The organism is Salinilacihabitans rarus (genome assembly GCF_024296665.1).
In the GTDB taxonomy this organism is placed as follows: Archaea; Halobacteriota; Halobacteria; order Halobacteriales; family Natrialbaceae; genus Salinilacihabitans; species Salinilacihabitans rarus.
In genome coordinates, this window is record NZ_CP100762.1 from 2,046,349 (window position 1) to 2,490,560 (window position 444,212).

446 protein-coding genes, 8 tRNA genes, 1 other RNA gene and 5 pseudogenes (2 of these 460 only partly in view) are annotated in these 444,212 nt (G+C 69.7%); 233 read left to right on the forward strand and 227 right to left on the reverse strand.

The annotated features are described in order from the left end of the window. The 3 genes from argS to NKG98_RS10715 all read right to left on the reverse strand — a co-directional run. Positions 1-1,621: the 5' portion of an arginine--tRNA ligase gene (gene argS, locus NKG98_RS10705; RefSeq protein WP_254765915.1), read on the reverse strand. Its footprint begins 158 nt before the window's first position; only the first 1,621 of its 1,779 coding nucleotides appear in the window; its start codon is at positions 1,619-1,621; the stop codon falls past the left edge of the window. A gap of 94 nt (positions 1,622-1,715) precedes the next feature. Further along, positions 1,716-2,816: a pyridoxal-phosphate dependent enzyme gene (locus NKG98_RS10710; RefSeq protein WP_254765916.1), complete on the reverse strand. Its 1,101-nt coding sequence runs from the start codon at positions 2,814-2,816 to the stop codon at positions 1,716-1,718. Positions 2,817-2,818: 2 nt separating this feature from the next. Next, a complete protein-coding gene (locus NKG98_RS10715) occupies positions 2,819-3,778 on the reverse strand; it encodes a succinylglutamate desuccinylase/aspartoacylase family protein (protein ID WP_254765917.1) in 960 nt (319 codons plus the stop codon). 160 nt (positions 3,779-3,938) lie between these two features. On the opposite strand from NKG98_RS10715, the gene NKG98_RS10720 reads away from it, so the two are divergent. After that, positions 3,939-5,297 (forward strand): MFS transporter, encoded by a 1,359-nt coding sequence (locus tag NKG98_RS10720; RefSeq protein WP_254765918.1) that lies wholly within the window; start codon positions 3,939-3,941, stop codon positions 5,295-5,297. Between the two features lie 6 nt (positions 5,298-5,303). Here the strand turns inward: NKG98_RS10720 and NKG98_RS10725 are convergent, their stop codons facing one another. After that, entirely contained in the window at positions 5,304-5,777 is a 474-nt protein-coding gene (locus NKG98_RS10725; protein ID WP_254765919.1) for an MOSC domain-containing protein, read from the reverse strand. Positions 5,778-5,867: 90 nt separating this feature from the next. On the opposite strand from NKG98_RS10725, the gene NKG98_RS10730 reads away from it, so the two are divergent. Then, positions 5,868-6,218, forward strand: a complete 351-nt coding sequence (locus NKG98_RS10730; RefSeq protein ID WP_254765920.1) for a thioredoxin family protein — start codon at positions 5,868-5,870, stop codon at positions 6,216-6,218. A 206-nt stretch (positions 6,219-6,424) separates the two neighbouring features. On the opposite strand, the gene NKG98_RS10735 is transcribed toward NKG98_RS10730, so the two are convergent. Next, complete coding sequence (locus tag NKG98_RS10735) at positions 6,425-6,964, reverse strand: hypothetical protein (protein WP_254765921.1); 540 nt, start codon at positions 6,962-6,964, stop codon at positions 6,425-6,427. Positions 6,965-7,249: 285 nt separating this feature from the next. Then, on the reverse strand, positions 7,250-8,770 hold the full coding sequence (locus NKG98_RS10740; protein WP_254765922.1) for a stage II sporulation protein M: 1,521 nt from the start codon (positions 8,768-8,770) through the stop codon (positions 7,250-7,252). Positions 8,771-8,912: 142 nt separating this feature from the next. On the opposite strand from NKG98_RS10740, the gene NKG98_RS10745 reads away from it, so the two are divergent. Further along, the gene (locus tag NKG98_RS10745; RefSeq protein WP_254765923.1) at positions 8,913-9,179 is read left to right on the forward strand and encodes a DUF7536 family protein; all 267 of its coding nucleotides are present in this window, start codon (positions 8,913-8,915) and stop codon (positions 9,177-9,179) included. Here NKG98_RS10745 and NKG98_RS10750 read toward each other — a convergent pair. After that, the gene (locus NKG98_RS10750) at positions 9,176-10,384 is read right to left on the reverse strand and encodes a potassium channel family protein (RefSeq protein ID WP_254765924.1); all 1,209 of its coding nucleotides are present in this window, start codon (positions 10,382-10,384) and stop codon (positions 9,176-9,178) included. The genes NKG98_RS10745 and NKG98_RS10750 overlap by 4 nt on opposite strands. Positions 10,385-10,526: 142 nt before the next feature. On the opposite strand from NKG98_RS10750, the gene NKG98_RS10755 reads away from it, so the two are divergent. Both NKG98_RS10755 and citZ read left to right on the forward strand, forming a co-directional pair. Further along, entirely contained in the window at positions 10,527-11,180 is a 654-nt protein-coding gene (locus NKG98_RS10755) for a helix-turn-helix domain-containing protein (protein ID WP_254765925.1), read from the forward strand. A gap of 121 nt (positions 11,181-11,301) precedes the next feature. Continuing rightward, complete coding sequence (citZ, locus tag NKG98_RS10760; protein ID WP_254765926.1) at positions 11,302-12,450, forward strand: citrate synthase; 1,149 nt, start codon at positions 11,302-11,304, stop codon at positions 12,448-12,450. A gap of 108 nt (positions 12,451-12,558) precedes the next feature. On the opposite strand, the gene NKG98_RS10765 is transcribed toward citZ, so the two are convergent. Then, positions 12,559-13,941: an MATE family efflux transporter gene (locus tag NKG98_RS10765; RefSeq protein ID WP_254765927.1), complete on the reverse strand. Its 1,383-nt coding sequence runs from the start codon at positions 13,939-13,941 to the stop codon at positions 12,559-12,561. 71 nt (positions 13,942-14,012) lie between these two features. Between NKG98_RS10765 and NKG98_RS10770 the strand changes: the two genes are divergently transcribed. The 7 genes from NKG98_RS10770 to NKG98_RS10800 all read left to right on the forward strand — a co-directional run bounded on the left by NKG98_RS10770 (position 14,013) and on the right by NKG98_RS10800 (position 17,776). Beyond that, positions 14,013-14,444: a hypothetical protein gene (locus tag NKG98_RS10770; protein ID WP_254765928.1), complete on the forward strand. Its 432-nt coding sequence runs from the start codon at positions 14,013-14,015 to the stop codon at positions 14,442-14,444. Between the two features lie 19 nt (positions 14,445-14,463). Beyond that, complete coding sequence (gene ilvA / locus NKG98_RS10775) at positions 14,464-15,675, forward strand: threonine ammonia-lyase (RefSeq protein ID WP_254765929.1); 1,212 nt, start codon at positions 14,464-14,466, stop codon at positions 15,673-15,675. A 41-nt stretch (positions 15,676-15,716) separates the two neighbouring features. Further along, on the forward strand, positions 15,717-16,097 hold the full coding sequence (locus tag NKG98_RS10780; RefSeq protein WP_254765930.1) for a Rid family detoxifying hydrolase: 381 nt from the start codon (positions 15,717-15,719) through the stop codon (positions 16,095-16,097). After that, the gene (locus tag NKG98_RS10785; protein WP_254765931.1) at positions 16,094-16,342 is read left to right on the forward strand and encodes a DUF7981 family protein; all 249 of its coding nucleotides are present in this window, start codon (positions 16,094-16,096) and stop codon (positions 16,340-16,342) included. The genes NKG98_RS10780 and NKG98_RS10785 overlap by 4 nt, the downstream gene beginning before the upstream one ends. Positions 16,343-16,395: 53 nt before the next feature. Beyond that, a tRNA-Ser gene (locus tag NKG98_RS10790) sits at positions 16,396-16,477 on the forward strand. A 410-nt stretch (positions 16,478-16,887) separates the two neighbouring features. Beyond that, a complete protein-coding gene (locus NKG98_RS10795) occupies positions 16,888-17,025 on the forward strand; it encodes a hypothetical protein (protein ID WP_254765932.1) in 138 nt (45 codons plus the stop codon). Between the two features lie 52 nt (positions 17,026-17,077). Further along, entirely contained in the window at positions 17,078-17,776 is a 699-nt protein-coding gene (locus tag NKG98_RS10800; protein WP_254765933.1) for an SOS response-associated peptidase, read from the forward strand. Here NKG98_RS10800 and NKG98_RS10805 read toward each other — a convergent pair whose 3' ends face one another. Further along, positions 17,777-19,411, reverse strand: coding sequence for an ABC transporter permease (locus tag NKG98_RS10805; protein ID WP_254765934.1), 1,635 nt, complete (start codon positions 19,409-19,411; stop codon positions 17,777-17,779). Between the two features lie 106 nt (positions 19,412-19,517). Here NKG98_RS10805 and NKG98_RS10810 point away from each other — a divergent pair, with 106 nt between their 5' ends. The 3 genes from NKG98_RS10810 to NKG98_RS10820 all read left to right on the forward strand — a co-directional run bounded on the left by NKG98_RS10810 (position 19,518) and on the right by NKG98_RS10820 (position 22,473). After that, positions 19,518-20,063 carry a gluconate 2-dehydrogenase subunit 3 family protein gene (locus tag NKG98_RS10810; protein ID WP_254765935.1) on the forward strand — a complete coding sequence of 182 codons (546 nt, stop codon included), beginning with the start codon at positions 19,518-19,520 and terminating at the stop codon, positions 20,061-20,063. Then, on the forward strand, positions 20,060-21,691 hold the full coding sequence (locus NKG98_RS10815; RefSeq protein WP_254765936.1) for a GMC family oxidoreductase: 1,632 nt from the start codon (positions 20,060-20,062) through the stop codon (positions 21,689-21,691). The genes NKG98_RS10810 and NKG98_RS10815 overlap by 4 nt, the downstream gene beginning before the upstream one ends. 65 nt (positions 21,692-21,756) lie before the next feature. Then, the gene (locus NKG98_RS10820) at positions 21,757-22,473 is read left to right on the forward strand and encodes a dolichyl-phosphate hexose transferase (RefSeq protein ID WP_254765937.1); all 717 of its coding nucleotides are present in this window, start codon (positions 21,757-21,759) and stop codon (positions 22,471-22,473) included. Positions 22,474-22,617: 144 nt separating this feature from the next. On the opposite strand, the gene NKG98_RS10825 is transcribed toward NKG98_RS10820, so the two are convergent. The 5 genes from NKG98_RS10825 to NKG98_RS10845 all read right to left on the reverse strand — a co-directional run bounded on the left by NKG98_RS10825 (position 22,618) and on the right by NKG98_RS10845 (position 29,284). Continuing rightward, positions 22,618-24,759, reverse strand: a complete 2,142-nt coding sequence (locus NKG98_RS10825; RefSeq protein ID WP_254765938.1) for a DUF7846 domain-containing protein — start codon at positions 24,757-24,759, stop codon at positions 22,618-22,620. Positions 24,760-24,769: 10 nt separating this feature from the next. After that, positions 24,770-25,891, reverse strand: a complete 1,122-nt coding sequence (locus NKG98_RS10830; RefSeq protein ID WP_254765939.1) for an extracellular solute-binding protein — start codon at positions 25,889-25,891, stop codon at positions 24,770-24,772. Positions 25,892-25,939: 48 nt separating this feature from the next. Continuing rightward, positions 25,940-27,136 (reverse strand): alpha-1 4-glucan-protein synthase, encoded by a 1,197-nt coding sequence (locus tag NKG98_RS10835; RefSeq protein ID WP_254765940.1) that lies wholly within the window; start codon positions 27,134-27,136, stop codon positions 25,940-25,942. A 12-nt stretch (positions 27,137-27,148) separates the two neighbouring features. Then, the gene (locus NKG98_RS10840) at positions 27,149-28,264 is read right to left on the reverse strand and encodes a lysylphosphatidylglycerol synthase transmembrane domain-containing protein (RefSeq protein WP_254765941.1); all 1,116 of its coding nucleotides are present in this window, start codon (positions 28,262-28,264) and stop codon (positions 27,149-27,151) included. 90 nt (positions 28,265-28,354) lie between these two features. After that, a complete protein-coding gene (locus NKG98_RS10845) occupies positions 28,355-29,284 on the reverse strand; it encodes an NAD-dependent epimerase/dehydratase family protein (protein WP_254765942.1) in 930 nt (309 codons plus the stop codon). A 278-nt stretch (positions 29,285-29,562) separates the two neighbouring features. Between NKG98_RS10845 and thsB the strand changes: the two genes are divergently transcribed. Further along, the gene (gene thsB, locus NKG98_RS10850; RefSeq protein ID WP_254765943.1) at positions 29,563-31,236 is read left to right on the forward strand and encodes a thermosome subunit beta; all 1,674 of its coding nucleotides are present in this window, start codon (positions 29,563-29,565) and stop codon (positions 31,234-31,236) included. 179 nt (positions 31,237-31,415) lie between these two features. Here the strand turns inward: thsB and NKG98_RS10855 are convergent, their stop codons facing one another. Next, positions 31,416-32,090: an Ig-like domain-containing protein gene (locus NKG98_RS10855; protein WP_254765944.1), complete on the reverse strand. Its 675-nt coding sequence runs from the start codon at positions 32,088-32,090 to the stop codon at positions 31,416-31,418. A gap of 107 nt (positions 32,091-32,197) precedes the next feature. Here NKG98_RS10855 and NKG98_RS10860 point away from each other — a divergent pair, with 107 nt between their 5' ends. Together NKG98_RS10860 and NKG98_RS10865 are read left to right on the forward strand one after the other, a co-directional pair. Then, positions 32,198-32,464, forward strand: a complete 267-nt coding sequence (locus tag NKG98_RS10860) for a hypothetical protein (RefSeq protein ID WP_254769513.1) — start codon at positions 32,198-32,200, stop codon at positions 32,462-32,464. A 3-nt stretch (positions 32,465-32,467) separates the two neighbouring features. Then, positions 32,468-33,400 (forward strand): pyridoxal-phosphate dependent enzyme, encoded by a 933-nt coding sequence (locus NKG98_RS10865; RefSeq protein WP_425504333.1) that lies wholly within the window; start codon positions 32,468-32,470, stop codon positions 33,398-33,400. A gap of 18 nt (positions 33,401-33,418) precedes the next feature. On the opposite strand, the gene lrp is transcribed toward NKG98_RS10865, so the two are convergent. After that, positions 33,419-33,880 (reverse strand): HTH-type transcriptional regulator Lrp, encoded by a 462-nt coding sequence (gene lrp, locus NKG98_RS10870; RefSeq protein WP_254765946.1) that lies wholly within the window; start codon positions 33,878-33,880, stop codon positions 33,419-33,421. Between the two features lie 125 nt (positions 33,881-34,005). On the opposite strand from lrp, the gene glnA reads away from it, so the two are divergent. Beyond that, on the forward strand, positions 34,006-35,361 hold the full coding sequence (gene glnA / locus NKG98_RS10875; RefSeq protein ID WP_254765947.1) for a type I glutamate--ammonia ligase: 1,356 nt from the start codon (positions 34,006-34,008) through the stop codon (positions 35,359-35,361). Positions 35,362-35,526: 165 nt separating this feature from the next. Here glnA and NKG98_RS10880 read toward each other — a convergent pair whose 3' ends face one another. After that, on the reverse strand, positions 35,527-36,846 hold the full coding sequence (locus tag NKG98_RS10880; protein ID WP_254765948.1) for a YihY/virulence factor BrkB family protein: 1,320 nt from the start codon (positions 36,844-36,846) through the stop codon (positions 35,527-35,529). A 51-nt stretch (positions 36,847-36,897) separates the two neighbouring features. Next, complete coding sequence (locus tag NKG98_RS10885) at positions 36,898-38,013, reverse strand: tRNA (guanine(26)-N(2))-dimethyltransferase (protein WP_254765949.1); 1,116 nt, start codon at positions 38,011-38,013, stop codon at positions 36,898-36,900. A gap of 96 nt (positions 38,014-38,109) precedes the next feature. Between NKG98_RS10885 and NKG98_RS10890 the strand changes: the two genes are divergently transcribed. Beyond that, positions 38,110-38,466, forward strand: coding sequence for a hypothetical protein (locus NKG98_RS10890; protein ID WP_254765950.1), 357 nt, complete (start codon positions 38,110-38,112; stop codon positions 38,464-38,466). Here NKG98_RS10890 and hisH read toward each other — a convergent pair whose 3' ends face one another. Then, complete coding sequence (gene hisH, locus NKG98_RS10895) at positions 38,467-39,132, reverse strand: imidazole glycerol phosphate synthase subunit HisH (protein WP_254765951.1); 666 nt, start codon at positions 39,130-39,132, stop codon at positions 38,467-38,469. A 190-nt stretch (positions 39,133-39,322) separates the two neighbouring features. On the opposite strand from hisH, the gene NKG98_RS10900 reads away from it, so the two are divergent. The 3 genes from NKG98_RS10900 to NKG98_RS10910 are packed head-to-tail and all read left to right on the forward strand — an operon-like array spanning position 39,323 to position 42,161. Beyond that, complete coding sequence (locus tag NKG98_RS10900; protein WP_254765952.1) at positions 39,323-40,324, forward strand: phosphate/phosphite/phosphonate ABC transporter substrate-binding protein; 1,002 nt, start codon at positions 39,323-39,325, stop codon at positions 40,322-40,324. Positions 40,325-40,371: 47 nt separating this feature from the next. Then, positions 40,372-41,163 carry a phosphonate ABC transporter ATP-binding protein gene (phnC, locus tag NKG98_RS10905; RefSeq protein ID WP_254765953.1) on the forward strand — a complete coding sequence of 264 codons (792 nt, stop codon included), beginning with the start codon at positions 40,372-40,374 and terminating at the stop codon, positions 41,161-41,163. After that, complete coding sequence (locus tag NKG98_RS10910) at positions 41,160-42,161, forward strand: PhnE/PtxC family ABC transporter permease (RefSeq protein WP_254765954.1); 1,002 nt, start codon at positions 41,160-41,162, stop codon at positions 42,159-42,161. Before phnC ends, NKG98_RS10910 begins: the two co-directional genes overlap by 4 nt. On the opposite strand, the gene NKG98_RS10915 is transcribed toward NKG98_RS10910, so the two are convergent. The 3 genes from NKG98_RS10915 to NKG98_RS10925 are packed head-to-tail and all read right to left on the reverse strand — an operon-like array spanning position 42,158 to position 43,560. Beyond that, entirely contained in the window at positions 42,158-42,757 is a 600-nt protein-coding gene (locus tag NKG98_RS10915) for a uracil-DNA glycosylase (protein WP_254765955.1), read from the reverse strand. The genes NKG98_RS10910 and NKG98_RS10915 overlap by 4 nt on opposite strands. 52 nt (positions 42,758-42,809) lie before the next feature. After that, positions 42,810-43,370 (reverse strand): endonuclease dU, encoded by a 561-nt coding sequence (locus tag NKG98_RS10920; RefSeq protein ID WP_254765956.1) that lies wholly within the window; start codon positions 43,368-43,370, stop codon positions 42,810-42,812. Positions 43,371-43,386: 16 nt separating this feature from the next. After that, positions 43,387-43,560, reverse strand: coding sequence for a DUF5786 family protein (locus tag NKG98_RS10925; RefSeq protein ID WP_254765957.1), 174 nt, complete (start codon positions 43,558-43,560; stop codon positions 43,387-43,389). A gap of 102 nt (positions 43,561-43,662) precedes the next feature. On the opposite strand from NKG98_RS10925, the gene NKG98_RS10930 reads away from it, so the two are divergent. After that, positions 43,663-44,277, forward strand: a complete 615-nt coding sequence (locus NKG98_RS10930) for an MBL fold metallo-hydrolase (protein WP_254765958.1) — start codon at positions 43,663-43,665, stop codon at positions 44,275-44,277. A 49-nt stretch (positions 44,278-44,326) separates the two neighbouring features. Here NKG98_RS10930 and NKG98_RS10935 read toward each other — a convergent pair whose 3' ends face one another. The 3 genes from NKG98_RS10935 to NKG98_RS10945 are packed head-to-tail and all read right to left on the reverse strand — an operon-like array spanning position 44,327 to position 46,901. Further along, the gene (locus tag NKG98_RS10935) at positions 44,327-44,476 is read right to left on the reverse strand and encodes a 50S ribosomal protein L40e (RefSeq protein ID WP_254765959.1); all 150 of its coding nucleotides are present in this window, start codon (positions 44,474-44,476) and stop codon (positions 44,327-44,329) included. A 46-nt stretch (positions 44,477-44,522) separates the two neighbouring features. Beyond that, positions 44,523-45,023, reverse strand: a complete 501-nt coding sequence (locus NKG98_RS10940) for a DUF367 family protein (protein ID WP_254765960.1) — start codon at positions 45,021-45,023, stop codon at positions 44,523-44,525. A 45-nt stretch (positions 45,024-45,068) separates the two neighbouring features. Beyond that, the gene (locus NKG98_RS10945; RefSeq protein ID WP_254765961.1) at positions 45,069-46,901 is read right to left on the reverse strand and encodes a Rieske (2Fe-2S) protein; all 1,833 of its coding nucleotides are present in this window, start codon (positions 46,899-46,901) and stop codon (positions 45,069-45,071) included. A gap of 114 nt (positions 46,902-47,015) precedes the next feature. Between NKG98_RS10945 and NKG98_RS10950 the strand changes: the two genes are divergently transcribed. Beyond that, complete coding sequence (locus NKG98_RS10950) at positions 47,016-47,375, forward strand: nuclear transport factor 2 family protein (RefSeq protein ID WP_254765962.1); 360 nt, start codon at positions 47,016-47,018, stop codon at positions 47,373-47,375. A gap of 1 nt (position 47,376) precedes the next feature. Here the strand turns inward: NKG98_RS10950 and NKG98_RS10955 are convergent, their stop codons facing one another. Continuing rightward, positions 47,377-48,555, reverse strand: a complete 1,179-nt coding sequence (locus tag NKG98_RS10955; protein ID WP_254765963.1) for an MBL fold metallo-hydrolase — start codon at positions 48,553-48,555, stop codon at positions 47,377-47,379. 100 nt (positions 48,556-48,655) lie between these two features. Between NKG98_RS10955 and NKG98_RS10960 the strand changes: the two genes are divergently transcribed. Further along, a complete protein-coding gene (locus NKG98_RS10960; protein ID WP_254765964.1) occupies positions 48,656-49,786 on the forward strand; it encodes a DUF2157 domain-containing protein in 1,131 nt (376 codons plus the stop codon). Positions 49,787-49,792: 6 nt separating this feature from the next. On the opposite strand, the gene serS is transcribed toward NKG98_RS10960, so the two are convergent. From serS to NKG98_RS10975, 3 genes are all read right to left on the reverse strand, one after another. Continuing rightward, entirely contained in the window at positions 49,793-51,172 is a 1,380-nt protein-coding gene (gene serS / locus NKG98_RS10965; protein ID WP_254765965.1) for a serine--tRNA ligase, read from the reverse strand. Between the two features lie 74 nt (positions 51,173-51,246). Then, positions 51,247-51,678 carry a fluoride efflux transporter FluC gene (locus NKG98_RS10970; RefSeq protein ID WP_425504335.1) on the reverse strand — a complete coding sequence of 144 codons (432 nt, stop codon included), beginning with the start codon at positions 51,676-51,678 and terminating at the stop codon, positions 51,247-51,249. Then, positions 51,675-52,088: a CrcB family protein gene (locus tag NKG98_RS10975; protein ID WP_254765966.1), complete on the reverse strand. Its 414-nt coding sequence runs from the start codon at positions 52,086-52,088 to the stop codon at positions 51,675-51,677. Before NKG98_RS10975 ends, NKG98_RS10970 begins: the two co-directional genes overlap by 4 nt. Before the next feature lie 181 nt (positions 52,089-52,269). Between NKG98_RS10975 and NKG98_RS10980 the strand changes: the two genes are divergently transcribed. Next, complete coding sequence (locus NKG98_RS10980) at positions 52,270-53,166, forward strand: cation diffusion facilitator family transporter (RefSeq protein WP_254765967.1); 897 nt, start codon at positions 52,270-52,272, stop codon at positions 53,164-53,166. Between the two features lie 4 nt (positions 53,167-53,170). On the opposite strand, the gene gdhB is transcribed toward NKG98_RS10980, so the two are convergent. The 3 genes from gdhB to NKG98_RS10995 form a co-directional block, all read right to left on the reverse strand. After that, positions 53,171-54,460 (reverse strand): glutamate dehydrogenase GdhB, encoded by a 1,290-nt coding sequence (gdhB, locus tag NKG98_RS10985; RefSeq protein ID WP_254765968.1) that lies wholly within the window; start codon positions 54,458-54,460, stop codon positions 53,171-53,173. Further along, positions 54,460-54,603, reverse strand: coding sequence for a rubrerythrin-like domain-containing protein (locus NKG98_RS10990; protein WP_254765969.1), 144 nt, complete (start codon positions 54,601-54,603; stop codon positions 54,460-54,462). The genes gdhB and NKG98_RS10990 overlap by 1 nt, the downstream gene beginning before the upstream one ends. A 110-nt stretch (positions 54,604-54,713) precedes the next feature. Then, the gene (locus NKG98_RS10995) at positions 54,714-57,509 is read right to left on the reverse strand and encodes a bacterio-opsin activator domain-containing protein (protein WP_254765970.1); all 2,796 of its coding nucleotides are present in this window, start codon (positions 57,507-57,509) and stop codon (positions 54,714-54,716) included. Positions 57,510-57,600: 91 nt separating this feature from the next. Here NKG98_RS10995 and NKG98_RS11000 point away from each other — a divergent pair, with 91 nt between their 5' ends. From NKG98_RS11000 to NKG98_RS11020, 5 genes are all read left to right on the forward strand, one after another. Next, complete coding sequence (locus NKG98_RS11000) at positions 57,601-58,524, forward strand: MBL fold metallo-hydrolase (RefSeq protein WP_254765971.1); 924 nt, start codon at positions 57,601-57,603, stop codon at positions 58,522-58,524. Positions 58,525-58,672: 148 nt separating this feature from the next. Continuing rightward, a complete protein-coding gene (locus NKG98_RS11005; protein ID WP_254765972.1) occupies positions 58,673-60,628 on the forward strand; it encodes an AMP-dependent synthetase/ligase in 1,956 nt (651 codons plus the stop codon). An 85-nt stretch (positions 60,629-60,713) separates the two neighbouring features. After that, a complete protein-coding gene (locus tag NKG98_RS11010; protein ID WP_254765973.1) occupies positions 60,714-62,741 on the forward strand; it encodes an AMP-dependent synthetase/ligase in 2,028 nt (675 codons plus the stop codon). Positions 62,742-62,846: 105 nt separating this feature from the next. After that, complete coding sequence (locus NKG98_RS11015; protein WP_254765974.1) at positions 62,847-63,992, forward strand: ABC transporter ATP-binding protein; 1,146 nt, start codon at positions 62,847-62,849, stop codon at positions 63,990-63,992. 52 nt (positions 63,993-64,044) lie between these two features. Beyond that, on the forward strand, positions 64,045-64,845 hold the full coding sequence (locus NKG98_RS11020; protein ID WP_254765975.1) for an N-acyl homoserine lactonase family protein: 801 nt from the start codon (positions 64,045-64,047) through the stop codon (positions 64,843-64,845). 2 nt (positions 64,846-64,847) lie between these two features. Here NKG98_RS11020 and NKG98_RS11025 read toward each other — a convergent pair whose 3' ends face one another. The 5 genes from NKG98_RS11025 to NKG98_RS11045 all read right to left on the reverse strand — a co-directional run bounded on the left by NKG98_RS11025 (position 64,848) and on the right by NKG98_RS11045 (position 67,315). Then, positions 64,848-65,375 (reverse strand): magnesium transporter, encoded by a 528-nt coding sequence (locus NKG98_RS11025; RefSeq protein ID WP_254769463.1) that lies wholly within the window; start codon positions 65,373-65,375, stop codon positions 64,848-64,850. 56 nt (positions 65,376-65,431) lie between these two features. Further along, positions 65,432-66,004 (reverse strand): magnesium transporter, encoded by a 573-nt coding sequence (locus NKG98_RS11030; RefSeq protein ID WP_254765976.1) that lies wholly within the window; start codon positions 66,002-66,004, stop codon positions 65,432-65,434. Between the two features lie 65 nt (positions 66,005-66,069). Further along, positions 66,070-66,639 carry a DUF2391 family protein gene (locus NKG98_RS11035; RefSeq protein WP_254765977.1) on the reverse strand — a complete coding sequence of 190 codons (570 nt, stop codon included), beginning with the start codon at positions 66,637-66,639 and terminating at the stop codon, positions 66,070-66,072. A 51-nt stretch (positions 66,640-66,690) separates the two neighbouring features. Continuing rightward, positions 66,691-66,993 (reverse strand): PLD nuclease N-terminal domain-containing protein, encoded by a 303-nt coding sequence (locus NKG98_RS11040; RefSeq protein ID WP_254765978.1) that lies wholly within the window; start codon positions 66,991-66,993, stop codon positions 66,691-66,693. A gap of 67 nt (positions 66,994-67,060) precedes the next feature. After that, a complete protein-coding gene (locus NKG98_RS11045) occupies positions 67,061-67,315 on the reverse strand; it encodes a hypothetical protein (RefSeq protein WP_254765979.1) in 255 nt (84 codons plus the stop codon). A 262-nt stretch (positions 67,316-67,577) separates the two neighbouring features. Here NKG98_RS11045 and NKG98_RS11050 point away from each other — a divergent pair, with 262 nt between their 5' ends. Beyond that, positions 67,578-69,341, forward strand: coding sequence for a hypothetical protein (locus NKG98_RS11050; RefSeq protein ID WP_254765980.1), 1,764 nt, complete (start codon positions 67,578-67,580; stop codon positions 69,339-69,341). Between the two features lie 124 nt (positions 69,342-69,465). On the opposite strand, the gene NKG98_RS11055 is transcribed toward NKG98_RS11050, so the two are convergent. Further along, on the reverse strand, positions 69,466-70,602 hold the full coding sequence (locus NKG98_RS11055) for a thiolase family protein (RefSeq protein ID WP_254765981.1): 1,137 nt from the start codon (positions 70,600-70,602) through the stop codon (positions 69,466-69,468). A 162-nt stretch (positions 70,603-70,764) separates the two neighbouring features. On the opposite strand from NKG98_RS11055, the gene NKG98_RS11060 reads away from it, so the two are divergent. After that, the gene (locus NKG98_RS11060; RefSeq protein ID WP_254765982.1) at positions 70,765-72,714 is read left to right on the forward strand and encodes a beta-propeller domain-containing protein; all 1,950 of its coding nucleotides are present in this window, start codon (positions 70,765-70,767) and stop codon (positions 72,712-72,714) included. Positions 72,715-72,779: 65 nt separating this feature from the next. Then, the gene (locus tag NKG98_RS11065) at positions 72,780-73,502 is read left to right on the forward strand and encodes a DUF5806 family protein (protein ID WP_254765983.1); all 723 of its coding nucleotides are present in this window, start codon (positions 72,780-72,782) and stop codon (positions 73,500-73,502) included. A gap of 6 nt (positions 73,503-73,508) precedes the next feature. Here NKG98_RS11065 and NKG98_RS11070 read toward each other — a convergent pair whose 3' ends face one another. Beyond that, entirely contained in the window at positions 73,509-74,096 is a 588-nt protein-coding gene (locus NKG98_RS11070) for a DUF7529 family protein (protein ID WP_254765984.1), read from the reverse strand. 88 nt (positions 74,097-74,184) lie between these two features. Between NKG98_RS11070 and NKG98_RS19055 the strand changes: the two genes are divergently transcribed. The 5 genes from NKG98_RS19055 to NKG98_RS11100 all read left to right on the forward strand — a co-directional run bounded on the left by NKG98_RS19055 (position 74,185) and on the right by NKG98_RS11100 (position 80,818). Further along, positions 74,185-76,644, forward strand: coding sequence for an ABC transporter ATP-binding protein (locus NKG98_RS19055; RefSeq protein ID WP_304612836.1), 2,460 nt, complete (start codon positions 74,185-74,187; stop codon positions 76,642-76,644). 70 nt (positions 76,645-76,714) lie between these two features. Then, positions 76,715-78,424 (forward strand): ABC transporter substrate-binding protein, encoded by a 1,710-nt coding sequence (locus NKG98_RS11085; RefSeq protein ID WP_254765985.1) that lies wholly within the window; start codon positions 76,715-76,717, stop codon positions 78,422-78,424. A gap of 48 nt (positions 78,425-78,472) precedes the next feature. Continuing rightward, entirely contained in the window at positions 78,473-79,486 is a 1,014-nt protein-coding gene (locus NKG98_RS11090) for an ABC transporter permease (protein ID WP_254765986.1), read from the forward strand. Further along, positions 79,483-80,451 (forward strand): ABC transporter permease, encoded by a 969-nt coding sequence (locus NKG98_RS11095; protein WP_254765987.1) that lies wholly within the window; start codon positions 79,483-79,485, stop codon positions 80,449-80,451. Before NKG98_RS11090 ends, NKG98_RS11095 begins: the two co-directional genes overlap by 4 nt. A gap of 4 nt (positions 80,452-80,455) precedes the next feature. Further along, the gene (locus tag NKG98_RS11100; RefSeq protein WP_254765988.1) at positions 80,456-80,818 is read left to right on the forward strand and encodes a DUF7268 family protein; all 363 of its coding nucleotides are present in this window, start codon (positions 80,456-80,458) and stop codon (positions 80,816-80,818) included. Positions 80,819-80,842: 24 nt separating this feature from the next. Here NKG98_RS11100 and NKG98_RS11105 read toward each other — a convergent pair whose 3' ends face one another. After that, positions 80,843-81,556 carry a lipoyl protein ligase domain-containing protein gene (locus NKG98_RS11105; RefSeq protein WP_254765989.1) on the reverse strand — a complete coding sequence of 238 codons (714 nt, stop codon included), beginning with the start codon at positions 81,554-81,556 and terminating at the stop codon, positions 80,843-80,845. Positions 81,557-81,609: 53 nt separating this feature from the next. On the opposite strand from NKG98_RS11105, the gene NKG98_RS11110 reads away from it, so the two are divergent. The 8 genes from NKG98_RS11110 (at position 81,610) to NKG98_RS11145 (ending at position 89,678) form a co-directional block, all read left to right on the forward strand. Beyond that, positions 81,610-82,467, forward strand: coding sequence for a DUF8155 domain-containing protein (locus tag NKG98_RS11110; RefSeq protein WP_254765990.1), 858 nt, complete (start codon positions 81,610-81,612; stop codon positions 82,465-82,467). A 95-nt stretch (positions 82,468-82,562) separates the two neighbouring features. After that, positions 82,563-83,036 (forward strand): PaaI family thioesterase, encoded by a 474-nt coding sequence (locus NKG98_RS11115; RefSeq protein WP_254765991.1) that lies wholly within the window; start codon positions 82,563-82,565, stop codon positions 83,034-83,036. Between the two features lie 159 nt (positions 83,037-83,195). Beyond that, on the forward strand, positions 83,196-85,073 hold the full coding sequence (nosZ, locus tag NKG98_RS11120; RefSeq protein ID WP_254765992.1) for a TAT-dependent nitrous-oxide reductase: 1,878 nt from the start codon (positions 83,196-83,198) through the stop codon (positions 85,071-85,073). 5 nt (positions 85,074-85,078) lie between these two features. Continuing rightward, positions 85,079-85,876 (forward strand): hypothetical protein, encoded by a 798-nt coding sequence (locus NKG98_RS11125; RefSeq protein WP_254765993.1) that lies wholly within the window; start codon positions 85,079-85,081, stop codon positions 85,874-85,876. After that, positions 85,873-87,249 (forward strand): nitrous oxide reductase family maturation protein NosD, encoded by a 1,377-nt coding sequence (nosD, locus tag NKG98_RS11130; protein ID WP_254765994.1) that lies wholly within the window; start codon positions 85,873-85,875, stop codon positions 87,247-87,249. The genes NKG98_RS11125 and nosD overlap by 4 nt, the downstream gene beginning before the upstream one ends. Further along, the gene (locus tag NKG98_RS11135; RefSeq protein WP_254765995.1) at positions 87,230-88,165 is read left to right on the forward strand and encodes an ABC transporter ATP-binding protein; all 936 of its coding nucleotides are present in this window, start codon (positions 87,230-87,232) and stop codon (positions 88,163-88,165) included. The genes nosD and NKG98_RS11135 overlap by 20 nt, the downstream gene beginning before the upstream one ends. Further along, positions 88,162-89,067 carry an ABC transporter permease gene (locus tag NKG98_RS11140; protein ID WP_254765996.1) on the forward strand — a complete coding sequence of 302 codons (906 nt, stop codon included), beginning with the start codon at positions 88,162-88,164 and terminating at the stop codon, positions 89,065-89,067. The genes NKG98_RS11135 and NKG98_RS11140 overlap by 4 nt, the downstream gene beginning before the upstream one ends. A 74-nt stretch (positions 89,068-89,141) precedes the next feature. Then, positions 89,142-89,678 carry a nitrous oxide reductase accessory protein NosL gene (locus tag NKG98_RS11145; RefSeq protein WP_254765997.1) on the forward strand — a complete coding sequence of 179 codons (537 nt, stop codon included), beginning with the start codon at positions 89,142-89,144 and terminating at the stop codon, positions 89,676-89,678. A gap of 14 nt (positions 89,679-89,692) precedes the next feature. Here NKG98_RS11145 and NKG98_RS11150 read toward each other — a convergent pair whose 3' ends face one another. Then, entirely contained in the window at positions 89,693-90,265 is a 573-nt protein-coding gene (locus NKG98_RS11150; protein WP_254765998.1) for a cysteine hydrolase family protein, read from the reverse strand. Between the two features lie 102 nt (positions 90,266-90,367). On the opposite strand from NKG98_RS11150, the gene NKG98_RS11155 reads away from it, so the two are divergent. From NKG98_RS11155 to NKG98_RS11165, 3 genes are read left to right on the forward strand one after another with little or no spacing between them, the layout of a single operon-like run. After that, positions 90,368-91,963 (forward strand): Hvo_1808 family surface protein, encoded by a 1,596-nt coding sequence (locus tag NKG98_RS11155; RefSeq protein ID WP_254765999.1) that lies wholly within the window; start codon positions 90,368-90,370, stop codon positions 91,961-91,963. Continuing rightward, a complete protein-coding gene (locus tag NKG98_RS11160; protein ID WP_254766000.1) occupies positions 91,963-93,408 on the forward strand; it encodes an Hvo_1808 family surface protein in 1,446 nt (481 codons plus the stop codon). The genes NKG98_RS11155 and NKG98_RS11160 overlap by 1 nt, the downstream gene beginning before the upstream one ends. A 38-nt stretch (positions 93,409-93,446) precedes the next feature. Further along, complete coding sequence (locus tag NKG98_RS11165; protein ID WP_254766001.1) at positions 93,447-94,601, forward strand: nicotinate phosphoribosyltransferase; 1,155 nt, start codon at positions 93,447-93,449, stop codon at positions 94,599-94,601. Positions 94,602-94,721: 120 nt separating this feature from the next. Here NKG98_RS11165 and NKG98_RS11170 read toward each other — a convergent pair whose 3' ends face one another. Then, positions 94,722-95,324, reverse strand: coding sequence for a TIGR00296 family protein (locus tag NKG98_RS11170; protein ID WP_254766002.1), 603 nt, complete (start codon positions 95,322-95,324; stop codon positions 94,722-94,724). A 115-nt stretch (positions 95,325-95,439) separates the two neighbouring features. Between NKG98_RS11170 and rnpB the strand changes: the two genes are divergently transcribed. From rnpB to NKG98_RS11185, 3 genes are all read left to right on the forward strand, one after another. Continuing rightward, positions 95,440-95,887, forward strand: an RNA gene (gene rnpB, locus NKG98_RS11175) — RNase P RNA component. A 306-nt stretch (positions 95,888-96,193) separates the two neighbouring features. Then, positions 96,194-96,493 (forward strand): FaeA/PapI family transcriptional regulator, encoded by a 300-nt coding sequence (locus tag NKG98_RS11180; RefSeq protein WP_254766003.1) that lies wholly within the window; start codon positions 96,194-96,196, stop codon positions 96,491-96,493. Further along, positions 96,483-96,956, forward strand: a complete 474-nt coding sequence (locus NKG98_RS11185) for a metal-dependent transcriptional regulator (protein WP_254766004.1) — start codon at positions 96,483-96,485, stop codon at positions 96,954-96,956. The genes NKG98_RS11180 and NKG98_RS11185 overlap by 11 nt, the downstream gene beginning before the upstream one ends. A 125-nt stretch (positions 96,957-97,081) precedes the next feature. On the opposite strand, the gene NKG98_RS11190 is transcribed toward NKG98_RS11185, so the two are convergent. After that, positions 97,082-97,154, reverse strand: a tRNA-Arg gene (locus tag NKG98_RS11190). 189 nt (positions 97,155-97,343) lie between these two features. On the opposite strand from NKG98_RS11190, the gene NKG98_RS11195 reads away from it, so the two are divergent. The 5 genes from NKG98_RS11195 to NKG98_RS11215 all read left to right on the forward strand — a co-directional run bounded on the left by NKG98_RS11195 (position 97,344) and on the right by NKG98_RS11215 (position 102,908). After that, complete coding sequence (locus NKG98_RS11195; RefSeq protein WP_254766005.1) at positions 97,344-98,102, forward strand: ABC transporter ATP-binding protein; 759 nt, start codon at positions 97,344-97,346, stop codon at positions 98,100-98,102. Then, a complete protein-coding gene (locus NKG98_RS11200) occupies positions 98,095-99,849 on the forward strand; it encodes a hypothetical protein (protein ID WP_254766006.1) in 1,755 nt (584 codons plus the stop codon). The genes NKG98_RS11195 and NKG98_RS11200 overlap by 8 nt, the downstream gene beginning before the upstream one ends. Positions 99,850-99,985: 136 nt before the next feature. Beyond that, positions 99,986-101,398 (forward strand): single-stranded DNA binding protein, encoded by a 1,413-nt coding sequence (locus tag NKG98_RS11205; protein WP_254766007.1) that lies wholly within the window; start codon positions 99,986-99,988, stop codon positions 101,396-101,398. Between the two features lie 63 nt (positions 101,399-101,461). Beyond that, the gene (locus tag NKG98_RS11210; RefSeq protein ID WP_254766008.1) at positions 101,462-101,893 is read left to right on the forward strand and encodes a histone; all 432 of its coding nucleotides are present in this window, start codon (positions 101,462-101,464) and stop codon (positions 101,891-101,893) included. Positions 101,894-101,897: 4 nt separating this feature from the next. Next, positions 101,898-102,908, forward strand: a complete 1,011-nt coding sequence (locus NKG98_RS11215) for a histone deacetylase family protein (protein ID WP_254766009.1) — start codon at positions 101,898-101,900, stop codon at positions 102,906-102,908. Between the two features lie 49 nt (positions 102,909-102,957). Here the strand turns inward: NKG98_RS11215 and cca are convergent, their stop codons facing one another. Beyond that, on the reverse strand, positions 102,958-104,340 hold the full coding sequence (gene cca / locus NKG98_RS11220; protein WP_254766010.1) for a CCA tRNA nucleotidyltransferase: 1,383 nt from the start codon (positions 104,338-104,340) through the stop codon (positions 102,958-102,960). Positions 104,341-104,479: 139 nt separating this feature from the next. On the opposite strand from cca, the gene NKG98_RS11225 reads away from it, so the two are divergent. The 4 genes from NKG98_RS11225 to NKG98_RS11235 all read left to right on the forward strand — a co-directional run bounded on the left by NKG98_RS11225 (position 104,480) and on the right by NKG98_RS11235 (position 105,663). Next, positions 104,480-104,552 (forward strand) — tRNA-Asn (locus NKG98_RS11225). A 107-nt stretch (positions 104,553-104,659) separates the two neighbouring features. Continuing rightward, complete coding sequence (locus NKG98_RS11230) at positions 104,660-105,250, forward strand: MogA/MoaB family molybdenum cofactor biosynthesis protein (protein ID WP_254766011.1); 591 nt, start codon at positions 104,660-104,662, stop codon at positions 105,248-105,250. Positions 105,251-105,354: 104 nt separating this feature from the next. Continuing rightward, positions 105,355-105,483 (forward strand): hypothetical protein, encoded by a 129-nt coding sequence (locus NKG98_RS19005; RefSeq protein WP_256558415.1) that lies wholly within the window; start codon positions 105,355-105,357, stop codon positions 105,481-105,483. A 72-nt stretch (positions 105,484-105,555) separates the two neighbouring features. Further along, a tRNA-Ile gene (locus NKG98_RS11235) sits at positions 105,556-105,663 on the forward strand. 134 nt (positions 105,664-105,797) lie between these two features. On the opposite strand, the gene NKG98_RS11240 is transcribed toward NKG98_RS11235, so the two are convergent. Continuing rightward, positions 105,798-106,211 (reverse strand): helix-turn-helix transcriptional regulator, encoded by a 414-nt coding sequence (locus tag NKG98_RS11240; protein WP_254766012.1) that lies wholly within the window; start codon positions 106,209-106,211, stop codon positions 105,798-105,800. A 129-nt stretch (positions 106,212-106,340) separates the two neighbouring features. Between NKG98_RS11240 and NKG98_RS11245 the strand changes: the two genes are divergently transcribed. The 3 genes and pseudogenes from NKG98_RS11245 to NKG98_RS11255 all read left to right on the forward strand — a co-directional run bounded on the left by NKG98_RS11245 (position 106,341) and on the right by NKG98_RS11255 (position 108,310). Next, positions 106,341-106,889: a DUF8170 family protein gene (locus NKG98_RS11245; RefSeq protein ID WP_254766013.1), complete on the forward strand. Its 549-nt coding sequence runs from the start codon at positions 106,341-106,343 to the stop codon at positions 106,887-106,889. Positions 106,890-106,937: 48 nt separating this feature from the next. After that, positions 106,938-107,186 (forward strand): annotated as a pseudogene (locus NKG98_RS19110) (redoxin domain-containing protein); the annotation flags it as partial. A gap of 257 nt (positions 107,187-107,443) precedes the next feature. Beyond that, positions 107,444-108,310, forward strand: coding sequence for a class I SAM-dependent methyltransferase (locus tag NKG98_RS11255; RefSeq protein ID WP_254766014.1), 867 nt, complete (start codon positions 107,444-107,446; stop codon positions 108,308-108,310). A gap of 116 nt (positions 108,311-108,426) precedes the next feature. Here the strand turns inward: NKG98_RS11255 and NKG98_RS11260 are convergent, their stop codons facing one another. Beyond that, a complete protein-coding gene (locus tag NKG98_RS11260) occupies positions 108,427-108,660 on the reverse strand; it encodes a hypothetical protein (RefSeq protein ID WP_254766015.1) in 234 nt (77 codons plus the stop codon). Positions 108,661-108,791: 131 nt separating this feature from the next. Continuing rightward, a complete protein-coding gene (locus NKG98_RS11265) occupies positions 108,792-112,169 on the reverse strand; it encodes an MMPL family transporter (RefSeq protein ID WP_254766016.1) in 3,378 nt (1,125 codons plus the stop codon). 279 nt (positions 112,170-112,448) lie between these two features. Between NKG98_RS11265 and NKG98_RS11270 the strand changes: the two genes are divergently transcribed. The 5 genes from NKG98_RS11270 to NKG98_RS11290 all read left to right on the forward strand — a co-directional run bounded on the left by NKG98_RS11270 (position 112,449) and on the right by NKG98_RS11290 (position 116,706). Continuing rightward, positions 112,449-113,090, forward strand: coding sequence for a helix-turn-helix domain-containing protein (locus NKG98_RS11270; protein WP_254766017.1), 642 nt, complete (start codon positions 112,449-112,451; stop codon positions 113,088-113,090). Positions 113,091-114,051: 961 nt separating this feature from the next. Further along, positions 114,052-114,198, forward strand: a complete 147-nt coding sequence (locus NKG98_RS11275) for a hypothetical protein (RefSeq protein ID WP_254766018.1) — start codon at positions 114,052-114,054, stop codon at positions 114,196-114,198. A gap of 97 nt (positions 114,199-114,295) precedes the next feature. Continuing rightward, positions 114,296-114,931, forward strand: coding sequence for a GAP family protein (locus NKG98_RS11280; RefSeq protein ID WP_254766019.1), 636 nt, complete (start codon positions 114,296-114,298; stop codon positions 114,929-114,931). A 147-nt stretch (positions 114,932-115,078) separates the two neighbouring features. After that, positions 115,079-115,483, forward strand: coding sequence for a DUF5518 domain-containing protein (locus NKG98_RS11285; protein ID WP_254766020.1), 405 nt, complete (start codon positions 115,079-115,081; stop codon positions 115,481-115,483). A gap of 191 nt (positions 115,484-115,674) precedes the next feature. Next, a complete protein-coding gene (locus NKG98_RS11290; protein ID WP_254766021.1) occupies positions 115,675-116,706 on the forward strand; it encodes an AI-2E family transporter in 1,032 nt (343 codons plus the stop codon). A 294-nt stretch (positions 116,707-117,000) separates the two neighbouring features. On the opposite strand, the gene NKG98_RS11295 is transcribed toward NKG98_RS11290, so the two are convergent. The 7 genes from NKG98_RS11295 to NKG98_RS11325 all read right to left on the reverse strand — a co-directional run bounded on the left by NKG98_RS11295 (position 117,001) and on the right by NKG98_RS11325 (position 126,005). After that, complete coding sequence (locus NKG98_RS11295; protein ID WP_254766022.1) at positions 117,001-118,011, reverse strand: ABC transporter permease; 1,011 nt, start codon at positions 118,009-118,011, stop codon at positions 117,001-117,003. After that, on the reverse strand, positions 118,008-119,138 hold the full coding sequence (locus NKG98_RS11300; RefSeq protein ID WP_254766023.1) for an ABC transporter permease: 1,131 nt from the start codon (positions 119,136-119,138) through the stop codon (positions 118,008-118,010). Before NKG98_RS11300 ends, NKG98_RS11295 begins: the two co-directional genes overlap by 4 nt. Next, entirely contained in the window at positions 119,135-120,721 is a 1,587-nt protein-coding gene (locus NKG98_RS11305; protein ID WP_254766024.1) for an ABC transporter ATP-binding protein, read from the reverse strand. The genes NKG98_RS11300 and NKG98_RS11305 overlap by 4 nt, the downstream gene beginning before the upstream one ends. A gap of 52 nt (positions 120,722-120,773) precedes the next feature. Further along, positions 120,774-121,871, reverse strand: coding sequence for a BMP family lipoprotein (locus tag NKG98_RS11310; RefSeq protein WP_254766025.1), 1,098 nt, complete (start codon positions 121,869-121,871; stop codon positions 120,774-120,776). A gap of 376 nt (positions 121,872-122,247) precedes the next feature. Then, positions 122,248-122,526 (reverse strand): hypothetical protein, encoded by a 279-nt coding sequence (locus tag NKG98_RS11315; RefSeq protein WP_254766026.1) that lies wholly within the window; start codon positions 122,524-122,526, stop codon positions 122,248-122,250. Between the two features lie 153 nt (positions 122,527-122,679). Beyond that, positions 122,680-123,681, reverse strand: a complete 1,002-nt coding sequence (locus tag NKG98_RS11320; protein ID WP_254766027.1) for a potassium channel family protein — start codon at positions 123,679-123,681, stop codon at positions 122,680-122,682. A gap of 35 nt (positions 123,682-123,716) precedes the next feature. Then, positions 123,717-126,005 carry a heavy metal translocating P-type ATPase gene (locus tag NKG98_RS11325; RefSeq protein WP_254766028.1) on the reverse strand — a complete coding sequence of 763 codons (2,289 nt, stop codon included), beginning with the start codon at positions 126,003-126,005 and terminating at the stop codon, positions 123,717-123,719. Between the two features lie 463 nt (positions 126,006-126,468). Between NKG98_RS11325 and NKG98_RS11330 the strand changes: the two genes are divergently transcribed. Together NKG98_RS11330 and NKG98_RS11335 are read left to right on the forward strand one after the other, a co-directional pair. Next, positions 126,469-126,894, forward strand: coding sequence for a hypothetical protein (locus tag NKG98_RS11330; RefSeq protein WP_254766029.1), 426 nt, complete (start codon positions 126,469-126,471; stop codon positions 126,892-126,894). A 359-nt stretch (positions 126,895-127,253) separates the two neighbouring features. Continuing rightward, a complete protein-coding gene (locus NKG98_RS11335; protein ID WP_254766030.1) occupies positions 127,254-127,514 on the forward strand; it encodes a hypothetical protein in 261 nt (86 codons plus the stop codon). A 12-nt stretch (positions 127,515-127,526) separates the two neighbouring features. Here the strand turns inward: NKG98_RS11335 and NKG98_RS11340 are convergent, their stop codons facing one another. Beyond that, positions 127,527-127,964, reverse strand: a complete 438-nt coding sequence (locus NKG98_RS11340) for a DUF2267 domain-containing protein (RefSeq protein WP_254766031.1) — start codon at positions 127,962-127,964, stop codon at positions 127,527-127,529. A 325-nt stretch (positions 127,965-128,289) separates the two neighbouring features. On the opposite strand from NKG98_RS11340, the gene NKG98_RS11345 reads away from it, so the two are divergent. Further along, positions 128,290-128,868: a DoxX family protein gene (locus NKG98_RS11345; protein WP_254766032.1), complete on the forward strand. Its 579-nt coding sequence runs from the start codon at positions 128,290-128,292 to the stop codon at positions 128,866-128,868. Positions 128,869-128,939: 71 nt separating this feature from the next. Here the strand turns inward: NKG98_RS11345 and NKG98_RS11350 are convergent, their stop codons facing one another. Continuing rightward, a complete protein-coding gene (locus tag NKG98_RS11350; RefSeq protein WP_254766033.1) occupies positions 128,940-129,887 on the reverse strand; it encodes a PGF-CTERM sorting domain-containing protein in 948 nt (315 codons plus the stop codon). Between the two features lie 152 nt (positions 129,888-130,039). Between NKG98_RS11350 and NKG98_RS11355 the strand changes: the two genes are divergently transcribed. Then, entirely contained in the window at positions 130,040-130,303 is a 264-nt protein-coding gene (locus NKG98_RS11355; RefSeq protein ID WP_254766034.1) for a hypothetical protein, read from the forward strand. A gap of 75 nt (positions 130,304-130,378) precedes the next feature. On the opposite strand, the gene NKG98_RS11360 is transcribed toward NKG98_RS11355, so the two are convergent. After that, positions 130,379-130,573 carry a cold-shock protein gene (locus tag NKG98_RS11360; protein ID WP_254766035.1) on the reverse strand — a complete coding sequence of 65 codons (195 nt, stop codon included), beginning with the start codon at positions 130,571-130,573 and terminating at the stop codon, positions 130,379-130,381. A gap of 167 nt (positions 130,574-130,740) precedes the next feature. Here NKG98_RS11360 and NKG98_RS11365 point away from each other — a divergent pair, with 167 nt between their 5' ends. The 3 genes from NKG98_RS11365 (at position 130,741) to NKG98_RS11375 (ending at position 133,319) form a co-directional block, all read left to right on the forward strand. Further along, on the forward strand, positions 130,741-131,457 hold the full coding sequence (locus NKG98_RS11365) for a queuosine precursor transporter (protein ID WP_254766036.1): 717 nt from the start codon (positions 130,741-130,743) through the stop codon (positions 131,455-131,457). Positions 131,458-131,514: 57 nt separating this feature from the next. Beyond that, complete coding sequence (locus NKG98_RS11370; RefSeq protein WP_254766037.1) at positions 131,515-132,612, forward strand: aminopeptidase; 1,098 nt, start codon at positions 131,515-131,517, stop codon at positions 132,610-132,612. Positions 132,613-132,704: 92 nt separating this feature from the next. Further along, positions 132,705-133,319: a DUF309 domain-containing protein gene (locus NKG98_RS11375; RefSeq protein WP_254766038.1), complete on the forward strand. Its 615-nt coding sequence runs from the start codon at positions 132,705-132,707 to the stop codon at positions 133,317-133,319. Between the two features lie 88 nt (positions 133,320-133,407). Here the strand turns inward: NKG98_RS11375 and NKG98_RS11380 are convergent, their stop codons facing one another. Both NKG98_RS11380 and azf read right to left on the reverse strand, forming a co-directional pair. Further along, a complete protein-coding gene (locus NKG98_RS11380; RefSeq protein WP_254766039.1) occupies positions 133,408-134,655 on the reverse strand; it encodes a plastocyanin/azurin family copper-binding protein in 1,248 nt (415 codons plus the stop codon). 406 nt (positions 134,656-135,061) lie between these two features. Beyond that, complete coding sequence (azf, locus tag NKG98_RS11385) at positions 135,062-135,805, reverse strand: NAD-dependent glucose-6-phosphate dehydrogenase Azf (RefSeq protein WP_254766040.1); 744 nt, start codon at positions 135,803-135,805, stop codon at positions 135,062-135,064. 94 nt (positions 135,806-135,899) lie between these two features. On the opposite strand from azf, the gene NKG98_RS11390 reads away from it, so the two are divergent. Then, the gene (locus NKG98_RS11390) at positions 135,900-136,256 is read left to right on the forward strand and encodes a dihydroneopterin aldolase family protein (RefSeq protein WP_254766041.1); all 357 of its coding nucleotides are present in this window, start codon (positions 135,900-135,902) and stop codon (positions 136,254-136,256) included. A gap of 111 nt (positions 136,257-136,367) precedes the next feature. After that, positions 136,368-136,793 carry a DUF5790 family protein gene (locus NKG98_RS11395; RefSeq protein ID WP_254766042.1) on the forward strand — a complete coding sequence of 142 codons (426 nt, stop codon included), beginning with the start codon at positions 136,368-136,370 and terminating at the stop codon, positions 136,791-136,793. Positions 136,794-136,808: 15 nt separating this feature from the next. Here the strand turns inward: NKG98_RS11395 and NKG98_RS11400 are convergent, their stop codons facing one another. Continuing rightward, positions 136,809-137,546 (reverse strand): creatininase family protein, encoded by a 738-nt coding sequence (locus NKG98_RS11400; protein ID WP_254766043.1) that lies wholly within the window; start codon positions 137,544-137,546, stop codon positions 136,809-136,811. A gap of 132 nt (positions 137,547-137,678) precedes the next feature. On the opposite strand from NKG98_RS11400, the gene NKG98_RS11405 reads away from it, so the two are divergent. Continuing rightward, positions 137,679-138,023, forward strand: coding sequence for a DUF5789 family protein (locus NKG98_RS11405; RefSeq protein WP_254766044.1), 345 nt, complete (start codon positions 137,679-137,681; stop codon positions 138,021-138,023). On the opposite strand, the gene NKG98_RS11410 is transcribed toward NKG98_RS11405, so the two are convergent. Next, positions 138,020-139,945, reverse strand: a complete 1,926-nt coding sequence (locus NKG98_RS11410) for an ABC transporter ATP-binding protein (RefSeq protein ID WP_254766045.1) — start codon at positions 139,943-139,945, stop codon at positions 138,020-138,022. The genes NKG98_RS11405 and NKG98_RS11410 overlap by 4 nt on opposite strands. Positions 139,946-140,029: 84 nt before the next feature. Further along, positions 140,030-140,527 carry a DUF192 domain-containing protein gene (locus NKG98_RS11415; protein ID WP_254766046.1) on the reverse strand — a complete coding sequence of 166 codons (498 nt, stop codon included), beginning with the start codon at positions 140,525-140,527 and terminating at the stop codon, positions 140,030-140,032. Between the two features lie 61 nt (positions 140,528-140,588). On the opposite strand from NKG98_RS11415, the gene NKG98_RS11420 reads away from it, so the two are divergent. After that, positions 140,589-140,662 (forward strand) — tRNA-Val (locus tag NKG98_RS11420). A 173-nt stretch (positions 140,663-140,835) separates the two neighbouring features. Here NKG98_RS11420 and NKG98_RS11425 read toward each other — a convergent pair. From NKG98_RS11425 to NKG98_RS11450, 6 genes are all read right to left on the reverse strand, one after another. Further along, positions 140,836-141,930 carry a hypothetical protein gene (locus tag NKG98_RS11425; RefSeq protein ID WP_254766047.1) on the reverse strand — a complete coding sequence of 365 codons (1,095 nt, stop codon included), beginning with the start codon at positions 141,928-141,930 and terminating at the stop codon, positions 140,836-140,838. Between the two features lie 3 nt (positions 141,931-141,933). Beyond that, entirely contained in the window at positions 141,934-142,164 is a 231-nt protein-coding gene (locus tag NKG98_RS11430) for a hypothetical protein (RefSeq protein ID WP_254766048.1), read from the reverse strand. A gap of 292 nt (positions 142,165-142,456) precedes the next feature. After that, the gene (locus NKG98_RS11435) at positions 142,457-142,624 is read right to left on the reverse strand and encodes a hypothetical protein (RefSeq protein WP_254766049.1); all 168 of its coding nucleotides are present in this window, start codon (positions 142,622-142,624) and stop codon (positions 142,457-142,459) included. Then, positions 142,621-142,845 carry a DUF7563 family protein gene (locus tag NKG98_RS11440; RefSeq protein WP_254766050.1) on the reverse strand — a complete coding sequence of 75 codons (225 nt, stop codon included), beginning with the start codon at positions 142,843-142,845 and terminating at the stop codon, positions 142,621-142,623. The genes NKG98_RS11435 and NKG98_RS11440 overlap by 4 nt, the downstream gene beginning before the upstream one ends. Then, a complete protein-coding gene (locus NKG98_RS11445) occupies positions 142,842-143,225 on the reverse strand; it encodes a hypothetical protein (protein ID WP_254766051.1) in 384 nt (127 codons plus the stop codon). Before NKG98_RS11445 ends, NKG98_RS11440 begins: the two co-directional genes overlap by 4 nt. Beyond that, the gene (locus NKG98_RS11450; protein ID WP_254766052.1) at positions 143,222-143,497 is read right to left on the reverse strand and encodes a hypothetical protein; all 276 of its coding nucleotides are present in this window, start codon (positions 143,495-143,497) and stop codon (positions 143,222-143,224) included. The genes NKG98_RS11445 and NKG98_RS11450 overlap by 4 nt, the downstream gene beginning before the upstream one ends. 525 nt (positions 143,498-144,022) lie before the next feature. On the opposite strand from NKG98_RS11450, the gene NKG98_RS11455 reads away from it, so the two are divergent. Beyond that, positions 144,023-144,742: a hypothetical protein gene (locus NKG98_RS11455; RefSeq protein ID WP_254766053.1), complete on the forward strand. Its 720-nt coding sequence runs from the start codon at positions 144,023-144,025 to the stop codon at positions 144,740-144,742. After that, positions 144,739-145,410 carry a hypothetical protein gene (locus NKG98_RS11460; protein WP_254766054.1) on the forward strand — a complete coding sequence of 224 codons (672 nt, stop codon included), beginning with the start codon at positions 144,739-144,741 and terminating at the stop codon, positions 145,408-145,410. The genes NKG98_RS11455 and NKG98_RS11460 overlap by 4 nt, the downstream gene beginning before the upstream one ends. 224 nt (positions 145,411-145,634) lie before the next feature. Here NKG98_RS11460 and NKG98_RS11465 read toward each other — a convergent pair whose 3' ends face one another. From NKG98_RS11465 to NKG98_RS11530, 14 genes are all read right to left on the reverse strand, one after another. Beyond that, complete coding sequence (locus tag NKG98_RS11465) at positions 145,635-146,441, reverse strand: DUF483 domain-containing protein (RefSeq protein WP_254766055.1); 807 nt, start codon at positions 146,439-146,441, stop codon at positions 145,635-145,637. Then, positions 146,438-147,859, reverse strand: a complete 1,422-nt coding sequence (locus NKG98_RS11470) for a radical SAM protein (protein WP_254766056.1) — start codon at positions 147,857-147,859, stop codon at positions 146,438-146,440. The genes NKG98_RS11465 and NKG98_RS11470 overlap by 4 nt, the downstream gene beginning before the upstream one ends. Further along, positions 147,856-148,113: a hypothetical protein gene (locus NKG98_RS11475; protein ID WP_254766057.1), complete on the reverse strand. Its 258-nt coding sequence runs from the start codon at positions 148,111-148,113 to the stop codon at positions 147,856-147,858. The genes NKG98_RS11470 and NKG98_RS11475 overlap by 4 nt, the downstream gene beginning before the upstream one ends. A gap of 2 nt (positions 148,114-148,115) precedes the next feature. After that, positions 148,116-148,778, reverse strand: coding sequence for an MSCRAMM family adhesin SdrC (locus tag NKG98_RS11480; RefSeq protein WP_254766058.1), 663 nt, complete (start codon positions 148,776-148,778; stop codon positions 148,116-148,118). Positions 148,779-148,784: 6 nt separating this feature from the next. After that, positions 148,785-149,327, reverse strand: a complete 543-nt coding sequence (locus NKG98_RS11485; RefSeq protein ID WP_254766059.1) for a hypothetical protein — start codon at positions 149,325-149,327, stop codon at positions 148,785-148,787. Beyond that, a complete protein-coding gene (locus tag NKG98_RS11490; RefSeq protein WP_254766060.1) occupies positions 149,324-151,273 on the reverse strand; it encodes a hypothetical protein in 1,950 nt (649 codons plus the stop codon). The genes NKG98_RS11485 and NKG98_RS11490 overlap by 4 nt, the downstream gene beginning before the upstream one ends. Next, the gene (locus NKG98_RS11495) at positions 151,270-151,803 is read right to left on the reverse strand and encodes a hypothetical protein (protein ID WP_254766061.1); all 534 of its coding nucleotides are present in this window, start codon (positions 151,801-151,803) and stop codon (positions 151,270-151,272) included. Before NKG98_RS11495 ends, NKG98_RS11490 begins: the two co-directional genes overlap by 4 nt. A 1-nt stretch (position 151,804) precedes the next feature. After that, on the reverse strand, positions 151,805-153,232 hold the full coding sequence (locus NKG98_RS11500) for a phage tail family protein (protein WP_254766062.1): 1,428 nt from the start codon (positions 153,230-153,232) through the stop codon (positions 151,805-151,807). A 6-nt stretch (positions 153,233-153,238) separates the two neighbouring features. Further along, positions 153,239-153,469: a hypothetical protein gene (locus NKG98_RS11505; RefSeq protein WP_254766063.1), complete on the reverse strand. Its 231-nt coding sequence runs from the start codon at positions 153,467-153,469 to the stop codon at positions 153,239-153,241. A gap of 22 nt (positions 153,470-153,491) precedes the next feature. Continuing rightward, complete coding sequence (locus tag NKG98_RS11510) at positions 153,492-153,911, reverse strand: hypothetical protein (RefSeq protein WP_254766064.1); 420 nt, start codon at positions 153,909-153,911, stop codon at positions 153,492-153,494. Continuing rightward, positions 153,911-154,885, reverse strand: coding sequence for a phage tail tube protein (locus tag NKG98_RS11515; protein ID WP_254766065.1), 975 nt, complete (start codon positions 154,883-154,885; stop codon positions 153,911-153,913). Before NKG98_RS11515 ends, NKG98_RS11510 begins: the two co-directional genes overlap by 1 nt. Continuing rightward, positions 154,882-155,097 (reverse strand): hypothetical protein, encoded by a 216-nt coding sequence (locus tag NKG98_RS11520; RefSeq protein WP_254766066.1) that lies wholly within the window; start codon positions 155,095-155,097, stop codon positions 154,882-154,884. The genes NKG98_RS11515 and NKG98_RS11520 overlap by 4 nt, the downstream gene beginning before the upstream one ends. Next, complete coding sequence (locus tag NKG98_RS11525) at positions 155,094-155,594, reverse strand: hypothetical protein (protein WP_254766067.1); 501 nt, start codon at positions 155,592-155,594, stop codon at positions 155,094-155,096. The genes NKG98_RS11520 and NKG98_RS11525 overlap by 4 nt, the downstream gene beginning before the upstream one ends. 291 nt (positions 155,595-155,885) lie before the next feature. Continuing rightward, positions 155,886-156,323 carry a DUF7344 domain-containing protein gene (locus NKG98_RS11530; protein ID WP_254766068.1) on the reverse strand — a complete coding sequence of 146 codons (438 nt, stop codon included), beginning with the start codon at positions 156,321-156,323 and terminating at the stop codon, positions 155,886-155,888. A 200-nt stretch (positions 156,324-156,523) separates the two neighbouring features. On the opposite strand from NKG98_RS11530, the gene NKG98_RS11535 reads away from it, so the two are divergent. Further along, positions 156,524-156,597 (forward strand) — tRNA-Phe (locus NKG98_RS11535). A 116-nt stretch (positions 156,598-156,713) separates the two neighbouring features. Here NKG98_RS11535 and NKG98_RS11540 read toward each other — a convergent pair. Further along, positions 156,714-157,448, reverse strand: coding sequence for a potassium channel family protein (locus tag NKG98_RS11540; protein WP_254766069.1), 735 nt, complete (start codon positions 157,446-157,448; stop codon positions 156,714-156,716). Positions 157,449-157,717: 269 nt separating this feature from the next. On the opposite strand from NKG98_RS11540, the gene NKG98_RS11545 reads away from it, so the two are divergent. The 4 genes from NKG98_RS11545 (at position 157,718) to NKG98_RS11560 (ending at position 161,931) form a co-directional block, all read left to right on the forward strand. After that, positions 157,718-158,767, forward strand: a complete 1,050-nt coding sequence (locus NKG98_RS11545; RefSeq protein WP_254766070.1) for an ABC transporter ATP-binding protein — start codon at positions 157,718-157,720, stop codon at positions 158,765-158,767. A gap of 149 nt (positions 158,768-158,916) precedes the next feature. Further along, positions 158,917-160,095, forward strand: coding sequence for an ABC transporter substrate-binding protein (locus NKG98_RS11550; RefSeq protein ID WP_254766071.1), 1,179 nt, complete (start codon positions 158,917-158,919; stop codon positions 160,093-160,095). Then, entirely contained in the window at positions 160,096-161,025 is a 930-nt protein-coding gene (locus NKG98_RS11555) for an ABC transporter permease (RefSeq protein ID WP_254766072.1), read from the forward strand. It begins immediately after the preceding gene. Further along, positions 161,026-161,931, forward strand: a complete 906-nt coding sequence (locus tag NKG98_RS11560) for an ABC transporter permease (protein WP_254766073.1) — start codon at positions 161,026-161,028, stop codon at positions 161,929-161,931. Between the two features lie 60 nt (positions 161,932-161,991). Here the strand turns inward: NKG98_RS11560 and NKG98_RS11565 are convergent, their stop codons facing one another. After that, complete coding sequence (locus NKG98_RS11565) at positions 161,992-163,218, reverse strand: cation:proton antiporter (RefSeq protein ID WP_254766074.1); 1,227 nt, start codon at positions 163,216-163,218, stop codon at positions 161,992-161,994. 186 nt (positions 163,219-163,404) lie between these two features. Further along, positions 163,405-165,615, reverse strand: coding sequence for a hypothetical protein (locus NKG98_RS11570; protein ID WP_254766075.1), 2,211 nt, complete (start codon positions 165,613-165,615; stop codon positions 163,405-163,407). A 211-nt stretch (positions 165,616-165,826) separates the two neighbouring features. Here NKG98_RS11570 and NKG98_RS11575 point away from each other — a divergent pair, with 211 nt between their 5' ends. Next, the gene (locus tag NKG98_RS11575; protein ID WP_254766076.1) at positions 165,827-167,143 is read left to right on the forward strand and encodes an MFS transporter; all 1,317 of its coding nucleotides are present in this window, start codon (positions 165,827-165,829) and stop codon (positions 167,141-167,143) included. 4 nt (positions 167,144-167,147) lie between these two features. On the opposite strand, the gene NKG98_RS11580 is transcribed toward NKG98_RS11575, so the two are convergent. Further along, on the reverse strand, positions 167,148-167,468 hold the full coding sequence (locus tag NKG98_RS11580) for a 2Fe-2S iron-sulfur cluster-binding protein (protein WP_254766077.1): 321 nt from the start codon (positions 167,466-167,468) through the stop codon (positions 167,148-167,150). Between the two features lie 47 nt (positions 167,469-167,515). Continuing rightward, complete coding sequence (locus NKG98_RS11585; RefSeq protein WP_254766078.1) at positions 167,516-167,716, reverse strand: YgaP family membrane protein; 201 nt, start codon at positions 167,714-167,716, stop codon at positions 167,516-167,518. A gap of 246 nt (positions 167,717-167,962) precedes the next feature. Between NKG98_RS11585 and NKG98_RS11590 the strand changes: the two genes are divergently transcribed. Next, on the forward strand, positions 167,963-168,418 hold the full coding sequence (locus NKG98_RS11590) for a YbhB/YbcL family Raf kinase inhibitor-like protein (RefSeq protein ID WP_254769466.1): 456 nt from the start codon (positions 167,963-167,965) through the stop codon (positions 168,416-168,418). A gap of 20 nt (positions 168,419-168,438) precedes the next feature. Here NKG98_RS11590 and NKG98_RS11595 read toward each other — a convergent pair whose 3' ends face one another. Continuing rightward, entirely contained in the window at positions 168,439-170,148 is a 1,710-nt protein-coding gene (locus NKG98_RS11595; protein WP_254766079.1) for an asparagine synthase-related protein, read from the reverse strand. A 177-nt stretch (positions 170,149-170,325) separates the two neighbouring features. On the opposite strand from NKG98_RS11595, the gene NKG98_RS11600 reads away from it, so the two are divergent. The 11 genes from NKG98_RS11600 (at position 170,326) to NKG98_RS11650 (ending at position 180,426) form a co-directional block, all read left to right on the forward strand. Continuing rightward, on the forward strand, positions 170,326-171,141 hold the full coding sequence (locus tag NKG98_RS11600; protein WP_254766080.1) for a BtpA/SgcQ family protein: 816 nt from the start codon (positions 170,326-170,328) through the stop codon (positions 171,139-171,141). A gap of 48 nt (positions 171,142-171,189) precedes the next feature. Then, positions 171,190-172,194 (forward strand): ABC transporter ATP-binding protein, encoded by a 1,005-nt coding sequence (locus NKG98_RS11605; RefSeq protein WP_254766081.1) that lies wholly within the window; start codon positions 171,190-171,192, stop codon positions 172,192-172,194. Further along, positions 172,194-172,988 carry an ABC transporter permease gene (locus NKG98_RS11610; protein ID WP_254766082.1) on the forward strand — a complete coding sequence of 265 codons (795 nt, stop codon included), beginning with the start codon at positions 172,194-172,196 and terminating at the stop codon, positions 172,986-172,988. Before NKG98_RS11605 ends, NKG98_RS11610 begins: the two co-directional genes overlap by 1 nt. Before the next feature lie 73 nt (positions 172,989-173,061). Continuing rightward, positions 173,062-173,757, forward strand: a complete 696-nt coding sequence (locus NKG98_RS11615; protein WP_254766083.1) for a carbonic anhydrase — start codon at positions 173,062-173,064, stop codon at positions 173,755-173,757. Between the two features lie 66 nt (positions 173,758-173,823). Then, on the forward strand, positions 173,824-174,042 hold the full coding sequence (locus NKG98_RS11620) for a hypothetical protein (RefSeq protein ID WP_254769467.1): 219 nt from the start codon (positions 173,824-173,826) through the stop codon (positions 174,040-174,042). Between the two features lie 101 nt (positions 174,043-174,143). Further along, positions 174,144-174,338 carry a cold-shock protein gene (locus NKG98_RS11625; RefSeq protein WP_254766084.1) on the forward strand — a complete coding sequence of 65 codons (195 nt, stop codon included), beginning with the start codon at positions 174,144-174,146 and terminating at the stop codon, positions 174,336-174,338. A 299-nt stretch (positions 174,339-174,637) separates the two neighbouring features. Then, positions 174,638-175,003 carry a cupin domain-containing protein gene (locus tag NKG98_RS11630; RefSeq protein WP_254766085.1) on the forward strand — a complete coding sequence of 122 codons (366 nt, stop codon included), beginning with the start codon at positions 174,638-174,640 and terminating at the stop codon, positions 175,001-175,003. Between the two features lie 71 nt (positions 175,004-175,074). Beyond that, the gene (locus NKG98_RS11635) at positions 175,075-176,253 is read left to right on the forward strand and encodes an ABC transporter substrate-binding protein (protein WP_254766086.1); all 1,179 of its coding nucleotides are present in this window, start codon (positions 175,075-175,077) and stop codon (positions 176,251-176,253) included. Between the two features lie 2 nt (positions 176,254-176,255). After that, on the forward strand, positions 176,256-177,425 hold the full coding sequence (locus NKG98_RS11640; RefSeq protein ID WP_254766087.1) for a FecCD family ABC transporter permease: 1,170 nt from the start codon (positions 176,256-176,258) through the stop codon (positions 177,423-177,425). A 1-nt stretch (position 177,426) separates the two neighbouring features. Then, on the forward strand, positions 177,427-178,332 hold the full coding sequence (locus tag NKG98_RS11645; protein ID WP_254766088.1) for an ABC transporter ATP-binding protein: 906 nt from the start codon (positions 177,427-177,429) through the stop codon (positions 178,330-178,332). Positions 178,333-178,371: 39 nt separating this feature from the next. Further along, positions 178,372-180,426: a DEAD/DEAH box helicase gene (locus tag NKG98_RS11650; protein WP_254766089.1), complete on the forward strand. Its 2,055-nt coding sequence runs from the start codon at positions 178,372-178,374 to the stop codon at positions 180,424-180,426. A gap of 7 nt (positions 180,427-180,433) precedes the next feature. Here NKG98_RS11650 and NKG98_RS11655 read toward each other — a convergent pair whose 3' ends face one another. Further along, entirely contained in the window at positions 180,434-180,691 is a 258-nt protein-coding gene (locus tag NKG98_RS11655; RefSeq protein ID WP_254766090.1) for a pro-sigmaK processing inhibitor BofA family protein, read from the reverse strand. A gap of 81 nt (positions 180,692-180,772) precedes the next feature. Between NKG98_RS11655 and NKG98_RS11660 the strand changes: the two genes are divergently transcribed. Then, positions 180,773-180,845, forward strand: a tRNA-Pro gene (locus NKG98_RS11660). A 160-nt stretch (positions 180,846-181,005) separates the two neighbouring features. On the opposite strand, the gene NKG98_RS11665 is transcribed toward NKG98_RS11660, so the two are convergent. Beyond that, entirely contained in the window at positions 181,006-181,749 is a 744-nt protein-coding gene (locus NKG98_RS11665) for a DNA polymerase sliding clamp (protein ID WP_254766091.1), read from the reverse strand. Positions 181,750-181,940: 191 nt separating this feature from the next. On the opposite strand from NKG98_RS11665, the gene NKG98_RS11670 reads away from it, so the two are divergent. Further along, a complete protein-coding gene (locus tag NKG98_RS11670; RefSeq protein ID WP_254766092.1) occupies positions 181,941-185,459 on the forward strand; it encodes an LAGLIDADG family homing endonuclease in 3,519 nt (1,172 codons plus the stop codon). A 72-nt stretch (positions 185,460-185,531) separates the two neighbouring features. Beyond that, entirely contained in the window at positions 185,532-185,933 is a 402-nt protein-coding gene (locus NKG98_RS11675; RefSeq protein ID WP_254766093.1) for a DUF7855 family protein, read from the forward strand. Between the two features lie 96 nt (positions 185,934-186,029). Here NKG98_RS11675 and NKG98_RS11680 read toward each other — a convergent pair whose 3' ends face one another. Beyond that, positions 186,030-186,908, reverse strand: a complete 879-nt coding sequence (locus tag NKG98_RS11680) for a transcription initiation factor IIB (protein ID WP_254766094.1) — start codon at positions 186,906-186,908, stop codon at positions 186,030-186,032. 429 nt (positions 186,909-187,337) lie between these two features. Next, positions 187,338-188,207, reverse strand: coding sequence for a serine/threonine-protein kinase Rio1 (rio1, locus tag NKG98_RS11685; protein WP_254766095.1), 870 nt, complete (start codon positions 188,205-188,207; stop codon positions 187,338-187,340). A gap of 151 nt (positions 188,208-188,358) precedes the next feature. Between rio1 and NKG98_RS11690 the strand changes: the two genes are divergently transcribed. The 5 genes from NKG98_RS11690 (at position 188,359) to ligA (ending at position 194,172) form a co-directional block, all read left to right on the forward strand. Continuing rightward, positions 188,359-189,753, forward strand: a complete 1,395-nt coding sequence (locus NKG98_RS11690) for a selenium-binding family protein (protein WP_254766096.1) — start codon at positions 188,359-188,361, stop codon at positions 189,751-189,753. Then, complete coding sequence (locus NKG98_RS11695; RefSeq protein WP_254766097.1) at positions 189,750-190,139, forward strand: 2Fe-2S iron-sulfur cluster-binding protein; 390 nt, start codon at positions 189,750-189,752, stop codon at positions 190,137-190,139. Before NKG98_RS11690 ends, NKG98_RS11695 begins: the two co-directional genes overlap by 4 nt. 387 nt (positions 190,140-190,526) lie before the next feature. Next, positions 190,527-191,453, forward strand: a complete 927-nt coding sequence (locus NKG98_RS11700) for an alkaline phosphatase family protein (RefSeq protein WP_254766098.1) — start codon at positions 190,527-190,529, stop codon at positions 191,451-191,453. A gap of 167 nt (positions 191,454-191,620) precedes the next feature. Beyond that, a complete protein-coding gene (locus tag NKG98_RS11705) occupies positions 191,621-192,031 on the forward strand; it encodes a 2Fe-2S iron-sulfur cluster-binding protein (RefSeq protein ID WP_254766099.1) in 411 nt (136 codons plus the stop codon). 50 nt (positions 192,032-192,081) lie between these two features. Further along, positions 192,082-194,172: an NAD-dependent DNA ligase LigA gene (gene ligA, locus NKG98_RS11710; protein ID WP_254766100.1), complete on the forward strand. Its 2,091-nt coding sequence runs from the start codon at positions 192,082-192,084 to the stop codon at positions 194,170-194,172. A 34-nt stretch (positions 194,173-194,206) separates the two neighbouring features. Here the strand turns inward: ligA and NKG98_RS11715 are convergent, their stop codons facing one another. The 5 genes from NKG98_RS11715 to NKG98_RS11735 form a co-directional block, all read right to left on the reverse strand. Further along, positions 194,207-195,151 carry an ArsA family ATPase gene (locus tag NKG98_RS11715; protein WP_254766101.1) on the reverse strand — a complete coding sequence of 315 codons (945 nt, stop codon included), beginning with the start codon at positions 195,149-195,151 and terminating at the stop codon, positions 194,207-194,209. A gap of 81 nt (positions 195,152-195,232) precedes the next feature. Continuing rightward, positions 195,233-196,174 (reverse strand): ABC transporter permease, encoded by a 942-nt coding sequence (locus NKG98_RS11720; RefSeq protein WP_254766102.1) that lies wholly within the window; start codon positions 196,172-196,174, stop codon positions 195,233-195,235. Further along, positions 196,171-197,091: an ABC transporter ATP-binding protein gene (locus NKG98_RS11725; protein ID WP_254766103.1), complete on the reverse strand. Its 921-nt coding sequence runs from the start codon at positions 197,089-197,091 to the stop codon at positions 196,171-196,173. Before NKG98_RS11725 ends, NKG98_RS11720 begins: the two co-directional genes overlap by 4 nt. A gap of 39 nt (positions 197,092-197,130) precedes the next feature. Next, a complete protein-coding gene (locus tag NKG98_RS11730; protein ID WP_254766104.1) occupies positions 197,131-197,889 on the reverse strand; it encodes a hypothetical protein in 759 nt (252 codons plus the stop codon). A 181-nt stretch (positions 197,890-198,070) separates the two neighbouring features. Beyond that, positions 198,071-198,340, reverse strand: coding sequence for a DUF7967 family protein (locus NKG98_RS11735; RefSeq protein ID WP_254766105.1), 270 nt, complete (start codon positions 198,338-198,340; stop codon positions 198,071-198,073). Between the two features lie 93 nt (positions 198,341-198,433). On the opposite strand from NKG98_RS11735, the gene NKG98_RS11740 reads away from it, so the two are divergent. The 4 genes from NKG98_RS11740 (at position 198,434) to NKG98_RS11755 (ending at position 202,864) form a co-directional block, all read left to right on the forward strand. Further along, a complete protein-coding gene (locus NKG98_RS11740; protein ID WP_254766106.1) occupies positions 198,434-200,203 on the forward strand; it encodes an excinuclease ABC subunit C in 1,770 nt (589 codons plus the stop codon). 67 nt (positions 200,204-200,270) lie between these two features. Further along, a complete protein-coding gene (locus tag NKG98_RS11745) occupies positions 200,271-201,935 on the forward strand; it encodes a Na+/H+ antiporter NhaC family protein (RefSeq protein ID WP_254766107.1) in 1,665 nt (554 codons plus the stop codon). Between the two features lie 74 nt (positions 201,936-202,009). Then, positions 202,010-202,333, forward strand: a complete 324-nt coding sequence (locus tag NKG98_RS11750; RefSeq protein WP_425504339.1) for an SUI1 family translation initiation factor — start codon at positions 202,010-202,012, stop codon at positions 202,331-202,333. A gap of 48 nt (positions 202,334-202,381) precedes the next feature. Beyond that, entirely contained in the window at positions 202,382-202,864 is a 483-nt protein-coding gene (locus NKG98_RS11755) for a GNAT family N-acetyltransferase (protein ID WP_254766108.1), read from the forward strand. Between the two features lie 105 nt (positions 202,865-202,969). Here the strand turns inward: NKG98_RS11755 and NKG98_RS11760 are convergent, their stop codons facing one another. Next, positions 202,970-203,173 (reverse strand): hypothetical protein, encoded by a 204-nt coding sequence (locus NKG98_RS11760; protein ID WP_254766109.1) that lies wholly within the window; start codon positions 203,171-203,173, stop codon positions 202,970-202,972. A 240-nt stretch (positions 203,174-203,413) separates the two neighbouring features. Between NKG98_RS11760 and NKG98_RS11765 the strand changes: the two genes are divergently transcribed. Beyond that, a complete protein-coding gene (locus NKG98_RS11765) occupies positions 203,414-204,643 on the forward strand; it encodes a putative manganese transporter (protein WP_254766110.1) in 1,230 nt (409 codons plus the stop codon). Between the two features lie 216 nt (positions 204,644-204,859). Next, positions 204,860-205,510 (forward strand): TMEM165/GDT1 family protein, encoded by a 651-nt coding sequence (locus NKG98_RS11770; protein WP_254766111.1) that lies wholly within the window; start codon positions 204,860-204,862, stop codon positions 205,508-205,510. A gap of 12 nt (positions 205,511-205,522) precedes the next feature. Here the strand turns inward: NKG98_RS11770 and uvrB are convergent, their stop codons facing one another. Next, entirely contained in the window at positions 205,523-207,583 is a 2,061-nt protein-coding gene (gene uvrB / locus NKG98_RS11775; RefSeq protein ID WP_254766112.1) for an excinuclease ABC subunit UvrB, read from the reverse strand. Between the two features lie 496 nt (positions 207,584-208,079). Here uvrB and NKG98_RS11780 point away from each other — a divergent pair. Then, a pseudogene (locus NKG98_RS11780) lies at positions 208,080-208,488 on the forward strand (SLC13 family permease); the annotation flags it as partial. Positions 208,489-208,505: 17 nt separating this feature from the next. On the opposite strand, the gene NKG98_RS11785 reads toward NKG98_RS11780, so the two are convergent. After that, a complete protein-coding gene (locus NKG98_RS11785; protein WP_254766113.1) occupies positions 208,506-209,636 on the reverse strand; it encodes an ORC1-type DNA replication protein in 1,131 nt (376 codons plus the stop codon). Positions 209,637-209,714: 78 nt separating this feature from the next. Further along, a complete protein-coding gene (locus NKG98_RS11790) occupies positions 209,715-211,727 on the reverse strand; it encodes a helix-hairpin-helix domain-containing protein (protein WP_254766114.1) in 2,013 nt (670 codons plus the stop codon). A 79-nt stretch (positions 211,728-211,806) separates the two neighbouring features. Here NKG98_RS11790 and NKG98_RS11795 point away from each other — a divergent pair, with 79 nt between their 5' ends. The 4 genes from NKG98_RS11795 (at position 211,807) to NKG98_RS11810 (ending at position 215,370) form a co-directional block, all read left to right on the forward strand. Then, positions 211,807-212,376 carry a DUF192 domain-containing protein gene (locus NKG98_RS11795; protein ID WP_254766115.1) on the forward strand — a complete coding sequence of 190 codons (570 nt, stop codon included), beginning with the start codon at positions 211,807-211,809 and terminating at the stop codon, positions 212,374-212,376. Between the two features lie 22 nt (positions 212,377-212,398). Further along, the gene (locus NKG98_RS11800; RefSeq protein WP_254766116.1) at positions 212,399-213,946 is read left to right on the forward strand and encodes a SagB/ThcOx family dehydrogenase; all 1,548 of its coding nucleotides are present in this window, start codon (positions 212,399-212,401) and stop codon (positions 213,944-213,946) included. Positions 213,947-213,998: 52 nt separating this feature from the next. After that, positions 213,999-214,202, forward strand: coding sequence for a hypothetical protein (locus NKG98_RS11805; protein ID WP_254766117.1), 204 nt, complete (start codon positions 213,999-214,001; stop codon positions 214,200-214,202). A gap of 151 nt (positions 214,203-214,353) precedes the next feature. Then, positions 214,354-215,370, forward strand: coding sequence for a M48 family metallopeptidase (locus NKG98_RS11810; protein WP_254766118.1), 1,017 nt, complete (start codon positions 214,354-214,356; stop codon positions 215,368-215,370). A gap of 11 nt (positions 215,371-215,381) precedes the next feature. On the opposite strand, the gene NKG98_RS11815 is transcribed toward NKG98_RS11810, so the two are convergent. From NKG98_RS11815 to NKG98_RS11840, 6 genes are all read right to left on the reverse strand, one after another. After that, positions 215,382-215,723, reverse strand: a complete 342-nt coding sequence (locus tag NKG98_RS11815) for a hypothetical protein (protein WP_254766119.1) — start codon at positions 215,721-215,723, stop codon at positions 215,382-215,384. A 63-nt stretch (positions 215,724-215,786) separates the two neighbouring features. Then, the gene (locus NKG98_RS11820; RefSeq protein WP_254766120.1) at positions 215,787-216,725 is read right to left on the reverse strand and encodes a metallophosphoesterase family protein; all 939 of its coding nucleotides are present in this window, start codon (positions 216,723-216,725) and stop codon (positions 215,787-215,789) included. 26 nt (positions 216,726-216,751) lie between these two features. Then, entirely contained in the window at positions 216,752-218,842 is a 2,091-nt protein-coding gene (locus NKG98_RS11825; protein WP_254766121.1) for an IucA/IucC family protein, read from the reverse strand. After that, on the reverse strand, positions 218,829-219,599 hold the full coding sequence (locus NKG98_RS11830; RefSeq protein ID WP_254766122.1) for an NAD(P)/FAD-dependent oxidoreductase: 771 nt from the start codon (positions 219,597-219,599) through the stop codon (positions 218,829-218,831). Before NKG98_RS11830 ends, NKG98_RS11825 begins: the two co-directional genes overlap by 14 nt. A 26-nt stretch (positions 219,600-219,625) precedes the next feature. Further along, on the reverse strand, positions 219,626-221,182 hold the full coding sequence (locus tag NKG98_RS11835) for an FAD-dependent oxidoreductase (RefSeq protein WP_254766123.1): 1,557 nt from the start codon (positions 221,180-221,182) through the stop codon (positions 219,626-219,628). A 79-nt stretch (positions 221,183-221,261) separates the two neighbouring features. Next, the gene (locus NKG98_RS11840) at positions 221,262-221,819 is read right to left on the reverse strand and encodes a DUF6789 family protein (protein ID WP_254766124.1); all 558 of its coding nucleotides are present in this window, start codon (positions 221,817-221,819) and stop codon (positions 221,262-221,264) included. Between the two features lie 126 nt (positions 221,820-221,945). Here NKG98_RS11840 and larE point away from each other — a divergent pair, with 126 nt between their 5' ends. Together larE and NKG98_RS11850 are read left to right on the forward strand one after the other, a co-directional pair. Continuing rightward, positions 221,946-222,845, forward strand: a complete 900-nt coding sequence (gene larE / locus NKG98_RS11845) for an ATP-dependent sacrificial sulfur transferase LarE (protein ID WP_254766125.1) — start codon at positions 221,946-221,948, stop codon at positions 222,843-222,845. Positions 222,846-222,980: 135 nt separating this feature from the next. Continuing rightward, the gene (locus tag NKG98_RS11850; RefSeq protein WP_254766126.1) at positions 222,981-223,400 is read left to right on the forward strand and encodes a hypothetical protein; all 420 of its coding nucleotides are present in this window, start codon (positions 222,981-222,983) and stop codon (positions 223,398-223,400) included. A gap of 6 nt (positions 223,401-223,406) precedes the next feature. Here the strand turns inward: NKG98_RS11850 and NKG98_RS11855 are convergent, their stop codons facing one another. The 3 genes from NKG98_RS11855 to tatC all read right to left on the reverse strand — a co-directional run bounded on the left by NKG98_RS11855 (position 223,407) and on the right by tatC (position 227,828). Further along, on the reverse strand, positions 223,407-224,690 hold the full coding sequence (locus tag NKG98_RS11855) for an MFS transporter (RefSeq protein ID WP_254766127.1): 1,284 nt from the start codon (positions 224,688-224,690) through the stop codon (positions 223,407-223,409). Next, entirely contained in the window at positions 224,687-226,786 is a 2,100-nt protein-coding gene (gene nasA, locus NKG98_RS11860; RefSeq protein WP_304612838.1) for an assimilatory nitrate reductase NasA, read from the reverse strand. Before nasA ends, NKG98_RS11855 begins: the two co-directional genes overlap by 4 nt. A gap of 88 nt (positions 226,787-226,874) precedes the next feature. Next, complete coding sequence (tatC, locus tag NKG98_RS11865) at positions 226,875-227,828, reverse strand: twin-arginine translocase subunit TatC (RefSeq protein ID WP_254766129.1); 954 nt, start codon at positions 227,826-227,828, stop codon at positions 226,875-226,877. A 160-nt stretch (positions 227,829-227,988) separates the two neighbouring features. On the opposite strand from tatC, the gene NKG98_RS11870 reads away from it, so the two are divergent. Both NKG98_RS11870 and NKG98_RS11875 read left to right on the forward strand, forming a co-directional pair. Continuing rightward, complete coding sequence (locus NKG98_RS11870; protein WP_254766130.1) at positions 227,989-230,313, forward strand: twin-arginine translocase subunit TatC; 2,325 nt, start codon at positions 227,989-227,991, stop codon at positions 230,311-230,313. 48 nt (positions 230,314-230,361) lie between these two features. After that, complete coding sequence (locus tag NKG98_RS11875) at positions 230,362-230,538, forward strand: ribbon-helix-helix domain-containing protein (protein WP_254766131.1); 177 nt, start codon at positions 230,362-230,364, stop codon at positions 230,536-230,538. A 28-nt stretch (positions 230,539-230,566) separates the two neighbouring features. On the opposite strand, the gene NKG98_RS11880 is transcribed toward NKG98_RS11875, so the two are convergent. The 3 genes from NKG98_RS11880 to NKG98_RS11890 form a co-directional block, all read right to left on the reverse strand. Further along, positions 230,567-231,346 carry a 23S rRNA (uridine(2552)-2'-O)-methyltransferase gene (locus NKG98_RS11880; protein ID WP_254766132.1) on the reverse strand — a complete coding sequence of 260 codons (780 nt, stop codon included), beginning with the start codon at positions 231,344-231,346 and terminating at the stop codon, positions 230,567-230,569. Positions 231,347-231,565: 219 nt separating this feature from the next. Beyond that, positions 231,566-231,913, reverse strand: coding sequence for a type II toxin-antitoxin system PemK/MazF family toxin (locus NKG98_RS11885; protein ID WP_254766133.1), 348 nt, complete (start codon positions 231,911-231,913; stop codon positions 231,566-231,568). A gap of 3 nt (positions 231,914-231,916) precedes the next feature. After that, positions 231,917-232,312, reverse strand: a complete 396-nt coding sequence (locus NKG98_RS11890; protein ID WP_254766134.1) for a winged helix-turn-helix domain-containing protein — start codon at positions 232,310-232,312, stop codon at positions 231,917-231,919. Positions 232,313-232,819: 507 nt separating this feature from the next. On the opposite strand from NKG98_RS11890, the gene NKG98_RS11895 reads away from it, so the two are divergent. After that, a complete protein-coding gene (locus NKG98_RS11895) occupies positions 232,820-233,563 on the forward strand; it encodes a DNA polymerase sliding clamp (protein WP_254766135.1) in 744 nt (247 codons plus the stop codon). Positions 233,564-233,642: 79 nt separating this feature from the next. Continuing rightward, positions 233,643-233,927 (forward strand): HalOD1 output domain-containing protein, encoded by a 285-nt coding sequence (locus NKG98_RS11900; RefSeq protein ID WP_254766136.1) that lies wholly within the window; start codon positions 233,643-233,645, stop codon positions 233,925-233,927. Here the strand turns inward: NKG98_RS11900 and NKG98_RS11905 are convergent, their stop codons facing one another. Further along, positions 233,928-234,818, reverse strand: coding sequence for an alpha/beta fold hydrolase (locus NKG98_RS11905; protein ID WP_254766137.1), 891 nt, complete (start codon positions 234,816-234,818; stop codon positions 233,928-233,930). A gap of 102 nt (positions 234,819-234,920) precedes the next feature. Here NKG98_RS11905 and priL point away from each other — a divergent pair, with 102 nt between their 5' ends. Further along, complete coding sequence (priL, locus tag NKG98_RS11910; RefSeq protein ID WP_254766138.1) at positions 234,921-235,991, forward strand: DNA primase regulatory subunit PriL; 1,071 nt, start codon at positions 234,921-234,923, stop codon at positions 235,989-235,991. A gap of 12 nt (positions 235,992-236,003) precedes the next feature. Here the strand turns inward: priL and NKG98_RS11915 are convergent, their stop codons facing one another. Next, entirely contained in the window at positions 236,004-236,243 is a 240-nt protein-coding gene (locus NKG98_RS11915; protein WP_254766139.1) for a DUF7472 family protein, read from the reverse strand. Between the two features lie 156 nt (positions 236,244-236,399). Here NKG98_RS11915 and NKG98_RS11920 point away from each other — a divergent pair, with 156 nt between their 5' ends. The 3 genes from NKG98_RS11920 to NKG98_RS11930 all read left to right on the forward strand — a co-directional run bounded on the left by NKG98_RS11920 (position 236,400) and on the right by NKG98_RS11930 (position 239,426). Next, complete coding sequence (locus tag NKG98_RS11920; protein ID WP_254766140.1) at positions 236,400-237,038, forward strand: SWIM zinc finger family protein; 639 nt, start codon at positions 236,400-236,402, stop codon at positions 237,036-237,038. A gap of 50 nt (positions 237,039-237,088) precedes the next feature. Next, complete coding sequence (locus tag NKG98_RS11925; protein WP_254766141.1) at positions 237,089-238,918, forward strand: acyl-CoA dehydrogenase family protein; 1,830 nt, start codon at positions 237,089-237,091, stop codon at positions 238,916-238,918. A gap of 61 nt (positions 238,919-238,979) precedes the next feature. After that, entirely contained in the window at positions 238,980-239,426 is a 447-nt protein-coding gene (locus tag NKG98_RS11930; RefSeq protein ID WP_254766142.1) for a universal stress protein, read from the forward strand. A gap of 3 nt (positions 239,427-239,429) precedes the next feature. On the opposite strand, the gene hjc is transcribed toward NKG98_RS11930, so the two are convergent. Both hjc and NKG98_RS11940 read right to left on the reverse strand, forming a co-directional pair. Next, the gene (hjc, locus tag NKG98_RS11935) at positions 239,430-239,948 is read right to left on the reverse strand and encodes a Holliday junction resolvase Hjc (RefSeq protein WP_254766143.1); all 519 of its coding nucleotides are present in this window, start codon (positions 239,946-239,948) and stop codon (positions 239,430-239,432) included. 72 nt (positions 239,949-240,020) lie between these two features. Further along, on the reverse strand, positions 240,021-240,839 hold the full coding sequence (locus NKG98_RS11940) for a CPBP family intramembrane glutamic endopeptidase (protein ID WP_254766144.1): 819 nt from the start codon (positions 240,837-240,839) through the stop codon (positions 240,021-240,023). Positions 240,840-240,971: 132 nt separating this feature from the next. On the opposite strand from NKG98_RS11940, the gene NKG98_RS19010 reads away from it, so the two are divergent. The 3 genes from NKG98_RS19010 (at position 240,972) to NKG98_RS11950 (ending at position 243,423) form a co-directional block, all read left to right on the forward strand. Continuing rightward, a complete protein-coding gene (locus NKG98_RS19010) occupies positions 240,972-241,100 on the forward strand; it encodes a hypothetical protein (protein WP_256558416.1) in 129 nt (42 codons plus the stop codon). A 10-nt stretch (positions 241,101-241,110) separates the two neighbouring features. After that, entirely contained in the window at positions 241,111-241,995 is an 885-nt protein-coding gene (locus NKG98_RS11945) for an ArsR/SmtB family transcription factor (protein WP_254766145.1), read from the forward strand. Positions 241,996-242,097: 102 nt separating this feature from the next. Then, positions 242,098-243,423, forward strand: coding sequence for an MFS transporter (locus tag NKG98_RS11950; protein ID WP_254766146.1), 1,326 nt, complete (start codon positions 242,098-242,100; stop codon positions 243,421-243,423). A 3-nt stretch (positions 243,424-243,426) separates the two neighbouring features. Here NKG98_RS11950 and NKG98_RS11955 read toward each other — a convergent pair whose 3' ends face one another. The 4 genes from NKG98_RS11955 to NKG98_RS11970 form a co-directional block, all read right to left on the reverse strand. After that, on the reverse strand, positions 243,427-244,710 hold the full coding sequence (locus tag NKG98_RS11955) for an adenosylhomocysteinase (RefSeq protein WP_254766147.1): 1,284 nt from the start codon (positions 244,708-244,710) through the stop codon (positions 243,427-243,429). Positions 244,711-244,920: 210 nt separating this feature from the next. Beyond that, entirely contained in the window at positions 244,921-245,697 is a 777-nt protein-coding gene (locus NKG98_RS11960; protein WP_254766148.1) for a hypothetical protein, read from the reverse strand. Between the two features lie 149 nt (positions 245,698-245,846). Beyond that, positions 245,847-247,148 carry an amidohydrolase gene (locus NKG98_RS11965; protein WP_254766149.1) on the reverse strand — a complete coding sequence of 434 codons (1,302 nt, stop codon included), beginning with the start codon at positions 247,146-247,148 and terminating at the stop codon, positions 245,847-245,849. A gap of 52 nt (positions 247,149-247,200) precedes the next feature. Continuing rightward, positions 247,201-248,007, reverse strand: a complete 807-nt coding sequence (locus NKG98_RS11970; protein WP_425504340.1) for an FkbM family methyltransferase — start codon at positions 248,005-248,007, stop codon at positions 247,201-247,203. A 21-nt stretch (positions 248,008-248,028) separates the two neighbouring features. Here NKG98_RS11970 and NKG98_RS11975 point away from each other — a divergent pair, with 21 nt between their 5' ends. Then, positions 248,029-248,835 carry a stage II sporulation protein M gene (locus tag NKG98_RS11975; protein ID WP_254766151.1) on the forward strand — a complete coding sequence of 269 codons (807 nt, stop codon included), beginning with the start codon at positions 248,029-248,031 and terminating at the stop codon, positions 248,833-248,835. A 7-nt stretch (positions 248,836-248,842) separates the two neighbouring features. On the opposite strand, the gene NKG98_RS11980 is transcribed toward NKG98_RS11975, so the two are convergent. Both NKG98_RS11980 and NKG98_RS11985 read right to left on the reverse strand, forming a co-directional pair. Next, positions 248,843-251,455 carry a heavy metal translocating P-type ATPase gene (locus NKG98_RS11980; protein ID WP_254766152.1) on the reverse strand — a complete coding sequence of 871 codons (2,613 nt, stop codon included), beginning with the start codon at positions 251,453-251,455 and terminating at the stop codon, positions 248,843-248,845. A gap of 97 nt (positions 251,456-251,552) precedes the next feature. Beyond that, a complete protein-coding gene (locus NKG98_RS11985) occupies positions 251,553-252,137 on the reverse strand; it encodes an AsnC family transcriptional regulator (protein WP_254766153.1) in 585 nt (194 codons plus the stop codon). A gap of 194 nt (positions 252,138-252,331) precedes the next feature. Here NKG98_RS11985 and hisG point away from each other — a divergent pair, with 194 nt between their 5' ends. Then, positions 252,332-253,234, forward strand: coding sequence for an ATP phosphoribosyltransferase (gene hisG / locus NKG98_RS11990; RefSeq protein WP_254766154.1), 903 nt, complete (start codon positions 252,332-252,334; stop codon positions 253,232-253,234). Positions 253,235-253,238: 4 nt separating this feature from the next. Here the strand turns inward: hisG and NKG98_RS11995 are convergent, their stop codons facing one another. The 3 genes from NKG98_RS11995 to NKG98_RS12005 all read right to left on the reverse strand — a co-directional run bounded on the left by NKG98_RS11995 (position 253,239) and on the right by NKG98_RS12005 (position 254,869). Beyond that, a complete protein-coding gene (locus NKG98_RS11995; protein WP_254766155.1) occupies positions 253,239-253,640 on the reverse strand; it encodes a DUF7344 domain-containing protein in 402 nt (133 codons plus the stop codon). Between the two features lie 217 nt (positions 253,641-253,857). Beyond that, the gene (locus NKG98_RS12000; RefSeq protein ID WP_254766156.1) at positions 253,858-254,280 is read right to left on the reverse strand and encodes a DUF7473 family protein; all 423 of its coding nucleotides are present in this window, start codon (positions 254,278-254,280) and stop codon (positions 253,858-253,860) included. 28 nt (positions 254,281-254,308) lie between these two features. Next, complete coding sequence (locus NKG98_RS12005; RefSeq protein ID WP_006671604.1) at positions 254,309-254,869, reverse strand: TATA-box-binding protein; 561 nt, start codon at positions 254,867-254,869, stop codon at positions 254,309-254,311. A 147-nt stretch (positions 254,870-255,016) separates the two neighbouring features. On the opposite strand from NKG98_RS12005, the gene NKG98_RS12010 reads away from it, so the two are divergent. Next, positions 255,017-256,090 (forward strand): methyltransferase domain-containing protein, encoded by a 1,074-nt coding sequence (locus NKG98_RS12010; RefSeq protein WP_254766157.1) that lies wholly within the window; start codon positions 255,017-255,019, stop codon positions 256,088-256,090. A 19-nt stretch (positions 256,091-256,109) separates the two neighbouring features. Here NKG98_RS12010 and NKG98_RS12015 read toward each other — a convergent pair whose 3' ends face one another. Then, positions 256,110-256,547 carry an acyl-CoA thioesterase gene (locus NKG98_RS12015; protein ID WP_254766158.1) on the reverse strand — a complete coding sequence of 146 codons (438 nt, stop codon included), beginning with the start codon at positions 256,545-256,547 and terminating at the stop codon, positions 256,110-256,112. 100 nt (positions 256,548-256,647) lie between these two features. On the opposite strand from NKG98_RS12015, the gene NKG98_RS12020 reads away from it, so the two are divergent. After that, positions 256,648-256,896, forward strand: a complete 249-nt coding sequence (locus tag NKG98_RS12020) for an AbrB/MazE/SpoVT family DNA-binding domain-containing protein (RefSeq protein ID WP_254766159.1) — start codon at positions 256,648-256,650, stop codon at positions 256,894-256,896. 1 nt (position 256,897) lies between these two features. After that, a complete protein-coding gene (locus tag NKG98_RS12025; protein WP_254766160.1) occupies positions 256,898-257,356 on the forward strand; it encodes a type II toxin-antitoxin system VapC family toxin in 459 nt (152 codons plus the stop codon). Positions 257,357-257,364: 8 nt separating this feature from the next. Here the strand turns inward: NKG98_RS12025 and NKG98_RS12030 are convergent, their stop codons facing one another. Both NKG98_RS12030 and NKG98_RS12035 read right to left on the reverse strand, forming a co-directional pair. Further along, complete coding sequence (locus NKG98_RS12030) at positions 257,365-258,366, reverse strand: AAA family ATPase (RefSeq protein WP_254766161.1); 1,002 nt, start codon at positions 258,364-258,366, stop codon at positions 257,365-257,367. 51 nt (positions 258,367-258,417) lie between these two features. Next, positions 258,418-259,569: a DUF7282 domain-containing protein gene (locus NKG98_RS12035; protein WP_254766162.1), complete on the reverse strand. Its 1,152-nt coding sequence runs from the start codon at positions 259,567-259,569 to the stop codon at positions 258,418-258,420. Between the two features lie 123 nt (positions 259,570-259,692). Here NKG98_RS12035 and rnz point away from each other — a divergent pair, with 123 nt between their 5' ends. The 3 genes and pseudogenes from rnz to NKG98_RS19115 form a co-directional block, all read left to right on the forward strand. Then, entirely contained in the window at positions 259,693-260,625 is a 933-nt protein-coding gene (gene rnz / locus NKG98_RS12040) for a ribonuclease Z (protein WP_254766163.1), read from the forward strand. A gap of 74 nt (positions 260,626-260,699) precedes the next feature. After that, positions 260,700-260,948: an antitoxin VapB family protein gene (locus tag NKG98_RS12045; RefSeq protein WP_254766164.1), complete on the forward strand. Its 249-nt coding sequence runs from the start codon at positions 260,700-260,702 to the stop codon at positions 260,946-260,948. After that, positions 260,945-261,340 (forward strand): annotated as a pseudogene (locus NKG98_RS19115) (PIN domain-containing protein); the annotation flags it as partial. The gene NKG98_RS12045 and the pseudogene NKG98_RS19115, both read left to right, overlap by 4 nt. Before the next feature lie 411 nt (positions 261,341-261,751). Here NKG98_RS19115 and NKG98_RS12055 read toward each other — a convergent pair. Beyond that, positions 261,752-262,726 carry an aldo/keto reductase gene (locus NKG98_RS12055; RefSeq protein ID WP_254766166.1) on the reverse strand — a complete coding sequence of 325 codons (975 nt, stop codon included), beginning with the start codon at positions 262,724-262,726 and terminating at the stop codon, positions 261,752-261,754. A gap of 163 nt (positions 262,727-262,889) precedes the next feature. Here NKG98_RS12055 and NKG98_RS12060 point away from each other — a divergent pair, with 163 nt between their 5' ends. Together NKG98_RS12060 and NKG98_RS12065 are read left to right on the forward strand one after the other, a co-directional pair. Further along, positions 262,890-264,869: a DUF460 domain-containing protein gene (locus NKG98_RS12060; protein WP_254766167.1), complete on the forward strand. Its 1,980-nt coding sequence runs from the start codon at positions 262,890-262,892 to the stop codon at positions 264,867-264,869. Between the two features lie 46 nt (positions 264,870-264,915). After that, positions 264,916-265,698 carry an alpha/beta fold hydrolase gene (locus tag NKG98_RS12065; protein WP_254766168.1) on the forward strand — a complete coding sequence of 261 codons (783 nt, stop codon included), beginning with the start codon at positions 264,916-264,918 and terminating at the stop codon, positions 265,696-265,698. A 25-nt stretch (positions 265,699-265,723) separates the two neighbouring features. On the opposite strand, the gene NKG98_RS12070 is transcribed toward NKG98_RS12065, so the two are convergent. After that, positions 265,724-265,969, reverse strand: coding sequence for a DUF8015 family protein (locus tag NKG98_RS12070; protein ID WP_254766169.1), 246 nt, complete (start codon positions 265,967-265,969; stop codon positions 265,724-265,726). A gap of 55 nt (positions 265,970-266,024) precedes the next feature. After that, positions 266,025-266,204: a DUF7470 family protein gene (locus tag NKG98_RS12075; RefSeq protein WP_254766170.1), complete on the reverse strand. Its 180-nt coding sequence runs from the start codon at positions 266,202-266,204 to the stop codon at positions 266,025-266,027. A gap of 113 nt (positions 266,205-266,317) precedes the next feature. Between NKG98_RS12075 and eif1A the strand changes: the two genes are divergently transcribed. The 3 genes from eif1A (at position 266,318) to NKG98_RS12090 (ending at position 268,674) form a co-directional block, all read left to right on the forward strand. After that, complete coding sequence (gene eif1A / locus NKG98_RS12080) at positions 266,318-266,605, forward strand: translation initiation factor eIF-1A (RefSeq protein WP_254766171.1); 288 nt, start codon at positions 266,318-266,320, stop codon at positions 266,603-266,605. A 225-nt stretch (positions 266,606-266,830) separates the two neighbouring features. Then, positions 266,831-268,402, forward strand: coding sequence for a Na+/H+ antiporter NhaC family protein (locus NKG98_RS12085; RefSeq protein ID WP_254766172.1), 1,572 nt, complete (start codon positions 266,831-266,833; stop codon positions 268,400-268,402). Beyond that, positions 268,399-268,674 carry a DUF7513 family protein gene (locus NKG98_RS12090; RefSeq protein WP_254766173.1) on the forward strand — a complete coding sequence of 92 codons (276 nt, stop codon included), beginning with the start codon at positions 268,399-268,401 and terminating at the stop codon, positions 268,672-268,674. The genes NKG98_RS12085 and NKG98_RS12090 overlap by 4 nt, the downstream gene beginning before the upstream one ends. A gap of 209 nt (positions 268,675-268,883) precedes the next feature. Here the strand turns inward: NKG98_RS12090 and NKG98_RS12095 are convergent, their stop codons facing one another. After that, complete coding sequence (locus NKG98_RS12095) at positions 268,884-269,165, reverse strand: hypothetical protein (protein WP_254766174.1); 282 nt, start codon at positions 269,163-269,165, stop codon at positions 268,884-268,886. Positions 269,166-269,389: 224 nt separating this feature from the next. Between NKG98_RS12095 and NKG98_RS12100 the strand changes: the two genes are divergently transcribed. Further along, the gene (locus NKG98_RS12100; RefSeq protein WP_254766175.1) at positions 269,390-269,674 is read left to right on the forward strand and encodes a GYD domain-containing protein; all 285 of its coding nucleotides are present in this window, start codon (positions 269,390-269,392) and stop codon (positions 269,672-269,674) included. A 158-nt stretch (positions 269,675-269,832) separates the two neighbouring features. On the opposite strand, the gene NKG98_RS12105 is transcribed toward NKG98_RS12100, so the two are convergent. From NKG98_RS12105 to NKG98_RS12130, 6 genes are all read right to left on the reverse strand, one after another. Continuing rightward, positions 269,833-270,945, reverse strand: coding sequence for a pyridoxal-phosphate-dependent aminotransferase family protein (locus tag NKG98_RS12105; RefSeq protein ID WP_254766176.1), 1,113 nt, complete (start codon positions 270,943-270,945; stop codon positions 269,833-269,835). 390 nt (positions 270,946-271,335) lie between these two features. Beyond that, positions 271,336-272,370, reverse strand: coding sequence for a DMT family transporter (locus NKG98_RS12110; RefSeq protein ID WP_254766177.1), 1,035 nt, complete (start codon positions 272,368-272,370; stop codon positions 271,336-271,338). A gap of 215 nt (positions 272,371-272,585) precedes the next feature. Then, positions 272,586-273,206 carry a cupredoxin domain-containing protein gene (locus tag NKG98_RS12115; RefSeq protein WP_254766178.1) on the reverse strand — a complete coding sequence of 207 codons (621 nt, stop codon included), beginning with the start codon at positions 273,204-273,206 and terminating at the stop codon, positions 272,586-272,588. A 151-nt stretch (positions 273,207-273,357) separates the two neighbouring features. Then, positions 273,358-273,582, reverse strand: a complete 225-nt coding sequence (locus NKG98_RS12120) for a hypothetical protein (RefSeq protein ID WP_254766179.1) — start codon at positions 273,580-273,582, stop codon at positions 273,358-273,360. 57 nt (positions 273,583-273,639) lie between these two features. Further along, the gene (locus NKG98_RS12125) at positions 273,640-274,869 is read right to left on the reverse strand and encodes an MFS transporter (protein WP_254766180.1); all 1,230 of its coding nucleotides are present in this window, start codon (positions 274,867-274,869) and stop codon (positions 273,640-273,642) included. A 23-nt stretch (positions 274,870-274,892) separates the two neighbouring features. Then, positions 274,893-276,206 (reverse strand): glycosyltransferase 87 family protein, encoded by a 1,314-nt coding sequence (locus NKG98_RS12130; protein ID WP_254766181.1) that lies wholly within the window; start codon positions 276,204-276,206, stop codon positions 274,893-274,895. 128 nt (positions 276,207-276,334) lie between these two features. Here NKG98_RS12130 and NKG98_RS12135 point away from each other — a divergent pair, with 128 nt between their 5' ends. Next, the gene (locus tag NKG98_RS12135) at positions 276,335-277,675 is read left to right on the forward strand and encodes an O-acetylhomoserine aminocarboxypropyltransferase/cysteine synthase family protein (protein ID WP_254766182.1); all 1,341 of its coding nucleotides are present in this window, start codon (positions 276,335-276,337) and stop codon (positions 277,673-277,675) included. Positions 277,676-277,923: 248 nt separating this feature from the next. Here the strand turns inward: NKG98_RS12135 and NKG98_RS12140 are convergent, their stop codons facing one another. The 3 genes from NKG98_RS12140 to NKG98_RS12150 are packed head-to-tail and all read right to left on the reverse strand — an operon-like array spanning position 277,924 to position 279,035. Then, positions 277,924-278,373, reverse strand: a complete 450-nt coding sequence (locus tag NKG98_RS12140; protein WP_254766183.1) for a hypothetical protein — start codon at positions 278,371-278,373, stop codon at positions 277,924-277,926. Positions 278,374-278,408: 35 nt separating this feature from the next. Further along, a complete protein-coding gene (locus NKG98_RS12145) occupies positions 278,409-278,759 on the reverse strand; it encodes a hypothetical protein (protein ID WP_254766184.1) in 351 nt (116 codons plus the stop codon). 33 nt (positions 278,760-278,792) lie between these two features. Next, positions 278,793-279,035, reverse strand: a complete 243-nt coding sequence (locus NKG98_RS12150; protein WP_254766185.1) for a hypothetical protein — start codon at positions 279,033-279,035, stop codon at positions 278,793-278,795. A 405-nt stretch (positions 279,036-279,440) separates the two neighbouring features. Between NKG98_RS12150 and metX the strand changes: the two genes are divergently transcribed. Together metX and NKG98_RS12160 are read left to right on the forward strand one after the other, a co-directional pair. Beyond that, positions 279,441-280,694 carry a homoserine O-acetyltransferase MetX gene (gene metX / locus NKG98_RS12155; protein WP_425504342.1) on the forward strand — a complete coding sequence of 418 codons (1,254 nt, stop codon included), beginning with the start codon at positions 279,441-279,443 and terminating at the stop codon, positions 280,692-280,694. 92 nt (positions 280,695-280,786) lie between these two features. Beyond that, positions 280,787-281,848 (forward strand): DUF7978 family protein, encoded by a 1,062-nt coding sequence (locus tag NKG98_RS12160; protein WP_254766187.1) that lies wholly within the window; start codon positions 280,787-280,789, stop codon positions 281,846-281,848. Between the two features lie 31 nt (positions 281,849-281,879). On the opposite strand, the gene NKG98_RS12165 is transcribed toward NKG98_RS12160, so the two are convergent. Next, positions 281,880-282,302, reverse strand: a complete 423-nt coding sequence (locus tag NKG98_RS12165; protein WP_254766188.1) for a hypothetical protein — start codon at positions 282,300-282,302, stop codon at positions 281,880-281,882. A 134-nt stretch (positions 282,303-282,436) separates the two neighbouring features. After that, positions 282,437-283,081, reverse strand: a complete 645-nt coding sequence (gene serB, locus NKG98_RS12170) for a phosphoserine phosphatase SerB (protein WP_254766189.1) — start codon at positions 283,079-283,081, stop codon at positions 282,437-282,439. Positions 283,082-283,215: 134 nt separating this feature from the next. Here serB and NKG98_RS12175 point away from each other — a divergent pair, with 134 nt between their 5' ends. From NKG98_RS12175 to NKG98_RS12195, 5 genes are all read left to right on the forward strand, one after another. Continuing rightward, a complete protein-coding gene (locus NKG98_RS12175; RefSeq protein WP_254766190.1) occupies positions 283,216-284,112 on the forward strand; it encodes an EamA family transporter in 897 nt (298 codons plus the stop codon). 58 nt (positions 284,113-284,170) lie between these two features. After that, positions 284,171-285,754 carry a phosphoglycerate dehydrogenase gene (serA, locus tag NKG98_RS12180; protein ID WP_254766191.1) on the forward strand — a complete coding sequence of 528 codons (1,584 nt, stop codon included), beginning with the start codon at positions 284,171-284,173 and terminating at the stop codon, positions 285,752-285,754. Between the two features lie 51 nt (positions 285,755-285,805). After that, on the forward strand, positions 285,806-286,885 hold the full coding sequence (locus tag NKG98_RS12185) for an NAD(P)/FAD-dependent oxidoreductase (protein ID WP_254766192.1): 1,080 nt from the start codon (positions 285,806-285,808) through the stop codon (positions 286,883-286,885). 75 nt (positions 286,886-286,960) lie between these two features. Next, positions 286,961-287,329 carry a phosphoribosyl-AMP cyclohydrolase gene (hisI, locus tag NKG98_RS12190; RefSeq protein ID WP_254766193.1) on the forward strand — a complete coding sequence of 123 codons (369 nt, stop codon included), beginning with the start codon at positions 286,961-286,963 and terminating at the stop codon, positions 287,327-287,329. 5 nt (positions 287,330-287,334) lie between these two features. After that, positions 287,335-288,471 carry a DUF7118 family protein gene (locus NKG98_RS12195; RefSeq protein ID WP_254766194.1) on the forward strand — a complete coding sequence of 379 codons (1,137 nt, stop codon included), beginning with the start codon at positions 287,335-287,337 and terminating at the stop codon, positions 288,469-288,471. Between the two features lie 51 nt (positions 288,472-288,522). On the opposite strand, the gene glmM is transcribed toward NKG98_RS12195, so the two are convergent. After that, positions 288,523-289,887: a phosphoglucosamine mutase gene (gene glmM, locus NKG98_RS12200; protein ID WP_254766195.1), complete on the reverse strand. Its 1,365-nt coding sequence runs from the start codon at positions 289,885-289,887 to the stop codon at positions 288,523-288,525. A 108-nt stretch (positions 289,888-289,995) separates the two neighbouring features. Between glmM and NKG98_RS12205 the strand changes: the two genes are divergently transcribed. The 4 genes from NKG98_RS12205 to NKG98_RS12220 all read left to right on the forward strand — a co-directional run bounded on the left by NKG98_RS12205 (position 289,996) and on the right by NKG98_RS12220 (position 292,931). Further along, positions 289,996-290,850: an HVO_0234 family beta-propeller protein gene (locus tag NKG98_RS12205; RefSeq protein WP_254766196.1), complete on the forward strand. Its 855-nt coding sequence runs from the start codon at positions 289,996-289,998 to the stop codon at positions 290,848-290,850. 66 nt (positions 290,851-290,916) lie between these two features. Beyond that, positions 290,917-291,417 carry a hypothetical protein gene (locus tag NKG98_RS12210; RefSeq protein WP_254766197.1) on the forward strand — a complete coding sequence of 167 codons (501 nt, stop codon included), beginning with the start codon at positions 290,917-290,919 and terminating at the stop codon, positions 291,415-291,417. Positions 291,418-291,465: 48 nt separating this feature from the next. Further along, positions 291,466-292,326, forward strand: a complete 861-nt coding sequence (locus NKG98_RS12215) for a ribose-phosphate diphosphokinase (protein ID WP_254766198.1) — start codon at positions 291,466-291,468, stop codon at positions 292,324-292,326. Positions 292,327-292,400: 74 nt separating this feature from the next. Continuing rightward, positions 292,401-292,931 carry a heme NO-binding domain-containing protein gene (locus tag NKG98_RS12220; RefSeq protein ID WP_254766199.1) on the forward strand — a complete coding sequence of 177 codons (531 nt, stop codon included), beginning with the start codon at positions 292,401-292,403 and terminating at the stop codon, positions 292,929-292,931. A 31-nt stretch (positions 292,932-292,962) separates the two neighbouring features. Here NKG98_RS12220 and ileS read toward each other — a convergent pair whose 3' ends face one another. Beyond that, complete coding sequence (ileS, locus tag NKG98_RS12225) at positions 292,963-296,163, reverse strand: isoleucine--tRNA ligase (RefSeq protein ID WP_254766200.1); 3,201 nt, start codon at positions 296,161-296,163, stop codon at positions 292,963-292,965. A 62-nt stretch (positions 296,164-296,225) separates the two neighbouring features. Continuing rightward, positions 296,226-296,456: a DUF8151 family protein gene (locus tag NKG98_RS12230; RefSeq protein ID WP_254766201.1), complete on the reverse strand. Its 231-nt coding sequence runs from the start codon at positions 296,454-296,456 to the stop codon at positions 296,226-296,228. 102 nt (positions 296,457-296,558) lie between these two features. On the opposite strand from NKG98_RS12230, the gene NKG98_RS12235 reads away from it, so the two are divergent. From NKG98_RS12235 to NKG98_RS12255, 5 genes are all read left to right on the forward strand, one after another. Next, positions 296,559-297,185: a uracil-DNA glycosylase gene (locus NKG98_RS12235; protein WP_254766202.1), complete on the forward strand. Its 627-nt coding sequence runs from the start codon at positions 296,559-296,561 to the stop codon at positions 297,183-297,185. Between the two features lie 33 nt (positions 297,186-297,218). Further along, positions 297,219-297,638 carry an HIT family protein gene (locus tag NKG98_RS12240; protein ID WP_254766203.1) on the forward strand — a complete coding sequence of 140 codons (420 nt, stop codon included), beginning with the start codon at positions 297,219-297,221 and terminating at the stop codon, positions 297,636-297,638. A gap of 136 nt (positions 297,639-297,774) precedes the next feature. Then, entirely contained in the window at positions 297,775-298,686 is a 912-nt protein-coding gene (locus NKG98_RS12245; RefSeq protein WP_254766204.1) for an ABC transporter ATP-binding protein, read from the forward strand. Continuing rightward, positions 298,686-299,477 (forward strand): ABC transporter permease, encoded by a 792-nt coding sequence (locus NKG98_RS12250; protein WP_254766205.1) that lies wholly within the window; start codon positions 298,686-298,688, stop codon positions 299,475-299,477. The genes NKG98_RS12245 and NKG98_RS12250 overlap by 1 nt, the downstream gene beginning before the upstream one ends. 58 nt (positions 299,478-299,535) lie before the next feature. Beyond that, on the forward strand, positions 299,536-299,772 hold the full coding sequence (locus NKG98_RS12255; RefSeq protein ID WP_254766206.1) for a hypothetical protein: 237 nt from the start codon (positions 299,536-299,538) through the stop codon (positions 299,770-299,772). Here the strand turns inward: NKG98_RS12255 and NKG98_RS12260 are convergent. The 4 genes from NKG98_RS12260 to NKG98_RS12275 form a co-directional block, all read right to left on the reverse strand. Then, the gene (locus NKG98_RS12260; protein WP_254766207.1) at positions 299,764-300,750 is read right to left on the reverse strand and encodes an A24 family peptidase C-terminal domain-containing protein; all 987 of its coding nucleotides are present in this window, start codon (positions 300,748-300,750) and stop codon (positions 299,764-299,766) included. The genes NKG98_RS12255 and NKG98_RS12260 overlap by 9 nt on opposite strands. A 145-nt stretch (positions 300,751-300,895) precedes the next feature. Continuing rightward, complete coding sequence (gene fer / locus NKG98_RS12265) at positions 300,896-301,285, reverse strand: ferredoxin Fer (protein ID WP_254766208.1); 390 nt, start codon at positions 301,283-301,285, stop codon at positions 300,896-300,898. 204 nt (positions 301,286-301,489) lie between these two features. Continuing rightward, positions 301,490-302,671 (reverse strand): inorganic phosphate transporter, encoded by a 1,182-nt coding sequence (locus NKG98_RS12270; RefSeq protein WP_254766209.1) that lies wholly within the window; start codon positions 302,669-302,671, stop codon positions 301,490-301,492. Between the two features lie 67 nt (positions 302,672-302,738). Then, a complete protein-coding gene (locus NKG98_RS12275; RefSeq protein ID WP_254766210.1) occupies positions 302,739-304,598 on the reverse strand; it encodes an SLC13 family permease in 1,860 nt (619 codons plus the stop codon). Between the two features lie 118 nt (positions 304,599-304,716). Here NKG98_RS12275 and hisA point away from each other — a divergent pair, with 118 nt between their 5' ends. After that, positions 304,717-305,451, forward strand: a complete 735-nt coding sequence (gene hisA, locus NKG98_RS12280; protein WP_254766211.1) for a 1-(5-phosphoribosyl)-5-[(5-phosphoribosylamino)methylideneamino]imidazole-4-carboxamide isomerase — start codon at positions 304,717-304,719, stop codon at positions 305,449-305,451. Positions 305,452-305,522: 71 nt separating this feature from the next. Here the strand turns inward: hisA and NKG98_RS12285 are convergent, their stop codons facing one another. After that, on the reverse strand, positions 305,523-305,792 hold the full coding sequence (locus tag NKG98_RS12285) for a DUF8028 family protein (protein WP_254766212.1): 270 nt from the start codon (positions 305,790-305,792) through the stop codon (positions 305,523-305,525). Between the two features lie 268 nt (positions 305,793-306,060). Between NKG98_RS12285 and hisB the strand changes: the two genes are divergently transcribed. Further along, on the forward strand, positions 306,061-306,648 hold the full coding sequence (gene hisB, locus NKG98_RS12290) for an imidazoleglycerol-phosphate dehydratase HisB (RefSeq protein ID WP_254766213.1): 588 nt from the start codon (positions 306,061-306,063) through the stop codon (positions 306,646-306,648). Here hisB and NKG98_RS12295 read toward each other — a convergent pair. Next, a complete protein-coding gene (locus tag NKG98_RS12295) occupies positions 306,645-307,373 on the reverse strand; it encodes a hypothetical protein (RefSeq protein ID WP_254766214.1) in 729 nt (242 codons plus the stop codon). The two genes, hisB and NKG98_RS12295, sit on opposite strands and share 4 nt — an antisense overlap. 119 nt (positions 307,374-307,492) lie before the next feature. On the opposite strand from NKG98_RS12295, the gene trpY reads away from it, so the two are divergent. Beyond that, on the forward strand, positions 307,493-307,996 hold the full coding sequence (trpY, locus tag NKG98_RS12300) for a TrpY family transcription regulator (protein ID WP_254766215.1): 504 nt from the start codon (positions 307,493-307,495) through the stop codon (positions 307,994-307,996). Beyond that, a complete protein-coding gene (locus tag NKG98_RS12305) occupies positions 307,993-308,601 on the forward strand; it encodes an IMPACT family protein (protein WP_254766216.1) in 609 nt (202 codons plus the stop codon). Before trpY ends, NKG98_RS12305 begins: the two co-directional genes overlap by 4 nt. A 1-nt stretch (position 308,602) precedes the next feature. Here the strand turns inward: NKG98_RS12305 and NKG98_RS12310 are convergent, their stop codons facing one another. The 3 genes from NKG98_RS12310 to NKG98_RS12320 all read right to left on the reverse strand — a co-directional run bounded on the left by NKG98_RS12310 (position 308,603) and on the right by NKG98_RS12320 (position 313,019). Next, positions 308,603-311,311, reverse strand: coding sequence for a TRAP transporter permease (locus tag NKG98_RS12310; RefSeq protein ID WP_254766217.1), 2,709 nt, complete (start codon positions 311,309-311,311; stop codon positions 308,603-308,605). A 64-nt stretch (positions 311,312-311,375) separates the two neighbouring features. Beyond that, a complete protein-coding gene (locus tag NKG98_RS12315; protein WP_254766218.1) occupies positions 311,376-311,951 on the reverse strand; it encodes a DUF1850 domain-containing protein in 576 nt (191 codons plus the stop codon). Between the two features lie 51 nt (positions 311,952-312,002). Then, positions 312,003-313,019: a TAXI family TRAP transporter solute-binding subunit gene (locus NKG98_RS12320; RefSeq protein ID WP_254766219.1), complete on the reverse strand. Its 1,017-nt coding sequence runs from the start codon at positions 313,017-313,019 to the stop codon at positions 312,003-312,005. A gap of 382 nt (positions 313,020-313,401) precedes the next feature. Between NKG98_RS12320 and NKG98_RS12325 the strand changes: the two genes are divergently transcribed. After that, positions 313,402-315,501: a S9 family peptidase gene (locus NKG98_RS12325; RefSeq protein WP_254766220.1), complete on the forward strand. Its 2,100-nt coding sequence runs from the start codon at positions 313,402-313,404 to the stop codon at positions 315,499-315,501. A 130-nt stretch (positions 315,502-315,631) separates the two neighbouring features. Here NKG98_RS12325 and NKG98_RS12330 read toward each other — a convergent pair whose 3' ends face one another. Continuing rightward, positions 315,632-315,850: a DUF8107 family protein gene (locus tag NKG98_RS12330; RefSeq protein WP_254766221.1), complete on the reverse strand. Its 219-nt coding sequence runs from the start codon at positions 315,848-315,850 to the stop codon at positions 315,632-315,634. A gap of 80 nt (positions 315,851-315,930) precedes the next feature. Here NKG98_RS12330 and NKG98_RS12335 point away from each other — a divergent pair, with 80 nt between their 5' ends. Continuing rightward, positions 315,931-316,338 carry an SRPBCC family protein gene (locus NKG98_RS12335; RefSeq protein ID WP_254766222.1) on the forward strand — a complete coding sequence of 136 codons (408 nt, stop codon included), beginning with the start codon at positions 315,931-315,933 and terminating at the stop codon, positions 316,336-316,338. A gap of 27 nt (positions 316,339-316,365) precedes the next feature. Here NKG98_RS12335 and NKG98_RS12340 read toward each other — a convergent pair whose 3' ends face one another. Then, positions 316,366-317,568 carry a CobW family GTP-binding protein gene (locus NKG98_RS12340; RefSeq protein ID WP_254766223.1) on the reverse strand — a complete coding sequence of 401 codons (1,203 nt, stop codon included), beginning with the start codon at positions 317,566-317,568 and terminating at the stop codon, positions 316,366-316,368. 87 nt (positions 317,569-317,655) lie between these two features. Between NKG98_RS12340 and NKG98_RS12345 the strand changes: the two genes are divergently transcribed. The 3 genes from NKG98_RS12345 to NKG98_RS12355 all read left to right on the forward strand — a co-directional run bounded on the left by NKG98_RS12345 (position 317,656) and on the right by NKG98_RS12355 (position 320,886). Beyond that, positions 317,656-317,952, forward strand: a complete 297-nt coding sequence (locus NKG98_RS12345; RefSeq protein ID WP_254766224.1) for a DUF7990 family protein — start codon at positions 317,656-317,658, stop codon at positions 317,950-317,952. After that, positions 317,952-318,914, forward strand: coding sequence for an ArsA family ATPase (locus NKG98_RS12350; protein ID WP_254766225.1), 963 nt, complete (start codon positions 317,952-317,954; stop codon positions 318,912-318,914). Before NKG98_RS12345 ends, NKG98_RS12350 begins: the two co-directional genes overlap by 1 nt. Positions 318,915-319,023: 109 nt before the next feature. After that, positions 319,024-320,886, forward strand: a complete 1,863-nt coding sequence (locus tag NKG98_RS12355) for a carbon starvation CstA family protein (protein ID WP_254766226.1) — start codon at positions 319,024-319,026, stop codon at positions 320,884-320,886. Here NKG98_RS12355 and NKG98_RS12360 read toward each other — a convergent pair. Further along, positions 320,883-321,506, reverse strand: a complete 624-nt coding sequence (locus NKG98_RS12360) for a DUF8052 family protein (RefSeq protein ID WP_254766227.1) — start codon at positions 321,504-321,506, stop codon at positions 320,883-320,885. The two genes, NKG98_RS12355 and NKG98_RS12360, sit on opposite strands and share 4 nt — an antisense overlap. Before the next feature lie 189 nt (positions 321,507-321,695). Here NKG98_RS12360 and NKG98_RS12365 point away from each other — a divergent pair, with 189 nt between their 5' ends. Continuing rightward, positions 321,696-321,923: a DUF8007 family protein gene (locus NKG98_RS12365; protein WP_254766228.1), complete on the forward strand. Its 228-nt coding sequence runs from the start codon at positions 321,696-321,698 to the stop codon at positions 321,921-321,923. Here the strand turns inward: NKG98_RS12365 and upp are convergent, their stop codons facing one another. Then, positions 321,924-322,601, reverse strand: a complete 678-nt coding sequence (upp, locus tag NKG98_RS12370; RefSeq protein ID WP_254766229.1) for a uracil phosphoribosyltransferase — start codon at positions 322,599-322,601, stop codon at positions 321,924-321,926. It abuts the gene before it with no gap. A 301-nt stretch (positions 322,602-322,902) separates the two neighbouring features. On the opposite strand from upp, the gene NKG98_RS12375 reads away from it, so the two are divergent. Both NKG98_RS12375 and NKG98_RS12380 read left to right on the forward strand, forming a co-directional pair. Then, on the forward strand, positions 322,903-323,439 hold the full coding sequence (locus tag NKG98_RS12375; protein ID WP_425504344.1) for a four-helix bundle copper-binding protein: 537 nt from the start codon (positions 322,903-322,905) through the stop codon (positions 323,437-323,439). 77 nt (positions 323,440-323,516) lie between these two features. Then, positions 323,517-324,239 carry a DUF5828 family protein gene (locus NKG98_RS12380; RefSeq protein WP_254766230.1) on the forward strand — a complete coding sequence of 241 codons (723 nt, stop codon included), beginning with the start codon at positions 323,517-323,519 and terminating at the stop codon, positions 324,237-324,239. Positions 324,240-324,244: 5 nt separating this feature from the next. Here NKG98_RS12380 and NKG98_RS12385 read toward each other — a convergent pair whose 3' ends face one another. From NKG98_RS12385 to NKG98_RS12400, 4 genes are read right to left on the reverse strand one after another with little or no spacing between them, the layout of a single operon-like run. Further along, the gene (locus NKG98_RS12385) at positions 324,245-325,240 is read right to left on the reverse strand and encodes an amino acid ABC transporter permease (protein ID WP_254766231.1); all 996 of its coding nucleotides are present in this window, start codon (positions 325,238-325,240) and stop codon (positions 324,245-324,247) included. A gap of 18 nt (positions 325,241-325,258) precedes the next feature. Next, positions 325,259-326,065 carry an amino acid ABC transporter ATP-binding protein gene (locus NKG98_RS12390; protein WP_304612839.1) on the reverse strand — a complete coding sequence of 269 codons (807 nt, stop codon included), beginning with the start codon at positions 326,063-326,065 and terminating at the stop codon, positions 325,259-325,261. Beyond that, entirely contained in the window at positions 326,062-326,922 is an 861-nt protein-coding gene (locus NKG98_RS12395) for an amino acid ABC transporter permease (RefSeq protein WP_254766232.1), read from the reverse strand. The genes NKG98_RS12390 and NKG98_RS12395 overlap by 4 nt, the downstream gene beginning before the upstream one ends. A gap of 11 nt (positions 326,923-326,933) precedes the next feature. Next, positions 326,934-327,893 carry a basic amino acid ABC transporter substrate-binding protein gene (locus NKG98_RS12400; RefSeq protein ID WP_254766233.1) on the reverse strand — a complete coding sequence of 320 codons (960 nt, stop codon included), beginning with the start codon at positions 327,891-327,893 and terminating at the stop codon, positions 326,934-326,936. A gap of 136 nt (positions 327,894-328,029) precedes the next feature. Here NKG98_RS12400 and NKG98_RS12405 point away from each other — a divergent pair, with 136 nt between their 5' ends. Together NKG98_RS12405 and NKG98_RS12410 are read left to right on the forward strand one after the other, a co-directional pair. Beyond that, on the forward strand, positions 328,030-329,217 hold the full coding sequence (locus NKG98_RS12405; protein WP_254766234.1) for an inorganic phosphate transporter: 1,188 nt from the start codon (positions 328,030-328,032) through the stop codon (positions 329,215-329,217). Further along, positions 329,214-329,948, forward strand: a complete 735-nt coding sequence (locus NKG98_RS12410; protein ID WP_254766235.1) for a hypothetical protein — start codon at positions 329,214-329,216, stop codon at positions 329,946-329,948. Before NKG98_RS12405 ends, NKG98_RS12410 begins: the two co-directional genes overlap by 4 nt. Here NKG98_RS12410 and NKG98_RS12415 read toward each other — a convergent pair whose 3' ends face one another. After that, positions 329,949-331,319, reverse strand: coding sequence for a hemolysin family protein (locus NKG98_RS12415; protein ID WP_254766236.1), 1,371 nt, complete (start codon positions 331,317-331,319; stop codon positions 329,949-329,951). A gap of 116 nt (positions 331,320-331,435) precedes the next feature. On the opposite strand from NKG98_RS12415, the gene NKG98_RS12420 reads away from it, so the two are divergent. The 3 genes from NKG98_RS12420 to NKG98_RS12430 are packed head-to-tail and all read left to right on the forward strand — an operon-like array spanning position 331,436 to position 332,850. After that, on the forward strand, positions 331,436-331,705 hold the full coding sequence (locus tag NKG98_RS12420) for a glutathione S-transferase N-terminal domain-containing protein (protein ID WP_254766237.1): 270 nt from the start codon (positions 331,436-331,438) through the stop codon (positions 331,703-331,705). Continuing rightward, complete coding sequence (locus NKG98_RS12425) at positions 331,705-332,214, forward strand: redoxin domain-containing protein (protein ID WP_254766238.1); 510 nt, start codon at positions 331,705-331,707, stop codon at positions 332,212-332,214. The genes NKG98_RS12420 and NKG98_RS12425 overlap by 1 nt, the downstream gene beginning before the upstream one ends. Positions 332,215-332,262: 48 nt before the next feature. Next, positions 332,263-332,850, forward strand: a complete 588-nt coding sequence (locus tag NKG98_RS12430; protein ID WP_254766239.1) for an L-threonylcarbamoyladenylate synthase — start codon at positions 332,263-332,265, stop codon at positions 332,848-332,850. 2 nt (positions 332,851-332,852) lie between these two features. On the opposite strand, the gene NKG98_RS12435 is transcribed toward NKG98_RS12430, so the two are convergent. Together NKG98_RS12435 and NKG98_RS12440 are read right to left on the reverse strand one after the other, a co-directional pair. Continuing rightward, positions 332,853-333,527, reverse strand: coding sequence for a CRISPR-associated protein Cas4 (locus NKG98_RS12435; RefSeq protein ID WP_254766240.1), 675 nt, complete (start codon positions 333,525-333,527; stop codon positions 332,853-332,855). Between the two features lie 32 nt (positions 333,528-333,559). After that, positions 333,560-334,150, reverse strand: coding sequence for a conditioned medium-induced protein 4 (locus NKG98_RS12440; protein ID WP_254766241.1), 591 nt, complete (start codon positions 334,148-334,150; stop codon positions 333,560-333,562). 177 nt (positions 334,151-334,327) lie between these two features. On the opposite strand from NKG98_RS12440, the gene NKG98_RS12445 reads away from it, so the two are divergent. Beyond that, positions 334,328-336,496, forward strand: coding sequence for a heterodisulfide reductase-related iron-sulfur binding cluster (locus NKG98_RS12445; protein WP_254766242.1), 2,169 nt, complete (start codon positions 334,328-334,330; stop codon positions 336,494-336,496). Here NKG98_RS12445 and NKG98_RS12450 read toward each other — a convergent pair. The 5 genes and pseudogenes from NKG98_RS12450 to NKG98_RS12470 form a co-directional block, all read right to left on the reverse strand. Then, positions 336,493-336,627: pseudogene (locus tag NKG98_RS12450) on the reverse strand (type II toxin-antitoxin system VapC family toxin); the annotation flags it as partial. The gene NKG98_RS12445 and the pseudogene NKG98_RS12450 sit on opposite strands and share 4 nt — an antisense overlap. Positions 336,628-336,671: 44 nt before the next feature. Beyond that, positions 336,672-337,394 carry a type 1 glutamine amidotransferase gene (locus NKG98_RS12455; protein WP_254766243.1) on the reverse strand — a complete coding sequence of 241 codons (723 nt, stop codon included), beginning with the start codon at positions 337,392-337,394 and terminating at the stop codon, positions 336,672-336,674. Positions 337,395-337,498: 104 nt separating this feature from the next. Then, positions 337,499-338,749, reverse strand: coding sequence for an AMP-binding protein (locus tag NKG98_RS12460; RefSeq protein WP_254766244.1), 1,251 nt, complete (start codon positions 338,747-338,749; stop codon positions 337,499-337,501). 36 nt (positions 338,750-338,785) lie between these two features. Then, complete coding sequence (locus NKG98_RS12465) at positions 338,786-339,568, reverse strand: alpha/beta fold hydrolase (RefSeq protein WP_254766245.1); 783 nt, start codon at positions 339,566-339,568, stop codon at positions 338,786-338,788. Between the two features lie 40 nt (positions 339,569-339,608). After that, complete coding sequence (locus NKG98_RS12470; RefSeq protein ID WP_254766246.1) at positions 339,609-341,138, reverse strand: glycosyltransferase family 87 protein; 1,530 nt, start codon at positions 341,136-341,138, stop codon at positions 339,609-339,611. An 88-nt stretch (positions 341,139-341,226) separates the two neighbouring features. Here NKG98_RS12470 and NKG98_RS12475 point away from each other — a divergent pair, with 88 nt between their 5' ends. Next, on the forward strand, positions 341,227-342,384 hold the full coding sequence (locus NKG98_RS12475; protein WP_254766247.1) for an HD domain-containing protein: 1,158 nt from the start codon (positions 341,227-341,229) through the stop codon (positions 342,382-342,384). A gap of 171 nt (positions 342,385-342,555) precedes the next feature. Here the strand turns inward: NKG98_RS12475 and NKG98_RS12480 are convergent, their stop codons facing one another. After that, positions 342,556-343,029 (reverse strand): hypothetical protein, encoded by a 474-nt coding sequence (locus NKG98_RS12480; RefSeq protein WP_254766248.1) that lies wholly within the window; start codon positions 343,027-343,029, stop codon positions 342,556-342,558. Between the two features lie 47 nt (positions 343,030-343,076). After that, positions 343,077-345,851 carry an alanine--tRNA ligase gene (alaS, locus tag NKG98_RS12485; protein WP_254766249.1) on the reverse strand — a complete coding sequence of 925 codons (2,775 nt, stop codon included), beginning with the start codon at positions 345,849-345,851 and terminating at the stop codon, positions 343,077-343,079. Positions 345,852-346,023: 172 nt separating this feature from the next. Between alaS and NKG98_RS12490 the strand changes: the two genes are divergently transcribed. Beyond that, positions 346,024-346,533 carry a TspO/MBR family protein gene (locus NKG98_RS12490; RefSeq protein WP_254766250.1) on the forward strand — a complete coding sequence of 170 codons (510 nt, stop codon included), beginning with the start codon at positions 346,024-346,026 and terminating at the stop codon, positions 346,531-346,533. Between the two features lie 103 nt (positions 346,534-346,636). Beyond that, complete coding sequence (locus NKG98_RS12495; protein ID WP_254766251.1) at positions 346,637-349,057, forward strand: GAF domain-containing protein; 2,421 nt, start codon at positions 346,637-346,639, stop codon at positions 349,055-349,057. A gap of 1 nt (position 349,058) precedes the next feature. On the opposite strand, the gene NKG98_RS12500 is transcribed toward NKG98_RS12495, so the two are convergent. Further along, positions 349,059-350,048, reverse strand: coding sequence for a replication factor C small subunit (locus NKG98_RS12500; protein ID WP_254766252.1), 990 nt, complete (start codon positions 350,046-350,048; stop codon positions 349,059-349,061). A gap of 211 nt (positions 350,049-350,259) precedes the next feature. Here NKG98_RS12500 and tenA point away from each other — a divergent pair, with 211 nt between their 5' ends. The 7 genes from tenA to NKG98_RS12535 all read left to right on the forward strand — a co-directional run bounded on the left by tenA (position 350,260) and on the right by NKG98_RS12535 (position 353,951). Further along, complete coding sequence (tenA, locus tag NKG98_RS12505) at positions 350,260-350,919, forward strand: thiaminase II (protein ID WP_254766253.1); 660 nt, start codon at positions 350,260-350,262, stop codon at positions 350,917-350,919. Continuing rightward, positions 350,916-351,371 (forward strand): TenA family protein, encoded by a 456-nt coding sequence (locus NKG98_RS12510; RefSeq protein WP_254766254.1) that lies wholly within the window; start codon positions 350,916-350,918, stop codon positions 351,369-351,371. The genes tenA and NKG98_RS12510 overlap by 4 nt, the downstream gene beginning before the upstream one ends. Before the next feature lie 100 nt (positions 351,372-351,471). Continuing rightward, a complete protein-coding gene (locus NKG98_RS12515) occupies positions 351,472-352,575 on the forward strand; it encodes a bactofilin family protein (RefSeq protein WP_254766255.1) in 1,104 nt (367 codons plus the stop codon). Between the two features lie 55 nt (positions 352,576-352,630). Then, positions 352,631-352,861 (forward strand): ubiquitin-like small modifier protein SAMP2, encoded by a 231-nt coding sequence (gene samp2, locus NKG98_RS12520; protein ID WP_254766256.1) that lies wholly within the window; start codon positions 352,631-352,633, stop codon positions 352,859-352,861. Positions 352,862-352,930: 69 nt separating this feature from the next. Further along, a complete protein-coding gene (locus tag NKG98_RS12525; protein ID WP_254766257.1) occupies positions 352,931-353,110 on the forward strand; it encodes a hypothetical protein in 180 nt (59 codons plus the stop codon). Between the two features lies 1 nt (position 353,111). Continuing rightward, on the forward strand, positions 353,112-353,495 hold the full coding sequence (locus NKG98_RS12530; RefSeq protein ID WP_254766258.1) for a GNAT family N-acetyltransferase: 384 nt from the start codon (positions 353,112-353,114) through the stop codon (positions 353,493-353,495). A 99-nt stretch (positions 353,496-353,594) separates the two neighbouring features. Beyond that, a complete protein-coding gene (locus NKG98_RS12535; protein WP_254766259.1) occupies positions 353,595-353,951 on the forward strand; it encodes a hypothetical protein in 357 nt (118 codons plus the stop codon). Between the two features lie 7 nt (positions 353,952-353,958). On the opposite strand, the gene NKG98_RS12540 is transcribed toward NKG98_RS12535, so the two are convergent. Next, entirely contained in the window at positions 353,959-355,302 is a 1,344-nt protein-coding gene (locus tag NKG98_RS12540) for a tryptophanase (protein WP_254766260.1), read from the reverse strand. Positions 355,303-355,453: 151 nt separating this feature from the next. Then, positions 355,454-355,933, reverse strand: coding sequence for a hypothetical protein (locus NKG98_RS12545; RefSeq protein WP_254766261.1), 480 nt, complete (start codon positions 355,931-355,933; stop codon positions 355,454-355,456). Positions 355,934-356,042: 109 nt separating this feature from the next. Between NKG98_RS12545 and NKG98_RS12550 the strand changes: the two genes are divergently transcribed. Next, entirely contained in the window at positions 356,043-357,665 is a 1,623-nt protein-coding gene (locus tag NKG98_RS12550; protein ID WP_254766262.1) for a long-chain fatty acid--CoA ligase, read from the forward strand. Between the two features lie 103 nt (positions 357,666-357,768). Here the strand turns inward: NKG98_RS12550 and NKG98_RS12555 are convergent, their stop codons facing one another. Continuing rightward, positions 357,769-358,947, reverse strand: coding sequence for an aspartate kinase (locus tag NKG98_RS12555; RefSeq protein ID WP_254766263.1), 1,179 nt, complete (start codon positions 358,945-358,947; stop codon positions 357,769-357,771). Positions 358,948-359,160: 213 nt separating this feature from the next. Here NKG98_RS12555 and NKG98_RS12560 point away from each other — a divergent pair, with 213 nt between their 5' ends. Beyond that, positions 359,161-359,610 carry a hypothetical protein gene (locus NKG98_RS12560; protein WP_254766264.1) on the forward strand — a complete coding sequence of 150 codons (450 nt, stop codon included), beginning with the start codon at positions 359,161-359,163 and terminating at the stop codon, positions 359,608-359,610. Here the strand turns inward: NKG98_RS12560 and NKG98_RS12565 are convergent, their stop codons facing one another. Further along, positions 359,611-361,224 carry a DNA-directed DNA polymerase II small subunit gene (locus tag NKG98_RS12565; protein WP_254766265.1) on the reverse strand — a complete coding sequence of 538 codons (1,614 nt, stop codon included), beginning with the start codon at positions 361,222-361,224 and terminating at the stop codon, positions 359,611-359,613. It lies immediately after the preceding gene. Positions 361,225-361,316: 92 nt separating this feature from the next. Between NKG98_RS12565 and NKG98_RS12570 the strand changes: the two genes are divergently transcribed. Beyond that, positions 361,317-362,273 (forward strand): S26 family signal peptidase, encoded by a 957-nt coding sequence (locus NKG98_RS12570; protein WP_254766266.1) that lies wholly within the window; start codon positions 361,317-361,319, stop codon positions 362,271-362,273. Between the two features lie 48 nt (positions 362,274-362,321). Here NKG98_RS12570 and NKG98_RS12575 read toward each other — a convergent pair whose 3' ends face one another. Continuing rightward, the gene (locus NKG98_RS12575) at positions 362,322-363,971 is read right to left on the reverse strand and encodes a Cdc6/Cdc18 family protein (protein WP_254766267.1); all 1,650 of its coding nucleotides are present in this window, start codon (positions 363,969-363,971) and stop codon (positions 362,322-362,324) included. 1,222 nt (positions 363,972-365,193) lie between these two features. Between NKG98_RS12575 and NKG98_RS12580 the strand changes: the two genes are divergently transcribed. The 6 genes from NKG98_RS12580 to NKG98_RS12600 all read left to right on the forward strand — a co-directional run bounded on the left by NKG98_RS12580 (position 365,194) and on the right by NKG98_RS12600 (position 369,043). Further along, a complete protein-coding gene (locus tag NKG98_RS12580; protein ID WP_254766268.1) occupies positions 365,194-365,832 on the forward strand; it encodes an Era-like GTP-binding protein in 639 nt (212 codons plus the stop codon). A 6-nt stretch (positions 365,833-365,838) separates the two neighbouring features. Beyond that, a complete protein-coding gene (locus NKG98_RS12585) occupies positions 365,839-366,240 on the forward strand; it encodes a DUF2073 domain-containing protein (RefSeq protein WP_254766269.1) in 402 nt (133 codons plus the stop codon). Next, positions 366,240-367,109 (forward strand): OapC/ArvC family zinc-ribbon domain-containing protein, encoded by an 870-nt coding sequence (locus NKG98_RS12590; protein WP_254766270.1) that lies wholly within the window; start codon positions 366,240-366,242, stop codon positions 367,107-367,109. The genes NKG98_RS12585 and NKG98_RS12590 overlap by 1 nt, the downstream gene beginning before the upstream one ends. Before the next feature lie 296 nt (positions 367,110-367,405). Beyond that, complete coding sequence (locus tag NKG98_RS19120; RefSeq protein ID WP_425504345.1) at positions 367,406-367,495, forward strand: hypothetical protein; 90 nt, start codon at positions 367,406-367,408, stop codon at positions 367,493-367,495. Further along, a complete protein-coding gene (locus NKG98_RS12595; RefSeq protein WP_254766271.1) occupies positions 367,495-368,286 on the forward strand; it encodes a DUF7089 family protein in 792 nt (263 codons plus the stop codon). The genes NKG98_RS19120 and NKG98_RS12595 overlap by 1 nt, the downstream gene beginning before the upstream one ends. Positions 368,287-368,413: 127 nt before the next feature. After that, complete coding sequence (locus NKG98_RS12600) at positions 368,414-369,043, forward strand: class I SAM-dependent methyltransferase (protein ID WP_254766272.1); 630 nt, start codon at positions 368,414-368,416, stop codon at positions 369,041-369,043. 64 nt (positions 369,044-369,107) lie between these two features. On the opposite strand, the gene NKG98_RS12605 is transcribed toward NKG98_RS12600, so the two are convergent. Both NKG98_RS12605 and NKG98_RS12610 read right to left on the reverse strand, forming a co-directional pair. After that, on the reverse strand, positions 369,108-369,431 hold the full coding sequence (locus NKG98_RS12605) for a nucleoside triphosphate pyrophosphohydrolase (RefSeq protein WP_254766273.1): 324 nt from the start codon (positions 369,429-369,431) through the stop codon (positions 369,108-369,110). After that, entirely contained in the window at positions 369,428-370,009 is a 582-nt protein-coding gene (locus tag NKG98_RS12610; protein WP_254766274.1) for a DUF7090 family protein, read from the reverse strand. The genes NKG98_RS12605 and NKG98_RS12610 overlap by 4 nt, the downstream gene beginning before the upstream one ends. A gap of 357 nt (positions 370,010-370,366) precedes the next feature. Here NKG98_RS12610 and NKG98_RS12615 point away from each other — a divergent pair, with 357 nt between their 5' ends. Beyond that, positions 370,367-371,047 carry a class I SAM-dependent methyltransferase gene (locus NKG98_RS12615; RefSeq protein WP_254766275.1) on the forward strand — a complete coding sequence of 227 codons (681 nt, stop codon included), beginning with the start codon at positions 370,367-370,369 and terminating at the stop codon, positions 371,045-371,047. A gap of 182 nt (positions 371,048-371,229) precedes the next feature. Continuing rightward, positions 371,230-371,676, forward strand: a complete 447-nt coding sequence (locus tag NKG98_RS12620) for a hypothetical protein (RefSeq protein ID WP_254766276.1) — start codon at positions 371,230-371,232, stop codon at positions 371,674-371,676. 172 nt (positions 371,677-371,848) lie between these two features. Here NKG98_RS12620 and NKG98_RS12625 read toward each other — a convergent pair whose 3' ends face one another. Next, positions 371,849-372,448, reverse strand: coding sequence for a DUF1684 domain-containing protein (locus NKG98_RS12625; protein WP_425504410.1), 600 nt, complete (start codon positions 372,446-372,448; stop codon positions 371,849-371,851). 289 nt (positions 372,449-372,737) lie between these two features. On the opposite strand from NKG98_RS12625, the gene NKG98_RS12630 reads away from it, so the two are divergent. After that, the gene (locus NKG98_RS12630; RefSeq protein ID WP_254766278.1) at positions 372,738-375,164 is read left to right on the forward strand and encodes an ATP-dependent DNA helicase; all 2,427 of its coding nucleotides are present in this window, start codon (positions 372,738-372,740) and stop codon (positions 375,162-375,164) included. Positions 375,165-375,167: 3 nt separating this feature from the next. On the opposite strand, the gene NKG98_RS12635 is transcribed toward NKG98_RS12630, so the two are convergent. The 4 genes from NKG98_RS12635 to NKG98_RS12650 form a co-directional block, all read right to left on the reverse strand. After that, positions 375,168-375,629, reverse strand: coding sequence for an FAD synthase family protein (locus tag NKG98_RS12635; protein WP_254766279.1), 462 nt, complete (start codon positions 375,627-375,629; stop codon positions 375,168-375,170). After that, positions 375,617-375,925 carry a DUF7521 family protein gene (locus tag NKG98_RS12640; protein ID WP_254766280.1) on the reverse strand — a complete coding sequence of 103 codons (309 nt, stop codon included), beginning with the start codon at positions 375,923-375,925 and terminating at the stop codon, positions 375,617-375,619. The genes NKG98_RS12635 and NKG98_RS12640 overlap by 13 nt, the downstream gene beginning before the upstream one ends. 145 nt (positions 375,926-376,070) lie before the next feature. Beyond that, the gene (locus NKG98_RS12645) at positions 376,071-377,924 is read right to left on the reverse strand and encodes an ABC transporter permease (RefSeq protein ID WP_254769471.1); all 1,854 of its coding nucleotides are present in this window, start codon (positions 377,922-377,924) and stop codon (positions 376,071-376,073) included. An 82-nt stretch (positions 377,925-378,006) separates the two neighbouring features. After that, the gene (locus NKG98_RS12650) at positions 378,007-379,155 is read right to left on the reverse strand and encodes a thiamine ABC transporter substrate-binding protein (protein WP_254766281.1); all 1,149 of its coding nucleotides are present in this window, start codon (positions 379,153-379,155) and stop codon (positions 378,007-378,009) included. Positions 379,156-379,259: 104 nt separating this feature from the next. Here NKG98_RS12650 and NKG98_RS12655 point away from each other — a divergent pair, with 104 nt between their 5' ends. Together NKG98_RS12655 and NKG98_RS12660 are read left to right on the forward strand one after the other, a co-directional pair. Continuing rightward, a complete protein-coding gene (locus tag NKG98_RS12655; RefSeq protein ID WP_254766282.1) occupies positions 379,260-380,354 on the forward strand; it encodes an AI-2E family transporter in 1,095 nt (364 codons plus the stop codon). A gap of 38 nt (positions 380,355-380,392) precedes the next feature. Beyond that, positions 380,393-380,950, forward strand: a complete 558-nt coding sequence (locus tag NKG98_RS12660) for a DUF5518 domain-containing protein (protein WP_254766283.1) — start codon at positions 380,393-380,395, stop codon at positions 380,948-380,950. Here the strand turns inward: NKG98_RS12660 and NKG98_RS12665 are convergent, their stop codons facing one another. From NKG98_RS12665 to NKG98_RS12680, 4 genes are read right to left on the reverse strand one after another with little or no spacing between them, the layout of a single operon-like run. Then, positions 380,951-382,222: an ABC transporter permease gene (locus tag NKG98_RS12665; protein WP_254766284.1), complete on the reverse strand. Its 1,272-nt coding sequence runs from the start codon at positions 382,220-382,222 to the stop codon at positions 380,951-380,953. Then, positions 382,222-382,959 (reverse strand): ABC transporter ATP-binding protein, encoded by a 738-nt coding sequence (locus tag NKG98_RS12670; RefSeq protein WP_254766285.1) that lies wholly within the window; start codon positions 382,957-382,959, stop codon positions 382,222-382,224. The genes NKG98_RS12665 and NKG98_RS12670 overlap by 1 nt, the downstream gene beginning before the upstream one ends. A gap of 48 nt (positions 382,960-383,007) precedes the next feature. Beyond that, positions 383,008-383,178 carry a hypothetical protein gene (locus NKG98_RS12675; protein ID WP_254766286.1) on the reverse strand — a complete coding sequence of 57 codons (171 nt, stop codon included), beginning with the start codon at positions 383,176-383,178 and terminating at the stop codon, positions 383,008-383,010. A gap of 46 nt (positions 383,179-383,224) precedes the next feature. Continuing rightward, the gene (locus NKG98_RS12680; RefSeq protein WP_254766287.1) at positions 383,225-383,632 is read right to left on the reverse strand and encodes a DUF5788 family protein; all 408 of its coding nucleotides are present in this window, start codon (positions 383,630-383,632) and stop codon (positions 383,225-383,227) included. Between the two features lie 119 nt (positions 383,633-383,751). Between NKG98_RS12680 and rpiA the strand changes: the two genes are divergently transcribed. Continuing rightward, entirely contained in the window at positions 383,752-384,459 is a 708-nt protein-coding gene (gene rpiA, locus NKG98_RS12685; protein ID WP_254766288.1) for a ribose-5-phosphate isomerase RpiA, read from the forward strand. Positions 384,460-384,461: 2 nt separating this feature from the next. Here rpiA and NKG98_RS12690 read toward each other — a convergent pair whose 3' ends face one another. Continuing rightward, on the reverse strand, positions 384,462-384,878 hold the full coding sequence (locus NKG98_RS12690; RefSeq protein ID WP_254766289.1) for a hypothetical protein: 417 nt from the start codon (positions 384,876-384,878) through the stop codon (positions 384,462-384,464). Between the two features lie 216 nt (positions 384,879-385,094). On the opposite strand from NKG98_RS12690, the gene NKG98_RS12695 reads away from it, so the two are divergent. Then, positions 385,095-386,426 (forward strand): hemolysin family protein, encoded by a 1,332-nt coding sequence (locus NKG98_RS12695; protein ID WP_254766290.1) that lies wholly within the window; start codon positions 385,095-385,097, stop codon positions 386,424-386,426. Between the two features lie 150 nt (positions 386,427-386,576). Then, positions 386,577-387,644 carry a type 2 isopentenyl-diphosphate Delta-isomerase gene (gene fni, locus NKG98_RS12700; RefSeq protein ID WP_254766291.1) on the forward strand — a complete coding sequence of 356 codons (1,068 nt, stop codon included), beginning with the start codon at positions 386,577-386,579 and terminating at the stop codon, positions 387,642-387,644. Between the two features lie 9 nt (positions 387,645-387,653). Here the strand turns inward: fni and NKG98_RS12705 are convergent, their stop codons facing one another. Together NKG98_RS12705 and coxB are read right to left on the reverse strand one after the other, a co-directional pair. Then, on the reverse strand, positions 387,654-390,083 hold the full coding sequence (locus tag NKG98_RS12705; protein WP_254766292.1) for a cbb3-type cytochrome c oxidase subunit I: 2,430 nt from the start codon (positions 390,081-390,083) through the stop codon (positions 387,654-387,656). Then, the gene (gene coxB / locus NKG98_RS12710) at positions 390,083-390,910 is read right to left on the reverse strand and encodes a cytochrome c oxidase subunit II (protein WP_254766293.1); all 828 of its coding nucleotides are present in this window, start codon (positions 390,908-390,910) and stop codon (positions 390,083-390,085) included. Before coxB ends, NKG98_RS12705 begins: the two co-directional genes overlap by 1 nt. A gap of 219 nt (positions 390,911-391,129) precedes the next feature. Here coxB and NKG98_RS12715 point away from each other — a divergent pair, with 219 nt between their 5' ends. Then, entirely contained in the window at positions 391,130-391,579 is a 450-nt protein-coding gene (locus NKG98_RS12715) for a response regulator (protein WP_254766294.1), read from the forward strand. Between the two features lie 52 nt (positions 391,580-391,631). Beyond that, positions 391,632-392,612 (forward strand): MBL fold metallo-hydrolase, encoded by a 981-nt coding sequence (locus NKG98_RS12720; protein WP_254766295.1) that lies wholly within the window; start codon positions 391,632-391,634, stop codon positions 392,610-392,612. A 69-nt stretch (positions 392,613-392,681) separates the two neighbouring features. Here the strand turns inward: NKG98_RS12720 and NKG98_RS12725 are convergent, their stop codons facing one another. Beyond that, the gene (locus NKG98_RS12725; protein ID WP_254766296.1) at positions 392,682-392,849 is read right to left on the reverse strand and encodes a DUF1931 family protein; all 168 of its coding nucleotides are present in this window, start codon (positions 392,847-392,849) and stop codon (positions 392,682-392,684) included. A gap of 265 nt (positions 392,850-393,114) precedes the next feature. Here NKG98_RS12725 and larB point away from each other — a divergent pair, with 265 nt between their 5' ends. The 3 genes from larB (at position 393,115) to NKG98_RS12740 (ending at position 394,494) form a co-directional block, all read left to right on the forward strand. Continuing rightward, positions 393,115-393,873 (forward strand): nickel pincer cofactor biosynthesis protein LarB, encoded by a 759-nt coding sequence (gene larB, locus NKG98_RS12730; RefSeq protein WP_254766297.1) that lies wholly within the window; start codon positions 393,115-393,117, stop codon positions 393,871-393,873. Positions 393,874-394,010: 137 nt separating this feature from the next. Continuing rightward, complete coding sequence (locus tag NKG98_RS12735; RefSeq protein WP_425504411.1) at positions 394,011-394,160, forward strand: DUF7563 family protein; 150 nt, start codon at positions 394,011-394,013, stop codon at positions 394,158-394,160. An 85-nt stretch (positions 394,161-394,245) separates the two neighbouring features. Then, the gene (locus NKG98_RS12740) at positions 394,246-394,494 is read left to right on the forward strand and encodes a GIY-YIG nuclease family protein (RefSeq protein ID WP_254766298.1); all 249 of its coding nucleotides are present in this window, start codon (positions 394,246-394,248) and stop codon (positions 394,492-394,494) included. Here NKG98_RS12740 and NKG98_RS12745 read toward each other — a convergent pair. Beyond that, positions 394,491-395,084, reverse strand: a complete 594-nt coding sequence (locus NKG98_RS12745; protein ID WP_254766299.1) for an NADPH-dependent FMN reductase — start codon at positions 395,082-395,084, stop codon at positions 394,491-394,493. The genes NKG98_RS12740 and NKG98_RS12745 overlap by 4 nt on opposite strands. A 90-nt stretch (positions 395,085-395,174) precedes the next feature. On the opposite strand from NKG98_RS12745, the gene NKG98_RS12750 reads away from it, so the two are divergent. Next, positions 395,175-396,563, forward strand: coding sequence for a phosphoglucomutase/phosphomannomutase family protein (locus NKG98_RS12750; RefSeq protein WP_254766300.1), 1,389 nt, complete (start codon positions 395,175-395,177; stop codon positions 396,561-396,563). 19 nt (positions 396,564-396,582) lie between these two features. Here the strand turns inward: NKG98_RS12750 and NKG98_RS12755 are convergent, their stop codons facing one another. Continuing rightward, positions 396,583-397,104, reverse strand: coding sequence for a hypothetical protein (locus tag NKG98_RS12755; protein ID WP_254766301.1), 522 nt, complete (start codon positions 397,102-397,104; stop codon positions 396,583-396,585). A gap of 110 nt (positions 397,105-397,214) precedes the next feature. Between NKG98_RS12755 and NKG98_RS12760 the strand changes: the two are divergent. Beyond that, a pseudogene (locus NKG98_RS12760) lies at positions 397,215-397,466 on the forward strand (hypothetical protein); the annotation flags it as partial. 235 nt (positions 397,467-397,701) lie between these two features. Here the strand turns inward: NKG98_RS12760 and NKG98_RS12765 are convergent. Then, complete coding sequence (locus NKG98_RS12765; RefSeq protein ID WP_254766302.1) at positions 397,702-398,361, reverse strand: metallophosphoesterase family protein; 660 nt, start codon at positions 398,359-398,361, stop codon at positions 397,702-397,704. Between the two features lie 54 nt (positions 398,362-398,415). Continuing rightward, positions 398,416-399,006, reverse strand: a complete 591-nt coding sequence (locus tag NKG98_RS12770) for an IMP cyclohydrolase (RefSeq protein WP_254766303.1) — start codon at positions 399,004-399,006, stop codon at positions 398,416-398,418. 90 nt (positions 399,007-399,096) lie between these two features. Here NKG98_RS12770 and NKG98_RS12775 point away from each other — a divergent pair, with 90 nt between their 5' ends. Further along, positions 399,097-399,885 carry a homing endonuclease associated repeat-containing protein gene (locus NKG98_RS12775; RefSeq protein ID WP_254766304.1) on the forward strand — a complete coding sequence of 263 codons (789 nt, stop codon included), beginning with the start codon at positions 399,097-399,099 and terminating at the stop codon, positions 399,883-399,885. 102 nt (positions 399,886-399,987) lie between these two features. Next, positions 399,988-400,060, forward strand: a tRNA-Gln gene (locus NKG98_RS12780). Positions 400,061-400,292: 232 nt separating this feature from the next. Here the strand turns inward: NKG98_RS12780 and NKG98_RS12785 are convergent. Next, positions 400,293-400,451 carry a hypothetical protein gene (locus tag NKG98_RS12785; RefSeq protein ID WP_254766305.1) on the reverse strand — a complete coding sequence of 53 codons (159 nt, stop codon included), beginning with the start codon at positions 400,449-400,451 and terminating at the stop codon, positions 400,293-400,295. 119 nt (positions 400,452-400,570) lie between these two features. Next, positions 400,571-401,929, reverse strand: coding sequence for an oxidoreductase (locus tag NKG98_RS12790; protein ID WP_254766306.1), 1,359 nt, complete (start codon positions 401,927-401,929; stop codon positions 400,571-400,573). A gap of 97 nt (positions 401,930-402,026) precedes the next feature. Here NKG98_RS12790 and NKG98_RS12795 point away from each other — a divergent pair, with 97 nt between their 5' ends. Next, positions 402,027-402,557 (forward strand): GNAT family N-acetyltransferase, encoded by a 531-nt coding sequence (locus NKG98_RS12795; protein WP_254766307.1) that lies wholly within the window; start codon positions 402,027-402,029, stop codon positions 402,555-402,557. A gap of 7 nt (positions 402,558-402,564) precedes the next feature. On the opposite strand, the gene cgi121 is transcribed toward NKG98_RS12795, so the two are convergent. Next, entirely contained in the window at positions 402,565-403,062 is a 498-nt protein-coding gene (gene cgi121, locus NKG98_RS12800) for a KEOPS complex subunit Cgi121 (protein WP_254766308.1), read from the reverse strand. Continuing rightward, on the reverse strand, positions 403,062-405,398 hold the full coding sequence (locus tag NKG98_RS12805) for an ATP-dependent DNA helicase (RefSeq protein ID WP_254766309.1): 2,337 nt from the start codon (positions 405,396-405,398) through the stop codon (positions 403,062-403,064). The genes cgi121 and NKG98_RS12805 overlap by 1 nt, the downstream gene beginning before the upstream one ends. Positions 405,399-405,508: 110 nt before the next feature. On the opposite strand from NKG98_RS12805, the gene NKG98_RS12810 reads away from it, so the two are divergent. Next, positions 405,509-405,943, forward strand: coding sequence for a universal stress protein (locus NKG98_RS12810; protein ID WP_254766310.1), 435 nt, complete (start codon positions 405,509-405,511; stop codon positions 405,941-405,943). A gap of 6 nt (positions 405,944-405,949) precedes the next feature. On the opposite strand, the gene NKG98_RS12815 is transcribed toward NKG98_RS12810, so the two are convergent. Together NKG98_RS12815 and NKG98_RS12820 are read right to left on the reverse strand one after the other, a co-directional pair. Continuing rightward, positions 405,950-407,158 carry an inorganic phosphate transporter gene (locus NKG98_RS12815; RefSeq protein ID WP_254766311.1) on the reverse strand — a complete coding sequence of 403 codons (1,209 nt, stop codon included), beginning with the start codon at positions 407,156-407,158 and terminating at the stop codon, positions 405,950-405,952. A 46-nt stretch (positions 407,159-407,204) separates the two neighbouring features. Next, on the reverse strand, positions 407,205-407,957 hold the full coding sequence (locus NKG98_RS12820) for a class I SAM-dependent methyltransferase (protein WP_254766312.1): 753 nt from the start codon (positions 407,955-407,957) through the stop codon (positions 407,205-407,207). A gap of 149 nt (positions 407,958-408,106) precedes the next feature. Here NKG98_RS12820 and NKG98_RS12825 point away from each other — a divergent pair, with 149 nt between their 5' ends. Continuing rightward, positions 408,107-408,352 carry a ferredoxin gene (locus NKG98_RS12825; protein WP_254766313.1) on the forward strand — a complete coding sequence of 82 codons (246 nt, stop codon included), beginning with the start codon at positions 408,107-408,109 and terminating at the stop codon, positions 408,350-408,352. A gap of 78 nt (positions 408,353-408,430) precedes the next feature. Here the strand turns inward: NKG98_RS12825 and mdh are convergent, their stop codons facing one another. After that, positions 408,431-409,345, reverse strand: coding sequence for a malate dehydrogenase (gene mdh / locus NKG98_RS12830; protein ID WP_254766314.1), 915 nt, complete (start codon positions 409,343-409,345; stop codon positions 408,431-408,433). 163 nt (positions 409,346-409,508) lie between these two features. Here mdh and NKG98_RS12835 point away from each other — a divergent pair, with 163 nt between their 5' ends. Genes NKG98_RS12835 through NKG98_RS12845 form a run of 3 tightly spaced genes read left to right on the forward strand, consistent with a single transcriptional unit; the run spans position 409,509 to position 411,167 of the window. After that, positions 409,509-409,955, forward strand: a complete 447-nt coding sequence (locus NKG98_RS12835) for a TIGR00725 family protein (protein ID WP_254766315.1) — start codon at positions 409,509-409,511, stop codon at positions 409,953-409,955. Positions 409,956-410,005: 50 nt separating this feature from the next. Continuing rightward, positions 410,006-410,437 carry a GNAT family N-acetyltransferase gene (locus tag NKG98_RS12840; protein WP_254766316.1) on the forward strand — a complete coding sequence of 144 codons (432 nt, stop codon included), beginning with the start codon at positions 410,006-410,008 and terminating at the stop codon, positions 410,435-410,437. Between the two features lie 49 nt (positions 410,438-410,486). Continuing rightward, on the forward strand, positions 410,487-411,167 hold the full coding sequence (locus tag NKG98_RS12845; protein WP_254766317.1) for an Sjogren's syndrome/scleroderma autoantigen 1 family protein: 681 nt from the start codon (positions 410,487-410,489) through the stop codon (positions 411,165-411,167). Between the two features lie 162 nt (positions 411,168-411,329). On the opposite strand, the gene NKG98_RS12850 is transcribed toward NKG98_RS12845, so the two are convergent. The 5 genes from NKG98_RS12850 to NKG98_RS12870 all read right to left on the reverse strand — a co-directional run bounded on the left by NKG98_RS12850 (position 411,330) and on the right by NKG98_RS12870 (position 417,953). Beyond that, entirely contained in the window at positions 411,330-411,758 is a 429-nt protein-coding gene (locus NKG98_RS12850; RefSeq protein WP_254766318.1) for a calcium-binding protein, read from the reverse strand. A gap of 468 nt (positions 411,759-412,226) precedes the next feature. Further along, positions 412,227-414,647, reverse strand: coding sequence for a DEAD/DEAH box helicase (locus NKG98_RS12855; protein WP_254766319.1), 2,421 nt, complete (start codon positions 414,645-414,647; stop codon positions 412,227-412,229). A gap of 72 nt (positions 414,648-414,719) precedes the next feature. Beyond that, the gene (locus NKG98_RS12860) at positions 414,720-415,310 is read right to left on the reverse strand and encodes a diacylglycerol/polyprenol kinase family protein (protein WP_254766320.1); all 591 of its coding nucleotides are present in this window, start codon (positions 415,308-415,310) and stop codon (positions 414,720-414,722) included. 44 nt (positions 415,311-415,354) lie between these two features. Continuing rightward, positions 415,355-417,109 carry a glycine--tRNA ligase gene (gene glyS, locus NKG98_RS12865; RefSeq protein WP_254766321.1) on the reverse strand — a complete coding sequence of 585 codons (1,755 nt, stop codon included), beginning with the start codon at positions 417,107-417,109 and terminating at the stop codon, positions 415,355-415,357. Further along, positions 417,102-417,953: a CBS domain-containing protein gene (locus NKG98_RS12870; protein ID WP_254766322.1), complete on the reverse strand. Its 852-nt coding sequence runs from the start codon at positions 417,951-417,953 to the stop codon at positions 417,102-417,104. Before NKG98_RS12870 ends, glyS begins: the two co-directional genes overlap by 8 nt. A 143-nt stretch (positions 417,954-418,096) precedes the next feature. Between NKG98_RS12870 and NKG98_RS12875 the strand changes: the two genes are divergently transcribed. After that, a complete protein-coding gene (locus tag NKG98_RS12875) occupies positions 418,097-418,264 on the forward strand; it encodes a DUF7556 family protein (protein WP_254766323.1) in 168 nt (55 codons plus the stop codon). Between the two features lie 11 nt (positions 418,265-418,275). Here the strand turns inward: NKG98_RS12875 and NKG98_RS12880 are convergent, their stop codons facing one another. The 7 genes from NKG98_RS12880 to NKG98_RS12910 all read right to left on the reverse strand — a co-directional run bounded on the left by NKG98_RS12880 (position 418,276) and on the right by NKG98_RS12910 (position 426,848). Then, positions 418,276-418,821 (reverse strand): DUF7529 family protein, encoded by a 546-nt coding sequence (locus tag NKG98_RS12880; protein ID WP_254766324.1) that lies wholly within the window; start codon positions 418,819-418,821, stop codon positions 418,276-418,278. A 52-nt stretch (positions 418,822-418,873) separates the two neighbouring features. Next, the gene (locus NKG98_RS12885) at positions 418,874-419,311 is read right to left on the reverse strand and encodes a DUF7555 family protein (RefSeq protein WP_254766325.1); all 438 of its coding nucleotides are present in this window, start codon (positions 419,309-419,311) and stop codon (positions 418,874-418,876) included. Positions 419,312-419,315: 4 nt separating this feature from the next. Beyond that, positions 419,316-420,659, reverse strand: a complete 1,344-nt coding sequence (locus NKG98_RS12890) for an ABC transporter ATP-binding protein (protein WP_254766326.1) — start codon at positions 420,657-420,659, stop codon at positions 419,316-419,318. Beyond that, positions 420,656-422,029 (reverse strand): ABC transporter ATP-binding protein, encoded by a 1,374-nt coding sequence (locus NKG98_RS12895; RefSeq protein WP_254766327.1) that lies wholly within the window; start codon positions 422,027-422,029, stop codon positions 420,656-420,658. The genes NKG98_RS12890 and NKG98_RS12895 overlap by 4 nt, the downstream gene beginning before the upstream one ends. Further along, positions 422,029-423,750 carry an ABC transporter permease gene (locus NKG98_RS12900; RefSeq protein ID WP_254766328.1) on the reverse strand — a complete coding sequence of 574 codons (1,722 nt, stop codon included), beginning with the start codon at positions 423,748-423,750 and terminating at the stop codon, positions 422,029-422,031. Before NKG98_RS12900 ends, NKG98_RS12895 begins: the two co-directional genes overlap by 1 nt. Continuing rightward, positions 423,747-424,814 carry an ABC transporter permease gene (locus NKG98_RS12905; RefSeq protein WP_254766329.1) on the reverse strand — a complete coding sequence of 356 codons (1,068 nt, stop codon included), beginning with the start codon at positions 424,812-424,814 and terminating at the stop codon, positions 423,747-423,749. The genes NKG98_RS12900 and NKG98_RS12905 overlap by 4 nt, the downstream gene beginning before the upstream one ends. Positions 424,815-425,012: 198 nt before the next feature. After that, positions 425,013-426,848 carry an ABC transporter substrate-binding protein gene (locus tag NKG98_RS12910; RefSeq protein WP_425504347.1) on the reverse strand — a complete coding sequence of 612 codons (1,836 nt, stop codon included), beginning with the start codon at positions 426,846-426,848 and terminating at the stop codon, positions 425,013-425,015. A 368-nt stretch (positions 426,849-427,216) separates the two neighbouring features. Here NKG98_RS12910 and NKG98_RS12915 point away from each other — a divergent pair, with 368 nt between their 5' ends. Next, complete coding sequence (locus NKG98_RS12915; protein WP_254766330.1) at positions 427,217-427,699, forward strand: DUF7974 family protein; 483 nt, start codon at positions 427,217-427,219, stop codon at positions 427,697-427,699. Between the two features lie 16 nt (positions 427,700-427,715). Here NKG98_RS12915 and NKG98_RS12920 read toward each other — a convergent pair whose 3' ends face one another. From NKG98_RS12920 to NKG98_RS12940, 5 genes are all read right to left on the reverse strand, one after another. Continuing rightward, entirely contained in the window at positions 427,716-429,095 is a 1,380-nt protein-coding gene (locus NKG98_RS12920; protein WP_254766331.1) for an ABC transporter ATP-binding protein, read from the reverse strand. Continuing rightward, positions 429,088-430,251, reverse strand: a complete 1,164-nt coding sequence (locus tag NKG98_RS12925; RefSeq protein WP_254766332.1) for an ABC transporter ATP-binding protein — start codon at positions 430,249-430,251, stop codon at positions 429,088-429,090. Before NKG98_RS12925 ends, NKG98_RS12920 begins: the two co-directional genes overlap by 8 nt. A gap of 2 nt (positions 430,252-430,253) precedes the next feature. Further along, entirely contained in the window at positions 430,254-431,258 is a 1,005-nt protein-coding gene (locus tag NKG98_RS12930) for an ABC transporter permease (protein WP_254766333.1), read from the reverse strand. Position 431,259: 1 nt separating this feature from the next. Continuing rightward, positions 431,260-432,258 carry an ABC transporter permease gene (locus tag NKG98_RS12935; RefSeq protein WP_254766334.1) on the reverse strand — a complete coding sequence of 333 codons (999 nt, stop codon included), beginning with the start codon at positions 432,256-432,258 and terminating at the stop codon, positions 431,260-431,262. A gap of 74 nt (positions 432,259-432,332) precedes the next feature. After that, complete coding sequence (locus NKG98_RS12940; protein WP_254766335.1) at positions 432,333-433,991, reverse strand: ABC transporter substrate-binding protein; 1,659 nt, start codon at positions 433,989-433,991, stop codon at positions 432,333-432,335. Positions 433,992-434,135: 144 nt separating this feature from the next. On the opposite strand from NKG98_RS12940, the gene NKG98_RS12945 reads away from it, so the two are divergent. From NKG98_RS12945 to NKG98_RS12960, 4 genes are all read left to right on the forward strand, one after another. Continuing rightward, entirely contained in the window at positions 434,136-434,555 is a 420-nt protein-coding gene (locus NKG98_RS12945) for a PPC domain-containing DNA-binding protein (protein WP_254766336.1), read from the forward strand. A gap of 1 nt (position 434,556) precedes the next feature. Further along, on the forward strand, positions 434,557-438,105 hold the full coding sequence (locus tag NKG98_RS12950) for a DNA polymerase II large subunit (RefSeq protein WP_254766337.1): 3,549 nt from the start codon (positions 434,557-434,559) through the stop codon (positions 438,103-438,105). Positions 438,106-438,213: 108 nt separating this feature from the next. Then, the gene (locus NKG98_RS12955) at positions 438,214-438,552 is read left to right on the forward strand and encodes a TFIIB-type zinc ribbon-containing protein (RefSeq protein WP_254766338.1); all 339 of its coding nucleotides are present in this window, start codon (positions 438,214-438,216) and stop codon (positions 438,550-438,552) included. 251 nt (positions 438,553-438,803) lie between these two features. After that, complete coding sequence (locus NKG98_RS12960) at positions 438,804-439,703, forward strand: ketopantoate reductase family protein (RefSeq protein ID WP_254766339.1); 900 nt, start codon at positions 438,804-438,806, stop codon at positions 439,701-439,703. On the opposite strand, the gene NKG98_RS12965 is transcribed toward NKG98_RS12960, so the two are convergent. Beyond that, entirely contained in the window at positions 439,704-440,075 is a 372-nt protein-coding gene (locus NKG98_RS12965) for a NifU family protein (RefSeq protein ID WP_254766340.1), read from the reverse strand. A 74-nt stretch (positions 440,076-440,149) separates the two neighbouring features. Beyond that, positions 440,150-440,467, reverse strand: coding sequence for a DUF5783 family protein (locus NKG98_RS12970; RefSeq protein WP_254766341.1), 318 nt, complete (start codon positions 440,465-440,467; stop codon positions 440,150-440,152). 153 nt (positions 440,468-440,620) lie between these two features. Here NKG98_RS12970 and NKG98_RS12975 point away from each other — a divergent pair, with 153 nt between their 5' ends. Further along, on the forward strand, positions 440,621-441,010 hold the full coding sequence (locus NKG98_RS12975; RefSeq protein ID WP_254766342.1) for a hypothetical protein: 390 nt from the start codon (positions 440,621-440,623) through the stop codon (positions 441,008-441,010). Here NKG98_RS12975 and NKG98_RS12980 read toward each other — a convergent pair whose 3' ends face one another. Beyond that, complete coding sequence (locus NKG98_RS12980) at positions 441,011-442,255, reverse strand: MgtC/SapB family protein (protein WP_254766343.1); 1,245 nt, start codon at positions 442,253-442,255, stop codon at positions 441,011-441,013. It abuts the gene before it with no gap. Positions 442,256-442,710: 455 nt separating this feature from the next. Here NKG98_RS12980 and NKG98_RS12985 point away from each other — a divergent pair, with 455 nt between their 5' ends. Beyond that, positions 442,711-443,460: a CehA/McbA family metallohydrolase gene (locus NKG98_RS12985; RefSeq protein WP_254766344.1), complete on the forward strand. Its 750-nt coding sequence runs from the start codon at positions 442,711-442,713 to the stop codon at positions 443,458-443,460. Here the strand turns inward: NKG98_RS12985 and recJ are convergent, their stop codons facing one another. Beyond that, positions 443,461-444,212 carry the 3' portion of a RecJ family nuclease gene (gene recJ / locus NKG98_RS12990; RefSeq protein WP_254766345.1) on the reverse strand. Its footprint extends 718 nt past the window's final position, so only the last 752 of its 1,470 coding nucleotides appear in the window; its start codon lies off the right edge, out of view; its stop codon occupies positions 443,461-443,463.

Consider the following 444,212-nt stretch of genomic DNA (forward strand, 5'->3'; position numbering starts at 1 on the left):
CGAACGTGCGCGTGTAGGTCGCGACCTGGTGGGGTTCGAGGTCCTCGGCGGCGGCCTCGATCACCGCGGGGAAGCGGGCGATCGTCTCCAGCAGGGCGCGCTCCTCGGGGGTTTCGAGCAGGCTCGCGTCGACGTCGTCGAGCCCCGCGGGGCCCTCGTCGAGGTCGACGCCGGCCCCCTCAAGGATGCCACAGCAGCGCGCGTGGACGTACTGGACGTACGGGGCGGACTGGGCCTCGAAGTCGAGCGCGCGGTCCCACTCGAAGGTGATCGCCTTCGTCGGCTGCTTGGCGACGATGTCGTAGCGGACGGCGCCGACGCCGACCTGGTAGGCGATGCGGGCGACGTCCGCCTCGTCTAAGTCGTCGTCGCGGATGCGGTCGTCCATGCGCGACTCGACCTCCTCGCGGGCGCGGTCGATCGCCTCGTCGAGCAGGTCGTCGAGCATGATGCCGGTGCCGCGGCGAGTGGACATTCCTTCGCCGCCCGGGAGGTTGACCCACGAGTAGTGGATCGAGTCGAGGACGTCGGTGTCGTTGCCGAGGATCTGCAGCGCCGCGTCGAGCTGTCTGGCCTGTAGCTTGTGGTCCTCGCCGAGGACCGTCACCGCGCGGTCGAAGTTGTCGAACTTCCACTCGTGGTGGGCCAGATCGCGGGTAGTGTACAGCGACGTGCCGTCGGAGCGCAGGAAGACGAGGTCCTTGTCGATGCCGAACTCGTCGAGTTCGACCTTCCACGCCTCGTCCTCGTAGGTGGCGGACTCGGTCTCCTTGAGGCGCTCGGCGAGGTCCTCCGTCGAGCCGTCGCGCATGAACCGCGTCTCCTTGACGAACTCGTCGAACTCGGCGGGGAGGCGTTCGAGACACTCCCGCATGCCGCCGAGGACCTGATCGACGACCTCGCTGACCCGCTCGTAGACCTCGTCGTCGCCCGCCTCGAGGCCGCGCATGATCGCCTCGATCTCGGCTTCCGCCGCCTCGACCTCCTCCTCGGAGGCGTCTTCGAGGAAGGCGTTGCCCTTGCGGTAGTAGCGCACGAGGTCGTACTCGATGCGGTCGCGCGAGGGCTCCTCGTCGAGGTCGTCCTCGTCGAACGTCTCGTAGGCCCACGTGAAGACGGCCATCTGGCGGCCGGCGTCGTTGACGTAGTAGTGACGCTCGACGTCGTAGCCGGCGAACGCGAGGACGTTCGCGAGCGCGTCGCCGATGATCGGGTTGCGCGCGCGGCCGACGTGGACCGGCCCCGTCGGGTTCGCGCTGGTGTGTTCGACGACGACCGACTCGCCGCGGTCGGCGAGGTGGCCGTACTCCTCGTCGACGCCGGCGTCGAGCGTCTCGGCGAAGTAGGTCTCGTTCGGCAGGAAGTTCAGGTACGCCCCCTCGGTGTCGACCCGGGAGACGTACGTCAACTCGTCGACGTCGATCGCGTCGGCGACGTCGGCGGCGACTTCCGGCGGCGGGGAGCCGACCTCGCCGGCCAGCCGGAAGGCCGCGCTGGAGGCGACGACGGCGGGGACGTCCTCCGGCGGCTCTTCGATACCGAGGTCGTCCGTCGGCAGATCGAGCGACGAGAGTGCAGCCTCGAGAGCTTCGGCGACTTCCGAACGCAGGGAGAGGATCATACGAGTGGGTTTCGGGGCCAGAACTAAAGGAATATCGGGTTTCGTCCGTTCGGCGGTGGCGTCGGTCGCCGTCGCGCCGGGACGGGGGCGGCGACTAGAGCGTCTTCAGCCCGCTACCCGTCAGCGGCACGACGACGTCCTCGTCGTCGTCGACGACGCCCTCCTCGCGGTAGCGCCGGAGCGCGGCGGGCGCGACGGCGGCCGTCGGTTCGACGTAGAAGCCGCCGCGGTGGAGGCGGTCGAGCGCGCTCTCGACGGGGTCCGGCCCGAGCGCGATCACCTCGCCGTCGGTCGCCTCGAGGGCGTCGAGGATCTGGGTGCCGCGGGCGGGTTCGGTGATCTGGATGCCGTCGGCGATCTCGTTCGGTCCGTCCTCGACGGTCGCCTCGCCGCCGAGCGCGCCCACGATCGGGGCGTAGCCCGCGGCCTGAGCGCCCAGCAGGCGGGGCATCCCGTCGACGATGCCGGCCTCGTTGAGCAGCGAGAAGCCGCGGTAGGCGCCGAGAAAGAGCGTCCCGTGGCCAAGCGGGAGGACGACCGCGTCGGGGACCGACCACTCGCGCTGGGCGGCCACCTCGAAGGCGAACGTCATCGTGCCGGCGAAAAAGGCGGGGTTCCAGGCGTGGGAGGCGTACCAGCCCTCGCCGGACTCGACGGCGTCGGCGCAGGCGGCCGTGACGTCCTCGCGGGCGCCCTCGACGCGGACGGGGCGGGCGCCCGCCCGCTGGATCGCCATCAGTTTCGACTGCTTGACGTCCGCGGGGACGTAGATGTCGGCTTCGAGGCCCGCCCGGGCGGCGTAGGTCGCGATGGCGGCGCCCGCGTTGCCCGAGGAGTCCTCGATGACCTTCTCGACGCCGAGTTCGAGCGCCCGCGAGAGCGTCGTCGTCGCGCCGCGGTCCTTGAACGACCCCGTCGGGAAGACGTACTCCAGTTTGAACCGGGCGTCCCACTCCGGCGCGTCGACCAGCGGGGTAAACCCCTCGTGGAAGGAGACGCGCTTCTCGATCGGGAGGAACTCGAAGAACGTCCAGAGCCCCTCGTGGGTGTCGAGTTGCGATAGCGACAGCGGGTCCCCGTTGGGGTGGGGGCGCTCGGTGAACTCGAGGGCGTGCCCGCAGTTACAGCGCCACGGCTCGTCCGGGCCGGATTCGTAGACGATTCCACACTCGGGACAGGTGAGATCGGATGGCATTGTCAGTAGGAGTCGATGTCGGTGCCGACCGAGCAGACGTACTCGCCGGTGGCGACCTGCGGGAGTCGGCGCGTCCGCCAGAGGATGCCGTCGCCGTCGGCGGTCACCTCGGCTTTCGGCTCGCCGAAGGTGGTCGTCACCTCGAACAGCGTCTCGCCGGCGCGGACGGCGTCGCCGAGGTCCTTGTGAAAGCGGACGAGGCCGCCGTTGGGCGCGCCGTACTGCTCGAAGCCTTTCGCGCGGGTCTGGGGGTCACGGGAGACGTCGCCGTCGAGGAAGCCGTAGTAGCGGAGGACGTTGAAGACGCCCGCGACGCCCTTCTCGATGCTCGTCTCGTCCCAGCCGACGCAGCCGCCGAGTTCGGGGTCGACAGTCGGGATGCCCTCGTCGGGGGCCGTGCGGGCGAGTTGGCCGTCGGGGCCTTTCTGGTCCAGGACGTAGCCACAGCCGAAGACCTTCGCGAGTTCGAGACACTCGTCGTGGAGGCGGTGGCGCCGGCCACAGCGGACGCGCACCTCGTCGATCATCCGGCTGGTCGAACCCTGGTGGAGGTCGAGGATGAGGTCCGCGCGGGTGGCCGCCTCGAACGTCGCGTGGGCGATGCGCTCGCTCGAGGTCCCCGTCTCGTTGCCGGGGTAAGCGCGGTTCATCTTCGTGTCGTCGATGGGGTTGCGGTGTTCGGCCACCTGGAAGGCGTGGTAGTTGACGATGCCCACGACGAGGATCGTCCCCGAGAGTTCGGCGGGGTCGAGCCGCGGGAGTACGCGCTGGAGGACGCCGACGCCGTTGAGTTCGTCGCCGTCGCTGACCGCCTGCACGTAGAGCGTCTTCCCCGGGGTCGCGCCGTTCACCACGGCGACGGGGAGCCCCGCCGGGCTCCCGTCTCTGGTCTCGCCGACCTCGAGACGGCCCGTGGCGAGTTCGCCGGGAGCCGCGCTCGCCGTGCCGAGCGTGGTCGTCATGTCCCCGTGGACGGGCCGGCCCGCCTTTATTGGTTCGGTCTCCGACGCCACACACCGCGACGCCGGCCGGGGATTCCGGGCCCGTTCGCACCCCCCGCTCCCGCCGCCGGAGGGGGTCGTAACACGAACACATTTGGACCTCGGGCGGGCACGCGAACGTATGAGCGTCGAGGAAGGTCCGACGGCGGAGGAAGCCGACCCGCTGGACGCGTTCCGCCAGTTCTTCGCGCTCGAACGGGACGTCCTCGTCCTCTCGCTGGCGATGTTCGCGTTCAGCCTCGGCTTCCAGATGACCAGCCGGTACATGGCCGAGTACCTCTACGCGCTGGGGACGGGCGCGGTGATCGTCGGCGTCTTCGGCTCGGTCGGCAACGTCATCAGCGCGCTCTACCCCTACCCCGGCGGGGCGATCTCGGACCGGATCGGCTCGCGGTACGCCCTGACCGTCTTCGGCCTGCTCTCGACGGTCGGCTTCGCCGTCTGGCTCGTCGCCCCGTGGCTGGGCCCGCTTGCGGTCCCGGCGGTCTTCCTCGGGTTGTTCCTCTCGCAGGCGTGGAAGTCCTTCGGCCTCGGGGCCTCCTTCGCAATCGTCAAACAGGCCGTCCCGCCCTCGCAACTGGCCGCGGGGTTCGCCAGCACCGAGACGTTCCGCCGGACGGCGTTCCTCGTCGGCCCGCTGATCGCCGCGGCCCTCTTCTACCCGTTCGGTTCGGGCGACGCCGACGTCGTCCTCGCGTTCCAGTTGATCCTCCTCGTCGCGGTCGTCTTCGGCGTCCTCGGCACCGCCGCCCAACATCTCCTCTACGACCCCGGCGGCGACAGCTTCGGCACGGAGTTCGAGGGCGTCTCGCAACTGGTCGCGGACCTGCGGAACCTGCCCGCCGAGTTGCGCCCGCTGCTCGTGGCCGACACGCTCGTCCGGTTCGCCAACGGCATGGTCTACGTCTTCTTCGTCGTCGTCGTCACCCGCTTCCTCGGGACCGGCCTCGACCTCGCGGCCCCCGCCGTCGGCGACCTCTCGCTCTCCCCGCAGTCGTACTTCGGAGTGTTGCTCGGCCTCGAGATGCTCGTCGCGTTGCTCACGATGGTCCCCGTCGCGAAGGCCGCCGAGCGCGTCGGCCTGAAACCCGTCGTCGCGCTGGGCTTTTTCGTCTACGCGATCTTTCCGATCCTGCTGATCAACGCGCCGCCGGGCGACGCCGCCGTCCTCGCCGCGCTGTTCGCGTTCTCCGGGCTCCGCTTTGCGGGCCTGCCCGCGCACAAGGCGCTGATCGTCGGCCCCGCCGAGACCGGCGCCGGCGGCCGCGTGACGGGCGCGTACTACCTCGTGCGCAACCTGATCGTCATCCCGAGCGCCGCGCTCGGCGGCCTCCTCTGGGCGGGCTTCTCGAACCCGCTCACCGGCGAGGAGGTCTTCGCGGGCGACCCCACCGTCGCGTTCGGGATCGCGACCGCCGTCGGCCTCGTCGGGACGGGCTACTTCGCGCTGTTCGGCGAGGAGTTCGAGGCCTACACCTGACGGGACTCAGAACTCGACGGCGTCGCCGGCCGCGACCGTCCCCGACTCGACGATCGTCGCCTCCAGCCCGCCGCGGTGGACGAGCGCGGAGACGGCGCCGTCGACGCCGGCGAGCGACTGCATGTAACTGCAGGGTTCACAGAGTCGGTCGCCGACGAGCGTCGCGTCGCCGGCCCGGAACTCGCGGTCGACGAGGTGGTTCAGCGGGACGTCGCGCGTGAGGAGGTTCCGCCGGGTGTCGGCGGGGTCGAGCGCCGTCTCCTCGTCCCGGCGGGCCGCTTCCAGCGCCTCGACCTCGATCAGCGTCACGTCGGCGCCCGGCGGGAGGTCCTCGCGGCGGTCGTAGAGCCCCCGCTCGTCGAAGTAGCGGTCCCCGCGGAGGCCGCGGCCGGCGACCGCCTCGACAGACTCGACGCGCTCCATCGGTTCGCCCGCGTCCGGGGCGACGAATATCCCCTCGATCGTTCCGCGTCGGCTCATATCGGCCCCTCGCGTCAGCGGGACAAAAACCGATCGGGTGGCGGGCCGCCGTGACGATACCCCTTTGGCTCGCCGGCGAGTAGCGCCCGCATGGACGACGACGCGAAACCGACTCGACTCGCCGACGGCGACGAACTGGACGCGTTCCTCGACGACAACCCCGTCGCGCTCGTGGAGTTCTACACCAGCGGCTGTGCGGCGTGTCAGGCGATGGAACCCGTGCTGGGCAACGTCGCCCGCGGGACCGACGTCGCGGTGGGGATGCTCAACCCCGGCGAGGACCTCTCGCTCGTCGACCGCTTCGACGTCCGCTCGGTCCCGACGCTCGTGCTGGTCCGCGACGGCGAGGAGGTCGCCCGACTGGCCGACGGGTTCCAGGGGGCGAGCGACGTGGTCGCGTTCCTCGAAGAACACGCTCCCGAGGCGGTCGAGGCGCAGTAGAACGGCGGGAGGTGGTGGTCGGTGGCCGACGGTCGGCCGCCCGTCGCTCATCGCCACCCCGCACCGCGGACGGCGCTCTCGGGCGTTCTGGCCGGGGCAGTTCGGCGCATGTCCCCTGCGACCGGGTGGAGCGTGGCTTCCGTCCCGTAGTTACGGATCTCCATCGGGACGAGCGCGCTCGTGACGGCCGGCGTCGCGCGACGTCCTCACGCGTCGGGACCCGTGGGAGCGTCGCGTTCGGAGGAGGAGCCGAGTTCGAGGGTGTCCCGATCAGCGACGCGGACCGTCTTTCCCAGCAGGCCGGGACGGGAAGCCTGTACCGTGAACGCGCAGTTGAGGTACTCGGGGAGCGGCTTCATCCCCGGATCGAACACGGCGGGGATCATGATCGTACCCTGGGTATCGACGTTCCGGAGTTCGACGGTGGATCGGCGAACCTGGTCCCGAATATCGTAGTACGCGGAGAAGTCTTCCCACTGACCGGGCGGTTCGACCCGCAGGTGGTACTGGAGGCGGCCCTCGTACGCCGTCGGCGGCCAGATGCGAAACCGGAACCAGTCGGGGCGATACCCGCTGTACGGTTCGCCGGCGGCGATACGCCCGACAGTCGAGTTACACGTGAAGTGGATCGCTGGTGGCTGCGTGTCCCGTCGGGCGACGTGATCGATCCCGACAGCGGCGTACCCGATGCCTTTCTTGTCGCCTTCTCGCCGTGGATACCGCCACAGGATCCGGTCGCTCTCCACCGTCGTTTCGGCGTCGACGCGAGCGGGCCGCGTACCGGGGACGCGACCGCTACAGCCGGCGAGAGTTCCCGCGACTGCCGTTCCCAAGCCAGCGAGGACGCGTCTCCGGGTTCTGCTACCGTCGTCGGGGCGGAGTTCGGAGGGCATCGGACTCTGTCGCGGCCAGGAGATGTCGGCAGAAAAACCTTCTGTGTTTGAACGATCGCCGTTTCCCGGGCGGAGACGCCGGAATCGGCCTCCGGAACACCGACGGTCCGCCGGCGTTCCGCGCGAAATCGCCCCCACTCAGACGAACGGCCGCCAGTAGTACGGGCTCACGAAGCCCTCGATCACCGCCGCGAGCGCGAGCGCGACCCCGAGGCCGACACAGACCCAGAACGCCCGTTCGAGGGCGTCGGCGAAGGCCGCGCGGGTGGCCCGGCCGCGGAGGGTCCGCCACCAGGCGACCCCGAGGAAGATGCCCACCGCCCCCGAGACGACGATCGCCGGCAGTTCGACGACGCCGTGGGGAGCGATAAACGCCAGCAACGCCCGGAGGTCGACTTCGAGGCGGGCGAGCGCGCCGACGAAGAGGCCGTTGAACCACAGCGACGCGATCGCCGGCACGGCCAGCGCGACGCCGCTGTAGGCCGTCACGAGCGCGACGGCCCAGTTGTTGCCGAAGTACTCGAACGCGGCCCGCGGCGGGATCTGACCGTCGATGCGGGCGGCGATCGAGGCGTCGACGGCGCCGGCGAGCGGGTCGGCGACGATCCAGCCGGTCGCCAGACCCGCGACCATCGAGGCGACGGCGACGAGGTGGGTTCCGGGCGTCTCGCGGACGAACGCGAGCAGTTCGCGGACGCCGCGGCGGAGGCCGCCGACGAACTGGCGGCGGACCGGTTCGGCCGTCGGCTCCGGGGGCGAGAGGACGTCCCGGTAGTCGGCGTACAGCGCCGTCTTCAGCAGGTCGAGCGCCGGCGGGAGGGCGATCGACAGCGCGAGCGAGATGACGATCCCGACCCCGAGGACCGCCAGCGTCGACGCGAGGGTCGCGACCGCGAGGGTCGACCCCAGCGCGACGGCATAGTAGAAGCCGGCCGCGACGGGCCGGCGGCGGACGAACCGGACGGCCTCGCGCAGCGAGGCGAGGACGCCCGCGTCGTCGACGACGACCGCCACGGGGGCGAGCGCGAAGAGCGCGCGGACGACGGCGACGAGCGCGAGCCACGGCGGCACCGCGAGGAGGACGACGAACAGGGCGACCGACCCCGAGAGGAGGGAGAGGGGGACGAAAACCACCGCGACGAGCGCGACGAGCGCCGCCGTCGCCGCGATCCAGAGGGCCAGTTCGAGGACGGCCAGCCCGAGAAACCGGGGCCAGTAGCGTCTGACGCCGACGATCCCCGCGGTCAGCCCGCGGCCGCCCCTGAGCCGGCCGTCGCAGGCCGCGAGTTCCCCGGCGGAGACGACGGCCGAGAGGACGGCGGCGACGAGGACGGTCGCGAGCACCGAGCCGACGAGGATCACCGCGACGACCGGCGAGAACAGCGGGTCCAGCGCCGGCGCGATCGCCTCGGACCACTCGGCGAACGCCGCCGGTTCGGCCTCGGGGTCCGGCGGGGTCGCGTCGACGGCGGCGAGTTCGGCCCGAGCGGTCGCGAGCCGACCGGTCGCTTCGAGGTAGAGGTACGCGACGGCGAGACCGAGAAACGTGAGGACGCGGGCGATCGCCGGCACGGCCGCGCCGAGCAGGTAGAAAGGCAGGACGTCGGCGGGTCGACGGAGGGTCGCGACGACGGCACCGGTGGCCGCGGAGAGGCGCATGACGTCCCGTTGGATCGTCTATCAGTTAAGGGAAGCGATACGATCGGCAGGGGCCGCGAGCGCCCCGGCCGGCGCTCGCGTGGTCGACCGCCCGCGAACCGCCGACGGCGTTTTGGTCCCTCACCGAGTACTACGCACGTTCGTGTCACAGGATCGTCCGGACCGGCCGTCGGTCGCCCGGTTCCTCGCCGCCCTCAGGGTCAAGCGCAACGCGACGATCGGTCTGGCCGTCGGTACCGGGTTCGCCGCCGTCGTCTACCTGTTCTTCGTCGTCCTCGCGCCCGGGACGACCCGGGATCCGTCGTACTACCTCGTGCTCGCGTTCACGCTCGCGCTGGCGACCGCGGGCACCGTCGCGCTCGCGCTGACGCTGCGCTCGGCGATCAGACTCTCGCGGGACCGCGACTAGGAGAGCAACGCTTCGAGGCGTTCGGCGCCCGTCCGCGTCCCCTTCGCGAGGACGACGTCGCCCGCGTCGAGGTCCGTCTCGGGGCCGGGCTGGATCGCCCACTCGTCGTCGTGGGTGCCCGCCGACCCGCGGGGGCGACGGACGGCAATGATGCGCATCCCCGTCTCGGTGCGGACCATCTGATCGCCGATGGTCGTCCCGTCGAGGTCGCTCCCCGCGGCGACGGTAAAGCGGACGATCACCTCGTCGCTCTCGAAGACGGCCTCGGCGACGACCGGGTGGGTCCCCAGCCCCCGGAGGACGCCCTCGGCGAGTTCGAGCGCCGCGTCGCTGATGACCTCGGTACTGCCCGCGAGGTGGACCAGCCCCCGGAGGGCGACCGGTTCCTCGACGCGGCCGGCCGCGCGCAGCGTCCACGCCTCGAAGCGCGACTCGAGTTGGTCGACCTCGGCTTCGAGGGCGGCGACCTCCTCGGCGAGGTCCGTGCTGTCGTAGAGCACCGAGCCGTACGCGAGGTCGACGGCGAGTTCGCTCATGTTCTTCATCAGGACGATGGCGTCGACCGCCCGTTCGAGGTCCTCGATGCGGGGTTCGACCTGCTCGCCGGACTCGTAGGGCTCGCCGGAGACCGTCTCGTACACCGGCCCGAGGTTGTCCTCGGAGCCGCGCATGAAGACGACGTCGTCGGGTTCGAGCACCGTCTCCCGGTCGGGGTTGAGGAGCCACTCGCCGGCCCGCCGGATGGCGATCACGCGGACGCCGGTCTCGGTTTCGAGGGTGAGGTCGCCGAGACTCCGGCCGGCGAACCGGGAGTCGGCGTCGACGGTCGCGCGGACGACCGACTCGACGGCCTCGGGGAGGGCGGTCCGCATCGCGTCCGGGAGGCCGATCTCCTCCAGGACGACCTTCGCGATGTCGCCGGCGGCGTCGGAGATCTTCTCGGCGGCCCCGACGACGCCGAGGACCGGCGCGAGCTGTTCGGCGTCCTCCGTATTGCGGGCGGCCATCAGCAGGCTCATCCGGGCCTGCAGCTGCAGGACGTCCATGCGCTCTTCGAGGTCGAGGACCTCCTCGGCGACTTCCTCGCTGCCGAACAGCACGGCCGAGTACGAGAGGTCGATCAACAGCTCGGCCGTGTCTTTCATCTCCGCGAGCACCGCCTTGACGCCGATCGGCCGGTACTCGACCTCGCGGGACCCGTCCATGTACCCGCAGTTACGTCGGCGGCGAGAAAAACGTTACCGAGGTCACCTCGCGGCGACCGTCGTCCGGCCGCCGACCGGCGTATTTCCACGCGGCGGGAATCGGCGACCCTTCTTATGGCGGCTCAGACGGAAGGTACGAGTAATGACAGGGTATCGCGCGACGGTCGCGATCCGCGAACCGGCGGACTGTCCGGTCGCCCTTGCCTCCGCGGAGACCGGCAAGGCGGTCGACGACGTCGCTCGCTCGTCGCGACCGACCACCGACGGAGCGGTCCTCGAAGAGTTCCGGGTCACGGGCGACGGCAACGGCGTCGACGCGGGGACGGTCGGCGTCGACGTCGAACCGGTCACCGAGTCCGAAACGGAGAGCGTCTACCGGTTCGAACGCGACTGGCGGGAGGGCTGTGTCTGTGACGTCATCGAGTCGTGTGGGACCCCAGTCGCCTCGGTCCGGGCCGACGACGGCGCGCTGTTGGTGTCGCTTCGCAGCGGCGACCTCGAATCCATCTCGGACATCGTCGGCGACCTCAAAGGGCAGTTCGAGGGCGTCCACCTCCGGGAACTCGCCGAGACCGGCGACGGCTCCTCGTCGGATCTGGTGCTCGTCGACCGCGGACGGCTCACCGACCGCCAGCGGGAGGTCCTTGAGACCGCCCACGAGATGGGCTACTTCGAGTACCCGAAGCGGTCGAACGCCGGCGAGGTCGCCGAGGCGCTCGGCATCTCCGGCTCGACGTTCGCCGAGCACCTCGCGGCCGCCCAGCGCAAGCTCATGGACGCGCTCGTCGAGTTCTGAGCGCCGAACGGGGGCGTCTCTGCCCCGCCGCCGACGAGAGCGGCCGCGCCGCACGCGTTTCGAGCGGGGGTTCGCCGCGGAAACGATAATGCTTTTCCATGGGCGACTGAAATCCATCAATATGGCTGACGACCTCAGGAAAGGGCTGGAGGGTGTGCTGGTCGCCGAATCCGAACTCAGCTCGATCGACGGCGACGCGGGTCGGTTGATCTACCGCGGCTACGCCATCGAGGACCTCGCCCGGGGCGCGAGCTACGAGGAGGTGCTCTACCTGCTCTGGCACGGCCACCTCCCCGACGAGGGCGAACTCGCCGAGTTCACCGAGGCGATGGCGGCCGAGCGCGAGGTCGACGACGACCTCCTCGAGACGGTGCGCACGCTCGCCGACGCCGGCGAGAAGCCGATGGCCGCGCTCCGGACGGCGGTGTCGATGCTGTCGGCGACCGAACCCGAGGCCGACGCGGACGCCGCGGACCTCGAGGCGAGCCTCCGGAAGGGGCGCCGGATCACCGCCAAGATCCCCACGGTGCTCGCGGCGTTCGAGCGGTTCCGCCTCGGCGAGGAGCCCGTCGAGCCCGACCCCGACCTCGGGCTGGCCGCGAACTTCCTCTACATGCTCACCGGCGAGGAGCCCGACGAGGTCGCCGCCGAGACGTTCGATCAGGCGCTGATCCTCCACGCCGACCACGGCCTGAACGCCTCGACGTTCACGGCGATGGTGATCGGCTCGACGATGGCCGACCTCTACGGCGCCGTCACCGGCGGCATCGGCGCCCTCTCGGGCCCGCTGCACGGCGGCGCCAACCAGGACGTGATGGAGGTGCTCATGGAGATCGACGAGAGCGACCTCGACCCCCGCGACTGGGTCGAGCAGGCGACCGACGAGGGTCGTCGCATCCCCGGCTTCGGCCACCGGGTCTACAACGTCAAGGACCCCCGCGCGAAGATCCTGCAGGAGCGCAGCCGCGAACTCGCCGAGAACGGCGAGTCGAAGTGGTACGAGATCACGACCACGATCGAGGAGTACCTCACCGGGGAGAAGGGCCTCGTCAAGAAGGGCATCGCCCCGAACGTCGACTTCTACTCCGGGTCGGTCTACTACCAGCTCGGCATCCCGATCGACATGTACACGCCCATCTTCGCGATGTCCCGCGCGGGCGGCTGGATCGCCCACGTCCTCGAATACCAGGAGGACAACCGGCTCATCCGGCCCCGCGCCCGCTACACCGGGCCCGGGGACGAGGCGTTCGTCCCGCTGGAAGAGCGCTGAACTCGTCGACCCGAACCCGCTCTTTTCGACGGCCGTTCGTCACTGCAGTTCCCACAGCAGCCGCGAGGTCGCCGCCAGCGAGACGAGCAACCCGGCGAGGCCCCCGGCTCAGTCGTCCGAGACGGTCCCGCGGTCTTCCATCAGCCGCGCGGCCTTCCCCGCCCAGTCGCCGCGGACGTAGCCGGCCGCGACGACGGCGAACGCCCACGCGTAGAAGAGGACGATGCCGGCACAGATGCCGACGACGCCCCAGCCAAGCGGGACCGCCGCGACGTACGAGAACCCGAGGAAGAACAGCACGAGGCCGCTCGCGCGGGCGAGAAACGGGACGGTCGTCTCGCCGGCCCCCTGCAGGGAGCCCGCGATGACGACGTAGACGACGAGGAAGGGCGCGCTCAGGCCGTACGCCCGCGCGAAGGCGATCGCGTGGCCGACCGTCTCGGCGTCGTCGGTGAAGACGGCTACGAACCGATCGGCCTCGACGGCGAGCGCGACGCCGACGACGCCCACCGTGGCCAGTCCGAGGCCGGCGATGGCCCACCCCTCGAACCGGGCGGCGTCGGGGCGGCCCTCGCCGAGACGCTGGCCGACGACGACGCTCGCGGCGACGTTGTACCCCCGCGAGAACGGGCTGGTGACCTGCTGGTAGAGCCGGCGACCGATCTGGTAGGCCGCGTTGACCTCCGTCCCGAGGAGCAACAGCAGCGAGTTGAACGGGAACTCGACGGCCGTCGCGACCAGCCCCTCGGCGACCCGGGGCGTGCTGACGGCGACCAGCTGGCGCGCGACGACCGCGTCGGAGGGCCGGACGAGCGAGCCCTGTCGCCACGGCCCCGCGATGACGCCGACGAGCGCGACCGCGGTGAAGACGTTGGCGGCCGCCGTCGCGACGCCGACGCCGACGATTTCGAGCCGCGGCGCGCCGAACAGCCCGAGACCCAGGACGAACGACCCGGTGGCGTTGAGCACGTTCGCGACCACGTTGACGACCATCGGCGAGACGGTGTCGCCGGTCCCCTGCAGCGAGCGGGCGGCGATCAGGCCGACGTGGCGCGCGGGCGCCGTCGCCATGACGATCAGCAGGTAGATCGAGCCGAGTTCGACGGTCCGGGACTCGGCACCCAGCACCGCGATGGCGAACTCGTTGGCGACGAAGGCGAGCGCGACGAACGGAACTCCAGCCACCGCGCCGATCAGCAGCGCCTGCGTGATCGCCTCGTCCCGGGTGGCCGTCGCCCCGCTGCCGGTGTCCTGACTGGAGAGCGCGATCGCACCGCCGCCGAGGCCGAGGCCGATCCGCAGCGGGAGGCGGGCGTAGAGGTCCGCGAGCCCGATGGCGGCGATGGCCGCGGGCGAGAAGAGGCCGGTGACGACGATGTCGACGGTCCGCATCAGCGTCCGCGTCGTCTGTTCGGCCATAATCGGCCACGCGAGCGCCAGCACGCGCTTCCAGACGGCGAGCGTGCGCGCGCGGACGCCGTGACCGGCCATACGAATCGAAATACGGTCGGCCAGTTTACCGTGTCGGTACGAGCAAGGCGCTCGCGACCGTACGTCCGAACGTGACCCGCGAGACCGTCTTCGTCTACGGGACGCTGACCGATCCGGCGCGCGCGGACGGCGACGCGGTCTGGACGTACGTCGGCGACCCGGACCGACTGGGGGTGAGCGAGCGCGTCGACTGGCCGCCGGGCGACGAGTTCCGCGCGTCCGGCGGGACCTCCGGCGTCGCGGGATCGTGGTACGCACTCGCGAATGACGGCCGAACGACGGGCGTCAGACGCCAGTTCTACCCCGCTCTCGTCCGGCGATTCCACTTCCGGCGCGGAGGGATGAAATTTATATACTCCCCGTTCCCCTATACAGTCGCACGTCACACGCCGTGCATCCCTGTATTCCCTGTCGTGCTGCCCGCGCCCGGCAGCACGAGTTTCCACGTCGACCAGCCGCGGCGCTCGCGCCGGTCCGCGGCGGAAAGTAACCCTTTACAATAATTGCCGAGTAATCGAGGGCATGCTCGAACTCGCGGACATCCTCGAGGCGCGCGAGCGGGTGCGCGAGACCGCCCGGCACACGCCGCTGTCGTACTCGCACACCTACTCGGAGATGACGGGGGCGGAGGTCCACCTCAAACTGGAGAACTTCCAGCGGACGGGCGCGTTCAAGATCCGCGGGGCGACCAACCGGATCGCGACGCTCTCGGCGGCCGAGAAGGAGGCGGGCGTCGTCACGGCCAGCGCGGGCAACCACGCGCAAGGCGTCGCGCTCGCGGCCTCGCGGGCCGGCGTCGACTCGAAGATCGTCATGCCCGAGGACGCCCCCATCTCGAAGGTCAAGGCCACGCGCAGTTACGGCGCCGAGATCGTCCTCCACGGCGCCGACTACGCCGAGGCCGCCGAGCGCGCCCACGAGATCGAACGCGAGGAGGGGCGCACCTACGTCCACGCCTTCGACGACGAGTACGTGATGGCCGGTCAGGGGACGCTCGGCCTCGAAATCCTCGAGGACTGCCCCGACGTCGACACCGTCGTCGTCCCGATCGGCGGCGGCGGCCTGATCGGCGGCATCGCGACCGCGATCGAGGCGAAAGCGCCCGACGTCCGCGTGATCGGCGTCCAGTCCGAGGGGGCGTCGAGCGTCGCCGACTCCCTCGAAAAGGGTGAGGTCGTCTCGCTCGACGGCGTCGAGACGATCGCCGACGGCATCGCCACCCGCAGCGTCGGCGAGCGAACGTTCCCGATCATCGACGAGCGCGTCGACGAGGTCGTCACCGTCTCCGACGAGGAGGTCGCGATGGCCGTCGTCTACCTCCTCGAACGGTCGAAGACGATGGTCGAGGGGGCTGGCGCGGTGCCGCTCGCGGCCCTGCTGTTCGAGCGGTTCGACGTCGACCCCGGCGAGACGGTCGTCCCCGTCCTCTCCGGGGGCAACATCGACCTCAACCTGCTCACGACCGTCATCGTCCGCGGGCTGGTCGAGACCGGCCGCTACCTGAAGATCCGCACCGTCCTGAAAGACCGCCCCGGCGCGCTCGAGGAACTGCTCGCGGTCATCTCCGCCCACCGGGCGAACATCTACGCCATCCAGCACGACCGCACCTCGCGGGATATCGGCATGAGCGACACCGAAGTCGAGATCGACCTCGAAACCCGCGGCCACGAACACGTCGCGGACCTCATCGCGGCGATCGAGGAGCGCGGCTACGAGGTCGAGGCGCTCGTCTGAGTTCGCCGGTGTTTAAGTCCCGGCGCGCGGATGGGGCGCACATGAAACGCGTCGTGAGCACGGACGAGGCCCCCGAGGCCGTCGGTGCGTACAGTCAGGCGACGACGAACGGCTCGCTGCTCTTTACCGCGGGGCAGATCCCGCTGACCCCCGACGGCGAGTTGCTCGACGACGAACCGATCGCGGTCCAGACCGAGCGGGCCCTCGACAACCTCGTCGCGATCCTCGAAGCGGAGGGCGCGAGCGCCGCGGACGTCCTCAAGGTGACGGTGTTCCTCGACGACATCGACGACTTCGAGGCGATGAACGAGACGTACGCGGGCTACTTCGACGAGGCGCCGCCGGCCCGCAGCGCCGTCGAGGTCGCGGCCCTCCCGAAGGGCGTCGGCGTCGAGATCGAGGCCGTCGCGGCGCTGGAGTGAGCGGGAGTCGACGGCGTCCGCGCGCGAAGTCCGCCCTGCTGTGGGGCGCAGTCGGCGCCGTGGCGTTCCTCGCGCTCGTCCAGGGCTACGCCCTGCTCGCCGACCCGCTGGTCTCGCTCGGTCAGGGCGCGGCCGTCGCCGTCCTCGTCGGCGCCGCGACCGCCGGGACGGCCTACGCCCTCGAACACCGGGTGGCCGCGTGGGCGGCCCGCCGGACCGGGGACGGGCCCGGGCCGGACGAGTAGCCCCGATCCGGTCTCGTAACAGTTAAACGACCGACCCGGCTATCATCGACCGAGCCAGGATGGCCGAACGGTAAGGCGCACGCCTGGAAAGCGTGTTCCCTTTCGGGATTCAGGGTTCAAATCCCTGTCCTGGCGCTTTTGCGAAGTCGACCCGCCAGCGGCGCGTGGCTGCGCGGGAATCACGAAACGGCGGTGGCGGGTCGAACGCGGACGAGTCGCGGCCCGCGTCGCTCCCGCCGGGAGGACTGGTCCGACCTGCGGTCGGAAGAACGGTCGCCGCGGCCGTCGATTCCGAGAGCCCGCTCACACACCACCTCGGCCGCGACGACCCATCGGGCGTTCGCGCGTCCCCCGTAAGGTAACAAGGCGCTTACGCCGCGGTTGGGGGCGCGTACTCCCGCCGGCGACCGGGGTAGGCGGCCCGTACGCGCCCCGCGCGAGCACCGCCCCGGGGGAGACATTACGCGGCGGGCACGAACCGGCGCGCGTGAGCGGCGCGCTCCGGCACCGACCGTCGGGGAGACACTGCGTTCGAGACGGTGGCGGTGCCCCGTCTCGACGAGATCGAACGGACGGCGCTGATCGTGGTCCGTCACGCCTCGACGACGAAGGCGATCCGGGACCGCGGCTGCCGGCCGGACGACCGCGAACCCGAGGCGGCGCCGCCGGCGCGGCGGACGTGAGCGAGTCGAGCGAGTAGACAGCGGTTTGTCCCCGGGGCGCCTACGTCGGCGCATGTGCGGCCGGTACACCCTCTTCGTCGACCCGGACGACCTCGAGGAGCGGTTCGACGCGACGTTCGCCGAACCGTTCGAGCCGCGGTACAACGCGGCGCCGGGCCAGCGTCTGCCGGTGATCGCGGACGACGAACCCGAGACGATCCACACGCTGGAGTGGGGGTTCGTCCCGCCGTGGGCCGACGACGACGCGAACGCGCCGATCAACGCGCGGGCCGAGACCGTCGCGGAGACGCCGACCTTCCGGGACGCCTACCGCCGCGACGGCGCCGCGGGCCGGTGTCTCGTCCTCGCGGACGGCTTCTACGAGTGGGTCGAGACCAAAGACGGCAAGCGGCCCTACCGGGTCGCCTTCGAGGACGGCCGGCCGTTCGCGATGGCGGGGCTGCGCGCGCGGTGGGAGCCGCCGACGACGCAGGCGAGCCTCGCCGCGTTCGGCGACGGCGCCGATCCCGAGGACGACGGCCGGGAGACGTTCGCCGTCGTCACGACCGAGCCCAACGACCTCGTCGCCGACCTGCACCACCGGATGGCGGTCGTCCTCGACCCCGGCGACGAGCGCCGCTGGCTGACGGGGGACGACCCGAGCGACCTGCTCGCACCCCACCCAGCCGAGGAGATGCGGGCCGACCCGGTGTCGACGGCGGTGAACAGTCCGGCCAACGACGACCCGTCGCTGGTGGAACCGGTCGAGTAGTCAGAGCCCGCCGCGCCCGCCCTCCTGGGAGAGCAGGACGACCATCGAGAGCGCCGAGACCGCGAGCAACAGCAGCGAGGGGATCGCGGCGTACTGGAAGAACGCGCCCTCCTGGGCCTGCCAGACGAGCGTCACGAGCGTCTCGAACTCGTTGGGCCGGAGCAACAGCGTCACCGGCAGTTCCTTCATCGTGGTGAGGAAGACGAGCGCGGCGCCGGCGACGACCCCCGGCGCGATCAGCGGGAGGGTGACCGACCGGAAGGCGCGCAGCGGCGACTTCCCGAGCGTCCGGGCGGCCTCGACGAGGCGGGGATCGACCTGCAGGGTCGTCGTGCGGATCGAGCCGACCGCCTGCGGCACGAAGCGGACGACGTAGGCGAAGACGAGCAGGGGGAGCGTCTGGTAGATCGGCGGCGCGTAGGGGAGGCCGAGCGCGTCGAACCGCGTGCCGAAGTAGACGAGCGCGAGTCCGAGGACGACCCCGGGGACGGCGAAGCCGACGTAGGTCACCCGCTCGAACAGGTCGGCGAGGCGCGAGTCGGTCCGCGCGGCGAGGTAGGCGACCGGCAGCGCGGCGACGATGGCGACGAACGCGGCGGCGCCGGCGACCAGCACGGAGTTCGTCGCGTAGTGCAGTTCGAAGCCGAGTTGCGGGCGGGCGTTCGGGTCCGCGGTCACGAGCCAGAGCCCGAGGATCCACAGCGGGACCGCCAGCGCGAGGCCGGCGACCGCCGCCGGCAGGAGCGTCGCCGGCCACCGCCACGCGCCGAGGGAGACGACGGGGTCGGCGTCGCCGCCGACGCCGTCGCCGTGGATCGACTCGTCCCGGCGGACGCGCGATTCGAGCGCCAGCACGACGAGCACGATGGCGAGCAGTTGCAGCGAGAGCATCGCGGCGTAGTCGGCCGCGAACCGGTGGAACTCGACGAAGATCTGGCGGGTGAACACCGGCAGGCGCATGATCGCGGGCGTCCCGAAGTCGGAGACGGCGTACAGCGCCGCGAGCAGCGCACCGGCGACGATCGCGGGCTGGACGTGTGGCAGGGTCACCCGGCGAAACGCCCCCCACCGGCCGTGGTTGAGCGTCCGGGCGGCCTCGAGCAGCGTCGTGTCGAACGAGAGCAGCCCCGCCCGGACGGTGAGGTAGACGTACGGGTAGGTGTAGAGGGTGATGACGAGGATCGCCCCCGGCAGGCCGTAGATCTCCGGCAGGCGCTCGATCCCGAGCGGTTCGAGGATCGACTGGAACTCGCCGCGGGGGCCGAACGCGGAGACGAACGCGAACGCCCCGATGTAGCTCGGGACGACCAGCGGGAGCGCGACGACGACCGACCAGAACCGCCGGAACGGCAGGTCGGTCTGGACGGTCAGCCACGCGAGCGGAACGCCGAGCAACACGGACAGAGCCGTCACGCCGGCCATCAGCAGGAGGCTGTTGACGACGACGTCGACGGTGGCCGGCCGGACCAGCATGGACCACGCCCGGCCGAGGTCGACCGTCGCCGCCTCGACGACGAGCCACGTGAGGGGAAACAGCATGCTCGCGGCGACGGCGCCGGCAAGCAGCGTCAACCCGAGCGGAAGCTCGTCGGTACCGCTCGCGGAGCGTCGCAGCCGTCTGACGGTAGATTTCATCGGTGAGAGGTCGTCGGGCGCGGCCGCCGGGGGCGACCGCGTCGCTCGATGTATCGACGGTCTCGTTCCAACGGGTATAAGGTTTAGGTTTGCCTAATCCCTCCGCATGGAGCTGACCAGGCGCGACGCGGTCGCCGCGCTGGCCGCGGTCGGGGCCGGCGGCGCCGCCGCGGTCGGCGTCCGCCGGCGCGGCCGGCCCGACGGGGCCGTAGACGCCGGGGCCGACGCCGCCGACGACGAGACGGTCCGCGAGACGCTCGTCGCCGCCGCCGAGGTCGTCTACCCGTCTAACGTGACCGGCGTCGAGGCGTTCGTCGAGGCGTTTCTCGACGGGCGACTCGCGGGCGAGCGCCACGCCGCGGGGCTTCGCGAGGCGGTCGCCGACCTCGACCGGCGCGCGGCGGCGTGGTACGGCGACGCCTTCGCCGCGCTGCCGGCGGCCGACCGCGACTCGCTGCTGGGCGAGGTCGGCGCCGACGCCGCGGCGGAAGACCCCGACGGGACGACCGCCGAGCGAGTCCGGTACTACGTCGTGAACGACCTGCTGCTGGCGCTGTACGCCTCCCCGGCGGGCGGCGAACTGGTCGGGATCGAGAACCCGCAGGGCCACCCGGGCGGGACCGACACCTACCAGCGGGGGCCGTCGCCGTGAGCGGCGGTCGCCCGCCCGCCGAAGATACGGGGGTCGCGACGGACGCGGACGCCGACCGCACGCCCGTCGAGGGCGCCGACGTCTGCGTGATCGGTGCGGGACCGGCCGGCGCGCTGGTCGCCGACCGCCTCGCCGCGGCCGGCCGCGAGGTCGTCGTCCTCGAAGCCGGGCCGCGGTTCGACCCCGTGGATCGGCTCGCCCGTCAGGAGCGGGCCATCCGGCCGGCCTACGACCGGCCGGACGTCTGGGACGGCGACCCCGAACGGGACGCCCACTCGGCGTCGGGCGAGCGGTTCTACCCGCTGAACCACGCCCGCGTGAAGGGCGTCGGGGGGTCGACGCTGCACTGGCAGGGGATGGTGATGCGGCTGCACGAGGACGATTTCAACTCCGCGAGCGCCCGCGGCGTCGGCGTCGACTGGCCGCTCGACTACGAGGACCTGCGGCCCTACTACGCCGCGGCGGAGCGCGAACTGGGCGTCGCCGGCGCCGACACCCCCTTCGGACCGCCCCGGGAGGAGCCCCACCCGATGCCCCCCTTCCCGCCCTCCTACAGCGACGGCCTGTTCGCCGAGGCCTGCGACGAACTCGGGATCGCGATGCACCCGGTACCCAACGCCCGCAACTCCGAGGCCTACGACGGCCGCAGCGCCTGCGTCGGCTACGGCACCTGCCAGCCCGTCTGTCCCGCCGGCGCGAAGTACGACGCCACGGTGCACGTAGAGCGCGCGGCGGAGCGAGGCGCGACGGTGATCGACCGCGCGCCGGTCCGGTACCTCGAACACGGCGCCGACCGGGTCGAAGCGGCCGTCTACGCGACCCCCGACGGCGAGCACCGACAGGAGGCCGACGCCTTCGTGCTCGCCTGCGGCGGCGTCGAGACGCCCCGCCTGCTGTTGCTCTCGGCGTCGGATCGGTATCCGGACGGGCTGGCCAATTCGAGCGGTCTCGTCGGTCGGTTCTTCATGGACCACCTATTCGCGGGGGTCGGCGGACGGCTGGACGAACCCACCCGCCAGAACCACGTCGGCTTCCTCACCAGCGAGTCCCACCAGTTCTACGACGACGCCGACGCGGAGGTCGGCCCGTTCAAACTCGAGTTCTTCAACTACGCCGGCCCCTCGCCCGTCGAACTGGCGCTGACCGGCGACGACTGGGGCGACGCCCTGCTCGACCGCCTCCGGGACGAGTACGGCACCCACGTCGCGGTGGGCGCGCTGGTCGAGCAACTCCCCCGCGAGGACAGCTACGTCGCGCTCGACCCCGAGCGCACCGACGACCGCGGCGACCCCGTCCCGGACGTCCACTGGACCGTCGGCGAGCGTGCCCGGCGAACGATCGAACGGGCGAACGAGGTCCAGGCGGAGATCCTCGGGGAACTCGGCGCCGAGATCACGTGGCAGGTCGGCCCCGAGGACACGGGTCCCGCCTACCACCACATGGGGACGACCCGGATGGGGACGGATCCCGCCGAGAGCGTCGTCGGCCCCGACCTGCGCGCGCACGACCTCGAGAACCTGTGGGTCGCCTCCAGTTCGGTCTTCCCGACCGGCGGCGCGATGAACCCGACGCTGACGATCGCCGCGCTCGCGCTGAAGTGTGCAGACGCCGTCGAGGCGGCGCTGTGAGTCCCCGACGGACCTGTTTTAGGTAAACCTAAAAGTATAAGCCCGAGCGCTCGCAACGCCCGGTAATGAGAGGACGCCTGACCCGCGGCGGCGCGGCCGCGGACGAGTACACCTTCGAGGACGTCAGCGTCGTGATGGGCACGTACAACGAGGAGGAAGCGATCGGGACGGTGCTCTCGGACGTCGAGGAGGTGACCGACGGGAAAGCCGAGGTCGTCTGCGTCGACGGTTCCTCCGATCGGACCCCCGAAATCGCCCGCGAGCACGGCGCGACGGTGATCGAACAGGAGCCACGGGGCTACGGCGTCGCCGTCCGCGAGGCCATCCTCGCGCCCGACCGGCCGGTCGTCGTCACGACCGACTGCGACGACACCTACCCGATGGAGCAACTGCCGGAGTTTCTCGCCCTCGTCAACGAAGGCTACGACGTCGTCAGCGGCGACCGCCTCTACCACGGCGCCGACGCGATGCCGGCGTTCAACCGGTCCGGGAACCACGCCTTCGCCGCCCTCGCGAGCGTCCTGATGGGCACCCGCGTCCACGACACCACGACCGGGATGCGCGCGTACCGCCGCGAGGTCGTCGAGTCGATCGAGTGGACCGAGAACACCGGCCTCTCCGCGGAACTGCTGATCCGGCCCCTGCTGCGCGGCTACGACGTCCGCGAGCACCCCATCGAGTACCGCGAGCGCGCCGGCGAGACGAAACTCGATCCGATCAAAGGCGGGGCCGCCATCGCGAAGTCGATCGTGAAGGTCTGTCTCGAAGAACGGGTCCGGTAGTCGTCCGTTTCTAATCTCGTTTCGTCCCGCGGACGGTAGTCGAACGACCGGTCCCTCGTCGCGAAGCCACGGCGGGGACACGTCCGGAGCGACTCCCGCGACCGCTCACGCGTCGACCGCCCCGAGGTCGCGATGCCACGCCGGTCACCGCTCCTCGAGTCGCGTCTCGAACTCGGCCCACGCCGGGTTGGCCTCGGGGTCGTCGGGGAGGTAGGTGCCCTCGCTCCCGCAGGCGGTCACGAGGGTGCAGACGGTCCGCTCGGGCGGCCAGACCGCCTCGACGCCGTCGTCGGTCGTCCGGACGGTCGCCACCTGACGGTAGGTGGCGGAACTCCCGTCCGGCTGGACCACCGTCACCGAGAGCGCCACCTCGTCGGTCCCGTTCGCGGGGACCGCCGCGGCGCCGTCGGGCGTCTCCAGTCGGGCCTCGCCGGGTTCGAGCGCCCAGTCGACGGCGACCGTCTCGCCGGGGTCGTCGATCCCGTAGGTGGCGTACCCCGCGTCGGTCTCCAGCCTGACGGTCGCACGCGAGACGCGGTCGGGGACGGCGACGGTCGTCTCGCCCGCGAGCGACGCGCCCTCGCGGACCGCCAGCGGTTCGAGCGTCGGGACGACGCGGTCGTGTGGGTTCGGCGTCCACTCGCCGCGGTAGGCGTAGCGATAGACCGTCCGGTCGGGGTAGGCGTCGAGCACGGCGAAATCACCCGCGGGGCCGCGGTCGAGCGCGTAGACGACCTCGCCGTCGAGGTCCGGGTCGTTGCGCAGGGGCTGGAACGGGTGGTTCTGCCACGGCCCGTACGGCGTCGGGAGGAAGACCAGCGCGTCGTCGAGGTCGGTCTCCTCGAAGGGCTCGTAGGCCGCCTCGAACCGCTCGGTGTGGGCGGCGTTGCGTTCGAGCGGGGCCGCCACGGCGGCCGCGTTGGCCCCGCCGAGGACGAGCGCGCTCGCGACGAGCGCGGCGATGGCGACCCGCCGCGCGGCACCGGGCGAGGTCCGGGCGGCGAGGCGGTCGGGGAGCGTCCGCCAGCCGGTCACGAGCGCGAGCGCGGCGAAGATCGACAGCGGCGCCAGCAGGTCGAAGTGGTAGAACGGGCCGAACTGCGCGACGAGGCCGTCGGTCGGGTCCGAGAGCGTCGCGAGGACGTTGTAGTTGCCCCAGAAGGGGACGTTCCCGACGGGGACGGAGACGAGCAGGCCGGCGAGGAGGACGGGCGCGGGGTTCCGGCCGTCGCGACCCCGGCGCCACCGGCGCGCGGCGACCGCGAGGCCACAGAGCGCCGCGAGGGTGCCGAGCGCGCCCGCGGCGACCCACCGGGTCGCGAGGTACCGGAGGGCGTAGCCGTTCGCCCGCAGGGCGAGTTCGGGGGTGTACTCGATCGAGTGGCCGAGGATCCGCCGGCGGCCGAAGCCGGGGCCGTCCAGCGGCGCGAACGCCTCGTACGGAAAGAGCAGCGGCGACCCGGTGAGTCGGGCGTTGTACGCGAGCGCGACGCCGACGAACGCGAGGCCGCCCGCGGCCGTGAGGGCGTTCCGCCGGACGGGGTCGGGCAGCGGGCGGACTCCCTCCCGGCGGAGCGAACGGCCGACCGTCCAGAGCGCGTGGCAGACGAAGGGCGCGGCGAAGAGGACGGCGGTGTACGGCCGCGCGAAGAACGCGAGGCCGACGACGACGCCCGCGGCGGCCGCGCTCGGGAGCGACCCCTCGCGGACGCCCCGGAGGTAGCAGACGGCGAACGCGAGGTTCAGGAGGGTCGTCGGCGCGTACGGGAGGAACACCGAGGAGGTGAGCAGCGTCATCGGCGAGGCGGCGAACAGCGCCGCGGCGACGACGCCGACCCGGCGGTCGAACGCCGTCGCGCCGAGGACGTAGACGAGCGCGGCGTTGCCCGCGGCGACGAGCGCGAGCGTCACCCGCGGCTCGCCGAACAGCGCCATCGAGACGGCGTACGTCGCGGCCGGGACGGGCGCGTACTTGGGGTAGAGTCGGCCGCCGTCCGCGACGAAGAACCACGGCCGGAACGCGCCCGCGAGGTCGCCCGCGTGGAGTTCGAGTTGGCCGTCGAGCAGCATCGCCGCCTGCAGCAGGTAGACGGCCTCGTCGTCGTTGTTCGAGTGGTAGGGGAACAGCTCCGTCGCGAGCAGGAAGACGGCGAGGCCCGCGAGGACGGCGACCGCGGCCGCGTACGCCCGGTCGCGGCCCGGAGGGTCGCGGGCGCGGCGAACCGATCGTCGAACCGACCGGCGGAGGCGGGCGAGCGGACGCGGGCGGGGGTCGGACGGGGCCACGGGGTGCCGATCAGGTGTCGATGCCGACCTCGCGCATGAGGTCGATCGTCGGTTCGAGGTCCGACAGTTGCGAGAGGTCGAGGTCCGGCACGTCGAGTTCGTCGATCGTGGGCAGGTCGCCGACGGGGTCGACCTCGGGGATCAGCGGGTACTCGAACGTCTCGACGGCGAAGTACTCCTGGGCCTCGGCCGACAGCAGGTGGCGGACGAAGTTCGCCGCCAGTTCGGGGTCGTCGGCGGCGTCGAGGACGGCCGCGCCGGCGACGTCGAAGACCGCGCCCGCGTCGCCGTTCGTGAACGCCGTGTCGATGGGCGCGTCGGGCGAGCCGTCGAGGACGCGCTGGACGTAGTAGTGGTTGGTGAAGCCGGCGTCGATCTCGCCGTTGGCGATCGCCTGACAGATCGCGAACTCGTCGGGGTAGTCGCGGATGCCGGCGTCGACGACGCCTTCGAGCCACTCGCGGGTGGCCTCGGGCCCTTCGAGCAGGCGCATCGCCGTGACGAAGCCCTGACAGGAGGGGTAGGAGGGCGCCCAGCCGAGGTCGGCGTCGAACTCGGGGAACGCCATGACGTCGTCGGGGACGTCGTCGGCGGAGAACGCGTCGGTGTTGTAGGGGACCGTCCGGGCGCGCCCGGAGGTGCCGATCCAGCGGTCGGTGCGGAACTCCTCGCGGACGAGGTCGAGGAGGTCGGCGGGGAGTTCGCGGGTGCGTCCCTCGTCGGCGAGCGTCCCGAGGCCGCCGGCGTCGACGGTGTAGAAGACGTCGGCGTTCGTCCCCTGACCCTCGTTGAGGATCTGGTTGACGAGGGTGCTCCCGTCGTCGTAGCGCGGGACGACGGTGAAGTCGTCGTAGAGGTCGTCGATGTAGCCGAGGAGTTCGTCGACGAGCAACTTCCCCCGCCCGGAGTAGACGGTCAGTTCGCCCTCGAGGTCCGGCATCTCCTCCATCGACGTGCCCCCCGGCGGGTCGCGCCCCTCGCGGCCGGAGCCGATCTGGCCGATCGACGAGTCGTCGTCCTCGCTGCCGATCAACCCGGTACAGCCAGCCAGCGAGACCGCTCCGAGCGCGGCCGAACCGGCGAGAAACCGCCGACGGCCCGCGCGTCCGGCGGAGTCGTTTCGTCGCGTCATAGTTTTTAGGCTCGCCTAAATCAACTTATAGGCGTCGGTTCGTGGCCGTCAGTCCGCCGTCGCGGGGACCGTCCGTTCGAGCGCGTCGAGGCAGGCCAGCCACTCGATCATGTACTCGCCGACGTAGTTGAGGAACGCGCCGTTGTTGTAGTCGGACCAGTCGCCGTCGCGGAGTTCGCGCGCCATCGCCTCGAAGACCGCGGCGTAGGAGTCGGCGCCGTCGGACGGCCCGGCCGTCCGACCGTCCCGTGGAACCGCCGGTTCCACGCCGTCGACTATCCGCCAGAGGTGTTCGTTGAGTTCGAGCCCCGGCACCTCGTTGTTGAGGTCGTCGAAGGTGCTTCGCGGGGCCTTGTTGTGTTCACACAGCGGGGCGCCGTTGTAGATGCGCTTGCCGAGGACGTCGCAGGCGCGCTTGAGGAAGACGCCGCTCCAGATGTCGTCGAACCGGCCGACGTCCCAGCGGTTGTCGTCCATCGGTAGCTGGTAGAAGGCGGGGATCACCTCGCGGCGGAACGCGAGGTTCATCGAGCAGACGGTGAGGTAGTTCCCGCGGGCGGCGACGAAGTCCTCGCCGAAGTCCTCGCGGGTCGTCCGGGTCCGGGCCTGTCCCTGCAGGTCGCCGTCCATGAGGATGCGCACGGCGTCGAGGTCGGGGACGTTCGTCCACAGCCCCTGCGAGGCGACGACCGCGCCCGATTCGACCTCGGCCGTCCCGGTTTCGACGGTCTCGCCCATCGCCGAGTAGGGGTAGCCCCGCGGGTAGAGGCCGTGTTCCGCTGCGTTCCGGTAGAGGACGTTGACCCAGTTTTCGTCCGAGGAGACCGCCTCGATCTCGCCCTCGAAGGCGAGGTTTTGCATGTGCGTGCCGAAGAAGTCCACGTCCTCGTGCGGGAGGGTGTCGTCGTCGAGGAAGAAGCCGTACTCGAACTCGGGGTTCGCCCACATGTACAGCAGGCCGAAACTCGTCTCGGCGTGACTCGCCGCCGGGACGACGTGGGCGAACTCCGCGACGCCGTGGTCCTCGTACCACTCCTCGCGGCGCGTACCGTCGAAGACCTCGCCGGAGACCCCCTCCTCGTCGAGCATCGCCGCCATTTCTTCGGTCTCACAGAAGTCCTCGGTGACGAGGACGACGTGCAGCCGCGAGACGTCGAACCCGTGCTCGCGGGCGTTTCGGACGTACGAGCGCACGCACTCGTACTCCCGGATCGTCGGGACGATCACGCAGATATCCTGGCTCATCTGGCTGCCCGACTATCTTTTAGGCGAGCCTAAAAATCTGCCGGTCCCCGTCTCGGCCTCGCGATCGGCCGCCGACGGGGAGATGCCGAGCGCGGCGACCGCGCCCGCGCCGCCGACGAGCGTCACCGCGTTCTTCAGCGCGTGGTCGACCACCGCGGCCGCCAGCGCCGTGCTCGCGCCGACGGGGGTGAGGCCGACGACCAGCGCGGTGAACGCCGCCTCGTAGAGGCCGACGCCGCCCTGCGAGAGCGGCAACACCTTCGCGAGGTTGCCGACGCTCACCGCGAGCGCGCCGACGGCGAGCAGGGGGCCGGCCGCGAGGCCGCTGTCGAGCGCCGCGAGCACCAGCACGGCGGTGAGGACGTCGAGCGCCCAGACGAGGAGGCTCCCCGCGCCGACGACGACCATCGCCCGCGGGTTCCGCGCGACGACGGCTACGGTCCGGGCGAACCGGAGGGCGGCCTCGACCGGGCCGCGAAGCCGCGGGAACCGCGAGCACCGCGCCCGGAGGCCCGCCCCGAGCGGGCGGTCCGACCGGGCGACGACGACGGTGGCGGCCCCCAGCGTCAGGGTCGTCGCGGTCACGCCCCCCGCGGCAGCCAGCGCCGTCCGCGCGCCGCCGGCCTCGCCGGCGAGGGCGAGCGGCCCCGCGTCGCCGGCGAGGGCGAGCCAGCACGTCGCCGCCCCCGCGAGCGTCGCGATCGCCGCGAGGTCGAAGCCCCGCTCGACGGCCAGCGAGGCGGCCCCCGCGGGGTACGGCACGTCCCGGCGGGCGTTCATCGCGTACGCGCGGACGCCGTCGCCCGCCCGCGCCGGGAGCGCGAGGTTCCCCGTCTGGCTGAGGAAGACGACCAGCGTGAGAAACCCCGTCCCGGTCGGGTGACCGATCGCCGCCAGCACGTCGCCGTACCGGCGGCCCCGCAGCGGCCACGAGACGGCGTAGACGCAGACGGCGGCGGCGAGGAGCGCGGGGTCGGCGCCCGAGACCTCGGCGGCGACCGCCCGGAGGTCGACCTCACGGAGCGCGACCAGCAGGCCGGCGAAGACGAGGACCGTCCCCGCGAGCGCCACCCGCCGGCGCGTCAGCGCGGCCCGGAGTCGGTTCGATCGGTCGCCCGCCTCGTCCATGCACGAGCGGTTCGAGCGCAGATATTTAAGCCCACCTAAAACGAGTGTGAACGGCCACGTCGGCGTCTCTCGTCGCGATTCCGGCAGCCGTCAGCGGAGTTCGGCGACCAGTTCGCGCGCGGCCCGGCGGACGGCCTCGTCGCTCGACAGGGCGGGTTCCCAGCCGAGCGCGGCGAGTTTCTCGATGGAGAGGCGCATCTTCGGCACGTCGCCGGTCCAGCCGCGGTCGCCGCCGGTGTACTCGTAGTCGGGGTCGAGGCCCATCTCGTCGGCGACGATGGCCGCGATTCGGTCGACCGAGGTCGTCGTCCGCGTCCCGAGGTTGTAGGTGTTCATCGCGTCGTCCGCGTGCGCGACGACGTGGCACATCGCGTCGACGCAGTCGGTGACGTGCAGGTAGGACTTCTCCTGACGGCCGTCGCCGAGGATCGTCAGCGTCTCGGGGTCGTCGCGGAGTTTCTCGACGAAGTCGGGGATCACGGCCCCGCGCAGGCCCGGCCCGACGACGTTCGCGAACCGAACGTTCCAGACGGTGAGGTCGTGGCTGTGTGCGCGCGCCGAGAGCAGTCCCTCGTCGGCGAGTTTGCTCGCGCCGTAGGCGCTGATCGGTTCGAGCGGCGCGTAGTCCTCGGGAGTGGGCCGGGGCGCCTCGCCGTAGACCGTCGACGAGGAGGTGTAGGCGACCTCGGTCACGCCCGCCTCGGCCATCGCCTCCAGTACCTCGCGGGTCATCCGGGTGTTGTCCTCGAACTGACCGTGCGGGCGGTCCGTGTCGACGACCTTCGACGCCGCGAGGTGCCAGACGCGGTCGACGCCGTCGAGGAGGCCGTCGAGCGCGCCGGGGTCGGTCAGGTCCGCCTCGACGAACCGGGCCCCCCCGGGCACCCGCTCGCGCGAGCCGTTCGAGCAGTCGTCGACGACCGTCACGTCGACCCCGTCGTCGAGCAACCGCTCGACGAGGTGCGAGCCGACGAACCCCGCGCCGCCGGTGACGAGCGCGCGGCGATCCGAGCCGTTCATGCCCGAACGGTTCACCGACTGGTGGTTAACGGTTCCGCTGCGCGACGCCGTGTGGCCTCGGCCGGTCGCCCCGGCGCAGACCCCGGACCCGGACATATAAACGACCGCGTTCGTCAACGGTTCACACCCGGCGGTGGGCCGTCGCGGGCCGCGTCGAACCGTCGGGAGCGGCGCGCACTGGTGCGGTTTCCGTCGCTGCGACGGGCGTCGGCGGCGGCGATCGGGCCCCGCGATAACGAAGCATTTATATAGAATCACAATCAATCTCTCGACCGATCATGAGTCAGCGAATGCAGCAGGGACAGCCGATGATCGTAATGAGCGAGGACTCCCAGCGCGTCAAGGACCGCGACGCGCAGGACTACAACATCAGCGCCGCGCGTGCGGTCGCTGAAGCCGTTCGCTCTACCCTCGGTCCGAAGGGGATGGACAAGATGCTCGTCGACTCGATGGGATCGGTGACGATCACCAACGACGGCGTCACCATCCTCAAGGAGATGGACATCGACAACCCGACGGCCGAGATGATCATCGAGGTCGCCGAGACCCAGGAGGACGAGGCCGGCGACGGGACGACGACGGCCGTCGCGGTCACCGGTGAACTCCTCAAGAACGCCGAGGACCTCCTCGAACAGGAGATCCACCCGACGGCGATCATCAAGGGCTTCCACATGGCCGCCGAGAGGGCCCGCGAGGAGATCGACGACATCGCCGAGGAGATCGACACCGACGACGAGGACCTCCTGCGCAAGACGGCCGAGACCTCGATGACCGGCAAGGGCGCCGAGGTCAACAAGGAACACCTCGCGAGCCTCATCGTCGACGCCGTCCGTCAGGTCACCGTCGAGAACGACGAGGGCGAGAACGTCGTCGACCTCGAGTTCCTCGAGGTCGAGACCCAGACCGGCCGCAGCGCCGGCGAGTCCGAACTGCTCGAGGGCGGCATCGTCGACAAGGACCCCGTCCACGACGACATGCCCGAGAGCGTCGAGGACGCCGACATCCTGCTGCTGAACGACCCGATCGAGGTCGAGGAGACCGACGTCGACACCGAAGTCTCCGTCACCGACCCCGACCAGCTCCAGAAGTTCCTCGACCGCGAGGAACAGCAGCTCCGCGAGAAGGTCGACCACATCGTCGACCTCGGCGCCGACGTCGTCTTCTGCCAGAAGGGCATCGACGACCTCGCCCAGCACTACCTCGCCAAGGAGGGCATCCTCGCGGTCCGCCGCGCGAAGAAGTCCGACCTCGAGTTCCTCTCGGAGGTCGTCGACGCCGCGGTCGTCTCGGACCTCGAAAGCGCCACCGAGGACGACCTCGGCTTCGGTGACGTCACCCGCGACGACGAGGACGAACTGTTCTACGTCACCGGCGAGGACGCCCACGGCGTCACACTCCTGCTGCGTGGCTCCACCGAGCACGTCGTCGACGAACTCGAACGCGGCGTCCAGGACGCGCTGGACGTCGTCGCCCAGACCGTCTCCGACGGCCGCGTCCTCGCGGGCGGCGGCGCGATCGAGGTCGAACTCGCCTCGCGGCTGCGCGACTACGCCGACTCCGTCTCCGGGCGCGAACAGCTCGCCGTCGAGGCGTTCGCCGACTCGCTCGAACTCGTCCCGCGCGTGCTCGCCGAGAACGCCGGCCTCGACAGCATCGACACGCTCGTCGACCTGCGTGCGGCCCACGACGACGGCGAGATCCGCGCCGGCCTGAACGTCTACACCGGCGACGTCGAGGACACCTTCGAGACCGGCGTCGTCGAACCCGCCCACGCCAAGGAGCAGGCCGTCAGCAGCGCCTCCGAGGCCGCCAACCTCGTCCTCAAGATCGACGACATCATCGCCGCCGGCGACCTGAGCACCGACGGCGACGACGACGAGGAGATGGACATGGGCGGTGCCGGCGGCATGGGCGGCATGGGCGGCATGGGCGGTATGGGCGGCGCGATGTGAGCGTCGGCCAGTAGCCCACGCCAGCCAACCGACACCCGAACCGCTTTCGAACCGACTCGCGACCGTACCCGACGTCGGCCCGATTCCTCCCCGCTCGCTCCGGTACGCAGCGGCGACCCCGCGATTCGAACCGTCGTGTGCCGGGCCGACGCGCGATTCCGGCCCGACGGCGGAGGCCCTTACTCCTCGCCCCACCAGCCGCCGGAACACGGCGACCGGGCCGCCTCGTCGACGTTGCGTTCGATGTCGACGTCGTCCCGCGAGACGACGAGCAGGGCGTCGGCGAACGCCGGGTCGACGGAGAGGCCGACCCGGGTGTAGAGTTTCTCGCCGTCCTCGACGTCGACGGTGACGTCGTACTCGCCGAAGGCCTCGGCGAACGCGACCGTCGGGAGGTCGTCGCCCTCGGCGGCGGGGTCGACGGTCAGTTCCTCGTCGGTGACCGTCTCGCCGTCGCGCTCGACGGTCACGCGCACGGAGAGGGGGTCGGCCTCCGCGTTCGAGAGGCGGAGTTCGGCCGGCGAGGGGCGACTCGGCGAGACGGCCTCGAACGAGAGGGTCGTCGCGTCGCCGTCGTCGTCGATCCGGTGAACGTAGTAGTCCTCGCCTTTCCAGAGGACGACGCCGTCGGCGACGGCCCGCTCGTAGTACAGTTTGCCCCGGGTGTCGTAGGCCCCGTCTTCGAGGGCGGCGTCGACCTCGGCCGCGGCGTCGTCGGGCAGGCGGTCGTACGGGACGTACGCGGCCTCGCAGGTCACGTAGTAGTTCTCCTCGAGCGAGCGCTTGCTCACCGACCAGAAGCCGGCCCCGCCGAGGCCGGCGCCGGTCGCGGCGAGGAGCGTCCGTCGTCGCATGGTGGCTCTCTCGGGGCGGGCGATAAATGCCTTCGGGGCCGCCTGCGGACCGTCCGCGCGAGTCGCGCGTCGCAGGCCGACGAGTTACGGGATCCTGCCGTGGCGGTATGACCGCTCGAACGACGGTCGGCCGGTCGCTGCTCTCCTCGGGAATCGTCACGCTCGTCCTCGAGGCGCTGCCCGGCGACTCGCTCTGGTGGGGGCGCTTGCTGCTCGCGCTCGGTCTGACCGTCCTCTACGCGCGGTGCCCCGCCCCGTCGCCGCGGCCCGACCACCCGCCATTTTCGGGATTTGGCGTTCGTACAGTTCAGACGGCTATAGAGTACATAGTTGAACCAGCAGAGGTTTGTGAGACGAGAGTCGACGGTCGATAGGGGATGAAGGATGACGAACGCGGATGGAGTCGTCGCGAGCGAGACGGGAGGTCGACGACGAACCTCGGGGAAGGACGGACGCCGTTGATACGGAGCGTGCGGGACGAGACCCTGTACTACAAACACGAGGGGCTCAACCCCTCCGGCAGTTTCAAGGACCGGGGCACCGCGCTCACGGTGTCGAAGGCGCTCGACGAGGGGGTCGAACGGCTCCACGTCTGCTCGTCCGGCAACGCGGCTCTCTCGCTTGCGGTCTACACGCGGCGGGCGGGGCTGGAGTGTGTCTGTCACGTGCCGGAGCGGACCTCCGAGAGCAAGAAGCAACTGATGGAGGCGCTGGGGGCGACGCTCGTGGAGTACGACGGCGTCTACGAGGACGTCTTCCACGAACTCCGGGGGAAGGACCTGGACGGGTGGAACGTCACCCCCGGCGTCTCGAACACCTCCCTCGAAGCCTACGAGGACATCGCGGTCGAGATACTGGAGCGGGTCGTTCCCGATCAGGTCGTCGTGCCGTGTGGCAACGGGACGAATCTGGCGGGGATCTGGCGGGGGTTCGAGAAGCGCGGCGAATCGCCGGCGATGATCGGCGTCCAGATGGAAGGGGCCGCCCCGATACGGAAGGCCCTCCGGGAGGGCACCTCCCACGCCGTCGTCGAGGACCCCGGGGAGAGTCTGGCGGAGGGGATCATCGCCTCCGAGTCGTTCAACTGCGCGGAGGCGACGGAGGCGATAACGGCGTCCGACGGACGGCTGGAGGTCGTCACCGAGGCCGAACTCGAAGCCGGACTGCGAGAACTGACCCGGGAGGGCATCCTCGCGGAACCGACCTCCGCCGTCGTCACGCCGGTGGCAGACAGGTACGACGGCGTGACCGTCGCGGTCGTCACCGGTTCCGGGCTCAAAAACTACGCCGAACTCAGGGACCTGTGCTGACGGGGTGGTGCCGCTGGCTCACTCCTCGTCGATGTCGAGTTCGAACTGCTCGTTCTCGGTGACGGCGTTGAGGACGACGCTGGTGTTCGACTCCTTGATGTCCGGGTCGGTCAGCAACGCCTTGATCTGGTCGTTCATCCCGTCGGTGTCGGTGAACTTGCCGACGGCGATCACGTCGTAGTCGCCGGTGACCTCGTAGACGGAGATCATCTGGCGGTGCTCCCTGAGCGTCTCGGTGATGTCGGGGAGGGCGTTGCCCTCGACTTTCAGTTGGATGACCGCCGTGACGTCGTAGCCGAGCGCGTCGTAGTCGACCTGCGGGGTGTAGCCCTCGATCACGCCCTCCGCTTCGAGGTCGGAGAGGTGGTTCGAGACCGTGGTCACCGAGACGTCGAGTTCCTCCGCGAGACTGCGCAGACTGGCGCGTCCGTCGCCGAGGAGTGCATTCACCAACTTTGCGTCGAGATTTTCGTACGTCATCAACCGTACCCACTCACCCCACCCATTAGAAGTTTACGAATATCCAGTTTCGCGACGTAGAGAGAAGATTTGCTCGGAACAGCAGGACTTTAGTAGTAGACGTAGTTGGATACGCCGACGAGAAGATGACAAGCGGAAATCTTACGACCGCGGAACAGGCGGTTCTGGACGAGATCGAGGAGAAGGACGTCGACTTCCTCCGGCTCCAGTTTACCGACATTCTGGGGACCGTAAAAAACGTCTCGGTCCCGGCACGTCAGGCGGAGAAGGCGTTCACCGAGGGGATCTACTTCGACGGCTCCTCGATCGAGGGGTTCGTCCGCATCCAGGAGTCGGACATGCGGCTCAAACCCGACCCGGAGACGTTCGCGGTCCTCCCGTGGCGGACCAACGACGAGAGCGCCGCCGCGCGGATGATCTGCGACGTGATCGACACCTCGACGGGCGAACCGTTCGAGGGCGACCCGCGGTACGTCCTCAAGCGGGCGCTCGACCGCGCCAAGGAGATGGGCTACACCGTCAACGCCGCCCCCGAACCCGAGTTCTTCCTCTTCGAGGAGGACGAGGAGGGGCGCGCGACCACGACGACCAACGACGCCGGCGGCTACTTCGACCTCGCGCCGAAGGACCTCGCCTCCGACGTCCGCCGGGACATCATCTACGGGCTCGAAGACATGGGCTTCGAGGTCGAGGCCAGCCACCACGAGGTCGCCGAAGGGCAACACGAGATCAACTTCACCTACGACGACGCGCTGTCGACGGCGGACAACGTCGCCACCTTCCGGACGGTCGTCCGCGCCATCGCCGCCGAGCACGGCCTCCACGCGACGTTCATGCCCAAACCGATCGCGCGCATCAACGGCTCGGGGATGCACACCCACGTCTCGCTGTTCACCGAGGACGGGGAGAACGCCTTCCACGACGGCGACGACGAGTTCGACCTCAGCGAGGAGGCCCACGCCTTCCTCGCCGGCGTCCTCGAACACGCCCCGGCGATCACCGCGGTCGCGAACCCCACCGTCAACAGCTACAAGCGCCTCGTGCCGGGCTACGAGGCACCCGTCTACGTGGCGTGGTCCGACCGCAACCGCTCGGCGCTGATCCGCAAGCCCGCCGCGCGCGTCCCGGCGGCCTCGCGCATCGAACTGCGCTCGCCCGACCCCTCCTGTAACCCCTACCTCGCGCTCGCGGCGATCATTCAGGCCGGCCTCGACGGCATCGAGCGCGGCCTCGACGCGCCCGACCCGGTCCGCGAGAACATCTACGAGTTCGACGAGGCCAAACGCGAGGAGTACGGCATCGATACCCTGCCGGCCAACCTCGGCGACGCCGTCGACGCGCTCGACGAGGACGAACTCGTCCAGCAGGCCCTCGGCGAGCACGTCTACGAGAAGTTCGTCCAGGCGAAACGCCACGAGTTCTCCGAGTACATCGTCGAAGTCTCCGAGTGGGAACTCGACCGCTACCTCGAGACGTTCTAGGCTCGCGGTCGACCTCTCCTTTCTGCCGATAGCTCCCGTCGCGAAACCGAGGCAGACGCCACAGCACGCGATGGCCGGGACGACGGCGAGCGAGCGAGTTCTCGACACCGCTTCACCGCCGCCGCGGGCGCGCGAACGCGCCGTTGCCCGCCCCGCGTCGACCGCTCAGGACCGGCGCTCGCCGATGGCGTCGCGCAGGCGACCCGGAACGTCGAGCAGCGAGAGGCCGGCGCCGAACAGCACCATCAGCACGTAGAGGCCGAGCGTCGAGGTCCAGACGACGAACATCGCGAGGATGGCCCAGGGACCGTCGAGGAAGTAGAACGCCCCGATCGTCATCGCGGTGCCGTAGAGCAACACGAGGTACGGCCCCCAGTCGCGGGCGTGTCCGCGGCGGATCCGACGGCGGACGTACCGCCTGATGTCGGCTTCGAGGGAGTCGCGCTCGACGGTTCGGCGCTCGACGCTCTCCTCGAACGTCTCGACCCGGTCGCGGAGGCGCTCTACCTCCTCGCGGAGGGCCTCGGGGTCGGCCGACCGGTCCCGGGTGCGGGCGCTGGCGCTCGCGCGCGTCCCCGTCTCCGCTCCAGTCCGCTCGCGGTCGTCGGCCGACCCCTCGTCGGCCCCCGTGGCGTCGTCGGTCATCGCTCCTGTCGGGATCTGTCGAGTGCCGGGACTTTGTAGCTGCCGGTCCACGTCAACCCCGGCGAGCACCGCGTTCAGCACCGCGCCGAAGACGAGGATCACCGCACCGACGTAGAGCCACGCGAGCACGAGAAACACCGCTCCGAGCGCGCCGTAGACGGTGAACTCGCCGGCGATCCGGGTGTAGAGCGCGAACGCGCGACTCAGCGCGAGCCAGCCGACCGCCGCGAGGACCGTCCCCGGCAGCGCCCGGCGGACGTCGACGCCGGCGTCCGGGAAGACGACGTACAGCGGGAGGAACGCGGCCACGAGCCCCAGCAGTACGAGGGCGTAGCCGACCGGCAGGAGCCCGCCGACCGGCACGAGGTCGACGATCATCTCGAGGACGGCGACGAGCGCGAGTCCGGCCGTGATCGCCAGAAAGACGATCGTCGAGTCCCAGAACGTGTCGACGAGCGACTTCGAGGCCGCGGTGCCGTACACCTCCGAGAACGCCCGGTCGAGCCCCCGGAGGACGCGACTCGACCCCCAGAGCAGGCCGAGGGCGCCGACGACGGTCGCCCCCGTCCGGCCGGACTCGTCGAGGACGGTTTCGGTGAGCAGTTCCTGTGCCTGCGGCGTGAGGACGTCGCTGGCGGCGGTGGTGAGCCGGTCCGCGAGCGCCTCGCCGCCGATCGAGGCCGCGAGCGCCACCGCCAGCAGCGACAGGGGTACGAGCGAGACGAACGCGTAGTAGGCGACGCCGGCCGCCAGCAGCGTCAGCTGTTCGGTGCGGGCGAGCCTGATCGCGTCGAGCGCGAGGTCGCGCCACCGTCCGGTCCAGTTCCTGTGGGCGAGCACGCGTGAACGTACGGCGCGGCGGCCCAAATAGTCGGACGACGAGTCGAACGCTCACTCGAGGCCGTCGGCCGTCGCCGCGCGGATCTCGCCGACGCTCGCGTCCGTCTTGAACGTCGTCCCGCCGTAGTGGGCCCGCGAGGCCGCAAAGCCGGCCGCCCGGAGATCCGCGAGGAAGTCGTCCATCGCGTTGGCGGGCAGCCCCCAGTTCTTGCAGAGTTTGTGCTGGTCGTAGTGGGTCGGCTCGTCGAGTTCGGTCGCCAGCGTCTCACAGAGGTCGCGGGCCTTCTCGGCGGTGCCGAACTCGTCGGGGACCCGCTCGCGCACCGCCCCGACGAACTCGCGGTCGCGGATCGGGCCGAGCCAGACGGGGCCCGCAGTCAACAGCCGCTCGCCCCCGCAGTGCGGGCAGGTTTCGAGCGGATCGGCGACCAACCCGGGATCGGCCTCGCGGTAGAAGCAGTCCTCGCAGCCGTAGAGGTGGCCGAGTTCGTCGACGGCGGCGTCGGCCGCGGTCGGCCGGCGGTCCAGTTCGAGGTAGGTCCGGACGTAGTGGCTCGTCGCGTGGGTGAGCAGGGGCGTCACGCCGACGTCGAAGCGGGCGGCGCTGCGCGCGAGCGCCGACAGCAGGATCCGGACGCCCATCTCGGGGTGGTAGTCGGTGTTCCGGGGGACGGCGGAGTACGACCGGATGCCGCTGCGGAAGTGCGCGCCACAGAGCGGCGCGGTGTCGGTGGCCGTGACACAGACGAGATCGCGGGCGCGGGCGAAGGCGGCGTCGGCGAACGGCATCGGCGTCCCGTACGGGTCGAGGTCGACGACGTCGAAGGCGCGTTCGTGCAGGAGGGCGTTGACGTTGCGGCGTTCGACGGTCGCCTCGCGGTCGTTGCGTTCGAGGTTCTCGCGGGCCAGTTCGACGGCTGCCTCGTCGACGTCACAGCAGGTCACGTCCCAGCCGTCGGCGGCGGCCCGGACGCCGCGGACGCCGCTTGCGGTCATCGCGTCGAGGTACGTCTCCGCGCGCGGTTCGCGCTCGCGGAACGCCCGCAGCGTCGCGACCGTCAGGTCGCGGTTCAGTTCCTGACGCGGGTTGTAGAACACCGACGCCTCGACCCCCTCGGTCTGTTCGGCGGGCACCTCGAGTTCGATCCCGCCCTCGGTGACGCGCATACCACGACTCGGGGGCCGAGGCCGAAAAAACGCCGCGTTCCGCGCGCCGGGTCCGACAACCGAACCAACTTTACAGTTCGGCGCCGAGTTCCGCCCGTGCCGGAGACGAACCCCGTCGAGCGCTGGGAAGCCCGCCTCGAGGAGACCGGCGAACTGACGCCGGAGATCGTCGAGCGGATCTCGCGGCTACACGGCGACCGCGGGGTGCGCGCGATCGAGGCCGTCGCCGAGGGCCGGGTCAAGGCCTACCGCGATTTCACCGTCGTCGTCGGCTACGGGGACGAGTACATCGTCGAGGACCGGGGCTGTACCTGCAAGGACAGCGAGTACAACCTCGACCCCGACGACCCGACCGACCTCTGCTGGCACGCCATCGCGGTCGCCGTCGCCCGCCGCGTCGGCCACGTCGACTACCACGACATGTGGTACTCCGACGTCCGGGAGTTCCTCTAGCTATCGCTCCGCGCAGATGTCGACGAAGTTCCGCAGGATCTGCAACCCCGTCTCCCCGCTCTTCTCCGGGTGGAACTGCGTCCCGAAGACGGTCCCGTCCTCGTCGGCGACGATCGAGGGGAACTCGCGGCCGTACTCGGTGGTCGCGACGGTCGCCGCGTCGTCGTCGGGGACGGCGTAGTAGGAGTGGACGAAGTAGGCGTACTGTCCATCTACGCCCTCGACCAGCGGGTGTTCGCGTTCGACCGACAGTTCGTTCCAGCCCATGTGGGGCACCTTCTGCCCCTCGGCGAACCGGGCGTTGGTCCCCGGGATCAGGTCCAGCCCCTGGACGGCCGACTCGCCCTCGTTGTCGCCCTCCTCGCTGGTCGTGAGCAGCATCTGCATCCCGAGGCAGATGCCGAACAGCGGCTGGCCGCGCTCGGCGACCGCGAGGAGGTCCTCGCGGAGCGGGTCGGCGTTCTCGACGCCCTCGCGGAACGCGCCCACGCCGGGGAGGACGACGCCGTCTGCCGCGGCGAACGCCTCGGGGTCGTCGGTGATCGTCACGTCGGCGCCCGCCCGTTCGAGGCCGCGGGTGACGCTGCGGAGGTTCCCGAGGCCGTAGTCGACGACGACCACGGAGGCGAGGGTCTCCTCGGGTGGCGAGGTGATCGTTCGATCCATGCGGTACCGTCGGGACGGCGGGGGCAAGTGACTTTCCGTCGGGGCCGTCCCTGCCGAGTCGGCGTGCGAGCGAGGACGCCTGCGCCGTTCACGCCGTTCGATACGTACCTCTACGTAGAACGATTAGGAAGATTTATCCGTACTTTCAAGGATTTGAAAACGATTCGTCATGGTGAATCGACGACGGTTTATGCGATCGACGGGCGCCGTGGGAACGATCGGACTCGCCGGACTCGCCGGCTGTCTCGGCGACGAGGACGAGGACGGCGACGACGGCGCCGACGGATCGGGTACCGACGGCGACGACGGCGAGAACGGGGGCGACGAGGACGGGGAGCAGAGTACGGACGGGGAACCGCTCCCCGACGAACTGGACTTCCTCATGTCGCCCACCGAGCCCCAGGACGAGATGGAGGCCCAGTACGGGCCGATGGCCGACTACCTCTCGGAGGAACTGGGCTCGGAGATCAACCTCCAGTACGCCCAGGGGTACAGCGCGGTCATCTCGGCGCTCGGCAGCGGCTCCGGCCACATCGGCGAGATGGGGCCGTTCGCCGCGGCCCTCGGCGTCCGCTCCGACGAGGTCGACATCATCCTCCAGCGCTACGCGTACGGAAGCTGGGAGTACGCGAGCGTCATCGTCACCCGCGAGGACACCGACGTCGAGAGCCTCGAAGACCTCGAGGGCAAGACCATCGCCTTCGCCGACCGGCTGAGTTCCAGCGGTTCGCTGTACCCGCTGTACATGCTCAAACAGGCGGGCCTCGACATCGGCGGCCTCCCGGAGGACGACAGTGGCGCCGACTTCGAGGCGACGTTCTCGAGCCACACCGCCGCGATCGAGTCCCTGCAGGCCGGACAGGCCGACGCGGCCGGCGTCGGCATGTTCATCGCCGTCGAGGACGGCGACGAGGAGCGCGAGGAGTACCTCGACGGCATCGAACTCGTCCAGAAGGAAGACGGCATCCCGCGTGCGCCGATCGCCGTCAGCCCGGAACTCGGCCAGGACGCCCGCGACGACATCCAGCAGGCGTTCCTCGACGCCCCCGACGAGGCGTACGAGGGCGACGGCGACGAGAACCAGCTGTGGTTCAGCGACGTCCGCGAGGCCGACGCGGAGGCCTACGAGCCGGTCGTCGAGGTCGCACGTGACCTCGGCATCTCCGCGGACCTGCTCGACGAGGACCTGTAGGCGGTCCGTTCACCAGATTTGTAACCCTCGATATGAACCGATAGACAATGCCGAAAGTATCACTGACGAACGTTACAAAAGTGTACGGCGAGGACACGGTCGCCCTCGACGGGATCTCCTTCGACGTCCCCGCGGGCGAGTTCGTCGTCGTCCTCGGGCCGTCCGGGGCCGGGAAGTCGACCCTGTTGCGGATCCTCAACGGGCTGACGGCGCCCACGGAGGGGAGCGTCTACATCGGGGACGAGCAGGTGACGGGGGCCCGGGAGGACGTCGGGATGGTGTTCCAGATGCACTACCTCATCGAGAGCCTGAGCGCCTACCGGAACGCGCTCACCGGCGCGCTCTCGCGGACCGACCTCCTCCGGAGCCTGCTGACGATGTACGACCGCGAGGACAAGCGGGCGGCCCTGGAGGCGCTCGAGACCGTCGGCCTGCTGGAGGCCGCGCCCCAGCGCGCCGGGTCGATGAGCGGCGGGCAGAAACAGCGCGTCGGCATCGCCCGCGCGCTCGTCCAGGACCCGAACCTCCTGCTCGCCGACGAACCCGTCGCCAGCCTCGACCCGAAAGCCGCGAAGGACGTGATGGGGTACATGAAACAGGCCGCACGCGAGCGCGAGTTGACGACCATCGCCAGCCTCCACCAGGTCAACATCGCCCGGGAGTTCGGCGACCGGTTCCTCGGCGTCCGCGACGGCGAACTGATCTTCGACGGCACCGCCGACGAGTTGACGATGTCGGTCGTCGACGAGATTTACTACGGCGACGGCGAGCGCCGCGGGGACGGGATCGGCGAGCCGTCGTCGCAGCGCTCCGCCGCGAACGGGGTGAGCGACGCGTGAGCACCGACGCCGGACGGGGCGTCGAGGAGATGCTCGCGTTCCTCGAACGCCGGCTACTGATCCGCCGGGTGCTGACGGTCGCCGGCCTCGCGGCGCTGCTGGTCGCGACCTACTTCGGCGGGCAGTTCATCGGCGTCGACCTCGGGGAGTTGCTCGAACAGCGCGAGGTCTTCTTCGAGTACCTGCAGGCGTACTTCAACCCCGACTTCGTCGACTTCACGACCTACTCGAGCGACCGCGGCCACGACGGCTGGAACGGCTTCTTCCAGAGCCTCGCGAACCCCGTCTCGATCTACGAGAGCCTCCTCGAACAGGACGGGATCGTCGGGCTCAGCGTCACGACGATCGTGATCGGCTTCACCGGGACCGTCATCGGCTTCCCGTTCGCGCTCCTGTTCGGCGTGCTCGGCTCCGAGCGCGTCGTCCCCTTCCCGTTTAACTTCCTCTTCCGCGGGACGATGAGCACCATCCGGGCCATCCCCGCGCTGGTGTGGATCCTCATCTACGTGCCGCTCACGAGCGTCTCGCCGGTCGGGGCGATGCTCGCCATCGCGACCGACACCGTCGGCAACCTCGGGCGGCTGTTCACCGACGAACTCGAAGAGATCGACGACGGCCCGATCGAGGCGATCGGTTCGACCGGCGCCTCGCGACCACAGATCGTCGGTTTCGGGATGCTCAGTCAGGTGTCGACCTCCTTCATCGCGTGGACGCTGTACATCCTCGAGATCAACGTCCGGATCGCGATCAGCCTCGGCGTCTACGGCGCCGGCGGCATCGGCGAGTACATCGAACTCCGGACGCAGTTCCGCGAGTTCGAGAAGGTCGCCGCGGGCATCTTCATGGTCATCCTCATCGTCCTCACGGTGGAACTCGTCTCCTCGCGCATCCGCGCCCGGCTCCGTCCCGGCGAACACGAGAGCAAGGGGCTGCTCGAGAGCATCCGCGGGCTCGGCGACGCCGGTAGCTGGCTCGGGATCGGCGGGCGCCGCGACTAGAACTCGCCGAGGCGCGTCTGCCCGCTCTCCGCGCCCGAGACGCCCGCCAGTTCGGCGGCCGTCGTCAGCGTCCGCTCGAACGTCCCCGTCTGACTGCGATCGTACAGCGTCGCCGCCGGGTGCAGACAGATCAGCACCCGCCGGGGCGTCCCGTCGATCCGCACCTCCTCGACCGTCCCCGCCTCCTTCGTCACGGCGACCGACCGCCCGAGCAGGTGCTCGGAGGGGACCTTCCCGAGCGCGACGATCACGTCGGGGTCGAGCAGTTCGATCTCCCGTTCGAGGTAGCCCCGGCAGTTCGCGAGTTCCTCCGTCGTCGGGTCGCGGTTCTCCGGGGGGCGACACCGCACGCAGTTGGCGATCCGGACCGTCTCGCGGTCCAGACCGACGGTCCGCAGCGTCTCGTCGAGCACCGACCCGCTGCGACCGACGAACGGTTCGCCCTGCGCGTCCTCCTCGGCGCCGGGTCCCTCGCCGACGAAGAGCACGTCGGCGTCCTCGGGGCCGGTCCCGTCGACGATCCGGCTCCGGGACTCGACGAGCGCCGGGCAGCGCTCGCAGGCGGTCACCTCGAGGCCCTCTCTCTCCTCGTCCATGGTCGTCGCTGGGGCGGACGGCTACTACGTCTTTTGGGTCGCCGCCGGCCGCTCAGTCGTCCCGGTAGGCGTCGGCGGCGCGCGCGGCCACCCGGGCGACGCGAACCGGCTCCGGGCGCCCGCCCTCGGGCGTGAACGCCCGCAGGACCTCGTCGGCTTCCGCGGGGTCGACGCCGACGGCCCGGACGTAGACCGTCTCGTCGTTCAGCCGTAGCTCCCGGCGCGGCGGCAGCGAGCGGTACGTCGCGAGGCGGCGTGCGAGCGCGTCGCCGTCGAACGCCTCGCGCAGGCCCGTTTCGAGGCCGTCGCTCTCCTCGAAGGTGACGGCGACGACGGGCCGGTCGGCCGCCTCGGCGATCGCTTCGAGGTCGAGCAGGTTGTACCACGCGGGCGCGACGGCGCCGAGCAGGAGCCAGCGGGCGTCGGGGCGTGCGAGGTCGTCGACCAGCGAGACGACGGCGTCGGTGGCGTCGGTCCCGCCGACGGCACAAGACGAGAAGACGAGGCCGTCGACGACGCGGTCGGCGCGGACGACGGCGCCGGCGAGGGTGCTCCGGCTCCGGTCGCCGCGGTACGACTCGGCGACCCCCAGTGCCCGAACCCCGGGTTTCATCGCTCGACCGGCGCGCTCACTCCTCGTCTTTGATCTCCTTCAGGCGGTCGAGGAGTTCGTCGTTCGAGGCGCCGTTCTCGAACTCGATGGTACCCCGGTGTTCGGTTTCGGACGATTGCACGGCGTCTTCCTCGTCGAAGTCGGCCTCGACGTCGCGCTGTTCGGACTCGTCGTAACTCCCGAATCCCATGTGTGCGTATAGTAACTTGTGACGGATAAATTCACCGCGTATCACGTCGCCAACAGCTCTCGCGAGACAGCGTTTTTGCCGCCGGCGGTCGAGGCTCCCCGCATGGAGGTTCACCACGTCACCGAGGACGCGGAGACGTTCACCTGCAACGCCTACCTCGCGCGCGCCGACGGCAACGCGACGCTCGTCGACGCGGGCGCCTACGAGGGCGTCGTCGACGCGATCCGGCGGCGCGTCGACGACCTCGACGCGGTCGTCCTCACCCACCAGCACGGCGATCACGTCGCCGAACTCGACGCCGTCTGCGAGGCGTTCGACCCCGAGGTGTACGCCTACGCCGACCACCCGCGGCGGACGCGCGCCCTCGGGGACGGCGACGCCGTCGCGATCGGCGACGAAGCGTTCGAGGTCGTCCACACGCCGGGCCACGCCGACGACCACGTCTCGCTCGTCTCCGAGACGACGCTGTTCTCCGGCGACGTGGTCGTCCACGACGACGGCGCCTTCGACTACGGCAGTTTCGGGCGCACCGACATGCCCGGCCAGTCCCGCGAGGCCCTCATTCAGAGCATCGAGACCCTCCTCGACCGGATGCCCGACGCCGTCGAGCACATGTACGCGGGTCACGGTGGCGTCTTCCACGGGGACGTCCGCGACGTCGTCGAGACCGCGTTAGAGCGGGCGGAGAAACGGGAGCCGAAGTATCCGGAGGAATAACGGAGCCGACGCTGTCCGTTCTCGTCCGAGACGCGAGAGGAGACTCCGATCAGGCCGCGCGGGCTTCCTTCGCCTTCGGGCGGAGCTTCGAGTAGCCGCACTTGCGGCACTTGTCGGCTCGCGCCGGGTTGCGCGCGTTGCACTTCATGCAGATCATCTTCTCGAGGGTCCGCTTCTCGGCGGCGTCGAAACTGGCCATGTCGTCCGGTTGGCCGCTGACGCATATAATCGCTGTGATCCACGCGTTACTCGTCGGCGAGGTAGTCCGCCTGGACGGCGACGACCTCGCTCGAATCCGCGCAGTCGGCGTACCGCCGCAGGGGCTCCTCGTTGAGCGTCAGGAAGGTCTCGCCCCAGCGGAACGGTTCGAGCAGGTCCTCGGCCCCGGCCCGGTCGCCGAAGATCCGGAGCGCGGCGGCCAGCGCTTCGGCGGTCGTCAGCCGGAAGGGCCGGCCGTAGTTGACGGGGTTGGCCGCGACGAGAAAGGGCAGCGCGCGGTGGACGCCGTTCATCCGGAACGACGCCGCCTCGGCGGACTCCCACGAGCAGTCGAGCGCGACGAGCGTTTCGAGCCCCGCCTCGGCGTCGGCGGGCGAGAGCGCCCGCTCGGCGTGGGGGTTGAGCACGACGCCGTAGGGCACCCCCCGCATCGACCGGTGGAGCGTCGCCCGGTCGAAGCGTTCGAGGCGCCGGGCGGTGCACTTGTCGGGGTCGTCGTCGCCCTCGTAGTAGACGTGGACCTCCACGCCCGGCGGTAGGGGCGAGCGGGGCAAAAGCGGACCGACTCGTCGCTACCCCTCGTGGATCGTCTCGCCGCGGTTCAGCCGCGCCGCGATGGTGAACGTCTGCTCGGCCTCGCGTCTGGTGGGGGTGTGTGCGGCCACGTACCGGGCGGTCGCGATCATCGGGATCCGACGGGTGCGCTCGTCGACCGCGTCGTCGGCGCGCGCCGTCTCACGGCCGTCGTCCGTTCGACCGTTCGCGGCGCGTGGCGCCGCGCGGTCGTACTGCCGGAACGCCGCCTCGACGTTCTGGAGGGTGTGGAAGCCGGCGTCCTCGCGCAGCAGGCCGTGCCCGAGCGTCCGCTTCAGGGCCGCGGGGTCGCCCCCGCAGTCGAAGAACTCGGCGACGAGGCGCCCCGCCTCGTTCACCGCGCCCTCGCGGTCGAAGGTCCCGAGCAGGTCCTCGCGGATCCGGTCGGGGTCGCGGCCCGACGCCTCGTCGCCGGGGTCGGGGATCGGCGTCGGCGGCGTGTTGAGAAAGCGGTCGAGGTAGACGTTCATCGCCGCGTCGAAGACCCCGCGGTAGAGTTCGACCGCGTCGGTCCGACGGGTCGCCCCGTGGACCGCGTTCGCGTAGGTGAACGTGTGGTGGACGGTGTTCCAGTCGTCGAACTCGTTTGCGACGCCGAACTGCGCGACCCGGGTCGCGGCGGCGCGGGCGACCGCGGCCGCGAGCGCCTCGGTCCTCGCCCCCTCGCGGATCGCCCCGGTCAGGGCGTCGACGATCGCCTCGGGGTCGTCCGAGAGCAGCGTCTCCCGGAACCCGGCGGGTGGCTCCCACGTCTGCCCCTCGCCCTCGCGGGCGAGGGCTTCGAGTCCGGAGGTCTCGGTGACGTCGCCGCCGTAGACGTCCGCGAGCAGCGCCACGAGGTCGACCGGCTGGCGCCACGCGGAGCGCTCGTCGCTGCGGGCGGCGGTCGCCAGCGGTTCGACGAGGGCCGCGAGCGCGTCGCCCGCGAACGCCCAGCCGACGTGGTCGAGGGTCTCGAACGCCGTGTTCGCGAAGTCGAGGACGTGGCCCGTCGAGAGGTAGGGGTGGTCGGTCGCGGCGGCGAAGACGATCTCCGCCACCTCGGCCTCCGAGTGGCCGGCGGCGACCGCGGTGCGGAGACAGCGCTCGGCGCCGTCGGCGTCCCGGACCTCGATGCAGTCGCGGAACCACGACTTGAGGCGGTCGAACGCGACCGCCTCGGTCGAGAACGACGGCTGGTCGAAGTGTGGCGACTCGTCGGCGCAGTCGCTCGCGACGTGGCGGGCGCCGGTGTAGAGCGCGCGCTTTCGGTCCTCCGCGGCGAGGTCGTCGAACAGGTTCGCCGCACAGCCGAGGATCGTCAGCCCGCGGCCCCAGCCCGACTCCCGGTAGCGGGTGCCGAACTCGAGGGTCGCGGCCGTCGGCTCCGCGAAGTCGACGCCGGCGTCGAGCAGGCCGATCGTCGACTTCGCGGTCACCAGCCGCAGGTTCTCCTCGAGGCCCGTCTCCAGTCGCTCGGCCCAGTGCTCGGCCGGGGGCTTCTCGCGGGGCGGGTCGGGGTCCACGTAGACGGTGCCGTCGCGGACCTCGACGGGATAGGTCCGCACGTCGTCGGCCCACGGGTCGAACGTGTCGCCACAGGAGAGTTCGAACCGGGCGTGGTGCCAGTGACAGGTGAGGATGCCGTCGTCGACGGTCCCCTCGGCGAGGGGAAAGCCCATGTGCGGACAGCGGTTGTCCACCGCCCGGACCTCCCCCTCGTGGTAGAACAGCGCGATCGCGGTGCCGTCCGCCGAGACCAGCGCTCGCCCGTCGGCTCGCAACTCGTCGAGGTCGACCGCTTCGACGAGGTCGGTGTCACTCGTTGCCATGCCACAGGCTTCGACGAGGCGTCACAAAACCGTTCGCTGAAGCGCGTTTTTGAAAGCGCGGCGAGGGGTCGGGGCGACCGTAGCGTTTCTGTCCCGGGGAGACGAAAGGGAGCCATGGCCGAAGCGACGGACGACGGCGGCGCCGACGGACCCGAATCGATCGCCCGCGCGTACTACGACGCCCTCGACGGGGGCGACTACGACGCGCTCGCGTCGCTGCTCGCACCCGAGTTCGTCCAGCGCCGCCCGGACCGGACGTTCGAGGGCCGCGAGGCGTTCGTCCGGTTCATGCGCGAGGGGCGGCCGAACCCCGACACCCGCCACGAACTGCGCGAGGTCGTCGGCGACGAGGGCCGGGTGGCCGTCCGCGGGCGCCTGCTCGACCGCGAGAGCGGCGCGGAACTGCTGGCGTTCGCCGACCACTTCGCCGTCGCGGACGGCCGGATCGTCCGGATCGAGACCTACACGCGGTGAGTCAGGCCGAGCAGTTGTTCGGCCCCAGTTCGAGTTCGACGCGGTCCTCCGGAGGCTCCTCGCGGACGCCGCGGTTGAGTTCGATGATCTCCTCGTAGTTGGCCGGCTTCTCGCCCGCGTCGGCCATCCGGTCGACGAACGCCGCCTCGTCGAGCGAGAGCAGGTCGATCCCCGTCCGGGCCTCGCCGACCGTCGTCGCGATCGGTTCGCCCGGCGAGCCGTGGCCGAACTCGCCCTCGGAGGTGACCTCGACGTGGCCGGGGAGGATCGTGATCCCGTCGGGTTCGGCGAGGAGCGTCCGGTGGAGCGAGCCGTAGAGCAGCCGCGCACCCCTCTCGGCCCCCTCGTTCGCGGCGTCGCCGCTCGCGTCTTCCGAGTCGCCCTCTCCGAACTCGAGTTCCGTCCGCCCCACCGAGTCGACGTGGAGCGTGTCGGCCGTCAGCAGGGCGGCGTCGTCGACGAGCAGCGAGAGCGACTCGCTCGTGTGCCCCGGCGTGTGCAACGCCTTCACGTCGAGGTCGCCCACGTCGAGCACCTCGTTGCGCGCGAGCGGTTCGTACTCGTAGGCGAGGTCCCGTTCTTCGGCGTGCTCGCCGAGGTAGTAGGGGACGCCGAGGTCGCCGGCGAGCCGTCGGCCGCCCGTGAGGTGGTCGGCGTGGACGTGCGTGTCGATCACGGCCTCGATCGTCAGCCCGTGCTCGGCGGCGGCCACCTCGAACTCGCCGGTGTCCTCGGTGGGGTCGACGACGACCGCCGCGCCCGTCTCCCCGCCGACGACGTAGCCCAGACAGCCCTTCGCCCGGCGCTGGACCTGTACGACCGTCGGGCCGCCGACGTCGACCGCGACGTGGTCGTAGACGCCGCTCCAGTCTTTCATGCCGCCCTCGACGGCCTGAACCTCGAACTCGTCGGTCGCGGACGCGAGTTGCGTCGCGAGGTTGCCCGACGAGAGCCCCTTCGCGCAGATGGCGACGATCCGGTCGTGGTCGCCGACGACCGCCCGCAGGTCGTCTAGCTGGCCGTCCTCGTCCAGATCCTCCTCGGGGCCGAAGGGGAAGTTCGTCGCGCCCTTCACGTGCCACGCCTCGAAGCTCTCCTCGGGGCGGGTGTCCAGCAACACGAACTCCGCGTCCTCGTCCTGGAGTTCCGCGAGCCGTTCGGCGGTGAGCGTGGTGACCATGTCGCCGGCTACGTCCCGAGTCGCCCTAAACGCGGACGCTGTGTACGAAGGCACCGGGTCGAGACCGAAAGCTGATGCCGCTTCGCTGATACGATCGCCCATGGATCCCCGCGAACTGCGCGACGAAGCCGACGAGTGGGTCGACGCCGGCATCGTCAGCCGCGAGCAGGCAGACGCCATCGTCGCCCGCTACGAGGGCGACGGGGGCGGGCGCTCGCGTCTCGTCGTCGGCCTCGCACTGATGGGCGCCGTCCTCGTCGGCGCCGGCCTGTTCTGGCTGCTGGCGGACGTCTGGGACGGCCTCGGCCGGGCGGCCCGGACCGCGGTGCTCGTCGCGGTCCCCCTCGGGGCCGCGGCTGCCGGCGAGGCGGCCTCGCGCAACCGCGCGCCGCGGGTGGGCCACGCGCTCCGGTTTCTGGCGGCGGCGTTCGTCGGCCCGTCGGTGTTCATGCTCGCGGACGTCTGGTCGCTGTCGGTCTCCGTCGAGTGGCTCCTGCTCGTCTGGGCCGCGGTCGCCCTGCCGGTCGGCCACGTCCGGACCTCCCGGCCGACGGTCGCACTCGGGTTGCTCGTCGCGGGCGCGACGGTGTTCACGCTCGAAGCGGGTGTGGACCTCCCCGTCGCGGTCGGCCTCTTCGGCGTCGTCGTCTTCGCGCTCGGGTCCCGGTACCGCCGCCGCGGCGAGCGCCGCCTCGCCGACGCCTACCGGATCGTCGGCGCCCTCCTCGCGATCGGGACGCTGCTCGCGCTCTCGTTCGAGGGGTGGGGGTACGACCGGCGGACGCTGGAAGCGAGTGCCGTCCTCGTCGCCGCGGCCCTCGCGGCCGTCGGGGCCGCCCTCGCGACGCGACGCGCCGCCGCGGGCCGGGGCGGGCGCGCCGAGTGGACGTGGACCGCCGCCGCGGCCGCGGGCGTGCTCGTCGCCGCGGGCGTGATCTCGCTGGTGCCGCCGCTGCCCGGCTTCGCCGCCCTGCTGGCCGTCCACGCCCTCTCGCTCGCGGCCCTCGTCGCGACCGTCGGCGTCGCGGCGGCGACCGACTCGCCGGCGTTCGCGAACCTCGTGGCGGTCGCGCTGTTCGTCCAGATCGCCTCCTTCTTCGCCTCCACCCTGATCGAGGCGATGCCCGGCGCGACCGCGCTCGTCGTCGTCGGGACGTTGCTGTTGCTGGTCGCGCTCGCTCTCGAACGCGGCCGCCGGCGCCTGCTCGAACGGATCGCGGACGAAGAGTGACGGAGATCAGTCGCGTTCGCCGGCGCCAAGCGCGCTCTCGCCGACTTTCCGGTGGCCCTCGATGGCCTCCTGACCGTCCATGTACGGCCGCAGCGCCTCGGGAATCGTGACGGTGCCGTCGTCGTTCTGGTAGTACTCGAGGACGGCCACCATCACGCGCGGCAGGGCGAGGCCGGAGGCGTTCAGCGTGTGGAGGTACTCGGCGCTCTCGTGGCGCTCGGGGCGGTAGCGCAGGCCGGCCCGTCGGGCCTGGAAGTCCTCGAAGTTCGAGGCACTCGAGACTTCGAGCCAGCGGCCGCCGTCCTCGGGGCCGTCGTCCATGTCGTCGCCGGGCGCCCAGACCTCGATGTCGTAGGTCTTGGCCGAGGCGAACGTGAGGTCGCCGGTGCAGAGTTCGATGACCCGGTAGGGGAGGTCGAGACGCCGGAGGACCTCCTCGGCCTCGTCGACGAGTTCTTCGAGGCGGTCGTAGCTGGTCTCGGGTTCGACGAAGTTGACGAGTTCGACCTTGTTGAACTGGTGGACCCGGACGATGCCGCGGGTCTCGGTGCCGTGCTCGCCGGCCTCGCGCCGGAAGTTGGGCGTGTACGCCTGATGTTTCAACGGGAGGTCCTCTTTCAGCAGGATCTCGTTGGCGTACATGTTCGTCACGGGGACCTCCGCGGTCGGGCAGAGCCAGAGGTCCTCGTCGTCGTACTCCTCCTCGTTGCTCCCGCCGAGGCGGTAGGCGTCGTCGACGAACTTGGGGAACTGGCCGGTGCCGCGCATCGACGCGCTCTTGACGGGGACCGGCGGGAAGACGTCGACGTAGTCCTGCTCGCGGTGGACGTCCATCATGAACTGGATCAGGGCGTGTTCGAGGCGCGCGCCGTCGCCCTTGAGGAAGTAGAAGCCGGACCCGGTGGTCTTCGCGGCGCGGGCCTCGTCGATGATATCGAGGTCCTCGCCGAGGTCGTAGTGGGGGGTGACCTCGTCGGCGTCGACGCGGAGGTCCTCGAACCCCTCGCGGCGGACCTCCTCGTTGAACCGCTCGTCGAGGCCGAGCGGGACGCTCTCGTGGGGCACCTGCGGAATGTCGAGCAGTCGCTCCCGCAGTTCGGTCGCGAGTTCGTCGGCCTCGGACTCGACGGCCTCGATCTCGTCTTTGAGTTCGCGGGAGCGCTCGATCGCCGCCTCCCGCTTCTCGTCCTCGCCCGCGGCGACGAGCTTTCCGATCCGCTCTGTCACCTCGTTTCGCTCGTGGCGGAGGTCGTCCCCGCGGGCTTTCAGTTCGCGCCAGCGTTCGTCGAGGTCGAGTACCGCGTCGAGGTCGACGTCGGCGCCCCGGTTGTCGAGGGCCGTGCGCACCTCGTCGGGGTGCTCGCGCAGGTAGGTCCGGTCGATCATCGGACGTGGATTCTTTGCGGCCGGCAAAAACCGTGTCGGAAGTGTGCGACGGACGGACACGGCGTCGCGGGCGCTCAGAGCGTGCCGACGGCCGCGCGGGCGAGACCGATCGCGACGAGCGAGACCAGCAGGTTCGCCCCGGCGGTGGCGACGGCGAGGCGGCGGTCGCCGCGCTCCCACAGGCCGACGGTCTCGACCGAGAACGACGAGAACGTCGTGAACGAACCGCAGACGCCGGTACCGAACAGCAACAGCGCGGAGCCGTCCGCGCCGGCGAAGACCGCCGCGCCGAGGGCGAAACTCCCGAGCGCGTTGACGGTCAGCGTCGCCGCCGGGAACCGGCCGGCAGACACCCGGAGCGAGACCCAGTGTCGGAGGACGGCGCCGAGCGCGCCGCCGGTGCCGACGACGTGTGCGGGGTCGGGGTCGAGCGAGACCGCCGCCGCGGGGTCGATGGGGGCGACGGCGAGCGCGGCGGCGAGGGCGGCCGCGACCGCCGCGCTCACGCGCTCTCACCTCCGAGCGGCCGCGGCCGGACGTCGCCGATCCGGCCGGCGAACGCCCGGCCGACGAGGACGCCGGCGAACCCCAGTCCGTAGTTGGCCGCGACGATTCCGGCCGCGAGGCCCGCGCTCGCGGCGGTCGCCGTCAGGAGGGCGAACGTGCTGTAGGTCGTCAGCGACGAGAGAAAGCCCGTCGTGAAGACCAGCCGGGACTTGCGGTCGAGGACGCCCGCGTAGCGGGCCTCGTAGACCACGAAGCCGAGGACGGCGCTGCCGAGGACGTTGACGAGCAGGATCGCCGCCGTCTCGGGGAGCAGGTCGGTCGCGAAGTACCGCAGGTTCGAACCGGCGAAACCGCCGATTCCGATCAGGGCGAGCGTCTCGAGTCGAGCGAGGGGGTGATCGCGTGACATGGCTGACTGGACAGGGACCGTCAGCCGGCGTCCCGTACGGGAGACGCGTCCGGCAGTTGGGTCGGGCGGGCCCCATCGCCCGGCTGGCTCGACGTTCGAAGATGGCGCGGTTGAAGTTTGCGAATCGCCGCCGCCCGCCGAAAGGAAAAGACACAAGTTTAGACTGTATCTAAACGGCCCCATGGACGGAGCCGACCGCCGCGGATTCGCCCGGGCCGCGTGGGCCAACGTGTTCGGGAACGTGGCGAAGATCCTCGTCGAGGGCGCCGCCGGCCTCGCGTTCGGCAGCGTCGCTCTGCTGGCCGACGCCGCCCACTCCGTGGCGGACCTCGTCGCGAGCGTCGTCGTCCTCGTCTGGGGCCGGAGTTCGTTCGACGAACCCGACGCGACCCACCCGCACGGACACGACCGGATCGAACCGCTGACCGCGCTGTTCGTCGGCGCCGTGATCGTCCTGCTGGGGCTGAACCTGCTGTACGAGTCCGTCCAGGGGATCGTCGTCGGCGTCGAGATCCGGTTCAGCTACCTCCTGATCGGCGCGCTCGGCTTCGCGATCGTCGACATGTACGTCGTCTACCGCTACACCGTGGCGGTCAACGAGTCGATCGGCTCGACGGGTCTGGCGGCGCTCGCGACCGACTGTCTCAACGACATCTACACCTCCGCCGCGGCGATCGCCGGCGTCTTCGGCGTCCTGCTGGGCGCCCCCACGCTCGACCCCGTCGCCGGCGGCCTCGTCAGCCTGCTGGTCGTCTACCAGGGCGTCGAGATCGGCCGCGAGAACGTCACCTACCTCGTCGGGGCCGCCCCGCCGAACGAGAAGCGCGCCGAGATCACCGAGACGCTCCGCTCGCATCCCGACGTCGAGGGCGTCCACGACCTGACGGTGTTCTACGACGGCACCGCCCTCGAGGTCGAGGTCCACGTCGAGGTCGACGGCGACATGCCGTTCCGGGAGGCCCACGACATCGAGACGACCCTCGTGGGGGCCTTGCGGGACATCGAGGACGTCGGTGACGCCCACGTCCACCTCGACCCCTCGGGGATCGGCGAGTGGAAAGAACGCGCGGGGGGGTGACGACTCAGGGCCAGAGCCCGCGGGCGTCGTGGGCGGCCGCCAGCCGCGAGAGCGCGACGACGTACGCCGCCTCCCGCCAGGAGACGCCGTCGGCGCTCGCGAACTCGCGGGCGACCTCGTTCCACGCGCCGAGCATCTCCGTCTCGAGTTCCTCGCGGACGCGCTCGATGGGCCAGCTACGGCGGTTGATGTCCTGGAGCCACTCGAAGTAGGAGACGGTGACGCCGCCGGCGTTCGCGAGGATGTCGGGGACGACCGGGACGCCGCGCTCTTCGAGAATCTCGTCGGCGCGGGCGGTCGTGGGGCCGTTCGCCCCCTCGACGATCAGGTCGGCCCGGACGGCGCCGGCGTTGTCGGCGGTCAGGACGTTGCCGACCGCCGCGGGGACGAGTACGTCGACGTCGAGGGCGAGCAACTCGGCGTTCGAGACGGGGTCGCCGTCGCCGCGGGAGACGGCCTCGGGTTCCTCCTGGTGGGTCGGGATCGAGGCGACGTCGAGGCCGTCGGGGTCGTAGACGCCGCCGGTGACGTCGCTGACCGCGACCACGTCCGCGCCCCACTCCTCGAGGAGGCGGGCGGCGTTGGCGCCGACGCTGCCGAACCCCTGGACCGCGACGGTCGCACCCTCCAGCGGGCGGTCGTAGTAGTCGAGGGCCTCGCGGACGACGATGGCGACCGACCGGCCGGGGGCCTCCTCGCGGCCGTAGGAGCCGCCGACGGCGGGCGGCTTGCCGGTGACGACGCCGGGGGTCGTCTCGCCTTCCTGCATCGAGTAGGCGTCCATGAACCACGCCATCTCCCGGCCGCCGGTGCCCATGTCCGGCGCCGGGATGTCGTGGTTGGGGCCGACGACGGTCCGCAGTTCCTGGGCGAGCCTGCGGGTGAGCCGCTCGGTCTCGTCGTCGCTCAGCGTCTTGGGGTCGACGACGACGCCGCCTTTGGCCCCGCCGAACGGGATGTCCATCACGGCACACTTCCAGGTCATCCACATCGAGAGGCCCACGCACTCGTCTTCCGTGACGTCGGGGTGGTAGCGCATCCCGCCCTTGTACGGGCCGCGGACGCTGTCGTGCTGGGCGCGGTAGCCGGTGACGATCTCGACGTCGCCGTCGTCGCGCTCGAAGGGGATCGTCACCCGGTGGACCCGCGACGGGTGGCGGAGCCGTTCGAGGATGGCCTCGTCGACGTCGACCAGCGCCGCGGCGCGTTCGAGCTGGCGGCGGGCCGTCGCGAGGATGCCGTCGTCCGCCGCCGACGCGTCGGCGGCCGACACGGCGTGCGGTTCCGACGCCATCACTCGATGGGCATCGCGCGGTTTCGGAACGTCGCGTCGCAGTTGGGGCACGTGCCGGGGTGGCCCTCTGAGACGACGGTCCGGCCGCACTCGAGGCACTCGTAGGTCGATTCGGTCTCGGGGTCGTAGGGAGCGTCGATCATGGGTGTGAGACGGACGGCTAACGGCGGTCCGGTGGGGCAATTTTTGCGGGCTACGGGGTAACGATGGGAGTTGAGTTGTGAACCAACCGCCGAGCCGGATGGTTTACTGTTCAACCCCCCGCCGCGTCGTCGAACAGCGCGGCGAACAGTTTCCGCTGGACCGCCCGCAGGTGGTTCGAGAACGCCGTCGGCGAGATGTCCAGCGAGTCGGCGACCTCGCTGCCGGTCCGCTCGCGCGGCGTCCGGAAGAAGCCGGCGTGGTAGGCCGTCCTGACCACCTCGAGTTGCCGGTCGGTCAGCGCCGCGAGCACGTCGGCCGCGAGGCGCTCGCGGGTCGCCGGCGGGCCGTCGCGCTCGCGTCGGGCGACGAGCGTCGCGTCGGGGCAGGTCGTCCGCACCAGATCGTCGACCGAGCGGGTCTCGACCGACGACGGGACGTCGATGGCCATCGTCGTCCCGCCGGGGTCGGCCGCGAGCGTGCCGACGACCGCGCCGTGTTCGACCAGCCGCGTCGCGAGGAACGGCCGCGAGAGGTGCAGGCGGATCAGCCCGCCGTCCTCGCCCTCGCTCACGACGCGGGCGTCGGCGATCGACGCCGACTCGTTCGCCAGCGCGACCACCCGTTCGGCCGGCGCGCCCGCGACCGTCGCGAACGCGAGCACGCCGTCGGAGACCCGCTGTAGCCCGCCTTCGAGTTCGACCTCGCAGTCGGCCCGCCGGGCGAGGCGGCCGAACACCGTGCTCGTCCCGTCGAGTTCGTAGGCGAGTTCGACGCTCCGGCCGCCGAGCAGGGCGTCGGTGCGCTCGACCGAGCCGATGCCGGCGGCGATCGTCTCGCCGAGTTCCCGGAGGACGGACCGGGTCGTCTCGTCGAATGCGTCCGCGCGCTCGGCGTAGACGGTCAGCGCGCCGTAGCCGAACTCGTCGTACGCCAGCGGGACGCTCGCGACCGACTGGAAGCCGCGGGTGAGCGCCGCCGACCGCCACGGGGCCTTGCGCAACCCCGTGGCGACGTTCTCGACGACGGTCGGTTCGCCGCTCTCGAGGGTCCGCTCGCCCGGGTCCGTCCCCTCGGTCCCCGCCCCGAGGACGTCGAGATAGCCCCGCTCGTCGCCGGCCCACGCCCGCGGCCGGACGGCGCCGTCGCGGACGTCGACGTCGCCGATCCACGCGAACGCGAACCGGTCGGCCTCGGTCAGCCGTTCGCAGACCGCCGCCTCGATCCCCTCGCGCGTGTCGGCGTCGACGACGTCCTGCCCGATGCCGCGGATGATCTCGTTGACCCGGTTGAGGTCGGTCAGCCGGCGGTTCTGCCGTTCGAGTTCGCGGTCCCGCTCGCGGAGGGCGGACTCGCGCTCGACGCGGTCCATGGCGGCCTCGGCGGTGGCCGCGAGCAGGTCCGCCACCTCCCTCGTCACGTCGTCGATCGCGTCGGGGTCGCCGGAGCCGACGACGAAGACCCCGTGGTCGCCAAGCGGGACGACGACCGCGCTGCGAAGGCGGAGGTCGGTCTCGCCCCACCGGCCGAGGTTCTCGAACGTCCGCGCGTCGTTGCCCACGAACGCCGTGGAGATCACGCTCCCGTCGCCCGGCCACCGGGGCCGGGGCCGGCCGCCGTCGGCGACGAGCGACCCCGCGTACGCCGCCGGTTCGAGGACGCTCTCCTCGGCGTCGAAGAGGTAGACCGCCGCCGCGGGGAGGTCGAGGACGGCCGCCGCGTCGTCGACGACGCGGCCCGCGATCTCCGGCTTGCTCTCGGCGTACAGCAGTTCGCGGGTCGTGTCGTGCAGCGACGTGAGCGCGCGCTCGCGCTGCTTGCGCCGTGTCACGTCCCGGCAACTGAACAGCGTCGTCCCGTCCTGAATCGACACCCGGCGGACGTTGACCAGCAGGGCGTGCTCGTCCCCGTCGCGGTCCTCGGCCGTACACTCGACGTTCGTCAGCACGCCCTCGGCGTCGAGTTCGGCCTCGTCGTAGAGGTCCTCGCCGAGCAAGGCGTCGATCGTCCCCATCTCGTGGATCTCCTCGGCCGTGTAGCCGAAGATGAAGTGGACGTTCGGGCAGACGTAGGTGAACTCGCCGTCGTCGTTCGTGAGCAACACCGTGTCGGTCATGTGCGCGAGCGTCACCCGGTGGAGTTCCTCCGAGCGGCGCAGTTCGCGTTCGAGGCGCTCGCGCTCGGTGACGTCCCGGCCGTAGACGAGGACGCCGGCGGGGCGGTCGCCCTCGATCGGCCGGAACGACAGCGAGAGCGTCGTCTCGCCGTCTGCCGTCTCGACCGTCCGGTCGACCCGTTTTCCGTCCCGCGCGCGCTCGACCGCCGCGCGGATCGTCCCGCGGGCCGACTCGCTCCAGCGGTCGAGCGCGTCGAAGCGCGCCGCCGTCGCGTCGCCGTCGCCGTCGGTCGCCTCCGCGACGCGGCCGTCGCGGTCGAGCGTCCACAGGAAGGTGTCCGGATCGTCGACGAGGGCGTCGAACCGGCGGGCCCGCGCCGCGCGCTCGCCGGCGTCGGTCGCCCGCTCGATCCGGTCGACCAGCGCCGCCTCCCGCTCGTCGAACGGGACGTACGCCGTCGCGCCCGCCTCGACGGCGGCCCCGGCGAGGGCCTCGTCGCCCTCGCGCGGGACGAACGCGACGGGGAGGTCGGGGCGTCCCTCGCGGACGGTTTCGAGGAACGAGAGGCCGCGATCCGCCGAGGTCGAGTCGTCACAGACCAGACACCGCGGGCCGTCGCCGTCGAGGGCGTCGACCGCGTCGCCGTCGGCGAGCGCGTCGCGGAGGGCCGGCGCCGACGCCTCGTGGACCGCGACCGCCGCGTCGGCGGCCGAGAGGACCTCGCGGACGGCGGCGGTCCAGTCGGGGGCGCCGACGAGGACGACCCCGCGTTCCGCACCGGTGGTTGCCATCGTCCCCCGTAACTCCCGGGGAACCAAAACGGTTGATCATCCGCGGTACCGCGACGCCAGCATTTATCGGCTCGCGGCACCCTCACCCGGTATGGAAGTCGGAGACGTCCGCGAGGTGACGGTCGGCGACTGTGCCGACCTCCACTACGTCGACACCGGGATGTACGGCACGAGCGAGTACGGCGCGGTCTACCTCCTCGACGACGAGCGCCCGGCCATCGTCGAGTCCGGCATCGGGACGAACTACGAGGCGATCCTCGCGGCGCTGGACGAGGTCGGGATCGACCGCGAGGCCGTCGAAGCGATCGCCGTCACGCACGTCCACCTCGACCACGCAGGCGGCGCGGGCTACCTCGCCGAGGCCTGCCCGAACGCCGACGTCTACGTCCCCGAGGTCGGCGCCGAGCACCTCGTCGACCCCTCGCGACTCGTCGCCGGCACGAAAGCCGCCGTCGGCGACCAGTGGGAGTTCTACGCCGAACCGAAGCCGATCCCCGAGGAGCGGGTCGTCCCGGTCGCCGACGGCGACGCGATCGACCTCGGCGAGCACGAACTCCGCGTCCACGAGGCGCCGGGCCACGCCCCCCACCAGGCCGTCTTCGAGGACCCCGAAAACGACGCGGTGTTCACCGGCGACGCCGCCGGCATCTGGGTCCCCTCCGTCGAGGAGATCCGCGAGACCTCCCCGCCAGCGCAGTTCGACCTCGAACGGTGTCTGGAGGACGTCGAGACGCTCACGGAGATCGATCCGGACGTCCTGCTCTACACCCACTTCGGCCCCCGCGAGGTGGGCGAGGACGCGGCCGACGTCCTCGACGAGTACGCGCGGGTGCTCACCGAGTGGGTCGAGGCGGTCGAGGCCGCGCGCGCGGAACTCGGCGACGACGAGGCCGTGATCGAACACTTCGCGAGCGAGACGGAGATGAGCGACGTCTGGGGCGAGCGCAAGGCCCGCGCCGAGGCCGCGATGAACGTCCGCGGCGTGCTGGGCTACCTCGACTGGCGCGAGGGGTAGCCGTCCGCTCGGCGGCCGAACGCGGGCGTGACGGCCCCGACGCGCCCCGACCGCCGCGGACGACGAGGGCGCGACGTCGAAATAAACTGCCGGCGGGGTGAAAGTCGTTCCCTCACGTTTTATCGCACGGGACGTGCTGGCGACGACCATGGACTGGCGGGACGCCGAACGCGAGTACGACGACGAGGTGATCGGGTTCACGACGCTCGGGCGGATGTTCGAGGACGCCGTCGAGCGTCACCCGAACCGACCGGCCCAGCGGTACAAGGGGGGCGTCTACGATCGTTCGCTCGCCGGGACCGCCGTGGAGGCCGCCGAACCGGGGCGGTTCCGCGCGATCTCCTACGCCGAGATGCGCGACCTCGTCCGGAAGCTCTCGGCCGGCTTCGTCGACCTCGGGGTCGAGCAGGGCGACCGGATCGGCATCTTCGCGGACACGCGCATGGAGTGGGGCCAGTGTGACTTCGCGCTGCTGTCGGCCGGCGCGGTCATCACGACCGTCTACCGGAGTTCCTCGCCCGACCAGGTGCGGTACCTGCTCGACGATCCGGGGGCGTCGGGCGTCGTCGTCGAGAACGAGGACTCGCTCGACCGCGTCCTCGCCGTCGAGGACGACCTCGACCTCGAGTTCATCGTCACGATGGACGACGTCGAGGGGTACGACGACCGCGACGACGTCCTGACGCTGGCGGACGTCTACGCCCGCGGCGAGGAGACGTTCGACCTCGACGCACACATGGAGCGCGTCGACGCGCCGTCGATGGACGACGTGGCGAGTCTGATCTACACGAGCGGGACGACCGGCAAGCCGAAGGGGGTACGGCTGTCACACGGGAACTTCCGGTCGAACGTCAATCAGGTACGCAAGCGGTGTGGCCCCCGACCGGACAAGGCCGACGACGTGCCGACCATCGACGCGGGGACCCAGACGGTGTCGTACCTGCCGCTGGCACACGTCTTCGAGCGACTGGCCGGCCACTTCCTGATGTTCGCCAGCGGGGCCTGCGTCGCCTACGCCGAGACCCCGGACACCCTGCAGGAGGACTTCAGCGCGGTCCAGCCGACGGCGGCGACGAGCGTCCCCCGGGTGTACGAGAAGATCTACGACGCCATCCGCGAGCAGGCCAGCGAGTCCGGACTCAAACAGCGCATCTTCGAGTGGGCGACCGACGTCGGCCGCGAGTATCAGGCGGCCGACTCCCCCGGCGTCGTCCTGCGGACCAAGCGGGCGCTCGCGGACAGACTCGTCTTCTCGCAGGTGCGCGACGCCCTCGGCGGCGAGGTGGAACTGCTCATCAGCGGGGGCGGGAGCCTCTCGCCGGAACTCTGCGCGCTCTACCACGGGATGGGCCTGCCCATCTTCGAGGGCTACGGCCTCACCGAGACGGCCCCCGTACTCACGGTGAACCCGCCGGAGGCGCCGAAGATCGGTACCATCGGCCCCGCGCTCCCGAACGTCAAACTGAAAGTCGACGAGTCGGTCGCCGACCAGGACGCCTTCGACGACCCCGGCGACGTCGGCGAGTTGCTCGTGAAGGGGCCGAACGTCACCGACGGCTACTGGAACAAACCCGGCGCGACCGAACGCGCGTTCACCGACGACGGCTGGTTCCGAACCGGCGACATCGTCCACATCCGCCCCGACGGCTACGTCGAGTTCCGCGAGCGGGCGAAACAGATCCTCGTGCTCTCGACGGGGAAGAACGTCGCGCCCGCCCCCATCGAGGACGCCTTCGCCGCCAGCGAGGTCGTCGAGCAGGCGATGGTCGTCGGCGACGGCGAGAAGTTCGTCTCCGCCCTGCTCGTCCCGAACACCGACAACCTCCGGGAGTGGGCCGCCGAGGAGGGCATCGACCTGCCCGACGACCCCGAGGAAGTCTGCGAGGACGAGCGGGTCATCGAGTACATCCAGAAGGAGGTCGACCGCGTCAACGAGAACTTCGAGAAACACGAGACGATCAAGGAGTTCCGCCTCGCCCCCGAGGAGTTCACCGAGGAAAACGAGATGCTCACCCCCACCATGAAGAAGAAGCGGCGGGTGATCCTCGACCGCTTCGAGGACAAGATCGAGGACATCTACGCGGAACCGGTCACCGCCGAGTGAGCGGACGGCGGGACTGGCGTTTTTCGGCCGCTGGTGTCGCCTAGCCGAACGATTAATCACACACAATGCCATGGTAGTACACGCCATGGACTGGAGGGACGCGGAACGGGAGTTCGAACACGAGGTGCTAGAGATCGACACCCTCGGTCGGATGTTCCGGAAGACGGTCGAGCGAAACGCCGACAGACCCGCCCAGAAGTACAAAGGCGGGGTCCACGACCGGTCGCTCGTCGCGACGGCGGTCGACCCCGCACCCGAAGGCGAGTTCGAGACGCTCACCTACCGGGAGATGGGTGCCATCGTCCGCGCGCTGACCGGCGGCTTCCGCGCGCTCGGGGTCGAACCCGGCCAGCGGGTCGGCATCTTCGCGGACACGCGCATGGAGTGGGCCCAGTGTGACTTCGCGCTGCTGTCGGCCGGCGCGGTCGTCACGACCGTCTACGAGAGTTCCTCGCCCGATCAGGTGCGGTACCTGCTCGACGACCCCGACGCGACGGGCGTCGTCGTCGAGAACGAGGAGCTACTGGAACGGGTCGTCGCCGTCGAGGACGACCTCGACCTCGAGTTCATCGTCACGATGGACGACCTGCCCGCGGGCTCCGAGTACGCCGACCGGCGGGACGTCCACACCCTCGGCGAGGTGTACGAGCGGGGGCTCGAACGCGCCGACCCGGAGACCTACGAGGAGTGGCTCGACGAGCGCGACCCCGGGGACCTCGCGAGCCTGATCTACACGAGCGGGACGACCGGCCAGCCCAAGGGCGTCAAACTCACCCACCGCAACTTCCGGGCGAACGTCAATCAGGTCTACCGCCGCTACGGGCCGCGCCCGGACAAGGGCAGCGACGTGCCGACCATCGACGAGGAGACCCAGACGGTGTCGTACCTGCCGCTCGCGCACGTCTTCGAGCGCACCTGCGGACACTTCTTCAACTTCGCCGCCGGCGCCTGCGTCGCCTACGCCGAGAGCGTCGACACCCTGCAGGAGGACTTCCAGCTCGTCGAGCCGACGACGGCCACGAGCGTCCCACGGGTGTACGAGAAGATCTACGACGCCATCCGCGAGCAGGCCAGCGAGTCCGCGTTCAAAGAGCGCATCTTCGAGTGGGCGACCGAGGTGAGCAAGGACTACTACCGCGCCGACCGGCCGGGGCCGGGGCTGAAACTGAAGATGAAACTCGCCGACGCGCTCGTCTTCTCGCAGGTCAAGGAGGCGCTCGGGGGGAACGTCGAGGTGCTCGTCAGCGGCGGCGGCACCCTCTCGTCGGACCTCTGTACGCTCTACCACGGGATGGGGCTGCCCATCTACGAGGGTTACGGCCTCACCGAGACCGCGCCGGTCGTGACGACGAACCCGCCCGAGGACCCGAAGATCGGCACCATCGGCCCGGTCGTCCCCGGCTGCGAGGTGAAGATCGACCGGAGCGTCGTCCCCGAGAGCGAGGTCTCCGACACCCTCGGCGACGTGGGCGAGTTGCTCGTGAAGGGGCCAAACGTCACCGACGGCTACTGGAACAAACCCGAGGCGACCGAACGCGCGTTCACGGAGGACGTCCCCGCGAGCGACGCGAGCGAGGAGTCGGAAGACGCGTCTTCCGGAAGGTGGTTCCGTACCGGCGACATCGTTCACCTGCGCCCCGACGGCTACCTCGTCTTCCGCGAGCGGGCGAAACAGATCCTCGTGCTCTCGACGGGGAAGAACGTCGCGCCCGCCCCCATCGAGGACGCCTTCGCCGCCAGCGAGGTCGTCGAGCAGGCGATGGTCGTCGGCGACGGCGAGAAGTTCGTCTCCGCCCTGCTCGTCCCGAACGTCAACGGCCTGCAGTCGATCGCCGACGAATCGGGGATCGACCTGCCCGACGACCCCGAGGGACTCTGCGAGTCCGACCTCGCCCGCGAAATCGTCGCCCGCGAGGTCGGCCGGATCAACGAGCGCTTCGAGGCCCACGAGACGATCAAGGAGTTTCGCCTCGTCCCCGAGGAGTTCACCGAGGAAAACGAGATGCTCACCCCCACCATGAAGAAAAAGCGGCGGACGATCCGCGACTACTACGCCGAGGAGATCGAGGACATCTACGAGGAGCCCACCGCCGAGGGGATCGAGGCCAGTTGATCGCGGAGTTCGACCGAACGGCTCTTGCGGGTTCGGGCCCGAAAGGCGACCGAATGGGAGCCGTCGTCACCGTCGCGGCCGCCGACCGTCCCGGAGGTGAGCCCGGTGGGCACTGACGACCCGGGCCGGAGCGTCGGCGGGGCCGTCGGCGCGGAGACCGTCGAGGCCGCCGATCCGGACGCGCCGGTCGCGCTCGAACTCGACGGGGTGACGAAGCGATACGGCGGGACGGCCGCCGTCGAGGACGTCACGCTCGCGGTCCGCGAGGGGGAGTTTTTCACCCTCGTCGGGCCGTCGGGCTGTGGCAAGACCACGACGCTGCGGCTGATCGCCGGCTTCGAGGAGCCGACCGCGGGAACGATCCGGTTTCGGGGGACCGACGTCGCGGGCGTCCCCCCGGAGGAGCGCGACGTCGGCGTCGTCTTCCAGAACTACGCGCTGTTCCCGCACATGACCGTCGGCGAGAACGTCGCCTACGGCCTGCGCTTCTCGGCGCCGCCGGGCGGCGTCTCGACGGACGAGCGCGTCGCCGAGTTGCTGGAACTCGTCGACCTCGCGGGGATGGAAGACCGCGAGCCCGACAGCCTCTCGGGCGGCCAGCAACAGCGGGTCGCCATCGCCCGCGCGCTGGCACCCGGCCCGGACGTGCTGTTGCTCGACGAGCCGATGAGCGCGCTGGACGCCCGCCTGCGCGAGCGCCTCCGGGTGCAGGTGCGGGCCATCCAGTCGGAACTCGACATCACGACCGTCTACGTCACCCACGATCAGGAGGAGGCGCTTGCCATCTCCGACCGCGTCGCCGTGATGGCCGCGGGCGGCCTCGAACAGGTCGCGAGCCCGCGGACGGTCTACCGCCGGCCCGCGACGCGGTTCGTCGCGGAGTTCGTCGGGGACAACAACGTCTTCGAGGGCGAAGTCGTCGACGCCGGCGCCGACCGCGCGCGCGTCCGCGTCGGCGCGGAGACGTTCGCGGTGGCCGTCCCCGACCGGGAGGTCCGCGCCGGCGACCGGGTGGCGTTTTGCGTCCGCCCGGAGCGCCTCGCGGTCGCGCGCGAGGGCGACGGCGAGGCCGCGGTCGGGGAGAACGCGCTCGCGGCGACCGTCGCGAGCGCCGAGTTCCTCGGCGAGACGAGTCGCGTCCGCCTCGCGGCCGGCGACCGCGAACTGCTGGTCCGGGCGACGGAACCGCCGTCGGGGGAGGTCGTCGTCGGCTTCGACCCCGCGGACGCACACGTGATCGGGGTCGGATGAGAGTCGGGGTATCGAGGCACACATTCATACTGACCTGACACCAAGTGAGCCCATGCCAGCCTCGCGTCTCTACCGACTGAACACCGCGGAGTGGACCCTCGACTACAGCGCCGCCGTCCAGTTGCAAAACCCCGGCGAGCCCTTCCCCGGCTGGTGCCCGTGTTACCTGATCGAGCACCCGGAGGGGCTCGTCCTCTTCGACACGGGCGTCAGCCGCGAGATGGCCGCCGACCCCGAGGGGTACGGGCCGACCGGCGCGCCCCACATGGCCGAGTTGCTCCAGACGCTCGACCTCTCGGTCGGCCGCTCGCCCGTCGAGTGGCTCGCCGAGTTGGGCTACGAGCCGTCGGACGTCGACCACGTCGTGCTGTCGCACCTGCACGTCGACCACGCCGGGAACGTCGACGCGTTCCCCGACGCCGAGGTGATCGTCGGGAAGCGCGAACTCCGGTACGCGTTCTGGCCCGACGGCGTCCAGCGGCTCTTTTACCTCGACGGCGACTTCGCGCCGCTGCGCGCGCCCGGCCGCGAGGTGACCGCAGTGACGGGCGAACACGACGTCTTCGGCGACGGCAGCGTCGTCTCGTTCCCGACGCCGGGACACACCCCCGGCCACCGGTCGCTCGCGGTCGACCTCGGCTCGACGAGCGTGCTCCTCGCCGGCGACGTCGCCAACAGCCGCGCCGGCTACGAGGAGGGGCTGGTGGCGTCGTTCGCGTGGTCGCTCGAGGACTCTCTCGAGTCGATCCGCCGGGTGAAAGATCGCGCGCGGGCGGCCGACGCCGAGGTGATCGTCCACCACGACCCAGAGGACCAGTCGAAACTGCCCGACCCGCCCGAAGCGCTGGAGTGACCTCAGGTGACGACCGAGACGACGCCGAAGAGGATGAGGACGCCGGTGACGTCACAGACGTTGGTGACGATCGGAATCGTCGTGTCGTCGGGGTCGTAGCCGAGGCGGTAGGAGACGTAGACCGAGGCGGAACTGACGATCACGACCCAGACGGCCAGCACCATCCCGGAGACGACCGTGATGACCATCAGGCGGGGGAGCCCGAGGGTGCCCCCGAGGACGCGGCCGATCGCCCACGAGGCGACGCCGAGCAGGACGAAGACCGTGGCGGCGAGGCCGAACACGGCGCCGACGGTCGCCCGCACGTAGGGGTTGTTCGGCGAGAACTCGAGCAGGCCGAGGTGCAGTTGCGTCGAGAGCCGCGCGGACATGATCGAGCCGAGGTTGCCCGCGGTGCCGATCATCACGGGGACGAGCACGAGCAGCGAGGGCTGTTCGAGCAACTGCTCCTCGAAGGTTTCGAGGACGGTCCCCGACCCCATCTGGAGCACCGACAGCGCCGCCAGCAGGGGGACGAGCGTCCGGACCATCGCGCCGATCGACCACTCGTCGACGTAGCCGTCCTCGTACGACGAGAGGTCCGCGCTCACAGGATCACCCCGGCGACGGCGATGCCCACGAGGAGGAACGCGACGCCGAAGACGTCGCCGACGGTCGTCACGACGGGGCCGATCACGTTGTCGGGGTCGAGCCCCCGGCGGTAGCCCTTGAAGATGACGGTGAGCAACACCCCGAGCATGGCGACCGCCGACAGCAGCGCCGCCACGAAGAGGATGATGACGAGTTCGAACAGGTTCGCCGACCGTCCGAGCGCGAGCGTGACCCCCCACGCGAGGACGGCGATGAACACCGAGACGAGGATGCCGTTGAGAAACGAGGCGATGATCGCGTTACGCAGGCGGCCGCTCCACTCGAAGCGGGGCTCGATCAGCCCCTGGTGGAGGGCACTCGAGAGGCGCGCGCCGAGCGAACCGTAGACGCCCCCGCGGGTCGCGAGAAACGCCGGGAGCAGGAGCAAGAGCCCGGGAACGCTCTCGATCCCGGCGCGCATCGCCTCCGTGCCGAGGATCGTCCCCGCGAACAGCCCGGCGACGAGACTCACGAGGATCACCGGCAGCGACTGCCGGTAGACGTCGAGGGCGGTGTCGTGACGCGGCATCTGTCGATAGGTGATTCTCCGGGTCCATTAAGTGTTGGTACGCCGGCCGGGCCGCCGGCCGTCGATCAGCCCTCCTCCGGCAGGAGGTCGCCGATGGAGCCGCCGACGGCCATCGCGGTCGCGACGACCGAGACGGAACAGAGGTCGACCCACGGGTCGGCCCACGTCACCCGCCCCCACAGGGTCATCGTCGCGGCGGCCGTCGCGAACGCGATGCCGAGCACCCACACCGGCCGCCGGGGGACGACGCCGAAGTACGGGTCGGTGACCCGCACCTCCCGGAAGTCGGCGACGTAGAGGATGCCGACCACCAGCGCGCCCGCGAGCGCGAGGGTCGCGAGCAGGAACGCGGGCCGCGAGGCGAGGAAGGCCCCGATTTCGAGGACGCCGTCCTCGACCAGCAGCGGGATGCCGACGACGACGCTGCCGACGAACGCCTCCGCCTTGTCCTTGCGGGTGAACTCCGTGATCACCCGCCCGAGGACGCCGGTCGTCGACAGCCGGTCGGCGAGCCGCCGTGCCCGCCTGACCTCGCGTTGCTCGGACGGGGTGTCGACCGTCTCTTCGAGCGCGTCGAGCTGGTCGAGCAACTCGTCGACGGTGGCCTCCTCGGAACCCGACGCTCGCCGTGACATGGGTAGCTCACTCGTCCGGGGGGAAGAAAAGCCGTCGACTCCGGTGACCCGTTACTCGTCGTCGGGCCGGGCGTCCTCCGACCGGGACCCGTCGAGTCGCACGTCGTCCGCGCGCGAGGGGTGGACGGCGTAACCGCCGCCGGCGTACGGGTCCGTCTCGGGATCGTAGAACTGCTCGCTGCGCGCCAGCAGGTAGACGATGACGCCGAAGACCGGCACGAACAGGACGACGGCGGCCCACCGCGCCGGGTCGGCCATCCCGACGTCCGCCGCGTCGAAGTAGGTGAACGCGGCCAGCGACGCGAGGACGAGGACGGGGACGCCGACGAGGACGGCAAGCAGTGCGGTACTCATCACGCGAGCGAACGCGTTCGCTCGCCGTAAGTGGCTCGCCCGACCGCGGCGAGCGCGGGCGACGCCCTCACATCGAGCGCCGGTAGTGACAGTGCGGGCAGTACATCGTCCCCTCCCGGAGCAACAGGAGACTCTGCTCGCACCGATCACACGGGTGACAGACCGAGATGCCGCCCGTCTCGCGCGCGAGCGCGTCGACGGTGTTGCGCAACTGCACCAGCGCACGCTCGTCCGCCTCCAGTCGCTCGGTGAGTCGATCGAGGCGAGCCAGCATCGTGCGCTCCCGCCGGCGGTCCGCGGGCAGCGGGGGAAGTGGGCTCATCGGGGAGGCTAGGCTCTCAGCGGAGAAAAGCCGTGCTACTGGCGTCAACGTGCCCGATAGTCCGACTTTCGGGCCTGGCCCCGGTCGGTTCGCCGCGGGCCGACGGTCGCGCCCGCGATAACGTCGTGTTAACCGACAGGTCGTCCGATTATACGGTTCATTACCAATTACACTCACGCGCGAGTGAACCCGGCCGAGCGCCGGCCCGCCCGCGCTCGCGGCACGACCCGCCGGCGGGCTCCGGCGGTCGGCCGGAGAAACCATGTCCACGGAAGACACGGAGCGAACGACTCGCGACGCGGACTCGAATCGGTGGTCGACGGGACGACGGGGGCTGTTGCGGACCGTCGGCGTCGGGCTGGGCGGACTGGCGCTGACCGGGACCGGCGTAACGGCCGCGACGACGGCGACGACCGACTGCGCGGCGGGACCCGAGATCAGAACGTACGCCGGCGGGACGGTCAACTTCGGACGCATCCGCGCCGAGGAGGCCGGCGGGACGCCGCCGGCGGACGCGTTCGCGGCCTCGACGCCGCCGGGCGCGGACGAACGCGTGCCCGGCGCGGCCGAGAGCGCGCGACTGGCCGCCCGGGAGACCGACGACGGCGACGGGCCGCTCTCGGTCAGGACCGAGTACGACGGCGTGACCGCCGAGGACACCCGCGGCGGCGTCCCCTCGGACTCGCAGGTCGCGGCGGGTACCGGGACGGTCGTCCACGCGCTCAACCAGCAGGTCGCCATCTACAGCGCCCAGTCCGGCGAGCGCGAGCAGATGGTTCGGCTGGAGCGCATCTGGGAGCCGGTGATCGACGAACCGGAGGGCGGGTTCGCCTTCGGGATTCCGTTCGTCTTCGACCCGCGGGCGCGCTACGACCGCGAGGCCGACCGGTACGTGATCTGTGCGACGCAGTTCGAACCCGGGTTGACGGCCGACGGCGAACTCGTCGGCCGCGAGGACCTCGAGGAGGAAGTCGAGGGCGACGGCGACTTCGAGGCGACGCTCGCGCGGCCGCCGCGGGGCTGGTTCGTCGTCGCGGTCTCGGCGACGAGCAACCCCAACGGCGAGTGGCACGTCTACCGGATCCCGCCGCTGGAAAACGAGGGGCTGGTCGACTACCCGACGCTGGGCCACGACCGGGACGCGGTCTACCTCACGCAGAACTTCTTCGGCCGGGAGTTCGAGGTGACGCTGCTGGCCCTCGACAAGGCCGCGATGTACGCCGGCGAGGACGTGACGGCGGCACACTTCAGACGCCTGCAAGACCCCGGCGAGGGTGCCCCGTTCACGTTCACCGTCCAGCCGGCCCAGCAGCCGTTCTCGGGCGGGGAGTCCGGGACGTTCTACCTCGTCAACAGCGGCCTCCGCTCGGACGCGCTCACGCTCTGGGAGCTGACGGACCCGCTCTCGGACCCGACGCTGACGTGTCACACTCTCGACGCCAACGTCGACCCCTACGCCTTCCCGCCGGCGGCCGAACAGCCGGGAACGGACGCGCTGATCGACACCATCGACACCCGGCTGATGAACGCCGACTACGACGACGGCTCGCTCTGGACCGCCCACGCGATCCGGTACGATCCGGACGACGGCGACCCCGTCGCCGCGATCCGGTGGTACGAGATCGACGTCGAGAGCCGGTCGGTGGTCCAGCAGGGCACCTACGGCGAACCCGACAGGTCGTACTTCCTCCCCACCGTCGGCGCCGACGACGGCCGGACGGTGATCGTCCACAACGTGAGCGGCCCCCAGACGTTCGTCCGGATGGACGTCGCCGGCCGGCGCGTGGGCCACGAGCCGGGCGAACTCGAAGACGCGTTCGTCGTCGAGGAAGGGAAGTCGCCGTACGACTACGGCGAGGGGTTCGACGTGATGCGCTGGGGCGACTACAACGGCGTCTCGGTCGACCCCGCGTCGGGACGGTTCTGGACGGTCAGCCAGTACTCGCCCGACGTCGACGTCCCGCCGGAGGCCGACGAGCGCGACCCCTACTACACGCGGATCGCGGAAGTGGACTTCGAGGGGTGAGTCTCAGTCCACCGTGAACTCGATCGCCGCGCCCTGCCACGACCACCTTTTGTCTCGGACGGATCGCTCGCTTCGCTCGCGACCGTCCTCACAAAAGCTGGACCAAAAGCCGTAGTCGAGGAGCCTACGCGACCTCGAACTCGATCGCCGCGCCCTGCCCGAAGCCGACACAGAGCGTCGCCAGACCGCGGCCGCCGCCGCGCTGGCGCAGTTCGTGGATCAGCGTCACGGGCAGGCGGGCGCCGGAGGCGCCGAGCGGGTGGCCGAGCGCGATGGCGCCGCCGTTGACGTTGAAGATGTCGGGGTCGATCCCGAGTTCGTCGCGGCAGTAGACCGTCTGGCTGGCGAACGCCTCGTTGAGTTCGACGAGGTCGTAGTCGTCGATCTCGCGGCCGGCGCGTTCGAGCAGGCCGCGCGTCGCCGGCACCGGGCCGATCCCCATCACGGTGGGGTCGACGCCCGCGACGTTGTTCGAGCCGACCTCGGCCAGAATTTCGAGGTCGTGTTCCTCGGCGAACGCCTCGCTGGTGACGAGGACGGCGGCGGCGCCGTCGGAGATCTGTGAGGCGTTGCCCGGCGTCACGGTGCCGTCGGACTTGAAGACCGTCGGCAGCCCCCCGAGCGTCTCGAGGTCGGTGTCCCGACGGATGCCCTCGTCCTCGGTGATGGTCCCCTCGTCGGTCTCGATCGGGACGATCTGGTCCTCGAAGCGGCCCTCGTCGGTCGCCGCCGCGGCGCGGTGGTGGCTCCGGACGGCGTACTCGTCCTGTTCCTCGCGGGAGATGTCGTACTCCTCGGCGACCTTCTCGGCGGTCATCCCCATCTGGAGTTCGCCGACGTTGTACTCGCTTGCCAGCCGGGGGTGGAGGACGGAGTAGCTATCGCCCATCGGGACCCGCGACATCGACTCGACGCCGCCGGCGATGATGCAGTCGCGCTGGCCCGCCCGGACCGCGTCCGAGGCGGAGATGATCGCCTGCATCGAGGAGGCACACCAGCGGTTGATCGTCGTCGCGGGCACCGACTCGCCCAGATCCGAGAGGAGGGCGATGACCCGCGCGAGGTTGTTGTCCTGCTCGTCGCGCTGCTGTGCACAGCCCCACATCAGGTCGTCGACCTCGTCGCCCGAGAGGCCGGCCTCGGTGAGAATTTCGTTCACGAGCGGGGTCGAGAGGTCTTCGCTTCGCACGTCGGCGAAGACGCCGTCCTCTTTCCCCTGTGGCGTTCGCACGGCCGCGGCGATAACGGGTGTCTGTCCCATACGCCGGCAATCGTCCCTCACGAACATAAATGACTGTCAAACTCGCGGGGACGCGGGGGAAGTTTACCGGACTGCGTCCGACCGAACCCGGCGACCGCGCTCGGTGAAAGGCGCGTTTCACCTTGGGGAGGGGCCTTATGACTGTACGCCGTCGGTGAACGTATGCGCGGACGAACCACCACGATCGCAGTCGTCTTCTCGGCGCTGCTCGTCGGCGCGGCAGTCGGGGCCGCCGCCGGCGGGCTGTTCGCCGGCGACGGAACCGCCAGCGTGCCAAGCGGCGACGATCACACCCAAACCGAATCGACCGACTGGACCGAACGGACGGACGCCGCGACCCTCGAAACCTTCGAGTCCGCCGCGGCGTTCGAGGAGTACTTCGAGCGGAACGGCCCGTCGACCCACGTCCGCTTCCAGACCGGCGGCCCGGACGCCGCCGTCGAGGAGGAGGTCGCCGAGGACGCGGGCGACGCCAGCGGCGACGGCGCGAGCGTCACGACGAGCGCACTCGCCGGCGACGACGTCCGCAGTTCCGAGACGAACGTCCAGGTGGCGGCGCTCGACGAACCCGACGCGCTCAAAAACGACGGCGAGACGGCCTACTACGCCAACCACCGGTTCCACGCCCGCTCGGGCGAGACGGCCGTACTCGACCTCTCGGACCCCGCCGACCCGGAGGCCGTCGCGACCATCCCGGCGACCGGCCAACTGCTGCTCGCCGACGACGTCCTCGTCGTCCTCGACCACGACCGGGCGTACGGCTACGACGTCAGCGACCCGAGCGACCCCGATCAGGTGTGGGCCGAGGACCTGGAGGCGCGCCTCGAAACCGCCCGCCTCCACGAGGACGGCTCGCTGTACCTCGTGCTGGTCGACCACCCGAGCGACGACCCGTGCCCGATCGAACCGTACGGCGACGCGGCGATCGAGTGCACCGACGTCCGCCGCCCCGCGGCCGACGCCGACGGCGACGCCGTCTACACGGCGGCCCGCGTGAACCCCGAGACCGGCGCCGTCGAGGACTCGACCAGCGTCGTCGGCACGGCCCGCCACTCCGCGACGTACGTCTCCGAGGGCGCCATCTACCTCTCGTACACGTGGTCGGCCTCCGACTACGAGGTGCTGTCGGGCTACCTCCTCGGACCCGGCTCCGACCACCTCGACGCGACGTCGCGCGAGCGCCTCGAAGCCCTCGACGACTACGACATCTCCGAGCGCGCCAAGGAGGTCGAGATGCGCCAGATCCTCGACGACTGGCGTGCCGGCCTCGACGAGGACGAGCGCCGCGAGGTCGAACGCGAGTTCGAGGAGGGGCTGAAGGCGTACGCGAGCGAGCACCAGCGGGACCTCTCGCGGACCGGCGTCGTCCGCGTCTCGATCGACGGCGCCCTCGAACCGACCGCCTCGGGCGAGGTGCCGGGCGTCCCGCTGAACCAGTTCTCGATGGACGAACACGAGGACCACCTCCGGATCGCGACCACCATCCCGCGGACCCACGGCGCCGACTCCGTCAACGACGTCTACGTCCTCGACTCGAACCTGGAGGTCACCGGCGAGGTGCAGGGCCTCGGCGAGGACGAGCGCATCTACTCGGTGCGCTTCGAGGGCGACGAGGGCCACGTCGTCACCTTCCGCGAGATCGACCCGTTCTACACGCTCGACCTCTCCGACCCGACCGACCCGCGCGTCGAGGGCGAGTTGAAACTGCCGGGCGTCTCGGAGTACCTCCACCCGCTGGAGGAGGACCTGATCCTCGGGATCGGCCAGGAGGACCGCAAGGTGAAGGCGACGACGTTCGACGTGAGCGACCGCGAGAATCCGGTCGAACTCGAATCGGTGATCCTGGAGGACGAGCACTTCTCCGAGATCGCGCGCAACCACCGCGCGTTCCTGCAGGACGGGCGCCACGAGGTGTTCTTCCTGCCCGGAACGGAGAACAGCTACGTGTTCGGCTACGCCGACGGCGACCTCGAAGAGGTCGCCCGCGTCGACGTCGGCGGCCCCGGCGTCCGGGCGATGTACGTCGGCGACTACCTCTACGTCGTCGGCGAGGAGCAGGTCGTCGTCCTCGACGAGACGACGTGGGAGGAAGAGACCCGCGTCGACCTGTAGCGCGGCCGCCGCCTGCGATCCCGCGGGGAGCAACCCTTTTGCCGCCCCTGTGACAACGAGCGGGCATGACAGACGACGCGGACCCCGGCACCGATCGCGAGACCGGAACCGAGGCCGCTTCCGATCCCGACCGCGGCCGCGACGCGAACGACGCGAGCGAGACGGCCGCCGCGGCGGAGGCGGCGGACGACGGGGCCGGGGACGACGGCCCGATGCCGGGCGTACCCGACCCCGACCCCGACCCCGACCCCGACGCCGTCGACGAGGACGAGATCCCCGAGGACGTGCGCAAGTACGCCCGCTTCAAGAAGATGGACGGCGCGCAGTACGACCGGGTCAACGAGTTCCTCCGCGAGCGGACGTACATCACGGCCCGCGAGTGGGCCATCGCGCGGCTCTGTTCGGACTTCCGGACCGAGACGGGCGTCGAGATGACCAAGATCGGCGAGAACCTGCCGGAACTCGTCCCGTTCATGACCGACACGTACACGCCGCAGGCGGTCAACCAGGCCCGCTCCTCGTTCGAGGAGAAGGTCCGGAAGGCCGGCGCGACGTTTCTCTACGGGGCGATGTGTGACTTCTTCACCGCCGAGGAACTCGACGACGTGATGTACGAGGCCACCGAGGTCGCCAAGTTCCTGCTGGAGGTCGAGGGCGTCGACCTCTCCGTCGAGGAGGAACTGGAGTCCGAGGAACGCATCTCCAGCGTGATGCGCGAGGTGCGCGAGGCGAGCAGGGAACTGCGCGAGGACGAGGACGAGGACGAGGACGAGGGCGAGGACGACTGACGGCGGTCACGCCGACTCGGGATCGTCCCCGGCGTCTTCCCCGTCCCCGAAGAACGAGTCGGGTTCCTCGTGGGAGAACGTGACCACGCGCCGGCGCGAGAGGGGGCGGACGTAGGCGTGGACGACCCCGCGCTGGGAGGCCAGCCGCCGCAGTCGCTCCGTGTCGGACGGTCGGTAGTGGAGCGGAACGAACACCGCTCGCTCGCTCGCTTCGTCGCGCTCGACGACGAGGACGAACGCCGCGCCGCCGCGCTCCGCGCGGAAGGTCTCGTACGACGACGCCGCGAACCCGTCGTCGAGGAGCGACTCGAGCGCGTCGAACTCGTCGTCGGGGACGAGGACGTCGAACCCGAGGCGGTCGACGTCCGGATCGGGCGCGGGATCCGCATCCGCCCCCGCGTCCGCGTCGCCGTCGCCCTCGTCGCCGCCGAGCGTCGGTCGGTCCAGCGGGCCGGGCTGTGGCGCCACGTCGCCGGGGTGCAGTTCGAGCACGTCCCAGCCGGATTCGCGGTACGCGTCGGCGGTCGCGGCGACGTCGTCGACGAACGCCTCCCAGAACTCGAGGACGGCGTCCGGCACTCCCTGGCCGTTCATGTCGGTGTCGGGTGTCCCGACCGACAAAAGCCTTCGCTTCCGCGATGAAAAATAAAGATATTAGTCCACGCGTCAGCAACGAGGGGCAGTGACGTCGTTACTCTCTCTCGCCGACCTCCAAACTTACTTTCGAACGGACCGAGGAACGGTGAAGGCGGTCGACGGAGTCGACCTGACCGTCCGGGAGGGCGAAACCGTCGGACTGGTCGGCGAATCGGGCAGCGGGAAGAGCGTGACCGCGCTCTCGGCGATGCAACTCGTCGAAGAGCCGGGGGAGGTCGTCGGCGGGGAGATCACGTTCCACGACGACGACCTCGCGGCCGAACTGACCGAGCGGTTCCCCAAGCGCGCCCCGGAGTTCGTCGACCGCGACGCGGGGACCGTCGACCTGACCCGGGCGCCGGAATCGGCGATGCGACGGATCCGCGGCGGGGAGATGAGCATGATCTTCCAGGACCCGATGACCTCGCTCAACCCCGCCGTGACCGTCGGCGAACAGGTCGCGGAAAGCCTCCTGCTCCACCAGTACGACCGCCAGCGCGAGGACAACTGGTGGAACGCGGTCCGCGAGATCGCTCCGTCGCTCGGCCGCAACGAGACCGAAGAGCGGGCGCTCGCCGACGCTGTCGACATGCTGGAGCAAGTCGGCATCCCGGAGGCGGAGTCGCGGATCGACCAGTTCCCCCACGAGTTCTCCGGCGGGATGCGCCAGCGGGTACTCATCGCCATCGCGCTCGCCTGCCGGCCGGACCTGCTCATCGCCGACGAGCCGACGACCGCGCTCGACGTGACGATCCAGGCGCAGATCCTCGAACTTATCAACGAGTTGCAAGAGGAGTTCGGGATGTCCGTCCTCTTCATCACGCACGACCTCGGCGTCGTCGCCGAGACGTGCGACCGCGTCGCCGTGATGTACGCCGGCGAAATCGTCGAGGAGGGCCCCGTCGAGGAGATATTCTACAACCCCTCGCACCCGTACACGTACGCGCTGCTCGAGTCGATCCCGACCGAGGACAAGGACCGACTCACGCCGATCGAGGGGAACGTTCCCGACCTGATCGATCTCCCCGAGGGGTGTCACTTCGCCGACCGGTGCCCGTGGGCCGAACCCGCCTGCCGCTCGGAGGTCCCCTACCTCCAACACGGCCCCGAGGACGTCGATCACCGCGCGAAGTGTATCCTCGAGGACTTCGACGAGAGCGTCTACGCGGCGGACCTCGAGAGCGTCAGCGCCCGTACTGAAGCGACGTTCGACGAGACGCTGCTGTCCGTGTCGGATCTGAAAAAGCACTTCTCGAAGGCCGAGGGCCTGCTCGATCGCTGGCTGGCGGACGAGGTTCCGACGGTCAAGGCCGTCGACGGCGTCAGTTTCGACATCTACGAGGGCGAGACGCTGGGGCTCGTCGGCGAGTCCGGGTGCGGGAAGTCGACGACCGGACGGACCCTCCTCAGGTTGCTCGAACCGACCGACGGCACCGTCGTCTTCTCCGGGATCGACCTCGCGGACCTGGAGTCGACGGAACTCCGCGAGATGCGAAAGGACGTCCAGATGATCTTCCAGGATCCGATGTCCTCGCTCGACCCGCGGATGACCGTCGCGCAGATCGTCAGCGAGCCGCTGAAGATCCACGGCCTGCCGGAGGCGGACCCCGACGACGACCGCCCGCAGAACGAGCGCCGCCAGGACCGCATCGACGAGTTGCTCGAGGCGGTCGGCCTGGACGTCTCCCAGCGCGATCGGTACCCCCACGAGATGAGCGGCGGCCAGCGCCAGCGGGTCGGCATCGCACGTGCACTGGCGGTCGATCCCGACTTCATCGTCGCCGACGAACCGGTGTCGGCGCTCGACGTCTCCGTGCAGGCCCAGATCATCAACCTGCTGGAGGACCTCCAGGAGGAGTTCGACCTGACCTACCTCTTTATCGCCCACGACCTCTCGGTCGTTCGCCACATCTCCGACCGGATCGCCGTAATGTATCTCGGCGAGATCGTCGAGGTCGGTCGGACGGACGAACTCTTCGAGGACCCGAAACACCCGTACACGCAGGCGCTGCTCTCGTCGGTGCCGGAGCCCGACCCGCGGGCCGACGCCGATCGCATCATCCTCGAAGGCGACGTGCCGAGTCCGATCGATCCGCCGTCGGGCTGTCGGTTCCGCACGCGCTGTCCGAAGGTCATCCCGCCGTCGGACCTGGACATCGAGCAGGCCGCCTACCGGGAGGTGATGAACTTCCGCGAGCGCGTCGAGTCCGAGTCCATCGCCGTCGACAGTTACCGCCCGGCGCCGGACGCCGAGGAACCGGTCGAGGCCGTCGCCGACGGCGGTCGAACGTCGGTTGAGCAGGCGATCCTCGATCGGTTCTTCGACGAACCGTTGCCCGGGTCCGTCGAGTCGGTCGTTCGCGAGGCGATCGATCACGTCCTCGCGGATGAGTGGGAGCGAGCGGCGGCGGTGCTCCGCGAGCGGTTCGAGTCGGTCTGCGAGCGCGCACACCCCGATCTCGGCGACGACGCGCACCCGGCGGCGTGTCACCTGTACGAGAACTGACCACGAACGGGTTGCCGCCAAACCGAGGGTTTTTCGTTACTATTATAGCATTCCTGCGGTACGGTATTGTATGGCACGGGAGACAATGGTGGATCGACGACAGTTCCTCACTGCTACTGGAAGCGCCGCAGCCGCGGTGTCCTTCGCCGGGTGTATCGGCGGTAGCGACGATGGAGACGACGGTGACGACGGTGGCGACGGCGGAGACGGCGGAGACAGCGGAGACGGCGGAGACGGTGCCGACGGGGAGAGCCTCCTCGTCTACGGGCGCGGCTCCGACTCGTCGACGCTCGACCCCCAGGCGACCAGTTCCGGCGAGGACGCCAAAGTCACCAACCAGGTGTACGACAAGCTCGTCCACTTCGAGCCCGGCGAGTCGACGCTCGTCGAAGGGCTGGCCTCGGAGTACGGCCTCGAGGGAACGACGACGACGCTGACCCTCCGCGAGGGCGCCTCGTTCCACAACGGCGACGAGATGACCGCGGAGGACTTCGTCGCGACCTACCGACGGTTCGTCGACGAGGAGTACGACTACTTCATCGGCGACGACCAGTCGTTCTACGGGCCGTACCTGTTCGGTCCGGTCGAGTCCGTCGAGGCGACCGGCGACTACGAGATCCAGATCGAGCTGTCGAAGCGGTACGCGCCGTTCCTGCGCTCGCTCGCGGTGTTCGCGATGGCCGTGCTCCCGAAGAGCGAGATCGAGAACGACCACGACTTCGGCGAGGAGCCGATCGGGACCGGCGCCTTCGAATTCGACGAGTGGGACACCGGCAACCAGCGCATTCGCCTCTCGGCCAACGGCGACTACTGGGGCGAGACGCCGAAGGTCGACGAGGTCGTCTTCGAGGCCGTCGATCAGAACTCCACGCGCGCCCAGTCGCTCGACGCGGGCGAACTCGACATCATCGACGGCATCGGCGCCGCGCAGGCCGACGTCATCGATGGCTCCGGAAACGCGTCCCTCGAGCGCACCTCCGGGATGACCGTCGGGTACATGGCGTTCAACATGGCCCGCGTCGAGGAGTTCCGCGACAAGCGCGTGCGCCAGGCGATCAGCCACGCGATCAACACCGAGGCTATCGTCGAGAACATCTACCGCGGGCTGGCGATTCAGGCCAGCCACCCGCTGCCCCCGACGGTGATGGGGCACGACGATAGCATCGATCCCTACGAGTACGACCCCGAACAGGCGCAGGAACTGCTCGACGAAGCCGGCGTCAGCGACCTGTCGTTCGAACTCGCGACGATGACCAACCCGCGTCCGTACTTCGCCTCGCCCGTTCAGACGGCCGAGACGGTTCGGTCGAACCTCGCCGAGGTCGGTATCGACGTGGAGATCAACGAGCAGTCGTCGTGGGACGGCTACCTCGAGTACACCGCCGAAGGCAAACACGACGCCTGTTTCCTCGGCTGGATCTCGGACAACGCGGACCCGGACAACTTCTACAGCCCGCTGCTCCACCCGGGCATCTCGGCCGACGAGGTGCCGGACGGTCAGGACTGGGTCAGCTTCGACACCGAGGGGTACAACGACGGGAACCGCTCGGGATGGGCGAACACGGAGTTCATGGAACTCGTCGACGAGGGACAGAAGACCTACGAGGAGGGCGAGCGCGAGGAGATGTACCTCGAAATCGCCCAGATCGCCCACGATGAGGCGCCCTGGGTCTACATCACCCACACCGAAGAGCTCCGCGGCATTCACAACCGCGTCGACGGCTACGTGATCGAGGCCATCGGCGGTCCGTTCCTCGAACTCGTCGAACTCCAGAACTGAAAGCAAAAACGATCCACTTTTACGCTGGCGGCAAGCCAAATAATGATAATGATTAGCAGGCGGTTCTTGCTCAAGCGTTTACTGCTCCTCATCCCGGTCCTGCTCGGCGTGGCGACGTTCGTCTTCGCCATCCTGCACCTCTCGCCGGGGAATCCGGCCCGGACGATCGCCGGGGAGCGAGCGTCGGAGGAGTTCGTGCGCCAGATCGAGAACGACCTCGGGCTGAACGACCCGATCTACGTCCAGTACGGCCGGTTCCTGTTCGACGCCGTGCAGTTGGACTTCGGGGAGTCTTACACCATCCGCAGGGGGACGCCGGTGAGCGACGTGCTCAAGTCGCGGTTCCCCGTCACGCTGGAACTCGCCATTCTGGGTCAGATCGCCGGCATCTGCTTTGGCATTCCGCTGGGAATCCTCAGCGCCGTCAAGCAGGACTCGCTGACCGACCACCTCACGCGGATCGGCGCGCTGTCGGGGATCAGCGTCCCCATCTTCTGGAGCGGACCGCTGCTGATCCTGCTGTTCGCACAGTGGCTGGACCTGTTACCGACGAACGGGCGGATCGCCAGCCAGTACTCCGTCGAGTCGGTGACGGGGCTGATCACGGTCGACACGCTCCTCGCCGGGGACCTGGCGGCGTTCCAGTCCGCCGTCCACCACATGTTGTTGCCGTCGCTGGTCATCGGCATCTACTCGATGGCGCTGATCTCGCGGATGATGCGCTCGTCGATGCTCGAGGTGATCAGACAGGACTACATGCGAACCGCCCGCGCGAAGGGACAGGGGGCGAAGATCACCGTCATGAAACACGGCTTCCGGAACGCCCTGATCCCCGTCGTCACCATCATCGGCATCCAGTTCGGTTCGCTGCTCGGCGGCGCCGTCCTCACCGAGACGGTGTTCAACATCACCGGCATCGGCCGGCTACTCGTCGACGCGATCAGCGTCGGCGACTACCCGCTGGTACAGGGGACCGTCCTGCTGTTCGCGTTCCTGTTTACGCTGGTGAACCTGGGCGTCGACATCACCTACTCGATGCTCGATCCGAGGATCGAACAATGAGCTCCGAAACTACCTCTCAACACACGGACCGGGACCAGTACCGCCGGGGGTTCTTCGAGCGGCTTCGCCAGTCGCCGTTTCTCTCCGAACTGCTGTCGAACAGGCTCGCCCTGTTGGGACTCTCGATCATCCTCTTCGTCGCGCTGATCGCGATCCACGCGCGACTCACGCTCGACCTCGAGGCGATCAAGGCCACCCAACTCGGGACGAACCCGTCGATGGTGGGGCCCTGCGGCGAGTCGGGCGTCATCGACGCGATCCAGAGCGCCGGATCGTGCGCGCACCCGATGGGAACAGACCTGCAGGGTCGGGACATCTTCGACCGCGTCCGGTACGGCGCGTGGCTGGCGCTGAAGTACGGCACGATCACGGTCGGCGCGTCGACGGTTCTCGGGGTCGGCCTCGGAATCATCGCCGCCTACTACGGCGGCTGGATCGACAACCTCGTCATGCGCACGATGGACGTGCTGCTGGCGTTTCCCAGCCTGCTGCTCGCGCTCGCGCTGGTGGCAATCTTCGGCGCCGGCCTCTGGAAGGCCGTCATCGCGCTCACGCTCGTCTACACGCCGCGGTTCGCCCGCGTCGTCCGTGGCGCCGCGCTGAAGGTCATGGAAGACGAGTACATCGACGCCACCGTCGCGCTCGGCGCTCGAGACGGACGGATCCTGCTCAGGCACGTCCTGCCGAACTCGATCGCGCCGATCACCGTCCAGAGTACGCTGAACTACGGGCTGGCGATCATCGACATCGCGGCGCTGTCATTTCTCGGCTTCGGGGCCAGCGCCGGAACGCCGTCGTGGGGGGCGATGCTCACGAACGGCGTCGAGCAGGGGTTGCTCTCGGGCCACTGGTGGTGGTCGTTCTTCCCCGGCTTGCTGCTCGCGCTGACGGTCCTCGGGTTCAACCTGCTGGGAGACGGGATGCGCGACGCGCTCGACCCGCGGATGCGCGAAGCCGTCGACTGATCGCATGGATCGGTCGCGCTCGACCGCGTCCGCGGAACCGACCCGCCCCCCGTGGGGCCGTCTGGGGGGCGTCTTCGTCGCCGGCGGCGCCGCCGGTGCCGCCATCGCGCTCGCGTTACTTCCGCAGCGCGGGCCGCAGGAAGCGACCAGCACGGCGTTCGCACTCGGCGCGCTGATCTTCGGCGCCGCGCTGCTGGGCTGGACGGCCGCCGTCGTCGGGGGTCGCGGTCTCGAGACGACGTACGAGTCCGTCGAGACGGAGAGCCAGTTCACCGAGGCGGGCGCCAGACGGGCCATGCTGTTGCTCTGCGCGCTCGGCCTCGGGGGAATGGTCGGCGCGTCGGTTATCTCCGCGGTACTTACCTAACGCCGGCGAGTCGCGTTCGGGACCTCACTCGCCGCGCTCGCCCGCGAACGTGCCGACCCGTTCGACGACCGCCTCCCGGTCGCCGACGAGGGCCGCCTCGACCGCCTCGCGGACGCGGGCCGGGTCGGCCGGCCCGCCCGCGGCGGCGACGCTCCCCACGGTGTCGGGGTCGAACGGGACGTCGAGCGCGGCGTAGACCGTGTCGAGGACGGCCGCGAGTTCCTCGCGGGCGTCGACGAGCAAGACGCCGGAGGCGACCGCGGCGTCGGAGCGCACCCGCTGGGCGATGCCGACGACCTTCCCGCCGGCGGCGCCGCCCGCCGACAGCGAGTGCGCCCCGGGGCAGAACGAGTCGTCGGGTTCGCCGCGCTCGGGGGCGACGCCGAGGGCCCGGAGGGCGGCCTCGACGTCCGCCGACAGCCGCTCGTAGCGCTCGTCGGTCCCCCGCCGGAAGTCGGCGACGGGTTCGGCGCGGGCGAACGCCAGCGTCGTCTCGCCGTCGTAGGCGACCGCCCGGCCGCCGACGTCGCGCTCGACCGGCGTGAAGCCGCGCTCGGCGGCGGCCTCGCGGGCGCGGTCGTACCCCTCGCGGCGGGCGTCGCGCCGGCCGAAGGCCACCTGCCGGTGGGGCGCCCACACCCTGACCGCCCGCTCGCCGCCCGCCGCGACGTCGAGCAGTCGGGCGCTCGTCGCGCGGTCGGCTTCGATCGTCGCGCCGCGACCCCGGAAGACGCGCATGGCCGACGTTGGTCCCGACGCCCCTAAACCTCCCCGGCCCGGAGTGGCGGACGATGGCCGTCACCCTCGACGAATCGGTTCTGGGACGGTACGAACGGTTCTCGCTGTACAACTCGCCGTACGCCGCCCACGACCGCGGCTGCGCGATCGACCTCTATCCCGGCACCCTCCGGGACGGACGGACGACCGCGGCGCCGAGTCCGGTGTCGGGGACCGTCCGCGAGACGCTGACCGTCCGCGCGCCGCCAAAGCCCTACGCGCCGGAGCACGACCACCTGCTGCTCATCGAGTGTGACGCGCCCGCGGCCGTCGAGGGGCGCATCGCGCGGGTGCTGCACGTCGAGCCGTCGGTCGAACCCGGCGCGTACGTGAGCGCCGGGGAGTCGCTCGGCCGCCTCGTCCGCGCGGGCTTTTTCGCCCCGTGGGTCGACAACCACCTCCACGTCGGCTTCCGCGACCCCGACCGGAACCTCCGGCGTGCGTCGGGGTCGCTCCCGATCGACCTCGGCGTCGACGTCCGGCCGCTCGCGTGGGACGGGACCGGGACGGTCGTCGAGACCGGCGAGACGTACGCCGTCCTCGACGCGCCGGCGCACCCGAACCCCGGCCGGGAGTTCGTCGGCGTGTGCGCCGACGAGGGTGGCGTCCTCGACGGCGGCCTGCCGCACTACGACGGCGGCGGCCTGCTCGGCGGCCGGGACGGCCCCGTCCGGCTGAACGGCGACCGACTCGGGGTGGCAGACGGCCGGACCGTCGCGTGGGACGACGTCGTCGTGCGGGCGAACGGCGAGGCGATCACCGGGCTGTCGTTCTTCTGTGCTCGCGACGCCGACTTCGGCGCGAAGCTGATCCGTCCCGAGGCGTCGTTCGCGGTCGGCGACGAACTCCGGGTGCGCGTCGAGCCGCGGTGACGGCCCGAGCGCCCGGCGCCGGGCGCGACAAGAAAGCCAACGGGAAACCGCGGACAAACGCAGAGCACAAATCCGTGGCCCTCTCACACGGTCGTATGACCGACGAGGACGGAGACGAGTTGACAGCCCACCGCGACCTCCTGCAGGGGTACATCGACGAGAACCACGAGTTCCTCTCCTGGCTCGGAACGACCGTCGAGCACGTCGGCCCGGGGACGATGACGATGGCGATCCCCTACGACGACAAACTCACGAACTCGCGGCCGACCGGCCGCGACGGCCGCCCGGACATCCACGGCGGCGTCGCCGCGACGCTGATCGACACCGTCGGCGGCCTCGTGTTGCGGACCGCGTTCGACGACCCCTCCTCGGGGGGCGTCGCCACGATCAACCTCAACGTCAACTACCTCCGGCCGGCGACGGGCGACCTCGAGGCGACCGCCGACGTGATCCGCGCGGGCACGAGCGTCGGCGTCAGCGAGATCACCGTCGAGAGCACGACGCCCGACGGCGAGACCCGCGAGGTGGCGACCGGTCAGGGCGCCTATCGCCTGTTCCGCGAGGGGTGACGGCCCGGCGATCGTCAGGGGTACTCCCGTTTTCGGCGAACGTGTTCGTGGGTACTTCTACGCCGTAGGAATCGGAGATTCCCACTAAGGAGACGTCGGCCGGAGTCGGGCGTACGGTCCCAGCGGCCTCCGTGGACCAAGAGACCACACGTTCCGACCATGACCGACGACCACACCACCGACGATCGGAGCCAGGACGAGAGAGAGCCACTGTTCGCGCGGATTCCGCGCCGCGACTTCGTGAAAGCCGGCGCCGCGACCGGCACGCTCACGTCGATGGCAGGGTGTACCGGCCTGCTCGACGGCGGCGACGGCGCCGCGACCGGCGGATCGGTAGACGCCGACGTGCCACCGGGCGAACACGACGAGTACTACGGAATCCTCTCGGGGGGGCACTCGGGTGAGATTCGCGTCTACGGCATCCCGTCGATGCGCCAGTTGATGCGCATTCCGGTGTTCAACCGCGAGAGCGCCCGCGGCTACGGCTACGACGACGAGACCCGCGAGATGCTCGAGAACGCGGGCGGCTACACGTGGGGCGACACCCACCACCCGCGCGTGAGCCAGACGGACAACGACTACGACGGCCGGTGGGCGTTCGTCAACGACAAGGCCAACGGCCGGATGGCCCGCATCGACCTCACGTACTTCGAGACGGACGCCATCGTCGACATCCCGAACCAGCAGGGGACCCACGGTGCCTGCTGTCTGCTGCCCGACACCAAGTACGTCTTCGGCGTCGGCGAGTTCCGCGTTCCGATGCGCAACGACGGCCGCGACCTCGACGACCCCGACAGCTACACGTCGGTCCTCGCCGCCATCGACCCCGAGACGATGGACGTCGCGTGGGAGGTCGAAGTCGACGGCAACATGGACAACGGCGACGGCGGCAAGGAGGGCCGCTGGTTCTTCGCGACCGGCTACAACAGCGAGGGCGCCGTCACCGAGAGCGGGATGGCCGAGGCGGACACCGACTGGGTGAAAGCCTTCGACGTCCCCGCCATCGAGGAGGCCGTCGACGCCGGCGAGTACGAGGAGATCGGCGGCGTGCCCGTCGTCGACGGCACCCGCGACAGCCCGCTGAACGACGGCGACCGCCCCGTCGTCCGGTACGTCGACGTGCCGAAGAGCCCCCACGGCGTCAGCGTCACGCCCGACGGGCAGTACGCGATCGCCAGCGGCAAACTCGATCCGACGGCGTCGATCGTCGACGTCGAGACGCTCGCCGACGCCGACGACCCCAACGAGGCGGTCGTCGGCCGCCCGCGACTCGGGATGGGGCCGCTACACACCGCCTACGACGGCCGCGGGCACGCGTACACGACCCTGTTCATCGACTCGCAGGTCGTCAAGTGGGACATCGAGGCGGCCGTCGATGCCGAGGCGGAGTCCGAGGACCCGATCGTCGAGAAGATCGACGTCCACTACAACCCCGGTCACCTGATCGCCGCGGAGTCGTACACGGCCGATCCGCAGGGCGACTGGCTGATCTCGCTGAACAAGCTCTCGAAGGATCGGTTCCTCCCCGTCGGGCCGATGCACCCCGAGAACGACCAGCTGATCTACATCGGCGACGACGAGGAGGGGATGCAACTCGTCAAGGACACGCCGGCGTACGCCGAACCCCACGACGCCTCGATCGTCCACAAGAGCAAGCTGGACCCGGCGAAGACCTACGACCCCGCGGACCTCGACCTCGACCCGATCGACTCGGGGAGCATGGACATCGAGCGCGACGACGGCGGGGTGCACGTGAAGATGACCGCCCAGCGCAACGAGTTCGGCTATCAGGACGTCACCGTCCAGGAGGGCGACGAGGTGACGTTCACGGTCACGAACGTCGAGACCTCCGCCGACCTGTTGCACTCGCTTGCGATCCCCGAACACGACATCAACGTCAAGGTCGCCCCACAGGAGACCCGCGAGGTGACGTTCACGGCCGACGAGCCGGGCGTCTACTGGATGTACTGCGGGTTCTTCTGTAGCGCGCTGCACCTCGAGATGCGCTCGCGGCTGCTCGTCGAACCCGCGGAGTGATCCCGATGTCGAGACTGGCGCGGTTCGGCGAACTCCGACGCGCGCTCCCGCTGACGGCGGCAGCGCTGCTGCTCGTATCGCTCGCCCTTCCGGTGTGGCGGATCACGTTGACCGCGCCGCAGTACGTGGAGACGCTCGTCGTCGAACTGTACGCCTACCCGCGGCTGGCCGGCGACTTCGTGGAGGTCCAGCGGCTCAACCACTACGTCGGGTTCTACTACCCCGACCCGGTGTACGTCGAGCCGAACTACGAGGTCAACGAGCGGGCCGTGGCGGTCCCCGAGTGGGTCCTCGGGCCCGTCCTCTTCGTCGCCCTCGCCGCCGGCGCCGTGGTCAGCGCGCTCGCGCCGAGCGCGCGGGCGCTCGCGCGGCGCCTGCGGTACCAGCTCGCCGGCACCGTCGCGTTGTTCGCGGCGACGGGTGCCATCATCCAGTACCGGCTCTACCAGACCGGCCACTCGCTCGACCCGGCCGCGCCCCTGTCCGGGGTCGACGGGTTCACGCCGCCGCTGGTCGGCACCTACGAGGTCGCCAACATCAGCGGCAACGCCTGGCTCGGGCCGGGCGGCTACCTGGCCGCGCTCGCCGTCGCGTTACTCGCCGTGGCGTACCTGCTGCGCGAGTCCGAGGCGACCGTCGGCGACCTCCCGGACCTGCTCCGGGCGGCTCCCGACCGCGTGCGGGAGCGGGTCGGCCGGAACCGGGACGAACGGGACGAGCGCGGCCGACGCGAGCGCCCCGGCGCCGACTCGCCCGACGCGACCGAGCGCGGCCGGGGCGGCGCGCGGGGTGGTCCCCCGTGACCGAGGGGTGGTTCGCCGCGCTGGCCGCGGCGGCGCTCGTCTTCTCGCTCGCCGGTGCCGTGGTCGCCGCCGGCGACGGCGGCACCGAGGACCGCGCCGTCGAGTGGCGGCCCGACGTGCCGGACGTCGACGACGCCGAGGCACCCGCGGAGGACGGCGTCGCGACGGTCGACGGCCGCGAGTTCGACTCCGCGCAGGCGGCCGTCGACGCCGCGGACGCGGGCGAGACGGTCGTTCTGGAGGGGCGGTTCGACGAGCGCGTGGTCGTCGAGACGCCCGGCCTGACCCTCGCCGCGGCCGCGGCCGACGGCGCGCTGCTCGACGGCGGCGGCGAGGGGACCGTCCTCGTCGTGCGCGCGGCGAACGTGACCGTCGACGGCCTCTGGATCCGCAACTCCGGCTACGACCGCACCGAGGACGACGCCGGCGTCCGGGTGAACGGCTCGGACGCGACGCTCTCGAACCTCCGGCTGACGGAGGTCGCCTTCGGCGTCTGGATCGGCGACACGACCGGCGTCACCGTCGCGGAGTCGACGGTCGTCGGCCGCGAGGACGTCGACGTCGAGGAGCGGGGCAACGGCATCCACCTCTGGGAGACCGAGGACGCCGAGTTGCGCGACAACTACGTCACGACGGTCCGCGACGGGATCTACTACTCGTGGGCGACGGACGTCTACGCGACGGGGAACGTCCTCTGGGACCTGCGCTACGGCGTCCACTACATGTACTCGGACGGGAACCGCCTCGACGGCAACGTCGCCTTCGACAACGACGTCGGCTTCGCGCTGATGGTCTCGGAGAACCTCGTCCTCGAGGACAACGTCGCGGTGCGAAACGACGGCAGGAGCGCCCACGGCATCCTCGTCAAGGACGTCGAGGACAGCGAGATCCGCGACAACGCGGTCGTCGCCAACGGCGACGGCTTCTACGTCTACAACGCCCAGGACAACGTCGTCGCGGACAACCTCGTCCTCGAAAACGAGCGGGGGGTCCACGTGACCGCCGGCAGCCGGGGCGAACTCGTGACGGGCAACAGCTTCATCGCGAACGACGAGGCGGCGTACGCGACGACGACCGCGCAGGTCGCCTGGAACGACTCCGAGGGCGGCAACTACTGGTCCGACGCGCGCGCGGTCGACCTCGACGGCGACGGGACGAGCGAGATCCGACACCGCCCCGCCGGGACCGTCGAACGGCTGGTCTACGAGCAGCCGCGGGCGACGGCGTTCGCCGAGAGCCCGGCGTTCGACGCCGTCCGACTGGCCGAGAGTTCGTTCCCGGTCGTCGAGTCGCCGGGCGTCATCGACCACCGCCCGCTCGTCGAGCCACCCCACGAGGACTGGAGAGACTACTATGGAGATCACGATCACTGACGTACGCAAGCGGTACGGCGACGTCGTCGCCCTCGACGGCCCCTCCTTTACGGTGCCGTCCGGGTCGACGTTCGGCGTCCTCGGGACGAACGGCGCCGGCAAGACCACCCTGTTCGAACTGCTCGTCGGCCACGACGCGCCCGACGAGGGCCGCATCGAGGTCGGCGGCCTCGACGTCGAGCGCGCGGGCCACCGCGTCCGCGAGCGCGTCGGCTTCCTGCCCGAACACGCGGGGTTCCCGGCGGCGATGACCGGCCGCGAGGTGCTGTCGGTCCACGCCCGCATCCGCGGGGTCGCCGGGCACGAGGCGCGGATCGACGAGGTGCTCGACGTCGTCGGCCTGACGGAGGCGGCCGACCGGGCCGTCTCGGGCTACTCGAACGGGATGGGCCGCCGGCTGGGACTGGCCGCGGCGCTGCTGTCGAACCCGCCGGTGCTCGTCCTCGACGAACCGACCGCGGGGCTCGACCCGCGCGGCGTCGCCGCCTTCCACGAGGTCGTCGAGCGCATCGACCGCGAGACCGACGCGACGGTCGTCCTCTCCTCGCACGCGCTCGGGGAGGTCGAGCGCCTCTGTGACGAGGTGGCGATCCTGCAGGACGGGCGCCTGCGGGCGCGGGGGACCGTCGACGACCTCGCCGCGGCCGCCGCCGACCGGGTCACCGTCCGCCTGCGCCCCGCGGGCGACCGCGCGGCGCTGCTCGACGCCGTCCGGGGCGGCGAGCGGCCGGTCGAGGTCGACGCCGGCGAGCGGACGATCGAGGTCGCCTGCGACCGCGAGGACGCGCTCGGCGTCGTCTCCTCGCTCGACGACGACCTCGTCGCCGGCTTCGAGGTCCGCGAGCCGGGGCTGGAAACGGCGTTCCACGAGGCGCTCGCCGGCGAGGGCGAGCGCGAGGAGGTGGTACGCGCGTGAGCCGCGACGCCGACCCCGACGAGCGCGAGGCCCACCCCGACGGCGGCTACGGGACGACCGCCGGAGTCGCGACCGCCTCGACGACGGACTCCTCGACCGGGCTGCGCGGGGCGCTTATCGTCGCCGAGTCCGAGTACCGGCTGGCGGTGCGCAACCGGTGGGCGGTCGCGCTGACCGGCATCTTCGCCGCGTTCGCGCTCGGGCTGACGACGTTCAGCGGGGCGGAGGTGAGCCCCGACGGCTTCGCGCGGACGGTCGCGAGCCTCGCGACGCTTGCGGTCTACCTCGTGCCGCTCGTGGCGCTGGCGTTCGGCTACGACGCCATCGTCGGCCGCGAGGAGAGCGGCTGGCTCGGGGCGCTGTTCGCGCTGCCGATCCCGCGGGCGGCGGTCGTCGTCGGCGCCTTCCTCGGCCGGGCGGTCGTCCTCGCGGGGGCGACCGTGCTCGGCTTCGGGATCGCCGGCGCGTTCCTCCTCCGGGAGTTCGGCCTCGCGGGGTTCGACGCCTACGTCGGCTTCCTGCTGGCCGCGGCCGGCCTCGGGCTGGCGTTTCTCGCGCTCGCCGTCCTCCTGTCGGCGGTCGCCCGCGAGAAGGCCCACGCGCTGGGGCTCTCGCTGCTCGCGTGGGCGTGGTTCGTCCTCGTCCACGACCTGCTCGCGCTGGGGCTGATCGCGGCGTTCTCGCTGCCCGACGCCGCGCTGTCGGCGATGCTGGTCGCCAACCCCGCGAGCGTCTTCCGGACGCTCGTCCTCGGCGGCCTCGGCGCCGCCGGCGACGCCGGCTTCGCCGCGGCGCTCGCCGAGGTCGGCCTCTCGACGGGCGCGCTCGCTGCCGCGTTGCTCGCGTGGATCGTCGCACCTATCGCCCTCGCCGCCGTAGCTGTCCGAAAGCGTAGCGTATGACGGACCCCGATTCCCCGACACGACCCGGCCCGCCCGCTCACCGCCGAGCGACCGCGCCGTCCCGGCGCCGACTGTTGCTCGGGGCCGCGGTCCTCGCGGGCGCGACGGTCGCCGGCTGTCTCGGCGACGACGGTGGAGACGAACCGTCCGCCGAACCGATCGCCCTGACGGGCGGGCTGACCTGCGACGTCTGCGGGATGGTGATCGAGGAGACGTTCGGCCCCGCGGGACAGATCTTCTACGCCGACGGGAAACCCGAGGACCGCGACGGCCCCGCGCGGTTCGACAGCGTCGCCGAACTCGTCGTCTCGCTGGCCGAACGCGAGCGAACCGGCTGGGAGCCCCGCGACGTCTTCGTCACCGACTACTCGCGCGTCGAGTACGAGGTGGTCGAGCAGGGCGGCGGGCAATACGTCGCGAACCCCGTCGGCGCGGACACCTTCGCGGACGCGACCGACTGCCACTACGTCGTCGACAGCGACGTCGAGGGCGCGATGGGGCCCGAACTCCACCCGTTCGGCGAGCGCGGCGACGCCGAGGAGTTCGCCGGCGAGTACGGCGGCGAGGTCAAAGCGTGGGACGAGCTATCGCCGGCCGACGGCGCCCGCTGACCGCGCGGCGCGGCTCAGACGAACTCGACGTCGTCGCTCTCGATCACCTCGCCGAACAGCCAGTCGGCGTGGTCCAGAGCGTACTCCTTGTGGTCCTCCTCGATGTGGCCGATGCAGTCCTCGACGAGCAACGGGCGGAAGTCCCGCAGGCCCGCGCTGCCGGCGGTGTGGAGCACGCAGACGTTCGCGAGCGTGCCGACGAAGAGGAGGTCCCTGATGCCGCGGGCGTTCAGCCACCCCTCGAACTCCGTCTTCTGGAAGGCGTCGTAGGTGTGCTTCTCGACGACGTGGTCCTCCTCGTGCACGTCGAGTTCCGCGACGATCTCGGCCTCCCACGACCCTTCGAGGACGTGCTCGCCCCAGCGCTCGAACTCGTCGTAGTAGTGGGCGTCCTCGAACTGCTCCGGCGGGTGGACGTCGCGGGTGAAGACGATCTGCACGCCGGCCTCGCGGGCCCGGGCGACGAACTCGGCGATCGGTTCGATGGCGGCCTCGCTGCCCGGCGCGTGCAGCGAGCCGTCGGGGTGACAGAAGCCGTTTTGCATGTCGACGACGACGACCGCGGTGCTGTCTGGGTCGAGGTTCATGTGCGATAGTAACGACGCAGCGACAATATACTGTTCGCCGTCGCGCCGGAGCCGTCGGGGCCGGGTTTTTCTACTCGCGGCCCCAACGCCCTGCCATCGCAGATGAGACGCGCACTCCTCTTGGCCCTCCTCGTCGTGATGTCGTCGCTGGCCGTCCCGCTCGCCGCGGGCGCCGGCACGGCCGGCGTCGACGCCGACCCGGCGCCGTCGCAGGACGACCGCGAGTCGAACCCGACGACCGAGGACACGATCGGCTACGTCGAAGGCTACTGGTACGACGACGAACTGCCCGTCGACGACCGCGAGGGCGGCACCGTCGAGGACGAGGAACTCGAGGCGGTGATCTACCGGTCGATGGCCCGCGTGGAGGTGATCCGCGAGCGGACGTTCGAGGAACCGGTCCCCGTCGAGGTCATCACGCGCGCGGAGTTCGAGAACGAGACCGGCGAACTGTTCGTCGACGTCGATGACGGCGACCGCCTCGTCGAGAACGTCCGCTACGAGGCGCTGTTCGCGGTCGACCGCGAGACCGACGTCGTCGACGAGTTCGAGACGCTGTACGGCGGCGCCGTCGCCGGCTACTACGAACCGGCCGAGGACCGGATCGTGATCGTCTCCGACACCCCCGACGAGCCCGAACTCGACGAGGTCACCCTCGGCCACGAACTCCAGCACGCCCTCCAGGACCAGCGGTTCGGCCTCGACGAGTTCGACGAGGCGACCGTCGACGACTACACCGCGGTACGGGGGCTCGTCGAGGGCGAGGCCACCCTGATCGACGTCGAGTACGAGCGCCGCTGTGGGACCGAGTGGGAGTGTGTCGAACCGAGCGGCGACGGCGGGGCGCCGCCCGGCGACCTCAACTACGGGCTGTTCTTCGGCGTCTTCCACCCCTACAGCGACGGGCCAATCTACGTCGACGCGCTGCGCGAGGAGGGCGGCTGGGAGGCCGTCGACGCCGCCTTCGACGACCCGCCGGCCAGCAGCGCCGAGGTGATTCGGCCCGGCGAGGAGCGCGACCCGGCCGCGATCGACCTCGAGGACCGCTCGAACGACCGGTGGGAGCCCCTCGAAACGGCGGAGGGCGCCGACGCCGAGCGCTTCGGCGAGGCGACGATGGCTGCGATGTTCATGGGCGCGGCCGTCGAGAGCGGCGACGGGCCGGTCGCCCGCTCGGACGTCTTCGACAGCGAGAGCGAGTTGAGCGTCTACAACTACGACCACGCGGTGACCGACGGCTGGGCCGGCGACGAACTCGTCGCGTACGGGACCGGCGCCGGGACCGAATCGGAGACGGGCTTCGTCTGGCGCTCCGAGTGGGAATCGACGGCCGACGCCGAGGAGTTCGCCGAGGGCTACCTCGCGCTGATCGAGGCAAACGGCGGCGACCCCGTCGAGGACCGCCGGAACACCTACGTGATCGACGACGAGTTCCCCGGCGCGTACGCCCTCGACGTCGACGGCGAGACGGTGACGATCGTCCGCGCGCCGTCGGTCGAGGAGCTATCGGGGATCTACGCGGGCGCCGCGCCCGAGGGCGCGGACACCATCGACGCCGAACCCGCCGCCGACGGGAGCGGGGACGGCGACGCGAACGCTACCGACAGCGAATCCGGCGACCGCCTCGCCGGCTTCGGCGCGGCGCTCGCGGCGCTCTCGATCCTCGCGATGGCGTTCGCGACGAGCCGCAGGGAGTGATGGCGGGCGCGCGACCGGCCCGTCGGGTCGGCCCCGCGGCGCTCGCGCTCGCGGCGCTGCTCGTCCTCTCGGGCTGTGCCGCGCCCGTCGCCGGGCCGGACGCGCTCGCCGCGGACCGCGACCGCGGTCACGTGGGCGGCTACGCCCCCGACGACGACCTCGACGTCGACGCGAGCGACGGCCTCACCGCGGCCGAACTCGAAGCCGTGAAGTACCGCTCGATGGCCCGGATCGAGGTGCTCCGCGGGCTGAAGTTCGCGGAGGACGTCGAGATCGAAGTGATCACGCGCGAGGCGTACCGCGAGCGCCGCGGCGAGCGCGGGCCGGCGAGCCCCTTCACGAACGAACTCTGGCGCGGCGCGTTCGTCGTCGACGGCGAGACGGACGTCGACGCCGCCCTCGAGGAGGTCTACGGCGACGCCGTCGTCGGCTACTACCGGTCGGGCGAGATCGTGATCGTCGCCGACGACCCCGACGGGGTCGTCGTCGACCGGCGGACGCTGGTCCACGAACTCGTCCACGCGCTCCAGGACCAGCGGTTCGGCCTCGACCGCCGGGGGTCGACGCTCGACGAACGTCGCGCCGAGACCGGCGTGTTCGAGGGTGAGGCCGACTACGTGGCCCACCTGTACGACCGGCGCTGCGGGGACGAGTGGGAGTGTCTGCCCGAGGTCGAACCCGCGCCGCGAGACCCCGAGCGACGGCCGTTCAACGCGGGGCTGTTCCTCTCGATCTACGCGCCGTACGCCGAGGGGCCGTCGTTCGTCGCCCACCACCGCGAGCGGGGTGGCTGGGACGCCGTCGACGCCCTCCACGAGGACCGGCCACGGAGCACGAGCCAGGTGATCCACCCCGAGCGCTACCCCGACGACGGTCCCCGCGAGGTCGCCGTCGAGGACCGCTCGACGGACGCGTGGGAGCCGTTCGCCGACGGCGACGGCGGAGCGCGGACGGAGACGGTCGGCGAGGCGACGCTGTTCGCCGCGCTGTGGGTCAACGGCGCGGTCGACCGGCCGCTGACCGCGGGCGGGACGGCCCTCTCGCCGTACGACTACTCGGACCCGGCGACCGACGGCTGGGCCGGCGACTCGTTCGTCGCCTACCACGCGAGCGACGACGAGAACCGGACGGGGCACGTCTGGGCGCTGGAGTTCGAGACGGACGCGGACGCCGCCGAGTTCGCCGACGCCTACCGCGAGGTGGTCGAGAACGCCGGCGGCGAGGCGGTCGACGGCGACGCCTACCGGGTCGCCGACGGCCGGGCGTTCGAGGGGGCCTACCGCATCGACGTCGACGGCGACCGGGTGACGGTCGTCGGCGCGCCGACGGTCGACGACCTCGGGGCGATCCGGCCGGAAGGGGCGGCCCCGGCGCTCGAAGGGCCCGCGGCGGCCGCTCCGACGGCGACGGCCCCCTCGTCGCCACCGTCGGCCGCGGCCCCGTAATCGGGTAGCTTTTTCGCCCTCCGACGGAAAGCGGGGGTATGTCGAATCCCTTCGGAACCGTGCCGGCCGAGGCGATCCTCGACGGTCGCGCGACCGACGCCTACTTCGAGCGCACGCGCGCGACCCTCGAACACGCCGGGAAGAACCCTCGCGTCGTCGCCGAGGTGACCGCCGACCAGTTCCCCACCGGCGAGTTCGAGGTCCTCGCGGGCGTCGAGGACCTCGCGACGCTGCTCGAAGGTCGCGACGTCGACGTCGACGCGATCCCCGAGGGACGGCTGTTCGACGGCGGCCCCGTCGCCCGGATCGAGGGCCGGTACCTCGAGTTCGCCGAACTCGAGACGTCGCTTCTCGGCTTCCTCTCGCAGGCCAGCGGCTTCGCGACCGCCGCGCTGGAGGCGCGGCTTGCGGCGCCGGACTCGCTCGTGCTCTCGTTCGGCGCCCGCCACGTCCACCCGTCGATCGCGTCGGTCGTCGAGCGCTCGGCCCTGCTTGCCGGCCTCGACGGCTTCTCGCACGTCGCCGCGGGCGAGATCATCGGGCGCGAGGCCGGCGGGACGATGCCCCACGCCCTCCTGCTGTGTTTCGGCGAGGGCGAGCAGGCCGCGGCGTTCCGCGCGTTCGACGAGGCCGTCCCCGAGGACACCCCGCGGATCGCCCTCTGTGACACGTTCTGGGACGAGAAGTCGGAGACGCTGCTCGCGGCCGAGACCCTCGACGACCTCGACGGGGTGCGCCTCGATACCACCGGCTCGCGCCGGGGCGACTTCCGGCACATCGTCCGGGAGGTGCGCTGGGAACTCGACGCGCGCGGCTACGAGGACGTGGACGTCTTCTGCTCGGGCGGGCTGGGTCCCGAGGAACTCCGCGAGTTGCGCGACGTCGCCGACGGCTTCGGCGTCGGGAGCGCCGTCACGGCCGCCGACCCGGTCGACTTCGCGCTCGACATCGTCGCGGTCGAGGGCGAACCGGTCGCCAAGCGGGGCAAGCTCTCGGGGACGAAGGAGGTCTACCGGACCGCCGACGGCGGCCACCACGTCGGCCTCGCCGGCCGGGACGGTCCCGCGGACGCCGAGACGCTGCTCGAACCGCTGATTCGCGACGGCGAGGTCGTCCGCGAGTTCGACCTCGAAGCGGCGAGCGAGCGCTGTCTCGCCGACGCGGAGGCGGTCGGGTTCGGCGGGGCGGACTGACCGCTCGGCGGCCGATCGTCGGGGAAAAGCGGGGACGTGGGCGGTCCGCGGTGCTACGGTACGGGGCCGGCGGGGTCCGGCCTCGCGCTGGCGCTCGCGTGCCCGGAACCCGGGCCGCGGTTACAGCTGTTCGACGGAGCCGTCGGCCTCGCGCTCGCGGAAGACCTGGCCCTCGAAGAGCGTGACGACGACGTCGTCGTCCTGCCAGGCGTTCGGCTCGAGGCCGGCCTTCCGGCAGGTGCGATCGAGGTACTCGCTCTCGGTCCAGCCGTGCTCGACGGGGACCGTCGGGTAGAGCCAGCCGCTCTCGCCGCGGCCGTCGATCGCGACGCCGTGGGTGCCGAGTTCGAGGTCCGCGATCGGGTCGTCGGTCAGCAACACGTTCCTGACGGTGCAGACCGAGACGGTGAGATTCGGCAGCTCAGAGGGGCTGATCTCGGAGCCACAGGAATCGCCGCTGGCGGCCCGGATGGCCGAGTCGACGATGACGTGGCCGAGCTGTTCGCCGGACTGGTAGCCGCCGGCACAGCCGCGGAGGCTGCGCCGGCCGCGCGTGGACTCGAGGCGAACGAACGCGCCCGTGCGCTCGTAGAACGCCTCGCGCATACTCCCGGGGTGCTCTCGCTGTCCGTGACGTACGTAGGATTCGACCGCCTCGCGCGCGAGTTCGACGGCTCGCGCACCGTCCTCGTAGGAGAGGTCGACGCCCTGTCGCTGGGACATACAGGCGTACGTGGAACGGACCGGCCTAAAACGCTTCCATTCGAACGGCCGGCAACAATTACCAGTCGATGGCACCGACCGGGGGACTTATTCGCCCGAGGCCCCTACGGTCGGTGGGAGAGAGAGCCCGGCTGCCGCGGCGGCCGCGCCGGCGACGGCGCGACCGCGTACCGTGGCCGTCCCTCCGGGACGCGTCACGCTCGCGAGGAAAGTCCCCCCACCGTTCGGGCGGGTGACCGGGCGCAAGTCCGGAGCGGGAGACCGCTGGCTCTGGAACAGAAACGACACGTCTCGGCCCGACCGATGAGGCGCGCGAACCCGACCGCGAGGAAGGGGAGTCGACCCGCCGAGGGACGGACGATCGCAAAGACGGCGGTTCGAGACCGCCGGTCACGCCCGGCGTGACCGATCGTCCACCGACGGCCGAGGACCGATGGAACGGCGAACCCTCACCGGTGCAAGTCCGCGCCGCTGGTAGCCCGAACGCCCCGCGGTTTCCGCGGACGGCGCGGACGCTCAGCCGAATGCCGGGCCGAACAGAAGGGGGCTTACTCCTCTCACCCAGTTTTCGTCCGCCAGCGACGCCGCCGCGCGTGGCGCGGCCTCGTCGCGGTCACCGGCCCGCGGGGAGAGTCGCCGGCACGTGGCGACGGGAGGGTCGAGGGACCCGTCGAGCGTAATTCCGTGGACACGGCGCCCGTCCGACGAAATTCGGCCGGGCTACCGGCGTTCGGCGGCGCGAAACGGACCGGGTGGCGGGGGTCAGCGGACGATTTCGCCGCGAAACGGACGACACGGACGCCCGCAGTTGCGATTGCCATTTTGGTACTCGCAAAAGGTATATGGTCGCGGCCCCCCTAGCGAACGCGATGACATCCGGACGCGGACGGCACGGCCGGGGGAAGAAGCGCCGGCGTCGCGGACGTCGGAACCGAAAGCGCGACGAAGACGGGCAGTTCGTCCGGACGATCGAGTCCGACGACGTACTCGCCGTCTTCGAGGCCGTCGACGGACCGGTCGTGACGACGACCGACGTCTCCGACGTCCTCGGGATCACGACGGAAGCCGCGCGCCAGAAGCTCAACCGGCTCGTCGCCGAGGGCGAGTTACGACGCCGGAAGACCGGGCGGACGGTCGTCTACTGGCGGGTGACCGACCGTGACGAGTAGGCTCCCGGACGACGCGACGACGGCGCACGCGACCGACGACGGGAGCGCGGTCAGCCTCAGCGAGGGACGGTACCTCTGCGGGCTATTGCACCTGACGCTGACCGGCGACCCGCCGGTCGGCACCACCGAACTCGCCGGCCACCTCGGGGTCAGCGCGGCGAGCGTCACCGAAACGATCGACGCCTTCGAACGGCGCGGGCTGGTGACCCACGAGCCCTACTACGGGGCCGAACTGACGGCGCGTGGCGAACGCGTCGCCCGCGAATTCCGCTGGCGACAGTGTACCGTCCGGCGCTTTTTCGAGCGCACGTCGGGCGTCCGGTTACGCGACGAACAGGCCTATCGGATCGGATGGTCGCTCTCGCTGGAGGACGTGCGAGCGCTCCGTGAGGTCGCCGACCAGCCGTGTCGGGGCCGCTGCGAGGCGACGAGCGCGGACGGCTGTCACGTTTCGGTGACGTGAGACGAAGCGCTCGCGAGGAGTGAGCGTCCTGACGGAGTCCAGCGCGAGCGAAGCGAGCGCTGGGCACGTCAGGACCGAACGCAACAGCGGGCGCTGAGCAATGCGAAGCGCCCGCGATAAGTGAGCGTCCTGACGGAGATTTGAACTCCGGTCCCTGGCTCCGCAAGCCAAGAGGATAGTCCACTACCCTATCAGGACTCATCTTCAGGTAGTGCGGTTTCGGTTAAAGCCCTTTCGAAACGCGTGCCGGGTGTCGGCTGGTAGTCAATCACGTAATCGCGGACTGCAGCGGGTCGGACCGCCACGCGAGGCCGAGCCGTCGGGCCGACGGTTCCGAACCGGTTATCACCGTCCCGGGCGACGTCCCGGCGTAACGGGTCCCCGACGATGACCGCCATCGAAACGAGTTCACTGACGAAGCGGTACGGCGAGACCGTCGCCGTCGACGCCCTCGACCTGTGCGTCGAGGACGGGACGATCTACGGCTTTCTGGGGCCGAACGGCGCCGGGAAGACGACGACGATGCGGCTGCTGACGAGCCTCGCCCGGCCGACGAGCGGAACCGCGACGGTGGCCGGCGTCCCCGTGACCGACCGGGACGCGCTCCGGCCGCACGTGGGCTACCTCCCGGAGGAGCCGCCGCTGTACGAGCAGGCGACGGCGTTCGAGCAACTGGAGTACGTCGCCGGCCTGCGCGACCTGCCCGCTGTGGCGGCTCGCGACCGGATCGAGACGCTGCTTGCCGAACTGGACCTGCTCGACGACGCGTCGGGCCGGATCGGCGACTACTCGAAGGGGATGCGCCAGAAGACCGCGTACGTGCAGGCGGTCCTGCACGACCCCGACGTCGTCTTCCTCGACGAACCCACCTCGGGGCTCGATCCCCGCGCCGCGCGGACGCTCCGGACCATGATCCGGGAACTCGCCGACGGGGGGACGACGGTCTTCCTGTCGACGCACGTCCTGCCGGTGGTCGAGGACGTCGCCGACGAGGTCGGCATCCTGTACGACGGGCGACTGGTCGCGGAGGGGTCTCCCGACGCGCTCAAGCGGCGGGCCGAGAGCGGCGAGACGCGGACGCTCGAAGACGCGTTCCTCGAACTGACGACCGACTCCGGGCCGGAGGCCCCGCCAGCCGATGGCTGAACCCGGCTGGCCGCGACACGCGGTCCGGATCGGCCGGTTCGAGTTCCGGCGAACCGTCCGCGCCGTCCGGGAGGACACGGCCCGGTTCGGTCTCATGGCACTCGGGGCGGTCGTGCCGTCGCTGCTGATCGCCGGGTTCGCGGTGCTGTTCGCGGACGTGATCCGCGACGCGGGGCCCGTGGCGCTGCCGACGCAGGTCCGCGGGATGGTCGCGACGGTCTGGCTCTTCGGCGCGTTCGTCGTCGCCCAGCGCGTCGCGACGGCCCGTCCGCGCGCCGAGGCCGAACCGCTCGTGTTGACGACGGTGTCGACCCGGACGGCCGCGGTCGGGCTGGCCATCGCGGAGGCCCTCCGCGCGCTCGCGTACGTCACGCCCCCGGCGCTCGCCCTGACCGCGGCGGCGGTCTACCTGTTCGGCTCCCCCCTCAGCCTCCTCGCGGTGCCGGCGGCGTGGCTCCTCCTCGTCGCGGGCGCCGTGGTCGCGGGGTCGCTGGCCGGCTACGCGGTCGCGTGGCTCGTCGCCACGGTCCCGTTCGTCTCCCGGCACCGGACCGGCCTCGGCGGGGTCGCCGTGCTGGCCTTCTTCGGCGGCTACGCCGCGTTGCAGTCCGCCGGGGTGGGGTCGGTCGGGTACGACCTGCTCGCGTGGCTGCCGATCGGCTGGCTCGCCGACCTCGCGGTCGTCGGCACCCCGGTCGCGGGTTCGGGGCGCCGTGCGGCCGGCGCCATCGGCGCGACAGCCCTCGTCTGCGTCGGCGGCGGCGCCCTGATCGACCGGGCGACGGCGGCGCTCTGGTTTACCGATCCCGTGACCGTCGACGACGGATCGTCGGGGGCGGAGTCGGCGTCGACGGCCGGCCGGCGGGACCGCGACGCCCTGTCGGCGTCGGTTCGGCCCCTCGCGATCCCCGCGGTCGTGGGCGCGCCGACGCGTCGGGTCGCCGAGTGGACCCTGCTGCGGACGCGACGCGATCCGCGGCGGCTGACGTTCCTCCTCGTCCCCGTCGTCGGGGCCGGGAGCGCGCTGATGAACGTGGGGGTCCAGAGCGGCGCGCCCCGGCCGCTGCTCGCGCCGCTGTGTGCGGTCGTCCTCCCGTGGATCGCCGGCGCGGCGTTCGCGGTGAACCCCCTCGGCGACGAGGGCACCACCCTCCCCGCGACGCTGCTCGCGGTCGACGGCCGCCGGTACGTCCGCGGGGTCTCGCTGCCGGGCCTGCTGTTGGGCCTGCCGACGGTCGTCGTCGCGACGGCCGCGACGGGCGTCGCCGCCGCGTACTCGCCGTCGCAGGTGCTCGGACTGGTCCTGATCGGCGCGTACCTGACGCTCGTCGCCGTCGGCACCGCCCCGGCGGTCGGGATGCGCCTCCCGCGGTTCAGCCCGATCCGCGTCGGCCGGGGTCGCGCCGTCCTCCCGCCGCGGCTGGCCGCCGTCGTCCTCCACGCGGGGCTGACGCTCGCTCCCGGCGCGCTCCTCGCGCTGCTGGTCGTCGCGCCGGAACTCGCCCGGGCGGTCGTCGCCGGCCTCGTCGGCTACCTGCCGGCGATCCACCTCGACCTGCTCGGCGCGGCCGAGACCCTCCCGGGGGCGGTCGACGCGTTCCGGGCGGTCGGCGACGGCCTGCTGGCGACGCCCGTCGGCCGGCTTCGAGCGGGCCTCGGCGGCGGCCTCCTCGCCGGCGGGGCCGCGGCGGCCGTCGGCTGCTACCGCCACGCGATCGGCTACTTCGACGCGTACGTCCCGGCGTGAGCGGGGACGGGCGGCCGACCCTTTAGGTACGATGGCGCGGCGAAGCGAGGTATGGATGTGCCGACGGTAGCGCCGCTGTACGCCGAATCGAGCAACGACAACGTTTATGCGCGGGCTACCCATGCACGAGCATAGAATGAGCGACATCGAGGGCGTCTACGAGGACCTCGAGGCCGACGTCTCCCTCGAGGAGTTTCGCGAGGCCGTCGAGGCGAAGGTCGAACAGATGGGGGGACTGGCCGACGAGGAGACGGCGGCGATGCTCGTCGCTCACGAACTCGGCGAGAGCGAGGTCGGCGGCGTCGCCGACATCGAACCCGGCATGGAGGAGGCGAAGTTCGTCGCGAAGGTGACGAGCATCGGCGAACTGCGGACGTTCGAACGCGACGGCGAGGACGAGGACGGCCGGGTCGTCAACGTCGAGGTCGCCGACGAGACCGGCGCCGTCCGGGCGGCGTTCTGGGACGAACACGCCGAGGCGGCCGTCGAGGAACTCGAAGAGGGACAGGTACTGCGGATCAAGGGCCGTCCGAAGGAGGGGTTCTCGGGCGTCGAGGTGAGCGTCGACGAGGTCGAACCCGACGACGACACCGAGATCGACGTCCAGGTGTCTGACACGCACGCGATCGAGGACCTCTCGCTTGGCCTCTCGAACGTCAACCTCGTCGGCCTCGTGCTCGACACCGACGCCGTGCGAACGTTCGACCGCGACGACGGCTCCGAGGGCCGAGTGTCGAATCTCACCCTCGGCGATCCGACCGGCCGCGTGCGCGTCACGCTCTGGGACGAGAAGGCCGAGCGCGCCGACGAACTCTCGACCGGCGACACCGTCGAGGTGGTCGACGGCTACGTCCGCGAGCGCGACGGCGACCTCGAACTCCACGTCGGCAACCGCGGCGCCGTCGGGGCGGTCGACGAGGAGGTCGAGTACGTCCCCGAGAGCACGCCCATCGAGAGCCTCGAAATCGGCCAGACGGTCGACATCGCGGGCGTCGTTCGCTCGGCGGACCCGAAGCGGACCTTCGACCGCGACGACGGCTCCGAGGGGCAGGTCCGGAACGTCCGCGTGCAGGACGCCACCGGCGACATCCGCGTGGCGCTGTGGGGCGAGAAGGCCGACGTCGACGTCGGCCCCGGCGACGAGGTCGCCCTCGCGGACGTCGAGATTCAGGACGGCTGGCAGGACGACCTCGAAGCCTCCGCGGGGTGGCGCTCGACGATCACCGTGCTCGACGGCGACGGCGCGGGCGGCGAGGGGTCACACGACGACGGGGGGCAGTCGGCCGGCCTCGCGGCGTTCGCCGACGGCGAGGCCGCAGGCGGGGGCGAGGACGCGGACGCCGCCGACGAGGACGCGAGCGACGACCCCGAAGACGGCGAGGAGATCGAGTTCACGGGCGTGGTCGTGCAGGCGGGCGACCCCGTGGTACTCGACGACGGCGAGGCGACGATGAGCGTCGAGACCGACGCCGACGTCGGCCTCGGCGAGGAGGTGACCGCCCGGGGCGTCGTCCGGGACGGACGCCTCGACGCGAACGACGTGTTCTGAGGCCACAAACGCCGCTGATGGCCGAGGAAAAGCGTTAAGGGAGTAAGCTCCCGGTATCAGAGTATGAACGTCGAACTCCCGTTCGCCCCGGTGGACACGATCATCCGGCGGAACGCGGGTGGCCTCCGGGTGAGCGCGGGCGCGGCGGAGGAACTCGCAAAGCGGATCCAGGAGCACGGCGCCGACCTCGCGGCGGACGCCGCCGAACGGGCGACGGCGGACGGCCGGAAGACGCTGATGGCCGAGGACTTCGGCGTCGAGACCGTCGTCGACAAGGACGACCTCGAGTTACCGATCGCCCCGGTCGATCGGATCGCACGCATCGACATCGACGACCGCTACCGCGTCTCGATGGACGCCCGCATCGCGCTGGCGGACATTCTGGAGGACTACGCCGACAACGTCGCCCGCGCGGCCGCGACGCTGGCCCACCACGCCGACCGTCGGACGATCACGGCCGACGACATCGAGACGTACTTCTCGTTGTTCGAGTGAGTCGATGCAGTTCGGCTACAGCGACACCTGTCTGGCACACGACCCCGGCCCGCGGCACCCGGAGTCGCCGGACAGGCTACGGGCGATCCGGGAGGGATTGAAACGCAAACACGGCGTCGAGTACGTCGAGGCCGACCCGGCGAGCGTCGAGACGATCACGGCCGTCCACGACGACGCGTACGTCGAGGACGTCCGGGAGTTCTGTGCCGAGGGCGGCGGTAGCTGGGACCCCGACACGACCGCCGTCGAGGAGACGTGGGACGCCGCCCTCCAGAGCGCCGGACTCGCTTGCTGGGCCGCCGACGCCGCGCTGTCGGGTGCCGACGGCCGCGAGACCCCCTTCTCCATCGGGCGGCCGCCGGGCCACCACGCCGTCGTCGACGACGCGATGGGCTTTTGTTTCGTCAACAACGTCGCGGTCGCCGCCCAGCACGCGCTGGACACCTCGGACGCCGAGCGCGTCGCGATCGTCGACTGGGACGTCCACCACGGCAACGGCACGCAGGACATCTTCTACGACCGCGGCAACGTCTTCGTCGTCTCGCTGCACGAACAGGGGCTGTACCCCGGCACCGGCGAGGCCGACGAGATCGGGGAAGGCGACGGCGAGGGGACGACGATGGACGTTCCCATGCCCGCCGGCGCGGACGACGTCGACTACCTCGCGGCGCTGGACTCGCTCGTCGCGCCGGCGTTCGCCGACTTCGACCCCGACCTCGTGCTCGTCAGCGCCGGCTTCGACGCCCACCGCCACGACCCCATCTCGCGGGTCCGGCTCACGACCGAGGCGTACGCGCTCATGACCGACCGCGTCCGGGCGGTCGCCGCGGCGTCCGACGCCGCGCTCGCGTTCGTCCTCGAAGGGGGGTACGGGCTGGAGGTGCTCGCCGACACCGTCTCGCTCGTCCACGAGACGTTCGACGGCCGCGAACCGATCGAACCCGACGGCGACGTGAGCGACGACGCCGAGGACGTGCTGGCGGCCGTCGCGGACGCACACGGGATCGAGCGGTGAGACCGGCCGCCTGCGCTCCGTCCCGACGCGCCGTCTGGCGGCCGCGGGTTCAGGGCCGCGGGTCGACGTACCGGGCCAGTTCGACGCCGAACTCCTCGACCAGCGCCGTCACGGCCTCGCCGACGAGCACCTCGTAGCCGTCTTCGAGGGCCGTCTCGACGTGGGCACCGAGGCCGACGTCGAACAGGCGGTCGCTCTCGAGGAACGCGCGGGCGGTCGCGAACTCCCGCTCGCGCTCGACGACGTAGCGGTCGCCGTCGACGAACGGGCCGTAGACGTCCGGATCGTCCGCGTAGGCGTCGTAGAACCCCTCGGCGTGGTCGCGGACGTGGACCGGCGGCCCCCCGTGGCGCTCGACCGCGGGGCGTTCGGCGACCGCGAGTTCGACGAAGACGACGGCCGTCTCGGCGGCGAACGCGTCCGCGCGGACGACGTCGAAGCCGCGGTCGTCGAGCCCCGAGACGATGCCGTCGAGGGACTTGCGAAGCTGGGGGTAAAGCTGGTCGTCGACGAGGTCGGGGGCGTCGAAGCGAACCGCGACGGGGGTCGTCCCGCGGCGGTCGAGGTGTGCGCGGAGGGCGTCCGCCGAGAGGGGGGCGGGCTCGTCGGGTTCGAAGAGGGCGACGCGGGGCTCGTCGAGCAGTTCGCGGGCGTAGTGCTGGAAGCGGGCGACGTTGGCCGCCGAGAGCACGGCGGCGACGTTGCGCTCGGGGTCGGTGGGGTCGACGACGACGAGGGGGTCGTCGAAACTCGCCTCGCCGTGGCCCTCGGGGTCGAGGCGGACCTGCGGGCGCCAGTCGGCGGCGGCGTCGAGCAGGGGCCGGAAGCCGGCGTACTCGCAGACGAGCAGTTCGGTGAGGTAGCCGCTGAACCCACGGGTGCGGAGGTCCGAGCCGTAGACGCCGATCCCCTTGAGGAACTGCTTTGCCAGCCGGACGTCCGCGGCGAGGTCGGCGTCGAGGCGCTCGGACAGGTACCGGGAGTGAAACGGGGTGCGGTCGACCGCCGAGCGGATGTCGGTCGCCGATTCGAGGCGGAAACAGGGGACGACGTCGACCTCGAACCCGTCGTACTCGCCTTTGACGTAGGGGTGTTCGGCGTACTCCTCGTGGCCGTCGGGGAGGGTGGCGTGGCCGACCGCGAGGCCGTAGCGTTCGAGCGTCTCGCGGTCGAGGTCGGGCGGGAAGCGGACGAAGACGTCGACGTCGCGGTCGCCGCTGATCCACGTGTCGCGGGCCGTCGAACCGACCTGCAGGGCATCGGCGTCGGGACACCGGTCTGTCGCGGCGGCCTCCGCGCGGGCGAGCAGGTCGTCGGCGACCTCGCGCAGGCGGGCACGCTCGTCCTCGTCGGGGTCGATCCGCTCGCGGACCCGCGCGACGACGCGCTCGAACTCGTCGTCCCCCGCTCCGTCGGCGTCCTCGTCGGTCATCGCCCGACCGTACACGAGCGGCGCGGGAAAGCGTATCGAACGCGCGACGCGGAGTTCGGGCCGAGAATGCGAGACGTGAGCACGGTCGGGCGGGGGAAAACGAAAGCCCTATCAAACCGTCCCGACAATGCCCGAACGAGCCGAAGTAGCTCAGTTGGTAGAGCGCCTCGCTGTTAACGAGGCGGTCCCAGGTTCGAGTCCTGGCTTCGGCGCTTCTCCTCGAACGCTACTCCTCGGGAGCTTCGATCGTCTCGATTCGACGGCCGCTCCGGCCCCGCCGGGGCGAGGCTATTTCGCCCTCCGGACACGAGAGGGGTACATGGCCGCAGACGACAGACGCACGACCGACGAGGACGGCCACGACGTCATCGACCCGCTGCACGCGGCGGTCGTGACGGTTTCGAGTTCGCGAGCGCACGCGACGGCGGAGGGCGGCGACCCCGACGACCCCGGCGGCGACGTGATTGAGGAGTGTTTCGAGGCCGAGGGCCACGAGGTGGTCGTCCGCGAACTGGTGCGGGACGACTACGCCGCGATCCGGACGGCCGTCCGACGCCTCGCCGCCCGCCGGGACGTCGACGTGGTGGTCACGACCGGCGGCACCGGCGTGACGGTCGACGACGTCTCGCCCGAGGCGACCGCGTCCCTGTTCGAGCGGGAGTTGCCGGGCTTTGGCGAGTTGTTCCGATCGCTCTCCTGGGAGGAGGTCGGCACGCGGGCGATGGCCTCGCGCGCGACGGCGGGAATCGCCATCGACACGCCCGTCTTCTGCCTGCCGGGGAGCAAGAACGCCTGCCGGACCGCCTGCGAACGGCTGATCGTCCCCGAGGCGCCCCACCTCGCTGGCCTGGCGACGAGCCACCGCGTGGGGACCGAAGAGCAGACGCTGGCGGACTACGACGGCGAGTAGCCCGGCGTTCGGCCCCGCGATCCGCGGGGGCGGGAGTCGACCGGCGACCCGTGAAATCGCCTGCAGTGTGCTTTATTGACTCCCGTAACCAACGTTCGAGTGCTATGTGTCACCACTTCGAAGACGTGCGCGAACTCGACGCCGAGGAGCGCGAGGAGGTACTCGAGTTCCACGACGAGGAGGAACTCGAAGAGGAACTGACCGAGGAGGAACGCGAGGCGCTGACGGCGTAGGCGGACGTCGTTTTTCCGCCGGGCGAATCGGACAGCAAACGTTAACTACAGTCGTCGTTTTCTCCCGGTTGAGGGCCCTTAGCTCAGTCCGGTTAGAGCGCTCGGCTCATATCGGACGCCGATCGGCGATCGGATCCGTGGGACACCGAGTGGTCGATGGTTCGAATCCGTCAGGGCCCATCCGGAAACTGCACGGTTCAGAGCCAACGGAATCGTAGGATACAGGTTTCGTATCCCTTATTTTCGAAATCCCGTGGCAGGATTCCCGCGTCTTCAGGTGCGGGAGGGGGTCAACCGGCAGACAGTATGACCGTTCATGCGTCGTCAGGACGGGGCGCGTTCTCGTACTTGACCATCTTCGCAGGTTTGTCAGAGATGGTTTCGTAGATCCGCTGGAGGGTCTCCTCGGCGGCGAGCAAGTTGTGTTCCTCGAGGAAGGCTCGGCCCTCGTCCGTAAGGCCGTAGAATTTCCAGGGATATCCCTGCCGGCGCTGATCGTCGTCCAGCGCGACTTCCTCGACGATGCCGGCGTCGATCAGCTTCTGAACGTGCTTGTAGACGGTGGCGTCACTCACGCTGGGATTGAGCTCCTCGAGTTCGTACATCGAGGGACGTTGCTCGGGATGCTGGAGGATGTTGTTGATGAGCGCGAACCGCGTCTGTTGGGTGACGAAGTGGACGAGCTCGCGGGTTTCCATCCCCTCGACAGTCCCCAGATCAGTGCTCATACGGCACGATACACGCCCCGACGACAAGTAGTTTACCCTCGGGTAAACTACCCCGGAGTAAACCGTTCTATACTCGATCGGGTAAAGTACTTCACAAACCATATTTCGCGGCTTCGAGAAAGACTGGGTATGCCTGACGAGGGGTCGCCCGTCCCGGAGGAGGTCCTCACGAGCGCCAAAGAGCAACTCGATGCGGAGGACATCTCGCTTGCGGACAACGAGGAAATCCTTCACGCGCTGAGCGAGTTGACGCCGGTCTACCGGAACGACCGGTCGTACTTCGTGCTCGGGAACTACGACCGGGAACCGATCCGGCGGCTGAATCTGGTGGTGGATCGTCTCAACCGACGTACCGACGTGTACGCCTTCCGGATGGTCGACATTCGGGGCGAATGGGACAATAGCATCCAGAAGTTCTGTCTGATCGCGGATATCGTGACGTACCTCGTCGGGGTCGCCGAGAAGGAACCGAGCGACTTCCTCGTCGAACAGGGGCTCCTCGTCGGCACGACCGAGTACTTCTCGAAAAGCCACGTCCTCAAGCGAGAGTACGAGGACGAGGAGTATCCCTTCGGTTGGATGCAGGATGGTGTCTTCGAACTATTCGACCGGGAGGGACGACTGCACTGCTGGCGGACCGAGGAGGACCTCGTCGACGTAACTGGGGACCTTCCGTGACGGCGAGTGGGAGACCGATCTGTCTCACGACGTCAAGTGCGACGATCCTCGGCGTTCTCACTGGGCGCGTTCCGGGACGAACACGGAACCGGGTTCGACCTCGTGAGCGATATGAGCCGAGATTCGATCCGGGAATACGACCTCGAGATCGACATCCCGGAACTGGGCCTGCACGGCATTGCCAACCGCGCGGTGTTCGTCGTCGACGAGGACGGGACCGTCACCTACCGCTGGGTCGCCGACGACCCGACCAGCGAACCCGACTACGAGGAGATACTCGACGCGGTAGAGACAGCAGGAGCTGTTTTGAGGCGAAAGCAAACGCGAGTTTGCGATAGTCACGCAAAACGCTATCGTGTTCGTAATCGTAATCATCGATGGTGTTGTTATGGGTCGAACGACGTCCACGAAAAATCAGGATGCCCTGCCACAGGAACTCACCACACTCGACCGACGTCGTGTTACGGAACCAACGGTGCTGACCAACTTGAGAGACGACGGGAGCAACGTGGTGGCCGGCCGCTGTGACGTCACCTGCCAAGGGAGGGGACGGCGTGACAACCGATGAGTCGAAAACGGACACCGCCTACGAGGCGGCCCTGAACGAACACTACGGAGCGACGGACCTCGGCGACGAAATTCTCGACGCCCTCGAAGCCGCCGGGAAAGACGTCGACACACTCACTCGGGAGGATATTGCGTCGTTCGACGAGTTCCACATCCGCGGTCTCGAGGCGACCCGAGAAGTCGCCAACCTCGCGGAGGTGGAAGACCACGCTCGCATCCTCGACGTCGGATGCGGGATCGGTGGGCCTGCCCGCACCCTCGCTTCCGAGTTCGGTTGCGATGTCGTCGGAATCGATGTAGTCGAGGAGTACTGTCGGGCAGCGACCCTCTTTACTGATCGAGTAGGGTTGACCGACAACGTCCGCTTCCAGCACGGGAACGCCCTCGACCTGCCGTTCGCGGACGAGGAGTTCGATGTCGTCTGGTTCGAGCATACGCTGCTGAACATCGAGGCCAAGGGAGTGGCGATCGAGGAAGCGGGTCGTGTCCTCAGGCCGGGAGGTACACTTACACTGTACGAAATTTGTGCCGGACCTGGGGACGAACCGGTATTCCCGGTCCCCTGGGCATCGGATGGGTCTCTCAGCTACCTCGATCCACCTGAGAAACTCCGGGAGATCGTCCTCGATCGTGGCTTCGATGAGGCCGCCTGGAGGGACGTCACAGGGCCGAGCCTCGAGTGGTTTCGGAACGTGGTGGAGTCGATGCAATCGCGACCAGCGGATGCACCGCCGCCGCTCGGACTCAACCTTCTGATGGGAGCGGAAACGCCGATCAAAGCGGCGAACGTCGTCCGGAACCTCGAAGAAGAACGGATCGTCGTCGTCCAAGGCGTGTACGAGCGTATCGGTTAGGGCCGCAGGACCGCTACTAGCGCGTGTTCCAACCGCGCGTATCGATATTGGTCGAGAAATTCCAACATCCGCTGGGCTCGATCCGGATCGAGCATCGTCTTCGGTCGTGGTCGGGATCACTCGTCGGATTCGAGTTCGAGTCGTTGCAGACTATTGGCCACGACCGAGAGGAGGTAGACCACGGCGAATGCCGTCCCGGCCCAGAATCCAGATCGAATAGTTCCCACGTCGTTCGTATTCGCCACGGCGATGTAAACGGAGACGAGCGTGAACGCGACGATGATCATCATCGCAGCCCGTCCGTAGTGGGCGGACGAACGAGTGCGATAGTCATCCTGCTCGGCGGCCATATTTTTAAAACCGGCATCGAATGTTTTTGTTCTAACGGTTTACACTCTGCAAGTTCGGCACCGAACGATCGCTACAGCCTGACACCGAGCGCGAGAGTGGTGGACGTCGACGGCGAGCGAGGCTGCTGGGTTCAGTCTCCCTCGAGCCAGGCACGGCGAAGCCGGTCGACTTCTGCGGGGGTGACGTCGTCACGCTCGACTGCGGCTTCGATGTCCGCGTGCGTGACCGTGCCGCGTTCGAGAGCCCGCTGGAAGACGTTCTCGACGACGTCGACCGTCTCGTCGCCGTCGATCGGTCGCTGGCCGTTCCCGGTTTCGACGGTGCCCTCGAACGTGAATACGTCCCGATCCGTTTCCCCCTCGGGGAGTTCGACCGTGTACTCGAAGGTCGCCTCGGACGGTGACTCGCCGACGTCCCAGAACACCGTGACGCTCCCGTCGCACCGATCCACGGCGACCGGTTCGGGGGCGACATCGACGTCAGCAATCCCGCCGGGGACCGTCTCCCGGAGAGATACCCGATTCTGGACGTTCCGAAGCGAGACCGTTACCGGAACGGACTGGTCGGGCAAGACGTAGGTGCGGTGGATCGTGCGCGTCGCGTCGGGGCCGGCCTCGGCGGCGGTACCGTGTGATCCCTCGGCAGTGACCGCGTCGGCTCCCTCGGTGGCCGTGTCACGGTCCACGAACCGCGTCCAGACGACCAGCAGGCTCGGGAGGACGAACACGCTGGCGAGGAACGCGAAGACGATCGTGACGGCGGTGATGAGCCCGAACGACTGGAGGAACGGGAGGATGGCGACGAGCAACACGGCGAACCCGCTTGCGGTCGTCGCCGCGCTCGACAGGAGCGCGCCGCCAGTGCCGGTCACGGTCTCGTGCAGCGCCGCTGGGACCGTCTCCGCCTCCGTGAGTTCTTGGTTGAACCGCTCGCTGACGTGGAGACTGTAGTCGACGCCGAGTCCGATGGTGAGCCCGGTTATCATGCCGGTGACGATGTTGAACGGGACGTCCAGCAGCGCCATCGTGCCGAGTACCCACGTCAGGGTGAACGCGACGGGGACGATCGTGACGACGCCGAGCGAAGCGCTTCCGTCGGTGACACGGTAGGCCGTCGCGAGGACGACGAGCACCGACAGCAACGCGACGACCAGGCTCAGAAGCGCCGTCTCCGCGAGTTGGTCGGCCGTGATCTGGTTGACGATGACGTCGCCGGTCGCGATCGCCGAGACAGCCTCGCCGTCGGCGTCGGCTGCGACCCACTCCATCTGATCGCGGACGGTCTCGTCGTCGACGCCACCGTCGACGGTGACGACCATCCGGACGGCCCGGTACTCGCCGTCCTCGCGGTGGACGACGTCGGCGGCCGCCTCGGGTGCGACCCGGTAGAGTTCGTCGTAGACGGCAGTCACGTTCTCGTCGGGGACGCCGTCGCCGTCGGTGTCGGCGGCCGACAGCGTCCGGTCGAACGATTCGTCGTCCGCCGCGACGCGATCCATCACCGTGATCGGGTCGGTCACCGCGGCCTCACCGTCGGCGTACGTCTCCGTCGCCGACATGTCGCTCGCGTTCGCACGCGCCGTATCGAGCCGGTCGAGTGCCGCGGGATCGGTCACGTCGCCCCTGACGAGTATCGTGGCCGTGGTGTCCTGTCTGACGAAGTTCCGGTCCAGCGTGTCGATCGCCGTCTCCGCCGTATACGTCCCCGGCGCGATCGGATCGGGGAGGTCTTTCAGCCAGTCGGCGGGGTCCTCCGCGAGGAAGTCCGACTGTTCGAAGCTCGCGTCGATGTCCGTCGCCGCGTAGGCGCCCGTCGCGCTGACGAGGAGCGCAACGGCGATGACGACGTACGGGGCCTTCGCGGCGAGTGTCGCGCCGACGTTCAGGAGGCGGGTGACTGATCCGCCCCCGGTTCCGACGGCGGGTTTCATCCGGTCGATCCCCCACCCTTCGAGCAGTTCGTCGAGTTCGATTTTGAGGGCGGGGACGAGGAGACCGAAGACGAGCAGCGTGGCGACGATCCCGATCGCGCTGACGATACCGAGTTCCCGAAAGACCGCGAGCGGGCTCGTGAGGTTCGAGAGGAACCCGATGACGGTCGTCGTGGTGACGTAGACGAGCGCGACCCCGACGCTGCCGAGCGCGACGGCCATCGCGCGACTGGGGGGCGTCTCGCCGGCCTCACGCTCCTCGCGGTAGCGCATCACGACGTGGAGTCCGTAGTCGATGGAGAGTCCGATGAGCAAGACGAGCACGACGATGAACGGCTGGCTGAACGCGATGTCGAACCACCCCATCGCGCCGAACGTCCACACGAGAACGAGCGCGATCCCGAGGAGACCGAGCAGGACGTCGAGCGGGTCCCTGTAGACCACCACGAGCACGAGCAAGACGAATGCGACGGCAAGCGGGCCGACCAGCAGAACGCTGTCGACCATCGAGTCCACGATTTCCGTGGACACGATCCCATCACCGTAGACCAGAACGGACATCGAGTCGTCGTCCGTCGCCAGCGCCGTCATGGCGGCCTGTGAGTCTTCGATCGCATCCGGCGCGTCGCCCGGCGCAAACGATCCGCCCGGCGTTTCCTGGGTCACGACGAGCAGCGTCGCGTTGGTTTCGGTCGACCCCGGCTCGTAGTAGTCGGGCATGAAGGCGAGTGCCCGCGTCGACTGGCTCGAATCTTCGGCGAGTACGTCCGCAGCGAGCGTTTCGACCTCCGAGTCGTTCAGCGACTGCAGTCCCTCGATCTGGGTCTCGATATCGGGGTCGAGGTCGGCTAGCTCTCGCCTGTCCTCGGAGAGATTCGCGTACTCCTCGGCAAGTATCCGCTTCGTGACGGGTTCCGTACCGTCTCTCGTCCCGTTTTGGGCCGCACCCGTCGCGTTTCCCTCGGTCGTCGCGTCTCCACGGGTCGGTGCGTTTTCGTCAGTCGCGCCGCGTCGTTCCTCGACGGCGTCCGCGAACAGCGCGTACTCCTCCGCAGTGAGGTTCACGGACGTGTTCGCGTCGACGGCCGCGAAAGCGGGGCGGACGCTAGCGTTTGGGTTACGGCCGAGCGAATCGAGGGCATCCGCGAGGGCCGCCTCCGTGCTGGCGAGTTCGCGCTCGCGGGTACGAAGCTCACCGGCCCGTTCGTCGCGAATCGCTGCGGTCGCGACGAGGTTCGCGACGCTGCGGATAGAGTCGTTCTCGACGAGCGTCCCGTCGACCGTCTCGTTCGTCCGGAGCGCTCGCTCGTATTCGAGCATCGAAACGAGCGTCCCCTTATCGAGGACGTCGTCGTCTCGGACGAGGACCTGTGCGGACGTCGTATTCGCCGTTTCGCTGGAGAAGTTTTCGTCGGCGTAGTCGAGGGCGTCAGCCTCCGCGGCGTCAGTCTGGAACTGGTCGAGCGAGGTCGAGCGTTCGACCATCGGAACGCCGGCAGCGACGGCCGCGGACACGACGACCATGACCGCAACGACGAGTCGCGCGTTGGCGGAGATCCACCCGCTCGTATCGGACATTACCGCGGACTCACCCCCGGGTCCGCGGACGTGGGCGGGAACCGGGACACAGCAGTCACTCCACCGTGATCGACGCACGTTCGCCTCTCGAAAACGTAACTACGGACGACGTGAGAACGCGAGTTCGGTCCGTCTATCGCCACGTATTCCCGGGGTACCGACATTACGTGGCTGTATACGCCTCGGCTGGTTAGTGTCCAGTACGAATATTCGAGGGACCAGCTAACATATTCGTACTCGGCGCTATCGTACGCGTCCCGTTACGGAGACCTACCGACGATGCCACAGGCGAAACTCACGATCGACATGCCGGACGATACCTGGATCGGGGACATCTCGACCGCCCATCCGGACGTCGTCTTCCAGGTCGTCACGAGTATCCCCGGCGACGGAACCGGGATCGGGCTCGTTCGACTCGTCGCGGCCGATCCACTGCCCATCATTACCGACATCCAGACCCGCGACGACGTCGAGGACCTCGAATTACTCTGGAAACACGACGACGAAGCGCTTCTCCAGATCCAGACGGTGAATCCGCTTCCGCTCCTCCCGGTCTGGCGGGCCGGCGTGCCGCTCAAGATGCCCTTCGACATCCGGGATGGGGACGCCACGTGGGAGGTGACGACGTCGACGAGTCGGCTCTCGAGCCTCCGCGACCACCTCGACGACCTGGGGATCAGCTTCTCTATCGAGTACGTTCGCGAGATCGATGCGAGTCAGGCAGACCAGTTGTTGACCGACCGCCAGCAAGAGGTGTTGATGGCTGCGGTCGAAGCCGGCTACTATCGCGCGCCACGGGACTCGACGTTAGGCGACGTAGCCGAGGCGCTCGACATCGCGAACGCCACGTGTAGCGACGTGCTCCATCGTGCCGAGGGCCACATCATCCACTGGTTCGTCGAGGAACACGTGGAAGCGTGATCTGCCGAGTACGCGTCGACGGGTGCGTCACGCTACGGTCGTTGCCGCCGCGTTACGGCGTTCGTCGTCGACCGGGCGGACCCGAGACGTACCACGGACGTTCACGTTGCCGGTTACTTCTCTCGGAGGTCCTCCGGCGCGAGTTGGTCCCGGAACCGGGCGGTGGGGACGGACTCGATTCCGTCGGCTTCGAGCCTGCGATTTTCCTGTTCGACCCGGACGGCGAGAAGCCGCTGAATTTCTCGCATCCGAAACGCGATCGTACGGAGTTCGTCGCGTTCGGAGGTAGCCGAACTCGGGCCGCTACCGGATGGATCTGATGGGTCGCCCATGGCGTTACCAGTCCACAGGCTATTATTTAGTACCCGGGTCGAAACGGGGCGGTGCTCGGTCTACGCAGCTAGTCGTCCGTTCTTCGCCGCCGCTGCCCGCTCTTTCGGGTCGTCGTGTCGGTGGCGCGGGCGACCGTCTCCCGTCCGCTGTATTCGTCCCCGGTTTCGAGATCCCTCGTCTTCAGGGTGTCACGTGCGCGGTGTGTTTTCCCGTCGATCACGAATCCCCGTCGCCGGAAACGAGCCACGGGGCGACTGTCGCGTCGCCGTTCCGCGTCGACGGGAGCCATCGCCCGTCCTTGCCCGACGATTCGATGTCCACCCGGACGACTGGACCGCGACGTGATCGTTCGCGTCGGGTCCGTCGAAGCCCGGATTTCTGCGGACGAACCGCCGGATTCGCCGATCGGAGGGGCAACGGTATCGGGCAGGACGGCAAACGGCGTTCCATCCAGCCAGTGCGATACGAAAGAACTGACTTCGACGGGCGTCACCACCGCATCGAACGTCAGAATCGACGGCAGTGTTCCCAACTAGCAAAAAGATACTTGTCGATCGGTGGTGGGGATTCTTCTGGAAGTTCCAATGGAGAAACACGTCGAAGACGCCCTCTGTACGTCGAGTCCGTTATGAGCGATCCGCGTCCGGAGGAACCGCACGCGCAGTCACGAACCCGGTTCCGGATGGCCACGATCATCGCCCCGTCGAGCGTGTTTCTCGGCGTGCCCGGCTACCTCTCGGCGAAGACGGAAGGCTCGCTGGACGGCTCTCGGTAGCCGAGTGAACGCACTGTAGTTCACAATGACACACGATGGATCGGGTACGCGAATGGAACGCCTCGACGGCGAAAGCGAATCACGGTGAGTTCCAGCCATGAGCCTCCTACAGGTTCTCCCACTGGCCATCGTAATGATCACGGGTCCACAGATACTCTCGCCCATCTTCCTCGCCACGAGCGAACAGTGGCGGAAGAACTCCGTGGCATACGTCTTCGGTGCGTCTCTCTCGATCAGTCTCGTCGTCGTCGTCGCATATCTCCTCGGGAACGGCCTCGGCGGCGGAGGTGGTGGACTGTTAGGGGCGAGTGCAAAGCAACTGCTCTACCTCGTCGTCCTCGTCCTCCTCCTCTACGCGGCGGCGGACACCTACCGAAAGCGGAACGTGTCCAAGCCGCCGGAGTGGATGGGCAAGTTGACCAGCGCGTCACCGCGGTTCTCGTTTCGACTGGGGTTTCTCCTGCTGGGGTTTTTTCCGACCGATATCGTCACCTCAGTTAGCGTCGGAACCTTCCTTGCGGCGAACGACGCCCCGGTCACGGACGCGACCGGGTTCGTCGTGCTCACGCTCTTCATCCTGGCGCTTCCGTCCCTCGGCGTGCTCGTCCTGGGCAAGCGGGCGGAAGCCGCACTCCCGAAGATCCGCGACTGGATGAACGACAACTCGTGGATCATCTCGGAGGTGGTGATCGCGTTGTTCGTCGTCCTGACGCTCCAGAACCTCCTCGGGTAAGACATCCGTCTACAGGGTACTCGTGGGCGTGGCCGTCGTGGTCGAGGAAGCCAACGAGTGTGAGAATCCGGCCTGTTCGTTTAATTTTACAATCCGAATTTTCTGAAACGAGGTTTATAGCCGTTGACAGCATAGTGACGATCGATCATGAATGTCAACTGGACGGCAGTCGTAACTGGATTCGCCGTGACCCTCGCGTTAGGGTTCATCAGCGGCCTCGTCTACGTCGGATCGGAGGCCTCCATCGTGCTCCTGTACTGGGGCGGAATCGGACTATTCGGCGGCCTCGCAGCCGGATACCTCGCTGGCGGGACGATCGGGTCCGGTGCAACCCACGGCGGTCTCGCCACCGTCGTCGGGTCGCTGGTCCTGTTGGCCCTTGCGACGTTCACGACCCTGCTCTTCGGGGGCCTCGTCGCATCGTTCAGCGTGCTCGTACTCGGCCTGCTGATGCTCGCGTTCTACGCCATCCCCGGTGCCCTGGGCGGCGCGATCGGGTCGTGGGCGAAGCACCGCCGGGCCGCTCCGGAACCGACGGGCACCCGGGCCTGATTCGGTCACTGGCGACCCGTACCGAGTTTTTGTAGACTACGATCGGTAGATGAGTTTCATCGACGTCACGAATCGCTTCTTAATAGCCTTCGAGGAGTAAGTGGGTTCGTCGCGTCACTCCACAGGATCGGTAACGACCGGAAAGGGCTGTAGAACGGGTGTGGCCACTACCTGAAACGTTTCGGAGACAGATGAGTGCGGAATCGAAGCGGTCGAAACGGTTTCTCGTTCTGATCGGTATTCTGGTCGGACTGCTATCCGTACTGATCGTCCTGCCGTTTCTCACGTGGATTCTGATCGCCGTGATCCTGGCGTACGCGCTCGCCCCCATCAACGATCGGCTTTCACAGCGGTTCGGGGCGGGACTGTCCGCCGGCCTGTCGATTCTCGTCGGACTCTTTCTGATCGTCCTCCCGGTCGTCGTCATCCTCGGCGTCGCGGCGAATCAGGCCCGGGGACTCTTCGCGAAGTTCGAGCCCGGAGACGTCTCCCGGTTAGACGACGTCATCGCGGAACGGTTCGGCGTTCAGGTGGATATCGCGGCCCTCCAGGAGTCGTTCGGCGGCGTCGTCAGAACGGGTGCGCGAGGCCTCGCCGGCAATCTCTTCAGTATCATCGGGGGGCTTCCCGAGATTTTTATCGGATTTACGGTACTGTTTTTCGTCCTGTTCTATTTGCTCAAAGACGGCGACCAGGCCCTTGCATGGTTTCGGACGGTCTTACCACTCGAACCCGAGGTCCGAGAGGAACTGTTCGACGAGACGGATCTGTTGATCCACAATTCACTGGTCGGTACTGCCGCTGTCGCCGCAGCGCAAGCGGTCCTGCTCGGCGTTGCGTTCCTCGTTCTCGGCCTCGGGAACGTCATCTTCTGGACCGTGACGACGTTCGTCGCGGCGATGATTCCGCTCGTCGGTGCGTCGATCATCTGGTTGCCTGCATCGATCTATCTGTTCGTCGTCGGCCGCCCCCTCCCTGCGATCGTGTTGCTGGCGTTCGGAGCGGTCGTTATCAGTACCGTCGACAACGTCCTTCGTCCGATCGTCATGCGACGAGGAACGCAGCTCAGTCCCGTCGTCACAATCGTCGGTATCTTCGGTGGCATCGCACTCTTCGGCTTCGTCGGCCTCTTTATCGGTCCGATCGTCCTCGGAATGACGAAACTGATCGTCGACATACTGGTACGAGAGTATCCCGAATCGACACCGACCCGGGAGGGGTGAGCGTAGTAATCGAGGACCTCGATTCCGATATCAGACGCCGAGAATTGTCGATTCCAGTCGTCGCGAACACCCCGTGGAACGCGATCGCGACCCTCGTGTCGGGGTTCCTCTCTCGTGATCGTCACGGACATGTGTGCCCGTCGAACGACGCGTTCAGAGACGCTCCCGAGGAGATATCGTGAGAAGCCGTCCCGCAAGCTTACCGGACCGACCTCTGGACCCGCCGGTTCTCGTGGTTCGGTCGACCGTCGGTGTGGCGGGTCGCGGCCGCCCGAATGGGGCGGAGCCACGGCGTTACTCCTCGCTCTCGTATGGCTCGCCGACGGCGTCGGGCATTCGGGTCTTGCCCCACGCCGTGAGTACGACGATCACGGCCACGTACGGCAGCAGGTTGACCAACCGCGCCGAGACGTCGATGCCGACCGTCTGGAACTGGACGTTCAACATGTCGAGTCCGCCGAACAGCAGCGCCGCGACGGCCGCCCCGATCGGGTTGTAGTTGCCGAAGAGGTAGGCGACGATCGCGATCCAGCCGCGGCCGTCGACCATCGTGTCGCCGGTTCCGACGAAGTTGCCGGCGTGGGCGAGTAACACGGCGCCGCCGAGGCCGGCCATCGCGCCGGAGAACAGCACCGTCGCGTACCGAATACGGTTGACGTCGACGCCGGCAGTGTCCAGCGCCTCCGGGTTCTCGCCGGCGGCCTGGATCCAGTAGCCGTACCGCGTCCGGTAGAGGATCACCCACGCGGCCGCGACGACGAGGCCGGCCAGCGGGATCAGCGGCGATTGTCCGAACGCGATCGGATCGATGCTCGCCAGGCCGGGACTCGACCGGCTACCCCAGAGGACGGCCGCGGTGAACGGCGCGAACCCGAGCCCGAGGAACCAGACGGCCAGACCGGCGACGATCTGGTCGGCCTCGTACCGGATCACCAGCACGGCGAACGCGGCGGTAAGCAGCGTCGTGACGGCGACCGCGGCGACCATCGCGATCCAGACGTGGCCCTGCGTCGGCGTCTCCCCGCCCAGCAGGTACATCGTCGCCGCCGCGGAGAACGCGCCGAAGATCATGAACCCCTCGAGACCGATGTTGAACACGCCGCTCTTTTCGGCGTAGAGGCCGCCGACCGCCGCGAGCGCGATCGGGGTCGCCATCTCCAGCGACCGCGAGAGGAACCCGGCCGTAAAGAGGCGATCGAGCGGCACGTCGAACTCGACCGCCAGAACGGTAAACGCGACCGCGACGGCGAGCGCGAGGCCGCCGAGGCGGACCTCCGTCCGGGAGGCGTACTCGCCGACGCTCATCGGTCCGCACCTCCGAGTCCGGTCCGGCGGGCGAGCATCCGGAACAGCTCCGGCGCGGCGACGAACAGGACGACGAGCCCGACGACGCCGTCGATGAGCTGGACCGGAACGTCGCTGTTGATCTGGACGTGCGAGCCGGCCGACTCGAGCCCGCCGAACAGCAGGCCGGCGGGGACGACCCCGACCGGGTGGTTCGCGGCGAGCAGGCTGACGGCGATGGCGTCGAAGCCGTAGTTGCCGACGCCGGAGGGGTCGGTGTAGTAACCCTGAATCATGATGGCGAACACGGCGCCCGCCAGACCGGCGACGACCCCGGAGAAGGTCATCGTCGAGACGATCATCCGCCCGGCGTCGACGCCGGAATAGCTCGCGGCCGACTCCTGGTAGCCGCTGGTGACCATGTCGTAGCCGAACCGCGTCCGGGCCGTGACGAAGGCGACCCCGGCGACGACGCCGACCATCACGAGGAGGCCGACGATCGAGAGGTTCGGATCGTCGAACAGCGGCGACGGGAGGCCGACGTAGTCCGGGAGCCGCTCGGTGCGGGTCGCGGTCGCCTCCGGGTCGCCGAAGCGGCCGGCGACGAGCCAGCCGACGAACCCGATCGCGATGAAGTTCAGCATGATCGTCGTGATGATCTCGTTGGCGCCGCCGTAGGCCTTCAGGACGCCGGGCAGGGCGGCGTAGAGGCCGCCCGCGACGACGGCCGCGAGAGTGCCGGCGAGCAACAGGACGACGTTGCCGAGACCCCCGTCGGGCAGGACGGGCGCGAGGGAGACGATGGTGACGACGGTCGCGAACCCGCCGACGACGAACTGCCCCTGGACGCCGATGTTGAAGACGCCAGCGCGGAACGCGACCGCGACCGCGACGCCGGTGAGGACGAACATCGTCGAGTACCGCAGCGTCCGTGCGATCGCCCGTTCGCTACCGACCGATCCGACGACGAGGTGACTCGCGAATCGGAGCGGATCGTGGCCGGCCGCGGCCACGATCACCAGCCCGATCGCGAGCGCCAGCGCCGTCGACGCCATCGCGATGCCGATCCGCTCGAGCACCGACGCCTCGAGCACCCGATCGGCGGCGGCGTCGAGAGCGTCGCGAGCGCGGCCGGACGCGCCGCTCACGGCTGGACACCTCGGTACCGCCCCGCGTCCTCGGGTCCCGCGGCGTCCTCGCCGTCGGGGCGCCGGCCGGCCATCAAGAGCCCGAGGTCCTCCTCGGTGACCGCGTCGGGATCGACGACGTCGATGAACTCGCCCTCGTACATCACCGCGATGCGGTCCGAGAGCTTGCGGATCTCCTCGAGTTTCGAGGAGACGACGAGGATCGCCAACCCCGCGTCGCGGAGTTCGATCAGCCGGTTGTGGATGAACTCGATCGAGCCGATGTCGACCCCCCGGGTCGGGTGCGCGGCGACGAGCACGTCGGGATCGTGGCCGATCTCGCGGCCGACGATGAACTTCTGCTGGTTCCCGCCCGAGAGCGACCCGGCGGTCGTCTCGGTGTCGGGCGGCTGGACGTCGAACTCCTCGACGATCGCTTCGGCGTGCTCGTTCACCTCGGTCCAGTCGACGAACCCGTTCGAAACGTAGGGTTCGATCGTCTGGTTACCCAGCAGCGCGTTCCGGACCAGCGAGTACTCCTGGACGAGCCCCTCGGCCTGGCGGTCCTCCGGGATGTAGGCGATGCCGTCCTCGATGCGACGGCGTCGACTTCGGTCGGTGACGTCCTCGTCGTCGAACCGGATCGACCCCGCCACAACGGGGCGCAGGCCGGTGAGAGCCTCGACGAGTTCGCTCTGGCCGTTCCCCTGGACGCCGGCGACGCCAAGGATCTCGCCGGTTCGAAGGGTCAGGTCGACGCCGTCGACCTGCTCGCGGCCGCGGTCGCCGTCCACGCGAAGGTCCGCGACCTCGATGATCGGCCGTCCGTCGGTCGGTTCCCTCGAGAGCCGGTCGAACAGGACCTCGCGCCCGACCATCATGCGGGCCAGGTCCTGTTCGGTCGTCTCGGCGGCGTCGACGGTGCCGACGGCCGCTCCGTCACGTAAGACGGTGATGTCGTCGGCGATCTCCAGGGCCTCGTCGAGTTTGTGCGAGATGAAGATCAGCGACCGGCCGTCCTCCCGGAGATCGTTCATGACGTCCATCAGCCGCTCGACCTCCTGGGGCGTGAGTACTGCCGTCGGCTCGTCGAGGACGAGCACCTCGGCGCCCCGATAGAGGCTCTTGACGATCTCGACGCGCTGTTGTGCGCCGAGATCGAGCTCCTCGACCGGCGTGTCCAGGTACTGATCCACGTCGAACTCGTAGCGCGAGCAGATCGCCTCGATCCGCTCCCGAGCGGCCGCCTCGTCGACCAGGCCGCGGTCGGTCGGTTCGTGGCCCAGGATGACGTTCTGGAGGACCGTCATCGGCTCGACGAGCTGGAAGTGCTGGTGGATCATGCCGATCCCCGCCGCCATCGCGTCCCGCGGGGACTCGAACTCGCGAGGGTCGCCGTCGACGGAAATCGAACCCGCGTCTCGATCGTACAGGCCGTACAGGATGCTCATCAGCGTCGTCTTCCCCGACCCGTTCTCGCCGAGGAGCGCGTGGATCGATCCCCGCTCGACGGTCAGATCGACGTCGTCGTTTGCCACGACGTCGCCGAACCGCTTCGTGATCCCCGTAAGCCGGACTGCAGGCGGCCTGTCACTCGTAGTCATAATACGTCGGTAAACTCGTGGACATAAACTGGATAGAGGAGGTGTCCCCTCGTTAGCAGCTGGTCGGCCCGCAGGTCAGGTCGATCTCGTCGTTTTCGAACGCCGTGACGGCCTCGTCGAGATTCTCCTGGACGGCGTCGGGAAGCTCGCCCTCGAAGGCCTGGCCGACGACGAAGTCGATCCCGCCCTGCTCGATGCTGAGGTTCTGCTCACCGACGACGCGCTCGAAGTCGTCCTCGACGACCGCCTCGGCCACCAGATACGTGGCCTCGTCGAGGGCCTTGACGGCCGACCCGAGGATGACGTCCTGGTACTGGTCTTCGGTGACCGACTGGTCGACGTCGACCCCGAGCGCGAACCGGTCGTTGTCCTGTGCCGCCGAGAAGACGCCGCCGCCCGCGGCCGAGGCCGCGTGCCAGATGACGTCGGCACCGTCATCGATCTGGGACTCGGCGACGTCGTTCGCTACGCCCGTGTCCGAGAAACTGCCGCCGTAGCCGGTCAACACCTCGACGTCGTCGTTGACCCACTCGGCGCCTTCGATGTAGGACTGCTCGAACGCGTTGATGAGCGGGATGTCTTCCCCGCCGACGAACCCGATGATCGATTCGTCCGGATCGGTGGCGCTGTCCCCGTGTTCGAACTCCTGTCCGGTCATCACGCCGGCGACGACGCCAGCCAGGAACGACATCTCGTTGTTCATCTCGATCCAGCCCGAGACGTTGTCCGCGCCGTCGATCATGTTGTTGATGAGCATCCAGTTCTGGTCGGGATACTCGGCGGCGTTCGTCTCGAGCGGGTCCGTGTGGTTGTCGCCGACACAGACAATGAGGTCGTAGCCGCTCTCGGCGGTGTCGGCTTGCGTCGACTCGTACTGCGCCTCCTCGGTTTCCTCGACCGTCGTGTACTCGAGGTCGAAGTCGTTCGAGGCTTCCTCGAGGCCCTCGACGGCGTTGTCGTTGAAGGCGTTGTCGTCGAAACCAGCCGGACTCGAGATGATCGCGACTTGCGTCTCGGCGCCCTCCTCTTCGCCGCCGAGACAGCCTGCGACGGCACCGGTAACGACGGCCGCACCCGACGCAAGAACGGTCCGCCTCTCGACGTTCGTTGCTCCCGTAGACTGCCCCATCCGATCGTTGTCCCCTTCCATATATCACCAACTTTACCCAACCACCATATATTTACTCATGTCTATGTAGCTGTTTCACTACCCCTTCTTCGTCCCCCGACGTGGCGTTAGTGTTTCTCCGCCAACAACACCCACAGCGGCCTTCATCGCGTTTTGGCGTCGGCACAGTCGACGATCGCTACTCTCCCGGGGAAGGTCCCCTCAGTCCGGTCCCGAGTACGACAGTTACGACGATCGTGTCTGATATTTTTACTTTGATCCCATCCATGCCGTTCGTATCATTTTCAGTTCATGTAGGCTCACGGGTCACTCGATCCGGCGGACGACTCGGGGCCTCGTCGACCGCCGCGTGTTTCGGCTTCGTTACGGCAAGTGGCCCACACGAGACGGGCGAAGTCTACTCGTGGGTCCGATAGTCCGCCCAGAGTCCCCACACGACGAGAGCGAGTCCGAGCAGAGTCACGACCCAGAGGAGCACCCGCGTCCCGAAAAACAGATGCACGGCCTCCGGCGCGGCCCCGTACGGGCCGGGGTGGAACTCCCCTGCACCCGCCAGGCTCATCCCTCTCGCAATATGATACTGGGTGAAAAAGAAATGCCGGGCCCACGAACTCGCGACGACCGCGAGCGTTCCGAAGCCGGTCAGAATGCTCCCCGAGATGAGTTTCGAGTTCATGCGTTCCGGCGGTTCCGGTGGAGTTTTTATCTGTCGATTGGACCCGCCCGGTGGTTCACCTCGGCCCGTTCGCCGATCGACGATGGCCGGTACTGGTGGGCCGCCGGAGCGGCTACCGCCGGCCGGGACGGCGCGACGGCGTGGCGTCGGCGCTCACTCGGTTCCTCGTGTCGGCCACTGCCGCGCGTCGGATTCGGTGAACCCGAGCAGCGTCCGCCGGCGCGTCTCCAGATCGTCGAGGGAGGCCTCGAACGTCTCCTCGGAGACGGTCGGGACGTCCGCCTCGCGGAGGGCGCGGAGGTCCGGCGAGGGCGGGGGGCTGTCCGCGGGATCGACGAACGCCTCGTGTAGCGTTTCGAGGTAGTTCTCGACGCTTCTGCGGGCGTTCCGGACGACGACCTCGTTCGGCCGGTGTTCCGCCGGGACGCCGAACCGGATGAGCGTCAGGGCCTCGTCGAGGGCCGCGATTTCGACGGCCGGGGAGCGGTCGGGTCGGGCGCTGTGGAAGTAGTGGAGGACGGGATAGGCCAGGTGGTTCTCCGTGAGGACGGTGAGTTGCGTGACGACGGTGTTAAGCGGCAGGTCGAGTCCCCGAAACTCCTCGCCGTCCCAGGCCGTCCGGACGATCTCCTCGCTGCGCGTTCCGAACCCGCTGACGTTGTTGGCGAACGCGCGTTTCTGGGTGACCGCGTCGAGCACCGAGAGCGTGTACGTGACGGTCAGCGTCACGAACAGCAGTCCGCTGCCGGTCGCGAGGACGGTGACGACCTGCCAGATCCCCTCCCGGGGAGCGAAATCGCCGATGCCCAGCGTGAAGAGCGTGTAGCCGGCGAAGTAGATCCGGTCGGACCACGAGATGGGCCCGCGGTCGAGCGTGTCGACGAGGGCGCTCTCGGCCCCGGCGAAGATCAGCGTCCACCCGCTCCAGAGCAGCACGATCCACACCGTAAGACCCAGAACGAAGATCAACGGTCCCGAGAGGCTGAGCAGCCGCGAGTTCGGGGCGCCGAGCCGCCGCAGCGAGCGCCACGTCCCCGCCATCAGCCGTGACGTGAGGGGACCGGCACCCCCCTCGACCCAGAGCGTCGTCCAGAGGAGGTCGACGACGGTACCGACGAGGAGGACGACGCCGAGGGTGAGATAGCCGAGGTTCATGTCTCGCCGTTGTGGTGAGTTCCGAAGCCGTCGCGTCAGATAGAGAGGTCCGCACGACGTAGCAGTTGGGCGTTGATCGCGACGATGACCGTACTCGCGGACATGAGAAGCGCGCCCACGGCCGGCGTGAGGAGGACGCCAAGCGGCGCGAGGATGCCGGCAGCGAGCGGCAGCGCGAACACGTTGTAGCCGGCCGCCCAGACGAGGTTCTCCTGCATCTTCCGGTAGCTCTTCCGGCTCAGGCGGACCAGATGGACGACGTCGCGCGGATCGTTCTCCACGAGGACGACGTCGGCCGACTCCACGGCGACGTCGGTCCCCGACCCGATGGCGATGCCGACGTCCGCCCGCGTCAGGGCGGGCGCGTCGTTCACGCCGTCGCCGACCATCGCCACCAGCCGCCCCCGGTCCTGTAGCTCGACGATTTTCTCGTCTTTGTCCTCCGGGAGCACTTCGGCGAAGTAGGTGTCGATGTCGAGTTCCTCGGCGACGGCCCGGGCGACGTCCTCGGAGTCGCCGGTCAGCATCGCGACCTCGACGTCCACGTCGTGGAGCGCTTCGATCGCTTCGTGGCTCGCGTCGCGGATCACGTCCGCGAGCGCGACCGCGCCCCGGACCGCCCCGTTCCGGACCAGGTAGACGACGCCCTGCCCGCGGGCCCCCGCCTCGTCCGCGAACGCGTCGATGTCGTCGTCGGGGTCGACGTCGAGGTACCGGAGCAGGTTCGGCCCGCCCACGTGGACCGTCTCGCCGTCCCGAACGTGATCGCCGGCCACGCCGGGGGTCGCGGCGGCTTCCGCCTCGACGGTCGCCCGGACGCCCCGCCCTTCGAGGGCCTCGAACTCCCGGACGCCGGGGACGGAGAGGCCCCGCTCGCGGGCCGCCTCGCGGATCGCCGCCGCGATCACGTGCTCGGAGTCGCCCTCGGCGGCGGCCATCACCGCCAGCAGTTCGTCCTCGTCCCACTCGCCCGTCGTGGCGACGTCGACGACGCCCTGCTCGCCTTCCGTGAGAGTTCCCGTCTTGTCGAAGACGATCGTATCCAGATTGCGCGCTTCCTCCATGGCGATCCGGTCCCGGACGAGCATGCCGTTGTTCGCCGCCATCGTGGTGTTGATCGCGACCACCAGCGGGACCGCGAGGCCGAGCGCGTGCGGGCACGCGATGACCAGTACCGTCACGACGCGCTCGACCGTCGTCAGCCCGAACCCCGCCGCTGCCGTCCACGCGAGGCCCGTGACGATCGCGACCGAGATCGCGACGTAGAACAGCCAGCCGGCGGCTTTGTCGGCCAGCACCTGCGTCCGCGACCGGCTCTGCTGGGCCTCCTCGACCAGCCGCACGATGCCCGACAGCGTCGTCTCGTCGCCGGTCGCGGTGACGCGAACGCGGAGGCTCCCCTCGCGGTTGGTCGTGCCGCCGATGACCTCGTCGCCCGGTTCTTTCTTGACCGGCCGCGACTCGCCGGTGATCAGCGCCTCGCTGACGTTCGACGCGCCCTCCTCGACGACGCCGTCGGCCGGGACGTTCGACCCCGGGCGAACGAGCACGAGGTCGTCGGTTTCGAGGTCGTCGACGCGAACCTCCTCGGTCTCGCCGTCGTCGGTGATGCGCTCGGCCGTCTCGGGCATCAGCGCCGCCAACTCGTCGAGCGCGCCCGACGCCCGCCTGACCGAGCGCATCTCGATCCAGTGGCCCAGCAGGAAGATGACGATCAGCGTGACCAGTTCCCAGAAGAACGTCTCGCCGACGTCGAAGAGGACCGCGAGGACGCTGTAGACGAAGGCGACGGTGATCGCCAGCGAAATCAACATCATCATCCCCGGCTCCCGGCGGCGCGCCTCGACCGTCGCCATCCGGAGGAAGGGGACGCCGCCGTACAGGAAGACCGCGACCCCGAGGACGGGGACGACGAACTCGCTCCCCGGGAACGGCGGCGCGTCGAACCCGACCCACGCCTGAATCGAGGGGCTGTAGAGCAGGACCGGGAGGCTGAGGACGAGGCAGACGAAAAACCGCTTTTTGAACAGTTGCTCGTGGCCCGAGTGGTCGACGTGGGCCTCCCGGGCGTCGCGGTCGCGTCCCGCGTGGGCCTGGTGGGCGTGTTCCTCACGGGCTCTGCGTTCCGCGGCGCGACGCAGGTGCGGTTGCTCGCCCCGATACTGGGAGGCGTCCGCCCGCTCCTCGCGACGGCCGGTATCCGCGGCGGTCAACCCGCAGATCCGACAGCACGGGCAGTCGCGGTCGGTCGGCCGCTCGCCCGCGGTCCGCTCCCGACGGGCGTCGCGTGCGTGGTGTGTCTCCGGTGGATCGCGGTCTGCCATTCGTCCTCCTCGTAGCCGCCCGCGGTCGTCCTCGCGGTTCTCGCGTCGGATTTCGCTACGAGTACCGACAGCGCGGGCGCCCTTGAGTTCACGGTCTGCATCCTACGACTCCCGTCCCCGGGCCGCGTCCGGTGTCCGCGGGCCGGGTCGTCGGTCGGGAAATCCGGGGCGATAAATCCCCTTCCTCACCGCCACCCGATGCTAGTATCCTCCTAGGATATAGATATGATATTAAAAACTAGTTGCCAAGAGCTAATGTCAGTTCCGTCGATGGGTCCCGTACGCCCCTGACACGACGCCAGTACTACCGCCGGCCACGCGGTACGGACTGGGAACGCGGCCCGACGCCGACGCCCCCGTTCGCGGGACGGGAGGACAACTGCGCACCCGATGTTCCGTCTGGGCGTGTGGGGAAGGGTGACGGTTGGAGGCGTCGGGCCCCGACAGCGAGGGTGATCCACGCATGACGCACCTGACAACCCGCATCGTGGTCGTATTGCTCGTGACGGCACTGCTGCTGGGGAGTGTCTCACCGGCGGCGGCGAGCAGCACCGGCGAACCGAACCAATGCGAGTCGAGGGAGGTTCCCTCGTCACCGACCCCGCCGATCAGTTCGGCGACGGCGATTAGCTGTTCGGCCGCGGCGGCGTCGCAGGCCTACTGCGCGTACGGCGGCGCCCTCACGGCCGGGAGCCTGCTGACGCCCGCCGGCCCCGCGGACACCGCGGTCGCGGGCGTCGGAACCGGCGGCGCCTGCACGATCGCGGCCGGCGCGACGGGCGCGTGCGCCATCAGCGCGAGACTGGACGCGGCGCAGGCCGCGGGGGAGACGGGACTCGAAACGTCGGCGAACGCGGCCCTCGACGAAGCCAACTCCTGCGAGGAGTAGGCGAGTGAGGCCGCGGTCGCGTTTTTGTTGGTGTCGGCGGTGGGTTTGGCCGTCGGCAAGGCCCGTTGATTCGGGAGTTTGGATCCACTAAGAAGACCGATCAATCCAACCACCCCGCCAACCTGTAACAGTAGCTATAAGTAACGGTAGAACGACATTTCGCCCGGAAGCCGCTCTCCATCGGCCGCAGGGGGCATGCGCTAAAATGCCCCGGGTGAGTACACACCCGAGACGTGGCTTCCAACCCGAAAGGGTCCGAAAGCCATGTTCGGATTGATTCTACCGAGACATAAACGTCTCGCACGGCCGACGTGTCACGCGGTAACCGAACGCCCGCGGAACCCCGACGGAGGCGTGCGATGAGCGACGAGGCCGCGGAGTCGGGCGAGGAACCTGCCGGCGACGCGCCGTCGAACGCCACCGACGACGAGTCGACCGCCGAGGGCCCCACGCCCTACCACGACGACCTCGCAGGCGCGGACGAACTGGTAGGCGAGTGGCTCCCGCCGGCCTGTCCACACTGTGGCGACCCGGTACAGGGCGTCGTCAGTCGGGGGCCGATGGACCACCGGGCCACGCCCTGCGGCTGTCGGGTCGCCCCCGGCGCGCTGCGCGAGTAGGGACGCCGACGGTCAGTTCCCTCGGTCGACGTCCGCCTCGAACGCGTCCCCGGTCCCGACGAGTTCGAACAGCGACTCGAACCCCTCGTCCTCCGGGAGTTGCTGGCGAACCTGCTCGATTTCGCTCCCGGGGACGACCGCCGCGAGCAGCGCGACGATCGCCCGTGCGTAGTAGACGGCCTCCGAGCGGGCGCTCTCGTCGTCCCCGAGGGCGGCGCGTTCGGCGACCCGGGAGACGAACTCGTCGAAGTCGAACCGCTGGCCGGAGTCGGCCTCGATCAGGTAGCGGTCGATCTCCATCGGGAGCGGCCCCGCGAGGTCGGTCGCCTCGCCTTCCTGGATCCGCTCGCCGAGCGTCGTCAGGACGGCCCGGGTGGCCCGGACCGCCTCGTCCATCCCCGGCAGTTCGAGTCGGTGCTGTACCTCGCCGACGAACTCGTGGTAGTCCATCACCGATCCCACCACGTTCGCGACGAAAAACCGACGGTGTACCGGTCGGCGCGCCCACCTGTCGGCCGCGCGATACCGACGGAGACGTGACCGGCCGCCGTGATCGACGGGGGATGACGGACGCGCACGCGGCGGGGGTCGACTGGGCCGCCGACGTCTGGCTCTGCGGCGAGTACCGGGACGGCGAGTACGCGTCGACGCGCGGCGAGCGGTCGCGGCGAGGGCGCGTGACCGTCGCGGGCCGGGCGTCGATTCCCAGCCGCTGGGCACATCCCTCTGTATTAAGGTGTGGCAGTAACGAACACCCGCGTGTAGGTGAACGCCAATGGGAACTGAAGCACCCTCGGAGCGGACCCTCGAAACGGAACTGTTCGGACGCGCGATTCGGTTCGACTACTCGGAGACGTGGATCGGATACTCGATACTGGGACTCCGGCTGGTGATGGCCTGGGTGTTCCTGCAAGCCGGGATCGAGAAGTTGCTCGATCCCGGCTGGTCGGCAGCGGGCTACATCGACCCACAGAGCGGGTTCGGCGTCACCGGGGCGAACCCGTTCGCGGACTTCTTCGCCGGCCTCGCCGGCTCCGCCGGCTTCGTCGACCCGCTTGTCGTCTACGGGCAACTGGCGATCGGGCTGGCGCTGCTGTTCGGCGTGCTCGTCCGGTTCGCCGTCTTCTGGGGCGCCGTCCAGATGCTGCTGTTCTGGATGGCGAGCCTCCAGGGCGGTCTGGCGGCCGGGCTCCCCGTCGAACACGGCTACGTCGTCAACAGCGACGTGGTCTACCTCCTGTTGCTGTTCGGCCTCGGCGCGGTCGGTGCCGGTCGGATCCTCGGCCTCGACGCCGCGCTCGAGGAGAGCGGCGCCGTCCGGAACAACCCGTGGCTCAGGTACCTCCTGGGCTGAGGGCCCCCGGCCGCGGGACGGTCCGCGCCGGGCGGTCGGCGCACCCGCGATAAGACGGGTCGACCAACTTCTCAGCCGCGCCGTGCGAGCGCGACCAGCGCCAGCGCGACGACCGCGGCCGCGACGCCGAAGCCGGGCATCCGCTCGACGACGGAGCTGCCGGTCTCGCCCGTCGCGTCGTCCGCGTCGGATCCGTCGTCGCCGCTCTCGGCGCCGTCGGTCCCGTCGTCCTCGCTCGCGTCGCCGGATGCCTCGTCGCCGTCGGGACCGTCGCCGCCGGACGCCTCGTCGCCGTCGAGTTGGAGGACGACGACGACCTGTCCGTGGGACTCGTTCGGCCGGTAGGTCCAGCCGCCACCGGCCTCCTCGTAGGGTTCGGCGTCCTCGATCGGGTCGACGTCGGTGTCCCACGTGTCGTGGGCCTGCTGGACGTAGCCGACGACCTCGATCCGGTCGGCGTGTTCGCCCTCGACCTGTGCCTCGCCGTACTCGACCGTGCCGCCGTCCTCCGGGAGGCCGTGGATCTCGATGCAGTGGCTGTCCATGTAGCCGTCGCCCTGACCGAGGTCCTCGGTCGTGCCGAACTGGTCGGCGTCGAGCGGGCGCTCGTAGTGTTCGGTCAGCGGCAACCGGACGGTCATCGGGTCGGCGTGGGAGTGCCACTCGATCTCCTCGCCGGTCGGAACCGTCACCGTCGTGTTCGGGACGCTCTCGCCGACGATCACCTCTCCGGCCTCGTTGCGCAGCGTGACGCAGATCTTCCCGGAGCCCTCACCGAGGTACGGGTTGCGGTACTCGTCGCGCGGGTTCTCGTAGCTGACCCACCGGCCGTCCTCGGCGGCCGCCTCGAAGTAGGGGTCGCCGGGTTCGGGGGCCTCTTCGACGTACTCCTCCTCGGTGACGTTCGTCGCCTGTGCGCCCGCGTCGGCGACGGCAAGCACCGCCAGCGCGCCTACAAGCAGCGCCACCGCGACCGCGATCGGGACGAGGAACCGTAACAGGAACTTGGCGTTTGACATCGGTCGTGTGATCCCACCTGTCCGGGACCGCGACGCGGGGGTACCTATGTATGCGTCGACTACTCGACGGTACGCGGCGGTTACTCGCCGATCCCCGCGCCGTCGGCGCTCGCAGGCGCGCCCCTCAAGCCGCCGGCGGCCGAACGGCCGCCGTGACCGAACTCACCGTCCCGGAAGGGGCCACCGAACGCGAGACCGCGCGACTCGTCGAGGAGTTCGTCGCCGTCGGCGACGAGGTCGAGGTCCGCCGCGAGCGGATCGCCGACGCCGACCGGATCGCGGCCGTCGGCGAGGTGACCGGCTTCGAGGCCGACGAGGAAGGCCGGGGCTACCTCGAAATCGACGGCCACCCGGTCTCACAGCACAGCGTCCGCTACGACGAGATCCGCACGGTTACGAAGATCGACGCGGGGTGAGCGGGACCGACGCCGTCGCTCGCCGGGTAGCGCGTCGAAGAATCGAAAGCCGAGTTACTGAACGCAGAAGCCGTGTTACAGGCGGCTGACGTTGGTCGCGCGGGGGCCCTTCGGGGCCTGTTCGATGTCGAATTCGATCTCCTGTCCTTCTTCGAGGTCCGGGCCGCCAACGTCTTCCATGTGGAAGAACACGTCGTCGTCCGCGTCGTCCGTCGAAATGAAACCGTAACCGCCTGTGTCGTTGAAGAAATCAACGTTGCCTTTCGCCATTGCCTCTAAAGGGACCGGAGCCACACTGATAAGGGTACCGATACGTCGATCGTATCGCCACGGTTACACACGCCACGGGGTCGAGCGGATTCGAGTGCGACCTCGATCATCTCTGAGTCGGGCTCGAATAGCATCGTTTACGTGGGGGCAGCGAGTAGCCCCCCTCCATGAGCCGAACACGCGCGACGCCGACGGTGCCGCAGGTGGCGCTGATCGGGCTGTTCGTCACCGCGCTGGCGACGGCCCAGCTCACCGCTTCGAAAGTGCTGGTGTTCGACCTGCCCCTGTCGCTCCCGGTGACGGGCGCCGAACTCGCACTGCCCGGGGCGGCGCTCGCCTACGCGCTGACGTTCCTCGCGAGCGACTGCTACTCGGAACTGTACGGCCGGAAGGCCGCGCAGGTGGTCGTCAACGTCGCGTTCGCGATGAACTTCGTCGTCCTCCTGCTGGTCTGGTCGACCATCGCGGCCCCGGCCGCAGACCCCGAACTCGCCGCCCAGTTCGAGACCGTCCTCGGCGCGTCGACGAACATCGTCCTCGGGAGCCTGCTCGCGTACGTCGTCAGCCAGAACTGGGACGTGATCGTCTTCCACCGCATCCGCGGGTACACCGACGGCGACCACCTCTGGCTGCGCAACGTCGCCTCGACGGCGAGCAGTCAGGCCATCGACACCGTCATCTTCGTCACGGTCGCCTTCGCCGTCGCCCCCGCCGTCCTCGGCGTCGGCAACGTCGAGTCCACGTCCCTCCTCCTCTCGCTGATCGTCGGCCAGTACCTGCTGAAGCTCCTGATCGCCGTCCTCGACACGCCGGTCGTCTACGCCGTCGTCGCCCTCGTTCGCTCGCGGCGCACGGCCGCGGGCGAGGAGCCCGCGACGGCCTGAACCGGCGACGTCGACCGAAACGGGGAGCGTTTTGTGGCTCGCTCGCGAGGTGCGCGCATGGACGAACGCGTACGCGAACACGCACGGGTGCTGGTCGACTGGAGCGCGCGGGTCGAGGCCGGCGATAACGTCGTGGTGAGCGTCGGTCCCGACGCCCACGAACTCGCGGTCGCCGTGGCCGAGCGACTCGGCGAGCGCGGGGCGAACCTCGTCGCGACCTACGCCGCCGGCGAGGTGACGCGGGCGTACCTGCGCGCCAGTACCGGCGAGTTCGACGAGGACCCCGCCCACGAACTCGCGCTCGCGGAGAACGCGGACGTCTACCTCTCGCTCGGCGGCGGCCGCAACGCGAGCGCCACCGCCGACGTGCCGGGCGAGATCCGGCAGGCTCACCGGAAGGCGCGCACGGGCGTCCGCGAGGCCCGCTACGACAGCCGCTGGGTGTCGACGGCCCACCCCACCCGGTCGCTCGCCCAGCGGGCGAACATGGCCTACGAGGAGTACCGGGAGTTCGCCTACGACGCCATCCTGCGCGACTGGGAGACCCTCGCCGAGGAGATGGCGAAGATGAAGACGGTCCTCGACGACGGCGAGGAGGTACGGCTCGTGGGCGCGGGGACCGACCTCACGATGCGCATCGACGGCCGGACGGCGGTCAACAGCGCCGCCTCGGTCGCCTACGACTCGCACAACCTCCCCAGCGGCGAGGTGTTCACCGCGCCGTACGCGACCGAGGGCGAGGTCACCTTCGACGTCCCGATGACGATCGAGGGCGAGGCCGTCCGGGACGTCCGCCTCGAGTTCGCGGACGGCGAGGTCGTCGCCCACGACGCCGCCCAGGGGGCCGACGTGATCGGCGAGATCCTCGACACCGACGAGGGCGCCCGCCGCCTCGGCGAACTCGGCATCGGCATGAACCGCGGCATCGACCGCTACACGGACAACATCCTCTTCGACGAGAAGATGGGCGACACGGTCCACCTCGCGGTGGGCCGGGCCTACGACGCCTGCCTCCCCGAGGGCGAGACCGGCAACGAGTCGGCCGTCCACACCGACCTGATCACCGACGTCAGCGAGGACTCCCGGCTCGAAGTCGACGGCGAGGTCGTCCAGCGCAACGGCCGGTTCCGGTGGGAAGACGGGTTCGAGGGGTAGGCCGTCCAGCGGACGGCATCCCCTCGCGCGGAACGCGGTACCGCCGCGACCGACGGCGGAGGGTCCTTTAGCCGCGGCGACCAACGTCGACCGTGCGCGACGCGCTCCGGGCGGGCGTCGCCGTCTACAACGACGGCGGCTACCACGCCGCCCACGACGCCTGGGAGGACCGCTGGCTCGACCTCGAACGCGGGACCGACGACGAGCGGCTGCTCCACGGGCTGATCCAGTTCACCGCGGCCGTCCACCACGCCCGCGAGTGCAACTGGGCGGGCGCGGTCGGCCTCGCCGGGAGCGGCCGCGAGTACCTCGACGGCCTGCCCGCCGACTACCGCGACGTCGCCCTCGTCCCCGTCCGCGACTACCTCGACCGCCTCGCGGCCGACCCCGAGGTGATCGAGCGCCGGCCGCCGATCGCGCTCTCCCACGAGGGCGAGCGCCCGCGGCGGGCCGACCTCGGGCCGGAACCGACCGCGCTCGCGGCGGCGGTCCTCGCCGAGGAGTTCGGCTACGACCCGGACCCCGTCGAGCGCGCCGGGGAATACGCGCTCGCGGACCTCGCGGAGGGCCGCGACGACAGTCGCTTCCTGACGCTGCTGTTCGACTTCGTCCGCGACGACGAGAACCGGGGGATCGTCTACCGGCGGCTCTCGGAACACGTCGAGCGGCGGCGGGCGCGCGAGGAGGACGTCGAGGGGCTGTTCTGACCGTCCCGGTTCGTCGATCCTGCCGGATCCCGACCGCGTCCCGCCGAATCGGTTCGTGGCTCGTCGCTGACTCCGGGCCTCGCGCGGTCTAGTCGTTCGGTTCGGAGCGGATGGGGGTCCCATCGGGTCCGAGGACCCACCAGACGCCGTTGCTGCCCTGTCCGCGAACGTCGCCCGGCGCGTCGTCCCGAGCGAAGAGGTACAGCGGCCAGCCGTTGGCCGTCACCTGCGTCTCGCCGGTCTCTCGCTCGAAGGTCCGGAGGTCGGCCGTCACGTCGTCGCCGGCGACGGCCGCGTCGGCGGTGAGCGGCGGCCAGGCATCGGCGCAATCGTCGTAACAGGCACTCTCCGCCGCTCCCTGGGTGTCCTGATCGAACATGTACAGCGTCATTTCGTCCGAGTCGACCAGGATCTCGCCGTACTCGGCGTGATCGCGGATCTGAACGGTCGGCGCTGTCTCGTCGGCTTCGTCATGGTCCGGGAGTTCGTCCGCGAAGCGATCGATATCGGCGAGGACGTCCGCGAACGGCACCGTTCCCCGGTCTCGAACCGTCGCCGGGTCGAGCGCGGGGGCGTCGAGGATCTCCTGTGGCGTCAGCCACGCCCACTCGCAGTCCTCGTTCCCCTCGGTCGTCGCGTTGAGTTCGTGTTCGAGGAACGCCTTGCTAAACGGGGCAAGGAGCGGCGGTTCGTCGCTCCCCTCGAACGTGTCCGCGTACTCCGGCAGGTCGTCCGCGGCGAGGTCGCCGACGACGATTCGCATGCTCATTCCGAGAACGTGGTGTGGACCACAGTACACGTCGTACACGCCCGGTTCGGTGAACTCGTAGAGCCAGGCGCTACCGATGGTGAGCACCGGCGACGAGAAGGGGGGGACTCCGTCGGGCACCCGCTGTTGGAACCCCTGTGCGGGATGATAGGCCGTAATCGTGTGATCGGGAGACAGGGACGTAAACTGCACGACGTCGCCCGCGCTCACGTGAATCCCGACCGGGTCGAAGTGAAAGAAAGGGGGCCGGTCCGGGTTCTCGGGGTCTTCCGGTTCCTCCGTGTGGAGTTCGACTTCGTGGTCCGGGACGAGGCTCTCGGGAATTTCTTCGACGTCGGGCACCGCAAAGCCGTACTGTGGGTCGATTCCCCCCGCGTCGGACCCGCCAGTAGCGGGCGCCGTCGAGACAGCGTGATCGTCGCCGCGAGCAGTTGCGAGACCACTGCCCAGCGAGAGGGCGACTCCCGCACCCAGCGATTTCAGCAACGGTCGCCGCTCGAAGTCGAACCAGTCGGTTATCGGTTCGTCGAACGAGTCGTCGGGTCTCTCGGTCTCTGGTGATCGCATCGTATCACTCCCCCAGTTGCTGCCGCCCGCGTCGAACACGCAAACTCACGGCGGGATATACTGACAGGATCGTTGCATCCCGATAAAATCAGTTACCCAATATGTCGCCCGGTGCAGGTTACAAGCCGGTCCCCGTCGGCCATATCATGGTAATAGTTAACATACTTCGGGCGCGGAGACGAAAATGGCTCGCTGTCGCATAGTTTCGTACAATTAGAGAGAGGAATAAGTAGGCGATTCCTCTCGTTCCCGCCCGCGTTCGGGACAGTTGTCGTCAAAAACCCGACATCGTCCGTGCGAGGACCGGACGAACCGATCGAGGATCGTATTCCGTCGAGACGCCGTATCCGAGAGAGTTCCCGCGTCGTGTCTCTCCCGGTCGCGGGATTCCGGGGCCTACCCGCCGTCAGTCGTGTCGCGCCGAGTTGTCCCGCGGTTCGTAGCCCAGCACCTCGCAGGCGCGCTCTAAGGAGTAGTACTTGCGGTCGTTGTCGGAGATGCCGTAGACGATCTCGTAGCCGTAGTCGGCTTCGAGACAGCGCTCGAACAGGTGCGCACAGTCGCGGTAGGAGAGCCACATCGCCTGCCCGCGCTCGTAGTCGACCGGCGGGTGGCCCTCGGTGAGGTTGCCGATGCGGACGCAAACGACCGGGAGGTCGTGCTCGTCGTGGTAGTAGCGGGCGAGAAGCTCGCCGGCGGCCTTCGAGACGCCGTAGAGGTTACCGGGGCGGGGGAGTTCGGTCCCGTCGAGGCGGAAGTCGTGGTCGGGGCGGTACATCTCGGGCGTGCGCTCGTCGGTCTCGTAGGCGCCGACGGCGTGGTTCGAGGAGGCGAACGCGACCTTCTCGACGCCGACGTCGACGGCGGCCTCGAAGACGGTCTGGGTGCCGTCGATGTTGTTGGTGAGGACGCTGTCCCACGGGGCCTCCGGGCGCGGGTCGCCCGCGAGGTGGATCACGGCGTCGACCCCGTCCATCGCCTCGCGGACGGCGGCCTCGTCGGTGACGTCCGCGACGACGACCTCCCCCGGCAGGTCCTCCGTCGGCGGGTCACGGTCGAGCAAGCGCCACTCGTACTCGTCTGCCAGGTCCGCGAGGATGGCCTCCCCGACGCGCCCCGCGGCTCCCGTGAGCAGGACCGAACGCACCATTCGTTCGGTGGGAAGGGGAGCCCCGATAAGAACCATGCGGTTCGGTTCCTGTCGCATCGCAACGACCTTCCCGCCGGCCGACGAGGGCTCCCCCATGACCGACGACCCGACCGACCCCGAGGTCGCCTGCTTCGAGGCCGGCATCAAGTTCGGCTCGCTGTACCACCAGTTCGCGGGGACGCCCGTCTCGCCCGCGAGCGCCCCCAGTCTCGCGCGCGCGATGGAGGCGGCCATCGAGAACCAGCCACACTGCCGCGAGGTGACCGTCGAGGTGCGGACCGACGAACTGGAGGCCGCGCTGGCCGAGTCCGCGGCCGACTACACCGAGTTGACCGGCCGGTTCCTCGACGTCGAAATCGTCGTCGAGCGCGAGGGCGTCGAGGTCGTCTCCCGGATGGCGATGGAGGACGGCTACCCGCTGATGCGCGTCGCGTCGGTCCGGAACCGATAGACGTTCCTTTCGAAATCCGACGACCGATCCATCGGTACCGACGTTCTTCCCCGGAATTTCACTTTCACTTTCGGGCTACCTTTTAACCTCGACGGCCGTGAACGTGACGGTATGAGCCAAGCGTCACTCGACGACGACGAACTGTTCGGCGAAGCCGCAAGCGAGATGCGCGCCGACGTGGAGGATTCGCTCGAACGGGCCTGGGAGGCGCTCCCGGCGGCCGACGACGTCTGGGAGACCGACGCCGACAACGTCCTCGGCACCCTCAACGGCCTCAAGTCCGCCCTCGACGCGGGCGACGCCGAGGCCCACCTCCGTGACGCCAAGAAGTGGTTCACGATGGGCGAGCGCGCCGGCGCCTTCGAGGACGCCGAGGACCTCGAAGCCGAAATCGCCGACGTCGAGGACGCCATCGCAGACGTCGCCACGGCGGGCGAGCAGGTGAGCGACCTCACCGCGACGATTCCCGGCCTCCGCAACACCCTCGAGAGCGCGGGCCCCGACGAGGACGCGAGCGAGGACGACGCCGACGAGTGACGCCGCGGGTCGGCTTCAGCGGGACGCCGGCCGCGAGACGTCGCGCTCGGCGACCGCCGCAAGCAGTCGCGCCAGCGCCTCGCCCGCCAGTTCGAGCAGTTCGTCGCCCCGGTCGGCGTCGCCCGCGGCCGGGTCGCCGACCACGCCGTTCTCCGTGAACTCCGCCGAGTCGAACGCGAGGTTCGCGTGGCTCACCCACTCGCCCCAGCCGTCGGCGGCGCCCTCGCGGGCCGCCTCGACGCGCTCCTCGCGGACGAGTTCCGGGTGGACCGCGCGCATGAGCGCCGTCTCCAGGGGCCCGCCGTGGCCCATCTCCTCGGCGTGCTCGCCGACGGCCTCGAACCACGTGAACGGCACCGCGTAGGCGTCGTCCCGGCGGGTGATCGTCGCCGCGACCTCCCGCAAGGCGGGGACGTTGCCGCCGTGGCCGTTGACGAGAACGACCCGGTCGAAGCCGTGGGCGGCGAGGCTCGCGACGCTCTCGCGGACGTACGCCCGGAAGGTGTCCGGCGAGACCCACATCGTCCCCGGGAACTGGCGGTGCTCCTCGGCGACGCCGACCGGGATCGCGGGGGCGCGGACGACCTCGCCGTCGTAGCGCTCCAGACCCGCCTCGGCGACCGCCTCCGCGGCGAGGGCGTCGGTCCCGAGCGGCGCGTGCGGGCCGTGCTGTTCGGTGCTGCCGACCGGGAGCACCGCGAGGTCGGTCTCGCAGTCGGCGACGTCGGTCCAGGTGGCCGAAGGGAGGTACATGTCGGCACCGACGCGCGGTCGCGCCTTGTAATCGACGCCTCGCGGTCGCGTTCGTTCCCTCCCGTCCGTCTCGACGCCGCCCACGCGAGGGCAGGCCGAACTGGTAACCGGGCCGCTTCCCTCGGGTCGCGTATGAGCGACGACAACCGCGAACTCGGCGTCGAACTGGGCGACCTGGCGGACAAACTCCGCGAACACGACTACCCGGCGAGTCAGGACGAACTGCTCGAAGCCTACGGCGACGAGGAGGTGGAGATGTCCGAGGAGACGGCGACGTTCGAGGAACTCGTCGGCCCGCTGAACGAGGACGAGTACCGGGACTACGGCGAGGTCGAACAGGCGATCATGAACATGGTCGGCGACGAGGCGATCGGACGCAAGAACTACAGCGACCGGACGCCGCCCGCGCCGGGCGAGGAACGACAGGAGGAGGGCGCGCCCGGCCAGGACGTCGAGGGCGGGAACGAGTCCTTCTAGTCGGTCCGCCGCGCCTGCGTCCGCGCGGTGCGCCGCTGGGCGCGCTCGATGAACTCCTGGGGTAGTTCGTCGATCTCGCCGGCCTGTACGCCCCAGAGGTGGGCGTAGAGACCGTCCTCTTCGAGCAGTTCCTCGTGGGTGCCCCGCTCGACGATCCGTCCGCCCTCGAGGACGACGATCCGGTCGGCGTCCTTGATCGTCGACAGCCGGTGGGCGATGGCGAACGTCGTCCGCTCCTCGGTCAGCCGGTCGATCGAACGCTGGATGAGCATCTCCGTCTCGGTGTCGACGTCGCTGGTCGCCTCGTCGAGCACGAGGACGTCGGGGTCCTTGAGCACCGCGCGAGCGATGGCGACGCGCTGGCGCTGGCCGCCCGAGAGTTTGACGCCGCGCTCGCCGACCATCGTGTCGTAGCCCTCCGGGAGGTTCTGGATGAACTCGTGGGCCTCGGCGGCTTTCGCCGCCTCGACGATCTCCTCGTCGGTCGCGTCGAAGGTGCCGTAGGTGATGTTCTCCTCGACCGTCCCGTAGAAGAGGTACGACTCCTGGCCGACGTACCCCATCGCCCGGCGAAGGCTCGGCAGCGAGACCGCCCGGACGTCCTGACCGTCGATGCGGATCTCGCCCTCGTCGACGTCGTACAGCCGCAAGAGGAGTTTGAGCACCGTCGACTTGCCCGCGCCGGTGGGGCCGACGAGCGCGATCGTCTCGCCGCCGGGTACCTCGAAGGAGACGTCGTCGACGATCGTCTCGCCCGCCTCGTAGCCGAAGCCGACGCCGTCGTACTCGACGCGCCCCTCGTCGATCTCGAGGTCGGGGGCGTCGACGTCGGTCTCGATGCGGCCCTGCTCGTCCATCAGCCCGAAGATGCGCTCGGCGGAGGCCTCGGCCCGCTGGTACATGTTGATCACCTGACCGAACTGGGCCATCGGCCAGACGAGTTGCTGGGTCAGCAGGATGAACGTGACGAACGACCCCGTCGAGAGCGACCCGCTGAACGGCCCCGGCGCGCCGGCGAACACCCAGTAGCCGCCGACGAGGAACGTGAGGACGAAACCGACCCCGGAGATGATCTGCAGGCCGGGGAAGAACTTGATCCGCAGGCGGATCGCCCCCCAGTTCGTGTCGTAGTACTTCCGCGAGACCTCGTCGACCCGCTCGGACTCGTAGGACTCGGTGTTGTCGGCCTTGATCACCTGAATGCCGCCGAGGTTGTTCTCGAGTCGGGAGTTTACCTTCCCGACCGACGAGCGGACGGCGGCGTACTTCGGCTGGATCTTCTTGACGAAGAGGTAGGTGAAGACCGCGATCAGCGGGACCGGCGACATCGCGACGAGCGCGAGTTGCGGGTTGAGCCAGACGAGGATGCCCGCGATGGCAAGCACCATCACCCCGAGGCGGAACGCGGAGTTCAGCCCGTCGTTGAGGAAGCGTTCGAGGCGGTTGACGTCGTTCGAGAGCACCGACATCATCTCGCCGGTCTGCTTGTTCGAGAAGAACTCCATGTCCAGCCGCTGCATCTTGTCGTAGGCGGCGGTCCGGACGTCGTGCTGGATGTCCTGTGCGAACGAGTTGAACCCCCAGTTGCGGACCCAGTGAAACGCCGCGCCGACGAGGAACGAGACGGCGATGAGCACCACCGTGAACGCGAACTGCTCGCCCCGGTCCGTCGGGAGCCAGGCGTCGGGGACGAGCGGGAGCGAGTAGGGTTCGCTCCGCTGGAAGACCGCGTCGATCGCGATCCCGAGCAGTACGGGCGGGATCAGGTCGAGCACCCGGGCGAACACGCTCCCGACGATGCCCGACGTCACGGAGAACCAGTACGGCCGACCGTACTCGAAGAGCAACCGGCGCATCGGGCTGTCGATGTTCTCCCGTTGCTCCTCGAAGGGGTCGTCTTTGTCCCAGTCGACGCTACTCATTACCCGGCCTCAGTGGTGCGGCACCAATAAGTGTTCCCTACGAATCGAAATAGGTCGCTCACGGTGAGGGTCGCCGCGCCGGGGTCAGGATCGCTCGTACTCGATCGCGACCGCGTCGCCGGCTTCGATCCCCCGCTCGTCGGCGTACCCCCGGGGCACTTCGAGCACCCACTTCGCCCGCCCCGAGTACGCGAGGTCCTCGCCGTCCTCGCCGGGGTCGGGCGCCCGGGCGTGGCGAATCGCCGTGATCTCGCCGTCGGCGCCGACGAAGACGACGTCGATGGCGAAGTCCATCTCGCGCATGACGTACGTCCGCTCGTCCTCGCTGCCGTGGACGAACAGCATCCCCTCGCCGTCGGCCAGCGAGTCGTGATCGCTCAGGCCGACGTATCGCTCGACGGGCGTGTCCGCGACCTCGGCGTCGACGACCGCCTTCGTCGTCCCGTCCCCGGCGACGACCGTGACGGTGGCGCGGTCGGCGCTCCACGGCGCCGGCAGGAAGCCGAGGTGGGCCGCGAGCACCGCGACGAGCAGCACGACCCCCACCGAGAGCAGGACGGCCGGGACGCGCTCGAAGGCCATGCCCCCCGCTCCGGCGCCAGAAAGTAAAGGTTATTCGAACGCGCCGGTTTGGTGAGGGTGCGGGCTCGTGGTCTAGCTGGTCATGACGCGGCCTTTACAAGGCCGAGGTCGGTGGTTCGAACCCGCCCGAGCCCATATTTCTGCCGCGAACCACCCGTGAGCGGCAGAGCTCTGACGAGAGTGGCGGATTCGAATCAGGGAGCAGCTTCGCTGCGACCGTGGTTCGAACCCGCCCGAGCCCATATTTCTGCCGCGAACCACCCGTGAGCGGCAGAGCTCTGACGAGAGTGGCGGATTTAAATCCCACGTCACTTGAGCCCGTACTCCGCCAGCCAGCCGTAGAGTTGCTTCTTCGAGCCGTTGCAGAACGTCTCCGCGGCCCGCGTGCGCGAGTACTCCGCGTCGATGCGCGCCAGCAGCGCCGCGAAGTCCTCGCCGTCACGGGCGTGGTCCAGCCAGACGCCGTACTGCCTGTCCGTGACCCGGCAGTCGACGTCGACGCCGTCCCACCCGCGGAGTTCGCGGACGTCCGTCGGCACGTCGGCCGCGAGGACGAGGTCCTGGGCGCACCGACAGCCGAACGGTTCGTCGGCGCCGACCGCGAACACCGCGCGGGGGTACGCCCCGGGCTGGTCGCCCCCCTCGACGGCGGGGACGACGAACGGGTCGCCGCAGTCGACGACCGTCCCGTCCATCCGCGCGTGCCACGCGTGGGGGCAGTCGTCGCTCGCGCGCCAGCGCGTGGCGGCGACGACGTCGGCGGCCTCCGCGACCGCGGCGACGCCGTCGCGACGCGCCTGCGGGATTTCGAGCCCCGAGAGGACGCGGCCGTAGTCGTCGCCGATTTCGGCCGCCCGCCCGCGGACGGTCGCGGCGAGGTCCCCGTCGGCGACCCCACGGAGGAGGTCGCGTAGCTGACGCCGCACGCGCTCCTCGACGAACGCGCCGGCCCTCGCGGTCCGCCGCCGGACCGTCTCCCACGCGTGCGTGCCGGTCACGTCGACGGCGACCGAGAGCACCGCGACGCCGTCGGCGACGGCCGCGTGGCCTTCGAGGGCGTCCGCCAGCCGATCGCAGGTCGCGGCGACGGCCGCGCGAACGGCGTCGCCGGCGGCGTCGTGGACGGCCGCGCGAACGGCGTCGGCGAGGTCGAGCGACGCGACGACCCGGTCGACGGGACGCCCACCGGGTCGACGCCGACCGGCACCGTCGGAGTCCGGCGCGAGCGCGTCCGCGAGGCGTTCGAGTTCGGCGACGATCAGTCGCGACACCTCCTCGCGGAGGTCGGCGACGAGGCGCTCGGTCCCCGGCGGGGCGGCCGGGGCGAGCACGAGGTCGCCGGTCGCGCCGTCCTCGCCCCCGCCGGGGGCGGGAGGTACCGTCGCCGGCAGGTGACTGGACACGGCTCACTCACCCCCGTCGTCGTCGCGCTCCTCGCCGTCGAGGAACGTGATCGTCACGCCGCGGGCGAGTTCGACCTCCTTGAGTTCGACGCCGAAGTAGACCAGCAGCAACGTTGCGGCGCCGAAGAACACGGCCGTCGGATCGGCCTCCATCCGGATCACGAACGCCGCGAACGCGACCGTGAGGACCGCGAAGAACGCGCCCTTGATCGCCTTCCATCGTTCGATCGGCATGTGGCTATCTATCCTCCGGTTCCACGCGATGCATCGCTCTCTGTCGGTCACTCCAGTACCCATGAGTCTCGGTGTCCGGCTCCCTGTCGATCGATACCCCCGCTCCGGCCGGCGTCGGCTCACCCGCGTCCATCCGACCCCTCGAGCGTTCGGAGGTGTCGTCCGGCGCACCTGACGTACGGGGTCGTCCCGCTCCGGGTCTCCGGGAGCGACGCCCCGGCGCGGGGTCGGCGCTCGGCCCCGGCATCGGTCGATCGGTCGCTGGCGGCCTCGCCGGCGGACGGCGTCGAACTCATCCGGCGAACACCCCGATCCCGCTCGCGAGGGCGAGCGCGAGGACGCCCGCGAGGCCGAGGCCGAAGACGAGGCCGCCGCGGGCGATCGGTGACAGGCGCTCGCGCGCCGCGCGGTGATCGCGGCCGCCGCGGCCCCGTCCGTCGCCGCCGTCGCCGGCGCTCATCGGTCCCCTCGCGTGCGACCGTGGAGTCGGCCGTCCGGTCCGATCGCTCGCCCGTCCGCACAGTTCGGACAGACGTGAACCCCCGCACGCCGCTCCGGTTCGAACACCTTGACGAACCGGTTCGTGAGGTGGGCGCCGCAGGTCAGACACGCCCGGCCGACGCCCGGGTTCGCGCCGTAGTCGCTGAACCGACCGACCGGGACGTTCGAACCGGCCGTCATCGCCGGCCCCCGCTGGTACGTTCGGCGGCGGTTTCGCCCCCGTCGCCCGGCGGTCGATCGGCGACGTCCGTCGGCGGCGACTCGAACCGACGCCGAACGAGCCGTTCGAGGTGTTCCGAGAGGGGCTCGACCGACGGGACGCCCCGGCGGAGGGTCGCGACCTCGAGGTCGAGTCGGTCGGCCACCCCCGGGACGTGGCGGCGCTCCGAGAGGTACCGCCACTCGCCCGCCACGTGGGCGACGACCGGCTGGGTCTCGCCGGGGAAGACGAGGACCAGCGGCTCGTCGTCGGTCCAGGTCCCCCGGACGCGGTCGAGGCGGTCCGCGAGTTCGAGCGGCGGACGGGCGGCGCCGACGGGCCCGCCCGCGGCGCGGCTCATCGCCGATCACCCCCCGTCGCCGCCTCGTCGGCGTCGGTGCCGCCGCGCTCGTCGAGCGTGATCCGGTACGTTCGCGGCGTCGCGTCGCTCCAGACGGTCAGGTCGCCCATGTCGACGAGCGCCGAGAGGCGGGGCGTGACGTACTGGACCGGGACGTCGAGGTCCTCGGCGACGTGTCGCGCCTTGACGTAGGGGCCGATGCGGTCGCGTCGCTCCCGGAGGGCGTCGCGGATCGCTCCCAGCGCCTGGTCGGGTCGGCCGTCGACACTCATCGACGCACCTCGGGGCGGAGCCCGTTCCGACGCCGACGCGACGCGTCGGCGCCGGGTCTCTCGGCCGGCCGCCCGCCGCGTTCCACGGGGGGCGTCGCGCCGTCCGGTCTGAAATCGGTCGTCTCGCCGTCGGTCCGGTCTCGAAGTCTCGTAGGGGTACGGATCATGGGTGGTCCTCACCCGCGGGCGCTCGGGCGCGTCGGGTCGAACCGGACACGCCCCGGAGCCGCGAGCACTGACAGGTCGTACTCGTCGTATCGGTATCAGACTGGTCGGGGAGTTTCCGTAAGCCGTCTTTCGAGAGGATCGGCCGGATTCCCTCGCGCGAGAGCGTGTACGGCGAATCTCTCCTTTCCGATACGGGCAGTACGGCTATCGCCACCGGTAATCGGCCGGCGAACACGGACCCACGCGGTTCGAACCGGCGTGAGACGGGCACGAGCCGACGGCATCGGCCCCCGGCACTACGGGGGGCCTAATATAGGCCGAACTGAGCTTCATAACGTCGATGAACGACGGGCCCGTATGGGCGACAGGCCGAGCGAGACCGAGAAAGTAGAGTTCGTCTGCCATCCGGACGACGACGGAGCGATCCCGGAGCCGAAACCGGCGGCCGACGTCTTGCCGGAGTGGTACCGGAACCTCCCCCCGGTGACGAGGGAGGGGAAGTTCAGAGAACAGACGGTGCGGCTCTGTCCGGCGTTTCTCGACGCGCTTTCGCTCGGATGGATCCTGCCGCTGGAGGCCGACGTGAAGGTCAACTCGGAGAACCCGGCCGACGGCCCGGTCGAGTTCGACGACGGCGGCGCCGGAGTGGTGACCGAGTACACGCTGGGCAACGGCAAACTCCCCGACCGGGCGATCGACACGGTGAAGTTTCACAGTCGCTGGGCACTGAAAGTCCCGGACGGGTACTCGGCGCTGGTCGTCCAGCCGATGAACCGGCGCGAGCGACGGTTCGAGGTCGTCGCACAGATCGTCGACGCGGACCGCACGCTCCAGTGGATCGACGCGCCCGCGTTCTGGTACGCCGACGGGGCCAGAACGGTTCTCCGAGAGGGGACGCCGCTCGTGCAGGTGATTCCGTTCGAGCGGGAGTCACGTCTCGAAAACGCGGTCGTCCGGCCGTTCCGTCGCGACGGGAAACAGTCCTACGACATGACAAAGCGCAGGACGAGCGTGAACCGGTCGTGGTACCGAACGCGGGAGTGGACGCCGAAGTCGACGAGGATGATCGACGGATGAAGTTCGCGACGCGCGACGCGATCGACGAGAAGTTGATCGAACAGCGGGACGGAGCGGCGGTGTTCGCGACCTACGACGCGGACTACGGGATCGTTCCGGAGCCCCGCCCCGCGTCGGAGTTCGTCCCGGAGTGGGTCGATTCGTCCGTGCCCGATTCGGTTCTCAACGCCCTCAACGAGGGGTGGATACTGCGGATGTACGCCCGGGCCGAGATCAACGCCGAAGCGGAGGGTCAGGGTGTCGAGTGGACGACGAACTTCGATCGAGACGTCGTCTCGCTGCACGCGCCCGGCCAGATGGAGGGGTTTTTCGTTCCCATCAGTATCACGAAGTTCCACAGCTACTGGACGGTCCGACTCCCGGACGGCTACTCCGCGCTGCTTACGGCCCCGCTGAGCAGGCCGAATCCGTTGTTCACGCCATTCTCGGGCTGTGTCGACTTCGACGTGTTCCCGACGGTCACCCACTGCCCTAACCTCTTCGAGGAACGGACACACGCCGTGATCCCGGAGGGAACGCCGATATTCCAGTGTATCCCGTTCGACCGCGACGCCCTGTTGAAGACGGCGACGACGCGGACGGCGACCGACGACGAACTCGAGGAGATAGAGGCCGAGAGTCCGTCGGAGACCCCGAGGTTGACCCGCGTCGACGTCGAGACGACGTGACCGGCCGCCGGATCGCGGCGTCGGAGAGCGCTTTTCGAACGGATCGGTTCGCGGACGCCGGGGCGAGTGTACCACCTCGGCGGGGCGACGTCTACGGGTCTCGCTCGTGATCCCGACGAGTCGGGACGTGGCCGTCGCACTCGGACGGGACCTCCCTCGGCGACCCGCCGTAGCGAGAGCGCGGGAGAAATAGTCTGCCGGCTATCGGCCGGACGACGTCGCGCTCACAGCAGCGTACGTGCGTGCTCTTCCGCCCACGTGACGGTCTTCTCGCTCCAGTACGCCGGCGCGTTCGTCGAGCCGATCAGGTAGCCGTTACGGACGGTCGAGATGCCCTTCAACCCGCTCCACGTCGCCGGGGTCGCGAGGAACTCCCAGAGGGCCTCGGCCTCCTCACCCAGACCGAGTTCGCGGTAGAGTCGACCGTGAACGGCGGCGATCTCGCGGCTCGCTTCGCAGTCGAACGCACACGGGACGTGCGAGACGAACTGCCAGCCGAGGTGCCCCCAGAGAACGTTGAGCAAGGGGTCGGGATCGTCGAGGCGGAGCGTCTCGCGGTCGGGATCCTCGACGGCACAGTCCGATCGGCACGCGATCTCGTAGATCGGCGGGACGTAATCCTCGTCGACGTCGTCGCGGTACGCGTCGACGCAGCAGTCGGGGTAGCCGAGGAGGTCGCCGAGCAGGGCGTCGTCGCCGTCGGCGTACGCTTCGGCCGCGAGATCGGCGCTCTCCTCGGTCCGGCCGACGAACGCCGTATCGTGGGAGACCGTGGTCGCGAGCCCCGCGTCGGCGATCTCGTTGACGTAGTCGGGGTCGCGCAGGCGCGCCCGATCGACGACGGCGGCCGACCGATCGGCGTCGGAGTCGGCGACGGCGCGGATCTCGACGAGCGGGTACGCGTCGCGACACGCGTTCAGCGGCTCCCGCCACCTGTCGCGGGCGGCGGCGCTCTTCCAGTTGTGCTTCGCGAACGGCTCGAGGTCGATCTCGCCGTCGTACTCGATCGGGTACCGTGGCTCGACAGTCATGACGTGTCTCCGTGAACGCTCTTGGTCTCCCAGTCGGCCGTGACGTACTCCTCGCCGTACTGGTCCTCGAAGCGCTCGACGATCCGCTCGAACGGGACCTCCTCGTCGAGTGCGTTCCAGGGGTCGTGGTCGGACGAGCCGTCGCGGACGCCCGTCGGACCCGTCCCGTCGTCGCGGACGTTCGAGAACGGCTGGAGGTCCAGCGATCCGTTCTCGCGGATGTGGTCGGCGATCGGCGCGTCCCACGGGAAGTCCGTGACGAGTTTGATGCCGGGGAACAGCCGGCGCATGTCGTGCTCGATGCGCTCGTAGAGCCGGTGGGTCGGCTCGTGCCAGATCGAACGGTTCCGGTAGTCGTCGTCGAGCCCCGCACCCGGACAGCCGGCGGTGGTGACGTTCCAGTACCGACACCCCTTCATCCCGCCGAGGTCGACGTCGTCGTCGTGCTCCTCGCCGTCGTCGTGCGGACAGCAGCCGGGAACCTGCTTGAGCATCTCGTAGCGCTCCTCGCCGTCGCCCCACTCCTGGTCGCTGCTCTCGCCTTGCAGGAAGGGGACGCCGTCGCCTTCGTTCCAGCCTTTCCCGCACCCGGTGGCCTCGCCCTCGCCGTTGATCACGCGGGCGGCCTTCGTGTTGAACACGTCACACTTGTCCTGGACGCAGTTGCCCAGTCCGAACCCGAGGAGGTTGTCCTGGAACCGGCGCATCGGGTTCCACTCCCGGTGGTCCTGACCGGGTTCCATCATCCACTCCCACGTTCGAATGTAGACGTCGCCGAGTCGTTCCGGCGACAGTGAGATGTCCTGCTGGACGTCCTCGTACGGGATCGCCGGATTGTAGTGACCGACCACGCCGTTGCGATTGAGGTAGTCTATCCAGTCGAGAAGCGTCGCTAACTTCTCGTCGGTGCCCGCGTTGATCTCGTGGAGGACGACGATGATCCCGAGGCTGATCCCCTCGTCGATCAGGAGGTCGATCGCCTCGTGCGTCTCCTCGGTCATCCGCCGGGTGACGTCCTCGCCGCCCTGCCGCGCCTTGCGCTCGTCGTTGAGTTCGGCGGGACCGTCACACGAGATTCCGACGCGAACGTCGAACTCCCTGAAGATCTCGACGTGCTCCTCGTCGAGGAGCGTCCCGTTCGTCTGGATGTGCGTCGACCCGGACCCCTCTCCCCAGTGCTCGCGGATCCGTCCGTAGATCTCACGGAGGTGGGGTTTCGGCATCAGCAACGGCTCGCCGCCGTGGAGGCCGGGCGGTCGATGGGGGAACCGTTCGGCCCAGTCGTCGATCTTCGCCAGGACCTCGTCGAGGTCGTACTCCTCGCGGACCTTCTTCTCGGTCATCTCCCGCCCCGGCTCCTCGTAGCAGTACGTACAGCCGAGGTTACAACCGATGACCGGCGAGATGTGGTTCGTCACTCTCGGATCACCTCGGGGCCGGGAACGTCGTCGTCGGCGTCGAACGTCGTGTACTCGTCGATCCCGGCGGCGGCGACCGAGACGCGACCGTCGTCTACGACACCCGGAAGCGGCCGGAGCGCGTCGTCGTCTCCGTACCGACGGAACTTCACCTGGTGTTTCCGCCCGTCGTCGTCGGTGACGACCGCCCAGACCGGAATGGTGTGGTGGTCGTCCGGTGCGATCACCGCCTTGTGAAACGCGTACTCAGTCATCGCTACGCCTCCATCGGAGAGTTCGTGTGATCGTCATGGTCCGTTCCGGCGTCCGAGTGGTTGTCGTGACCGCTGTCGTAGTGGTTGTCGTGGCCGGTATCGTAGTGGTCGTCGTGGCCCGAGTCGGAGTGGTCGTCGTGGCCCGAGTCGGAGTGGTCGTCGTGACCCGAGTTCGTGTGGCCCGAGAGATCCCCGAACCCGCTGTCGTTGTGGGTGTCGGTGTGATCGTCGTGGCCCGAGTCGGAGTGGTCGTCGTGGCCTGAATTGTCGTAGTGGTCGTCGTGGCCGCTGTCGTAGTGGTCGTCGTGACCGCTGTTGTCGTAGTGGTCGTCGTGGCCCGAATTCGAGTGCTCGGTGTCGTCGTGCTCTTCGATGCCGGCCCGAACGTCCTCTCCCGTCGGATCGACGTACCTGACGTGCGAATTCTCGATCCAGACGCTGCCGGTTTTCACGTTCGAGACGCTGTCGGACACGTCACGCGGGAGTCGCCGCTTCTCCTGTGACTCGGAGACGTAGTACAGCCAGTCGCCGTCGATCCACACCGAGCCCGGGGCTCCGTCGGCGACGCTCTCGACGCCCTCGCCCTCGTAGTACCACTGCACGCCGTCGCTGTCGACGAAGTGGAGTTCGTTCCCGTCTACCCAGAGAGACCCCGGTCGTGCCATCCCGGATCACTCCACCACGTACTGGTCGGTCCCGACCGGGACGACGAGGCCGCTTGACACGTCGGCGGTGTCGAACGCGACCGCCTCGTTCTGTAGCGCGTAGTCAGCGATCACCGTCTTGTACCCGTCGTACAGGTCGCCGGCGAGGATCTCGTCGCTGCCGGCGCGGACGTACACCGCGCCGACGGCGACCTCGCCCGTGGGGATCGACGGCGCCTTCGGCAGGTCGTTGCCGTCGGCGTCCTGCTCGGTCGCCGGGGTCCCCGCGACGACCGCCGCCGTCCCCACGTCGTCGACGGTCACGAGGTCGACCCGGTCGGTCGCGTCGCTGTCGACGTGGTCGACCGTCTGCGCGTCGACGCCGACGGTCGCGCCGCCGAGCGCGACCGTGCCGGCGGCGACGTCTACTTCGAACGCGCCCGTGCCCGTCGACAGCGCGAGTTCGTCGCCGGCGCCGGCGACGACGCCTTCGCGTCGGTGGGCGTGTTTCTGTGCGTTGAGCGCGGCGGTGCTGAACGGTTTACCGTCCTCGTACGTGTTGCGTGTCATGGGTTGCTGAAGCTGGTTCTGTGCGTGGCCTCGAGGTCGAAGTCGACGACCTCGATCGGCGAGAAGTCGTTCCGGAGCAGTTCCGTCCCGTCGGCGTCGATCTGTGCGATGCCGGTGATCGTCTTGGCGTCGATGGTGTCCGCCTGGAGGCGGCCGACGAGGTCGATTCGACCGGTCCCGCGGGTCCGCGTGCGGCCGTCGTCGAACGGGACGTCGACGTCGTCGGAGGCGTCGGCGACGAACCGGACGCCCGTCGGCGTCGCGGGGTCGTCGGCGGCGAGAATGTCGCGGACCGCGTCGGCGCCGGCGGCCTCGACCGTGCCGAGGAACTCCGCGTCGGTGTCGACGGCGATCCGCAGCGAGACGTCGAGCGGCGTCCCCGCCGGCACCTCGACGTCTTCGGGCAGTCGGACCCGGGCGTAGAGGGCGGTGTTCTCGACGCCCAGTTCGCGAAGCGTCGCGTCGTCGGTCAGGCGGGCGTCGGCGCGCCACTGGACGGCACCGCCGTCCAGCGACGCGACCGACGGCGACAGCGTCGTCACGGGGTCGTCGAGTTCGGTGTCGGACCGGGACGGGGTGGCGTCGCCGCTGCCGATCGGGAGTCCGGTGATCGGTTCGGGGTCGGCCCCCTGCCAGACGTCCCGGACGGCGTCGAGCGCCGCGTTCGTCACCCGGGCCCGGTCGGCGGTCGACTCGCGCACGTCGACGTCGAGGCCGGCGGTCGAACGGTCGAAGCCGGGTTCGTCGCGGCCGAAGCCGGCGGTGAACCGGGCGTCGCCGAACCCGCGGGCGGTGACCGACGTCGTCACCTCGAGGGTCGCCCCGACGCGTTCGTCGAGCGTCTCCAGAAACGGCGCCTCGTGGTCTGCATTGCGCAATTCGAGGCGCCTGACCGTGTCGGTCAGATCGACGAGTTCGTCGACGGTGTCGAGCGCCGCGTCGGCGACCGTGACGGTCGTCGGCGGGTTGCCCGCCGGCCACTCGTACTCGATCTGGACGACGCGGAAGTCGTCGTCGATCCCCTGGTCGGGATCGGCCACCGACGCGAGCTGTCCCGGCTCGACCTCGAACGCGCCCCACGTCTCGATCGTCCCGGTCCGTAGCTCGGAGCGGTCGTCGAGGAGCTGACGCGCCTTGTCCCGCGCGCGGTCCTCACGTTCGATCTCCGGCCGGTTCTCCTGGACCGGAACCTTGACCGGGCTCTCGGCACCGAGTTCGTCCTGCAGTTCGCGCTGCCTCGACCGGTCGTTCTTGGCGAGGACGGCCTGCTGGCCGCTGCTGCCGTACCGAACGATCGCCCGGTTCGCGGCGTGTTTCCCGTCTTCGGTCCACTCGGTGTCGAAGTACTCGTCGGTGTCGAACGACCGGGACGCGGTGTCGTCCTCGAGCGGCCGGAAGACGAACTCGCGGTCGAACGTCGCGCCGAAGAACTCGTCGCCGCCGGAGACGACCTGTAGCTCCTCGAAGATCCGTTCGAGGACGTCGCCGGTCCACCGCCTCGTGATCTCCTCGTCGTTTTCGACCTCGACGAGGGTCCCGTCCCACACGAGCGGCGTCTCGAACTCGACGAGTTCCTGGAGGATGTCGGTCACCGCGACCGCGTCGAAGTCGGCGTACACGCTCGTCGCCTTGCGGATCCAGAAGTCGTGGCTCAGGATCGTAAGCGTCGTCTCGTTGCGGTCGGTGGCGTGATCCTGGACGAATCCCGCGAACCGCCGGATCGGCTCCGCGGCCCCCGGGACCTCCACGTGGAGTTCGACCGTCGTCGGACGGGGGTACTCCGCCGGCTTCGTACCGCCCTCGTCGTCGAGCACCACCTCGGCTTTGTTCGCGAACGGGCCGATCGCGTCGCGCACGTAGACCCGTTCGAGGGCGGCGTCCGCCTCGTCCTCGATCGCCGTGGGGTCGGTGAGTTCGCCCTTGACGAGGTGCCAGCGGACGCTCACCCGTCCGTCACCTCCGGCGCGGACGCCCGGCGCACGCCGACGCCGAGTTCGACCTGGAAGTCGGCCCGGACGCCGCTCGTCTCGCCCTGTTCGGGGACCTGTAGCTTCTGGACGACGACGGCCGGGTAGACGTTGTTCGCGACGTCGACGTCGCCGTCGTACTCGGCCGTGTACTCGTTCTCGTTGTGGTAGAAGTGGTAGTGGCCGGGCTCGGCGTAGACGGCGCTCTCGACCAGCCGGTTGATCTGGTCCGTCGGCGTCACCGTCTGCTGGCCGAACAGCTGCTGGAGCGCGTCGCGAAACGCGGGCGGGACGTGATCGGAGTGGTGGAACGTCCCGTGCACCGAGACGCTCGACTGCCAGAGCCCGTTGTCGCGGACGATGCCCGCCCGGTCGCCGCCGCGGGCCGACTCGAACGGGTCGTTGCTGTGCTGGGGCGTCACCTCGAACGTCGGCGCGAAGTAGGCGACGACGCGCTCGGGGTACTCGCCGGTCGGCGCTTCGAGTCGGATCTCGTCGTAGCTCGTCATACTATCGCCTCTCGCTGAACTCGCTCTGGATGGTCTCGCTCACTTCCTCGGCGGTCCGGTCGGCGGTCCGCCGCGGCGACCCGGCGCCGTCGACCTGAACGGCGCCGGACTCGAAGACGACCGTGGTGGTGCCGCCGCCGGCCGCCGGCGGACTGTCGGGCGCGACCTGCGCCGCGGGGACGACCATCTCGCCGGCGTGCAACCGCGCGAGGCCGCCGCGATCGACGTAGCCGCCGTGTCTGAGCCGGGGGAGGTCCATCGACCCGCCGCCGACGGTCACGGAGCCGCCGATCGGCTCCGGGACGCTGACGGTCTTCGACGGGAGGCCGACGCTCGACGGGACGACGTCGTTGAACGCGTCGCGGAACGCGTCGGCCGCCTGACTCCCGAGGTCCGTCATCGCGTTCGTCAGGTCGCTCAGCGCGTTCCGGACCCCGTTGGCGATGGTCCCCGGGATGTCCTTCCCCCACCCGGCGGACGACTGGACGAGGTCGGTGAAGACGCCCCTGACCCGGCCGGCGACGGCACGGGCGGCGCTCCGGAACCGCTCGGCCGAGCGCTCGAGGAAGCCGGCCATGAGGTTCCACGCCTCCTTCCAGTCGCCCCGCAGGAGCGCGAGCGCGGCCCGGATCGTCGTGAGGATGGCGTCGACGTAGGTCCCGACGATCGCCTTGACGAGTCCGAACGCGACGGTCACCGTCTCGGTGATGACGGGCCCGAACACCTCCGACCAGAGCGTCGTGACGACGGTCACGAACGTCGTGATCCGCACCCGGAGGGTCTCGAGCGCGCCCGAGAGGACGGTCCGGATCGTCTCGGTGACGTCGAGGACGATATCACGGATGCCGAGAAAGTTCGACTCCCAGACCGCGTAGGCGACGATCGCTACCGCGACGATGGCGAGGACGGCGAGCAGCAACGGCCCGTTGAGGGCCATCCCCGCCGATCGCGCCGCAGAGCCCACGAGGTCGACGCCCGTCGAGAGGGACTCGAACCCGTCGGCCCCGACGGACGCGGCGGTCTGGATCGAGTCGTTCCACTGCCCGACCGTGTCGACGCCGGAGCCGATCGTCTCGGAGGCGTCGGCGCCCATCGCCGCCGCGTCGGCCAGCGAGTCGTTCCACTCCTCGACCGTGCCGAGGCCGGAGTCGATCGTCGCGAAGACCTCGTCCCCGGCGCCGACCGTGTCGGCCAGCGAGTCGTTCCACTCCTGGGCCGTGTCGATACCGGATCCGAGCGACTCGGATGTCTCCTCCGCGGTCGCCGCTACGTCCGCAAGCGAGTCGTTCCACTCCTCGACCGTGCCGAGCGCGGTGTCGACGGTACCCGTCGCCTCGTCGACCGTCTCCAGGAGCCCCTCGACGGCGCCGGCCGCCCCCTTCGCTCCCGTCACCGCGACTTCGACGGCGACCTCACGTACCTCCGCCATCAGTCGTTACCCCCGGTAGCCGCCGCGAGAGCCGGCGCCGGTCCGGCGCGCTTTCCTCGCCTCGCGTTCGTTCTTCTCGCGTTCGTCGCGTCTGCGCTCGTTTTTCCCCTCGAGGATGGCGAGGTGTGCCCGCTGCATCGGCCGCGGCAGGTCGCGCACGTCGATCGGACACCCGAGTTCCGACCAGAGCAGGTGGTCCTCGAGGACGACGTAGTGCCAGCGTTCGTCGAACGACACGGTGTTCTTGCCATATCCCCACCTAGCGAAACTTGATCCGCGTCTCCTCGTCGAGCGTTGCGAAGTCCCGGATGGCCTCGACCATCTCGTCGACGACCGGCTTCGTGAGCCCCTCGCGGAGTTCCCGCTCGGTCGGCGAGAACCCCTCCGGGGCCGAGACGATCGCCTCCTGGAAGAGGTCGGCCGCGAAGGCCCACTCCTGATCCTCGGTCATCCGGACCTCGGGGTCCTGTCCCGACCGCGTCGGCGTCCGGGTCGTGTGCTCGCGTGCGATGGCGCCGATGTCCTCGACCATCCGGTACTCGAAGACCGCCTCGAAGCCGTCCGGGTACTCGAGGACGAACGTCTTCGTCGCCTGTCGTTTCCGGTTCTCGCGTCGTTTGACCTCGTCCCAGGTCGCGGCCGAGTCGTCCTCGGTCGCGGAAGCGTCGTCGCCCGTCATCAGTTCGGCACCCGCACCTCGATCTCGGTCGACTCGGGCAGCAACTGGACGTCGCTCTCGATCACGCCCTCGCTGGGCGCGCCGATCGGCGCGTCGGTGATCACGCAGCGCTTGCCCCGGAGGATCACGGCGTCGGTCCACGTGTCCCCGCTCGATCCGCGGACGAACGGGATCTCGACGTCGACCGGTTCGGCGTTCTCGTAGGCGCGCTGGAACAGGGCGGTGTCGGTGACGTTCATCGTCAGCGTCCAGTCGTAGCGGCCGTCCGCGGCGGTCGTCTCCGCGACGGCGTACGCCTCCCGGCCGGCCTCGCCGCCGTGGTGCTGGGGTTCGAGGCCGTTGTCCCACGAGAGCGAACCGCCGGTGACTGTCGCGAGTTCCGCGACGACGCCGCCGTCGTCCGGCGACGAGAGCGTCACGTCGCCGGCCATGTGGGCGCGGTACGGCGAGACGCCCTGCGAGGGGTCGGAGGCCGTGGGCGCGTCGGCGCCGAACGACGCTTCGAGGGCGGCCGACGTGACGCTGAACGTCGCTTCGAGGGGGTCTTCCTCGTCCCACTCGACGTCGAGCGACGCCTTGCTCCCGATGTAGGAGGCGACGAAGTCGAGGTCCTCGTGGAAGTACGAGAACGTCGCCGTCGGCAGTCGGTTCTGCTCCTCGAACAGCACCTCGGTGTAGTCGGTCTGGTCGGTTACGGTGCGCGACCCAAGCGCGAGTTCGAACGGCGCGTTCTCGTCGTGGACGATCACGGGCACGTCGAACTCGTAGTCTTTCTCGTCGGGGCTGTTGACGAAGACCGAGCGGCCGGTTCCGCCGTGGGCCATCGCCGTGTGCTCGTTCGGGTTCGGCGGGTCGATGTCCGCGTACGTGATCCCGGGCGAGGTGTCGATGCTCGCGCTCTTCTGGTAGTGGTTGGATTCGATACCGTAGACCAGCCCGCCGCGGTTAGCGAGGGCGTAACGAATGTCGCTCATGCAGTCTCGGAGTCGGTGTCGGTCGTCGATCGCTGTTCGCCGGTTCCGTCGTCGACCCCCGAGGCGTCGTCGACCGCCTCGAGGACGTCGTCGTGTGCGTCCAGCACGTCCGGGTACGCCTCGACGGTCGCGTCGCGGGCGTCGACGACGAGGCCCGAGCGAACGACGCGGTCGATCCCGTCTTTCAGCCGGTACGTCCGTCGCTCGCTCACGCGTCGCTCGCCCCGTACTCGGCGTGGACCAGCCCGGTCACGTCCGTCACCCAGTGGTGAACGCCGTCGGCCACCCGGACGTGGTCCTCCCACGTCTCGTCGCGCCCGTCGAATTCCGGTTCGGCGAAGCCGGCGGCCCGAAGGTCGCCGTCGGCCTCGCGGAGCACCCACGCCCGAACGCCGTCGGCCAGGTCGAGCGCCGTCTCCGCCGTCTCGGCGAGCGTCGAGACCCGGACCGTGAACTCGTGTTGAAACACGTCCTCCGCGTGATCGAGGGGGTCGCCCGACGTCTCGGCCGCTTCGACGATCACGTGCGGGTAGTCGGGCTCGGTCGGCCGTGTCGTCAGGACGAACGGCGTCGATCGGTCAGTCGCGTTCGGGTCAGCCAGTGGACTGTCGGTCTCGTCGGCGAACGCATCGAGTCCGTCCGCGACCGTCTCGAAGACGATCGTGGTGGACATCACGTCCGCGCCGACGACGGGGTAGCTGTGGCTCATGTGCTGGATCGGTGTCGTGGCGGTCGGCGTCGGCGCCGACCCGGACCACGCGTTACCGGGTACGGGCGCCGAGGGGTTGAGTCCACGAGTCCGGACGCGGTGGACGGGGGCGTCGGGGAGAACGGGCGAGCGACGACGGCCGCGATGGGCGGCGCGACGGGCGTCGAGGGGTGGCTACCGCGGGGGTCAGTGCCGAGCCGCCGGCTCGAAAGCGGTCGGACGGCGGTCCGCGAACGGCAGAAGGAGGACGCGACGAGGGGCCGGTCGGGCGCGGTCGGAAGGCGGCCGCGCTCACTGCTTGAGGCGGGCGCGGATCTGTCGGATGAGGCTGTCCTCGGACTCGGCCTGCAGGGCGGCCCGCAGCGTCGAGTTCTCGGGTTCGTCTTTCACGACGAGCCGGAGGTAGGGTTCTAGCTGGTCGAAGTTCTCCGAGAGGACGACGGAGTGGTTGTCCGCGTCGTGGTCGACGACGCCCGCGTCCGCGAGTTTCGGGACGTGACACTGGACCGACGAGACGTACACGCTCTTGTACTCGTTCTTGGCCACGTCCTCCGGCGGGACGTCGTGTTCCCACCCCGCGACGGTTTCGGCGAGCCGCGAGAGTTCGATCGGCCCGTCGCGGCCGCGAAGCGCGTAGAGCAGGTAGCGCCGGCGGCGGTTCGCCAGCAACTCGAGGATCGTGTCAGCGGTCAGTTCCCGCCCCTCCTGACTCGTGGTAAGCGTCTCCATAACACGGAATTCGCCGCCGACGCGGAAAAGGGTGTCTTGAAAATCTACGATTCCGACAGCACGCCGCGTCCGACTCTCGGCGGCGAGTATGCACCTCGTTACCGTCGAGTAAGTGGACGTGACGACCCGGGGGGGACCGGACCCGCCTCGCGGCTCGCATTCGAAATCCTTTTTTGTACCATCGCCGGAGGTAGAGGTGGGCCGCCTTAGCTCAGACTGGGAGAGCACTCGACTGAAGATCGAGCTGTCCCCGGTTCAAATCCGGGAGGCGGCATTTCTACTGCGAGCAACTCCGCGAGCAGCAAAACCCATCCGGGCGGATTCGAATCGGGACGGACTGCTCCCAGCCGAAACGGAGAGCGTGCTTCGGCGTCTGCTTCCAACCGTGGATCAGAGCCACTCACTGACGGTATCGCCGCTGATGACTTCCGGGATGACGACCTCGTCAGCGCCGGCGCGCCGGGCGACGGACTCGTACATCTCGTCGCCGACGCGGACGATCACCTGCAGGTTCGGCGAGAGCTGACTCGCCGTGATGGCGATCTGGATGTTCGCGTTCGAGTCGTCGATGGCTCCGACGAGAGCCGCCGCCCTCGCGACGTTGGCTCGCTCGAGGACGTCCTCGCGGCGGGCGTCGCCCCGGACGGCGAGCGTCGCGTCACCGATGCGGTCGAATTCGGCCTGGTCGAGTTCGATCACCAGGACGTCGTGGCCGTCGTCGCGCAGTTGCGCGGCGAGGGTGCGCCCGAAGATTCCGTACCCGCAGATGATGACGTGGTCCGATAGGTCTTCGATCCGTCGTTCCGTTTGCATGTGCTTGAGTTCCTCCGTAATCTGACCGCCGAAGGCCGCCGACAGGACCGTCTCGCCGATCCACAGGCTCGAGAGGATGATCCCGATCCGCACCGCGACCGCGAAGGCTTTCGTCGCCCGCTCGGGACCGGCGTGGTCCTGGAAGTGCAACTCGATGCTCGTCAGATCGACCAGCCAAAACGTCGCCTCCACCAGCCCGACCCCCGCGAGCAGCACGTACCCGACGATCCCGACCGTGGTGACGGTCACGAGGGCGAAGAGAGGTCTCACGGCGCGGCCCAGAATCGGTCGGTTCGTCAGCGGGGTGACCATGCCTCGGCTCGTGGTCGCTTGGCACGTGAGCGACAAAAGCCCCCGACCGAACTGGTGAGGGGCCACGTGGCCGGACAGTCGAGTTACGCACGCCGTCCCGGAGCCCGCGTCGGTGACGAACGTGTAGGTGTTCCGTGGCGCAGTCGCTCGGTCGAACGTTCCGACCGGTGGGCGTAGCGAACCGCCAGAGAGCCTCGTTCGGCGATCACGGCGGCGGATCAGTCCGGACCGACGGCAGATTAATGATGGAGAATAGGGAACACACCCGCATGAGTACGGGCGAAACGCTGGTCGAACTCGACGGCATCACCAAGCGGTTCGACGACGTGACCGCCGTCGACGACGTCGACTTCTCCGTGCGCCGGGGGGAGTTTTTCACTCTCGTGGGGCCCTCCGGGAGCGGGAAGACGACGACCCTGCGGATGATAAGTGGATTCGAGCGGCCGACCCGCGGCGAGATCCGTATCGGCGGCAGGCCGATGTCGGCGGTCCCACCGGAAGCGCGGGACACCAACCAGGTGTTCCAGCGGTTGTCCCTGTTTCCGCACATGACCGTCGGCGAGAACGTCGGGTACGGACTGAAGAAAGACGGCGTGCCCGCCGAGGAGCGCGCCGAGCGCGTCTCGGAGTTCCTGGGGCTGGTCGATCTCGAGGGGTTCGAGGACCGCGACCCCGGCGAACTCTCCGGCGGCCAGCAACAGCGGGTCGCGCTGGCGCGGGCGCTCATCAACGAGCCGTCCGTGCTCTTGCTCGACGAGCCGCTGTCGAGTCTCGACCGCAAACTCCGCAAACGAATGCAGGTCGAACTGCGGCGCATCCACGAGCGGACCCAGGGATCGTTCTTCTACGTCACCCACGATCAGGAGGTGGCGATGACGCTCAGCGACCGCATCGCGGTGATGAACGAGGGCCGCATCGAGCAGATCGGCCCGCCGGAGGCGATCTACCGCGACCCGGCGACGGAGTTCGTCGCGGAGTTCATCGGGGACACCAACCTGTTCGACGGAGAGGTCCGCGAGGTCGACGGCCGGAAAGTCGTCGAGGTCGGCGGCCCGGACGGCTTCACGGTGCCCGCAGACGGCCACTCCGGATCCGTGACCGTCTCCGTCCGCCCGGAGGATTTCGAAATCACACCGGACGGCGCCCTGCGGGGCACCGTCGCCGAGCGATACTTCCAGGGCGACCAGACGAACTACGTCGTCGATCCGAACGCGAACGTCGACGAGTTGCAGGTCGTCGTTCAGGGCCGACAGACGTCCGTCGAAACCGGGGAGGAGACGGGCGTCGACGTTCTCGAAGGAGCGCCAGTGGTGTTCTGAGCGGTCGCGACGACGTCGCTCGACGCTTCGCGCGGCGTCGCCCCACACGGTGGGACGTCGCCGAGCCAACGTATCGACGACGTGGATCTCACTTCGCGACGACACGGGTCTGGAATAGTTTTTAATATTTTGCGATGTACGTTCAACCCATGTCAGACCGTGACACGGGGTCGGCTGACGAGAACGTCGAGCGGAGCGAGACGACTGGTAGTTCTCGAACGGTAAACAGGCGGTCGTACCTCGCAGCGACAGGGGCCACGTCGATCGCAGCCACGGCGGGCTGTATCTCTAACGTCATCGACGGAGGCGGACGAGCGACGATCAACATCATCACCTGGGAGGAGTTCGAGGAGATGGAGGAGAACATCGAGGACACCCTCGACGTCGACATCGAGATCACGCCGTCGACGTCGTCGACGGAGATGTTCTCCCAGTGGAACTCCGGCCAGAGCGAACAGTTCGACATCGCGGTGCCGAACAACAATCTGGTGCCGCGGTTCATGAACGCGGATCTCGTCGCGCCCGTACAGGAGGACGTCGTGAGCAACTTCGACTCGCTGTACGACAAGTTCCAGCAGTTCGTCGACGACCAGTTCACCGCCGACGGGGAGGCCTACGGCGTCCCGGTCCGGTTCGGCTGGTACGGGTACGCCTACGACACCCGCGAGGTCCCCGAGCACGAACCCAGCTACGACATCATGTTCGAGGAGGACTACGTCGACGCGGATCTCGACGGGGAGGTCATCATGTACGACGAGGCCGCCAAGACCGTCCCCGTGGCGGCGCTGTATCTGGGTTACGAGGACGCGCTGACCGAGAGCGACGTGATGGACTTCTCCGAGGACCAGTTAAACGACATCCGGGACACCCTCACCGAACAGAAGTCCCGCCTGCAGGGGTACATCTCGTCGGACCCGACGTTCATCCAGGAGTTCCAGCAGGGCAACTTCCTGGTCGGCCACTCCGGCCGCAACGAGGTCGTCGAGATGTGGACGCAGGGCGACGACTGGGCGGAGTTCGTGGTGCCCCGCGAGGGCGCGATGGCGTGGTACGAGACGGCGGTCGTCTCCGCGGCCTCCGACAACAAGGAGACGGCCTGGGAGGTGATCAACGAGTTCATCGCTCCGGAGAACGGCGCCTCGCTCGCGCGTGCGGGCTACTCGCCGTCTTGCAACCCCGACGTCGCCGACCTGCTCGACGACGACGAGAACGAGCTGTTCGGTTCCATCGAGCCCGATCGGCTGGACGGGATGATTCCGTTCAAGGACATCGCCAGCGACGTCCAGGACACCTACGAGTCGACCTGGGAGGAGGTCAAGTCCGCGTAGATGGCCACACCCGATCGCGACGAGACGACGCGAGCGACCGTCGTCAGGGTGCTGAGCAGCCCCGGCGGTCGCCTCGGAGTGACCGTCGGGCCGGGCGGGACGTGGATCGTCCTGCTGCTGCTGGCGCCGCTGACGTTCATGGTGGTGGTCAGCTTCCTGGAGGTCAGTAGCCAGACCTACCAGATCCTGGCCGAGCCGACGCTCGACAACTACCGGGCGCTGTTCGCCGGCCAGGGTCCGATCTGGCAGACGCCGTTCTTCAAGGCGCTGTGGCTCTCCTACGCCATCGCGACCGTCTCGACGCTGCTGTGTCTGGTCCTGGCGTTTCCACTGGCGTACCTGCTGGCGCGCCGGGGCGGCCGCGTGTTCAAGGTCGTCATCTTCCTCGTCCTGTTGCCGTTTTTCACGATGTACCTCGTGCGGGCGTACTCGTGGGTGTTGATGTTCGGCCCCGGCGGGGTCATCAACAGCACGCTGCTGACCATCGGACTCGTCGACGAGCCACTGGAGCTGTTCAACTACGGCATCCTCGCGACCGTCGTCGGGCTGACCCACGCGTACTTCCCCTACATGTTGCTGACGCTGTACGCCAGCCTCGACGGCCTGGACTTCTCGCTGGTCGAGGCCGCCCGCGACCTCGGGGCGTCCCGCGTCGAGGTGGTACGCGACCACATCGTTCCCCTGACCGCGCCCGGTATCGTCGGTGGCAGCCTGTTCGTGTTCGTGCCCAGCGTCGGGGCCTTCATCACGCCCCGGTTCCTCGCGCAGGGGAAACTGCAGATGATCGGCATCCTCATCGAGAATCGGGTGAACGGAACCTACTCCATCGGCTACGCCAGCGCCGCCTCGATGTTCGTGCTCGTCTCCATCGTCGCGGCGATGGTGCTCGCGTTCCGGTACGTCAGCATCGAGGATCTGGGGGGCGCGTAGATGGCGACGGACACCGAACCCACCGAGGCGCCCGGGACGACCGACGGCACCGGGTCCCTCGCCGGTCGGCGGCTACTGGACTATCGGCTCCGCGAACGGCTGCTGTCCGGCACGCTGTACCTCGTCGCGGCCCTGCTCGTCGCGTTCCTCTGGATACCGCTGGCGATCATGATCTTCCTCTCGTTCGCGGAGAACGCGACCACCATCTTCCCGTTCGAGGGGCTGACTCTGGAGAATTACCGGCTCGCAGTCGGGTCGTCGTCGATGTGGTCGTCCCTCCGGGGGAGCATGGTCATCGCCACGACGGCGGCGTCCATCGCGACGGTGCTGGGCGTGCTCGCGAGTTTCGCCATCACCCGCTACCGGTTCAAGCTTCGCGAGTTGTACCGGACCTTCGGCATCATCCCGATGGTCGTCCCCGGCGTCATCCTCGGGGTCGCGCTGCGCATCTACTTCCAGAACCTGCTGGGGATCCTGCCGGGCTTCCTGACGGTGGTGCTTGCACACTCGCTGTACGGGCTTCCGTTCGTGTTGCTCATCGTCAGCGCCCGGCTGTACACCTTCGACGAGTCCCTGGAGGAGGCCGCCCGCGACCTCGGCGCCGACCCCATCACCACGTTCCGGGACGTCACGCTCCCGGTCATCGCGCCGGCGGTGGGCGCGGGCTTCCTGTTCGCGTGGATCCGGTCGTTCGAGGACTACATCCGCGCGCTGTTCCTCACGGGGCCGAACACGGACGTCCTCACCATCTGGATGTTCAGCCGGATCAGACAGCTCGACGCCCCGGAACTGAACGCCGTCTCGACGCTCGTCGTGTTCGCTATCGCCCTCGCGCTGGCGGTCGCGATGAGCTACGGCGACGTCTCCGGCTACGTCGCCGGCACCGTCGCCGAGGACGAGGAGTAACGGGCCGGTCTCCGTCGCTGTAACTCGCCCGCGCCCGCCCTCGCCTGCATCCGGCCTGCCTCACTCCTCCGTCATCACCCCGAGCGCGGCCGCGATCCGTCTCGCAAAGCCCGCCTCGACGACGACCGTCACGAGGATGACGAGGAAGACCGTCCCGAGCAGGACGTCCGCGCCCGCGGGATCGGACGGGGGCGTGTCCGTCCGGAGGCGGATGGCAAAGAGGGTCGCGACCGACGCCGGGATGATCCCCCGGGGGCCGACGAAGCTGACGAACAGCCGTTCGCGGACCGAGAACCCCGTGCCGGTCGTCGAGACGAAGACGCTCAGCGGGCGGAGCAGGAGCGCCACCACCGCGACGACCGCGAGGCCGGCGACGCCGAGCGAGCGGAGTTCCGAGAACTCGAGCAGCGCCGCAAGCGAGATGAACACGAACGAGAGGACCAGCAGCGTCACGTCTCGCTTGAACTGGAGGATGCTCTCTCGGTGGGGGAGATCGAGGTTCCCGAGGGTGACCCCCGCAGTCGCCGCGGCCGCGATGCCGGCTTCCGAGAACACCGAGTCCGCGATGGCGAACGCGACGACGGCCGCGGCCAGCACGAGCAACCGGGCCGTCTGCGGCGCCGCCTCGTCGGGGAGGTCGACCCGGGTGAGGAGGTACCAGACGACGGCCGCGATCGCGAGACCGGTGAGGATCCCCATCCCGAGCCGTTGTACGAACAGGAGGACGTACCCCCGCGGCGCGAGTTCGCGGGCCGTCATCGCTTTGAAGAGGACGATCGCGAGGATCGCGGCGGTGACGTCGTTGACGATCCCCTCCGTTTCGAGAGTCGTCGCGACCGCCTCGCGGACGGAGACCACCGCGAGAATCGGCGTGATGACCGTCGGCCCGGTCGCGACCAGCAACGCGGCGACGAGGGACGCGACGTCCCAGCTCGCGCCGAGCAGGAGCCGAACGGTCAGCGCGGTCCCGACGAACGTAAGCGCCGCGCCGATCGTGACCAGCCGTCCGATCGCCCGCGGCGCGGTCCGGACGGTCTCGAACTCGAGCCGAAACGATCCCTCGAAGACGATGATTGCGACGCTCACGCCCACGATGGTCGAGAGCGCCGCGCCGAAGGTGTCGATCGTGACGATGCCGAGGCCCTCGGGGCCGACGGCGACGCCCGCGACGATGAGAAACAGCACGCTGGGGACGCGGTACTTCGCGGCGAGGAACTGGGCCCCGACGCCGAGGCCGACGATGGCCGCGACGAGCGCCACGAGGTCGAGGTCGACGTGGACGGACATCGGGTCACCGACCTCGCGGCCGCGGCTCGCGCGGTTGGACGCGACGCCCGCCGAACGGGACGGGTCGCCGGCGCTGGCTGGACGTCTCGACGATCACGGTGCGTAGTATCACAGCCGCGGTAATAATCCCCGTCGCGCGTCGGGCCGTCGCCGGGGCGGGGACGCGGCCGACGCCACGCTCCCCGCTCAGGCCGGCCCCGACTGCCGGGAGAGGAGGAGGTGCGACCCCAGCAGAGTCACGATCGGGACGGCGGCGAACACCGCGGCGAGCGCGTGCTGGCCGTCGAAGAACGCCATCGTCGCGCCGACGGCGGTGATGGTCACGAACGCCACCACCACCAGCCCGAAGACGTCGTCGTTTACCATCCGCTTGAGGAGGTTCCGGTCGCCGGCCTCCGTCTGCTCGCGGAGGTCCGCGACTTCGAGGTGGAGGGTCTTGAGGTCCGACTCGAGTTTGCCGTTGATCACGTCGAGACGCGCCTCGACCTCGTCGATGGCCGCCTCGAGGTCGTCGTCCGGCGCCGGGTCGGTCTCGAGATCCGATAGCTCGGCCGCGACCGCTTCCAACTGGCGCTGGTGGGTGTCCACGTCCGACCGGAGGTCCGTGACGAACGGTTCGAGGTCCGACACGGTCGCCTCGACGTCCTCGACGGTCCGACGGGTCTCGGCCAGTTCCTCCCGGAGCGCCGACACGGACGCCACGTCCGCGGACTCGCGGTCGAGGCGCTCGACCGTCGTCCGGAGGTCCGTGACGGTCGCGGCGAGGTCGGCGACCGCGGCGGGGTCGTCGGCCCCGTCCTGGATCTCGGCGACTCGCGTTTCGATCGCGTCGACCCGCCCGCGTACCGTCTCGAACTCCTCGCGGATCGTCCCGACCTCCGCCTCGACGGCCCGGACGGACTCGTCGGTCGACTCGACCGACCGTTCCAGCGCGGAGAGGGCCTCGACGGAGTCGCGGACCGCCTCCACGTTCCCGTCGAGAGTCGACAGTTCGGCGTCGATCGCCTCGAATCGCTCGCGGACGCGGCGTTCGAGCGCGTCGAGGTCGTCGGACGCCGCCGCGTCGTCGTCGCCGCGCTCGTCCGCGCCCGCCTCGACGAGCGCGTCGAGGCGGTCGAGACGGGTCGACACCGCGCTTTCGAGGTTGTCGACCGTGTGGGCGACCATCCGGAACGCCTCCTCGAGGTCCCGGAGGCGCTCCGCGTCGGCCAGTCCGTCGGTCGCCGCCGCCAGATCCGACTCGTCGACCGCCGTCTCGCGGACCGACTCGTAGTCGGCGGCCAAGGCCTCGACGTCGTCGGTCAGCCGCTCGACGTCGCCCCGCAGCGTTTCGAGGTCGTCGTCGAGGGCCTCGACGTCGGCCGGCGACGGTCCCTCGGCGGTCGGCGCGTCCGCGGCCGCCTCGACCGACGACACGGTCTCCGCGAGCGACGCCAGTTCGGCCTCGAGATCCTCGACGCTGCCGTCGACGGCGTCGACCACGTCTTCGAGGTCGGCGAGTCGGTCGTCGACGTACTCGCGCTCGGCCCTCGTCGAGAGGCGGTCGTCGAGGTCCGCGAGCGAGTCCGACAGCGCGTCGACGTCGGCTTCGAGGGCCTCGACGGTCGCCGGGTCGACGTCTGCCCCCGCCGCCGCTTCGAGGTCGCGCACCGAGGCGTCGACCTCGTCGATCACGGACGTGAGCGCGTCGAGTTGCGCGTCGACGTACTCGCGCTCGGCTCTCGTCGAGAGGCGGTCGTCGAGGTCCGCGAGCGAGTCGTCGAGCGCCTCGATCCGGTCGGTGATCGACTCGACGTCGGTTTCGACGCGCTCGACGTCGGTTTCGACGCGCTCGACGTCGGTTTCGACGCGCTCGACGTCGGACTCGGACGCGGTCCCGGCCAGCCGTGACGCGAGCGAGTCGAGGTCCCGCTGCAGTCGGTCGAGCGCCTCGGGGTCGGCCCGCTCGCCCTCACGCTCTTCGAGTTCGTCGACCCGTTCGGTGAGCGAGGCGACCGCGCTCATGGTCTTCGAGCCGTACGCGTCGAGCGTCGAGACGTGTTCCCGGACGGACGCGAGGCTACGGCCGAGTTCCTCGGTGTCCGCTTCGAGCGATTCGAGCGTCCGCTCCGCACCGTCCATCGCGGCTTCGAGGTTGGCGATCCGCTCGTCGCGTTGCCGGCGGTCGTCGTCGGTGTTCGTCACGGTGCCACCGTCGGTCAGCACGCGCCGCGACCCGGCGCCGGCCGCGGGCGATCGCTCGCGGTCCGTCCCTCCCGACTCGAAGCAGCGCGTCGAGCGCCGATCGAGGGCGGCGACGCTCGACGCATCGCCGTCGTCCCCGACGGCTCGCCGTCGAGCGATGCCCCCCACGTACGCGGCGATCCTCGACAGTTTCGCGTCGATTCCAGTTGGCATTCTTCACACAATACGAACGGAACTATTTTATCTTTACTTATTTCATTTGACATGTAAATAGAACGAGGGTGCGAGTTTGATATAGCGCGTTTCGAGGGGTCGCCCGAAGGGGCCGCCGCTATCACAACAATATTGGTCGGCCGGGCCATCCGCCCGACATGGATCGGTTCGCGGACCGACGCACGAACGTACCCGTCAGACCCTCCCACCGATGAGAAACCGACTGGGCGTCAATCCGCAGGTGCTCGCGCTCGCGCTCGCACGGATGTCGGAGTCCGTCGGCAACTCGTTTCTCATCGTCGTTCTGCCGCTTTTCATCGCCAGCGACTTCGTCACCGGCGAGACGTTCGGGCTGACGGAGGTGTTCATCACCGGGTTCGTCCTCTCGATTTTCGGGCTGGTCAACAGCCCGCTCCAGCCGTTCACCGGACGCCTGTCCGACCGCACGGGACGGCGCAAGGTCTTCGTCCTGTTCGGCCTCACGCTCATCGCCGTGGCGAGTTTCTCCTACTCGCTTGCGTCGACGTACTGGCACCTCGTCGTCCTGCGGGTGTTACAGGGCGTCGCCGGCGCGTTCATCATCCCCACGACGGTCGCGCTCGTCAACGACCTCGCCACCGAGGAGAACCGCGGCGGCAACATGGGCACGTACAACACGTTCCGCCTCGTCGGGTTCGGGGTCGGCCCCATCGCCGCCGGCGGGGTGGTCGCCGCGGGACCGTACTCGATCCCCCTCGGCGGGACGACGCTCTCGATCACCGGCTTCGACGCCGCCTTCTACTTCGCCGCCTCGACCGCCACGCTCGCGTTCGTGCTCGTCCTGACGCTCATCCGCGATCCGGACGTCGAACCGACCGAGACCGACGGCTCGGCCCTCGACGGCATCGCCGTCTTCGACCGGACCGGCGCGCAACTGCTCGACCCCGTGTTCGCCCTCGGCGTCGTCTCGTTTTTCATGGCCGTCGGCATCGCCGTCTTCGCCACCCTCGGGGACATCGTCAACGCGAGACTCGATCAGGGCCCCGAGATGTTCGGCCTCCAGTTCGCGGCGTTCGTCCTCGCCCAGATCTTCCTCCAGGCACCGATCGGCCGCGCGACCGACTTCTACGGCCGGAAGGCGTTCATCCTCTTCGGGACGGTGTTGCTGGTGCCGACGACGCTCGCCCAGGGGCTCGTCCCCGACTTCGCGCTCGCCGGGGGAGTCGTCTCGGACTCGTGGCTGATGTTCGCCGCGCGATTCCTGCAGGGCGTGGCCGGGGCGATGGTGTTCGCGCCGGCGCTCGCGCTCGCGGGCGACCTCGCCCCCGAGGACCGCTCCGGGTCGACGCTGTCCGTGCTCACGATGGCGTTCGGCTTCGGCGTCGCCGCCGGGCCGTTGCTGTCGGGCTTTCTGGTCGCCTGGGGGTTCGCCGTGCCGTTCGCGTTCGCGGCCTTCCTCGCGGCCCTCGGCGTCGTCCTCGTCCTGACGCAGGTCGACGAGGTCACCACGCCGCGGCGGCCGATCCCGCTCGTCGGCTACGTGACCTGAACCGTCAGTCCTCGACCTTCTGACCCCAGAAGCCGCCGTGTTTCGTCACCTCGACGTCGCCCTCGACGCGCGTCTGGCAGGCCAGCCGCAGGCCGGCGTCGGGGTCGTGGGGCGGCAACGAGAGCCGTCGGCGCTCGGCCGGCGTGGGGTCGTCGACGTCTCCCGCGACCGCGACCGCGCAGGTACCGCAGGTGGCTCGTCCGCGACAGTTCGCCGCGTCCGAGAACCCGTTGTGCGGGCTCTCCCCGGCCGAAAGGAGCGCGTCGCGGAGGATCTCTCCCTCCTCGCAGTCGATCTCGCGACCGCGAAAGCGGATCGTCGGCATACCGACCCGTTCGAGGCGTGCGAACGTATAGCTTGGTGGCCCGCGGTTCACGCGTCGGGACAGGTGTCGATCCCGACCAGCGCGTTGACGGGACAGCGACCGACGACCGCGGTCGCGAGCAGGTCGCTGCCGGCGATGAACGCGAGCGTCCCCGGCCACCGCCGGCGGGTGCGGTAGCCGACGACGAGCAGTAGCGCCGCGAGCGCGACGCGGGCGGTTCGGTCGAGGGCACAGACGTTTCGGTCCACACCGGCGGTACGAGACGCTCGCGGATAAGCGTGTGACGGCCACCGCAGGGTTATACGTGGTTCGCGGGCGAACGTTCGACCGTGCGATCCGGCACGCTCGGCGCCGTCGCGCGGCGAACGGTGGTCGCGGGAGCGGGCGCGCTCGCGGCCGGCTGTCTCGGCACGTGGCGACGGGGCGACGACGGGTCCGAGGACGACGAGGCCGGCGGCGCCGGGGACAACCCCGCGAAAGGGGAGGTGACCCAGATGGGAGAACTCACGCTCACGAGCCCGGCGTTCGATCACGGCGAACGGATCCCCGAGAAGTACGGCTACGACGCCGAGAACGTCAACCCGCCGCTGGAAATCGAGGGCGTCCCCGACGAGGCCGAGTCGCTGGCGCTCGCCGTCGACGACCCCGACGCGATCGAACCGGCGGGGAAGGTCTGGGACCACTGGGTGGTGTGGAACGTCCCGCCGGAGACGACCGAGATTCCGGAGGGGTGGGAGCCCGACGACGCCGAAGAGGGGACGAACGACTTCGGCGAGGTCGGCTACGGCGGGCCGAACCCGCCGGACCGCGAGCACCGGTACCGGTTCAAGCTCTTCGCGCTGGAGACGACGCTCGACCTCCCGGCCGGGACCGACGTCGAGGACCTCGGCGAGGCGGTCGAGGGACGGATCGTGGCGCAGACGCAACTCGACGGGGCGTTCCCGGCCTGACGGGCCGGCGCCCGGTCGCCTCAGAGCGCGACCTCGACCGAGCGCGCGTGCGAGGAGACCGTGAGGTCGTCGTTCGACAGCACGCGGTCGCGCCAGACGGCCCAGCTAAGTAGCACCCACCCCATCCCGGGGTAGCGCTCGACGGCCGTCTCCCAGTCGTCGACGGGCGCGAACGCGGGGAGGTCGTACCGGCGCTCGACCTCGACCAGCGGCCCGTCGCGGAGGAACCGCTGGGCCGGCAGGTTCCCGTTGCCCTTCGGCTTCGAGGTCTCGTAGTCGGGAAGTTTCCGGCCGAGCAGCGCCTTCGGGATGGGTTTCCCCTCGCGACCGTCGACGTACCGGTCGGGCGACGGCACCGCCAGCGCCGCCTCGGCGACGGCCCGCGCGGCGAACGGCGCGCGGAACGCCTTCCCCCGGGCGTTGGCCAGCTGGCGGTAGACGTTGATCGTGTTGTCACAGAGGCGGTGGATCCAGTGGCCCCAGTCGAGGTGGGCCGCGAACGTCTCCGAGGCGTCGACGAGCGGGACGCGCTCGCGGACGTACGAGAGCCGGCGGAGCTGTCGGCGTTCGAGCAGTTCGTCGGGGGCGAAGTCGCTCACGTGCGCCATACGGGGGTACTGGGACTGCTTCTGGGCCGCCCCGCGGGGGTTCCACGGCGAGCGGGACAGTCGCTCGGCCATCCGGCGGTGGGTCCGCTGTGCCGGGTGGATCGCGGGGAGGTGCCGGAGGGGGCGGGTCAGCCAGACCGTCCGGGCGAGACCCGCGCCGTGGCCGTACAGGCCCTCGGCCGTCTGTCCGTTGACGTAGACGTCGTACCCGGTGTTCCGGTAACAGAGATCGAACGTCGGCACCTGTAGCTGGTGGGGCGGCATCCCGACCGCGTCGATCGCTTTTTCGAGGTGGTCGGGGAACTCGCGTTCGAGCGCGGTGACCAGTTCGTGGTCGGTGCCGAGCAGCGAACTCGCCCGCATGGCGTACTCGACCTCGAACTCGAACTCGGGGGTCTCGAACGCGGCGCTCGCGCTCGGCGTCCCCTCGGGCAGGTACGTGTGCAAGAGCGTGGAGTCGACGCCGCCGGACAGCATCGTGACCAGTCCCTCCGTCGACCCGTACGAGGTGACGCGATCGAGCGCCGCGTCGAGCGCGCGGACGCCGCCCTCGGCGTCGAGCCGTCGCGGCGCCGACAGCGACTCGGTCACCTCGCGCTCGGGCGCGGCCGGGGGGTCCCAGCGGAGCGTCTCGCCGTGGCCGAGTCGGTCGACCTCCGCCACGTACGTCCCCTCGGGCGTGGTGCGGTAGAGCAGGTGGTCGGCGACGATCCCGCGGGTCACCGTCCGGTCGGCGACCGGGAGGTGGGCGAGCGCGTCCCGGAAGCAGTCCGTCACGACGACCTCCCCCGTCGGCGTCCGGAGGAAGAAGACGTCGTAGCCCGACGTGACCCCGCGGTGGGCGCGAACCGCCGGCCCGTCGGCCGTCGACACCCGCACGAGGCTGAACTCGCCGCCGCTCTCGACGAGGCGGTCGCGGACGTCCTCGAAGGTCGCGCCCGATTCGATGGCCGCCCGCACCCCCGGGTCCGGAACCGCGGCCACGAGCCAGACCGCCGAACCGTCGTCGACGAACTCGGCGTCGGGGTTCGACGCCAGCAGTCGGACGGTCTCCGGCGGGTCGGTCTCGCGTGACGGTTCGACGACGTCGCGACTGGCGTTTCGGGCGGTCAGAGCATCCATCTGGTTCGGTATCGAAGCGATCGGGTAAAGTTACGAACCGGCAACCCTCCGCCCGGCGGGCGGTAGGCGGCCGGTAACCGGGCTTCGTGAGCCCGTAATCCGCCGAGCGACGCGGCGGGACGGTGAGCGGCGAGCGAGTCCGCCAGCGCTTACCGCCCGGGGCGCGACGGGGGCGCCATGGAGTTCGAAGCCACCTTCGACACCCCGAAGCCGATCCTCGGGATGGTCCACCTCGGTCCGCTGCCGGGCAGTCCGGGCTACGACGGCGACCTCGACGCGGTCGTCGAGCTCGCCGTCGCGGACGCGCGGGCGCTCGCCGCCGGCGGCGTCGACGGGATCGTGATCGAGAACTTCGGGGACGCGCCGTTTCACCCCGACGACGTGCCCAAACACACCGTCGCGTCGATGACGCGAGCGGCGGCCGCGGTCGCCGACGCGACCGCGCTCCCGCGTGGGATCAACGTCCTGCGCAACGACGCCGCGGCGGCGGTGTCGGTCGCGGCCGCCGTCGGCGCCGCGTTCGTCCGCGTCAACGTCCACACGGGCGCGCGGGTGACAGACCAGGGCGTCGTCGAGGGGCGGGCCCACGAGACGATCCGCCTTCGCGAGCGCCTCGACGCCGACGTCGCGGTGTTCGCGGACGTCGACGTCAAGCACTCGGAACCGCTGGCGGCCGCGTCCGATCCCGCGGCGGCGTTCGTCGACGGGGTCGAGCGCGGGCTGGCCGACGCCGCGATCGTTTCCGGACGCGGGACCGGCGAGCCGACCGACGTCGACGCCGTGTGCGACCTCGTCGAGGCGCGCGAGCGGGCCGGCCTCGACGCGCCGATCCTCGTCGGCAGCGGGGTCCGCGAGGGGACCGTCGAGGACCTGCTCTCGGTCGCGGACGGAGCCATCGTCGGTACGGCGCTCAAGGAGGGCGGCGAGACGACGGCGCCGGTCGACGAGGAGCGGGTCGCGGCGCTGGTGGCGCGGGCGGACGCGGTGCGGTAAGGCGGCGGTCCAACACCCTTAACCGCGGCCGTGGCCGACCTCGACTCGATGCCACCGGCCATCGAGACCGTCGACCTCGTGAAGGAGTACGGCGACCTCCGGGCGCTCGACGGGCTGTCGCTTTCGGTCGAGGACGGGGAGTTCTTCGGGCTGCTCGGTCCGAACGGCGCGGGGAAGACGACGTTCATCAACACGCTCGTCGGCCTCGTCCGCAAGTCCGGCGGCGAGGCCCGCGTCTTCGGCCACGACGTCGAGACCGACTACCGGCGGGCGCGCGATGCCATCGGCCTCGCCCCACAGGAGTTCAACGTCGACCGCTTCTTCCCCATCCGGGAGGTGCTGATGCACAAGGCCGGCTACCACGGCGTGCCGAAGGCGGAGGCCGCACGCCGGGCCGACGAGGCGCTCAAGCGCGTCGGCATCTACGACAAGCGCGACGAGCGCTTCGACTGGCTCTCCGGCGGGATGAAACGGCGCCTGCTGCTCGCCCGCGCGCTCGTGACCGAACCCGACCTGCTCATCCTGGACGAGCCGACCGCGGGCGTCGACGTCCAGCTACGCCGCGACCTCTGGGAGCTGATCACCGAGTTGAACGACGAGGGGACGACCGTCCTCCTGACGACCCACTACATCGAGGAGGCCGAGCGCCTCTGTGACCGCGTCGCCATCCTCAACGAGGGTCGAAAGGTGACCGTCGCGACCCCCGACGAACTGAAACGCCGCGGGACGGACACGATCGCGGTGAGCCTCGAATCGTCGCCCGAGGCCGCGGCGGTGGAGGCCGCCGTCGACGGCTACGCCCACGACGTCTCCGTCGCCGGCGACCGCCTCGAAGTCCGCGTCGACGACGGCGGCTCGACCGCGCCGAGACTGCTGCGCGACCTCGAGGCCGCCGGCTACGGGATCGTCGACCTCGAAATCTCGCGGACGTCGCTCGAAGAGATCTTCGTCGACCTCACGCGCCGCGAGGACCGGACGGTGACGCGGTCGGGAGCCGGCGAGTCCGCCGAGGAGGCCGAACCCGAGCCCGAACGAACGGAGGGGGTCGCCTGATGTGGACCGTCGGGGCGCGCGCGCTCTTCCGGCGCGAGGTGCTGCGGTTCGTTCGCCGGCCGAAGAACACGTTCATGCCGCCGGCGATCACGAACGTGCTCTACTTCGCGGTGTTCGGGGTGATCCTCGGCGGCCGGATCGACCGGATCGCCGGCTTCGACTACATCCTCTTCATCCTGCCCGGCCTCATCGTGCTGGGAACGATCTCGAACGCCTTCGAGAACGCCTCGTTCTCGATCTTCCACGGCCGGTGGAACGAGTACATCCACGAGACGCTCACCTCGCCGCTGTCGTACCTCGAGATGATCGTCGCCTACGTCGCCGCCAGCGCCGTCCGCGGGCTGATCGTCGGCGTCATCATCGCCCTCGTGGGCCGGCTGTTCGTGCCCATCAGCGTCGAGAACGGGCTCTTCCTCGTCGGGACGATGGTCGTCATCTCGGCGCTGTTCGCCGGTTTCGGGATCATCGGTGGCCTCGTCGCGCGGGACTTCGACGACCTCACCGTGATGAACCAGTTCATCCTCCGGCCGCTGGTGTTCTTCGGCGCGGTCTTCTACTCGCTGACGATCCTGCCGCCGACGTGGCGGTACGTCTCGCTTTTGAACCCGATGGTCTACATGGTCGACGGCGTCCGCTACGGCCTGCTTGGCTACTCCGACTTCCTCAGGCTCGCCCCCGCGGCCTACGCCGAGGTCGTCCCCGTCCTTTCGCTGGGGGTGCTCACGGCGCTGACGGCCGTCGTCCTCGCGGTCGACGTCTACCTGTTCAAGGTCGGCTACGGCCTGACCGACTGAGGCGGGGTTCGGGTTCGACCGGGTCGTCGCCGAGGTGAAACCGTTTTGGTGTCCCCGGCACCCATAAGCCCGTATGGCAGAGGAGACACTGTTCGAGTTGCTCGCGGGCAACGCCGCACACGTCGACGCGCTCCCCGACGACTACTTCGCCGACGTAGCCGACGAACAGCGCCCGAGCGTCGTGACGGTCTGCTGTTCGGACTCGCGCGTCTCCCAGGAGGGGATGTGGAACGTCGAGGAGCCGGGGACGGTCTTCACGCCGAGCAACATCGGCAACCAGGTCTGGGACGCCCACGAGGGCGAGCGCATCGTCGACGGGGGCGTCCTCTACCCGATCCACCACACCGGGACGGAGACGGCCGCCGTCGTCGGCCACACCGGCTGCGGGGCGGTGACGGCCGCCTACCGGGTCGCGACCGGCGAGGAACCGCCGGGCCCCGAGGGGGTCGCGAAGTGGGTCGACCTGCTGGTGCCGGTGGTCGAGGCGGGGCTGGACAGCGACCTCGTCGACGCCGACGCGGACGACGAGCGGGTCGTGAACCAGCTCGTCGAGTACAACGTCCGCCGGCAGGCCGCGTTTCTGCGCGAGTCGGACGCGGTTCCCGAGTCGGTCGCCGTCTACGGCTTCGTCTACGACCTCCACGGCGCCTACGGCGACGCGCCGGGTCGGGCGTACCTCGTCGACCACGAGGGCGAGCGCGACCCCGAGCGAATCGCCGACTCGCTCCCCGAGGCCTACCGGGGGGCCGCGCGGAGCCTGCTCGGCTGAGTCGCGACGCCAGATTATTACGCTCCCGCTCGAAAGGACCACCCGATGGCGCCGACCCTCGACCGACTGCGGGCGTTCCTCGCGTCCGACGTGGGCTTTTACTACGCCGTGGGCGCGTTCACCATCGCCATCTTCGTGGTCGGGATCGCCGCGCTCGCGGCGGTGACCCCGCGAGGGGTCGGCACGCGCGAACTGGCCGGCCTCGCCGGCGGCTTCTTCCTGTTCATGATCGTCTACTTCGTCTCGGTGGCGGTCCACCGGCTGGAGGACGGCGACGGCTGGTAGAAACCGGCGCTCGCGGCCGCCGGAAGCGCGCTCGCGGCCGCGTTCCGGGTCGTGCGACGCATCGGAAGTATTATCCGTGGGCGCCGTTTCCCCCTAGAAGCATGGCGAAAGGCACCGTTGATTTCTTCAACGACACTGGCGGTTACGGATTCATCTCGACTGAGGACGCGGACGACGACGTATTCTTCCACATGGAAGACATCGGCGGTCCGGATCTCGAGGAGGGACAGGAACTGGAGTTCGAAATCGAGCAGGCCCCCAAGGGCCCGCGCGCGACGAACGTCCAGCGTCTGTAAGGCGAATTCGCGGAGGTATCGGCACTTCAGAACAGTATTTTACGCCGACGAGCGACGGCGCCGTCGACGTGTCGGACCCCCAGCCGCGCGTGTCGGATCGATAATGTAATTACGGCGGCAGATCGTAGGCTGGCGTATGACCCTCCACGCGATGAGCGTCCCCGAACTGACCGTCGTCCTGTTCAACTTCACACTCTTCGTGGCCGCGGTCGGCGGCCTCTGGTTCCTCCTGTCGAAGGTTCGGCGAGCCGTCTGAGACGACCCGGACGATTTTGTGGTCTCGGCCCCGACTCGGGGGCATGACCGAGCCACTGATCCGCCGCAGCGACGAGGTCGAGTACGAAACCGTCGACGCCGCCGACGGCCTCCGGAAGGGCGTGCTGATCGGCGACGAACACGGCGCGCCGACCTTCGCGATTCGACGGTTCACCCTCGAACCGGGCGCGGAGGTGCCCAGACACGTAAACGAGGTCGAACACGAGCAGTACGTCCTCGAAGGGGAGTACGTCGTCGGAATCGGGGACGAGGAGTACGAGGTGCGCGCGGGCGACTCGCTTTTGATCCCCGCCGGGACCGTCCACTGGTACCGCAACGCGGGCGACGAACCCGGGGCGTTCATCTGCGCGGTGCCCAACGGCGACGACGCCATCGAACTGGTGGAGTAACTCTCGCCGCGCCATCAATTAGGCCGACCTAAAACGACGCACTTTTCAACAATTAGGCGAGCCTAAAACGTATGCGACGAACCCGATCGACGCGGCGCGCCGTCCTCGCGGCGGGGACGGCCGCCCTGGGCGCGATGGCCGGTTGCGTCAGCGGCACCGAGCGCGAAGCGAACGGCGACGGAAGCGACGGCGGATCCGGAGACGGCGCGGAGGAGGACGGGGCCGACGGCGACGGGACGGGTGCCTCCGAACCCTACGACGTCTCGATGGTTCCCGTCGGCGAGGTAACCTTCGAGTCGCCGCCGGAACGCTGGCTCGCCTACGAGAGCGACTACGCCGACATGGGCGTCGCGCTCGGCGTCGGCGACGGGCTGGCGGCCGTCGGCGAACCCCACCGCTACCACCCCGAGTACTACGCGGAACTCGGGATCCCACACGTCGAGGAGCCGACGCCGCTGTGGAACGACGGCGTCGACAAGGAGCTGTTTTACGAACTCGACGTCGACGTCCACCTCGTCGACCCGAACTGGCTCGAGCACAACGGGGCGTTCGGCCTCGAACGCGCGGACGTCGACGAAATCGGCGAGAACGTCGCGCCGTTCGTCGGCAACACGATCTTCCGGCGGACCGACGAGTGGCACGACTACGAGTACTACACGCTGTACGAGGCCTTCGAGAAGGTCGCCGAGGTGTTCGACCGCGTCGACCGATACGAGGCCTTCGCCGCGCTCCACGAGGAGTTCCTCGCCGAGATCGAGGCCTCGCTGCCCCCGGCGGACGAGCGCCCCGACGGCCTCCTCGCCTGGGTCGGCTCGGACGAACCGGAGGAGTTCTACCCCGCGCTGATCGGCGACGAGGGCGCGAGCACGAAGCACTTCCGCGACCTCGGCGTCGGCGACGCGCTGGCGGACACCGGCGTCGAGGGCCTGAGCACGGACGACCGCGGGACGATCGACTACGAGGCCATCCTCGACGTCGACCCGGACGCGCTCTTCCTGCGCGGCCACGAGGGCAAGAGCCGTGCCGAGTTCGAGGAGACCGTCCTCGCGCACATGCGCGACCACGAGGTCGCGAGCGACCTCGCGGCGGTCCGGGAGGGACGGGTCTTCCGCGGCGGACCGATCTACCAGGGGCCGATCTACAACCTGTTCGTCGCCGAGCGCACGGCACGCGAGTGCTACCCGCAGCGGTTCGACCGCGAGCTGTTCGACCGCGAGCGCGTCGCGGAGATCGTCGCGGGCGGCGCCTGAGCATGGCCGGTGGGCTGTCGAACGGACGCGGCTCCGTCGCCGAGGAGTCCGGGCGGCTCCCGTGGATCGACTCGACGCTCCTCGGCGTCGCGCTCGCGAGCGTCGCGGTCGTACTCGTCTCGCTGGGCGTCCAGGTGAGCTTCGGGACGTACACGATGTCGGTCGGCGACGCCTGGTACGCCCTCCTGGACGCCGACGTCTGGTACGACGAGCGGGTGTTGCTGTCGTTCCTGCTGGGCGAGGAGCTGATGCGGACCGTCCTCTTCGTCCCGGAGAGCTACCGGCTGCCGGAGCTGGCGACGGGAACGAACATCGTCTGGAACATCCGCTTCCCGCGGGTGCTGGCCGGCATCTTCGTCGGAATGAACCTCGCCGTCTCGGGGGCGATCTTCCAGGCGGTCACCAGGAACGAACTCGCCAGCCCGTACATCCTCGGCGTCTCCTCCGGCGCCGGGCTCGCGATCCTGCTGACGCTGGTCGTCTTCGCGGGGATGGCGAGCCTGCTGCCCGTCGCCGCCGCGCTCGGCGGCGCGGCCGCCTTCCTCGTGGTGTACGCGATCGCGTGGAAAGGCGGCACGAGCCCCATCAGACTCGTCCTCGCGGGCGTCATCGTCGCGACGATCTGCAACTCGCTGCAGACCGCGCTCTACCTCTTCGCGGAGGACATCTCGACGGTCCAGTCGGCCGTCGCGTGGACGACCGGGTCGCTCACCGGCGCCGACTGGGGCGACGTGCGGCTCGTCTTCCCGTGGACCGTGCTCTCGATGGCGCTCGCGCTCGCGGGCTCGCGCCAGCTGAACGTGCTCCTGCTGGGCGAGCGGACCGCGGGCGCGCTCGGGATGTCCGTCGAGCGCGTCCGCTTCGGCCTCTCGGGGGTCGCGATCCTCGCCGCCGCGGCCTCGATCGCCGTCGCCGGCATCGTCGGCTTCGTCGGCCTCATCGTCCCGCACGTGGTGCGGACGATCGTCGGCAGCGACTACAAGCGGCTGCTGGTCGGCTGTCTGTTCGTCGGTCCCGCGCTGCTGGTGTCGGCCGACGTCGGTGCGCGCCTCGGGATGCAGGTGCTGTTCGACAGCGCGAACCAGCTCCCCGTCGGCATCCTCACCGGGCTGATCGGCGGGCCGTACTTCCTCTACCTCATGCGGCGGCGCCAGCGACTGGGTGATCTCTGAGATGCCCGACTCGACGAACGACCTCCGCTCGCGACCCGCCGACGACGGCTCCGAGGGATCGACCGACGCCCCCACTAGGTCCGAGCCGGGCCCGGGACCGCCGGCTGTCGCCAGCCGGCTCGTCGGCGAGGACCTGGAGATCGGCTACCCGACGACCGAGGAGCCGGTCGTCGACCTCGACCGGCTCGACCTCCCCGCGGGCGAGGTGACGGCGCTGGTCGGCCCGAACGGCAGCGGGAAGTCGACGCTCCTGAAGTCGCTCGCGCGCCAGCTCGAGCCCGAGGCGGGCGTCGTCTACCTCGACGGCACCGACGTCGAGACGTTCGGGAACAAGGCGTTCGCCCGCCGGGTCGGCCTGCTCTCCCAGGAGAACGAGTCACCCGGCAGCGTGAGTGCGGAGGAGCTGATCTACTACGGCCGGTACCCCCACCGCGGCGTCTTCGACACCGTCGACGAAGACGACCGGGAGGCCGTCGAACGCGCGATCGAGCTCGCGGGGGTCGAGCACCTCCGCGGCGAGCCCCTCGGCGAGCTGAGCGGCGGCCAGAAGCAGCTCGTCTGGATCGCGATGGTACTGGCCCAGGAGACCGACGTCCTCCTGCTCGACGAGCCGACGAACCACCTCGACCTCCACCACCAGCTCCGCGTGATGGAGGTCGTCGAGACGTTGAACGAGGAGCGCGGCGTCACGGTCGGCGTCGTCCTCCACGACGTCGCCCAGGCAGCCCGCCACGCGGACAACCTCATCGCGCTCCTGGACGGCGACGTCTACGACTGGGGGCCGCCGAACGAGGTCGTCACCGACGAGCTACTGGAGGAGGTCTTCGGCGTGATCGCCACCGTCGGCTACGGCGAGGAGGGGCCGACGATCATGCCCCACCGGCCGGTCGACGCGGACGAAACCTAGTCCGAATCGCTCAAGTACGCCAGCCATCTACCGGCTATCGTGTCACAGCAGGTCGGCGAGGTCGAGACCATCTTCTGTCACGAGACCGGCAACGACTACCTCGTGGTCGTCACCCGGGACGGCGAGCGGCTGTTCCGGGCGAAACTCGGCCTCTCGGAGACCTCCGCCGGCCCCCGCCCCGCGAAGTTCCGCATCAAGCGCGGCTCCAGCGAGGAACCCCGCCAGCCCGACGAGTTCGTCGAACTCGCCCGCCGGGCCGACCGCATCCGCATCTCCGAGCAGACCTCCCCCGAGGGGCGAAAGGAACTGCGGGAGATGTTCGGGGGCTACCAGCTGGAGGCGAAGGCGGTCCGGACCTGCCGGTACTGTGCCTCCTCGGGGCGGTACTCGCCGATCACGACCGAGACGGCGATCAAGGACGGCCAGGACTGGATCTGTACGGACTGTGCGAGCCGGGAACTCGAACGACAGCTCTCGTACGTCGGCGACGTCACCGGCGCGGCCAGGGAACGCCTCGAAGAGCTGATGCTCGAAGTGCAGGACCTCGAACGGATCGTCAACCTCCTGAAAGGCCGGCTCGACCCCGACCTCACGAAGTTCGACACCATCTCGGCGACGGTCGACGAGGTCGATCCCGTCCACGTGGACTCGCTGGGCCTGCACCCGAAGCTACAGGGGATGCTCGAAGACCGCTTCGACACCCTGTTGCCGGTCCAGAGCCTCGCGGTCGAAAACGGCCTGTTCGACGGCGACGACCAACTCGTCGTCTCGGCGACGGCGACCGGGAAGACCCTCGTCGGGGAGATGGCCGGCATCGACCGCGTCCTCGAAGGGGAGGGGAAGATGCTGTTTCTCGTCCCCCTCGTGGCGCTGGCGAACCAGAAGTACGAGGACTTCCGGGACGAGTACGGCCACCTCGTCGACGTCTCGATCCGGGTCGGCGCGAGCCGCATCGCCGACTCGGGCAACCAGTTCGACCCCGACGCCGACGTCATCGTCGGCACCTACGAGGGGATCGACCACGCCCTGCGGACGGGCAAGGAACTGGGCGATATCGGGACGGTCGTCATCGACGAGGTCCACACCCTCAAGGAGGAAGAGCGCGGCCACCGCCTCGACGGGCTGATCTCGCGGCTGAAGTACACCACCGAGCGACGCGCAAAGCGCCGCGACGACTACGGGGGTGCCCAGTGGATCTACCTCTCGGCGACCGTCGGCAACCCCGAGCAGCTTGCGGCGGCGCTCGAATCGAAGCTGATCGAGTTCGAGGAGCGGCCCGTCCCGATCGAACGCCACGTCACGTTCGCCGACGGCCGCGAGAAGGTCCGCGTCGAGAACAAACTCGTCAAGCGGGAGTTCGACACCGAGTCCTCGAAGGGTTACCGCGGCCAGACGATCATCTTCACCAACTCGCGGCGGCGCTGTCACGAGATTTCGCGCAAGCTCGAGTACGCGGCCGCCCCCTACCACGCCGGCCTCGACTACAAGCGCCGCAAGACCGTCGAGCGAAAGTTCGGCGACCAGGAACTCGCGGCCGTCGTGACGACGGCGGCGCTCGCGGCCGGCGTCGACTTCCCGGCCTCGCAGGTGATCTTCGACTCGCTGGCGATGGGCATCGAGTGGCTCTCCGTCCAGGAGTTCCACCAGATGCTCGGCCGGGCGGGCCGGCCGGACTACCACGACGAGGGGAAGGTGTACCTCCTCGTCGAGCCCGACTGTTCCTACCACAACTCGATGGAGATGACCGAAGACGAGGTCGCGTTCAAGCTCCTCAAAGGCGAGATGGAGTCGGTGATGACCCACTACGACGAGGACGCGGCCGTCGAGGAGACGCTCGCGAACGTCACCGTCGGCGGCCGGGCCGCCAAGGGGCTCAACGACCGGATGCTCGGCGAGGTGCCGACGAAACACGCGATCGGCAAGCTCTTGGAGTACGAGTTCATCGACGGCTTCGAGCCGACGCCGCTGGGTCGCGTCGTCACCGAACACTTCCTCGAACCGGGCGAGGCGTTCGCGCTGCTCGACGGCATCCGCAAGGACGCCCACCCGTACGACCTCGTCGCCGACATCGAGTTGCGCGACGCCGACCTCTGAGCGCCGGTCAGGGGACGAACGCGATCCCGAACAGCGACAGCAGGATCACGAGCAACGCGCCGGGGAACCCCCCGACCGCGACGATGACCAGCGCGACGGTCGTGACGGCGACCTGGAGGCCGAACACCGCCTGCGCGAGAAACAGGACGAGGAGACCGACGACCGCGTTGACGATGAACGGCCGTACCGTCCGTACGACCGTCGAGGCGCCGAGGACGGCGGCGAGCACGAGGACTAACAGGAGAATTTCGAGTCCCGTAACCATACAAACGCTAGCGCTGCAACGGACAAAACCGTTCGGAACGGAACGAAACCCTTTACGGCTCGGCCGCGAAAGGCGTCGTACGGGACCGTGGGTTAGCCTGGTATACTTCGGGCCTTGGGTGCCCGTGACCGCGGTTCAAATCCGCGCGGTCCCACTCCTCCGTGACGAACGGCCGTGAGGAGCGAGGCGTGAACGGAGCGCGGGTTTGAATCGGGGAGGAGCTTCGCGCCGACCGCTGTTCGAATCCGTGCAGTTACGACCAGCGCGCGAGACGAGGCCATCGGGAGAGCGCGGGGGACGCGGATCGCCGGCCGTCAGTCGCTCTGGATGCGCGGCGCGAGGACGTAGGTGACCTGGCCCTGCCCCTCCGCGAAGTCGAAGTAGATCTCGACCGGGAACTCCTCGCCGAGGTCGAGCGTGACTTCGGCGTCGGCGGGGATGGCCTTGTTCATGTCTTTGAGGTAGTCGAGGCTGAACAGCGAGTGGGCCGTGCCGACCTGCAGGTCGATGAGGTCTGCAGACGTAAGTTCGAGGTGGACGTCGTCGGTGTCGCCTTCGGCGTCGACGTAGAAGGCCTCGTCGGCGTCGTCGACGCCCAGCGCGATGTGATCGGAGACCATGTCGGCGGCTTTCACCGCCCGGTTGACGTCCTTCCCTTCGAGCACGACGCGTGCGGGCAGGTCCAGGTCCGGAATGTCGGGCTCCTGGCGGATCGAATCCGGATCGATCAGCGCGAGAGTGTACTCGAGGCCGTCGATCTGGATGTGGAGCTTGCGGGTCTCCTCGTCGAGTTCGAGTTCGACGAGCTGGCCGGCGTCGGCCATCCCCGCGATGTCTTCGAGCCGCGAGAGGTCGACGCCGATCAGCCCGCCGTCGGCCTCGTACGATTCGAACGCCGCCGCCTCCAGCGACAGGTCCACCATCGCGACCGTCGCGGGGTCGATCGCCTGTATCCGCAGGCCGTCTTCCTCGAGGTGGATCTTGCACTCGTCGACCAGCGTGCTCACCGGTTCGAGCGCGCTGGTGAGCGCCTCCGCGCTCACGATGGCCTTGAACATGTGTTCTGGGCTGTGGCGTGCAGCGTAAAAAACCACCCGTTGTCGTCGCGCGAGCGGCGCAATCGCGCGTTTCGCGGGGGCACCTGGGCCGCCACCACAGCCGTAATCCCGTCCGCGGCGGTCGGTCGCCGCGATCACTTCCGCCGCGGTATACGACCATTTATACGGGATGGCGACCTTAGACGGGTGCAATGGCGCAAGCGGGCAACTCGGAACTCGTCGACGCGTTCGAGCAGTTCTTCCGCAGCTACTACGACACCGAGATCAAGCAGCTCGCCCAGCGCTACCCCAACGAACAACGGTCGCTCTACGTCGACTGGAACGAGCTCTACAAGTTCGACCCCGACCTCGCCGACGACTACATCAACCAGCCCGAACAGCTCCAGCGCTACGCCGAGGAGGCCCTGCGGCTGTACGACCTGCCGATCGACGTCAGCCTCGGACAGGCCCACGTCCGGGTCCGGAACCTGCCCGAGTCCGAGTCGCCCGAGATCCGCGAGATCCGCGCCCGGCACATGAACAAGCTCGTGCAGGTGCGGGGCATCGTCCGCAAGGCGACCGACGTCCGCCCGAAGATCGAGGAAGCCGCCTTCGAGTGCCAGCTCTGTGGCACCCTCACTCGCGTCCCCCAGTCCAGCGGTGACTTCCAGGAACCCCACGAGTGTCAGGGCTGTGAGCGACAGGGGCCGTTCCGCGTCAACTTCGACCAGTCCGAGTTCGTCGACGCCCAGAAACTGCGGATTCAGGAGAGCCCGGAGGGACTGCGCGGCGGCGAGACGCCCCAGTCGATCGACATCCACGTCGAGGACGACGTCACCGGCGAGGTCACCCCCGGCGACCACGTCGCCGCCGTGGGCGTGCTCCGACTCGAACAGCAGGGCAACCAGCAGGAGAAATCGCCCATCTTCGACTTCTACATGGAGGGCGTGTCGGTCGACGTCGACGAGGAGCAGTTCGAGGACATGGACATCACCGACGAGGACAAAGAGGAGATCGTCCGCCTCTCGGAGCAAGACGACGTCTACGAGCAGATGGTCGCCTCCATCGCCCCCTCCATCTACGGCTACGAGCAGGAGAAACTCGCGATGATGCTCCAGCTGTTCTCGGGCGTGACGAAGCAGTTGCCCGACGGCTCGCGGATCCGCGGGGACCTGCACATGCTCCTGATCGGCGATCCGGGGACCGGGAAATGCGTCCGCGGAGACACGAGGGTGACACTCGCCGATGGACGGGACGTACCCATTCGGGAGCTCGTCGAGTCGAATCTCGACGATCCGAAACCGATCGACGACGGCTGGTGGGACGAGGTCGATATCGAAGTCCCCTCGCTGCAACAGGACGGAACGATAGCCGCGCAGCGAGCGACGAGGGTCTGGAAACGGGAAGTGCCCGAGCGGATGTTGCGGATTCGGACGGCGAGCGGCCGCGAACTCGAGGTGACGCCGTCGCACCCGTTGTTCGTCCAGCGAGACGGTTCTTGTAGCCCAGTCACCGCGGATACTCTGACCGAGGGAACGTTCGTCGCCACGCCACGACGCCTTCCGACCGACGGAGACGACTCACTGGAAGTCGATTACCGCCGTTCGAGGTCGAGAAACGCTGTCCGGCTCGAGTTACCCGACGAGTGGACGCCGTCGCTCGCCAGATTACTCGGCTACATCGTGGCGGAGGGCTACGTCGAGAAGCGATCCGACAACACCGGGTTCGTCTCGATCACGAACAACGACGAGGAAGTCCGCGACGACGCCAAACACGCTCTCATCGAACTCGGATTAAACGTCACGGAGCGAGGTTCGAGCGAGGGAAGGGACGCCCGAGAAGCACTCCGTTTCTCGGGGGAATTCGTGAGTTTCCTGCAGAATCTCGACGCGCGGTTACTACAGTCCTCGAGCGAACAGCGCGTTCCTCGGCAGTTGCTACGAACTTCGCGGCGTATCAAGGCCGAGTTCCTCAAAGGGTTCGTCGAAGGAGAAGGGCACGTATCCGCCTCTCAGCGCGAGATTACGGTCGCGTCGACGAGTCAGGAGTTACTCGAAGGAGTCCGAACGCTTCTCCTCTCGTTCGGCATTCGCTCGCAACTCCACCGACGACACAACGGCAGCCACCGGCTCCGGATTAGCGGGTCGGCGTTCGAAAAATACGTCTCGACGATCGGTTTCGTGACGGAGCGAAAACGGAGTGCCGCCGGCCAGTACGTCGACGTGGACGGGAATACGAATACGGACGTCGTCCCGAAGGTCGGTACCGAGCTACGTCGGCTTCGTGATTCGCTCGGGCTTGCGCAGTCGGAGTGCGGTCTCCCTCGGAGCACGTACCAGCACTACGAACGGGGGTCGCGAAACCCCAGCAGGGGAAGCCTTCGTGAGGTCGTGTCTGCGTTCAGGCAGGCCCTCCCCTCCGAGGTTACGGGGGAGGACGGTCAGATCTCCACCGACGGTGGTACGCTCGCGACTGCAGTAGAGCAACTCCAGCAGCTAGCTGAGGGCGATGTCTGCTGGGACCGAATCGAAGCCATCGAGACGATCGAACCCGACTACGACTGGGTGTACGACCTCGAGGTCGAAGAAACACACAACTACGTTTCGAACGGAATCGTCTCACACAACTCCCAGATGCTCGGCTACATCCAGAACATCGCCCCCCGATCCGTCTACACCTCGGGTAAGGGTTCGTCCTCGGCCGGTCTCACCGCAGCCGCTGTCCGCGACGACTTCGGCGACGGCCAACAGTGGACCCTCGAGGCCGGCGCGCTGGTGCTCGCCGACCAAGGGATTGCTGCAGTCGACGAACTCGATAAAATGCGCTCGGAGGATCGGTCGGCTATGCACGAAGCGCTCGAGCAACAAAAAATATCGGTAAGTAAGGCCGGTATTAATGCAACTCTTAAATCTCGGTGCTCGCTGCTGGGCGCCGCCAACCCGAAGTACGGCCGGTTCGATCACTACGAGCCGATCAGCGAGCAGATCGAACTCGAACCGGCGCTCATCTCGCGGTTCGACCTGATCTTCACGGTCACCGACCAGCCCGACGAGGAGAAGGATCGGAACCTCGCCGAGCACATCATCAACACGAACTACGCTGGCGAGTTGACGACCCAGCAACGGGAGATGACCTCGCTGGAGGTCTCCTCCGAGGAGATCGAGGAGATGACGGCGAAAGTCGACCCGGCGATCGACGCCGAACTCCTCCGGAAGTACATCGCCTACGCCAAACAGAACTGTCACCCGCGGATGACCGAGGCGGCCCGCGAGGCGATCAGGGACTTCTACGTCGACCTGCGCTCGAAGGGCACCGACGAGGACGCGGCGGTCCCGGTCACCGCACGAAAGCTCGAGGGGCTGGTTCGCCTCTCGGAGGCGAGCGCCCGCGTCCGGCTCTCCGACACCGTCGAACTCGAGGACGCCGAGCGCGTGATCGAGATCGTCCGCTCGTGTCTGCAAGACATCGGGGTCGACCCCGAGACCGGCGAGTTCGACGCGGACATCGTCGAGGCGGGCACCTCGAAGTCCCAGCGCGACCGGATCAAGAACATCAAACAGCTGATCAGCGACGTCGAGGAGGAGTACGACGACGGCGCCCCGATCGACATCGTCCTCGAACGGGCCGACGAGATCGGGATGGACCGCTCGAAGGCCGAACACGAGATCGAGAAGCTCAAACAGAAAGGCGAGGTGTACGAGCCGAGCACCGACAACCTGCGGACGACGTGAGCGGCTCCCGGCCGAAAGTGTTCGTGCGAAAGAAAAAGAATTTCAACCAGTAACTATGAGCAATAGCCGACGATGAAGGATCGTCTGGACGGGGCGTTTCTGGTCGTCGCCGACAGCCCGAAGGCGCGAGAGACGCTCCGGAACGTCTGTAACGCGTACGAGGAGGCGATCGTCAGGCGATTCGGTCGCGCCGTGGTGGTCGAGGCGACGGAGTTCGGCGCCTTCCTCGCGTTCCGCCTCCGGGAAAAACACGGCGGGTCCGTCCGCCTTCGGCGGGTTCGGCCGGTCGAAGCGGACCGTCCCGACTACCGACGGGCGCGAGATGCGGCGGCGGCGTTCGAGGCCCGCGAGAACGAGAGTACGCCGTACCCGAAGTTCGCCGCGGGAACCGACTACCCGTCGCCGGAGGAGATGCGCGACCGGCCGCTCGGCCGGCCGAAGGACGGCGAACGGCTGTCGCCCGACGCCGACTGATCGCCTGCAGGTTCGTACGCGAACGCGGGCGAGGGTTCGGGAAATCGGGACGAGGGCAGCGCCGCGGCGGCCGGCGTGGACAGCCGGAGGACCGGTTCAGTCGAGTTCCGCGAGGAGTTTGACGGTCGAACGGATCGTCACCGGCGAGACGTCCGCGACCTCGGCCGCGGCGGCCTGGGTGACCGTCGCCGCGTCCGCGTCGCGGGCGACGGCGTACAGGCAGGCCGCGGCGACGCCGCTCGGGTTTCGCCCGCCGATCAGCCCCGCTTCGAGCAGCGCTTCGACGCGTTCGCGCGCGCCGCGTTCGACGTCGGCGTCGAGGTCGAGTTTCGAGGCGTAGCGGGGGAGAAACTGCGTCGGGTCGATCGGTCCGGTCGGCAACTCGAGTTCGCGGTTGAGCGCGTCGTACGCCGCCTTGAGTTCGGCCTCGTCGGCGCGTGCGACGTCGACGATTTCGTCCATCGTGCGGGCGATCGAGAGGGTGCGACAGGTCGCGTAGACGGCCGCCGCCGCGAACCCTTCGAGCGAGCGGCCCCTGAAGAGCCCCGCCGTCTGGGCCGACTCGAACAGCGCACAGGCCTGTTCGCGGACGCTAATCGGGAGCGAGAGCTGGGCGACGACGCGGCGGATCTCGGCGAAGCCGTAGACCTGATTGCGGTCGGCCTTCGAGGCGATCCGGGCGCGGTTGTGTTCCCTGCGCAACCGGGCGAACTGCCGGCGTCGCCGCCCCGTCAGCCGCGCGTCCGACCCGTAGCCGATCTCGGTCGAGAGGCCGCGGTCGTGTCGCGAGCGCGTCAGCGGCGCGCCGGTGCGACGTCGATCCGACTCCTCGTCGAACGAGCGCCACTCGGGGCCGCGGTCGATGGCGTCTTCGGCCAGCACGAGCCCGCAGTCCCGGCAGATCGTTTCCGTCTCCGTGCTCACTAACGGCCCGTCACACTCGGGACAGGACGGGGCCGCATCCGCACCCTCCATCGGTAGTAGCGTTTGGATTCCGCATTCCACTTAAACCTGTTCTAAATGTTGAAATATTACTATTCCAATCCGAATCCGCGTACCAGTTAGCGGTACGTTCCCGCGTTCCATCGGGCGTTCCGCGATCGAACGGGGCGAGCGAGCGACACGCAGACGGTATATCAACTTCCGTACCAAACTGGTCGGATGCCGGCGGGAGTGAGTAGTGCCGCGAAACGTCGAACGCTACTTCGGGCAGGCGGCGCCGCCTCGCTCGCGGCGGTCGCCGGGGTGGGACCGGGTGTCGCCTCGAACGACGACGTACGGGCCCTTCGGTGACGGAGACCCGGACGCGATAGTCCCCGACGAACCGGTCGACGGCTGGTGGCGCCGTCGCCGTCCATCGCGCCGACGCTCGACTGAGTCGGACCGGGCCGCCGACCGCCGCGCCTACTCGCCCGACGTCTCCGGGTCGGGTCGCGTCACGTACTCGAACAACTCGTCCTCGGTCACCTCGAGTCCCTGCCGGGAGAAGAAGGCGGCGACGTTCCGGCAGTCGCGTTCGAGGAACTCGCGGCTGTTGGGGTGGTGGACGGTGACCGCCTGTCCGAGGTCGATGACGACGAGTTGGCCGTCGTGGAAGACGACGTTGTACTCGCTCAGGTCGCCGTGGACCAGCCCCGCCGCGTAGAGCCGTCGCATGTACTCCCGGAGGACCTCGTAGGCGGTCTGTGGGTTCTCGACGTGGACCTCGCCGAGGCGCTTCGCGCGGCCGTCCTCGTCGCCGATGTACTCCATCACGAGGACGTTACGTTCGGCGGCGATGGGTTCCGGGACGGTGACGCCGGCCGTCTTCGCGCGGCGGAGGTTCGCCAGTTCCTTCTTGACCCACGCGAGGACGACGTCCTTCTTCTTGCCGCCCAGGCCCTCGAAGCGGGGGTCGCCTTCGAGGTAGTCGCGCATCTGCCGGAAGTTCGAGGCGTTGATCCGGTAGACCTTGACCGCGACCTCGCGGTCGTCGCCGAGCGCGTGGTAGACGTTGGCCTCCTTGCCAGTCGAGATGGGGCCACCGAAAGCCTCGACGTGGCCGTCCTGAACCAGTTTGTACAGCGCCGCGAAGGTCGCGTCGTCGAACACCGACTGCTCGACTTTGAACTGGTCTGCGTCCTTGATCCGTTCCTCGAACTGTTCGAACTCCCGGTCGCGCTTGCGGGCGATGCGGTCGGCCTCGGTGTCCGAGACGTCGATCTCCTCCCACTCGTCGCCGGGCGTCTCGGCCTCGTCGAGGTCGACCAGTCCGTACTCCGGTCCCTGTTCCATCTACTCGGTCGTAGTGGCTCTGACGGGTAAAGTACTGGGTCTCGTTCACACACTCGATCGGCGGCGCGCCTTCGAGGGCGACGGTCGGACCGAACAGGTTCGCCGCGACACCCGAATAGACTTATTTACGTGTTCGTGGTCGGGGAACACCATGAGTGACGTTAGCACGAGTGATGGCGTGGAACCGGACCACGAACACCACCACGACCACGAGGGCCCCGGCTATTCGACGCCACAGGCCGCCATCGAGGAGGGCGGTCGGGAGAAACTGGCCTACGTGATGAGCCTCTACGTCGGCACCGACGTCGACGCGCCGGACTTCGTGGCGGTCGTCGACCTCGATCCCGACTCGGACACGTACTGCGAAATCGTCGATCGCGTCGAACTGCCCAACCGCGGCGACGAACTCCACCACTTCGGGTGGAACGCCTGCTCGTCGTCCTGTCACGTCGAGGGACTGGAGCGTCGACACCTGATCGTTCCCGGCCAGCGCTCCTCGCGGCTCCACGTGATCGACACGAAAGACCGACGAAATCCCGAACTGGTCGAGGTGATCGAACCCGAGGAGGTCTTCGAGTACGACCTCTCGGCACCGCACACGGTCCACTGCGTTCCGGACGGGAAGATCATCATCAGCATGCTCGGGGACGCCGATGGCGACCTTCCCGGCGGGTTCCTCGAGTTGAACGACGACTTCGAGATCGAGGGTCGGTGGGAGCCGCCGGGCGAGATCGAGATGAACTACGACTACTGGTACCAGCCCCGCCAGAACGTGATGGTGTCGAGCGAGTGGGCCGCCCCCAAAACGTACTACCCCGGCTTCGACCTCGACGACGTCGAGGCCGGCAACTACGGCCAGAAGCTCCACTTCTGGGACTGGGAAGACGGCACCGTCGAGCAGACGATCGATCTCGGCGAGGAGGGGCTGATTCCGCTGGAGGTCCGGTTCCTCCACACCCCCGAATCGACCCACGGGTTCGTCGGGGCCGCGCTGTCGTCGAATATCTTCCACTTCTGGGAGGACGACGGAGAGTACCGCGCCGAGAAGGTGATCGACTTCGAGAGCCGCGAGCACGACGACTGGGACATGCCGGTCCCCGCGCTCCCGACGGACATCCTGATCTCGATGGACGATCGGTACCTGTTCGGCTCGAACTGGCTCCACGGCGACGTCTGGATGTACGACATTTCGGACCCGTCGAACCCGCGAAAAGCCGACTCGCTCTCGGTCGGCGGCACCTTCGGCGAGGTCCAGGAGGTGCAGGGTCGCGAACTGGCCGCCGGGCCGCAGATGATCCAGCTTTCGCTCGACGGCGAACGGCTCTACTGGACCACCTCGCTGTTCTCGTCGTGGGACGACCAGTTCTACCCCGAGGAAGCCGAGCGCGGCTCCGTGATGCTGAAAGCCGACGTCGATCCACGCAACGGGACGATGACCCTCGACGAGGACTTCCTCGTCGACTGGGGCGAGTGCCCGGCGGGTCCGGCCCGCGCCCACGAGATCCGCTGGCCCGACGGCGACTGCACGAGCGACGTCTGGCAGTGACTCCGGCCCGCTACGACGTCACCCTCGACCGGGTCGGCGGCCCGACGCGGACGATCGAGGTCGACGAAGACGAGACGGTGCTCGAGGCCTCACGGCGGAGCGGGGTCTCGTTGCCGTACGGGTGTCGGACCGGCGCGTGCGGTACCTGCGTGGGCCGGTTGCTGGCGATCGAGGGTGCGGAGAGTGGCGACGACACGACCGACGCGGATGGAACGCCGATCGACGTCGCGGAGGCGTTCGCGTACCGGCGCGAACCGCGGGCGCTGAAACCGCGCCACCGGGACGACGGGTACGTCCTCCTGTGCATCGCCAGCCCGCGAGCGAACTCTCGGGTCGCCGTCGGCTCGCGGGTGCAGTCCGAACTGGTCGACAACCCCTGGAAGTAGCGCTGGAGAACCGCGAAACGGGCGGCGATCGATCCGGCCGGCGAACCAGCCGGTTCGATTCGGATATCCCGCGATCGGCGTCGGGGACAGCTCCGTTCTATCGGTGACGGGACAATCGCAGAACCGCTCTTGAGGGAGCGTTTTCAACAGTAGGCGGCAGTATCGACGGGACAGTAGACCAGCGCGTCGATCGTCAAAGGGGATACCATCGTCACCGGAATATTTCAGATATCGTTGAATTTTATAAAATAGTACCACAAGCGATTAGTACGAGGCTGACGGGAACTAGAGAAGAGAATCACCACAGAACAGTGTAGTTTGCGTGACGTTTATGAACAGATACAGTGGAAAGCGGTAGCTTGGTATCGGACGTGAACTCACGAATAAATGAAGCTTCCAGAGAATGCAGTCCGGAAAGGGCTGAAAAACCCGCAAAAGGCGTTACGGTATCTGTATGCGGAAATAGTTGAAGATAAGCGGCTATATCTCACGTTCCGGGCCGTCAATCAAAAGTATCATCGACATGTCCGTGAGCCCGGCGATCTTGATATCATGAAGGAGGATTGGGATACGCTACTTTTGATCGATGCTTGTCGGTATGATTACTTTGCCGAGGAATCAGATCTGCCGGGAATGCTCGACGATCGGTTAGCGCCGGGGTCGATGAGTCTAGAATTCATCGATCGGACGTTTGCAGGCCGACAATTCCACGATACTGTGTACGTGACCGCGAACCCATTCGCTGCACGCATAGAACCAAACACGTTTCACGATATCATTAGTCTGATAGACGATTATTTCGATAGTAGCATTCGGACAGTACCGCCAGAAGAGTTGACTACCGCCGTTCGCGAGGCCCATAATGAGTATTCTGATAAGCGTATCGTTGCACACTACATGCAACCGCATGCACCCTTCTTATCAAATTTCGGACGATCAATCACCGACGAATTAACGTGGAAAGGTGATCAATACCACCTTTCGGAAACCATTAGCGTATCTGATGTCAAAAGGGCGTACCGCGAAAACGTCAGAATCATCCTCGACGAACTCGAGAGAGTGATACCAGATATCTCCGGGAAAATCGTAGTCACGTCAGATCACGGTGAGTTACTCGGCGAACGCCTCTTCCCGATCCCAATTCGCGGATTCGAACACCCGAAGTCGATTTACAAAAAAGAATTACTGCGAGTGCCGTGGCTGGAGATCGAGACCGGTACGCGACGCCGCATCGAGAGTGAACCGCCAAGAGAGCGCGAGCGGATCGTCTCGGAAACCGCCAAAAAGCGGCTTGAACAGCTAGGTTACCAGTAACTCTCGAGGGCCGGAGTATTGCAGTTGTTCGATGATTGTCTGCGAGCCAGGCGGCGAGTTCCGCGCGGATACCACGCTCGGTCGACGCGCACAATCTTTTCTCGCTGTCCGCCCTAGGAGCCAGATGTGAAGAACCTGTACGAACGACGGTTGATGACGGTCGACCGATGACCAGCCACGACGTGACGCTGGAGTGGCCGGACGGCCGACGCGATACCGTGACCGTCGATCCCCGGGAGACGGTGCTCGAAGTGGCCCTGCGGGAGGGGATCCGGTTGCCGTACGACTGTCGGGAGGGGACCTGTACGACCTGCGTTGGCCGACTGCTCGCGGTCGACGGGGACGATGCCGCCGTCGACGGCGGAGACGGGGCGGACGCCGACGACGCGGAGTCCAGCGACCGCCGATCGATCGACGCCGCGAGGGCGTTCGACTACCGCGGTCGGCCCGAGGCCCTGACGGACCGGGAACGGGCCGACGGCTACGTCCTGCTGTGTATCGCCACCCCGCGGGCCGACTGCCGGGTGCGGGTCGGCCCGATGGTCCGGTCGGCGGTCGGCGACAGCCCGTGGCGTTGACCGCGCTGCGGTACCGTTAACGGCCCCGCACTACAAGCCCCGGACGACAGATGTCCCTCGCCGACGAGAACGCGGACGAATCGAACCCGTACCTCCGGGACCCGCCGACCGACTTCGACCCGGTCGAGGACCTCTCCGCGGAGGAGGCCGAGCGGCAGGTCGAACTCCTCCGCGAGGCCATTCGCGAGCACGACCGACGCTACTACGTCGAGAGCGATCCGATCGTCGCCGACCGCACCTACGACGCGCTGTTCTCCCGCCTGCGGGAACTCGAGGCGGCGTTCGACCTCGCCCACCCCGACAGCCCCACCCGGAGCGTCGGGGGCGAGCCCCTGGACGAGTTCGAGACGGCCGAGCACGTCGCGCCGATGCTCTCGATCGACGCCAGCGGCGAGGTCGAGGACGTCCGCGAGTTCGACGAGCGCGTCCGCCGCGAGGTCGGCGACGTCGACTACGTCTGCGAGCCCAAGTTCGACGGCGTCTCCATGGAGTTCGTCTACGAGGACGGCTCGCTGGACCGCGCGGTCACCCGCGGCGACGGCCGCGAGGGCGACGACGTGACCCGCAACGCCCGCACCATCGGCTCCGTCCCGGCACGACTCCACGACGACCCGCCCGAGTTCCTCGCCGTCCGCGGCGAGGTCTACATGCCCAAGGACGCCTTCCAGGAGCACAACCGCGAGCGGATCGAGCGCGGCGAGGAACCGTTCGCCAACCCCCGGAACGCGACCGCGGGGACGATCCGCCAACTCGACCCGAGCGTCGTCGCCGAGCGGCCCCTCGACGTCTTCTACTTCGACGTGCTCGACGCGAGCGACCTCGAGGACAGCCACCGCGACGAACTGCGTGCCTTCCCGACCTACGGCCTGCGGACGAACGACCGCGTCGAGGCCGTCGACTCGATCGCGGACGCGATCGACTACCGCGACCGCCTGCTCGAGGCGCGCGACGACCTCCCCTACGAGATCGACGGCGTCGTCATCAAGGTCGACGACCGCGAGGCCCGCGAGGAACTGGGTCGGACGGCCAGACACGACCGCTGGGCGTACGCCTACAAGTTCCCGGCCCGCAGCGAGGTGACGACGATCCAGGACGTCGCGGTGCAGGTGGGCCGGACGGGCCGGCTGACCCCCGTCGCGCTGCTCGACCCGGTCGACGTCGGCGGCGTCACGGTCTCGCGGGCGAGCCTGCACAATCCCGACGAGATCGAGGCCAAGAACGTGAACGTCGGCGACACCGTTCGCATCAAGCGCGCGGGCGACGTCATCCCCTACGTCGAGGAGGTCGTCGAGAAGGGCAGCGAGGGCCACTACGAACTCCCCGACGCCTGCCCCGTCTGCGACAGCCCGGTCGAGCGCGAGGGGCCGATCGCCTACTGTACCGGCGGACTGGCCTGCGACGCACAGCTTCGGCGCTCGATCGAGTACTACGCGAGCGACGACGGCCTCGACGTGGAGGGGCTGGGCGAGAAGAGCGTCCGCCAACTGGTCGACGCCGGCCTCCTCGGGAGCGTCGCCGACCTCTACGAACTCGACCGTGAGGCGCTGACCGAACTCGACGGGTGGGGCGAGACCAGCGCCGAGAACCTGCTGGCGGAACTCGAGGCGAGCCGCGAACCCGCGCTGGCGGACTTCCTCTCGGCGCTGGGCATTCCCCACGTCGGGCCGACGACGGCGCGGGAACTCGCCCGCGAGTTCGACACGTTCGCGGCGTTCCGCGCGGCCGCCGAGGAGCGCCCCGAGGAACTCGAAGACGTCGACGACGTCGGCGAGACGGTCGCCGCGCAGATCCACGAGTTCTTCGCGAGCGAGGCCAACGCCGCGGCGGTCGACGCGATCCTCGAACGCGTCTCGCCGCGCGAGGCCGACCGCGAGGAGGGCGGCGACGAACTCGACGGGCTGACGTTCGTCTTCACCGGCAGCCTCGAAGGGCTGACCCGGAGCGAGGCCCAGGAACTCGTCGAGGCCCACGGCGCGAACGCGACGAGCGGCGTCTCCGGGAACACCGACTACCTCGTCGCCGGGGAGAGCCCGGGGGCGACGAAACTGGACGACGCCGACGAGAACGACGTGCCGGTGCTCAGAGACGAGGACGGCGAGTTCCGCGCGCTCCTCGAGGAGCGCGGGGTCACAGTCGAGTAGTCGCCGTCGCCCGGGTAGCCGACCGTCACGAGTGTTACTCGGCGGGCAACCGCTCCGCGACCGCCGCCAGCGACTCGACCCCGTGGACCTCGCCTTCGACCTCGGGGAGCGCGACGACCGCGAGGTCGGGGAACGCCCGCCGGATCTCCGCGAGGCGCTCCTCGTGGCGGCGCGCTCGCGCCCGACACCGCGAACAGTCCTCGTCGGCGTCTTCGAGCACACGGTTGACGACGACGGTCCCGACGGGGACGCCGACCTCGCGCAGTCGGTCGACGAGGCGCTCGGTCTCGGCGATGGCCATCGTCTCGGGGACGGTGACGACCCGGAACGTCGTGACCGCGGGATCGGAGAGGAGGTCGCGGGCGCGTTCGAGACGCGCCTGCAGGCGTTCGAGGTCGTCCTCGTCCCCCTCGTCGCGGCGGCCGGCCGCGTAGTACATGGGGCCGAGAGCCGCGCGCTTGGCGGCGTCGCCGATCCGTCGCACCTGCCCGCGCAGCGACCGGACGGTGTCGAGAGCCAGTCCCGTCACCTCGGGCAGGTCGAGCAGCCGCAGGGTGTGGCCCGTCGGCGCCGTGTCGAGGACGACCCGGTCGTAGCGGCCGCCGTCGACGTACTCGACGAGCAGGTCGAGCGCCGCGAGTTCGTCGCCGCCGGCGGGCGCGCCCGCGGCGAAGATCCGTTCGACCTCCTCGTCGGAGAGCCGGATGCCGGCGGCGCGCAGATCCGCCGCCAGCGCAGTCGCCAGCCGCCGGTAGCGGTCGGCGCGAGCCTCGGGGTCGACCTCGGCCGCCCAGAGCCCCGGCCGGAGTTCGCGGGGTTCGGGACCGAGCGGCGTCTCGAAGGCGTCGGACAGCGAGTGGGCCGGGTCCGTCGAGACGACGAGCGTCTCGTGCGTTCCGGCGAGTCCCAGCGCCGTCGCAGCCGCGCAGGTGGTCTTGCCGACGCCACCTTTCCCGCCGTAGAAGAGACACTCCGTCATGCGGTCGAGTACCGGCGGCAGCTACCTAAGTCCTGTCGGGGCGTCGTGAACGAGATCCGCGCGAACCCGGGGTGAAACGTCTCAGAAGTCGACGCGGTCGAACCGGTAGATCGCGATCGTGATCGGGACGACGATCCAGAACAGCAGGACGACGATCGCGAACCAGTCCTGAAGGTAGAACGGGACGTTGCCGCCGAAGGCCGCCTCCATCGACTGGACGACACGCGGGTTCTGTTCGGCGATCGACGTGGCGAAAGAGAGGACGTTCCGGTAGGCGACGCCGGGATCGAAGCTGTGGAACAGAAACGCCACGTCGTGGGGACGCTCGGCCGTAATCTGGCCGCCGCCCGGCCCGGTGACCGTGTACTCGACGCCGGGCAGGTAGTCCAGCCGAACGAGCAGGGTGAGCGTCTGGATGACGGTCTCCCAGACGACGTAGAACAGGACGAAAACGCCGAACGCGAAGGCGCCGGCGAACGTCGTCGAGCGCGTCAGCGACGACAGCGAGACCGCGATGCTGGTGTACGCGATCCCGTAGAGGATCGACACCGCGAGCAGGCCCAGGTAGTCGGTCACGTCGAAGCTCCCGAACAGGAGCGCGACGAAGGCGGCGGCCAGCACGAAGCCGGTGATCAGCGAGACCGACAGCACCGCCGAGCGGCCGGCGAGTTTGCCGAGCAACACGTCGGTCCGGGAGTGGGGCAGCGAGAGCAACACCTTGAGGCTCCCCGACTCGCGCTCGCCGGCGATCGCCTTCCAGCCAAGCACCAGCGCGATCACCGGGATCACGAGCCGGGTGACGCTGTGGACCGTCCCGACGAGCCCGCTGGTCGTCGCGTCGACCGTGGGGAGGTCGCCGCCGAAGTACCACAGCGACACCGTCGGGAGGACCAGGATCGAGAAGAAAAACAGGCTCAAAGACAGGAACAGCCACGAGCGGACGGCGTCCTGAAAGTCCTTCTTCGCGATCGCGCGCACGCTACCGAGGTCGACCGAGCCCCAGGAACCCGTCTCGGCGCTCATTGGGCCTCCACCTCCGTCGTGTACGAGCGGAAGACGTCGTCGAGCGACGCCTCGGTCGTCGAGAAGTCCCGCACTTCGAGGCCGCTGTTCTCGAGTTCGTGGATGACCGCGGTCTTCGAGCCGTTACACTGGACGACGATCGACCCGGCGCCCTCCTCGTCGACGGCCGCGGAGGTGACCGCCGGCAGCGACCGGACGGCCGCGAGGGCGTCCTCGGTGACCCGGTCGACGCTGACCCGCAGCGTCGTCCCCTCGCCGACGGAGGCGCGCAGCCCCTCGACGGAGTCGACGGCGACCATCTCGCCGTCCCGGAGGATGCCGACGCGGTCGCAGACGGCCTCGACCTGTCCCATGATGTGACTCGAGAAGAAGACCGTCGCGCCGCGTTCGTTCTCCTCGCGAACGATCTCGCGCATCTCGCGGGCGCCGTTCGGGTCGAGGCCGGTCGAGGGCTCGTCCAGGACGAGCAGTTCGGGTTCGCCGACCAGCGCCATCGCGAGCATGAGCCGCTGGGCCATCCCCTTCGAGTAGCCGCCGGTCTTCTCGTCGGCGGCCGACAGCAGGTCGACGCGTTCGAGCAGCCGTTCGGGGTCGTCGTCGACGCCCTTCGACTCGATGGCGAACTCGAGGTGCTGGCGGCCCGTGAGCCGGTCGTAGGTCCGGTATCCCTCCGGGAGGACGCCGGTGCGCTGGCGGATCTCCCGGCTCTCCGACCGGACGTCGAGGCCCAGTACGCGGGCCGACCCGGCGGTCGGCCGGACGAAGTCGAGCAGGACGTTGATCGTCGTCGACTTGCCGGCGCCGTTCGGCCCGAGGAAGCCGAACACCTCGCCGTCTTCGACCTCGAACGAGAGGTCGTCGAGCGCGAGCGTCCGGCCGTAGGACTTGGTCAGCCCGTCGACCGATATCGCTGGCATAATCGAGTGAAACGGCGTCGCGGTCCGGGATAAGAGTTGTCACTTCCGAAGGCCGCCAGCCGCGTCGCCGACGGCGGCCCGCGGCGAGAGGTCCGTCAGGTCGGGGTGGTCGCTCGCGTCCGCGCCGGTCAGCACGACCCGCTCCCGGCGGGCCTGCCAGCGGTCGTGGCGAACGAGGACGTGAACGGGAAGCGACTCGACGCCGAGCAGGCGGGCGACCGCGAGCCGGTAGCCGCCGTCGTGGAGGACGAACCGGCCGTCGCGGCCGACGGCGACGCGGACCTCGGCTTTCGCCGGCGGGAGGTCGGGCCGGGGGTCGACGAGCGTCGGCCCGGCCGCCGGTTCGCGGCGCTCGCGGCGGCGCTCGCGGACGGTCCGGTAGCCCCGCGTCGCGACGTCGGCACAGAGCACTTCGAGGGTCGCCGGGGAGACCCGCGAGGGGACCCCGTACTCGGCCTCGATCGCGTCCCACGGTCGGCCGCGCACGAACCGGTCCCTGAGCGCCCGGAACGGGCGGCTCTCGACGAACGGTTCGGCCCCGAGGTCCCAGTCGCCGCCGGCGACCGCCTGGACGTCCGGGTCGCCGTCGGCGGCGAGCGTCGCGCGGTCCTCGCGCGAGACGACGCGCGACACCGCACCGGGATCGAGACGGAGCAGGCCGAACGGATCGATCGGCGCGGCGTATCGGCGGCCGCAGGCGCGCCACGTCCGGTAGCGCAGGCGCCCGCGGCGGTACCGACGGCGCGCGCCCGCCAGCGGCGACCCGCCCCTGGCCGTGGTCGCCGCGCTCAGGACCACGGCATCCCTCCCCGTCGACCGGCGCGTTCGGGCGGTCCCGCCGCCCGTGCGAGTGAACTGACGAACGACATGGCCGAAGCCGAGACCGAACGGGTCGATAAGTAACCGGCGCGTACCCCGGGCGGTGCGGCGGAAGGGGGGCCGTACCAGCGTTCTGGACGGCGCGGGCTCCCGGGGGCAATCAGATCGGGTCGTCGGGGTCGTACCGCTCGGCGGTCCGTTCGACCTCGGCGGCGTAGCGCTCCCGGGTCTCCTCGTCCGGGACGGGCGCGAGGTCGTCCTCGTCGACCTCGACGGCGGCCGTCACGGGCGATCCGGTCCGCAGCGCCGTCGAGGAGCGCTGGCGTCGCTGGTAGCGCGAGCCGTCGGGCGTGGCGTAGACGATGGTCACGAAGTCGCGGTCGCCGAACTCGCGTTCGACGAGCCAGCAGCGTACCGTCGAGTCGCTCATGTCCGGACGTTTCGGATCGACGACCGAGTATCTACCGTCCTCCGGGCGCGCTCGTACGTCAGGCTGAAAGCCGTCGCTCCCCTACGACCGCCGATGAACGCCGAGGAGGTTCGCGAGCGGGCGGCGTCGTTGCCCCGCGAGCCCGGCGTCTACCAGTTCCGCGAGGGGGAGACGACGCTGTACGTGGGCAAGGCCGTCGACCTCCGCTCGCGGGCGCGGTCGTACGCCGACCCGCGGGGCGCGCGCATCCGCCGGATGGTCGACCGCGCCGACGGGATCGAGATCGCCGTCACCGACACCGAGACGCAGGCGCTGTTGCTCGAGGCCAACCTCATCAAGCGCCACCAGCCCCGCTACAACGTCCGCCTCAAGGACGACAAGTCCTACCCGATGGTCCAGTTCACCGACCACGAGGCTCCCCGGATCGAGGTCACCCGCGACCCGGACACCGGGGCCCAGAGCGCCTCGGATGCGGGCGGGGCGGCGACCGTCTTCGGCCCGTTCACGAACAAGGGTCGCGTCGAGACGGTCGTGAAGGCGATCCGGGAGACCTACGGCGTCCGGGGCTGTTCGGACCACAAGTACGCGGGCCGCGACCGGCCGTGTCTCGACTACGAGATGGGCCTCTGTACGGCCCCCTGTACCCGCGAGATCGACCGCGAGAGCTACCGCGAGGACGTCGAGAGCGCGAAACGATTCTTCGAGGGCGAGACCGGCGTCCTCGCGGACCCGCTCCGACGGCGGATGGAGGCCGCGGCCCAAGAACGGAACTTCGAGCGCGCGGCGAACCTCCGCGACCGACTGGAGGCCGTCGAGGCGTTCCACGGCGAGGGCGGCGAGGCCGTCCGGGCCGCCGCCGACGAGCGCGTCGTCGACGTCCTCGGCGCGGCGGTCGAGGGCGAGACGGCGACGGTCGCGCGCCTGCGCGCCGAACGCGGGAAACTGGTCGAACGCGACCGCCACACCCTCGAAGCGCCGCGGACCGACGACGGCGAGGCCGTCCCCGCGGTGCTCGCGGCGTTCGTCGTCCAGTACTACGCCGAGCGCGACCTGCCGGACGCCATCCTCCTGCCCGAACGCCACGGGGACGAGGAGGTCGCGGCGTGGCTCGACGCCGAGGGCGTCGCCGTCCGCGTACCCGGTGCCGGCCGCGAGGCCAAACTCGTCGACCTCGCGCTGAAGAACGCCCGCCGGAACGTCGGCGGCCGCGACGAGTGTGGCATGCTCGCCGACGCGCTCGGGGTCGAGTCGGCCCGCCGGATCGAGGGCGTCGACGTGAGCCACGCCCACGGGCGGTCGGCGGTCGGCAGCGACGTGACGTTCGTCGACGGCCGCGCCGAGAAGGGCGACTACCGCCGGAAGAAACTCGCCGACGAGAACGACGACTACGCCAATATGCGGGCGCTGATCGAGTGGCGCGCCCGCCGGGCCGTCGAGAGCCGCGACGACCGCCCCGACCCCGACCTGCTGTTGATCGACGGCGGCGCGGGTCAACTCGAAGCCGCCCGCGACGCGCTCGCCGACGTCGGCTGGGACGTCCCCGCGGTCGCGCTCGCGAAGGCCGAGGAGACGGTGATCACCCCCGACCGCGAGTTCTCGTGGCCGAGCGACGCGCCGCACCTGCACCTCCTCCAGCGGGTTCGCGACGAGGCCCACCGCTTTGCGGTCCAGTACCACCAGACGCTACGCGACGACGTCTCGACGGTGCTCGACGACGTGCCGGGCGTCGGCCCGGAGACCCGAACGCGTCTGCTGCGGCGGTTCGGCAGCGTCGAGAACGTCCGCGAGGCGAGCGTCGAGGACCTGCGGAGCGTCTCGGGCGTCGGCGAGAAGACGGCCCGGACGCTGAAAGAGCGGCTGTAGGCGCTCTGGCCGTGGATAATCGGCATCACGGAATGTTTTAAATACAAAGAGTGTGATGCGTGGTAGCATGGCATCAGATTTCGGTGCGCTGTCGCTGGTACCGCCGTTGTTGGCGATCGTTCTCGCGATCGTGACCCGCCGAGCACTGTTGTCGCTGTTCATCGGCATCTGGGTCGGCGGGACGCTCTTCGTCGCCAGGGGGGCGGCGGGGATCGTCGACGTCGTGACGCTTCCGCTCGCCGGCGGGGTGCAGGCGTTCGACTGGATCATCGGCTCGATCGCCGACGACTTCAACGCCCAGATCATCCTCTTTACGATGCTGATCGGCGCGGGGATCGCCCTCATCTGGCGGATGGGCGGCTCGATCGCCGTCGCCAACTACGCGACCTCGCGGATCGACTCCCACCGAAAGGTCGGGCTGGGCGCCTGGGCGCTCGGCCTGTTCTGGTTCTTCGACGACTACGCCAACACGGCCATCGTCGGCTCGGCGATGAAGGACATCGCCGACGAGATGAACATGTCCCGCGAGAAGCTCTCGTACATCCTCGACTCGACGGCCGCGCCGGTCGCGACGTTCGGCATCTCGAGTTGGGTCGCGTTCCAGATCAGCCTCATCGACAACGAACTCCCCAGTCTGGACGGCGAGACGCCGGGAGCGGTGGCGACGTTCCTGCGGTCGATTCCGTTCAACGTCTACTGCTTGCTGGCGATCGTCATGGTGCTGTTGATCGTGCTCACCCGCCGGGACTTCGGCGAGATGCTCGACGCGGAGACCCGCGCCCGGACCACGGGCAAGGTCAACCGCGACGGGGCAAAGCCCCTCCAGAGCATGAAAGACGACCTCGGCGAACTGGCCTCCGACGATCCCCGCCTCCGGTCGTTCGTGCTGCCGGTCGCGATGCTCGTGCTCGTCGTCGTCTCCGGCGCGCTCTACACCGGCCTGTCTGCGATCGACGCCGGACTCGCCGAGGTGTTCGCCGACTCCGACGCGCTGATCACCCTCGTCGACAGCATGGACTTCACGGGCGCGCTGGTCTGGGGTTCGTTCACGATGGTCGCGACGGGCGTCGTTCTGGCGCTGTACGACGATATCATGGACCTCCGCGAGGCGATGGAGACCGTCATCGACGGCTTCGCGATCATGCTCAACGCGGTGAGCATCCTCGTGATGGCCTGGTCGATCGGCACCGTCGCGGGCGAACTCGGGACCGGCGAGTACGTCACCGGCATCGCCGAGGGCGTGGTCACGCCCGCGTTGCTGCCGGTCGTCATCCTCCTGTCCGCGGCGCTCATCTCGTTCTCGATCGGTACCTCGTGGGGGACCATGGGGATCGTCACCCCCATCGCGGTTCCGATGGCCTGGACGATCGGCGGCCAGTCGCCCGAACTGCTGGCCGTCGCCGTCGGCGCGGTGTTCTCGGGGGCCATCTTCGGCGACCACTGCTCGCCCATCTCCGACACAACCATCCTCTCGTCGACGTTCGCCGGGGCCGACCACATCGACCACGTGCGCACGCAGATCTACTACGCCATGACGGTCATGTTCGTGGCGATTCTCGTCTACCTCGTCTACGGCTTCCTCGGCCTCCCGCCGCTCGTGCTGGTGCCGCTGGGCGTGGCGATCCTCGCCGGCCTCGTCTACGGCCTCTCCGAACTGGACGCGACTCGCAAGGGCGTTTCCTCGCGCCCGTTCGCGGAGCGGCCCGCGGGTGAACCCGCGAGCGACGACTGACCGACCGGCCCCGTCTCGCCGCGATTTCTCCCTGTTCGATTCCGGCCGGACCCGCGAACGTCGGGGATGGACCTATGGTACTCGCTGGCGTACCGGAACTCGTGGACGACGACGACTCACTGGACGACCTGCTCGACGAACTCGACAGCCACGGCGACCTCTCGACCTCCCAGCAGGTGCTGTCGGTCCGCATGGAGAAGCGCCGCTACGGGAAGCCGGTGACCATCGTCGAAGGGTTCGACCTCCCCGAGCAGGAGGTGAAAGCGATCGCCTCGGACCTGAAGCGTTCGATGGGGACCGGCGGGACGGTCGACGAGGGCCGGATCGAACTCCAGGGCGACCACCGCGACCGGGTCCCCGACCTGCTGCGCGAACGGGGGTTCGACGTCGGGGAGTGAGACGAGCGCAGTCCCACTACTTTGTCGCTCGACGGCGTAGCACACGCCATGGAGATCCGGCCGGCCAGCGCCGCGGATCGCGAGGCGATCCGCGAGGTCGCCCGCGCGGCCTGGCACGACTCGTACGACGAACTCGACGCCGAGACCGTCGACGAGACCGTCGACGCGTGGTACGCCGACGACGAACTCGAGCGCGCGCTCTCGGAACCGGGCACCGCGTTCCTCGTCGCCGAGGACGACGGTGAGGTCGTCGGCTTCAGCCACGGCGTCGTCCAGGGCGACGAGGGCGACGTCCTGCGGATGTACGTCCGCCCGGACCGCCAGCGCGAGGGGGTCGGGACGGCACTGCACGAGCGCCTGCGGGCCGACCTCGAGGACTTCAACATGAACCGGATGCGGGCGATCGACCTCGCCTCGAACGAGGGCGGACGGGCCTTCTACGAGGGACTCGGCTTCGAGAAGAGCGACGAGGGGACCGTCGAGATCGGTGGCGAGGAGCGTCTGGAAGTGGTCTACACGCTCGACCTCTGAGAGCCGGGTGCGGCGGAGTGGCTGAGCGCCCGGTGACGAGGCCGACACGGCTACCGGACCGGAACCCGTTCCATCGCCCGCTGCCGTCGTGGGGTTTCTCGGTCGCTACTCCGCGTAGACGAGCGTTCGTCGGCACTCGGGGCAGACGTACGGAACCGGCGTGAGAATTTCGTCCGCGCGAAGGCCGCTCAGAAACCCGTCGTCCGACGCCGGTGAGACGATGGCGAGCGACCCCATCACGTCGGTTCCTTGTAATTCCATCCGCTCTAACGGTTCCTCGCAATCCGGACAGACCGTCTCGGAGGGCATGCCTCTAGCAGGCACACCCGCGTTCAAAAACCCATTCAATTCGCGTTCTCGATCGCCGTCGACCGTGCCCGTCGACGATTCGGCAGAGTCGGTCGAGACGACGCTCCCGCCGATCGACGCCCGATGAGACGAGCCGTCAACTATAAATTCTAGACTGCAAAAGCAGAGTTTAGATGTGTCTAATCCATCGGCCCGTCGCCGGTCGCGGTCCCCGGCCGGCGCGGGCGGGAGGTGGCCGCCGTGGCTGAACCGCTGACGATCCTGCTCGAATCGCTGCGCGACGGCTACGTGCAGGTGAGCGTCTTCGTCGCGGTCACCGTCCTCGCGTTCGGGCTCGTTCAGTACCGGACCGACGGCGCGCTGTTGCGCGCGATCGAGGACCGGGAGTCGCTCCAGCCGCTGCTCGGCGGCCTGCTCGGACTGACCCCCGGCTGTGGCGGCGCCATCGTCGTGATGCCGCTGTACGTCCGCGGCACCGTCAGTTTCGGCACCGTCGTCGCGACGCTGGGGGCGACCGCGGGCGACTCCGCGTTCGTCATCCTCGCGCTGGCGCCCGAGGCGGCGCTGTACGCCTACGGCGTCGCCCTCCTCGCCTCGGTGACGACCGGCTACCTCGTCGACACCGTCGGCCTCGGCGTCTCACGGGTCGACGCGGCCGTCGCGCGGCTCTCGCCCGCCGCGACCGACGGCGGGACCGCGGTCGCCGGCGGCGGCGCCGTCCGCCCCAATCCCGCCCACGACTACCCGACCTGCGCGCCGACCCACGCCCACGAGTCGGGTCCGGACCGCCGTTCGGCGATCCTCACGCCCCTCTCGCACGCCGCCCACGTCGCGTGGTGGGTCGCGGCCGCCGGCGGCCTCGTCGTCGGGACGCTCTACCTGCTACGCGGCGGCCCCGAGACGGCCCTCGTCGTCGGCCTCGGCTTCGACGGCGCGTTCACCGTCTTCGGCCTCGCCGGCGCCGTCCTGTCGCTGTACCTCTACGCCGTCGGCCGCCACTACGTCGGCGAGGGGACGGTCGCCCGCGCCCGCGACTCGTTCTCGTCGGTCTACGACACCCTCACCCACGCGGCGATGGAGACCAGTTTCGTCACCGTCTGGGTGATCGTCGCCCTGCTGGCCTACGAGTACGGCGTAGTGTTGACCGGCCTCGACGTCGCCGCGGTCGCCTCCGCCGCCGGCGTGCTCGCCCCCATCGGGGGCGCCGCCGTCGGGCTGATCCCCGGCTGTGGCCCCCAGATCCTGCTGGCGGGCGTCTACGCCGAGGGCGGCCTCCCGTTCTCGGCGCTGGCGGCCAACGCCGTCGCCCAGGACGGCGACGCCCTCTTCCCGCTGCTGGCCGTCGATTTCAGGGCCGCGGTCGTCGCCACGGTCTACAACGCCGTGCCCGCGGTCGTCGTCGGCGTGGCGCTGCACTTCCTGTGGGGACCGGTCCTCGGGCTGCCGGAGTTCGGCTTCGGCGTGCTCTGAGCGGATTCGGCCGCGCTCGCGGACGACTCGACCGATCGCCCTCCAGCGGTCGAGGGCCACGAGGTCCGAACCGACGGACGGCGGCCTCGCGGGTTAGGACCGATAAACACTTTCGTTAGGGTAATCTAATTCGTTCGTGGGAACTGACGCCGCCACAGGACGGCCCCGTGGCCGCCCGGCGGTCCGACGGACGTCACGACGACATCCACACGACACATGAGTGACTTCATCGAGATCGTACTCACCGCCTTCGTCCTGCAGTTGCTTGCCCTCCCGGGAGAGAAGGGACAACTGGTCATCGCGGGCCTGGCGACGGAGCACGACCCGTATATGGTCGTCGCGGGCGCGGCGACGGCGTTCGGCGGCTGGACGGCGATCGAAATTCTGCTCGGGAACGGCCTCACGGGCGCGCTTCCGGCGGTCTACCTCGACGCCATCACCGCCGGTCTCTTCGTCGTCTTCGCGGTCTGGCTCCTGTACGCGACGCCGGACGACGGCTCCCGACCGCCCGGGAAACCGGTTACGGACGGCGGGTCCCGATTCCTCGAGTCGGTGCAGTCGTCGGTTCCGCCCCGATTTCGCGGCTTCCTGCCGTCGTTCTCGCTGATGGTTGTCGGCGAGTTCGGCGATAAGACCCAACTGGTCACCATCGGCCTCGCCGTCCAGTACGGGGCGACGTCGGCGATCTGGATCGGCGAGATGCTCGCTATCGTCCCGGTCAGCCTCGTCACCGCGCTGGTCTTCCGCAGGACCGCCGACCGGTTCGACCGGGCGTGGGTTCACCGCGTCGCGGCGGTCACGTTCGGACTGTTCGCGCTGGACATCGCCGCCGAGTACGCCGTCGGAACGTCGATCCTCCCGCTGTAGGCCGGTCGGCGCTCAGAACTCCTCGGCCGGCGGCGCGATCCCCTCGTCCCCGTCGCCGCCGTCTAAGTCGAACTCCTCGCGGACCTCCGCGATCCGGTCGCGGATGTCGGCGGCGAGTTCGAACTCGAGGTTGTTCGCCGCCTCCCGCATCCGTTCTTCGAGCTCCGCGACGTAGCGGGCGGCGTCGTCCTCGTCCGCGAGCGAGCGCCCGGAGACGTCCGAAGTGTCGGTCTTGCTCCCCGGCAGGTTGGTCTCGCCGACTTCCTTCTCGATCGTCGTCGGTTCGTGGCCGTGCTCCTCGTTGAACTCCCGCTGGATCCGGCGACGGCGCTGGGTCTCCTCGATGGCCGATTCCATGGCGTTCGAGACCGCGTCGGCGTAGAGGATCACCTCGCCGTTGACGTTCCTCGCTGCCCGCCCCATCGTCTGGACGAGCGTCGTCTCGCTGCGGAGAAAGCCCTCCTGATCGGCGTCGAGGATGGCGACGAGGCTCACCTCGGGGATGTCCAGCCCCTCGCGCAGGAGGTTGATGCCGACGAGGACGTCGATCTCGCCCAGCCGCAGCGAGCGGATGATCTCGTGGCGCTCTAACGTGTCGGTCTCGTCGTGCATGTACTCGACGGCCACCCCGGCCTCCTCCAGGTACTCGGTGAGGTCCTCGGCCATGCGCTTGGTGAGCGTCGTCACGAGGGTGCGCTCGTCGCGTGCGACGCGCTCGTCGATGCGGTCCAGCAGGTCGTCGACCTGCCCGCTGGCGGGCGAGACCTCGACCTTCGGGTCGACGAGGTGGGTCGGCCGGACGATCTGTTCGACGACCCGGTCGCTGTGCTCGTACTCGTAGTCGCCCGGCGTGGCGCTGACGTACAGCGTCCGGTCGGTCTTCTCCTCGAACTCCTCGAAGGTCAGCGGCCGGTTGTCGTAGCTCGTGGGGAGCCGGAAGCCGTTCTCGACCAGCGAGTCCTTCCGGGACTTGTCGCCGGCGTACTGGCCCCGGACCTGCGGGAGGGTGACGTGGGACTCGTCGACGACCGTGAGGAACTCGTCGGGGAAGTAGTCGAGCAGGGTGTACGGTGCCTCGCCCGACTCGCGGTCGGAGAGGTACAGCGAATAGTTCTCGATCCCCGAGCAGTAGCCCGTCTCCTGCATCATCTCGAGGTCGAACGTCGTCCGCTCCTCGATGCGCTGGGCGGCGATCAGGTCGCCCTGTCGCTCGAAGTACGAGATGCGTTTATCGAGGTCCTCGCGGATCTCCTCCATCGCCCGTTCGAGCCGGGACTCGGGGATCGAGTAGTGCTCGGCCGGGTGGATCAACGCCGCGGGCTCCTCGCTTTCGACCTCGCCTTCGAGGGGGTCGACCTTGCGCATCCGGTCGATCTCGTCGCCCCACAGCTCCACGCGGACGGCGTAGCGGCCGTACATCGGGAAGATCTCGATCGTGTCGCCGCGCACCCGGAACGTCCCCTGGGTGAAGTCGACGTCGTTGCGCTCGTAGTTCAGGTCCACCAGCCGCGCGAGCAACTCGTCGCGGCCGACCTCCTCGCCGACTTCGAGGCGCATCGCCATGTCGACGTAGTTGCGCGGGTCGCCCAGCCCGTAGATGGCAGAGACCGAGGCGACGACGATGACGTCCTCGCGGGTCAGCAGCGAGCGGGTCGCCGAGTGGCGCAGGCGGTCGATCTCGTCGTTGATCGAGGCGTCCTTGTCGATGTAGGTGTCCGTCTGCTCGACGTACGCCTCGGGCTGGTAGTAGTCGTAGTAGGAGACGAAGTACTCGACGGCGTTGTTCGGAAAGAGGGTCCGGAACTCCTCGTACAGTTGGGCCGCGAGCGTCTTGTTGTGGGCGATCACGAGGGTCGGCTGCTGGACCTCCTCGATGAGCCACGAGACGGTGTTGGTCTTCCCCGACCCCGTGACGCCGAGCAAGGTCTGTTCGTCCATCCCCGACCGAAAGCCCTCGGCCAACTGTTCGATCGCCCCGGGCTGGTCGCCCGCGGGCTCGAAGGGGGCGTCGACTTCGAACGGTCGGTCGACGTCGGGACGGTCCGGCTGGAGGGGCCCTTGCGCGTCGCTCATTGTCGGGAACAGGGCCTCGAACCACTTGACCCGCTCGCTGTCGGGGCAGCCCAGGGCACGGCCACCGCCCGGAACGTCTCCGCGAATCGGGAACGGGCGGCCGGGCCTGTACGTCGGCGACGACCGAGTCCCGACGGCCGCCCACGGTGCTCAACGAACGGCGCGACCCGAACCGTCTCCCGCTCCGTCCATCGGTCCGTCTTCCACTCGTTTCACGGTGCGGTCTCTCGTGATACCGGCACGATGCACGTGACGGGGAGGACGCCGGAATCGAAAAGCGCCCAGTCAGTAGCGGGGGCAGTTTCGACATTGCCCGTGTCGCCGCTTCGCGTACGCGATCCCTGCCGTCCGAAGGCGACCCATACACCGACGAACGAGGAGCCAACACGAGTAGCGGTCGCGAACGCCGTCCGGTCGGACCGGGGTTGCACGCCACTGCCCGCCCAACCGTTATGGACCCGCCCGCGGTGAACCCGACCGTGACGGAGCAACTCCAGTCGTCTTCCTGCTCGCCGGCGTGATCCCCCTCGGCGCCGCGCTCGAGTCGACCGGCGGGTCGCAGTTCCTGGCCGACGCGCTGGTCGGGACCGCCGCGTACCTGCCGCCGATCGGAGTCCTGCTGCTTTTCGCCGTCGTGACTGGACCGCTCACGAACGTCATCACCCCGTGGCGACGGTGGTGCTGATGGCGCCCGTGGCGGTCGACGCCGCGGCGTTCTCGTTTCTCCTCGCGGAGATGTTCGCCTCCGCGACCTCGTTTACGACCCCGATGGGCTACCAGACGAACCTGATGGTCTACGGCCCGGGGAAGTACACGTTCGCCGACTTCCTGCGAGTCGGCGGGCCGCTACAGCTCCTGTGGCGGTCGTCACGACGGTCGGTATCGCCCTCATCTGGGGGCTGTGACTCCCTCGCCGGATCGGTCAGTCGAGCCGATCCAGAACCGCCTCGCGCTCGTAGGCCAGCGAGAGCGCCCGCGAGCGGCCTCGGCCCTCGACGTCGGCGTAGTCGGCGTCGATCAGCCCGAGCTGGTCGAGTTTGTTGACGATCTCGGAGTAGCGGGTGTAGCCGAGGTCGGTCCGCTCGCGGAACGCCTCGTAGACCTCGCCGGCCTGCGAGCCGTCGTGCTCGGCGATCACCTCCAGCAGGGCGCGCTCGTTCTCGGTGAGGCCGGCGAGGCTCCGCGAGAGGTTGACGTACTTCGAGGTCTCGTAGGCCTTCTCGACGTCCTCGAGTTCGACGACGCGGCTCGCGCGCATCTCGGCGTTGAGCCCCGCACGCCGAAGGAGGTCGATCCCCACCCGGAGGTCGCCGCTCTCGGCGGTGCGGTCCGCGACGTGCTCCAGGACGTCCCGCGAGATGACGCCGTCGTGGAAGCCCCGCTCGACGCGCTCGCCGAGGATGTCGACGATCTCGGGCTGGTCGTAGACGGGGAAGTAGACGTCCTCGGGACGGAAGACGCTCTGGACGCGCGAGTCGAGTTCGTCGATCACTTCGAGGGTGGGATCGGAGGAGACGACGATGACGCCGATCTTCGCGCCGGGGTGTTCCTCGTGGGCGCGCAGCAGCGAGTAGAGCGTGTCGGAGGCCTCGTTCTCGTAGAAGAGGTAGTTGACGTCGTCGAGCGCGACGACGAGGACGCGGTCCTCCTCGACGAGTTTCTCGGCGATCTGGCCGAACAGTTTCTTGAAGGAGATGCCGCTGGAGGGCGGTTCGTAGTCGAACGTGCCCTCGAACAGCCGCGAGAAGACGGAGTAGCGCGTCGAGTTTACCTGACAGTTGACGCGGATGGTACGGACCTCGCGGGTCTGGGCGCCGACCTCGTCGAACAGCTTCTGGATCCCCGTCGTCTTGCCCGTCCCGGGCGGCCCGCGGACCATGACGTTCAGCGGGCGCGACCCCCGGACCGCCGGTCGCAGCGCGTAGGTGAGGCTCCGCATCTGCGAGTCGCGGTGGCGGAACGTCTCGGGGACGTAGTCGATCTCGAAGACGTGCTCGTTCTTGAACACGGACTCGTCCCACGATAACATCCCCCCCTCGGGGTCGTCTGCCATCACTTTCACCACGCTCTCGAAGCTACTTAGTTGTTTGCGCGGATACTGGAAATTCGGACCCGTGCGGGCTCACGACGGCTACTCGAACTTCTCCAGCAGTCGATCGTAGAAGGCGACCTCGCCACCGGCCGACCGGCCCCCGTCGGCCTCGCCGGCCAGTTTCTCGACGATCAACTCCGGCGTCGAGCGCGCGAGGTGGTCCTTGACCGGCGAGCGGTTCACTTCGAGTTCGCCGTCGACCAGGCCGACGGCCTCGATGCCGTCGACGGTCACCGGGAAGTCGGCCGTCTCGCGGATCTCGCCGGCGAGGTGGGAGACGAACACCGCCGTCGCGTCGTTCTCGTCGAGCGTCTCGAGGATGCCCGCGATGATCTTCGCGCTGGCCCCGGGTTCGGTGATGCTCTCCAGTTCGTCGACGAGCACGAGCGACCCCTCGCCGCCCCCGGCGAGGTCGGCGAACTCCCTGACCGTGGACTCGAACGCCCCCGCGTCGAGAGTGCCCTGGGTCTTGGCGTGGTAGTGGAGGTCGTCGAACCGCCGCAGGCGCACCGACGCGGCGGGCACGGGAAACCCCATGTGCGCCAGCACGACGACGCTCGCGACGAGGTCGAGCGTCGAGGTCTTCCCGCCGCTGTTGACCCCCGAGAGCAAGGCGACGCCCGAGACCTCGTAGTCGACGGGATCGATCTCCGCGAGGGGTTCGTCCAGCAGCGGCGAGCGCCCGCCCTCGATCCGGAAGCCGACTCCCTCGCCGGCGTCCCAGACGAACTCCGGCATCGTACACTCGAAGTCGCGGGCGAACCGCGAGACGGCGAGTTCGACGTCGAGTTCGAGGGCGTCCCGGACGAGTCGCTGGGCACCCTCGCGCTGGGCGGCGAGGTCGGCGGCCAGTTCGCGCTTGAGGCGGGCGGCGCGGCGCTCCTTCGCGGCCGTCAGTTCCTCGCGCAGCCGCGAGACCGCGTTCTCGTCGCGCTCGACGGGAAACGTCGGCTCGTCGCCGAACGCCCGCCGGGCGAGATCCGCCTCGCCGGCGTCGAGATCGAGCGTCTCGATCAGGTGCTCGCGGGCGGCTTCGACGGCCGCGGCGTGGTCGTCGGCGAGTTCCCGGGAGAGCAGCGAGTCGACGCCGGCGCCGCGCTCGACCAGCGAGAGCAGGTCCGAGCCCTCGATCGTGACGTCCCGCTCGCGGATCGCCTCCCGCAGGCGGTCGTTGGCGACGCTCTCGGCGGTGCCGACGGCCGCGTCGAGGTCGTCGACCGCCGCCGTCAGCCGGTCGAGTTCGTCGTCGCCCGCGACGGTGCCGTCGGCGGCGAGGCGTTCGAGGCCCGCTTCGAGCGCTTCGAGGTCGCAGTCGGCGTCGAGGCCGGCCGCGCGGTGGACGGCGGCGGCCGCCCGCAGGCTCTCGCGGTTGCGCGCGAAAAACGCCAGCGCGCGTTCGGGAACGATCTCCGCGGGGTCGTCGAGGGCGTCCGGCCGGACCCGGACGTCGCCGTCGACGGCCACGCCCGCGAACTCCTCGTCGAGGGCGACGACGGTCGCGTAGCCGCGCGCGAGTTCGGCCAGCCCCTGGGCGTCCTCGACCACCTCGACCGGGAGTTCGGGGACCGCCTCGCGGGCCTCGGCGTAGCGTTCGGCGTCGGTCGTCGCCAGACAGCGGTCGCGCACCCGGACGTCGCCGGGCGGTTCGAGCGGTTCGACGCCGGCCAGCGCGTCGAGTACGTCGGGGTCCGGGTCGCGCTGGATCGCCTCGCGGACGAACGCCCGTGCCTCCTCGATGCGCGACCGGCGCGAACTGGGGTAGAACGTCTCGAGGCGGGCGGCGCCGTAGCGGGTGACGGCCCGCTCCGTGCACAGCGAGAGGACCTCGCGGTAGACCTCGCGGGCGCGGTCGGTCGCGAGGAAGCCGCCGGGGTCGTCGTGCTCGCGGCGGATCGCCCCGCGCGCGATGCGCGCCGCGCGACCCCGCGTGATCCCCGGAGCGCGCGCGAGCGCCGCCACGTCGCCGGTCCTGAGCGCGCGCTCGGGGTCGTCGAGGTCCGCCAGCGCGCGGGCGGTCTTCTCGCCGACGCCCGGAATCGATTCGAGGTCCATCGACCGGCGCATTCGGTCGAACCGGGAAAAAACTCTCGCCCGACCCACGTTTTTGATCCCCGGCGTAGTACCGCAGGCCATGCGTTCGCCGCCACGACTCCCCGCGATCGTCGCCGCAGTCGTTCTCCTCGCCGCCGTCGGCGGCTGTCTCGGCCCCGCCCTCGACGGCGAGGGCGACGACGAGACGGACCCCGGAGCGGACGAAAGCGACGGAGGCGACGGGAACGCCACCGCGACGTTCCTCGCCGCGGAGGGGAACGCGACGGTCACTCTCGAAGTCGCCGCCACGCTCGAAGAACAGCGGGAGGGGCTGATGTTCCGCGAGTCGCTGCCCGAGGACCACGGGATGGTGTTCGTCTACGACGAGGCCGACGAGCGCTCGTTCTGGATGAAGAACACGTACGTCCCGCTGGACATGATCTTCGTCGCGCCGAACGGCACGGTGCTGAACGTCGAGCACGCCGACCCCGAACCCGACGCGTCCGACGGCGAACTCGAGCGCTACCACAGCGACGGGGACGCCCAGTACGTGATCGAACTCGAACAGGGGTTCGCGAACGAAACCGGCGTCGGGCCGGGCACCGAGGTCGTCTTCCACGACGACCTCGACGAGCGGGAGGAGAGCGTCGGCCGGCAGGGCGCTTTTTGACTGCCCCGTGGTAGCACGGTGCATGACCGACGACGCCCTCGACGCCCGCGAGTACCACGAGCGGACGAAACACTCCCCCGAGAGCGTCCGGGAGAGCGGCCACCGCCTCGACTTCGACAACAAACCCCGGCCGTACAAGGTCTACGAGGACCGTCCGCGTCGGTCGCTCGCCCGGTCGATCCGCCCGCCCCAGCAACCCGCACTCTCCGCGGTGGCCGAACCGACCGCCGACGGCCGCCCCGGCCGGCGACCCGACGTCGACGCGCTCACGACCCTCTGTTACGACGCCGTCGGGATCACGAAGGTGATCGAGCGCGCGGGGCGGACGCTGCGCTTCCGCGCGGCGGCGACCACCGGCGCGCTCTACCACGTCGACCTGTACGTCGTCTGCGCCGACCTCGACGGCGACCCGGGCCTCGACGCCGGCGTCTACCACTTCGACCCGCGGACGCTCTCGCTCGACGTCCTCCGGGAGGGCGACCACCGCGGCGTCCTCGCGGACGCGACGGGCCACGAGGGGGTCGCGTCGGCGCCGGTCTCGGTCGTCGCCACCTCGACGTGGTGGCGCAACGCCTGGAAGTACCGCGAGCGGACCTTCCGGCACGCCTTCTGGGACTCGGGGACGACGCTCGCGAACCTGCTCGCGGTCGCGCACGCGCTCGACCTGCGCGCCGAGGTCGTGACGGGGTTCGCCGACCGCGCGGTCGCCGACCTGCTCGGGGTCGACCCCGCCCGCGAGGCGCCGCTGGAACTCGTCGCCGTCGGCGAGGGCGACCCCGCGCCCGACCCGCGATCGGTCGAGCCGATCGACCCGGCGACCGCGCCGCTCTCGCCGGACGAGCGGGCGTTCCCGCCGATCCGCGAGGCGTGGACCGCGGGCGTCCTCGACGACGGGGAGGCGGCCGCGGCGTGGCGCGCGGGCCGCCCGCCGGGACCCGTCGTCGGGAGCGCGCCGGACGCCCCGGACCGCGAGACCGTCGCCCTCGACCCCGTCGACCGCGAGACGGCGTCGAGCCGGCCGCTCCACCGGACGATCCGCCGTCGCGGCTCCTGCCGGGCGTACGAGCGCGACCCGATCAGCTTCCGGAAGTTCTCGACGGTGCTCGACCGCGCCGTGCGGGGGGTCCCGATGGACGTCCGGCGCGCGGACGACCCGCCGCTGTCGTTCGTCGAGCCCTACCTCGTCGTCAACGGCGTCGAGGGGCTCGACCCGGGCGCCTACCGGTACCGGCCCGCGGCGGGCGAACTCGACCGCCTGCGACGGGGCGAGTGTCGCCGCGAGGCCGGCCACCTCGCGCTCGACCAGCGCCTCGGCGCCGACGCGGCCGCCTGCGCGTACTTCATGATCGACCTCGACGCCGCCACCGACGCGCTCGGCGACAGGGGGTACCGCGTCGCCCAGCTGGAGGCCGCCCTGACCGCCGGGCGACTCTACCTCGCGACGTACGCCCACCGCGACCTCGGCGGGACGGGGCTGACGTTCTACGACGACGTCGTCACCGAGTTCCTCGAACCGGCCGCGGCGGGGCTGACGCCGGCGTTCCTCTACACGATCGGACGTCCCGCGTGACGCTTGCTGAGACAGGCGCGTGGGTTTTCCCCGCCGCGGCCCTAGCGGGGCCATGGTACTCAGGAAACTGCTCGGCTCGCGGGCGACGCGCGCGTTCACCGTCGGTTCGGTCCTCCTCGAAGCCAAACGGGCCGTCGAGGGCGGCAACCGGTTCCGGGCGGCCGCGTTGCTCGTCGTCGCGGTCTTCGCCTGGAAGTGGACGGTGCTCGGCGTCGCCGCTCAGGGCGTCGTCAAACTGCTTCGGGCCGGGCGCTGATCGGCCGGCCTGCCGCCGCCGACGGCCGCTTCACCCCCGCGAACGGCCGGACGCTGCCGGCCTCCGCTCCCGTGTGAGGCGAGCGCGCTCGCGGCCGGACGAGCGCCGTCGAAACGGTCACTCTTTTGTGACGATCGGCCGAAGCGCGCCCATGGTCCGGCCCACCGCCCGTCTGCTGCACCTCCGGCTGGCCGTCACGCTGCTCGGCCTCCTCGTGGCCGGCCTCGCGGCGACGGCAGCCCTCGCCGTCGTCGTCGCCGCCGCCGGCCTCGGCGTCGTCGGAGTCGTCGTCGCCTTCCTCCCCGTCGTCGAACCCGAGACCCTCCCGACCGGTCCGGCGGCCGGCGCGCTCGTCGCCCTCGTCACGCTCGTCCTCGTCGGTGCGGTGCTCTGGACCGAGCGCGACGCGCCCGAGTACGCCGTCGCCGCGACCGGTGCGCGCCCCGTCGACGAGGAGGGCGACGCGGACCTGCTCGCGCTCGTGGGGTCGGTCGCCCAGCGGTCCGACACCCCCGTGCCGAGGGTCTACGTGGCGCCGACGGAGACGCCGCTGTCGCTGACGACCGGGTTCACCGCCGAGCGCGCCCGACTGATCGTCAGCGAGGGACTGCGCTCGCGTCTCGACCGCCGCGAACTCGAGGCCGTGGTCGCCCACGAACTCGCCCACGTGAAGAACCGCGACGCGGCGGTGATGACCGCGGCCGCCCTCCCTCTCGGGGCGGCCGAACGCGTCCGCGACCTGCTGTCGGGGCCGACGGCCGGCGTCGCACACGGCCAGCCGAGTCGCGCGGGCGTCGCCGACGCGTTCGTCACCGTGAGCCTGGCGCTCGTCGCCCCGGTCTGGCTCGTCGCGCACCTCCTGACCGCCTCGCTGTCGCGCGGCCGGGAGTTCGCCGCCGACGACGGCGCGGTCGCCATCACCGGCGACCCGGCCGCACTCGCGAGCGCCCTCGAACGCATCGACGCGACGCTCGCGGAGCGACCGACGGCCGACGTCCGCGAGACGGTGGTCGCCGCGTTCGCCATCGCCGAGCCCCGTCGAGACGAGCCACGCGGCCTCCTCGCGCCGGTTCGGCGGGTCGTCCGGCGAGCCTTCGCGACCCACCCCGATCCGAGGCGGCGGCTCGAGCGACTGCGGCGACGCGCTCGCGAGCAGGAGACGGCGTGACCGTCCCCGCCTCACTCCCCGAAGTCGGCTTCCTCGAAGTGCTCGTTCGCCAGTCGATCGATCAGGTCCTCGACGTCCGACGTCGTCCCCTCGTCGAGGTCCTCCACCGCGCCGACGCCGCGCCCGCCGCTCTTTGCAGTCTGCAAGGCGTTCCTGTTCAACTCGCCGCTCGGCTCCACGACCGGCAGTTTGAGGTCGCCGAAGGTCTCCGGCGGGAACCCCGACGCCGAGAGGACGAAGTGGTCGGCGACCTCGCCCGGGTCGTCGGTGTCGAAGTCCTCTAGCTGTGGCTCGCTCCACTCCTCGGTCGTCGTCCCCGAGAACTCCGGTTCGTGCATCTCGTAGTCGGTCACGCGTGTCGGGACGCCGTCGCGGGCGGTCGGCGTGACCCCCGAAGCTGCAGGTTCGGGGCGGCGCTACTCGAAGTCCTCCACGAGCGGGAACGTCGCCAACTGGGCGGCCGACAGCAGCACGCGGTCTTTCTCGTAGCCGTGAGCGATGGACTCGACCATCCCGTCGCCGTCGGTCAGCGGGAGAGACCGGACGGTCGTCCCGCGCTCGTCGACCTCCAGCACGAGCAGGGCGTGCGGGAACGAGGAGACCGCGGGGACGGTGAGTTCCCGCACGTCGCCGGAGCGTTCGATCGCGGGGAAGTGGAGGTGGCCGGTGACGACCAGCGGGACCGCGTGGCGCGCGAGCAGTTCGACCAGCGGTTCGGGGTTCGTGAAGCCGGGCACCGCGCCCTGCATCGGCAACTCCGCGCGGTAGCGCTCGTAGAGGGCGCCCGTCGCGGGCAGGTTGTGGTGGATGACCACGAGCGCGGAGTCGACGGACGCGTCGGTGAGAGTCTCGTCGAGCCACATCAGCTGTTCGGCGTCGATCCGGCCGTCCCACGTCTCCGCCGGCGAGCCGGGTTCGGCGGCGTGGCTGTCGAGGCCGATCACCGCGACGTCGCCGAAGCGGACGCGAAACGGCAGCCCCTCCGGGGTGTACCGCTCGACGAACGACGGGATGGGCAGGGAGGCGCGCTCGTCGAACGTCGTCGGGAAGTCGTGGTTGCCGGGCACCGCGACCAGCGGCGGGTCGAACGCCGCGAGGTCGTCGAACAGGTCGAACTCCGCGGGGGCGCCGTTTTTCGTCAGGTCGCCCGCGACGACCACGCCGTCGACGTCGCGCTCGTTCACGGCGCTGACGGCCGCCCGGAGGTGGCGCTCGGTCCGGTGGAACACCTTCCACGTCCCCGTGGCGTCCGTCGCGAGGTGGACGTCCGAGAGGACCGCCAGCCGCGTCGGGTCGGCCGCGGTCGGCCCGTCGAGGCGGGCGAGCACCTGCCCCGAGTGGCGTCGGTCTGCCATCGTCGCTACCGACGGCGACGAGTCGGTTAACGCTCACCCCGGCACGCACCGCCGCGAGCGACCGCCCCGGAGGCCACACCGACCCGCGACGGCGCCGCCAGCGGGTTCGGGACCGCGCTCGTGACGTACTCGTGGCGCTTCCCTCGCAGGCGCATCGCCGCAAGCGCCTTGTGGACCGCCGGCACCTCGAACAGCGCGGCCTCGTCGCGGTCGATCCGCGCGGGCGGGGCGACGCCGTCGGCGCGCATCGCCGCGAACGCCTCGCGACAGCGCCCGCGGACGAGGCGCCAGCAGTCGGCCTCGTCGACGGGCGTCGAGCCGACGAGCGCGACGAGCAGTTCCGTCAGGTGGTTCTGGAACAGCGCGTAGTGCAGCTTCCGGTAGCAGTCGTGCTCGCCGTCGGCGTCCAGGTCGGAGTCGGGGTACGTCTCGATCGACCGGCCCCGGTCGGCCAGCCGACCGTGGTGGACGCGGATCCCGCCGAAGTCGCGGACGAGCGTCGCGGTCGGTCGGCCGCCAGCGAGGACGACGTAGCTGTTCTGGAGGTGCGATTCGAGGGCGATCCCGTAGCCGGTCAGTAGCCGCAACTGCTCGGGGACGACCGCCTCGACGTACGCCGCGAGGAACCCGCGGGCGGCCTCGCCGGGGTCGGCCGTCCCCGTCGCCTCGGCGTAGCGGTCGACCACCTCGCGGACGAGCGGCCGGCCCGTCGCGGGCGCGTCGGCGACGAGCGCGGCGGCCGGCACGAGGGACGCGCCGTCGACCAGCCGGTGGGCGTACGGATTCCGGCGGACGAGCGCCGCGAGGTGCCGGACGTCGTCGAACGACTCCCCGTCCGTGTGCGGCCCCCCCGGCGGGTAGTAGCAGGCCCCTGCGGGTTCGTCGAGGAAGCCGAGGCGCTCGAAGCCCGCCTCGTCGGCGATCGACCGGAGGAGCGCCGTCGCGCGCGGCCCGTTGGTGACCGCCTGCGGCGAGACGGTCCGCTCGACGTTCGTCGTCCGGACGCCGATCGCCAGCTTGCAGTGCGGGGGCGGGTCGTCGCCGTCCGTCGCGTACGGAACGACCGTCCGCAGGTTGAGAAGCGGCGTCGCCGGCCGCGCGTACGCCGGGATCGGCACGACGAGCCCCGCCTCGCGCTGTGCGGCGTACCGCTCGGGGACGACGCGGTGGAACTGCCACGGGTGGACCGGGAGCACCGCGTACTCGTCGGGATCGGCGCCGGCCGGGAGCGTCCGCTCGACCGCCCCGCGGAGGCCGTCGAAGGCGTCGTACAGCCGGTCGGCGAGCGAGCGGCCGTCGACGCTCGTCCGCCGGGCGCGGTCGGCCCGGACCGCGACGAAGCGCACGTCGACCGACGCGGCGAACTCCGGGGCGTAGGAGAGCCCCGCCGTCGCGGACATCCCGCGGCGGATCTTCGCCGCCGGGTGGAACGGGTGGCCGTCCGTGACGGTCCGTTCGAGCGCCGCGGCGGGATCGGCGGCGGGAAGCGGCTGGCCGTCGGCCGACGCCGCCGCGCGCTCGCGGTGGACCCGTCCGGCGACCCGGGCGAGCGCGAGGGAGGCGGTGCTCTCGGCCAGTTCGGCCGCGATCAGGTCCGCCTGCGCCCCGTCGCGGAACGCCCCCTCGCGCCGCAGGAGGGGAACGATGTCGAGGGGGTGATCGAGGCGCGCCCCCGCGTCGGCCCCGGGCGCGTGTTCCGTCACGGGGTCCGCGAGGCGGAGTCGCCCGTAGCCGTGGACGGCGGCGACCGGGGCGACGACGACAGACCCGGAGGCGGGGAACGGCAGCAGCGCGAGGGCCTCGGCGTCGTCGGGCGCGTCGATCCGCGAGCGCAGCGACTCGCCGTCGAAGCGCGGGAGCGGCGGCGTCTCGGGCAGGTCCCGGAACGCCTCGGGCGACGGCGGGACGACGGCCGCCTCGGGGAGCCCGCGGGGCGACCCCCGGACGAGTCCGCGGACCAGCCGCCGCACCGAGAGCGAGCGCGCGGCCGGCAGCGCGTCGAGGTAGGCCCTCTCCGGCGGCTCCGCGAGGCCGTGGACGGCGGCGTAGTGCGTCGCGGCGTCGAAGGCCTCGCGCTCGGCGTCGGTCCGGAGGCGGTCGGGGTCAGCCGTCGTCATCGGCACCGTCGCCGTCCGCCTCTCGCAACGCGGGGTGCTGGACCGGTTCCTCGGGGTGCGGGTCGGCGAAGTGCGCCCGCATGACCCGCATCGACTCGCGCTCGCGACGGCGGCGCTCCTCGTCGTCGATCTCCTCACAGCCCGGCGGCACGTCGATCCCGCGGTCGGTGAAGTAGCCCTCGGGGGCGACCCAGTCGTGGTAGAAGGGGACGTCGCTGTCGTGGAGCAGCGTGATCGCCACGCGGGCGCCGTGGCCGGCGTTGACCGCGGTCTGGTGGTACTGGCCGGCGAGTCGTCCCGCGGCGTACAGCCCCGCGACGGCCGTCCGGCCGTCCGGGTCGACCTCGACGTAGCGCTTGGCGCCGCGGTCGTCGAACTCGACGCCGGTCCCTTCGAGGTAGTCCGCGTCGGGCCACGAGGCCGCGATCACGGAGGCGACGCGGTGGCCGTCGTCCGCGGTGCGAACCTCGAACCCCTCGCCCTCGCCGTCCGCCTCGACGTCGACCACCTCGCCCTCCCGGACGGTACAGCCCGCGCGCTCGGCCTGTGCTTCGAGCATGTCGAGGAACAGCCGCGAGTTGACGCCCGCGGGGAAGCCGGGGACGTTCTCGAGGTGGGCGTTGCGCCGGAGGATCGGGTGGCCGTGGGTCGCGACGAGCGTCCCGAGGCCGGCGCGGGCGGTGAATATCCCCGCCGACAGCCCCGCGACGCCGCCGCCGACGATCGTCACGTCGGGCGCCGAACTGTTCGCTGTCACCTGCCTCCCCACGCCGCCCACGAGTATCAATCCCGGTCCGTGTCGGGCTCCGCCAGTCGCAGGTAGGGGAGCCCCTCCAGCGCGGGCCCCGAGAGGACGTCGCCGTCGTGGGTGAACCGCGAGCCGTGACAGGGGCAGTCCCAGGTGCGCTCGGCGTCGTTCCACCGGACGAGACACGCCATGTGCGGGCAGGTCGCCGAGACGGCGTGGACGGTCCCGTCCTCGTCGCGGTAGAGCCCCATCGGCCGGCCGCCGCGGCGGGCGACCGTCGCCTCGCCGGCGTCCGGGAGCGCGCCCGAGGCGAGCAGCGACCGCAGTCGGTCGCCGACGAAGCTCCCGCCGACCTTCGCGTTCTCCCCGGCGAAACGCTTCGCCGACGCCCTGGGGGTCAGCCGGAGCGGGTCGAAGACGTCCGCGTGCGGGTGCGAGCCCTCGACGATCAGGTCCGCGAGGATCGTCCCCGCGGCGGTGCCGCCGGTCATCCCCCAGCCTTTGAACCCGGTGGCGACGTAGACGCCCGCCGAGCGCGGGCCGATCCGGCCCACGAAGGGCACCCGGTCGACCGGCGTGTAGTCCATCGTCGACCAGCGGTACTCGATCTCCTCGACGGCGAACTTCTCGCGTGCGAACGCCTCGCACCGCCGGTAGCGCTCGGAGGTCGGCGGCCCGTCGAGGCCCGGTTCGTGGCTCTGGCCGCCGACGAGCAGCAGGTCCTCGTCCTCGCCCTCGACCGGGTGGGGCCGGAACGTGGCCGGCGGCGAGGCGGTGCTGTAGTACATCCCCTCCGGCGGGGAGCCGTCGAGGCGGACCGCCAGCAGGTACGCCCGGTGGGGGTGCATCCGCGCGAAGTAGCCGGCCGGGTCGTAGAACGGGAAGTGCGTGGCGACGACCACGTCGTCGGCGACGAGTTCGCCGCGGGTGGTCCGGACGCGACAGGGCGACCCGGGGTCGACGTCGAGCGCGCGCGTCTCCTCGAAGACGTAGCTCCCGTCGCCGTGGACGGCCTCGGCGATGGCGAGCAGGTACTTGCGGGGGTGAAACTGCGCCTGCTCGTCGAAGCGGACCGCGCCCGCGACGGCGAACGGCAGCGGCGTCGACTCGACGTACGAGGCGGGCAGGCCGAGGTCCCGGGCCGCCCCCGCCTCGGCCCGGAGCGTCCGGACGTCGGCCTCGGACTCGGCGTAGGTGTACGCCGACGTCCGCTCGAAGTCGCAGTCGATCCCCTGCTCCGCGACGCGGCGTTCGACCTCGTCGATCGCGGCCTCGTTCGCCGCGGCGTACTGGCGGGCCTTCTCCTCGCCGAACGTCGAGCGCAGGTCGTCGTAGATCAGCCCGTGCTGGGAGGTGAGTTTGGCCGTCGTGTGGCCGGTGGTGCTCTCGACGATGCGGTCGGACTCGACGACCGCGACCGTCCGGCCCGCCTCCGTCAACTCGATCGCCGCGGTGAGACCCGCGATGCCGCCGCCGACGACGGCGACGTCGACGTCGAGGCCGTCCTCGAGGGGTTCGTAGTCGGTCGTCGGCGTGGTCGCCAGCCAGAGGGACGCCGCGCGGGGCGAGTCGGGCGTGATGTAGTGTGACATGATCGACCGGCGGGCCGTACTCTCCACGACGGGCGCCAAAGAACGGCGGGGTGCAGCACGGGGAGTTCGTGGCGAGTGATCAGTTGCCGTCGTCGTACTCGTACTCCTCCTCGGGGTCCTCGACGCCCTCGGTGCGCGAGCCGACCCACGCGCCGAGCGCGAGACCGTAGACGAGGTGACCGGCGTGAAACAGCGCGAGTTCGTCGGCGTCGAGGCGGGTATCGAGCACCTCCTTGAGCATCACCTGCGAGCCAAACGCCGACAGCGCCAGCCCGAAGACCGAGCCCCAGACGAGGCCGCGCTGTTCGGGTTCGATCGAGCGCTCGGCGTCTTGCAGGGCGAACAGCGCGCCGAAGACCGCGCCGTTGACCGTCCCGTACAGCAGGTGGAGGGCGATGCCGGGGATCGGGTGGTCCGCCGGATCGCCGCCGGAGACGTACCGCGCCCAGAAGTTCGCCGACGGCGGCAGCGAGCGCATGATCGGCAGCCGGAACGCCGTCATCACGAGCGTCGCGACGAGCCCCGCCTGCAGGCCGCGGAGGCCGGCGGCCGCCGCGTGCGTGCGCCGATCCGGTTCGGTCGGCTCGCGCGTCCCGGTCTCGCCCGCCTCCCGGAGCCGGCGCAGTCGGTCGTACATGGACGACCCCGACCACGAACGCGGCCATAAGTACCGGCCCCGTACGCGCCGACGGATCGCGCGCGTAAGGCGTCGTTTCGCCCCGGCGACGAGGCGCTTTTGCCCGTCGACCCCGAACGGGGGGCCATGACCACGGTCGAGGCGAAGATGGAGGCCGCCCGCGACGACCTCGCGGGTCGGGACGGCGTGCTCGTCGCCTTCTCCGGCGGGGTCGATTCGAGCACGGTGGCCGCGCTCGCCCACGACGCCCTCGGGGAGGACGCGGTCGCCTGCACGGCCAGAAGCGAGACCCTCCCAGAGGCGGAACTCGACGAGGCCAGACGCGTCGCCGACGAGATCGGTATCCGCCACGAGGTCGTCGAGTTCTCCGAACTCGACAGCGACGAGTTCGTCGCCAACGACGGGGACCGCTGCTATCACTGCCGGACGATGCGCCTCGGCGAGATGTTCGAGGCGGCCCGCGAACTGGGTTTCGAGACGGTCTGCGACGGGACCAACGCCGACGACCCCGGCGCCGGCCACCGGCCGGGGCTGCGCGCCGTCGAGGAACTCGACGTCTACTCGCCGCTGTTAGCACACGACGTCTCGAAGGCCGAGGTACGCGAGATCGCCGCCCGCTACGGCCTCTCGGTCGCCGACAAGCCCTCGATGGCGTGTCTCTCCTCGCGGATCCCGACGGGGCTGTCGGTCACCGAGGAGCGACTGACGCGGATCGAACGCGCCGAGGCCCTGCTGCGCGAGTGGGGCTTCGAGCAGTTCCGGGTGCGCGACCACGACGGCCTCGCGCGAATCGAAGTCGCCCCCGACGAACTGGAGCGGGCGCTCTCGGCCGAGTTCGCCGAGGCGGCCCGCGAGGCGCTCTCGGAGGTCGGCTTCGAGCACGTCACCCTCGACCTCCACGGCTACCGGACGGGGAGCGTGAGCCCCGGCGGGTCGGCGGACGCCGCCGCGGACGCGACGCCGGACGACGACCCGCTCGTCGAGGACGTCTTTGCGGCGGAGTACCCGACGGCCGACGACGGCTGACGGGCGTGGACGTCCGTCCAGTAATTATACGTTTTGCCCGCATACCGTCGCACGAATCCCCGGATCTGAGCCCCACGTCCGGGAATATTGCGCCGTACGATACGAACGTCATCCTCGGCGTCGTACGGGCGGTCGATGGCAGAGGAGCTGTCGCCGGCGTGGGACGAGGACGTCCACCGGCGCTACACGCCCGCCGACGACGACCGGACGCTGGAGTACGTCACCTACCACCACGAGTCGGGCGACCTCAGGCTGCGGATCGCCCCCGCGTCGCTCGACGGCGACGACTTCCCGGGCTACGCGCTGACCGCGACCGCCTACCCCGGCCTCGAGTTCGCCGAGTCGACGCGGCTGCGGCGTGTCCTGCGGTTCGACCGCTGCGTCGCGGTCGCCCGCCGGTTCGCGTCGCTGTTCGACGCGCGCTACGAGGGTCCCGGCGACCTCGAAGACGCGCTCGCGTACGCGAGCGAGCGCGTCCGGGCCTCGGCGGCGAACGACGCGCCGGCGGCCGGAGTCGAAAGCGAGACGGCCGCGAAAGCCGACGACGACCGCTGAGGCGACTCAGTCGTCCACGGGGGACGACGCGTCGGTCCCGACGGAGACGGGGCCCGCGACGTTCATCCGGCGAGCGATCGCCGGCCGGAACGTCCAGGCGTTGACGAGCAGGATCGGGACCATCGTGGCGGCGACGGCGACGTAGCCGTAGTGGATCGCCCCCGCGGTCGCGGCGGCGGAGAAGACGAGCGGGTAGCCGATGCCGCCGAAGGTGCCGACGCCGCCGATGACGCCGGCGGCCGCCCCGGTCCGCTCGGGGAACCGCGCGGGCACCTGCGCGAAGATCGCGCCCTCGCTCCAGGCACAGGCCGTCCCGACGAGGAACGCCGCCGCGACGGTCAGGTGGACGTTCCCGGTGGTGCCCGCGACGGTCAGCCCCGCGAGCGCGACGACGATCCCCGACAGGCAGAGGAACGTCCACTGCTCGCGGTAGCGGTCCTCGAAGACGGGCAGGACGTTCCGCTCGGTGCGGACGAGCCAGTCGCTGACGAAGCCGCCGAGCGGCCGCAACAGGCCCGCGGCGAGCGAGAACGTCGCGGCGAACGTCGACGCCAGCACGAGGTCGGCCTCGAACCCCTCGCGGAAGTACGTCGGCAGCCAGCCGTTCATCGCGACTTCGAGGCCGAAGCTCATCACGTACGCGAGCGACAGCGCCAGCACGCCGTAGCGGGTCGCCGTGTGGAGCCAGCCCCGGAAGGTAGCCTTCTCGGCGGCCTCGGCGGCCTCGGCGTCGCTGGCGGCGGCCTCGCCGAAGCGGTAGTAGACGACCGCGCCGACGAGCGCCGCGACGCCGGTCCAGAGGAACGCCGCCCGCCAGTCGGCGCCGAACAGCCGCGGCAACACCAGCGCGCCGCCGGCGGCGCCCGCGTTGCCGAACCCGGCGTAGACGCCCTCGGCGGTCCCGAGTTGCTCCTCGGGGAACCACTGGGAGACGTGCTGGATGCCGACGACGAACGTGATCCCCGCGGTGGCGACGATCAGCCGGAGGACGAAGAACGTCCGGTAGGAGTCGGCGAACGCGCTCGCGATCGAGAACACCCCGACGTACGCGAGGACGAACGCGAACACCGTCGGCGCGCCGAAGCGGTCGGTGAGCCAGCCGGTGAGGATCCGGCCGAACGGCGCCAGCCAGACCGCCGCGCTCGTGAGCACGCCCACCTCCGCCAGCGAGAGGCCGAACTCGTCCGCGATCTCGCCCGCAAAGGGCGCGAACGAGAACCAGATCAGAAACGAGAGGTTGAAGCCGGCGGTCGCGATGACGAGCGTCCGCCACTTCGAACCGCGGGTCATCGGGCGCTCACCTCCGTCTCCGTCGCCTCCTCGCTTCCCCGTTCCCCGGGCGCTTCCAGACGGACGGCACACGCCTTGTAGTGGGGCTCGCGCGAGCGCGGGTCGACCGCGGGGAGCGTGAGGTCGTTGACCGACGGGTGGTGGATCGGCAGTCGGACGACGCCCTCGGGGATCGCGTCGTCGGCTTCGAGGCGGGCGAGGGCGGCGGCGCGCCGGGAGACCACGCTGACGAGACGGTCGTCGCGAAGACCGTCCCGTTCGTCGAGGTCGGCGGCGGTTTCCGGGTCGACCCGGGCGACCGGCGGGCCGTCGTCGCGCCCCCGGACGCCGGTGTTGTACGCGTCCGCGAGGCGCGCCGTGGTCAGGGTCAGCGGGTAGTCGTCGTCGGTCGGCTCCGGGGTCGACCCCGAGACGGCCGTCGAGAAGCGCGCGCGGCCAGAGGGCGTGGGGAACGACCACCGCTCGCCGTCCTCGCCGGACGCCTCGTAGTACCGGTAGCCGCCCTCCTCGGTCGGCGACGGCGCCGGCCACCGGACCGCCAGTTCCGCGTCGAGGCGGGCGTACGCGAGCCCCGAGCAGTCGGCGGGCGTCCCGGCCGTCAGCGCCGCGAACTCGTCGAACGTCGCCTCGGGTTCGGGCGGGTCGTCGAACAGGTCCGGGACGAGGCGGTCGGCGAGCGCGCCGACGAGTTCGAGGTCCGGGCGGGCGTCAGACGGCGGTTCCGTCGCCGGGCGGACGCGGGAGACGGTCCGCTCCATGTTCGTCGTCGTGCCGTCGACCTCGCCCCACGTCGCCGCCGGGAGGACGACGTCCGCCAGTTCGACCGTCTCGCTGCGGAAGGCGTCCTGAACGACGAGGAAGGCGTCGGCGAGGCGCTCGCGCGCCCGGGCGGCGTCGGGGAGGCCGGCCGCGGGGTTCGTCGCCACCGCGTACGCGGCCTCGACCTCGTCGCCGACCGCGTCGACGATGCCGACGGGGCCCGGCCCGGAATCGTCGGGCAGCCGCGAGGCCGGGACGTCCCACGCGTCGGCGACCGCGCGGCGGTGGGCCGGATCGTCGAAGGGGCGGTGGCCGGGCCAGGTCTCCTTCGAGGCGCACAGGCGCGCGCCCATCGAGTTCGCCTGCCCGGTCAGCGAGAACGGGCCGGTACCGGGACGGAGGTTGCCCGTCGCGAGACAGAGGTCGATCAGCGCGCCCGCCGTCGCCGTCCCGTCGACCGACTGGTTGACGCCCATCCCCCAGTACAGCAGCGCGCGCGACTCCAGCGCGCGGGCGAGGCGGTCGACGTCGTCGAGGGCGACGCCCGCCTCGGCCGCGGCGGCCTCGGGGGCCGGCAGGCGCGCGCGCAGGGCGTCGAACCCCGCCGTGACGTCGGCGACGAACGCCTCGTCGACGCCGCCGCGTTCGACGACCCGCGCGAGGACGGCCCGCGCGAGGGCGAGGTCGCCGCCGGGGTCGGGCGCGACGTGACCGTCGGCGGCCGCCGCCGTCTCGCTCCGAACGGGGTCGACGACGAGCAGGTCGCGGCCGGCCCCGTCGGCGCCGTCGCGGAGCCACCGGAAGAGCACGGGGTGGGTGACCGCCGGGTTCGCCCCCCAGACGAGGTGGGTCTCGGCCTCGGGGACGTCGTCGTACGTCGGCGGCGGCGCGTCGCTGCCGAAGGCGTCGTAGTAGGCCGCGGCGGCCGAGGCCATACAGAGCGTCGTGTTCGCGTCGTAGTTGCGGGTGCCGAACCCGCCACGGGCGAGTTTGCCGAGCGCGTAGGCGGCCTCGTTGGTCTGCTGGCCGCTGCCCAGCACCGCGACCGCGTGGGGGGAGCGCGCGAGCGCGCGGCCCAGCCCGGCGGCGGCGCGGTCGAGGGCCGTCTCCCAGTCGGTCGGGACGAGGTCGCCGCCCCGGCGCACGAGCGGGCGCGCGAGCCGCTCGCCGTCGGGGGCCGCCGTCTCGGTCAGGCCGCGACGGCAGGCCAGCCCGCGGGCGACCGGGTGATCGGGGTCGCCGCGGACGTCCGCCGCGTCGGCCCCGCTCTCGCCGTCGTGGAGGTGGCCGCAGCCGACCGCACAGCGCATGCAGGTGGTCGGGACGGGATCGCTCACGATCGAAGCTCGGGAGCAGGGTGCGAAAACGGTTACGAAGCCCGCCATTCGGCGAGCGTCGCGGGCCGGAGGGAACCCGAAGCGGCGGCTAGTCCGCCCCGGTCCACCTGAGCAACAGCAGCGTCCCCTCGAACAGCAGGATCATCGTGATCGCGACGAGGATCGGCGCCATCCCCGTCGGGTCGAACGCGAACATGAACGCGAGGCCGAAGAACCCGGCCCAGAAGAACAGCCGCTTGTCCGCGAGCCACCGGCGGGTCGTCACGCCCATCATGATCGCGAGCATGATGAAAAGCGGGATCTGGAAGACGATGGCGAGCAGGCCGGTGAGCGTGATTATCAGCGAGAACGTGTCGCCGAGGGCGTAGGCGATTTCGGCGTTGCCCTCGGCGTAGACGGTGAAGTACCGGAAGAGGACGGGGAGCACGAGCGCGAACGAGAAGGTCATCCCGATCAGCCCGAGGACGACGCTCGTCGGGACCGCCGCGAGGTAGTACCGGCGCTCGTTGGGGTAGAGGCCGGGACGCATGAAGAGGTAGGTCTGGTAGACGAGCATCGGCAGCGCCACGATGATCCCCAGCAAGGCGGCGACCTTGATGCGAGTGAGCCACAGTTCGAGCGGGTGGTAGACGTGTGGCAGGGGCACCTGGTCGGTCGCGTACGGGAAGACGTGGAACCAGATCATCTCGATCGCGTCGGTGGCCCACAGGAGGCCGAGGGCCGTCCCCGCAGAGCCCACGAGGAGGACGACCGCCAGCCGGAGGATCATCTCCTCGATGTGGTCGGCCAGCGGCATCTCCTCGTCGTCCGGCGGCGCCGAGAGGCCGCCGAGGTCGTCGTCGTCCGGGTAGGCCGGGCGGTCGCCGACGTAGCCTTCGCCGTCGGTCTTGGCCTCGCGCGTCTTCGACCCGTCGTCGACCGTTTCGAGGGCGCTTTCGTCGTCGACCGTTTCGAGGGCGCTTTCGTCGTCGGCCGCGTCGTCGGACGAATCGCGCGGCTGCTCGACGTCCGAATCCGCGAGGTCGTCCGACGGCTCGGTCATCTATCGGGATATAGATAGGCCGCCGGTTATAGGCCTTTTTCTTACGACCACCCTCGAAGAGCGACGGGCACCGCGGGCGACCGAGCGACCGGGACGTCCGCGGTCGGCCGACATATACTCGAAAGGTTGATAACTGGATGTGGGGTAACCACGGACATCGATGAGCTCCGCCGTCGACGAGGACACAGCCCGCGCCATCAACAGCGGCCGGGAGACCCTCGGTGCCCTCTTTTCGAGCGCACAGGCGCACCTCCAGAAGGTGTTTCTCGTCTTCGTCGCCGGCTTCATCGGCGCCTTCTACGCCCTCCGCGTGTGGGTCTGGGACTTCCTCGAAGCCGTCGCGAAGTCCGAGATGGACCCCGAGACGATCGAACCCGCGACGGACGTCATCACCCGAACGCCGTTCGAGGTGATCCTCCTGCAGGCGAAGATCGGCATCTTCGTCGGCCTCATCGTCGCGTTGCCCGTCCTGCTCTACTACTCGCGGGACGCCCTGCGCCAGCGGGGCGTCCAGTCGGTCGTCCCCATCTCGAAGCGGTACGCGGCCGGGTTCGTCCTCACCTCGCTGACCCTGTTCTCGCTCGGCGTCGTCTACGCCTACACCATCTTCTTCCCGTTCGCGTTCGACTTCCTCGCGACGAACGCCGTCGAGGCCGGCGTGAAGCCGAGTTTCGGCATCACCGAGTTCACCCAGTTCATCGTCCTGCTGACCATCTCGTTCGGGCTCGCCGCCCAGTTGCCGCTGCTGATGGGCGCGCTCTCGTACACCGAGATCGTCTCCTACGAGACGTTCCGTGACAAGTGGCGCCACGCGGTCGTCGCCATCACGGTCTTCGGCGCGCTGTTCTCCCCGCCGGACCCGTTCACGCTCGTCATGTGGGCGACCCCGATGGTGATCCTCTACATCTTCAGCCTCGGGCTCGCGAAACTCGTCACGAACATCCGCCGTCGCGGCTCCGCCGAGATGGCCGGGACCGGTGCCGAACTCATCAAGCGCCGCACCCTCCAGTTCCTCGGCGGCGTCGTCGCCGTCGGCGTCGGCGCCACGGTCGCCGTCGCACGGGGCGGGATCGACTACGTCGAGGGGGCGATCTACCCCGCGTTACCGGCCTCGCTGCGGCCCACGGGGCCGACGGCCCTCGAAGAGATCGCGATCGAGTACGGCCTCTTCGGGGACGTCGTCGTCGGCTTCACCGTCGCGGTCGTCCTCGGACTGCTCGCCTTGCTCGCGTACACGATCAAGGTGCTCCAGAGCCCGGTCTACCCGCGCCAGACCGAGATCCGGACCGCGGACAGCCCCGACGAGGTCGACTTCGACGTCCTCGACGCGGAGGACGTCGACGAACTCTCCTCGCAGGTCTTCCTCTCGATGGAGGAAGACGAGGCCCTCGAAGTCGCCCGCGAGGCGATGTACGACGACGACCGCGAGAAGGCCCAGGCGATCCTCGACCGGTACGACAGCCTGCAGGAGGCCGCCGAGGAGCGCGGCGGCGAGGCGGCCGACGCCGCCGCGGCCGCCGACGAGGGCGAGGGCGATAACGTGGTCGCGGACACCGCCGCGGGGATGATGGACGCCTTCACCGAGGACGAGACCACCGAGGAGGACATCGGCGGCTACGCCTACGACCTGATGTTCATCTTCGAGAGTCTGACCTCGCGGGCGTTCCGCATCGTCGCGGTGTTCATGGTCGTCATGGGCGGGACGTTCATGGGGCTGTACTCCGGCGGCCTCGGCATCGTCCTGCAGCGGTTCCTCGAACGCGTCCCCGACGAGGTCCTCCACGAGGTGGCCCGGCGCAACGGCGTCGCCGCCGACCCCGCGGAGATGACCTTCACGCAACTCATCCAGGAGATGGACATCGTCGTCGCGCTCGAACCCGTCGAGGTGCTGATCTTCGAGGTGAAGGTGAGCGTGCTCGCGGGGCTCGTCGCCATCCTGCCGATGGTGCTGTACTACGCGTGGCCGGCGATGAAAGAGCGCGGGCTGGTCCGGGGCGACCGCCGGGTGTTCGCCGTCTGGGGCGGCTCGCTGCTGGCCGGCTTCGCCGTCGGCACCTACCTCGGGTTCTTCTGGATCGCCCCGGCGATCATCTCGTATCTCGTCTCGGACGCGATCACCAACCAGATGATCGTCTCCTACCGGATCAAGAGCTTCTTCTGGCTGGTGATCTTCACGACCGTCGGCATCGGCTTCCTGATGAACATGATCGTCACGATGGCGCTGTTCCACGTCGGCGGGATCGTCAGCTACCGGACCCAACTGCGCGGCTGGCGCCACGTCGTCGTCGCGACGTTCGTCGCCTCCGCGTTCCTCAGCCCGAAGGGCATCCTGACGATGGTCGTCCTCGCGATCCCCGTCGCGCTGACGTACCTCCTCGGCCTGGCGCTGTTGTACGTCCTCACCGCCGGCGGCCGCCTCTTCGGCGGCGAGGGCGGCGGAGAACTCGAGGTCGACGCCGAGGCGGACGCGAGCGCCGCCGAGTAGCGACGGCCCGACCGACCGATTAAGACACCCGGGTACGAACGGCCCGCCATGCCGAAGATCAGCGTGGAGATCCCACAGGAACTGCTCGACGACCTGGACGAGCACGTCGGCGACGACGGCAAGTTCGTCAACCGCAGCGACGCCATCCGGGCCTCGATCCGCAAGACCCTGGACCTCCTAGACGAGATCGACAAGCGCCACGACCGACTCGACGACGAGGAGTGAGCCGCGAGAGACCGCCGCCGCGCTCGCGCTACTCGTCGATCCGCTCGGCGAACCCGAAGGCGGGCTTGACGTCGTCGACGCGGACCGCGACGGTCTCGCCGGCCTCGGTCCCGGGGACGAACAGCCGGAAGCCGTCGACGGAGGCGATGCCGTCGCCCTCGCTGCCGACGTCGACGATCTCGACCTCGAGTTCGTCGCCGGGGCGGACGGGCGCGGTGAGCCGCCCCTTCCCGATCAGGTAGAGTTCCGACGATTCGGCGCGCGAGGCCTTCGGACTCGTCGCGCGGACGTAGGTGAACTCCGCCTCGACGTCCGCCCGGAAGTCGTCGACGTCGGGGCCCTCGAACACCTTCACGACGAAGTCCCCGCCGGCGTCGAGCAGTTCGAGGGCCGTCTCGAACGCCTGCCGGGCGAGGTGCAGCGAGCGCGCCTGATCGAGCGAGTACTCGCCGGACATGTTCGGCGCCATGTCCGAGACGACGGCGTCGACCGTCCCCCCGGCGGCCTCGACGACCCGCTCGCGGGTCCGCTGCTCGGTCATGTCGCCGCGGACCGTCTCGATGCGGTCGTCTATCTCGTCGGCGAACGGCTTGATCCGCTGGAGGTCGACCCCGATCACCGTCCCCTCGGGGCCGACTTCCTCGGCGGCGACCTGCAGCCAGCCCCCCGGCGCGGCCCCGAGGTCGACGACCGCGTCGCCCCGCGAGAGCACGTCTTCGAGGTCGTCTAGCTGTTTCAGCTTGTAGGCCGCCCGGGAGCGGTAGCCCTGCTGTTTCGCCTTGTTGTAGTACTCGTCGCGTCGTGTCATGGGAGGCCCACCCGATTGTATCGGTCGCGTGTCCCCGACGAGTTCACGTTCATACTCGCTGTGAGGCGGGCGACCCGGAAAGGCCCGTCGGATGCGAGGCCGACTGCGACGGAATCCTGCACCTCGCGACGAATCTGGTCACGTCCCTATCACGTCAGAGGATGTCGAGGAAGGTGTGCCAGTGTCGTTCGACGCATTTGGTACTGATCCGGCGTTCGACTACTCGACGGCAGACGGATCGAGATACGAAAGGAGAGCGTCAGTGACGCGCGCCGTAAACTCGTCGGTGACCGTACCTTGCGTTCCGACGACGTGCGTCTCGTCTTTCAGCGTCGCCACCGACCACGGAAGGACGTAGCTTTGCGTCCGGGGCTCTCCCCGAACCCACATCTCGCTCGGTACTACGAAACTGCCCGGATGATGCGACTGCGTCGTGAACGCGACCGCGATCGACTCTTCGTCGGGATACGGAAGTCGATCGGTGGATACGACCAACCACGGCCGCGGATTCCCACCGGCCGATTTGAACGGGTCGGGAGCCCACACGACGTCGCCTCGCTCAGCCATCGCCTACGCCCCCTCGCTATCGTCCTCGTCGAGTTCGTCGATCGGGTCGACCGCGGTTTCCATCCACTCGTCGACTTCCTCGTTGGAGAATCCGCCGTCGATCTCGTCGACCGTCGCAGCACCGAGTAATCCAGCAGAGGCGGTCGCGTGTTCGGCGTCGGCAATCTTCCAGTAGCGTCCGCGGTGGTCGACCAGCCCGCGCCGTTCGAGGCGCTTGAGCGTCGGCCCGACGCTCCCTCGCGGGACGTCGACCGCGTCAACGATCTCGCGCTGGCGGAACGCCTTGTCGGCGTTCACGAGGAGGAACCGATAGATCTTCCCCTGCGTCGTGTCGGGCGCGAGGTCGATGACCGGGGTATCCTCGTCGATAGTCCGAAACTCGTCTTCCGAGATCGGCATTGTGTGTATTAGATTGTATCGTGTCGTATTAGGCTTTATCGGTGGGAGACACCGAGCCGGGCATGATATGCCGTGAGAAGTTAGTAGGCAGAACAACCCGAGAAGAGTAGTTGTAGTACATGCCTCGTCGTGTCATGGGAGGTCCACCCGATTGCATCGGTCGCGTGTCCCCGACGAATTCACGTTCGTACTCGTTGTGAGACGGGCGACCCGGAAAGACCCGTCGTCGGCGACGAGTTATTTACAGATAGTCGTATCGAAAACGAAGGCGAGACGACGAACTTAATCCATAACACGACGACGCGAGGCGAATATCTCACTTCGACCGTCTCGGTGGCTGATATCGGCGTTCTGAAGTGAAAGATTTTATTATCCGAGTATCGCCCCGAGGCGGATACGCGTGTCGCTCGCCGACGCGGCGGGGGACACAGCCCTGCCCCGACCCCCACTTCGCACGCGCGTAAGAACGGGCGACTTTTTATCCCAACCGTCCGTATGCCGACTCATATGTTCAAGGCCATCGTGAGCGCGGACACGCTCACCAGCGCGCTCGACTCCGTGGGCGTCCTGGTCGACGAGTGCAAGATCCACCTCGAGGAGGACGGACTCGCCATCAGAGCCGTCGATCCCGCCAACGTCGCGATGGTGGACCTGTCGCTGGAGGCGGCGGCGTTCGAATCCTACGAGGCCGACGGCGGGCTGATCGGCGTCGACCTCTCGCGGCTCGAAGACATCGCGGGGATGGCCGACGCCGGCCAGCTCGTCGAACTCGAACTCGACGAGGAGACCCGCAAGCTCCACATCCAGATCGACGGCCTCGAGTACACCCTCGCGCTGATCGATCCCGACTCCATTCGGCAAGAACCCGACATTCCGGACCTGGACCTGCCCGCACGCGTCGTGCTCGAAGGGAAGGACGTCAACCGGGCGGTGAAAGCCGCCGACATGGTCTCCGATCACATCGCGCTGGGCGTCGACGACGCCGACGAGGCCTTCTACGTCGACGCCGAAGGCGACACCGACGACGTCCACCTCGCGCTCACCGCCGAGGATCTGATCGACCTGCAGGTCGGCACGGCCCACTCGCTGTTCAGCCTCGACTACCTCAAAGACATGAACAAGGCCATCCCCGCCGACGCCGAAGTCGCACTCGACCTCGGCGAGGAGTTCCCGGTCAAGATCTACTTCGACTTCGCGGAGGGGCAGGGCCAGGTCACCTACATGCTGGCGCCGCGCATCCAGAGCAACTAGGCAGGGACGCGAGTGCCCCCTTGAAAGGGGCACATGATAAGGGGCGAAGATACCCCGCTCCGTACGAAAGCGGACGGGTATGCCCTCCGCCGACGAATCCACCGACGCCGTCTACGAGACGACGGTCGGACCGGACGAGCGAGCGAGCGTGTGCGTCGCCGTCGCCGCCGCGGCGGCGTCGGGCCGGCCCGTCGACGAACTGGGCCCGCTGTACGACGTCGTCGACCCCGACGCGCTCGACGCGCTGGTGGCACACACCGGCCGGACCGACGCCCCCGGGGAGCAACTGGTCGCGTTCCCCTACGAGGGGTTCGAGGTGCAACTCCGCGGCGACGGGCGGCTCAGGCTCGAACCCGGGGACTGATCAGGCCGTCGCGCGGCGCCGCCGTCCGGACCGGCCCGCGTCGGCGAGGAACGACCGCAGGCGCTCGTTGACCCGGTCGGCCTCCTCGACGAAGAAGAGGTGCGAGCCGCCCTCGAACTCGACGAGTCGAGCGCCGGGAATCTTCTCCGCCAGCAGGCGGCCGTTGGCGACGGGCACTACGCGGTCGGCGGTGCCGTGGACGACGAGCGTCGGCACGCGGATCCGGTGGACCCGGTCGCTCTCGTCGAACCCCGCGACGGCCGCGGCCTGTGCCTCGCGTGCCGGGTCGCTCGCGTCCTGTTCGAGGCGCCACTCGACGATTCGATCCATCAGGTGCGGGTTCCGGTTGGTGAACCGCTCGGTGAACGCCGGGCGCATCCGGTGGCGAATCGTCTCGCGCTCGGTCGCGCCCTTCGGGACGTCGAAGATGTGCTCGCGGGTCTCCTCGGGGACCGGCACCGCGTCGGGGCCGCCGTGGCTCGTACAGCACAGCGTCAGCGACGCCGCCCGGTCGTACTCGATGGCGTACCGCTGGGCGACCATCCCCCCCATGCTCGCGCCGACGAGGTGTGCCCGTCCGACCCCCGCGTCCGCGAGGACGGCCTCGAGGTCGGCGGCGAGGTCGGCGATCGAGTAGCCGAACAGCTTCAACAGCAGCGGTGCCCGGAGCATCCGCGGGAGTCGCGACACGACCGGCGGCAGGCCGGCCTCCGATCGGCCGGTGCCGCGGGTGTCCGGCGCGAGCACCTCGTGGTCGTCGGCGACGGCCTCGCGCTGCCAGCGCCACATCCAGCGCCCGTAGCCGAGTCCCTGGACGAAGACGACGGGGTCGCCGTCGCCCGCCTCGCGCTCGTAGTGGATCGACACGCCGTCGCTGGTCGCCCGTGGCATACCCGGACCGACGCGGCCCGGCCCCTTGAAATCGCGCCTCCGTCTAAAACGGAAACCGAGTAATCCGTGCGTTTAACCATCCGCGGCGGAATGTAGTGAGCGATGAACCGTCTGCACGCCCGGTACCCGTTCCTCGAGGCGGCCCGCGAGGCCGTCGCCACCCAGGCGGTGGACCTCGCGACCGTCGTCGCGGAGGACCGGGCCGTCGTCGACCGCGCCCGCGAGCGCGTCGTCCGGGCGCTCGAGGACGGCGAGGTGGGCGACCCGCGACGCGACCCCCGGACCGAACTGCTCTCGTACCCGGTCGCGCGCGTGCTCGTCTCGCTGGCCGGCGAGCGGGTGCTCGTCCGGCGGTACGCCCGCGCCGAGGCCGCGACCGCCCACGAGCGGTTCACCGCCGACTTCGCGGACACGACCGAACTCAAGAGCGTCGAGACGACCGGCGTCGGCCTCGACGACTTGCTCGCGGAGTTCGACCTGACGGGAGCGGTCCGCGAGGTCGACGGGGGCTACCGCGTCGGCGTCGGGGCGTACCTGCGACTCTCGGCCGACCTCTGGGGCGACGAGTGGCGCCTCGTCAACCGCGCGCTCGCCGACGGCGAGGTGCCCGTCGAGGAGGGGGAACTGCTGACGCTGCTGCGCGAGGCCGTCCGCGAGCGCGTCGCGGACGGGTTGCCGTTCGACGTCCCCGAACCGATCGCGGCGGCGCTCGAAGACGACGCCGAGGAGATCCGGGAGCGCCTCGCGGACCTCGATCTCACCCGCGAGATAGACACCGTCGTCCCCGAACTGTTCCCCCCGTGTATGAAGGCGCTGCTCGACTCGATCCAGAGAGGCGAGCACCTCCCCCACCACTCCCGCTTTGCGATCACCGCATTTCTCGCGAGCATCGGGATGGAGACCGACGAAATCGTCGAACTGTACCGGGTGAACTCCTCGTTCGGCGAGGAGATGACCCGCTACCAGACCGACCACATCCGGGGGGAGACCTCGCCGACGGAGTACTCGCCGCCCTCCTGTGCGACGATGCAGTCCTACGGCGACTGCGTCAACAAGGACGACCTCTGTGAGCGCATCCCACACCCGATGGCCTACTACGAGAAGCGGCTGGACGACGCCGACGAGGACGACCTCGACGACTGGCGGGAGGCGGTCGCGGACGACGAGACGTGAGTAGAGGTCGGCTCAGGCCGCGTTCTCGCGCTCCGCGTCCTCCGGTTCGTTCAGCACGTACGCCAGCGCGAACCCGACGCCCGTCATCAGCAGGATGAAACCGGCGATGACGCCGACGAGCACCGTCCCGCCCTGCTCGGAGAGGCCGCCGTCGGTACTGTAGGTCGTTCCGATGGCGACCATCGCGCCGATCATCACCAAGACCGCGGAGACGGCGACGCCGATTTCGATGAGTTGCTCGCGGTCGAGCATTATGCGGCGGCTTTCGTCGGTGCCCTCAAAAGCGCTTCGAAGGGGCGGTCAGCGGCCCGTCTCGCGCGCCGGAGCACGCAGGCGCGCGCGTTAAGCCGCTCGGGTGCCTACGGACGGCGAACAGCCGGCCGAACGCACCAGCTATCGACGCACCCCATGAACACAGTCGCGTCACCGAAAGCACCGCTTTCCCTGCCCACCGACGGCCGCCTCGACGAGCGGTCGCGCCGGGCGCGGGCCGAACCGATGTCGGTCCTCGCGCTCGGCGACGGCCTCTACGAGGTCGAGTCCGCAAGCGAGAACACCTACCTCGTCGACATGGACGCCGGACGCTGTACCTGCCCGGACCACGTCTTCCGCGGCGTCCGCTGCAAGCACGTCCGACGGGTCGCCATCGAGATCACCGAGGGGCGGACCCCGCCGCCCGGACGGGTGGCCGTCGAGTGCCACGACTGTAGCCGGGTCCGGTTCGTCGACGAGACCGAACCGGGGCCGTTCTACTGCGAGGAGCACACCCTCTACCCGGGCGACGTCGCCCGCGACCGCGAGACCGACGCGCGACTCACCGTCGTCGACGTCTCCGACCTGCGCGCCGACGCCGTCCGGGTCGGCGACGACGGCACCACCGTCGCCGAGTACGCCACGAACGAGAACTACGACCCGGACGTCCCCGTCGTCGGCGCGGTCTACCCGCACGCCCGCGTCGGGCCCAACGGCGTCGTCCCCGAGGCGCTGAAGGTCTACACCTTCCCGCGGACGCGGCTCGAAAAACTGACCGGCTCGGAGCCGGTCTGAGAGCGTCGCCGGGCCGACGTTTTATCGTCCCGGAATCCGAGCGATCGATCATGGGCGACGGGATCGACTACGGCGACCTCCCCGCGGGGCGAGGCGTCGACTACTGGGACCTCGACCGCACGCTCCGGCGGGAGGTGCGACGCGTCTACGACGAGGACGAGTACGAGTGGGCCGAACCGCGCCTCCGCGAGTTCGGCCGTCGCGTCGGCCACACGATCGCCGACAACGCCGACTACGTCGACGAGCACGGGCCGGAACTCGAACCGTACGACGCGTACGGCGAGGTGCAAAACTACGTCCGGTACCCGGCCGAACTGCACGAGACCGAGCGCATCGTCTACGAGTCGGGGGCCGTCGCCGACGTCTTCGCGGCGCCGCCCGGCCGCGAGGAGCCCCTGCCGTTCGCACACGACCTGGCGATGCAGTACCTGCTCTCCTACGCCGACCCGGGCGTCGACTGCCCGGTGGCGATGACCGCGGGCGCGGCGCTCGTCCTCGAGAAGTTCGACGACGGCTCGCTGCGCGAGTACTACGAGGCCCTGACGAGCCGCGACCACGACGCCCTGATCGAGGGCGCGATGTTCCTCACCGAGGAGCAAGGCGGCAGCGACGTCGGCGCCATCGAGACCCGCGCCGAGTACGACGACGAGGCGGGCTGCTGGCGGCTGTACGGCGAGAAGTGGTTCTGTTCGAACATCGACGCCGAGGGGACGCTCGCGCTGGCGCGCACCGAGGGCGCCCCCGACGGGACCGACGGGCTCTCGATGTTCCTCGTCCCCCACGCCGACCCCGACGCGGTCGACGGCGTCTACGCGAAAGGCGACCGTCGCGACGGGCCGCTCGACCCGGACGCGGTCAACGACCAGTTCTACCGCCGGCTGAAGGACAAACTCGGCACGATATCGGTGCCGACGGGCGAGGTCGAGTTCGACGGCGCGAAGGCCTTCCTCGTCGGCGAGGAAGAGTGCGGTTTCAAACAGATGGCCGAGATGCTCAACCTTGAGCGACTGTCGAACGCCGCGGCCTCCTGTGGGATCGTGGGTCGGGCGCTGCTGGAGAGCAAGGTGCAGGCGGCCGACCGGGAGGCGTTCGGGAAGCCCATCGACCGCCACCCCCTGATGCGCGCGGACCTCGTGGACATGGCCGTCGACCACGAGGCGGCGACGGCGTTCACGATGGAGGCCGCGCGGCTGTTCTCGGAGCGCGAACGCGCGGCGCGGGCGGGCGACGACGCCGACGACGCGTATCGCCTGATGCGCCTGCTGATCCCGATCGCGAAGCTCCGGACGGCGCGGATGGCCGTCGAGACGGCCTCGTACGCGATGGAGGTGCAGGGCGGCAACGGCTACGTGAACGACTTCATCACCCACCGGCTGCTGCGGGACGCGCAGGTGCTGCCCATCTGGGAGGGTACCGAGAACGTCCTCTCGCTGGACGTCCTCCGGGCGCTCGAACGCGAAGCCGCCCACGAACCGCTGTTCGAGGCGATCGAGCGGCGACTCGACGCCGTCGACGACCCGGCACTCGACGCCGCCGCGGAGACGGTCGAAAGCGAGTACCGCGACCTCCAGCGCGCGCTGGCGACGCTGGCCGGCGCGGACGACGAGTACGCGCAACTGTCGGCGAAACGGCTCGCCCACTACGTCTTCGACGTGTTCACGGCCGCGCTGTTGCTCGCGGAGGCCCACGAGCGACTCGCGGACGGCGACGGACGGCTCGCGCTCGTGGCCCGCCGGTTCGTGACGAAGGAACTCGACGGGCGGGAGGCCCGCGGCATCGCGAGCGGCGACCGGGTCGCGCTGGAGCACTTCGACGCTATCGTCCGGTACGCGCCGGTGGAACCGGCGGCCGCCGCGGAGGCGGCCCCGGCCGAAGACTGAGTCGCGGGATGGTAACTCGGCGCGAACAACACACTTGTAGTCTCGGCTGAAAGTGCCGAACATGGCAATACTCGCCGCGATCGACGAGACGGAACGGTCGGAGCAGGTCGTCGAAGTCGCCTACGACCTCGCGACGACGTACGACGATCCGCTCGTCGCGTTGCACGTCGTGCCGGACGAGGAGTACAGGGCGCACAAGAAGAGCCTCGAAGACATCCCGGGAATGGGGGACTTCTCGCTGAGCCAGCAGGCCGACAGCGCGAAACGGTTCGCACACCGGTTCGTCACCGAGACGATCGACGTCGAGACGGGGAGACTCGAAGTGCGCGGCCGCGTCGGCGAGGTGACCGACGAGATCCTGGCCGAGATCGACGCGCTCGAACCGCGGTACCTCGTCATCGGCGGCCGCCGCCGGTCCCCGGCCGGGAAAGCCGTCTTCGGAAGCACCGCACAGGAACTCCTGTTGAGCGCGGAGTGTCCCGTCGTGTCGAAGATCGCCGACGAGTGACGGCTACGCGAGCAACTCGGCGGCCTCCTCGACGTCCATCACGCCTTGCTCGACGGCGTTCAAGACGCGCAGAACCTCCTCGTCCGGGCCGTCGTCGTCCGCGCCGACCTCGTCCAGAGAGACCTTCTCGCTCTCGCCGACGAACTCGGCGAAGTCGGTGCCGTCGGCGAGCGCGGTCTCCTTTTTCACGCGGTAGTTACCCCCGTCGGTGACGTGGAGGTCGCCGGGGTGGAAGAAGTACCAGTCCTCGCGGTCGAAGCGGACGCCGATACGGGGTTTCGCCCCGAAGTTCCGCGCGAAGTAGATCAACGCCTCGACCTCCTCGCCGGTGAGGTAGATCGGCTTGCCCGAACTCGACTTCGCCTCGATCGCGTAGAAGACCTCGCCGTCGCCCGCGAGCACGTCCGGCAGTTCGCGGTCGGTCGCGGAGCCGCTGGCGGGCGCGCGCATCACCGCGAAGCCGGCCTCGTCGAGCAGGTTGACGAGTTCGCGCTCGCGGCGATCACCCTTCGCCTGGGACATGGGCGTACCTCGCCGCCGGGTCCTAATATAGCCGCCGTTGTGTCGGCTCTCGCGGCTCACCGGCGCCGCCGGTCAGACGGGTACCGCCGCCAGCGCCGTCTCGACCGCGACGGCCATCGCGTTCTCGAGTTCATCGGGGGCGAACCGCAAGAGGAGATAGAGGATGCCGAACTGGAAGGCGTTGAACGCCGCGTGGGCCGCGATCGGGACGACGAGGTTGTCGGTCTTCGCGTAGAGGGTGCCGAAGATGAGCGAGCCGCCGAAGACGACCGCGAGCGAGACGGCGATCGCGCCCGCGGGGGCGACGCCGGTCGCCGAGAGGGCGTACGACGGGATGTGGATGAGCGCGAAGATGACGCTCGTGGCGACGACCGCGCCCATCCGGCTGAACGCGGCGTACAGCCGCTTCTGGATCACGTTCCTGAAGAGGAACTCCTCGGCCGGCGCGTTGAACGCGAAGACGATGACGATCATGAGCAACACCACGTTGGGGTCGTCGCCGATGAACTGGACGACCTGATTCTCCGACGATTCCAGTTCGAAGAGCGTGGCGACGACGTTGACGACGAACAGGTAGCCGATGCTGCCGAAGATCCCGACGAGGACGAACAGCCACCCGCGGCCGGTCGGCCACCGGAGGTCGAGGTACGACCAGCCGCGGTCGGTCCACCAGAGGTAGGCCGCGCCGACGAGGACGAAGCCGGCGAAGTTCAGCCCCATCAGCGCGACGATCCCCAGACTGGAGGCGTCGGCCGGCGACTCGACCAGCGCCGGATCGAGCAGGAACGCCGGAACCGTAGTGACCTGGGCGGCGACGATACCGGCGACCGAGAGGACCGTGGCGACGAGCAACGAGCGGACGTATCCGTCGCTGCGTTCTACCGTTCCCATGGCGCCCAGTACGGACAGAAGGTCCTTGGGCGTTCCTCTTCCGGCGACGGGGAGCGGCGAACCGCGGGCGGCCGTCACCGTCGGCCCGGTGCCGCTGGCGCTCCCGTTCTCGTTCGTCCCGCGGACGGTGCCGTGACCCAGCGGACCGTCGCGACGCTGCCGTTCACGACGCCCGACGGGGAGTACAGGAAGCGCCTCGCGGGCGGCGCGGGGGCGCCGCCCGCGGTCGAGGTCCGTCAGGGCTATGGTGGACTCGCGTGAGGGACGTGACATGACGGAGTCGCACCTCGTCGAGGAACTCGATCCGGAGGACGCCTTCGCGGTCCTCTCGGACGGAACGCGGATCGACATCCTCCGGGCGCTCTGGGAGACCGACGGCGGGGAGGCCACGTTCTCCGAGTTGCGCGACGCCGTGGGGATGCGCGACTCGGGGAAGTTCAACTACCACCTCGGAAAGCTCACGGGCCGGTTCGTCGACAGGACCGACGAGGGGTACGAACTCCGGTCGGCCGGCCGGCACGTCGTCGGCTCCCTGCTCGCGGGCGGGTTCACGATGACGGCGGACGTCGACCCGATCGCCCTCGACGACCCCTGTCCGGTCTGTGGCGCCGACCTCGCGTTCGCGTACGAGGACGAGCGCGTCCGCATCGACTGCGAGGCGTGTCCGTACGGGAACTCCTTCCCGGTGCCGCCCGGGGCGTTCGCCGAGTGCCCGGTCGACCGCTTCCCGGCGGTGGCGAACCGGTACCTCCGGACGCTGCTGGCCCGCGCTCGAAACGAGTTCTGCGCCGCCTGCGAGGGTCGCGTGCGGCCGGACCTCACCACCTTCGACGCGCTCGAGACGGACCGGTCGCCCGCGGGATTCGGCAGCCTCGTCGCCGTGGTCTACGACTGCGACCGCTGCGGGATGAGCACGCAGGTCAACCTCTCGACGATCCTACTCGATCACCCGCTGGTCAGCGCGTTCCACTACGAGCACGGGACCGACGTCAGGGACGTCCCGCTCTGGCGGCTTGGCGTGATCGACGGCGAACCGCAGTCGAGGCTGCTCGACGGCGACGCGGGGGCCGCGAGAGCCACGTACGCCGTCGGCGAGCGCGAACTCTCGCTGACGGTCGACGAGTCCCTGACCGTCCTCGACGCGGACCGCTCGTAACCCTGCCTCTCGACTCGACAACAGAACGCGGCTTCTGTTCCGACTCGAACAGAATTGTTCTTCTGGCTACACTTATTCCGGCGGCGGCCGTCCCACCCGTCCATGCGAGGTCCGTTCGCGAACGCGACGTTTCGGCGGCTGTTCGTCGGCCGCGTGGTCACCAACGTCGGCGACAGCCTCTACTTCGTCGCCGCGATGTGGCTCGTCTACAGCCTCACCGGCGACCCCTTCTACACTGGACTGGCAGGATTCCTGACGATGGTACCGCGAGCGTTCCAGTTTCTGGCGGGGCCACTCGTCGATCAGTGGTCCCTCCGCCGGACGCTCGTCGGCACCCAGTTCGTTCAGGCGGTGGTCGTCTCGACGATTCCGGTCGCCCACGCCGCCGGCGTCCTGACCGTCGAACTGGTGCTGGTCGTCATGCCGGCGCTGACCGCGCTCAACCAGCTCGTCTATCCGGCACAGACGGCCGCACTCCCGCGGATCCTCGAGGACGACGATCTGGTCGCGGCGAACTCGGCGTTCTCGATCGCCTACCAGGGGCTCGATATGGTCGCCAACGGCGTCGGTGGCGTCCTCATGGGACTGTTCAGTGCCATTGCCCTGTTCACGATCGACGCCGTCACGTTCGGGCTCGCCGCGCTGGTGTTCGCGACGCTCTCGATTCCCGCCGCGGGTTCGTCCGGGGGAGGCGATGGCGACGCCCGAGCGACGGAAGACCAGCCTTCCGGGGCGGGCAAAGCGGCTGCAGACGGTGGCGTCGCCCCTCTCGAGGAGTCGGCTTCGTATCTCACGCGGCTTCGAGCGGGCGTGACGGCTCTTCGAGGAACGTTTCTCGTGCCGCTGATCGGCGCAGCAGTCGTCGCCAACTTCGCGGCGGGAATGGTTCTGGCGTCGATCCCGGCGTACGCCGACGCGCTCGGCGTTCCGCCGGCGCTCGCCGCGATCGGTGCTGCGGGCGGCTATGGCTTGCTCATGGCGTCGTTCGCGGCAGGAACGTTCTTCGGAGCGGTTCTGGCGTCCGCGATCGAGAGCTATCCCTTCGGCCGAACCATGATCGTCGGGTTCGCCGCGAGCAGCGCCCTCTGGACCGCGGGACTCCTCGCCGACTGGCTCCCCGTGACGACCGTCCTGTTCGCGCTCGCAGTCGTCCCCACCGGCGTCGTCAACGTTCAGGTCGCCGCGATCGTCCAGTCGGCCCCGCCGGAAGAACTCGTCGGCCGAGTCAGTAGCCTCCTCAGTTCGGCGCTCTCGTCGCTGTACCCGGTCGGCTCGCTCGCCGGCGGCGTCGTCGCGGGCGCGTTCGGCCCTCGCATCGCCATGGGGGCAGTCGGCGTGGTCGCTCTCGGACAGGCTGGCTACGTGTTGCTCGTAGACGACCTGCGAACGCTTCCAGCACCGGCGGAAACGACGCTCGATATGGAGTAGAAATTACGTCCCGTGGTCCCAGGAGTCCATGTACTCGCGCTGAGTCTCGGTCAGCGAGTCGAACTCGACGCCCTCGGCTTCGAGTTTGATCTCGGCGATCTCGCGGTCGAGGTCGTCGGGGACGTCGTGGACCCCCGGCTCGTAGGCGTCGCCGTTCTCGAGCATCTCCCGGACGCAGACGGCCTGAATACCGAAGCTCTGGTCCATCACCTCGACGGGGTGGCCCAGCGAGACGGGGGCGGCGAGGTTGACGAGGCGGCCCTCCGCGATGACGTTCAGCCGGCGGCCGTCGTCCATCTCGTAGGCCTCGACGCCGTCGCGGGCCTCGTAGCGGTCGACCGCGAGGTCGTCGAGCGCGTCGAGGTCGATCTCGATGTCGAAGTGGCCCGCGTTGGCGAGTAAGACGCCGTCTTGCATCTTCTCGAAGTGCTCGCGGACGATGACGTCGCGGTTGCCCGTCGTCGTGAGGAAGACGTCGCCGACCTCGGCCGCCTCCGACATGGGCATCACCTCGTAGCCCTCCATGTGGGCTTCGAGGGCGCGGCGGGGTTCGACCTCGGTGACGATGACGTTCGCGTTCTGGCCGGCGGCCTTCTTCGCGACGCCCTTGCCGCAGTAGCCGTAGCCCGAGACGACGACGTTCTTGCCGGCCCACGAGAGGTTCGTCGTCATGGCGATGGAGGCGAGCGAGGACTCGCCGGTGCCGTGGACGTTGTCGAACAGCCGCTTCATCGGCGTGTCGTTGACGGCGAACACCGGATAGCGGAGCGCGCCGTCGTCGTCCATCGCGCGCAGGCGGTGGACGCCGGTGGTCGTCTCCTCGGCGCCGCCGACGATGTCGTCGATCAGTTCGGGGTAGTCCTCGTGGATGGCGGCGACGAGGTCCATCCCGTCGTCGACCGTGATCGTGGGCTCGTGGGCGATGACGGCCTCGATGGCGTCGTAGTACGCCTCGTCGTCGACGCCGCGTTTCGCGTAGCTGGTGATCGACTCGTGGGCGTCGAGCGCGGCGGAGACGTCGTCGTGGGTCGAGAGGGGATTACAGCCCGTGACGGCGACCGCTGCGCCGCCGGCCGCGAGCGTCTCGACCAGCATCGCCGTCTTCGCCTCGACGTGCATCGCCATCCCGATGCGCTCGCCCTCGAACGGCCGCTCGGCCTCGAACTCCTCGCGGACGCGCTCCAGAATGGGCATGTGCTGGGCAGCCCAGTCCATCTTGCGACGTCCCTCGGCGCGCGCCGCCCCGGGGTCGTCCAACTGCTCGCTGATCGGCGGATACTCCGTCATACCCGAGACGAGTGCGACCGGGGAGAAAACGCTACCGGAGCGCTCCCGTCCGAAAAACCGTCCGCAGCGTCGATCCGGTCCGCCGGTCGGCCCGTCGCGAAGGGAGCCAACCGACGCGTCGGCGTTCGGCGACGGCCCAATCGTGCCTCTGACGTTCCGACGATCGACGCGACCGTCGGTCGAACGCCGCTGACCGGCGATCGGTACCGATTACTCCTCGGCGTCGTCCGCGTCGTCACCGTCGTCCGCGTCGTCCCCCGGCCCGACGTCGTCGGGCTTGTTGTCGTCCGTCTCGTCGTTCTTCGGGCCGGCGTGGGTCGACGTGTCCTCCTCCCAGTCGTCGCCCTTCGGGCCGGCGTGGGCCGGCTGGCCGGCGTAGTCGGGCGCGTTACCGGGGTTGTTCTCGATGACGAAGTTCGCGATCTGGATGCCGCGGGGCTCGTCGTCGTTTAGCTCCTCCTGTTTGAACTCCTGGACGAGTTCGCCGAATTTCTTCGCGCTTTCGTCGTTCTCGTCGTTCTCGTCGTCCTCGTCGTCCTCGTCGTCCTCGTCGTTCTCGTCGTCTTCGTCGTTCTCGTCGTTCTCGTCGTCGGCCTCGACGACGTCGAGCGTCGCGGTCGTCGTCGCGGACGCGTTCTCGTAGGTCGCCCCGAACGTGACCTCGACGGTCTCGGTGTCGTTCGGCACGTCCTCCTCGGTCGGTGCGTCGATCTCGATCTCGCCGTCCTCGTCGGTTTCGCCGACCGCCTCCCACTCGGAGTCGTCGACGGTGGCGTTCACCGACGCGTTCTCGATCGGATCGTCCGTCTCGTTGTCGGTCACCGTGATGGTAACCTCCTCGTCGTCCTGTTCGACGTCGATAACGAGGTCGAGCGGTTCCTCCGCCTCGTCCCCGTGTTCGTCCGCGGCGACCATCCCGGGTACCGCGAACGCCGACAGGACCATCAGTGCGGCCAGTGCGACCGCGAGGGTTCTGTGGCTGCTCATTCCAGTCACGACTTTCACGATCCGACGAATAAACCCCTGAGGCAGTTCGGATGTTTTATAAATATTCGCCGAATTTCCGGGACGTGACGAGAAGCGTTTTCAGCGTTCAAAAACGATTCTGAGCGTTTAACTCGGCGTCCGTCGGCGGCTCACTCGCCGTCGACGCGCGCGACGAGCGAGTCGGCGCGCTCGCGCGCCCGCCGGCGGACCGCGGCCTCGTCGAGCGTCAGCACCTCCCGGTCGCGCATCAGCACCCGGCCGTCGCAGACGGTGTGGCGGACGTCCGCCGCGGCGGCGGCGTACGCGAGGTGGCTCACGAGGTCGTGGGCCGGGGTGAGGTGGGGCCGTTCGAGGTCGAGCACCGCGAGGTCGGCGGGCGCGCCGGGTTCGATGCGGCCGCTCTCGACGCCGATGGCCGCGGCACTGCCCCGGGTCAGCATCTCGACGACGGCCGCGGCGGGGACGGCGCTCGCGTCGTCGGCGGCGAGTTTGCCGAGCATGGCCGCGTCGCGGGCCTCGCCGAGCATCGAGAGGTCGTTGTTCGAGGCCGCGCCGTCGGTGCCGAGGCCGACCGTGACGCCGGCGTCGAGCAGCCGCTGGACGGGGGCCATCCCGCTGGCGAGTTTCATGTTCGAGGCCGGGCAGTGGACCACGCTCGCGCCGGCCTCGGCGAGCACCTCGATTTCCGTCTCGTCGAGGTGGACGCCGTGGGCGAGGAAGTCCTCGGGTTCGAGCAGGCCCGCGTCCGCCGCGTACTCCAGCGGGCGCACCCCCCGCTCCTCGACGATGGGCGACACCTCGCCGTCGGTCTCGTTGGCGTGGTAGTGGACGGGGACGCCCGCCTCGCGCGCTTTCGGGACGAACTCATCGAGGTACGCCTCGCCGACGGTCGTCAGCGAGTGGGGCATGAACGCCGTCGAGATGCGGCCGTCGGCCGCGCCGTCGAACTCCCGGGCCACGTCGATACTCTCGGCGGCGTCGGCGCGGGCGGCCGCCTCGTCCTTCCCGACGGTGACGACGCCGTGGCCGAGGCGGGCGCGCACGCCGGCGTCCTCGACGGCGGCGGCGACCTCGGAGACGTGGAAGTACATGTCGGCGAAGGCGGTCGTCCCCCCCTCGATCATCTCGAGGACGCCCAGTTCGGCGCCGGCGCGGACGTCCTCGGGTTCGAGGGCCGCCTCCGCGGGCCAGATGTCCTCGCGCAGCCACGGTTCGAGCGGCTTGTCGTCGGCGTAGCCCCGCAGCAGCGTCATCGGGACGTGGCAGTGGCCGTTGACGAAGCCGGGCGTCACGAGGCCGCCGGAGGCGTCGAGCGTCTCCTCGGCGTCGGCGCCGAGGTCGGCGCCCACCTCGCTGATCTCGCCCGTCGCCCCGTCGACCAGCACGTCCGCGCGTTCGACCGTCAGATCCGGCAGGAGCACCCGCCCGCCGGTGATCGCCAGCGTGGTCATGCACCGGCGTTTCTCGTCGGGCGGCGTTAGGCTGTCGGTCGCCCGCGCCGGTTCACCGCGGCTCACAGTGCCAGTAGCCGTCCCGCTCGGAGACCGCGTAGTCGAGGTCGTCGAGGATCGCTCGCGTCTCCCCCGGCACGTCCCGCGAGAGCCCCTCGTCGTGGACCTCGACGAACAGCGCCGGCCGGTGGCGAGCCAGCGTCTCCCGGCCGCCCCGGAGCACGTCCGGGGCCGCGCCCTCGACGTCGACCTTGCAGACGTCCGGCGGCGGCCCCTCGACGTCGTCGAGTCGGCGGACCGGCACCTCGACGACCCCCGCTACCTCGGCCGCCCAGCGGCGCGCGCTCTCGCGGTCGAACGCCGATAGCTGGGGGTACGTCGAGACGTAGAACGGCCGCTCGCCGCTCGCGTCGCCGAGGCCGTGCGGTCGGACGTCGATCCGCCCGGCGAGGTCGTTCAGCCGGCGGTTCGCCCGGAAACGCTCGACCGCCTCCGGCGAGGGCTCGAACGCGACGACCCGCCGGTCGGGCGCGCCGGCCGCCAGCGCGAGCGCGTAGACGCCGACGTTCGCGCCCACGTCGTAGACGACGTCGGCCGGCCCACAGCGGTCACAGAGCGCGGCGAGCATCTCGCTCCCGCCGTGGCGCGTCCACGGCTCGTAGGTCCGGACGGGACCGGCTGGCGTGGCCGTCCGCCGGGCGAGCAGTTCGCGCTCGTAGTTGGCGCGGGCGAGCCGGTGGTAGGCGTCGTACGCGAGGCCGCGGAGCCGGGCGACCGCTCGCCCGAGCGGTGGGCCGCTTGACACGGGCGGCCGGACGACGCCCCGACAGTTGTAGGTTAGGGCGGCGACCTTATCCATCAGCGGTGAGAACGGTTCGGCATGGACGCTTCGCAATCGAGAGTCGGCCGCGGCTGGACCGCCGTCGCGGCCGTCGTCCTCCTCGCCGCGCTCGGGACGGCCGTCGCGGCCGTCGAGCGCGACGCCCCGCTGGCCGCGGCGGGCGTCGTCGCCGTCGCGCTCGCGACCGCCGCGGCGCCGCCGGCCGTCCCGGGGGCGCTCGATACGCTCCGGGCGGCCTGGCGCGAGCACCGTCGGTACGTCGGGGCCGCGGCCGGGCTGTTCGGCCTCGGGGCGGTCGCCGGCGCGCTCTTGCTCGTGGCCGGCGTCGACCTGCTCGAACTCGTCGTCGAACTGCTCGACGACGAACTGGTCCCCGCGGACGGGGGCGGTGGCGGGGTCGCCGACGACACGACGGACCTGGGGTTCACGGCGCGCTTTTTCGTCGTCCAGAACACGCCGCCGTTCCTGTTTGCCATCGCCGGCGCGCCGCTGACCGTCGGGTTGCTGACGGCGTTCGTGATGGTCTTCAACGGCGTCGTCGTGGGGAACGTCGGCTACGCGGTCGGCCGCGAGGTCGGCTTCGACGCGGTCGCCGTCCTGCTGGTTCCCCACGGCGTCTTCGAACTGACGGCGCTGTTTCTCGCCGCCGGCGTCGGCTTCCGGCTGCTGCACCGCCTCGTGGAACGCGTCCGGGGGAGCCGCGAGGCGTTCGTCACGCGGGCGTACCTCCGGCGGACCGCGTCCCTCGTCGGCGTCGGCTGGCTGTTGCTCGTCCTCGCGGCGTTCGTCGAGGCGTACGCGACGGTCGCCCTCGCGGAGTGGCTGCTGGCGGCGCCGGCGGTCTGAACCGCCCTCACCGGCGGAACCGGTCGAACGGCTTCAGGAGGACCGGCCGGTAGTCCTCGTGGGGGTCGTACTTCGCGAACGCCAGACTGTTCGACATCACGCTCACGCTCGAGGTGGCCATCGCCAGTCCGGCGAGCGCGGGGTTGAGCAGGCCGAGCGAGGCGATGGGGACCAGCGTCGTGTTGTAGACGAGCGCCCAGAAGAGGTTCTGGCGGACCTTCGCGAGCGTCGCCTCGGAGATGCGGACGGCCTTGAGCACGTCCGCGGGGTCGTCGCGCATCAGCGTCACGTCGGCGCTCTCGATGGCGACGTCGGTGCCGGAGCCGATGGCGACGCCGATGGCCGCGGCGGTCAGCGCGGGCGCGTCGTTGACGCCGTCGCCGACCATCATGACGTGGGAGTCCTCCTGGAGCGTCTCGACGTGGTCGGCCTTGTCCTCGGGCAGCACCTCGGCGCGGACGTTCTCGACGTCGATGCCGACCTCGCGGGCGACCGCCTCGGCCGTGCGCTCGTTGTCGCCGGTGAGCATCACGACTTCGACGCCGCGCTCGCGCAGCGCCGCCACCGTCCGCTTCGCGCTCTCGCGGACCTCGTCGGCGACGGCGAGGGCGCCCACGAGGTCGCCGTCGACCGCGACGGGCATCGCCGTCTTCCCCTCGCGTTCGAGGCGTTCGAGCGTCTCCTCGGCGGGATCGGTGTCGATTCCCGCCTCGGAGAGCAGTTTCCGCCGGCCGATCAGCACGGTTCCGCGGTCGGTCTCGGCGCGGATGCCGTGGCCGGGGACGTTCTCGAACTCGCTGGGCTCGCCGACTTCGACGCCCCGCTCCTCGGCGCCCTCGACGATAGCCCGCGCGATGGGGTGCTCGGAGCCCGACTCGGCGGTCGCGGCCGCGCCGAGGACGTACGATTCGAGGGGCTCCTCGCGGTCGACCAGCACGCCGCCGTCGGCGACGGTGCCGCCGTCGGCCGCCGCGCCCTCGCCGAGGACGACGACGTCGGTCAGCGTCATCTCGCCGTGGGTCAGCGTGCCGGTCTTGTCGAAGACGACGGTGTCGATGCCGCGGACCCGTTCGAGCACGTCGCCGCCCTTGAAGAGGACGCCGTTGGTGGCCGCGAGCGTCGAACCGACCATCGTCGCGGCGGGAGTCGCCAGACCGAGCGCGCAGGGACAGGCGATCAGCAGCGCGCTGGCGAGGACGACGATGGAGAACTCGACGAGTGGGACCCCCGCCCCGGAGCCGGCAGGCAGCGCCACCTCGGGGCCGCCGCCGACCATCCCCCACGTCGGGAGCGCGGAGACGAAGTTGGCCAGCGGTTCGGGGAACGCGAACCACAGCAGCGACCAGACGACGGCGTTGACGATCACCGCGGGGACGAAGTAGGCGCTCACCCGGTCGACGAGCCGCTGAATCTCGGGCTGGCGCGACTGGGCCTCCTTGACCCGTTCGACGATCTGCTGGATCGCCGTCTCGGAGCCGACCTTCGTCGCCTCCACGAGCAAAACGCCGTTCTCGTTGATCGTCGAGCCGACGACTTCGTCGCCCGGTTCCTTCTCGACGGGGACGGACTCGCCGGTGAGCATCGACTCGTCGACCGCGCTCTGGCCGTCGACGACCACGCCGTCGGTCGGAACCTTCTCGCCGGGGCGGACCTTCAGGAGGTCGCCGACCTCGACGTCAGCCAGCGGCACCTGCGTCTCCTCGCCGTCCTCGACGACGGTCGCCTCCTCGGCCTCCATCCGGAGGAGTTCCCGCAGGGCGTTGCCGGCGCGGGCCTTCGAGCGGACCTCCAGCCAGTTGCCCAGCGTGATAAACCAGAGGATGAAGGCGACGGCCTCGAAGTAGAGCCCCTCGCTGGCGATCAGTTCGAGGAGGACGGCCGCGCTGTAGACGTAGCCCACGGAGGTCCCCATCGCGACCAGCGTGTCCATGTTCGCCTGCCGGTTGTTCGCGAACGCCCGGTAGGCGCCGACGAGGAACTCCCGGCCGAGCGTCGCCATCAACACCGTCGCGAGGGCGAACTCGAACCAGCCGAGGTCGACGCCGAAGACGGCGTGGGGCAGTTCGACGACGTCGAACATCGCGAGCATGATCGGCACGAACGGCAGCGTCAGCAGGCCGCCGCCGATCACCAGCCGGCGCTGACGGCGGAGTTCGCGCTCGATTGCGCGCTCGCGCTCGGTGCCGTCGTCGCCCTCGTCGTCGCGAACCGGCTCGTAGCCGGCGCCCTCGATCGCCTCGTAGATGGCCGACAGCGAGGCGTCATCGGGGTTGTACTCGACGCGCGCCTCGTCGGAGGCGAAGTTCACGTCGGCGCGGACGACCCCCGGAAGCTCCGCGACGGCCTCGCCGACCGTCTCCGAACAGGTCGCACACGACATCCCCATCACGGTGATCGTCCGCGACTCGGAGACGGCCTCGTAGCCGGCGTCCTCGATCGCCTCGTAGATCGCCCCCAGCGAGGTCTCCTCGGGGTCGTACTCGACGGTGCCCTCGTCGGTGGCGAAGTTGATACTGGCCGAGGTGACCCCGTCGAGGGCCTCGACGGAACCGCTCACCGCCTGCGAGCAGTTCGCACAGCTCATGCCCTGGATCTCCAGGTGCGCGGTCCGGGTACTCATCGGTTAGACCTAGGGAACCCGTCCTTACCCACTTTACTGGTCGGATTCCAAAGTTCACGGAGGTTCCGACTTTGGTGACGAAAGTAAAGCGGGCGCGTCAGGCGCCCTCCTCGATGCGCTCGTAGCGCTCCCGGAACCGGCCCGCACAGGACGGACAGCAGAAGTGGTACACCTCGTCGTCGATGCGCGCGGACTCCCCCTCGCTGTCGACGGTGTTGCCACACTCCGCGCAGGTGAGCGCGAACGCCGCGCCGTCGAGCGACGGCGTCCACTCGGTCTCGTCGATCAGCGTCACGTCGTACTCGGCGCCCGCCGGGAGGAGGCCGTCGAGCCACCGGCGGACGTTCCGGACCGCCGCGCGGGCGTGGAACCAGAGGTCGCCGTCGGCGGTGACGAACACGTGTTCGACCGCGTCGGCGTCCGCGACGCGGTCCCGGCAGTCGTCGACCGCGCCCGGCGGGAGCGAGACCCGGACGAACACCGGAACCCCCGCCCGGAGTTGCGATCGGTCGACCTCGACGGTGAACCGCCGGATGATCCCCGCCTCTTCGAGGCGGCGGACGCGGTCGGAGACCGCCGGTCCCGAGAGGTCGACCGCGTCGGCGATGTCGCTGAACGGCCGCCGGGCGTCCTCGCCGAGGAGGGTCAGGATCTCCATGTCGGTCTCGTCTAGCTCGCGCATACGCCCCCTTCGGCGTCGAGACGGAAGACTGTCGCGCCCGTAGCTTTGGTCTCGAAGGTCGACGGCGGGGTTCGCCTGGCAACGGAAGGCGGCGGGCGGCGAGAGGGCACGAGCGCGGGCGCCGCGAGCGGGCGCCCGTCCGGTTTTCGCCCCGATGAAAAGACAGTTCCCGCGTGCCGCCCAACTGGCGGTGTATGCGAATCGCCGTCCCCAACAAGGGCCGCCTGCACGAGCCGACGATCGACCTCCTCGAGCGGGCGGGACTGCACCTCGAGAACGGAGCCGACCGCAAACTGTACGCGGAGACGGTCGACCCGGAGGTCACCGTCCTCTTCGTTCGCGCGGCGGACATCCCCGAGTACGTCGCCGACGGCGCCGCCGACCTCGGGATCACCGGGCTCGATCAGGTCCACGAGGCCGGCGTCGACGTCGCGGAACTGCTCGACCTCGAGTTCGGCCGGTGTCGGCTGGTGCTGGCGGCGCCCGAGGACGGCGACGTCGAGCGCGTCGCGGACCTCGAAGGGAAGACGGTCGCCACGGAGTTCCCGAACGTCACCCGCGAGTTCGTCGCCGAGCGCGGCGTCGACGCCGACGTCGTCGAGGTGACCGGCGCGACGGAACTGACCCCCCACGTCGAGATGGCCGACGCCATCGTCGACATCACCTCGACGGGGACGACGCTCGCGGTCAACCGGCTGGCGGTCGTCGAGGAGGTACTCGAGAGTTCGGTGCGGCTGTTCGCCCGCGAGGACGTCGCCGACGAGCCGAAGGTACGCGAGGTGCAGACGGCGCTCTCGTCGGTTCTCGCGGCCGAGGGCAAGCGCTACCTGATGATGAACGTCCCCGTGGACCGCCTCGACGACGTCCGTGAGGTGATCCCCGGCCTCGGCGGGCCGACGATCATGGACATCGCCAGCGGCGGTGAGCGGGGCGACTCGCCGGGCAGTCAGAACGCGACGCGTTCCGACGACGGCGCGGAGAAGGTGGCCGTCCACGCCGTCGTCGACGAGCGGGACGTCTTCGAGACGATCACCGAGGTGAAAAAGCTCGGGGCGAGTGGCATTCTGGTGACCGAAATCGAGCGGCTGGTCGACTGACGGCTCACTCCGGGCGGCCCAGTCCGGCGTCGTCGAAGAACGGTTCGAGCGCCAGCAGCCCCGCGGCCGGGAGGACGAACCCCCGACCGGGGTGGTACTCGACGATGCCGTACTCGTCGAGGACCGGGAGGTGGGTCCGGCGCAGCGACTCGTAGACGCGCTGGCACTGCTGGAGGAGGGTCGTCTCCAGCGTCGGATCGGTCTCGGACTCGGCGAGACGCCGGACCAGCGTCTGGACGGCGACGGGGCCGTCGGCCGCGAGCACGCACCGGAGCACTTCCCGCCGGCGGCGCGGCCGGAGGACGGCGACGACGTCGCCCGGGGAATCGAGGGCCTCGCCGGCCGTCTCGCCGTCTGCCGTGGATCGGTCCGAACGGTCCGCCGGTCGGTCACCGATGAGCGTCATGAGAGACGAACGTTCCGGGAATGCTGATAAACGCCGCCGGTCGTTCGCGTCGGTCGACGCCGATTCAGACGTTCAAAAATCGTTCGTGAACGCTCGAACCGTCGAAATTCGGCGGAATACGGGCGAAATTCGCCGGGATATTCGCCGACGGCGGACGACCGGTTGCCCGCCGGGACAGGGAGTCGTCCGGCGGTTGAACCGTCCGATTAATAGATAATTACCCGAGCAGTCCGAGGAGGCTGCGCACCGTCAGACCGACGATCACCGCGACGGCGTAGTAGCAGACGGCGACCACGAGCGCCGTCCGGTAGCGCAGGTCGTAGACGGCGACGATGGCGACGTAGGCGACGGCGAACGTCGCCGGAGCGACGACGGCCGGACCGAACCCCGCGAGCAGGATCGACGACAGCGCCGGCGCGGGCGCGACCGTCAGCGCCCGCCGGAACGGGACGGCACCGAGGACGTAGCGGGCGGCGACGTGCAACGTGACGGCGTAGAACAGCGTCGCGAGGACGAACGTGCCGAGGTACGCGAGCGGGCCGCCGGGGCCCGGCGCGGCGACCGCCGGCGGCGCTCCGGTCGGGATCACGCGCGCTCCGGCGGCCGTCGCGGCCGCCGGACGGGTGGCGTCGACGCTCACGGGTGGCGAAACCGGTCGCGGACGTCGCTTACTCGAGCAGGCCGAGGTCCTCGAGGCGCGAGACGATCTTGTCGACGGCGTGTTCGGCGTCCTCGGGCTTTTTCCCGCCGGTGATGACGAGTTTGCCGGAGCCAAACAGCAGCGCGACGACCTCGGGTTCGTCGAGGCGGTAGACGAGGCCGGGGAACTGCTCGGGTTCGTACTCGATGTTCTCCAGACCGAGGCCGATGGCGATGGCGTTCAGGTTGAGGTTGCGGCCGAGGTCGGCCGAGGTGACGATGTTCTGGACGACGATTTCGGGGTCCTCGTTGACCTGAATCTGGAGTTCGCGCAGTTTGTCGAAGACGATGCGCAGGCTCTCGTGGACGTCGTCGGTGCTCTTGGCGCCGGTGCAGACGATCTTGCCCGAGCGGAAGATGAGCGCGGCGGACTTGGGGTTCTGGGTGCGGTAGACGAGACCGGGGAACTGCTCGGGGTCGTAGTCGGCCCCCTCGAGGTCCATCGCGACGCTCTGGAGGTCGAGTTCCTGCCCGATGCCGGTCGACGCCACCACGTTTTCGATGTTGATGGTGTCCTTCGGATCCGTCATAAGTCGCTTAAAAAGACGTATTTAAGGTTTATAAAAGTTGGTGCCACCACCTGATACGTCCGGTAGTTCGACCGGTTCGGCGTGCCGTCGGACCACCCGAGCGGCGAAAGCGGTAGGCTGATGGCCGCCCCCCGGCGACGGTCGTGCGTGTACCTGGTCGAACTCGGCGGCGAGGACGACGCGTTCGCGGCCCGCGAGGCGGAAAGCGCCGCGACCGGCGTCCGCCGGATCGCGCCGGGGCTCGCCGTCGCCGACGCGGTCGTCCCCGAGCGGGTCCGGGGGCTGGCGTACGTCCACCGCGCGAGCGAACTGATCGGCCGGACCGACGCCGACGTCGAGAGCGCCCGCGCGCTGCTCGAGGCGGCGCCGATCGACCGCGAGGGGACCGTCGCGGTGCGGGCGACCGACGTCCACGGCTCGACCGGCGTCAGCACGGCCGCGGCCGAGCGCGCGCTCGGGAGCGTCCTCGTCGAGCGCGGCTTCGCGGTCGACCTCGACGACCCCGACCACGTCCTGCGCGCGGCGTTCTCGGAGGGGCGACTCGACGCGGGGGACGACCCCCTCGACTCCGCCGACGGGGAGGCCCGCGGCGAGGCCGTCTCGGTCTGCGCGCTCGGCTGGCTCGAAGCCGAGAGCGTCCGGGACTTCGGGACGCGGGCGCCGACGGACAAACCCTTCTTCCAGCCCGGCAGCATGGACCCGCTGCTGGCCCGCGCGGTCGCCAACGTCGCCGGCGCGCGCCCCGGCCGGACCCTTCTGGACCCGATGTGTGGCACCGGCGGCGTCCTCGTCGAGGCCGGCCTCGTCGGCGCGGACGTGCTCGGCACCGACGCCCAGCGGAAGATGACCCGCGGCGCGCGCGAGAACCTCGCACACTACCTCGACTCCGCGGAATCCTCGCCCGCGGGCGTCGCCCGCGGCGACTGGCACGTCGGCCGCGGCGACGCCACCCGCCTCCCGCTGCGCGACGACGCCGTCGACGCCGTCGTCTTCGACGCGCCCTACGGCCGGCAGTCGAAGATCGAGACCCACCGCCTCGAAGACCTCGTCGCGGGCGCGCTCTCGGAGGCCCGCCGCGTGGCCCCGCGGGCGGTCGTGATCGCGGACCGCTCGTGGGCCGCGCAGGCGCGCGAGGCCGGCTGGGAGATCGAGTCGGCGTTCGAGCGGCGGGTCCACCGGTCGCTGACGCGGTACGTGCTGGTCCTCGAAGACGCGGCGTGAGAGGCGGGCGTCGGAGTCGTCACTCCTCGGCCGCGAGCGCCCGCTCGCGAAGCCGTTCGCCCTCCCCCGTCCCGACGGTCAGGTCGGGGACCGGCGTCGGCCGCCCGTCCTCGTCGATCGCGACGAACGTGAACGTCGACTCGGTCGTCCCCTCGGTCCCGCCGGTCCGGGGCTCCTCGCGCCACGCGCGGATGGCGACGCGGACGCTCGTCCGGCCGGCGTCGTAGACGTACGCCTCGACGAGGGCGGTGTCGCCCAGTCCGATCGGCCGGACGAAGTCGAGTTCGTTCACCCGGGCGGTGACGCAGGTCTCGCCGGCAAAGCGCATCGCGGACATCGCGCCCACCTCGTCGAGCCACTTCATCAGGGTGCCCCCGTGGAGCGTTTCGTTGTTGTTCGCGTGGTTCGGCTGGACGCGAAAGCGGTTTCGGATGCGAGTTTCGAGAACGGTCGGCATGGGCGTACCTCGTTCCGGAGCATGATAATCGTGCGTTCGATTTCGACAGTCACCACGATTTATGGTGACCGAAGTCGTCGGATCGACCGAGGGTGATTCCGTGAGCGAAACCGACGCCGACGAGGAGTACGGCACCGCGGAGCTCAACGACCGAGGGCGGTTGACGATCCCGAAAGCGCTGCGCGACGACCTCAGCCTCGAAGGCGGGACCGAGTTCCGGGTCGTCCGGGAGGGTGGCGACATCCGACTCGTCCGGGAACTTCCCGAACTCGAGACGCTCACGCGAGGGGACGAGTGGGGCAAGGAAACGTTCCGCGACGCGGGCGACGCCACGTTCGGAGGGCGGTGAAATGGCGTCGAGACGCGTTCTCCCGGACCTCAACGCGCTTTCGATCCAGCTCGTCGACGACCACCCCGGCCACCCATACGTCGCCGACGAACTGGTCCCGGCACTCACGGGTACGGACACGCTGGTGGTGTTCGGCTACCTCCCGTTGCGAATCCAGTGGGTTCTCGAAGACCTCGGGTTCGAGATGCACGAGGCGCGAAACGCCGTTTCCTCGCTGTTGCGGTATCCGATCGAGTTCGTCGATATCGACGACGAGACGGTGCTCGACGCCTACGAGTGCAGCGCCGAGAAGAACCACGACGTCTACGACTGCTTCTACGTCGCGCTCGCGCGGGCGGCCGACGTCGACACCCTGGTGACGACCGATCGCGACTTCGAACGGCTGTGCGCGGACGAACCCTTCGAGTACGTCAATCCCGTCCCCGACGACGTGCTCGAACGGTTTCACGACGTGAGCTGAAACGGAGCTCAGGCGTCCCGGCCGAGTTCCGCAAGCAGGTGCGAGACGTGGACCCGGTCGCTCGTCCCCTCGTGCATCTCGAACTCGACGTCGGCGGCCAGCCGGTGGATCCGCGCGAGGTCGTCGCCCTGGTAGCGCTTGCGCGCGGCCTGCAGGATCGCCCCGAGCACCTCCTCGCCGTCCAGTCCCTCGTCGACGAGCAGGTCGTCGAGGGTCTTCCGGGCGTCCGTGAACTCGCCGGCCTCGGCGTCGTCGAGCATCGACTCGACCTCCTCGTCGAGACCGACCGAACCGATCGTCTCGTAGGCCGCGCTCATCGTGATCTCGCCGGCGTCGAGCGCGGTCGTCTGCGCGGCGAGGATCGCCCGCCGGAGGTCGCCGTCGGCGTAGCCGGCGACGAACTCGAGGCCGTCGGCGTCGTACTCGACGCCCTCGGCCTCGACGATGCGTTCGAGGACGGCGACGGTCTCCTCGCTCGTCGGCGCTCGCACCGAGACCGGGAAACACCGCGAGCGGATCGGCGGAATGAGCTTCGAGGGCTGGCGCGTCGCGACGATAAACTGCGTCGTCCGGTGGTGTTGCTCCATGATCCGGCGCAGCGCCTGCTGGAAGTCCTCGCGGACGTCCTCGGCGTTGTCGAGCAGGATCGTCTTGTAGCTGCCCGAGACGGGCGCGTAGCTCGCCGACTCCTTGAGGACGCGGTTTATCATGTCGCGTTTCGACAGCCGCGACCGGCCGACGAGGAAGTGCTCGAACCGGGGGTCGTTCTTGATCTCGGTCTTCGTCCGCCCGAAGAAGTCCGCGACGTTGATCTCGATCAGGTCGTTCTCGGAGTCGTGGGCCTCGCGGGCCAGCGCGCGCGCCGCCGCCGTCTTGCCGCTCCCGGGCGGTCCCTGCAACACGAGGTTGATGGGCTCCTCGACGGCCCGCTGGAGGTACGCGCGGGCGTCGTCCTGTGGCAACTCGTCGAGGTCGGGAGCGTACGTCTCGGTCCACAGCGGCGCGTCCATCGGCCGCCGGTAGGGTCGGGGCGGGTAAGAATCGGTCGGTTGTCGCCGCCCCTACGCGCCGTCGGCGTCGGACTCGTTCGAGGCGCTCTCGTTGCCCGCGCCGTCCGCGTCGGCGTCCGTGCCCGCGTCCCCCACGGTGAACGTCGCCTCGACCGGGTCGCCGTCGACCGCGAACGGCGTCGCCGCCTCGGGGTCGGTCGGGTCGCCCGCGAGGAGGGTCGCGGTCAGGGTCTCGTTCTCCTCGACCGCCCGGTCGAAGCCGACGGTGACGTTGCCGTGTTCGCCCGGATCGAGTTCGCCGCCGGTCCCGATCGTCTCGCCGCTGTCGTTCTCGACGGCGACGAAGCCCGCCTCGGGCAGGGCCGCATCGACGGTGACGCTCGACGCGTTCGCCGCGACGACCGCGACGCGTGGTTCCCCCTCGTACGCGAGGTCGATCTCGGAGAGTTCGCCGTCGCCGGCCGTGTAGACGCCGATGGTGTGGGTGCCGGGTTCGGCGCCCGCGAGGTCGATCTCGAAGGTCACCTCGCGGGACTCGTCGGCCGACAGGTCGAGCACCCGCCGTTCGAGGACCGCCCCGTCGAGGCGGAACTCGACGCGCTGGCGGTTCTCGAAGTCGGTCGGGTTGCGGATCTCGGCGGCGACCTCGATCGTCTCGTTCGTCCCGGCCGTCGCGGGGGCGTCGAGCGACTCGACGACGAACGAGTCGTTGCCGGGCCCGCCCGACCGGTCGGCCCGCGTGATCGTCGCGGTGTCGCTGACGGGGTAGCCGTCCTCGAGGTACGGGACGTCCGCCTCGCCGTCGGTCTCGTCGTAGTCGTAGCTCTCGTTGCCGTCGGTGTCACGGTGGACGGTCGCCGTCAACTGGCCGAACAGCTCCGCCTCGCCTTCCTCGTCGGCCGCGCCGGCCGCGACGGTGACGTTCTCGTGGTCGCCGGCCTCGACGTACTCCGAGACGGCGACGGTCTCGCCGGCCCCGTCCGTGATGACGACGAAGCCGCCGTCGGAGGTCTCTACCGCGTCGATCGTCACGTCGGTGCCGTTCCCTGTCTGGTCCTCGAACTCGATCGAGGCCTCCGGCTCCTCGGGTTCGGCCCCGAAGATCTCGGGCGCCTGGCCGACGATCGCCGCCGCCGCGAGGACGACCGCGACCGCGATCAGGACGGCGCCGAGTCGCTTCGCCGTGGCGAGTCTGGTGGTCATCGGTCGGGTCCGATCGTCGCGTAGTTCGACTCGCACCGACGTAAAACGTCGAGTCCGTTCCGGAATCGTGCGAACGGGTCGGATTCGAAGCCGGTTTAATCGCCGCGAACCGAACGACTGTCGATGCCACTGCGCGTGACGTTCCTGGGGACGAGCGGGGCGATCCCGACGGTCGAGCGCAACCCGAGCGGGCTCTTCGTCGCCCGCGAGGGCGAGGAGCTGCTGTTCGACGCCGGCGAGGGAACCCAGCGCCAGATGATGCGCTTCGGGACCGGCTTCTCGATCTCACAGCTGTTCGTCACGCACCTCCACGGCGACCACGTCCTCGGGATTCCCGGCCTCCTCCAGACGATGGACTTCAACGACCGCGAGGAGCCGCTGGCGATCCACGCGCCCCACGGCACGCGCCGACAGCTGAAGTCGTTCGTGAACGCCCTCGACAACCGACCCTCGTTTCCCGTGCGGATCTCCGAGGTCGGCGACGGCGACGTCGCCTACCGCGCCGAGGAGTACGAGGTCCGCGCGTTCGCGACCGACCACGACACCCGCTCGGTCGGCTACGCCCTCGTCGAGGACGAGCGCAAGGGCCGGTTCGACCGCGAGCGCGCCGAGGAACTGGGGGTACCGGTGGGCCCCAAGTTCTCGAAACTCCACGAGGGCGACCCCGTCGAACTCGACGACGGCACCGTCGTCCGCCCCGAGCAGGTGGTAGGCGAGCCCCGCCCCGGCCGCACGGTCGTCTACACCGGCGACACCCGCCCCACCGCGGCGACGATCGAGGTCGCCGACGACCCCGACCTGCTGATCCACGACGCCACCTTCGCCGACGACCGCGCCGACCGCGCCGCCGACACCGCCCACTCGACCGCGCGACAGGCCGCCGAGATCGCGACCCGGGCGAACGCGGATCGGCTGGCGCTCGTCCACCTCTCCTCGCGGTACGCCGGGCACACCGAGGACCACGAGAAACAGGCCCGCGAGGTCTTCGACGGCGAGGTACTGTTGCCCGACGACGGGACCGAGGTCGAGGTTCCGTACCCGGACGCCGAGGAGTGAGATCGACAGATACGGTACTCGACGGAATCACGTCGGTCCAAAGGCCGAAGTGGTGTCAACGCGAACGTCAACGTATGGGTACGGCTAACGAACAGATCCGCGTGAGCGGCCGTGTGAAACGGGAACTCGAACGCCTGAAGCGAGAGGGGGAAAGTTACAACGACGTTCTCGAACGAGTGCTCGACGAACAGGAGACCGGCGATTTCCACGACGGCTTCGGACGGTGGTCCGATGAGAACTCCGAAAGCGTACGTGAAATGCGTGAACGGGCCAAAAAAGAGCGCAAGCGGCGGATGGCAGAGCGAAGCGAAAAGATCGTATGAAGGTTCTGGACGCGTCGTTTCTTATCGACTATCTCGATGGCCGGGATGAGACGCGCGAGTTTTACGAGCGAAGCGGTGGTTCCGACACGCAGTGGATCATTCCCGTTCCAGCGCTCACGGAAGTTCTCGTCGGTGCGGGAAATCTTCCGGATGGAGACGTTGACGGAGTGCGGAGCGACCTAACGTGGGCGCAAATATACGATGTCGACGAGCAAACGGCGATCACCGCGGGGCGAATCGCCGACGAGATCGGTCCGGCAGGTCCGTTTCTCGATGGACCAGACGCGCTGATAGCGGCGGTCGGTCACGAACTCGACGCCCCAGTCGTCTCCGGTGATAGCGACCTCACACATCCTGAGACGAAGAAAGTCATCGATGTCGAGGAGTACCGGGGAGTGGATACCGATCGGGAAGCGGCGTTAGAGAAACACGTTGATCGGGTTTCCGAGATCGTTCGTATTTCTGTTGCCGATGGATCGATCGTTCTCCTGGACGAATACCACGACCTTCCTCGGAAAGAGCGAATGCTCGCCTACCTCGTCGGACAATTGTATGCGACGGAATCGGGGCAAACGGAATCGTCACGGCTCTCGACCGAATTTTTTCAGGAGGAACTCGATGTCGACGATGGTACGATTCAGCGCTATGTATCGGACCTCGAAGCGGACGGACTCATCGAAGTTGAAGAAGAACAGAGTGAGGTGAAAATCCCCGTCACGAGTCTTCCGGAGAGTCTCGATCGGATAGAAGCGACGGCAGAGTGATCGGAACTAACAGCGCGTCCGCCGGGTTGGGCACAGAGCCTACTCGTGCCCGTACACCGGCACCGGTTCGTAGGGTTCCTCCAGATACTCCACGTCCGAACTCGACAGCGAGATGTCGAGGGCCGCGACGGCCTCCTCTAGGTGTTCGACGCTGGAGGTGCCGACGATCGGCGCGGTCACGTTGTCGTTCTGGAAGTGCCAGGCCAGCGCGATCTGGGCCATCGTCGCGTCGTACTCGTCGGCGAGTTCGGCGACGCGCTCGTTGATCGCCTCGCTGGCGGGGAACTCGTGGTAGGGGACGCCGGCGTTCTCGACCTCGTGGTCGGCCCGCGTCGTCGTCTGAAACGCCTCGTGGGGCCGCGCGAGGTAGCCCGCGCCCAGCGGACTCCACGGGATCGTCCCCACGTCGTACTGCTGGCAGACGGGGTACATCTCGCGTTCCTCCTCCCGGTAGGCGAGGTGATAGAGGTTCTGCATCGTCTCGAACGGGGCGAGTCCCTCGCGCTCGCTCACCCGGCGGGCTTCGAGGAACTGGTGGGCCCACATCGAGGAGGCGCCGAGGTGGCGGACCTTGCCGCGGCGGACGGCGTCGTCGAGCGCCGAGAGCGTCGTCTCGATCGGCGTCTCGTAGTCCCAGCGGTGGATCTGGTAGAGGTCGACCGTCTCCATCCCCAGTCGGTCGAGGCTGGCGTCGAGTTCCTGCTCGATCGTCTTCCGCGAGAGACCGCTTGCGTTACGGTGGTCGGTCGCGCCGGGGAAGCGGACCTTCGTGCCGACGACGAACTCGTCGCGGTCGTAGTCGGCGAGGACGTCGCCGAGGATTTCCTCCGACTCGCCCGCGGAGTAGACGTTCGCGGTATCGAAGAAGGTGATCCCGAGGTCGATCGCGCGCTCGATGAGTTCGCGGCTCGCCGCGTCGTCGAGCATCCACTCCCGACCGCTGCCGAAGCTCATACAGCCGAGACAGATGCGGCTGACGTCCATCCCGGTCGATCCGAGTGTCGTGTACTCCATGCGTCCGTCCCGAGGGCGGCGGGGGCCTAATAGGCCCGGGCCGCGGCAGACCGGCGCGGTCGGCCCGCGCCGGCCCGGGGTCGCGGCTGCGGACGCTCACGACGGGACGACGTCCGTTCCCTCCCGCCGTGGCTTTATATTCGCCGGTTGCCTAACGCCCCCCGTGAGCACGCGAACGAGTGCGCTCGACGCGGTCGTCTTCGGTGTCGACGTCCAGAGCGGCGACGTGCGCGGCGACTCGCCCTCCTACGCGCTGGTTGTCTACGACGGCGACGAACTCGAACGCGACGTCGTCTCCCGGCGGAAGCTCCGGCGACTGATCGGCGACGTGGAGCCGGCCATCGTCGCGACGGACAACATGTACGAGTTGGCGCCCGACAAGGACGCGCTGATCCACTTTCTGGGCTCGCTGCCCGACGGGACGAAGCTCGTGCAGGTGACCGGCGCCGAGCGCCCGGAGTCGCTCTCGCGGGTCGCGAAGCGCCACGGCATCCCCTACGGCAAGGAGCCGATGCGCGAGGCCGAGGCGGCCGCGCGGCTGGCGGCGCATAACGTCGGCCACGAGGTGTCGGCGTTTACCGACACGACCGAGGTGAAGGTCTCGCGGGGCCGTTCGACCGGCAAGGGCGGCTGGAGCGAGGACCGCTACACCCGCCGGATCCACGGCGCGGTCAAGCGCCGCGCCCGCGAGGTGGAGTCCGACCTCGACGAGGCGAACCTCGACTACGAGATGGAGATCCGCGAGGCCTACGGCGGCTACGCCAACGCCGTCTTCACGGTCGAGGCGCGGCCGTCCGATCTCCCCGTCTCGCGGTCGCGTTCGGGCGACGTCCGCGTCGAAATCGAGCGCGTCCGCCGCGACGGCATCGAGTTCCGGCCGCTGGCGAAACGGCGCGACCACGTCGTCGTCGGGATCGACCCCGGGACGACGACGGCCGTCGCCATCGTCGGCCTCGAAGGCGAGGTACTCGACGTCTGGAGTTCGCGCACGAGCGACGCCGCGGACGTGATCGAGTGGATCGTCGAGCGCGGCCGGCCGGTGATCGTCGCCGCGGACGTGACGCCGATGCCCGAGACCGTCGAGAAGTTCCGCCGGAGCTTCGACGCCGCCGGCTGGACGCCGTCGCGGGACCTGCCGATCGACGAGAAGCAACACCGCACCCGCGAGTACCCCTACGACGACGACCACCAGCGCGACGCCCTGGCCGCGGCGCTGTACGCCATCGACGCCCACGAGGACCAGTTCGAGCGCATCGCGCGCAAGCTCCCCCCGGGGATCGACCGCGGCGAGGTCACCGCGCGGGTCGTCGCCGGCGAGGAGAGCGTCGAGGCCGTCCTCGCGGACCTGACCGACGACGGCGAACCCGACGAGGAGGAAGACGACCACGAACCCCGCGAACTCACCGAGGAGGAGCGGCGCATCAAGGACCTCGAACGGCAGGTCGAGCGCCTCCAGTCGCACGTCTCGACGCTCGAAGACCGCCTCGAAGAGCGCGACGAGACGATCGAGGACCTCGAAGCGGAGCTCGCGGTCACCAGACGCGAGGAGCGCCGGAAGGTGCGCAAGGAGCGGGAGGTCACCCGCCTCGAACGCAAGGCCGACCGACTCGAACGCGAGCGCGACGCCGCCCGCGAGGAGGTCGAGGCCCTCGAAAAGAAAGTCGAGCGCATGAAGACGCTCTGGAAGCTCGACCACTCGAACTTCGCGGACGTCTCGGAGAAGAAAGCGGGGCTGGTGCCGGTGAAGGTGATCGAGAAGTTCACCCGGAAGGCGATCCGCGAGGCCGACGAGGCCTACGGGATCGCCGCGGACGACGTCGTCTACCTGCGCGACGCCAGCGGCGCCGGGCGCTCGACCGCGGAGTTGCTCGCCGACTTCGAGCCGCGAGTCGTCCTCAAGGAGGGCGGCCTCTCGGAGGTCGCAGACCGAATCCTCTTCGACGCCGACGTCCCGGTGGGGCCCGCCGGCGACGTCGCCATGCAGGAGGTCGACGAACTGGCCGTCGCCCGCGAGACGGACGTCGAGGCCGTCGTCGAGGACTGGCGCGAGCGCGCGAGGGAACGCGAGCGCGACCGGAAGGCGGCGATGGTCGACCGACTCATCAGCGAACACCGGGCGGGCGACTACGACTCCGAGGCCTGACGCGACGAAGGTAGGCATATGGCCCTTCAGTTCCACTGGCGAACCGATGGGATCGAAATCGACCTCGCGATCCGCGGCGGTCGACGTGTGGGGGCCGGGCGGCGGAACGACGGTGTTGCTGTGTCACGGCGCCGGCCTGAGCCGAACGATGTGGACGCCGCTCCGGGAGTACCTGCCGGCACCGGTCAGAACGATCGCGCCGGACCTGCCCGGACACGGCGCGCGGGCCGACCGGACGTTCGAACTGGCGGAGGCGGCCGACGTCGTCCTCGAGGACCTGACGAGTCGCGCCGACGGGGACGCGGTCGTCGTCGGCCACTCGCTCGGCGGGTACGTCGCACTCGAACTCGCGCGGCGCGCCCCCGAGCGGGTGTCGTCGCTGGTGCTCTCGGGCGCGAGCGCCGAGTACCGCGGCGCGCTGGCGATCAAGACCCGGCTCGCGAGCCCGCTGCTCCGGCTCGGCGGCTCGATCGAGCCGGTCGACGGCTACTTTCGCCGCCGCACAGAGCGACGGCTACGGGCGCTCGACCTCTCCGACGAGACCGTCGACGAGATCCTCGCGGGCGGCGTCTCGCTGGGCGCCTGGGGGGCCGGGGGTCGCGCGCTGATCGGCTACCCGAGCCACGAGGCCGTCGCCGACCTCGAACGGCCGGTGGTGCTCGTCAACGGGAGCGAGGACGAACTCAACGTCGAGCCGGCGGCGTGGCTGGCGAACGAACACGCACACGTCCGCGCCGAGACGATCGACGGCGCGGGCCACGCCGTCCCGCTCGAACGACCGCGGGCGTTCGCCGAGGCGGTCCGCTCGGCGATCGGGGAGCGGCCGTGACGGGAGCGGGAGACGGCGACGGCGGTCACTCGACCGGCGAGAGCACCGTCGGAACCTCCTCGAGTTCGACCTCCTCGGTCAGGTCCTCGGCCTGATCGACCGGCCCGTTGACGAACAGCGCGTGGCCGACGAAGCCGGTCGCGACCAGTCCGAAGAGGGGGACGGACACCTCGAACGCCACTGGGGTCGCGTAGCCGATCAGGACGCCGGCGGCGAGGCTGGCCCCGATACACGCCAGCACGAGGTCGTAGTAGTGAAGCGAATAGGCCATACTACTCACAGGGGTTCGAGGCGTAAAACCGTTCGCAGGCCGCTTCAGGGACCGATCAGACCATGCCCCACGAGCGGAGCATCCCCGTGATCGCCGCCCTGACGACCAGTCCGAGGCCGGCGAGGATCAACGCGAGGCCGCCGGCGATCAGGAGGTTCTCGATTGCGACGAGGACGATGCCGACGAGGACGGCCACGACGCCGACGAGGCCGAGCGGGCCGAGCGTTCGGTACATGGAGGCGACTGGTCGGCGGGGGAGAATAAACGCCGTGGTTTCGTCGCCGGCGCCGCGTTCGCCGGCCGCGCGGACGATAAAGTGTTAAACGGATCGAAGCCGAACCGCGGCGCATGAGCGACGACCAGGGTGGTCGGAAGGACCTTCGAATGCCCGAGGGCGACGAGGTCTTCGCGACCGTCACGGACATGCTCGGGGCGAACCGCGTCAAGGTACGGTGTGCCGACGGCGAGGAGCGGACGGCCCGGATCCCCGGCAAGATGCAAAAGCGCATCTGGATCCGCGAGGACGACGTCGTCCTCGTCGAGCCGTGGGACTGGCAGGACGAGAAGGCCGACATCACGTGGCGCTACGAGAAGAGCGAGGCCGACCAGCTCCGCCGGGAAGGTCACATCCAGTGAGCGCCGTCGACCGCCCGTAAGCGAGGGTCCGGACGACCCCCGGAGCGGACCGCCCAGGAGCGGTCGAGCCGGGGAACCGCCGATCGCCGGTTCGCCGAACGCCGAGCGATTCGCCGACGACCGAGTTCTCCCGCTGTCGACCGATCCGGAAGCGACGGGACCGGGCGCCGACGGACCTCCGTGAACTATATTGCGGATAGGTAACGACGTACACGCGGTGATGGAATGTCAGGCAGGGACGATCCGCCGAGCGAAGACGACCTAGCCGAGCAAGGACTGATCGAGGCGACCGACGGCGGCGCCGACATCACGTTCTACGGCGGCCGCGGGATGAGCGCACTCCCGATCGCGTTCTTCGTCGTCTGGGCGATCGTGCAGACGGCGCTGTTGCGCATCTCCAGCGAAGAAGGGCTCGTCCTCGGGATCCTCCTCGGGCTCATCCTCGGGATGTTCTTCGTCCGCGGCTCCTGGAAGGGGTACGCGAACACCATCTTCGAGGGGATGACCCAGCCCGTGGCCGTGACGGCGATCGTCGCGTGGGTCTGGGCAGGGATGTTCGCCGAGACGCTGCAGGCCGGCGGCTTCGTCGAGGGGCTCGTCTGGCTGGCCGACGTCACGGGCGTCGGCTCGGGGCTGTTCCCGGCGCTGACGTTCGTGCTGGCGGCGCTGCTCGCGACCGGCATCGGCACGGGCTACGGGACGACGATCGCGTTCGTCGCCCTGTTTTTCCCGGCGGGCGTGTTGCTGGGGGCGAACCCCGTGTTGCTGTTCGGCGCGATCCTCTCGGGCGCGATCTTCGGCGACAACCTCGCGCCCGTCAGCGACACGACGATCGTCAGCGCCGTCACGCAGGACTCCGACATCGGCGGCGTCGTCGCCTCCCGGTTCAAGTACGCGATCGTCGCCGCGGCGATCGCGTTCGCCGGCTACGTCGTCGCCAGTTCCGTCCTGCCGGGCGCCGCGATCGCCAACGGCGGCGAGGCCCGACAGATCTTCGTCCAGGAGAGCCGGCCGGCCGGGCTGGTCCACCTGCTCTCGATGGGCGTCGTCATCGTGACGGCCGTCGCCGGCCGGCACATCGTCGAGGCGATCTCGTGGGGGATCGTCGTCGCCGTGGTGGCGAACCTCGTCCTCGGACTCGCGCCCGCGAGCGCCATGGTCCGCTTCGAGGCCCCCGCCGACGCCCCCGCGGCGGACCTGCTCGCGGGACTGCCGATCGTCGAGATCGTCCCCGAGGATCCGACCGTCGGCGGCAGCCTCGTCGAGGGCGCCGCCGGCTTCTTCACGCTGTCGATCCTCGTGCTGTTCATCATCGCGGCCGCACAGATCATGATCCGCGGCGGCGCGTTCCAGGCGATCCTCGACTGGTCGCTCGACAACCTCGCGACGAACGTCCGCAACGCCGAACTCACGATGGTCGGCTCGGCCGCGCTGATCAACGCGGCGATCACGATCAACACCGCCGCCGAGGTAGCGATCGGCCCCTACATCTCGAAGGTCGGCGAGCGGTTCAACATCAACGGCTACCGGCGCGCGAACATCCTGGACGCCCAGACGGCCGCGCTCGGCTACATCTTCCCGTGGTCGGGCGGCGTGCTGGTGGGCTACTCGGCGATGCAGGAACTGCCGGGGACGTACGAGTGGTTCGAAGCGTCGATGGTCGTCAACCCGATCGACGTCGTCCCGTACGTCTTCCACGGCTGGCTGCTGGTGGCGGTGTTCGTCCTCGCGGCGATCACCGGCTTCGGCCGCGAGTACGTCATCGACCGCGAGACCGAGGAGGTGGCCCGGGTATGAGCGTCCTCGAGAAGTTCCTCAGCGGCTGGCACTTCCGGACGACGAAACCGTCGCTCACCCCCGGCTCCGACGTGAACGTCTTCGTCTCGGAGTTCAGCGCCGATGGCGTCGGCATCGCCCGCGTCGGCGACACCGTGCTGTACGTCGAGGGCGCAGAGCCCGAACACGCCGAAAAGCGCGTCAAAGTCCGCGTCACCGAGTTCGACGAGTCGGACGCCGTGGGCCGCGGCGAGTACGTCGAAATCGTCGGCGAGAGCTCCTACACCGGCTGATCGCCGCGGACGGGTATCGTACCGAATTCAGCGGTCGAGTCCGGCACGACGACGTCGTTGCACCCCGAAACCGGTGAGCCACCCCCGGTAAATCCGCGAACCGAACGTTGGCACTCTTATCGGCTCCCGACATCATCGGTCGCGTCGTGCTGAACGGCGGGCACGAGGGGAGCGTCAACCGCTGTAGGGCGGCGTGGATTTCTACCCGGTCAGGCCACTGGTATATGATCGGCCCGGAGTCGTGCCTCTTCTTCTGCCTCTTCGGCCCGTAGCCGCGCCTCTTCCTCCGTCTCTTCGGCCCGTAGCCGCGCCTCTTCTTCTGCCTCTTCGGCCCGGAGTCGTGCCTCGTCCTCCGTTGTTCCTGCGCTGGCGCTGCTGACGCCCAGCGTGAGTAACCCAGCGACACCCGTCCCGAAGAGCACGGTTCGGCGCGTTGCTCGCATCGATTCGGATTCCGAGTCCGCCGTTGTACGTTGTGACTCCGTGGTCATGGCTACTACCTCCCTCGAGCGTTGCACGGCACTGCTGCAACGGCTCACGTTCTCGCACACCGGCACCCCACATAAAACGGGAATGAGACTCGTCTCCACCCTCACGGCCGGACGACAGTGTGGACTGGTGACGGATGCTGTACGACCATCGCCACCCGGGGGAGACGACCGGCTACACACAGCAGAAGGGGTTTATGCCACCCGACGGTGGACGAGCCGACGCGATGCCAACGTACATCACGCTGTTGAACTGGACGCAAAAGGGGATCGAGAACGTCGAAGACAGCCTCGATCGAGACGAAGCCGGGGCCGAAGTAGTCGAGTCACAGGGGGGAGAGATCAAAGACGTATACTACACGATGGGAGCGTACGACAACGTCGTGATCTCCGAATTTCCCGACGACGAAAGTTACGCGAAGGCCATACTGAAAGTCGAAAGCGACGGGTACGTCACTGGTCAAACGCTCAAAGCCCTCCCCGAAGGGATCATCGGGGAGTTCCCCGAATAGCGTCGCCCTGCACTGTTCGAGGGTTGCTCGCCACCGACGGTTCACCCGACGAGCCGTCGTCGACTCCGTGATCCGGGCAACTCCGGGTACCACGACGCGATGCGACCGAGTCGGGCGGCCGGTTCACGACGGGTTTCGATCGGCACGCGACCGTCCGATCACAACCCGGCGACGTCCTCGATGGCGTCGGTCAGCGCCTCGATCGACTCGACGTCGTGTTCGCCCATGTGGCCGATGCGGAACGTCTTCTCGCCGAGCGCGGAGCCGTAGCCGTTCGAGAAGACCATGTCGTACTCCTCGCTCACGGCGTCGATGGTCGCGGCGACGTCGATCCCCTGGGTGTTCTCGATGCAACTGACCGTCTGGGACTCGTAGCCCGCCTCCGGGAACGTGTCGAAGTGTTCGCGGGCCCACTCGCGGGTGTACTCGGCCATCTCCCGGTGGCGCGCGTCCCGGGCCTCGTGGCCCTCTTCGAGCATGTACTTCATCTGCTTGCGGTAGGCGAGCATGATCGGGATCGCCGGCGTGGAGTGGGTCTGTCCCTTCCGCTCGTAGTAGTCGATCGTCCGCTGGAAGCCGCCGTACCACGACGCCGACTCTCTCTCGAGTTCGCGCTCGTAGGCGTCGTCGCTGACGACACACACCGCGAGCCCCGGCGGCATGGCGAAGGCCTTCTGCGTGGACGCGAAGATGACGTCGATGCCGTGTTCGTCGATGTCGACGTAGTCGCCGCCCAGCGCCGAGACGGCGTCGACGACGAAGTACGTGTCCGGGTACTCCGCGACGACGTCGCCGATCTCCTCGACGGGATTGCGGACGCCGGTCGAACTCTCGTTCATCACGGTCGCGACGACGTCGTAGTGTTTGTCGCTCGATTCGAGGGCCTCGCGGACGTCCTCGGGCTTGATCGCCTGCCCCCACTCGTACTCCAGCCGATCGACGTCCTTGCCCAGTCGCTCGGCCACGTTGGCGTGGCGCTCGCTGAAGCTCCCGCAGGTCGGGACGAGGATGTTCTCGTCGACGAGGTTGAGCGTCGAGGCCTCCCAGAACTCGGTGCCCGACGCCGTGAGGATGACGACCTCGTTGTCGGTGCCGAGGAACTCCTTCGTGTCCTCGACGATCGTCGTGTAGAGGTCCGTCATCCGGTCCATCCGGTGGCCGAACATCGGTTGGCTCATCTCCTCGATGACGTCCTCGCGCACTTCGGTCGGGCCCGGGATGTACAGCGTCTTGTCGGGGTAGTCGTCCCTGTATTCGCGTTTCTCGGTCACGTAACCACCTGAGTGGCGCCTACTGGGTGGCGAGACCGTATGGTACTTGTGATAGCGACACGTTCGGCGGCCGGCCCTGCGTCGGCGCCCGCCTGCCGGCCCAGTAGTCGAGGGCGGTCCGGCGACGGGCCACGAGCGCCGCGACCCCAGGAGGGCAAGCGACCCGACGAGCAGGCTCGCGGCGTGTTGCGAGAAGGCGCCGTACACGAACAGCGTCCCGACGCCGACGACCGACCCGTCGACGGCGGCGAGCGCGAGGCGAACGCCGGCGTCGAGGGCGCCGACCGCGCCGTCGCACTCCGGACGCGGGGATCCACGTCTGCGTCCATCCGTCGACACGTCAGCCGGCGAGAAGGTAGCTCCCGTGTCCGCGTCGCTCCGGGCGGCGACTCAGTCGGCCGAACCCGGACTCGTCCCCGTGTTCGCGTTCGTCCCGCGGCGCTCGGCCGCCTCGTCCGGGACGTAGACGTTGCCGTCGACGGCGACCTCGTCGTTCGCGGCCGGCTGGCGGCTCGGACCGGCGTCCGTCACGGACGCGGCGAGGCGCCAGAGCGCCTCGATCTTGCACAGCGCGAAGCCCAGCAGGATCAGCGCGAAACCGGCGACCGTCGCGAGCGTGATCGACTCGCCGAGCGCCGCCCAGCCGACCAGCGTCGCGACGACGGGCACGGCGTAGTTGACGAGGCTGAGTTCGGTCGCGCCGATGTGCTCCAGCAACACGAAGTACGCGAAGAAGCCGCCGCCGGTGGCGACGACCGCGAGGTACGCGAGCGCGGCGAAGGCGGCCGGCGCGGGGTCGACCGCCGCGAGCGACTCGCCGGGGTGGGCGACGCTCAGGGCGTGCAGGACGGCCGCACCGCCGGCCATCGACCACGCCTGCAGCGAGACGATCGGGAGCGTCCCCCGGAACCGCTCGGTCAGGACCGTCCCGAGCGCGAACGAGGCCGCGGAGGCGAACAGCAGCGCGACGCCGATCGCCCGGCCGTCGAGCGAACCGCCCTGAACGGCGATGACGACGACGCCGAGCAGCCCCGCGAGGAGGCCGACGGCCGCCGGCGCGCGGATCCGCTGGCGGGGGAGCAACGCGAGCGCGAGCAGCGGCGTCACGATCGGCGTCAGGCTGAGGACGATCGCGGAGACGCTGCTCGAAACGTACGACTGGCCGAGAAACAGCAGCGCGAAGTGTGCGCCGACGACGAGGACGGCCCCGACGGCGATCAGCGCCCAGTCCTCGCGCGTCCGCGGGCGCCACGGCGACCCGAGGGCGACGACCGCGCCCGCGAACAGCAGGGCCGCGACGTCGAACCGGAGAGCGGCGAAGAGGATCGGCGGCAGCGACGCCAGGCCGACCTCGATCGCCGCGAACGACGTCCCCCAGGCGAACGCGAGCGCGACGAAGAGCAGGATATCTCTGTTTACGTTCATATCTATTCGGGAGGAGCTTGCGCCACTTCTATGTTGCTATTCGACACCTATAGGGGCCGAAACGCCGAAATCCCCGGAGGAGTGTTAACACACATCTATCACAAATTATCCTATGTTAATAAATATCATGACACGTTCCAGCGGGTCGCGATCATCGGCGGCCGGACGGCTGGCGCGGCGGTTCGGACGCGGAAAAGACGCTCCGTCGCGACCGGTTACTGGACCTCGATGTCGCCCACCATCGTCGTCTGGTGGGGGATGCAGACGTACTGGGCCATCTCCGAGGTGACGTCGAACTCGAGGGTCTGGGTCTCGCCCTCCTGGTCTACGATCTCGGTCTCGTAGTCCTCGACGACCTCGCCGTTGTCGTCCCAGATGGCGATGTTGTGGCCGGCGCCGTCGCCGTTCTCCCAGGTTATCTCGTACGTCTCGCCCTCGGTGAGCGTCAGCGTCGGGTTCTCCTCGTCGGCGATCTGTTCGGGTTCCATCCCGACCCAGTTCTCGGTGAGCGCTTCGAGCATGATCTCGCCGGGTTCGATGACGTCGCCGGCGGCGCCGTCACCCTCCTCGGTTTCGTTACCGTCGGTCTCGTTGTCTTCCGTCTCGTTGTCCTCGGTCTCGTTATCTCCCGTCTCGTTGTCTTCCGTCTCGTTGTCCTCGGTCTCGTTATCTCCCGTCTCGTTCTCGTCGGTCTCGTTGTCCTCGCCGTCACCGGGGCCGCCCCCGTCTCCGTCGCCGTCGCCGCCGTCCGTACAGCCGGCGAGAGCGGCGGTTACCGTTGCGATACCTGTGTACCTGAGTACTCTCCGTCGAGAAAACGTGTCGTCTCGTGGCATAACCGTCGGTGGAAGCCTTGGCTAGACGGGAGCATAAGCCACTGGCCGTCATTTGCGCGGATATAAGTCCCGAGACCCGCGAATTCGCGTGAATAGCTGACAGTCAGTCGTCCGGGAACGTCGTCGTTTCCGGACCGTCGTGGACCCGACGTCACCCCCCGGACGCGTCGTCGCCCGTCCCGTTCCCCTCGTCCACGGCGGATTCGTTTCCCTCGGCGAACTCCTCGCCCTCCTCGCGGTCCTGGCCGTCGCCGGTGCCCTCCTCTGACTCCGTCTCGTCGTCCCCGCCGGGGCCGCCACAGCCGGCCACCAGCGCGAGCGCCGCCGCGGGGGCCGTCCGCCGGAGCAGCCGTCGTCGGGTGTGCGGGTCGGTCATCGGCCGTGGTTGGCCGCGGGCGCGGAAAAGCCGACGGGCGACGCTCGCGTGCACGCGTCAGGCGTCGCCCTCGTCGAGCGAGAAGCGGCTCCGGCGGTCGATCGACAGCCGCAGGAACGCGGGGACGGCCACCACCGCGACGGCGACTTCGAGGCCGCCGACGACGAGGAACGCGAGGTCGTACCCCCGGGCGCCGGCGACGACCCCGCCGACGAGGAAGCCACCGAGGAAGCCGAGGCTCCCGGCGAGGTTGAAGCCGGCCATGGCGACGCCGCGCTCGCTTTCGGCGGCGAGGTCGGTGACAAGCGCCATCGTCGCGGGGGCGACAAGCGCCCCGAGGACGCCGACGGCGGCCATCGCGAGCGCCGCGAGCGCGACCGTCGGCGCCGCGCCGACGGCGAGGATGCCGGCGCCGTAGCAGACCGAACCGGCGACGATCGGCACCGTCCGGCCGATCCGGTCCGAGAGGACGCCCATCGGGAACTGCAACAGCGCGAACGGGGCGAAAAAACACGCCAGCAGCAACCCCGTCGTCGCCGCGTCGACGTCGAACGTCGCCTGAAAGTACAGCGTCCCGACGAGGGCGAAGAAGCCGGCGGTCATCCGGTCGACGAAGCCGAACGCGAAGGGGATCGACAGCGCCGGCCGCCGCCGGACACTCGCGAGGACCTCCCGCGCGCGCCGCCGGCCCTCGGGGGCACGGTCGGGGACCCGCGAGACGAGCGCGCCGACGAGCGCCAGCAGACAGGCGGCGGCGACCAGCGGCGCGAGCGGGTCGAACGTCGTCAACCGCCCGCCGACGGGTGCGCCGAGGGCGGCACCCAGCCCGATGGCGATGCCGGCCGCGCCCATGTTCCGGCCGTGGCCGCCCTCTAAGTCCATCAGCATCGTGATCGTCAGCGAGAACGCGCCGACGGTCATCGCCCCCTGGAGGAACCGCAGCGCGAGGACGCCCTCGAACGGGATCGACGGGACCGACGGCGCGAGCGCGAGCGCGAGGTAGCCCGCCGCCCCCGCGAGCGCGCCGGCGACGACGAACGGCGTCCGCCGACCGGCCGCGTCGCTGGCGATCCCCCAGACGCCGACGAAGGCGACGTAGCCGGCGAACTCGGCGACGAGAAACCACATGCTCGCCGACAGCGGGGTCGCCGCGAACGCCGAGGTCGCGGCGTCGGCGCCGAGGGCGGCGACGAGGTCGGCCACGCCGGGGTAGAGCAGCAGTTGCGAGAACAGCGCCGCGAAGACGAGCGCGGCGAGGACGAGCCGATCCCGGTCCGTCGAGTGCACGCCGGGAGGTTCGTTCTACGGGCCTATGAAGCCGACCGTTCCGGCCCGCGGTCCTCCCGCGTGGCCGGTTCGCGGTCGGGGCGGCGGACCCGCCGGTAGCGGTGGACGACGCAACCGGTGAGCATGCACAGACAGCCCGCGAGCACCGGCGTCGAGAGCGCGAGCGCCGGCATCGCGACCGCGACCAGCGGCTCGCCGACGTCGGGCAGCGCCGCGGCGAGCGACTCCAGCGATCCGCCGTTGACGACGACGTTCGCCAGCAGCGCGCCGGCGACGAGCAGCCGCCGGGCGGACCGGTCCGAGACGAGGTACAGCGTCGGCACCAGAGTGCCAAAGAGGAACACGTAGTACAGCGGGTAGGAGGGGAAGTAGACGAAGATCGCCAGCAGCGTCGCGTGGGCGCCGACGAGCCGGTCGACGGGGGTCTCGACGTCGGTGTAGACGTACGCGAGCGCGGGGAGGAGGACGACGGCGGCGAGGACGGAGAGCGGTCCCGGATCGATCGATGGGAGGAGCACCGAGAGCGGCCGGCGGACCGTGACGTACGTGGCCCCGGGGTCGAGGCCGCCGACGAACGCCTCGGAGTCGGTACGGGGCAACAGCGCGTCGAAGACGTACGTCCGGGTCGCCTCGCGGCCGAAGACGAGCGCGCCGAGGCCGAGTCCCCCGAGGCCAGTCGCGAGCGCGCCCGCGACGGCCCGGCCCGCACGCAGGCGGAGCAGCCAGACGCCGATCGCCGCCGGGAAGACCTTCAACAGCGCGGCGCCCGCGAGCGCGACGCCGGCGAGGGTCTCGCGGTCGAGTCGCCCCTCGCGGCGGGCGTCGACGGGGGCGAGCAGCGCCAGCCCGAGCGCGACCAGCAGCGCCATCCGGAGGTTGACCTGACCGTAGAACAGCGAGGGGACGGTGTGGATCGAACCGACGACGAAGCCCGCGATCAGGGCGCGGTCGACCGTCGCGAGCGGCCGGCGGCGCTCGATCCGGCGGACGATCACCGCGGCGAGCGCGAGGCCGGCGCCGACTTCGAGGGCGAGGTGGACCGCGAACCCGGTCCAGAGGCCGACGAACGCGAAAGGGAGAAACTGGACGACCGTGATCGGCGGGTAGAGATAGAAGAAGTGCGGGAACTCCGCGGGCGCGACGGCGTAGAAGTCCGCCCCCGCGAGGGCGGCCTCGGCCGCGACGCGGTACACCGCGAAGTTCGCGGCGAGCATGTGCGGGCGTTCGACCGAGCGGTACGCGAACATGAGGACGCCGAGGAAGACGCCGCTCGCGAGGACCGCGCGCGCTCCCGTCACCGACGGGAGGCCGTCCGGGTCGTCGTCGCGCCGGGTCACGGCCGAGGCTCGTCGTCGGATCCTATCAGCGTACCGATTTTTCCTTCGCCGGCGCCCGAACGAGGGGCAACGACGGTATTTGCCGTTACTGACGCGCATAAGTCCGTGGCGAAGTATGCGTACAGAACATGAGCGACGACCCGACCCCGCCGCCCGGCTTCGCCACCCGGAGCGTCCACGCGGGCGCCGACCCGGACCCGGCGACGGGCGCGGCCGCGCCGCCGATCCACCAGACCACCTCCTACGTCTTCGAGAGCGCCGACGTCGCGGCCGAGCGCTACGCGCTGGAGCGGGACGGCCACATCTACTCGCGGATCAGCAACCCGACGGTCGAGGCCCTAGAGGAGCGACTGGCGGCACTCGAAGGCGGGACCGGCGCGGTCGCGACCGCCAGCGGGATGGCCGCGCTCGACTCGCTGACGCTCGTGCTCGCGAAGGCGGGCGAGAACGTCGTCTGTTCGACGGACACCTACGGCGGGACGACGGCCTACTTCGCGAAGACGGCCTCGCGGCGGGAGATCGAGACGCGGTTCGTCCCGACGCTGGAGTACGACGCCTACGCGGCGGCCATCGACGAGGACACCGCGTTCGTCCACGTCGAGACGATCGGCAACCCGTCGCTCGTCACCCCGGACTTCGAGCGACTGGCCGGGATCGCCCACGAGAACGACGTCCCGCTCGTGGTCGACAACACGTTCGCGACGCCGGCGCTCTGCCGGCCGCTGGAGCACGGCGCGGACGTCGTCTGGGAGTCGACGACGAAGTGGCTCCACGGCTCCGGGGCGACCGTCGGCGGCGTCCTCGTCGACGGCGGCGACTTCCCGTGGGACGAGGCGGGCTACGAGGAGATCGCCGGACAGAACGACGCCTACCACGACGTCGACTTCTCGCGGGACTTCCCCGAGGCGCCGCTGGCCGCCGCCGCCCGCTTCCGGTCGGTCCGCAGCCTCGGCAACCAGCAGTCGCCGTTCGACGCCTGGAACACCCTGCAGGGGCTCGAGTCGCTGCCGCTGCGGATGGCGAAACACTGCGAGAACGCCGCGATCGTCGCCGACTACCTCGACGACCACCCCAACGTGGCGTGGGTCTCGTACCCGGGTCTGGAGTCCCATCCGACCCACGAGGCGGCCTCGCGGTATCTCGCCGGTGAGCCGAGCGGAGCGAGGCGATCCTCGACGGACGTTCCGTCCGTCGTAGGGTACGGCGGGATGATCGCGTTCGGCCTCGAAGGCGGCTACGAGGCCGGGAAGACCTTCTGCGAGAGCGTCGACCTCGCGTCGTTCCTCGCGAACGTCGGCGACGCGAAGACGCTCGTCATCCACCCCGCGAGCACGACCCACGGCCAGCTAACGCCCGAGGAGCAAGCGGAGGCGGGCGTCACGCCGGATCTGGTCCGGCTCTCGGTCGGCATCGAGGACCCCGCGGACCTGCTCGCGGACCTCGAGCGGGCGATCGAACGGGCGACGTAGCCGGAGTCCGGACCCCGCGTCGCTCGTCGACGGGGACTGCCGGTTCCCGCCGCCCGGTCGGGACGTCACGCGACGGAGGCGGCGTACGCCGTTCCCGGAACGACCGCGAAGACGACGAGCGAGAGCGCCGTCCCGCGCGACGGGACCCCGAATCCCGTCCCGGAGCCGTCGTACCGGCTCAGCCACGGCGAACGCGTCGTCGAGGACGACGCAGCCGTGAGGTCACGTTGCTCTTCGAGACCGTCTGCTTACGGTTTCGGGGGAAGCCCCTCGTTACACTCGCGGTACGCTGTCACCAGCCAGCCGTCCTCGTCGTCGTACACCGCCACCGCGAGTTCGGTCTCGATCTCGTTGTCGCACGGCGATTCGGTCGCGCTGTACGTCAGCGTGGTCGGAAAGGCGGAACACTCCACCTCGACCGGAAGCCCGTTCCCGCCGGGGTACGTTTCGGAAATCGTTCCGATTTCCAGGTTGCAGATCTCCGACCTGTTACGATCGTATCCGTGGACGCGGACGTCGTGGAACGTTGCCAAATCGTCGGGGCCCTGGTGTTGTTTTTGGAGTTCGAACGTGACCGTCCAGGCGTCCTCCGTTTCTTCGACTCGGATCTCTCCGAACGAGAGTTCTCTCCACGGGCCTCGATCGGGTTGGCCGCACCCGGCGAGCAGCGATGCTACCGCACTCCCGAACGCGCCCATCAGTTCCCGCCGTCGCAGCGATCGGATCACGGTCGTCACCGGTCGCGTGATGGTACGTCTTCGAAATCGATCGTACTCAGCTCTTCGAGACTAAACGCTAACCTCGGCGTCGGGCCGGTACCGAGGTCGTTCGCCGTTCCGGCTCTCATGATGCTCCATCTCGGATTGGGGCCGTTCGCGTACTCGGGCGTCTCGTCCGGTTCGAAGTTATTGCCGTTGATGTCGCCGCTGTAGACCTCCATGCCCTTCGGGACCACGCCGATTCCCGCGACCTCGATCGCCGTGTCGTCGGCCCACCCGACGCCGAGGACGTGACCGGCCTCGTGCATCGTCACCGATTGTAATCCGTGAACGTCCGACGAACTGAACCTGTCGGCGGCGATCATCGCCCCCACTCATTTTCGATCCACGTCGCTCGTTCAGTCCCCGGTGCGCCGTTGTTGAACGCGATCCGAGCGCCCCGTCGATGTCACTGCCGAGCGCATCGTCGACCGGCGTTCCCGGAGACTGCGCTTTGAGGTTCGATCCCAGTAGAGGTGCAGTGCTTCGTCGTCATCGTGGTACTCGTCTTCGATGATGCCGAGTTCCCAGCGATTCGCGTCGTCGCTCGCAATCGTCTCCAAACAGCCCGTAGAGCCGGTGTGGAGGCCCGAATCGAGCATCGACGCCGGATCGTCCCCGCGAGGGCGTTGTACTTGCAAATCGCCTCGAGTTCGTCGACGTCGCTCTCGTCGTCGACGACGATTTCCACGTCGAGGTCGTACGGTCTGAAGTTTCGCTCGGCAACCGATCGCGATGGCCGCTGGTTTCGATCGCATTGGTGTCATCACAGGCTACATATTGAAAATTCTTACTGTAGTGTGTGCATACAGTTTCGGAACGAAAGTTCGCCTCGGGACCGCGAACGGCGTCCGCGCCCCGCGCACCGACCGAGAAGCGAGCGAATCTTGCCGTAACTGAGAGTTATTAGACCATTCAAGAATATGCACGACATACATGACACGCGACGGAGCGGCGGCCGCGTCGGGGCGAGGGCCGTGCCGCGGGATGCCGGCGAGGTGGACACCGTGAGCACGACGCGCGACGTCGTCGACCTCGGGGAGTTTACGTTCGAGTGCGGGGAGTCGATCCCGCGACTCGAGGTCGCCTACGAGACCTACGGCGAGTTCGACGGGAGCAACGCCGTCCTCGTCTGTCACGCCCTCACGGGCAGCGCCCACGTCGCGCGCCGGCCGGACGCGGGCGACGGGACGGCCGGCCAGGCCCGCGCGTGGTGGGGCGACGTCGTCGGCCCCGGGAAGGCCATCGACACGACCGAGTACTACGTGGTCTGTGCGAACGTCCCCGGTTCCTGCTACGGGACGACGGGGCCCGCAAGCGAGAACCCCGAGACGGGCGAACCCTACGGCACCGACTTCCCGCCCGTGACCGTCGGCGACTGGACCCGCGCCCAGCGGCGCCTGCTGGACGAACTCGGCGTCGGGCGCCTGCGCGCGGTCGTCGGCGGGAGCGTCGGCGGGATGAACGTCTTGGACTGGCTGCGCCGGTACCCCGACGACCTCGAACGTGCGGCCGCCATCGCGGCCGCCCCACGGCTGGACGCCCAGTGTCTCGCGCTCGACGCCGTCGCCCGGCGGGCGATCACGAGCGACCCGAACTGGAACGGCGGCCACTACTACGGCGTCTCCGAGAGCGAAGCGAGCGGTGGCTCGTCGGAGTCCGGCGGCGGCCCCGAACCCGACGAGGGACTGGCCCGCGCGCGCCAGATCGGTCACGTCATGTACCTCTCGAAGGCGTCGATGGGCCGGAAGTTCGGCCGGCGGGCCGCCGGCCGCGAGGCCGTCCGGGACGAACCGCCGGACCCCGCCGCCGCATTCTTCCCCTACCGCGAGGTCGAGTCGTACCTCGACTATCAGGCCGAGCGCTTCGTCGACCGGTTCGACGCGAACAGCTACCTCTACCTGACGCGGGCGATGGACGACTTCGACCTCTCGGCCGGCTACGAGTCCGACGCCGACGCGCTCGCGGCGTTCGAGGGCGAACTCCTCGCGCTCTCCTTTACCGGCGACTGGCACTTCACCGTCGAGCAGTCGGAAGCGCTCGCGGAGGCGGGCCGCGAGGCGGGCGCCGATGTCGCCCACCACGTCGTCGACTCCGACCACGGCCACGACGCGTTCCTCGTCGAACCCGAGAAGGTCGGACCGCCGCTGTCGGCGCTGCTCGACGCCGGGTTGGCGGGCCGGGCGATCACCGATACGGGACCGGAGGAACCCGAACGGGAGACGTTCGCGCCGGTCCACACCAGCCTCTTTGGCAACTGACGCGACCGCCGACGCGGGCCGGCCGAGGAGATCCTTACTATCCATCTAACAACTCCCGGAATTTATAATACATGAGTGTTTGATGTACGAGCATGGAAAATGCAATTAGAGTCGACGACGACGAGCGGGTGACGGTCGACTCGAACGACGACGACGAGGAGGCCCCGGCCGAGGAGACGGATCGGTCGGTCGTCCTGCGGGTTCGCGAGTCCGCGTCGAGCACGCTGGACGACGTTTCGGAGCGAGTCCCGGATCGAACGACCGCGACGCGGGTCCGGGAGTCCACGCGGCGCCGCCTCGACGGCGTCTCCGGGAAGGTACCGGGCCGGGCGACGGCTGCGCGGTTCCGGGAGGCGGCGTCGGGCGCGCTCGGTACCGTCTCCGGCGGGCTACCGGACCGAACGACGGCCGCGCGGGTCCGCGAATCCGCGCGGGCCCGCCTCGACGGCGTCGCCGCCGGCACGTCGGCCCGCGCGGAAGCGACGGGGGAGCGGGGCCGGGCGTCGGCGGCGCGATGGCGGGAGGCCGCGGCGCGGTATCGGACGGCCGCGGCGCGTCGCGTCGGCGCCCTGCCGCTCGCAGAGGGGTTCGTCTTCGGCGCCGGGGCGTTCCTGTTCGGCTACGTCCTGACGGTCGTGGCGACGGCGAGCGCCCGCGCGGGCGCCGCCGGGGCGAGCGAGGCGCCGGCCGTCCCGACGCACGCGGCGTGGTCGTACCTGGCCGCGCTCGGCGTCGGCCTCGAACGCGGGGGCGAGACGGTGTCCGTCGCCGAGGCGGCGGGCACGACGACGGGGGTCGTTCCGGCGATAGGCCTCGTGGCGGTCGGCGTCGCCGCCGCCGCGGGCTACCTGCTCGCCGAGTACGCCGGCGCCGACGACGCGGCGAGCGCGGTCGAGGCGTCCGCGCTGGTCGCCGCCGGCTACGTCGCGTTCGCGCCGGGTCTGGCGCTGCTCGCGACGCGGATGCCCGGAGGCGCGACGGTCGTGCCCGCCGTCGTCGACGCGGTGGTCTACGCGGGCGTCCTCGTCCCGGCGGCGTTCGGCGTCGTCGGCGGCCTCGCCGCCGCGTGGCCCGACCCGGCCGACCGGGTCGTCGACCTGACCCACCGGATCGTCGGCCGGACCCGCCGAGCCGTCGCGCGGGTGACCGACTGACGCTCGCGGCCGCCGCGGCCGGACTCCGGCGTCAGTCGCCGGCGACGCCGGGCGCGTCGACGGCCTCGCGGTCGCGGGGCGACGTCGGCGGGGCCGCCGCCTCGGCCGTCACGTACTGGTCGGCGACCGACGCGGGGTCGCGGCGTCGCTCGACCACGCGACGGACGTCCCGGGCGAGCAGTCGGAGGTCCTCGCGACGGGTGAGCGTCCCGGCGCCGGTGCCGGGAGAGCGGAAAAGCGCGATTAACGCCCACATGCTGCCGGCCGAGAGCGCCCCGGCCGCCGAGAACGTCATGTCGAGCGTGGTGAAGGTGACCGCGTAGGCGCCGCCGACGGTCATCGACGGCAGACTCGTGCCGAGCGGAACGCGCGCCGACGAGTCCCGCAGCGTGGGAGCGAGGAAGACGATCGAGAGGCCGCTGCCGAGCATGAACACGAGGTCTTGCCACATCACGAACGATTGGAACTCGGTCGCGAGTAAAAACTCCGTTGGTTTCAAAAACCGAACGTTGTATTAAAATTCGTCGGGCGGCGAGAGTCGCCCGCGGGAGAGCGTCGCGCGTCGCGAGACGACGGGCGCGGGGCCGCTCAGGCCCGTTCGAGGACGCCCTCGGCGAGTAACCGGTCGCGTACCCCGGCCATCGAGTCGACGACCACGTCACAGTGGGGGGAAACGGCCGGTTTCGGGTCGAAGCCGATCGCCAGCCCCGCGACCCGGAGCATCGGCAGGTCGTTCGCCCCGTCGCCGACGGCGACGGTCCCCTCGACCGGGACGCCCGTCTCGGCCGCGAGGTCTTCGAGCGCCGTATCCTTCGTCCCCTCGATCAGCGGCCCCTCGACCTCGCCGGTGAGTTCGCCGTCGACGACCGGCAGGCGGTTCGAGACGATCCGGTCGACGGCGACCCCCTCGCGGTCGAGGGCGGCCGCGACGCCGCGCTCGAAGCCGCCGGTCAGGATCGCCGTCGTGACCCCCGCCGCGTTCAGGTCCCGGAGCAGGTCGGCGGCGCCCTCGCGGAGTTCGACGTCCGCGTAGGCGTCCTCGGCGTCGGCCTCCGGGAGCCCTTCGAGCAGGGCCGCCCGCGAGCGCAGGCTCTCTGCGTACCCGATCTCGTCGTTCATCGCCCGCTCGGTGATCTCGGCCATGTCGGCGGCGACGCCACAGCGCTCGCCGAGCAGCACGGTCATCTCGGAGTCCGACAGCGTCCCGTCGAAGTCGAAGGCGACGAGTGTCATGGCTGGCCGTTGCGACCGGGCGGATAAACCAGTTCAGGTTCGCACAGTCGCCGCCGGCACAGACACCGCAACCGTCTTCCCCGCCGAAACGAACTGTCGGAAGTGAGCGGAACGGACGCCGGGGTGACCGAGGGGTGACGAGCGCGCCGGTCGAGGTGATCGCGTTCGCGCTGGTGCCGGCGATCCTCTGGGGGTTCACGCCGATCCTCGACAAGCGCGGGATGGCCGCCGGCGGCACCTCGCTGCAGGCGTCGCTCGTGCTCGTCTGCGTCGACTCGACGCTGTACTGGATCCTCATCGCGACGCTCCGTGGCGGGTCGGCGTTCTCGGGGCTGACGACGGAGGCGCTCGCGGCGTTCGTCTTCGCGGGGGCCATCGGCTCCTCGATCGGCCGGATCGTCATCTTCGTCGGCGTCGACCGCGTCGGCGCGAGCCTCAACAGCGCGATCCTGAGTTCGCGGCCGCTGTTCGCGACGCTGATCGCGCTCGTCTGGCTGGGCGAACCGCTGGGGCCGGTGACGGCCGTCGGCGTGGTCGTCCTCGTCGCCGGCCTCGCGACGCTGGCGGTCTCGAAGGGCGGCGACCTCGGCGGCTGGGAGCCCCGCGACCTCGTCTGGCCGATCCTCGCGGCCGCCTTCTTCGCCCTCGCGAACGTCGCCCGGCGCTACGGGCTGACCGGCGCCTCCGTCTCGGCGCTCGAAGCGGTGGCGATCAACGAGACTACGGGGCTGGCCGTCCTCGTCGGCTACCTCGCGGTCACCCGCGGCCGGGACGCCCTCCGGGTGCCACGGGAGAGTTACACCTACTTCGCCGGCAGCGGCCTGCTGACGACCGTCGCGATGGTCGCGCTGATGACCGCGCTGGGCCTCGAAGACGGCCGGATCGCCCTCGTCGACCCGCTCGTGGCGACCGCGCCGCTTTTCACCGTCGTCTTCGCGGCGGTCCTCCTGCGGGACGTCGAGCGGGTCACGCGGGGCGTCGTCGCCGGCGCGGCGCTGATCGTCGTCGGCGCCGCGCTGATCACGCTGTGAGTCGTCAGTACTGCTGGCAACGGAAGGTTTACCCGCCGCGGGCGCGGTTCACTCGTCCATGAAGGTGCTGGTCACGGACCCCATCGCGGACGCGGGTCTGGACGCGCTCCGCGACGCCGGCCACGAGGTCGAGACGGGCTACGAACTCGAGGGCGAGGACCTCCTCGACGCCGTTTCCGACGCCCACGGACTGATCGTACGCTCCGGGACGGAGGTCACCCGCGAGGTGTTCGCGGCGGCCGAGGAACTCGTGATCGTCGGGCGCGCGGGCATCGGCGTCGACAACATCGACATCGACGCCGCCACCGACGAGGGCGTCATCGTCGCCAACGCGCCGGAGGGCAACGTCCGCGCGGCGGCCGAACACACCGTCGCGATGACCTTCGCCGTCGCCCGCTCGGTTCCGCAGGCACACGTCCGGCTGAAAAACGGCGAGTGGGCGAAAGGCGACTACCTCGGCGCCGAACTCGACGGCAAGACCCTCGGCGTCGTCGGCCTCGGCCGCGTCGGCCAGGAGGTCGCGAAGAAACTCGACTCGCTCGGGATGGACGTCGTCGCCTTCGACCCCTACATCAGCGAGGACCGCGCCGAGCGCATCGGCGCCGAACTCGTCGAGTTCGAGGCCTGCCTCGACCGGGCCGACTTCCTCACGATCCACACGCCGCTGACCCCCGAGACCGAGGGGATGATCGGCGAGACCGAACTCGACCTGCTCGACGGGGGCTACCTCGTCAACGTCGGCCGCGGCGGCATCGTCGACGAGGACGCCCTCGCGGCGAAAGTCGAGGACGGCACGCTCGCCGGCGCGGCGCTGGACGTCTTCGCCGAGGAGCCCCTGCCCGCGGGGTCGCCGCTGCTCGAACACGACGAGATCGTCGTCACGCCCCACCTCGGGGCCTCGACCGAGGCCGCCCAGGAGAACGTCGCCACCTCCACCGCCGACCAGGTCGTCGCCGCCCTCGCCGGCGAACCCGTCGCCAACGCGCTCAACGCGCCCTCGATCGACGAGAGCGCGTTCCCCCGGCTCGAACCGTACGTCGAGATCGCCGAGACCGCCGGCAAGATCGCCGCCCAGTTGCTCGACGGCCGCATCGAGGAGATCGAGGTCACGTACGAGGGCGAGATCGCCGCGGAGGACGTCGAGTTCGTCACCGCGAGCGCCCTGAAGGGCGTCTTCGAGCCGCTGGAGTGGCAGGTCAACGCCGTCAACGCCCCGCAGATCGCCGACGACCGCGGCGTCGATGTCACCGAGTCGAAGACCCGACAGGCCGCCGACTTCCAGAGCCTCGTCTCGGTGACCGTCGGCGACGGCGAGGACGAGATCTCCGTCGACGGGACGCTGTTCGCCGGCGACGACCCCCGGATCGTCCGGATCGACGGCTACCGCGTCGACGCGATCCCCCACGGCCGGATGGTCGTCACGCGCAACGCCGACGAACCCGGCGTCATCGGCCTCATCGGCACGGTGATGGGCAGCCACGGCGTCAACATCGCCGGGATGTTCAACGCCCGCGAGGCCCACGGCGGCGAGGCGCTGACCGTCTACAACGTCGACGGCGAGGTCCCCGAGGCCGCCCGCGAGGAACTCGAAGGCGACGACCGGATCGTCGGCGTCCGGTACATCACGCTGAACGGACACTAGGGATTTCCGCGAACGGTCGCCCTTTAGGCGTCCGCTGCCTACCCACCGAGGATGAGCGACGCAGGCTTCGACTACGACGTGGCGGTCGTCGGCGGTGGCCCCGCAGGACTGACGGCCGCGCTCTACGCGACGCGACTCGGACTGGACACCCTCGTCGTCGACCGCGGCGGCGGCCGCGCGGCGATGATGCAAGACACCCACAACGTCATCGGCGTCACCGAGGACGTCTCCGGCGTCGAGTTCCTGGCGACCGCGCGCGAGCAGGTACAGGGGTACGGCGCCGACTTCCGCCGGAGCCACGTCGAGGACGTCACGGCCCTCGGCGACGACGCGGACGACGGCTTCCGCGTCGGGACCGACGGCGACGAGACGTTCCGGGTGCGCCGGGTCGTCCTCGCGACGGGCTTTACCGACCGGCGCCCGGACCCCCCGCTGCCGCCGACCGGCCGGGGACTCCACTGGTGTCTGCACTGCGACGCGTTCATGTTCGTCGACGAACCGGTGTTCGTGATGGGGACCGGCGACTCGGCCGCCTACGTCGCGATGATCCTGCTCAACTTCACCGACGAGGTGGACCTGCTGACCCGCGGCGACGAACCGGCCTGGAGCGAGGAGACCGCCGAACTGCTCGCGAACCACCCCGTCGACGTGATCGAGCACGAGGTGACCGGCGTCGAGCGCGACGAAAGCGGCTGGCTCGCCGCCCTCGAATTCGAGGACGGCGAGGTCCGCCCGTACCGCGGCGGCTTCCCGATGTACGGCTCGAACTACCGCGCCGCGCTCGCCGAGGACCTCGGCGTCGAGCGCAACGACGACGGCACCGTCGCCGTCGACGACCACGGCCGCACCTCCGTCGAGGGGGTGTACGCCGTCGGCGACCTCACGCCCGGACACAACCAGATCCCGGTCGCGATGGGCGAGGGCGCGAACGCCGGCATCGCGATCCACAAGGACCTCCGGGCGTTCCCGCGCTCGCTCGACGAGATCGAGTCGGCGGGGCCGGTCGGCGACGACGAGGTCCCGGCCGTCTCGCGGGCCCTCCGCGAGACCGCCCTCGCCCACGAGGGCCACGCCGGCGGGCCGCGCGAGTCCGGAAGCGAGAGCGAAGCGGAGCGCACCGCCGACGACTGATTCCCCGCCGCTGACCGACCGACTCGGGTCGCCGGCGGCAAAAGACCTATCGCCCCGACGGTCATCCCGTCGGACATGGACGACGGAGTCGAGGTCGACTTCGGCGAGGACGGACTGGTTCCCGCCGTCGCACAGGACCGGGAGAGCGGCGAGGTACTGATGCTGGCGTACGCCTCGCCGGAGGCGCTGGAACGGACCCGCGAGACCGGATACGCCCACTACTACTCGCGCAGCCGCGAGGACCTCTGGAAGAAAGGCGACACGAGCGGGCACGTCCAGCGCGTCGCGGAGGTGCGCGTCGACTGCGACGCCGACGCCCTCCTCTACCTCGTCGACCAGGAAGGTGGAGCCTGCCACACCGGCCACCGGTCGTGTTTCTACCGGACGGTCGACGGCGAGAACGTCGGCGAGACGGTCTTCGACCCCGACGACGTCTACGAGTGACCGGGATGAGCGAGACGCGCCAGCGCGACGACCCCGCCGCTCGCCTCGAACGCGCCCGCCAGCGCCTCGCGGACGTCGAAGAACGGATCGACGACCGCGGCGCCGACACCGTCGAGCGGGTGGCCGACGCCTACCGGACCGCGTCGGACCTGCTCGACGAGTACGTCGACCGCGCGACTGGCACCGGCCGGGAGACGTTCAAGGCGTACGTCCAGCTCGAGGGACAGTTCGAATCGCTGGTGGAGTCGCTCCCCGAGGACCTCCCCCGACGGGAGGCCTTCGGGTCGGCGCTGGAGGCGATCGACAAGCGACGGCTACACGAGTCCGACTTCGAGCGCGCCGAGGCCGCCCTCGAACCCGCCGCGACGTTCGCCGACCTCGTCGACGAGCGCGAGACCGCCCGCGAGGAACTGGCGGTCGCTCGGACGGAAGCGAGCAAGCGTCGCCGTGCGGTCGACGACGAGATCGCCGAGCGCGAGCGCCTGCTCGACCTCGCGACCGCGGACCTCGACGCGCCGGTCGACCGCCTCCGCGAGCCGATCGAGGCCTACGACGCGGCGATCCGCGAGGCCTTCGAGCGCTACCGCGACGCGGCGTCCGCCCGCGAGGTGTTCGCCCTGCTCGACCGCAGCCGCTGGTACCCGTTCGTCCCGTTCGAACGGCCGCCGGCGGAACTGCGCGAGTACGTCGAGACGAACCCCGCCGGCGAGTACTCGATCCCCGACCTGCTGGAGTACGCCGACTACTCGCGGTCGAAACTCGACCACTACGTCGACGACGCCGACGAACTCAAGCGGCGGGTGGCCACCCGGCGGACCTACCTGACCGGGATCGACGCCGGCCCGCTGACGGTCGGCTGGCCGCCCGGCCCCGCGACCGTCCTGCGCCACCGGGCCCGCGAACTCCGGCCGTTCGTCGACCGCGTCGCCGACGAGGAGGTCGTCGCGGCGCTGCGCGAGGTGCGCGCGCTGACCCGCGACGACGAGTACGAACGGCTGCGGACGGCCGCCGTCGCCCGCGACCGGCTCTCGCCCGAGGAGCGCGAGCGGCTGGCCGACGGCCGCGTCGCCGACGAACTCGAAGAACTGCGGACCGAGCGGGACCGGCTGGAGGAGTTACTCGCGGTCGAGGACCCGGTCTGAGGGGGTTCACCCCGCGAAGTCGACCCGCGATCGCGGATCGACCGCGGCCGCTCAGGCGCCTTCCTTCGCGGCGACCAGCGCGTCGTACATGTCGCCGGCCAGTTCCTCGGCGCGGTCGCGGTCGCGGGCCTCGGCGTAGACGCGCACGAGCGGTTCGGTGCCGGAGGGGCGCGCGAGCACCCACGCGTCGCCGTGGTCGATGCGGTAGCCGTCGCGGGTGTTGAGTTCGGCGTCGGCCTTCTGGGCCTGATTGGCCGCGGCGTCGAGCATCGCGTCGCGCTCGGCGGTCGACTCGTAGCCGACGTTGCGCCGGACGTTGGCGTAGCCGCCGTAGGGGGCGACGATCTCGCTGGCGGGGCGCTCGGCGACGAGTTCGAGGAAGCGCGCGGCGGTGTAGGCGCCGTCGCGGGCGAGGCGGTAGTCGGGGAAGAAGATGCCGCCGTTGCCCTCGCCGGCGATGGGGACGTGCCGGCCGTTGGCCTCGAGTTCCTCGATCCGGGTGATGATGTTCGTCGACCCGATCGGCGTCAGTTCGAGGGCGGCGCCGACCTCGTTTGCGACGTCGACCAGCCGCTGGGAGACGTTGACCGCGGAGACCGTCGTATCGTCGGAGTCGAGTTCGGCGGCCGCGAGCGCGGCGAGGGTCGCATCGCCCTCGACGTACTCGCCGGTCTCGTCGAAGAAGATGGCGCGGTCGGCGTCGCCGTCGTGGGCGATCCCGAGGTCGGCGTCGGTCGCGCGGACGAGTCGGCCGAGGTCGCGGAGGTTGTCCGGGACGGGTTCGGGGTCGCGCCCGGGGAAGTGGCCGTCGGCCTGCCCGTTGATCGTGACGACCCGACAGCCGAGCTTCCGGAAGAACTCGGGGCTGGTCAGCGAACCCGCGCCGTGGCCGGGGTCGAGCGCGACGGTCAACTCGGCGTCGGCGATCCGCTCGCGGTCGACGCTCGCGAGCAGTTCGTCGACGTACGCCCGGCGGACGCCCTCGACCTCGCGGACCCGGCCCGTCTCGTCCCACGGGGCGACCGCGAACGTCTCCGCCAGCAGCGTCTCCTCGACGGTTTCGAGGTCCGAGACGGCGAGTTCGACCCCGTCGCTCCCGACGAGCTTTACCCCATTATACTGCGGCGGGTTGTGCGAGGCCGTGATCACCATCGTCGGCACCCCCTCGCGCTCGGCGTAGGCCTGTGCGCCCGGCGTCGGGACGACGCCGAGACGGTCGACGTCGGTGCCCGTGCTCGCGAGCCCGCTGGCGGCCGCGTCGGCGAGCATCCGTCCCGTGTACCGGGTGTCGCGGGCGACTGCGACGCGGTCGACCCCCCAGGCGGTCCCCGCCGCCTTCGCCACGCGCAGGACGAACTCCGGCGTCAGCTCCTCGTTGGCGACGCCGCGCGTCCCGCTCGATCCGAACACCTTCATCAGGAGGTATTCGGACAGGCTCCGTCAAAGGGGTTCCGACCTCCCACCGCCGTCGGATCGCCCGCGACGAACGGAACGCTTTCGGCCCGCGGCCCCGACGGTCGTGACGTGATCTCGATCGACGAAAAGCGGGTCTACGGCGACCGGGAGGGGGCGCTCGCGGCCTACGTCGCGAGCGCCGTCGGCGTGGTCCGCGTCCGCGTCTCCGACGAGAACGTCGGCGAGTTCGGCCTCGTCGAGCGCTGCGAGGCGCGGGACGTCGCCGCGGGCGTCGACGCCGTCGCCGTCGCGACCGACGAGGACGTGCTCGCGGCCGACCGCGCGGGCGACGACGACCCGGCGTTCGAGCCGACGGGGTTCGGCCCGGCCACCGCCGTGGGGTTCCACGACGGCGCCGTGCTCGCGGCGAGCGCGGACGGCCGCGTCGCCCGGTTCGACGGCGACGGCTGGGACAACCTCGCGGCCGATCCCGACCTGACGGTTCGAGCGATCGACGGCGACCTCGTGGCGACCGCGGCGGGCGTCTACCGCGTCCGCGACGGCGGCCTCGACCACGCCGGCCTGTCCGACGCGACGGACGTCTCCGCCGCGGGCGTCCCCCTCGCGGCGACCGGCGACGGCCTCTACAGGCTGGGCAACGGCTGGATGGCGGTCCGCGAGGGCGCGTTCGACCTCGTCGCCGCGGAACCGCTCGCGGAGCCGGGACGGCTGGCCCGCGCCCACGCGGTCGCGGGCGGCGACTGGTACCGCCACGCCGACGGGGCGTGGCGCGAGACGAGCGCGCCGGCCGACGGCGTCGCCGGCGTTTCGTACGGCGAGTCGGCGACGTACGCCGTCGCCGAGGACGGGACGTTCGCCGCGAGGAGCGACGTCGACGCCGGCGAGCGCGAGTGGCGTTCGCACCCGCTCGGCGTCCGGAGCGTGACCGCCCTCGCCGTCCCGACCGCGCGCGTCGAGGCGTGAGACGGCGAGAGACGTCGGACGCGCGTCTGACGAGGAATTAACTCCTCCGAACTGGGCCACTGTCACATGGACCTGACGCGACGGCGACTGGTGGCGGCGGCCGGCGCCGCGGGGACGGCCGCACTCGCCGGCTGCTCGCGCGGAAGCGCGGACGGAGACGAAGACGAAGACGAAGACGAAGACGAAGACGAAGGGGACGAGGACGGCGAGGCCCCGGACGGCGACGGAACCGTCCTCGGCGAGATCGGCGTCGAGAACCTCGACGACCAGTCCCGGACGGTCGACGTGATCGTGGAGTTCGACAGGGAGATCCAGCACTGGTCGACCCACGACCTCGACGCCGACGAGGGCGTGACCGTAGAGCGCGGCTGGCGGACCGAACCCAGCGCGTTCCGCCTCGTGGTCCGCGTCGACGGCGAGGAGATCGGACAGGCGACGCCCGCAAGCTGGAACGACCCCCCGTGTCTCAACCTGCTCGTGCTGATCGACCGCGACGGCGACCTCTCGATCCTGAGCGACGCCGACGGCGGCCCCTGCGGGTCGGGCAGGACGGGGTTTGGCGGCTGAGGCGTCGAGAACGAAAGCGGGTTTAGCCCGCACGCTGTGGAGTCGACCATGATCGTCAGCGGATCCGCGTCGCAGGCGCTCGCGGCGGCGCTCGCGCGCGAACTCGAGGAACCGCTCGCCGCCGTCGAGTACGACCGCTTCCCCGACGGCGAACTGTTCGCGGCGGTGCCGGGGTTCGACGCCGACCGGGCGGTGATCGTCGCCTCGACGGTCTCCAGCGACGCCCACGTCGAACTACTCCAGTTGCAGGACGCCGTCCGCGAGGCCGGCGCCGAGGAGATCGTCACCGTCGTCCCGTACATGGGCTACGCCCGGCAGGACGAGGCGTTCGAGCACGGCCAGGCCGTCTCCGCGCGGGCGGTCGCGCGGGCCGTCTCGACCGGCGCCGACCGCGTCCTCACGGTGAACCCCCACGAGGAGGCCGTCTGCGAGTTCTTCGAGCCGACCGCGACGGCCGTCGACGCCGCGGGTCGGCTGGCCGACCCCCTCCCCGACGACCTCGCCGATCCAACCTTCATCGCGCCGGACGCGGGCGCGGAGGGGCTCGCGGGAACCGTCCGGGACGCCTACGGCCGCGGCGAGACCGACTACTTCGAGAAGACCCGCCACTCCGGCACCGAAGTCGAGGTCACCCCGAGCGACGTCGACGTCGCCGGCCGGGACGTCGTCGTCGTCGACGACATCGTCGCCACCGGCGGCACGATGAGCGAGGCCGTCGGGGTCCTCCGCGAGCGCGAGGCCGCCCGGATCTTCGTGACCTGCGTCCACCCGCTGCTGGTCCGGAGCGCACACACGCGGCTCTCGCGGGCGGGCGTCGAAGCGATCTACGGCACCGACACGATCGAGGGACCGGCGAGCGCCGTCTCCGTCGCGCCGGCGCTCGCCGCGGCCCTCGAGACGAACGATTAAGTACCCACCTTCCGGATTTTCAAGCGATCAGGGACCGGTGCGCTCGCTGCGGCGCGCGCCGCCAGGGAAACACGATGCACGGGATCGTTCACCAGACGCTCAAGGACTACGTCGTCGACCGAACGGACGAGGAGGCGTGGGAGGCGGTTCTCGACCGGGCGGGGATCGAACCGAAGCTGTACCTGCAGGTCTCGCGCTACCCCGACGAGGAGGTCGCGGCGATCCTCGAGGCGCTGGCGGCGATGTCGGGCCACGACCCGGCCGTGATCGAACGCGACTTCGGTCGCTCGCTCGCGCCGGTGCTCGTGCAGACGTTCAAGGCCCACGTCCGCCCCGACCGCGACCCCTTCGAGGTGCTCGACTCGCTCGAAACGATCTACGCCGAACTCTCGACGAAAGACGGGACGGACCCGCCGACGATCACCTGCGAGCGCGACGGCGACGTCGCGGTCGTCACCTACCGCTCCGACAGGGACCACTGTGCGATGGCCCACGGCATCCTCGAAGGACTCGTCGACGACCTCGGCGCGGACGCGACGGTGACCGAGACGGGCTGCGTCCACGACGGCGACGAGCGCTGTCGGTTCCGGGTCGAGCGGCAGTAGCGGGGACCGCCGAAACGGACCCGAAATCGCGTCAGTCCGACGCCTCGGCCGTCGCCAGCGGCTCGATCGCGATCTCCATCGTCACGCCCTCGACCTCCCACTCCTTGCGGTGGCCGTCCTCGACGGGCCGGCGTTCGTCGGCGCGGACCTCCTCGCGGATCAGGTCCTCGCGCTCGGCGACGAGGCCGGCGACGCGGTCGTCCTCGATCTCGAGTTCGAGCGCGATGCGCTCCTCGACGTCGAGGTCGAGTTCCTTGCGCATCTCCTGGACGCGACGGATGACCTCGCGGGCGTAACCCTCGCTCTCGATGTCGTCGGTGAGCGAGGCGTCGACGTAGGCGACGCCGCGGTCGTCGCCGTTCAGGCCGAACGCCGTGCCCGCGACGCCCTCGGGGGTCTCGGTGACGAACGAGACCATCTCCGCGTCGAGTTCGACGGACTCGTCGAGGGCGTCGTCGACGGCGTCTTCGAGCGCGTCGAGCGTCGGCTCCTCGATCCGGGCCTCGTTGAGCGCGGTCATCACCTCGCCGGCGCGGCCGCCGAAGGCCGGCCCGAGGACGCTCATGTCGGCCTCGGCGCTGTAGGCGAGTTCGCCCCAGCGCTCGCCCGGTCCGACGAGTTCGACCTCGCGGGCGTTGAGCCGGTCGGCCAGCAGCGACTCGTGGCGCCGGACGGCCTCGACGACGCGCTCGTCGTCGGCCGCGACCACGACGCGCGTGACCGGCCAGCGAAGCTTGCGGCCGGCCTGCTGGCGGGCGTTCGCGCCGGCCTCCTCGATGGCGCGCAGCAACTCGACGTCCGCCTCGAGTTCCTCGTCGACCCGGTCGTCGTCGACGGCGGGCCAGTCCTCCATGTGGACCGTCGGGTGGCCGTCCTCGCCGGTCAGGACGCCGTAGATCTCATCGGTGACGAACGGGGCGTAGGGGGCGAGCAGCGCGACGACCTCGCGGAGCACCCGGTAGATGGTGGCGTAGGCGGCCCGTTTGGAGGCGCTGTCCTCCGTCTCCCACATCCGCTCGCGGACGGCCTGAACGTAGAACCGGGAGACGTCCTCGACGACGAACTCGAGCAGCGCGTCGAGCGCGCGGTCCTGCCGGAACGCCTCGAACTCCGCGGTCATCTCGGCCTTGGTCGACTGCAGGCGGGCGAGTACCCACTCGTCGACGAGTTCGAGGTCTTCGTCGACGTCCGCCAGCCGCGTCTCGGTGGGGTCGAAGCCGTCCAGTCGCATGTACGGCAGCGGGAAGCGGAAGACGTTCCACAGCGTCCGGAGGTGGTTCTCCATCGTCCGCATCCCGTCCCACGAGAAGCGCATGTCGTCGCCCTGCGGGTTCGCCGACAGCAGGAACAGCCGCATTGCGTCCGCGCCGTGGCGGTCGATCGCCTCGTGGGGCTCGACGACGTTGCCGACGGACTTGGACATCTTGCGGCCGTCCTCGTCGAGGGCGTGGCCGTGCATCAGGACCGTCTCGTACGGGATCTCGCCCATGGCAGCCGTGCCCATCCCTAGCTGGGACCAGAACCAGCCGCGGGTCTGGTCGTGGGCCTCGAGGATGAAGTCGGCGGGCCACAGTTCCGCGAAGGCGTCCTCGTCCTCGGGGTAGTCGAGGGTGCCCCACGACGCCACCGAGGAGTCGAGCCAGACGTCGAAGACGTCCGGGACGCGGGTGTACGTCGTCCCGTCCTCGGTGATCGTGAGTTCGTCGACGGTGTCCTTGTGGAGGTCGACGGTCTCGGGGTCGACGTCCTGGTCGACGCGCTCGGCGAGTTCCTCGCGCGTGCCGACGACGATCGTGTCCTCGTCGTCGTCGCGGTCCTCGGGGGTCCAGACCGGAAGGGGAATGCCCCAGTAGCGCTGGCGGGAGACGTTCCAGTCGGGGGCCTCCTCGACGAAGTCGCGGAAACGGTTGTCGCGGGCCCACTCGGGGTACCACTCGCTGTCCTCGATGTTCTCGAGGAGTTCGTCCTTGACGTCGGTGATCGTGATGAACCACTGGTCGGTGACGATCTGGATGATGCCCGTGTCACAGCGCCAGCAGTGGCCGTAGCTGTGGGTGACGGTCTCGGAGGCCAGCAAGGCGCCGTTGGCCTCGAGGTCGGCGGTGATCTCCTCGTCGGCCTCTTTGACGAACTGGCCCTCGTACTTGCCGCCCTCCTCGGTGTAGACGCCGTCGCCGCCGACGGGACAGAAGATGGGGAAGCCGAGTTCGCGCCCGCGGAGGAAGTCCTCCTCGCCGTGGCCCGGCGCGGAGTGGACGAGGCCGGTGCGGTCGGCCTCGACGTAGTCGGCCTCGTAGACCTGCAGCGCGCCCTCGTGGTCGGGGTGGTCCGGCACTTCGTCGGTCAGCGGGTGCTCGTAGGCCCAGCCGACCATCTCCTCGCCGGTCAGTTCCTCGACGACCTCGTAGTCCTCGTAGCGGCCCTTCTTCAGGACCTCCTCGACGCAGGCCGCGGCGACGTAGATGACCTCGCTCTCGCCGTCCTTCTCGGCGCGGACGCCGACGTACTCGAGGTCGGGGTCGACCGCGACGAACGTGTTCGCCGGGATGGTCCACGGGGTGGTCGTCCAGACGACGAGCGAGCCCTCGCGGTCCGCCAGATCGAACGTGACGTAGACCGAGGGGTCCTCGACGTCCTCGTACTCGACCTCGTTGTTGGCGATGGCGGTCTCACAGCGCGGACACTGGCTGATCGAGCGGTGGCCCTTCTCGACGAGGCCGCGCTCGGCGGCCTTCGCGAAGCCCCACCACGCGGCCTCCATGTACTCGGGGTCGACCGTCTTGTACGGGTCGTCCCAGTCCATCCAGACGCCGAAGGACTTGAAGTCCTCCTGGAGGCCCTCGAGTTGCTCCTCGGCGTACTCGAGGCAGGCCTCGATGAACTCGTCCTCGCCGAACTCCTCGATGTCCTTCTTGTTCTCGAAGCCGAGTCGCTCCTCGACTTTCGTCTCGATGGGCAGGCCGTGCATGTCGTAGCCCGGGCGGTCGGTGACGTCGTACCCCTGCATCCGCAGGAAGCGGATGTAGACGTCCTTCAGGGACTTGTTCCAGGTGGTCCCCATGTGGGCCGCCCCGGAGGTGTACGGCGGGCCGTCGACGAAGAAGTACGACTCGCCGTCCGCGCGGTGCCGCTTTGTCTGCTCGTAGGCGTCGACCTCGTCCCAGTACTCGAAGACGCGCTCCTCGAGGGCGTGGGGGTCGTACTGGTCGTCCACCTCGCCGAACCGGCTCATACCCGTGGTGAATCACTCCGGCAGTAAAGAGGAATCGGTCTCGCAGGTCCGGCTGCCGAACGTCAGACGAGGCGGCCGAGGACCTTCTGGTAGCCGAGACCGTACGCGCCCGCGTAGAGCATGACGCCGCCGATCGCGCCCATCCAGAGTGCGACCGTCAGCTCCCCGCCGCCGAAGTGCTGGAGGCTGGCGTACTCCGCGGCGACGCCGCCGACGGTGAGGACGCCGGCAAGCACCACGTAGACGACGGCTGAGAGCGATTCGACGAGCAGTTCGGGGTCGGGCAGTGGCATTACCAGCCATAGTTATCCCGAGCAATGTAAACATGTCCCTTCGGCGGCGACGGGAGTTCGGCGACCGACTCCCCTAAGCCCGGCCGGCCCCACGTCCCGACCGTGCCCGAGTTCCCGACGACCCGCCACGTCCTCGAACCGGACTGCGACCGCTGTCCCGCCCTCGCGGCGGCCCGCGAGCGCATCTCGTGGGGAACCGGCGACCCCGACGCGGCGGTGTTCGTGATCGGCGAGGCGCCGGGGTACGGGAACCCCGAGGCCGACCGCTGGCGGGGCGGCAACTGGACCGGGAAGGCCTACACCTCCCGGCACTCCGGCCGGCGGATCCGCGACCTCGTCGAGGCGGTCGGCTACGGCGACGACGCCTACTACACGAACGCGGTGAAGTGCGTCCCGGCGAGCGACGATCCGACGACCAACCGCGAACCGGCGCCCGAGGAGCGGCGCAACTGCCGGGGCCACCTGCTGGCGGAACTCGACGCGGTGGCGCCCGACGTCGTCCTCGCGACCGGCAAGCACGCGACGGCGACGGTCCTCGAAGCGGAGGGCGAGACGCTCGACGGCTTCCTCGGGACGGTGCTCGAACCGCGCCGCTGTGACCGGTTCGGGGCGTGGCTGCTGCCGATCCTCCACCCCTCGTACCAGGACGTCTGGATCGGTCGGCTGGGCTACGAACCCGCGGAGTACCGCGAGGCGGTCGGGGAGCGCCTCGCGGAGTTGACCGGGTAAACCTTCTTACCGCGAGCCGACACACACTCGCGTATGAGTTCGATCTTCACGAAGATCGTGGAGGGGGAGATTCCCGCCCGCGTCGTGTACGAAGACGAGACGACGATGGCCTTTCTCGACGCCAACCCGCTGGCGCCGGGACACACGCTCGTCGTCCCCAAAGCGGAGTACGAGCGGCTGAACGACGTCCCCCCGGACGTCGCCGCGGACCTCTACGCGACGCTGCACGAACTCGTCCCCGCCGTCGAGGAGGCCGTCGACGCCGACGCGACGACGGTCGCGTTCAACAACGGCGAGGCCGCCGGCCAGGAGGTGCCCCACGTCCACGGGCACATCGTCCCCCGCTTCGAGGGCGACGGCGGCGGCCCGATCCACGCGATCGCTCCGGGGTCGCCGGACCTCTCCGACGACGAACTCGACGGGATCGCCGACGAGATCGAGTCCCGCGCCTGACCGTCCACGCCGCGGGCGCCTGCGGCCGTCCGCGACGCCTTCTCGCCAGCGCCACCACCGGCCGAAGGGGCGGGCGAGGTCGATTCATAACTTCGTGATCGAAACGATTATGCGTTCACGAAGTCGAGTGTCGGGTATGGCCGCGATCGACGTGACCGACCTGACGAAGACCTACGGCGACGTGGTAGGCGTCGACTCGCTCGACTTCGCCGTCGAGGAGGGCGAGATCTTCGGCTACCTCGGGCCCAACGGCGCGGGGAAGACGACGACGATCCGGACTCTGCTCGGGCTGCTCGCGCCCACCGCGGGGACCGCGACGGTGCTCGGCGCCGACGTCCGCGACGAGGCCGCCCTGATCGAGGCGAAACGGCGGGTCGGCTACCTGCCCGCCGAACTGGGGTTCGACGAGGACGCGACCGGCGAGCGCGTCCTCGACTACTTCGCGTCGGTCCGTGGCGACGAGCGCCGGGAGGAACTGCTGGAGCTTTTCACGCCGCCGCTCGACCGGAAGATCCGGGAGTACTCGTCGGGCAACCTGCGGATGCTCGGGCTGATACAGGCGTTCGCCCACGACCCGGACCTCGTCGTTCTGGACGAGCCGACCGCCGGGCTCGACCCGCTGAAACAGGAGCGGTTCAACGAGTTCCTCGCCGCCGAGCGCGAGCGCGGGACGACGATCTTCTTCTCCTCGCACGTGTTGAGCGAGGTCCGGCGGGTCTGCGACCGCGTCGGCATCCTCCGGGACGGCCGCCTCGTCGCGCTCGAAGACGTCGAGGACCTCCTCGACCGCGGCGGCAAGCGCGTCCGCCTGCACCTCGCCGACCCGGAGGCGTTCGAGCCGTGGGCCGACGTGGCCGACGTCGTCGAGCGCGGCGCGGAGATCCAGTTCACCTACACCGGCGAGTACAACGCGCTCGTCGAGCGGCTGGCGGGCTACGACATCGAGGACGTCGAGATCGCCGAGCCGCCACTCGAGGACGTGTTCATGCACTACTACGGCGAGGGCGAGGCCGACGACGCGAGATCGGTCCCCGCGGAGGTGGCCTGATGTTCGAGATCGTCCGCTACGAGGGCGAGCGTCGGCTGAAGGGGTCGGTCGCGCTCGCGGTCGGACTCGGCGCGCTCGCGGCCTTCTTCGTCGGGTTCTTCCCCTCGTTCTCGGACGTCGACCTCGACAGCTACGTCGAGGGGTTCCCGCCGGCGTTCCGCGAGGCGTTCGGGATCGAGTCGATCGCGACCATCGAGGGCTTCCTCGCCGTCGAGGTCTACCAGTTCGTCTGGCTGCTCCTGCTGGGGCTGTACGTCGCCTACAGCGCGGCCCGCGTCGTCGCCGCGGACGTCGAGACCGACCGGATGGACCTGCTGCTCTCGCTGCCGGTCTCCCGGGCCCGGCTCGTCCGCGAGAAGTTCCTCGCGCTGTTCGTCCCGATCGTCGCGCTCAACGTCGTCGTCCCGGTCATCGTCTACGCGGCCGTGATCGCCATCGGCGAGCCGATCGACCCCGTCGACCTGCTGGCGGTTCACCTGCTGTCGGTCCCGTACCTGCTGGCCTGCGCCGCGATCGGCCTCGTGCTGTCGGTGCTCGTCGACCGCGCGGACGTCGCCAGTCGCCTCGCCATCGCCGGCGTCTTCGCGCTCTTTCTGATCGAGTCGATCACCGCGAACGCGGAGGGCTACGAGTGGGTCGGCGCCGTCAGCCCGACCCACTACTACGACCCGACCGAGATCCTCGTCCAGGGGACCTACGACCTGACGGGCGCGGCGGTCCTGCTCGCCGCGACGGTCGTCCTCGTGGTCGTCGCGCGCGTCCTGTTCGCGCGGGCGGACGTCGGCGCCTGACGCCGACCGGGACCCGCGCGACCGGTTTCGTTTTCACCCTCGCGTGCGAGCGTCGGGTATGGCACTCGCCGCGCTCGTCGAGGAAGTCCGCGCCCACCCCGTCGCCGCGGCGCTCGAACTCGGGAGCCTCGCGCTGGCCGTCGTCCTGCCAGTCGCGACCGTCCTTGCGCTCGCCGGCGGCCCGCCGCCGGCGACGGGCGAGACCGGGCCGGCGTGGCTCCTCGTCCTCGGCGGCGGCGCGGCGCTCGCGCTGCTGTGGACGGTCGTCGTCCCGCTGTACGGACGGCTACGGTAGCGCGCCGACGAGGACGTCGCCGTAGACCAGCGCGACCAGCAGGCCGCCGAAGACGGGGACCAGAAACGGCGTCCCGGGCGAGATCCAGACGCGATCCTCCTCGCAGAGCACCTCGAGACCCGCGCGGAGTCGGTCGGCCGAGGTGCCGTAGGCGCTGCCGTCGACGTCGTCGAGGAAGGCCGCGGCGCCCCACGGGTCGTCGACCGCCCCGTCGTCGGTGCCCGCCGGCGCGCCCCCGTCGGGGAGGAGTCCGTCCGCCTCGACGGCGCCGTCGGTCGGCGGGTTCGGTTCCGCGGGCAGCGTCGCCGGGTCGCGGTACCGGTCGGGGTCGGCGCGGAGGTCGGCCAGCGAGAGCCCCCGCCAGCGCAGGTACATCCGCAGGGCGTCGAGGTCGAGGCCGCGGACCGTCCGCCCGTCGGGCGTCTCGAGCAGGCGCCCGTGGAGGTCCGGGACGCGCTCGACGGGGACGGGCCAGCCGACGACCATCGCCGCCGAGAACCGGCCGGCGGCGGCGTTACGGGCCGCGAGGGCGACGGGGACCGCGGCGCCGACGAGGACCGCGTTCGTCAGGATCGTAAGCGAGAAGGCGCCGATCGGGGTCGTCGAGAGCGGCAGCGTCCACGGGCCGACGGCGTACGTCGGCGTCGTCGGGAACCAGAGCGCGAGCGCGAGCAGCGCCTTCGCGTCCGCGCCGCCGAAGCCGCCGACCCACCAGAACAGGTACGCGAGCGGGGCGACGACGCCCAGACTCACGGCCGCGGGGACGAGGAAGTCGTAGCCCCAGACGAAGCCGCCGGCCGCGTACGCCGCCCGGGCGTCCCAGACGAGCAGGGCGGCCCCGAGCGCGCCGAGGGGGATCCACGTCGAACTCGGGACCCGTCGCGTCGCTACGTCGCGGAGGGCCGCCCAGGCGAAGACGGGGACGACGAGCAGCCGCAGCAGGTCCGGCGTCGATGCCGGGGCGCTGGCGAGCGTCACACCCCCCTCTCGCGAGCGCGGGGGCGTTACGGTTTCGGTCGCCGGCGACCGAGAGGCCGGCGCGGCCAGCGGAGCCGGCGGGGGGACCGACGGCGTGAACTACGCGTGCGTATCCGCGGATCGAAAAAGGTCGCGTCGAGGCCGTTCAGATGACGCGGTTCTGCAGGTAGTCGAGGTGCTTGGCGTTGTAGACGATCTTGACCTCGTCGGCCGTCGGCGAGCCGATGCAGGTCAGGCGGACGTTCTTGTCCTCGACTTCCTCGTCGCTGAGGATCTGCTGCATGTCCATCTCGATGTCGCCTTCCCTGACGATGGCGGCACAGTTCGCGCAGGCGCCGGCGCGGCAGGAGAACGGCCAGTCGTAGCCCTGCGCCTCGGCCGCCTCGAGGATGTACTCGCCCTCGTTGACCTCGAGCGACCCGTAGTCCTCCGCGTCGAGCCCGGCGTCGGCGGCCTTCTCGAACAGGTCGTCGTCGTCCATGTCCCAGCCCTGGTCGTCCAGCACTTCGTAGTTGAGGTATTCTACCGTGGGCATCACGCGACGGTTCGTCCCCCGGACTGGTATAGCTTGCTGTTCTGTCGTGGATCGTTTTTCACGATAGATCGGGGGAATTGGTGCCGATTCGTCCGCAACTGCGACCGATCGCGTGACGAGTTCCGGGTTCGACCGGCCGGAAGTGGCCGCACGTCAGACGGGTTCGTCGGCGGCTGCGGCCCCCGGTGCCGGCCACGCCGGGCGTCAGACACCGAAGATCGGGAGAAAGCGGAACGTCAGGAAGGCGCCGACGGTCGAGATGACCGGCACGACGTTCTGCATGAGGATGACCCGGGCGGTCGTCGACGGGTCGAAGAGGTCCGACGCCCGCGGGATGTCCGCGGGCTCTTCCTCGCCGATCTGGGGGGAGGATTCGCCCTCGCTTTCGGCCGTGAGCGCGCCGACGGAGACGCGGGTCTCCTCGCCGCGGGCGACGTCCGAGAGCGTCGTCGTCCGGGTCGCCCGCCCCCAGCCGAGGCCGACGATGCTCATCGTCGCGATGACGACGAAACTCGCGGGGATGCCGATCCACGAGAGGCCGACGACGATGGTCGAACTGACGACCGCGACGACGATCGCCGCCGTCAGCGGCAGGTTCGTGATGTCGTTGCCGAGCGTCTCCATCGTCCGGCGTGCGATGGTGAACGCCCCGACGGCCACCGCCGCGGAGCCGATCAGGATCAGCGGCACCATCTCGACGTCGCCGGTGCCGTAGATCGGCGCGATGGCGTTGGCGATGTTGCTCGTCCCCGAGGAAAAGCCCATCAGACAGCCGATCGCGACGACGACGAACGCGCCGGTGATCTCCCGGCGGTCGGCGTTCGAGCCGAACCGGAGCCGCGGGACGATCCCGTCGCGTTCGATCCGGATCATCGTCTCGCCGTCGCGGCTCCCTTCGAGGGCGACCCAGGCGTTGATCCGCGGGTAGAAGTACCGGCCGATCACCCCCGACACCCAGAAGCCGACGATCGGCGCGACGATCCACCAGACGACGATCCGTCCGAGCACCGCGAGGTTGAGTTCGCCCGTCGCCAGGCCGAGCGCCGCGATGGCGCCGACGGCGGTCATCGACGTCGAGGCGGGGACGCCCGCGTAGTTGCCGACGAACAGCGCGCCGCCGATGAAAAAGAGGACGGCGACGTTCGCCCGCATGGTGAAGATGGCGGCGTCCTCGACGAGTTTGTTACCGAGGGTGTCGACGACCTGCGGGCCGATGGTGTAGGCGCCGACGAAGAAGAAAATCGACATCAGGCCGGCCGCCGCGAGCTTCGAGATCACGCTGGCGCCGACGGCGGGCCCGAACGCCGGCCCGGTCGTCGCGCCGCCGATGTTGTACCCGACGAAGATTGCGACCACGATTCCCACGACGAGCAGTAGTTCCGTCACAGTTTCCGGTTACAACCACGCAACGGGACACTAAAAGCGCGCCTATTTCTGCCGGCCGCCGGGCGGGTCAGACGCCCCAGAAGAGCGCGATCCCGAGCACGGTGACGACCGACAGCAACACCTGCAGCGGCGCGCCGACCCGGAAGTAGTCGCCGAACCGGTAGCCGCCCGGACCGTAGACGAAGAGGTTCGTCTGGTAGCCGATCGGACCCAGAAACGCGGTGCTGGCGGCGAAGGTCACCGCGAGGACGAACGCGAACGGGTTCGCGCCGATCCCCGCCGCCGCGGCCGCCGCGACCGGGAGCAACAGGACGACGCTCGCGTTGTTGCTGATGACCTCCGTGACGAGCCCCGTGAAGATGTAGAACAGCCACAGCACGACCAGCGGCGGGAGCGACCCCGCGGTCGAGACGACCAGCCACGCGAGGTAGGCGGCCGCGCCGGTCCGTTCGAGGGCGATCCCCAGCGGGATAACCCCCGCCAGCAGGAAGATGATGTCCCACTCGACGGCGTCGTACAGTTCGTTGGGTTCGAGGACGCCCGCGACGACCATCGCGACCACGCCCGCGAGCGCGGCGATCAGGATCGGGTAGATCTCGAGGGCGGCGACCGCGACGACGCCGACCATGATGGCGACGGCGACCGGCGCCTTGTCGGCGCGGTACTCGGGTCGGGACGGTTCGCGCGCGACGATCACGTCGTCGCGCCGCGAGAGGCGATCGAGCGTCTCCGGCGGCGCCTGCACGAGGAGGGTGTCGCCGACGGCGAGGCGCTTGCCGACGATCCGGTCGGCGACGAGCGTGCCGTGGCTGCGAAGTCCGAGGACGGCCGCGCCGAACTGCTCGCGGAACCGCTCCGGGTCGAGACGTTCGCCAACGAGCCGCGAGTCCAGCGAGACGACCAGTTCCGCGAGCGGGCCGCCCTCCTCGGTCCCCGCCGAGAGGTCGTCGACCGCCGCGGCGCGGCCGACCGGTTCGACGCCCACGGCGTCCTCCAGCGCCGTGAGCGCGTCGCGGTCCGTCCGGACGACGAGGACGTCGCCCTCGTCGAGGTGGGTCTCGCGGCGCGGCGCGACCGAGCGGTCCTCGTCACGGACGACCTGCACGACGTCGATCTCGGGGCCGAGCGCGTCGGTCGCGTCGCCGACCGTCGCGCCCACGAGCGGCGACCCGGGGACCACCGCCACGTCGGCGACGTAGTTCCCGACCTCGTACTCCTCGAGGTAGTCCGCCCGCGGCGGCACGCGCTCGGGGAGGAGGTAGTGGCCGACGAAGATCAGGTAGAGCCCGCCCGTGAGGACGACGAGGACGCCCAGTTGCGTGAACTCGAACATCGAGAACCGGTGGAGTTCCGGGTACTGCGAGCCGAGGCGGGCGCTGACGTCGCTTGCGAGGATGTTCGTCGAGGTGCCGATCAGCGTGAGCATCCCGCCGACCTGCGAGGCGTACGACAGCGGGATGAGCAGTTTCGACGGCGAGGTGTTCCCCCGGTTGGCGACGTCGGTGACGACGGGGACCAGCAGCGCGACGACCGGCGTGTTGTTCAGAAAGCCCGAGACGGGGCTGGTCGCGACGACGGTGGCGAACAGCTGTTTCCGGACGCTCGTGCCCGCGAACGCGGCCATCCGCCGGCCCAGTTCCTGGACGAGCCCCGTCCGGCTGATCCCGCCGCTGAGGATCAGCATCGCCAGCACCGTGATCGTCGCCTCGTTGGCGAACCCGGAGATGCCGGTGGTCGGGTCGACGGTCGTCCACGGTTCGAGCACGACGAGGACGACGATCAACAGGATCGCCGTCACGTCGATCGGCAGTCGCTCGGTGACGAAGAGCACGAGCGCGAGGACGACCACGCCGAGTACGACGAGGATATCTGTCGTCAGTTCCGGCCGCGTCGTCGCTTCCCGGGTGAGAGCCAGGGAATGCCGCATCGTCTCACTCAACGCCGACCGGACATGTAGTATTTCCGTACGGACCGCGGACAGTACGACGTCGATGGACGTTCGACGAACCGTCGCCTTTACTCGCGTCGGCCACACCCGATCGGGTATGAGAGACGAAAACGGGGAGTTCGAGGTGATCCCGGCGGTCGACGTCGCCGACGGCGAGGTCGTCCAGCTCGTACGGGGCGAACGCGGCACCGAGAAGCGCTACGGCGACCCGGTCGAGGCCGCCCGGCGGTGGGTCGACGCCGGGGCGCGTTCGCTGCACCTCGTCGACCTCGACGGCGCGTTCGAGGGCGAGCGGGCGAACGCCGCGGCCATCGACGCCGTCGTCGACGCCGTCGACGTCCCGGTGCAGGTCGGCGGCGGCATCCGGACCGTCGCGGACGCCGTCGACCTGCTCGACCGCGGCGTCGACCGGGTCATCCTCGGCACCGCGGCCGTCGAGAACCCCGATATCGTCGGCGAAATCTCCGCGGAGCGACCCGACAGCGTCGTCGTCAGCCTCGACGCCAGAGGCGGCGAGGTCGTCGTCGAGGGCTGGACCGAAGGCGCGGACGTGACGCCCGTCGAGGCCGCCGAGCGCTACGCCGACCTCGGCGCGGCCGCGATCCTCTTCACGAACGTCGACGTCGAGGGGCAGCTAGCGGGCGTCCGGACGGACCCGGTCCGGGACCTCGTCGCGGCGACCGACGTCCCGGTCGTCGCCAGCGGCGGCGTGGCGAGCCTCGACGACGTCCGCGCGCTGAAGGCGGCCGGCGCCGCGGCGGTCGTCGTCGGCAGCGCGCTGTACGAGGGCGAGTTCACGCTCGCGGCGGCGCAGGCGGCGGCGGAGGAGTAGGCCGGGCGTCGCCGGCGAGGTGGAGGGCCGACCGCGGTGGAGGGCGCGGCGCTCGACGGCTTCGAGACGCCTCAGTGCTGGTTGTAGCCGTGACCGACGTAGAGGGCGACGACGTTGATCGCGAGCAGCGTGAGGAACGCGAACGTCACCGAGGGGTCGCCGAGTCCGTGGGCCAGCAACGCGACCTGGACGAACGGGAGGGCGATGGCGACCCAGAAACACAGAAACTGCGTCGGACCTTTCATCGAGCGGAGCAGCCGACGGCCGACGCCGCGGGGGTGCTCCGCCTCGGGGCCGGACGGAGCGATCGATTCGTTCTGGAGCGGGGAGGAACCGGACATAGGAGCGTTCACCTTCGTTCGGTCGGGACATTCACCGGGTATATCATATAAGGGAGCGAACATTGGCGTCGTTTCGGTCCGTTTCACCCACGTATCGCGACGATGAACACGCTTCGAAACGGTCGCAGACCTTTCGAGACCTTTTAGAAGCGATTCTACGAGCGTTTCTCCGGTTTCGACCCGGCCGCGGCGGCCGGCCGGGCGCGCGCCGGCGGCGAGGGCCGATTCGAGCGGAATCGCCTTGTACCGCCGGCGACATCGTTCGGTCATGAGCGACCGAACGGCGCGGGTCACGCGCGAGACTGCCGAGACGTCGATCGACCTCGCACTCGCGGTCGACGGCGCGGGGACGGCCGACGTCGAGACGGGAATCGGCTTCTTCGATCACATGCTGACCTCGTTCGCGAAACACGGCCTGTTCGACCTCGAAGTCGACTGCGACGGCGACCTCGCGGTCGACGACCACCACACCGTCGAGGACGTGGCCATCGTCCTCGGGACGGCCTTCGACGAGGCACTGGGCGACCGGTCGGGCATCGTCCGCTACGCCGACCGCCGGGTGCCGCTGGACGAGGCCGTCGCCGGCGCCGTCGTCGACGTCAGCGGCCGGCCGCGTTTCTACTTCGACGGGTCGTTCTCACAGGACCGCGTCGGCGAGTTCACGAGCGACATGGCCCGACACTTCGCCGAGTCGCTCGCGACCAACGCCGGCCTCACGCTGCACCTCGCGGTCGAGGGCGAGAACGCCCACCACGAGGTCGAGGCGCTGTTCAAGGCGCTCGCGCGGACGCTCGACGACGCGACGCGACTCGACGAGCGCCGCGAGGGGACGCCGAGTACGAAGGGGACGCTCTAGGGACGGCGGAGGCGGTTGCCGTCCGCGACGAACTCGCCGCGCTCGACGGCGCGGTCGATGACCGCGTCGACCTCGTCCCGTTCGAGGTCGTAGGCGCTCGCGACGAGGCCCGCGGCGTCCCCGCGGTGGATCGGGAACTCCCGGTTGCGAAGCAGGCGGACGACCTTCCCGTAGGTTTTCGACGTCGACGCCGGGGCGGCCGTCCCGTCGTCGGCGTCGGAGGCGTCGGAGGCGCCGGTCCGTCCGGCCGCCCCGTCGTCGGCCGACGATTCGGCCGCCGTCTCGCGGTCGCGTCCGGCCTCCTGCTCGTGGTCGAAGGAGATTCCCGTCCGGAACGACTCGTCCGTCCGGTTTTCGCTCGCGTCGGCGCCCGCGCCACCGTCGGCGCCCGCGCCACCGTCGGCGCCGTCGGCCGCGTCCGCGCGGGTCGCGTTCGGATCGCGGGCGCGTTCCCGCCGCGGCGTCTCGGCCTCGGTAACGTCGGCCCCGCTCTCGCCGTCGTCGCGCTCGCGCTCGCGTTCGCGCTCGCGTTCGCGCGTCGCCGCGTCGCCGTCGGCGACGCGAGCAAGCAGCGGTTCGACGAGGTCCGCGAGCAGCGTCTCGCAGTCGTCACAGAGGACGACCCGTCGCTGTTCGGCCTCGGTCGGGTCGAGTTCCGGCGGCACCATCTCGAAGGTGCCGACGGCCTCGGCGCCGCAGAAGTCGCAGTTCCGGAGTGCGTGCATAGTCGTAGGCTCTCGTGGGGGCGTAAAAAGCTACGTCAGACGAACCGGTCGCGGTCGGCCGTCCGGTCGCGCGGCGACCGCCGAACATTATACTCCCGCGAGCGTACGTCCGTCGACGAATGTTCGACGAGATCATGGAGAAGTTCGAGGGGTCGCCGAGCCAGCAGGCGGTCATCCGACTGCTGCTCGAACGGGGCTTCTCGGTCAACGACGACGGGCGCGTGGTGTCGGGCGGGATCGAGATCCCGAACACGGGGATCGCCCGCGAGATCGACGTCGACCGGCGCGTCGTCGACTCGACGACCGACGTCATCCTCGACGACCCCGAACTCAGGCGCATCTTCCAGAACATCTCGCAGGTGCCGAGCCTGATGGACCTCGCGCCCGTACTCGACCTCACGGTGCTGGCGATCGAGGTCGACGACGCCGACCGCAAGGGGATCGTCGCCGCCGTGACGGGCCTGCTCGCCGACCACGACGTCTCGATCCGCCAGACGATCAGCGAGGACCCCGAGTTCACCGACGAACCGCGTCTCTACCTCGTGACCGACCAGGACCTGCCGGGCGAACTCATCACCGAACTGCGCGACCTCGAGTTCGTCCGCAAGATCGAGTTACAGTGACCGATCCCTACCGCACCGTCGCCGGGAACGCAACCGCGGGCTTTGTCGTCCGGGGCTCGGAGTTCGTCGGCCGCGTCCGCCCGGTCGACTCCGTCGAGGCCGCCGAGGCGTTCGTCGAGCGCGTCCGCGAGGAGTACGCCGACGCGACCCACAACGTCCCGGCCTACCGCGTCCGCGCCGGGACCGACGGCGAGTTGCTCCGCGAGTACGCGACCGACGACGGCGAACCCACCGGCTCGGCGGGAAAGCCCGCGCTGAACGTCCTCCAGGGCCGGGAACTGGAGAACGTTGCCGTCGTCGTCACGCGTTACTACGGCGGGACGAACCTCGGCGTCGGCGGCCTCGTCCGGGCCTACTCCCGGGCGGTCAAGGAGGCCGTCAACGCGGCGGGCGTCGTCGAGGAACGCCCCCACGAACGGTTCGCGATCGACGTCGCGTACGACGACTCGGGGACCGTCCGCGGGATTCTGGAGAGCGAGGACCTCGAATTCGACGCCGAGTACGAGCAGCGGGTCTCCTTTTCGGTGCGCGTGCCGGTCGACGAGGCCGAGGCGCTGCGGGACCGGATCAAGAGCGCGACGAGCGGGCGGGCGGCCATCGAGTAGCTCAGACGTCGCCGGAGGCGGCTGTCGCGTCCCGGGCCGCGAGGCCGGCCTCCCGGCGCCGGTTGGCCCCGGTGAGCGCGACCAGCATCGCGAGTCCGACGACGCGCAACGGGAAGGTGACGGTGAACGTGAGCGGCGCGCCGGGGCCGCCGACGAGCGCGAGGAGCGGGTCGGCGACGAGCACCGCCAGTTCCGGCACCATAAGCAGGATCGACGAGACGGAGAACAGCCCCCGGCCGACGCCGTCGACCTCGGCGTACTGGTAGCCGATGATCGTCACGCCGAGCGCGTAGACCCCGAGGAACATCCCGAACACCGGGACGACGACCCCGGGGAGGAAGAAGCCGGGGTCGAGGACGTCCGCGCGGGTGATCAGCCGGGGCCCCTCGTCGGTCACCCGGAACAGGAGGATCCCCGGCGAGAAGACGAACGCGAACGGGACGAGGATCTTGTTCAGCGAGAGCATGAACGCGATGATGGCGGTGGCGAACTCCTCGGCCTTGGCGACGCCGGCGGCGGCGAACGCCGCGACCGCCACCGGCGGCGTCACGTCCGCCATCAGCCCGAAGTAGAGGATAAAGAGGTGCGCCGCCAGGATCGCCACGCCGAACTCCTCCAGCGCGGGGCCGAGCATCGCGACGAGGATGATGTACATCACCGTCGTCGGCATCCCGAGGCCGAAGATGATCGCCGCGACGCCGGTCAGCACCAGCAACAGGAGGAACGACCCGCCGCTGACCGCGAGAATCAGGGAGGTGAGGTTCGGCCCCAGACCCGTGACGCTGATGACGCCGGGGATGACCCCCGCCGCCGCGACGGCGATCACGACCGTCGTCGCCGTCCGCGCGCCCGACTCCATCGACTTGAACACGAACGTCCCGAACCGGTAGGCCGGGTTGGCCGCCAGTCCCGGGCTGTCGACCGCCTCGGCGCCCCGTTCGGCGGCGTCGTCGACCGACTCGTCGAGGTCGAGCAGCGGCGTCTCGCGGCGCGGTCGGAACACCAGAACCGCGATGCTCGCGGCGACGGTGAGGGCGGCGACGTCGGGGGCGGCGGCGTAGACGGCGGCTTCGAGAGAGCGCGGGGCCCCGGGGGCGGCGGTCCCGAGGACGACCCGGATCGCGTCCGCGAGTCCGACCCCGTAGGTCGCGTACGCGGCGACCTGTGCGAGGGACAGGCCGCCGATCGTTCCCACCAGCGGCCCGCGCGTGCGCCGGTCGTAGGCCGCGATCAGCGCGACGAGCGCGACCACGGAGACGATGGTGTACCAGCCCGCGCGGTTGATCGACAGGCGCAGCCAGACGAGAAAGTACAGCAACAACGCGAGCGGGAGCAGGTAGAACCAGCCCTGACGGAAGTGACTGCCCAGATCGGGCAACTCCGACCGCGGGAGGCCGCCGATGCCGCCGCGGACCGCCTCGAAGTGGACCATCACCCACATCCCGAAGAAGAACGCGATGGCCGGCAGCGTCGCCGCGATGATCACCTCCGCGTACGGCGTGCCCGTGAACTCGACGATGAGAAACGCCGCCGCGCCCATCACCGGCGGGAGGATCTGCCCGCCGGAGGAAGCCGAGGACTCGACGGCGCCGGCGAACTCGGGCGAGTAGCCCGACCGCTTCATCAGCGGGATGGTGAACGCGCCCGTCGTCACCGTGTTCGCGATCGACGACCCCGACAGCATCCCCATGAAGCCGCTCGAAACGGTACTCGCCTTCGCCGGACCGCCCTTGCGGGTACCCGTAAGCGAGTACGCGAGGTCGATGAACCACTTGCCGGCGCCGCTCATCTCGAGGAACGCCCCGAAGAGGATGAAGATGTAGATAAAGCGGACGCTAACGGTCACCGGCGTGCTGAACACCCCCGCCTCGACCGTGTACCAGAGGTTGTAGACGAGGTCCCGCCACGTCGTCGGCGTGATAGACAGCGCGCCGACGGCGGAGTCGCGCGGGATGGTGTGCCCCCAGCGCGCGTAGACGACGAACAGCGAGACCAGCGACGTCAACAGCAGACCGAGCGCGCGCCGGGTCGCCTCGAGCACGAGCAGGATGCCGACCACGCCGAGCAGGAAGGCGTAGGACACCTCGTCGACCGGGATTCCGACCGCGGCGACGGCCGTCACGAGCGGTTCGACCGTCGGGTGGACCTCCTGGACCGGCCGGCCGTCCTGAAGGCCGAAGACGGCGATGTTGCGGATCTCGTCGAACTCCGTGACGATGTACGAGACCGGCAGGAGCGCGACGAGAAACAGGAACGCGTCCAGCGGCGTGACACGCTCCATCCGCGAGTCGACGGCCAGCCAGCGGACGGCCGCCCGGAGGCGTGCCGCGACGGCCGCGAGCGGGTGGTCGTCGCCGAACCGACGACGAACGGCGGGTTCGACCCGGGCCAGCCGCCGGGAGAGGGGGCCGTCGCCGCGGGTCGGGGGGAAAAGCAGGAACGTGAGCAACAGCGCGAACGTCACGTGGATCGCGTTGATCTGTAACTGCTGGAGCGAGCCGAGTCGGACCTCGCCGACCAGCGGCAGGGTCGCGCCGAACGTGAAGCCGCGGGCGGCGATCCAGACCTGAAAGGCGGAGAACGTGACGCCGAGAAACGCCACGAGGACCGCCGCCGCGCCGCGAAGCGACCGACGGTGCTCGACCTCGCGGAGGATCTCCTCGGTTCCCTCCTCGCCGAGCGCGTCCGAACCGCCGGCGTCGACGCTCACGACGGCTCACCCCCGCGTGCGGTCGCCGCCAGCCGCCGACGCCCGCCGGCCGTCCCGGGGGCGCTCACGGACACGCACCGCCCGCCCGCGATCGGTCGTCGGGGTGGGTCACGTCCGCCCGCTCCTCGACGGAGAGGGTGACGGTCGAGGCGTTCGAGCGCTCGACGAGGTCGTAGCGCCGGTCGCCGACGACCAGTTCGTGGCCCGCGATCCGCCCCGTCGAGACGTAGACGCGCTCGTACGTGCGGTCGACGGAGACGACGAAGCCGTCCTCGGTCAGCGTCGCGTCGGCTTCCGACGGCAGGCCCGCGCCGAAGGACGCGAACACCGTGCGGTCCATGCGCAGGTCGGTCCCCTCGACGACGTAGACGTCCTCGACCGTGGACTTCTCGACGCTGTGGGTGTACGAGAGGACGACCTCGTCGCCGTCGCGGACCGGGACCGCGAACAGCCGCGTCTCGGACTCGGCGTCGGCGACGACGAGCGTCCGGTTCTCGGACTCCGGCCCGGACTCGGACGCCCCGCTGGCCCCGCTGGCCCCGTCGACGGCCGCGACGCCGCACGCGACGGTCGCGACGACACACAGGGCGAGCAACGCGGCGAGCCGTCGCCGCGACCGGAGCGATGGTGGGTTCGACACGCGTACGGGTTCGGGATCGAACGCGGGCGTCTGGAGGGCTCGGTGGCCCGCTCAACTCTCGTCGCCGAGTTCCTCGTCGAGGTCGACCTCGTCCCGTTCCCCGAAGTAGGCCTCCGCGCCCGGGTGCAGCGGGATCGACATCCCGTCGAGGGCGCTCTCGACGTCGATGAACTCCGCCTTGATCGTGAGTTCGTCGGCGTTGTCGAAGATGGCGGCCGTGACCTCCTCGACGATGGTCTCGTCGACGGCCTCGTGGGTCGTGATCATCGCCTGCACCGAGACGGTCTGGACGGCCTCCTCGACGCCGTCGTAGGTGCCGCCGGGAATCTCGTCCTCGGCGAAGAACTCGATCTCATCGAGGAGTTGTTCGAGGAGGTCGTCACCGATCGCGAGGATGTCGACGTCGGCGGTCGTCGCGAGTTCCTCGACCGCGCCGACGGGCCAGCCGCCGACGATGAACGCCGCGTCGATGTCGCCGTCCCGGAGCTGGTCGGCCGCCGTGGCGAAGTCGGCGTTTTGCTCGTCGAACTCCTCGACGCCCGCCGTCTCGAGGATCTGCAGGGCGTTGACCTGCGTGCCGCTGCCGAGGTCGCCCGTGTTGATCGTCGCGCCCGCGAGGTCCGCGACCGACTCGTACCCCGCGCCGGCGGCGACGAGGACGTGGATCGTCTCGGGGTACAGCGACGCGACCCCCCGGAGGTTCTCGATCGGCCGGCCCTCGAACTCCTCGAGACCGGTGCCGTTGTACGCGAAGAAGTTGATGTCGTTCTGGATCAGCGCGAAGTCGGAGTCCTCGCGGGCGAGGCTGCCGACGTTCTCGACGCTCGCGCCGGTCGACTGTACCTGCAACCCGTGGGGCGTGGCCGCCTCGACGATCGTCTTGAACTCGCCCGAGAGCGGGTAGTACGTCCCGCCGGTGCCGCCGGCGTCCCAGACGAGTACCTCGCCCCCCTCTTCGGGTTCGGGGTCCTCCTCGGCCTCATCCTCCTGGAGGAAGCCGGCGGTCGCGACGAGTCCGGCCCCGCCGACCGCCCGAACGAACTGCCGTCGATCGATAGCACGCGACATACCTTCGTATTTGAAGACGAGACACATATAACTGTCAGTAAAAATATACGAATGTACGTCGAGGCTACCTGTTCGTCCGCCGGACGTACGGATCGACTACCGCGCCGACCGGCCCCCTGCCGTCGCCAGAAGGCGGCCGTCGGGCCGTCTCCCGACCGTTCGATGTCGGCCCGTCGTGACGGTCGGTCCGGCCGGAACTCCAGCGGCGCCGACACCACGGTCCCGCTTCGGTTACTGTCCTCGTACGCGAACGGTCTCCGGCGTGGCCCGGTTCGCGGACTCGCGTAGCCGGGAGCTACGCTCGGTACGGCACACCTACGGCCCGGGTCGCCGGCGGCCCGCGAATCAGAATCTATAATCGGGGACGGACGGATCGGTACCCATGCGCACGGTCGACGCCGCCGACTACCACGACATCGTTCAGGTCGAAGACCCGCGGCTCTCGCCGGACGGCGAGCGGGTCGCGTTCGTCCGAAAGGTACCGAAAGACGACGAGTCGTACGAGGCGACCGTCTACGTCGTCCCCGTCGAGGGCGGGGCGCCGACGCAGTTCACCGTCAGCGAGGGCGTCGACGCCGAACCCCGGTGGAGCCCGGACGGCGACCGCCTCGCGTTCGTCAGCACCCGCGGCGCCGACGACGACCGCCCGCAACTGTGGCTCCTGCCGACCGACGGCGGCGAGGCCCGCCGGGTCACGGGGCTCGTCGGCGGCGTCTCCGGAATCGAGTGGAGTCCCGACGGCTCCCGGATCGTCTTCACACAGCGGTCGACGCCCGCCGACCGCGAGGCCGGCCGCGACCTCGCGGTCGACCCCGACTACGAACCGGAGGAACCGGACCCGCGGGTGATCGACCGGCTGATCTACCGCGCCAACGAGCGCTACTTCGACGGGGCGCGCAGCCACGTCTACGTCCTCGACGTCGAGGCGGCGCTGTCGGGCGACCCCGACGACCCCGACGACGCCGCGGCGGCGCTCGACCGGCTGACCGACGGCGACGCCGACTACGCCGCGCCGACGTGGGGCGACGACGAGACCGTCTACTACGCGACCAAGGCCGTCGAGGGCGACGAACACCCCGACGACTCGATCCACCACGACCTGTACGAACACGACCTCGACTCGGGCGAGCGCGAGGCGTTCGCGCGGACGACCGGCTGGATGACGAGCCTCGACGCGACCGCGGACGGCCGGGTGGCCTACGCGTACACGCCCGAGGAGCGCGTGACGATGCGCCAGACGGAACTCCGGGTCCACGACCGCGCGAGCGGCGAGACGGTCACGCCCACGGACCCCCTCGACCGCACCGTCGCGGTCGACGTCGGCTTCGAGTGGGGCCCCGACGAGGCGTCGCTGTTCTTCGCGACGCCCGACGAGGGCTCGGTCGTCGTCCGGTCGGTCCCCGGGGACGCGAGCGCGGCCCCGGAGACGGTCTACGGCGACGCCGACCACAGCGTCACCGTCGAGGGGTTCTCCGTCGGCGCGGACGCCGTCGCGTCCGTGCAAAGCGAGTGGGACCACCCGGGCGACGTCTTCGTCTCGACCAGCGACGGCGAGAGCCGCCGGCTGACGCGCGTCAACGCCGACTACCTCGAAGAGCGCACGGTCGCCGAACCCGAGGAACTGTGGTTCGAGAGCGACGGGGCCGAGGTGCACGGCTGGCTGCTGACGCCGCCGGAGTTCGAGAGCGAGGGGACGTACCCCCTCGCCGTCGAGATTCACGGCGGCCCTCACGCCCAGTGGACGACCGCGGGGACGATGTGGCACGAGTTCCAGACGCTCGCGGCGCGAGGCTACGTCGTCTTCTGGTCCAACCCGCGGGGGTCGACCGGCTACGGCGAGGACCACGCGACGGCCATCGAGCGCGACTGGGGCGAGGTCACCCTGACGGACGTGCTCGCGGGCGTCGACGAGGTCTGCGAGCGCCCGTACGTCGACGAGGAGAACCAGTTCGTCACCGGGGGGAGCTTCGGCGGCTTCATGACCGCCTGGACGGTCGGCCACACCGACCGGTTCCGCGCCGCCGTCTCCCAGCGCGGCGTCTACGACTTCACCGGCTTCTACGGTTCGACGGACGCGTTCAAACTCGTCGAGGGCGACTACGGCGCCACCCCGTGGGAGGACCCCGAGTACCTCTGGGAGCACTCGCCGGTCGCGCACGTCCCCGAGGTCGACGCCCCGACGCTCGTCGTCCACTCCGAGCGGGACTACCGCACGCCCGCCAACACCGCCGAACTGTTCTACCTCGGGTTGCAGAAACACGGCGTCGAGACCCGGCTGGTCAGGTACCCCCGCGAGGGCCACGAACTCTCGCGGTCGGGCGAACCGGGACACGTCGTCGACCGCGTCGAGCGCATCGTCCGCTGGTTCGACGGCTACTCCGACCACCACGACGCGCCGCCCGCGCTCGAACGCGGGGAGAACGAGGGGCTGTCGGCGGGCGAGGACGAGGACGAGGACGACGAGGACGAGAGCGCGGCGTGACGCCCCCGCGAGAACCGGTCGCGAACGTACGCCTCCGGAGCCGCCGGGGGTCGGCTTCGGGTGCGGATTCCGGGCCTCGACCGACGAGCCCGCGGGCGGTTTCGAGGGGAAACCGGCGGGTTCGATCTCGTCAGCGGACGACCGCGAGCGTCAGGACGAAGAGGGCGAGCGCGGCGAGCGCGACGGTCGACAGCGAGTAGTCGACGACGTTTGCGACGCCGAGTCCCCAGACGATCAGCCACGCGAACGCGGTCGACAGAATCGCGTTCAGCGCCAGCAGGACCCGAAGGTCGCCGCCCGAGGATTCGAGCCCCTCGCGGAACCCCTTCCGGTCGTCTCGACCGTTCATGGCGACCACTCGCTCGCGTCGGCCCTTAGCTATTGTCCCGCGGGCGGAAGTTTAAGTCACGGGCCTCCGATCGACGGACCGTGCGAGAGGTGACCGTCTCCCGGTTCGTGCGCGCGACACCGGCGGAACTCGAGCGGTGGCTGGAGCCCGCGCGGATCGTCGAGGCCGAGGGCAGTTTCGACGCCGCCGGGGTCACAGAGGAGGGCGACGCGACCGTCGTCACCGCCAGCGGCCCCGGTCTCGCCTTCGACCTCCGGTTCGAGGAGCGCGAGCGCGGCCTCTACTACGAGGGGGCGGGCGAAGGCGGCCCGTTCTCGCGGATGGAGACGCACCTCGAGTTCGAGCGGGAGAACGAGGGCTCGCGGGTGACGATGCGGTCGGCGGTCGAACTCGCGGCACCGATCCCGTTCGGCGACCGGATCGCCGCCTGGAAGCGCCGGGGCGAACTGGAGCGGGCGGTAGACGAGATCGAAGCGCGGTTCGGGTGAGGGTGGCGCGAGGGCGACGTCCCCGGATCAGGGCTCGCGGAGCACGACCTCCTCGCCCGGGTCGCGCGGGAACGGGTTCTCGAACGAGTCGGCCTGCGACCACTCGTCGTCGGCGACCAGACAGTCCCGGAGCGCCGCCCGCAGGGACGGCTCGTCCACCTCGGTGCCGATGAAGACCAGTTCCGTCTCCCGGTCGCCGTGCTCGTCGTGCCACTCCAGATTCGGCCGGTTGCTCCGGTAGAGGTCCCGGTCGACTTCGGGGAGGCTGGCGATCCACGGCCCCCTGACGGTCGCGCGCACCGAGGGGCCGGCCTGCGCGATTCCGACCTTGCCGTCCCGGCCGGCGATCCACGCGGTCCCCTTCGAGCGGACGACGCCCGCGGGCAGGTCCCGGAGGAACGACGCGAACCGCCCGGGGTGGAACGGACGGCGCTCGCGGAAGACGAACGAGGTGACGCCGTAGACCTCGTCGGGGTGGCGGTGGTCGTGGCCGTGGCCGTGCTCGTGGTCGCGGTCGTCGTCCGCGAGCGCGCGCTTCCAGCCCGCCCGCTCGCCCAGCCGGTCGGGGTCGAACCGCCCGATCCCGAGCAGGCGGTCGGGGTCGACGGCGGAGAACTCCGTCCGGATCGTCTCGGCGTCCGGCCGGAGCGCCCGGACGAGGTCCTCGGCCCGGTCGAGTTCGGCCGCGGTACAGAGGTCGGCCTTGTTGAGCAGGACGACGTCCGCGACCTCGACCTGCTCGATCAGCAGGTCCGAGAGTGGACGGTCGGCCTCGTCGCCGCGCCGTTCCGGAATCGCGTCGCCGGCGAAGGAATCGAGGAACAGCCGCGTGTCGAGGACGGTGACCAGCGCGTCCACCTCGTAGCGGGCCGCGACGCGGGAGGCGGTGGTGAACAGCCGCGCGACGGGCGCAGGTTCGGAGATGCCCGAGGCCTCGACGAGCAGGTGGTTGAACTCGCGCTCGCGCGCGAGGCGGACGACCGCCGTCTCGAGGTCGTCCTGCAGTTCACAGCAGATACAGCCGTTCGAGAGTTCGGCGACGCCACCCTCCACTTCGAGGTCCGAGCCCCCGGCGACGAGTTCGGCGTCGACGTTCACCTCGCCCACGTCGTTGACCAGCACCGCGAGGTCGCGCTCGCCGGCGCCGCCCAGCAGCCGGTTGAGCAGGGTCGTCTTCCCCGCGCCGAGGCTCCCCGAGAGGACGGTGACGGGGATCGGATCGGATCGCATGGCCCGCGGTTGGCGCCGGAGGTTCAAGAAGGTCCGTCCGGGCACGACGCGAGGCTTTTGTGCCTCCGCCGACGAGTGTGGGCCACGATGACACTCGCCGACCGGATCGCCGCCTACCGGGCCGCCCTCGAAGAGTGGCTCCGGGGGCTCTACCACGGAATGATCTCGCACCCGGCCTACGAGAAGATCGAGAACGAAGCCGAGGACCTGGAAGACGAGTTCATGCTGGCGTGTTTCCCCGACGCGTTCGGCGTCCCCTCGCCCGTCTCCTACTACACCGCGGAGTTGCTTCCGTACCTCGAAGACGAGTTCGAGGCGTGGGAACGGCGCCTCTGGGACCGAGGGTCGCTCGTCGAACGGAAGGGCCAGCAGTACCACTTCTGATGGAGCCGTTCGTCTTCTTCGGCGGGAAAGGCGGCGTCGGCAAGACGACCGTCTCCGCGGCGTACGCCCACCGCTGTGCCCGCGAGGGGCTCGAGACGCTCGTCGTCTCGACGGACCCCGCCCACTCAGTCGGCGACCTCTTCGACCAGCCGTTCGGGGACGCTCCCGAACCGGTCGCCGGCGTCGAGGGCCTCCACGCCATGGAGATCGACCCCGAGGAGGAGGTCTCCCGGCACCTCGCGGACGTCAAGCGGACGCTCTCCGAGCAGGTGTCGGCGGCGATGGTCAACGCGGTCGACCGCCAGATCGAGATGGCCCACGGCACCCCCGGCGCCTACGAGGCCGCGCTGTTCGACCGGTTCGTCGACGTGATGCGCGAGTCCGACCCCTACGACCGGGTCGTCTTCGACACCGCGCCGACCGGCGGAACGCTCCGGTTGCTCTCGCTGCCCGAGTATCTGGAGGGGTGGATCGAACGGCTGCTGGCCAAGCGCCGCCGGAGCATCGACCGCTACGAGAAGGCGGCCATCGGCGGCCGCGAGCCCCGCCGGGTGCTGGAGGGGGACCCCGTCGTCGCCCACCTGGAGGAGCGAAAGGAGTTCTTCGAGTACGCCGGCGAGACGCTGCGCGAGGAGGCCGCCTTCTTCCTCGTGTTCAACCCCGACTCGCTGTCGCTGCGCGAGACCGAGCGGGCGATCGAGGTCTTCGCCGAGCGGGACGTCGCCGTCCGGGGACTCGTGGCCAACCGGCTCACGCCCGCGCCCGACCCCGACGAGGACGGCCGCGGCGCGCGCTACCTCCGCGCGCGCGTCGAGACCGAGCGCGAGCGCCTCGAAGCCGCCCGCCGGGACCTCGCGCCGCCGGTCGTCGCCGAGATCGAGACCCGCGTCGAGGAGGTCCGGGGGGACCGCCTCGCCGACGTCGCCGACGAACTGGCGATCGAGACCGTCGCCGCCGAGTAGCCGGCGACGCCCGCGCAAGCGGAGCTTACCGGACGTCCGGCGGGATAAATCCTTCGCGGAATCCCAATGATTTATGTTCACATACTGTATGGGGGAGGAATGAGATACCATGACAGGGGTGATATGGATCGTCGTCACGGTACTCGCACTGTTCACCGTCGGGTACGTCGGATACGGGCGGTACCTCGCACGGTTCGTCGAACTCGACGAGACGCGGGAGACGCCCGCACACAGGTACGAAGACGGACAGGAGTACGTCCCGGCGAAGAAACCGGTACTGCTGGGACACCACTTCTCCAGCGTCGCGGGCGGGGCACCGATCGCCGGCCCGATCACCGCGGCGCTCGTCTGGGGCTGGGTGCCCGCAGTGTTGTGGGTCGCGATCGGCAACCCGCTGATGGGCGCCGTCCACGACTTCATGGCGCTGTCGTCGAGCGTCCGCCACGAGGGGAAGTCGGTCGGTTACATCATCGGGGAGTACCTCGGCGAGCGGGGGAAGAACATGTTCCTCTGGTTCGCCTTCCTCGTGATCATCCTCGTGGTGGCCGTGTTCGCGCTGCTGGTGGCGGTCGTCGTGAACGCCTACCCGCAGGCGGCGACCGCGAGCCTGATCTACATCGGGCTGGCCCTCGCCTTCGGCGTCTGGCTCTACCAGTTCGACCTCCCGTTCCTCCCGGGTACCGCGATCTTCGTCGCGGGCGTGTTCGCGAGCGTCTGGGTCGGCCTGCAGTACCCGATCGCGATCTTCGAGCCGGCGGGGTTCGCCGACGAGACGATCGTCCTGCTCTCGGGCGACGGGATGTGGGTGCCGGGCGCGCAGGCGCTGGCGGCCAGCGACACCCCGGCGCCGGGTAACGTCGCAGCGTGGATCATCGTCGCGCTCTTCTACGCGTTCGTCGCGGCCACCCTCCCGGTGTGGACGCTGCTACAGCCCCGGGACTACCTCTCGTCGTTCCTGCTGTACACCGGGGTCGGCGGGACGTTGCTCGCGGTCGTCGTCGGGACGATCCTCGGCACGTCGGCACAGCCGCTGGAGATCCAGCTGCCGGCCTACGAGGGCTTCTTCGGCGGCCCGCTGGTCGACAACGCGTGGCCGCTGTTCCCGCTGCTTTTCATCACGATCGCCTGCGGGACGATCAGCGGCTTCCACTCGCTGGTCTCCTCGGGGACGACCGCCAAACAGCTCAACCGCGAGACCGACGCCCGCCTGATCGGTTACGGCGGGATGCTCGCGGAGGGGCTGCTCGCGGCGACGGCGCTCGCGGCCGTCTCGGTGATCGCGGTCACCGACGCGGGCGTCTCCGGGGTCGCCGCGGCGCTGCCGAACTTCGCCGAGGGCGGCGGGCTGATCCTCACCAGCTTCGGCCTGCCGTCCGGGGTCGGCGCCGTGTTCATGGCGCTCGTGTTCGTCAGTTTCCTGCTGACGAGCCTCGACACCGGCCTCCGGCTCGGCCGGTACATGCTCGAGGAACTGGTCGGCACCCCCGAGACGAGCGTCGAGGAACTGGCCGCCAACCGGTACGCCAACACCGGCATCGCCACGTTCGCCGCGTTCCTGCTCGTCTCCAGCGGGCAGTGGACGGCGCTGTGGCCGCTGTTTGGCGGCGCGAACCAGCTGCTCGCGGCGCTCGCGCTGCTCGCGGCCACCGTCTGGCTCGCCAACTGGCGCGACACGAAGCAGCTGCTGACGACCGGCGTCCCGGTCGCGATCATGGCCACGATCACCGTCTGCGGGCTGCTCTGGCTCGCGTTCGTCGAGCGCATGCAGCGCGAACTGCTCAACGGCGAGTGGATGGCGGGCGCGACCACGCTCGAACAGGTCGCGAGCGCGCTGCAGGTCGCCATCGCGCTCGTGCTCGTCTACCTCGCGGTCTCGATCATCCGGATGGGCTACGCGAACATCCAGTCGGCCCGCGAGGAACTCCTCACGACCAGTCCGGGCACCGAAGAGCCCGGCGGCGCCGACGACTAGCGGGACAGCGAGTCGAGTACCCGCCCGAGCAGTCCCCGTTCTTCCTCGATCGGCTCCCAGAGCGCGAACGCCGCGTCGACCTCCGTCCGCCGACTGGAGACACACGCCTCGCGCTCCGGCGCGACGACACAGAGGTGGATCTCGTAGTGGCCGTGGAAGCCGTAGCGCAGCAGCGTCCGCTCTTTGAACCCCTCGACGAACGACCGCACCGCCTCGGGGATCGACGGCGCGACGACGACGAACGTAAACTCCGTCGCCTTGTGCTCCTCGCTCGGCTCGACGCGCTCGTCGGCGAGGTCGTGGCCGAGGTCGACGAGCCGTTCGAGGTCGGCGACCGACACCCGGTCGCGCCGGTCGGCGTAGAGGTACTCGCGCATGTGGTGGTTCGCGTAGGTGACCGACGGGTGGAACAGGTGTTTGCTGCTCTCGACCCGGAGTTCGCCCGCGAGGTCGAATCGCTCGCCGCGGACGCGGACGTCCGTTTCGAGGTCGTAGCTGTGGACGAGCCGGCCGCTCACGCGGTCGAGGTACTCGTCGTCTAACTCCGGGATCGCCGCGGCGAGTTCGGGCGGCAGTCGGCCGTCGGCGTCGTCGCCCGGGTCGTCCCGTCGCTCAGCCATCGGTTCTCCCCTCCCGGTCGGAGCGGCGGCCGTCGGTGACCGAAGACGTGCCGATCGCGACGGCCGCGGTGGGGTCGAGGTCGCCCGCGCGGTAGTCCATGCGGGGAGATACCACGGGTCGAGTAAAAGTCCGTCGCCCGCGCAGGTCGCGCCAGCGCTTAAGGGGTGTGGGAGCGTACTCCCGACGGGATGAAAGACCGAGAGGCCTGCGGGCGCTGCTCGCTGTCGACGGCCGTCGACGTCGCCGAGGCCGACCGCGACGGGAGCGGCGACGAGGGGGCCACACGCGACCCCTACGGCGAGGCGCGCATCGAGGTCGACGAGCGCGAACTGCGCCTCGTCTCGCCCGGCGCCTGGCTCTCGCGGCTCGTCGAACGAGTCGACGAGACCGGGCGTCGGCTCACGTGGGGGCGCTGATCAGGTCGTCCGGAACGCGCGGTCGCCGGCGTCGCCGAGCCCCGGGACGATGAAGCCGTCCTCGTCGAGGTGGTCGTCGATGGCGACCGTCAGCAGGTCCGCCTGCGGGAACTCCTCGCCGACGCGGAGCAGTCCCTCGGGCGCGGACACCGCCGAGAGGACGATCAGGTTCTCCGGTTCGATCGAGTTCGCGACGACGTGATCGAGTACCCCACAGAGCGTGCTCCCGGTCGCGAGCATCGGGTCGGCGACGATGACGGTGTCGTCCTCGGTGATCTCGGGCAGTTTCACGTAGTCGATCGTGATCGGGAACCGGCCGTCCTCGTCGCGGCCGGCCTCCTCGTCGCGGCTGGCGCTGATGACGCCCTGTCGGGCCCGCGGGAACGCCTTCAGCAGCCCCTCGACGAACGGCGTCGCCGCGCGCAAGACGTTGATGATGACGACGTCGTCGAGGCCCTTCACGCGCTCGCCCATCGTCGTCTCCAGTGGCGTCTCGATCTCGACGTACTCGGTCTCCATGCGGCCGTCGATGATCTCGTAGCCGCAGATGCGCCCGAGTTTGACGAGCCCCTTGCGGAAGCCCACCTGTTCGGTCTCGACGTCTCGGAGCCGCGAGAGGGTGTCCTTCGCCAGTGCGTGGGTGACGAGGTAGGCGTCGTCCCGGTCTTCGATCGGCATACCCGTACGCGGACGCGCCGGACAGTTTACGCTATCGGTACGCGTCCGCCGGAGCGGTGGCGTTCGGCCGCATCGACCGGCTATAGCGGCGTCTCGGTCGATCGGCCCCCGCCGAGGGACGCGTCGGGAAAGGGACGGTTACGCGGGGGCCGGTCCGCGGTCGGCGCGACGGGCGGCGGTCGGTCGCCGCGCGGGCGGCCGAAAGGCCGGATTGGCGCGCGAAACCGTCGCAACGGTGTCGTCGCTTTAATCGACGCATCGGCGTAGCCCCCGGCGCCCCGAGAGGGCAGGAGGACGTTCAATGAGCCACGAGCACCAGCGACAGCCGCCACAGGGGTACGAGCAGTACGAGCGCCAGCACCAGCAGATGGAGGGCCAGCGAGGACAGCCGACGTCACGGCCCGCCCGGTCGTTCGAGGACCACCTCACGAACGAACTCCGCATCGCGCTCGAGGATTTCACCGAAGTGAGCCACGTCGCGGCGTGGTGTGCCAAGGAGTGTGCACAGGAAGGGCCGCAACTGGCGGAGTGTGCCCGCATCTGTACCGACATCGCGGATATGGCCGAGTTCAACGAGCGGTTGATCGCCCGCGACTCGATGTTCGGGCCGGAGGTCGCGGACCTGTTCGTCCGGGTGGCGACCGAGGCGCTGCCGGAACTCGAAGCGTTCCAGCACCACTCCCACGTCGACGAGACGATCGGGGTGATAGACCGGACGATCGACTCCTGTCGGACCGTCCTCGAGATGGTCGATCAGGGCGGCCAGCAGGCGGGACCGGGCGCCAAAGCGGGACGCGGCGGGGCCGGCGGCCGCCCGCCGAGCGGCGGCACCTACTGAGCCGCGACCCGTCGGGCAGGTTTCCGACGCAGCGGAGAGGTTTATACGGGCCGAGGTCATACCCCCGGTTCAGCCGAATGGAAGAGAGCATCTCGGGATTCAAGGTTCGCGGCGACTGGGGCGACGTCGTCGAGCACGGCGAACGAATCACGCGCGCCCTTCGGGACGCGGGCGTTCACGCTCCCGACGCCGACTACGGCGCCCGGTTCACCCGCGCCTTCGAGGAGTGGGAGGAGTGGCGACCGAAGGCCCACGAGACCCTCGACGCCGACGTCAGCGAGAAGACCGCCGATCAGGCCAGCGTCGAGGAGGGCGCGGGCGAGAGAGCCGGCAAGGGTGCCAACGACGACATCCAGACCGCCGGCGAGAAACTCTCGGAGTCGTACGAGGCGCTCGAAGAGGACGACGCCGAGAGCGCGGTCGGCAACTGGCGGGAGTCGATCGACTACGTCGCGCGCGCGGCCGACACCGCCGGCCGGAAGGCGCTGCGGCGCGTCGAGGACACCGTCTACCAGCGCGTGATGACCCAACTCGCGCCGTACTACTTCGACAACGAACTCGTCAGCGCCAACATCCAGCAGTCCGGCCGCGGCGAGGGCGAGGAGTTCATCTTCGAGGTGAACGTCAACGACGACGCCCTGAAAGAGAAGGTCTCGGCGTCGCTCGCCGAGTACGAGGACGAGATCGACCGCTGGCACGTCCAGATCGAGAAGGACACCGACGCCGCCGAGGCGATCGAGGGCGCCGAGCCCCCGCCGGAGCCGGAGCCCGAGGACGCCTCGCGGTCGACGACCAACTGAGGGCGCTACTTGTCGCCCTGCTTGCGGCCCTCGGCGGCCCCCAGCCCGGGGATCGCGACCCGGCGTTCGATCCGGCCCATGATCGCCGTCCCCGTCAGGACCAGACCGAGGTAGACGACCGCGAGCAACACGAAGATCGGAGTGTACTCGAGCGTCGACGACGCGATCCGGCTGGCCCGGAAGTAGAGTTCGGGCACCGTGATGAACGCCGCCAGCGAGGAGTACTTGATCAGGTAGACCAGTTCGTTCGTCCACGCCGGGATGGCGTAGCGCAGCGTCTGCGGGAGCACGACGTGGCGGATCCCCTGGAACTTCGTGAGGCCGATCGCGCGCGCGGCGGTAAGCTGGCCCTCGTCGACGCTCTCTAGGGCGCCGCGGATGTACTCGGCCTGGTAGGCCGAGCCGTTGATCGTGAAGCCGAGGATGGCGATCCAGAACGCCTGCTCGGGGACGAACCCCCGACCGACGAGGTCGGCGTCGTTGAGCCAGACCGCAAGCGGCAGCCCGTAGTAGAGGACGAACAGCTGGGCCAGAAGCGGCGTCCCCCGGATCAGTTCCGTGTACGAGAGCGCGACCCACCGGGCGGGCCCGCCGTAGACGCGGATCACGGCCACCGGGACGGCGATGCAGAAGCCGAGGACGACGCTGGCCACCGTCAGGACGATGGTGTACCACGCGCCAGTCGCCAGCGCCGGCGCGATGTCGATCGCCAGCGCGACGCCGTCGGCGCCGCTCGCGAGCCAGCCGACCGGCGCGCCGAAGGTGTCCAGCGAGGCGGCCGTCGACTCGAGCGAGGTCGCCGCCGCCTCGAACGGCGCGGGCGAGAAGTAGTTCTCGCCGGCGCCCGGGCCGATCCCGAGGCGGGCGAGCAGCCAGTCGTTCAGCCAGCGCGTCAGCAGCCAGCCCCAGAAGGCGACGGCGGCGAGGACGGCCAGTAGCTGGCCGCTGCGGTCGATCGAGGCGCGGATGCGCTCGACGCCGACGGCTGGCGTTTCGGCCATCGTCACGGGTCCCTCCGGTCAGTCATGGCGGATGCTCTCGAAGAACTGTGCGGTTCGCTCGCGCTCGGGGTCGTCGATCAACTGTTCGGGCGGGCCACGCTCGACGACCTGACCCCCGTCGAGAAACGAGATGTTCGTCGCCGCGCCGCGGGCGAAGCGCATCTCGTGGGTGACGACGACCATCGTCATGCCCTCGTCGACGAGTTCCCGCATCACTTCGAGCACCTCGGTGCTGAGTTCGGGGTCGAGCGCGCTCGTTGGCTCGTCGAACAACAGCAGTTGCGGGTCCATCGCCAGCGCGCGGGCGATGCCGACGCGCTGTTTCTGCCCGCCCGACAGCTGTGCCGGGTAGGAGTCGGCCTGATCGGCGAGGCCGACGCGGGCGAGTTCGGCGTCGGCGCGCTCGCGGGCCGCCGCCTCGCTCATCCCTCGCACCTTCTCGAGGCCGAGCGTGACGTTCCCGCGTGCGGTGAGGTGGGCGAACAGGTTGATGTCCTGAAACACCATCCCGACGAGCTGACGGATCTCGTTCGGGTCGGTGTCCGCGGCGGTCACCTCCACGTCGTCGAGGTAGATGCGGCCGGCGTCGATCCCGGTCAGCCGGTTGATACACCGCAGCAGCGTCGACTTGCCGCTCCCGCTGGGGCCGACCAGCACCTCGACGTCGCCGGCGTCGACCGCGAGGTCGACGCCCCGCAACACCTCCTCGTCGCCGTAGGACTTGTAGAGGTCCTCGACGCGCAACAGCGGCTCCGTCGCCGTCGTGTCCGCCCGCGTTCGTTCTCTGGCCCGTCCGCCCGCGCCGTCGGTTCGATGTTCGGTCACGTCGACTCACCGGGGATTGCGAAGTAGTTGTTCACGAAGTCGAGGGTGCGATTGGTTCCGAAGGTCAACACGAAGTAGACGAGGCTGGCGAAGAGGAACACCTCTAGCACCGCCGTCGTCTGCTGGTGGAAGAGGTCTTCGCTGTTCTTGAGCAGTTCGCCGAGGCCGATCGCGAACGCGATCGAGGTGTCCTTCAGGACGATGGTGAACTCGTTTTGGAATCCGGGGACGCTGCGGCGCATCGCCTGCGGGACGATCACGTACCGGATCGCCTCCAGCCGGGTCATGCCGATCGAACGCGCGGCCTCCATCTGCCCCTCGTCGACGCTGCCGAGCGCGCCGCGGAAGATCTGTGACTGGTAGGCCGCGCTGCGAAAGCCAAGCGCGACGGTCGCCGCGACGAACGCCGCGCTGACCGTCGGCAGGACGACCGCCGTCGAGCCGAACGGCGCGCTGAGCGCCCGGAGAACGGCGTTCAACAGCCCGACCAGACCGTTGATCGGGCCGGCGAGGGCGCCGATCGGCAGGACGAAGAACGCGAAGATGATGATGACGAGGATCGGCGTCCCGCGCAGCAGTACGCCCGCCTTGCGGACGACCGCCCGCGGGTAGCCGCCGCCGTAGACTTCGATCGCGCCCGCGGGGAAACCCGCGAGAAAGCCCAGCAGGATGCTGGTGATCGTCAGCACGACGGTGACGACCGCGCCCCGAAGGAGGTACCCCGCGTTGCGGTAGACGAACGCCCAGTCCTCCCCGAGGTACTGCGACACCAGCCCCTCGGAGACGACCAGCGGATCGACGCCCGCGAGGAGCGTCTCGGGGGGCGGCGCCGCCGCCGGCAGTTGTGCGAGGTCCATGCGGAGTCAGGTCACTCGTCCGAGGCGAACCACTTCTCGGTGATCTCGTCGTACTCGCCGGACTCCTCGACGGCCGCGATCCCTTCGCTGAGCGCCGACTGGAGGTCCCCGTCGTCCTGACGGACGCCGAAGCCGTACTCCTCGCCGGTCTCGAAGGTAAACGCCACCTCGACGTCGCGGTTCGACTCGAACGTCTGGCCGACCGGCTGGTCGAGGATCACCGCGTCGATCAGCCCGCGTTCGAGGTCCTCGACGGCGAGGACGTAGTTGTCGTAGGAGGTGTAGTCGCCCTCCCCGATCACGCCCTCGTCGATCAGGTCGTTCTGGACGACCTCCTCGCCGGTCGTCCCCGACTGGGCGCCGACCGTCCGCCCGTCGAGGTCCTCGAGGCTCCCGGGCTGGAAGTCCCCGCCCTCCGCGACGAGCACCGACTGGTCGGCGCTGTAGTACGGGTCTGAGAAGGCGATCTGCTCCTGGCGCTCCTCGGTGATCGTCATCGCCGCGGCGATGACGTCGATGTTGCCGCTCTGGAGCGCCTGAATCAGCGTGTCGAAGTCGAACTCCTGCCACTCGGTCAGTTCGTAGTCGGTCTCCTCGACGACGGCCTCGAGCAGGTCGACGTCGAAGCCGACCAGGTCGCCGTCCTCGGTCATCTCGAACGGCGGGAAGCCGGGGGCCGTCCCCGCGACGATCTGCATGTCGTCGCCGCCGTCGCCGCCGTCTTCGCCGTCGGTCTCGTTGCCGTCGGTCTCGTTGCCGTCGGTCTCGTTGCCGTCTTCGCTGTCGGTCTCGTTGCCGTCGGTCTCGTTGCCGTCTTCGCTGTCGGTCTCGTTGCCGTCGCCGCCGTCTTCGCCGTCGCCGCCGTCGCCGGTGTCCTCGAGACAGCCGGCGAGGCCGATCGCGGTGACGCCAGTCACACCGGTCAGTTGCAGGTACCGACGCCGATCGAGCGTCCGGTTATCGTTGGCCATAGTAGCTATTCGGACGAATACTCTTCGACCTTAATATCCTTTCGTCGGAGTCCGCCGTCCAAGCGCAATATTGGCCTCTACCGGGGCGACGTCGAGGTCGGCACACACTTGTACCCCCACCAGTAAGCAGGGGTCGATGGTCGAGATCGCGACGGTCGCGACGTTCGGCGTTGCCGCGGTCGCAAGCCTCTTTATGGCGTGGTCGATCGGTGCCGGATCGAGCGGGTCGACGCCGTTCGCTCCCGCCGTCGGTGCGAACGCGATCTCGGTGATGCGAGCGGGCTTTTTCGTCGGGTTGCTCGGGTTCTCCGGGGCGGTGTTGCAGGGGGCGAACGTCTCCGAGGCGGTCGGCCGCGAACTGGTCCGGAACGTGAGCCTCTCGCCGGTGGCCGCGACGATCGCGCTGACGATCGCCGCCGTACTCGTCGCGACCGGCGTCTTCGCGGGCTACCCGATCGCGACGGCGTTCACCGTGACCGGCGCGGTCATCGGCGTCGGCTTCGCCATGGGGGGCGACCCGGCGTGGGCGAAGTATCAGGAGATCGCCGCCCTCTGGATCGCGACGCCGTTCGTCGGCGGCGGCATCGCCTACCTCATCGCCCGCGGCCTGCGCGACGAACCGGTCCCCGAGTCGTACGTCGTCGTCCTCCTCGCGGCCCTCGTCGGGGTGTTGTTCGCCAACATCGAGTTCGCCGCCCTCGGGCCGGCCGGCGAGGGAGCCTCGATCGCGGTCGCCGCGACCGACTACCTCCCGCTCTCGCGGGCGGCCGCCGTCGCGCTCGCGACCGCCGCCGTCGCGCTGGCGTGGGCGATCCCCGTCGGGATCGCGATGCGGAACGATCCCGAGCGCGCCCAGCGGCGGTTCCTGCTGGCGATGGGCGCGCTGGTCGCGTTCTCCGCCGGCGGCAGTCAGGTCGGCCTCGCGATCGGCCCCCTGCTGCCGCTGTCGGACGACGTCGGCCTCCCGCTGGTCGCCCTGCTGGTCGGCGGCGGCGTCGGCCTCCTGCTGGGGTCGTGGACCGGTGCCCCGCGGATGATCAAGGCCGTCTCGCAGGACTACTCCTCGCTCGGCCCCCGGCGGTCGATCGCCGCGCTCATCCCCTCGTTCGCCATCGCCCAGATGGCCGTCCTCTTTGGCATCCCCGTCTCGTTCAACGAGATCATCGTCAGCGCGATCATCGGCAGCGGCTACGCCGCGACGGGCGCCGGCGGCGGCGTCAGCGGCCGAAAGATGGGTTACACCGTGCTGGCGTGGGTGCTCTCGCTGGCGGGGTCGGTCGTCGTCTCCTACCTCGGCTACGTGGCCGTCACGTGGCTGCTGTGAGAGACCGAACGCGCTTTACCGCGGCGGCGGCGAACACGACCATGGACGCCATGGACGAGCGAACGGTACAGTGGCGACGGGACGCCTCCACCTCGACGACCGTCCGATTCCTGTGGGCGTTCGGCGTCGGGACGTTCCTCGCCACCCTCGCGATCATCGTCTTCTGGCGACTCTACGACCTGACCGGCCAGATCGGCGGCCAGTCGATCGTCGTCGCCGCCTTCGCCGCGCTCGCGGCGACGGTCCTCGGCGCCGCCGTCGCCGACCGGACCGGACGCGGTTTCCCGATCCCGCTCCCGGGCGACTCGGGGCCGGGCGCCGAGCGCGCGATCGACGCCGCCCTCGCGGCCGTCGCGGTGGCCGCGACCATGGGGGTGCTGATGGGCGTCGGCCGGATCGTCTCGCAGCGCGAACTGCTCGAAGTCGGCGCCGGCCCGTTCACCCTGCTGGTCGCGCTCATGATCCCGCTCGCGCTGCTCGCGCTGCTGCTCGCGTCGTTCCTGCGGTCGGTCGGCACCCTCGACCGCGAGGAGGGGGTGCTCCACCTCCACGACCCCGACGAGAGCGTTCCCCTGGAGCACGTCGAGGACGTCTCGGTGAACCCGGTCGGCGACCTCGCGCTCGTACACCTCGAGTACGCCACGCCCGGCGGCCAGTACGTCCCGGGGCCGCGGTGGCTCGCGCTCCCGCCGGCGGTCGCCGGCGAGGTGCGCGCGGTCGTCGAGGGCTGACTACTCCTCGCCGACGTCCTCGCCGTTCTCGACGTCGAGTTCGGCCTCCTGAAGTTTCGTCAAGCGCGCGCGCATGATCCGGGTGTTCTCGACCTCCTCGACGGTGATGCGGACGCCGTCGTAGGTGATCTCCTCGCCCTCCTCGACGAGGCGGCCCGCGCGGTTGAAGATGAAGCCGGCGATGGTCTCGAACTCCTCGCCCTCCGGGAGGTCGATCTCCAGGGCCTCGTTGACGTCCTCGATGTTGACCTCGCCGCGGACGAGGACGGTGCGCTCGTCGATCTCCTCGACCGGCTGTTCCTCCCCGCCTTCGAGGATCTCGCCGACGATCTCCTCGACCATGTCCTCCATCGTCACCAGCCCCTCGGTGGTGCCGAACTCGTCGATGACGATCGCCATGTGCATCCGGTTTTCCCGCATCTCCGAGAGCAGTTCGTCGACGTTCTTCGACTCGGGGACGTGCAGCGTCGGGTGGATGAGGTCGTCGAGTTCGAGTTCCTCGGTCTCGCCGTAGTTGAGGTCGCGCACGAGGTCGCGGATGTGGACGACCCCGAGGACGTTGTCGAGGCTGCCCTCGTAGACGGGGATGCGGGCGTGGCCGCTCTGGATGCAGGTCTCGATGGCCTCGTCGATGTTCGCGTTCTTCGGGACGGCGGTCATGTCCAGCCGCGGCGTCATCACCTCCTTGACGATCGTGTTGTTAAAGCGGAAGATGCGCTGGAGCATCTCGTGTTCCTCTTCCTCCAGGACCCCCTCGCGCTCGCCCGATTCGATCATCTCCTGGATCTCGTCGCGGGTGACGTACGGCGACTCGATGGCCCCGGTCGATCCCGTGAGTCTGTTGACCTGCCGGGTGAGGTAGTCGAAGAGGATGATCAGCGGGAACAGCAGGTACTCCGTCGCCTTCAGCGGCCTGGAGATCCGGATCGCCCACGCCTCGGTGTTCTCGACCGCGTACGATTTGGGGACGCTCTCCCCGAACAGCAACACGAGCGCGGTGATCCCGAACGTCGCCAGCAGGACGCCGACCAGACCGCCGAAGTGGATCGAGAGGATCGCCGTCGCGATCGAGGACATCGCGATGTTGACGATGTTGTTTCCGACGAGGATCGTCACGAGCAGCCGGTGTGGGTCGTCCTTGAGATCCCTGACCAGCGACGCACCCTCGATCCCGTCCTCGACCATCCCCTCGAGGCGGTGTTTCGGGAGGTTGAACATCGCGATCTCCGACGAGGAGAAGAACCCGGAGAGCCCGATGAGGATCGCCACCGCGACCACGCCGATCGTTGTCACCGTCGAGTCGGCGAGTTCGGTCCCCACGAGGGGGATCTTGTAGGCCGGCACGACCTCGAAGAGCGGAGACGTCGCCATTGACTGCCTGAGGTTTGTACGCTGACCGATTAACTGTTGTGAACGCCGACCGTCGACCGGCCCCCGCGCTGCCGACAACAATACCCTTTCGGGGGACGCCCCCATAGGCGCCGTACATGGGAGAGACGGACCCCCAGATCACGTTCTACCGGTTGCAGGCGTGCCCGTTCTGCGAGCGCGTCGCGCGCCGCCTCCGGGAGTACGACCTCGCGTACCGCTCGCGGTTCGTCGAACCGCACCACTCGCGCCGGGACGTCGTCAAGCGCGTCGCCGGCGTCCGCACGGTGCCCGTCATCGTCGACGAGCGAACCGGCGTCACGATGGCCGAGAGCGCGAACATCGTCGACTACCTCGACGCGACCTACGGCGACGGAGGTGTGGCCTGATGCCCGAGTTCGACGTCGTCGACCTCGGCCCGGCCGACGCCCCCGAACCGGGCGCGGAGGCCCCCGACTTCACCCGGCCGCTCGTGACCGACGAGTTCTGGGAGGACCGCTCGCTCGCGGCCCTGACCGACGACGGCCGGACGATCCTCGTCTTCACCCCGATGATCGGGTCGTTCGTCGGCAAGTACGTCTGGGACGAACTCGTCGAGCGCGGCTGGGACGACCGCGACGCGACCGTCGTCGGCGTCACCGCCTCGACGCCGTACGCCGTCTCGCAGTTCCTCGACGAGAACGAGTACCCCGTGGCCATCTTCGCCGACCCCGCAAACGGCGTCGCCGACGCCTACGGCATCGCCCACGACCTCGACGGGATGGCCGGCGTCGCAGAACCCCGCCTCGCGTTCGTCGCCGTCGACGAGGAGCGCACCGTCGAGGACGTCTGGGTCGCCACCGAGTGGCCCGAGTTCCCCGACTACGACGACATGGAGGAGCGTCTCGGACTCGCGTAACCGGCGGAGACGGTACGTTTTTGCCCGCGACACGCCCATACGCGAGACATGAGCGACCTCGAACGCGCGGCCGCGGCGATCCGCGAGGGGGCACTGGTCGTCTACCCGACCGAGACCGTCTACGGCCTCGGCGCGGACGCGCTCGATCCCGACGCCGTCGAGCGGGTCTTCGAGGCGAAGGGGCGGGACCGGTCGAACCCGGTCTCGCTCGCCGCCCCCTCGGTACCGGCGGCGCTCGAGCACGTCCGCGCGAGCGACCGCGAGCGGCGGTTCATGGCGACGTTCCTCCCCGGGCCCGTCACCGTCCTCTGTCGTCGGCGCGAGGACGTCCCCGACGTCCTCACGGCGGGCCGGGACCGCGTCGGCGTCCGCGTCCCCGACCACGAGGCGGCGCTGGCGCTCTGCGAGCGGGCCGACCGGCCGATCACGGCGACCAGCGCGAACGTCAGCGGCAGGCCGAGCGTCCGACGCCCCGACGACCTCGACCCCGAGGTCCGCGAGGCCAGCGCGGTCGTCCTCGACGGGGGCGAGACCGCGGGCACCGAGAGCACCGTCGTCGACGTCTCCGAGGGGACGATCCACCGCCGGGGCGCACAGGCCGGCGAGATCGAACGCTGGCTCGAACGCGAGGGGTGAGGTCAGTCGAACCCGAGCAGCGAGCGCAGCGTCCGGGTGCGGACGCCACACTCGGTGGCGTACTCGCAGGCCTCGCACTTCGAGCGGTTCGTCGTCCGCGGGGGCGGGCCGTCGAGTTCCCGGACGGTCCGCAGCGCGCGGCGGTACCGCGCCTTGCGCCGGGTCGTCAGGTCGACCCGTCGGATCGCGCCGTAGGCCGGGTACTCGACCCACGCGCCCTCGACCGGCGTCTCGCGCTCCCACGCGAGGGCCTTCGCCGCCGCGACGGCGACGACGGACTGGGGCTCCCAGACGCCGCGCTCCGGGGGCCGACCGGCGGAGACGACCGACGGTTCGAGCGGGTCGGCGAGCACCTTGTGGACGATGCCGCGGCAGTGACGGCCGGTCGCGAGGACGCCGCTGGCGGCCGGATCGCGGATGGCGTCCCAGCGGCCGGCACGCCGGAGGCGCTCGCGGGTGCGCGCGAGGGCCGCGCGGTAGGCGGCGGGGTCGAGCGCGACCGGTTCGGCGGCGAGGGCGTCGTCGTCGGCCGCGAGGAGGTCCTCGTACCGGTCCGCGAGCGCGCGCGTTCGCTCCACGGCGGGCGGGGGCTCCCGGTCGTCGTCGCGGCGGACGTAGTAGCACTTCCGCGGGCAGTAGGCGGCCGTCCGGAGGTCGCTGAAGCGAACGCGAGACACGGCCCCTCTGGCCGCGGCTTCGAATAAAAAGGTTAGAACGAGACGTCGGTCTCCATCCCCTCGGTGGCGTCCTCCAGCCCGTCCTCGCGGACGTCGGTCGCCATCCGCGAGGCGAGTTCGGAGTCGCCGAGGATGCTGTCGAACTCGTCGCGGTAGCGGTCGTTGGCCGCCCGCGACTCGTCTTTCGCCGCGGCGACCCGCCGGTAGCGCCGGATCTGCGCCTCGGAGACGTCGTACTCCGCCGCGAGCGTCGCGTCGTCCTCGTCGCGGGCGCGGATGGCGACGAGGTCGACCTCGTCGGCGTCGGCCTCGCTCACGAGGTGCAGCGCCATCCGCGCCTCGAAGACGTCCGCCTCGTCGACGCCGAGGTCGGCGGCCAGTTCCGCGTCGGTGCGGTCGTCGTAGAACCCCTTCGCGACGGCGATCAACTCCCCGTCCGACAGCGGCGTCTCGAAGCCGTATCGCTCGCGCATCCGCGCGACCACGCGTTCGAGACGTTCCTCGACGGTCCGCTCGTCCTTCTCGAGGGAACCGCGCGTGTCCTCCTGTGATTCGGTGACCGTCTCCTCTCCGTCGGTCACGCTGGTGAAGATGTCGCGAAGCTCCTGCGTTTTTTCGTCCATGGATGGACACTGGCGATGGGCGACTATTTAACCCTGTTGCCAGATAGCGTCGGGTGGAACCGGGCGGAATCGGCGCGCGTAAACTCACAACCGAACGAAGATTCTCGAAAGACGGCACCGGGATCGGTCTGGCGGAGCGTGACAAGAGTTAAGTGACCCGTCGACCGGTGATAGAACATGAACGTCCTGGTGCAAGCGGGGGACCAACCGTCGCGAGATACGTTCTGGGGGATCAGCAGCGAGGGCGAGGTGCTCTTTTACTACCTCGCCGCCGTCGCCATCGTCGTCTTCCTCTACGGCCTCTACGCCCGGTTTTCCCGGTACGCCGAGGGCGACGAGGACCCCTTCGACCGCCTCGACGACCTCGGGGACCGGATCGTCGACGCGGCGAAGATCGTCCTCTCGAACGAGAAGCAGTTCAACCGCGACCTCTACGGCGGGTTGATGCACTCCTTTATCCTCTGGGGCTTTCTGACCCTGTTCATCGCGACGAGCATCCTCGCGTTCGACATGGACGTCTGGACGAAGGCGCTGGGCCGCGACTCGTTCTGGGTCGGTGACTTCTACGTCGCCTACCAGTTCGTCGTCGACGCGATGGGGCTGCTGTTCGTCGTCGGCCTCGGGATGGCGATCTACCGCCGCTACTGGGTCCGCAACCACCGCCTGTGGGGCCGGCACACCTCCTTCGAGGACGACCTGTTCGTCTGGACGCTGTTCGCCCTCGGCGTCGGGGGCTTCCTGCTCGAAGGGGTCCGCATCCTCGGAAACGGCTACCCCGAGTGGGAGATCGTCAGCTTCGTCGGCTGGGGCATCGCGATGACCCTGGAGGCGGCGGGCGTCGAGCAGTCGCTCGCGGCCTCGCTACACTGGTGGGGCTGGTGGTCTCACTCGCTGCTCGCGCTCTTCTTCGTCGCGTGGATCCCCTACGCCAAGCCGTTCCACATGCTCTCGTCGTTCGCGAACGTCGTCACCCGCGACGAGAAGGCCGGCCGGCGGCTCCCGGGCGTCCCCGCCGACCTCGACGCGACCAACGCCGAGTCCATCGACGACTTCACCTGGAAGGAACTGCTCGACCAGGACGCCTGCACCAAGTGCGGCCGGTGTTCGGCCGTCTGCCCCGCGAAGGCCTCCGACCGACCGCTCGACCCCCGCAACGTCATCCTCGACCTCAAGCGCTACCGCGAGGACCGCGACGCCGACGGGAGCGAGCCCCAGCCGATCGTCGCCGACGGCGGCACCTCGGTGATCGACGCCGGGACGATGGAATCCTGCATGGCCTGTATGGCCTGCATGGACGCCTGCCCGGTCGAGATCGAACACCTCAACTCCTTCACGCGGATGAACCGCCAGCTGGTCGACCAGGGCGACGTCCAGTCGAGCATGCAGGAGGTCTTCCAGAACGTCATGCAGAACGGCAACACCTTCGGCGACCCCGCGCGCAACCGGGGCGACTGGACCGACGAACTCGGGTTCGACGTCCCCGACGCCCGCGAGGAGGAAGTCGAGTACCTCTGGTACGTCGGCGACTTCCCGAGCTACGACGAGCGCAACAAGAAGGTCGCCCGCTCGCTGGCGGCCATTCTGAAGGAGGCCGACGTCAGCTTCGGCATCCTCTTCGAGGACGAGAAGTACGACGGCAACGACATCCGCCGGGTCGGCGAGGAGTTCCTCTACCTCGAACTGGCGGGCCACCACGTCGAGTCCTTCGAGGCCTGCGAGTTCGAGAAGATCGTCTGTACCGACCCCCACTCGTACAACACGTTCGAGAACGAGTACCCGGAGGTCGACTTCGAGGAGTTCGCCGACGACCCGATGATGCCCTTCGAGTACGACGAGCACTGGAACGAAGACGGCGAGGTCGACGTGCTCCACTGGACGCAGGCCGTCGAGGAACTCGTCACCGAGGGGAAACTCGACCTGAACGGCGACGAACTCGACTACACCGTCACCTACCACGACCCCTGTCACCTCGGCCGGTACAACGACGAGTACGAGGCCCCGCGCGAGTTGATCCGGGCGACCGGCTGTGAACTCTCGGAGATGCCGCGCAACCGCGCCGACTCGTTTTGCTGTGGCGGCGGCGGGGGCGGCCTCTGGATGGACTTCGAGGAAGAGCCAAAGCCCAGCGAGGAGCGCCTGCGCGAGGCTCTGGAGGACACCGACGCCGGCGCCGCGGTCGAGAAGTTCGTCGTCGCCTGCCCGATGTGCATGACGATGTACGAGGACGGCCGCAAGACCGGCGGCTTCGAGGAGGAGATCGAGGTCGTCGACGTCGCAGAACTGATCGTCGAGGCGATCGACGCGACGGAGGAAGCCGGACTCGCGGAAGAGACGGCGACGGTCTAGAGCGTCTCGGGATCGATCCGGTCGACGATCCCGTCGAAGTCGTCGTCGAAGCTGAGCACGGCGTCGATCCCGTAGCCTTCGACGAGCGCGATCGTACTCGCGTCGGTGAAACTGAGAGGCCGGTCGTCGTACGTCTACTCGGAAAATAGTTCCGCTGGAACGGGAACCGAGTCGATCACGTCGCCGCGTCCCCGCCCGCCGCCGTCGTGCCGTCCCCCTCCTCGCGTACCTCGCGGACGTACGCCACGAAGTTGTCGAAGACGAGTTTCGCCTCGCAGGCCGCCGCGTAGTTCTCGTCGGTGATCTCCGCGAGGACGGACTCGCGGCGCTCGTCGGACAGTTCCTTCTCGTGGACGAGGTCGCGGGCGGTCTTCGGGTCGTACTCGGGGTGAAACTGGACGCCGAAGACCCGGTCCTTGCGGAAGCCGTGGTTCGAGTACTCGTTCTCGGCCAGCGGTTCTGCGCCCGGCGGCAGGGCCGAGACCGCGTCGGAGTGGCTCGTGAAGGCGGTGAACTCGCGGTCGATCCCCGCGAACAGCCGCGACTCGCCCGTGTGCTCGATCGCGCTGTAACCGACCTCGTAGGCGCCCATGTCCTCGACGGTGCCACCGAGGACGTCCGCGAGTAGCTGGTGGCCCCAGCAGATCCCGAGGAAGGGGAGCCCGCGGTCGACGGCCTCGGCGACCCACGCCTTCGTCCGCGGGATCCACGGCTCGTCCCAGTAGACCGACGAGCGCGAACCCGTGACGACCGCGGCGTCGAACGCGAAGCCGTCGGGGAGGTGGCCGCTCGTGACGTCGAACTCCGCGAGGGAGGCGTCGAGTTCGCGCCGGAAGTTCCGCGTCGTGTTCGCGTCCCGGTGTGAGGCGTTCAGGACGGCGATGCGCAGCCGATCCATTGGCGAATGGTGTCCGCTCGAAGCCGATAGGCTTTGCGACCGACGCGGGCCCCGCCCTCGCCCGCGCCGCGGTCCGGGAGCCGCGGCTTCGACGCGACGACGCGTCACGCCCGGCGGTACTCACCCCGTTCGTCCCGCCGGAACCGCTCGCCGGTGTCGAACCGGCCGTCGACGAACGCGCCCGCGGGTCGCTCACCCGCCGACGCCGCCGCCACGTCGCCGGCCGTCCGTCCTTCCGCCACCTCGGCCGTCTCGACTCGCTCGTCGGCCGCGTCTCCGCCTTCGACGTAGCCGTCCGCGAGCACCGGCCCGGACAGTTCGAGCGTCCCCTCCGCGGCGCCCTCGCGGAGTTCGCCGTCGTCGACCAGTCGCGCCTCGCAGTCGAGGATCGGCCGGCCGACGCCCTCGCGGTCGCAGGCGGCCCGCGACTGGCAGCACGCGGTCGGGCACTCGACCCGGCCGTACGCGCGGACGAGCGGGACCCCCCGTTCGAGGTACGGGTTGCGAACCGCCTCGGGCAGCGGCGCCTCGCAGACGCCCCACGCGACGCTCCCGAGGTCGTCGCCGGGACCCTCGGCCGCGAGGTCGCGAAACGCGGCGGCCCGGCCGACGAGGACGGTCGCGCCCTCGCGGCCGACGGCCGTCAGCGCGTCGCCGGGGTCGAACGCGCGGTCGAGCAGGACGGTGCCGCCGACGTACAGCGTCGGCAGCGCCGCCCGCAGGAGGCCGTCCGGGGTCGACAGCGGGACGAACGGCATCGCGACGTCGTCGGGGCCGAACCCCCACGTCGCGACGGCGGCGACGCAGTTTCGCTCGACCGCCTCGGCCGAGAACGCGACGACGGGCGTCCCGGGTTCGCCGTGGAGCGCCAGCAGCGGCCCCGAGTCGGCGGGCGACGGCGAGTCGACCGATTCCGGGTCGACGTCGTCGAGGTCGCCGAACCCGGACGTCCGCGCGGGCGGCAGGTCGCGCACGAGGTCGCGCTGGGCCGGTTCGTAGACGACGAGGTCGGGGTCGAGTGCGTCGAGTGGCCGGGAGACGGTGGCGGGGGTCAGCCGGTGGGAGACCGGGGCGAACGTGGCGCCGAGGCGGCGGCAGGCGAACAGCGTCGCGAGCGCCGCGACGCGGTCGCGCGTGCAGACGCAGACCGTGTCGCCCGCGTCGATCCCGCGGCCCGCGAGTCGCGCCGCGACGCCCGCGGCGGCCGTCGAGAGGTCGTCGTAGGAGACGCGGTCGGCGTCGATCGTCTCCGCGGGCGCGCAGAGCCGCCCCTCCGAGACGTCGACGACCGCCGTCCGGTCGCCCCAGCGGGCCGCCCGGCGTTCGAGCGAGAGGGTCACGCCGGGGGCTACCACGGAGGGGAAGGTAGTTTCCGGGGTCCGTCGGGTCGGTCAGTCGTCGTCGGCGTGGGCCTCGAGAAAGCCCAGCAGGCGGTCGTTGACGGGCCGGGAGCGCTCGACGAACGCGAGGTGGCCGGCGCCCGCCAGCGGTTCGAACTCGCCGCGTGGCAGGCCGCCGGCGAGGTCGCGGCCGGCGTCGACGGGGACGACCGCGTCGGCGGTGCCGTGGAAGACGAGCGTCGGCCGGGTCACCGCGACGAGGTCGCGAGTCGCGTCGTAGCCGTCGAGGGCGGCGACCTGCGCTTCCCACCCCTCGCGGTCGGCGTCGCCGTCGGCGCGCCAGTCGACGATTCCCTCGCAGACGTCGGGCTGTTCGGCCCGGAACGCCGGGGAGAGGCCGGCCGCGAGCGAGTCGGCGAGCGCGTCGGGGTCGTCCGGCGGGGCGAACAGCGGGTCGAGGTCGAAGGCGTCGCCGCGGGCGGCGGTCCCGAACAGCGCCAGGGTCTCGACGCGGTTCGTCCGCCGGGCGGCCTCCAGGGCGAGGACCCCGCCGAGGCCGGCGCCGACGACGTGGGCGGTCCGTGCCCCGCAGTCGGCGAGAACGGCCTCGAAGTCGGCGACGAGCATCCCGAGGTCGTACGGCCCCGTCGGGGCGTCCGAGCGGCCGGTCCCCCGGAGGTCCCAGACGACCGTCTCGAACGGGCCGGTCAGCGCGGCGTGTTGCCAGCCCCACGACCAGCCGCCGAGGCCGGCCTCGGGGACGAAGACGACGGTGTCGCCCGAGCCCGCACGCTCGTAGTGCAGCGAGACGGAGCCGTTCGTCGCAGTGGGCATACGCGAGCCAACGGGCCGGCGGAAGGCGACGGTTTCGGTTTCAGGCGACGCGCTCCCTGAGGGTGCGCGCGCCGGCGTCGAGGTCCCGGCGCAGCGTCCGGGCCGCCCGGAGGAGGGAGGCGACGCCGACCCCCTGTCGGCTCTTGTAGAGGACGCAGGCGCCGAGCGTGAGCAGGAGGCCGTACAGCTGCATCGTCCCGACGGCGTACAGCGGTTCGAGCAGCGTCGCCAGCGGTTCGGGGTAGGACGCCGCCCGCGACAGCAGCGAGTCGGGGGAGGTGGTGACGCTCGCGACGAGGCCGCCGAGGACGAACGTCGGCCCGACGGGGTCGCCGTACCAGGCGTAGAGGCCGACGAAGAACGCGCCGGCGAAGCCGACGACGAGGACCGGGTGCGACCAGACGGCCGCCGGGTTCCAGAGGTAGGCGCCCGCCAGCACCCCGAGGCCGGCGAGGATCGCGCCGCCGCGTTTCGGCGAGTCGGGTTCGTCGTGCCAGACGTACAGCAGGGCGACCCACGTGACGACGGCGAAGACGAGGTACCACCGCAGCGCCGGCTTGAAGACGATCGTCGCGACGAGCGTCGCGTGGGCGGCCACGAGGCGGTCGACCCAGTCGTCGACGTCGAGGTAGCAGTAGCCGACGACCGGCGCGAGGACGGCGAGGGCGGCGACCGGCAGCAGGGTCGCCGGCGCGTCGGGGGAGAGCGTCCAGATCACGTGCGAGAGCGGGCGCTGGATCGTCACGTAGTAGGTGTCGTCGGGCGCGTAGCCGCCGACGAAGGCCGCGGTCTCGCCCCGCGGGAGCAGGACGTCGACGAAGAACCGGCGGAGGGTGTCGGGGCCGAAGACGACGACGCTCGCGAGCAGGCCGCCGCCGCCGACGCCGACCGCGCCCGCGACCCCTCGCCACGAGCGGATCCGCAGCAGGTAGAAGCCCAGCAGCGTCGGGAACACCTTCACCAGCGCGACGACGCCGAACAGGGCACCGCCGAGGGTCTCGCGGCCGCGTTCGAGCGCGACGAAGCCGCCGAGGATCGCCGCGGCGAGCAACAGGTTGACGTTCCCGAAGTGGATCGTCCCGGTCGAGTGGGTGCCGGCGACGATAAAGAGGAAGACGGCGCCGACGTCGATCCAGCCGAGGGCCACGTCGTGGCCGTCGAGGTAGCGCACGAGGACGGCCGTCGCGACGGCGCAGGCGACGAGCGTGAGCGCGGTGTGGACGAGGTAGCCGTGGAACGGTTCGAGGGCGGTAAACGGGACGTAGCCGAGGACGGTGATCGGCGGGTAGAGGAAGGTGTAGAAGTCGGTCTCGCCGGGCGGCGGCGCGTTGTAGAAGTCCTCGCCGGCGAGGGCGGCCTCGGCGGCGTAGTGGTAGACGTAGTAGTTCACCCCGAGGCGGTCGTCGGGGGCGCTGCGGACGACGGAGAGCCACTCCCACGGGGGGCCGGCGAGCGACAGGGAGGGGTCGACCCCGAAGAAGTACCGGTAGGTCCGCTGGCCGACGGCGACCGTCCAGAGGAGGACGACCCACGCGCCGACGTAGGGGCGGGAGACGAGCGGGCGACGCATACCCTCGGCATTCTGTCACTCGTATACGGCTCTTGTGGTTCCCGACCCCGACCGCATCGACTTTGGCCCGGGCGCAGAGAGTGGGGGTATGCGAGCGATCAAGGACGCCGTCCACGGCTACGTCGAGGTCGACGGCGTCGCCCGCGACCTCCTCGACACCGCGGCGGTCCAGCGGCTCCGCCACGTCAAACAGCTCTCGACGGTCCGACTCGTCTACCCCTCGGCGAACCACACCCGCTTCGAGCACAGCCTCGGCGTCTACCACCTCGCCCGGCGGGTCCTCGACGGCCTCGGGGTCGACGGCGCGCGCGCGGACGCCGTCGGCGCGGCCGCCCTGTTGCACGACGTCGGCCACGGCCCGTACGGCCACCAGACCGAGGGCGTCATCGAGCGCCGCCTCGGCCGCCACCACGACGACGTCGACCACCTGCTCGCCGACGGCGAACTCGCGGCCGTCCTCGAATCCCACGGCGTCGACGCGGGGGCCGTCGCCGACCTGATCGCCGGCGAGGGCCGGTTCGGCCAGCTGGTCTCGGGCGACCTCGACGTCGACCGCACCGACTACCTCGTCCGCGACGCCCACCACACGGGGGTGCCGTACGGCACCGTCGACCCCGGGCGGCTGGTCCGTGCGCTCCGGTTCGTCGACGACGACCTCGTGCTGGGAGAGGGCAACGTCGCCACCGCCGAGAGCCTGCTGGTCGCGCGGGCGCTGATGAACGCCACCGTCTACCGCCACCACGTCTCCCGGATCGCCGGCTCGATGCTCGAACGCGCCGCCGAGGCCCTGCTCGACGCGACCGGCCTCGACGCCGAGCGCTTCGCCCGGATGACCGACGCCGAGTTGCTGGCGGCGCTGCGAGAGTGCGAGGCGACCGCCGACGTCGCGGCGCGACTCGCCGAGCGTCGGCTGTACAAGCGCGCGGTCTGGGCCGAACTCGACGCCGTCCCCGCGTGGCTGCTCGACGCCGACCACGAGGAGGTCCGCGCCCTCGAACGCGAGGTCGCCGCGGAGGCGGGCGTCGACGGGCGCGCGGTGGTGATCGACTGCCCCGGCCGCCCGAGCATGCCCGAGACGGAGACGCGAGTCGTCGTCGGCGGCGAGGTGCGTCGCCTCCGCGAGCAGTCGCCGCTGGTCGAGGGGTTGCAGGCGGCCCAGCGCGCCCAGTGGCGGTTCGGCGTCTACGCGCCGGCCGACGCCGCGGACGCCGTCGGCGACGCGGCGAGCGCACTGCTCGACGCGTGAAAATCGACGCGCGCCCGGACGGACCCGCTCTACGTACCGGGCGCGGCCGCGAAGTCGGCCCGTCTCGGGTACCCCTACCCAGTGACAGGCAATCGTGCGACTTGTTGCCAAGATACATAGGACTGTCGGCCCGTCTCACGCGCCGAGAACGAACGCGCCCGCCGCGGGCGCTCACTCCTCGCCGTCCGACCCCGCGAGGCGGCGACGGATCGCCGCCGCGTCGTCGAGGTAGCGCCACTCGACGGCGGCCCACGCGCAGACGGCGAGGCCGACCCCCGCGGTCAGGTACGCGCCGACGGCGGGGACGAACGTCGACCCCCACCGGGTCGACAGCGCGAGGCCGTGCGACGCCGCCACGAGCGCGAGAAGGAGGCCACACAGCGCCGTGACCGCCGCCAGCACGTGCGGGGCCGCGCGGCCGACGACCGCGACGAGCGCCGGCGCGAGCAGGAGGACCAGGAGGACGGGGAGCGCGAACGCCCCGACCGTCTCGACGCCCGCGCCCATCCCCGCGAGGTAGACGTCGGGGACGACCTCGGCCTCCGGGTTCACCCGCGTCCACGGGAGCGCGAGGCCGGCGAGCGCCGCGACCGTCGCGAGCGCCCGGGGGACGAACACGCACAGCAGGTGGCGACGGAGCGACATCTACTCGACGGTGCGGCGAGCGTCGGATAAACGTTCTGAAGCGCCGATCAGGCGTCGAGCACCTGCCGGAGCACGTCCGGGGCGTCGTCGAGCGCGTCGTCGAGGGCGTCCGCGTCGGGGCCCCCGCCCTGAGCGAAGTCCGGGGGGCCGCCCCCGCCGCCGCCGACCTTCGCGGCGAGTTCGCCGACGACCTCGCCGGCGTTGACGCCCGCGCCGTCGGGGACGGCGACGACGAACTGCGCGCCGTCGGCGCCGCTTCCGAGGACGGCGATCTTGCCGTCCTCGACGAGGGCGTTGGCGGTCGCGCGGAGTTCGTCCATGTCGGCGTCGATGCGCTGGACGACCGCGGTCGCGTCGCCGACGTCGACCTCCTCGCCGCCAGCGCCGCCGCCCGCGCGGGCCGCGGCGAGTTGCTCTTTGAGGTCCTCGATCTCCTTGCCGCGGGCCTTCCACTCCTCGAAGAAGCGCTCGGCGGTGTCGGGGACCTCCTCGGGGGAGACGTCGAGGGTCTCCGCGGCCTCGTAGAGGGCGTCCTCCGTGCGCTGGGTGGCGTCGATCGCGGCCTCGCCGGCGGCGAACGTGATGCGCTCGACGCCGTCCTGGACGCGCTCGGTCGAGCGGACCTTGATCGCGCCGATGTCGCCGGTGCGCGCGACGTGGGTGCCCCCGCAGGCCTGCACGTCCTCGGCGACGTGGATCAGCCGGATGTTGGTCCCCGGCGGGATACCCCCCTGGTAGAGGTCGAAGCCGTGCTCGGCCTCGGCCTCGTGGCGGTGGGGCCACTCCTGGGTGACCGTCGTGTTCTCCATCACGATGCCGTTTGCGACGCGCTCGATCTCCTTGACCTGCTCGCGGGAGATGCGCTCGTAGTGGCGCAGGTCGATCCGCGAACTGTCGACGCCCTTCTGGGCGCCGGCCTGCCGGACGTGCTCGCCGAGCACCTGCCGGGCGGAGTGGATGACGACGTGGGTCGCCGTGTGGTGGCGCATCAACTGACGCCGACGGCCGGCGTCGATCTTCCCCCTGACGAACTCGCCTTTCCCGGGGTTCTCGTCGGTCCGGTGGAGGATGACGTCGTCCTCGATCTGGACGTCGCGTACCTCGACGGTCGTCTCGTCGGTCGCGAGCGTCCCCCGGTCGGCCGGCTGACCGCCGCCCTCGGGGTAGAACATCGTCTGGTCCAAGACGACGTCGTAGCCGTCTTCGCGCTCGAAGACGTCGAGGACGACCGCCTCGAACTCCGTGCGCTGCTGGTCGTCGTAGTAGAGTTTCTCCGTCTCGGGGAGGTCGTCGAAGCGCTCGTCCTCGTCCTCCGTGGCGGTTTCGAGCGCCTCGTCGGCGTCGTGGCGCTCGGCGACGAGGCTGTAGAAGTCGTCCGGCACCTCGACGTCGGCGCCGTGTTCGGCGGCGATCTCCTCGACCATGTCCGGCTGGATGCCGTGGCTGTCGTAGAGTTCGATCAGTTCCGCCGTCGGGATCGGCTCCTCGCGCTCGGCGTACTCCTCGGCGAGGGCCTCGACGCGGCGGCCGCCGCGTTCGAGCGTCTCGCGGTACTTCTCGACCTCCGTGCGGACGACGTCGCGGATCGTGTCGCGGTTCTCGTAGTCGAGGCGCTCTGCCTGCATGTCGACGAGTTCGTCCAGCGGCGCGTCGACGCCGACCGTGTCACAGAGCCGCTTCGTCCGCCGGAGCACCATCCGCGCGAGGTAGCCCGTCCCGACGTTCGAGGGGACGATGCCGTCGCCGAGCATGTACGCGAGGGTGCGACAGTGGTCGGCGATGGCGTAGATCGACTCGAGGGGCACCATCAGCGTCTCGAGTTCCCCGCGGTCGACGTCGAGTTCCGCGGCGATGTCGCCGCGGGCGGTCTCCATGTCCTCGGCCTCGTCGATGTCCATGTACCCCGCGAGTTTCGCCGCGCGGTGGACGAGTTCGGCCTCCTCCGCGGAGTGTTCGAGCCCCGCGTTCTCCTTGAGGAAGGCGATCATGTCGGGGTAGACCGCCTCGTACACGGTCGGGGTCCCCTGGGACACCCACGTCCACCGTTCGAGGCCGTAGCCGGTGTCGACGATGTAGGTGTCCATGTACGAGTAGCGGTTCCCGTCTTTCATCTCGAACTCGCCGTCGGGGTCTTGCTCCATGGACATGAAGACCAGCGTGGCGAGTTCGACCCCGCGGAAGATGACCTCGATGGCGGGCCCGGCGTTACCGCCGCCGACCCACGGGTCCTCGATGTAGATCACTTCATCGAGGTCGACGCCCAGCGAGGCGAAGAACTCGTCGCAGTAGCGGACGGTCTCGTCCTTCCAGTAGACCTCGCCCTCGTAGGCGTACTCCTCGTCGGCGTCCTCGCGCGTGTTGAACGCGTGGTGGGCCATCATCTCGAAGGCCATCGTGTGCCGACCCGTCTTGCCGACGTTGTCGATGTCCTGCATCCGGATGCAGGGCTGGCTGATACACAGCGGGTTCGCCGGCGGCGGCGTCCGGCCCGACGTCACCAGCGGCTGGAAGTCGTAGATCGACGCCTGGGTCAACAGGACGTCGTCGCGCCAGCGGTTCGCGGCGACGGGGTAGGGCTCGATGCGCTCGTGGTCGTTCGCCTCGAAAAAGGAGAGGAACGCCTCGCGCATCTCCTCTAAGGTGTACTCCTCGTCGAAGCCCGGATTGTCGATGAACTCGTAGTCGTCGCAGGGGGGTTCCCCGCAGGTTTCCCGGTCGTGGTCGCGCGTCCAGAAGTGCGCGCCACAGGAGGGACACTCCTTGCGGACGAACCCCTCCTCCTCGAAATAGTCGAGGCGGTACTCCTCCTCCAGTTCGCTCATTGTTACGTGGTGTTGGCCGTGCAGCGGGTAAAACAGTTCCGGGATTCGGACTCCCGGGCGGGCGTTTCGCCTGCCGAGCGGCCGATCCGGCCTCGTCGCGGGCGAGCGGACGTGACGCGACCGGTCCGCTGTAGGCGATACGAATTACCGTCCTCGTGACCAACGGGGGAGTATGGAATCCTCGACGCAGACGAACGAACCGACGGGGCGCCTCCCGGACGCCCTCACGGCCCTCGCGTTCGTCGTCGCCGTCAACGTCGTCGGCGCCGTGCCGGCGCTGATCGGCGGCCCCGACACGGCGTGGTTTCGCGCGCTCGAAAAACCCGCGTTCTACCCGCCCGGGTGGCTGTTCGGCGTCGTCTGGACGGTCCTGTTCAGCCTGATGGGGCTCGCACTCTACCTCGTCGTCCGGCGCGGCCTCGACCGCGGCCCCGTCCGCCTCGCGGTCGGCCTGTTCGTCCTGCAGATGGCGTTCAACGTCGCGTGGACGCCAGCCTTCTTCGCCTTGCAGGCGCCGCTGGCGGCGCTCGGGGTGATCGCCGTCCTGTTCGTGCTGGTCGCGGCGACGGTCGCGGCCTTCGCCCGCGTCGACCGCCGGGCGGGCGCGCTGCTGGTCCCCTACCTCGCGTGGGTCGGCTTCGCGACCGTCCTGAACTACGCCATCTGGTCGCTGAACGCGTGACCGCCGCACGCGGTCGCGCCAGCGGCAAATTCTTATAACGGATGGCTGGATATTGGATACGGTACCGCGGGGCCCGACCGTCGCGGTCGGGCCTCGACAGCACATGACCGGAACGCGAACCGTTCTCTACGTCGCCGCAGTCGCCCCGGACGCAGCGACGGGAGCGGCCGCTCTCGAACGGGTCGCGCCCGAGTTCGCGGTCGACGCCGCGGCCGACCTCGCGGCGATCCGTGCGCGGGCGCCGGCGGTCGACTGCGTCGTCTTCGCCGAGACGCCGACGTCGACGGCCGGCGTGGGGTTGCTCGAAGTGGTCGACGCCTGCGAGGGGACGCCGCTGGTGCTCTACGCGGACTCGTCGTACGGCCCCGGAGCGGCCCGGGCGACCGACGGCGTCGACGGCTACGTCCGGCGCGACGCCGCCGGCGCGGTCGAACACCTCGCCGACGAGGTCGAGTGGGTCTGCCGGGACGCCGCCGCGAGCGCGCCGGCGGCCGGGCGGGACAGTCCCTCGAAGGTCACCCGGCTCCACGAGATGGCGACCCGGATCGTCGCCTGCCGGGACGAGGACCACCTGTTCGACCTCGCGATCGAGGCCGCCGACGCCGTCCTCGCGTTCGACTCCTCGTCGATCGCGACCGTCGAGGAGCGCGGCGACGGCGAGTGGCTCGTCCCCCGGGCGGTCTCCGCGAGCGGGGCGATCGACGAGACAGCACGCGAACTGCCGACCGACGAGGGGATCGCCGGCGAGACGTTCCGGACCGGGGAGTCGCTCCTCGTCGACGACGTCCGCGCCGACGAGCGCGCGACCCCCGTCGACGAGCGATTGCGCTCGTGTCTGAGCGTCCCGATCGGGGAGTACGGCGTCTTTCAGGCGATCTCGGCCGCGCCGGCCGCCTACGACGTGCGCGACCTCGAACTCGCGGAGATTCTGGCCGCACACGTCGAGGAGACCCTCGGGCGGATCCGCCTCGAAGAGCGCCTCCGCGAGCGCCGGCGGACGGTCGCGACACTCCACAAGGGGGCCGTCGCGCTCGCGGGGGCCGACTCGGAGTCGGAGGTGTTCGACCTGACCGTCGACGTCGCCGAGGAGATCCTCGAACTGGACGTCTGCTACCTCGGCCTCGTCGAGGACGGCCGGTTCGTCCCGCGCGGTCGGTCGACGTGGCCGGTCCGGGAGACCGAGGAACCGCTGTCGCTCGACTACGGCCTCATGGGCGAGAGCTACCGCACCGGCGACTCCTTCCTCGTCGGCGACGCCGAGACCGACCCCTGGACCCACGACCGCCGCGCCGGGTACCGCTCGTGTCTGACCGTCCCGATCGGGGAGTACGGCGTCTTTCAGGCGATCTCGACGGAGGTCGACGCCTTCGACGAGAGCGACCTCGAACTCGCCGAGTTGCTCTGTTCGCACGTCACGGAGGCGCTCGCGCGCTCGCGGGCCGAGGCCGAACTCGTCTCCGAGCGCGACCGCCTCTCGGCGCTGTTCGAGAACGTCCCCGAGCCGACCGTCCGGTACGAGTTCGTCGACGGCGAACCGATCGTCCGCGACGTCAACGACACCTTCGAGGCGGTGTTCGGCTACGACCGCGAGACGGTCGTCGGCGAGAACATCGACGAGTACGTCGTCCCGGCGGGCGCCGACGAGGAGGCAAAGAGGCTCAACGAGACTCTGCAGGCGGGCGAACCCCTCCAGACGGTGGGCCGGCGGATGACCGCCGACGGCGACCGGGACTTCCTGATCAACGTCGTCCCGGTCGCCGTCGGCGAGCGCAGCGTCGAGGGGTTCTCCATCTACGCCGACATCACCGACCAGAAGCGCCGCGAGCGCGAACTCGCCGCGCAAAACGAGCGTCTCGACGAGTTCGCGAGCATCGTCAGTCACGACCTGCGCAACCCGCTGAACGTCGCCCGCGGCTACCTCGAACTCGCCCGCGAGACCGGCGACGACGACCACCTCGATGAGGTCGACCGCGCCCACGAGCGGATGGGCGAACTGATCGACGCCCTGCTGTCGCTCGCGCGCCGCGGCGACGCGACCGCCGCGGCCGAACCCGTCTCGCTGCGCGACGCCGCCGAGCGGGCGTGGTGTACCGTCGAGGCCGACGGCGCGGACCTCCGCCTCGCCCCCGACGCCGACGTCGTCTTCGAGACCGACGAGACGCGGCTGGTCGACGTTCTCGAAACCTTGCTCGGGAACGCGGTCGAACACGGCGGCGAGGGCGTCACGGTGACCGTCGGCGCGACCGGCGACGGCTTCTACGTCGCCGACGACGGCCCGGGCGTCCCCGCGGGCGAGCGCGAGTCCATCTTCGAGTTCGGCTACACGACCGCGAGCGACGGCACCGGCTACGGGCTGACCGTCGTCTCGCGCATCGCCGACGCCCACGGCTGGGAGGTGCGCGTCGCGGAGAGCGAGGGCGGCGGCGCCCGCTTCGAGGTCTCCGGGGTGACCGTCGCGGACGAGGCGGATGCGGGTGAGAACGGGGATCGAGAGGGGGATCGGGAGTCGCGGACCGACCGCTGACTCACTCGTTTTCGAGCGCCAGCGCCGCCAGCATCGCCTCCAGTTGGAGGCGCTCGTTCGCGCCCTCGGTGATCCGGTAGTCGACCTCGCCGAGGCGTTCGAGCAGGCGGACCGTCGCCGTGTCGTCGAGGTCGAACTCCCAGGCCGAGCGGTGAAGCTGGTCGATGACGTCGCCGCCGGCGAGGCCGCGGTCGGACAGCAACGTCTCGAGGGTGGCGCGGGCGGCCGTGAAGTCGCCGTCGATGGCGCGCTCGACCATCTCCTCGACCTCCTCGGGGCGGGCGGTCGAGGTGATCGAGAAGACGGCCTCCTCGTCGACGACCTCGCCCATGACGGCGGCGGCCTGCAGCCCGTTGATCGCCTTGCGCATGTCGCCGGCGGCGGCGTAGACGAGCGCGTCGACGCCGTCGTCGGTCAGTTCGATCCCCTCCTCGGCGGCGATTTCGCGCACCTGCGCTTCGACGGCCTCGTCGGACAGTTGCGTGAATCGAAAGACGGCACACCGCGACTGGATGGGGTCGATGATCTGGCTGGAGTAGTTACACGAGAGGATAAAGCGGGTGTTGTGCGAGAACTGCTCCATCGTCCGGCGCAGGGCCGACTGGGCGTCGCTCGTCAGCGCGTCGGCCTCGTCTAGGAAGATGATCCGGTAGTCGTAGCCGCCGAACGACGAGCGCGCGAAGTTCTTGATCCGGTCGCGGACGACGTCGATGCCGCGCTGGTCGGAGGCGTTGAGTTCGAGGAAGTTCTCCCGCCAGTCGTCGCCGTAGATTTCGCGGGCGACGGCGACGGCCGACGCGGTCTTCCCGACGCCGGCCGGACCCGCGAACATGAGGTGGGGCAACTCGTCGCGCTCGACGTACCGCTTCAGCCGCGGGACGATGTTCTCGTGGCCCTTGACGTCGTCGAGCCGCTCCGGTCGGTACTTCTCGATCCAGACCTCGGTGCGACCCGATGTCGGCTCCGGCGCCTCGGCGTCGGCCTCGCTCATACGCGTCGAAACGGCCGGACGCAAGATAAAACGACCGAAGGACGATTCCAATCGGTCCGCGGACTGCGGTCCGCAGTCCGCGAGGCGACTCGCCGGCGGTCGTGTACGACGACACGGTGCGGGCCTCGTTTCGCGGTCCCGTTTCGCGCCGCTGGCACAACCCGGTAATACCACTAACGTATATCACCCGCCCCGCCGTACGATCGACCGCATGAGTTTCAGCGACGAACTCCTCGCCGAGGGAAGCGACATCTGGGAGGCGCAGTACGACCACCCGTTCGTCACCGAATTAGCGGACGGGACGCTCGACCCGGAAGCGTTCCGCCACTGGGTCGAACAGGACTACCGGTACCTGCTCGACTACGCTCGTACGTTCGCGATCGCGGGAACGAAGGCCCGCGACGAGGAGACGATGGCCGGCCTGCTGAACGTGGCCCACACGGTCCTCGATTACGAGATGGACCTCCACCGGGAGTTCGCGGCCGACTACGGCATCTCGCGGGAGGAACTGGAATCCACCGAGAAGGCGCCGACCTGCGTCGCCTACACGAACTTCCTCGTGCGGACCGCCCACGAGGGCACGTTACCGGAGATCGCCGCTGCGATCTATCCCTGCGGGCAGGGGTACCTCGACGTCGCCGAGCACATGGCCGAGCGAGCGACGGAGGAGCACCGCTACACGCCGTTCGTCGAGAAGTACACCAGCGAGGAGTTCCACGAGGCCGTCGACTGGATGCGCGACCTCGTCGACGACTGCGCCGGGCGAAACCCCGGCGAACGCGAGGCGATGCGCGAGGCGTTCCTGACGAGCGCGCGGCTCGAACACGCGTTCTGGGAGATGTGCTACACGCGGGAGGGGTGGGACGCGTGAGCGACGCGACGATCCACGACCGGTCCGCGTACGACCCCGATCGAGACGGTCCGTTTAGCGAGTGGCTCCGCGACCGGTCGGCCTGGACCGACGCGACCCGCCACCGGTTCGTCGAGGAGTACCGGTCCGGAACGCTCGACGACGATACGTTCGCGCGCTACCTCGTCCAGGATTACCAGTTCCTCGAAGTCGGCGCCCGCGTGACGGCCCTGGCCGCGAGCCAGGCCCACACGATGGACGAGATGGGACGGCTGTCGGACTCGCTGGCCGTGCTCACCGGCGGCGACCACGTCGTGGACGCGTTCGAGGAGTACACGGGGTGGCTGTGCGACCAGCTCGACGCGTACGGGCCGCGACTCGCGCCCGAGCGCCAGGCGCGGGTCGCCGCCATCTTCGACCGGACGGTCGACCTGGAGGCCGCGTTCTTCGACGCGGCGTACGACGGGGACTGACACGCCGTCGACGCCGCGTCGGAACGGTACGCGTGACCGTCACCGATGCGAGGGGGCTGCCACGGTATAGTATATCAGCGTCGTCGACGTGGAAGGGGACATGCGTTCCGCGAACGATCGTTCGAACCCGATCGACGTGTCCCGACGCCGACTCCTCGTGGTCGTTCTGACGGCGGTCGTCGTCCTCGGAAGCCTTCCAGGGGCGGCCCTCGCCCAGTCGGAATCCGGCGTCGGCGGGACCGTCGTCGTCGCGGAGGGAGAGACGGTCGACGAGGTCAGCGTCGTCGCCGGGACGGTGATCGTCGACGGCACCGTCACCGGCGACGTCTCCGCCCTGGCGGGCAACGTCTACGTTCGCGGGGACGTCGGCGGCGACGTCTCCGTCGCGACGGGGAACCTCGAAATCACCGGGACCGTCGAGGGCGGCGTGAGCGCCGGAGCGGGCAACGTCCTGATCGGCGAGGACGCCGTCGTCGGCGGGGCGTTCGAGGTCGGCGCCGGACAGGTAACGATCGAGGGGGAACTCGCGGGCGACGCGACGATCGGCGCCGAGACGATCACCCTCGGCGAGTCGGCGTCGGTCGGCGGCGACCTCCGGTACGGCGGCGACCTCCGGGGGAACACCGACGCGGTCGCCGGCGGGATCACCGAGGACTCGACGCTGGGCATGGAGATCGCACCGACGCTCCAGCCGTTCGCCGGGTGGGTCGTCGCCGTCTACGCGTTCGTGCTGAACCTGTTGCTCGGCGCGGCGCTGCTCGCGGTGTTCCCGCGGTTCTCCGCCGGCGTGGCGGACCGCGTCGCGACGGAGCCGCTGCGGACGGGGCTGGCCGGCCTCGGCGTGCTCGTGGGCGTCCCGCTCCTGATCGCGGCGCTCGCGATCACCATCGTCGGCATCCCCGTCGCCCTCGCCGTCGCGCTCGCGTTCGGCTTCCTCGTCTGGGTCGGGATCGTCTACGGCCGGTTCGCCGTCGCCGCGTGGCTGCTCTCGTACGCCGACGTCGACAACCGCTGGCTCGCGCTCGTCGTCGGCCTCGCCGGGGCCGCGCTGCTCGTGCGGATCCCGTTCCTCGGCGACCTCCTGAACTTCCTGATCTTCCTGCTCGGCCTCGGCGCGCTCTCGGTCGGGCTGTACGTCCGCGCCCGCGGGGGCCGCGAGCCCACCACCACCGGGCCGGAGCCCGGCGAGGGGCCGGCGATCTGACCGGCCGGGCGCGACGGGGCGACGCCCTCAAGTCGCGCCGGCCGAAACCCCGACCATGACCGCGCGCGTCACCGTCGACGTCAAGGGAGGAGGGGTCCACGAGGTCGACCTCGACGCGGTCGCTGCCGCGCGGGGCCGCGAGGAGGCGACCTACGCCGACCTGCTCGCGGAAGTCGACCTGAGCCCCCACGAGGTGAGCGTCCTCGTCGACGGCCGGCCCGTCCCGGAAGACCAGCCCGTCGAGACCGACCGCGTGACCGTCCTGCGGCTGATCAAGGGCGGGTGACGGCCCCTCGGCGCGGATCCGGCCCACCGACAGCGACTTGTCCCCGAGACGAGTACGGACGCTAGAACCGTGTGCGACCATTCCGGGGAGTGCTCGAACGGGGCGACGTGCCAACTCGTGCTCAGGAACGACCGAACCGGCCTCGAGACGGTCGAGTACTACTGCGCGGCCCACCTCCTGTTGCGGGTGTGGGAGGTCGAGCAGGACGAGGCCCTCGAAGCGGTGGGGGCCACCCGACTCCACGGGTGAGATGCGGGTCCGCGACGCCACGTCCGGGGAGGCCCTCGACGTCCGCCGGATCCTCGACGCCGCGATGCTCGAACCGGGCGACGTCGAGGCGCGGATCGCCGCCGGCGACGTCCTCGTGGCGGTCGTCGGCGACCGCCACCTCGGGGCGCTGGTGCTCGACCCCCGCGAGCGGGACCGGGGCGCCCACGTCGCGGCGGTCGCCGTCCGGCGGCGGCGTCGAAATCGGGGGGTGGGGACCGCGCTGGTCGAGCGGGCCCTCGAACGCGAGCGGCGGCTCACGGCCCGCTTCGACGAGGACGTCCGGCCGTTCTACGAGTCGCTCGGGTTCTCGATCGAACCGATCGACGACCGGCGGTACCGGGGCGTTCGACGGCTCGACGGCTGACCGAACCGCGGCGGGTCGCGGGCGAGCGACGACGGCCGGTTTCAGGTGAGGACGCGCGGTAGCAGTTTTATCAGGCGGGTCGTGGTACGTGGGTGCGCAATGGCCCTACGACGGATGCTCAGCGGCGATCCCGCCAGGAGTTCGAAGATCTACCTGGCGATCGGCGCCCTCTCGCTGGTGAAAGCGATCGCGGTCCGCGACGACCGGGAGCGGTTCCGACGGGAACTGCTCGACGCCGGCCTGTTCCTCGGGGTCGGCCTGGCGCTGCGGCGGTACAGCAAGCTCAAAGAAGAGAAACGACAGGAGTTGACCGAGGGACTGCCCGACTGGCTGGCCGGCGACGCCGAGACGGGAGCGGAGGGGCTGGCCGCCGCCGCCAGACGGCAGTTCGAGAGCGAGCCCGAACCGGAGTCGACGCTGGCCGAGCGCGCGAAGTCGGTCGTCGGCGCCCGGTAACCCGGCGTCAGCCGACGGGTTCGAGTTCGGCGGTGAAGTGGCGCAACTCGGGCATCGCCGGCTCCGTCGCGACCCGCAGTCCCGTCGCCGTCTCGGCGTTCTCGACGGCGGCGACCGCCGTCTCGACGACGTGTTCGAGGTGCTCGCGGTGGTAGGTCCGCCGCGGGAGCGCGAGGCGGACGAGTTCCGGCCGGTCGGTCCCCGGGAACGCGAAACTCCCGAGTTCGACCCCGCGGACCCCGCCCTCGCGGTAGAGGTCACAGACCAGCACCTGCCCCGGGAACTCCGCGGCCGGCAGGTGCGGGTAGATCGCCTCGGCGTCGAGGTAGACCGCGTGGCCGCCCGCCGGGGTGTAGACGGGGACGTCCGCCTCGTCGAGCATCGCGGCGAGGTCCCGGACCTGCTCGACGCGGTCCTCGACGTAGGCCTCCTCGGTGGCCTCCCGGAGGCCGACCGCCATCGCCTCCAGGTCGCGGCCGGCCATCCCGCCGTAGGTGGGAAAGCCCTCGTAGAGGATGGCCCGGCCCTTGCACCGCTCGTAGAGGTCGGCGTCGTCGGTCGCGACGAAGCCGCCGGCGTTCGCGAGGCCGTCTTTCTTGCCGCTCATCACCAGCGCGTCGGCGTAGCCGAGTTGCTCGCGGGCGATCTCGGCGACCTGCGCGTCGGCGAACTCGGCTTCGCGCTCGGCGACGAAGTAGGCGTTCTCGGCGAACCGGCAGGCGTCGATCACGAACGTCGCGTCGATCTCGTCGGCGAACTCCCGTACCCGTCGCGTGTTCTCGACGGAAACCGGCTGGCCCGCCGCCGAGTTGTTCGTGATCGTCTGGATCACGACCGGGACGGCCTCAGCGCCGACCTCGTCGACGACCTCGCGGGCGCGCTCGACCGAGAAGTTCCCCTTGAACGGGCCCTCGGCGTCGGGGTCGCGGGCGTCCGCGACCGGGCAGTCGACCGGGTCGGCGCCCTGGTTCGCGACGTGCGCGCGGGTGGTGTCGAAGTGGGTGTTGTTGAGCGCGACGTCACCGTCCGAGAGCAAGGTTCCGTAGAGGACGTTCTCGGCCCCCCGCCCCTGGTGGGCGGGGACGACGTGGGGAAAGCCCATCACGTCCGCGACGGCCGATTCGAGCCGGTGGAAGCTCTTCGACCCGGCGTAAGACTCGTCCCCGCGCAACAACGCGGCCCACTGGGCGTCGCTCATCGCGCCCGTGCCGCTGTCCGTGAGCAGGTCGACGAAGACGTCGTCGGCGTCGAGGTTGAAGACGTTGTAGCCGGCGCCCTCGAGGGCGCGCTCGCGTTCCTCCCGCGACGGCAAGCGGATGCGCTCGACCGTCTTCGACTTGTACGCGACCATACGCTACCCACGACGTCGGCCCGTTTCAATCGAATTGAGAGTTCGTGGGGGGCGACGGACCGATCCGTCCATCGCCGTCCCGAGACGTCCGTCGCTGGACGGAGTCGGGACGGCCGAGGCAGGGTCGGCCCCGGCGGGGCCGCGTGGCGGCTCAGGGCGAGCGTTCGCGGTCGGCCAGCCAGTCGAACCCGTCGGTCGACTCGCTCGACGCGCCGAACGCGTCGTCCGGGACGCGGACCGGCGTCGGGTCGGGGCCGACCAGCGTCGGTTCGTCCCCGGACCGGGACCCGCGGTCGGGGTCCCGGTCCGCGACCGCCTCGTCGACGCTCGCGCCGCCCTCGTCGACGACCACCGTGGGGTCGGAGACGACGACCCGGTCGACGGCCGGGTCGGCCGTCGACGCCTCGCTCTCGTCTTCCTCGGGGTCCGGTGCCGGCGGCTCCGCGAGGTCGGCGAACAGTTCGTCCGCGAGGGCGTCGTCGACGTCGATCTCGTCGTCCGTCGTCGGGTCGTGGTCGCCGCCCGCTTCGATCAGGTCCGCCGGGGAGTCCGCGTCGAACGCGTCGAGGACCGCGTCGGGGTCGGCCTCGACCTCCTCGAGGACCTCCCGCGCCGTCGAGTCGGTGCTCATGGGAGCCGGAGCCACGGGATCCCCCTTCGTTACGGGGTCGTTACCCGCCGCTCGCGGGGCGGCTCCGGCGGACGGCACTATTATGATAATTGATTCCAAACCACGCAGTATGGGAGGGTACGACCAAACCCTACGACCGTTCCTCTGGCGTGCGGAGCGACTGTACCCCGACCGGGAACTCGTCTCCCGGACCCACGAGGGGATCGAACGCTACACGTACGCCGAGTACGCCGACCGGACCCGGCAGTTGGCGAGCGCCCTCGAAGCCGAGGGAATCGGCGAGGGCGACCGCGTCGCCACGTTCTGCTGGAACCACCACCGGCACGCCGAGGTCTACTTCGGCGCGCCCGGCGTCGGCGGACAACTGCACACGATCAACCCGCTGCTCCCGCCGAAACACGTCCAGTACATCGTCGAGAACGCCGAAGACCGACTCGTGTTCACCGACCCGTCGCTGCTGGAGGCGCTCGAAGCCGCCTACGACCCGGACGCGTTCGAGAGCGTCGAGCGGTTCGTCGTGATGGGCTCCGAGGTCCCGGAGACGGACCTCGAACCCGTCGTCGACTACGAGTCGTTCGTCGGCGAGGGCGACGCAGACTACGAGTGGCCCGACCTCGACGAGGAGACCCCCGCCGGGATGTGCTACACCTCGGGGACCACGGGCAAGCCGAAGGGCGTCGAGTACACCCAGCAGATGCTCTGGAGCCACACGATGGCGACGCTGACCCCCCACGGACTGGGGATCGACGACTCGGACGTCGTGATGCCGGTCGTCCCGATGTTCCACGTCAACGCGTGGGGGCTGCCGTTCTCGACGACCGCCGCCGGCGCGAAACACGTCTACCCCGGCCCCTCGCCGGACCCGGCGGACCTCGCGTCCCTCATCGAGGAGGAGGGCGTCACGATCACCGCGGGCGTGCCGACCGTCTGGCTCGGCCTGCTGGAGCACCTCGAGGACAACGACGTCGACCTCTCCTCGCTCGAACGGATCGTCATCGGCGGCGCCGCCGCGCCCGAGAGCGTCATCCGCCGGTTCGACGACCTCGGCGTCGAGGTCGTCCACGCGTGGGGGATGACCGAGACGGCACCGATCGGCACCGTCGCGCACCTGAAACACGACCTCGCGGACCTCCCCGAGGGGGAGCGCGACGCGAAGCGGGCGAAACAGGGGCTGCTCGTCCCCGGCCTCGAGATGAAGGTCGTCGGCGACGACGGCGAGGAGGTGCCCTGGGACGGGGAGGCGTTCGGCGAACTGTACGTCCGCGGGCCGTGGGTGACGGACTCGTACTTCAAACGCCCCGAGGCCAACGAGTCCGACTTCGAGGGCTCGTGGCTCAAGACCGGCGACATCGTCACCGTCGACCCCGACGGCTACGTCAAGATCGTCGACCGGGCGAAAGACGTCATCAAGAGCGGCGGCGAGTGGATCTCCTCGCAGGAACTGGAGAACGCGATCATGGCCCACGACGCCGTCGCCGAGGCGTCCGTGATCGGCGTCCCCCACGAGAAGTGGCAGGAGCGCCCGGCCGCGTTCGTCGTCCGGGCCGGGGACGCAGACCCCGACGAACTGGAGGCCGACCTCGAGTCGATGATCGGTTCGGAGTACCCCGACTGGTGGTCGCCCGACGCGTTCGTCTTCGTCGACGAGATTCCCAAGACCGCGACGGGCAAGTTCGACAAGAAGACCCTGCGCGAGGAGTACGCCGACGAGTCGCTGCTGGAGGCGGAGTGATCGGCCGACCGCCGATCGACGAGCGGACGGCGCGAAACGCGACGCTCCCCGAGCGCGGCCCTCGCGCCCGGTCTGTACGCGACCCCGAGGCGGAAAACGGTCGTTAGAAGAGGTCCTGGGTGAGTTCGAGCGTCTCCTCGCGGTCGTCCCAGTCGACGAACAGGGCGACGCTGGTCGCGCTCGTGATGATGTCGTGGAGGTTGATGCGGGCCTCGGTGACCGGTTCGACGATCTCGCTTATGACCCCCGGCTGGTTGGGGAGTTCCCCGCCGGTGACGCGGATGACCGCCAGCGGCGAGTCGACGGTGACGCTGGAGAGTTCCTCGGCGGCGATGACCTCGCGGTGGAGGATGTTCTCGGCGCGCTCGGCCTCGTCCTCGTCGACGTAGAAGGTGACGCTGTCCATCCCGCTGGCGACGGCGTCGATGTTGATGTCGCTCTCGCCGAGGGCCGCCGACAGCGACTGGAAGACGCCGGGGCGGTTGCGGATCGCGCGCCCGGCGACGGTGAGGCAGGCGAGGGGCCGCTCGCGCATGTCGACGAGGTTCTCGAACTCGCCTTCGACGCTCGTCCCGCCCGAGAGCAGGTCGCCGTGCTGGTAGTGGACGACGCGGACGCCCAGTCCCCCGTCCTTGTACGACAGCGCGGAGGGGGCGACGACCTCGGCGCCGCGAAACGAGAGGTTCCGGAGTTCGTCGACGGAGATTTCCCCGACGTTGCGGGCGCCCTCGACGACGCGGGGGTCGCCGGTCATGACGCCCTCGACGTCGGTGACGATGACGACCTCGTCGGCGTCCATGTACTTGCCGAGCATGACGGCCGTCGTGTCGCTGCCGCCGCGGCCGAGCGTCGTGACCGAGCCGTCCGGCCCCTCCGCGAGGAAACCCGTGACGACGGGGACGACCGCGTCGAGGCTCTCGGCGACCTCGCGGGCGCGCCGGCGGGTCTCCGCGACGTCGACCTCGCCGTACTCGTCGGTGACGACGGGCCAGTCGGGGTGGCCGGGTTCGAGGAAGGTGGCGTCGACGTCGCGGGCCGAGAGGGCGGCCTTGAGCATCCTGACGGAGGTGCGTTCGCCCATGCTGACGATCTGGGCGCGGTCGGCCTCGTCGGCGTCGAACGTGATCTCCTCGAGGAGGTCGTCGGTGGTCGAACCCATCGCGCTGGCGACGACGGCGATCTCGTGGCCGTCCTCGACGGCGGCCGCGATCGAGTCGGCGGCGCGCTCGATTCGGTCGCCGCTGCCGAGGCTCGTCCCGCCGAACTTCGCTACGACGCGCATACGAACACCTCGCGGGCGGGTCGCGTGGCGGTGGCTTCGCTCATGTGCAGGTTCGTTACCAGAGCGGGCAGATAACTGTGTCCCTCCGCCGGATTTTTACCCGCTCCGGGCGGTTCGAGGGGTCGACGAGGCGGGATCGGGGACCGCGGGCCGACCCACGAGTCGGGACCGGCGGGCTGGTTTTATAGCTGTGGGTACCATTATCACACGCCGATGAACGTACGGGACGCCCTCGAGGCCGACGCCGACGCGCTCGCGGCGATCGCCGGCTCCCCGACCGACGTGATGCGCAACCTCGTCCACGACCGGACGGTGCGCGTCGCCGAAGACGTCGCGCGCGACGACGACGCGGCGGTGTCGGCGTCGAACTCGCAGTACGGGGAGTCGAACCCGGAGGACCTGCTCGGGTTCGTGAGCTTCGACGCGAGGGAGGACACCGTCCACGTCACCCAGATCGACGGCACCGGCGAGGCCTGCGAGCGGTTGCTCGCCGAGCCGGTGCGGTTCGCCGAGCGGGAGGGGATGGCCGTCGAGGTGCTGGTCCCGCCGGGTGACGAGAAGGTGACCGCGGCCGTCGAGGAACTGGGCTTCGAGGAACGGGGTCTCGGCCCGCGGTTCGACGGCGCGCGGACGGTCCGGTTTCGGCTGGAGCCGGGCCGCTGATCAACTGAACTTCTGGACCGTCACGTCGAGCGTGTCGAGGTCGACGATCGGGGCGTAGCCGGCGTCGGGATCGATGTTGACGCTCCTCTGGAAGTCCGTCTGGGCCTGCCAGCACCCCGAGTTGATCGCGAGCACGTTGTGGTACTTCCCGAAGCCGAGTTTGTGGACGTGGCCGGTGTGGAAGACGTCGGGCACCTCGTCGATGACGAGGTAATCTTTCTCCTCGGGGGCGAGGCGAGTGTGGCCGCCGAACTGCGGGGCGACGTGGCGTTTCTTGAGCAGGTGGTACATCGCCTCGTGGGGCTCGTCGTAGCTGGCTTTCTCCGCGGGGAGTTCGGCGATCACCTCGTCGAGCGAGACCCCGTGGTACATCAGGACGGAGACGCCCTCGACGGTGACGGTCGAGGGGTTGCTCACGATCCGGGCGTCGTGGGCGGACATGATCTCGCGCAGTTCCTCGTCGAAGCCGGGCTGGGGCTCCGCGAGTCGCACGGCGTCGTGGTTGCCCGGGATCATCACGATCTCGAGGTCGCCGGGCACCTGCTTGAGGTACTCGTTGAACGCCCGGTACTGGTCGTAGATGTCGACGATGTCGAGTTCCTCGTCCTGGTTCGGGTAGACGCCGACCCCCTCGACCATGTCGCCCGCGATCAGGAGGTACTCGACGTGCTGGGCCTGCTCCGTGTGGAGCCAGTCGGCAAACCGGTTCCAGGCGTCGTGCATGAACTCCTCGCTGCCGACGTGAACGTCGCTGATCAGCGCCGCCTGCACGTGGCGGTCGGCCGTCGACGGCTCGTGGGTCCGGGGGACGTCCGGGAAGTACATCGAGTCGACGAACGCGATCCCGGAGTCGTCCGAGAGGGTCCCCTCCATCGCGAGGGCCTCGTCGCAGAGCAACTCGTCGACGAGGTCGACGTACTCGCGGTCTTTCATCACCAGCCACGGGAACGTCCCGGTGGCGTCCTCGAGTTCGATCAGCCAGTGGCCGCTGGCGGTCGAGCGGACGTCGTTGACCAGCCCGACCATCGCGACCTCGCTGCCGCCGGGCATCGACTCGATCGACGTCGCCGGCCGGTGGTTGACCCGGCCCCGGAGCTTCGAGCCGAGACGTTCGAGGCGGTCCCGGAAGACGGAGACGAAGTCCTCGTACTCGCCCGTCCCGGTGCTCTCGCCGGTCATGTCGTTCGCGATTTCGAGCGACCGCCGGGACGGATCGCCCGACCGCTCGAACGACTCCGGACCGCCGGCGGCCGCCGCCGCGGCCGCTCCCGCCGTCGAAGACCCCCTCGTTTCAACTGGAGATTCGTTCCCGTTTTCGGGAGACGGTGTGGCGTCGGTTCCAGTCGAAACGGGGGGGTCGGCGGGCGCATCGGAGGGGGACCGTTCCGCGGGCGATGCGGCCGCGGCGGCCGCCCCGGCGTCGGCGCCGTCGAGCACCGAGCGGACGTGGTCGGTCGTGACGACGAGGCCGTCCTCGGGGGCGGCGTCGACGACGCGATCGAGGGTCCGGCCGGGGTCGTCCGCCGCGGCGATGAGCGTCACCGCCTCGCGCTCGGCGTTGTAGCCGCGGCTCGTGAGTTCCCTGACGATCCGGGCAGACCCCTCCAGTGGCACGGTATTCGCATTCACGAGCGGCGAGAAAAGGGTGGCGAATGCCGGTGGGACGAACAGAAGGTTGATTGTCGGCCCCGGCAAAGCGGGTGGCAATGAGCGGTCACGACGCCGACGGTCCCTCCGACTCGGACGACCGGACGGACCGTCGGACGGGCGACGCGGAGTCGACGGACGAACCCGGGGAGTCGCGGTCGGCCGACGCCCGATCCAACGGGGGGCTCGACCGCGGGGACTCCCGGCCGAAACCGGCGCCCTCCGCGTCCGCGCGAGACGACCCCGTCTCGATCGAGGAGGACGGCTACGTCCGCTGGTTCCTCCGGACCGACGACGGGACGGTCGTCGCGATTCGCGACGTGCTGAGCAGCGTCGCCATCGTCGCCATCATCGGCCTCGTGCTGTTCGGCGTCAGCGGCATCTGGCCGCCGCTCGTCGCCGTCGAGAGCGGGAGCATGGAGCCGCACATGTCGCGGGGGGACCTGATCTTCGTCGTCGACGAGGGTCGGTTCGTCGGCGACGGCGCCGTCGACGGCACCGGCATCGTCACCCTCGAAGACGCCGAGGACGACGGCTACGACAAGTTCGACGAACCGGGCGACGTCATCATCTTCGTTCCGAACGGGAACGAGGCAGAGACGCCGGTGATCCACCGGGCGCACTTCTGGGTGGAGGAGGGCGACAACTGGGTCGACGGGAAGGCCGAACCCGCGTTCGTCAACGGGGCGAGTTGCGACGACGTGCTGGCCTGTCCTGCCCCGCACGACGGGTTCGTCACGAAAGGCGACGCGAACCCCGGCTACGACCAGTACGCCGGCGGGGGCGGCGCACAGACCACCGTCGTCAAGCCCGAGTGGGTCACCGGCAAGGCGATGTTCCGCATCCCGTGGCTCGGGCACATCCGGCTGACGTTCGAAGATGCGGTGAACCGTCTCGAACTCACGACCGGCACCGCGGGAAGCCCGCTGGAGGAGCCGGCGACGCTCGAAGTCGGCCTCGTCGGGGCGGCAAGCGCCGTCGCGCTGATCGGCGGTCGGCGGCCCGGCCACCGGTGACCGGGCGGCGGCCGACCGGGCGGACGGGAACGGTACGCTGACGCGTCGTCAGTTCTCGAAGCGGGCCTGCACGAACGGCTGGACGTCGTCGATGTCCGACAGCCGCGAGTCCGAGACGAGGACGGCCTCCGTTTCTTCGAGCGGGACCGAGAGGCTGATCTCCTTGGTGCGGCCGTAGCGGCCCTTCGAGACGACGACGGCGTTGACGATGCCGAGCATGTCGAGTTCGCTGATGAGGTCCGTCACGCGTCGCTGCGTGAGGACGTCGGCGTCGATCTCCTCGCAGAGGCGCTTGTAGATGTTGTAGACCTCGCCGGTGTTGATGTTGTGGACGCCGTTCTTTTCGAGCAGAATCGTAGCGAACAGGACGATCTTCGACTGCGTCGGGAGGGTGCGGACGACCTCGACGACGCGGTCGAGTTCGATCTTGTCCTGGGCCTGCCGGACGTGCTCCTCGTCGACCGTCTCCGCCTGGGCGCGCTCGGCGAGTTCGCCCGCCGTCCGCAGGAGGTCGAGCGCCCGGCGGGCGTCGCCGTGCTCCTGGGCGGCAAACGCCGCACACAGCGGGATCACGTCCGGCGAGAGCGCGCCCTCCTTGAACGCGACCTCCGAGCGGTGCTGGAGGATGTCGCGCAACTGGTTTGCGTCGTACGGCGGGAAGACGATCTCCTCCTCGCCCAGCGAGGACTTTACCCGGGGGTCGAGGAAGTCGGTGAACTTGAGGTCGTTCGAGATGCCGATGATCGACACCCGCGAGTTCTCGAGTTCGGAGTTCATCCGCGAGAGGTTGTAGAGGGTGTCGTCGCCGCTCTTCTCGACCAGTTTGTCGATCTCGTCGAGCATGATGACGACCACGCGCTCGGAGTAGTCGACCGCGTCGAAGAAGACGTTGTAGACCCGGTCGGTCGGCCACCCGGTCATCGGCACCTCCTCGAAGGAGTCGCGGTCGGCCTCCAGCGACTCGATCCGCTCGTCGATCTCCTCGGTCGACGAGAACGGCGTGTCGGCGAGGGGGTGGGCCGGCCCCTCCGGCGAGACGCCGTCGCTGTCGCCGCCGTCAGACCCCTCCGTTTCAACTGGAGAATCGCCCGACAGCAGGTCGACGGATCGACTATCCGGTCCGGAACTCGGGTACAAATCCTCGTCGATCGTCGGCGGCGACCCCGGGGCGTCCTCGAACGCTTCGACCGCCTCGGCGAGCGATTCGAGCGAGGCGACGCGGTCGTCGATCACGCGCTCGTTCTCCTCGATGAACTTGTTCGCAAGCTGGGCGAGTACCCGGTACTGCGTGTCGGTGACCTCGCAGTTGATGTACTCGACGTCGCAGGGGACGCTGTACTTCTTCGAGGTGCTCTCGAGTTCCTTGCTGACGAACTTCGCGCTCGCCGTCTTTCCCGTCCCGGTCTTGCCGTAGATCAGGATGTTCGAGGGCGTCTCCCCGCGGAGCGCGGCGACGAGGATCGTCGCCATCTTGTTGATCTGATCGTTCCGGTGGGGAAGTTCGTGGGGCGTGTACGAGGGACGCAGGACTTCCTTGTTCTCGAAGATCGGTTCGCCGCTGAGCAGGTCGTCGAACAGCCCCTGGTTGGACTCCTCGCCGCCGACGTCGGCCCCCTCGACGCTCGCCGCGAACCCGGGAGAGTCACCGAGGTCGACGTCTCGACCTGAATCCGTCGTGTGTGGTTCCTCGTCGGACATGCGTCGTACGCGTACCCCCTCGTTTCGTGTGGAAATCCGAACCCGAAAGACGACACATCGTGCGTATCAGGCCTCGAAGAAGCCATGTCGGGAAAGCACGTCTTCCCTCCGGGTCCAGTTGATGCAAACGAACCAGAGGAAGACCTAGGCAATAAAGGCTTCCCTTCAACGCGGGTGAAGGTGTCGGTCGCGAGCGTCCCGATCCGAACGGGACGGTGAGCGAAACGAGACGGGAGGCAGAGTGGATGCGCCGGAACCTCCGGACGGAAGAGCAGTCGGACGGTGCCGGTCGGGACTCGTCGATTGCACACGCGGGACGCAGGACGTCGCGGAAACCGTGGAACCCCACAGAAGCGTCGGATTCGAGGAGTCCCGTGGTTTTCGTGGCTCTCGCGAAGCGCGCCCGTAACCGTGCGAGCCCCGTCGCGGAGACGACGGCGGCGACCCGGGAGCGTCGCGAGGACGGGTGGGACGTCAGCAGAAGTCTTGGAGGAGACGAACCGGGACGCCGCGTGGGTCGTGGTACCGACGGCCGCTCTAGCCCCCCACCCCTTCGTTTCAACTGGAGAGCCACGAGGGAGGGGGTGGGGGGGAGGGGCGTTCTAGTATGGAAGGTTTTATATCACCGTAGTAGAAACAAGATCCGCACTCCTAGCAAGATAGAACTTTTACTAGAGAGGTTGGATTTAGTTACTAGAGCGTACTAGAAACCGTTCGCTCAGCCGGTCGAGTTACTAGACCTCCGTCTGCCGCCGATATCTCCGTCGAGACGCTCCAGCACGGTCGTTCGACCCGAAATCGCGGCGGTCCCGTTACCGGCGTCGTGTCGAACCACCACTCTCACCCGTCGGGCCCTCGTCCGTCTCCAGTTGAAACGAAGGGGTGGGGGTGTTCCGGCCGGGACGTCTCACGGTGGCACGCCACAGACGCCACGGACAGGGCATCGACCCGAATCCGCCTGCTGTCCCCCGGCCTGAATCCGCACGTCGTCCCCCGACCTGAATCCGCCCGTTGTCCCGTCTCACTCCCTGCAGCGACGCGAATCGCTCGCCTCCCGGCTCTCGTCCGGCCCGTTCGACGGCACACACCGGCCGGCCGGCTCCCGTCGTCACCCTCTCCGTGACTGTCGTTCGTGTTGAATTGTTAAAACGTCTGACGTAGGCTTAAGTGAACTCGGCTCAGTAGTACGTTCAGACGCACTCTCGTGCCGGAGGACCCAAGGATGGGACTGTTCACAGAACTCAAAGATAGTATCTCTCGCGTTACGGACCGCCTGTTCTCCGCGGAGGAGCCGAAACGGATCGGTATCTACGGGCCGCCGAACGCGGGGAAGACGACACTCGCCAACCGTATCGCCCGCGACTGGACCGGCGACGTGGTCGGCGCCGAGAGCCGCATTCCACACGAAACGCGACGTGCCCGCCGCAAGGAGAACGTCGAGATCGAACGCGACGGGAAGACGGTGACCATCGACATCGTCGACACGCCCGGGGTGACCACCAAGGTCGACTACGAGGAGTTCACCGACGAGATGGACAAGGAGGACGCGATCCGTCGGTCGAGGGAAGCGACCGAGGGGGTCGCCGAGGCGATGCACTGGCTGCGCGAGGACGTCGACGGCGTCGTCTACGTCCTCGACAGCGCCGAGGACCCCATCACGCAGGTCAACACGATGCTGATCGGGATCATCGAGTCCCGCGACCTCCCGGTGCTCATCTTCGCGAACAAGATCGACCTCGAGGAGTCGAGCGTCAAGCGCATCGAGGACGCCTTCCCGCAACACCGGACCGTCCCCCTGTCGGCGAAAGAAGGTGACAACATGGACGAAGTGTACGACAGCATCGCGGAGTACTTCGGGTGAGCCCAGATGCCTGAAGCAACGGAAGCGGACGACCTCGACCCCGGTGACGGCGTCAGGATCGATCTGATCAGTTCGGAGCGGATGGAGGGGTTGGCGACCATGGAGAAGATCCGGATGATCCTCGACGGAGTCCACGAGGGCAACATCGTCATCCTCGAGGAGGGGCTGACGCCGGACGAGGAGAGCAGATTGATCGAGGCGACGATGGCCGAGATCACTCCCGACGAGTTCAACGGGATCGAGATCGAGACGTACCCCAAAGCCGGCTCGCGCGAGTCTTCGCTGATCGGACGTCTCATGGGCGGCGACGGCGGGGCGAACAAACTCACCGTGATCGGCCCGGCGAACCAGATCCAGACGCTCCACAAGGACGAAACGCTCATCAGCGCGCTCGTCTCCCGACAATAATGCCCCACCAGTGTACGAACTGCGGCCGTCGATTCCCCGACGGCTCGAAGGAGATGCTCGCGGGGTGTCCCGACTGCGGCGGCAACAAGTTCCAGTTTACCCCCAAGCGGTCGGATCGGGCGGAGCAGTCGAAGCGGTCGGGGGACGCCGCGACCGACCCCGACCGCCAGTCGCGCTCGCCCGACTCCGGCCCGTCGCCGTCGAACGAGTCGTCGGCCGGGGCCTCGACCGAGGCCGACCGGGGCGGCCCGGGCGGACGCGCCCGATTCGCGGACGACGGCGACCGCTCCCGGCCGTCGACGGACGGCGCGGACGCCCGGCGCTCTCGCACCTCGCCGGGGGAGTTCTCGGAGTGGCCCGAGACCGCCCGTCGGCCGGAGGATCGCGAGGGGTCGACGTCGCAGCGCGCCGCCGACCGCTCCGCCTCCGCTCGCCGCGATCCGGATCGGTCCCCGTCGCGCGGCCGCGACGCGGACCGCCGACCGCCGACGTCGGGCACGGAACGATCGCCCGCGGGCGAACCCGAGTCGGAGAACGACGCTCAGGCTGACGCCCGGAGCGAGGTCGTCTCGTCCGACGAACTGCCCTCGCGGTCGGAGCGGTCCGGCGGACCGGACGTGGCGGGCGGCCCCGGCGTGGCGCCCGAGCGCGGCCGGGTCGTCAGCGAACCCTCGTCCGACGAACGCCCGTCGATCGACCAGCTACGCGAGGAACTCAACGACCAGTTCGAGAGCATCAAGATCGTCCGCCCCGGCGAGTACGAACTCAACCTGATGGAACTGTACGACCGCGAGGAGTACATCGTCTCACTGCAGGAGGACGGCCGGTACGTCATCGACGTCCCCGAGTCCTGGCGCGGCGGCGAGTAATCCCCGGCCGTCGATCCTCCGGCGTGACCTCGACTCCGGTGGGACACCGACTGCCAGCGCGACACCTCACACCCCCTCAGTTCCGGTGGAACTCTGACGATTCTTTACGTTCGTTCGACACAGACGCTTCTCCGCGTTCCAGTCGAAACGATGGTTGGTTCCGGGCGCCGGCCGAACCGCACGCCCGCCGGGGACCGTCGCCCCGGCCGCGTCGAGTGCGACGCCGCCGGGATCGGACGACCCGCCGCGGCGAGGAGAGAGATGGATTTAAGCGAACCGACCGAGACCCTCCGAGTATGAGCACTGCCACCAAGATCGTCCTGGCGACCGTCGGCGTCTCGGCACTGCTGTCGATCCTGCTCGTCTTCCAGACCGTCGTCGCCTGATGTTCGAGCCCCGGGAGCTATCGGGCGCGGTCGAGCGCGTTCGCGAGGAGCGCGCCCCCGAGGCCCTCGTCTTCGACTGCGCGCGGGACTTCGAGACGCTCCCGCCGGCACAGGCCGAGGACCTCGGACTGTTCGTCGACTCGCTCGAACCCACAGGCTACCCGGCCGAGTGGCTCCCGCCGGACGCGCCCACGCTGCTCGCGCGCTACGCGAGCGACGACTTCACGATCGGGATGCCCGGCGACGGCAGCGTCGTCTGGACCCGCCAGACCGACCCGCCGGTCCTCCTCGTCAAACCCCGGGTGCAGGGGTCGCCGACGTCCTTCGTCGACTTCCTGCTCGCCGAGGCGCTCGTCGAGGTCGACCTCGGTGTCCCCGAGCACTTCCTCGGCTTCTTCGAGGACGGCTACCGCGACCTCGACGCGGCGGTCCCGCTCGATCCGAACGCGACCTACCAGGTCGCCGCGGCGTTGTACGACGGCTGGACGGGGCTGGCGACGCGCGAGGTCTTCACCGACTGGCACGAGGACAACCCCGCCCTCGCCGACGCCTGGCAGGACGCGGGGACGCGCCTCGAAGGGCGCGTCGCGGGCCTCCCCGGCGCCGTCGCTCGCGGGGAGACCGACGTCGCCGACGCGACGGAACTGGCCTGCGCGGCGATCAAGCACGCGATCGAACTCCCGGCGCCGTTCGCCGCGCTCGACACCGACGCCTACCGCGAGCACGGCCCGGCGTACGCGGTCCGCTGGGCCGAGAAGACCTTCGACGCGCTCGCGGAGTCGGAGGGGTAGCCCGTGACCGAGACGGGGATCGACGTTCGGCGAGCGGCCGCCATCGGGCGCCGTGACGGCCCGCTTCGGTCCGCCCGGTGCCGTTCCGGACCGAACGCTGGTATTGCCGCGGGTCGTACGATCTCCCATGCCGAAAGCAGCGCCGTTCGAGGAGCACACCGACCGGTACGAGCGGTGGTTCGAGGAGCACGACGACGCGTATCGGTCCGAACTGGCGGCTCTGCGTCGCATCTTGCCGACGACTGGCTACGGACTCGAAATCGGCGTCGGAAGCGGGCGGTTCGCCGCCCCACTCGGGATGCGGGTCGGGATCGATCCGGCCGAGGGGATGCTCGAACGCGCCCGCGAGCGGGGGATCGACGTGGTCCGGGGCGTCGCCGAACACCTCCCGTTCGAAGACGACGCGTTCGACGCCGCGCTGATCGTGACGACCATCTGTTTCGTCGACGACGTCGCCCGGACGCTGGCCGAAGCCGACCGCGTCCTCGACCCGTCCGGGAGCCTCGTGATCGGATACGTCGACGAGGACAGCCCCGTCGGACGGATCTATCAGGAGCACAAAGCGCAGAACCCGTTCTACAGGGACGCGACGTTCGTCTCGACGGCCGACCTCGTCGCGGCCCTCGAAGCGGCCGGATTCACCGAGTTCGAGTTCGTCCAGACCATCTACGACCCGCCCGACGAGGTCGACGGCCTCGAACCGATCGAGGAGGGGTACGGCGACGGCTCGTTCGTCGGTATCGAGGCGAGTCGCTGAGCGGGACCGGAACGTGCGAAACTGCGACCTCGGACGGTACTCCGCCCGGGGTCGTAGAACCCGATCACTCGCCGTCGGCGCCTTCGACGCGTTCGAGCACGATCCCTTCCCCGAATCCGCCCCGTTCGGCTCGCTTCTCCCGACGTAACTCCTCGACCCGCTCGATCGACCGCCCCTCGTGGTCGAGGATCGCGCGGACGACCGCCAGGACGTCGGCCAACTCCTCGACGTCGCGCGACTCGTCGAACTCGACGGCCTCCTCGACGAGTTTGGCCGCCAGCCGGTCGGCGTACTCGTCGCCCTCGGCGACGCTCGTGACGGGGCGCTCGCCGTCCTCGCGGACGATCTCGGGGATCCGGTCGCGGACGAGTTTGCCGTACTCGGTCATCGAAACGCCGCGTCGACGCTCCCGTCCTCGTCGAGGTCGATCACGCCGTCGAACAGCGCGCGGAACTCGTCGACGACCGCGGCGTCGTGGACCTCGTCGGAGAGGTGAAAGAGCCCGACGGCGTCGTGTTCGTCGAGCAGTTCGAGGATGCGCTCGACGGTCTCGAGGGCGGCCTCCTCGCCGGCGTAGTAGGCGAGTTCGGTGACCGAGTCGAAACTGATCCGCAACTTGCCCTCGTGAGCGTCGAGGAACCGGTCGACCTGGTGGACGATGCCGTCGACGTCGTCGGGGGCCGCGACGTAGTGGACGTTGTCGCTCGACCGCCGGGAGTAGCCGCGCTCGATGCTGAGCGTGTCGAGGATGACCGCCCGGGACTCGTCGACGTCGTAGTACTCGAGTTTCTGTCTCACCTCGCGTGCGGTGGTCCGGGTGGAGACGACGAGAAAGGAGTCGGTGTCGGTCTTCAGGAAGTCGGTGTCGAAGCGGTCGGTCTCGCCCGTGCTCGGGTGGAGCAGGAGGATGCTGGTCCCTCCTGGCACCGTCTCTGGCGTCCCCTCGATCTCGAGCGCGTACTCCATGTTAGCGTGTATAACCTTCGGAACCGACTTAAGATTGCGGATGTGCCGCGTCGTTCCGGCCCGTCGGTCGCCGTGCGGCCGCGTCGGCGGATTCGCGACCGTCGCCGCCGCTCGGGAGCGTGGTCGGAACCGAATCGACGGACGAACCGGCCGCCGGCGCGACCGATCCGCGAAGAGGAGAGCGGGGGCGGCGTGACGGCGGCGCCTGGGTCTCGAAATCGCGATGCCCACGGATTTCGGACGACCCGCGCCCCTCGACGTCACGTTTTTAGGCAAGCCTAAAAAGTGTGTCGGTGCCGGCGCGTCTCGCGGGCGCGAACCCGAACTCGTTTTGACCCGGGGACCGTCGCCTCGGACATGACCGTCCGCGAGGAGTTCGACGCCTGGGCCACAGACGGCCGCGACAGGGGCATGGAGGAGCGCCACTGGCACACCGCGAAACGCGCGCTCGCGCGGATGCCGGTCGAAGCCGGCGACGTCGTCCTCGACCTCGGCTGTGGCAGCGGCTACGCCGGTCGCGCCCTGCGCGAGGCGGCGGACGCCGGCGCCGTCTACGGCCTCGACGGGTCGCCCGAGATGGCCCGCAACGCCGCCTCCTACACGGACGATCCGCGGGTGGGCTACGTCGTCGGCGACTTCGGCCACCTCCCGTTCGCCGACGACTCGATCGACCACGTCTGGTCGATGGAAGCGTTCTACTACGCCGCGGACCCCCACGAGACCCTCGAAGAGATCGCCCGCGTCCTCCGTCCGGGCGGTACCTTCTACTGTGCCGTCAACTACTACGAGGAGAACGTCCACTCCCACGAGTGGCAGGACCGAATTTCGGTCGAGATGACCCGCTGGAGCGCCCCCGAGTACCGCGAGGCGTTCCGGGCGGCCGGCCTACACGTCGCCGAACAGGACAACCTTCCGGACCGCGAGGTCGACATCCCGGACGCGTCCGCGTTCCCGACCGACGACTGGGAGAGCCGCGAGGCGATGGTCGAACGCTACCGCGAGTTCGGCACGCTGCTCACCGTCGGCGTCGCGCCGTAACCCGGTAGCGCCGCTGGAATCGTCGATCGTTGCAGCTACGATTCCGTTGTTCGGTCCGTGGCGTGACTTTGTCGTGCTCCGGGACCCACCGCGACGGGCTTCGAGACGTATTCTGCCCCACCGTCCTGTCGAATCGATTACGAAAACGACTTCTTGAACGAATGACAGTACGAAACGTGGACATGACAGACACGGAACCTTCGTCGGACAACGGAACCCACTCGGGAGAGCCGGAACGCTTCGATGTACTTCGATACAGTGACGAGATCTACCGTGATCCCTACCGAGTCGTCCCGGAGGGGTACGGCCACCAGGTCGTCGAAACTCGCGAGTTACAGGCCCGGCAGCACCGACTGCTGGAGTCGCTTACGGTCGCTATCTTGCCGCCGATTGCGAGCGTGATCGCCGTCTTCGGGTACTCGTATCCTCTCTGGCCCCTCGCCGGTGGCGGACTCGTAACCGGGGGTATCGCCGGCGTGATTCGCTATCTGTATCGAGATCATCGACATCGAGTTCCGGAGGTCGTCGTATCGGGGGCGTCGACGCGGGTCGTCCGCGGCTACGTCGACGACTTCGATCCCGGCGACGTCTCTCCTCCGCTCGTGGGAGAGGCGTACACCGCGCGTTGAGCAACCCCACCTGAACGAATTACTGGTCGGAGACTGGACGACGAAACCGCGCTACCACTATACTCCTGCGTGCCCCGTACGGACACGGTGACTGTAATGGACGCTGGCACCTACCGGACGGTCGGCGACGCCGTGCTCGTCGCCGAAACGGCGCGGCCGCCCGCCGCCTGAGTCACTCGACTTTCTCGCCCGCCGGAATCGCCACGTCGAGCCAGTTCTCCTCGGGCGGCAGCGGGCAGTCGAACGTCTCGCTGTAGGCGCAAAACGGCGAGTACGCGAGGTTGAAGTCGAGGACGATCTCGTCGCCGTCCTCGAGGTCGCGCTCGGGGGCCAGTTCCATGTACCGCCCGCCCTCGTAGGTCTGCTGGCCCGTCGTCTTGTCCCGGAACGGGACGAAGAGCGGTTCGTCGCTGCCGGGTCGCTGCTGGTAGGCGTGGAGGTCGAACGTCCCGTCGGTCAGGTCGTCGTCCTCGCGCTCCAGTTCGAACGAGAACGTCGCGACCCGCAGGTAGCGGACCACGCGGCCCGCCGTGGTGTCCATCGTCACCGGGTCCGCCTCGGTGTCGTCCTCGCGGTCACCTTCGGTTCGCGCTGCGGTGTCGTCCTCGCGGTCACCTTCGGTTCGCGCTGCGGTGTCGTCCTCGCGGTCACCTTCGGTTCGCGCTGCGGTGTCGTCCTCGCGGTCACCTTCGGTTCGCGCTGCGGTGTCGTCCTCGCGGTCACCTCCGGTTCGGGCTGCGGCGTCGTCCGGGAGTGAAACGGTCGCGGTCACGCGGTAGTCGGGGTCCGGCGGGAAGTACGCGAGGCCGTCGAAGTCGTCGCGCTCCTCGGGCGGGATCGGCGACTGAGGGTGGCTCGCGAAGAACTCGTCTTTCTCGGCGCGCTTCTCCTCGAGTTCCTCGTGCCAGCGGTCGACGTCGACGTCGTCGGTCATGGCCGGACGTGGGCGGGCCAGCCGGGAAGGCGTTGCGTTCCGCGGACGCGTACCGTGGTTTAGGTACGATGGCGCGGCCAGAGGAGTCCGACACCCCTATGGACGACCGACGCGGAGTACGGGGAACATGACGAACTGGCGGACGGTGTTCGGCCACGACGAGCCCTACGACGAGCAGGTCGACGGGATCGAGACGGTCGTCGAGACCGCGGCGGAGGGTGGCTACGCCGTCGTCGAGGGCGCCTGCGGGACGGGCAAGACCATGATCGCCCTCACCGCCGGGATCGACCTCGTGCGCGACCCCGACACCGACTTCGAGCGCGTGTTCGTGCTCACGAGCGTCAAACAGCAACTGCGCCAGTTCGAGGAGGACCTGGAGACGATCAACGCCGACCTGCCCGACGACTGGCACCCCGTCTCGGGGCTCACCCTCGTCGGGAAGGCGGACGTCTGCCCGTACAACCGCGAGGGGGCCGGCGGCATCGACGACGGCAACGTCTACGACCGCTGTGAGACCCTCCGCGAGCGGACCCGCGACCTCGTCGGCGAGGGCGGGTCGACGACCGCCGACGACCTCGCCGCGCGGGCGCGCGGCCAGCAGATCGGGCTGGCCGACAGCGGCGCCCGCGGCGGCGGCGCCCGGTACCTCGAAACCGCGGGCGAACCGTCGCCGTACCCGCCGGCGATCCCCGAGTACGACGACGGCGGCCCCGCCGGGAGCGAGGTCGAGTACTGCCCGTTCTACGCGCGCTACCTCGCGGATCTGCCCGACGAGGGGACCGACGGCGACGCCGCCGAGGCGGTGCCGTTCGATTTCACCGAGACCGGCCTGCTCACCCCCGAGGACCTCGTCGCGCGCGCGGTCCGTCACGGCACCTGCCCGCACTCGATCATGGGCGCGGCCCTCGGCCACGTCGAGGTCGTGATCGGCAACTACTACCACGCGTTCGACCCGACGACGACCGCGGCGTTCACCGGCGCCTTGCTCGACGAGTCGACGTTCGTCGTCTGCGACGAGGCCCACATGCTCGAACCCCGCGTGCGCGACCTCGTCAGCGAGGGCGTCGCCGACGCCACCCTCCGGGACGCCGAGACGGAACTCTCGCGGGTCATCCAGCCGATCAAGTTCGAGCGCGAGGGGCGGCGCGATCAGGGTGGTTCGAAGACCGCCGACGCCGACCTCGTGCGCGCGGAGTTGAACGACACCGACGTCTCGTTCGAGGAACTGGAGGCGACCCTCGCGTTCGTCCGCGACCTGCGCGAGGAACTCGACCGGCGCGTGCGGGCGCACCTCGACCGGACCCACCGGGGGTGGCGGTCGGAGCCGACGGCCCTCGATGACGACGAGATTCCGCTGCGCGACCCCGCCGTCCCGTCCGAGGACGAGATCAGCGAGTGGGCCGCCGAGGCCGGCTACGGCGACGCGACCTGGGTGCGCGCGGAGGCCGTCGGCGCCGTCGTCGAGCGGGTCCTGAACGAGGCCGAGGACGAGGAGCGCTCGCGGGCGGCGCCGTCGGTCGGGCGCGTCCTCGGGGAGTGGTACCGGCGGGGCCACGTCGACCACTTCCGCGAGATCGAACTCGAACGGACCTGGGACGAGAGCGAACCGGGCGACTCCTGGCGGCGGGTCTACACCGCCCGCCTCGCGTTGCACAACTGCGTGCCGAGCGACGCCATCGGCTCGCGGCTGTCGGCGTTCGGCGGCGGGATCCTCATGAGCGCGACGCTCGAACCGATGGACGCCTTCGCGGAGGTGACCGGCCTCCAGTACCTCGAACGCGAGGAGGGCCGGCCGGTCGTCACGCGCCGGTATGGCCTGCACTTCCCCGCGGAGAACCGCGAGAGCTTCGCCGTCGCCGCCCCGAAGTTCACCTACGACAACCGGGGCCGACCCGGCGAGGAGACCCCGACCAGAACCGCCTACGCCGACGCGGTCGCGACGGTCGCCGCCCTGCCCGGGAACGTCCTCGTCGGGATGCCCAGCTACGCCGAGGCCGAGTGGGCCGCGGACGTCCTCGACGACCGCGTCGACAAGCCCGTCCTGGTCGACGCCGCGAGCGACGAGGAGACGACGGAGTCGCTCAAAAGCGAGTTCTTCGCCGGCGCGGGGAAGGTGCTCGTGACCAGCCTCCGGGGGACGCTCACCGAGGGCGTCGACTACCGCGGCGACCGCCTCTCGGCGGCGGTCGTCTGCGGCGTCCCGATCGTCAACACCTCCAGCCCGCGGACGCAGGCGGTCAGGCGAGCCTACGACGAGGAGTTCGGGGACGTCCCCGAGCGGCGCTCGGGGGGCACGTCAGGCGCGTCAGCGTCTGACGTGGGGTTCGAGTACGCCCTGACCGTCCCCGCGGTCCGGAAGGCCCGGCAGGCGATCGGTCGCGTCATCCGGAGTCCGACGGACGTCGGCGTCCGGATCCTGCTCGACGAGCGCTACGCGCGCGATAGCTGGGACTCCGTCCGGCCGTACCTGCCGGCCGACGAGTTCCAGCCCGTCAGCCCCGACATGCTGGACCTCGGCCTCGACCGGTTTCGCGACCGACTCGAACGGGGGTGAGCCCTACGGGCGCTCGACCGACGGTTCGGGTCGTCGTCGACGGACGACGTCCTTGATCTCGCTGCTCGAGAGCAGGCCGTCGCCCTCGCGGCCGCTCGCGCGCTCGACCCGGCAGTCGATCCCCCACTCGTCGAGCGCGGCGGCGACCGCGCGCTCGTCGTGGTGCTGGTCGTAGCCGAGGACGAGCACGTCGGGGTCGATCTCGCGGATCGGAACCGAGAAGTCCGACGGGTGCCCGAGGCGGGCCTCGTCGACCGGCTCCAGGGCCGCGACCGTCTCGCGGCGCTGTTCGTCCGGGAGGATCGGCGTCGACTTGTGCGAGACGCTCTCCCGGCGGGCGACGATCACGTGGAGTTCGTCGCCCCAGGCCGCCGCCGCTTCGAGGTAGTGGGCGTGGCCGGGGTGGAGGAGGTCGAACGTCCCCTGTGCGACGACGCGCGTCGGCGTCGGGGTCACTTCGTCCACCCCGTGCCGACCCGCGTCGGCTCCGGTCGCCCGGCGTACAGCGAGTACAGCAGGACGGCGGAGCCGATGGCCGTGGCGAGGCTCTGGATCGCGACGCCGAGGGCGACGTCGTCGAGGAGGTGCGCGAAGCCGCCGAGGACGGAGCCGACGACGATGAGGCCGAAGCCGGCGGCTAGCGCCTGTAGCGGTCTCGATCCCGTTCGTCGGAACGCCCGGTAGGCGAAGGCCAGCACCATGCCGCCGGTGAGCAGCGTCGCCGCGTTCGCGGCCGCGATGAGCGTCGTGTACTCGTTCATGGGTTAAGCGTTGGGGGCCGCGGTCGTCGCGGACGCCGCGGACGTCCCCGTCGTCGACCGTCCCTACTCCGCGGTCGCCCTTCAGTCAGGTTCGCGGTTCCCACTGTCGTGGAATCGGACGAACATCTTCCCCGAACCGTCGCGGTCAGGTCCGCTCGAACCGACCGCCGACGCGGTCGACGACGACGAAACTCGCGGCCGTGACGACGAGCAACACCGTCCCCATCGCGGTGGCGGCGCCCGAGCGCCGGCCGAGGTACCGCTCGACGGCGACGGGCATCGTGTAGCTCTCGCTCCCGCTGGCGAGGATCACGGTCGAGGAGAACTCGCCGATCGAGATGGCGAACGCGAACGCCGCGCCGGCGACGACCCCGCCGGCGATCAGCGGCAACTCGACGTCGACTAACGCGCGGGCCCGCGAGGCGCCGAGCGCGCGGGCGGACTCGACCAGCGCGGGGTCGAGCGTCGACAGCAGCGGCGAGACGTTCCGCGTGACGAACGGGTAGGCGGCGACCGCGTGGGCGGCGACGATCGCGACCGCCCCCGTCACCTGCAGGCGCCAGCCGAACGGCAGCGAGATGCCGAAGACGAGCCCCTGGAGCAGGCCGATGCCGAAGACGATCCCGCTGACCGCCAGCGGGAGCATCGCGAGGGCGTCGACCGCCGTCCCGAGGCGGCCGGCGCGCGCGGTCAGCGCGGAGATCACGATGCCCATCGGCACCGCGACGGCGAGCGTCGCGGCGGCGAAGACCAGCGAGTTGCGGATCGCCGGCCACGGCCGGGTCTGGTAGGACTCGCCCGCCAGCTGGCGCTCCAGCAGGAACTCGTAGTTCGCCAGCGTGAGACCGCTCCCGTCGCTGAAACTGCCGAGCACGAGGCTGGCCATCGGGCCGACGAAGACGACGGCCGCGACGACGCCGTAGGCGACGACCGCCAGCCGGCGCGGCGTCAGCGCCGTCCGGAGGTCGGGGAACAGCGGCTCGCGCGGCGGCGGCGAGGCCGCCTGCCCCAGCCCCGCCCGGGCGGACTCGTAGCGGAGGTAGGCGTAGACGAGCGCGAGCGAGACGGCCGTCTCGAGGATCGCGAGCGTGGCGGCCTCCCCGAATCGAAGCTGGCGGACGCGGTCGTAGATCCAGACCTCGACGGTCGCGAGTTCCAGCCCGCCCAGCGCGAGGACGATGGGGAAGGTCATGAACGTGAACACGAACGTCAGCAACGCCCCCGTGACGACCGCCGGCACGAGTTGCGGGACGACGACGTCCCGGAACGCCCGCCGGGGGCTCGCCCCGAGGCTGCGGGCGGTCTCGACGGCCGCGACGTCGACCGACTCCCAGGCGGCGACGGTGATCCGGGCGACCAGCGGCGCGTTGTAGAACGCGTGGGCGAGGATCACGATCGCCAGCGGGTTCCACTCGACGAACGAGTACGGCCCGAGGCCGGCGAGTCCGAGCAGCCAGTTGAGCGTCCCCGCCCGACCGAACGTCGCGTAGAAGCCGACCGCGACCATGATCCCCGGGAGGACGAACGGGAGGATGGTGAGCGACCGGATCGTCCGCCGGCCGCGGAACTCGTAGTTCGCGAGCACGTAGGCCGCGGGCAGGCCGAGCGCGACGCTCGCGACCGTCGAGAGCGCCGCCTGATAGGCCGTGAAGCCGAACAGCCCGAGGCGGACGCCCGGCGTCTCGACGGCGATCCACGGGAACGTCGCCGACGGCGAGACGCCGACCCCCGAGAGCCACGCCCACAGCGACGCCGCGTGATCGCCGACCGACAGCGGCCGTGCGAAAAACTCCGCGAGGAAGCCGACGTAGAAGGGGTCGGTCAGCACCGCGCCGAACCGGGCGAGCGTCACCACCCCGTCGACGGTCAGCGCGCTGGCGAAGACGACGCCGACCGGGACGTACTCCATCACGACGAGGACGGCGGCCGTCGCCAGACCGGTCAGCGCGAGGGCGTGCCGGTCCAGCGCCGCGAGGAGGGCGTCGGCCGGCGCCGACAGCGCTGCGGGGCGCTCCGGGGCCGCTCCCGTCGCGCCCTCGTCGGTTTCGTCGGCTCGGTCCGCCCCCGTCACGCGCTCACCGTCACTGGCTCGCGAACTCGCGGGCCCACTCCTCGATCCAGCCGTCGAGGTTCCCGCGCAGGTCGTCGTACCCCATCGTCACCGGCTCGGACGGCTCGTGGGCGTACCGGTCGAACTCCTCGGGGAGGTCGACGTGCTCGCCGGCGACCGCGGGGAACTGGACGTTCCTGACCGCGATCTCGGCCTGCGCGTCGCCCGAGAGGACGAAGTCGAGGAACGCGTAGGCGAGGTCGCGTTGCTCCGTGTCCTCGAAGACGGCCATCCCCTCGGGGTTGGCGTAGCCCTGCCCGTCGAGGAACGCGACCCGGTGGCGGCTCATGTCGTAGCCCTCGGCGCTGGCGAACACCTGGTCGGTCGAGTAGGAGACGACCATCGGCCGCTCCTCGTTCATGTACGCGCCGTAGTAGGACTCGGTCCAGTCGTCGAGGATCCGCACGCCGTTTTCCTGCAGGCCGCGCCAGTAGTCGAGGTAGCCGTCCTCGCCGAACTCGCTGATCGTCCAGAGCAGGAACGCCCGGCCCGGATCCGAGGTCTGGGCGTTCTGGGCCAGCAGGGCGTCCTCGTAGGCCGGGTCGAGCAGGTCGTCGAACGTCCCCGGTTCGTCGACCTCGGTCTCGTCGTAGACGAGGCTGATGTAGCCCGTGTCGTAGGGGAGGACCCGTCCGGAGGGGTCGCCCATCTCGAGTCCCTCCCGGACCCGGTCCGCGCGCTCGACGCGCTCGCGGTCGAGTTCGAGGAACAGGCCGCCGTCGCCGAGGGCGTCGTCGACGCGCGCGAGGTCGTCGACGTTCAGCCCGAGGTAGACGTCGGCGTCGAGGTCGGCCCCCTGCTGGGCCTGCTGGAGGTAGAGGTTGAGGCCGCTCTCCGGGACGGTCCAGGTGAGTTCCGCGTCCGGGTACTCGGCCTCGAAGGCCTCCTTGAGCCACGGGCCGGCCGGGTCCTCGCCGTCGACCATCGACTCGTAGGTGGCCACCCGGAGGGTGCCCTCGTAGGCCGGCCCATCGTCGCCCTCGGCCGTCTCGTTCCCGTCGCTCGGTCGGTCGTCCTCGTTCTCGTCGGGTCCGTCGTCCCCGTCGCGGGTGAGACAGCCGGCGAGGCCGGCCGCGCCCGCGGCGCCCCCGACGGCACGGACGAACGTTCGTCGATCCATTACCGGATGGTTGCACCCGGTCATATTATAACCTCTCGACTTCGAACGCGTCGCGACGGTCAGCGGAAGCGAACAGTTTTGGGCGCCGCGTGCGACCCTCGTTCGTGGACTGGAATCGTCGATACGTCCTCGCGGGCGTCGTCGTCACGCTCGGCGCGGTGACGGGGTTGATCCTCCTCGAGGTACTCGGAACGATCCTCTTCGCGCTCACCGTGGCGCTCGTCCTCGCGCCGGTCAAGCGGTTGCTGGTCCAGCGTGGCTTCTCGGCGTGGACGGCGTCGGCCGCCGCCACCGTCGCGGGGTTCGTCGGCGTGGTCGCCGTGTTCTCGCCGATCGTCCTCACGCTCTACCTCCGGTTCGACGAACTGGTCGTCCTCGTCGAGGGGCTCCCCGCGGAACTGTCGGTTACGTTCCTCGAGGAGACCTACGTGCTCCGCGCCGACGACCTGCGCCAGCCGGTACTCTCGTACCTGCGAAGCCTCGCGCTCTCGCTGGCGGCCGCGGCGCCCGTGCTCGCGATCAAGTTCGCGCTGTTTGTCATCCTGCTGTTCGCGCTGGTACTCGAAGGCGGCGCCGTCGGCCGGGCCGCCATCGCGCCGGTTCCTCACGAACACCGCGACGTCGCCTACGCGCTGGCCCGCCGGGCCCGCGGGACGCTGTACGCGCTCTACGTCCTGCAGGTCGCGACCGGCGTCGCCACGATGGCCATCGCCTACCCCCTGTTCTCCCTGCTCGGCTACGAGTCGGCGCTCGCGATCGCGCTGATCGCCGGCATCCTCCAGTTCGTCCCGATCATCGGCCCGAGCATGCTGGTCGCCCCCATCGCGCTCTACCACGTCGCCGCGGGGGAGGTCGCGTCCGGAATCCTCGTCGGCGTCCTCGGACTGGGGCTGATCGCCTGGCTCCCGGACGTGCTCGTCCGGCCGCGACTCGCTCGCCGCTCGGCGGGCCTGCCCGGCAGCCTCTACTTCGTCGGCTTCACCGGCGGGCTGTTCACGATGGGTGCGATCGGTATCGTCGTCGGGCCGCTGGTCGTCGCCCTCTTCGTCGAGGCGGTCGACCTGCTGGCCGCCGAGGTCAACGCCGACGACTCCTTCGCCGAGTACGTCTACGACGACCTCCCGCCCGGGGGCGAGGACGGGGACGAGAGCGACGCGACCCCGCGACCCCCGGACGTCACCGACTCCCCGTCGGACTGACCGGCCGTTTTTTGTCGGCGCCGCCCCTACGGGTGCCCATGACTTCCGGTCGAACCGTCGTCAACGCGCTCATCGGGGCGGTCGTCTCGATCGTCCTGTCGTTTCTCATGTTCTCCCCGATCATCGGCGGCGCCGTCGCGGGGTTCCTCGAAGGGCCGGACGGCCGCGACGGGGCCGTCGTCGGGGCGCTCTCGGGTGCGATCGTCTTCCTCCCGTTCGCCGCCGTCGTCTTCTTCGTCTTCTTCGTCTTCTTCGGCTTCGGCTTCGGCGTCGGCGCCGCCCCGATCGAGGGGGTCGCCGTCGTCCTGTTCCTGTTTGGCTTCGTCGGCGCGATCACCCTCGTCGGGACGGTCGGTCTCTCGGCGCTCGGGGGCTACCTCGGCGCGTACCTCGCCCGTGAGCACCCCGAGACGCGGACGTCGACGCGCCAGACGATCGGGATGGGTGCCGACGACCCCCGCGATCGGAGCGGCCCGCGCGACTCGCGGGACCGCCGGGACCGTCCGGCCCGAGGCGACGACCCCCGCACGTCGCGTGATCGCGCGGAACCGTCGGCGGACGTCGAGCGCGACGACGCCGACGGCCACACCGAGTGATCACTCGTATCGCAGCGCCTCGATCGGGTCCGTGCGTGCGGCCCGCCACGCCGGGTACAGCCCCGAGGCGATCCCGACGAGGACGCCGACGACGATCGCAAGCGCGACGTACTCGTAGGGGTAGACGAGCGGCAGGTCGACGTACCACGCCCCCGCGTAGCCGGCGACCAGCCCGAGGCCCGTCCCGAGCACCGCGCCGATCGCGCCGAGGATCACCGCCTCGGTCAGGAACAGCCCGAGGACGTCGCGGTTGCCGGCGCCGACGGCCTTCATGATCCCGATCTCGCGGGTGCGTTCGGTCACCGAGACGAGCATGATGTTCGCGATGCCGATCGAGCCGACCAGAAGCGAGATCGCCGCGATGCCGACGATGAAGTTCCGCAGCAGGTCGAGCACGTCCTGTAGTTGCTGGAGCAACTCCGTGCTCGTCTGCATCGTCACTGTCATCTCCTCGTCTATCACCTCGCTCGCGTCGGCCTCGTCGCTCTCGAGGTAGGCGGTCGCCCGGTCGCGGGCGGCGTCGATCGCCGCCTGATCGGTCGACGGCGCCTCGACGACGATCGCGAGGTAGCGGGCCTCCTCGGTGCCGCCGTCACTGCCGCCGCCCAGCCCGATCCCGGCCGCCTGCTCGGTGTAGTAGGGGTCGGTCGGAACGTAGATCCGCGGCGCGGTGTCGAACCCCTCGAACGGGCTCAGCCCCTCGGAGTTGTCGGTGATCCCGACCACCTCGGCGGTCACCCGCTGGCCCCCGAGGATCGCGATTTCGATCTCGTCGCCGACGGTCACGTTCTCCTCGAACTGCTCGGCCGCGGCGGGGTTGAGCACGGCCTCGCGCTCGCCCATCTCGAACTGTCTCCCCTCCCGGAGGTCGTCCTCGCGGATGTACGACGGCCCCGAGGCGACCAGCCCGTCCCCCTGTGCGACCCGCTCGTCGCCGTTCGAGACCGCCTGCGTCTGGATCGACGCGTAGCCGTAGGCCGCCTCGACCTCCTCGAACTCCTCGACGGCCGCGAGGTCGTCGTCGGTGAACACCGGCTGGGCGCCCGCCAGCGGTCCGCCCTCGGCGTCGGATTCGGCCGCCCAGCCGTAGAGGTTACGCCGGTCGTCGGGGCTGATGTCGCCGACGATCCCGGCCTGCAGGCTCGCCCCGAGCGTGACGAACGCGATCACCGCCGCGATCCCGATGACCACGCCCAGCGTCGTCAGCGCCGACCGCAGGCGGTGGCCCCGAATCGAGCGCCACGACAGCCGGAGGCTCTGGAGCGGACGCATTAGACGGGGTCCCCCTCGCTTCCGCGTTCGTCATCGCTCCCCGCGTCTTCGAACTCCTCGATCCGCTCGATCCGGCCGTCGAGCAGGTGGACGATGCGCTCGGCGCGCTCGGCGACGTGGCGCTCGTGGGTGACGACGACCATCGTCGTGCCGGCGTCGTGGAACTCCTCGAAGAGGTCGAGGACGTCGGCCTCCGTCTCCGTGTCGAGGTTCCCGGACGGCTCGTCGGCCAGTACGATCGCGGGATCGTTCACCAGCGCACGGGCGAGGGCGACCCGCTGTTGCTGGCCGCCGGAGAGTTCGCTCGGCAGGTGGTCGGCCCGGTCGGCGAGGCCGACCCGCGCGAGCAACTCGCTTGCGCGGTCGTACCGCTCGTCGCGGTCGACCCCCCGGAACAACTGGGGGAGAGCGACGTTCTCGATGGCCGTCAGCCGGGGCATCAGATTGAACGTCTGGAAGACGAAGCCGACCTCCTCGCCCCGGAGCCGGGTTCGCTCGCGGTCGCTCAGCGCCGTCACCTCCCGACCGTCGACGACGATCGACCCCTCGGTGGGCGTGTCCAGACAGCCCACGAGGTTCATCAGCGTCGACTTCCCGCTCCCGCTGGGACCCATGATCGCCGTGTACGAGCCCCGCGGGACCTCGATGGAGACGCCGTCGAGGGCGCGAACCGGCTCGCCGCGCAGATAGGTCTTGTGAACGTTTTCGAGTGCGACTGCCGTCCCCGGATTCGCCATGACGTATACAGTGCACATCACCGCCGAAAAACGTTCGGACGGTCTCGCTCACTCGTCGCCGACGAACACCGTCTTCAGCCGGTTGCCACAGTGTGGACAGCACAGCGTTTGCCACTTCGTCGGGTCGAGGTCCCCCATCGTCTCCGTGCGTCGCGCGTCCTCGAACGCGACGACGGCGCCACACGCCTCGCACTCGAAGGTGTCGTCCCCGCTGGGCATCGGTCGACGGTACGTCGGCCGTCGCCTTCGGTGTACGGGTTCCGGCTCACCCCCGGACGGACTTCATGAAGTCGACCCACCGCTTGTAGTCGTCGATCGACGAGGACCTGGCCTCGGCGGCGAACCCGCGGCCGCGGAGGCTCCGCAGTGCGTTCAACGCGCGGTCGATGCCGACGATCGTGTCGGCGACCTCCTCGGCCTCCTCGCGGTCGAGGGGCTCCGACCTGAGACGGTCGGCGAGGCGCTCGCGCTCCCGTGACAGCTTTCGCTGGGTCTCCCTGACCAGCGGCTTCGCGTCGTCCGGGATTCCCTTTACCTTCCGCGTCTCGATCAGGAACTCCTCCAGCGGGAGTTCCTCGTCCCCGACCGTGATCGTGTCGGGGATGTCCCGGCCGACGGTCGCGCTCTGGCGGTTGACCTGCTTGAGCAGCTCCCGTCGCTCCGATTCGTCCATGCCCGTCCGTAGCGGCAGCCGACTGAAAGGCGTGTCGACGATTCGAACGCGCCGGGAGTCGGCGCGGCGAACCGGTCCGAGATGCAACGTTTTTGGCCTCCCCGCTCGCTCGTTCGACCATGAAGACCCAGGGTGGCTCCGATGCGGCGAAACGGCGCGCGGGCAGGCGCGCGGCCGCGGACGTCGAGGACGGGTCGGTCGTCGGGCTCGGAACCGGGTCGACGACCGCCCACGCCATCGAGGCCGTCGGCGAGGCAGTCGCCGACGGCCTCGACGTACGGGGGATCCCGACCTCCTTCCAGTCCCGGCGGCTGGCGCTTGCGGTCGGCATCCCGCTGACCGACCTCGACGCCGTCGATCGGATCGACCTCGCGATCGACGGCGCCGACCGGGTGGTCGACGCCCCCGGGGCGGACGCCCACGGCGCGTTACTCAAAGGCGGCGGGGCGGCCCACGCCCGCGAGAAACTCGTCGACGCGGCGGCCGACCGGTTCGTCGTCGTCGCCGACCCCTCGAAACTGGTCGACGCGCTCGGGGCCCCGGTTCCCGTCGAGGTCCTGCCGGCCGCTCACACCGTCGTCGCCGACCGCGTCCGCGACCTCGGCGGCGACCCCGAACTGCGCGCGGCCGACCGCAAGGATGGCCCCGTCGTCACCGACAACGGCAACCTCGTGCTCGACTGTGACTTCGGGTCGATCGACGACCCGGCGGCGCTGGCCGCCGACCTGTCGGCGATCCCGGGCGTCCTCGAACACGGGCTGTTCGTCGACCTCGCGGACGCGACCTACGTCGGCACCGACGACGGCGTCGAGGTCCGGGAGTACTGACCTCACGCGGCGGCGTCGTCGGCCGTCTCGTCGGGCGCGTCGACCCGCGCGGAAAACAGCGCGACGGCGAGGTAGACGGCCCCGAGCAGCCGCGTCGCCGGCAGCACCCACGGCCTCACCTCGATCTCGTCGGGGTTCTCGTAGGCGACCTCCAGCGCGGCCGCGAGGACCGCCCGCGGCGCCAGCGCCGCCGGCACGCCGACCAGCGCCACTATGGGCCGGAGCCCGGGCAGCGCCCGCTCCCAGCGTAACGCGAGCCAGACGGCGGCGAGCCCCTCCAGCCGGGCCATCGGGAGCGTCCACGCGCGCAGGCGCGCCGCCTCGGGGTTCTCGTACGCGAGGCGCTCGCACCGGTCGACGAGCCGAGCGGGCGCGAGGAGTTCGAGCGCGCCGAAGCCGGCGAGCAGTGTGCGCAACATGGCTCCGGGTACGCGGTCCGACGACAAAAGCGTGGACGGCTTTCGCACTCGGAACCGTTCGTCACGCACCGAACCCCGACGCACGACACCCGATAGCGCCCCCGGGTCGAATACGGCGGGCGTCGTCGTCGGAGCCGACGCGATTACAGGCACGCGGAACGAGAGGCAGAATATGGACGCACGACGACCGAACGGCGGTACTTTCCGGAGGCACCGATGGTAGACGTCGCGCTCTCGGCGGCACAACTCGTCGTCGCGCTGATTCTCGTGGTGTTGAACGGCTTTTTCGTCGCTGCGGAGTTCGCCTTCGTCCGGATCCGGGGAACGTCGGTCGACCAGCTCGTCGAGGAGGGACGGACCGGCGCGGGGACGCTCCAGGAAGTGATGGCGGGCCTCGACGACTATCTCGCGACGACGCAACTCGGGATCACCATCGCGTCGCTCGGGCTGGGGTGGGTCGGCGAACCCGCCGTGGCGTCGCTGATCTATCCCGTGCTGGAACCGGTTCTTCCGGCGGATCTCATCCACCTCGTCGCCTTCGCGATCGGCTTCAGCCTCATCACGTTCCTCCACGTCGTCTTCGGCGAACTCGCGCCGAAGACGCTCGCAATCGCCAAGACCGAGCGACTCTCGCTGTTCCTCGCCCCGCCGATGAAGGTCTTCTACTACGTCCTCTATCCGGGGATCGTCGTCTTCAACGGGACGGCCAACGCGTTCACGCGGTCGCTCGGCGTGCCGCCCGCGTCGGAAACGGACGAGACGCTCGGCGAACGGGAACTCCTTCGGGTGCTTACTCGATCCGGCGAAGAAGGTGACATCGACGCGGCAGAAGTGACGATGATCGAGCGCGTCTTCGATCTCGACGACACCGTGGTGCGGGAGGTCATGGTCCCACGACCGGACGTGGTAGGCGTTCCGGCGGATGCCACGCTGTCCGAACTGCAGTCGATCGTCTTCGAGGCCGGTCACACGCGCTATCCGGTTCTCGATGCCGACGACGGCGACCAGGTGGTCGGATTCGTCGACGTCAAGGACGTGCTGCGAGCGGAGGTAGACGGCGGGGATTCCGAGCTAGTCGGCGACATCGCCCGCGAGGTTCTCGTCGTCCCGGAGACGATGGCAATTAGCGATCTCCTGAGAGAGTTCAGGGAGAATCGCCAGCAGATGGCCGCAGTCATCGACGAGTGGGGGGCATTCGAGGGGATCGCAACGGTCGAAGACATCGTCGAGGCCCTCGTCGGAGACATTCGAGACGGCTTCGACCTCGACGAGCGCGAACCCTCGATACGCCGGCGCGACGACGGGGGGTACGACATCGACGGCGGCGTCCCACTATCGAACGTTAACGACACCCTCGACGGGGACTTCGAAAGCGAGGAGGTCGACACGATCGGTGGACTGGTACTCGAACGGCTCGACCGCGCGCCACGGGACGGCGACCGCGTCGAGGTCGCCGGTCACGTCGTCGAGGTGACGAGCGTCGAGGGGAACCGAATTTCGACGGTGTGGGTCCACGAGAGAGATATCGACGATCCAGCGGTGAACTAAGCGAGCAGGGACCCGCTCGTTCGTACGTAACTGGTACTCCCGGCGGTGGATTCGCCCGTTCTACGTCACGATCCGACCTTCGGCCGGCCGCCGTGGCGAATGGACACCTTTTCAATAGCACCCCCCGAGTTCCGCGTAGGAGCCGAAGCGATGCCTGAGACATCCGACAGGAAAGACGACCACATTCGTATCATCGAGGAAGAAGACGTCGAGACCTCGGGGACCGGGTTCGAGGACGTCGAACTCGTCCACGAGGCACTGCCGGAGATCCACCGCGACGAGATCGACACGACGACGACCCTGTTCGGACGCGAACTGTCGGCCCCGATCGTCATCGAGAGTATGACCGGCGGCCACCCGAACACGACGAAGATCAACCGGGCGCTGGCCGCGGCCGCCGGCGAGACGGGGATCGCGATGGGCGTCGGCAGCCAGCGGGCCGGCCTCGAACTCGACGACGAGGACTTGCTCGAATCCTACACCGTCGTCCGCGACGCCGCGCCCGACGCCGTCCTCTACGGCAACGTCGGCGCGGCCCAGTTGCTCGAGTACGACGTCGGGGACGTCGAGCGGGCCGTCGAGATGATCGAGGCCGACGCGATGGCGATCCACCTCAACTTCCTCCAGGAGGCCGTCCAGCCCGAGGGCGACGTCGACGCGCGGGGCTGTCTCCGCGAGATCGAGCGCGTCGCCGCCGAACTGTCGGTCCCGGTGGTCGTCAAGGAGACGGGCAACGGCATCTCGCGGGAGACGGCCACACGGCTCGCGGAGGCGGGCGTCGACGCCATCGACGTCGCCGGCAAGGGCGGCACCACGTGGTCGGGCATCGAGTCCTACCGGGCGGCGGCCGTCGGCGCGAGCCGTCAGCAGCGGGTCGGCCAACTGTTTCGCGCGTGGGGCGTCCCGACGGCGGTCAGCACGCTCGAGGCCGCGAGCGTCCACGACTGCGTCGTCGCCAGCGGCGGCGTCCGCTCGGGACTCGACGTCGCGAAGGCCATCGCCCTCGGCGCGCGCGCCGGGGGCCTCGCCAAGCCGTTTCTCGCCCCCGCCGGTCAGGGGACCCAGGCGGTCGTCGACCTGATCGAGACGCTCGAACTCGAACTGCGAACGGCGATGTTCGTCACCGGGTCGGCGTCGGTCGCGGAACTGCAGGAGGCCTCGTACGTCGTCCGCGGGCGGACACGCGAGTACCTCGACGGTCGGGAGCGCGGGGAGTAGCCCCGCACCTCAGAAGAGGTAGAAAAGCGGGAAGAGGAAGACCCAGACGATGTCGACGAAGTGCCAGTAGAGGCCGAAGTACTCGACCGGCCGTTCGTCGTCGAGGTAGGCGTCGGCCGTCAGCACGCGGGAGACCATGAAGCCGGCGACGAGCAACCCGAAGATGACGTGTAAGGCGTGCAGTCCCGTCGTCACGAAGTACAGCGAGTACTGGAGGTCGGTGAACCAGTAGATGTCGTGGGCGAACTCCTGTCCCCACTCCCAGGCCTTGATGCTCAGGAACGTCAGCCCGAGCAGGAGCGTCGCCGAGAACGCACCGAGCAGGCCCTTCTTGTTCCCGCGTTCGGCCATCACGAGCGCGAGGACGACCGTGAAACTCGACGTGATCAGGACGTACGTGTTGATCAGCCCGGGCAGCGCCGACGGCGGCACCGGGTCCCAGGTCCCCCAGCCGACGTAGATGCGCATGAAGACGTACGCGCCGATGACGGCGCCGAAGACGACGACGTCCGAGGCGAGGAAGAACCAGACGCCGAGTTTCGTCCGCCCGACGCCGTCGAACGGCCAGCGCTCGGCGATCGCCATCTCCGGCGCGTCGAACCGCTCGCGGCCGAACCCGACGAGGGCGTAGCCGAGCACCGCGACCCCGAGGAGCGTCAGCGCGGGGTAGAAGGCGCCGACGCTCGTGAGGGCGGTCTCCGGCTCCTGCATCGCCTCGAACAGCGGCCGGAGCCCCGCGAAGCCGGCGATCATCACGGTCAGCCCCGCACCGATGGCGAACGGCCAGATGCTCGCGTGGTCGGCGTGGGCCTCGGCGGGCCGCGCCCGCTCGACCGCCTCGACGGCGCCGCCGTCGGGCGCGGCGGCGTCCTCGCGGAACTCGAGACGGCCGCTGGCGTAACTCGGCCGGCCGGACCAGTTGTCAAGCGGCGGCGGCGAGGGGATCGCCCACTCGAGGGTCCGCGAGTACGTCCACGGGTTGTCGGGCGCGTCGGGGCCGGAGACGAGGCTCTTGCCCAGCGTGTAGAAGATCAGGAGCCACGACGCGCCGAGGACGAACGCCCCGACGGTCATCACCTGGTGGTAGATCCCCAGTTCGGGCGCGAACTCGAAGACCCGGCGGGGGGTCTCCCAGGCGAGGAACATCGGGAAGTAAAGCAGGTTGAACCCGAGGAAGTAGACGGCGAAGCTGAGTTTCCCGAGGAACTCGTCGTACATCTTGCCGGTGATCTTCGGCCACCAGTAGAAGAGGCCGCCGACCAGCGCCGTCACCCCCGAGACCATCACGTAGTGGAAGTGGGCGACGACCCAGTAGGTGCCCCGGAACTCGAAGTCGAGTACGACCGCGCCGAGGAACACCCCGGTGATCCCGCCGAGGATGAACAGCAACAGCGCGCCGAGGTTGAACAGGAACGGGGTCGTCAGCCGGATCTGGCCCTTGACGAGGGTGTAGATCAGGGCGAAGACCATGAGGTCGAACGGCAGGGAGATGCCGATGGTCGTCGCCATGAACAGCGTCTTGATGGGCAGGTTGATCGTCGTCAGGAACATGTGGTGCATCCAGACGAGGAACGACTGGACCGCTACCAGCACCATCGCGATGATGACCCACTTCCGGCCGACGATCCGGCGACCGGCGAACGTCTGGAACGTCTCGAACATGATCCCCAGCGCCGGGAAGAAGACGATGTACACCTCCGGGTGCCCGAAGAACCAGAACACGTGCGCCCACAGGAGGCTGCCCGCGCCCTCGCGCGAGAAGTACTGGGTCAGGAGGACGCGGTCGGCCGACAGCAGGATCAGCGCGGCCAAAAGCGCCGCGAACGCGAACAGCATCATCCACACCGTCAGCAGCCACGACCACGTGAAAAGCGGCACGTTCCAGAGGCCGAGCCCCTCCGCGCGGGAGTAGTGGATCGTCGTCAGGAAGTTCACCGAGCCCAGCGTGATCGAGAGGACGAACACGCCGAGCGCGAGGATCGTGGTGTTGCCGCCGATACTCGGCGTGTAGATCGGGATGTTCAGCGGGGCGTACATCGTCCAGCCGCCCATGAACGCCCCGTCCTGGAAGAACGAGAGGAAAAACAGCACGACCGACGAGAGGTAAAACCAGTACGAGAGGGCGTTCAGCCGGGGGAACGCGAGGTCCTTCGCTCCGATCTGCAGCGGGACGAGGTAGTTCGCCAGCCCCGCCGCGAACGGCGAGAGAAACAGGAAGACCATCACCAGCCCGTGGATGGTCACGGCCTGATTGTAGCCGCTTGCCGAGAGGAGGATCTCGCCGGTGCCTAGGAGTTCGATCCGGAACAGCAACGAGAGCACGCCCCCGAAGACGAGCGTGAAAAGCGCCGTCAGGAGGTAGAGGACGCCGATGTCCTTGTGGTTGGTCGTGACGAACCAGCGCTTGATCGACGTTCGCGGGGGGAGGTCGCCGGCCATCAGTTCTCACCTCCGTCCGCGGTTTCGTTCCCGCCGTCGGTCTCGTTGCCGCCGGCAGTTTCGTTGCCGGCGGTCTCGTTGCCGGCGGTCTCGTTGCCGCCGTCACCGCCTCCGCCGTTCTCGCCGCCGTCCCCGGACGCCTGCTCGTCGACCCACCCCTCGTACTCCTCCTGCGGGACGACGACGAGGTCGGCTTCCATCTGGGAGTGGCCCTCGCCGCAGAGTTCGAAGCACTCGATGCGGTACTGCTCCTCCTCGCCGCCGTCGAGCGCGGGCGTCTGGAACCACGTCCGGTCGTACTCGTTCGGGATCGCGTCGGCCTTGACGCGTAGCTCCGGCGCGCCGAAACTGTGCCAGACGTCCGTCGACGTCACCGTCAACCAGACCGTCGTGTCCTCCGGGACGACCATCTCGCCGCTTGACTCGAACTCCCCGCCCTGTCCGTCGTCGTAGATGAACGTCCAGCCGAACGCGAAGCCCTCGACGTCGATTTCGAGGGCCTCCTCGTCGGGTTCGTTCGCGTCCGGGCCGTCCTCGACGTACAGCAACAGGCCGTAGGTCCAGACGATCAGCGAGATGACGATGATCGCGCTCAGGCCGAACGAGACGAACAGTTTCCGGCCGCTGCCGCCGCCGGTCGGCAACTCGCCGACCGACGGCCGATCCTCGTCTCGATCCTCCGCGCCGTCGTGACGGTACTTGTAGACGTTGTAGAGGACGTACGCCACGACGACGATGCCGACGAGCGTCCCGAGCCCGAGGAAGACGAGGAAAATTTCCTCGAAGACGGCTACGCGCGACTGGACGCCGCTTTGGAGGGGGATCACCGGGCTCCGGTACCGCCTCGTCCCCCGTTGCCTTTCCCGTTGCAAGTGCAGGGCCGACGCCGTCGGGGACCGAGCGGGGCCGCGTCTGCCCGTACGGGTCGCGTAACCCAATCTATTTTGAGCGTACCCTTAACTGGGCGTCGGCGCAAGGGAGGAGTAACCGATGGGAACGAACGGGTGTGCGGTCGGGGGGACGGTCGAGGGCGCGACGGGGGCGCGGTGAACGGTCGGTATCCCGACGGGCCGGTCGAGATTCTGCTCGTCGAGGACGATCAGGACGACGTCCGCCTCACCCGGGAGGCGTTCGAGGCGGCGGACGTCGACGTCGACGTCGACGTCGCCACCGACGGCGAGGGGGCGCTGTCGTACCTCTCCCGGCGTGCCGACGACGGCCCGCCGCGACTCCCGGACCTCGTGTTGCTCGGCCTGAACCTGCCGGGGGTAGACGGGCTGGCGGTGCTCGGTTCGATCAGGGACGATCCGACCCTCGCGCGCCTGCCGGTGATCGTCCTGACGCGTTCCACGGACGACGCGGACGTCGTCGAGAGCTACGAGCGCCACGTGAACGCCTACCTCACGAAGCCGTCGACCCCCGACGAGTTCGTCGCGCTGGCCGAGGCCGTCGCGGAGTTCTGGTTCGAGACGGCCCGTCTGCCGCCGCTGCCGTAGGCGGCGACCGAGACCACAAGAGGGTAATCGATCGACGCGAAACCCGAGGGCGATGCACCGGATCGCGCTCGGCAACACCGTCTTCGAAGGGAACAACGACGCGTACCTCTTCGTCGGCGAGTCGACCGTCCTGCTCGACACCGGCGTCGCCGTCGGGGAGGCCCGCGAGGACCTCGCGGCCGGCCTCGCCGACCGCGGCGTCACGTTCGCGGACGTGGACGCGGTGGTCCTCACCCACTACCACGCCGACCACTCGGGGCTCGCGGGCGAGATTCAGGCCGAAAGCGGCGCGCCCGTCTACGCCCACGCGGCCGACGCGCCGCTGATCGCCGGCGACGCGGACGCGTGGGCGGACCTCGAAGCGACCCAGCGGCGCCTGTTCGAGGAGTGGGGAATGCCCGAAGACGCCCGCGAGGAACTGCTCACCTTCTTCGAGGCCGGCGAGGGAATCTACGGCGACCCCGTCGACGTCACGCCCGTCGCGGACGGCGAGACGCTCTCGTTTGGCGACCTCGAACTGGAGGTGCTCCACGCCCCCGGTCACACCGCGGGGCTCTGCTGTTTCGTCCCGACCGACGGAAACGAGGTCTTCACCGGCGACGCCCTCCTGCCGAAGTACACGCCGAACGTCGGCGGCGCGGACGTCAGGGTCGACCGGCCGCTCGAACGCTACGTCCGGACGCTGGAGACGCTCGCCGACCGCGGGTTCGACCGCGCGTGGCCGGGCCACCGCGATCCGATCGACGACCCGTCGGCCCGCGCCCGGGAGATCGTCGCCCACCACGAGGAGCGCGCCTACCGCGTCCTCTCGGCGCTCGCGGAGGGCGGCCCGGCCGACGCGTGGACCGTCAGCGCGCGGCTGTTCGGCGACCTCGAGAACATCCACATCCTCCACGGCCCGGGCGAGGCACACGCCCACCTCGAACACCTCGTCCGGACCGGCGACGTCGAACGCGACGGTGACGGGTACCGGATCGCGGACGGGATCGCGGAGCGACTCGCGGTGCTCGACGGGGAGCGCTGGCCGCTGTAAGGGGTCCCGCCGGGAGAGAGCCCCGGCTACGGGGTCGGCGTCGATAAAAGGGTGTTCCGGTGGCGTTCCTTACAGGTCGCGGGGCTGGACCGTCTTCCGGTCGTTGGCCTCCGCGCGTCGGGCGGCGTCGTCGAGCAGCTCGGAGACTTCCTCGTCGAGTGCGTCGTAGAAGTCCGAGGCGACGTTCTTCTCATCGAGCGCTTCCTTCACGGCGGCTTTGACGATAAGGTCTGCCATACGGTGTATCCGTTTCCCCTTACCCCTTATAATAATTGTGGTTGTGTTCTCCCAAAACGGGCTGTCGGCGGCCGACACGGGAGTTTCGACACGGCCACCCACCGGAAAGTATATGACTGATGAGTTACCGACGGGTATCGCTGGTCCCGTTCAGCGGGCGAGATGCGCTCGCGCGCGGTCGTACGACGGATGCGCTCTCGCGCGCGCGCCCTCGGCCGCGGTCGCGCGCCGACGGATTCGAGTAGTCGGCCCCCCGACTGGAGGTATGCGCGAACTCCTCGAGGCCGTCGCCGCGGGCGAACTCTCCCCCGCCCGGGCGGAGGCCGAACTCAGGGGCTACGTAACCGACGAGGCGGGCCGGTTCGACGCGGCGCGGACGGCCAGACGGGGGATTCCGGAGGCGATATTCGCGCCCGGGAAGACCCCCGAGCAGGTCGCACGCCTCGCGCTCGCGGCCGTCGAGACGACCGACCGGGCGCTGGTCACCCGCGTCACCGACGCGCAGGCCGGGGCCGTCGAGGCCGCCGTCTCCGACGAGTTTCCCGACGCCTCGTTCGACCGCCGGGGGGTGACCCTGCTGGCGGCGGCCCCGGGGTACGAACCGCCGGACCTCGACGCCACGGTGGGCATCGTCACCGCGGGGACCGTCGACGGGCCGGTGGCCGAGGAGGCGCAGGTCGTCTGCGAGGACGCCGGCGCCGCCGTCGACCGAATCGACGACGTCGGCGTCGCCGCGCTCGACCGCCTCCTCGATCAGGTCGACCGCCTCCGCGAGGCGGACGTGCTGATCGTCGCCGCCGGCCGGGAGGGGGCGTTGCCGACGGTCGTGGCGGGACTGGTCGACACGCCGGTCGTCGGCCTGCCGGTTTCGAGCGGCTACGGTCACGGCGGCGACGGCGAGGCGGCCCTGCTGGGGATGCTCCAGTCCTGTACCGTCCTCTCGGTCGTCAACGTCGACGCGGGGTTCGTCGCCGGCGCGCAGGCGGCGCTGATCGCCCGTGCGGTCGACGGCGCCGGGGAGTGAAGGGTGACACGTGGTGACGTGACAGTTACCAGATTACGGAATATCGTTGTGGGATCGCAAAATCCTAACAGCGTTTGGGAAAGCGTATTTACCTGCTGCCCGGGTAGCTTCGCGTGCCGGTTCCCGCCGGCGTGACCATGCCCGAGTGTGACCACTGCGGCGCGCACGTCTCGGAGCGATTCGCACGCGTCTTCGCCGACGAGTACGGCGAGATTCACGCGTGTATTAGCTGTTCGGCGAACGCCGGAATCGCCGAAGTCGCGAGGGAGCGCGCCCGGAGCACCTGACCCCTCTCCAGCCCACCGAACCGTACGACGACCACCCGCCCCCGCGTACGTGACACTTTTCGTAGCGGCCGCCGAACGACGGCCGATGACCGACCACGTCGTCTACGTGCTCGAGTGCGCCGACGGCACCCTCTACACCGGCTACACCACCGACCTCGAGCGCCGTGTCGCCGAACACGAGGCCGGCGACGGCGCGAAGTACACCCGCGGGCGCGCCCCCGTCGAGGTCGTCCACAGCGAGCGCTACGCCTCGAAGTCGGCGGCGCTGTCGCGCGAACACGAGATCAAGTCGCTCTCGCGCGCGGAGAAGGAGACGCTGGTCGGCCTCGACTAGTCGTCGACCGCGGCCGTCCGCGGCGTGGTCACGTCGGGGTCGATGGAGGCGTACTCGACGAGCATCCGACCGAGTTTCCCGACGCGCTCTTCGAGGTCCGGGTCGACGAACGCGCGGCCGTCGACCGCGTCGGGGTCGGCCTCGAACCGCTCGGAGGCGTTTCGGATGCCGACCTGGTGGGGCAGCACCCAGCCGTGGACGCCGCGGACCGTGATCCGGAGGTGGTCGAGCGTGCTTCCGTAAGAGCCCCCGCCGGCGGTCGCGAGCAGGCCGACGGTGGTGTCCTCGTACTCGTCGAACCCGCAGTAGTCGTGGAAGTTCTTCAGCGCGCCCGAGTAGGAGCCGTGATAGACCGGCGAGCCGAGGGCGACGGCGTCGGCCTCGCGGACGGTCCGCGTCAGCTCCGCGGCGTCGCCCCGCTCGCCGACGTCGGGGTCGTAGACGGGGAGGTCGTACTCGCGGAGGTCGAGCAGCCGGGTCTCGGCGCCGGCGTCCTCGGCGGCGTCGAGGACGTATCGCAACGCGGTCCGGGTGTAACTTCCGTCGCGAAGACTGCCGGAGACGGCGACGACGGAGGGCGTCGGGTCCATACGCCGGCTAACGGATCGATCCTGAAAACCGCGTCGCTCCCTCGGCCCCGCCCCCGTCGCCTTTTTCGACCCGCGCGACGACATGCGCGTATGGAGACGATCAGCTTCGGCACCGACGGCTGGCGGGCGACCCTCGAGGAGTTCACCGCGCCGCGGGTCCGCGCGGTCGGGCAGGCGGTCGCCTCGTACCTCCGCGACGAGGGCCTCGACGCGCCCGTCGCGGTCGGCTACGACGCCCGCGGGAGTTCCCGCGGCTTCGCCGAGGAGTTGGCCCGCGTCCTCTGTGCGAACGGCTTCGACGTCCTGCTGCCCGAGCGCGACCGGCCGACGCCGCTGTTCGCGTTCGGCATCGTCGACCGCGACCTCGCCGGCGCGCTGGTCGTGACGGCCTCGCACAACCCGCCGGAGTACAACGGCGTGAAGTTCGTTCCCGCCGACGGCGCGCCGGCGCTCCCCGAGGTGATGGACGCCATCGACGACCGCCTCGCCGAACCGGACCCGCTGCCCGAGTCCGAGCACGGCCGCGTCCGCGAGGTGGACTTCGTGGACCCGCACGCCGAGAGCTGTCTCGAACTCGTGGCGTCGGTCGCCGGCGAGGCCGACCTCGACGGCCTCACGGTAGCCTACGACGCCATGCACGGCAGCGGCCGGGACACCACCGACGCGTTGCTCTCTCGTGCCGGCGCCTCGGTCGAGCGTCTGCGCTGCGAGCGCGACCCCGAGTTCGGCGGCGCCTCGCCCGAACCCGCCCCGGAGAACCTCGCCGACCTCGTCGAGACCGTCCGATCGGGCGAGGCCGACCTCGGAATCGCCAACGACGGCGACGCCGACCGGCTGGCGGTCGTCACCCCCGAGCGGGGTTACCTCGACGAGAACCTCTTTTTCGCCGCGCTGTACGACTTCCTCCTCGAAGCCGACTCGGGGCCGGCGGTCCGCACCGTCTCGACGACGTACCTGATCGACCGCGTCGCCGAGGCCCACGGCGAGTCGGTCCACGAGGTCCCCGTCGGCTTCAAGTGGGTCGCCGAGGCGATGGCCGACAGCGACGCCCTCGTCGGCGGCGAGGAGTCAGGCGGCTTCACGATCCGGGGTCACGTCCGGGAGAAAGACGGCGTGTTGATGGCGCTCGTGGCCGCGGCCATGCACGCCGCGGAACCGATCGACGAGCGCGTCGACCGCCTGCTCGACGAGCACGGGACCGTCGTCCAGAACAAGATCAGCGTCGCCTGTCCGGACCACGAGAAGGCGCGCGTCCTCGGGGACCTCGAAGCGGAGATTCCCGACGCCGTCGCCGGGACGCCCGTCGCCGACGTCAACACCGCCGACGGTTTCAAACTCCGCCTCGAAGACGGCTCGTGGCTGCTCGTCCGCCCCAGCGGCACCGAACCCGTCCTCCGGGTGTACGCCGAGGCCGAGAGCGACGACCGGGTCGCGGAGTTGCTGGAGGCCGGCGAGGGACTCGTCGAACCGCTGGTCTGAGTCCGTCCTCCGCCCGGTCCTACCGCGGTCCCGTCTCGCCCTCCCGAGAACCGATCCACGACCCGAGGGTCAGCCCGTAGATCGCGTGGCCGACGTGGAACACCGTCGTCTCACCGGCGTCGAGGTCCTCATCGAGCAGGCCGTCGAGAACGACGCGCTTCCCGACGACCGACAGCGCGAGTCCGTAGCAGAGTCCGAGCAGCGTCGCTCGCGTCTCGGGTGCCGTCGACCTCGACGGGGGCAGGCGTTCGTGTGCGAGGGCGAACGCCGCGCCGGCGCTCGCCCCGTACAGCAGGTGGAGGTGTAGCGCAAGCAGCGAGTACTCCTCCGGCCCCTGCCCCTCCCGGCCGGCGTACTTCGCCCAGAGCGGGGCCGCCGGCGGGAGCGCCCGCGTGAGGGGGAGCCGGTAGAGGGTCATCGCCACCGTAGCGATCACGCCACCGACGACGCCCCACACGAGCGTCTCCACGAGCCGGGAGTCGTCGCCGAGGTCGGCGGACGCCTCGCGAACGTCGCGTCGGAAGGAACGGTCGAGCGCCATCGGTACTCGTTCGTCCGTCGCGGGGAAAGGCCTACCACTTGCGAGGGGGCCCGTTGCGGGTTGCCATCTCCGGGCCGGCGTTTACCGGTCCGCGCCCCGTCGAGGGGGACATGAGCCAGCGCGAGCACGACGAGGCGGCGTACATGGAGTTGCCGCCGGACGCGTGGCACCAGACCGAGGAGGGCAACTACTACGTCGACTGCCCGGAGTGTGGGTCGGCGGCGACGCTGACGAACGTCGTCACGCACGGCCGCTGTAACGGCTACCTCGACCAGCGCGAGGACGAGACCGAACTCGACGAGGAGGCGATGGACTGCACCGCGAAGCTCTGGTTCGAACTCGGCTACGTCTCCGACCCCGACGGGACGACGACCGACGGGGCCGTCGGCGAGTCGGCGGGCGAGGACGAGGCCGCGGCGCGAGCGGAGGGCGACCGCGAGGACGACACCGTCGGCCGGGACCGGCCGCCGGGGACCGACGGCACGGTCGAGGACGCGGGACCGGAGGCGGGGACCGGCACGCGGGACGAGGACGAGAACGTCGCCGGCCCCGCCTCGGAGGAGGCCGAGGATTCGAGCGCCGGCCACTGACCCGTCTTCACTGCCCGCGCGCGAGGCGCGCCCCGATCCGTTCGGGCAGGCCCGCCTCGGCGACCGCCTCCTGGACGCGGTCGACGTCGTAGGCGACGCGGTGGGTCTCGACCGCCATCGTCTCCAGGTCGACGACCGCGTAGGCCGCCCGCGGGTCGCCGTCGCGGGGCTGGCCGACGCTCCCCGGGTTGACGACGATCCCTTCGGCGTACTTCTCGGCGTGCTGGACGTGGGTGTGGCCGAGCACGAGCACCTCCTCGCCGTCGAGTAGCCGCGGCGAGAACTCCTCGGGGTAGGTGTACCGGTCGGGGTCAGCCGGGTGGCCGTGGACCAGTTTGACCCGGTCGTCGAACTCCCGGCGCTCGGTCGGCAGCGATTCGAGCCACTCCCGCTGGTCCTCGTGTAACTCCTGACGGGCGTGTTCGACGCCGGCGCGGGCCATGCTGTTGAACCCGAACGCGGTTCCCTCGACGACGGCCGCGTCGTGGTTGCCGAGCACCGTCGGCACGTCGCGCTCGCGGAGTTCGTCGACGCACTCGGCCGGCCACGGGTTGTAGCCGACGACGTCGCCCGCGCAGGCCAGCGCGTCGACCGCGGGCATGTCCGCGAGGACCGCTTCGAGCGCCGGCAGGTTACCGTGGAGGTCGGAGACGAGTCCGACTTTCATGGTCGTCGGGTACGCCCGCTATCGGTTTGTAGTTTCGCCGCCGCGGTCGGTCGATCACTCACCGTTCTCGACCGCCGTCTCGAACCCGTCGTCGGTCCGGGCGACCCCCGCCGCGCAGACGGCGTGCTCGAACTCGAGGTCGTAGGCCTCCCGCGCGGCGGCCGCGGCGTCGTCGGCCTCGAACGGGAACGCCTCGGGCGCGTCCCGCTCGTAGGTCGCGACCAGCGTCGGTTCCTCGACGGTCTCGACCAGCAGGGCGTCCCGGCGGACGGTGCCGATCAGTGCCGCGCCGTCGTCGTCGATCGTCGCGGCGATGCGGGGCGTGTCGTAGTCGTCTTTCTCGTAGTCGAGCGCGAGCAAACTCGTCGCGAGGGCGTCGCGGGCGGGGTAGCCCAGTTCGAGTTTCTCCGCGATCGGGTCGACGTGCGAGCCGTTGCCGACGGCGACCGCCTCGCCCGCCGGCGTCTCGACGACGCGCAGGCAGTTGTACGAGACGTAGGGGTTGTCCGTCTCCGGGGCGTCCGCGGTCGGCCCGACGGTGAGGGCGTCCTCGCGCTCTGCGATCTTTCGATTCGGGAACGACCGCGAGGAGACGCGGTAGGCGCCGACCCCGGGTCCGACGACGACGAAGCGTCCGACGTACATACTCGGTGGTGGGCGGGAGAGGGGAAAAGGGGTGGCGGTTCGCGGCCGCCGAACCCCGAGTTTATCTACCAGAACGCGGCGAAACGGGGCGTGACGACGGAAGCGGAGTGCCTCGAAGCGTTGTGCGAGGCCGCGACCCGATTCGGCGAGTCGCCGACGAAAGCACAGTACGAGGCGCTGGGGCTGACGCCCGCGTCGGCGACGATCGTCCGGACGGTCGGCGGGTGGAACGAGGCGAAAAGACGGGCGGGTCTCGAGACGTACCCGTCTACGGGCCCTCGCGTCCGGCCGAAACCGCCCGACGTCGACCTTCCGGACGGTCTCGTCTGGGAGGAGCTATCGGCCGATCAGCGGTGGTACTACCGGAACGTCGAGTGGAACACGGAACGGTCGCTTCGCCGCCGTTCCCGCCTTCGTTCGTGGCTCACCGACCGAAAACGCGAACGTGGTTGTGCCCGGTGTGGGCTCGAGACGCCGGCGTGTCCGGATTTCCACCACGTCGACCGAACCGCCAAGGAGATGGCGGTCGGTCGAATGATCACGTACGGGTACGGGAAAGACGCGCTCCGAGAGGAACTCGCGAACTGTGAGGTCCTGTGTGCGAACTGCCACCGGAAGCTACACTATACGCCACCGGAACGGAGCCAGCGACGGTGGGTTCACGAGCAAAAACGGGCTACCGGGTGCCGCCGCTGTTCGGAGACGGACCCCGCGTGTCTGGACTTTCACCACGTGAGCGGAACGAAGGAGGCAACCGTCGCGGAACTGATCTCGGACGGCCGACCCAGAGAGCGGATTCGCGCCGAAATGGACCGCTGTCGTGTTCTCTGTGCAAACTGTCACCGAACCGAACACGCCCGGGACCGACGGAATCAGTAGCGGCCGGTGCCGGCCGATACGCACGAGCGTCTCGCGTTCACCGCCGCCCGTGTCCGAATCGAAAGGGATAAACGACCCCCCACCATACGTTGCACCGCGCGTAGTCCATTGGGGTAGTGGCCAATCCTGTCAGCTTCTGGGGCTGACGACCCTGGTTCGAATCCAGGATGGACTACTTCTCCGCCGCTTCGTTTCGACTCGAAGATATCCCCAGCGACGCCCGTCGATCTCCAGTCGAAACGAAGGGGTCGCCGAGCGCCATCGTCGACGCCGCTAGCTCCCTTTCGGCCGCCCCACGGGCGGCTACGGGCCAACTCCGCTCCGACGGGACGGGAGGTGGGGTCGATTCGCGCTCCGCTCGCTCTCCCTGCCGTCGGTCACGGGCCGTGGCGCGTCGTCGATTCCGGCTACTCCTTGGCCCGGACCCGTTCGAGCAGGCAGTCGACGCCGCAGTAGTAGTGTCGAATCTCCCGCGTGGAGCCTTTGAACTCCATCGGTTTGACGACCTCGATCCGCGAGTCGGTCCCTTCGTCGATCGGTTCCATGCAGACGGTACACTGTGGCACGTCCCTCACCCGTTGTCGCCCGGTTTCGGTTCGCCCTCGGCGGGCGGTCGGTCCCCCCTTCTCCGCCGTGGTACGTGTTGACGTCACGCACTTCTGACTTATCGGTGTATCGGCCGAACTCACTCCCCGCCGGTCCCGTACGCGCCCGCCCGCTCCAGTTCGCCCCGCCGACGGAGTACGGGCGGCGTCCGGCAGATGCCCGGTGCGCCGGTCACCTGCGGGACCGTGCAGTTGTTACAGCTCTCGCAGAGGACCCGGACGTCGGACTCGCGGCCTCCCTCGTCCGCCGCTCTCTCGCCGTCGAGCAGGCGCGCGCCCAGTCGCGGTTCGGCGTAGAACGGTCGGGCCATCCCGACCGCGTCGCAGGCGGGCGGTTCGTTCGACCCGCCTCCGAGCAGCCGATCCATCCGGCCGCGCTCGCGGATCCCGCCTTCGGCGAGCACCGGAATCGCGACCGCCTCGCGCACGCGCCGACAGAACCCCTCGTTCCACGCCGGTTCGAAGTCGTACCACAGCGACTCGGCCCGGTTCGCGGCCGCGACCAGCCGCCGGCGCCGGGGGCCGCCGAAGGCCGCGTCGTAGCCCTCGCGGAGCGACTCGTTCTCCCACGCCCTGTCGGGATAGGCGCCGCGGACGACGCTCATGTCCCAGAAGACGGAGGTTTCCACCGGCACGACGGCGTCGTAGCCGAGCCGTTCGAGCCGGCGTGCGATCTCGACGCCGTCGTCGAGCGAGAGCCGCGGCCCGATCCCGGGCGGGCTGGGCGTCTCGGCTGGCACCTTCGTCATCAGGGGGACGTCGCCGGCCCGGTCGCGGACCTCGTCGCGGACGAGCGCGAGGAACGCGAGACGGGCCTCCGGCGAGCCGCCGAACTCGTCCTCCCGGCGGTTGTAGAACGGCGAGAGGAACTGCTGGACGATCCCCATGTTCGCCCCCGAGACGTGGATGCCGTCGTAGCCCGCGTCGACGGCGTACGCCGCCGACCGGCCGAAGTCGGCCGCCAGTTCGTACACCTCGTCGGTCGAGAGGACGTGCGGGTCGTAGTCGAGAACCCCCAGCCGGTCTAGCAGCCGCAGGGGCCACGGCGGTCGGGAGACCGCGAGCTGTTCGAGGCCGGGGTTCGCCGCGCGGTAGGCGGCGTGCCACGTCTCCATGCTCCGGAGGCCGCCGTGTTCCAGCTGGAGGAAGATCCGGCCCCCGTGGTCGTGGATCCGGTCGGTGAGCCGCGAGAGCCGCGAGACGAACGCCGGGTCGTGGACGCGGGTCATCCCCGGCGCCGCGCAGCCGCCCTCGCCGCGGACGATCGTCGCCCCCTGACAGACGAGGCCGACGCCGGACTCGGCCGCGGGTTCGAGGTCGTCGATCAGCGTCTCGACGGCGTCGGGGCCGTTGCCCGCGCATTCGAGCAGCGGCGCCCGGTAGAGCCGGTTCGGTACCTCGACGCCGCCGATATCGAGCGGGTCCTCGAGGGTCGCCATACGCCGGGTATCACGGGGGCACACAAGAGGGTAGTGCCGGTGGGAACGGCTGTCACACCGCGGCGAGCTTGAAGTGCGGGCGCGCCGAGTTCCGGGTATGCCCGGTGCCGTCTTTCTCGACGGGGACACCGTCGAACTGCGAACGATCGAGCGCGAGGACGCCGCGTTCCTGACGGGACTCCTCGACGACCCGCGGGTCCGCCGCGACATCGGCTCCTACGCGCCGCTGAACGAGGTCCAGGAACGCGAGTGGATCGACTCCCTCGGCGAGTCGGAGGGCGTCCGGCTTCTGGTCGCCGTCGACGGGGACCCGGTCGGGACCGTCGGCCTCGACGACCCGAACGACGTCTGGGGGACGACCGAACTCGGCTACATGATCGATCCCGACCACTGGGGGAACGGCTACGCGACGGACGCGGTCTCGCTCGCCTGTCGGTACGCGTTCGCCGAGCGGCGACTCGACAAGGTGTACGCCTGCGTCTACGAGACGAACCCCGCGTCACAGCGCGTCCTCGAGAAGGTCGGCTTCGTCGAGGAGGGGCGGCTCCGCGAGGAGGCGTTCGTCGAGGGCGAGCGCGTCGACCTCCACCGGTACGGGCTGCTCGCCGACGAGTGGTTCGACGACTGAATCGCCGTCACTTCTCGACGTCGAGCAGCGCCACCCGCTCGCGGACCAGGTCCCCGAGGGTCGCGTCGGTCGCCGCCAGTTCGGCGTCGGTGACGCCGAAGAACGACTGCAGGGTCGTCTCGTCGTGCTGGTCGAGCGCCGGCCCGGGGTCGACGAGCGCTTCGAGGTCGGCGATGGCCCCCTCCTCGCCGTCGTCGTCGTCGCCGTCGACCAGCACGACGACCCGGTTCTCGCCCTCGTCGACGCCCATCTCGAGTGCCCGGTCGATCTGCCGGCGGCCGGCGGCGTACAGCAGGATCTCGACGGCCCGGTCGCGGGCGACGTTCTCGCCGCGTTCGATCGCGCGGTCGGCCAGTTCGACGGCCCGTTCGAGGTGCGCGTGGTCGACGACGTAGCGGGCGTCGAACGCCTGCACCGTCGTCCCGTGGCGGTCGCCGATCTCGCCCAGCCGCGCGACGAACTCGTCGAGGTCGTCGATCTCGACGGTGCCTTCGAGTAGCTTCATCAGAAATCACTCAGGCTGGACTGGCTCTCGGCGTCGTCGGTCTCGGCCGCCGGTTCCTCGGCGGCCGTCGTGTGCCCGCTCGACGCGCTCTCGAACGCCGCGTCCTCGCGCTCGCGCTCCTCGACGCCGTCCATCGAGGGGTCCTCGCGGCCGGCGTTCTCGAGGATCGTCTCGGCGGTCTTCGTCCCGCGCAGCGCCGCGAGGACGACGCCCTTGTCGGCCTCCCGGAGGTCGGCCGGCGTCTCGATGCCCGCCGCGTACAGCCGGCGGGCGCGCTTGCGGCCCACGCCGCGGATCGAGACGAGTTCGAGCAACTCCTCGCGCACGCCGTGTTCGACCCGCGCGCGGGCCTCGCGGACGGCGACGGTCCACTCGCTGTCGATCTCTGCCGCGAGCGACTCCGCCGCGCCGAGCAGCCACTCGGCGGTGTCGACCTTCCCGCGGAGGTCGCCCGGCCCGATCTTGTAGCGGTCGGTGAGCCGATCCTCGTCGGTCTCGTCGGCCCAGTCTTCGAGCAGTTTGCCGGTCTTCAGCGCCGCGAGCCAGTCCTCGAAGCGGTCGTCCTCGTACTCGCTCGGCAGGTCGCCCAGCAGTTCGTCCTCGCGCTCGTAGAACAGCTCCGCGAAGCGCTCGTCCTCGCCCGAACGCAGGTAGAGCTCGTACATGTCCGGCGTCCGGGAGAGAAGCTGGTAGAGCCCGAGCGCCGTGGGCCGCTCGTCGGCCGATTCGAGGCCGTGGACGATCGTCGCGGCGCTCATCGGGTCGAGGTAGAGCCGCGAGACGGTGTGGCCGAGCCCCGTCGCACGCAGTTCGACCTCGTCGGGGTCGGCCAGTTCGGCGGCGGAGGTGAACCCGTCCGGCTCCTCGCGACCCCCGTCGCGCTCGACGAAGTCGTTCGTTTCGAGGTACGCGAGCACGGAGTCGGTGACCGTCTCCAGCCGGCCCGCCTCGGTCGACTGGCTGGCGTACAGCGTCTCCTCCATGAACTCGAGCAGCCCCTCGCGCGTGCGGGCGAAGCCGGAGGCGATCGTCGCCAGCACGTGGGTCCGGAGCGCGGGCTCGGCGGCGAGTTTCGACCGGACGGGCTCGGGGTCGGCCCAGACGTAGCGCTCGAACAGGTCCTCGCGCTCGTCGTGGCTCTTCGCCAGCAGGACGGCCTCGCCGTAGGGGTCGAGCCCCGGCCGGCCCGCCCGGCCCATCATCTGGTGGACTTCGAGCACCGACAGCGGGGCCATCCCGCCCGCGCTCGGGTCGAAGCGGCGCCAGTCGCGGACGACGACGCGCCGGGCGGGGGTGTTCACGCCCGCCGCGAGGGTGGGCGTCGCCGAGATCACCTTCAGCAGGCGCTCGCGGAAGGCGTCCTCGACGAGGCTACGGTGTTCGTTCGCCAGCCCCGCGTGGTGGAAGGCGGCCCCGCGCTCGACGCAGTCGGCGAGGTCGTCGCTCGTCTCGCTGTCGCTCACGTCGCGGATCTCGGCCGCGAGGTCCCGCAGGTCGTTGCGCTCGCCCTCTTCGAGCACGCGCGAACTGACGCTCGCGAGCCGGCGGGCGGCCGCCTCGGCGTTCCGGCGGGAGTTGACGAAGACGAGCGAGGAGCCCCCCTCGTCGAGAATGTCGGCGACGATCGCGGTCTCCTGTTTCTCCGTCCCCTCGACCGGGACCTCGCGGGTCGTCCCGTCGTCGAAGTGGAGCGCGTTCCCGTAGTGGACGCCGGTCCGGAGGTCGATCGGCCGCCAGTCGGTGTCGACGAGGTCGGCGTCGAGCCACTCCGCTATCTCGCCCGCGTTGCCGACGGTCGCGGAGAGGGCGACGACCTGCAGCCGCGGGTTCAGCTTCCGGAGTTTGGCGAGGGTGACTTCGAGCGTCGGTCCCCGCGAGCGGTCGTCGATGAGGTGGACCTCGTCGCTGACGACGCAGGTGAGGTCGGAGAGCCAGTCGGCGCCGTTTCGCACGAGCGAGTCGACCTTCTCGCTCGTGGCGACGATCAGGTCCTTCGTCGCGAGCCACTCGCTGGTCGACTCGTAGTTGCCCGTCGCGACGCCGGTGGTCACGCCGAACGCCTCGTAGGCGTCGAACTCCGCTTTCTTCTCGCTGGCCAGCGCCCGCAGGGGGACGATGTACAGCGCCGTCCCGCCGCGTTCGATCGCCGACAGCATCGAGAGGGCGGCGATCATCGTCTTCCCGCTGGCGGTGGGGACGGCGGCGACGAGGTTCTCCCCGTCGAGGATGCCCGCCTCCACCGCCTCCGCCTGCGGCGGGTAGAGCTCCTCGATGCCCTCCTCGCGGAAGTGCGAGACGGCGCCGGGCGGGAGCCCCGACAGCTCCTCGATACTCATTACCCTCGATTGGGGCGTCCGGCGGTTTAAACTGTCGTCTCGGGGACCGCTCGCCGGCCCGGCGTCCGCGCGGCGACAGAGGGATGGGGACGGCGGTCGAAGCCCGTCCCATGGTCGATCCCGATCTCGTCCTCGTCCCGTCGCTTGGGCGTCCGGACGAGGACGAGGCGCTCGCGTACGCCCTCGACGCGTTCCCCGGGGCCGACGTGATCCTGCTCGCGGTCGTCACGCCGCTGGACGCGCCGCTGAGCGAGGGGGCGGTGCTCGAACGGGACGAGAAGCGGGTCGAACGGGCGCGCCGTCGCTCGGCGGCCCTCATCGAGTCGGTGGCCGACCCGGAGACGGCCGACCGGGTCCGGATCGAGGTCGCGGAGGGCCGGCCCGGAACCGTCGTCCCCCGGCACGCGGCCGACCGGGACGTCGACCACGTCGTCGTATACGGCCACGACGGCGGGTCTGCGGGCCTCGTGCGTCGCGTCCTCGGGCGCGACGTCGCCACCACGGTCGTCGAGCGGACCTCGCGGCCCGTGACGGTCCTCAAGTGACGTCGCTCACCCGCCGACGACCGCCGCCAGCAGGTGGTAGACGCCGTAACCGACGACGGTCGAACTCCCGAGTGTCAGCAGCCAGAACGTGACCGTGACCCCCACCTTGCGCCGCGAGATGCCGGCCGACCCCGCCGCCAGCCCGCCGCCGACGACCCCCGAGAGGATGATGTTGTTCAGCGAGATCGGAATGCCGAGCGCGATCGCCAGTTGTGCGATGACGAACCCCGGGACGAGCGCGGCGATCGAGCGCCGGACGCCGAGTTGCGCGTACTCCCGGGAGGTCGCCTGTAGCAGCCGCGGTGCGGCCATCCAGGCGCCGGCGAGGATGCCCGCGGCGCCGAGCGCGAGCAGGGCCGTCCCCGGCAGGCCGAGCTGGATCCGGAAGAGGTGTTCGAGCGGCCCGGTCGCGAGCCCGACCTGAGAGCCGCCGGAGGAGAAGGCGACGATGCCGCCGAGGATAAGCAGGAACGACCGGATCCCGCCCTCGACCGAGGCGAGGACGCGCCGTCGCACCAGGTAGAACGCGAGGACGCCGATCGCCGCCGTCACGAGGACGGTCCCGAGGTCGACGCCCGCGACGAGCGTCGGACCGCCGCCGAACTGCCGGGCGACGAACCCCGAGAGCGTCCCCTGCTCGCCCGCCGGGTCCGGGACGACCCCGAGGCGGACGTTCGCGAGGATCACGCCGACGAGCCCCGCGAGCAGCGGCACGCCGACCGCCTCGGGGACGTCGTCGCGCCGCAGCAGGGTCGCCGTCGCGTAGGCCAGTCCGCCGGACATGATCGGCACCAGCAGCCAGAAGGTGCCGAGCCGTCGGTACATCTCGAACGCCGGATCGCCGCCGAGGGCGAGGCCGGCGCCGATGATCGCGCCCGTGGTGGCAAACGCCGCCGGGATGGGATAGCGCGTGTAGATTCCGATCGCCATGAACGTCGCGGCGGTGAGCAGCCCCGCGGTGGCCGCCAGCGGGGTGATCGTCACGCCGTCTATCAGGTCGGTGCCGATGGTCTCGGAGATGCTCCCGCCCTGAACGAGCGCCCCCGCGGCCGCGAGCAGGCCGACGACGAACGCCGCGCGCATCGTCGAAATCGCGTTCGCGCCGATGGCCGGCGCGAACGGCGGCGAGTTGCTGTTGGCGCCGAGCACCCACGCCATGAACAGACACGTGACGACCGCGACGCCCACCAGCAGCGTAAACGAGGACGGTACCACCCGATACAGTACGTTCGACTCGGGCAAAACAGTTCCGTCGACTGTCTCATTCTCTCTCCAGTACGGCCGCGTACGTCCGGTCCCTGACGTCGACGTCGGCCACGGTCCACGGCGTGCCGATCGTCGCGTCGGCGAGGCGGTCGGGGCCGAAAAGCAGGAACTGCAGCGTCGGTCCGACCTCGCGGGCCGGGTCGCGGTCGTCGGCCGGTTCGTACTCGAAGTGGAAACACCGGCGGGCGATCCCCTCGCGGGGGTCCGGCCGGTACCCCAGCAACGCCTCGTCGACCGCCGCCGGGTCGTAGTTGTGGACGACGGCCCGCCCGTCCTCGTCGGTGAGCCGGGCGAACTCGGCGAGGAGGTCGCGCACGCCCGCGAGCGACCCGGCGAGGCCCACCTGCGTGCCGAACGCGAACGCGGTTCGGAACCGGTCCCGTTCGAACGCCGGGTCGAACATGTCCATCACGCGCGCGTCGTCGACGCCGCGCTCGCGCGCCGCTTCGACGGCGGCCGGACTCGCGTCGATCCCGGTCACGTCGACGCCCCGGTCCTGTAACCACAGCGCGTGCTTTCCCGCGCCGCAACCGGCGTCGAGGACGGGCCCGCCCCACGAGGCGATCCGGTCGAGGAGCGCGACCGTGTCGTCGTCCCACTCCGCCGGCGGTGCGAAGTAGTACTCGCGGACGCGCCCGTCGGCTGTCCGCGCGCCGTCGCGGTAGCGGAGGTCACCGGGGTCGCCGCGCCCGTAGTCGCGCATCGCCCGTCCGAGCGGATCGGCCCGCCGGCGTGCGTCGGTCGCCATGGTGGGGCCGACGGCCGAGCCGATAATAAAACCACGACGAAATGTGGTCACGAGTAACACGTGACATGGTATCGATGCACGTGATTCCGGAACGGACCCCGATTCGCCCCTCCGTCAGGGCTTTACCCGCGACCTGCAAAGATCGAGGCATGAAAATCGAGTTCGACCGCGACACCTGCATCGGGATGTACCAGTGTGTCGCCGAGTGGAGCGAGTTCGAGAAGGACACGTCCGCGGGGAAGGCCGTCCTCAACGACAGCGAGGAGGTCGAGGCGGACGTTTTCGTCCGCGAGGTCCCCGAGGGCGCGGAACTGGATGCGAAGTTCGCCGCGCGCACCTGCCCCGTCGACGCGATCACGATCTACGACGACGACGGCGAGCAGTTGATCCCGTAGCCCGCTCGCACGAACGCGCCACGGGGTCCTCGACGCGTCGACGGCGACGAAAAACGCGGTGTAGGGGGACGACTCCGTCTACGCGATCTTCTCGTACTGTTCGGTGAGCTTCTCGGCGGCCTCGCCGAGCTGGTTGCGCTCGAACTCGGTGAGGTCCCACTCGACGATCTCCTCGACGCCGTCGGCCCCGAGCTTCGCGGGGACGCCGAAGGCGGTGTCCTCGTGGCCGTACTCGCCTTCGAGTTTGACGCTGGCGGGCAACACCTCGCCGGTGTCCCGGAGGACGGCCTCGACCATGTGGCCGACGCCGGTGGCGGGGCCCCACTCGGTCGCGCCTTTCTTCTCGATGACGTTCATCGCCGAGGTCTGGAGTTCGCCGAGGAGCTCCTCTTTCTCGTCGTCGTCGAACTCGAGGTCGCGGCCGTTGACCCGCACCTTCGAGAAGACCGGCACCTGCGCGTCGCCGTGCTCGCCGAGGATCGTCGCCTCGACGTTTTGCACCGGCGCGTCGTAGCGCTGGGAGATGACGTAGCGAAACCGGGCGGAGTCGAGCCGGCCGCCGAAGCCGATCACCTTCTCGCGGGCGCGCTCGCCCGTCTCGTAGAGGTGGCGGTTGAGCAGGTCGACGGGGTTCGAGGTGGTGATGGTGACGAAGTCGTCGTTGTACTCGGCGATCGAGGAGCCGATGTCCTCCATGATCGGCGCGTTGTCGCCCGCGAGGTCGATCCGCGTCTGGCCCGGCGAGCGCGGGATGCCCGCGGTGATCACGACGACGTCCGACCCCTCGGTGTCCTCGTAGCCGCCCTGACGGACCGTCGTGTTCGAGTCGTAGGCCGCGCCGTGGTTGACGTCCGCGGCCTGCCCGACCGTGTCGTCTTCCTTGTCCGGGATGTCCACGAAGACGAGTTCGTCCGCGATCCCGCGCAGTGCGATGTTGTACCCCGCTGCGGCGCCGACCGTCCCGGCCGCGCCGACCACGCTAACTTTCGACATACCACGTGAGGATCGGCCCGCCGGCGCGTTAAATCCGTCGAAACCTGCGTTCCCGCACGTTTTGACGACACTCGGGTCGACGATCGTCGAAACGCTCGAACGCGTTCGACCCGCCCGCGGGGCGACCGAACCCGTCATGGCGCTCGCGCACGCTCGATCGAGTATGCGCGTCAGCGTCATCGGCGGCGGATCGATCCCGGACGAGGCGGCGGAGCGAGCCGCGGCCGTCGGCCGCGAACTGGGCCGGCGCGGCCACGTCGTCGTCTGCGGCGGCCGCGGCGGGACGATGGAGGCGGTCTGTCGGGGCGCGACGGCGGAGGGCGGCGAGACGATCGGCATCCTCCCGACTGCTCGCCCGTCGGACGCAAACGAGTACGTCGACGTTCCGATCGCGACCGGCCTCGGCCACGCCCGGAACGCGCTCGTGCCGCTGAACGGCGACGCCGTGATCGCCCTCTCGGGCGGTCCCGGCACCCTCACCGAGATCGGGTTCGCGCTGATCTACGACCTGCCCGTCGTCGGCCTCGAAACCCACGAGATCGCGGGCGTCGAGGCCGTCGAGACCCCCGAAGCGGCCGTCGATGCGGTCGAGGCGGCCGTCGAACGGTAGACCCGCGTTCGATCGTCACCGCTTTCTCCGTGCCGTCCCCGTCGCCCCGCATGGGCGACGAACCGACCCCGTCCGACGCGTACGCGATCCGGGAGGAACTCCCCGACGCCGAGACGTTCGCCGCGTTGCGCGAGGCGGCCGGCATGACGCCTCGCTCCCCCGAGGGGATCGAACGCGGCCTCCCCAACTCGCTGTTCGGCGTCGTCGCGGTCCACGAACCGACCGACGAGGTGGTCGGGATGGGCCGGATCGTCGGCGACGGCGGCACCGTCTACCACGTCTGTGACATGGCCGTCCACCCGGACCACCAGGGCCGCGGCCTCGGGACGCGGATCATGATCGCCATCGACGACTACCTCGCGGCGACGGCCCCGGAAGGCGCCTACGTGAACCTCGTGGCCGACGTCGACGGCTTCTACGAGCGCTTCGGCTTCGAGGAGACCCGGCCGGCCTCGAAGGGGATGTACCGCCGGATCGAGTGAACCGCGTCGGGTCGCAGGTTTTTCGACGTCCGGGAACCTGTAAACGCATATGAGCGACTTCGACAAGGAAGCCGAGCGCGAGAAACTCCGGGAGAAGTACGAGCGCGACGAGGCCGACCGGGAGGCCACCCGGCGGATGAGCGACCTCCTGCTCAAGGGCGCGACGATGACCAACACCCACTGTGGCACCTGCGGCGACCCGCTCTTCCGACAGGACGGCGTCACCTTCTGTCCGACCTGTCACGGGGGCCCCGCGGGCGTCGAGGGTCCGGATCTCGAACGGGAACCCGAGGCGGCCGGCGCCGAAGCGGACCGACCCGACGCCGAAGGCGAGACCGAGGCCGCCGACGCGTCGACGAAGCCGGAACCGACCGACGCGACCGGTCCGGGCGGGGCCGACTCGCCCTCCGAAATCGAGGTCGCGACCGCCGCTTCCGACCCGGCAGACGCGTCCCCGGGCGCCGCCGACGCCGCCGAGTCCGGCGACCGCACCGCCCGCGCCAGCGAGTCGAGCGCGGACCGTCGCGGGACGGACCGCCGCGGTCGCGACCGCCCCGCGGCGTCGAGTCCGGCGGTCTCCGGCGACCTCGAAGCCGGCCGCGACGCGCTCGTGGCCGCGCTCGAACGCTTCGCCCGCGAGGCGGCCGAGACCGACGACCCCCGGTACGCGCTGGAGTGTCTGGAGGCTGCCCGCGAGGCGAGCGAGGCGCTGGCGGCGCTGCGGGGCTGACGCGGGTCGATCCCGGATCGGGACGGTCAGGCTATCACGCCCACCGGGGAGACGACTCCCTCACGATCCGCTCCCACGGGAATCACGGACGAGACTCGAAGCGTTTCCGGGCCCGAGACACCGTGAACGGCCCCGCCGAGAAGGCGGGAGCCGTCGCGACACTCAGTCGAACGACGTGCGCACGAGGTTCAACTGCGGACTGAACATCGAGGCGCTATCGCTCAGCGTCTCCGAATCGCCGTCGTCGAGTTTGTTCTCGCGTGTGAAGAGGAACGCCGTCACCCCTTCCGCGTCGCCGCCGCCGTTGTCGTACCGGATGACGTGGCCGGCGTAATCGTCCGGGCTGTCGATCTCCGGAACCGTCTCCTCGTCGACCGTCTGCAGGACGCGCACGGTTATCGGTTTCGGCAGTTGCGCCATCACGTCGAGGCTCTCGCCGGGGTAAAAGTTAGGCGAGAACACCAACACTCGCTCCCCCTGTGCGGCCGCTGCCCCCGCCCCGGCGCCCGTGCCGAGTGCGAGCGCGCCCGACGCGAGCGCGCCCTTCTTCAGGACGGATCGGCGTGATTCGCCAAGCTGGTCGTATTTCATGCTTTCGTGCCCACCCCCTTGGGCACGAATTTGTTGCGTGCTAGCATACTTAACGACCGCAGATCGTTCCCGATTTGGTCGTCTATTGTCCGACCGGATGTCAGTAGTTACGTTCCGGCGGCACCGTCACGGTAAGTAGCCTGTTCAGTCGGCGGATAGTTACGTCACGTTGTTACAGCTGTCGAGTACGACTCCACGCCTGATACCACGCCGAAGCAGTCGTCGGCGCTGAAACGGACGACCGGCCCGCGTCGGCGTCGGCCCCGTCCGGTTCCGAGCGCGGTCACCGACGGACGCCGGTCGTCGATGGGGTAAACGGCTATTTCCGCGCTCCGATTCTCCGGACCGAGAACGTCTTCCGGGGCGACACGACCCGGTCCCTCCGAAGGCCCGAACGGGATGGGGACGTCCCGCCGGCCCGCGGCCCCGTCCCGGGGGGACCACCGTGAGGGGTTCGTCCGCGGGGTCTCACTTCGTCCCCGTGTATTCACTCCCGACGACCTCGCGGATCCGCTCGGCGGTCACCGTCCCGACGCCGTCGGCGTCCTGTAGTTCCCCCTCGCTCGCGGTCATCACCGCCTCGACGCTGCCGAACTCGTCGAGCAGCGAGCGGGCGGTGACGGGACCGATCTCGGCGATCGAGGAGACGACGTACTCCTGTTGTTCGCCCAGCGTCTTCGCGCCCTTCTCGCCGTGGACCGACACCTCGCGGTCGGCGGTCTCCTGCTCCCGGCGGGCGATCACCGCGAGCAGTTCCGTCGTGTCCTCCTCGCTTTCCGTTCTGAGCACGCTCGCGCCGAAGTCGACCGCGAGGCTCGACAGGGCGCCGCGGACGGCGTTCGGGTGGACGTCGCGTTGCTCGTACAGCCCTTCGCCTTCGACGATCACGACGGGCCGGGAGTAGCCCCGCGCCATCGCGCCCACCTGCTCGAACACCGACCGCTCGCCGCCGACGAGCGAGTCGACGAAGTCCGCGACGGACTTGCGCTCGACGACGACGCGGTCCGAGCAGACGTAGTCGCCCACGTCGAGCGTCTCGAGTCGGATCTCGATCCCGTCGCGCCGCGAGAGGTCGCGGGCGATGTTGGCGTCCATCTCCCGCTGGTCGGCGACGATTTCGACCGCGTCGCCCTCCGCGTGCGGGTCGTGGGTCTCGACGTCCTCGGCTTCCGCCCCGTCGGCGTCGCCCGCGAAGTCGTCGAGTCCGGGCCGGCTTCGAACCCCCCCGCTTCCACTGGACGTCCCGTTGCCTTCCTTCGATTCGCCGCCCCCGGCGTTCACTTTCGCTCCGCTCTCGAACGCGTCGAGCGACCGCTGGGCGTCGTCGAGTTCCTCCTCCAGGTCGTCGGCCATCCCCTTCAGGTCGCGCAGTTCCGACTCCATCTCCTTCTCGCGCCGGCGGGAGATCCAGAAGTAGGCCTCGTCGCGGGTGTCCTCGGCCATCAGGACGACGACCCGGCCCTCCGACTGCCGGCCCGTCCGGCCCTTGCGCTGGATCGACCGGATCGCCGTCGGCACGGGTTCGTAGAAGAGCACGAGGTCGACCTCCGGCACGTCCAGTCCCTCCTCGGCGACGGAGGTGGAGACGAGCACCTCGAACTCGCCGGCGCGGAACCGGTCGAGGACCGCCTGTTGCTGGGTCTGGGTCATTCCGTCCGACCCTTCGCGGTCGCCCTGCCCGACGAACCGCTCGGCGTCGAAGCTCTCGGAGAGGAAGTCCGTAAGCGCCTCCGCCGTGTCGCGGGACTCGGTGAAGACGATGACGCGCTCGCCGCCCTCCAGACCGAGGGTCTCGGCGAGTAGCATGCGGGTCTTGCGGTACTTCGGGTGGAGTTCGTCGAAGCTCTCCGCCTTGCGCATCGCCTCGCGGACCCGGGGATCGCTCACGAGCCGTTGGCTCGCCTTCGACGCCCCCGAGGTGCGCGCCTGGTTGCGCTGGCGCTCGAAGTACCGCCGGACGGCTTCGACGCTCTGGGTCTCGACGAGCGTGACCGCCTGCCGGAGCTTCATCACCTCCGCGTGGACGGACATCCCCTTGTACCCCTCCGACTGGTCGTTGTTGATGAGCGTCTGCAACTCCGCGCGCATCCGGTTGAGGTCCGTCTGTGACTGGTCGGGCTGGGTCGACTTCGCCACCCCCAGCTCCTTCAGCTTCTCCAGTCGGTCCCGGATCACCTCGTTTAGCGCGTCGCGGATCTCGAGGACCTCCTCGGGAAGTTCGATGCGCTCCCACTCGACGTCGGTGTCGTGGGTGAACTCCGCGACGTCGGCGTCCTCCTCGGTCATCACCTCCACCTCGCGGATGCCGAGGTTCTCGCAGACTTCGAGGATCGCCTCCTCGTCGCCGCCCGGCGAGGCCGACATGCCCGTCACGAGCGGGTCGCGGGCGTCCTCGTGGTAGCGCTCGGCGATGTAGTTGTACGCGTAGTCGCCGGTCGCGCGGTGGCACTCGTCGAAGGTGAGGTGGGTGACGTCCGAAAGCGAGATCCGACCCCCGACGAGGTCGTTCTCGATCACCTGCGGGGTCGCCATCACGATCCGGGCGTCCTCCCAGAGGGCGGCGCGGTCGTCGGGGCTGACGTCGCCCGTGAAGACGACGATCTCCTCGTCCGGAATCCGCAGCGCCTCCCGGTAGAAGTCGGCGTGTTGCGACACGAGGGGTTTCGTCGGCGCGAGCATCAGCGACTTGCCGCCGACCTCGTCGAGGCGGCGGGCCGTCACGAGCAGGCTCACCGTCGTCTTGCCGAGGCCGGTCGGCAGGCAGACGAGCGTGTGGTCGTTCGCCGCGGTACCGGCGAGTTTCAGCTGGTAGAGCCGCCGTTCGAGGAGGTCGGGTTCCAGCAGCGGGTGTTCGATCGTCGGCTGGCTCCCCTCGTCCGTCGCTGCCATTGGCGGTCGTTCACTCCCGTCGCGAATAAGGGTTCCCGTACCGCGGTGAAAGTGGTCCCGCGTCGGGCCCGTTCAGACCGGCGCGAACTCGACCGCGAGCCACGCCAGCGCGCTCGCGTAGATCGGGATCGTCAGGTTGTCGTCGACGACGAACCCCCGGATCGTGACTTTCACGCCGTCGGCGATCGTCGCGCCGAGGGCGGCCGCGAGGACGGCGAGCGGGGACTCGGAGAGAAACGGCGCCGCGAGGGCGGCGCTGACGACGAACATCGTGACGAGCACCGTCGGACCCTTGACGGTCTTGAGGCTGTCGTCCGATACCGCGCCGCTGATCGGGTCGCCGATCGCCAGCATCAGCATCGACGGGAGGGCGATCGACGCCGGGAACGCGAGGACGACGGCCGTCATGCTGACCATGTAGTAGCCGTAGCCGGCGAACTGATCTTGCTCGTACTCGCGGGTCAACTTCTCGTAGATCCACCAGTCGAGTCCGACGCGAAGCCGCAGGAACTCGAGGCCGATCGCCCCGAGCGCGAGCGCGAGCATCAGGACGCGAAACCGGGCCCAGGTGAGCGGCCACCCGAGGGCGTCGGCGAGCAGCCAGAGCGCGACCAGTCCGGAACCGCTCGCGTGGACCAGCCGTCGCTTCAGTTCGTCGGCCATCACCTCTCCCCTCGAAAGACGTGACCTTCAGTACGTCGATCGGGTCACGCCCCGTCGACGTCCTCGAAGGTCAGGTCGCCCGATCGAAGCGCCGCCAGCGTCTCCGGCAGGTCGTCGATCGGCAGGCGCTTCTGGACCGTCGAGTCGCGCTCGCGGACGGTGACGGCGCGGTCGTCGAGGCTCTCGTAGTCGACCGTGACGCAGAACGGGGTGCCGACCTCGTCCTGTCGGCGGTAGCGCCGGCCGATGTTGCCCGAGTCGTCGTAGGTGACCGACAGCCCGGCCGCGCGCAGGTCGGCGGCGATGGCGCGGGCCTCGGCTTCGAGGTCGTCGTCGCTTTGCAGCGGGAAGACACCGACGAAGGTGGGCGCGACCTCCGGTTCGAGCGCGAGGTGGGTCCGCTCCTCGCCGTCGACCTCGTCCTCGCGGTAGGCGTGGTGGAGGACCGTGTACAGCAGTCGGTCGACGCCGAAGGAGGGCTCGATCACGTGCGGGACGACGTGCTCGCCGGCGATCGTCTCCTCGTCGACCGAGAAGCCGACCTTCTCGGTCGGGACCTCGTGGGTCTCGCCGTCGAGGTCGACCGCGACCGTCTCGCCCTCGAAGGCGGTCCGGTCGCGCCCGGCCAGTTTCTCGAGTTCCTCGACGATCGCGCCCGCGTCGGCGCCGAACTCCGGCCCCAGATAGCTCATGTCGGGGTCGACGGTCGCGCGCTCGACGGTCTTGGGTTCGTCGTACTGTCTGAAGATCGTGAACCGCTCGTCGGAGTACTCGTCGTGTTTCGAGAGGTCGTAGTCGCCGCGGTGGGCGAAGCCGGCGATCTCGATCCAGTTGCCGTCGACCTCGCTCTCTGCGTCCCAGCAGTCGCTCGCGTAGTGGGAGCGCTCGCCGGCGAGGTGCTGGCGGAACCGGAACCGATCCATGTCGACGCCGACGGCCGCGTACCACTCGCGGGCGACGCCGAGGAAGTACGCGATCCACGGGTCGGCGATCACGCCGTCTGCGACGGCGTCGCCGATCGTCGTCTCGACCTCGCTCCCGTCGTCTGCGACCTGCTCGGTCGCCGGGTAGAGCGTCACCGGGACGTCCTCGACGGACGAGAGGTCGGGACCCTCGCCCTCGGGGTCGACGAACTGTTCGAGTTCGGCCTGCGTGAACTCCCGCGTGCGGACGATCGACCGCCGGGGGCTGATCTCGTTGCGGTAGGCCCGGCCGATCTGCGTGACGCCGAACGGCAACTGGTTGCGGGCGTACTCCTTCAGGCGGGGGAACTCGACGAAGATGCCCTGGGCCGTCTCGGGCCGGAGGTAGCCGGGGTCGGCGTCGCCGGGGCCGATGTTCGTCGCGAACATGAGGTTGAACGACTCGACGGCCTGCTCGGCGAGGCCGGCGCCGCAGGTCGGACAGCCGATCTCGTACTCGGCGATGACCTCCTCGACCTCCGGGATCGGGAGGCTCTCGGCGTCCTCGATGTCGGTCGCGTCCTCGACGACGTGGTCCGCGCGGTGGCTCTCGCCACACTCCGGACACTCGACGAGCATGTCGTCGAACGTCTCGAGGTGGCCCGACGCCTCGAAGACGGGTTCGGGCATGACCGTCGGCGCGTCGATCTCCATGTTGCCCTCCGCGACGGCGAAGCGCTCGCGCCAGGCGTCCTCGAGGTTGCCCTTCAGCGACGCCCCCTGCGGGCCGAACGTGTAGAAGCCGCCGACGCCGCCGTAGGCGTTCGACGCCGGGAAGAAGTAGCCCCGTCGCTTGGCGAGTTCGACCAGTTTCTCGCTCGTTCGCTCCTCACTCATAGAGCGCCTCCAGCAGGTCGACGTCGCAGACGATGCCCACCAGTCGCTCGCCGGTGACCATCGGGATCTGCTCGATGTCGTTGCTGATCATCTGCTGGGCGGCGTCCTGAATCGACTTCCGGGTCGAGACCGTCACCACGTCGTCGCTCATGAACTCCCGGACGGGTCCGGTGGGGATCTCGATGTCGCGGGTCGGCAGGTACCGGCTCCCGACGGCCTTGATGCCCTCCCAGGACCAGTCTGCGTCCTGATCGGGGAAGTTGTTCCCCGTCTCCTCCTCGCCCTCGACGATGCGCGCGACGTCGATGATGTCGACCTCGGTGAGGATGCCGCTCATCCGGCCGTCGTCGTCGAGGGCGATCGTGTAGGGGACGTTCGCGTAGTGGAGTTCGCGCTCGGCGACCGGCAGCGGCGCCCCCTCGTAGGTCGCGTTCACGTCGGTGCAGGCGTAGGTCTCGACGACGCCGTCGGTCTCCTGGTCGCCGGCGGCGATCGCGTGGATCACGTCGGTCACCGTGACGATCCCCTCGAACTCCCCGTCGACGACGGGGACCCGGCGGGCACCCTCCTCGACCATCACGCGGGCGACCTCTTCGAGGCTCGCCTCCGCCGTGGTCGTCGGGACGTCCTCGATCAGCATGACGAGCTGGTCCTCGTCGGGCTGTTCGATCAGCGACTCCCGGGAGACTAGCCCCCGGTACTCGGGGCCGTCGTCGGTCTCCGTGACGACCGGCACCGAGGAAAACGACCGCTCCTGGAGGTACTCGAGAACGTCGTTTCGCGTCCCCGGCAACTCAACGGTCACCACGTCCGCGCGAGACGTCATGGCGTCGGCTACGTTCATGTCACGTCGGTACGGCGAAAATGCGTATAAACCCAGTGTTTCGCGTGCAGGCGCCTTCGAGTCCGATTCGGACTGCTCGACGGAGCCACCGGACCGGCCCTCAATTCGACGGTTTTATACGTCGCCGGTTGTGAATCTCTATCATGGTGGTCGAACACAGTCAGCGCGCGCCGACCCGGAGCGAGACGGTCGTTTCGGCGATCGATTCCGACGGCACGACCGCCCAGTACGTCATCGCCGACATCTCCGCGGACGGCGCGTGGCTCTCGATGGCCGCCGAGGACGCGCCGACGCTCCCGGCCTGGCGTTGAGTCCGGTCGCTTCACCTGGAGAACTCCCCCGCGTCGGGGACGAACTTCGCGTACTTCTCGTGGCGGAACGAGCCCACCACCGTCCCGTCGAGCTTTCGGACGTGCGTGTACATCTCCTCCTCTCGCTGTGCGATCTTGGCCATGTCCTCCGCCCGTTCGAGGGAGTACGCGCCCGCGACGAGGACCGCAAGCTCCTCCTCGGGGTCGAGGTACTCGACGACGAGGAAGACGTGTCGATCTGCGGTGTTGCGGTAGACCTCGTACCGCGGGAAGGTCCCGCGCTCGAAGGCCTCGGCGAACGCCTCGGCGTCGCTGCCCGGGACGACGAACACGAGTCCGAAGCTGTCGTCCCGGCTGGTCGAGGGGGTCGTCGGGGCGGTGTCGCCCGCGACGAGCGAGACGACCTCCCACCCCTCCTCCTCGCGTTGCGCTTCGAGGGCACGCATGTCCTCGAGGGTCTGCTGCCACGCGGTCTTGATCGCGGGCGAGCCGAGTTCCCCCGGCCCGCGGGAGTCGGTGCGTTCGTCGGGTGCATCGTCGGGGCCGATGTCGGTCATACTCCCACCAAGCGGCCGGCGACTCATAACGCTTGTTCGTCCGGCTCGCGGCTCAGGCCCCGATGCCGAAGGCCGCCTCCATGACGAAGGAGACGGCCATGATCATCAGGCCGGCGACGAGGAGCTTCGACGCCGGCGAGACCGCCTCCCGCGGGGTGAGGTCGACCCACCGACGCGGCGGCACGCGCTCGACGAACCGCTGGAACCGGGTCCCGCCCCGTTTCGGGATCGCTGCCGACCCCGTCAACGAGCCGGTCTCCTCGGCGTCGTCCTGCCAGTAGGGCGCGGCCAGCCACAGGCGCGCGGTCCCGTACCCGAGGACGAGCGTCCCGACGACGAACAGCACCGCCTTGACGGTGACCCAGTCGCCGCCGGACGCGAAGCTGGCGAGCGTCGATCCGACGAACACGAGGGCGGTCACGACGGCGCCGTAGACGACCGCGTCGACCGCGACCGCGGCAGCCGTCCGCAGCCGACCCGTCGTCCGCATCCGTTCAGTCGCTCCGGGACAGTTCCCGTTCGGGCGACTCGTACTCGGGGAGGTGGCGGTGACAGAAACTGGTCCGCCCGGACTCGCTGACGTGGTGGTGGTCGGGCGTCTCGACGTCACAGACGCTGTCGAACTCGGCGTTGAGGTACTCCAGCGCCCGCTCGTCCTCGCCGACCTCCATCGCCTCGAACACCTCCTCGAGGTGGCGATCGATCTCCGACGGGACGTCGAGGTCGCCGAACAGCTCCCCGCGGACGGCCTCGACGTTCTCGAAGCGGGTGTCCTTCCCGCGCCACTCCTTGATCCGTTCGAGGACCGTCAACTCGGCGCGCTCGCGTTCTTCGAGGACGACCCGCAGGAGGATCAGCGCCTCCCAGAGTTCGTCGTCTATCCCCTCGTACCCTTCGGGTTTGATCTTGGCCGGACAGCGGGTGCTGAACGGACACCCGGAGGGCGGGTCGCGCGGGCTCGGCGGCGTCCCGTGGAGGATGATCCGGTCGTGATCGGCCGTGGGGTCCGGGTCGGGGATCGCCGACAGCAGCGCGTGGGTGTAGGGGTTGGCCGGGTTCTGGAAGAGCTCCTCGGTCGGTCCGATCTCGAGGACGTTCCCGAGGTACATCACGGCCACCCGGTCGCAGATGTGCCGGACGACGCTCAGGTCGTGGGCGATGAACAGGTACGTGAGGCCGAACTCGTCCTGGAGGTCCTCAAGCAGGTTGAGCACCTTCGCCTGGACGGAGACGTCGAGCGCGCTCGTCGGCTCGTCGAGGACGACGAAATCCGGTTCGAGCGCGAGCGCCCGCGCGATGCCGACGCGCTGGCGCTGGCCCCCGGAGAACTGGTGGGGGTAGCGGTAGTAGTGCTCGCGCTGGAGGCCGACCGTCTCGAGCAGTTCGCGCACGCGCTGGCGGCGCTCGCGCGGGGTCTTCCACTCGTGGACGTCGAGCGGCTCGCGGACGATCTCCCCGACGGTCATCCGGTCGTTGAGGCTGGACTGGGGGTCCTGGAAGACCATCTGGGAGTTTCGCCGCCACTTCTTCAGTTCGGCCCCGCTGAGGGTCGTCACGTCGGTGCCGTCGAACAGCACCTCGCCCTCGGTCGCCTGTTCGAGCTGGATGAGCGTCCGCCCGAGGGTCGTCTTCCCGCAGCCGGACTCGCCGACGAGCCCGAGGGTCTCACCGCGGCGGATGTCGAAGTTGACGCCGTCGACGGCTTTCACCGGCTTGCCGCCGAACAGCCCGTCGCCCTCGTAGTAGGTCTTGAGGTCGCGGACCTCGACCAGCGTCTCGCCCAGTTCCTCGTCGCGATCGGGGGCGACGGCCTCCGAGCCGGTTACCTCGCCGCTCATCGGCGCTCACCCCCGTCGCCGCCGATGCGGTCGTGGTGTTCGATCCGCTCGACTTTCCCTTCGTCCTCGGGGTAGAGGAGACACGCCGCCACGTGCTCGTCCTCGCCGGTTCGCACCGGGACCGGTTCGGGGTGGACGTGCAGACACTCCTCGAACTGTTCCGGACACCGCGGCGCGAACCGGCAGTGGGTCGCCGGCTCGTTCGGCGTCGGCACGTCGCCCTCGATCGTCGACAGCCGTTCGCGCCCGACCTGGTGGCCGGGGATCGATTCGAGCAGTCCCCGCGTGTAGGGGTGTGCCGGCTCGCCGAACAGCGTCTCGACGTCGGCGGTCTCGACCACTTCGCCGGCGTACATGACGTTGACGCGGTCGGACACCTCGGCGATGACGCCCATGTCGTGGGTGATGAACATGATCGAGAGATCCCGTTCCGCCTGCAGTTCCGCGAGCAACTCGAGGATCTGCGCCTGAATCGTCACGTCCAGCGCGGTCGTCGGCTCGTCGCAGATGAGCAACTCGGGGTCACAGGCGAGCGCCATCGCGATCACCGCGCGCTGGCGCATCCCGCCGGAGAACTGGTGGGGGTACTCCTTGAGGCGGCGCCGGGCGTCGGGGATGCCGACGGCTTCGAGCAACTCGACGGCCTCCTGGGTGGCGTCGCTGCCGGTGAGCCCCTGGTGGAGCTTCAGCGCCTCTTTGATCTGGTTCCCGACCGTGTAGACCGGGTTGAGGCTCGTCAGCGGGTCCTGGAACACCATCGCGATGTTCCCCCCGCGGAGGCGACGCAGCGGCTTCCCGCTGGTTCGGGTCACCTCGACGTAGCCGCTGACGGGGACGCGCTCGCCGCCGTCGCGGCCGTACTCCTCGACGAAGACGAAGTCGTCCTCGTCGACCAGTCCGAGGCGCTCGCCGTAGCCGGCGTCGATGACGTCCTTGACGGTGATCTCGTCGCGCGACGGCGGCGACTCGCCCGCCTCGGCGAACTCCTCGACCGACGCGTCGACCTCGGGGTCGTCGAACAGGTCCGAGGGGTCGTACGACTCCCGGAGGTCCGTCAGGTCGACGGTCCGGCCGGGGTAGTCGGCGGCGAACTGCCTGACCGTCTCGAGGTGGCGAAACCGGACGCTGCTGCCGTCGAGCACCCGGCCGGGGGACTCGACCAGCCCCATGATCGAGCGGGCGGTGACGCTCTTGCCCGACCCGCTCTCGCCGACGATGCCGACGGTCTCGCCGACGTCGATCTCGAAGTTGACGCCGTCGACGGCCCGGATCGTCTCCTTGTCCGTGAAGAACGCCGTCCGGAGGTTGCGAACCGACAACAGCGGCTCGTTCCGGCCGACGGCCTCCTCGCGGGCGGCTTCGGCGGCCATCAGCCACCACCCCCGGTGGCGGCGGCGCCACCAGCGGCCTCGCTACCGCCCTCGCTCTCGGGGTCGATCGCGTCGCGGATGCCGTCACCCAGCGCGTTGAACCCCGTCACGACCAGCACGACGAGGATCCCCGGCAGCGTGGAGATGTGCCAGGAGGCCGTCGAGACGTACGACCGCCCCTCGTAGACCGCGCGCCCCCACTCGGGGGTCGGCGCCTCGACGCCGAGGCCGAGGAACGAGAGGGCCGCGACGCCGATGATGACGCCGCCGAGCGACAGCGACGCGTAGACGAGCATGTAGCCGGCGATGTACGGCGACATGTGCTTTTGCATCGTCGCCACGGGGCTTTGACCGTAGCTCCGCGCGGCGTCGACCCACTCCTGTCCAGCGATCTGTAGCGCCGGGCCGCGGACCGCACGCCAGAGCAGCGGCCAGCCCGTCGCCGCGAATATCAGTGCCAAGAGTATCCCCCCGTCGTATATCGTCGCGATCGGATGGTTCGCCTCCTTGAAGACCACCGAGAGCAACAGGACCAGCAGGAACCGTGGCAACGAGATCACCGAGTCGGCGGTGACGACTGTCACGAGGTCGACCAGCCCCTTGTAGTAGGCGGTGATCAGCGCGAGCGCGGTCGCCGCGAACGCCATCAGTGCCGTCGCTAACACCCCGATGACGAGTGAGACGCGCGCGCCGTAGGCGACGAACGTGAACAGGTCCTTCCCGTCCTGATTCGTCCCGAACGGATGGTACCGATCGTACTGGTCGTAGCTCAGCATGCCGACGTTACTGTCGCCACCCTGCGAGCGGGTCATGATGTTGGCCTCGCCGTGGGTGAGCGTCTGGTAGTCGTCGCCGTCGAGGTGGGTGAACTCGTGTTCGTACGGGCTGTAGATGTTCGCCTCCGCCGTGTACGGGCTCAGCGGCTGGGCCCACAGCGCCATCACGACGAACATGAAGACGACGAGGAGTCCGAACACCCCCCAGTAGTGGTTGCGCAGGCGATTGATGCTGTCGTCGCGGGGCGTCCAGTCGGCCTCGCGGTAGTGTTCCCGGAAGATCTCGTAGCCCTTCCAGAGCCAGCCGAGCCAGACGAACGCGTAGGCGTAGATGACCGCCACGCGAAGCGCCCACGCCCACGCCGGCGAGAGCCCGAACGCGGTGCCCTCCCAGCCGCCGTCGACCGCCCGGTACCCCTCGTTGGGGATCGTCTGGCGGCTGGTCAGCGTCGGCAGGTCGCTCGCCGCCTCCAGCCCGGCCGCGAGCCGGGCGATGACGGCGTCGACGACGCCGCCGAGCGGCGTCGCGACGACCAACGCGACGAGGACGCCGAGCAGGACCGTCACCAGCGCGCGTTCGAGGACGTCCTCGACGCCGGTGCTCGCTTCGATCCCGAGTCGGTCGACGAGCGAGATCGGGACGAACAGCCACTTGACGACGATCGCCACCAACGCGAGCAACAGCAGCGCCGTCACGAGGAAGCCGACCCACCCGACGACGGAGCCGGCCGACTCCGCGAGCGACGCCTGCACCTGACTCGGCAGCGTCGCGGTCGTTTCGATCCCGTACCGGGTCGCTCCTGCGACCCGGAGGAAGCCGGCGGCGGCCCGGCCGAACTCGAGGGCGACCAGCACCAGTGCCCCGAGGAGCCAGAGCAGCGCCGGCTTCGGGTTCTCGGCGATACGTTCCCGAAGCGTTCTCTCGTCGAATTCGTTCGTACTCATCGTTCGTACCCCACGCGCGGATCCAGAATCGTGTACAAGATGTCCTGCAGGATGTTGATCGAGACGATCAGCAGGATGAAGACGAACATCAGCGAGCCGACCATCGGGAGGTCACCCTGGATCGCCGCCTGAAAGAACAGGTAGCCGATGCCGTTGATGCCGAAGATCACCTCGACGATGACCGACCCGCCGATGAGGACGAACGCCTCGTTGGTGATGATCGGCACGAGCGGGACCAGCGCGTTGCGGAACACGTGCTTCCAGACGATCACCCGGTTGGAGACGCCCTTGGCCTTCGCGGTCTCGACGTAGTTCGAGTTGATCGTCTCGAGGACGGCCGTCCGGCTGATCCGGAGTTCGTTACCCATCAGCGCCGACCCGAGGACGATCGCCGCCGGCGCGATCTGCTTGATCGAGGCGGCGAGCGTCGTCGCCGAGAAGTGCAGGCCGGTCGGGATGCTGAGGACCCCGATCGTCGCCCACCCGGTGATGCCGATGAAGTCCAGCGGCGGCTGGCCGACGATGCTGCTGATGTCGGGCCCGATCGTGTACCAGTCGATCCCGAAGAAGAACTTCTCGGACTGCCGGAGGACCGCAAGCAGCATGATCGCAAGCCAGAAGTTCGGCATCGCCCGCCAGATGATGCCGCCGAACGAGGCGAGGTAGTCCCCCCAGGTGTTCGGGTTGAGCCCGGCGTAGAAGCCAAGCGGGATGCCGACGAAGATCGGAATCGTCACCGCCCAGAACCCGAGCCAGAGCGTCCGGGGGGCGTAGGTGCCGAGCAGGCTGTAGACGTCCCGGCCCGGCTGGATGACCCACGACTGGCCGAGGTCGAACGTGAGGAGACTGACGACGAAGTCGAGGTACTGCTCCCAGAGCGGCCGGTGGAGTCCGAGTCGCCGTTCGATCTGCACCCGCTGGGCCGGCCCCGACTGCTCGCCGAGGATCGCGGCGACGGGGTCGATCGGCCCCATGCGAACGATGATAAACGTAATCGTAATCCCGATCAAAACGACCGGAATCGCCAGCAGGAGGCGGCGCAGGAGGTAGCGCCAGCGACTCATGGCGTTTCACCCGTCCCATTCGTGTGTTTCGCGTGTCGTACTATCGATTGATCGAGCATTCCTAGATCACAAATTCTACCGTTTTGGGTAGCTCGTTGGTACGCTACGATTGTGTGTGTAGCGCTCTCCAATAAAGGCAACTATTACGACCGAGCGTATCGCGGGCCTGACCGGTCGGAGACGGCCCTTCGAGGGGGGTCAGTTGTTCAGCGAGACTTCGTTGAAGACCTGCTGGTACTCGCCCATTGCCCCGAACGGCGCGGCGTCGACGTGGTCGTAGTAGAACTGCTCCATCACCTGGTGGTACAGCGGCATACAGACCATGTCCTCCCAGATGGCCTCCTCCATCTCGACGTAGGCCTCGTTGCGGACGTCCTCCGCGTCGGGCTCGGGGTTGTCGACGACGGTCTCCCAGGCCTCCTGGGCCTTCTGCGAGGCGTCGGAGTCCGCCTCGTCCCAGTCGAGGTAGTAGCCGTTGGTCTCCTCGGGCATCCGGGAGGTGTCGGTGTTCTCCGGTTCGAAGCCGAACATCCCGTAGCCGGGGTCGGGCCAGCTCCAGGTCCAGCCCAGCGAGTAGAACTGCAGCTCACCGTTCTGGCCGCGTTCGATGAGCGTCGAGAACGGCGACTCCTCGAGTTCGAGTTCGATGCCGAGCCCGGAGAGCTTGTCGCGGGTGAGGCGACCGAACTCCTGGAACGCGTCGGACTCGTAGGTCGTCAGCGTCAGCTCGTAGGGGTCGTCCTCGGTGTAGCCCGCATCTTCGAGCACCTCGCGGGCGGAGTCGCGGTCGGTCTCGTTGGCCGCGTAGGGGTAGTCCTGGATGAACTCGTCGCGGGCGTCGGGACCGCCGGGGAAGACGCCCGGCGGCAGGAAGGTAAACGCCGCCTCGCCGCGCTCCTTGAAGATCTGGGTGATCAGCTCGTCGTGGTTGGTCACGTACGCGATCGCCTGTCGGACGGGCCGCGGCGTGTTCGCCGCGTTGAACGCGAGGTAGTACGTGCTCAGCTGCGGGACGCCGACGTAGTCGGCGGTCTCGCCGTTCTCCATGGGCCCGTAGGTCCCGATCTCGCGGCCGCGGTCGTCGGTCTCGGCGTCGACCAGGCTCGGATCGTACTGGGCGGTCGGCAACGTGAAGATGTCGAGGCTCCCCTCCATCGCGGCCGTGTACCGCGCTTCGTCGTCTTCGAGGATCTGCCAGTGGACCGCGTCGACGTTCGCGACGCTCCCGTGGTAGTCGTCGAACCGGGTGACGCGCGCCTCGGCGTCGGGGTTCCAGGTGTCGAACTCGAAGGGACCGGTGCCGACGGGGGCCTCGGTCGAGAACTCGCCCTGGTCGACCTCGCCGTCGTACCCCTCGATGTCGCCGACGTACCCTTCGGGGATCACCGCGAACGAGTCGTACGCGAGGATCTCGAGGGCGTTCGGCAGCGGCGTGCCGACCGTGAACTCGAGGGTGGTGTCGTCGACGGCCTCGACCGCGAGGCTGTCGGGGACGAGCTCTCCCTCGTCGTCGACTTCGGACTCGATGTTCAGGGCGCTCGAGTCGTTGGTGATGAAGTTCCCGCGCTCGCTGTTCGGCGACTCGGCCAGCCGCCGCCAGGAGTAGACGAAGTCGTCGGCCGTCATCTCCTCGCCGTTGTGGAACGTCACGCCCTCTTTCAGCTGGAACGTGTACGTCAGTCCGTCCTCGGAGATCTCGAAGTCCTCGGCGAGGATGGCTTCGACGTCGGTCACCCCGTCGGGGTAGTGCGCGAGCCCCTCGTACATCTGCAAGACGACCCGCCCCGACGCGGTGTCGGTCGACTGGATCGGGTCCAGCGAGGTCATCGTGGAGTTCTGGAGGTTGAGGACGTTGTCGTCCGACCCGGACCCGCCGTCCGAGCCGTCCGAGCCGTCAGAGCCGTCCTCGCCGTCCGAGCCGTCAGAGCCGTCGTCACCGTCGCCGCCGAAACAACCGGCGAGCGCGGCGGCGCCAGCAGCCCCACCAGTCGCCTTCAGAAACCGTCGTCGCTTCAGGGTCGAATCCCGTGGCATACTCACACACTCGAAGAGCTCTATGTTAAAGCTAACGTTATCAATTGATTATACGAGTTGCTGAAATTCAGTCTAACTATAGTCACTCGTCCAATATAATATTATGAGTGACAATCTTCGGTGAAAGTCCCGAAATAATGACTCTAAGGCACTCTATCTGGTAAAAACGTCTTTACCGTGTTCGAACGTTTCCGACCCGAATCTGACGACATTACTTTAATTTATCTATCAATGTACGCACCAATATCCCGGTGGGATCGGGCACGCGTAGTTGCCGGTTCTGGCACGGGTTTATACGTAGCGGGTCGCCCCGCTCGCCGAGCGAGGACCCCCACCGCTTTCGGGGGTCGCGTCGTCGGTACCGATGGATGCCCGCCCGAACGGACGACGGGACGGACCGGCCGCTCCTCGCGGCCGACCGGTACTCCCTGACGGCGCTCGTCGGCGCGTTCGTGCCCGCCGCCCTCGCGCGACGGGCCGTCTCGGTCTCGGTCGAGACCGACCGCGACTCGTACGCCGTCGGCGACCCGGTCGAGGTGTCGGTTACGTTCCGCAATCGGCTCCCGGTTCCGGTCGCCGTCCCCACGCCCGAACGTCGGCTGTGGGGGTGGTGTGTCGGCGGCGAACTCGAGGCCAGCGACGAGCGCCGGTACACGCGGCCCGAACCCGCCGAGTTCGCGTTCCGTCCCGGCGAAACCAAGCGCGTCACGTTCGTCTGGAGCGGCCGCTTCGAGCGCACCGGCGACGACCACGAGTCGGTGCTCCCGGACCCCGGCGAGTACGAGATCGCGGCGTTCGTCGCCACCGCGGACCGGCGGCCGCGGGACGCGACGACCGTCACCCTCCGCTGATACACGACCAGCGGTATCAGTCGTCGGCCGTCATCGGTTCGTCGCGGTTGAGGTGACAGGCCGCGAAGTGCCGTCCCTCGCCGTACGCCGTCTCGACCTCGTAGGCCGGTTCCTCCCGGGCGCAGATGCTCCGCTCGGCGAACGCCTCCGTGAGCAAGGCGACGGCCTCCTTCCACGCCTCGGTCTCCGCGCTCTCGTCCGGCCGCTCCTCGCGGGGCCCGTCGACCGCGACGAGGCGGATCGCCTCCTCGACGATCTCGCCGGCCTCGCCGTCGGGCGTCCCGTCCGGGAAGTACTCCCGGCGGATCTCGCTCGCGGGTTTCGCCTCGAACGCGCGCCGGTCGACCGCGCGCAGGTACGTCCGCGCGTCGTCCCACTCGGCGTCGGTCAGCCCGTACTCCTCGGGCGCGATCAGCTTCGGACACCGCGTCCGGAACCGACAGCCCGACGGCGGGTCGACCGGGCTCGGCACCTCCCCTTCGAGGACCCCGCGGGTCCCGTCGGATCGGGGGTCCGGGACGGGGATGGACTCCAGCAGCGCCTCCGTGTAGGGGTGTTGCGGGTTCTCGAACAGTTCCTCTTTCTCCGCGAGTTCGACGATCTTTCCGAGGTACATCACGGCGACCCGGTCGGAGATGTACCGGATGACCGAGAGGTCGTGGGCGATGAAGAGGTAGGTGAGGCCGAACTCCGCCTGCAGGCGGCGCATCGTGTTCAGCACCTGCGCCTGAATCGAGACGTCCAGCGCCGAGACGGGTTCGTCACAGACGATGAAGTCGGGGTCGACCGACAGCGCGCGGGCCAGATTGACGCGCTGGCGCTGGCCGCCGGAGAACGCGTGCGGATAGCGGTTGTAGTGGCGCGGGTCGAGGCCGACCTTCTCCAGTAACTCCTTCGCGCGGGCCTCGCGGCCCTCGTCGTCGAGCATCCCGTGGGCGCGCATCGGCTCCTCGATGATCTGGCCGACTTTCATCCGCGGGTCCAGCGACGACTGGGGGTCCTGGAAGATCATCTGGATCTCCGAGCGCCTCTGCCGGAGGGCCTCGCCGCTCAGGGCCGCGAGGTCCTCGCCCTTGAAGTAGATGCTCCCGTCGGTCGGTTCGAGCAGCCGCAGGATCGTCCGCCCGAGCGTCGACTTGCCACAGCCGGACTCCCCGACCAGCCCGAGCGTCTCGCCCTGTTCGACCTCGAAGTTGACGCCGTCGACCGCCTTCACCCGGTCGGCCCCGAGGCTGAACGGCGGGAACCGATCCGGCTCGACGTTGAACCCGGCGAGCAGCCCCGACTCGGCGTCGAAGTGCTTTCGCAGCCCCTCGACCTCCAGCAGCGTCTCCCCCTCGGGTACCGGCTCGCCCCGGAGGTCGCCCCACGTGCGGTCGGCGCGCTCGCTACTCATCGTCACCTCCGTCGCTGAGGCGTTCGGGCTCGGGTTCGGACCCTCCGCCGTCGCCACCGCCCCCGACCTCCGCCGTCAGCGTGGGTTCGACGTCGAGCGGGGGGCTCTCGTCGTAGCCGACGTCGAAGGCGTCGTGTTTCACGCAGGCGGCGCGCTGGGGTTCCTCGCCCGCCCGGTCCACTTCGAGCAGGTCGGGGTGGACCCGCCGGCAGACCTCGTGTGCGTCGGGACAGCGCGGGTGGAACCGACAGCCCGGCGGCGGGTTGATCGCCTCGGGCATCACGCCCTCGATCGGGTCGAGGTCGTCGACCGTCCGGTCGGGGCGGGGCATCGAGTCGAGCAGCGCCTCGGTGTAGGGGTGTTTGGTGTCGTAGAACAGTTCGTCGACCGGCGCCTGCTCGACGATCTCGCCGAGGTACATGACGTTGACGCGGTCGCAGATCTCGGCGACGACGCCCATGTCGTGGGTCACCCAGATGAAACTCGTCCCGTACTTCTCCTGGAGGTCGTCGACGAGGTCGAGGATCTGGCCCTCGACGGTGACGTCGAGGGCCGTCGTCGGCTCGTCGGCGATGATGAGGCTCGGCTCGCAGGCGAGCGCCATCGCGATCAACACCCGCTGGCGCATCCCGCCGGAGAACTGGTGGGGGTACTCGTCGTATCGCTCCTCGGGGTCGGGGATGCCGACCTCGCGGAGCATCCGGACCGCCTCGGTCTTCGCCTCCGACGTCGGGAGGCCGCGGTTGAGTTCGATGAACTCCCGGAGCTGACCGCCGACGGTGAACACCGGGTTCAGCGACTCCATCGGGTCCTGGAAGATGACGGCGATCTCCCGCCCGCGGATCCGGTCGCGGATCTCGCGCTCGGAGAGCATGTCGTCGCGCTTGCGCAGTTCGCCGTCCGGCCCCTCCTCGAGGCCGAAGATCGTCTCGCCCCGGTAGGTGATCTCGCCGTCGACGATCTCCCCGGGGCTCTCGACCAGCCGCAGGAGGCTCATCGACGCGACGCTCTTGCCCGCGCCGGACTCGCCGACGAGGCCGACGATCTCGCCCTCGCGGACATCGAAGGAGATGCCGTCGACGGCGCGGACGGTACCGCTCTCGGTGAAGAACTGGGTCTTGAGGTTCTCGACGCGGAGGAGTGGCTCGTCGCTCATGGTCACTCTTCGATTCGGGGATCGAGGGCGTCCTGGAGGCCGTCGCCGAACAGGTTGAACCCCATGATGGTCACGAGGATGGCGAGGCCGGGCCAGATCGACAGCCAGATGTTCGAGTGCATGTACCTCCCGTGGGCGATCCGGAGCATCTCTCCCCAGTCGGGCGTCGGCGGCTGGGCGCCGTAGCCGAGAAACGAGAGGCCGGCGACGATGAGGATCGTCACGCCGATCTGTAGCGTCGCGTACACCAGCACCGGCGCGAAGCTGTTGGGGATGACGTGTCTGCGGATGATCTCGCGGTCGCGGACGCCGGCGGCCCGGGCGGCCTCGATGTAGTCCATCTCCCGCACGGAGAGCACCCGACTGCGGATGATCCGGGCGAACACCGGGATGAACGCCAGCCCGACGCCGATGACGGCGTACTGGATGTCCGGGTTCCCGCCGCTGACGAACACCGTGAAGACGATGATGAGCACGAGCGGCGGGATCGCGTACAGCGTCTCGACGCCGCGCATCAGGACGTCGTCGATCCAGCCGCCGTAGTAGCCCGCGATCGCGCCGACGATCGTCCCGCCGAGGAGGCCGATGCCGGTCGAGGCGAGGCCGACGCTGACCGACACCTGCGAGCCGTAGACGATGCGCGTGAAGTAGTCCCGCCCCTGCGGGTCGGTCCCGAGCGGGTACGACCACGTGCCGCCGTCGAGGAACGCCGGCGGCACGTTCCGCTCGCCCTCGCCCGGCGGCGGGATCTTCGTCGGGTGGTCGAAGATCGGCAGCGCCTCCGCGGCCGTGAAGTCCTCGAACGCCCCGAAGGTCAGCCGCGAGAGGTTGCTGTCCACCGCCGCGAACGCCGCGACGAACAGGACGGCCGCCACGATGTAGAGGCCGATCCGGGCCGTCGCGTCCCGGCGGATCTTCGCGAGGGTGTAGCGCCACCCGACCCGCGCCTCGACCTCCTCGTCCACGTCGCCGCCCGATTCGTCGAGTTGGGATTCGGCCTGTGCCATGTTACTCACGGTCTCCGTAGGTGACCCGGGGATCGACGTACGCGTAGGAGATGTCCGTCACGATGACGCCGACGACGAACATGAACCCCAGCACGAGCGTGATCCCCATCACGAGCTGGTAATCGAGTTGCTGGATCGCCTCGATGAACAGCCGGCCCATCCCGTTGATCGCGAAGACGGTCTCGATCAGCACCGCGCCGCCGAGCGCCGTCGAGAGGTTGAGGCCGACGATGGTGATGATCGGTAGCTGGGCCGACCGGAACGCGTGTTTCCGCAGGATCGTCCGCTCGGGGACGCCGTAGGCGCGCGCGAGCCTGACGTACTCCTGCTGGAGCGACTCGATCATCTGGGTGCGCTCGACGCGCATCAGCGTCGCCATCTGGAGCGTCCCGAGCGCGATCATCGGCAGGACGAGGTGTCTGACCGTCTGGTAGAGGTGCTCGCCGTACCCCGAGTAGCCGTACGCCTCCGGCGGCCGCCACGGGTAGACGAGGCCGGCCGACGGGAGGACGTTGAGGCGGACGGCGAAGATGATGATGAGCATGATGCCGATCCAGAACGACGGCGTCGAGACGCCGATCAGCGCGACGATCCGGGAGACGTGGTCGGCCGGCTTGTTGCGCCGGTTCGCCGCGACGATCCCGAGCGGAATCGCCGTCAGGAGCGCGAACACGTACGCCGACAGCACCAGCAGCAGCGTCGGACCGGCCCGCTCGACCATCAGCTCCGAGACCGGCCGGTCGCGGTGGATGCTGTGGCCGAGGTCGCCCTGCGCGAGCCCGGTCATGTAGTTCCAGTACCGGACGTGCAGCGGCTGGTCGAGGCCGTAGCGGCGCTCGATGGTTCTGATGAGTTCCTCGTTGACCTGCTGGCCCTGGAGCATGATCTGTACCGGATCGCCCGGCGCGAGGTTCACGAGGACGAACGTGATGAGGGAGATACCGATCAGGACCGGAATCGCCTGCAACAGCCGGTAGGCCGTGTACCTGAGCAGACTCATGGTGGATTATCGGGCGACGGCGCGGCCGGCGGCCGGCGACCGCCGGCGGTCGCTCGTCGCGGGTACCCCGCTCGCTACTCGACGGAGACGTTGTTGTCCTCGGAGACGAGCCGCGGGTTGTACGCGACCGCGGGGTGTGCCTGGAGGTCCTGTACGTAGCTCTGTGCGGCCATCGTGTTGTACGGCGAGTAGACGGGCCGGACGGGCACCTGCTCGACGATTTCGTCGATGACGTCGGTGTACAGTTCGCGGCGCTCCTCCTGGTCGGCCGTCTGGCGGGCCTGGAGGATGTTGTCGTGGAAGTCCTCGCTTCCCTGGTAGTAGTGACCCTGCGAGATGCCCGCGTTGTCCTCGTGGAACAGGTTGTAGAGGTAGACGTCGGGGTCCGGACCGCCGGTCCAGCCGAGGATGTACATCTCGTAGTCGTCGGCGTTCCCGGTGGTGTACGTCTCACCGAGGGTCGCGAAGTCCAGACTCTGGACCTGTGCTTCGTAGCCGAGTTCGTTCAGCCGCGCGGCGATCAGTTCCCCGAGGGCGATCCGGACGTCGTCCGGCGGCACGATGATCGTCGGGTTCCAGCCGCTCGGGGCGGCCCCGTCGAGGAGTTCCTGGGCGCGCTCCGGGTCGTACGAGGGCGCGGCCTCGTTCCACTCCTCCATCGGGAAGTCCCAGCCCAGTCCGTCGACGATCGGCGGGATCGGCGTCGACAGCGGAATCGCGCTCTCGCCGAGGTTGGCGTCGACGAACTCCGTGACCGAGAACGCGTGGGAGACGCCGCGGCGGACGTCCGGATCGGTGGTGCCGCCCTCGTTGCAGTTGAACGCGACGTACATGTACGACGGGCTCTCGGCCCGGTACGTCTCGATGCCTTCCTCGGCGTCGATCTGGTCCCAGTCGGCGGGCGGGACGGTCGCGATGGCGTCGGTGTCGCCGGCGAGGATCTGCGAGACGCGGCCGGCGTCGTCCTCCGCGGCCTCGAACCGGACGCTCTCGAGTTCGGGAACCGGCTCGTCCCAGTAGTCGTCCCAGCGTGCGAGTTCGATGTACTCGTCGGGCGCGTACTCCTCGAACGTGAACGGACCCGATCCGATCGGATCGGTGTTGTACGCGTCCGGGTCCTCCTGTCGGACCTCCGCGTTGACGATGGTGGAGGCCAGCTGTATCTCGGCGAACGCGCCGTACGGGAACTCGAGGTCGATCTGCGCCGTCCGCTCGTCGATAGCCTCGGTGCCTTCGACGTCGACCATCTCGTAGGTCGGCAGGTTCTCGGTCTCCTCCTCGATCGGCGCGGTGAACGTGTGGACGACGTCCTCGGCCGTGACCGGGTCGCCGTTGTGGAACTGCGCGCCCTCGACGAGTTCGACGATGTACCGCTGTCCGTCGCGTTCCACCTCGGGCTCGCCGGCGGCCAGTTTCGGCTGGGGCTGCAGGTCGAAGTCGTACTCGTACAGCCCGTCGTAGACCTGGCTGTTGATCTGGGCGCTGTAGGCGTCGAACGTGACGATCGGGTCGAAGTCGCCGTCCGGCCTGATCTCCTGGGTGTAGACGAGGCGGCCGGCCTCTCCCTGTGACGCGGCGGCCTGACCGCCGTCGCCGTCGCCGCCGTCGCCGCCGCCGTCGCCGCCGTCGCCGTCGTCGTCCTGACCGCCGAAACAGCCGGCGAGGGCGGCCGTGGTCGCTACGCCTGACGCGAGGAGCGCCCGTCGGGTCGGGCTGAACTGGTCGGACACCATTTTGATCAATAGTTACAGTACTCCTATTTTGGTATCAGTAGGGTACTGGACGCAAATGGTTGCTTACCATTCGCTAATCGATCACGACCGCCACGACCGCGGCCGAACGATAGTTCTTTTCCCTCGGCGACGTACACGACCGATATGCACTACAGGGCCGTCGACACGGAAGCGGCGTACGTCGCCCGCCTCGAGACGGGGGCGGACTGGCGGGCGGAGATCGAGTCCCTCGCCGACGAGGTCGGCGCCGACGCCGCCTGGTTCACCGCGCTCGGCGCCGTCCAGGACGCCGAACTCTGGTTCTACGATCAGGACGACCTCGAGTACCGTCCGATCGAGTTCGACGAGCCACTGGAGGTGGCCAGCTGCGTCGGTAACGTCTCGTTGCTCGATGGCGAGCGGTTCGCACACACCCACGCGGTGCTCTCGCGGCCCGACGGCGAGGCGGTCGCGGGCCACCTGAACGCCGCGACGGTCTTCGCCGGCGAGGTCCACATGCGCGTCTTCGAGGACCCGCTGGAGCGCGCCCACGACGAGACCACCGACCTCGACCTCTGGCTCTGACATGCGCGAGGCAGACGAACGCTACTTCCGGCGGCTGGAGCGCCGCCTCGACGAGGCGTTCGACGTCGCCGAGCGCGCGAAAGGACGCGGCGCCGACCCCGAACCCGAAGTCGAGATTCCGGTCGCCCAGGACATGGCCGACCGCGTCGAGAACATCCTCGGCATCGACGGCGTCGCCGAGCGCGTGCGCGAACTCGAAGGGGAGATGTCCCGCGAGGAGGCCGCGCTCGAACTCGCGAAGGACTTCGCCGAGGGGACCGTCGGCGACTACGAGACGAGAGCGGGCAAGGTCGAGGGCGCCGTCCGGACGGCGGTCGCCCTGCTCACGGAGGGGGTCGTCGCCGCCCCCATCGAGGGCATCGACAGGGTCGAGATCCTGGAGAACGGCGACGGCACGGAGTTCGTCAACGTCTACTACGCCGGCCCCATCCGGTCGGCGGGCGGGACCGCACAGGCGCTGTCGGTGCTCGTCGCCGACTACACGCGCGCGCTCGTCGGTCTGGAGCAGTACGACGCCCGCGAGGAGGAGGTAGAACGCTACGCCGAGGAGGTCGCCCTCTACGACAAGGAGACCGGCCTGCAGTACTCCCCGAAGGACGAGGAGACGAAGTTCATCGCGGAACACCTCCCCATCATGCTCGACGGGGAGGCGACCGGCGACGAGGAGGTCTCCGGTTATCGGGACCTCGAACGGGTGGACACCAACTCCGCCCGCGGCGGGATGTGCCTCGTCATGGCCGAAGGGATCGCGCTGAAGGCGCCGAAGATCCAGCGGTACACCTCGCAACTCGACGAGGTCGACTGGCCGTGGCTCCAGGACCTCATCGACGGCACCTACGACGACGCGGCCGAGGACGACGGCGACGAGGGAGGTGAGGGGGCCGACGACGGCGACGGGACGGCTGACGACGCCGACAGCGGCGCTGACGGCCCCGCGTCCGACGACCCCGGCGGGCCGCCCCGCGTCGAACCCGCCACGAAGTACCTCCGGGACCTGATCGCCGGCCGGCCGGTCTTCTCTCACCCCTGTGCGAAGGGCGGCTTTCGCCTGCGATACGGCCGCGCGCGCAACCACGGCTTCGCGACCGCGGGCGTCCACCCCGCGGCGATGCACCTGCTCGACGACTTCCTCGCCACCGGCACCCAGATCAAGACCGAACGGCCGGGCAAGGCGGCGGGGGTCGTCCCCGTCGACACCATCGAGGGGCCGACCGTCCGACTCGCGAACGGCGACGTCCGCCGGATCGACGACGTCGACGAGGCCCTCGAAGTGCGAAACGGCGTCGAGAAGATCCTCGACGCGGGCGAGTACCTCGTCAACTACGGCGAGTTCGTCGAGAACAACCACCCGCTCGCGCCCGCCTCCTACGTCTACGAGTGGTGGGTTCAGGACCTCGAAGCGGCCGGCGCCGACGTCCAGGCGCTGCGGGACGATCCGGGCGTCGACCTCGAACACCCGACGGCCGAGCGCGCCGTCGAGTGGGCGACCGCGTACGACGCGCCGCTGCACCCCGACTACACCTACCAGTGGCACGACCTCCCGGTCGAGTCCTTCCGTGACCTCGCCGACGCGGTCGCGGACGGCCGGATCGAGGACGGGACGCTCGTGCTGGAGTGGCGCGAGGCGACCCGGGACGCCCTCGAAGCGGTCGTCGTCGAGCACCGCCAGCGCGAGGGCGACCGGATCGAGGTCGACGACCCGATGCCGTTCGTCCGCACGCTGGGGCTGACCGAGGACCTCGAACGCACGTGGAGCGACGACGACCTCTCGGAGCGGGCACGAACGTGGGGCGTCGAGCGCGAGGGGGACAACGCCGTCGAGGCCGTAAACGAGGTCGCCCCCTTCACCGTCCGCGAGCGGGCGCCCACCCGGATCGGCAACCGGATGGGTCGCCCCGAGAAGTCCGAGCGACGGGACCTCAGCCCGCCGGTCCACACCCTGTTCCCGATCGGCGAGGCCGGCGGCGCCCAGCGCGACGTCGCCGCGGCCGGCAAACACGCCGAGACGATGTCCGACACGCCCGGCGTCGTCGAGGTGCAGGTCGGCCGCCAGCGCTGTCCGAGTTGCGGGACGGAGACGTTCGAGAACCGCTGTCCGGACTGTGGCGAGCGGACGACGCCCGACTACCGCTGTCCCGACTGCGACCGCCGCGTCGAACCCGACGAGGCCGGCCGCGTCGAGTGCGACCGCTGTGAGGTCGAGGCCACCTGCGTCGAGACTCGCGAGGTCGACGTCCACGAGGTCTACCGCGACGCCCTGGAGTCCGTCGGCGAGCGCGAGAACGCCTTCGAGATACTCAAGGGCGTCAAGGGGCTCACCTCGACGGACAAGATCCCCGAGCCGATGGAGAAGGGGATCCTCCGGGCGAAACACGACGTGAGCGCGTTCAAGGACGGCACCGTCCGCTACGACATGACCGACCTCCCCGTGACCGCCGTCCGCGCGAGCGAACTCGACGTCACGGTCGGCCAACTGCAGGCGCTGGGATACGAGGAGGACATTCACGGCGAACCCCTGACCCACGGGGACCAACTGGTCGAACTCAAAGTCCAGGACGTCGTCCTCTCGGACGGCGCGGCCGAGCACATGCTGCAGACCGCGAACTTCATCGACGACCTCCTCGAGAACTACTACGGCCTCGACCCGTTCTACGAGTTCGAGGAGCGCGACGACCTCGTCGGCGAACTCGTCTTCGGGATGGCGCCGCACACGTCGGCCGCAACTGTCGGGAGAGTGATCGGATTTACGAGCGCAGCGGTCGGATACGCTCATCCGTTCTTCCACGCCGCAAAACGGCGGAATTGCGACGGTGACGAGGATTGCGTGATGCTTCTCATGGACGGGCTATTGAATTTTAGCATCAAATACTTGCCAGATAAGCGGGGCGGATCGATGGACGCGCCTCTGGTCATGTCCTCGCGCATCGACCCCTCCGAGATCGACGACGAGGCCCACAACATGGACGTCGTCTCGCGGTATCCCCGCGAGTTCTACGAGGCCACGCTGGAGGAGGCCGATCCCGGCGCGGTCGAGATCGAGATCGCCGAGGACACCCTCGGCACCGACCGCGAGTACACCGGCTTCGCGCACACCCACGACACGACCGACGTCGCGATGGGGCCGGACCTCTCGGCGTACAAGACGCTCGGTTCGATGATGGAGAAGATGGACGCCCAGCTAGAACTCGCGCGGAAACTCGAAGCGGTCGACGAGACCGACGTCGCCGAGCGCGTCATCGAGTACCACTTCCTGCCGGACCTGATCGGCAACCTGCGGGCGTTCTCCCGGCAGGAGACGCGGTGTCTCGACTGCGGCGAGAAGTTCCGCCGGATGCCCCTCACGGAGAACTGCCGGGAGTGTGGCGGCCGGGTGAACCTCACCGTCCACCAGGGATCGGTGAACAAGTACATGCAGACGGCGATCGAGGTCGCCGAGGAGTACGGCTGTCGCGACTACACGAAACAGCGCCTCGAAGTGCTCAGCAAGTCCCTCGAAAGCATTTTCGAGAACGACAAAAACAAGCAGTCCGGGATCGCCGACTTCATGTGACGGTCGTCGGCCGGAAGCCGGCCGGTTCTCGCGTGCCGCGTCGCCGCCGAGTCGCTCTCGCACAATGCGCGCCGGGGCTTTATCGACGTTCGCGGTGGGAAGTCGACCATGGTCGAAACGGGTGAGACTCCGGCCAGAGAGGGGGAGGAGGAGGCCCTAAAGGACGTCCACGAGGTCGACTTCGGACAGCGGGTCTACGACGAGGACGGTAACGAACTGGGACGGGTCCGCGGCTTCGAGCGCAGCGGTTTCTTCGTGACGACCCGCGAGGGCGCGGAGGCGATGAGCGTCGAGCACGCCCGCTCGGGCCACGAGTTCGGCGAGGCGCACCTGATGTGGCGCTGCACCGAGTGCGGCGAGATGGGCGACATCGAGGGGGGCCTTCCCGAGGAGTGTCCCAACTGCGGCACCCGGAAGGAGAACCTGATGTACTGGACCGAGGACTGACCGCTCGCCGCCCGTTCTCGTCGTCTCGCCGATGTCCCACCTCCCCGGCCGGACGGTCGGTCCGTCGCGGACCGACGCGCTCGCCCAGCCGATCGGCTACCACGCCCCCTTTGATATAGCGCATTCTAGTTTATCGCCGATTTCGCGCGGTTCGCCGCCGGACGGACTGACGCGTCGAGACGGTCGTCAGCGGCGGCGAGCGCGCGTCGCGGACGAAAACGGTTTTACCGCCGCTCGCGCCACCGTCTCACATGGAGATCGTCGTCTTCGGCGCGGGGAGCCTCGGGAGCCTCGTCGGCGGCCTCCTCGCGCGCGAACACGACGTCACGCTGGTCGCCCGCGAGGCCCACGCCGCCGCGGTCCGCGAGGACGGACTGCGCCTCGAAGGGGAGGTCGAGGGAGTGGTCCGCCCGTCGGCGACGACCGACGGCCGCGGACTCGACGCCGACCTCGCGGTGGTGACGGTCAAGGCCTTCGACACCGAGGCGGCGGCCCGGGCCCTCGCGACGGGCGCGTTCGACGCCGTCTGCTCGCTGCAAAACGGGATGGGAAACGAGGAGACGCTGGCCGATCACGTCGACGCGCCGGTGCTCGCGGGGACGGCCACGTACGGCGCGGTCCGCCGGGGGCCGGGGGTCGTCGAGTGTACGGGGACCGGCGAGGTCGTCCTCGGGGCCCGGGAGGGCGGCCCCTCGCCGGCCGCCGAGCGCGCGGGAGGTGCGTTCGCCCGCGCCGGCGTCGAGACGGTCGTCAGCGAGGAGATGCCCCGGCGACTGTGGGAGAAACTCGCCGTCAACGCCGGGATCAACCCCGTCACGGCGCTGACGGCGACGGAGAACGGCGCGGTGCGTCGCGAACCGGCGCGGGACCTCTCTCGGGCCGCCGCGCGGGAGACCGCCCGCGTCGCCCGCGCGCACGACGTCGCCCTCTCGAACCGCGAGGCGCTGGCCGCGCTCGCCGAGGTCGCCGCGGCGACGGCGACGAACACGTCCTCGATGCGTCAGGACGTCCTCGCCGGCCGGCGAACCGAGATCGACGCCATCAGCGGCTACGTGGTCGACCGGGCGACGGCCCGTGGGCTCGACGCGCCGACGAACGAGACGCTGGCGGCGCTGATCCGGACGTGGGAGCGGGGACGAGAACTGCGGTAACTAGAAGGGAGCCTGCGGGCCTTCGTCGTCCTCGCCGTCGTCGTCGTCGGTGCTGTGGCCGGGGAACGACGGGCTCATCCCGCCACCGCCGCCACCGCCGCCCATGCCGCCGTCCATGCCGGTGTGGGCGTGGACCTGCTCGATCTCGGGGATCTCCTTGACCATCCGGCTCTTGATCGCCTGGATCGTCATCGGCGAGATGCCACAGCCGCTGCAGGCGCCGCCGAGGGCGATGCTTACCTCGCCGGTCTCGCGGTCGATGTCCTGGATGGCCGCGCTACCGCCGTGCATCTGGATCTGCGGGAAGTTACGCCGCAGGAAGTTGGCGACGCGCTCCTCGAGGTCGTCTCCGTCCTGGCTCTCGGTGCTCATGTACCCGCCTTGGGTACGAGCCTCCCTAAACCTTCCGTCGTGCCCGTTCGGCCGTACTTTGGCTTCGGCTCCGGTCAGGCGAACCCGAAGACGCGCCGAAGTTCGCGTTCGATCTCCTCGATGTAGGTTTCGAGGACGGACTCGAACTTCTCGCGGTCGACGAGCACGCCCTGCAGGCGCTCGTAGGGCTCGTCGGGGAGTTCGATGCGGAACTCGCCGTCGCCCTCGTAGAAGGGTTCGCTCTCGTTGAGGACGAACTGGTCGATGCCGTGGATCAACTCGGAGTCGTAGCGCTCGTTCATCCGGTTGAACGCGTTCTTGTACGCCTGCTGGAGCTCCGGGAAGTAGTTGGCGTACTTGTCCTCGAACTTCTCGGGGTCGAAGTCGGCCATGTCCGCACGGAAGGGCGGACGGGACAAAAGTCGGACGATCGGTCCCCGTGTGGCCGACACGTCGGCTCGCTGACCCGGTACGCACTCCCTACATACGGGGGGTGACCACGCAAGCCGAACGACCACACGTTCGTCCGGCCACTCCCCGCCTGTATGCCATCCGATCAGCACCCCATCCCGCCGGAGGCGCTTCCGCCGGGGTGGGGGCCGGCCGACGCCGGCGAGGAACACCTCGCGTACCGCCGCGTCCGGCCGGCGATCGAACTGATCGCGGCCCGCACCGACGCCGACCGCTCCCACCCGTCGCTCGGTCTCGGGCGGTGCTGGGAGCTTCGCTACCGGCTTCCGCTCGGCGAACTCTCCGTCTCCGAGTCGATCGGGCGCGTCGCCACCCGCCGTGCCGCGATCGACGGCCTCCTCGCGTGCATGAACCGCGTCCACGAGACGGTCGACGATCCGGACGACCCGATCGAGGTTCAGGCCGCCCTCCGGGACGTCTCGCTCAGCGACCTCGTTCCGGGCGACCGGACGTTCGAGTTCTGATCAGAGAAACAGGACGGCCGCCCCGGAGAGCGCGCCCACGGCGATCAACACCAGGTTCCAGAACAGCACCGGCCGGACCAGTTCGCGGGCGATGCCCGCGGCGAAGACAGTCTTGACGAGGATGCTCGCGGCCGTCCCGACGATCACCCCGGCGACGGCCGTGTCGTTCGTGATCTGGCCGGTGCTGACGAGCGTGACGGCCGTCGTCGTGGCGGTCCCGCTCGAAACCAGCCCCGCGAGGAACGTCGTCGCGAGGAAGCCGCTGGCGCCGAAGGCGTCCTCGGCGCCGACCGAGGCGAGCAACACCACGAGAAACAGCGCCCCGAACGTCAACGCGTTACGGAGGCTGAACGGCGACGTGAGGTCGGCCTCGAAGTTCGACCGCCAGTCGCTCTGCCGAATCGCGGCGGCGATGCCCGCGACCGCGATGGCCCCGAGCGGGACGCCGATCACGACGGCCGACTCCGGGACGAACGCGGCCACGATGACCGCGTTGCGCACGGCCATCGCCGCGTTCGCCAGCAGGATCGCGCCCACGGCGAGGCCGAGCAGTTCCGACTGGGTCGTCGCGCGCTTGCCCATCTCGGCGACGACGGCCGTCGAGTTCACCAGCCCCCCGAAGAAGCCGGTGACGGCGATCCCCCGGCCCTGGTACTTCTTGACGAGGACGTAGTTGACGAAGCCGATGGCGCTGACCGCGATGACGAGCGACCAGATGAGTCGCGGCTGGATCGCGCCCCACGGGTCGATCGTCTCGTCGGGGAGGAGGGGGTAGACGACGAACGCGAGGATGACGAACTCGACGGCGCTTCGTACCTCCTCGCGGGAGAGTCCCCACGCGAACTGGTGGAGTTCGCGCTTCAACACCAGCAGCAGCGACGAGAGCACCGCCACCGTCACCGACTCGATGAACAGGCCGTTGGCGACCAGCACGCCGATGCTGTAGGCGACCAGCATCGAGACGGAGGTCGTCAGCGACAGCCCCTCGACGTCCTCCTCGATGAAACTCTGGACCGCGAGCAACACGGCCTGGGCGATGATCAACAGCCCGCCGATCAGCAACAGGGCCTGACTGTCGAGGATCGTGAACACCGCCGCGAGCAGGCTGATCAGCGCGAACGTCCTGATCCCCGCGGACTTCTGGGACCACTCGCGTTCGAGCCCCAGGAACATCCCGAGCAGCGTCGCCAGCACCAGTTTGACGACCTCCGCTTCCACCTGGAGAAGCGACTCGAACTCGGTCATAGCCGGAGTCCGCCCCCGGCGGTCGTCCCGTCGCACCCGGCGAGCGAAACGGTCCCGCGCCCGCCCGGTCGCCGCTCGTCCGTCCACGACCGTTTCCACCACCGTTGTTCCGACGCGCGTACTCTCACGGAAGTCCTCCGGCTACTGGTGTAGCACCGGCCCGGATACTACATCTTTCTATATAGTACTATGTATTGGGGCTCGCCGTCCCCGAGTTCGTCCGCGTGGCTCGTTCGGCCCGGCCGAATCGCGGTCGCGCGGTCTCGCCCCCTCGAACGCCCGTCGACCGGACGAACGGCGTTTCGCCGCCGGTTCTGGAGTCCCGGTCGCCGGCCACCGATAAATGCCATGTTGCGATATCAATTCGCGACTGATCGTCCGCGTCCGCATCGGTACGGAGAACTTATGAGTGCTACTCGGGTAGTTACGATAACGCCGACCTCGAACGGTGGATCATGACCTCCCGGGCATCCTTCGCTATCGACTTTCACGTCCACTCGGACGACTCGTATGACGGCCACGAGCCGATCGAACTCATCCTCGAACACGCCGCCGACATCGGCCTCGACGGGGTCGTGATCACCGACCACGACGAGATCGGCGAGTCGCTGCGAGCGGCCGACCTCGCCCCGGAGTACGGCCTGCTGGGTATCCCGGGCGTCGAGGTCTCGACGCGTCACGGTCACCTGCTCGCGATCGGCGTCGAGGAGCGTCCGGACCCGGGTCAGTCGTTCGAGGAGACCGTCGCCGAGGTCCGCGCCCGCGACGGGCTCGCCATCGTTCCCCACCCGTTCCAGCGCAGCCGTCACGGCGTCCGCAAGCGGCACCTGACCGACGCCGACGCGATCGAGGCGTACAACTCGATGGTCTTCACCGGCTACCGGAACCGCCGCGCGCGCACCTTCGCCCGCCGCCGCGGCTACCCCGAGATCGGCGCCAGCGACGCCCACTACCTCCCGAACGTCGGCCGCGCCTACACCGAGGTGGTCGTCACCGCCGGCGGGGGCGCGAGGAAAGCCGACATCGACGGCGACGACCTCGTCGACGCAATCCTCGACGGCCGCACCCAGATCCGCGGGAAGCGCACGCCGATCCGGCGAAGCGCCGTCCAGTACGGCAAGGCCGCGGTCCGCAAGTCGACGTACCTGCTCACGTCGCGGGCGCCGCTGGTGCCGACGGTGCCGGCGTCGATGAAACGCTCCTGATCAGGACAGTTGCTCGCCGACGAGTTCGTCGGCGCGCGCGACGAACGCCTCCTCCTCGCCTTTCGGGACGGTCGCGCCGGCCGCGACGTCGTGGCCGCCGCCGTCGCCGCCGACCGCCCGCGAGGCCTCGCCCATCACGGCCGAGAGGTCGAGACCCCGGCGGACGAGCGCGTGGGTGCCGCGTGCGGAGACCTTCACCTCCCCGTCCTCCCCGTCGCGCTTCTCCGCGAACGCGACGATCGGCTTCTCCCGGCTGATGCCGCCGTTGCCGAGGGCCATCCCCGCGACGATGCCGACGATCGTCTCCCGGATTCGGTCGCCCGCGTGGAACCACTGGACGTGCTCCTCGTGGGTGACGCCCTCGCTCGTGACGAGGTCGATCCCCGCCGAGAGGTTCCGCCGGTGCTCGCGCAGGAGTTTGCGCGCGCGTTCGAGCGCCTCGGCGCGGTCGCCCAGACAGACCCCGAGGCCGACGTCGGCGCGCTCGTAGCGCGCGGTGGCGTTCAGCAGCGTGGAGAACTCGCTTGCGTCCCGGAGTTCGGTGCCGACCGGCTCCCGGCTCAGGACGTAGGAGGTGCCGACGAGGTCGTCGATCTTGCTCGCGGGGACGCCGCTCGAAACCGCCCGCTGGACGAGCGCGCTCGCGACCCGCCGTTTCTCCTCGCCGGTCAGGTCGGCCCAGCGGCGCCACTCGCCGTCGCGTTTCAACTCGAGGTCGAGACCGTCGAGAAAGCGCAACGCGCCGCCCGCGT

Coding starts and splice junctions, on each gene's coding strand:
- NKG98_RS12570 (WP_254766266.1), top strand. CDS start 361,317: ATGAGCGGTCACGACGCCGACGGTCCCTCCGACTCGGACGACCGGACG.
- NKG98_RS12955 (WP_254766338.1), top strand. CDS start 438,214: ATGGTCGAAACGGGTGAGACTCCGGCCAGAGAGGGGGAGGAGGAGGCC.
- NKG98_RS12850 (WP_254766318.1), bottom strand. CDS start 411,758: ATGAAATACGACCAGCTTGGCGAATCACGCCGATCCGTCCTGAAGAAG.
- thsB (WP_254765943.1), top strand. CDS start 29,563: ATGAGTCAGCGAATGCAGCAGGGACAGCCGATGATCGTAATGAGCGAG.
- NKG98_RS12070 (WP_254766169.1), bottom strand. CDS start 265,969: ATGGCCTATTCGCTTCACTACTACGACCTCGTGCTGGCGTGTATCGGG.
- NKG98_RS12555 (WP_254766263.1), bottom strand. CDS start 358,947: ATGCGCGTCGTAGCGAAGTTCGGCGGGACGAGCCTCGGCAGCGGCGAC.
- citZ (WP_254765926.1), top strand. CDS start 11,302: ATGGCTGACGACCTCAGGAAAGGGCTGGAGGGTGTGCTGGTCGCCGAA.
- NKG98_RS10900 (WP_254765952.1), top strand. CDS start 39,323: ATGCGATCGACGGGCGCCGTGGGAACGATCGGACTCGCCGGACTCGCC.
- NKG98_RS11285 (WP_254766020.1), top strand. CDS start 115,079: ATGAATGTCAACTGGACGGCAGTCGTAACTGGATTCGCCGTGACCCTC.
- upp (WP_254766229.1), bottom strand. CDS start 322,601: ATGCCGATCGAAGACCGGGACGACGCCTACCTCGTCACCCACGCACTG.
- NKG98_RS11855 (WP_254766127.1), bottom strand. CDS start 224,690: ATGACCCGCGGTTCGAAGTGGCGGACGCTCGTCATCGCGACCGCCGGC.
- NKG98_RS12360 (WP_254766227.1), bottom strand. CDS start 321,506: ATGGCTGAGCGACGGGACGACCCGGGCGACGACGCCGACGGCCGACTG.
- NKG98_RS12475 (WP_254766247.1), top strand. CDS start 341,227: ATGCGAGCGATCAAGGACGCCGTCCACGGCTACGTCGAGGTCGACGGC.
- NKG98_RS12490 (WP_254766250.1), top strand. CDS start 346,024: ATGGAATCCTCGACGCAGACGAACGAACCGACGGGGCGCCTCCCGGAC.
- NKG98_RS12720 (WP_254766295.1), top strand. CDS start 391,632: ATGCACCGGATCGCGCTCGGCAACACCGTCTTCGAAGGGAACAACGAC.
- NKG98_RS12015 (WP_254766158.1), bottom strand. CDS start 256,547: ATGCCGACCGTTCTCGAAACTCGCATCCGAAACCGCTTTCGCGTCCAG.
- NKG98_RS11790 (WP_254766114.1), bottom strand. CDS start 211,727: ATGGACCTCGAATCGATTCCGGGCGTCGGCGAGAAGACCGCCCGCGCG.
- NKG98_RS12860 (WP_254766320.1), bottom strand. CDS start 415,310: ATGGCCGACGAACTGAAGCGACGGCTGGTCCACGCGAGCGGTTCCGGA.
- NKG98_RS12825 (WP_254766313.1), top strand. CDS start 408,107: ATGAAAATCGAGTTCGACCGCGACACCTGCATCGGGATGTACCAGTGT.
- NKG98_RS12075 (WP_254766170.1), bottom strand. CDS start 266,204: ATGTACCGAACGCTCGGCCCGCTCGGCCTCGTCGGCGTCGTGGCCGTC.
- NKG98_RS11805 (WP_254766117.1), top strand. CDS start 213,999: ATGGTACTCAGGAAACTGCTCGGCTCGCGGGCGACGCGCGCGTTCACC.
- NKG98_RS11745 (WP_254766107.1), top strand. CDS start 200,271: ATGGCATCAGATTTCGGTGCGCTGTCGCTGGTACCGCCGTTGTTGGCG.
- NKG98_RS11840 (WP_254766124.1), bottom strand. CDS start 221,819: ATGTACGACCGACTGCGCCGGCTCCGGGAGGCGGGCGAGACCGGGACG.
- eif1A (WP_254766171.1), top strand. CDS start 266,318: ATGAGCGACGACCAGGGTGGTCGGAAGGACCTTCGAATGCCCGAGGGC.
- NKG98_RS12605 (WP_254766273.1), bottom strand. CDS start 369,431: ATGACCGAGTACGGCAAACTCGTCCGCGACCGGATCCCCGAGATCGTC.
- NKG98_RS10830 (WP_254765939.1), bottom strand. CDS start 25,891: ATGACGCGACGAAACGACTCCGCCGGACGCGCGGGCCGTCGGCGGTTT.
- hjc (WP_254766143.1), bottom strand. CDS start 239,948: ATGTCCCAGGCGAAGGGTGATCGCCGCGAGCGCGAACTCGTCAACCTG.
- uvrB (WP_254766112.1), bottom strand. CDS start 207,583: ATGAGCGACGCGCAAGGGCCCCTCCAGCCGGACCGTCCCGACGTCGAC.
- NKG98_RS11305 (WP_254766024.1), bottom strand. CDS start 120,721: ATGACTACGAGTGACAGGCCGCCTGCAGTCCGGCTTACGGGGATCACG.
- NKG98_RS11005 (WP_254765972.1), top strand. CDS start 58,673: ATGGACTGGCGGGACGCCGAACGCGAGTACGACGACGAGGTGATCGGG.
- NKG98_RS12245 (WP_254766204.1), top strand. CDS start 297,775: ATGGCCGCGATCGACGTGACCGACCTGACGAAGACCTACGGCGACGTG.
- NKG98_RS12530 (WP_254766258.1), top strand. CDS start 353,112: ATGCGGGTCCGCGACGCCACGTCCGGGGAGGCCCTCGACGTCCGCCGG.
- fni (WP_254766291.1), top strand. CDS start 386,577: ATGCCTGAGACATCCGACAGGAAAGACGACCACATTCGTATCATCGAG.
- NKG98_RS12895 (WP_254766327.1), bottom strand. CDS start 422,029: ATGGCCGCCGAAGCCGCCCGCGAGGAGGCCGTCGGCCGGAACGAGCCG.
- NKG98_RS10885 (WP_254765949.1), bottom strand. CDS start 38,013: ATGCGCGTCACCGAGGGCGGGATCGAACTCGAGGTGCCCGCCGAACAG.
- NKG98_RS11290 (WP_254766021.1), top strand. CDS start 115,675: ATGAGTGCGGAATCGAAGCGGTCGAAACGGTTTCTCGTTCTGATCGGT.
- NKG98_RS11055 (WP_254765981.1), bottom strand. CDS start 70,602: ATGGGACAGACACCCGTTATCGCCGCGGCCGTGCGAACGCCACAGGGG.
- NKG98_RS12380 (WP_254766230.1), top strand. CDS start 323,517: ATGGAAGAGAGCATCTCGGGATTCAAGGTTCGCGGCGACTGGGGCGAC.
- NKG98_RS11545 (WP_254766070.1), top strand. CDS start 157,718: ATGAGTACGGGCGAAACGCTGGTCGAACTCGACGGCATCACCAAGCGG.
- NKG98_RS12045 (WP_254766164.1), top strand. CDS start 260,700: ATGGGTACGGCTAACGAACAGATCCGCGTGAGCGGCCGTGTGAAACGG.
- NKG98_RS12820 (WP_254766312.1), bottom strand. CDS start 407,957: ATGGCGACCGACGCACGCCGGCGGGCCGATCCGCTCGGACGGGCGATG.
- NKG98_RS11095 (WP_254765987.1), top strand. CDS start 79,483: ATGAGCTCCGAAACTACCTCTCAACACACGGACCGGGACCAGTACCGC.
- NKG98_RS12005 (WP_006671604.1), bottom strand. CDS start 254,869: ATGACGGATCCGAAGGACACCATCAACATCGAAAACGTGGTGGCGTCG.
- NKG98_RS12415 (WP_254766236.1), bottom strand. CDS start 331,319: ATGGCGACGTCTCCGCTCTTCGAGGTCGTGCCGGCCTACAAGATCCCC.
- NKG98_RS12810 (WP_254766310.1), top strand. CDS start 405,509: ATGGTCGATCCCGATCTCGTCCTCGTCCCGTCGCTTGGGCGTCCGGAC.
- NKG98_RS12745 (WP_254766299.1), bottom strand. CDS start 395,084: ATGGACCCGACGCCCTCCGTCGTCGCCGTCTCCGGCAGTCTTCGCGAC.
- NKG98_RS12665 (WP_254766284.1), bottom strand. CDS start 382,222: ATGCGTCCGCTCCAGAGCCTCCGGCTGTCGTGGCGCTCGATTCGGGGC.
- NKG98_RS11035 (WP_254765977.1), bottom strand. CDS start 66,639: ATGTCACGGCGAGCGTCGGGTTCCGAGGAGGCCACCGTCGACGAGTTG.
- NKG98_RS11155 (WP_254765999.1), top strand. CDS start 90,368: ATGAGACGCGCACTCCTCTTGGCCCTCCTCGTCGTGATGTCGTCGCTG.
- NKG98_RS12905 (WP_254766329.1), bottom strand. CDS start 424,814: ATGAGTCGCTGGCGCTACCTCCTGCGCCGCCTCCTGCTGGCGATTCCG.
- NKG98_RS10755 (WP_254765925.1), top strand. CDS start 10,527: ATGACAGGGTATCGCGCGACGGTCGCGATCCGCGAACCGGCGGACTGT.
- NKG98_RS11360 (WP_254766035.1), bottom strand. CDS start 130,573: ATGGCGAAAGGCAACGTTGATTTCTTCAACGACACAGGCGGTTACGGT.
- NKG98_RS10740 (WP_254765922.1), bottom strand. CDS start 8,770: ATGCGCCTCTCCGCGGCCACCGGTGCCGTCGTCGCGACCCTCCGTCGA.
- NKG98_RS12980 (WP_254766343.1), bottom strand. CDS start 442,255: ATGACCGAGTTCGAGTCGCTTCTCCAGGTGGAAGCGGAGGTCGTCAAA.
- NKG98_RS12920 (WP_254766331.1), bottom strand. CDS start 429,095: ATGAGTAGCGAGCGCGCCGACCGCACGTGGGGCGACCTCCGGGGCGAG.
- NKG98_RS11050 (WP_254765980.1), top strand. CDS start 67,578: ATGTCCACGGAAGACACGGAGCGAACGACTCGCGACGCGGACTCGAAT.
- NKG98_RS10810 (WP_254765935.1), top strand. CDS start 19,518: ATGGAGCTGACCAGGCGCGACGCGGTCGCCGCGCTGGCCGCGGTCGGG.
- gdhB (WP_254765968.1), bottom strand. CDS start 54,460: ATGGCGTCGGAACCGCACGCCGTGTCGGCCGCCGACGCGTCGGCGGCG.
- NKG98_RS10715 (WP_254765917.1), bottom strand. CDS start 3,778: ATGACGACCACGCTCGGCACGGCGAGCGCGGCTCCCGGCGAACTCGCC.
- NKG98_RS12640 (WP_254766280.1), bottom strand. CDS start 375,925: ATGAACGAGTACACGACGCTCATCGCGGCCGCGAACGCGGCGACGCTG.
- NKG98_RS11925 (WP_254766141.1), top strand. CDS start 237,089: ATGGGCGACGGGATCGACTACGGCGACCTCCCCGCGGGGCGAGGCGTC.
- rpiA (WP_254766288.1), top strand. CDS start 383,752: ATGAAGACCCAGGGTGGCTCCGATGCGGCGAAACGGCGCGCGGGCAGG.
- NKG98_RS11905 (WP_254766137.1), bottom strand. CDS start 234,818: ATGCCACGGGCGACCAGCGACGGCGTGTCGATCCACTACGAGCGCGAG.
- NKG98_RS12500 (WP_254766252.1), bottom strand. CDS start 350,048: ATGAGCGAGGCCGACGCCGAGGCGCCGGAGCCGACATCGGGTCGCACC.
- NKG98_RS10935 (WP_254765959.1), bottom strand. CDS start 44,476: ATGGCCAGTTTCGACGCCGCCGAGAAGCGGACCCTCGAGAAGATGATC.
- NKG98_RS11725 (WP_254766103.1), bottom strand. CDS start 197,091: ATGCCAGCGATATCGGTCGACGGGCTGACCAAGTCCTACGGCCGGACG.
- NKG98_RS12875 (WP_254766323.1), top strand. CDS start 418,097: ATGGTGGTCGAACACAGTCAGCGCGCGCCGACCCGGAGCGAGACGGTC.
- NKG98_RS11195 (WP_254766005.1), top strand. CDS start 97,344: ATGACCGCCATCGAAACGAGTTCACTGACGAAGCGGTACGGCGAGACC.
- NKG98_RS12085 (WP_254766172.1), top strand. CDS start 266,831: ATGTCAGGCAGGGACGATCCGCCGAGCGAAGACGACCTAGCCGAGCAA.
- NKG98_RS12355 (WP_254766226.1), top strand. CDS start 319,024: ATGACAGGGGTGATATGGATCGTCGTCACGGTACTCGCACTGTTCACC.
- hisA (WP_254766211.1), top strand. CDS start 304,717: ATGAGAGACGAAAACGGGGAGTTCGAGGTGATCCCGGCGGTCGACGTC.
- NKG98_RS12690 (WP_254766289.1), bottom strand. CDS start 384,878: ATGTTGCGCACACTGCTCGCCGGCTTCGGCGCGCTCGAACTCCTCGCG.
- NKG98_RS11960 (WP_254766148.1), bottom strand. CDS start 245,697: ATGAGCAGCCACAGAACCCTCGCGGTCGCACTGGCCGCACTGATGGTC.
- NKG98_RS10845 (WP_254765942.1), bottom strand. CDS start 29,284: ATGAACGGCTCGGATCGCCGCGCGCTCGTCACCGGCGGCGCGGGGTTC.
- NKG98_RS11975 (WP_254766151.1), top strand. CDS start 248,029: ATGGACGCTTCGCAATCGAGAGTCGGCCGCGGCTGGACCGCCGTCGCG.
- NKG98_RS12630 (WP_254766278.1), top strand. CDS start 372,738: ATGACGAACTGGCGGACGGTGTTCGGCCACGACGAGCCCTACGACGAG.
- NKG98_RS11295 (WP_254766022.1), bottom strand. CDS start 118,011: ATGAGCGTCGGCGAGTACGCCTCCCGGACGGAGGTCCGCCTCGGCGGC.
- NKG98_RS12425 (WP_254766238.1), top strand. CDS start 331,705: ATGCCCGAGTTCGACGTCGTCGACCTCGGCCCGGCCGACGCCCCCGAA.
- NKG98_RS12465 (WP_254766245.1), bottom strand. CDS start 339,568: ATGCCCACTGCGACGAACGGCTCCGTCTCGCTGCACTACGAGCGTGCG.
- NKG98_RS10975 (WP_254765966.1), bottom strand. CDS start 52,088: ATGTCACGCGATCACCCCCTCGCTCGACTCGAGACGCTCGCCCTGATC.
- cgi121 (WP_254766308.1), bottom strand. CDS start 403,062: ATGAAGCTACTCGAAGGCACCGTCGAGATCGACGACCTCGACGAGTTC.
- NKG98_RS11700 (WP_254766098.1), top strand. CDS start 190,527: ATGAAGCTTCCAGAGAATGCAGTCCGGAAAGGGCTGAAAAACCCGCAA.
- NKG98_RS19120 (WP_425504345.1), top strand. CDS start 367,406: ATGAGCACTGCCACCAAGATCGTCCTGGCGACCGTCGGCGTCTCGGCA.
- NKG98_RS11445 (WP_254766051.1), bottom strand. CDS start 143,225: ATGAGCCGCGCCGCGGGCGGGCCCGTCGGCGCCGCCCGTCCGCCGCTC.
- NKG98_RS11160 (WP_254766000.1), top strand. CDS start 91,963: ATGGCGGGCGCGCGACCGGCCCGTCGGGTCGGCCCCGCGGCGCTCGCG.
- NKG98_RS12295 (WP_254766214.1), bottom strand. CDS start 307,373: ATGCACGCACTCCGGAACTGCGACTTCTGCGGCGCCGAGGCCGTCGGC.
- ligA (WP_254766100.1), top strand. CDS start 192,082: ATGTCCCTCGCCGACGAGAACGCGGACGAATCGAACCCGTACCTCCGG.
- NKG98_RS12755 (WP_254766301.1), bottom strand. CDS start 397,104: ATGGCGCTCGACCGTTCCTTCCGACGCGACGTTCGCGAGGCGTCCGCC.
- glmM (WP_254766195.1), bottom strand. CDS start 289,887: ATGAAGGTGTTCGGATCGAGCGGGACGCGCGGCGTCGCCAACGAGGAG.
- NKG98_RS11625 (WP_254766084.1), top strand. CDS start 174,144: ATGGCGAAAGGCACCGTTGATTTCTTCAACGACACTGGCGGTTACGGA.
- NKG98_RS12935 (WP_254766334.1), bottom strand. CDS start 432,258: ATGAGTCTGCTCAGGTACACGGCCTACCGGCTGTTGCAGGCGATTCCG.
- NKG98_RS12395 (WP_254766232.1), bottom strand. CDS start 326,922: ATGGACCTCGCACAACTGCCGGCGGCGGCGCCGCCCCCCGAGACGCTC.
- NKG98_RS12495 (WP_254766251.1), top strand. CDS start 346,637: ATGACCGGAACGCGAACCGTTCTCTACGTCGCCGCAGTCGCCCCGGAC.
- NKG98_RS12220 (WP_254766199.1), top strand. CDS start 292,401: ATGCACGGGATCGTTCACCAGACGCTCAAGGACTACGTCGTCGACCGA.
- NKG98_RS11135 (WP_254765995.1), top strand. CDS start 87,230: ATGGAGATCACGATCACTGACGTACGCAAGCGGTACGGCGACGTCGTC.
- NKG98_RS11500 (WP_254766062.1), bottom strand. CDS start 153,232: ATGGCGGAGGTACGTGAGGTCGCCGTCGAAGTCGCGGTGACGGGAGCG.
- NKG98_RS12695 (WP_254766290.1), top strand. CDS start 385,095: ATGGTAGACGTCGCGCTCTCGGCGGCACAACTCGTCGTCGCGCTGATT.
- NKG98_RS12840 (WP_254766316.1), top strand. CDS start 410,006: ATGGGCGACGAACCGACCCCGTCCGACGCGTACGCGATCCGGGAGGAA.
- alaS (WP_254766249.1), bottom strand. CDS start 345,851: ATGAGCGAACTGGAGGAGGAGTACCGCCTCGACTATTTCGAGGAGGAG.
- NKG98_RS12585 (WP_254766269.1), top strand. CDS start 365,839: ATGCCTGAAGCAACGGAAGCGGACGACCTCGACCCCGGTGACGGCGTC.
- NKG98_RS12765 (WP_254766302.1), bottom strand. CDS start 398,361: ATGAAAGTCGGACTCGTCTCCGACCTCCACGGTAACCTGCCGGCGCTC.
- NKG98_RS10765 (WP_254765927.1), bottom strand. CDS start 13,941: ATGGCCGGTCACGGCGTCCGCGCGCGCACGCTCGCCGTCTGGAAGCGC.
- NKG98_RS12340 (WP_254766223.1), bottom strand. CDS start 317,568: ATGCGATCCGATCCGATCCCCGTCACCGTCCTCTCGGGGAGCCTCGGC.
- NKG98_RS12330 (WP_254766221.1), bottom strand. CDS start 315,850: ATGAACGGTCGAGACGACCGGAAGGGGTTCCGCGAGGGGCTCGAATCC.
- NKG98_RS11735 (WP_254766105.1), bottom strand. CDS start 198,340: ATGAGCGACTCGACGGTACGCTGCTGGCTCGTCGAACGCGAGTTCGGC.
- NKG98_RS12440 (WP_254766241.1), bottom strand. CDS start 334,150: ATGGACGAAAAAACGCAGGAGCTTCGCGACATCTTCACCAGCGTGACC.
- NKG98_RS11450 (WP_254766052.1), bottom strand. CDS start 143,497: ATGAGTGTCGACGGCCGACCCGACCAGGCGCTGGGAGCGATCCGCGAC.
- NKG98_RS12950 (WP_254766337.1), top strand. CDS start 434,557: ATGCGCGAGGCAGACGAACGCTACTTCCGGCGGCTGGAGCGCCGCCTC.
- NKG98_RS12965 (WP_254766340.1), bottom strand. CDS start 440,075: ATGAGCACCGAGAGCCAGGACGGAGACGACCTCGAGGAGCGCGTCGCC.
- NKG98_RS12150 (WP_254766185.1), bottom strand. CDS start 279,035: ATGCTCGATTCGGGCCTCCACACCGGCTCTACGGGCTGTTTGGAGACG.
- NKG98_RS12100 (WP_254766175.1), top strand. CDS start 269,390: ATGCCAACGTACATCACGCTGTTGAACTGGACGCAAAAGGGGATCGAG.
- NKG98_RS10840 (WP_254765941.1), bottom strand. CDS start 28,264: ATGGACGAGGCGGGCGACCGATCGAACCGACTCCGGGCCGCGCTGACG.
- NKG98_RS11270 (WP_254766017.1), top strand. CDS start 112,449: ATGCCACAGGCGAAACTCACGATCGACATGCCGGACGATACCTGGATC.
- NKG98_RS12090 (WP_254766173.1), top strand. CDS start 268,399: ATGAGCGTCCTCGAGAAGTTCCTCAGCGGCTGGCACTTCCGGACGACG.
- NKG98_RS11590 (WP_254769466.1), top strand. CDS start 167,963: ATGGGAGAACTCACGCTCACGAGCCCGGCGTTCGATCACGGCGAACGG.
- NKG98_RS12835 (WP_254766315.1), top strand. CDS start 409,509: ATGCGCGTCAGCGTCATCGGCGGCGGATCGATCCCGGACGAGGCGGCG.
- NKG98_RS11555 (WP_254766072.1), top strand. CDS start 160,096: ATGGCCACACCCGATCGCGACGAGACGACGCGAGCGACCGTCGTCAGG.
- NKG98_RS11715 (WP_254766101.1), bottom strand. CDS start 195,151: ATGACGGAGTGTCTCTTCTACGGCGGGAAAGGTGGCGTCGGCAAGACC.
- NKG98_RS11240 (WP_254766012.1), bottom strand. CDS start 106,211: ATGAGCACTGATCTGGGGACTGTCGAGGGGATGGAAACCCGCGAGCTC.
- NKG98_RS12985 (WP_254766344.1), top strand. CDS start 442,711: ATGACCTCCCGGGCATCCTTCGCTATCGACTTTCACGTCCACTCGGAC.
- NKG98_RS12325 (WP_254766220.1), top strand. CDS start 313,402: ATGCGCACGGTCGACGCCGCCGACTACCACGACATCGTTCAGGTCGAA.
- NKG98_RS11680 (WP_254766094.1), bottom strand. CDS start 186,908: ATGGAGGGTGCGGATGCGGCCCCGTCCTGTCCCGAGTGTGACGGGCCG.
- NKG98_RS11645 (WP_254766088.1), top strand. CDS start 177,427: ATGCCCGACTCGACGAACGACCTCCGCTCGCGACCCGCCGACGACGGC.
- NKG98_RS12320 (WP_254766219.1), bottom strand. CDS start 313,019: ATGTCGCGTGCTATCGATCGACGGCAGTTCGTTCGGGCGGTCGGCGGG.
- NKG98_RS12575 (WP_254766267.1), bottom strand. CDS start 363,971: ATGTCCGACGAGGAACCACACACGACGGATTCAGGTCGAGACGTCGAC.
- NKG98_RS11720 (WP_254766102.1), bottom strand. CDS start 196,174: ATGAGCGCCGAGACGGGTTCCTGGGGCTCGGTCGACCTCGGTAGCGTG.
- NKG98_RS11670 (WP_254766092.1), top strand. CDS start 181,941: ATGGCGCAAGCGGGCAACTCGGAACTCGTCGACGCGTTCGAGCAGTTC.
- NKG98_RS11060 (WP_254765982.1), top strand. CDS start 70,765: ATGCGCGGACGAACCACCACGATCGCAGTCGTCTTCTCGGCGCTGCTC.
- NKG98_RS11895 (WP_254766135.1), top strand. CDS start 232,820: ATGTTCAAGGCCATCGTGAGCGCGGACACGCTCACCAGCGCGCTCGAC.
- NKG98_RS11705 (WP_254766099.1), top strand. CDS start 191,621: ATGACCAGCCACGACGTGACGCTGGAGTGGCCGGACGGCCGACGCGAT.
- NKG98_RS12365 (WP_254766228.1), top strand. CDS start 321,696: ATGAAAGACCGAGAGGCCTGCGGGCGCTGCTCGCTGTCGACGGCCGTC.
- NKG98_RS11575 (WP_254766076.1), top strand. CDS start 165,827: ATGAGAAACCGACTGGGCGTCAATCCGCAGGTGCTCGCGCTCGCGCTC.
- NKG98_RS12215 (WP_254766198.1), top strand. CDS start 291,466: ATGATCGTCAGCGGATCCGCGTCGCAGGCGCTCGCGGCGGCGCTCGCG.
- NKG98_RS12095 (WP_254766174.1), bottom strand. CDS start 269,165: ATGACCACGGAGTCACAACGTACAACGGCGGACTCGGAATCCGAATCG.
- NKG98_RS12420 (WP_254766237.1), top strand. CDS start 331,436: ATGGGAGAGACGGACCCCCAGATCACGTTCTACCGGTTGCAGGCGTGC.
- tatC (WP_254766129.1), bottom strand. CDS start 227,828: ATGACCGAGCCGTCGGACGACCTCGCGGATTCGGACGTCGAGCAGCCG.
- NKG98_RS11665 (WP_254766091.1), bottom strand. CDS start 181,749: ATGTTCAAGGCCATCGTGAGCGCGGAGGCGCTCACCAGCGCGCTCGAA.
- NKG98_RS11320 (WP_254766027.1), bottom strand. CDS start 123,681: ATGAACCTCGGCTATCTCACCCTCGGCGTCGTCCTCCTCGTCGGTACC.
- NKG98_RS12930 (WP_254766333.1), bottom strand. CDS start 431,258: ATGGCACAGGCCGAATCCCAACTCGACGAATCGGGCGGCGACGTGGAC.
- NKG98_RS12885 (WP_254766325.1), bottom strand. CDS start 419,311: ATGCGGACGACGGGTCGGCTGCGGACGGCTGCCGCGGTCGCGGTCGAC.
- NKG98_RS11785 (WP_254766113.1), bottom strand. CDS start 209,636: ATGGCAGACGACCCCGAGGGGGGGATGTTATCGTGGGACGAGTCCGTG.
- NKG98_RS12870 (WP_254766322.1), bottom strand. CDS start 417,953: ATGAACGTAGCCGACGCCATGACGTCTCGCGCGGACGTGGTGACCGTT.
- NKG98_RS12580 (WP_254766268.1), top strand. CDS start 365,194: ATGGGACTGTTCACAGAACTCAAAGATAGTATCTCTCGCGTTACGGAC.
- NKG98_RS11580 (WP_254766077.1), bottom strand. CDS start 167,468: ATGCCGACGATCCGCTTTCGCGGTCGCGAGATCGACTGCGAGGAGGGA.
- NKG98_RS12285 (WP_254766212.1), bottom strand. CDS start 305,792: ATGTCCGGTTCCTCCCCGCTCCAGAACGAATCGATCGCTCCGTCCGGC.
- NKG98_RS12590 (WP_254766270.1), top strand. CDS start 366,240: ATGCCCCACCAGTGTACGAACTGCGGCCGTCGATTCCCCGACGGCTCG.
- NKG98_RS12535 (WP_254766259.1), top strand. CDS start 353,595: ATGGCCCTACGACGGATGCTCAGCGGCGATCCCGCCAGGAGTTCGAAG.
- NKG98_RS12560 (WP_254766264.1), top strand. CDS start 359,161: ATGAACGTACGGGACGCCCTCGAGGCCGACGCCGACGCGCTCGCGGCG.
- hisG (WP_254766154.1), top strand. CDS start 252,332: ATGCGAATCGCCGTCCCCAACAAGGGCCGCCTGCACGAGCCGACGATC.
- NKG98_RS11615 (WP_254766083.1), top strand. CDS start 173,062: ATGGCAGAGGAGACACTGTTCGAGTTGCTCGCGGGCAACGCCGCACAC.
- NKG98_RS11100 (WP_254765988.1), top strand. CDS start 80,456: ATGGATCGGTCGCGCTCGACCGCGTCCGCGGAACCGACCCGCCCCCCG.
- NKG98_RS10945 (WP_254765961.1), bottom strand. CDS start 46,901: ATGGCAACGAGTGACACCGACCTCGTCGAAGCGGTCGACCTCGACGAG.
- NKG98_RS10995 (WP_254765970.1), bottom strand. CDS start 57,509: ATGGCAACCACCGGTGCGGAACGCGGGGTCGTCCTCGTCGGCGCCCCC.
- NKG98_RS12430 (WP_254766239.1), top strand. CDS start 332,263: ATGAGCGACCTCGAACGCGCGGCCGCGGCGATCCGCGAGGGGGCACTG.
- NKG98_RS12770 (WP_254766303.1), bottom strand. CDS start 399,006: ATGTACGTCGGACGCTTCGTCGTCGTCGGACCCGGGGTCGGCGCCTAC.
- NKG98_RS11105 (WP_254765989.1), bottom strand. CDS start 81,556: ATGCGCGTCTTCCGGGGTCGCGGCGCGACGATCGAAGCCGACCGCGCG.
- NKG98_RS11565 (WP_254766074.1), bottom strand. CDS start 163,218: ATGTCCGTCCACGTCGACCTCGACCTCGTGGCGCTCGTCGCGGCCATC.
- NKG98_RS12250 (WP_254766205.1), top strand. CDS start 298,686: ATGTTCGAGATCGTCCGCTACGAGGGCGAGCGTCGGCTGAAGGGGTCG.
- priL (WP_254766138.1), top strand. CDS start 234,921: ATGAACCGTCTGCACGCCCGGTACCCGTTCCTCGAGGCGGCCCGCGAG.
- NKG98_RS12230 (WP_254766201.1), bottom strand. CDS start 296,456: ATGCCACTGCCCGACCCCGAACTGCTCGTCGAATCGCTCTCAGCCGTC.
- NKG98_RS11510 (WP_254766064.1), bottom strand. CDS start 153,911: ATGACGGGCGACGACGCTTCCGCGACCGAGGACGACTCGGCCGCGACC.
- NKG98_RS11635 (WP_254766086.1), top strand. CDS start 175,075: ATGCGACGAACCCGATCGACGCGGCGCGCCGTCCTCGCGGCGGGGACG.
- NKG98_RS11945 (WP_254766145.1), top strand. CDS start 241,111: ATGACGGAGTCGCACCTCGTCGAGGAACTCGATCCGGAGGACGCCTTC.
- NKG98_RS12790 (WP_254766306.1), bottom strand. CDS start 401,929: ATGGCGACCCTCGAGGACCCGCTCGATATCGGCGGCGTCGAGGTACCG.
- NKG98_RS12940 (WP_254766335.1), bottom strand. CDS start 433,991: ATGGTGTCCGACCAGTTCAGCCCGACCCGACGGGCGCTCCTCGCGTCA.
- NKG98_RS11180 (WP_254766003.1), top strand. CDS start 96,194: ATGACATCCGGACGCGGACGGCACGGCCGGGGGAAGAAGCGCCGGCGT.
- NKG98_RS11495 (WP_254766061.1), bottom strand. CDS start 151,803: ATGACGAGCTACGACGAGATCCGACTCGAAGCGCCGACCGGCGAGTAC.
- NKG98_RS11655 (WP_254766090.1), bottom strand. CDS start 180,691: ATGGTTACGGGACTCGAAATTCTCCTGTTAGTCCTCGTGCTCGCCGCC.
- tenA (WP_254766253.1), top strand. CDS start 350,260: ATGAGTTTCAGCGACGAACTCCTCGCCGAGGGAAGCGACATCTGGGAG.
- NKG98_RS12110 (WP_254766177.1), bottom strand. CDS start 272,370: ATGAACGTAAACAGAGATATCCTGCTCTTCGTCGCGCTCGCGTTCGCC.
- NKG98_RS12970 (WP_254766341.1), bottom strand. CDS start 440,467: ATGGCCGACTTCGACCCCGAGAAGTTCGAGGACAAGTACGCCAACTAC.
- NKG98_RS11480 (WP_254766058.1), bottom strand. CDS start 148,778: ATGGCACGACCGGGGTCTCTCTGGGTAGACGGGAACGAACTCCACTTC.
- ilvA (WP_254765929.1), top strand. CDS start 14,464: ATGCTCGAACTCGCGGACATCCTCGAGGCGCGCGAGCGGGTGCGCGAG.
- NKG98_RS11850 (WP_254766126.1), top strand. CDS start 222,981: ATGGCAGAGGAGCTGTCGCCGGCGTGGGACGAGGACGTCCACCGGCGC.
- NKG98_RS10915 (WP_254765955.1), bottom strand. CDS start 42,757: ATGGACGAGGAGAGAGAGGGCCTCGAGGTGACCGCCTGCGAGCGCTGC.
- NKG98_RS11870 (WP_254766130.1), top strand. CDS start 227,989: ATGAGCTCCGCCGTCGACGAGGACACAGCCCGCGCCATCAACAGCGGC.
- NKG98_RS11570 (WP_254766075.1), bottom strand. CDS start 165,615: ATGCCAACTGGAATCGACGCGAAACTGTCGAGGATCGCCGCGTACGTG.
- NKG98_RS12620 (WP_254766276.1), top strand. CDS start 371,230: ATGACAGACACGGAACCTTCGTCGGACAACGGAACCCACTCGGGAGAG.
- hisH (WP_254765951.1), bottom strand. CDS start 39,132: ATGGATCGAACGATCACCTCGCCACCCGAGGAGACCCTCGCCTCCGTG.
- NKG98_RS11000 (WP_254765971.1), top strand. CDS start 57,601: ATGGAAGTCGGAGACGTCCGCGAGGTGACGGTCGGCGACTGTGCCGAC.
- NKG98_RS12385 (WP_254766231.1), bottom strand. CDS start 325,240: ATGGCCGAAACGCCAGCCGTCGGCGTCGAGCGCATCCGCGCCTCGATC.
- NKG98_RS11930 (WP_254766142.1), top strand. CDS start 238,980: ATGGCAATACTCGCCGCGATCGACGAGACGGAACGGTCGGAGCAGGTC.
- NKG98_RS11740 (WP_254766106.1), top strand. CDS start 198,434: ATGAACGCCGAGGAGGTTCGCGAGCGGGCGGCGTCGTTGCCCCGCGAG.
- NKG98_RS11915 (WP_254766139.1), bottom strand. CDS start 236,243: ATGCTCGACCGCGAGCAACTCATCGAAATCGGCGTCGCCGTCTCCGCG.
- NKG98_RS12400 (WP_254766233.1), bottom strand. CDS start 327,893: ATGGCCAACGATAACCGGACGCTCGATCGGCGTCGGTACCTGCAACTG.
- NKG98_RS11330 (WP_254766029.1), top strand. CDS start 126,469: ATGACGCACCTGACAACCCGCATCGTGGTCGTATTGCTCGTGACGGCA.
- NKG98_RS11200 (WP_254766006.1), top strand. CDS start 98,095: ATGGCTGAACCCGGCTGGCCGCGACACGCGGTCCGGATCGGCCGGTTC.
- NKG98_RS11010 (WP_254765973.1), top strand. CDS start 60,714: ATGGACTGGAGGGACGCGGAACGGGAGTTCGAACACGAGGTGCTAGAG.
- NKG98_RS10990 (WP_254765969.1), bottom strand. CDS start 54,603: ATGATCGACGCTCCCTACGACCCCGAGACCGAATCGACCTACGAGTGC.
- NKG98_RS12470 (WP_254766246.1), bottom strand. CDS start 341,138: ATGCGTCGCCCGCTCGTCTCCCGCCCCTACGTCGGCGCGTGGGTCGTC.
- NKG98_RS11215 (WP_254766009.1), top strand. CDS start 101,898: ATGCAGTTCGGCTACAGCGACACCTGTCTGGCACACGACCCCGGCCCG.
- serB (WP_254766189.1), bottom strand. CDS start 283,081: ATGACACTCGTCGCCTTCGACTTCGACGGGACGCTGTCGGACTCCGAG.
- NKG98_RS19005 (WP_256558415.1), top strand. CDS start 105,355: ATGTGTCACCACTTCGAAGACGTGCGCGAACTCGACGCCGAGGAGCGC.
- NKG98_RS12925 (WP_254766332.1), bottom strand. CDS start 430,251: ATGAGCGACGAGCCACTCCTCCGCGTCGAGAACCTCAAGACCCAGTTC.
- NKG98_RS11230 (WP_254766011.1), top strand. CDS start 104,660: ATGGCCGCAGACGACAGACGCACGACCGACGAGGACGGCCACGACGTC.
- NKG98_RS12880 (WP_254766324.1), bottom strand. CDS start 418,821: ATGACCGACATCGGCCCCGACGATGCACCCGACGAACGCACCGACTCC.
- NKG98_RS12960 (WP_254766339.1), top strand. CDS start 438,804: ATGGAGATCGTCGTCTTCGGCGCGGGGAGCCTCGGGAGCCTCGTCGGC.
- NKG98_RS11750 (WP_425504339.1), top strand. CDS start 202,010: ATGGTACTCGCTGGCGTACCGGAACTCGTGGACGACGACGACTCACTG.
- NKG98_RS11165 (WP_254766001.1), top strand. CDS start 93,447: ATGTCGAATCCCTTCGGAACCGTGCCGGCCGAGGCGATCCTCGACGGT.
- NKG98_RS11880 (WP_254766132.1), bottom strand. CDS start 231,346: ATGACACGACGCGACGAGTACTACAACAAGGCGAAACAGCAGGGCTAC.
- NKG98_RS11640 (WP_254766087.1), top strand. CDS start 176,256: ATGGCCGGTGGGCTGTCGAACGGACGCGGCTCCGTCGCCGAGGAGTCC.
- hisB (WP_254766213.1), top strand. CDS start 306,061: ATGAGCGACCGAACGGCGCGGGTCACGCGCGAGACTGCCGAGACGTCG.
- NKG98_RS12680 (WP_254766287.1), bottom strand. CDS start 383,632: ATGGACGAATCGGAGCGACGGGAGCTGCTCAAGCAGGTCAACCGCCAG.
- NKG98_RS11610 (WP_254766082.1), top strand. CDS start 172,194: ATGTGGACCGTCGGGGCGCGCGCGCTCTTCCGGCGCGAGGTGCTGCGG.
- NKG98_RS11090 (WP_254765986.1), top strand. CDS start 78,473: ATGATTAGCAGGCGGTTCTTGCTCAAGCGTTTACTGCTCCTCATCCCG.
- NKG98_RS12550 (WP_254766262.1), top strand. CDS start 356,043: ATGGGAGGGTACGACCAAACCCTACGACCGTTCCTCTGGCGTGCGGAG.
- glyS (WP_254766321.1), bottom strand. CDS start 417,109: ATGAGTGAGGAGCGAACGAGCGAGAAACTGGTCGAACTCGCCAAGCGA.
- NKG98_RS11170 (WP_254766002.1), bottom strand. CDS start 95,324: ATGTCCCAGCGACAGGGCGTCGACCTCTCCTACGAGGACGGTGCGCGA.
- NKG98_RS11525 (WP_254766067.1), bottom strand. CDS start 155,594: ATGAGCCACAGCTACCCCGTCGTCGGCGCGGACGTGATGTCCACCACG.
- NKG98_RS12375 (WP_425504344.1), top strand. CDS start 322,903: ATGAGCCACGAGCACCAGCGACAGCCGCCACAGGGGTACGAGCAGTAC.
- phnC (WP_254765953.1), top strand. CDS start 40,372: ATGCCGAAAGTATCACTGACGAACGTTACAAAAGTGTACGGCGAGGAC.
- NKG98_RS10750 (WP_254765924.1), bottom strand. CDS start 10,384: ATGGACGGGTCCCGCGAGGTCGAGTACCGGCCGATCGGCGTCAAGGCG.
- NKG98_RS11430 (WP_254766048.1), bottom strand. CDS start 142,164: ATGCCGATCGAACGATGGAAGGCGATCAAGGGCGCGTTCTTCGCGGTC.
- hisI (WP_254766193.1), top strand. CDS start 286,961: ATGGACGACGGAGTCGAGGTCGACTTCGGCGAGGACGGACTGGTTCCC.
- NKG98_RS12035 (WP_254766162.1), bottom strand. CDS start 259,569: ATGACCACCAGACTCGCCACGGCGAAGCGACTCGGCGCCGTCCTGATC.
- NKG98_RS11030 (WP_254765976.1), bottom strand. CDS start 66,004: ATGCCGCGTCACGACACCGCCCTCGACGTCTACCGGCAGTCGCTGCCG.
- NKG98_RS10730 (WP_254765920.1), top strand. CDS start 5,868: ATGGACGACGACGCGAAACCGACTCGACTCGCCGACGGCGACGAACTG.
- NKG98_RS11835 (WP_254766123.1), bottom strand. CDS start 221,182: ATGTCACACTACATCACGCCCGACTCGCCCCGCGCGGCGTCCCTCTGG.
- NKG98_RS11950 (WP_254766146.1), top strand. CDS start 242,098: ATGCGAGGTCCGTTCGCGAACGCGACGTTTCGGCGGCTGTTCGTCGGC.
- serA (WP_254766191.1), top strand. CDS start 284,171: ATGAAGGTGCTGGTCACGGACCCCATCGCGGACGCGGGTCTGGACGCG.
- NKG98_RS11435 (WP_254766049.1), bottom strand. CDS start 142,624: ATGAGCGCCGGCGACGGCGGCGACGGACGGGGCCGCGGCGGCCGCGAT.
- NKG98_RS11985 (WP_254766153.1), bottom strand. CDS start 252,137: ATGCGCGAGCTAGACGAGACCGACATGGAGATCCTGACCCTCCTCGGC.
- NKG98_RS11325 (WP_254766028.1), bottom strand. CDS start 126,005: ATGGCAGACCGCGATCCACCGGAGACACACCACGCACGCGACGCCCGT.
- rio1 (WP_254766095.1), bottom strand. CDS start 188,207: ATGGAACAGGGACCGGAGTACGGACTGGTCGACCTCGACGAGGCCGAG.
- NKG98_RS11405 (WP_254766044.1), top strand. CDS start 137,679: ATGAGCGACGACAACCGCGAACTCGGCGTCGAACTGGGCGACCTGGCG.
- NKG98_RS12540 (WP_254766260.1), bottom strand. CDS start 355,302: ATGGTCGCGTACAAGTCGAAGACGGTCGAGCGCATCCGCTTGCCGTCG.
- NKG98_RS12065 (WP_254766168.1), top strand. CDS start 264,916: ATGGGATCGAAATCGACCTCGCGATCCGCGGCGGTCGACGTGTGGGGG.
- NKG98_RS10780 (WP_254765930.1), top strand. CDS start 15,717: ATGAAACGCGTCGTGAGCACGGACGAGGCCCCCGAGGCCGTCGGTGCG.
- NKG98_RS12455 (WP_254766243.1), bottom strand. CDS start 337,394: ATGGATCGGCTGCGCATCGCCGTCCTGAACGCCTCACACCGGGACGCG.
- NKG98_RS11540 (WP_254766069.1), bottom strand. CDS start 157,448: ATGGTCACCCCGCTGACGAACCGACCGATTCTGGGCCGCGCCGTGAGA.
- larB (WP_254766297.1), top strand. CDS start 393,115: ATGCGCGAACTCCTCGAGGCCGTCGCCGCGGGCGAACTCTCCCCCGCC.
- NKG98_RS12345 (WP_254766224.1), top strand. CDS start 317,656: ATGACACTCGCCGACCGGATCGCCGCCTACCGGGCCGCCCTCGAAGAG.
- NKG98_RS11755 (WP_254766108.1), top strand. CDS start 202,382: ATGGAGATCCGGCCGGCCAGCGCCGCGGATCGCGAGGCGATCCGCGAG.
- NKG98_RS10855 (WP_254765944.1), bottom strand. CDS start 32,090: ATGCGACGACGGACGCTCCTCGCCGCGACCGGCGCCGGCCTCGGCGGG.
- NKG98_RS11920 (WP_254766140.1), top strand. CDS start 236,400: ATGAACACAGTCGCGTCACCGAAAGCACCGCTTTCCCTGCCCACCGAC.
- samp2 (WP_254766256.1), top strand. CDS start 352,631: ATGACCGCGCGCGTCACCGTCGACGTCAAGGGAGGAGGGGTCCACGAG.
- NKG98_RS12610 (WP_254766274.1), bottom strand. CDS start 370,009: ATGGAGTACGCGCTCGAGATCGAGGGGACGCCAGAGACGGTGCCAGGA.
- mdh (WP_254766314.1), bottom strand. CDS start 409,345: ATGTCGAAAGTTAGCGTGGTCGGCGCGGCCGGGACGGTCGGCGCCGCA.
- NKG98_RS12600 (WP_254766272.1), top strand. CDS start 368,414: ATGCCGAAAGCAGCGCCGTTCGAGGAGCACACCGACCGGTACGAGCGG.
- NKG98_RS12660 (WP_254766283.1), top strand. CDS start 380,393: ATGACTTCCGGTCGAACCGTCGTCAACGCGCTCATCGGGGCGGTCGTC.
- NKG98_RS10820 (WP_254765937.1), top strand. CDS start 21,757: ATGAGAGGACGCCTGACCCGCGGCGGCGCGGCCGCGGACGAGTACACC.
- NKG98_RS11370 (WP_254766037.1), top strand. CDS start 131,515: ATGGACGAACGCGTACGCGAACACGCACGGGTGCTGGTCGACTGGAGC.
- NKG98_RS12975 (WP_254766342.1), top strand. CDS start 440,621: ATGCCATCCGATCAGCACCCCATCCCGCCGGAGGCGCTTCCGCCGGGG.
- NKG98_RS12740 (WP_254766298.1), top strand. CDS start 394,246: ATGACCGACCACGTCGTCTACGTGCTCGAGTGCGCCGACGGCACCCTC.
- NKG98_RS12255 (WP_254766206.1), top strand. CDS start 299,536: ATGGCACTCGCCGCGCTCGTCGAGGAAGTCCGCGCCCACCCCGTCGCC.
- NKG98_RS12405 (WP_254766234.1), top strand. CDS start 328,030: ATGGTCGAGATCGCGACGGTCGCGACGTTCGGCGTTGCCGCGGTCGCA.
- rnz (WP_254766163.1), top strand. CDS start 259,693: ATGCCACTGCGCGTGACGTTCCTGGGGACGAGCGGGGCGATCCCGACG.
- NKG98_RS11820 (WP_254766120.1), bottom strand. CDS start 216,725: ATGGCAGACCGACGCCACTCGGGGCAGGTGCTCGCCCGCCTCGACGGG.
- NKG98_RS11770 (WP_254766111.1), top strand. CDS start 204,860: ATGAGTGACTTCATCGAGATCGTACTCACCGCCTTCGTCCTGCAGTTG.
- NKG98_RS11965 (WP_254766149.1), bottom strand. CDS start 247,148: ATGACCACGCTGGCGATCACCGGCGGGCGGGTGCTCCTGCCGGATCTG.
- NKG98_RS11795 (WP_254766115.1), top strand. CDS start 211,807: ATGCGTTCGCCGCCACGACTCCCCGCGATCGTCGCCGCAGTCGTTCTC.
- NKG98_RS10955 (WP_254765963.1), bottom strand. CDS start 48,555: ATGGTCACCACGCTCACCGCCGAACGGCTCGCGGAACTCCAGGACGAG.
- NKG98_RS10865 (WP_425504333.1), top strand. CDS start 32,468: ATGAAGGATGACGAACGCGGATGGAGTCGTCGCGAGCGAGACGGGAGG.
- NKG98_RS11340 (WP_254766031.1), bottom strand. CDS start 127,964: ATGGACTACCACGAGTTCGTCGGCGAGGTACAGCACCGACTCGAACTG.
- azf (WP_254766040.1), bottom strand. CDS start 135,805: ATGGTGCGTTCGGTCCTGCTCACGGGAGCCGCGGGGCGCGTCGGGGAG.
- NKG98_RS11205 (WP_254766007.1), top strand. CDS start 99,986: ATGAGCGACATCGAGGGCGTCTACGAGGACCTCGAGGCCGACGTCTCC.
- NKG98_RS10925 (WP_254765957.1), bottom strand. CDS start 43,560: ATGGGATTCGGGAGTTACGACGAGTCCGAACAGCGCGACGTCGAGGCC.
- NKG98_RS12845 (WP_254766317.1), top strand. CDS start 410,487: ATGAGCGACTTCGACAAGGAAGCCGAGCGCGAGAAACTCCGGGAGAAG.
- NKG98_RS11025 (WP_254769463.1), bottom strand. CDS start 65,375: ATGGTCCGGACGCTCGTCCCCCTGCTGGCGGCGCTGTCGGTGCTCCAG.
- NKG98_RS11400 (WP_254766043.1), bottom strand. CDS start 137,546: ATGTACCTCCCTTCGGCCACCTGGACCGACGTCGCCGACTGCGAGACC.
- NKG98_RS11630 (WP_254766085.1), top strand. CDS start 174,638: ATGACCGAGCCACTGATCCGCCGCAGCGACGAGGTCGAGTACGAAACC.
- NKG98_RS11460 (WP_254766054.1), top strand. CDS start 144,739: ATGAAGTTCGCGACGCGCGACGCGATCGACGAGAAGTTGATCGAACAG.
- NKG98_RS12480 (WP_254766248.1), bottom strand. CDS start 343,029: ATGTCGCTCCGTCGCCACCTGCTGTGCGTGTTCGTCCCCCGGGCGCTC.
- NKG98_RS12735 (WP_425504411.1), top strand. CDS start 394,011: ATGCCCGAGTGTGACCACTGCGGCGCGCACGTCTCGGAGCGATTCGCA.
- NKG98_RS12675 (WP_254766286.1), bottom strand. CDS start 383,178: ATGCCCAGCGGGGACGACACCTTCGAGTGCGAGGCGTGTGGCGCCGTC.
- NKG98_RS12915 (WP_254766330.1), top strand. CDS start 427,217: ATGCCCGCCCGAACGGACGACGGGACGGACCGGCCGCTCCTCGCGGCC.
- NKG98_RS11150 (WP_254765998.1), bottom strand. CDS start 90,265: ATGAACCTCGACCCAGACAGCACCGCGGTCGTCGTCGTCGACATGCAA.
- NKG98_RS11485 (WP_254766059.1), bottom strand. CDS start 149,327: ATGACACGCAACACGTACGAGGACGGTAAACCGTTCAGCACCGCCGCG.
- NKG98_RS12140 (WP_254766183.1), bottom strand. CDS start 278,373: ATGGGCGCGTTCGGGAGTGCGGTAGCATCGCTGCTCGCCGGGTGCGGC.
- NKG98_RS11110 (WP_254765990.1), top strand. CDS start 81,610: ATGGCCGTCACCCTCGACGAATCGGTTCTGGGACGGTACGAACGGTTC.
- NKG98_RS12120 (WP_254766179.1), bottom strand. CDS start 273,582: ATGACCGACCCGCACACCCGACGACGGCTGCTCCGGCGGACGGCCCCC.
- NKG98_RS10930 (WP_254765958.1), top strand. CDS start 43,663: ATGGAGGTTCACCACGTCACCGAGGACGCGGAGACGTTCACCTGCAAC.
- NKG98_RS11675 (WP_254766093.1), top strand. CDS start 185,532: ATGAAGGATCGTCTGGACGGGGCGTTTCTGGTCGTCGCCGACAGCCCG.
- NKG98_RS12725 (WP_254766296.1), bottom strand. CDS start 392,849: ATGGCAGACCTTATCGTCAAAGCCGCCGTGAAGGAAGCGCTCGATGAG.
- NKG98_RS11600 (WP_254766080.1), top strand. CDS start 170,326: ATGGAGTTCGAAGCCACCTTCGACACCCCGAAGCCGATCCTCGGGATG.
- NKG98_RS11310 (WP_254766025.1), bottom strand. CDS start 121,871: ATGGAAGGGGACAACGATCGGATGGGGCAGTCTACGGGAGCAACGAAC.
- NKG98_RS12515 (WP_254766255.1), top strand. CDS start 351,472: ATGCGTTCCGCGAACGATCGTTCGAACCCGATCGACGTGTCCCGACGC.
- NKG98_RS12855 (WP_254766319.1), bottom strand. CDS start 414,647: ATGGCAGCGACGGACGAGGGGAGCCAGCCGACGATCGAACACCCGCTG.
- NKG98_RS11020 (WP_254765975.1), top strand. CDS start 64,045: ATGCCAGCCTCGCGTCTCTACCGACTGAACACCGCGGAGTGGACCCTC.
- NKG98_RS11595 (WP_254766079.1), bottom strand. CDS start 170,148: ATGGATGCTCTGACCGCCCGAAACGCCAGTCGCGACGTCGTCGAACCG.
- NKG98_RS11475 (WP_254766057.1), bottom strand. CDS start 148,113: ATGACTGAGTACGCGTTTCACAAGGCGGTGATCGCACCGGACGACCAC.
- NKG98_RS11345 (WP_254766032.1), top strand. CDS start 128,290: ATGGGAACTGAAGCACCCTCGGAGCGGACCCTCGAAACGGAACTGTTC.
- NKG98_RS10860 (WP_254769513.1), top strand. CDS start 32,198: ATGACCGCTCGAACGACGGTCGGCCGGTCGCTGCTCTCCTCGGGAATC.
- NKG98_RS12185 (WP_254766192.1), top strand. CDS start 285,806: ATGAGCGACGCAGGCTTCGACTACGACGTGGCGGTCGTCGGCGGTGGC.
- NKG98_RS10805 (WP_254765934.1), bottom strand. CDS start 19,411: ATGAAATCTACCGTCAGACGGCTGCGACGCTCCGCGAGCGGTACCGAC.
- NKG98_RS12240 (WP_254766203.1), top strand. CDS start 297,219: ATGAGTTCGATCTTCACGAAGATCGTGGAGGGGGAGATTCCCGCCCGC.
- NKG98_RS12545 (WP_254766261.1), bottom strand. CDS start 355,933: ATGAGCACCGACTCGACGGCGCGGGAGGTCCTCGAGGAGGTCGAGGCC.
- glnA (WP_254765947.1), top strand. CDS start 34,006: ATGACAAGCGGAAATCTTACGACCGCGGAACAGGCGGTTCTGGACGAG.
- NKG98_RS11280 (WP_254766019.1), top strand. CDS start 114,296: ATGAGCCTCCTACAGGTTCTCCCACTGGCCATCGTAATGATCACGGGT.
- NKG98_RS11465 (WP_254766055.1), bottom strand. CDS start 146,441: ATGACTGTCGAGCCACGGTACCCGATCGAGTACGACGGCGAGATCGAC.
- NKG98_RS11045 (WP_254765979.1), bottom strand. CDS start 67,315: ATGAGCCCACTTCCCCCGCTGCCCGCGGACCGCCGGCGGGAGCGCACG.
- trpY (WP_254766215.1), top strand. CDS start 307,493: ATGTTCGACGAGATCATGGAGAAGTTCGAGGGGTCGCCGAGCCAGCAG.
- NKG98_RS12945 (WP_254766336.1), top strand. CDS start 434,136: ATGCACTACAGGGCCGTCGACACGGAAGCGGCGTACGTCGCCCGCCTC.
- NKG98_RS12135 (WP_254766182.1), top strand. CDS start 276,335: ATGAGCGACGACCCGACCCCGCCGCCCGGCTTCGCCACCCGGAGCGTC.
- NKG98_RS12910 (WP_425504347.1), bottom strand. CDS start 426,848: ATGCCACGGGATTCGACCCTGAAGCGACGACGGTTTCTGAAGGCGACT.
- fer (WP_254766208.1), bottom strand. CDS start 301,285: ATGCCCACGGTAGAATACCTCAACTACGAAGTGCTGGACGACCAGGGC.
- serS (WP_254765965.1), bottom strand. CDS start 51,172: ATGATCGACCGGACCTACCTGCGCGAGCACCCCGACGAGGTGCGCACG.
- larE (WP_254766125.1), top strand. CDS start 221,946: ATGACCACGGTCGAGGCGAAGATGGAGGCCGCCCGCGACGACCTCGCG.
- NKG98_RS11875 (WP_254766131.1), top strand. CDS start 230,362: ATGCCGAAGATCAGCGTGGAGATCCCACAGGAACTGCTCGACGACCTG.
- NKG98_RS11800 (WP_254766116.1), top strand. CDS start 212,399: ATGACCGACGACGCCCTCGACGCCCGCGAGTACCACGAGCGGACGAAA.
- lrp (WP_254765946.1), bottom strand. CDS start 33,880: ATGACGTACGAAAATCTCGACGCAAAGTTGGTGAATGCACTCCTCGGC.
- NKG98_RS12030 (WP_254766161.1), bottom strand. CDS start 258,366: ATGGACGCGCCGCTGTGGACCGAGACGTACGCTCCCGACCTCGACGAG.
- NKG98_RS11455 (WP_254766053.1), top strand. CDS start 144,023: ATGGGCGACAGGCCGAGCGAGACCGAGAAAGTAGAGTTCGTCTGCCAT.
- NKG98_RS12795 (WP_254766307.1), top strand. CDS start 402,027: ATGCCCGGTGCCGTCTTTCTCGACGGGGACACCGTCGAACTGCGAACG.
- NKG98_RS10710 (WP_254765916.1), bottom strand. CDS start 2,816: ATGCCATCCGATCTCACCTGTCCCGAGTGTGGAATCGTCTACGAATCC.
- NKG98_RS12210 (WP_254766197.1), top strand. CDS start 290,917: ATGGACCTGACGCGACGGCGACTGGTGGCGGCGGCCGGCGCCGCGGGG.
- NKG98_RS11365 (WP_254766036.1), top strand. CDS start 130,741: ATGAGCCGAACACGCGCGACGCCGACGGTGCCGCAGGTGGCGCTGATC.
- ileS (WP_254766200.1), bottom strand. CDS start 296,163: ATGAGCCGGTTCGGCGAGGTGGACGACCAGTACGACCCCCACGCCCTC.
- NKG98_RS11980 (WP_254766152.1), bottom strand. CDS start 251,455: ATGAGTACCCGGACCGCGCACCTGGAGATCCAGGGCATGAGCTGTGCG.
- NKG98_RS11125 (WP_254765993.1), top strand. CDS start 85,079: ATGTCGAGACTGGCGCGGTTCGGCGAACTCCGACGCGCGCTCCCGCTG.
- NKG98_RS12055 (WP_254766166.1), bottom strand. CDS start 262,726: ATGGAGTACACGACACTCGGATCGACCGGGATGGACGTCAGCCGCATC.
- NKG98_RS11810 (WP_254766118.1), top strand. CDS start 214,354: ATGGTCCGGCCCACCGCCCGTCTGCTGCACCTCCGGCTGGCCGTCACG.
- NKG98_RS11550 (WP_254766071.1), top strand. CDS start 158,917: ATGTCAGACCGTGACACGGGGTCGGCTGACGAGAACGTCGAGCGGAGC.
- NKG98_RS11315 (WP_254766026.1), bottom strand. CDS start 122,526: ATGAACTCGAAACTCATCTCGGGGAGCATTCTGACCGGCTTCGGAACG.
- NKG98_RS11260 (WP_254766015.1), bottom strand. CDS start 108,660: ATGGCCGCCGAGCAGGATGACTATCGCACTCGTTCGTCCGCCCACTAC.
- NKG98_RS11760 (WP_254766109.1), bottom strand. CDS start 203,173: ATGCCCTCCGAGACGGTCTGTCCGGATTGCGAGGAACCGTTAGAGCGG.
- NKG98_RS10980 (WP_254765967.1), top strand. CDS start 52,270: ATGGACGGAGCCGACCGCCGCGGATTCGCCCGGGCCGCGTGGGCCAAC.
- NKG98_RS11085 (WP_254765985.1), top strand. CDS start 76,715: ATGGCACGGGAGACAATGGTGGATCGACGACAGTTCCTCACTGCTACT.
- NKG98_RS11380 (WP_254766039.1), bottom strand. CDS start 134,655: ATGCGATCACCAGAGACCGAGAGACCCGACGACTCGTTCGACGAACCG.
- NKG98_RS11335 (WP_254766030.1), top strand. CDS start 127,254: ATGAGCGACGAGGCCGCGGAGTCGGGCGAGGAACCTGCCGGCGACGCG.
- NKG98_RS10725 (WP_254765919.1), bottom strand. CDS start 5,777: ATGAGCCGACGCGGAACGATCGAGGGGATATTCGTCGCCCCGGACGCG.
- NKG98_RS11040 (WP_254765978.1), bottom strand. CDS start 66,993: ATGAGTACCGCACTGCTTGCCGTCCTCGTCGGCGTCCCCGTCCTCGTC.
- NKG98_RS12445 (WP_254766242.1), top strand. CDS start 334,328: ATGAACGTCCTGGTGCAAGCGGGGGACCAACCGTCGCGAGATACGTTC.
- NKG98_RS12160 (WP_254766187.1), top strand. CDS start 280,787: ATGGAAAATGCAATTAGAGTCGACGACGACGAGCGGGTGACGGTCGAC.
- NKG98_RS11410 (WP_254766045.1), bottom strand. CDS start 139,945: ATGAGTAGCGTCGACTGGGACAAAGACGACCCCTTCGAGGAGCAACGG.
- NKG98_RS11890 (WP_254766134.1), bottom strand. CDS start 232,312: ATGCCGATCTCGGAAGACGAGTTTCGGACTATCGACGAGGATACCCCG.
- NKG98_RS12750 (WP_254766300.1), top strand. CDS start 395,175: ATGGAGACGATCAGCTTCGGCACCGACGGCTGGCGGGCGACCCTCGAG.
- NKG98_RS11275 (WP_254766018.1), top strand. CDS start 114,052: ATGAGCGATCCGCGTCCGGAGGAACCGCACGCGCAGTCACGAACCCGG.
- NKG98_RS11390 (WP_254766041.1), top strand. CDS start 135,900: ATGACCGACGACCCGACCGACCCCGAGGTCGCCTGCTTCGAGGCCGGC.
- NKG98_RS11955 (WP_254766147.1), bottom strand. CDS start 244,710: ATGACGGAGTATCCGCCGATCAGCGAGCAGTTGGACGACCCCGGGGCG.
- NKG98_RS10960 (WP_254765964.1), top strand. CDS start 48,656: ATGGATCCCCGCGAACTGCGCGACGAAGCCGACGAGTGGGTCGACGCC.
- NKG98_RS11885 (WP_254766133.1), bottom strand. CDS start 231,913: ATGGCTGAGCGAGGCGACGTCGTGTGGGCTCCCGACCCGTTCAAATCG.
- NKG98_RS11995 (WP_254766155.1), bottom strand. CDS start 253,640: ATGACGCTCATCGGTGACCGACCGGCGGACCGTTCGGACCGATCCACG.
- NKG98_RS12115 (WP_254766178.1), bottom strand. CDS start 273,206: ATGCCACGAGACGACACGTTTTCTCGACGGAGAGTACTCAGGTACACA.
- NKG98_RS10920 (WP_254765956.1), bottom strand. CDS start 43,370: ATGAAACCCGGGGTTCGGGCACTGGGGGTCGCCGAGTCGTACCGCGGC.
- NKG98_RS12595 (WP_254766271.1), top strand. CDS start 367,495: ATGTTCGAGCCCCGGGAGCTATCGGGCGCGGTCGAGCGCGTTCGCGAG.
- NKG98_RS11605 (WP_254766081.1), top strand. CDS start 171,190: ATGCCACCGGCCATCGAGACCGTCGACCTCGTGAAGGAGTACGGCGAC.
- NKG98_RS11415 (WP_254766046.1), bottom strand. CDS start 140,527: ATGGCCTTCGAGCGCGTCCCGGCCGTCCTGCTCTCGGTGGGGGTCGTG.
- NKG98_RS10720 (WP_254765918.1), top strand. CDS start 3,939: ATGAGCGTCGAGGAAGGTCCGACGGCGGAGGAAGCCGACCCGCTGGAC.
- NKG98_RS12145 (WP_254766184.1), bottom strand. CDS start 278,759: ATGATCGCCGCCGACAGGTTCAGTTCGTCGGACGTTCACGGATTACAA.
- NKG98_RS11350 (WP_254766033.1), bottom strand. CDS start 129,887: ATGTCAAACGCCAAGTTCCTGTTACGGTTCCTCGTCCCGATCGCGGTC.
- NKG98_RS11210 (WP_254766008.1), top strand. CDS start 101,462: ATGAACGTCGAACTCCCGTTCGCCCCGGTGGACACGATCATCCGGCGG.
- NKG98_RS11690 (WP_254766096.1), top strand. CDS start 188,359: ATGAGTGACGTTAGCACGAGTGATGGCGTGGAACCGGACCACGAACAC.
- NKG98_RS12670 (WP_254766285.1), bottom strand. CDS start 382,959: ATGGCGAATCCGGGGACGGCAGTCGCACTCGAAAACGTTCACAAGACC.
- NKG98_RS11115 (WP_254765991.1), top strand. CDS start 82,563: ATGACCGACGAGGACGGAGACGAGTTGACAGCCCACCGCGACCTCCTG.
- NKG98_RS12890 (WP_254766326.1), bottom strand. CDS start 420,659: ATGAGCGGCGAGGTAACCGGCTCGGAGGCCGTCGCCCCCGATCGCGAC.
- NKG98_RS12650 (WP_254766281.1), bottom strand. CDS start 379,155: ATGGATCGACGAACGTTCGTCCGTGCCGTCGGGGGCGCCGCGGGCGCG.
- cca (WP_254766010.1), bottom strand. CDS start 104,340: ATGACCGACGAGGACGCCGACGGAGCGGGGGACGACGAGTTCGAGCGC.
- NKG98_RS11825 (WP_254766121.1), bottom strand. CDS start 218,842: ATGACGACGGCTGACCCCGACCGCCTCCGGACCGACGCCGAGCGCGAG.
- NKG98_RS10950 (WP_254765962.1), top strand. CDS start 47,016: ATGGCCGAAGCGACGGACGACGGCGGCGCCGACGGACCCGAATCGATC.
- NKG98_RS11065 (WP_254765983.1), top strand. CDS start 72,780: ATGACAGACGACGCGGACCCCGGCACCGATCGCGAGACCGGAACCGAG.
- NKG98_RS11245 (WP_254766013.1), top strand. CDS start 106,341: ATGCCTGACGAGGGGTCGCCCGTCCCGGAGGAGGTCCTCACGAGCGCC.
- NKG98_RS11900 (WP_254766136.1), top strand. CDS start 233,643: ATGCCCTCCGCCGACGAATCCACCGACGCCGTCTACGAGACGACGGTC.
- NKG98_RS11265 (WP_254766016.1), bottom strand. CDS start 112,169: ATGTCCGATACGAGCGGGTGGATCTCCGCCAACGCGCGACTCGTCGTT.
- nosZ (WP_254765992.1), top strand. CDS start 83,196: ATGACCGACGACCACACCACCGACGATCGGAGCCAGGACGAGAGAGAG.
- NKG98_RS11070 (WP_254765984.1), bottom strand. CDS start 74,096: ATGAACGGCCAGGGAGTGCCGGACGCCGTCCTCGAGTTCTGGGAGGCG.
- NKG98_RS12195 (WP_254766194.1), top strand. CDS start 287,335: ATGAGCGAGACGCGCCAGCGCGACGACCCCGCCGCTCGCCTCGAACGC.
- NKG98_RS12705 (WP_254766292.1), bottom strand. CDS start 390,083: ATGGCCGGCGACCTCCCCCCGCGAACGTCGATCAAGCGCTGGTTCGTC.
- NKG98_RS10800 (WP_254765933.1), top strand. CDS start 17,078: ATGTGCGGCCGGTACACCCTCTTCGTCGACCCGGACGACCTCGAGGAG.
- NKG98_RS11515 (WP_254766065.1), bottom strand. CDS start 154,885: ATGAGCGACATTCGTTACGCCCTCGCTAACCGCGGCGGGCTGGTCTAC.
- NKG98_RS11440 (WP_254766050.1), bottom strand. CDS start 142,845: ATGACGGCCGGTTCGAACGTCCCGGTCGGTCGGTTCAGCGACTACGGC.
- NKG98_RS12025 (WP_254766160.1), top strand. CDS start 256,898: ATGGCGTCGAGACGCGTTCTCCCGGACCTCAACGCGCTTTCGATCCAG.
- NKG98_RS11970 (WP_425504340.1), bottom strand. CDS start 248,007: ATGGATAAGGTCGCCGCCCTAACCTACAACTGTCGGGGCGTCGTCCGG.
- NKG98_RS11395 (WP_254766042.1), top strand. CDS start 136,368: ATGAGCCAAGCGTCACTCGACGACGACGAACTGTTCGGCGAAGCCGCA.
- NKG98_RS12805 (WP_254766309.1), bottom strand. CDS start 405,398: ATGAGTATCGAGGAGCTGTCGGGGCTCCCGCCCGGCGCCGTCTCGCAC.
- NKG98_RS12275 (WP_254766210.1), bottom strand. CDS start 304,598: ATGCGGCATTCCCTGGCTCTCACCCGGGAAGCGACGACGCGGCCGGAA.
- NKG98_RS11560 (WP_254766073.1), top strand. CDS start 161,026: ATGGCGACGGACACCGAACCCACCGAGGCGCCCGGGACGACCGACGGC.
- NKG98_RS12900 (WP_254766328.1), bottom strand. CDS start 423,750: ATGAGTACGAACGAATTCGACGAGAGAACGCTTCGGGAACGTATCGCC.
- NKG98_RS12350 (WP_254766225.1), top strand. CDS start 317,952: ATGGAGCCGTTCGTCTTCTTCGGCGGGAAAGGCGGCGTCGGCAAGACG.
- NKG98_RS12615 (WP_254766275.1), top strand. CDS start 370,367: ATGACCGTCCGCGAGGAGTTCGACGCCTGGGCCACAGACGGCCGCGAC.
- NKG98_RS10835 (WP_254765940.1), bottom strand. CDS start 27,136: ATGAGCCAGGATATCTGCGTGATCGTCCCGACGATCCGGGAGTACGAG.
- NKG98_RS11940 (WP_254766144.1), bottom strand. CDS start 240,839: ATGGGAACGGTAGAACGCAGCGACGGATACGTCCGCTCGTTGCTCGTC.
- NKG98_RS11530 (WP_254766068.1), bottom strand. CDS start 156,323: ATGGAGACGCTTACCACGAGTCAGGAGGGGCGGGAACTGACCGCTGAC.